Origin of the sequence: Kitasatospora herbaricolor (assembly GCF_030813695.1) — a bacterium.
In the GTDB taxonomy this organism is placed as follows: domain Bacteria; phylum Actinomycetota; class Actinomycetes; order Streptomycetales; family Streptomycetaceae; genus Kitasatospora; species Kitasatospora herbaricolor.
Genome location: NZ_JAUSVA010000002.1, coordinates 2391076 through 2852448, shown reverse-complemented (window position 1 = coordinate 2852448; position 461373 = coordinate 2391076). Strand labels below are relative to the sequence as shown.

The 461373-nt window shown below is 73.8% G+C and carries 389 protein-coding genes, 3 tRNA genes, 1 other RNA gene, 4 pseudogenes and 3 riboswitches (2 of these 400 cut by a window edge); of the genes and pseudogenes, 206 read left to right on the top strand and 191 right to left on the bottom strand.

Going from position 1 to position 461373, the window contains the following annotated elements:
• The 4 genes from J2S46_RS12785 to J2S46_RS12770 all read right to left on the bottom strand — a co-directional run.
• Nucleotides 1-530, bottom strand: the start of a protein-coding gene (locus tag J2S46_RS12785) for a hypothetical protein (protein ID WP_191289081.1). The gene continues 772 nt to the left of window position 1, outside the view; 530 of the gene's 1302 nt are visible here — the first part of the coding sequence; the start codon lies at nucleotides 528-530; the stop codon falls past the left edge of the window.
• A gap of 234 nt (nucleotides 531-764) precedes the next feature.
• Entirely contained in the window at nucleotides 765-1427 is a 663-nt protein-coding gene (locus tag J2S46_RS12780) for a class I SAM-dependent methyltransferase (RefSeq protein ID WP_191289080.1), read from the bottom strand.
• A gap of 236 nt (nucleotides 1428-1663) precedes the next feature.
• Nucleotides 1664-1849 carry a hypothetical protein gene (locus J2S46_RS12775; protein ID WP_191289079.1) on the bottom strand — a complete coding sequence of 62 codons (186 nt, stop codon included), beginning with the start codon at nucleotides 1847-1849 and terminating at the stop codon, nucleotides 1664-1666.
• Nucleotides 1850-2127: 278 nt separating this feature from the next.
• On the bottom strand, nucleotides 2128-4503 hold the full coding sequence (locus tag J2S46_RS12770) for a S9 family peptidase (protein ID WP_191289078.1): 2376 nt from the start codon (nucleotides 4501-4503) through the stop codon (nucleotides 2128-2130).
• Nucleotides 4504-5184: 681 nt separating this feature from the next.
• Here J2S46_RS12770 and J2S46_RS12765 point away from each other — a divergent pair.
• The 3 genes from J2S46_RS12765 to J2S46_RS12755 are packed head-to-tail and all read left to right on the top strand — an operon-like array spanning nucleotide 5185 to nucleotide 7941.
• A complete protein-coding gene (locus tag J2S46_RS12765) occupies nucleotides 5185-6021 on the top strand; it encodes a Nif3-like dinuclear metal center hexameric protein (protein ID WP_191289077.1) in 837 nt (278 codons plus the stop codon).
• A 23-nt stretch (nucleotides 6022-6044) separates the two neighbouring features.
• Nucleotides 6045-6788, top strand: coding sequence for a zinc ribbon domain-containing protein (locus tag J2S46_RS12760; protein ID WP_191289076.1), 744 nt, complete (start codon nucleotides 6045-6047; stop codon nucleotides 6786-6788).
• Between the two features lie 4 nt (nucleotides 6789-6792).
• Nucleotides 6793-7941 (top strand): bifunctional RNase H/acid phosphatase, encoded by a 1149-nt coding sequence (locus J2S46_RS12755; RefSeq protein ID WP_191289075.1) that lies wholly within the window; start codon nucleotides 6793-6795, stop codon nucleotides 7939-7941.
• Between the two features lie 102 nt (nucleotides 7942-8043).
• Here J2S46_RS12755 and yaaA read toward each other — a convergent pair whose 3' ends face one another.
• On the bottom strand, nucleotides 8044-8841 hold the full coding sequence (gene yaaA / locus J2S46_RS12750) for a peroxide stress protein YaaA (protein ID WP_191289074.1): 798 nt from the start codon (nucleotides 8839-8841) through the stop codon (nucleotides 8044-8046).
• Nucleotides 8842-9008: 167 nt separating this feature from the next.
• Entirely contained in the window at nucleotides 9009-9449 is a 441-nt protein-coding gene (locus J2S46_RS12745) for a DUF3995 domain-containing protein (protein ID WP_191289073.1), read from the bottom strand.
• 188 nt (nucleotides 9450-9637) lie between these two features.
• On the opposite strand from J2S46_RS12745, the gene J2S46_RS12740 reads away from it, so the two are divergent.
• From J2S46_RS12740 to rnpB, 3 genes are all read left to right on the top strand, one after another.
• Nucleotides 9638-11089, top strand: a complete 1452-nt coding sequence (locus tag J2S46_RS12740) for an RNB domain-containing ribonuclease (protein WP_191289072.1) — start codon at nucleotides 9638-9640, stop codon at nucleotides 11087-11089.
• Between the two features lie 27 nt (nucleotides 11090-11116).
• Nucleotides 11117-12610: an MFS transporter gene (locus J2S46_RS12735; protein ID WP_191289071.1), complete on the top strand. Its 1494-nt coding sequence runs from the start codon at nucleotides 11117-11119 to the stop codon at nucleotides 12608-12610.
• Between the two features lie 13 nt (nucleotides 12611-12623).
• An RNA gene (rnpB, locus tag J2S46_RS12730) (RNase P RNA component class A) lies at nucleotides 12624-13025 on the top strand.
• A 114-nt stretch (nucleotides 13026-13139) separates the two neighbouring features.
• Here the strand turns inward: rnpB and J2S46_RS12725 are convergent.
• A complete protein-coding gene (locus J2S46_RS12725) occupies nucleotides 13140-15152 on the bottom strand; it encodes a hypothetical protein (RefSeq protein WP_191289070.1) in 2013 nt (670 codons plus the stop codon).
• 1629 nt (nucleotides 15153-16781) lie between these two features.
• Here J2S46_RS12725 and J2S46_RS12720 point away from each other — a divergent pair.
• From J2S46_RS12720 to J2S46_RS12645, 16 genes and pseudogenes are all read left to right on the top strand, one after another.
• Nucleotides 16782-17603: a sensor histidine kinase gene (locus J2S46_RS12720; RefSeq protein ID WP_191289069.1), complete on the top strand. Its 822-nt coding sequence runs from the start codon at nucleotides 16782-16784 to the stop codon at nucleotides 17601-17603.
• Nucleotides 17600-18271, top strand: a complete 672-nt coding sequence (locus J2S46_RS12715; RefSeq protein WP_191289068.1) for a response regulator — start codon at nucleotides 17600-17602, stop codon at nucleotides 18269-18271. Before J2S46_RS12720 ends, J2S46_RS12715 begins: the two co-directional genes overlap by 4 nt.
• Before the next feature lie 270 nt (nucleotides 18272-18541).
• Complete coding sequence (locus J2S46_RS12710) at nucleotides 18542-19732, top strand: MFS transporter (protein WP_229912446.1); 1191 nt, start codon at nucleotides 18542-18544, stop codon at nucleotides 19730-19732.
• A gap of 110 nt (nucleotides 19733-19842) precedes the next feature.
• Nucleotides 19843-22443: pseudogene (locus J2S46_RS12705) on the top strand (YCF48-related protein); the annotation flags it as partial.
• 84 nt (nucleotides 22444-22527) lie between these two features.
• The gene (locus tag J2S46_RS12700) at nucleotides 22528-23142 is read left to right on the top strand and encodes an RraA family protein (protein WP_229912573.1); all 615 of its coding nucleotides are present in this window, start codon (nucleotides 22528-22530) and stop codon (nucleotides 23140-23142) included.
• Nucleotides 23143-23410: 268 nt separating this feature from the next.
• Nucleotides 23411-24985, top strand: a complete 1575-nt coding sequence (locus tag J2S46_RS12695) for an amino acid adenylation domain-containing protein (RefSeq protein ID WP_191289065.1) — start codon at nucleotides 23411-23413, stop codon at nucleotides 24983-24985.
• Nucleotides 24986-25017: 32 nt separating this feature from the next.
• On the top strand, nucleotides 25018-26433 hold the full coding sequence (locus tag J2S46_RS12690; protein ID WP_229912444.1) for a citrate/2-methylcitrate synthase: 1416 nt from the start codon (nucleotides 25018-25020) through the stop codon (nucleotides 26431-26433).
• Nucleotides 26430-28991, top strand: coding sequence for an aconitate hydratase AcnA (acnA, locus tag J2S46_RS12685; RefSeq protein WP_191289064.1), 2562 nt, complete (start codon nucleotides 26430-26432; stop codon nucleotides 28989-28991). The genes J2S46_RS12690 and acnA overlap by 4 nt, the downstream gene beginning before the upstream one ends.
• Nucleotides 28988-30367, top strand: coding sequence for a DUF6025 family protein (locus tag J2S46_RS12680; protein WP_191289063.1), 1380 nt, complete (start codon nucleotides 28988-28990; stop codon nucleotides 30365-30367). The genes acnA and J2S46_RS12680 overlap by 4 nt, the downstream gene beginning before the upstream one ends.
• On the top strand, nucleotides 30364-31365 hold the full coding sequence (locus J2S46_RS12675; protein WP_191289062.1) for a mandelate racemase/muconate lactonizing enzyme family protein: 1002 nt from the start codon (nucleotides 30364-30366) through the stop codon (nucleotides 31363-31365). Before J2S46_RS12680 ends, J2S46_RS12675 begins: the two co-directional genes overlap by 4 nt.
• 1 nt (nucleotide 31366) lies before the next feature.
• Nucleotides 31367-32326 carry a D-2-hydroxyacid dehydrogenase family protein gene (locus J2S46_RS12670; protein WP_191289061.1) on the top strand — a complete coding sequence of 320 codons (960 nt, stop codon included), beginning with the start codon at nucleotides 31367-31369 and terminating at the stop codon, nucleotides 32324-32326.
• 98 nt (nucleotides 32327-32424) lie between these two features.
• The gene (locus tag J2S46_RS12665; RefSeq protein WP_229912442.1) at nucleotides 32425-33777 is read left to right on the top strand and encodes an LLM class flavin-dependent oxidoreductase; all 1353 of its coding nucleotides are present in this window, start codon (nucleotides 32425-32427) and stop codon (nucleotides 33775-33777) included.
• Entirely contained in the window at nucleotides 33774-34271 is a 498-nt protein-coding gene (locus tag J2S46_RS12660) for a flavin reductase family protein (protein WP_191289060.1), read from the top strand. Before J2S46_RS12665 ends, J2S46_RS12660 begins: the two co-directional genes overlap by 4 nt.
• 3 nt (nucleotides 34272-34274) lie before the next feature.
• Nucleotides 34275-35507 (top strand): ATP-grasp domain-containing protein, encoded by a 1233-nt coding sequence (locus J2S46_RS12655; RefSeq protein WP_191289059.1) that lies wholly within the window; start codon nucleotides 34275-34277, stop codon nucleotides 35505-35507.
• A 32-nt stretch (nucleotides 35508-35539) separates the two neighbouring features.
• Nucleotides 35540-36805 carry an ATP-grasp domain-containing protein gene (locus J2S46_RS12650; protein WP_191289058.1) on the top strand — a complete coding sequence of 422 codons (1266 nt, stop codon included), beginning with the start codon at nucleotides 35540-35542 and terminating at the stop codon, nucleotides 36803-36805.
• A 299-nt stretch (nucleotides 36806-37104) separates the two neighbouring features.
• The gene (locus tag J2S46_RS12645) at nucleotides 37105-37326 is read left to right on the top strand and encodes a hypothetical protein (protein ID WP_191289057.1); all 222 of its coding nucleotides are present in this window, start codon (nucleotides 37105-37107) and stop codon (nucleotides 37324-37326) included.
• A 138-nt stretch (nucleotides 37327-37464) separates the two neighbouring features.
• On the opposite strand, the gene J2S46_RS12640 is transcribed toward J2S46_RS12645, so the two are convergent.
• The 5 genes from J2S46_RS12640 to J2S46_RS12620 form a co-directional block, all read right to left on the bottom strand.
• Nucleotides 37465-37538, bottom strand: a tRNA-Met gene (locus J2S46_RS12640).
• A 126-nt stretch (nucleotides 37539-37664) separates the two neighbouring features.
• On the bottom strand, nucleotides 37665-40409 hold the full coding sequence (locus J2S46_RS12635) for an NPCBM/NEW2 domain-containing protein (RefSeq protein ID WP_370882185.1): 2745 nt from the start codon (nucleotides 40407-40409) through the stop codon (nucleotides 37665-37667).
• Nucleotides 40410-40695: 286 nt separating this feature from the next.
• Nucleotides 40696-41541, bottom strand: coding sequence for a carbohydrate ABC transporter permease (locus J2S46_RS12630; protein ID WP_307349836.1), 846 nt, complete (start codon nucleotides 41539-41541; stop codon nucleotides 40696-40698).
• On the bottom strand, nucleotides 41538-42467 hold the full coding sequence (locus J2S46_RS12625) for a carbohydrate ABC transporter permease (protein ID WP_307349834.1): 930 nt from the start codon (nucleotides 42465-42467) through the stop codon (nucleotides 41538-41540). Before J2S46_RS12625 ends, J2S46_RS12630 begins: the two co-directional genes overlap by 4 nt.
• 105 nt (nucleotides 42468-42572) lie before the next feature.
• Nucleotides 42573-43847, bottom strand: a complete 1275-nt coding sequence (locus J2S46_RS12620; RefSeq protein WP_307349456.1) for an extracellular solute-binding protein — start codon at nucleotides 43845-43847, stop codon at nucleotides 42573-42575.
• 528 nt (nucleotides 43848-44375) lie between these two features.
• Here J2S46_RS12620 and J2S46_RS12615 point away from each other — a divergent pair.
• Entirely contained in the window at nucleotides 44376-44888 is a 513-nt protein-coding gene (locus tag J2S46_RS12615; RefSeq protein WP_229913244.1) for a DUF3761 domain-containing protein, read from the top strand.
• Between the two features lie 104 nt (nucleotides 44889-44992).
• Here J2S46_RS12615 and J2S46_RS12610 read toward each other — a convergent pair whose 3' ends face one another.
• The 4 genes from J2S46_RS12610 to J2S46_RS12595 all read right to left on the bottom strand — a co-directional run bounded on the left by J2S46_RS12610 (nucleotide 44993) and on the right by J2S46_RS12595 (nucleotide 48074).
• Nucleotides 44993-45250, bottom strand: a complete 258-nt coding sequence (locus J2S46_RS12610; protein ID WP_073923170.1) for a metallothionein — start codon at nucleotides 45248-45250, stop codon at nucleotides 44993-44995.
• 170 nt (nucleotides 45251-45420) lie between these two features.
• Nucleotides 45421-45819: an ACT domain-containing protein gene (locus tag J2S46_RS12605; RefSeq protein WP_073923171.1), complete on the bottom strand. Its 399-nt coding sequence runs from the start codon at nucleotides 45817-45819 to the stop codon at nucleotides 45421-45423.
• A 114-nt stretch (nucleotides 45820-45933) separates the two neighbouring features.
• Nucleotides 45934-47238 (bottom strand): hypothetical protein, encoded by a 1305-nt coding sequence (locus tag J2S46_RS12600; RefSeq protein ID WP_191293436.1) that lies wholly within the window; start codon nucleotides 47236-47238, stop codon nucleotides 45934-45936.
• Nucleotides 47239-47483: 245 nt separating this feature from the next.
• Complete coding sequence (locus J2S46_RS12595; protein WP_191293434.1) at nucleotides 47484-48074, bottom strand: dihydrofolate reductase family protein; 591 nt, start codon at nucleotides 48072-48074, stop codon at nucleotides 47484-47486.
• Nucleotides 48075-48378: 304 nt separating this feature from the next.
• On the opposite strand from J2S46_RS12595, the gene J2S46_RS12590 reads away from it, so the two are divergent.
• Nucleotides 48379-49074 carry a PadR family transcriptional regulator gene (locus tag J2S46_RS12590; protein ID WP_191293432.1) on the top strand — a complete coding sequence of 232 codons (696 nt, stop codon included), beginning with the start codon at nucleotides 48379-48381 and terminating at the stop codon, nucleotides 49072-49074.
• An 85-nt stretch (nucleotides 49075-49159) separates the two neighbouring features.
• Here J2S46_RS12590 and J2S46_RS12585 read toward each other — a convergent pair whose 3' ends face one another.
• Nucleotides 49160-49363 (bottom strand): hypothetical protein, encoded by a 204-nt coding sequence (locus J2S46_RS12585; protein WP_191293444.1) that lies wholly within the window; start codon nucleotides 49361-49363, stop codon nucleotides 49160-49162.
• Nucleotides 49364-49427: 64 nt separating this feature from the next.
• A complete protein-coding gene (locus J2S46_RS12580; protein ID WP_073923175.1) occupies nucleotides 49428-49700 on the bottom strand; it encodes a DUF8847 domain-containing protein in 273 nt (90 codons plus the stop codon).
• A gap of 439 nt (nucleotides 49701-50139) precedes the next feature.
• Between J2S46_RS12580 and J2S46_RS12575 the strand changes: the two genes are divergently transcribed.
• Complete coding sequence (locus J2S46_RS12575; protein WP_191293430.1) at nucleotides 50140-50841, top strand: bifunctional DNA primase/polymerase; 702 nt, start codon at nucleotides 50140-50142, stop codon at nucleotides 50839-50841.
• A 128-nt stretch (nucleotides 50842-50969) separates the two neighbouring features.
• Here the strand turns inward: J2S46_RS12575 and map are convergent, their stop codons facing one another.
• Nucleotides 50970-51815 (bottom strand): type I methionyl aminopeptidase, encoded by an 846-nt coding sequence (gene map / locus J2S46_RS12570; protein ID WP_191293428.1) that lies wholly within the window; start codon nucleotides 51813-51815, stop codon nucleotides 50970-50972.
• A gap of 116 nt (nucleotides 51816-51931) precedes the next feature.
• On the opposite strand from map, the gene J2S46_RS12565 reads away from it, so the two are divergent.
• Entirely contained in the window at nucleotides 51932-52165 is a 234-nt protein-coding gene (locus J2S46_RS12565; RefSeq protein ID WP_073923178.1) for a hypothetical protein, read from the top strand.
• Between the two features lie 100 nt (nucleotides 52166-52265).
• Here J2S46_RS12565 and J2S46_RS12560 read toward each other — a convergent pair whose 3' ends face one another.
• Complete coding sequence (locus J2S46_RS12560) at nucleotides 52266-52763, bottom strand: anthrone oxygenase family protein (RefSeq protein ID WP_191293426.1); 498 nt, start codon at nucleotides 52761-52763, stop codon at nucleotides 52266-52268.
• Between the two features lie 152 nt (nucleotides 52764-52915).
• On the opposite strand from J2S46_RS12560, the gene J2S46_RS12555 reads away from it, so the two are divergent.
• Complete coding sequence (locus tag J2S46_RS12555; RefSeq protein WP_191293425.1) at nucleotides 52916-53878, top strand: AraC family transcriptional regulator; 963 nt, start codon at nucleotides 52916-52918, stop codon at nucleotides 53876-53878.
• A gap of 33 nt (nucleotides 53879-53911) precedes the next feature.
• On the opposite strand, the gene J2S46_RS12550 is transcribed toward J2S46_RS12555, so the two are convergent.
• A complete protein-coding gene (locus J2S46_RS12550; RefSeq protein WP_191293423.1) occupies nucleotides 53912-55228 on the bottom strand; it encodes an MFS transporter in 1317 nt (438 codons plus the stop codon).
• A gap of 120 nt (nucleotides 55229-55348) precedes the next feature.
• Nucleotides 55349-55933, bottom strand: coding sequence for a hypothetical protein (locus J2S46_RS12545; RefSeq protein ID WP_191293421.1), 585 nt, complete (start codon nucleotides 55931-55933; stop codon nucleotides 55349-55351).
• 47 nt (nucleotides 55934-55980) lie between these two features.
• On the opposite strand from J2S46_RS12545, the gene npdG reads away from it, so the two are divergent.
• Together npdG and J2S46_RS12535 are read left to right on the top strand one after the other, a co-directional pair.
• Nucleotides 55981-56673: an NADPH-dependent F420 reductase gene (npdG, locus tag J2S46_RS12540; RefSeq protein WP_191293420.1), complete on the top strand. Its 693-nt coding sequence runs from the start codon at nucleotides 55981-55983 to the stop codon at nucleotides 56671-56673.
• 187 nt (nucleotides 56674-56860) lie between these two features.
• Nucleotides 56861-57055: a hypothetical protein gene (locus tag J2S46_RS12535; RefSeq protein WP_191293419.1), complete on the top strand. Its 195-nt coding sequence runs from the start codon at nucleotides 56861-56863 to the stop codon at nucleotides 57053-57055.
• A 66-nt stretch (nucleotides 57056-57121) separates the two neighbouring features.
• On the opposite strand, the gene J2S46_RS12530 is transcribed toward J2S46_RS12535, so the two are convergent.
• Nucleotides 57122-57937: a site-2 protease family protein gene (locus tag J2S46_RS12530; protein ID WP_191293417.1), complete on the bottom strand. Its 816-nt coding sequence runs from the start codon at nucleotides 57935-57937 to the stop codon at nucleotides 57122-57124.
• Nucleotides 57938-58224: 287 nt separating this feature from the next.
• On the opposite strand from J2S46_RS12530, the gene J2S46_RS12525 reads away from it, so the two are divergent.
• The gene (locus J2S46_RS12525) at nucleotides 58225-61734 is read left to right on the top strand and encodes an AfsR/SARP family transcriptional regulator (RefSeq protein WP_191293416.1); all 3510 of its coding nucleotides are present in this window, start codon (nucleotides 58225-58227) and stop codon (nucleotides 61732-61734) included.
• 48 nt (nucleotides 61735-61782) lie between these two features.
• On the opposite strand, the gene J2S46_RS12520 is transcribed toward J2S46_RS12525, so the two are convergent.
• The 3 genes from J2S46_RS12520 to panB all read right to left on the bottom strand — a co-directional run bounded on the left by J2S46_RS12520 (nucleotide 61783) and on the right by panB (nucleotide 64699).
• On the bottom strand, nucleotides 61783-62610 hold the full coding sequence (locus J2S46_RS12520) for an ABC transporter permease (RefSeq protein WP_191293414.1): 828 nt from the start codon (nucleotides 62608-62610) through the stop codon (nucleotides 61783-61785).
• Nucleotides 62607-63629 (bottom strand): ATP-binding cassette domain-containing protein, encoded by a 1023-nt coding sequence (locus tag J2S46_RS12515; RefSeq protein ID WP_191293412.1) that lies wholly within the window; start codon nucleotides 63627-63629, stop codon nucleotides 62607-62609. The genes J2S46_RS12520 and J2S46_RS12515 overlap by 4 nt, the downstream gene beginning before the upstream one ends.
• Nucleotides 63630-63829: 200 nt before the next feature.
• Nucleotides 63830-64699 carry a 3-methyl-2-oxobutanoate hydroxymethyltransferase gene (gene panB, locus J2S46_RS12510; RefSeq protein ID WP_073923187.1) on the bottom strand — a complete coding sequence of 290 codons (870 nt, stop codon included), beginning with the start codon at nucleotides 64697-64699 and terminating at the stop codon, nucleotides 63830-63832.
• A 367-nt stretch (nucleotides 64700-65066) separates the two neighbouring features.
• On the opposite strand from panB, the gene J2S46_RS12505 reads away from it, so the two are divergent.
• The 3 genes from J2S46_RS12505 to J2S46_RS12495 all read left to right on the top strand — a co-directional run bounded on the left by J2S46_RS12505 (nucleotide 65067) and on the right by J2S46_RS12495 (nucleotide 68735).
• The gene (locus tag J2S46_RS12505; protein WP_191293410.1) at nucleotides 65067-66665 is read left to right on the top strand and encodes an MFS transporter; all 1599 of its coding nucleotides are present in this window, start codon (nucleotides 65067-65069) and stop codon (nucleotides 66663-66665) included.
• A gap of 173 nt (nucleotides 66666-66838) precedes the next feature.
• Nucleotides 66839-67507, top strand: a complete 669-nt coding sequence (locus J2S46_RS12500; protein ID WP_191293409.1) for a TetR/AcrR family transcriptional regulator — start codon at nucleotides 66839-66841, stop codon at nucleotides 67505-67507.
• A gap of 169 nt (nucleotides 67508-67676) precedes the next feature.
• Nucleotides 67677-68735: an endonuclease/exonuclease/phosphatase family protein gene (locus J2S46_RS12495; protein ID WP_191293408.1), complete on the top strand. Its 1059-nt coding sequence runs from the start codon at nucleotides 67677-67679 to the stop codon at nucleotides 68733-68735.
• An 81-nt stretch (nucleotides 68736-68816) separates the two neighbouring features.
• Here the strand turns inward: J2S46_RS12495 and J2S46_RS12490 are convergent, their stop codons facing one another.
• The gene (locus J2S46_RS12490; protein WP_191293406.1) at nucleotides 68817-70568 is read right to left on the bottom strand and encodes an NAD+ synthase; all 1752 of its coding nucleotides are present in this window, start codon (nucleotides 70566-70568) and stop codon (nucleotides 68817-68819) included.
• A gap of 199 nt (nucleotides 70569-70767) precedes the next feature.
• On the opposite strand from J2S46_RS12490, the gene glnA2 reads away from it, so the two are divergent.
• The gene (gene glnA2 / locus J2S46_RS12485) at nucleotides 70768-72129 is read left to right on the top strand and encodes a gamma-glutamylpolyamine synthetase GlnA2 (RefSeq protein ID WP_073923191.1); all 1362 of its coding nucleotides are present in this window, start codon (nucleotides 70768-70770) and stop codon (nucleotides 72127-72129) included.
• A gap of 89 nt (nucleotides 72130-72218) precedes the next feature.
• Here the strand turns inward: glnA2 and J2S46_RS12480 are convergent, their stop codons facing one another.
• From J2S46_RS12480 to J2S46_RS12390, 19 genes are all read right to left on the bottom strand, one after another.
• Nucleotides 72219-73493 (bottom strand): tyrosine-type recombinase/integrase, encoded by a 1275-nt coding sequence (locus J2S46_RS12480; RefSeq protein WP_191293404.1) that lies wholly within the window; start codon nucleotides 73491-73493, stop codon nucleotides 72219-72221.
• Between the two features lie 3 nt (nucleotides 73494-73496).
• Nucleotides 73497-73745, bottom strand: a complete 249-nt coding sequence (locus tag J2S46_RS12475) for a helix-turn-helix domain-containing protein (protein WP_191293403.1) — start codon at nucleotides 73743-73745, stop codon at nucleotides 73497-73499.
• 119 nt (nucleotides 73746-73864) lie between these two features.
• Nucleotides 73865-74986 carry an AAA family ATPase gene (locus tag J2S46_RS12470; protein ID WP_191293401.1) on the bottom strand — a complete coding sequence of 374 codons (1122 nt, stop codon included), beginning with the start codon at nucleotides 74984-74986 and terminating at the stop codon, nucleotides 73865-73867.
• Entirely contained in the window at nucleotides 74983-75900 is a 918-nt protein-coding gene (locus J2S46_RS12465) for a bifunctional DNA primase/polymerase (RefSeq protein WP_191293400.1), read from the bottom strand. Before J2S46_RS12465 ends, J2S46_RS12470 begins: the two co-directional genes overlap by 4 nt.
• 91 nt (nucleotides 75901-75991) lie before the next feature.
• Nucleotides 75992-76699, bottom strand: a complete 708-nt coding sequence (locus J2S46_RS12460; protein WP_191293399.1) for a hypothetical protein — start codon at nucleotides 76697-76699, stop codon at nucleotides 75992-75994.
• A gap of 20 nt (nucleotides 76700-76719) precedes the next feature.
• Nucleotides 76720-77052 (bottom strand): hypothetical protein, encoded by a 333-nt coding sequence (locus tag J2S46_RS12455; protein ID WP_229913245.1) that lies wholly within the window; start codon nucleotides 77050-77052, stop codon nucleotides 76720-76722.
• Nucleotides 77049-78608, bottom strand: a complete 1560-nt coding sequence (locus J2S46_RS12450; protein WP_191293397.1) for a DNA cytosine methyltransferase — start codon at nucleotides 78606-78608, stop codon at nucleotides 77049-77051. The genes J2S46_RS12455 and J2S46_RS12450 overlap by 4 nt, the downstream gene beginning before the upstream one ends.
• Complete coding sequence (locus tag J2S46_RS12445) at nucleotides 78605-79195, bottom strand: hypothetical protein (RefSeq protein WP_191293395.1); 591 nt, start codon at nucleotides 79193-79195, stop codon at nucleotides 78605-78607. The genes J2S46_RS12450 and J2S46_RS12445 overlap by 4 nt, the downstream gene beginning before the upstream one ends.
• A gap of 113 nt (nucleotides 79196-79308) precedes the next feature.
• Complete coding sequence (locus J2S46_RS12440) at nucleotides 79309-79785, bottom strand: single-stranded DNA-binding protein (protein WP_191293393.1); 477 nt, start codon at nucleotides 79783-79785, stop codon at nucleotides 79309-79311.
• A 130-nt stretch (nucleotides 79786-79915) separates the two neighbouring features.
• Entirely contained in the window at nucleotides 79916-80431 is a 516-nt protein-coding gene (locus J2S46_RS12435; RefSeq protein WP_191293391.1) for a hypothetical protein, read from the bottom strand.
• A gap of 17 nt (nucleotides 80432-80448) precedes the next feature.
• On the bottom strand, nucleotides 80449-80997 hold the full coding sequence (locus J2S46_RS12430; RefSeq protein ID WP_191293389.1) for a DUF6197 family protein: 549 nt from the start codon (nucleotides 80995-80997) through the stop codon (nucleotides 80449-80451).
• A 17-nt stretch (nucleotides 80998-81014) separates the two neighbouring features.
• The gene (locus tag J2S46_RS12425) at nucleotides 81015-81206 is read right to left on the bottom strand and encodes a hypothetical protein (protein WP_191293388.1); all 192 of its coding nucleotides are present in this window, start codon (nucleotides 81204-81206) and stop codon (nucleotides 81015-81017) included.
• A 257-nt stretch (nucleotides 81207-81463) separates the two neighbouring features.
• The gene (locus tag J2S46_RS12420; RefSeq protein ID WP_191293386.1) at nucleotides 81464-83791 is read right to left on the bottom strand and encodes an FtsK/SpoIIIE domain-containing protein; all 2328 of its coding nucleotides are present in this window, start codon (nucleotides 83789-83791) and stop codon (nucleotides 81464-81466) included.
• Between the two features lie 90 nt (nucleotides 83792-83881).
• Nucleotides 83882-84070 (bottom strand): hypothetical protein, encoded by a 189-nt coding sequence (locus J2S46_RS12415; RefSeq protein ID WP_191293385.1) that lies wholly within the window; start codon nucleotides 84068-84070, stop codon nucleotides 83882-83884.
• Nucleotides 84071-84137: 67 nt separating this feature from the next.
• Entirely contained in the window at nucleotides 84138-84596 is a 459-nt protein-coding gene (locus tag J2S46_RS12410) for a hypothetical protein (RefSeq protein WP_191293384.1), read from the bottom strand.
• Between the two features lie 57 nt (nucleotides 84597-84653).
• Nucleotides 84654-85820, bottom strand: a complete 1167-nt coding sequence (locus J2S46_RS12405; protein WP_191293383.1) for a hypothetical protein — start codon at nucleotides 85818-85820, stop codon at nucleotides 84654-84656.
• A complete protein-coding gene (locus J2S46_RS12400) occupies nucleotides 85817-86101 on the bottom strand; it encodes a hypothetical protein (RefSeq protein ID WP_191293382.1) in 285 nt (94 codons plus the stop codon). Before J2S46_RS12400 ends, J2S46_RS12405 begins: the two co-directional genes overlap by 4 nt.
• On the bottom strand, nucleotides 86098-86403 hold the full coding sequence (locus J2S46_RS12395) for a WhiB family transcriptional regulator (RefSeq protein ID WP_191293381.1): 306 nt from the start codon (nucleotides 86401-86403) through the stop codon (nucleotides 86098-86100). Before J2S46_RS12395 ends, J2S46_RS12400 begins: the two co-directional genes overlap by 4 nt.
• Nucleotides 86403-86642, bottom strand: a complete 240-nt coding sequence (locus J2S46_RS12390) for a hypothetical protein (protein WP_191293380.1) — start codon at nucleotides 86640-86642, stop codon at nucleotides 86403-86405. The genes J2S46_RS12395 and J2S46_RS12390 overlap by 1 nt, the downstream gene beginning before the upstream one ends.
• A 208-nt stretch (nucleotides 86643-86850) precedes the next feature.
• Between J2S46_RS12390 and J2S46_RS12385 the strand changes: the two genes are divergently transcribed.
• Together J2S46_RS12385 and J2S46_RS12380 are read left to right on the top strand one after the other, a co-directional pair.
• The gene (locus tag J2S46_RS12385) at nucleotides 86851-87231 is read left to right on the top strand and encodes a GntR family transcriptional regulator (RefSeq protein ID WP_191293378.1); all 381 of its coding nucleotides are present in this window, start codon (nucleotides 86851-86853) and stop codon (nucleotides 87229-87231) included.
• A 148-nt stretch (nucleotides 87232-87379) separates the two neighbouring features.
• Nucleotides 87380-88615: an NsdA family TPR-like regulatory protein gene (locus tag J2S46_RS12380; protein WP_191293377.1), complete on the top strand. Its 1236-nt coding sequence runs from the start codon at nucleotides 87380-87382 to the stop codon at nucleotides 88613-88615.
• Between the two features lie 141 nt (nucleotides 88616-88756).
• Here J2S46_RS12380 and J2S46_RS12375 read toward each other — a convergent pair whose 3' ends face one another.
• Nucleotides 88757-90835: an ATP-binding protein gene (locus tag J2S46_RS12375; RefSeq protein ID WP_229913243.1), complete on the bottom strand. Its 2079-nt coding sequence runs from the start codon at nucleotides 90833-90835 to the stop codon at nucleotides 88757-88759.
• A gap of 149 nt (nucleotides 90836-90984) precedes the next feature.
• On the opposite strand from J2S46_RS12375, the gene J2S46_RS12370 reads away from it, so the two are divergent.
• Nucleotides 90985-92028 (top strand): DNA cytosine methyltransferase, encoded by a 1044-nt coding sequence (locus J2S46_RS12370; protein WP_191293374.1) that lies wholly within the window; start codon nucleotides 90985-90987, stop codon nucleotides 92026-92028.
• Nucleotides 92029-93179: 1151 nt separating this feature from the next.
• On the opposite strand, the gene J2S46_RS12365 is transcribed toward J2S46_RS12370, so the two are convergent.
• Nucleotides 93180-93473, bottom strand: a complete 294-nt coding sequence (locus J2S46_RS12365) for a hypothetical protein (RefSeq protein WP_191293372.1) — start codon at nucleotides 93471-93473, stop codon at nucleotides 93180-93182.
• A 542-nt stretch (nucleotides 93474-94015) separates the two neighbouring features.
• Here J2S46_RS12365 and J2S46_RS12360 point away from each other — a divergent pair.
• Nucleotides 94016-94102 (top strand): annotated as a pseudogene (locus tag J2S46_RS12360) (glutamine synthetase); the annotation flags it as partial.
• A gap of 128 nt (nucleotides 94103-94230) precedes the next feature.
• Here the strand turns inward: J2S46_RS12360 and J2S46_RS12355 are convergent.
• Both J2S46_RS12355 and J2S46_RS12350 read right to left on the bottom strand, forming a co-directional pair.
• Nucleotides 94231-94545: a hypothetical protein gene (locus J2S46_RS12355; protein WP_191293370.1), complete on the bottom strand. Its 315-nt coding sequence runs from the start codon at nucleotides 94543-94545 to the stop codon at nucleotides 94231-94233.
• Between the two features lie 374 nt (nucleotides 94546-94919).
• Nucleotides 94920-95708, bottom strand: coding sequence for a LamG domain-containing protein (locus J2S46_RS12350; RefSeq protein WP_073923193.1), 789 nt, complete (start codon nucleotides 95706-95708; stop codon nucleotides 94920-94922).
• Between the two features lie 400 nt (nucleotides 95709-96108).
• Here J2S46_RS12350 and wecB point away from each other — a divergent pair, with 400 nt between their 5' ends.
• The 4 genes from wecB to J2S46_RS12330 all read left to right on the top strand — a co-directional run bounded on the left by wecB (nucleotide 96109) and on the right by J2S46_RS12330 (nucleotide 102184).
• Entirely contained in the window at nucleotides 96109-97323 is a 1215-nt protein-coding gene (wecB, locus tag J2S46_RS12345; RefSeq protein ID WP_191293369.1) for a non-hydrolyzing UDP-N-acetylglucosamine 2-epimerase, read from the top strand.
• A 13-nt stretch (nucleotides 97324-97336) separates the two neighbouring features.
• The gene (locus J2S46_RS12340) at nucleotides 97337-97492 is read left to right on the top strand and encodes a hypothetical protein (RefSeq protein ID WP_191293368.1); all 156 of its coding nucleotides are present in this window, start codon (nucleotides 97337-97339) and stop codon (nucleotides 97490-97492) included.
• Between the two features lie 92 nt (nucleotides 97493-97584).
• A complete protein-coding gene (locus J2S46_RS12335; protein ID WP_229913242.1) occupies nucleotides 97585-98949 on the top strand; it encodes an XrtP-associated glycosyltransferase in 1365 nt (454 codons plus the stop codon).
• 193 nt (nucleotides 98950-99142) lie between these two features.
• Entirely contained in the window at nucleotides 99143-102184 is a 3042-nt protein-coding gene (locus J2S46_RS12330; RefSeq protein WP_191293367.1) for a bifunctional [glutamine synthetase] adenylyltransferase/[glutamine synthetase]-adenylyl-L-tyrosine phosphorylase, read from the top strand.
• Between the two features lie 51 nt (nucleotides 102185-102235).
• On the opposite strand, the gene J2S46_RS12325 is transcribed toward J2S46_RS12330, so the two are convergent.
• Nucleotides 102236-103201, bottom strand: a complete 966-nt coding sequence (locus tag J2S46_RS12325; RefSeq protein ID WP_191293366.1) for a phosphatase PAP2 family protein — start codon at nucleotides 103199-103201, stop codon at nucleotides 102236-102238.
• A 595-nt stretch (nucleotides 103202-103796) separates the two neighbouring features.
• Here J2S46_RS12325 and pulA point away from each other — a divergent pair.
• The 4 genes from pulA (at nucleotide 103797) to J2S46_RS12305 (ending at nucleotide 114358) form a co-directional block, all read left to right on the top strand.
• Entirely contained in the window at nucleotides 103797-109376 is a 5580-nt protein-coding gene (pulA, locus tag J2S46_RS12320; RefSeq protein WP_191293365.1) for a pullulanase-type alpha-1,6-glucosidase, read from the top strand.
• A 673-nt stretch (nucleotides 109377-110049) separates the two neighbouring features.
• Nucleotides 110050-112374 (top strand): M4 family metallopeptidase, encoded by a 2325-nt coding sequence (locus J2S46_RS12315; RefSeq protein ID WP_307349803.1) that lies wholly within the window; start codon nucleotides 110050-110052, stop codon nucleotides 112372-112374.
• 329 nt (nucleotides 112375-112703) lie between these two features.
• A complete protein-coding gene (locus J2S46_RS12310; RefSeq protein WP_191293704.1) occupies nucleotides 112704-114023 on the top strand; it encodes an ammonium transporter in 1320 nt (439 codons plus the stop codon).
• Nucleotides 114020-114358, top strand: a complete 339-nt coding sequence (locus J2S46_RS12305; protein WP_073923198.1) for a P-II family nitrogen regulator — start codon at nucleotides 114020-114022, stop codon at nucleotides 114356-114358. Before J2S46_RS12310 ends, J2S46_RS12305 begins: the two co-directional genes overlap by 4 nt.
• Nucleotides 114359-114400: 42 nt before the next feature.
• Here J2S46_RS12305 and J2S46_RS12300 read toward each other — a convergent pair whose 3' ends face one another.
• Nucleotides 114401-115231 carry a hypothetical protein gene (locus tag J2S46_RS12300; RefSeq protein WP_191293703.1) on the bottom strand — a complete coding sequence of 277 codons (831 nt, stop codon included), beginning with the start codon at nucleotides 115229-115231 and terminating at the stop codon, nucleotides 114401-114403.
• Between the two features lie 143 nt (nucleotides 115232-115374).
• Nucleotides 115375-115896 (bottom strand): SigE family RNA polymerase sigma factor, encoded by a 522-nt coding sequence (locus J2S46_RS12295; RefSeq protein WP_191293702.1) that lies wholly within the window; start codon nucleotides 115894-115896, stop codon nucleotides 115375-115377.
• Nucleotides 115897-116177: 281 nt separating this feature from the next.
• Here J2S46_RS12295 and J2S46_RS12290 point away from each other — a divergent pair, with 281 nt between their 5' ends.
• Nucleotides 116178-118325: a carbohydrate-binding module family 20 domain-containing protein gene (locus J2S46_RS12290; RefSeq protein WP_191293701.1), complete on the top strand. Its 2148-nt coding sequence runs from the start codon at nucleotides 116178-116180 to the stop codon at nucleotides 118323-118325.
• Nucleotides 118326-118681: 356 nt separating this feature from the next.
• The gene (locus J2S46_RS12285) at nucleotides 118682-118933 is read left to right on the top strand and encodes a hypothetical protein (protein WP_191293700.1); all 252 of its coding nucleotides are present in this window, start codon (nucleotides 118682-118684) and stop codon (nucleotides 118931-118933) included.
• A 79-nt stretch (nucleotides 118934-119012) separates the two neighbouring features.
• Here J2S46_RS12285 and J2S46_RS12280 read toward each other — a convergent pair whose 3' ends face one another.
• Nucleotides 119013-119756 (bottom strand): SDR family oxidoreductase, encoded by a 744-nt coding sequence (locus tag J2S46_RS12280; RefSeq protein ID WP_191293699.1) that lies wholly within the window; start codon nucleotides 119754-119756, stop codon nucleotides 119013-119015.
• Nucleotides 119757-120292: 536 nt separating this feature from the next.
• Between J2S46_RS12280 and J2S46_RS12275 the strand changes: the two genes are divergently transcribed.
• Both J2S46_RS12275 and J2S46_RS12270 read left to right on the top strand, forming a co-directional pair.
• Nucleotides 120293-121336 (top strand): alpha/beta hydrolase, encoded by a 1044-nt coding sequence (locus J2S46_RS12275; RefSeq protein ID WP_191293698.1) that lies wholly within the window; start codon nucleotides 120293-120295, stop codon nucleotides 121334-121336.
• A gap of 193 nt (nucleotides 121337-121529) precedes the next feature.
• Entirely contained in the window at nucleotides 121530-122267 is a 738-nt protein-coding gene (locus tag J2S46_RS12270; RefSeq protein WP_191293697.1) for a hemerythrin domain-containing protein, read from the top strand.
• 90 nt (nucleotides 122268-122357) lie between these two features.
• Here J2S46_RS12270 and J2S46_RS12265 read toward each other — a convergent pair whose 3' ends face one another.
• A complete protein-coding gene (locus J2S46_RS12265) occupies nucleotides 122358-123872 on the bottom strand; it encodes an FAD-dependent monooxygenase (RefSeq protein ID WP_229913278.1) in 1515 nt (504 codons plus the stop codon).
• Between the two features lie 100 nt (nucleotides 123873-123972).
• Here J2S46_RS12265 and J2S46_RS12260 point away from each other — a divergent pair, with 100 nt between their 5' ends.
• Complete coding sequence (locus J2S46_RS12260) at nucleotides 123973-124623, top strand: TetR/AcrR family transcriptional regulator C-terminal domain-containing protein (protein ID WP_191293696.1); 651 nt, start codon at nucleotides 123973-123975, stop codon at nucleotides 124621-124623.
• 70 nt (nucleotides 124624-124693) lie between these two features.
• On the opposite strand, the gene J2S46_RS12255 is transcribed toward J2S46_RS12260, so the two are convergent.
• Nucleotides 124694-125182 carry a GNAT family N-acetyltransferase gene (locus J2S46_RS12255; protein WP_191293695.1) on the bottom strand — a complete coding sequence of 163 codons (489 nt, stop codon included), beginning with the start codon at nucleotides 125180-125182 and terminating at the stop codon, nucleotides 124694-124696.
• A 56-nt stretch (nucleotides 125183-125238) separates the two neighbouring features.
• Entirely contained in the window at nucleotides 125239-125811 is a 573-nt protein-coding gene (locus J2S46_RS12250; RefSeq protein WP_191293694.1) for a DUF6891 domain-containing protein, read from the bottom strand.
• Nucleotides 125812-125882: 71 nt separating this feature from the next.
• Here J2S46_RS12250 and J2S46_RS12245 point away from each other — a divergent pair, with 71 nt between their 5' ends.
• Nucleotides 125883-126845 (top strand): DUF1152 domain-containing protein, encoded by a 963-nt coding sequence (locus tag J2S46_RS12245; protein WP_229913277.1) that lies wholly within the window; start codon nucleotides 125883-125885, stop codon nucleotides 126843-126845.
• A 38-nt stretch (nucleotides 126846-126883) separates the two neighbouring features.
• Here the strand turns inward: J2S46_RS12245 and J2S46_RS12240 are convergent, their stop codons facing one another.
• Both J2S46_RS12240 and J2S46_RS12235 read right to left on the bottom strand, forming a co-directional pair.
• The gene (locus J2S46_RS12240) at nucleotides 126884-127429 is read right to left on the bottom strand and encodes an FHA domain-containing protein (protein WP_191293693.1); all 546 of its coding nucleotides are present in this window, start codon (nucleotides 127427-127429) and stop codon (nucleotides 126884-126886) included.
• Between the two features lie 142 nt (nucleotides 127430-127571).
• Complete coding sequence (locus J2S46_RS12235; protein WP_191293692.1) at nucleotides 127572-128123, bottom strand: DUF1697 domain-containing protein; 552 nt, start codon at nucleotides 128121-128123, stop codon at nucleotides 127572-127574.
• A 158-nt stretch (nucleotides 128124-128281) separates the two neighbouring features.
• Here J2S46_RS12235 and J2S46_RS12230 point away from each other — a divergent pair, with 158 nt between their 5' ends.
• Entirely contained in the window at nucleotides 128282-128752 is a 471-nt protein-coding gene (locus tag J2S46_RS12230; RefSeq protein ID WP_191293691.1) for a pyridoxamine 5'-phosphate oxidase family protein, read from the top strand.
• A 54-nt stretch (nucleotides 128753-128806) separates the two neighbouring features.
• Here J2S46_RS12230 and J2S46_RS12225 read toward each other — a convergent pair whose 3' ends face one another.
• Nucleotides 128807-129172 (bottom strand): ArsC/Spx/MgsR family protein, encoded by a 366-nt coding sequence (locus tag J2S46_RS12225; protein ID WP_190214917.1) that lies wholly within the window; start codon nucleotides 129170-129172, stop codon nucleotides 128807-128809.
• Between the two features lie 115 nt (nucleotides 129173-129287).
• Between J2S46_RS12225 and J2S46_RS12220 the strand changes: the two genes are divergently transcribed.
• Complete coding sequence (locus tag J2S46_RS12220; protein ID WP_191293690.1) at nucleotides 129288-130505, top strand: cytochrome P450; 1218 nt, start codon at nucleotides 129288-129290, stop codon at nucleotides 130503-130505.
• Nucleotides 130506-130705: 200 nt separating this feature from the next.
• Nucleotides 130706-131809: a PP2C family protein-serine/threonine phosphatase gene (locus J2S46_RS12215; RefSeq protein ID WP_191293689.1), complete on the top strand. Its 1104-nt coding sequence runs from the start codon at nucleotides 130706-130708 to the stop codon at nucleotides 131807-131809.
• Here J2S46_RS12215 and J2S46_RS12210 read toward each other — a convergent pair.
• Both J2S46_RS12210 and glnA read right to left on the bottom strand, forming a co-directional pair.
• Nucleotides 131790-133478, bottom strand: a complete 1689-nt coding sequence (locus J2S46_RS12210; protein WP_191293688.1) for a hypothetical protein — start codon at nucleotides 133476-133478, stop codon at nucleotides 131790-131792. The genes J2S46_RS12215 and J2S46_RS12210 overlap by 20 nt on opposite strands.
• Before the next feature lie 186 nt (nucleotides 133479-133664).
• The gene (gene glnA, locus J2S46_RS12205; RefSeq protein WP_073923238.1) at nucleotides 133665-135077 is read right to left on the bottom strand and encodes a type I glutamate--ammonia ligase; all 1413 of its coding nucleotides are present in this window, start codon (nucleotides 135075-135077) and stop codon (nucleotides 133665-133667) included.
• A gap of 402 nt (nucleotides 135078-135479) precedes the next feature.
• Between glnA and J2S46_RS12200 the strand changes: the two genes are divergently transcribed.
• A complete protein-coding gene (locus J2S46_RS12200; RefSeq protein WP_191293687.1) occupies nucleotides 135480-135947 on the top strand; it encodes an RDD family protein in 468 nt (155 codons plus the stop codon).
• A gap of 448 nt (nucleotides 135948-136395) precedes the next feature.
• Here J2S46_RS12200 and J2S46_RS12195 read toward each other — a convergent pair whose 3' ends face one another.
• The 7 genes from J2S46_RS12195 to J2S46_RS12165 form a co-directional block, all read right to left on the bottom strand.
• A complete protein-coding gene (locus J2S46_RS12195) occupies nucleotides 136396-137085 on the bottom strand; it encodes a DUF4191 domain-containing protein (protein WP_073923240.1) in 690 nt (229 codons plus the stop codon).
• A 104-nt stretch (nucleotides 137086-137189) separates the two neighbouring features.
• The gene (locus J2S46_RS12190; protein ID WP_191293686.1) at nucleotides 137190-137378 is read right to left on the bottom strand and encodes a hypothetical protein; all 189 of its coding nucleotides are present in this window, start codon (nucleotides 137376-137378) and stop codon (nucleotides 137190-137192) included.
• Nucleotides 137379-137712: 334 nt separating this feature from the next.
• The gene (locus tag J2S46_RS12185) at nucleotides 137713-138666 is read right to left on the bottom strand and encodes a lipoyl synthase (RefSeq protein WP_191293685.1); all 954 of its coding nucleotides are present in this window, start codon (nucleotides 138664-138666) and stop codon (nucleotides 137713-137715) included.
• Between the two features lie 145 nt (nucleotides 138667-138811).
• Entirely contained in the window at nucleotides 138812-139582 is a 771-nt protein-coding gene (gene lipB, locus J2S46_RS12180) for a lipoyl(octanoyl) transferase LipB (protein ID WP_191293709.1), read from the bottom strand.
• Between the two features lie 216 nt (nucleotides 139583-139798).
• Entirely contained in the window at nucleotides 139799-141697 is a 1899-nt protein-coding gene (locus J2S46_RS12175; protein WP_191293684.1) for a helix-turn-helix domain-containing protein, read from the bottom strand.
• Between the two features lie 161 nt (nucleotides 141698-141858).
• Nucleotides 141859-143238 (bottom strand): MFS transporter, encoded by a 1380-nt coding sequence (locus J2S46_RS12170; protein WP_191293683.1) that lies wholly within the window; start codon nucleotides 143236-143238, stop codon nucleotides 141859-141861.
• Nucleotides 143239-143380: 142 nt separating this feature from the next.
• On the bottom strand, nucleotides 143381-144154 hold the full coding sequence (locus J2S46_RS12165) for a 3-hydroxybutyrate dehydrogenase (RefSeq protein ID WP_191293682.1): 774 nt from the start codon (nucleotides 144152-144154) through the stop codon (nucleotides 143381-143383).
• A gap of 332 nt (nucleotides 144155-144486) precedes the next feature.
• Between J2S46_RS12165 and J2S46_RS12160 the strand changes: the two genes are divergently transcribed.
• Nucleotides 144487-146346 carry an NsdA family TPR-like regulatory protein gene (locus J2S46_RS12160; protein WP_229913276.1) on the top strand — a complete coding sequence of 620 codons (1860 nt, stop codon included), beginning with the start codon at nucleotides 144487-144489 and terminating at the stop codon, nucleotides 146344-146346.
• Nucleotides 146347-146480: 134 nt separating this feature from the next.
• Here the strand turns inward: J2S46_RS12160 and J2S46_RS12155 are convergent, their stop codons facing one another.
• Both J2S46_RS12155 and J2S46_RS12150 read right to left on the bottom strand, forming a co-directional pair.
• Entirely contained in the window at nucleotides 146481-147812 is a 1332-nt protein-coding gene (locus J2S46_RS12155) for an FAD-dependent oxidoreductase (RefSeq protein WP_191293681.1), read from the bottom strand.
• 440 nt (nucleotides 147813-148252) lie between these two features.
• A complete protein-coding gene (locus tag J2S46_RS12150) occupies nucleotides 148253-149158 on the bottom strand; it encodes a TIGR01777 family oxidoreductase (protein WP_191293680.1) in 906 nt (301 codons plus the stop codon).
• Nucleotides 149159-149211: 53 nt separating this feature from the next.
• Here J2S46_RS12150 and J2S46_RS12145 point away from each other — a divergent pair, with 53 nt between their 5' ends.
• Nucleotides 149212-149724 (top strand): GNAT family N-acetyltransferase, encoded by a 513-nt coding sequence (locus tag J2S46_RS12145; protein ID WP_191293679.1) that lies wholly within the window; start codon nucleotides 149212-149214, stop codon nucleotides 149722-149724.
• 180 nt (nucleotides 149725-149904) lie between these two features.
• Nucleotides 149905-151011 carry a DUF2510 domain-containing protein gene (locus J2S46_RS12140; RefSeq protein WP_191293678.1) on the top strand — a complete coding sequence of 369 codons (1107 nt, stop codon included), beginning with the start codon at nucleotides 149905-149907 and terminating at the stop codon, nucleotides 151009-151011.
• A gap of 51 nt (nucleotides 151012-151062) precedes the next feature.
• Here J2S46_RS12140 and J2S46_RS12135 read toward each other — a convergent pair whose 3' ends face one another.
• From J2S46_RS12135 to cobU, 7 genes and pseudogenes are all read right to left on the bottom strand, one after another.
• Complete coding sequence (locus tag J2S46_RS12135; RefSeq protein WP_191293707.1) at nucleotides 151063-151578, bottom strand: DUF4240 domain-containing protein; 516 nt, start codon at nucleotides 151576-151578, stop codon at nucleotides 151063-151065.
• 124 nt (nucleotides 151579-151702) lie between these two features.
• Nucleotides 151703-153481: a 2-oxoglutarate dehydrogenase, E2 component, dihydrolipoamide succinyltransferase gene (gene sucB, locus J2S46_RS12130; protein WP_191293677.1), complete on the bottom strand. Its 1779-nt coding sequence runs from the start codon at nucleotides 153479-153481 to the stop codon at nucleotides 151703-151705.
• Nucleotides 153482-153542: 61 nt separating this feature from the next.
• Entirely contained in the window at nucleotides 153543-154931 is a 1389-nt protein-coding gene (gene lpdA / locus J2S46_RS12125; protein ID WP_191293676.1) for a dihydrolipoyl dehydrogenase, read from the bottom strand.
• A gap of 438 nt (nucleotides 154932-155369) precedes the next feature.
• Nucleotides 155370-156872 carry a leucyl aminopeptidase gene (locus J2S46_RS12120; RefSeq protein WP_191293675.1) on the bottom strand — a complete coding sequence of 501 codons (1503 nt, stop codon included), beginning with the start codon at nucleotides 156870-156872 and terminating at the stop codon, nucleotides 155370-155372.
• A 739-nt stretch (nucleotides 156873-157611) separates the two neighbouring features.
• Nucleotides 157612-158379: an adenosylcobinamide-GDP ribazoletransferase gene (locus J2S46_RS12115; RefSeq protein ID WP_191293674.1), complete on the bottom strand. Its 768-nt coding sequence runs from the start codon at nucleotides 158377-158379 to the stop codon at nucleotides 157612-157614.
• Nucleotides 158380-158515: 136 nt separating this feature from the next.
• Entirely contained in the window at nucleotides 158516-159643 is a 1128-nt protein-coding gene (locus J2S46_RS12110; protein ID WP_191293673.1) for a nicotinate-nucleotide--dimethylbenzimidazole phosphoribosyltransferase, read from the bottom strand.
• A 47-nt stretch (nucleotides 159644-159690) separates the two neighbouring features.
• Nucleotides 159691-160245 (bottom strand): annotated as a pseudogene (gene cobU, locus J2S46_RS12105) (bifunctional adenosylcobinamide kinase/adenosylcobinamide-phosphate guanylyltransferase); the annotation flags it as partial.
• A gap of 141 nt (nucleotides 160246-160386) precedes the next feature.
• On the opposite strand from cobU, the gene J2S46_RS12100 reads away from it, so the two are divergent.
• Nucleotides 160387-160587 carry a hypothetical protein gene (locus J2S46_RS12100; RefSeq protein WP_073923258.1) on the top strand — a complete coding sequence of 67 codons (201 nt, stop codon included), beginning with the start codon at nucleotides 160387-160389 and terminating at the stop codon, nucleotides 160585-160587.
• A 132-nt stretch (nucleotides 160588-160719) separates the two neighbouring features.
• Here J2S46_RS12100 and J2S46_RS12095 read toward each other — a convergent pair whose 3' ends face one another.
• Together J2S46_RS12095 and J2S46_RS12090 are read right to left on the bottom strand one after the other, a co-directional pair.
• Nucleotides 160720-161418 (bottom strand): class I SAM-dependent methyltransferase, encoded by a 699-nt coding sequence (locus J2S46_RS12095; RefSeq protein WP_191293706.1) that lies wholly within the window; start codon nucleotides 161416-161418, stop codon nucleotides 160720-160722.
• 179 nt (nucleotides 161419-161597) lie between these two features.
• Nucleotides 161598-162197, bottom strand: coding sequence for a DUF3043 domain-containing protein (locus tag J2S46_RS12090; protein WP_191293671.1), 600 nt, complete (start codon nucleotides 162195-162197; stop codon nucleotides 161598-161600).
• A gap of 314 nt (nucleotides 162198-162511) precedes the next feature.
• Here J2S46_RS12090 and J2S46_RS12085 point away from each other — a divergent pair, with 314 nt between their 5' ends.
• Together J2S46_RS12085 and pspAA are read left to right on the top strand one after the other, a co-directional pair.
• A complete protein-coding gene (locus J2S46_RS12085) occupies nucleotides 162512-163312 on the top strand; it encodes a PspA/IM30 family protein (RefSeq protein WP_190214897.1) in 801 nt (266 codons plus the stop codon).
• A gap of 46 nt (nucleotides 163313-163358) precedes the next feature.
• Entirely contained in the window at nucleotides 163359-163658 is a 300-nt protein-coding gene (gene pspAA / locus J2S46_RS12080; protein WP_073923261.1) for a PspA-associated protein PspAA, read from the top strand.
• Between the two features lie 113 nt (nucleotides 163659-163771).
• On the opposite strand, the gene nadA is transcribed toward pspAA, so the two are convergent.
• On the bottom strand, nucleotides 163772-164953 hold the full coding sequence (gene nadA / locus J2S46_RS12075) for a quinolinate synthase NadA (RefSeq protein WP_073923262.1): 1182 nt from the start codon (nucleotides 164951-164953) through the stop codon (nucleotides 163772-163774).
• A 196-nt stretch (nucleotides 164954-165149) separates the two neighbouring features.
• Between nadA and J2S46_RS12070 the strand changes: the two genes are divergently transcribed.
• The 3 genes from J2S46_RS12070 to J2S46_RS12060 all read left to right on the top strand — a co-directional run bounded on the left by J2S46_RS12070 (nucleotide 165150) and on the right by J2S46_RS12060 (nucleotide 168272).
• Nucleotides 165150-166076 (top strand): NADP-dependent oxidoreductase, encoded by a 927-nt coding sequence (locus J2S46_RS12070; protein ID WP_191293670.1) that lies wholly within the window; start codon nucleotides 165150-165152, stop codon nucleotides 166074-166076.
• An 83-nt stretch (nucleotides 166077-166159) separates the two neighbouring features.
• A complete protein-coding gene (locus J2S46_RS12065) occupies nucleotides 166160-166624 on the top strand; it encodes an Lrp/AsnC family transcriptional regulator (RefSeq protein WP_073923264.1) in 465 nt (154 codons plus the stop codon).
• Nucleotides 166625-166904: 280 nt separating this feature from the next.
• Nucleotides 166905-168272, top strand: a complete 1368-nt coding sequence (locus J2S46_RS12060) for a pyridoxal phosphate-dependent decarboxylase family protein (protein WP_229913274.1) — start codon at nucleotides 166905-166907, stop codon at nucleotides 168270-168272.
• A gap of 79 nt (nucleotides 168273-168351) precedes the next feature.
• Here the strand turns inward: J2S46_RS12060 and J2S46_RS12055 are convergent, their stop codons facing one another.
• Entirely contained in the window at nucleotides 168352-169239 is an 888-nt protein-coding gene (locus J2S46_RS12055; protein WP_191293669.1) for a GNAT family N-acetyltransferase, read from the bottom strand.
• Between the two features lie 211 nt (nucleotides 169240-169450).
• Here J2S46_RS12055 and erpA point away from each other — a divergent pair, with 211 nt between their 5' ends.
• A complete protein-coding gene (gene erpA, locus J2S46_RS12050) occupies nucleotides 169451-169804 on the top strand; it encodes an iron-sulfur cluster insertion protein ErpA (RefSeq protein WP_073923267.1) in 354 nt (117 codons plus the stop codon).
• Nucleotides 169805-169887: 83 nt separating this feature from the next.
• On the opposite strand, the gene J2S46_RS12045 is transcribed toward erpA, so the two are convergent.
• Entirely contained in the window at nucleotides 169888-170589 is a 702-nt protein-coding gene (locus J2S46_RS12045; RefSeq protein ID WP_191293668.1) for a hypothetical protein, read from the bottom strand.
• Nucleotides 170590-170716: 127 nt separating this feature from the next.
• A complete protein-coding gene (locus tag J2S46_RS12040; RefSeq protein WP_191293667.1) occupies nucleotides 170717-170935 on the bottom strand; it encodes a hypothetical protein in 219 nt (72 codons plus the stop codon).
• A gap of 236 nt (nucleotides 170936-171171) precedes the next feature.
• Between J2S46_RS12040 and J2S46_RS12035 the strand changes: the two genes are divergently transcribed.
• The gene (locus J2S46_RS12035; protein ID WP_190215834.1) at nucleotides 171172-172149 is read left to right on the top strand and encodes a carbohydrate kinase family protein; all 978 of its coding nucleotides are present in this window, start codon (nucleotides 171172-171174) and stop codon (nucleotides 172147-172149) included.
• A gap of 71 nt (nucleotides 172150-172220) precedes the next feature.
• On the opposite strand, the gene J2S46_RS12030 is transcribed toward J2S46_RS12035, so the two are convergent.
• Nucleotides 172221-173741, bottom strand: a complete 1521-nt coding sequence (locus J2S46_RS12030; protein WP_191293666.1) for a cysteine desulfurase/sulfurtransferase TusA family protein — start codon at nucleotides 173739-173741, stop codon at nucleotides 172221-172223.
• Nucleotides 173742-174099: 358 nt separating this feature from the next.
• Between J2S46_RS12030 and ctaC the strand changes: the two genes are divergently transcribed.
• From ctaC to J2S46_RS12010, 4 genes are all read left to right on the top strand, one after another.
• Nucleotides 174100-174951, top strand: coding sequence for an aa3-type cytochrome oxidase subunit II (gene ctaC, locus J2S46_RS12025; protein WP_191293665.1), 852 nt, complete (start codon nucleotides 174100-174102; stop codon nucleotides 174949-174951).
• Complete coding sequence (gene ctaD / locus J2S46_RS12020) at nucleotides 174951-176729, top strand: aa3-type cytochrome oxidase subunit I (protein WP_370882184.1); 1779 nt, start codon at nucleotides 174951-174953, stop codon at nucleotides 176727-176729. The genes ctaC and ctaD overlap by 1 nt, the downstream gene beginning before the upstream one ends.
• A complete protein-coding gene (locus J2S46_RS12015) occupies nucleotides 176729-177145 on the top strand; it encodes a cytochrome c oxidase subunit 4 (RefSeq protein ID WP_191291640.1) in 417 nt (138 codons plus the stop codon). Before ctaD ends, J2S46_RS12015 begins: the two co-directional genes overlap by 1 nt.
• 170 nt (nucleotides 177146-177315) lie before the next feature.
• Nucleotides 177316-178581, top strand: a complete 1266-nt coding sequence (locus J2S46_RS12010; RefSeq protein ID WP_191291641.1) for a L,D-transpeptidase — start codon at nucleotides 177316-177318, stop codon at nucleotides 178579-178581.
• An 82-nt stretch (nucleotides 178582-178663) separates the two neighbouring features.
• Here J2S46_RS12010 and J2S46_RS12005 read toward each other — a convergent pair whose 3' ends face one another.
• The 5 genes from J2S46_RS12005 to ctaE all read right to left on the bottom strand — a co-directional run bounded on the left by J2S46_RS12005 (nucleotide 178664) and on the right by ctaE (nucleotide 183473).
• Nucleotides 178664-179035, bottom strand: a complete 372-nt coding sequence (locus tag J2S46_RS12005; protein WP_191291642.1) for a GntR family transcriptional regulator — start codon at nucleotides 179033-179035, stop codon at nucleotides 178664-178666.
• 105 nt (nucleotides 179036-179140) lie between these two features.
• Nucleotides 179141-180799 carry a cytochrome bc1 complex cytochrome b subunit gene (qcrB, locus tag J2S46_RS12000; RefSeq protein ID WP_191291643.1) on the bottom strand — a complete coding sequence of 553 codons (1659 nt, stop codon included), beginning with the start codon at nucleotides 180797-180799 and terminating at the stop codon, nucleotides 179141-179143.
• Nucleotides 180796-181863, bottom strand: coding sequence for a cytochrome bc1 complex Rieske iron-sulfur subunit (gene qcrA / locus J2S46_RS11995; RefSeq protein WP_191291644.1), 1068 nt, complete (start codon nucleotides 181861-181863; stop codon nucleotides 180796-180798). Before qcrA ends, qcrB begins: the two co-directional genes overlap by 4 nt.
• Nucleotides 181860-182666, bottom strand: coding sequence for a cytochrome bc1 complex diheme cytochrome c subunit (gene qcrC, locus J2S46_RS11990; RefSeq protein WP_191291645.1), 807 nt, complete (start codon nucleotides 182664-182666; stop codon nucleotides 181860-181862). Before qcrC ends, qcrA begins: the two co-directional genes overlap by 4 nt.
• A gap of 186 nt (nucleotides 182667-182852) precedes the next feature.
• Nucleotides 182853-183473 (bottom strand): aa3-type cytochrome oxidase subunit III, encoded by a 621-nt coding sequence (gene ctaE, locus J2S46_RS11985; protein ID WP_073923280.1) that lies wholly within the window; start codon nucleotides 183471-183473, stop codon nucleotides 182853-182855.
• A 438-nt stretch (nucleotides 183474-183911) separates the two neighbouring features.
• Between ctaE and J2S46_RS11980 the strand changes: the two genes are divergently transcribed.
• From J2S46_RS11980 to J2S46_RS11970, 3 genes are all read left to right on the top strand, one after another.
• Nucleotides 183912-184337, top strand: coding sequence for a response regulator (locus J2S46_RS11980; protein ID WP_073923281.1), 426 nt, complete (start codon nucleotides 183912-183914; stop codon nucleotides 184335-184337).
• Between the two features lie 298 nt (nucleotides 184338-184635).
• A complete protein-coding gene (trpD, locus tag J2S46_RS11975) occupies nucleotides 184636-185712 on the top strand; it encodes an anthranilate phosphoribosyltransferase (protein WP_191291646.1) in 1077 nt (358 codons plus the stop codon).
• A gap of 136 nt (nucleotides 185713-185848) precedes the next feature.
• Nucleotides 185849-185966: riboswitch (SAM riboswitch) on the top strand.
• Nucleotides 185967-186016: 50 nt separating this feature from the next.
• Entirely contained in the window at nucleotides 186017-187396 is a 1380-nt protein-coding gene (locus J2S46_RS11970) for an aminotransferase class V-fold PLP-dependent enzyme (protein WP_191291647.1), read from the top strand.
• A 65-nt stretch (nucleotides 187397-187461) separates the two neighbouring features.
• Here the strand turns inward: J2S46_RS11970 and J2S46_RS11965 are convergent, their stop codons facing one another.
• On the bottom strand, nucleotides 187462-187743 hold the full coding sequence (locus tag J2S46_RS11965) for an Lrp/AsnC family transcriptional regulator (protein ID WP_073923284.1): 282 nt from the start codon (nucleotides 187741-187743) through the stop codon (nucleotides 187462-187464).
• 106 nt (nucleotides 187744-187849) lie between these two features.
• The gene (locus J2S46_RS11960) at nucleotides 187850-188665 is read right to left on the bottom strand and encodes a rhomboid family intramembrane serine protease (RefSeq protein WP_191291648.1); all 816 of its coding nucleotides are present in this window, start codon (nucleotides 188663-188665) and stop codon (nucleotides 187850-187852) included.
• A 203-nt stretch (nucleotides 188666-188868) separates the two neighbouring features.
• Between J2S46_RS11960 and J2S46_RS11955 the strand changes: the two genes are divergently transcribed.
• From J2S46_RS11955 to J2S46_RS11930, 6 genes are all read left to right on the top strand, one after another.
• A complete protein-coding gene (locus J2S46_RS11955; protein ID WP_191291649.1) occupies nucleotides 188869-189126 on the top strand; it encodes a hypothetical protein in 258 nt (85 codons plus the stop codon).
• 191 nt (nucleotides 189127-189317) lie between these two features.
• Nucleotides 189318-190856 carry an NYN domain-containing protein gene (locus tag J2S46_RS11950; RefSeq protein ID WP_229912959.1) on the top strand — a complete coding sequence of 513 codons (1539 nt, stop codon included), beginning with the start codon at nucleotides 189318-189320 and terminating at the stop codon, nucleotides 190854-190856.
• Between the two features lie 366 nt (nucleotides 190857-191222).
• A complete protein-coding gene (locus J2S46_RS11945) occupies nucleotides 191223-192257 on the top strand; it encodes a C40 family peptidase (RefSeq protein WP_190213379.1) in 1035 nt (344 codons plus the stop codon).
• A gap of 527 nt (nucleotides 192258-192784) precedes the next feature.
• Nucleotides 192785-192949: riboswitch (cyclic di-AMP (ydaO/yuaA leader) on the top strand.
• Nucleotides 192950-193010: 61 nt separating this feature from the next.
• Nucleotides 193011-194078 (top strand): C40 family peptidase, encoded by a 1068-nt coding sequence (locus tag J2S46_RS11940; protein WP_307349762.1) that lies wholly within the window; start codon nucleotides 193011-193013, stop codon nucleotides 194076-194078.
• Nucleotides 194079-194322: 244 nt separating this feature from the next.
• Nucleotides 194323-195387: a C40 family peptidase gene (locus tag J2S46_RS11935; protein ID WP_191291651.1), complete on the top strand. Its 1065-nt coding sequence runs from the start codon at nucleotides 194323-194325 to the stop codon at nucleotides 195385-195387.
• 71 nt (nucleotides 195388-195458) lie between these two features.
• Nucleotides 195459-196685, top strand: coding sequence for a hypothetical protein (locus tag J2S46_RS11930; RefSeq protein WP_191291652.1), 1227 nt, complete (start codon nucleotides 195459-195461; stop codon nucleotides 196683-196685).
• A gap of 69 nt (nucleotides 196686-196754) precedes the next feature.
• Here the strand turns inward: J2S46_RS11930 and J2S46_RS11925 are convergent, their stop codons facing one another.
• Nucleotides 196755-198185: a glycosyltransferase 87 family protein gene (locus tag J2S46_RS11925; RefSeq protein WP_229912961.1), complete on the bottom strand. Its 1431-nt coding sequence runs from the start codon at nucleotides 198183-198185 to the stop codon at nucleotides 196755-196757.
• Nucleotides 198186-198426: 241 nt separating this feature from the next.
• Here J2S46_RS11925 and J2S46_RS11920 point away from each other — a divergent pair, with 241 nt between their 5' ends.
• The 3 genes from J2S46_RS11920 (at nucleotide 198427) to J2S46_RS11910 (ending at nucleotide 201460) form a co-directional block, all read left to right on the top strand.
• A complete protein-coding gene (locus J2S46_RS11920) occupies nucleotides 198427-199563 on the top strand; it encodes a glycosyltransferase family 4 protein (protein ID WP_191291653.1) in 1137 nt (378 codons plus the stop codon).
• A 528-nt stretch (nucleotides 199564-200091) separates the two neighbouring features.
• Nucleotides 200092-200451 (top strand): hypothetical protein, encoded by a 360-nt coding sequence (locus J2S46_RS11915; RefSeq protein ID WP_191291654.1) that lies wholly within the window; start codon nucleotides 200092-200094, stop codon nucleotides 200449-200451.
• 55 nt (nucleotides 200452-200506) lie between these two features.
• A complete protein-coding gene (locus J2S46_RS11910) occupies nucleotides 200507-201460 on the top strand; it encodes a hypothetical protein (RefSeq protein WP_191291655.1) in 954 nt (317 codons plus the stop codon).
• 68 nt (nucleotides 201461-201528) lie between these two features.
• Here J2S46_RS11910 and J2S46_RS11905 read toward each other — a convergent pair whose 3' ends face one another.
• Nucleotides 201529-203322 (bottom strand): AMP-dependent synthetase/ligase, encoded by a 1794-nt coding sequence (locus J2S46_RS11905; protein WP_191291656.1) that lies wholly within the window; start codon nucleotides 203320-203322, stop codon nucleotides 201529-201531.
• A 286-nt stretch (nucleotides 203323-203608) separates the two neighbouring features.
• On the opposite strand from J2S46_RS11905, the gene J2S46_RS11900 reads away from it, so the two are divergent.
• The 5 genes from J2S46_RS11900 to J2S46_RS11880 all read left to right on the top strand — a co-directional run bounded on the left by J2S46_RS11900 (nucleotide 203609) and on the right by J2S46_RS11880 (nucleotide 208056).
• The gene (locus J2S46_RS11900; RefSeq protein WP_191291657.1) at nucleotides 203609-204043 is read left to right on the top strand and encodes an SRPBCC family protein; all 435 of its coding nucleotides are present in this window, start codon (nucleotides 203609-203611) and stop codon (nucleotides 204041-204043) included.
• 16 nt (nucleotides 204044-204059) lie between these two features.
• Nucleotides 204060-205271, top strand: a complete 1212-nt coding sequence (locus J2S46_RS11895; protein WP_191291658.1) for an ArsA family ATPase — start codon at nucleotides 204060-204062, stop codon at nucleotides 205269-205271.
• A gap of 67 nt (nucleotides 205272-205338) precedes the next feature.
• Nucleotides 205339-205833 carry a DUF5304 family protein gene (locus tag J2S46_RS11890; protein WP_191291659.1) on the top strand — a complete coding sequence of 165 codons (495 nt, stop codon included), beginning with the start codon at nucleotides 205339-205341 and terminating at the stop codon, nucleotides 205831-205833.
• A gap of 193 nt (nucleotides 205834-206026) precedes the next feature.
• Nucleotides 206027-206971, top strand: coding sequence for an ROK family glucokinase (locus tag J2S46_RS11885; protein WP_191291660.1), 945 nt, complete (start codon nucleotides 206027-206029; stop codon nucleotides 206969-206971).
• 320 nt (nucleotides 206972-207291) lie between these two features.
• The gene (locus J2S46_RS11880; protein WP_191291754.1) at nucleotides 207292-208056 is read left to right on the top strand and encodes an endonuclease/exonuclease/phosphatase family protein; all 765 of its coding nucleotides are present in this window, start codon (nucleotides 207292-207294) and stop codon (nucleotides 208054-208056) included.
• 45 nt (nucleotides 208057-208101) lie between these two features.
• On the opposite strand, the gene J2S46_RS11875 is transcribed toward J2S46_RS11880, so the two are convergent.
• The 3 genes from J2S46_RS11875 to J2S46_RS11865 form a co-directional block, all read right to left on the bottom strand.
• Complete coding sequence (locus J2S46_RS11875; RefSeq protein WP_229912962.1) at nucleotides 208102-209064, bottom strand: DUF4352 domain-containing protein; 963 nt, start codon at nucleotides 209062-209064, stop codon at nucleotides 208102-208104.
• A 149-nt stretch (nucleotides 209065-209213) separates the two neighbouring features.
• Complete coding sequence (locus J2S46_RS11870) at nucleotides 209214-210005, bottom strand: hypothetical protein (RefSeq protein ID WP_229912963.1); 792 nt, start codon at nucleotides 210003-210005, stop codon at nucleotides 209214-209216.
• 10 nt (nucleotides 210006-210015) lie between these two features.
• Nucleotides 210016-210810 (bottom strand): alpha/beta hydrolase, encoded by a 795-nt coding sequence (locus tag J2S46_RS11865; RefSeq protein WP_191291661.1) that lies wholly within the window; start codon nucleotides 210808-210810, stop codon nucleotides 210016-210018.
• 221 nt (nucleotides 210811-211031) lie between these two features.
• Here J2S46_RS11865 and J2S46_RS11860 point away from each other — a divergent pair, with 221 nt between their 5' ends.
• The 3 genes from J2S46_RS11860 (at nucleotide 211032) to J2S46_RS11850 (ending at nucleotide 213857) form a co-directional block, all read left to right on the top strand.
• Nucleotides 211032-211886, top strand: a complete 855-nt coding sequence (locus tag J2S46_RS11860) for a lysophospholipid acyltransferase family protein (protein ID WP_191291756.1) — start codon at nucleotides 211032-211034, stop codon at nucleotides 211884-211886.
• A 175-nt stretch (nucleotides 211887-212061) separates the two neighbouring features.
• Nucleotides 212062-213189, top strand: coding sequence for a MacS family sensor histidine kinase (macS, locus tag J2S46_RS11855; protein WP_191291757.1), 1128 nt, complete (start codon nucleotides 212062-212064; stop codon nucleotides 213187-213189).
• Nucleotides 213186-213857 (top strand): response regulator, encoded by a 672-nt coding sequence (locus J2S46_RS11850; protein ID WP_191291662.1) that lies wholly within the window; start codon nucleotides 213186-213188, stop codon nucleotides 213855-213857. Before macS ends, J2S46_RS11850 begins: the two co-directional genes overlap by 4 nt.
• A 114-nt stretch (nucleotides 213858-213971) precedes the next feature.
• On the opposite strand, the gene J2S46_RS11845 is transcribed toward J2S46_RS11850, so the two are convergent.
• Complete coding sequence (locus J2S46_RS11845; protein ID WP_191291663.1) at nucleotides 213972-215936, bottom strand: anthranilate synthase family protein; 1965 nt, start codon at nucleotides 215934-215936, stop codon at nucleotides 213972-213974.
• A gap of 303 nt (nucleotides 215937-216239) precedes the next feature.
• Between J2S46_RS11845 and J2S46_RS11840 the strand changes: the two genes are divergently transcribed.
• Nucleotides 216240-217577, top strand: coding sequence for a class II 3-deoxy-7-phosphoheptulonate synthase (locus tag J2S46_RS11840; RefSeq protein ID WP_190213393.1), 1338 nt, complete (start codon nucleotides 216240-216242; stop codon nucleotides 217575-217577).
• Between the two features lie 237 nt (nucleotides 217578-217814).
• Nucleotides 217815-218129, top strand: a complete 315-nt coding sequence (locus J2S46_RS11835; RefSeq protein WP_191291664.1) for a (2Fe-2S)-binding protein — start codon at nucleotides 217815-217817, stop codon at nucleotides 218127-218129.
• A gap of 117 nt (nucleotides 218130-218246) precedes the next feature.
• On the opposite strand, the gene bfr is transcribed toward J2S46_RS11835, so the two are convergent.
• Nucleotides 218247-218726, bottom strand: coding sequence for a bacterioferritin (gene bfr, locus J2S46_RS11830; protein WP_073923306.1), 480 nt, complete (start codon nucleotides 218724-218726; stop codon nucleotides 218247-218249).
• A gap of 204 nt (nucleotides 218727-218930) precedes the next feature.
• Between bfr and J2S46_RS11825 the strand changes: the two genes are divergently transcribed.
• Complete coding sequence (locus J2S46_RS11825; protein ID WP_191291665.1) at nucleotides 218931-219560, top strand: sulfite oxidase-like oxidoreductase; 630 nt, start codon at nucleotides 218931-218933, stop codon at nucleotides 219558-219560.
• Nucleotides 219561-219606: 46 nt separating this feature from the next.
• On the opposite strand, the gene J2S46_RS11820 is transcribed toward J2S46_RS11825, so the two are convergent.
• The 5 genes from J2S46_RS11820 to thiO all read right to left on the bottom strand — a co-directional run bounded on the left by J2S46_RS11820 (nucleotide 219607) and on the right by thiO (nucleotide 225387).
• The gene (locus J2S46_RS11820) at nucleotides 219607-220986 is read right to left on the bottom strand and encodes an FAD-binding oxidoreductase (RefSeq protein ID WP_191291666.1); all 1380 of its coding nucleotides are present in this window, start codon (nucleotides 220984-220986) and stop codon (nucleotides 219607-219609) included.
• 245 nt (nucleotides 220987-221231) lie between these two features.
• The gene (pknB, locus tag J2S46_RS11815; RefSeq protein WP_229912976.1) at nucleotides 221232-222983 is read right to left on the bottom strand and encodes a Stk1 family PASTA domain-containing Ser/Thr kinase; all 1752 of its coding nucleotides are present in this window, start codon (nucleotides 222981-222983) and stop codon (nucleotides 221232-221234) included.
• Nucleotides 222984-223130: 147 nt separating this feature from the next.
• Complete coding sequence (locus tag J2S46_RS11810) at nucleotides 223131-223949, bottom strand: thiazole synthase (protein WP_073923310.1); 819 nt, start codon at nucleotides 223947-223949, stop codon at nucleotides 223131-223133.
• Nucleotides 223950-223954: 5 nt separating this feature from the next.
• Entirely contained in the window at nucleotides 223955-224164 is a 210-nt protein-coding gene (gene thiS / locus J2S46_RS11805; RefSeq protein WP_073923311.1) for a sulfur carrier protein ThiS, read from the bottom strand.
• Complete coding sequence (gene thiO / locus J2S46_RS11800) at nucleotides 224161-225387, bottom strand: glycine oxidase ThiO (RefSeq protein WP_191291668.1); 1227 nt, start codon at nucleotides 225385-225387, stop codon at nucleotides 224161-224163. The genes thiS and thiO overlap by 4 nt, the downstream gene beginning before the upstream one ends.
• Nucleotides 225381-225494: riboswitch (TPP riboswitch) on the bottom strand. Its footprint overlaps the gene before it by 7 nt.
• Nucleotides 225495-225602: 108 nt before the next feature.
• Here thiO and J2S46_RS11795 point away from each other — a divergent pair.
• The 3 genes from J2S46_RS11795 (at nucleotide 225603) to thiE (ending at nucleotide 227920) form a co-directional block, all read left to right on the top strand.
• Nucleotides 225603-226799 carry an NAD(P)/FAD-dependent oxidoreductase gene (locus J2S46_RS11795; RefSeq protein WP_191291669.1) on the top strand — a complete coding sequence of 399 codons (1197 nt, stop codon included), beginning with the start codon at nucleotides 225603-225605 and terminating at the stop codon, nucleotides 226797-226799.
• 90 nt (nucleotides 226800-226889) lie between these two features.
• Nucleotides 226890-227255 carry an Rv2175c family DNA-binding protein gene (locus J2S46_RS11790; protein ID WP_073923314.1) on the top strand — a complete coding sequence of 122 codons (366 nt, stop codon included), beginning with the start codon at nucleotides 226890-226892 and terminating at the stop codon, nucleotides 227253-227255.
• Nucleotides 227255-227920 (top strand): thiamine phosphate synthase, encoded by a 666-nt coding sequence (gene thiE, locus J2S46_RS11785; protein ID WP_191291670.1) that lies wholly within the window; start codon nucleotides 227255-227257, stop codon nucleotides 227918-227920. The genes J2S46_RS11790 and thiE overlap by 1 nt, the downstream gene beginning before the upstream one ends.
• Before the next feature lie 68 nt (nucleotides 227921-227988).
• Here the strand turns inward: thiE and J2S46_RS11780 are convergent, their stop codons facing one another.
• On the bottom strand, nucleotides 227989-229095 hold the full coding sequence (locus J2S46_RS11780) for a polyprenyl synthetase family protein (RefSeq protein WP_229912964.1): 1107 nt from the start codon (nucleotides 229093-229095) through the stop codon (nucleotides 227989-227991).
• Nucleotides 229096-229256: 161 nt separating this feature from the next.
• Between J2S46_RS11780 and metF the strand changes: the two genes are divergently transcribed.
• Both metF and J2S46_RS11770 read left to right on the top strand, forming a co-directional pair.
• On the top strand, nucleotides 229257-230171 hold the full coding sequence (gene metF / locus J2S46_RS11775; protein WP_073923317.1) for a methylenetetrahydrofolate reductase [NAD(P)H]: 915 nt from the start codon (nucleotides 229257-229259) through the stop codon (nucleotides 230169-230171).
• Nucleotides 230172-230277: 106 nt separating this feature from the next.
• Nucleotides 230278-231249 (top strand): hypothetical protein, encoded by a 972-nt coding sequence (locus J2S46_RS11770; protein ID WP_191291671.1) that lies wholly within the window; start codon nucleotides 230278-230280, stop codon nucleotides 231247-231249.
• 25 nt (nucleotides 231250-231274) lie between these two features.
• Here the strand turns inward: J2S46_RS11770 and J2S46_RS11765 are convergent, their stop codons facing one another.
• The 3 genes from J2S46_RS11765 to J2S46_RS11755 form a co-directional block, all read right to left on the bottom strand.
• Nucleotides 231275-232633: a glycosyltransferase 87 family protein gene (locus J2S46_RS11765; protein WP_191291672.1), complete on the bottom strand. Its 1359-nt coding sequence runs from the start codon at nucleotides 232631-232633 to the stop codon at nucleotides 231275-231277.
• A 207-nt stretch (nucleotides 232634-232840) separates the two neighbouring features.
• Nucleotides 232841-234373 (bottom strand): phytoene desaturase family protein, encoded by a 1533-nt coding sequence (locus tag J2S46_RS11760; RefSeq protein ID WP_191291673.1) that lies wholly within the window; start codon nucleotides 234371-234373, stop codon nucleotides 232841-232843.
• A 31-nt stretch (nucleotides 234374-234404) separates the two neighbouring features.
• On the bottom strand, nucleotides 234405-235055 hold the full coding sequence (locus J2S46_RS11755) for a DUF4126 domain-containing protein (protein WP_191291674.1): 651 nt from the start codon (nucleotides 235053-235055) through the stop codon (nucleotides 234405-234407).
• A gap of 868 nt (nucleotides 235056-235923) precedes the next feature.
• Here J2S46_RS11755 and J2S46_RS11750 point away from each other — a divergent pair.
• The 3 genes from J2S46_RS11750 to J2S46_RS11740 all read left to right on the top strand — a co-directional run bounded on the left by J2S46_RS11750 (nucleotide 235924) and on the right by J2S46_RS11740 (nucleotide 238206).
• Nucleotides 235924-236436 carry an SAV_6107 family HEPN domain-containing protein gene (locus tag J2S46_RS11750; protein ID WP_191291759.1) on the top strand — a complete coding sequence of 171 codons (513 nt, stop codon included), beginning with the start codon at nucleotides 235924-235926 and terminating at the stop codon, nucleotides 236434-236436.
• A 214-nt stretch (nucleotides 236437-236650) separates the two neighbouring features.
• Nucleotides 236651-237403 (top strand): methyltransferase domain-containing protein, encoded by a 753-nt coding sequence (locus tag J2S46_RS11745; RefSeq protein WP_229912965.1) that lies wholly within the window; start codon nucleotides 236651-236653, stop codon nucleotides 237401-237403.
• Nucleotides 237404-237822: 419 nt separating this feature from the next.
• Nucleotides 237823-238206, top strand: coding sequence for an SCO2097 family morphological protein (locus J2S46_RS11740; RefSeq protein WP_073923322.1), 384 nt, complete (start codon nucleotides 237823-237825; stop codon nucleotides 238204-238206).
• 173 nt (nucleotides 238207-238379) lie between these two features.
• Here the strand turns inward: J2S46_RS11740 and J2S46_RS11735 are convergent, their stop codons facing one another.
• The 4 genes from J2S46_RS11735 to J2S46_RS11720 form a co-directional block, all read right to left on the bottom strand.
• Entirely contained in the window at nucleotides 238380-240833 is a 2454-nt protein-coding gene (locus tag J2S46_RS11735) for a transglutaminase TgpA family protein (protein ID WP_191291675.1), read from the bottom strand.
• Nucleotides 240830-242152, bottom strand: coding sequence for a DUF58 domain-containing protein (locus tag J2S46_RS11730; protein WP_229912966.1), 1323 nt, complete (start codon nucleotides 242150-242152; stop codon nucleotides 240830-240832). The genes J2S46_RS11735 and J2S46_RS11730 overlap by 4 nt, the downstream gene beginning before the upstream one ends.
• A 1-nt stretch (nucleotide 242153) precedes the next feature.
• Nucleotides 242154-243116 (bottom strand): AAA family ATPase, encoded by a 963-nt coding sequence (locus tag J2S46_RS11725; protein WP_229912978.1) that lies wholly within the window; start codon nucleotides 243114-243116, stop codon nucleotides 242154-242156.
• Between the two features lie 481 nt (nucleotides 243117-243597).
• Nucleotides 243598-244185 carry a beta-class carbonic anhydrase gene (locus J2S46_RS11720; protein WP_191291677.1) on the bottom strand — a complete coding sequence of 196 codons (588 nt, stop codon included), beginning with the start codon at nucleotides 244183-244185 and terminating at the stop codon, nucleotides 243598-243600.
• A 657-nt stretch (nucleotides 244186-244842) separates the two neighbouring features.
• Between J2S46_RS11720 and rsmH the strand changes: the two genes are divergently transcribed.
• The 16 genes from rsmH to J2S46_RS11640 all read left to right on the top strand — a co-directional run bounded on the left by rsmH (nucleotide 244843) and on the right by J2S46_RS11640 (nucleotide 263593).
• A complete protein-coding gene (rsmH, locus tag J2S46_RS11715; RefSeq protein ID WP_073923326.1) occupies nucleotides 244843-245817 on the top strand; it encodes a 16S rRNA (cytosine(1402)-N(4))-methyltransferase RsmH in 975 nt (324 codons plus the stop codon).
• A gap of 116 nt (nucleotides 245818-245933) precedes the next feature.
• Nucleotides 245934-246530, top strand: coding sequence for a cell division protein FtsL (gene ftsL / locus J2S46_RS11710; RefSeq protein ID WP_191291678.1), 597 nt, complete (start codon nucleotides 245934-245936; stop codon nucleotides 246528-246530).
• Nucleotides 246527-248782 carry a peptidoglycan D,D-transpeptidase FtsI family protein gene (locus J2S46_RS11705; protein WP_191291679.1) on the top strand — a complete coding sequence of 752 codons (2256 nt, stop codon included), beginning with the start codon at nucleotides 246527-246529 and terminating at the stop codon, nucleotides 248780-248782. The genes ftsL and J2S46_RS11705 overlap by 4 nt, the downstream gene beginning before the upstream one ends.
• A 6-nt stretch (nucleotides 248783-248788) precedes the next feature.
• Nucleotides 248789-250507, top strand: a complete 1719-nt coding sequence (locus J2S46_RS11700; protein ID WP_229912967.1) for a UDP-N-acetylmuramoyl-L-alanyl-D-glutamate--2,6-diaminopimelate ligase — start codon at nucleotides 248789-248791, stop codon at nucleotides 250505-250507.
• The gene (locus J2S46_RS11695) at nucleotides 250504-251928 is read left to right on the top strand and encodes a UDP-N-acetylmuramoyl-tripeptide--D-alanyl-D-alanine ligase (protein WP_191291681.1); all 1425 of its coding nucleotides are present in this window, start codon (nucleotides 250504-250506) and stop codon (nucleotides 251926-251928) included. Before J2S46_RS11700 ends, J2S46_RS11695 begins: the two co-directional genes overlap by 4 nt.
• Nucleotides 251928-252989: a phospho-N-acetylmuramoyl-pentapeptide-transferase gene (gene mraY / locus J2S46_RS11690; RefSeq protein WP_073923331.1), complete on the top strand. Its 1062-nt coding sequence runs from the start codon at nucleotides 251928-251930 to the stop codon at nucleotides 252987-252989. Before J2S46_RS11695 ends, mraY begins: the two co-directional genes overlap by 1 nt.
• Nucleotides 252986-254422 (top strand): UDP-N-acetylmuramoyl-L-alanine--D-glutamate ligase, encoded by a 1437-nt coding sequence (gene murD / locus J2S46_RS11685; RefSeq protein ID WP_191291682.1) that lies wholly within the window; start codon nucleotides 252986-252988, stop codon nucleotides 254420-254422. The genes mraY and murD overlap by 4 nt, the downstream gene beginning before the upstream one ends.
• 190 nt (nucleotides 254423-254612) lie before the next feature.
• Nucleotides 254613-255986, top strand: a complete 1374-nt coding sequence (ftsW, locus tag J2S46_RS11680; RefSeq protein WP_191291683.1) for a putative lipid II flippase FtsW — start codon at nucleotides 254613-254615, stop codon at nucleotides 255984-255986.
• Between the two features lie 6 nt (nucleotides 255987-255992).
• Nucleotides 255993-257099: an undecaprenyldiphospho-muramoylpentapeptide beta-N-acetylglucosaminyltransferase gene (murG, locus tag J2S46_RS11675; protein ID WP_191291684.1), complete on the top strand. Its 1107-nt coding sequence runs from the start codon at nucleotides 255993-255995 to the stop codon at nucleotides 257097-257099.
• Nucleotides 257092-257871 (top strand): cell division protein FtsQ/DivIB, encoded by a 780-nt coding sequence (locus J2S46_RS11670; protein WP_191291685.1) that lies wholly within the window; start codon nucleotides 257092-257094, stop codon nucleotides 257869-257871. Before murG ends, J2S46_RS11670 begins: the two co-directional genes overlap by 8 nt.
• 334 nt (nucleotides 257872-258205) lie before the next feature.
• Nucleotides 258206-259414: a cell division protein FtsZ gene (gene ftsZ / locus J2S46_RS11665; protein WP_191291686.1), complete on the top strand. Its 1209-nt coding sequence runs from the start codon at nucleotides 258206-258208 to the stop codon at nucleotides 259412-259414.
• Between the two features lie 11 nt (nucleotides 259415-259425).
• The gene (gene pgeF, locus J2S46_RS11660; protein WP_191291687.1) at nucleotides 259426-260160 is read left to right on the top strand and encodes a peptidoglycan editing factor PgeF; all 735 of its coding nucleotides are present in this window, start codon (nucleotides 259426-259428) and stop codon (nucleotides 260158-260160) included.
• Nucleotides 260157-260960 carry a YggS family pyridoxal phosphate-dependent enzyme gene (locus J2S46_RS11655; RefSeq protein WP_191291688.1) on the top strand — a complete coding sequence of 268 codons (804 nt, stop codon included), beginning with the start codon at nucleotides 260157-260159 and terminating at the stop codon, nucleotides 260958-260960. The genes pgeF and J2S46_RS11655 overlap by 4 nt, the downstream gene beginning before the upstream one ends.
• Nucleotides 260961-261171: 211 nt before the next feature.
• Nucleotides 261172-261774, top strand: coding sequence for a cell division protein SepF (locus J2S46_RS11650; RefSeq protein WP_073923336.1), 603 nt, complete (start codon nucleotides 261172-261174; stop codon nucleotides 261772-261774).
• Between the two features lie 116 nt (nucleotides 261775-261890).
• Nucleotides 261891-262178 (top strand): YggT family protein, encoded by a 288-nt coding sequence (locus tag J2S46_RS11645; RefSeq protein ID WP_073923337.1) that lies wholly within the window; start codon nucleotides 261891-261893, stop codon nucleotides 262176-262178.
• A 53-nt stretch (nucleotides 262179-262231) separates the two neighbouring features.
• Complete coding sequence (locus J2S46_RS11640; RefSeq protein ID WP_191291689.1) at nucleotides 262232-263593, top strand: DivIVA domain-containing protein; 1362 nt, start codon at nucleotides 262232-262234, stop codon at nucleotides 263591-263593.
• A gap of 566 nt (nucleotides 263594-264159) precedes the next feature.
• Here the strand turns inward: J2S46_RS11640 and ileS are convergent.
• On the bottom strand, nucleotides 264160-267288 hold the full coding sequence (gene ileS, locus J2S46_RS11635; RefSeq protein ID WP_191291690.1) for an isoleucine--tRNA ligase: 3129 nt from the start codon (nucleotides 267286-267288) through the stop codon (nucleotides 264160-264162).
• 694 nt (nucleotides 267289-267982) lie between these two features.
• Here ileS and J2S46_RS11630 point away from each other — a divergent pair.
• The 8 genes and pseudogenes from J2S46_RS11630 to J2S46_RS11595 all read left to right on the top strand — a co-directional run bounded on the left by J2S46_RS11630 (nucleotide 267983) and on the right by J2S46_RS11595 (nucleotide 278359).
• Nucleotides 267983-268498 carry a TraR/DksA family transcriptional regulator gene (locus J2S46_RS11630; RefSeq protein WP_229912968.1) on the top strand — a complete coding sequence of 172 codons (516 nt, stop codon included), beginning with the start codon at nucleotides 267983-267985 and terminating at the stop codon, nucleotides 268496-268498.
• 84 nt (nucleotides 268499-268582) lie between these two features.
• A pseudogene (gene lspA / locus J2S46_RS11625) lies at nucleotides 268583-269275 on the top strand (signal peptidase II); the annotation flags it as partial.
• Nucleotides 269276-269523: 248 nt separating this feature from the next.
• Complete coding sequence (locus J2S46_RS11620) at nucleotides 269524-270462, top strand: RluA family pseudouridine synthase (protein ID WP_191291692.1); 939 nt, start codon at nucleotides 269524-269526, stop codon at nucleotides 270460-270462.
• Nucleotide 270463: 1 nt separating this feature from the next.
• Nucleotides 270464-270943: a GNAT family N-acetyltransferase gene (locus J2S46_RS11615; protein WP_191291693.1), complete on the top strand. Its 480-nt coding sequence runs from the start codon at nucleotides 270464-270466 to the stop codon at nucleotides 270941-270943.
• Between the two features lie 240 nt (nucleotides 270944-271183).
• Entirely contained in the window at nucleotides 271184-273985 is a 2802-nt protein-coding gene (locus J2S46_RS11610) for an alpha/beta fold hydrolase (RefSeq protein ID WP_191291694.1), read from the top strand.
• Complete coding sequence (locus tag J2S46_RS11605) at nucleotides 273982-274851, top strand: ABC transporter permease (protein ID WP_229912969.1); 870 nt, start codon at nucleotides 273982-273984, stop codon at nucleotides 274849-274851. Before J2S46_RS11610 ends, J2S46_RS11605 begins: the two co-directional genes overlap by 4 nt.
• Nucleotides 274852-274969: 118 nt before the next feature.
• A complete protein-coding gene (locus tag J2S46_RS11600; protein WP_191291695.1) occupies nucleotides 274970-275398 on the top strand; it encodes a nuclear transport factor 2 family protein in 429 nt (142 codons plus the stop codon).
• Nucleotides 275399-275692: 294 nt separating this feature from the next.
• Entirely contained in the window at nucleotides 275693-278359 is a 2667-nt protein-coding gene (locus tag J2S46_RS11595; RefSeq protein WP_229912970.1) for an MXAN_6230/SCO0854 family RING domain-containing protein, read from the top strand.
• 135 nt (nucleotides 278360-278494) lie between these two features.
• On the opposite strand, the gene J2S46_RS11590 is transcribed toward J2S46_RS11595, so the two are convergent.
• Nucleotides 278495-279493: a GlxA family transcriptional regulator gene (locus J2S46_RS11590; protein ID WP_191291696.1), complete on the bottom strand. Its 999-nt coding sequence runs from the start codon at nucleotides 279491-279493 to the stop codon at nucleotides 278495-278497.
• A gap of 47 nt (nucleotides 279494-279540) precedes the next feature.
• On the opposite strand from J2S46_RS11590, the gene J2S46_RS11585 reads away from it, so the two are divergent.
• Nucleotides 279541-280866, top strand: coding sequence for an MFS transporter (locus J2S46_RS11585; protein WP_191291697.1), 1326 nt, complete (start codon nucleotides 279541-279543; stop codon nucleotides 280864-280866).
• Nucleotides 280867-280969: 103 nt separating this feature from the next.
• Nucleotides 280970-282046 carry a Scr1 family TA system antitoxin-like transcriptional regulator gene (locus tag J2S46_RS11580; protein ID WP_229912971.1) on the top strand — a complete coding sequence of 359 codons (1077 nt, stop codon included), beginning with the start codon at nucleotides 280970-280972 and terminating at the stop codon, nucleotides 282044-282046.
• A 32-nt stretch (nucleotides 282047-282078) separates the two neighbouring features.
• On the opposite strand, the gene J2S46_RS11575 is transcribed toward J2S46_RS11580, so the two are convergent.
• From J2S46_RS11575 to J2S46_RS11550, 6 genes are all read right to left on the bottom strand, one after another.
• On the bottom strand, nucleotides 282079-283290 hold the full coding sequence (locus J2S46_RS11575; protein ID WP_191291698.1) for an MFS transporter: 1212 nt from the start codon (nucleotides 283288-283290) through the stop codon (nucleotides 282079-282081).
• Nucleotides 283291-283371: 81 nt separating this feature from the next.
• Nucleotides 283372-283869, bottom strand: coding sequence for a GNAT family N-acetyltransferase (locus J2S46_RS11570; RefSeq protein ID WP_191291699.1), 498 nt, complete (start codon nucleotides 283867-283869; stop codon nucleotides 283372-283374).
• A gap of 78 nt (nucleotides 283870-283947) precedes the next feature.
• Entirely contained in the window at nucleotides 283948-285279 is a 1332-nt protein-coding gene (locus tag J2S46_RS11565) for a DUF6271 family protein (protein WP_191291700.1), read from the bottom strand.
• The gene (locus J2S46_RS11560) at nucleotides 285276-286307 is read right to left on the bottom strand and encodes a phytanoyl-CoA dioxygenase family protein (RefSeq protein ID WP_191291701.1); all 1032 of its coding nucleotides are present in this window, start codon (nucleotides 286305-286307) and stop codon (nucleotides 285276-285278) included. Before J2S46_RS11560 ends, J2S46_RS11565 begins: the two co-directional genes overlap by 4 nt.
• Nucleotides 286308-286842: 535 nt before the next feature.
• Entirely contained in the window at nucleotides 286843-288045 is a 1203-nt protein-coding gene (locus J2S46_RS11555; RefSeq protein WP_229912972.1) for a type III PLP-dependent enzyme, read from the bottom strand.
• An 892-nt stretch (nucleotides 288046-288937) separates the two neighbouring features.
• Entirely contained in the window at nucleotides 288938-289315 is a 378-nt protein-coding gene (locus J2S46_RS11550) for a Het-E N-terminal domain-containing protein (RefSeq protein ID WP_191291702.1), read from the bottom strand.
• Nucleotides 289316-289466: 151 nt separating this feature from the next.
• Between J2S46_RS11550 and J2S46_RS11545 the strand changes: the two genes are divergently transcribed.
• The gene (locus J2S46_RS11545) at nucleotides 289467-289877 is read left to right on the top strand and encodes a chromosome partitioning protein (RefSeq protein ID WP_191291703.1); all 411 of its coding nucleotides are present in this window, start codon (nucleotides 289467-289469) and stop codon (nucleotides 289875-289877) included.
• Nucleotides 289874-290623 (top strand): hypothetical protein, encoded by a 750-nt coding sequence (locus J2S46_RS11540; RefSeq protein WP_191291704.1) that lies wholly within the window; start codon nucleotides 289874-289876, stop codon nucleotides 290621-290623. Before J2S46_RS11545 ends, J2S46_RS11540 begins: the two co-directional genes overlap by 4 nt.
• A 149-nt stretch (nucleotides 290624-290772) precedes the next feature.
• On the opposite strand, the gene J2S46_RS11535 is transcribed toward J2S46_RS11540, so the two are convergent.
• The gene (locus J2S46_RS11535) at nucleotides 290773-292452 is read right to left on the bottom strand and encodes an alkaline phosphatase D family protein (protein ID WP_229912973.1); all 1680 of its coding nucleotides are present in this window, start codon (nucleotides 292450-292452) and stop codon (nucleotides 290773-290775) included.
• Nucleotides 292453-292846: 394 nt separating this feature from the next.
• Between J2S46_RS11535 and J2S46_RS11530 the strand changes: the two genes are divergently transcribed.
• Nucleotides 292847-293449: a dienelactone hydrolase family protein gene (locus J2S46_RS11530; RefSeq protein WP_191291705.1), complete on the top strand. Its 603-nt coding sequence runs from the start codon at nucleotides 292847-292849 to the stop codon at nucleotides 293447-293449.
• Nucleotides 293450-293516: 67 nt separating this feature from the next.
• Here J2S46_RS11530 and J2S46_RS11525 read toward each other — a convergent pair whose 3' ends face one another.
• Nucleotides 293517-294452, bottom strand: coding sequence for a sigma-70 family RNA polymerase sigma factor (locus J2S46_RS11525; RefSeq protein WP_191291706.1), 936 nt, complete (start codon nucleotides 294450-294452; stop codon nucleotides 293517-293519).
• Nucleotides 294453-294626: 174 nt separating this feature from the next.
• On the opposite strand from J2S46_RS11525, the gene J2S46_RS11520 reads away from it, so the two are divergent.
• Both J2S46_RS11520 and J2S46_RS11515 read left to right on the top strand, forming a co-directional pair.
• Nucleotides 294627-295019 carry a helix-turn-helix domain-containing protein gene (locus J2S46_RS11520; protein WP_191291707.1) on the top strand — a complete coding sequence of 131 codons (393 nt, stop codon included), beginning with the start codon at nucleotides 294627-294629 and terminating at the stop codon, nucleotides 295017-295019.
• Nucleotides 295020-295120: 101 nt separating this feature from the next.
• Nucleotides 295121-295531 (top strand): VOC family protein, encoded by a 411-nt coding sequence (locus J2S46_RS11515; protein WP_190209142.1) that lies wholly within the window; start codon nucleotides 295121-295123, stop codon nucleotides 295529-295531.
• Nucleotides 295532-295583: 52 nt separating this feature from the next.
• Here the strand turns inward: J2S46_RS11515 and J2S46_RS11510 are convergent, their stop codons facing one another.
• Nucleotides 295584-296336 (bottom strand): hypothetical protein, encoded by a 753-nt coding sequence (locus J2S46_RS11510; protein ID WP_191291708.1) that lies wholly within the window; start codon nucleotides 296334-296336, stop codon nucleotides 295584-295586.
• A gap of 169 nt (nucleotides 296337-296505) precedes the next feature.
• Here J2S46_RS11510 and J2S46_RS11505 point away from each other — a divergent pair, with 169 nt between their 5' ends.
• On the top strand, nucleotides 296506-297150 hold the full coding sequence (locus J2S46_RS11505; protein WP_191291709.1) for a GNAT family N-acetyltransferase: 645 nt from the start codon (nucleotides 296506-296508) through the stop codon (nucleotides 297148-297150).
• Between the two features lie 3 nt (nucleotides 297151-297153).
• Nucleotides 297154-298410, top strand: a complete 1257-nt coding sequence (locus J2S46_RS11500) for a hypothetical protein (protein ID WP_191291710.1) — start codon at nucleotides 297154-297156, stop codon at nucleotides 298408-298410.
• A 17-nt stretch (nucleotides 298411-298427) separates the two neighbouring features.
• Here J2S46_RS11500 and J2S46_RS11495 read toward each other — a convergent pair whose 3' ends face one another.
• On the bottom strand, nucleotides 298428-299765 hold the full coding sequence (locus J2S46_RS11495) for a DUF2252 domain-containing protein (protein ID WP_191291711.1): 1338 nt from the start codon (nucleotides 299763-299765) through the stop codon (nucleotides 298428-298430).
• A gap of 378 nt (nucleotides 299766-300143) precedes the next feature.
• Here J2S46_RS11495 and J2S46_RS11490 point away from each other — a divergent pair, with 378 nt between their 5' ends.
• Nucleotides 300144-301295, top strand: a complete 1152-nt coding sequence (locus tag J2S46_RS11490; RefSeq protein WP_370882308.1) for an alpha-lytic protease prodomain-containing protein — start codon at nucleotides 300144-300146, stop codon at nucleotides 301293-301295.
• Nucleotides 301296-301446: 151 nt separating this feature from the next.
• Here the strand turns inward: J2S46_RS11490 and dnaE are convergent, their stop codons facing one another.
• The 4 genes from dnaE to J2S46_RS11470 form a co-directional block, all read right to left on the bottom strand.
• The gene (gene dnaE / locus J2S46_RS11485; RefSeq protein WP_191291712.1) at nucleotides 301447-305001 is read right to left on the bottom strand and encodes a DNA polymerase III subunit alpha; all 3555 of its coding nucleotides are present in this window, start codon (nucleotides 304999-305001) and stop codon (nucleotides 301447-301449) included.
• A gap of 277 nt (nucleotides 305002-305278) precedes the next feature.
• Entirely contained in the window at nucleotides 305279-306076 is a 798-nt protein-coding gene (locus tag J2S46_RS11480) for an RDD family protein (protein WP_191291713.1), read from the bottom strand.
• Nucleotides 306077-306211: 135 nt separating this feature from the next.
• On the bottom strand, nucleotides 306212-306664 hold the full coding sequence (locus tag J2S46_RS11475; protein WP_191291714.1) for a type II toxin-antitoxin system PemK/MazF family toxin: 453 nt from the start codon (nucleotides 306662-306664) through the stop codon (nucleotides 306212-306214).
• Nucleotides 306665-306769: 105 nt separating this feature from the next.
• Nucleotides 306770-307693 carry a LysR family transcriptional regulator gene (locus J2S46_RS11470; protein WP_191291715.1) on the bottom strand — a complete coding sequence of 308 codons (924 nt, stop codon included), beginning with the start codon at nucleotides 307691-307693 and terminating at the stop codon, nucleotides 306770-306772.
• A 72-nt stretch (nucleotides 307694-307765) separates the two neighbouring features.
• Here J2S46_RS11470 and J2S46_RS11465 point away from each other — a divergent pair, with 72 nt between their 5' ends.
• The 10 genes from J2S46_RS11465 to J2S46_RS11420 all read left to right on the top strand — a co-directional run bounded on the left by J2S46_RS11465 (nucleotide 307766) and on the right by J2S46_RS11420 (nucleotide 318613).
• Nucleotides 307766-308668 carry a dihydrodipicolinate synthase family protein gene (locus J2S46_RS11465; RefSeq protein WP_191291716.1) on the top strand — a complete coding sequence of 301 codons (903 nt, stop codon included), beginning with the start codon at nucleotides 307766-307768 and terminating at the stop codon, nucleotides 308666-308668.
• 116 nt (nucleotides 308669-308784) lie between these two features.
• Nucleotides 308785-309810, top strand: a complete 1026-nt coding sequence (locus tag J2S46_RS11460; protein WP_191291717.1) for an aspartate-semialdehyde dehydrogenase — start codon at nucleotides 308785-308787, stop codon at nucleotides 309808-309810.
• Nucleotides 309811-310012: 202 nt separating this feature from the next.
• Complete coding sequence (locus J2S46_RS11455; RefSeq protein ID WP_191291718.1) at nucleotides 310013-310414, top strand: hypothetical protein; 402 nt, start codon at nucleotides 310013-310015, stop codon at nucleotides 310412-310414.
• Nucleotides 310415-310723: 309 nt separating this feature from the next.
• A complete protein-coding gene (locus tag J2S46_RS11450) occupies nucleotides 310724-312016 on the top strand; it encodes an NYN domain-containing protein (protein ID WP_191291719.1) in 1293 nt (430 codons plus the stop codon).
• A gap of 258 nt (nucleotides 312017-312274) precedes the next feature.
• Nucleotides 312275-313216 carry an ABC transporter ATP-binding protein gene (locus J2S46_RS11445; protein ID WP_073921896.1) on the top strand — a complete coding sequence of 314 codons (942 nt, stop codon included), beginning with the start codon at nucleotides 312275-312277 and terminating at the stop codon, nucleotides 313214-313216.
• Nucleotides 313213-314028 carry an ABC transporter permease gene (locus J2S46_RS11440; protein ID WP_073921897.1) on the top strand — a complete coding sequence of 272 codons (816 nt, stop codon included), beginning with the start codon at nucleotides 313213-313215 and terminating at the stop codon, nucleotides 314026-314028. Before J2S46_RS11445 ends, J2S46_RS11440 begins: the two co-directional genes overlap by 4 nt.
• Nucleotides 314029-314177: 149 nt before the next feature.
• Nucleotides 314178-315020 (top strand): alpha/beta hydrolase, encoded by an 843-nt coding sequence (locus J2S46_RS11435; RefSeq protein WP_191291721.1) that lies wholly within the window; start codon nucleotides 314178-314180, stop codon nucleotides 315018-315020.
• Nucleotides 315021-315096: 76 nt separating this feature from the next.
• On the top strand, nucleotides 315097-316092 hold the full coding sequence (locus J2S46_RS11430) for a LacI family DNA-binding transcriptional regulator (RefSeq protein ID WP_191291722.1): 996 nt from the start codon (nucleotides 315097-315099) through the stop codon (nucleotides 316090-316092).
• A 434-nt stretch (nucleotides 316093-316526) separates the two neighbouring features.
• Nucleotides 316527-317591 (top strand): Gfo/Idh/MocA family protein, encoded by a 1065-nt coding sequence (locus tag J2S46_RS11425; protein WP_191291723.1) that lies wholly within the window; start codon nucleotides 316527-316529, stop codon nucleotides 317589-317591.
• A 101-nt stretch (nucleotides 317592-317692) separates the two neighbouring features.
• Nucleotides 317693-318613, top strand: a complete 921-nt coding sequence (locus tag J2S46_RS11420) for a hypothetical protein (protein WP_191291724.1) — start codon at nucleotides 317693-317695, stop codon at nucleotides 318611-318613.
• Nucleotides 318614-318745: 132 nt separating this feature from the next.
• On the opposite strand, the gene ybaK is transcribed toward J2S46_RS11420, so the two are convergent.
• From ybaK to J2S46_RS11405, 3 genes are all read right to left on the bottom strand, one after another.
• Entirely contained in the window at nucleotides 318746-319240 is a 495-nt protein-coding gene (gene ybaK / locus J2S46_RS11415; RefSeq protein WP_191291725.1) for a Cys-tRNA(Pro) deacylase, read from the bottom strand.
• A 176-nt stretch (nucleotides 319241-319416) separates the two neighbouring features.
• Nucleotides 319417-320145 carry an LON peptidase substrate-binding domain-containing protein gene (locus J2S46_RS11410; RefSeq protein WP_073921903.1) on the bottom strand — a complete coding sequence of 243 codons (729 nt, stop codon included), beginning with the start codon at nucleotides 320143-320145 and terminating at the stop codon, nucleotides 319417-319419.
• Nucleotides 320146-320217: 72 nt separating this feature from the next.
• Nucleotides 320218-321840, bottom strand: coding sequence for an oxidoreductase (locus J2S46_RS11405; RefSeq protein ID WP_191291726.1), 1623 nt, complete (start codon nucleotides 321838-321840; stop codon nucleotides 320218-320220).
• 95 nt (nucleotides 321841-321935) lie between these two features.
• On the opposite strand from J2S46_RS11405, the gene hisD reads away from it, so the two are divergent.
• Genes hisD through hisF form a run of 8 tightly spaced genes read left to right on the top strand, consistent with a single transcriptional unit; the run spans nucleotide 321936 to nucleotide 327712 of the window.
• A complete protein-coding gene (gene hisD / locus J2S46_RS11400; RefSeq protein ID WP_191291727.1) occupies nucleotides 321936-323246 on the top strand; it encodes a histidinol dehydrogenase in 1311 nt (436 codons plus the stop codon).
• Entirely contained in the window at nucleotides 323243-324340 is a 1098-nt protein-coding gene (locus J2S46_RS11395) for a histidinol-phosphate transaminase (protein ID WP_229912975.1), read from the top strand. The genes hisD and J2S46_RS11395 overlap by 4 nt, the downstream gene beginning before the upstream one ends.
• Before the next feature lie 5 nt (nucleotides 324341-324345).
• Nucleotides 324346-324957 (top strand): imidazoleglycerol-phosphate dehydratase HisB, encoded by a 612-nt coding sequence (gene hisB, locus J2S46_RS11390; protein ID WP_073921906.1) that lies wholly within the window; start codon nucleotides 324346-324348, stop codon nucleotides 324955-324957.
• Nucleotides 324954-325106 carry a CG2302 family histidine operon protein gene (locus J2S46_RS11385; RefSeq protein WP_190209161.1) on the top strand — a complete coding sequence of 51 codons (153 nt, stop codon included), beginning with the start codon at nucleotides 324954-324956 and terminating at the stop codon, nucleotides 325104-325106. The genes hisB and J2S46_RS11385 overlap by 4 nt, the downstream gene beginning before the upstream one ends.
• 19 nt (nucleotides 325107-325125) lie before the next feature.
• The gene (gene hisH, locus J2S46_RS11380) at nucleotides 325126-325761 is read left to right on the top strand and encodes an imidazole glycerol phosphate synthase subunit HisH (RefSeq protein WP_191291728.1); all 636 of its coding nucleotides are present in this window, start codon (nucleotides 325126-325128) and stop codon (nucleotides 325759-325761) included.
• A 21-nt stretch (nucleotides 325762-325782) separates the two neighbouring features.
• The gene (gene priA, locus J2S46_RS11375; protein ID WP_191291729.1) at nucleotides 325783-326508 is read left to right on the top strand and encodes a bifunctional 1-(5-phosphoribosyl)-5-((5-phosphoribosylamino)methylideneamino)imidazole-4-carboxamide isomerase/phosphoribosylanthranilate isomerase PriA; all 726 of its coding nucleotides are present in this window, start codon (nucleotides 325783-325785) and stop codon (nucleotides 326506-326508) included.
• Nucleotides 326505-326936: a RidA family protein gene (locus tag J2S46_RS11370; protein ID WP_191291730.1), complete on the top strand. Its 432-nt coding sequence runs from the start codon at nucleotides 326505-326507 to the stop codon at nucleotides 326934-326936. Before priA ends, J2S46_RS11370 begins: the two co-directional genes overlap by 4 nt.
• Nucleotides 326933-327712, top strand: a complete 780-nt coding sequence (hisF, locus tag J2S46_RS11365) for an imidazole glycerol phosphate synthase subunit HisF (protein WP_191291731.1) — start codon at nucleotides 326933-326935, stop codon at nucleotides 327710-327712. Before J2S46_RS11370 ends, hisF begins: the two co-directional genes overlap by 4 nt.
• Before the next feature lie 383 nt (nucleotides 327713-328095).
• Here hisF and J2S46_RS11360 read toward each other — a convergent pair whose 3' ends face one another.
• Nucleotides 328096-328755: a TIGR03085 family metal-binding protein gene (locus J2S46_RS11360; RefSeq protein WP_191291732.1), complete on the bottom strand. Its 660-nt coding sequence runs from the start codon at nucleotides 328753-328755 to the stop codon at nucleotides 328096-328098.
• 96 nt (nucleotides 328756-328851) lie between these two features.
• Nucleotides 328852-329415 (bottom strand): hypothetical protein, encoded by a 564-nt coding sequence (locus tag J2S46_RS11355; RefSeq protein WP_191291733.1) that lies wholly within the window; start codon nucleotides 329413-329415, stop codon nucleotides 328852-328854.
• Nucleotides 329416-329570: 155 nt separating this feature from the next.
• On the opposite strand from J2S46_RS11355, the gene J2S46_RS11350 reads away from it, so the two are divergent.
• The 20 genes from J2S46_RS11350 (at nucleotide 329571) to J2S46_RS11260 (ending at nucleotide 352107) form a co-directional block, all read left to right on the top strand.
• Nucleotides 329571-330041 (top strand): hypothetical protein, encoded by a 471-nt coding sequence (locus J2S46_RS11350; RefSeq protein ID WP_191291734.1) that lies wholly within the window; start codon nucleotides 329571-329573, stop codon nucleotides 330039-330041.
• 59 nt (nucleotides 330042-330100) lie between these two features.
• On the top strand, nucleotides 330101-330475 hold the full coding sequence (gene hisI / locus J2S46_RS11345) for a phosphoribosyl-AMP cyclohydrolase (RefSeq protein WP_190209170.1): 375 nt from the start codon (nucleotides 330101-330103) through the stop codon (nucleotides 330473-330475).
• Nucleotides 330476-330674: 199 nt separating this feature from the next.
• Entirely contained in the window at nucleotides 330675-332186 is a 1512-nt protein-coding gene (locus J2S46_RS11340) for an anthranilate synthase component I (protein WP_191291769.1), read from the top strand.
• 108 nt (nucleotides 332187-332294) lie between these two features.
• Nucleotides 332295-332810: a Uma2 family endonuclease gene (locus J2S46_RS11335; RefSeq protein ID WP_268255706.1), complete on the top strand. Its 516-nt coding sequence runs from the start codon at nucleotides 332295-332297 to the stop codon at nucleotides 332808-332810.
• 182 nt (nucleotides 332811-332992) lie between these two features.
• Nucleotides 332993-333541 carry a TIGR02234 family membrane protein gene (locus J2S46_RS11330; RefSeq protein WP_191291736.1) on the top strand — a complete coding sequence of 183 codons (549 nt, stop codon included), beginning with the start codon at nucleotides 332993-332995 and terminating at the stop codon, nucleotides 333539-333541.
• Between the two features lie 225 nt (nucleotides 333542-333766).
• On the top strand, nucleotides 333767-334024 hold the full coding sequence (locus J2S46_RS11325; RefSeq protein WP_073921918.1) for an HGxxPAAW family protein: 258 nt from the start codon (nucleotides 333767-333769) through the stop codon (nucleotides 334022-334024).
• Between the two features lie 93 nt (nucleotides 334025-334117).
• A complete protein-coding gene (locus J2S46_RS11320) occupies nucleotides 334118-334561 on the top strand; it encodes a DUF2752 domain-containing protein (RefSeq protein WP_191291737.1) in 444 nt (147 codons plus the stop codon).
• A 256-nt stretch (nucleotides 334562-334817) separates the two neighbouring features.
• Nucleotides 334818-335630 (top strand): indole-3-glycerol phosphate synthase TrpC, encoded by an 813-nt coding sequence (gene trpC / locus J2S46_RS11315; RefSeq protein WP_073921920.1) that lies wholly within the window; start codon nucleotides 334818-334820, stop codon nucleotides 335628-335630.
• A 9-nt stretch (nucleotides 335631-335639) separates the two neighbouring features.
• Entirely contained in the window at nucleotides 335640-335897 is a 258-nt protein-coding gene (gene trpM, locus J2S46_RS40825) for a tryptophan biosynthesis modulator TrpM (protein ID WP_191291771.1), read from the top strand.
• A gap of 48 nt (nucleotides 335898-335945) precedes the next feature.
• Complete coding sequence (gene trpB, locus J2S46_RS11310; RefSeq protein ID WP_191291738.1) at nucleotides 335946-337178, top strand: tryptophan synthase subunit beta; 1233 nt, start codon at nucleotides 335946-335948, stop codon at nucleotides 337176-337178.
• Complete coding sequence (trpA, locus tag J2S46_RS11305) at nucleotides 337175-337987, top strand: tryptophan synthase subunit alpha (RefSeq protein ID WP_191291739.1); 813 nt, start codon at nucleotides 337175-337177, stop codon at nucleotides 337985-337987. Before trpB ends, trpA begins: the two co-directional genes overlap by 4 nt.
• 293 nt (nucleotides 337988-338280) lie before the next feature.
• Complete coding sequence (locus tag J2S46_RS11300; RefSeq protein WP_191291740.1) at nucleotides 338281-338538, top strand: hypothetical protein; 258 nt, start codon at nucleotides 338281-338283, stop codon at nucleotides 338536-338538.
• 171 nt (nucleotides 338539-338709) lie between these two features.
• On the top strand, nucleotides 338710-339246 hold the full coding sequence (locus J2S46_RS11295; protein WP_191291741.1) for a MauE/DoxX family redox-associated membrane protein: 537 nt from the start codon (nucleotides 338710-338712) through the stop codon (nucleotides 339244-339246).
• A 95-nt stretch (nucleotides 339247-339341) separates the two neighbouring features.
• A complete protein-coding gene (locus J2S46_RS11290; RefSeq protein WP_191291742.1) occupies nucleotides 339342-340208 on the top strand; it encodes a DsbA family protein in 867 nt (288 codons plus the stop codon).
• Between the two features lie 199 nt (nucleotides 340209-340407).
• The gene (lgt, locus tag J2S46_RS11285; RefSeq protein WP_191291743.1) at nucleotides 340408-341466 is read left to right on the top strand and encodes a prolipoprotein diacylglyceryl transferase; all 1059 of its coding nucleotides are present in this window, start codon (nucleotides 340408-340410) and stop codon (nucleotides 341464-341466) included.
• Between the two features lie 205 nt (nucleotides 341467-341671).
• Complete coding sequence (locus J2S46_RS11280) at nucleotides 341672-342418, top strand: VIT1/CCC1 transporter family protein (RefSeq protein WP_191291744.1); 747 nt, start codon at nucleotides 341672-341674, stop codon at nucleotides 342416-342418.
• Between the two features lie 657 nt (nucleotides 342419-343075).
• Nucleotides 343076-347689, top strand: a complete 4614-nt coding sequence (gene gltB / locus J2S46_RS11275) for a glutamate synthase large subunit (protein ID WP_229912982.1) — start codon at nucleotides 343076-343078, stop codon at nucleotides 347687-347689.
• Nucleotides 347682-349142: a glutamate synthase subunit beta gene (locus J2S46_RS11270; RefSeq protein WP_191291745.1), complete on the top strand. Its 1461-nt coding sequence runs from the start codon at nucleotides 347682-347684 to the stop codon at nucleotides 349140-349142. Before gltB ends, J2S46_RS11270 begins: the two co-directional genes overlap by 8 nt.
• Before the next feature lie 573 nt (nucleotides 349143-349715).
• Nucleotides 349716-350582, top strand: coding sequence for a Sco1979 family transcriptional regulator (locus J2S46_RS11265; protein WP_191291746.1), 867 nt, complete (start codon nucleotides 349716-349718; stop codon nucleotides 350580-350582).
• Nucleotides 350583-350649: 67 nt separating this feature from the next.
• The gene (locus J2S46_RS11260; protein ID WP_191291747.1) at nucleotides 350650-352107 is read left to right on the top strand and encodes an aldehyde dehydrogenase family protein; all 1458 of its coding nucleotides are present in this window, start codon (nucleotides 350650-350652) and stop codon (nucleotides 352105-352107) included.
• An 81-nt stretch (nucleotides 352108-352188) separates the two neighbouring features.
• On the opposite strand, the gene J2S46_RS11255 is transcribed toward J2S46_RS11260, so the two are convergent.
• Complete coding sequence (locus J2S46_RS11255; protein ID WP_191291748.1) at nucleotides 352189-353169, bottom strand: ArsR/SmtB family transcription factor; 981 nt, start codon at nucleotides 353167-353169, stop codon at nucleotides 352189-352191.
• A gap of 72 nt (nucleotides 353170-353241) precedes the next feature.
• Between J2S46_RS11255 and J2S46_RS11250 the strand changes: the two genes are divergently transcribed.
• Both J2S46_RS11250 and J2S46_RS11245 read left to right on the top strand, forming a co-directional pair.
• The gene (locus J2S46_RS11250) at nucleotides 353242-354606 is read left to right on the top strand and encodes an MFS transporter (protein WP_191291749.1); all 1365 of its coding nucleotides are present in this window, start codon (nucleotides 353242-353244) and stop codon (nucleotides 354604-354606) included.
• Entirely contained in the window at nucleotides 354603-355430 is an 828-nt protein-coding gene (locus tag J2S46_RS11245; protein WP_191291750.1) for a hypothetical protein, read from the top strand. The genes J2S46_RS11250 and J2S46_RS11245 overlap by 4 nt, the downstream gene beginning before the upstream one ends.
• Before the next feature lie 33 nt (nucleotides 355431-355463).
• Here J2S46_RS11245 and J2S46_RS11240 read toward each other — a convergent pair whose 3' ends face one another.
• The 4 genes from J2S46_RS11240 to J2S46_RS11225 all read right to left on the bottom strand — a co-directional run bounded on the left by J2S46_RS11240 (nucleotide 355464) and on the right by J2S46_RS11225 (nucleotide 360885).
• Nucleotides 355464-356459, bottom strand: a complete 996-nt coding sequence (locus tag J2S46_RS11240; protein WP_191291751.1) for a phosphotransferase — start codon at nucleotides 356457-356459, stop codon at nucleotides 355464-355466.
• 152 nt (nucleotides 356460-356611) lie between these two features.
• The gene (locus J2S46_RS11235; RefSeq protein WP_442358318.1) at nucleotides 356612-358021 is read right to left on the bottom strand and encodes an IS30 family transposase; all 1410 of its coding nucleotides are present in this window, start codon (nucleotides 358019-358021) and stop codon (nucleotides 356612-356614) included.
• 85 nt (nucleotides 358022-358106) lie between these two features.
• Complete coding sequence (locus J2S46_RS11230) at nucleotides 358107-359930, bottom strand: bifunctional metallophosphatase/5'-nucleotidase (protein ID WP_191290356.1); 1824 nt, start codon at nucleotides 359928-359930, stop codon at nucleotides 358107-358109.
• Nucleotides 359931-360201: 271 nt separating this feature from the next.
• Nucleotides 360202-360885 carry a helix-turn-helix transcriptional regulator gene (locus J2S46_RS11225; RefSeq protein ID WP_191290357.1) on the bottom strand — a complete coding sequence of 228 codons (684 nt, stop codon included), beginning with the start codon at nucleotides 360883-360885 and terminating at the stop codon, nucleotides 360202-360204.
• 332 nt (nucleotides 360886-361217) lie between these two features.
• Here J2S46_RS11225 and J2S46_RS11220 point away from each other — a divergent pair, with 332 nt between their 5' ends.
• On the top strand, nucleotides 361218-364481 hold the full coding sequence (locus tag J2S46_RS11220) for a helix-turn-helix transcriptional regulator (RefSeq protein ID WP_191290358.1): 3264 nt from the start codon (nucleotides 361218-361220) through the stop codon (nucleotides 364479-364481).
• A 191-nt stretch (nucleotides 364482-364672) separates the two neighbouring features.
• On the top strand, nucleotides 364673-366331 hold the full coding sequence (locus J2S46_RS11215) for a COG1470 family protein (RefSeq protein ID WP_191290359.1): 1659 nt from the start codon (nucleotides 364673-364675) through the stop codon (nucleotides 366329-366331).
• Between the two features lie 164 nt (nucleotides 366332-366495).
• Here the strand turns inward: J2S46_RS11215 and J2S46_RS11210 are convergent, their stop codons facing one another.
• From J2S46_RS11210 to J2S46_RS11125, 18 genes are all read right to left on the bottom strand, one after another.
• Nucleotides 366496-367083, bottom strand: coding sequence for a phage tail protein (locus tag J2S46_RS11210; RefSeq protein ID WP_229912776.1), 588 nt, complete (start codon nucleotides 367081-367083; stop codon nucleotides 366496-366498).
• Nucleotides 367080-369029 carry a putative baseplate assembly protein gene (locus J2S46_RS11205; protein WP_191290360.1) on the bottom strand — a complete coding sequence of 650 codons (1950 nt, stop codon included), beginning with the start codon at nucleotides 369027-369029 and terminating at the stop codon, nucleotides 367080-367082. The genes J2S46_RS11210 and J2S46_RS11205 overlap by 4 nt, the downstream gene beginning before the upstream one ends.
• On the bottom strand, nucleotides 369029-369472 hold the full coding sequence (locus tag J2S46_RS11200) for a GPW/gp25 family protein (protein ID WP_191290361.1): 444 nt from the start codon (nucleotides 369470-369472) through the stop codon (nucleotides 369029-369031). Before J2S46_RS11200 ends, J2S46_RS11205 begins: the two co-directional genes overlap by 1 nt.
• Before the next feature lies 1 nt (nucleotide 369473).
• Nucleotides 369474-369893, bottom strand: a complete 420-nt coding sequence (locus J2S46_RS11195; RefSeq protein WP_229912777.1) for a PAAR domain-containing protein — start codon at nucleotides 369891-369893, stop codon at nucleotides 369474-369476.
• Between the two features lie 12 nt (nucleotides 369894-369905).
• Nucleotides 369906-371681, bottom strand: a complete 1776-nt coding sequence (locus J2S46_RS11190; RefSeq protein ID WP_191290362.1) for a VgrG-related protein — start codon at nucleotides 371679-371681, stop codon at nucleotides 369906-369908.
• Nucleotides 371682-371687: 6 nt separating this feature from the next.
• Nucleotides 371688-372392: a CIS tube protein gene (locus J2S46_RS11185; protein ID WP_073921943.1), complete on the bottom strand. Its 705-nt coding sequence runs from the start codon at nucleotides 372390-372392 to the stop codon at nucleotides 371688-371690.
• Nucleotides 372393-372464: 72 nt separating this feature from the next.
• Nucleotides 372465-372893, bottom strand: coding sequence for a phage tail protein (locus tag J2S46_RS11180; protein ID WP_190209202.1), 429 nt, complete (start codon nucleotides 372891-372893; stop codon nucleotides 372465-372467).
• A 153-nt stretch (nucleotides 372894-373046) separates the two neighbouring features.
• Nucleotides 373047-373340, bottom strand: coding sequence for a hypothetical protein (locus tag J2S46_RS11175; protein ID WP_191290363.1), 294 nt, complete (start codon nucleotides 373338-373340; stop codon nucleotides 373047-373049).
• A 3213-nt stretch (nucleotides 373341-376553) separates the two neighbouring features.
• On the bottom strand, nucleotides 376554-376709 hold the full coding sequence (locus J2S46_RS11170; protein WP_190209204.1) for a DUF6760 family protein: 156 nt from the start codon (nucleotides 376707-376709) through the stop codon (nucleotides 376554-376556).
• Nucleotides 376706-377200, bottom strand: a complete 495-nt coding sequence (locus tag J2S46_RS11165; RefSeq protein WP_229912778.1) for a hypothetical protein — start codon at nucleotides 377198-377200, stop codon at nucleotides 376706-376708. Before J2S46_RS11165 ends, J2S46_RS11170 begins: the two co-directional genes overlap by 4 nt.
• Entirely contained in the window at nucleotides 377197-377643 is a 447-nt protein-coding gene (locus tag J2S46_RS11160; RefSeq protein WP_191290364.1) for a phage tail protein, read from the bottom strand. The genes J2S46_RS11165 and J2S46_RS11160 overlap by 4 nt, the downstream gene beginning before the upstream one ends.
• Before the next feature lie 93 nt (nucleotides 377644-377736).
• Complete coding sequence (locus J2S46_RS11155) at nucleotides 377737-379314, bottom strand: phage tail sheath family protein (RefSeq protein ID WP_191290365.1); 1578 nt, start codon at nucleotides 379312-379314, stop codon at nucleotides 377737-377739.
• A gap of 638 nt (nucleotides 379315-379952) precedes the next feature.
• On the bottom strand, nucleotides 379953-382142 hold the full coding sequence (locus tag J2S46_RS11150; RefSeq protein WP_191290527.1) for an ATP-binding protein: 2190 nt from the start codon (nucleotides 382140-382142) through the stop codon (nucleotides 379953-379955).
• 23 nt (nucleotides 382143-382165) lie between these two features.
• Nucleotides 382166-382885, bottom strand: coding sequence for a Pvc16 family protein (locus J2S46_RS11145; RefSeq protein WP_191290366.1), 720 nt, complete (start codon nucleotides 382883-382885; stop codon nucleotides 382166-382168).
• Entirely contained in the window at nucleotides 382882-383892 is a 1011-nt protein-coding gene (locus tag J2S46_RS11140) for a zinc ribbon domain-containing protein (RefSeq protein ID WP_229912779.1), read from the bottom strand. The genes J2S46_RS11145 and J2S46_RS11140 overlap by 4 nt, the downstream gene beginning before the upstream one ends.
• 503 nt (nucleotides 383893-384395) lie before the next feature.
• The gene (locus J2S46_RS11135; RefSeq protein WP_191290368.1) at nucleotides 384396-385106 is read right to left on the bottom strand and encodes a hypothetical protein; all 711 of its coding nucleotides are present in this window, start codon (nucleotides 385104-385106) and stop codon (nucleotides 384396-384398) included.
• Nucleotides 385093-386718, bottom strand: a complete 1626-nt coding sequence (locus J2S46_RS11130; RefSeq protein ID WP_191290528.1) for a VWA domain-containing protein — start codon at nucleotides 386716-386718, stop codon at nucleotides 385093-385095. The genes J2S46_RS11135 and J2S46_RS11130 overlap by 14 nt, the downstream gene beginning before the upstream one ends.
• A 17-nt stretch (nucleotides 386719-386735) precedes the next feature.
• Complete coding sequence (locus J2S46_RS11125) at nucleotides 386736-387818, bottom strand: hypothetical protein (protein ID WP_191290369.1); 1083 nt, start codon at nucleotides 387816-387818, stop codon at nucleotides 386736-386738.
• A gap of 275 nt (nucleotides 387819-388093) precedes the next feature.
• Here J2S46_RS11125 and pyk point away from each other — a divergent pair, with 275 nt between their 5' ends.
• The 3 genes from pyk (at nucleotide 388094) to J2S46_RS11110 (ending at nucleotide 390285) form a co-directional block, all read left to right on the top strand.
• Nucleotides 388094-389521: a pyruvate kinase gene (pyk, locus tag J2S46_RS11120; protein ID WP_191290370.1), complete on the top strand. Its 1428-nt coding sequence runs from the start codon at nucleotides 388094-388096 to the stop codon at nucleotides 389519-389521.
• 111 nt (nucleotides 389522-389632) lie between these two features.
• Nucleotides 389633-389989 (top strand): type II toxin-antitoxin system RelE/ParE family toxin, encoded by a 357-nt coding sequence (locus J2S46_RS11115; RefSeq protein WP_191290371.1) that lies wholly within the window; start codon nucleotides 389633-389635, stop codon nucleotides 389987-389989.
• Nucleotides 389986-390285: a helix-turn-helix domain-containing protein gene (locus J2S46_RS11110; protein ID WP_191290372.1), complete on the top strand. Its 300-nt coding sequence runs from the start codon at nucleotides 389986-389988 to the stop codon at nucleotides 390283-390285. Before J2S46_RS11115 ends, J2S46_RS11110 begins: the two co-directional genes overlap by 4 nt.
• Nucleotides 390286-390409: 124 nt before the next feature.
• Here J2S46_RS11110 and J2S46_RS11105 read toward each other — a convergent pair.
• Nucleotides 390410-390482 (bottom strand) — tRNA-Leu (locus tag J2S46_RS11105).
• A 68-nt stretch (nucleotides 390483-390550) separates the two neighbouring features.
• Between J2S46_RS11105 and J2S46_RS11100 the strand changes: the two genes are divergently transcribed.
• Nucleotides 390551-391240, top strand: coding sequence for an ANTAR domain-containing response regulator (locus tag J2S46_RS11100; protein ID WP_370882183.1), 690 nt, complete (start codon nucleotides 390551-390553; stop codon nucleotides 391238-391240).
• A 68-nt stretch (nucleotides 391241-391308) separates the two neighbouring features.
• Here the strand turns inward: J2S46_RS11100 and J2S46_RS11095 are convergent, their stop codons facing one another.
• The 7 genes from J2S46_RS11095 to J2S46_RS11065 form a co-directional block, all read right to left on the bottom strand.
• Complete coding sequence (locus tag J2S46_RS11095) at nucleotides 391309-392025, bottom strand: ABC transporter ATP-binding protein (protein ID WP_191290373.1); 717 nt, start codon at nucleotides 392023-392025, stop codon at nucleotides 391309-391311.
• Nucleotides 392022-392852, bottom strand: a complete 831-nt coding sequence (locus J2S46_RS11090; protein WP_191290529.1) for an ABC transporter ATP-binding protein — start codon at nucleotides 392850-392852, stop codon at nucleotides 392022-392024. The genes J2S46_RS11095 and J2S46_RS11090 overlap by 4 nt, the downstream gene beginning before the upstream one ends.
• 8 nt (nucleotides 392853-392860) lie before the next feature.
• Entirely contained in the window at nucleotides 392861-394681 is a 1821-nt protein-coding gene (locus J2S46_RS11085) for a branched-chain amino acid ABC transporter permease (RefSeq protein ID WP_191290374.1), read from the bottom strand.
• Nucleotides 394682-394686: 5 nt separating this feature from the next.
• Nucleotides 394687-395616 carry a branched-chain amino acid ABC transporter permease gene (locus tag J2S46_RS11080; protein ID WP_073921961.1) on the bottom strand — a complete coding sequence of 310 codons (930 nt, stop codon included), beginning with the start codon at nucleotides 395614-395616 and terminating at the stop codon, nucleotides 394687-394689.
• 112 nt (nucleotides 395617-395728) lie between these two features.
• Nucleotides 395729-396958 carry a branched-chain amino acid ABC transporter substrate-binding protein gene (locus J2S46_RS11075; RefSeq protein ID WP_073921962.1) on the bottom strand — a complete coding sequence of 410 codons (1230 nt, stop codon included), beginning with the start codon at nucleotides 396956-396958 and terminating at the stop codon, nucleotides 395729-395731.
• Between the two features lie 287 nt (nucleotides 396959-397245).
• Entirely contained in the window at nucleotides 397246-397458 is a 213-nt protein-coding gene (locus tag J2S46_RS11070; RefSeq protein WP_191290375.1) for a hypothetical protein, read from the bottom strand.
• 345 nt (nucleotides 397459-397803) lie between these two features.
• A complete protein-coding gene (locus J2S46_RS11065; RefSeq protein ID WP_073921967.1) occupies nucleotides 397804-398271 on the bottom strand; it encodes a PaaI family thioesterase in 468 nt (155 codons plus the stop codon).
• Nucleotides 398272-398527: 256 nt separating this feature from the next.
• On the opposite strand from J2S46_RS11065, the gene polA reads away from it, so the two are divergent.
• The 3 genes from polA (at nucleotide 398528) to J2S46_RS11050 (ending at nucleotide 402864) form a co-directional block, all read left to right on the top strand.
• Nucleotides 398528-401215, top strand: a complete 2688-nt coding sequence (polA, locus tag J2S46_RS11060; protein ID WP_191290530.1) for a DNA polymerase I — start codon at nucleotides 398528-398530, stop codon at nucleotides 401213-401215.
• A gap of 281 nt (nucleotides 401216-401496) precedes the next feature.
• The gene (locus J2S46_RS11055; protein ID WP_191290376.1) at nucleotides 401497-402108 is read left to right on the top strand and encodes a DinB family protein; all 612 of its coding nucleotides are present in this window, start codon (nucleotides 401497-401499) and stop codon (nucleotides 402106-402108) included.
• Between the two features lie 171 nt (nucleotides 402109-402279).
• On the top strand, nucleotides 402280-402864 hold the full coding sequence (locus J2S46_RS11050; protein WP_191290377.1) for a hypothetical protein: 585 nt from the start codon (nucleotides 402280-402282) through the stop codon (nucleotides 402862-402864).
• A 53-nt stretch (nucleotides 402865-402917) separates the two neighbouring features.
• On the opposite strand, the gene hrpB is transcribed toward J2S46_RS11050, so the two are convergent.
• Nucleotides 402918-405464 carry an ATP-dependent helicase HrpB gene (hrpB, locus tag J2S46_RS11045; RefSeq protein WP_191290531.1) on the bottom strand — a complete coding sequence of 849 codons (2547 nt, stop codon included), beginning with the start codon at nucleotides 405462-405464 and terminating at the stop codon, nucleotides 402918-402920.
• 76 nt (nucleotides 405465-405540) lie between these two features.
• The gene (locus tag J2S46_RS11040) at nucleotides 405541-406404 is read right to left on the bottom strand and encodes a class I SAM-dependent methyltransferase (RefSeq protein WP_191290378.1); all 864 of its coding nucleotides are present in this window, start codon (nucleotides 406402-406404) and stop codon (nucleotides 405541-405543) included.
• Between the two features lie 456 nt (nucleotides 406405-406860).
• Here J2S46_RS11040 and rpsA point away from each other — a divergent pair, with 456 nt between their 5' ends.
• A complete protein-coding gene (gene rpsA / locus J2S46_RS11035) occupies nucleotides 406861-408351 on the top strand; it encodes a 30S ribosomal protein S1 (protein ID WP_073921975.1) in 1491 nt (496 codons plus the stop codon).
• Between the two features lie 330 nt (nucleotides 408352-408681).
• Nucleotides 408682-410997 carry an MMPL family transporter gene (locus tag J2S46_RS11030; RefSeq protein WP_191290379.1) on the top strand — a complete coding sequence of 772 codons (2316 nt, stop codon included), beginning with the start codon at nucleotides 408682-408684 and terminating at the stop codon, nucleotides 410995-410997.
• Nucleotides 410998-411048: 51 nt separating this feature from the next.
• On the opposite strand, the gene J2S46_RS11025 is transcribed toward J2S46_RS11030, so the two are convergent.
• Nucleotides 411049-411498 (bottom strand): MarR family winged helix-turn-helix transcriptional regulator, encoded by a 450-nt coding sequence (locus J2S46_RS11025; RefSeq protein WP_191290380.1) that lies wholly within the window; start codon nucleotides 411496-411498, stop codon nucleotides 411049-411051.
• 62 nt (nucleotides 411499-411560) lie between these two features.
• On the opposite strand from J2S46_RS11025, the gene J2S46_RS11020 reads away from it, so the two are divergent.
• The gene (locus tag J2S46_RS11020; protein ID WP_191290381.1) at nucleotides 411561-412202 is read left to right on the top strand and encodes an MBL fold metallo-hydrolase; all 642 of its coding nucleotides are present in this window, start codon (nucleotides 411561-411563) and stop codon (nucleotides 412200-412202) included.
• A gap of 153 nt (nucleotides 412203-412355) precedes the next feature.
• The gene (gene coaE / locus J2S46_RS11015) at nucleotides 412356-412946 is read left to right on the top strand and encodes a dephospho-CoA kinase (protein WP_073921985.1); all 591 of its coding nucleotides are present in this window, start codon (nucleotides 412356-412358) and stop codon (nucleotides 412944-412946) included.
• A 236-nt stretch (nucleotides 412947-413182) separates the two neighbouring features.
• On the opposite strand, the gene J2S46_RS11010 is transcribed toward coaE, so the two are convergent.
• Entirely contained in the window at nucleotides 413183-414007 is an 825-nt protein-coding gene (locus J2S46_RS11010) for a CTP synthase C-terminal region-related (seleno)protein (protein ID WP_191290382.1), read from the bottom strand.
• A gap of 76 nt (nucleotides 414008-414083) precedes the next feature.
• Between J2S46_RS11010 and J2S46_RS11005 the strand changes: the two genes are divergently transcribed.
• Nucleotides 414084-414974 carry a LysR family transcriptional regulator gene (locus J2S46_RS11005; RefSeq protein WP_191290383.1) on the top strand — a complete coding sequence of 297 codons (891 nt, stop codon included), beginning with the start codon at nucleotides 414084-414086 and terminating at the stop codon, nucleotides 414972-414974.
• A gap of 49 nt (nucleotides 414975-415023) precedes the next feature.
• Here J2S46_RS11005 and J2S46_RS11000 read toward each other — a convergent pair whose 3' ends face one another.
• From J2S46_RS11000 to soxR, 3 genes are all read right to left on the bottom strand, one after another.
• A complete protein-coding gene (locus J2S46_RS11000) occupies nucleotides 415024-415410 on the bottom strand; it encodes a VOC family protein (RefSeq protein WP_191290384.1) in 387 nt (128 codons plus the stop codon).
• A gap of 91 nt (nucleotides 415411-415501) precedes the next feature.
• Complete coding sequence (locus J2S46_RS10995; RefSeq protein ID WP_191290385.1) at nucleotides 415502-416353, bottom strand: SAM-dependent methyltransferase; 852 nt, start codon at nucleotides 416351-416353, stop codon at nucleotides 415502-415504.
• Between the two features lie 146 nt (nucleotides 416354-416499).
• Nucleotides 416500-416988: a redox-sensitive transcriptional activator SoxR gene (soxR, locus tag J2S46_RS10990; protein ID WP_191290386.1), complete on the bottom strand. Its 489-nt coding sequence runs from the start codon at nucleotides 416986-416988 to the stop codon at nucleotides 416500-416502.
• Nucleotides 416989-417042: 54 nt separating this feature from the next.
• Between soxR and J2S46_RS10985 the strand changes: the two genes are divergently transcribed.
• Both J2S46_RS10985 and J2S46_RS10980 read left to right on the top strand, forming a co-directional pair.
• Complete coding sequence (locus J2S46_RS10985) at nucleotides 417043-417774, top strand: thiamine pyrophosphate-binding protein (protein ID WP_191290387.1); 732 nt, start codon at nucleotides 417043-417045, stop codon at nucleotides 417772-417774.
• A gap of 92 nt (nucleotides 417775-417866) precedes the next feature.
• On the top strand, nucleotides 417867-418775 hold the full coding sequence (locus J2S46_RS10980; protein WP_191290388.1) for a transketolase family protein: 909 nt from the start codon (nucleotides 417867-417869) through the stop codon (nucleotides 418773-418775).
• A gap of 113 nt (nucleotides 418776-418888) precedes the next feature.
• Here the strand turns inward: J2S46_RS10980 and treZ are convergent, their stop codons facing one another.
• The 3 genes from treZ to glgX form a co-directional block, all read right to left on the bottom strand.
• Nucleotides 418889-420622 (bottom strand): malto-oligosyltrehalose trehalohydrolase, encoded by a 1734-nt coding sequence (treZ, locus tag J2S46_RS10975; RefSeq protein WP_191290389.1) that lies wholly within the window; start codon nucleotides 420620-420622, stop codon nucleotides 418889-418891.
• Nucleotides 420619-423144, bottom strand: coding sequence for a malto-oligosyltrehalose synthase (gene treY, locus J2S46_RS10970; RefSeq protein WP_191290390.1), 2526 nt, complete (start codon nucleotides 423142-423144; stop codon nucleotides 420619-420621). The genes treZ and treY overlap by 4 nt, the downstream gene beginning before the upstream one ends.
• A gap of 136 nt (nucleotides 423145-423280) precedes the next feature.
• Nucleotides 423281-425467: a glycogen debranching protein GlgX gene (gene glgX, locus J2S46_RS10965; protein ID WP_191290391.1), complete on the bottom strand. Its 2187-nt coding sequence runs from the start codon at nucleotides 425465-425467 to the stop codon at nucleotides 423281-423283.
• Nucleotides 425468-426071: 604 nt separating this feature from the next.
• On the opposite strand from glgX, the gene J2S46_RS10960 reads away from it, so the two are divergent.
• The 3 genes from J2S46_RS10960 (at nucleotide 426072) to J2S46_RS10950 (ending at nucleotide 429938) form a co-directional block, all read left to right on the top strand.
• Nucleotides 426072-427262 carry a DUF5919 domain-containing protein gene (locus J2S46_RS10960; RefSeq protein ID WP_079197414.1) on the top strand — a complete coding sequence of 397 codons (1191 nt, stop codon included), beginning with the start codon at nucleotides 426072-426074 and terminating at the stop codon, nucleotides 427260-427262.
• Between the two features lie 484 nt (nucleotides 427263-427746).
• On the top strand, nucleotides 427747-429045 hold the full coding sequence (gene efeB / locus J2S46_RS10955; protein WP_191290393.1) for an iron uptake transporter deferrochelatase/peroxidase subunit: 1299 nt from the start codon (nucleotides 427747-427749) through the stop codon (nucleotides 429043-429045).
• Nucleotides 429046-429236: 191 nt separating this feature from the next.
• Nucleotides 429237-429938: an exonuclease domain-containing protein gene (locus J2S46_RS10950; protein WP_191290394.1), complete on the top strand. Its 702-nt coding sequence runs from the start codon at nucleotides 429237-429239 to the stop codon at nucleotides 429936-429938.
• 100 nt (nucleotides 429939-430038) lie between these two features.
• On the opposite strand, the gene J2S46_RS10945 is transcribed toward J2S46_RS10950, so the two are convergent.
• From J2S46_RS10945 to J2S46_RS10930, 4 genes are all read right to left on the bottom strand, one after another.
• Nucleotides 430039-432396 carry a hypothetical protein gene (locus J2S46_RS10945; protein WP_191290395.1) on the bottom strand — a complete coding sequence of 786 codons (2358 nt, stop codon included), beginning with the start codon at nucleotides 432394-432396 and terminating at the stop codon, nucleotides 430039-430041.
• Between the two features lies 1 nt (nucleotide 432397).
• Nucleotides 432398-432468 (bottom strand) — tRNA-OTHER (locus J2S46_RS10940).
• Between the two features lie 113 nt (nucleotides 432469-432581).
• Nucleotides 432582-433634, bottom strand: a complete 1053-nt coding sequence (locus J2S46_RS10935; protein ID WP_229912780.1) for a polysaccharide deacetylase family protein — start codon at nucleotides 433632-433634, stop codon at nucleotides 432582-432584.
• A gap of 119 nt (nucleotides 433635-433753) precedes the next feature.
• Nucleotides 433754-434647 (bottom strand): aminoglycoside phosphotransferase family protein, encoded by an 894-nt coding sequence (locus J2S46_RS10930; RefSeq protein ID WP_191290396.1) that lies wholly within the window; start codon nucleotides 434645-434647, stop codon nucleotides 433754-433756.
• A 109-nt stretch (nucleotides 434648-434756) separates the two neighbouring features.
• Between J2S46_RS10930 and J2S46_RS10925 the strand changes: the two genes are divergently transcribed.
• The 5 genes from J2S46_RS10925 (at nucleotide 434757) to J2S46_RS10905 (ending at nucleotide 439239) form a co-directional block, all read left to right on the top strand.
• Nucleotides 434757-435431 (top strand): hypothetical protein, encoded by a 675-nt coding sequence (locus J2S46_RS10925; protein ID WP_191290397.1) that lies wholly within the window; start codon nucleotides 434757-434759, stop codon nucleotides 435429-435431.
• A gap of 199 nt (nucleotides 435432-435630) precedes the next feature.
• Nucleotides 435631-436077: a WXG100 family type VII secretion target gene (locus tag J2S46_RS10920; protein ID WP_190209241.1), complete on the top strand. Its 447-nt coding sequence runs from the start codon at nucleotides 435631-435633 to the stop codon at nucleotides 436075-436077.
• Nucleotides 436078-436079: 2 nt separating this feature from the next.
• Nucleotides 436080-437660 carry an alpha/beta hydrolase gene (locus J2S46_RS10915; RefSeq protein WP_191290398.1) on the top strand — a complete coding sequence of 527 codons (1581 nt, stop codon included), beginning with the start codon at nucleotides 436080-436082 and terminating at the stop codon, nucleotides 437658-437660.
• 100 nt (nucleotides 437661-437760) lie between these two features.
• On the top strand, nucleotides 437761-438267 hold the full coding sequence (locus tag J2S46_RS10910) for a hypothetical protein (protein WP_191290399.1): 507 nt from the start codon (nucleotides 437761-437763) through the stop codon (nucleotides 438265-438267).
• Between the two features lie 99 nt (nucleotides 438268-438366).
• The gene (locus tag J2S46_RS10905) at nucleotides 438367-439239 is read left to right on the top strand and encodes an MBL fold metallo-hydrolase (RefSeq protein WP_229912781.1); all 873 of its coding nucleotides are present in this window, start codon (nucleotides 438367-438369) and stop codon (nucleotides 439237-439239) included.
• Between the two features lie 63 nt (nucleotides 439240-439302).
• Here J2S46_RS10905 and J2S46_RS10900 read toward each other — a convergent pair whose 3' ends face one another.
• A complete protein-coding gene (locus J2S46_RS10900) occupies nucleotides 439303-441540 on the bottom strand; it encodes an MMPL family transporter (RefSeq protein WP_191290534.1) in 2238 nt (745 codons plus the stop codon).
• 572 nt (nucleotides 441541-442112) lie between these two features.
• Here J2S46_RS10900 and J2S46_RS10895 point away from each other — a divergent pair.
• The 3 genes from J2S46_RS10895 to J2S46_RS10885 all read left to right on the top strand — a co-directional run bounded on the left by J2S46_RS10895 (nucleotide 442113) and on the right by J2S46_RS10885 (nucleotide 446784).
• A complete protein-coding gene (locus J2S46_RS10895) occupies nucleotides 442113-444287 on the top strand; it encodes an MMPL family transporter (RefSeq protein ID WP_191290400.1) in 2175 nt (724 codons plus the stop codon).
• Nucleotides 444288-444615: 328 nt separating this feature from the next.
• Nucleotides 444616-444819: a cold-shock protein gene (locus J2S46_RS10890; protein WP_073922031.1), complete on the top strand. Its 204-nt coding sequence runs from the start codon at nucleotides 444616-444618 to the stop codon at nucleotides 444817-444819.
• A 234-nt stretch (nucleotides 444820-445053) separates the two neighbouring features.
• Nucleotides 445054-446784: a DEAD/DEAH box helicase gene (locus J2S46_RS10885; protein WP_307349639.1), complete on the top strand. Its 1731-nt coding sequence runs from the start codon at nucleotides 445054-445056 to the stop codon at nucleotides 446782-446784.
• A 111-nt stretch (nucleotides 446785-446895) separates the two neighbouring features.
• Here J2S46_RS10885 and J2S46_RS10880 read toward each other — a convergent pair whose 3' ends face one another.
• The gene (locus J2S46_RS10880; RefSeq protein ID WP_191290402.1) at nucleotides 446896-447819 is read right to left on the bottom strand and encodes a helix-turn-helix transcriptional regulator; all 924 of its coding nucleotides are present in this window, start codon (nucleotides 447817-447819) and stop codon (nucleotides 446896-446898) included.
• Between the two features lie 128 nt (nucleotides 447820-447947).
• Between J2S46_RS10880 and J2S46_RS10875 the strand changes: the two genes are divergently transcribed.
• The gene (locus J2S46_RS10875; protein WP_191290403.1) at nucleotides 447948-448994 is read left to right on the top strand and encodes a gluconolaconase; all 1047 of its coding nucleotides are present in this window, start codon (nucleotides 447948-447950) and stop codon (nucleotides 448992-448994) included.
• A 139-nt stretch (nucleotides 448995-449133) separates the two neighbouring features.
• A complete protein-coding gene (locus J2S46_RS10870; protein ID WP_191290404.1) occupies nucleotides 449134-450000 on the top strand; it encodes a DMT family transporter in 867 nt (288 codons plus the stop codon).
• A gap of 60 nt (nucleotides 450001-450060) precedes the next feature.
• On the opposite strand, the gene J2S46_RS10865 is transcribed toward J2S46_RS10870, so the two are convergent.
• The 11 genes from J2S46_RS10865 to J2S46_RS40820 all read right to left on the bottom strand — a co-directional run bounded on the left by J2S46_RS10865 (nucleotide 450061) and on the right by J2S46_RS40820 (nucleotide 459981).
• A complete protein-coding gene (locus tag J2S46_RS10865) occupies nucleotides 450061-450852 on the bottom strand; it encodes a sirohydrochlorin chelatase (protein WP_191290405.1) in 792 nt (263 codons plus the stop codon).
• Between the two features lie 10 nt (nucleotides 450853-450862).
• Nucleotides 450863-451765 carry an ABC transporter permease gene (locus J2S46_RS10860; RefSeq protein WP_191290406.1) on the bottom strand — a complete coding sequence of 301 codons (903 nt, stop codon included), beginning with the start codon at nucleotides 451763-451765 and terminating at the stop codon, nucleotides 450863-450865.
• Nucleotides 451752-452555 carry an ABC transporter ATP-binding protein gene (locus J2S46_RS10855; protein WP_073922040.1) on the bottom strand — a complete coding sequence of 268 codons (804 nt, stop codon included), beginning with the start codon at nucleotides 452553-452555 and terminating at the stop codon, nucleotides 451752-451754. Before J2S46_RS10855 ends, J2S46_RS10860 begins: the two co-directional genes overlap by 14 nt.
• Nucleotides 452556-452731: 176 nt before the next feature.
• The gene (locus tag J2S46_RS10850) at nucleotides 452732-453886 is read right to left on the bottom strand and encodes an aliphatic sulfonate ABC transporter substrate-binding protein (RefSeq protein ID WP_191290407.1); all 1155 of its coding nucleotides are present in this window, start codon (nucleotides 453884-453886) and stop codon (nucleotides 452732-452734) included.
• 267 nt (nucleotides 453887-454153) lie between these two features.
• Complete coding sequence (locus J2S46_RS10845) at nucleotides 454154-455509, bottom strand: sulfate adenylyltransferase subunit 1 (RefSeq protein WP_191290408.1); 1356 nt, start codon at nucleotides 455507-455509, stop codon at nucleotides 454154-454156.
• A 2-nt stretch (nucleotides 455510-455511) separates the two neighbouring features.
• Nucleotides 455512-456450 (bottom strand): sulfate adenylyltransferase subunit CysD, encoded by a 939-nt coding sequence (cysD, locus tag J2S46_RS10840; protein ID WP_191290409.1) that lies wholly within the window; start codon nucleotides 456448-456450, stop codon nucleotides 455512-455514.
• Complete coding sequence (cysC, locus tag J2S46_RS10835) at nucleotides 456447-457043, bottom strand: adenylyl-sulfate kinase (protein WP_073922046.1); 597 nt, start codon at nucleotides 457041-457043, stop codon at nucleotides 456447-456449. The genes cysD and cysC overlap by 4 nt, the downstream gene beginning before the upstream one ends.
• Before the next feature lie 38 nt (nucleotides 457044-457081).
• Complete coding sequence (locus J2S46_RS10830; RefSeq protein ID WP_191290410.1) at nucleotides 457082-457780, bottom strand: phosphoadenylyl-sulfate reductase; 699 nt, start codon at nucleotides 457778-457780, stop codon at nucleotides 457082-457084.
• The gene (locus J2S46_RS10825; protein ID WP_191290411.1) at nucleotides 457764-457970 is read right to left on the bottom strand and encodes a hypothetical protein; all 207 of its coding nucleotides are present in this window, start codon (nucleotides 457968-457970) and stop codon (nucleotides 457764-457766) included. The genes J2S46_RS10830 and J2S46_RS10825 overlap by 17 nt, the downstream gene beginning before the upstream one ends.
• Nucleotides 457967-459691: a nitrite/sulfite reductase gene (locus J2S46_RS10820; protein ID WP_191290412.1), complete on the bottom strand. Its 1725-nt coding sequence runs from the start codon at nucleotides 459689-459691 to the stop codon at nucleotides 457967-457969. The genes J2S46_RS10825 and J2S46_RS10820 overlap by 4 nt, the downstream gene beginning before the upstream one ends.
• A gap of 206 nt (nucleotides 459692-459897) precedes the next feature.
• Nucleotides 459898-459981 carry a putative leader peptide gene (locus tag J2S46_RS40820; RefSeq protein WP_310593185.1) on the bottom strand — a complete coding sequence of 28 codons (84 nt, stop codon included), beginning with the start codon at nucleotides 459979-459981 and terminating at the stop codon, nucleotides 459898-459900.
• A 309-nt stretch (nucleotides 459982-460290) separates the two neighbouring features.
• On the opposite strand from J2S46_RS40820, the gene J2S46_RS10815 reads away from it, so the two are divergent.
• Nucleotides 460291-461373: the 5' portion of a YihY/virulence factor BrkB family protein gene (locus J2S46_RS10815; RefSeq protein ID WP_229912782.1), read on the top strand. 255 nt of this gene lie beyond the right edge of the window; the window shows 1083 of its 1338 coding nt (coding positions 1-1083); the start codon lies at nucleotides 460291-460293; its stop codon lies beyond the right edge, outside the window.

The following is a 461373-nucleotide window of genomic DNA, read 5'->3' as shown; positions in this document are numbered from 1 at the left end:
GGGGGGTACGGGCCCTGCTGGTACTGGTCCGGGTAGGCGTCCGGGCGGAACATGCCCGGCGGGTACTGGTCCTGCTGGAACGGGCCGGGGGGCGGGCCGCCCGGCCCGCCCCCGGCATGGGAGGGGAAGCCCTGGCCGGGGCCGGACTGCGGGTACGGCGGGGCCTGCTGGGGCGGTTGCGGCGGGAAGGGCTGCTGCCGGCCCGGGGCCGGCGGCGGGAACCCGTAGCCGCCGGGCGCCGCCGACGGTACGGCGGGGGCGAGCTGGGTCGGGGCGTCGTGCCCCGGCGCCGGCGGCTGGTGGGGCCGGCCGCCCGGCGGGCCGACGGGCTGCGCCGGCGCACCGGGCTGCCCCGGCGCGGCCTGCGGCGCCTGCGGACCGCCCGCGGCGGGCCCCGGCGCGCCGCCCTGGTCGCCGCCCGGGCCGCCGCTCCGTCCGCCGTTCTGGCTGCCGCCTCGTACCCAGCCGCCTGCGCCCCCCCGGGCCGTGGGGTCCCAGACCGCCGGAGCGGTGTTGTTCTGGTCCGTCATGCGTTCGCCCCCGCCGTCCTGCCTCGCCGTGCGTTGCCGTGTCGTCGCTGCGGTGCCGGAGTTCCGCGCGGCCACCGTACCCGGAGTGTCCCGGCCGGGGCGCCCCGGCACCCGGACACCCATGCGACCCGGCACGACGTTAGAGCATCCGTGTGCGGTGCGGGGGCGGTTGGCCGTTCCGCGGGACGGGAGCGGCGGGCGCGTCCCCGGAAGCCGCCCGGTCAGGGGGCGGGGTCAGCCGGCGGCCGGGGCCGGGCGGCGCAGCACCCGCAGCGACCCGGTCACCGAGACCTCCTCGAACCCCTCGGCCAGCGCCCGCAGGTACACCCGGTACGGCGCCTGGCCGCCGTCCGCGGGGTCGGGGAAGACGTCGTGCACCACCAGGACGCCCTCCGGGGCCAGGTGCGGGGCCCAGCCCTCGTAGTCGCCGGTGGCGTGCTCGTCGGTGTGCCCGCCGTCGATGAAGACCAGGCCCAGCCGCCCGCCCCAGAGCGCCGCGATCTGCGGCGAGCGCCCGACCAGCGCCACCACGTGCTCCTCCAGGCCGGCCGCGTGCAGCGTCCGGCGGAACCGCGGCAGGGTGTCCATCCGGCCGACCTCCGGGTCCACCAGCGTCGGGTCGTGGTACTCCCAGCCCGGCTGCTGCTCCTCGGAGCCCCGGTGGTGGTCCACGGTCAGGGCGACGGTGCCGGCCTCACGGGCGGCGGCGGCCAGCAGGATCGCCGAGCGGCCGCAGTACGTGCCGATCTCCAGCAGCGGCCGGCCGGTGCGCCGGGCCGCGTCGAGCGCGACCGCGTACAGCGCGAGGCCCTCGTCCACCGGCATGAACCCGGTCGCGGCCTCGAACGCGGCCAGCACCTCGGGTGCGGGGCGGGTGCTCTCCCGGAGGTCGGACATCGCGGTGCTCCTTGCAGACGGCGCGGGTGGTGGGCCGGACCGGTGCCCGGCGGTTGGACCCTACTCGACGGTAGGGCGCGTCCCGGCAGGGCCTCGGGGCGGCCGCTCCCGGGCGGGCCCGGCGACCGGTGGCCGGCGGGCCGGCGTCGTCGTGGAGCGCCGCGAGGGCCCGGCGGTGCGCCGGGCCCTCGCGGGGTGGTTCGGTGCTGCTCGCGGCCGGCCGTGGGGCCGTCGGTTCAGCGCCGCTCGGCGGCCAGCCGGTGCCGGCCGTGGGCGTCCGCCTGGGGGTTGTCGTCCGGGGCGGTCGTACCGCGGTGCCGGCCGTGCGCCGAGTCCGCGGCCGTGCTCGCGCCGGTGTCGTGGCGGGCGCCGCCGTGGCCGGTGCTGTCGGGGCTGGTGGTGTCGGAGAGGGTGTCGGACATCAAATCGTCTTCCGTGCGAGGGTACGGGTGTCAGGTGCCGCCGCACGGCACCGGTGAGGGCGGGGCGCCCGGGCGAGGAGCCCCGGGCAGGACGCCCGAAGGAGCGTCGGAGGCGGATGATCACGGCCTCTGCCCCGGCCACCCTAACGGCCGGAACGAGCCGGATCCTATCGATCGGCTCCGGGCCCGCGGACGGCCGGTGCCGACCGCCCGGTAACTTTCGGCAACCGCCCCGGCGGGGCCTGGACGCTCCCGGGGGCCCGCGCCGGCCGGCCAGGTCAGCCCGCCCGGCCGGTGCGCAGGAAGCCCGCCAGCAACTCGTGCAGCACCGCCGAGCCCTCCTCGGCGAGCAACTCATGCCCGGCGCCGGCCGCCTCCACGTAGCGGAAGTCGGCCCCCTCGACCCGGCCGAGCCGGATCAACTCGTGCCGCAGCGAACGCGACTGGCCCACCGGGACGACCTCGTCGCGGTCGCCGTGCAGGATCAGCAGCGGCGCGCCGATCCGGTGCGCCAGCTGGAGCACGTCGCGCGGCCCCCGCTCGTCGGTCACCGGCTCGTGGCCGCCCAGCCGGGTCGTCAGCGCCCGCACCGGCGCCGAGGCCTCGGCCAGCAGTCGCGCGCCGGAGAGGAAGGGCGCCACCACCGCGCAGCGGGCCACCTGTTCGGGCGGGGCGTGGGCGGCGGCCAGCAGGGCCAGGAAGGCGCCGTAACTGACGCCGAACAGGGCGGGCGGTTCCAGGCCGAGGGCCGAGCGCTGGCCGGCGACGCCCTCCAGCAGCCCGAGCACGTCCTCCAGGTCGGGCCCGCCCCAGGCGCCGCGCACCGCCATCGCGTGGCCGGTGCCGTAGCCGGTGCTGCCGCGCTGGTTGGGGGCGACCACCGCCAGGCCCTCAGCGGCCATCCGCTGCAACGCCGGGTCGAACTCCAGCAGCCAGGCGTCCGCCGGGCCGCCGTGCAGCGCCAGGACCAGCTGCGGGCTGCTCAGCCAGGCGTCCCCGCCGTACACCACGGCCTCCAACGGACCTGTCGGGCCGGCCAGTTCGAGGCTCTGCGCGGAGTGCCAGCGGCTGCCGTCGGGCGGCCGCACGCTGCCGTCCAGCCGCCAGCCGGGCGGCGAGGTGCGGGAGACTCTCGGCTCGCCGCCCCACGGCGGGGGCCCTGCGGCCTCCCGCCAGGGCTGCGGCAGGCTGCCGCTCAGCGGCGCCAGCTGCAGCGGCAGCGGTACGGCGCCGGCCGAGGCCGCCGGGCCCGCGCCGAGCAGGGCGTCCACGTCCAGGGTGGCCAGCGCGGCCGGCTGGTCGGGCGAGGAGTACGGCATCCGCAGCGCGCCCGCCGACCAGTGGGCGACGGCGCCCAGCCGGCCGGGCGGCACCGGCAGCGGCTCCAGCCGGTGGCCGGCGGGCTGCCAGAGCGCCAGCGCGGAACTCGCGCCGTGGTCGATCTGGACGGCGACCCGGACGTCCTCGGGCAGCCCGCCGCCGCTGCTGCCGCCGCCGGCGTGGGGCCGGTCGTCGTCCTGCGGCCCTGCTTCCGTCCGTCCGGGATCCAGCGCCCCGGCCGCCCCGGCCGCCCCGGGCGGTGCGGGCGGTGCGGGCGGTGCGGGCGGTGCGGGCCGCAGGGCCACCGGCCGCAGGAAGACGCCGGGTACGTGCAGGCAGTCCGGGAAGCGCAGCGGCACCGCGCCGCCGAGCACGCCCCAGCCGAGCCGGTCGGCGCCCGGGGCGTCGCTGCGCACCATGATGAAGCGGGAGTCCGGGTCGAACAGGACCAGCCGGTCGTTGCTCCGCTCGCCGATCTCCAGCAGCGGGGTGACCTCGCCGAGCCCGAGGTCCAGCACCACGCTGCGGACCACCCCCTCGTGCACACGGTCCAGGGCGAGCAGCCGCCCGGTGCGGTCCAGCCAGACGCCGCCGCCGTGCAGGCCGGGCAGTTCGGCGACCTGCTCGGGGGCGCTCCCGTCGGTGCGGACCAGCCAGACCGTGGTGACCGGCCGGGCGTCGGTGCCCAGGGCGAGCGCCACCGGGGCGCCGGCAGGGCGGGCGGGGGTGGGTGCGACGGGGGCGGCGGACGGGGAAGGGAGGAGAAGGGAGGCGCGGGTGAGGACGGACGCGGGTGCGGCGGGGAACGGCAGCAGCCGCAGGCCGGGCATCCGCAGTGCGGCGAGGCGCCACTCCCGCGCCGGTGGGGCGGCCGTCGTACCGGGGGATGCCGGGTCGAAGGCGGTACCGGTGAAGGCGGTACCGGTGAAGGAGGCGTCCGCGGGGGACGTCCCGCCGAGGGACGATCCGGGCTCCGGGCCGAACGGCCGTGCTCCGAGGGCTGGTGCTCCGAGGGCCGGTGCTCCGAGGACCTGCGGCCCGTCGTCGTCGCCGGCCGACAGCAGGACCACTTCGTGCCGGTCGCCGTCGTGCCGGCAGACCAGTACCGTCCCGTCGGCCAGCGACACCAACTGCGAGTGCAGGCTCTCCGACCGCTGGCCGGGCAGCGGCAGCGCCGTCGGCAGGGCGGGCCCGTCCGCGGGGAGCCGCCAGCTCTCCGCGTACCAGCCGCCGTCGGCGCCGGAGGCCAGGCAGGCGGCGTGCGAGCCGTCGGAGGCGAAGGTGAAGCCCAGCCGGCGCAGGGCCAGGGTCGAGCGGCGGGTGGCCACGTTCACTTGCTGCTCACCGGTACCTCTCCCAGCTCGGCCCCCTCCCGAGGGGCGGGGGCGGTGGTCGTCGGCGGCGAGGCCCCGGGGCAGGGGGCGCGTTCCGCCGGCGGGGCCGCTCCGCGGTGAACGCCGGAGCGGCGGGAACGGGAGCGCCCCGGCCGCCTCCGCCGGCCGCTCGGCCCGGGCCCGGGGGCGGCGGCCCCAGGAGCCCGACCACGCGGGCCGAGAGTGCGGCGGAGGACCCTTCCCGACCCCTGGCCGGGGCAACTCCCGTTCGCTGAAGTGAAGTTACTGACGAGGACGAACGGGTTCAACGAGAAGCGGGTCACTTCACTCATAAGGGTGATCCGGTTCCGCTTTCGCCTCTGCGCGGGGGCCTCGGTGTGCCCGGCCCGGGCGCCCGGACGGTGCCGCGCGCGCCGGTGCGCGGCGGTCCCGCCCGGCCACCGCCCGGTTGACCGTCGGCGGCGTCCGCCCGGCCCGCCCCGGCCGGCGGACGGGCGCCGCGCCTGCCCCACCCCCCTCGGACGGCCTTCCGCACGCCGTCCCCCCGTCCTTCGCGCGTCGTCGACGGCGGCCGGCCGTCCCCGGCCGGCCGGTGGAGGGGGCCGCGGACGGGCCGGGTACCGGCCCCGGGCCGGGCGGCCGTGCGCCCGGACGGCCCCGTGCGCACGGTAGTCTCGACAGGTGCCGAATCTGTCCGAGGTCATCAGCGCGTTGGAAGAGCTCTACCCGCCGCAGTGGGCCGAGTCCTGGGACGCCGTCGGCCTGGTCTGCGGCGACCCCGAGGCCCGGGTCGGCCGCGTCCTGTTCGCCGTCGACCCCGTCCAGGACGTCGTCGACGAGGCCGTCGAGTGGGGGGCCGACCTCGTGGTCACCCACCACCCCCTCTACCTGCGGGGCACCACCAGCGTCGCCGCGACCGGCTTCAAGGGCCGCGTGGTGCACCGCCTGATCTCCGCCGGGATCGCCCTGCACGTCGCGCACACCAACGCCGACCACGCCGCTCCGGGAGTCTCCGACGCCCTGGCCGAGGCCGTCGGCCTGCGTGTCACCGGCCCGCTCGTCCCGGACCCGACCGACCCGGCCGGCCGGCGCGGCAGCGGCCGGATCGGCCTGCTGGAGCCGCCGCTCACGCTCTCCGCCTTCGCCGCCCGGGTCGCCCGGGGCCTGCCCGCGACCGCCACCGGCGTCCGGGTGGCCGGCGACCCGGACCGACTGATCGGCCGGGTCGCGGTCTGCGGCGGGGCCGGCGACAGCTTCCTCGCCGACGCCCGGGCCGCCGGCGTCGACGCGTACGTCACCGCCGACCTGCGCCACCACCCGGCGTCCGAGGCCGCCCAGTCCGCGCCCCTCGCGTTGGTCGACGCCGCGCACTGGGCCACCGAGTGGCCCTGGCTGAACCTCGCCGCGCGGTCGCTGGCCGCCGCCTCGGACAAGCACGACTGGCAGCTGGAGACCAAGGTCTCCCACCGGGTCACCGACCCGTGGACCGCGCACGCCCCCATGCCCTACACCGCCTGACCCGATTCACAGGAGCCCTCCGCTTGAACGCCGCGCCCGCCGACCAGATCCGCCTGCTCGACCTGCAGGCCATCGACTCCCGCCTCGACCAGCTGGCCCACCGGCGCCGCAGCCTGCCCGAGCACGCCGAGATCGACAAGGCCACCGCCGACCACGGCGCGCTGAAGTCGCTGGTCGTGGCCGCCGAGGCCCAGCTCGGCGACACCACCCGCGAGCTGACCAAGGCCGAGCAGGACGTCGAGCAGGTCCGCAGCCGCTCGGCCCGCAACCAGCAGCGCCTGGACTCCGGCGCGATCACCTCGCCGAAGGACCTGGAGAACCTCCAGCACGAGGTCGGCTCGCTGGCCAAGCGCCAGTCCGACCTGGAGGACGTGGTCCTGGAGATCATGGAGCGGATGGAGTCCGCCCAGACCCGGGTCACCGAGCTGGGTGCCCGCCTGGAGCACTCCACCGTCACCCTGACCGAGGCCGAGGCCCGGCGCGACGCCGCCTTCGCGGAGATCGACGCCGACGCCGAGAAGGTGCGGCGCGACCGCGAGGCCGTCGCCGTGGTGATCCCGGCCGACCTGCTCAAGCTCTACACCCGGCTGCGCGAGCAGCAGGGCGGCGTCGGCGCGGCCCGCCTGTACCAGCGCCGCTGCGAGGGCTGCCGGGTCGAGTTCGCGGTCTCCGACCTGAACGCCATCAAGGCCGAGCCGAAGGACGCCGTCGTCCGCTGCGACAACTGCGGCCGGATCCTGGTCCGTACCGCCGAGTCGGGCGTCTGAGCCCATGGCGGGTCGCAGGTTCATCGTCGAGGCCGACGGCGGCTCCCGGGGCAACCCGGGGCCGGCCGGCTACGGCGCGGTGGTGCGGGACGGTGACACCGGCCTGATCATCGCCGAGGCAGCCGAGTTCATCGGGCACGCGACCAACAACGTGGCCGAGTACAAGGGCCTGATCGCCGGACTGCGGGCCGCCCGCGAGATCGACCCGGGCGCCGAGGTCGACGTCCGGATGGACTCCAAGCTGGTCGTCGAGCAGATGTCGGGGCGCTGGAAGATCAAGCACCCCGACATGCAGCCGCTGGCCGCCGAGGCGAAGACCGTGCTGCCGCGCGGGCAGGTCAGGTACACCTGGATCCCGCGCGAGCGGAACAAGGACGCCGACCGGCTGGCCAACGAGGCGATGGACGCGGGCAAGGCCGGCAAGCAGTGGGAGCCCAAGGCGCCCAAGGCCGCCGTCCCCGCGGCGGAGCCCGCGGCCCCGCTGGAGACCGCCGCCCCGAAGGCCGGCTGGGCCGCCCCCGCCGACCTCGGCACCCCCACCACCTTCGTCCTGCTGCGGCACGGCGAGACCCCGCTCACCCCGGAGAAGCGCTTCTCCGGCAGCGGCGGCGGCGACCCGGAGCTGTCCGAGAAGGGCCGCTGGCAGGCCGAGCGGGCCGCCGAGGCGATGGCCGCGCGCGGCACGATCCAGGCCGTGGTCAGCTCCCCGATGCGGCGCACCCGGCAGACGGCCGAGACCGTGGCCGCCCGGCTGGGCCTGGACGTCCGGATCGAGGAGGGCCTGCGCGAGCTGGACTTCGGCGACTGGGAGGGCCTCACCTTCGCCGAGGTGCAGGAGCGCCACCCGGCGGACCTGGACGCCTGGCTGGCCTCCGCGAAGGCCAAGCCGACCGGCGGCAGCGAGAGCTTCACCACGCTGGCCCACCGGGTCGGCGTCGCCCGGGACAAGATCCTGGCCCGGTACGCGGGCCGGACCGTCCTGGTGGTCTCGCACGTCAGCCCGATCAAGACGCTGGTCCGGCTGGCCCTGGGCGCACCGCCGGACGCGTTGTACCGGATGGAGCTCTCGGCGGCGGCGCTGTCCGCGGTCCAGTACTACACCGACGGCAACGCCTCGGTGCGGCTGCTGAACGACACCGGCCACCTGCGCTGACGGTCCGTCGCCGGGCCGGCCGGGGGCACGGCCCGCGGCGCGCGAGGAGGGGCGGCACGGTACTCGCGTACCGGCCGCCCCTCCTCGCGCACCGCGCCCGGGTCAGTGGATCTCGGTGACCACGACGTCCAGCTGCCAGGCCTTGCGGGCGGTGCCGCGCGCCGCCACCTCGACCCGGTAGCCGAGCGCCAGCAGCGCGTCCACCAGCTCGTCGGGCGTCTTGGGCTCGGCGCCCGCCACCAGCAGGTCGCGCACCAGCCGCCCCTTGGTGGCCTTGTTGAAGTGGCTCACCACCGAGCGCTTCAGCACCCCGTCGACCTCGCGCTCCTGGAGCACCCGCACGGTCGCGGTCCGCCCGAGCAGCTCGCCGGCCGGCTTCCAGGCCGCCGTGTAGGCGGAGCTGCGCAGGTCCAGCACCAGTCCGTCGGCGACCTCCGGCAGTACGCTCGCCGTCGCACTCCGCCAGTACGTCCCGAGCGCCCCCAGCGGCGGGAGTTTCACGCCCATCGAGCAGCGGTAGGACGGGATCCGGTCACTGATCCGGACCGCGCCCCAGAGCCCCGAGAACACCAGCAGCGCGCGCTCCGCCCGCCCGTACGCGGCCTCGTCCAGCGTCGCCAGACCCAGCGCGTCGAACAGCACGCCGGTGTACACCTCGCCGGCCGGGCGGGCGCCCGCCGTCAGCAGTCCGGCGTTGCGGGCCACCTCGCCGCGCAGGCCCGGGCTCAGGCCCAGCACCTCGGCGGCCCGGTCGGTGTCCCCCGAGCACAGCTCCACCAGTGCGGTCAGCACCTTCTCCCGTGCGTCGGTCAGCCCCGGCAGCGACAGCCCGCCGAGCGCCAGCGGCACCCCGGGCCCGGACGCGGCCTTGCCCTCCGAGGGCGGCAACAGGACCAGCACGGCGGCACTCCTCAACAATTTGTGGCAGGTGACCCCGACACCCTACGCAACCAGGGCCCGGCGTGCGGAACCGCGTCCGGTTCCCGGGGACGCAGTCACGCCCCCTCCGCCGTCCCGTCCGCCGTCCCGTCCGCCGCCCAGAGCCCGGCCCGCGCCCCCGCGAGGCTTCAGTCGCCGGCGGCCGCGACCAGGCCCGCGCCCGCGCCGAGCGCCAGGCAGAGCGGCGAGTAGTAGCGGCGGTCCAGCCGCAGGAAACGCTCCGTCCGTTCGATCCGCCCGCTGCCGAAGAGCAGCAGCCCGCCCGCGCCCCGCGCCAGCAGCACGGCCGCGACCGTCCCCGAGCCCGCCCCGCGCACCCACCGCGGCCCGGCCGCCGGCAGCGCGCCGGCCCGGGCGCCCACCAGGTAGGCCGCCGCGCCCAGCGCCCCCGCCACCGCCAGGCAGGCCGCCGGCGAGGGCAGGCCCTCCACACCGACGCCGACCACCGCGTCCGCGAAGTCCTCCCGCGTCCGCAGCGGCCAAGGCGTCGCCGCCCAGGCCGCGTGCAGCGCCCCGGTCGCCGCCAGCGCCCCGGCCACCGCCGCACCCGTGTTCCGTACCGCGTCCATCGTCCGCCCCTTTCGACACCGCCACCTTACGACCCGTCAGATCGGCCGCCCCGGGCCGCCCCCGTCCCCGCGGCGGCGCAGCCACGGTCAGTCGGTTCTACCGGCGCCGCGGCCGGCCGGACGCGGCGCCGCCGGGTCCGACCGCCCAGGTCCACCGCGAACCGCCCGGAACGCCCTATTCTGCGCGCATGCCCCGTCGAAAACTGAGCGTCGTAGCCGCGGACTCCGCCCGGATCAACGCGGAGCTGGCCGAGCTGCGCACCCGCCTGGAGATCCGCGCCGAATGGCCCGGCGAGGTGCTGGCCGAGGCCGAGGAGGCGGCCGGCTCCCCCCGGGTGCCCGGCGAGGACGCCACCGACCTGCCGCTGTTCACCGTCGACCCTCCGGGCTCCCGCGACCTCGACCAGGCCATGCACCTGGCCCACCGCCCCGGCGGCTACCGGGTGCACTACGCGATCGCCGACGTGGCCGCCTTCGTCCGCCCCGGCGGGGCCGTCGACGCCGAGGCCCGGCGCCGCGTCCAGACCCTGTACTTCCCCGACCGCCGCGTCCCGCTGCACCCCGCCCGGCTCTCCGAGGACGCCGCCAGCCTGCTCCCCGGCGAGGTCCGGCCGGCCCTGCTCTGGCAGATCGACCTGGACGCCGACGGCGCCGTGGTGCTGGCGGACCTGCGCCGTGCCCAGGTCCGCTCCCGCCGCCGCCTCGACTACGCGGGCGTCCAGCAGGCCCTCGACGCGGGCGCCGCCGACGAGCAGCTGACCCTGCTCGCGACCGTCGGCCGGCTGCGCGAGCAGCAGGAACAGGCCCGCGGCGGGATCAGCCTGCCCGTCCCCGAGCAGGAGGTGGAGGAGAGCCCGCACGGCTACCGGCTCGCCTACCGGGCCCAGTTGCCGGTGGAGGGCTGGAACGCCCAGATCTCCCTGCTCACCGGCATGGCCGCGGCGGACCTGATGCTCGACGCGGGCATCGGCCTGCTCCGCACCCTGCCCGCCGCGCCCGAGTCCGCCTACGCCCGGCTGCGCCGGACCGCCGAGGCCCTGCGAGTGCACTGGCCCGACACCGTGCCGTACCCCGAACTGATCCGCTCGCTGGACCCGCGGGTGCCGCTGAACGCCGCCTTCCTCAACGAGTGCACCGGCCTGCTGCGCGGCGCCGGCTACCAGGCCTTCGACGCGTCCCAGGGCCTCCCGGCCCCCGCCGACCCCGGCCACGCCGCGCTCGCCGCGCCGTACGCGCACTGCACCGCCCCGCTGCGCCGGCTGGCCGACCGCTTCGCGCTGGAGACCTGCGTGGCCGTCGCCGGGGGAGCGGACGTGCCGTCCTGGGTGCGCGAGGCGCTGCCCGCGCTGCCCGCCCTGATGGCCGGCGGGGACCGCCGGGCCGCCGAGGTGGAGCGGGCCTGCGTGGACCTGGTGGAGGCCGAACTGCTGCACGGCCGCGAGGGCGAGGACTTCGACGCGGTGGTCATCGACGTGGACGGGCGCAAGCCGGCCCACGGCACCGTCCAGCTGCGCGAGCCGGCCGTCCGGGCGAAGTGCGACGGGGACGGCCGGGAGCCGCTGCCGCTGGGCGGGCTGATCCGGGTCCGGCTGACCCTCGCGGACCCCGCCACCCGTACGGTCCGCTTCGCCCCCGCGTAGCGCCGCGGCGGGTGCGATGATCGGCGGGTGGTCGAACTCACCGCCCCACCGGGCCGCCGCCGCAGGCAGTTGATCCTCGGGATCTGCTGCCTCAGCCTGTTCATCGTCGGTCTGGACAACACGGTGGTGAACATCGCGCTCCCGGTGATCCAGAAGGACCTGGACGCCCCCGCCTCCGGGCTGCAATGGATCATCGACGCGTACACCCTCGTCCTCGCCGCCCTGCTGATGCTGTTCGGCTCGGTCGCCGACCGGTTCGGCCGCCGGCGGGTCTTCCAGACCGGCCTGGTGCTCTTCGTGCTCGGCTCGCTGTTCTGCAGCCTCGCACCGAGCCTGGAGTGGCTGATCGCGGCCCGGGCGCTGCAGGCCGTCGGCGGGGCGATGCTCAACCCGGTGGCGATGTCGATCATCACCAACACCTTCACCGATCCGCGCGAACGGGCCCGGGCCATCGGCATCTGGGGCGGTGTGGTCGGCATCAGCATGGCGCTCGGCCCGCTGCTCGGCGGCTTCCTGGTGGACAGCGCCGGCTGGCCCTCGATCTTCCTGATCAACGTCCCGATCGGGTTGGTCGCCTGCCTGCTGACCGCCCTGTACGTGCCCGAGTCGCGCGCGCCGAAGCCGCGCCGGCTCGACCCGGTCGGACAGCTGCTGATGATCGTCCTGCTCGGCTCCGGCACCGCCGCCATCATCGAGGGCCCCGAGCACGGCTGGACCTCACCGCTGATCCTGACCCTGGCGGCCGTGGCGCTGGCCGCCCTGGTCGCCTTCCCGCTCTGGGAGCGGCAGGTCCCGGAGCCGCTGGTCGACCTGCGGTTCTTCCGCAGCGTCCCGTTCACCGGCGCCACCGTCACCGCCGTCTGCGCCTTCGCCGCGCTCGGCGGGTTCCTCTTCCTCAACACCCTCTACCTCCAGGACGTCCGGCACTACAGCCCGGTCCAGGCCGGGCTCTGGACGCTGCCGATGGCCGGGATGATGCTGGTCTGCGCCCCGCTCTCCGGGCGGATCGTCGGCAACCGCGGGCCGCGCGGGCCGCTGGTCGCCGCCGGGCTCGGCCTCGCCGCCAGCGGCCTGCTGCTGACCCGGCTCACCGCCGACGCGCCGGCCGCGCTGCTGCTCGCCGCGTACGCGCTGTTCGGCTTCGGCTTCGGCATGGTCAACGCGCCGATCACCAACGCCGCCGTCTCCGGCATGCCGCGCGCCCAGGCCGGCGTCGCCGCCGCCGTCGCCTCCACCAGCCGTCAGGTCGGCCAGTCCCTCGGGGTCGCCGTCATCGGCACCGTCGTCACCTCGGCGGTCGTCGGCCCGGTGGCCACCGGCTTCGCCGCCGCCAGCCACGCCGGCTGGTGGATCGTCATCGGTCTCGGCCTCGCCATCCTGCTGCTCGGCCTGGTCACCACCACCGCCTGGGCGAGCCGTACCGCGGCCGAGGTCGCCGCCGGATTCGGCCCCGAACGCCTCCCCGGACGGACCGCCGACCCGGCCGGAGTAGGGGAGGCGCCGCCCGAGCGGCTACGATGACCACTACGGCGGACGAGCCGGCCGGGCGGTCGCGTCGGGTCCCTTCTGGGGCCCGCCGAGGAACGTCCGGGCTCCACAGAGCAGGGTGGTGGGTAACGCCCACCCGGGGTGACCCGCGGGACAGTGCCACAGAAAACAGACCGCCGGAGGCCTCGGCCACCGGTAAGGGTGAAACGGTGGTGTAAGAGACCACCAGCGACCGAGGTGACTCGGCCGGCTAGGTAAACCCCACTCGGAGCAAGGTCAAGATCGGTGCCTCCGGGCGCCGTGCGCGAGTGTTCGAGGGCTGCTCGCCCGAGCTCGCGGGTAGACCGCACGAGGCTGTCGGCAACGGCAGCCCTAGATGGATGACCGCCTCCCCGGGCCGCGCAAGCACCCCGGGAGACAAAACCCGGCGTACAGGCCGACTCGTCCGTCGCTCAGCGGAAAAGGCCCCCTGGCCTGCATTCATGCAGGCCAGGGGGCCTTTCCGCGTCCACCCCGGCTGGAGGGACGCTCACTCTCCGGGCCTTGGTGGTCGCCTGCCCGATCAGCGGGCGAGCAGGGCCGCCTCCGCGACGTCCGGGTCCGGGTGGGCCTGCCAGCGGGCCAGTTCCCCCCGCCAGTGCGGTGGCCAGGACTCCCGTCCGCCGATGGTGCGGACGATCCCCACGGCGAGCGCGGCGGCGGCGGTCGTGCCGCGGGCCCGGAGGTGGTGGAGCACCGCCAGGGCGGCCTCGGGCGGCGGGCGGTCGTCCCAGGCGAGGCCGGAGTCCTCGGCGACCTGGGCCAGGCGGAGCGGACGGCCCTCCGCCAGGTCGAGGCAGCGGTCCCAGTGGTGCGGCGCCGGATCGCCGGCCGCCAGGGCGCGGGCCGCGACGATCTGCGCGGCGCGGGCCGCGCGACCTGCCAGTCCGGCCCGGATGAGCGGCTCGACCATGCCGTCCAGCAGTTCCGGTGCCAGGGAGCCGAACGAGCCGCCGGCCAGTCCGGCCAGCCGCAGCCGGGCCTCCTCCTGCCGGCCGTCGCTCCCGGTGGCCAGTTCGACCAGCCGGGCCACCACCTCCGGCCATCGGGCGCGCACGACCGGCTCCTCCGGGCGGACGGAGAAGACCGCGAGTGCCTTCCGCCAGACCCGTTCCGCCTGGCCGAAGGTCAGCAGCTGGGCCGCCACCGCCCCGGCCGCCGCCTCGCCGGTGCGGCCTCGCCGGATCACCGCGTCGAAGGCGTCCTCCACGACATCCGGGTCCGGATGAGCCGCCGCCGCCGCGAGGAAGTCGTCCCACGCCGCCTGCGCCGATCCGGGCAGCGGTCTCGTGCGGGCCGTCAGCACCTTCTCGCGGACGGCGGGTTCACCGAGCCATGCGCCGAGCCGGTCGCCCACACCCGGCCGGTCGAGCAGGCGCACCATCAGCTCGGCCAGCGCCGCCCGCACGTCGCGGTGCAGACCGGGGCTGTCCCAGGCGGCGACGGCCGTCCGGGCGGCCGTCGCCGGCGCCAGGTCGCCGAGGGCCCGGGCGAGTTCCTTGCCTACGCCGACCGGGAGTTCCGGTGAGAGCAGCGTCCCGCGCAGCAGCGCCGCGGCCTCGCCGTCCGGCGTGCGGGCAAGCACCCGGCGCAGCCCGCGGGCGGCGGCGTGCCCGCGTACCCCGCCGCCGAGCCGGGCGAGAAGCACGGGCAGGGTCCGCGCGGGGTCGCCGACCTCCGCCAGCCGCAGCAGGGCCGCGGCGGCCACCGGCTGCGGTGCCCGGCCGACGACCTCCAGCAGGTCGGACGGGTCGGTGAGCACGGCGGCGGCGGCCGCGCGCAGTGCGATCGTGCGGTCCTCGTCGTGGGCCAGGGGGGCCACCAGCGCGGTGTGCAGGGCCCGGTCGGCACGGGAGGCGTCCCCGGGAAGGGCCGGTACCCAGGGCACCGCGCTGCGGAGGTGGGCGGTCAGGGCGGGGGCGATCAGGTCGGTCCGTCGGCGGGACAGTACGCTCCACACCTCGTCCGTCCGGGCGAGGGCCGGGTGGGCCAGGACCACCTCCTCGCAGCGCCGCTCACGGGTCCGCCGCTCCCGCAGCAGCAGGCGGACCGCACGGGTACGAATCGCCGGGTCGTCCCCGCCGTCGAGGATCTGCCGGGACCAGTGGTCGACCACCTGCAGCCGGGGTAGCACCTCCGCCGCCCCCAGCAGCCGCTCCGGCCTGCGAAGTCGGGGGTCCGACCGCAGGCGTGCCCAGACCGCCCGGGCGAAGGGCAGGTCCCCGACCAGCGGCCCGATCGGCTCGGTGCAGCGCGGATGTTCCCGTACCTGGGCGAGAACGGCCAGCAGTTCGGCGACCCGGCCGAGGTCGCGGGCCCCGGCCGCCTGACCGATCGTCCGGGCGAGCCAGCGCGCGGCGGCGTCGAGGCACCGTGCGGTCGAGTCGCGCGCCTGAAGGACCGTCATGGCCGCGTCGCGCAGGACGTCCTCCGGGACGGCGGCGAGGAACTCCTCCGGCGTCTCGGCCGCTCGGGCCAGCGCCAGCTCCCGGACCTCGGGGTGGTCGTGCCAGGCCCGTTCGCTGCGCCGCAGCACCCGGGCGTGTCGGCGGGATCGCCGTCGAGCGCGGCGCACTGGAGCAGCGCCGACCAGCCGTAGCAGCGCATGTGCCGGTTGTGGTCCCCGGCCAGCCTGGCCAGCCGCTCCTCGGCCTCGGCGAGGGGCAGGAACCTGACGGTGGCGGCCAGGCGGGTCTCCCGGCCCTTGCGGCCGGCGAGGTGGTCGCGCACCACGCGGGCCCGCTCGGGCGGATCGAGGGCGAGCAGCAGCGCACCGTGCGGGCGGTCGTGCGGATGGGCGGCGAGCAGTTCGCGGGCGACGCGGTGCCGTTCGGACGGTTCGAGCAGCTGGAGCACGGGTTCGGGCCTCGGCTGTCCGAACGGGCCCCGGGCCGCCTTCGGCCGGCAGGCCCTGGCGAGGAGGGCCAGCTCCTCGGCGGGCAGGGCGCGCAGGGCCCGGCAGATCCGCTCCGGCAGCTTCCCGGCCGGGACGGGCAGGTCGACCGCGCTCCGCCGGAGGGCGGCGACCACTGCCGCCGGTTCGGCGAGCAGGTGGACGACGGCCTCGGCGGGGAGCAGGGCGGGGCGCTCGTGGAGGACGTCGAGTCCGGCGCCGCGGTCGCGGCGGGTGGCCCCGGTGATCAGCTGGTCGCGCTGCCGGACGGGGAGTCGGGCGTCGGCGGGCTGTCCGGCCTGGCGCAGCAGGTACGCCGTCAGCGGGCGGGGGGCGGTCCGGGCGAGCGAGCGCAGGACTCCCTCGGGGACGGGCAGGCGGGCAAGCCAGGCGTCGACCAGGAGGGGGGTGCAGGCGGGCAGGAGCCGGGCTGCCTCCTGGCCGCCGTGGAGCCGGTCCACCTCGGGGAGCAGGCGGTCGGCGAGGGCGTGGCGCCTGCTCCGGCGGAGCAGGCGGTAGAGGGCGTGGCGGTGGGCGCGCGGCGCTGTGCGGGCGACGTCGGCCAGGGCCTCGTCCGGCACGGGCAGCCGGCCGACGGCGGCCAGGGCGCGGGGACGGAGCAGCGGATCGTGGAGAGCCGTGCAGACTCCGGCCAGGTCATGCCGGACCACGGCGAGGAAGAGTGCGGTGTGCCGGTCCTGGGAGTCGCCGGCGTCGAGGGCCGCGTGCAGTGCCTGGTAGGCCTCGGGGGCAAGGCCCCTGGCATGGCGCGCGAGAGCGGCCTGGCGGGCGGGCCGGGGGAGCCGGTCGAACGGGGCGAGGTGCTGGGGAAGGTCGTAGGTCATCGCGATCACCGGGAGGTCGCGAGGTCGGCCTTTCGAGTCGTCATGGGTGTGATCGTGGTGGCCGGCCCGGCGGGGTGCAACCGGTTTTCCTGTCCCGGGAGTTGCCCCGGCGACGTGTGCCGGGCCGATCGGTGGGCAGCCGCAACGGCGTGGCGGGAGTCCGGCACGGGCCCGTCCGCGCTTGCGGAAGGGCGGTCGTGCGGCGTTCCGGAATGGGCGGTTCTGCCGGGGGGAGCGAACTCACCGAGGGTAATCATCGGGCCGAAGTACGCGGTCGAATCGGGCATTTCGGGATTTTGCCGGGGTTGGATTCCCGGGGTTCCTGCCGGGTGAATCTCTTTACTCTCCCGATCTTGCTGATCGGGGCGTGATCTGGATGTAATGGAACTCGCTTCAGCAGGTGCATGCCACAGGAAAGCTGTTCCACGTGACTCATCACACACCGCCGGACGTCATGCAGCCACCAGCCGCACGCCGGACCCGAACCTTCGGCACGGCGCGCCCCCGTACCCGGCGGGGCGAGGCCGAGGCCGCCCTGCTGTCCGTCGAGCACGCCCTGCTGGACACGCCCGGTGGCCGGTACCTGACCGACGAGGGCGTCCGCCGGCACGAGCGGCGCAACACGCTCCACACCCTGTACGGGCTGATGGAGCTCGCCCGACACGCGGAGAGACGGCCCGAGCTGATCGCCGCCACTCCCGGCGTTCCGCTCGCCGAGGTCTCCGAAGTCATGAGCCGGGTCGAAGACCCGCTGCTCCGGGCCCAGTTGGTGGGGAAGCTGCTCGCCGCCGGGGAGCGCGGAGTGCGGCTGCGGCTCAGCCCGGACTCCTCGCTGCCCAGCTGTCTCACCCGGGCCGGAGAGGTCGTCACCGCACTCGGCAACCTGATCGACAACGCCACGGACGCGGTGCTGGAGTCCGGTCGGGCCGACCCCTGGGTCGAGGTCGGGCTGCGGCTGGCCGCGGGCGCGGTCGAACTGCGGGTGAGCGACAACGGGCCGGGCGTCGCCCCGCACCTGCGACAGTCGATCTTCAGCCTGGGCTTCTCCACCAAGCAGCGCGCGCACGCCCCGACCCGCGGGCTCGGCCTGGTGCTCGTCCAGGCCATCGCCGAGGAGCGCGGCGGTTCGGTCACCGCCGCCGACCGGGAGGGCGGCGGCGCCGTCTTCACCGTGCGGGTGCCGGCCGCCCCGCCCGGATCCGCGCGAACGCCCCTGGCCCCCAGGGGCGGAGAGCGGGGCGCGGCGTGATCGACGTCCTGGTCGTCGACGACGACTTCTACGTGGCGAGGATCAACGCCCACTACGTCTCCGAGGTACCGGGCTTCCGGGTGGCGGGCATCGCGCACAGCGCCGCCCCGGCCCTCGCCGCCGTCGAGCGCGGCGGCATCGACCTGATCCTGCTCGACCAGCACCTGCCGAACGAGAGCGGACTCTCCCTCACCCGCCGGCTGCGGCAGCTCGGTCACGACATCGACGTCATCATGGTGACCGCCGACCGCCGGCCGGCCTCCGTCCGCGAGGCCATGCGCGCCGGCGTCCTGCACTACCTGGTCAAGCCGTTCACCAGTCAGGGGCTGCGCAGCAAGCTGGAGTCCTACGCGCAGGTGCGCGGCACCATCGACGACGGCGGGGAGATGGACCAGGCCCGGATCGACCGGATGCTGGGCAGCCTGCGCGCGCCCGAGGCCGAGCACTGCATGCCCAAGGGCTACTCGGAGCGCACCGCCGAGCTGATCTCCTGCATCGTCGTCGGGGCGAAGTGCCAGGTGTCCGCCCAGGAGGTCTCCGAACAGGCCCGGATCAGCCGCTCCACGGCCCAGCGCTACCTCAAGTACCTCGCGGAGACCGGCACCCTGGAGATGACGCTGCGCTACGGCGACAGCGGGCGGCCCGAGCACATGTACTCCGGCAGCTGAGGGCCGGGCCCGCCGGTGCCCGGCCGCGCAGCGCCGCGTCCGCTGCCCGCCGGCCGGCCGTTGGACAAATGAGCAGAACCCACTTTCCGCAGTCAAGTCGGTTTGCGCTCACAACGATTGCCGGGCCGCGGTGATGACCTAGCCTCCCAGGAAGAATCCAGAGCCAGGACCGAGGGCACAGGAATTTCCCAGGAAATTCGGCGCCAGGATGATGCGACAGGAAACCGATCCGTGCTGACCCGTATTCTTCCCCCGCCCGGACCCGCCAGGATGCTCACGTTCATCACCATGGTGATGGCGCTCGGGCAGGGGCTCTGGATGGCCATCAACGCGATCTACGCGGTGACGATGGTCCACCTCACGCCCGGCGAACTCGGCGTCAGCCTGGGTATCACGGCCGGCCTGGTCCTGCTGTCCAGCATCCCGCTGGGCCACCTCGCCGACCGGGCCGGCCCGCGGACCGTCCAGATGTGGTCCTTCCTGGCGCTCGCCCCGCTGACGGCCGCGCTGCTGCTGGTGAACGGATTCTGGTCGTACCTGCTCGTCACGTCCGTCCAGGGGCTCGCCTACCGCTCCGGCAACAACGCCCGGAAGGCGATGATCGCGGCCAACGTGCCGCAGGGCGACCGGGTCCGGGTGATGGCGTACATCCGGGCGGCCCTCAACGTGACCATCGCGATCGGCGCCTGCCTGTCCGGCCTGGTCCTCGCCTGGGGCGCCCGGGTCGGCTACCAGGGGGCCGTCGTGCTCACCGCCGTCTGCTTCCTCGTCACGGGGCTGCTCACCGCCAAGGAGGCCCCGGTGCCCCCGGTGCCGGCCTCGGCGGGCGCGGCCTTCGCGGTGCTGCGCGACGCGCCGTTCCTGATGTTCACCGCCCTGGACGGACTGCTCGTCACCCACGCCCTGCTGCTCGACCTGGTGCTGCCGCTCTGGGTGATCCACCACACCGGCGCCCCGCGCTGGATGAGCGCGGTGATCCTGCTGATCAACACCGCCTTCGTGGTGGCCTTCCAGACCAGGGTCGCCCGCGGCACCGACAACCCGAGGTCGGCGTCCTGGGCGAGCCTGCAGGGCGCGGCCTGCGTGGCGGTCGCCTGCGTCGTGTTCGCGATGACCAGCGGCGCCGGGCTGCCGCTCGCCTGCGCGCTGCTGGTGCTGGGTGCGCTGCTGCACGCACTCGGCGAGATCCGGCAGGCGGCGGGGAGCTGGACCATCGCCTTCGATCTCGCGCCCGACCACGCCCAGGGCCAGTACCAGGGCACCTACAAGATGGGCGGCGACATCGGCAAGATGTTCGCCCCCGCCGTCTTCGCCTGGCTGGTCATCGACCACGGCGCGGTCGGCTGGATCGTGCTGGGCGTGTCGTACGCCGTGCTGGGCGCCGCGATGCCGGCCGTGGTGGCGCGGGGCACCCGCAGCCGCGCCCGCGCCGCGGCGCAGCCGGTCGCCGCCGGCGCCTGAGCATCGGGCCCGCCCGGCGCCGTCCCGCCCGGCCGCCCGCCGGAGTGCTCCCGCCGCCCGCCTGCGCGCCGAGAACCCCCACCACCCTCACCCACAGCGAAGGTTCACCCATGACCCGCACCATCGCTCCACGGAGCGTGAATCTCCAAGGCGTCTGCCTGGTCGACGAGGCGCACGGCTGGGCCGTCGGCGACGGCGGCATGATCCTGGCGACCGGCGACGGCGGCCGCCGCTGGCACGCGCAGGGCAGCACCGAGAAGGACCTGCGCGCGGTCTGCTTCGCCGACACCGCGCGCGGCTGGATCGCCGGCCGTGACGGCACGCTCCTGCACACCACCGACGGCGGCCGGCACTGGGAGCAGCGGGAGACCGGCACCGACCGCAACCTCTACGGCGTCTCCTTCGCGCCCGGCGGCCGCACCGGCTGGGCGGTCGGCGACAGCGGCACCGTCCTCGTCTCCGTCGACGGCGGCGCCGGGTGGCAGCCGCAGCGCTGCGACGACACCCACTTCACCCGCTGCTTCGCGCTGGACGAGCGGACCGCCTGGATCGTCGGCAAGCGCGGTGCGATCCGGGCCACCACCGACGGCGGCGCGACCTGGGTCGTCCAGGACAGCGGCACGACGGTCGACCTGCGTGGCATCCACGCCGTCTCGCCCGGACTGTGCTGGGCCGTCGGCCGGACCGGCACCGTGCTGCGCTCCGAGGACGGCGGCGCCACCTGGGCCGCCGCGGACGCCGGTACCGGGCTCGACCTGTACGGGCTGTGGGCGGCGCCCGACGGCCGCGAGGTCCGGACCTCCGGCGACGACGGTGTCGTCCTCGCCTCCCACGACGGCGGCCGGAGCTGGTCCCCGCAGCCCGGCGGCACCGCCAAGGACGTGGTGGCGCTCGCCTTCACCCCCGACGCCCGGCAGGGCTGGGCGGTCGGCGACTCCGGTCTGATCCTGGCCACCGAGGACGGCGGCGACAGCTGGACGGCGCAGCTCAGCGGCATCCACAAGGACCTGGTCGGGGTGCACGGCGCGGGCACCGCCCGCTGGGCGGTCGGCCAGGACGGCCTGCTCGCGATCACCACCGACGACGGCGCCACCTGGCAGGTGGGCGAGACCGGTACGGGTGAACTGCTGTGGGACGTGGCCTTCCTGGCCGACGGCCGGTACGGCTGGCTGGTCGGCGACGGCGGCCTGGTGCTGGCCACCGAGGACGGCGGCGCGACCTGGAGAAGGCAGCCTACCCCGGTCGAAGTCCCCCTGCTGAGCGTCCACTTCGAGGGTCGGCGCGGCTGGGCGGCCGGCGCCGCCGGGACGCTCCTGCGTACCGAGGACGGCGGCGCCACCTGGCACCTGACCGACACCCGCACCGAACTTCCGCTGCTCAGCGTCCACTTCGCCCCGGACGGCAAGCAGGGCTGGGCGGTCGGCCCGGAGGGCACCATCCTGACCAGCGACGACGGCGGGGCCGGCTGGCAGCGCCAGGACGCCGCCGTCCGGACCACCCTGACGCACGTCCACGCCGGCCCCGACGGCACCGCCTGCATCGTCGGCCGGGCGGGCACCGTGCTGACCACCGAGGACGCCGGCCGGACCTGGACGCGGCGCGCCTCCGGGACCGAAGTCAGCCTCTGGGGCGCCGCGTTCACCGCCTCCGGCGAGCTGGGCTGGGCGGTCGGCGACGCCGGCACGGTACTCGCCACCACCGACGCAGGCCGGACCTGGACCGCCCGGCGCAGCGGCGTCGCCGACAACCTCAAGGCCGTCTGGGCGCGCCCAGACGGCGCCCGGGTCTGCGCGGTCGGCGACGGCAGCTCCGTCGTCGCCAGTCACGACCAGGGCCGCACCTGGGCCTCGCCCGTGGCGAGCACCGGCCGCAACCTCTACGGCGTGCACCTCTTCCCCGGCGGGCAGGACGGCTGGGCGGTCGGCGACGGCGGCACCGTCCTGACCACCCGGGACGGCGGGCGCTGGACCCGGCAGCAGGCCGGCACCGCCGCGAACCTCTACTCCGTCTCGCCGTCCGACCGCTCCACCGCCTGGGCGGTGGGCCGGGCCGGCACCGTCCTCGTCACCCGGGACGCCGGGGCGCACTGGCAGCAGCAGACCAGCGGCAGCACCAAGGACCTGCTGGAGGTCCACGTCCGCCCCGACGGCCGCACCGCCTGGGCGGTCGGCGACGGCGGCACCATCCTCGGCACCCGGGACGGCGGCGTCACCTGGGAGCACCAGCCGAGCCCGTACGCCGGCTGCGGCCTGTGGGCGGTGGACTTCGCCGACGACCGGACCGGCTGGGCGGTCGGCACCGGCGGCACCGTCTTCGCCACCCGGGACGGCGGCGCCACCTGGGAGACCCAGGACAGCGGCGGCGAGGACGACCTGATCGACGTCCACGCGGTGGACGCCCTGACCGCCTGGGCCGTTGGGCACCGCGGCACCGTCCTGCACACCCGGGACGGCGGCCGCGGCTGGGAGCGCCGGGACTGCCCGACCCGGCAGAACTTCACCGCCGTGCACTTCTCGGCGGACGGCCGGACCGGCGGCGTGGTCGGCCGCAGCGACACCGTGATGACCACCGAGGACGGCGGCGTGACCTGGCGGGTCGTCACCACGGGCACCGGGATGTCCCTGTGGAACGTCCGGGTGCTCTCCCCGCGGGAGTCGTGGATCGTCGGCGACGAGGGCACCGTACTGTCGACCTCGGACGGCGGTACCAGCTGGGACCAGCACTTCTACAGTCCGGAGAAGGACACGGCCCCGCGCCGTCCCGGCCCGGACCGCAACCTGGAGGAGAAGGAAGACATGGCGCACCCGTTCGAGGACGTTCCCCCCACCACCCTCGCCGACCTGCTGGGCCGCGAGCAGGTCATGGACACCGGCATCCGGCCGCTCTGGGCGTCGCCGCGCGTCGCCGGACCGGCGTACACCGTGCAGTGCCCGCCCGGCGACAACCTGATGCTGCACGCCGCCATCTACCGCGCCGAGCCCGGCTCGGTCGTCGTGGTCGAGTCCGGGGACGTGGACTACGCGCTGGCCGGCGGCAACGTGTGCGCCGTCGCCCAGCGCCGGGGCATCGCCGCGTTCGTGGTCGACGGGGTCATCCGCGACCTCGGCGAGGTCCGCGAGGCGGGCTTCCCGGTGTTCTCCCGCGGCGTCATCCCGATCCCGGGCACCAAGAAGGAGCTCGGCGCGCTCGGCGTCCCGGTGCGGGTCGGCGGCGTACTGGTGCACCCCGGCGACATCGTGGTGGCGGACGAGGAGGGGATCGTGGTCACCCCGGCCGCCCGCCAGGAGGAGATCCTGGGCGCCGCCCGGGCCAAGCTCGCCAAGGAGGCCGAGGAGTCCCTGGACGACTGGGAGGCGCAGCACCGGGCCCGGATCGAGAAGGCGCTGGCCGAGCAGGGCTTCACCGGCTGACCGGACCCACCTGACCGCCCGGCCCGCCCGGCCCGCCCGGCCGGTCGCCGGCGGCGCCACCGCAGCGGCGCACCACGGGACCCGACTCCCGCGGTGCGCCGCTGTTGTGCGTGCCCCCGAAGTCAACTTGCGCGTGCCGTGCGACAAATGAGCAGAACACAGTTTTCTGGGTTAAGAGTGTCTAGAGGGTTAGCGCGCGCAACGGAGCCGCCGGGAAGCACCGTGACTAGCGTCGTCCGGGTCCAGTCACCGATGGGTTCGGATCGAGATGACCACAGCACTGAGTTTGCGCCTGGGCGCCGGCCTGCTCCACCACGCGCGCGTCCGGCCCGACAGCGTCGCGCTGACCGTCGGCCGCCGCGAGCACACCTACGGCGAGGCCGTCGGCACCGCCCGCCGGTGGGCCGCCCTGCTGGTCGAGGCCGCCGGCGGCCGCCCCCGCCGGGTCGGTGTGTTCGCCCACCGCAGCGAGGCCTCCTACCTCGGGGTGGCCGCCGCGCTGCTGGCCGGCGCCGCCTTCGTGCCGCTGAACCGGAAGTTCCCGGCCGAGCGCACCCGCTCCATGCTGGAGCGGGCCGACGTCGACGCCCTGATCGTCGACGCGGCCTCCCTGCCCGGGCTCGCCGCACTGCTGCGCGGCCTGCCGCGCAAGCCGGTCGTGCTGCTGCCCGACGTCGTCCGCAGCCAGGCCGGCGATCTCGGCGACGTACGGCTGCTGGACGCGATGGACCTGGCCGCCGCCGCGCCCCTGGAGGAGCTGCCCGAGGTGTCGCCGGACGACCTCGCGTACCTGCTGTTCACCTCGGGCAGCACCGGCGTCCCGAAGGGCGTCCCGGTCACCCACGGCAACGTCCGGGCCTTCCTGGACGCCAACCAGGCGCGCTACCGGCTGACCCCCGACGACCGGCTCACCCAGACCTTCGACCAGACCTTCGACCTGTCGGTCTTCGACCTCTTCATGGCCTGGGAGAACGGCGCCCGGCTCTGCTCGACCGACCCGATCGAACTCCTGGCGCCCTTCAAGTACCTGGAGCGCAACGGGATCACCGTCTGGTTCTCGGTGCCCTCGGTCGGCGCGATGCTGCGCAGACGCGGCGTGCTGACCCCCGGCAGCATGCCGACCCTGCGCTGGAGCCTGTTCTGCGGCGAGGCGCTGCCCCGCGCCACCGCCGAGGCCTGGCAGGCCGCGGCCCCGCGGTCCGTGGTGGAGAACCTGTACGGACCCACCGAGTTGACCATCGCCTGCACGGTGCACCGCTGGGACCCGGCCACCAGCCCGGCCGCCTGCGCCCACGACAACGTGCCGATCGGCCGCCCCTACCCGGGCCTGCTGCCGCTGGTGGTGGACGAGCGACTGGACCCGGTGCCGGACGGCGCCACCGGCGAACTCTGCATGGCCGGACCGCAGACCACCCCCGGCTACTGGCGGGCGCCCGCGATCACCGCCGAGCGCTGGTTCACCCACCAGGGCCGCAGCTACTACCGCACCGGCGACCTGGTCCGCCTCCAGGACGGCGAGTACGTCTGCCTCGGCCGCAACGACCAGCAGGTCAAGGTCGGCGGCCACCGCGTCGAACTGGGCGAGATCGAGGCGGTGCTGCGCCGCGCCGGCGCCGTCGAGGCGGTCGCCCTGCTCTGGCCCGACCCGGGCACCGTCACCGCCGTGGTCACCGGCGCGGACGACGCGGCCGCGCTGATCGCGGCCTGCGACGCCGCGCTGCCCGCCTACATGGCCCCGCGCGCCGTCCACCTCGTCGAGGAGATGCCGGTCAACGCCAACGGCAAGGTCGACCGCGCGGCGCTGCGCCGCCGGCTCGACGAGACCTCCACCGCCCGCAGTTGACCAGCACCGACGACCCCCGCAGGAAGGGACCCGTGAGCACCGTGAGCAACGTGAGCAAGGTCGACCAGCTCCTCGCCCGCACCCTGGGCATCGCCGAGGACCACGTCACCGACGACCTGGAGTACCAGTCGATCAGGGAGTGGGACTCGCTCGGCCACGTCTCGCTGATGGTCGCCGTCGAGCAGGAGTACGGCGTCGAGGTCGACAACGACCTGACGCTGGCGCTCCGTTCGGTCGCCGACCTGCGCGAGTTCGCCGCCGGCCGGGAGCGCGGGGAGGCCCCCGCCGCCGCGTCCGCCGTCGAGCCGGCCGCCCGGCGCACCGTGCACCGCGGCCTGGAGGGCGTCACCTTCGACCAGACCGCGATCACCCGCATCGACGGCGCCGAAGGCACCTTGGAGTACCGCGGCTACAGTATCCACGACCTGGCCGAGCACGCCTCCTTCGAGGAGGTGGCGCACCTCCTGGTGCACGGCGAACTCCCGGACGCCGCCGCCCTGGAGCTGTTCCGCAAGCAGCTCGGCGCGGCCCGCGCGCTGCCCGCCCCCGTCCTCGACCTGGCCCGCTCGCTGGCGCACGCCCACCCCATGGAGGCGCTGCGCACCTGCGTCTCCGCGCTCGGCGCCTACGGGCCGCGGCGGGAGCCGGGCACCGACGAGAGCTACGCCGAGGCCCGCGAGACCGGCATCGCGCTGATCGCCCGGATACCGATGATCGTCGCCGCCCACCACGCCTTCCGCAGCGGACGCGAGCCGTTGCAGCCGGCCGAGGACGCCTCGCACGCCGAGGCCTTCCTCACCGTCCTGCTCGGCGAGCGGCCCTCCCCGGCCGCGGTGCGCTTCATCAACAAGGGCTTCATCGTCCACGCCGACCACAGTTCCAACGCCTCGGCGTTCACCGCCCGGGTCGCCATCGGCTGCCGGGCCGGCATGACCGCCGCGCTGACCGCCGCCGTCGCGGCCTTCGCCGGCTCGGTGCACGGCGGCGCCGCCGAGCGGGTGGTCGGCCTGATCGACCAGGTGGGCTCCCCGGAGAACGCCGAGGCCCATGTGGCCGCCCTGCAGGGCCGCGGCGAGCCGGTGATGGGCTTCGGCCACCGGGTCTACCGCACCGAGGACCCGCGGGTGGTCCATCTGCGCTCCACCGTGGTCGAGTTGAGCGAGGAGCGCGGCGACACCCGCGGCCTCGACATCCTCGACGCGGTGGCCGACGCGATGCGGCCCTACGGCCGGCACGGCGTCGCCGCCAACGTGGACCTCTACGCCGGGCTCGCCTACCGGCTGCTCGGCCTGCCGGACGACCTGGCGGTGCCGCTCTTCGTCGTCGGCCGCACCCCGGGCTGGGTGGCCCAGGCCCTGGAGCAGCAGTCCAACAACGTGCTGATCCGGCCGCTGCTGGCCTACACGGGCCCGCGCGGCCGCACCTACCGGAAGGCGGACGAGCGATGAGCCGTACGACCCCCGCGCCCGTCCTGCCGGCGCCGCTCGCGCCCTCCCCGCCCGCGCCCGCCCTGCCCGGGTTCGCCGCCGACCAGGGCTTCGACCTCGGCGCCGTCCCGTACACCGGCCGGGTGCTGATCGAGTCGCTGCTGCGCGCGGGCGACCCGGAGCAGGCCGCCGTCCTCGGCAAGCGGCTGGCCCGCGGCGAGGACCCGGACCTGGAGATGCCCTTCCGCCCCGCGCGGATCCTGGTCCAGGACTACACCGGCATCCCGCTGCTGGTCGACCTCGCGGTGCTGCGCGACCGCGTGGCCGAGCCCGGCCGGGTCAACCCCGCGCTGCCCATCGACGTCGTCGTCGACCACTCGGTGCAGACCGACTGGGCGGGCCGCCCGGACGCCCTCGGCCTCAACGAGGCCCTGGAGATGTCCCGCAACCAGGAGCGCTACGCCTTCCTCAAGTGGGCCGAGGGCGCCTTCGACGGCCTGCGGGTGATCCCGCCGGGCCGCGGCATCGTCCACCAGGTCAACCTGGAGCGGCTCGCCACCGTCGTCGCCCAGGGCCCGGACGGCGAGCTGTTCCCGGACACCGTGATCGGCACCGACAGCCACACCACCATGGTCAACGGCCTCGGCGTGCTCGGCTGGGGCGTCGGCGGCCTGGAGGCGGAGGCGCAGATGCTGGGCCTCGCCCAGCCGCTGCGCGTCCCGCAGATCGTCGGCGTCCGCCTCACCGGCGCGGTCAGCCCCGGCACCTCGCCCACCGACGTGGTGCTCACCCTGACCCGCCGGCTGCGGGAGGAGAACGTCCGCGCCCTGATGCTGGAGTTCACCGGCCCGGGCGTCGCCGAACTCACCGCCCCCGACCGGTGCACCATCGCCAACATGGCCCCCGAGTACGGCGCCATGTCCGCGTTCTTCCCGGTCGACGAGGAGACCCTGGACTACCTGCGCCGCACCGGCCGCGCCGAGGCGGACGTCGCCCGGGTCCGGGACTACTGCTCGCGCCAGCAGCTGCTGCGCGAGGAGGCCGGGCCGGTCTTCGGCCGGACGATCGACTTCGACCTCGGCGAGGTCGGGCCGAGCCTCGCCGGCCCGAGCCGGCCCGACCAGCGGATCTCGCTCGGCGAGCTGCCCGGCTCCTTCGACGCGCTGCGGCCCGGCCCGCCCCGCACCGAGGCCGGCGTCACCGACGGCGACCTGGTCATCGCCGCCATCACCTCCTGCACCAGCACCTCCAACCCCAAGGCGATGCTGGCGGCCGGCCTGATCGCCCGGCGGGCCGTCGAGCGCGGCCTGACCGTGCCCGGGCACGTCAAGACCAGCCTCTCGCCCGGCTCCCGCGCGGTCACCCGCTACCTCCGGGACTCCGGCCTGCTCGCCGACCTGGAGCAACTGGGCTTCCACGTCGCCGGCTACGGCTGCATGACCTGCAACGGCGGCAGCGGCCCGCTCAACCCCGGCGTCGGTGAGGCCGTCGACGGGGCGGGCCTCACCGTGGCCGCCGTGCTCAGCGGCAACCGCAACTTCGAGGCCCGGGTGCACAGTCAGGTGCGGGCCGGCTACCTGGCCTCGCCGGCGCTGGTGGTCGCGCTGGCCCTGGCCGGCACCGTCCGCGCGGACCTGGAGAACGAGCCGCTCGGCACCGGCCGCGACGGCGAGCCCGTCCACCTGCGGGACCTCTGGCCGCACAGCGGCGAACTGCGGGAGCTGGAGGACCGGTTCGTCACCCCCGGGATGTTCGCGCAGGACGAGGCGCCCGGGCCTGCCTGGCAGGCGATCGCCGCACCCGGCGGCGAGGTCTTCGCCTGGGACGCGGACTCCACCTACATCCGTCCCCCCGCCTACGTCGACCCGGGCCCGGGCCTCGGCCCGCTCACCGGCGCCCGCGCCCTGCTGGTGCTCGGCGACGACATCAGCACCGACCACATCTCGCCGGTCGGCGCCATCCCCGCCGGCTCGCCCGCCGGCCGCCACCTGCTCGACCGGGGCGTGCGCGACTTCAACTCCTACGGCTCGCGCCGCGGCAACCACGAGGTGATGGCCCGCGGCACCTTCAGCAACCCGCGGCTGCGCAACGCGCTGATCGGCGACGGCGACAGCGGCGGCACCACCCTGCACCTGCCGAGTGGCGATCGGCTGCCCGTCTTCGAGGCGGCGGAGCGCTACGCCGCGGCCGGCACCCCGCTGATCGTGCTGGCCGGCCGCAGCTACGGCATGGGCTCCTCGCGGGACTGGGCCGCCAAGGGCCCCTGGCTGCTGGGCGTCCGGGCGGTGCTGGCGGAGAGCTTCGAGCGCATCCACCGGGCCAACCTGTGCGCGATGGGCATCCTGCCGCTGCTGCTGCCCGAGGGGGGCCGAGCGGGCCTCGGGCTGACCGGCCACGAGGAGTTCGCCCTAGACCCGGACGGCGTCCGGACGAGCGGCGAGGTGCGGATCGGCGCCGACGGGCGGGAGTTCACCGTCCGTGCCGACGTGCGGTCGGCGGGGGAGTGGGACGTCCTGCTGGCCGGTGGCACGCTGCCGTACCTGCTGGCGCGGCTGCACGCCGAGGAGGGCGCCCGGTGAGCACCCACATCCTGGACCGCCTCGGCCTGCGCGCCGCGGCCGGCGCCGACGCGCTCACCGCCGGGACCAAGACCTTCGTCCCGGTGCACCTCGGCAACCACGACGTGCCCGTCGGCGCCGTCCTCGACGCGCTGGACGCCGACCCCGCCCTGCTGCCGCCGCGCACCGGCCACCTGGGCAACTGGGAGGACATCGCCGCCGGACGCTCCGGGCCGATGGACTTCAACACCGCCATCTGCGGCGGAGGTTACGGCTACCCGCTGATCTACGGCTTCACCCGGACCGAGGCGGACACCGAGGGCGGCGACGAGGCGTACCAACCGGGTTCGCTGATCGACCAGGGCAAGCGGCACACCCTGCCGCTGTACACCTGGGACGGCCGGGGCTTCGCCCCGCGGGACCGCTCCAAGCCGCTGTTCTGCCCGCTGGTGCAGGCCGAGGTGGACGGGCAGCTCGTCCCGCTGGTCGAACTGCACTGGCAGCGGATGCTCGCGCTGCCGGGCTACCGCTTCAAGCAGTGGGCCGCCGCCCTCACCGACAACGCCCCGCTGGTCACCGACATGCTCACCCTGCTGATCGAGCAGGCGGCGGTGCAGGGCCGCAACCAGGCCTTCGCCGAGCTGATCAGCCAGGCCGTCCGGCTCGACGGCGAGGTGGGCCGCTGCGACCTGCGGCCGGACGGCGCCGGCTACCTGCTGGAGGGCCACCGCTACCCCTCGGCCCGGGCCCTCGCCGAGGCCGTCATGCTGACCGTGGGCGCCCTGGTGGCGCCGCAGGAGTTCTTCGCCCGGCTGCCCGAACTGCCGCCCGTCCTGCCGGTGATGTCGCTGCAGCTGACCAACGTGCTGTTCGCGCTGCTCGACATGCACCACCCGCAGGCCCCGGGCGCGGCGCCGGAGAGCCCTTTCATCACGCATCTGCACTGGGGTGCCCGGGCGATGGCCGGCTGCCCGCCACGGCGCGGCGGCTACCTGTCCCGCCGCTCCACCGTCCGCTCGCTGCGGGCCGTCACCGACCCGCTGGTCCGGCACTTCGAGCGGGCCGCCCCGGTGGCCTTCGTGCTGCTGCCGGCGCAGGCCTTCATGCTCTGCCCGCCCAGCACCTCGCCGCGGGACGCGGAGGTGCTCGCCGAACTGCTGCGGGCCGTCCGCGGCGCCGGGCCCGAGGCCGCCTACGGGGCGACGCTGGCCTGGCTGGACGGTAACCGGGACCGGCTGTCCGCCTACCTGCGCGGCCGCTTCCGCAGCGGCAGCGGGGTGCCGGCGGACGGGGCGCTGCGCGAGCCGGCCGTCATGGTGGAGCCCGAGGGGTTCCGCGAACTGACGTTCCGCCAGGCCTGCGCGGCGGTGGCGGCCTTCGAGGAGGTGCTGGGATGATCCGGCTCACCCACCGCGAGGTGGTGATCGCCCTCGGCGAGCCCTTCGTCAGCAACACCGGGGTCACCACCGAGGTCCGGCAGAGCGTCGTGGAGCTGGCCTGGGAGGGGCTGCGCGGTCACGGGACCGCCCGGGGCGCGGACCCCGCGGAGCTCGACGCCTGCGCACCCCTGCTGGCCGGCGCGTCCCCGTTCGGCCTGCGGGCGGCCCTGGCCCGGCTGGACCACCTCGCCCCGGCCGCCCGGTCCGCCGTCGACATGGCGCTGCACGACCTGCTCGGCAAGGCCTGCGGGCAGCCCCTGCACCGGCTGCTCGGGCTCGACGGCCTGCCCGCCGAGCCCACCGCGCTCTCCATCGGCGCCTGCCCGGACGAGGAACTCGTCGAGCGGGCGAAGGCCCTGCGCGACTGGCCGGTCCTCAAGCTGAAGCTGACCCCCGAGGACGACGGCAGTCGCGCCGGAGTGCTCCGCTCGGTCTACGGCGGCCGGATCAGGGTCGACGGGAACGGCTCCTGGAGCCCGGAGCAGGCCCTCCGGGTCGCCGCCGAACTCCACCGGCACGATGTCGAGTTGCTGGAGCAACCGGTCGCCCCCGGCCACCTCGACGAGCTCCGGTACGTGCACGGGCGCTCGCCCGTCCCGGTCTTCGCCGACGAGGACTGCGCCGGCCCCGCCGACGTCCTGCGGCTGCGCGGCCGGGTCGCCGGGATCAACATCAAGTTGCTCAAGTGCGGCGGCCTGGACCGCGCCCAGGAGATGATCACGCTCGCCCGCGCCTGCGGACTGCGCATCATGCTCGGCTGCAAGGTGGAGAGCACCCTCGGCACCACCGCGATGGCCCAGCTCGCCGGCCTCGCCGACCACCTCGACCTGGACGGGCCGGTCGGCCTGCTCGACGACCCCTTCACCGGCATGCGCGTGGACCGCGGCGCCCTCACCCTGCCCCCGGCGCCCGGCATCGGCGCCACCCCCGCGCCCGGCTCCCACGGAGAGGACTGACATGCGGTTGCGCTGCGCCGTGCTCGACGACTTCCAGAGCGTCGCCACCACCCTGGCCGACTGGAGTCCCGTGCAGGACCGGGTGGAGGTCACCGCCTTCACCGAGCACTTCGCCACCGACGGCGAACTGGCCGCCGCGGTGGCGGACTTCGACATCATCGTGACCCTGCGCGAACGCGTCCCGTTCCGCGCCGCCCTGCTCGACCGGCTGCCCCGGCTGAAGCTGCTGATCGCCTCCGGCATGCGCAACTCCGTCATCGACCTCGCGGCCGCCGACCGCAACGGCGTCACCGTCTGCGGCACCGGCAGCTCCGCCACCCCGCCGGTCGAGCTGACCTGGGCCCTGCTGCTCGGGCTGGCGCGCGGCATCGTCACCGAGAACACCGCCCTGCGGACGGAGGGCCCCTGGCAGTCCACCGTCGGCGCCGACCTGCACGGCCGCCGGCTGGGGCTGCTCGGACTCGGGAAGATCGGCAGCCGGGTGGCCCGGGTGGGGCTGGCCTTCGGCATGGAGGTGACGGCCTGGAGCCAGCACCTCAGCAAGGAGCGCGCGGACCAGGTCGGCGTCGAACTTGCACCGTCCAAGGAGGAGTTGTTGCGGACCAGCGACTTCGTCTCGCTGCACCTGGTGCTCGGCGACCGCACCCGCGGCCTGCTCGGCGCATCCGAACTGGCGCTGCTGCGGCCCACCGCCTACCTGATCAACACCTCCCGCTCGGGCCTCGTCGACCAGGACGCCCTGCTCGACGCGCTGCACACGGGCCGGATCGCCGGCGCCGGCGTCGACGTGTTCGACATCGAACCGCTGCCGGCCGGCCACCCGATGCGCACCGCCCCCCGGCTGCTGGCCACCCCGCACCTGGGCTACGTGGCGGAGAGCAACTACCGCACGTACTACGGCCACGCCGTCGAGGACATCGAGGCCTACCTGGCCGGCGCGCCGGTCCGCCGGCTCGGCTGACCCGGCGCCCGCCCGGGCCCGGGACCCGTACGGGACCGGGCACCGTGCGCCCGGCGCCCACACCCCCCTTTCCGTTCCGCCGATTTGGAGAACCACCGGTGAGCACCCCGCACCGCCGCATGATGAAGCTCGGCGCCTTCCTGCCCGCGCCCGGCCACCACGTCGCCGCCTGGCGCCACCCCGAGGCCCGCCCCGACGGCGGCCTGGACTTCGACTACTACCGCTCGCTGGTGCGGACCGCCGAGCGCGGCCGGTTCGACATGGTGTTCCTGTCCGACGGCGCCGGCGTGCGCACCAAGTACAAGGACGCCGACGAGCTCAGCCGGCAGGGCCGGATGGTCCACTTCGAGCCCATGACGCTGCTCTCGGCGCTCGCCGTGCACACCACCCGGATCGGCCTGACCGCCACCTGCTCCACCACGTACAACGAACCCTTCACCGTCGCCCGGCAGTTCGCCTCGCTGGACCACCTCAGCGCGGGCCGTTCCGGCTGGAACGTGGTGACCTCCGCCACCGACGCCGAGGCCCGCAACTACAACCTGGACAAGCAGCCCGAGCACGCCGCCCGCTACCACCGGGCACGGGAGTTCATGGAGGTCGTCACCGGCCTCTGGGACAGCTGGGAGGACGACGCCTTCCTCTACGACAAGGTGTCGGGCCGTTTCTTCGACCCGGAGAAGCTGCACATCCTCGGCCACCGGGGTGAGCACTTCTCGGTCAAGGGCCCGCTCAACGTGGCGCGGCCGCCGCAGGGCTACCCGGTGATCGTGCAGGCCGGATCGTCCCCGGACGGCCAGGACTTCGCGGCCCGCTGGGCCGAGGTGGTCTTCACCGTGCAGCAGACCCTGGACCAGGCGCAGGTCTACTACCGCGGCCTGAAGAAGCAGGTCGCCGACCACGGCCGCGACCCGGAGGACGTGAAGATCCTGCCCGGCGCCTTCATCGTGGTGGGCCGTACCCAGGCCGAGGCCGAGGACAAGTACGAGACCCTGCAGGCGCTGGTCGACCCGGTCGTCGGGCTCGGCATGCTCTCGTACCAGCTCGGCATGGTCGACATCTCCGGCTACCCGCTGGACGGTCCGCTGCCCGAACTGCCGGCGACCGAGGGCAGCACCGGCAAGCAGCAGACGATCTACGAGCAGGCCAGGCGCCAGGGCCTCACCATCCGCGAGCTGTACCTCGCGGTCGCCGCCGGGCGCGGCCACCGGTTCCTGCTGGGCACCCCGGAGACGGTCGCCGACCAGCTGCAGGAGTGGTTCGAGAACGAGGCCGCCGACGGCTTCAACATCATGCCGGACTACCACCCGGGCGGCCTGGACGCGATCGTCGACCTGCTGGTGCCCGAGCTGCAGCGCCGCGGCCTGGTCCGGACCGAGTACGAGGGCACCACGCTCCGGGAGCACCTGGGCCTGCCCCGCCCGGCCTTCGGCGCAGCCAGGGCCGCCCGGTGACCGTCGAAGGGGCCGAACTGCGGTCGGCGCTGCGGGCCCACGCCGCCGGCGTCGCGGTGCTGACCGCGGCCGGGGCCGACGGGCCGGTGGGGGTGACGGTGACCTCCTTCACCTCCGTCAGCGCCGCCCCGGCACTGGTCTCCGTGACGCTCGCCGACACCTCCACCACCTGGGCCCGGCTCCAGGACTGCGAGCGCTTCGGCATCCAGCTGCTCGGCGCGCACCAGGCGGACCTCGCCCTGCGGTTCGCCCGGCCGGGCACCGACCGCTTCGCGCCGCCCACCGCCTGGCGGCCCGGCCCGTACGGGGTGCCGCTGCTCGACGACTGCCTGACCTGGCTGGTCTGCTCCCGGTACCGGCAGCTCCGGCTGGGCGACCACCATCTGCTGGTGGGCGCCGTCGAGCAGGTCCGGCAGGGGGCGCCCGGCGACAGCCTGGTGCACCTGCACGGGGACCTGCGGCCCGTCTCCGCCCCCACTCCAGCGAGGACCTGAACCATGCCCAAAGTTCTGCTGCTCTCCCGCCAGCCGCTGGCCACCCGGCCGCTCCAGGAGTGGCTGGACCGCACCGCCGACGAGATCGTCCTGCTGACCACGCCCAAGGCGGTGGCCGGCGCCCCGGACGCGCTGGCCGAGCACTTCCCCCAGCACGGGCTCGTCGACGACTACCACTCCTGGGCGGCCGAACGGTTCGCCGAGGAGACCGCCCGCCGGTACGGCGCCGACCTCGTCGCCAGCACCAGCGAGAGCGACGTGCTGCGGGCGGCCCGCCTGCGGGCCCGGCTCGGGCTCCCCGGCCAGGACGTCGCCTCGGCGACGGCCTACCGGGACAAGGTCGTCATGAAGCGGCTGGCGCGGGCGGCCGGCATCGCGGTGCCCGCCTTCGCCCCTGTCGACAGCCCCGCGGACCTGCTGGACTTCATCGAGGCCGAGGGCCTCCCGGCGGTGGTCAAGCCGCGCCTCGGCGCGGGCGCCGAGGGCGTGGCGATCCTGCGCGGGCCGCACGACGTGGCGGCCTTCCTGGCCGACGAGGGCACCTCGCAGGTGCCGTACCTGCCGGGCCAGTGGATGGTCGAGTCCTTCGTGACCGGGGAGTTCTTCCACGTCGACGGCATCATGCGCGACGGCCGGGTGGTGCACGCCTGGCCGGGCCAGTACAGCGGCGGCCTCGCCGAGCGGATCCACGACGAACTGCACATCGGCAGCGTGCTGCTGGCCCCCGAGGACGGACGCACCGCCGTGCTGGCCCGGATGGCGGCGGACGTGGTGGCCGCGCTGCCGGCCGCCCCGCACCCGCTGGCCTTCCACCTGGAGGCCTGGATCGGGCCGGACGGCGTCCCGGTGCTGTGCGAGATAGCCAGCCGGGCGGGCGGCGCACTGATCGCGGAGGCCTACGAGCGCGCCTTCGGCGTCCAGCTGGCCCGCGAGGGGCTGCGCGCGCAGTGCGGATCGCCGCTGGCCCTGGCCGGGCAGCCAGCCGCGCCCTCGGTCGCCGTCGGCTGGGTCCTGCTGCCGCCGGGCCACGGCGAGTTCGTCCCCCCGGCCGGGCCCTGCCCGGTGCCGGGCGCGGAGGTGACGCTGCTGCTGGAGGCCGGGATGCCGCGCAACGGCGTGGAGCACGTCTCGGACGCGGCGGCCTCGGTGTTCGTCGAGGCGGACACCGCCGGGGAGGTCCGTGAGCGCCTCGCGGCGGCGGTCGACTGGTGGCACCTGAACACGGCGTGGAAGTAGCTCACCCCCATCCTTCGAGAGGAGCACGGCACATGACTTCGTCCGAGCACGTCCTGGTAGTGGGCCCGGGCCGGGACTTCCCCGCCCGCATCCGCGCCGCCCGGCCCGGCGCCCGCACCACGGTGATCTGCCAGCTGGACTACATCGGCAAGGTCCGCGAGCCCGGGGCGAACGCCCGGGTGATCGGCGTCCGCGGTGACGCCCCCGACCAGGAGTGGATCGACCTGGCGGCCGCGGCGCACGCCCGGGACCCGTTCACCCGGATCGGCACCTTCGGCGAGCGCGACCAGGACCACTACGCGGTGATCGCCGACGCGCTGGGCCTCTCGGCGCACACCCCGGAGACGGTGACGCTGGTCCACGACAAGGAGGCGATGCGGGCCCGGCTGAGGGCGGCCGGTGTGGACACCACGGCCTGCGCCCGGGTCGCCGACCTGGACGAGCTCCGCGCCTTCGTCGCCGCCGCCGGCACGCCGTGCGTGGTGAAGCCGGTCTCCAGCTCGGGCAGCGCGGGCGTCACCAAGGTGACGGAGGACGGTGAACTGCCGCGGGCCTTCGAGCGGGCCGCCGGCAGCTACCTGGGCCTGTCCAACACGGGTGTGCTGGTGGAGGAGTTCCTGGCGGGCCCGCAGTTCAGCGTGGAGGCGTTCTCCGAGGCGGGCGAGCACGTGCTGGTGGCGATCACCCGCAAGTACTCCGACCCGGAGAGCTTCGTGGAGCTGGGCCACGTCGCACCGGCGGAGCTGCCGGCGGACACCGCGGCGGCGATCGAGGCGCACGTGTACGCCGTGCTGGACGCCCTCGGGGTGGGTTTCGGCCCGACGCACACGGAGATCGTCCTGACGCCGGCCGGTCCGCGTGTGATCGAGACCCACGTCCGGATGGGCGGCGACATGATCCCGACCCTGGCCCTGGAGGCGACCGGGGTGGACATCGACGACTGCACGGCCCGCCAGACGCTGGGCGAGAAGGTCCTGCCGGGGATCCGCGCCCGGCTGGCGGAGTCCCGGTCCGGGGCGCGCAGCTCGGCGATCTGGTTCGCCTCGGTGGCCGCCCCCGGGACCCTCGACGAGATCCTCGGCCTGGAGCAGGCCCGCGCGCTGCCCGGCGTGACGGAGGTGGCGGCTGCCGCCCGCCCCGGCGCGAAGGTCGGCGCACTGGAGAACTCGGAGTCGCGGGTGGCCTACGCCCGCGCCCTGGCCGCTACGGCGGAGGAGGCCGTGCGGCAGGCGCGGGCGGCGGTGGCGGGCCTGGAGTTCCGCCTCCGGGTGCGGTCCGTGGACGCCGACACGGTCTGACGGCGGGCCCGGTGGAGGCGGCGGCGGGCGGGACACCGCCCGCCGTTCAAGGCTTCGGGGCCGGGCGGTGAGGGCGGCGTCCCGGTCGAACCCGGAGTAGCGGGGTGGTCGCCCGCGGCTGTCATGTGTAGCCATGAGGTGAGATCGGGGCAGGTTTCTGTTCAGAAGTCGAAGGATTGCTGTCCGTTGGCTTCCAAAATCTCGGGGTCTTCGCTTACCTTCGGGGGAGTCGATGTGCGACAGGACGACTCGACCGTGCGTTTGTTGAAGGAATGCATCGGCAGGCCTAAGGAGAGCCCATGGTCACCAGCATTGGCGCTGACGTGTCCGGCAGCAGCATGACGGTGGAGACGCCCGACCGGGAGACCGGCCGGATGTGGATCCGGACGTACCGGGTGGACGCCAACGGGCAGCCGAAGGGGGACCAGGACTCGCCGGCCGAGTTCTCGCCGGTGAACCCGGCCCCGCTGGCGAGCGGCTACTGGCCGCCGTGCGCCTGTCCGCAGCACCGCGCGGCCTAGAGCCGCCCGCGTCCGCGCCCGCCGTGCCGCCCCCCGGCGAGGATCGGACCCGGTGGCGTCCGTACGTGAACGGCCCCGGCAGGACACCGAGAAGGGCCCGGTGCGGATGCACCGGGCCCTTCTCGTACTACTTCGCAGTAGCGGGGACAGGATTTGAACCTGCGACCTCTGGGTTATGAGCCCAGCGAGCTACCGAGCTGCTCCACCCCGCGTCGGTAAGGACAACAGTACGGCATGAAACCGTCCGGGCCGACCAGTTCGCCGCCGGGCGCCCCGGCGGGGCCGCTCCGGGGCGCCGTGGCGGCCCCGCAGCGGCCCCGCCGGAGCGGGCCGCCCCGTCAGGCGCAGTGGAAGCGGGCGGCCCCCCAGTCCGCGTGGTCGCCGGTCTTGCTGCCGGCCACCGTCGCCTTCAGCCGGACGCTCCGGGCGCCGCGGAGCGGGACGTCCACCGGGAGCGGCGGGCTCTGCCAGCCGACCGTGGGCGAGGTCCACAGCGTGACGCCGTCCGCGACCACGGAGAAGACCACGTCGCCGTAGCCGTTGATCTCGTCGTCGATGCCGACGGTGGCCGTGAAGGAGGAGCAGTGGCCGCCGGTCTGCACCGTGATGTCGGAGTCGGCGTGCGCGCCGATGCCCTTGGCGTAGGTGGTGCCGTTCAGGGTGAGCGGGTGCCCGTCGGCGGCGCCCTGCTCGCCGTTGCTGCGGTCGCGCTCGGCCGGGCCCCAGCCGTTCACGGCGGAGGTCCAGGGCAGGTCGCTGGCCCAGCTGTCGGCGGTCGGGCCGGGGTCGGTGGTGGTACCGCCGCCGACGGCGGTGGCGCCGTCCAGGACGAGCTGGAAGGCGGTGGCGGTGCTGAGCGCCGCGGTCTTCACCTGGATCACCCCGGACCGGTCGGAACTGTCGTACCACCAGCCCTCGGTGGCCGCGTCGAACGCCGACTTGCCGGCCTGGCGGGGCAGTTGGCGGCCACCCAGGGCGACCGAGGTCGGCGCGGTGGTGCTGTGCACGCTGAACAGGTACGGACGGGCGGTCTGCTTGCCGGTGAAGTCGCCGACGCTGGCCGAGACGTCGATCCGGACCTGGCCGGCCCCGGTGGCCGGCGCGTCGACCACGGCGGTCTGCCGGGCGGACCTTCCGTCGCGGTGCTCGCGGGTCACTCCGTCGTCCTCGTAGAGCGAGAAGGAGCTGTGGCCCTGCGGGTAGACGTCCCAGGCGAGCTGTGACCCGGCGGTGCGGTCCTGGTAGGAGCTGATCCCGGGCCACATCGGCACCGCCGCACCGGCCTTCACGAACAGCGGCAGGGTGTCCAGCGGCGCGCTGTAGCCGTTGACCGTGGTCGGTCCCTGGTAGCTGCGCCCGGTCCAGTAGTCCACCCAGGTGCCCTTGGGCAGGTAGATCCCGTCGCGCACCGAGGTGTCCGCGTAGACCGGCGCCACCAGGAAGTCCTCGCCGCTGAGGAACTCGTACTTCGCCGCGTCGGTGGCGGTCACCGGGTCGTCGGGGTACTCCAGCGCGAGCGGGCGGACCGGGCCGACGCCGGTGCTGGTCGCCTCGGCCGCGTAGCTGTACATGTACGGCAGCAGCGACTCCTTGAGCTTGAGGTACTTGCGGTTGATCGAGGTGTACGGCTCGCCGTACTTGTACGGCTGCTTGTCGCTGGGCGCCCAGCCGTCCATCGACATCACGGCCGGCAGGAAGGACTTCCACTGCAGGTCGCGGGTGTAGGTCTTGGCGCTGCCGCCGAAGATGCCGTCCACGTCACCGGTGTTGTACGCCATGCCCGACATGGTGGCGCCGGCGTAGGTCGGGATCTGCCAGCGGATGTAGTCCCAGCTGCCGGACTGGTCGCCGCTCCACTGCACGCCGCAGCGCTGGGCCCCCGACCAGCTCTCCGGCGCCCAGGTGAAGCCGCGGGCGTTGCTGTTGGCCTCGATGCCCTGGTAGGCGGCCTTGCAGCCGTCCAGGGCGAACTTGTAGCCGCTGCCGACCCAGGCGACGTCCAGCTTGGCCACCCGCTGGCCGGCCTTGACCTGGTCGGCCAGCTGGGCGAGCCCGTTCTCGGTCCACAGGCCGAGCTGCATCTTGCGCTGCTGCAGGCCCTGGGCGGTCTGGGCGAGGTTCTCGTAGCCGCAGCCGTAGCCGTCGTTGACCAGCATCCAGCCGTTCGGCATGTCGTTGGCCACGTAGTCGTCGGCCACCTTCACGGCGTCCAGGGTGTGCCGCTCGCCCCGGTTGGCGTTGTGCAGGTAGCAGTCCGAGTCGCCCATCTCCAGGCCGTAGACGGGCGGGAGGAAGGGCTTGCCGGTCAGCGCGGTGTACTGGCCGATGACGTCCTTGGGGCCGGGGCCGGCGAAGTAGTACGCGTCGAAGCGCATCTCCTGCTCGGTGGCCTTCACCGGGCTGGTGAAGTCGTACGTGCCGGGCGCGTAGGTGTTGCGGTAGACGCCGTAGCCGGCGGTGGAGAGGTAGAAGGGCACGGAGTTGGGGTGGCCGCCCTCGTTCCAGTTGCCGTCGACGCCGACCTGGACGGTCCTGTCCCGGTAGGTGAAGGAGCCGTTCTGCTCGCCGGTGCCGAAGAACTGCTCGGCGGCGCCGCGGGCCAGGGTCTGGGTGGTGGCCTTGCCGTCCCAGGAGAGCGGGGCGCTCTCCTCCCAGACCTTGCTGCCGTCGGCCCGGTGGAGGGCGAAGCGCAGGGCGGACTTGTAGGCCCGCAGGGTGAGCGCACCGGTCGAGAGTTCGTAGCGGTCGCCGGCGTCGCGCCAGCTGCTGGCGGGGGCCGGGCCCTGGGGCAGCACGATGTCGCTGCCGGTGGGGTCGGTGAAGGTGCCGGTCGGGGCGAGCTCGATCCGGAAGACCTGGTCGGTGACGAAGCTGACCCGGGCCTTGGCGGCGCCGGCGGTGAGGGTGTAGACGGCGCCGTCGGCGCGGAACGCCGTGACCGCTCCCACCGAAGTGGTGGCGGCGGCCGCCGGCGGGCTGAGCGCCGGGGTGGCCGTGACACCGCCCAGGGCGAGGGCGGCGGCGACCGCGAGGACGGTGCCCCGGCGTCGGCTTCGATGAGTGTGGTGCAAAGTTTTGCGCACTAGAACCTCTTTGTCGGCAGAACTAAGCAGTGATTCTGCAGATATAGCGCAGTCGACCGGCCCTGACAATGCCCCTGACAATGCCGCCGATCGTTGGGGCCGATGGCGGTCGGCGGTCGAAGCGTGCGTGTTAGTGCTTGAACAGGCCATCTGGCATGCAAGAAGAAGCACTCTGCTCCGGATTGCCCGCCGGGGACAGCCACCCGGCGGCGTGAGCGCGACGGCGAGGGCCGCGGCCGGCCGGGGGAGACCCGGCCGGCCGCGGCCCTCGCGGTGGTGCGGCCCGCTACTTGACGGATCCGGCGGTGAGGCCGGAGACGACCTGGCGTTCGATGAAGGCGAACAGGACGATGACGGGGAGGATGGCGACGACGGATCCGGCGAAGAGGTAGTTCCACTGGACGGTGTAGTTGCCGATGAAGTTGTTGATGCCGACGGTGAGGGGCTGGCTCTCGGGGACGGTGGTGAGGCGCAGGCCCATCACGAACTCGTTCCAGGCGGAGATGAAGGTGAAGATGAGGGCGGTGACGATGCCGGGCATGGCGAGGGGGATGGTGACGCGGCGCAGGGCGCCGAGTCGGCCGAGGCCGTCGATCTGGGCCGCTTCCTCGAGTTCGACGGGGATGGAGGAGATGTAGGCGGTGAGGATCCAGATGGCGAACGCGAGGTTGAAGGCGGCGTTGCAGATGATCAGGGTCCAGACCGAGTTGAGCATCCCGAACTGGTAGAACTCGCGGTAGAGGCCGACCAGCAGGGAGGTGGGCTGGAACATCTGGGTGACCAGGACGAGCAGCAGGAAGAGTTTGCGGCCGCGGTACTTGATGCGGGCGGTGTAGTAGGCGGCGGGCAGGGCGACGAGCAGGACGAGCAGGGTGGATCCGGCGGCGACGAGCAGGGTGACGCGCAGGTTGCCGCCGAGGGTGGAGTCGGTCCAGACCTTGACCAGGTTGGACCACTCGAAGTGCGAGGGCAGGTAGGTGGCGTCGCGCAGTTCGTCGGCGGGCCGCAGGGCGGTGACGATCATCTCCAGGTAGGGGACGAGGAACAGCGCGGCCAGCAGCCACGCGACCGCCGCGACGACCACCGTCCGCGGCCGGATCGTCCGCCTGCGCGGCACGGCAGGGGTGCTCATCGGTTCTCCTCCTGGTTCCAGCGGCTGACCTTGAGGAAGAGCAGCACCATGACCACGACCAGGCCGAAGTTGAGCACCGACATGGCCGCGGACTCGCCGATGTCGGTGTTCATCAGCTGGAAGGCGAACACGGTGCTGGTCGCCGTCGCGCTGTTGGGGCCGCCCTGGGTCATGCCCCAGATGACGGGGAAGGAGTTGAAGACGTTGATCAGGTTGATCACCAGGCCGACCAGCAGCGCCGGGCGCAGCAGCGGGAGGGTGATCAGGCGGTAGGTCTGCCAGGGGCCGGTGCCGTCGACCTCGGCGGCCTCGTAGACCTCGGCGGGGACGGTCTGCAGGCCGGCGAGGATGGTGTAGGTGGTGAACGGCAGCGACACGAACACCGCGACCAGGACCATCCAGGGTTTGGCGGAGCCGGGGTCGCCGAGCCAGTCCTGCGGGCCGTCGATGATCCCGAGGTCGGTGAGGGCGGTGTTGAGGACGCCGGCGGTGCGGTCGAGCATCCACTTGAAGCCGATGGCGGTCATCAGCACGGAGGCGGCCCAGGGGGCGATCAGCGCCCAGCGGGTGAGCCGGCGGCCGGGGAACTGCTGGTTGAACAACTGGGCCAGGGCCAGCGACAGCACCATGGTCAGCACGACCACGACGACCGTCCAGAGCACGCTCCAGAGCAGGACGCCCGGCAGGTCGGGCTCGTCGAAGAGCTTGCGGTACTTGTCGAAGCCGGCCGGTCCCCGGACGAATCCGGTGGTGCTGATCCGCAGGAACGAGGTGCGGGCCATCTGGTAGACGGGCCAGAGCACCACGACGGCGATCAGCAGGACGGCGGGTGCTATCCAGGGCAGCGGGCCGAGCCGGGCCAGCGGCCCGCGCCGGCGGGCGGGCGGGGCGGCGGAGGCGCCGGGGCGGGCAGGGGTGTGCGACACGGGGGCCTTCCGTGGGAGCGGGGGAGCGGCCGGGAGCCGGCGCCGGCGTAAGGGTCCGCCGGCGCCGGCTCCCGGCCGCTGGAGTCGAGTACTGCCTGCCGAGGGCTACTTGTCGGCGGCCGCGGCTTCGGCCTTCTTCTGCAGGTCGCCGAGGACGGCGCCGGGGTCGCCGGCGACGGCGGTGCCACCGCTCTTCTTGATCTCCGCGGAGACCGCGTCCCAGCTGGTGTCACCCAGCGGGTAGAACGCCGCCGACGGCAGCAGCGCGAAGAACGGCTCCAGGTCCGCGTGCTTCCCGCTCGCCGTCATCTCCTTCAGCGTGTCCTGGGTGACCGGCATCAGGTTGTACAGCTCGTCGAACTTCAGCGTGTTCTCCTTGTTGTACGCGAAGTCCAGGAACGCCTTCACCTGCGCCTGGTGACCGTTCTTCTTGAACGCCATCACCCAGTCCGCCACACCCAGCGTCGACTTCAGCGGACCGGCCTTGCCCGGGATCGGCGCCACCGCGTAGTCCACCTTCCCGTCCTTCGACTTCTGGATCAGCGACGGGTGCCCGTTCAGCATCGCCGCCTTGCCCGCACCGAAGTCCGCGAACGCCGTCTTACGGTCCGTCGTCGCCGGGTTCGGGTACGTCAGACCCGTGTCCACCAGGTTCGCCTTCAGCCACGAGAACGTCTCCACGTTCGCCGCCGAGTTCAGCGCGTACTTGCCCGACGCGTCCGTCACCCCACCGCCGTTGCCCAGCTCCCACATCATGCTCTCGCCCTGCGCCTCCTCCGGGCCCAGCGGCAGCGCGTACGGGGTCACACCCGGCACCTTCGCCTTGATCAGCTCCGCGTCCTTCTTCACCTCGTCCCACGTCTTCGGCGCCTCGGTGATCCCCGCCTGCGCGAAAATCGCCTTGTTGTAGAAGAACGCACGAGCCGAGGACACGAACGGGATCCCGTACTGCGTCCCCTTCACCTGACCCGCCTTGGAGAACGTCTCGATGAAGTTCGACTGCGTCGCCGGCGACAGCACGTCCGTCGCCTTGTACAGCAGGTCGTCCGCGACCTTGTCCGCGTACCCACCCGTCTGCAGCACGTCCGGGTAGTTCCCCGACTGGATCATCGTCTTCACCTGCTTGTCGATGTCGTTCCAGTTGACCACCTGGACATCGACCTTGATCTTCGGGTTCGCCGCCTCGAAACCCTTCACCACGCCGTCCCAGTACGCCTTCGACCCGTTCGCCGCCGAGTCACCGTAGTCCGCCGCCACCAGCTTGATCGTCGTCGTACCACCCGACGAAGCATCCGAACCACCACCACTGCTGCCACAACCCGTCAGCACCAGCGCACCGGTCACACACGCGGCGGAGAGAAGAAGTACGGATCGGTTCAAGGGAGTTACCACCTTACGAGTTGACCTGAAGTCACCCGTGGCGGGGCGCCTGCGCGTTGCGGACGGTGCGCTCCGGTGCCGAGGTACGGGTGTCGGATCGGGGGTTGTGGAAGGCCTGCGGCTTCCTGGGTGTGGCCAGTCTTACTCCGCTCCCACGGGCCGGAGCTAGGGCACAAGGGTGCAGGTTATCGAATCGTTGCTGCGCGCTCATGCTCGGAACGGTGCATAAGACTGCAAGAACGTACAGAATGTCCACGAAGTGCAGAGGCATTCTGCGTTCTTCTGCGTGATACTGATGTCAAGCACGCACAATCAAGCAGCCCCAGGGCCCGGGTTCGGGTCGGCGGGCAAGGCGGGCGTGCCGGCCGGTGCGGCACCGGGCGGCGACACCCGGAGCCTGCCCCGCGACGCCCGGAGTCCCCACCGCGATGCCCGGAGTGCCGGTCCGGTCGCCCGCGGTAACGATTGTGCGGTCAGCTGACGCATCGCCGGTGCCGCCGGCCCGTGCCGGGAGTAGCTTCACCGTTCGTGATCAGAACTCTCTCCCGCCTGCTGCCCGTGGCCGTCGCCGTCCTGGCCCTCGCCGCATGCGACCCGAGCACCCCCACGCCCGCCGCCACCAAGGCGGCCGCGGTCGCCAGTCTCCCGGCGGCTGCCCCGACGCCCGCCGCGCCGTCGACCCCGCCGCCCCCGGTCGCCCCCGCCGCGCCCGCGCCCGAGCCGGTCGTGACCACGCAGGCGCCGCCGCCCGCGCCCGCCGCCCCGGCGCCGGCCCCCGCGCCCGCCCGTACCGTCGCGCCGACCAAGGCGCCGACCCCGACCAAGGCCCCCGCCCCCGCCCCGGCCCCGGCCCCCACCAAGGAGCCCGAGCCGGCTGGCAGTTGTGCCCACCACACCGTGGGCGTCTGCGGCTGGGACGTCGGCGTCACCCCCGCGCACGCCGGTGAGACGGCCCAGTGCAAGGACGGGACGGCATCGGACTCCGCGAACTTCAGCGGCACCTGCTCCGGCCACCAGGGGGTCCGGTACTGGTTCAAGTGAGCCGGCCGGCCCTCGGGGCGCACGGCACCCGGCACCTCGCAGGCCGAAGGCGGCCCCCGTCCTCGTTCTGGACGGGGGCCGCCTTCCGGGTCACGCGCGGCGGTTCAGGAGGGGTGGGCGCCCACGGCGTCGCGGATCTGTTCACCCAGGCCGCCGTTGACCCGGGCGCAGTTGGCGCAACAGAAGAAGCGCCCGGAGACCTCCACGCCGTGGCCGACGATCCGCACCTGGCACTGCTCGCAGCGCGGCGCGAGCTTCTCCATCGCGCACTCGAAGCTGTCGAAGGTGTAGGTGTCGCCGGTGATCGTCTTCACCTCGAAGGCCAGCCAGTAGTCGTTCCTGCAGACGTCGCAGACCGCCATGGGGTCCGTCTCCCTTCCTGTCGGCGCTGACCGGCCGGGACGGCGCTCAGCGAGTCCCAGTGTCGGGGCGCCTCCCGGGCCCGGCCATCGGCGTTCGGCCGTCCGGGGGACGGGGCCGGGCGACGGGGGCGAGGGGCCGGGGATCGGACGAGGGGTGGGGCCCGGGGCGCTCAGGCCTGGCTCGCCGCCAGCTCCTCCAGGGCCCGTACGGCGGCCTCGGCGTCGTCGGCGGCGACGAACAGGTGGTCGTGGTGGAAGCCCGCGACCACGTTGCAGCTGATCCCGGCCTCGGCGAGCCGTCCGGCCACGGCGGCGGTCAGCCCCACGGCGGCCAGCGCCGAGTGGATCTGCAGCGTGATCCAGGCGGCCACGTACTCGTAGCGGAGCCCCAGGTCGTCCGCCTCCTGCTGGCTGACCACCACGGTCACGCCCTCGGGCTCCGCCACCGTGACCACCGGTCGCATGCCGGGCGGCACCTTGGCGGGCAGGGTGCAGTACACGTAGCGCCCCGGGTTGAGCTGGGGACGCATTCCGCCGAGCAGCTTCGCGAGATCCATTTCACCGGCCATGGCGGCCACCGTAGCGGCTGGGCGCCCGGCTGTCCCGCCCCTCGCCTGGTGTGGCGTACGGCCGGCCGGCGCGGGCGGGCCGGGGTCGGCGCGGGACCGGCCCCGGCCGTCCGCTCACTGCTTGACCAGGGCCACGAAGGCGCCGGTCGCGGTGTGCGGGAAGAACCGCGTCGTCTGCAGGTCCCGGTCGGGCTTGGTGTCACGCACCGCGGCCTTGTACATCTGGCCGTCGAGGTAGAGCAGGCTCCCGTGCTCGATGCCCCTGGCCCGCTGCAGCGCCTCGGGCAGGCCGGTGAGCTGGGTCCACGAGCCGCGTTCGCGGTTGCTGAGCCAGAACACCGGCAGGCCGGCCGGTGGCCAGGAGCCGGCGACCGCCACCGCCGGCGGTGAGGCGGTGCCCGCGGCGTCCACGGCGTCCAGGGCGACCAGGTCCGGCACTCCGTGGTACTTCAGGAAGACCACCTGCTGCACCACGTCGTCCAGTCCGTGGCCGGGCGCCTGCGCGAGCAGCGCGGGAACCAGCTGCCGGCAGTACAGGTCCAGCACCGTCCCGACCGGCAGGCCGAACACCGCCCGCGCCTCGTCGACGGCGTCCAGCATGCCGACGCGCTCGGTCAGCCGCCGGGCGAGCAGCCCCGCCGGGTCGAGGCCGGAGACCGCGGCGGCGCGGGCGCGGGCCTTCCGGGGGCCGGGCCTCGGCCGGTCGGCCACCGCGTCGGGGCCGGCCCGGCCGACGCCGGCGATCAGCGCGATGAGCCACTGGACCCGGGCGGGTGAGGCCTCGTCCTTGTCCGGGCTCTTGGCCTCGTAGGCCGCGAACTGCTCGGTGGCGTCCTGGCCGACCCGGTTCAGGAGCGCGGCGGCCCAGCCGGCCGTGGCGCTGTCCTGGGCGGCCGCGCGGATGCGCGCCGCCGACCGGACGTACTGCTCCTGGCGGTCCAGGTCGGTGTGCTCGTCCGTCCGGCGCAGCCGGTCGAGCACCAGCCCGAGCCGGGCGTCGTCGCCCTCCGCCGTCAGGGCCAGGCGCTGGAGCAGCAGGACGGCCGGTGCCGCGTGCAGCTCCAGCTCGTGCAGCAGCGTGGTCGCCGCCTCCGCCGGGGACGAACCCGGTCCGGCCTCGACGGTGACCTTGACGAACGCTTCGTGCCGTCCGAGGAGCAGGGCCGGCCCGCTCAGGAAGGCCTCCTCGACCAGGGTCCCGGTCGGGGCCTCGGGGAGGCTGACGTAGGTGCCGGTGTTTCCGTGGGCGCCGGTCCCGGAGTCGAGCACCTGGACGAAGAGGTGCACCGACTCGTGGGTCCGGACGAACGAGAGGAGGTCCCTGAGCTGCGGGCTCAGGAGGCCGGCGTTGTCCACCAGTGACTGCAGCGAGGTCTGGACGTTGTTCGGCACCGCGGGCTGCCCGCTGAACTTCAACATCTCTGTGACGCTAGCCCGGCCCCGACGCGAGTGACAGGCCTTCGCGCATTCTGCCGATGATCCGTCAGGGGGCTTGGTGGTGAACGCCGGCATGCCTCCCGCGCCCGCGCGCGACCGGAGCGCGGGCCCCGCCCGGGGCCTCGGGGGCGCGTGCCCGGATCGCGCCCGCCGGGGCCCGGCCGGGCCCCGGCGGGCGCCGTCCCCTTCCCATGGGGATTCCCATGGGGACTTCTTCGCCCACCCGCTCAGACGGGCCGGCGGCGCACCCGATGGCGCAGGTGAAGTACCCGGTCGCCCTGGATCGCCACGTCGGGATCCTCCAGCAGGTGCTGCGCGTGGACCGACCCGAAGTAGCGCTTGCCGGAGCCGAACACGACGGGTACGACGTCCATGCGCACCTCGTCGAGCAGGCCCGCGGCCGGCACCTGGCCGCCGACGTCGCCGGCGGCGACCTCGACCGTGCGGTCACCCGCAAGTTCCTGCGCCCCGGCCATGGCCGCCGCGACGCCGTCGACGAAGTGGAACGGCGCCTCCGGGTTCCACCCCTCGGGCCCGGGCCGGTGCGTCACGACGACGACGTGATCGATCCCGCCCGGCGGCTTCCCGTCCCAGCCGTCCGTCGGGTCGAAGACGTGGCGGCCGACGACCGTGACTGCGATCCCGTCCCGGTAGGGCCGGGTGCAGTCGTAGGACGTCTGCGACGCCTTCAGCTCACCGCTCGCGTCCAGCGGGACGTCACCGCTGGTCAGCCAGTCGAACAGCGGGCCGGGCCGGTCGTTCTCGTCCGCGACGAAGCCGTCCACCGACACCGAGCCGTACATGACCACCTTGCCCACGGGGCTCTCCTCCGCTCGCGGTGTCCCGGATCGGCGCGTCCTGAACCGGCGCTCTTCCCGCCGGCCCTCGGGGTCCACCTCGGCCCGACCCCTGGCGGGCCACCGTCCCGGGCCCGACCTGCGGCGGGCCGACGCCGCCGTGACGAACGCCCCGGTCCAACTGTGCTGGCAACCGGTCCGGGTCACCTGTCGCAGGACAGTGGCCGACAGTCGGAATCCGTTGACGAGCGACAGTCACCGATATATCGTCGAGTTATCGAGACAGTTACTTCGAGACTGTCCGCAACGAGAGGTGGTGGGCGTCATGCGCCCAGGGAACCGGTACGGGGAGCAAGAGGGAGGCGGGCGCGGCGGACGTCGTCGCGGCCGTGGCCCGGAGTTCGGGGAGATCCCCGGCGAGGGATTCGAGGGGCGGCGGGCCTTCGGGCCGTTCGGGCCGCCGTTCGGTGGCGGGCCGGGTGGGCCGGGGTTCCCCGGCCGGCCGCCCGGCGGGCCGTTCGGGCACGGGTTCGGCGGTCATGGCCGCGGGCACGGCGGGCCGCGTGGCCGCCGTGGCGGGCGGGCCAGGCGCGGTGATGTCCGCGCCTCGCTGCTGGCGCTGCTCAAGGAGCGGCCGATGCACGGCTACGAGATGATCGCCGAGATCGGCGAGCGCACCGGCGGGGCCTGGCGGCCGAGCCCGGGATCGATCTACCCGACCCTCCAGCTGCTGGAGGAGGAGGGGCTGATCACGGCCCAGGAGATCTCCGGGAAGCGGCTGGTCCAGCTCACCGAGGCGGGCCGGGCCGAGGCCGAGGCCGGCGCCGACGAGCCGTGGGCGGAGGCCGGCCGCGAGGTCGACTGGGAGGCCGTCCAGGAGGTCGGCCAGGCGCTCGGCGCGGTGGACGCGGCGATCCGGCAGGTGATGGCCACGGGCAACGAGGCGCAGCGCGCCAAGGGGCTCGCCGTTCTCACCGAGGCACGGAAGAAGCTCTACCTGATCCTCGCCGAGGATGACTGACCGACGAGGGGGGAGAGCGGTCGGGCGGTGCCGCCGACCTGGCGCGCGGCCCCGGGCCGCGTCGGACGCGGCCCGGACGGGCGCCCTAGTCGCGAACGGCGAACAGGGCCGCGCAGACCGTCAGCAGCACCGCCCAGCCGAACCACAGCCAGCCGTTGGAGCCGATCGTCACGCTGTAGAGGCTGATCAGCACCAGCAGCCCGGCCGCCAGGAAGACCGCCTGCCGGCCCCGCCGGACGCCGCCGTGAGCACTGCCGCCGGCTCTCCGGTGCCGTTTGACGTGCGCCATGTCCGTCCTCCTGCCGCCGCGGCGGCCGCCAGGGCCGTCCGCACCTCCGGACGCGGCGCCGCCGTCACTCGGGCGTGTGCCCGGACTGCTCGGGTGTGACCGCGGACGGGTCGGGCGCGTGGCCCGACGCCGGTCCGTCGAACTCGTAGCGCCAGTGCCAGCGGGCGCCCCGGTGCTGCTTCGCGCGGACGTAGACCAGCGTCTCGGCCGGTACGTCCCCGTGGGCGGGCACCGGCACCCGGTAGGTCTTGGGCACGCCGTTGAACGGCCCCAGCAGGATCGGCAGGATCCGGCCGTCCAGTGGTCCGCCGATGAATTCGGTGTCCGCGCTTCTCACCCCACCAGCCTCTCACCTCGGCGCCTCCGGCGCGGTGGGGGGTAGGTCGGCGGCCCTCGGCCGTGACCGGTTGTGACCGGGCGGGTGGATGCGGTCGGTGACCGGTCGTGGTGTGACCGGGGATGCACCGCCCCCGGTCATCCACAGGTCCCTCACACCCTTATCCTGCTCTGTACGCCCTCGGGTCATCACCCGGGTCAGCGGGCCCGTACGGGCCGGGTGAGGCGCGCGCCCGCGCGCCCGTCCGCCGAGCCGCAACTCTCGTACTCCGTACCGTGACCCCGAGCGTCGGCCGTCCGGTGACCCCGGCTCCGGCCGGGCGGCGGAGACGGCAGACCGTGCCCCCCGGGAAGCAGCGGGGCCCGTCCGGTGTTGCCTCGCATGAGTTGCGTCCGATGCTGTGCCGCACCAGGCACGGCAGGTGTACGGAAGGGGCCCGATGGAAGCCAGCAGCAGGTGGACTACCTGGTGGCAGAAGCGCGATCGTCAGCGGGTCCGCCCGGTGGCGCAGGACAGCCCCGCCGCCCGACTGGATCAGCTGCTCGGCGCCGTCCGCGCCGGCTTCCCGCTCGCACCGGCCGCGCATCCGGCGGGCTACCGATGTTCCTGCGACCGGGTCGGCTGCCCGGCCCCGGCCCAGCACCCGGTGTCCTTCGCCTGGCAGACGCAGGCGACCACCGATCCCGAGCAGCTCGCCCGCTGGCTCTCGCGCGACCCGCAGGCGAACTTCATCACCGCCACCGGCCGCGCCCACGACGTCCTGGACGTGCCCGCCGAGGCCGGCGTGCTGGCCCTGGCCAGACTCACCGAGCTGGGCATCGACGGCCCGGTCGCCGCCGTCGGATCGGACCGCTACCTGTTCTTCACCGCCACCCGCGGCACCCCGGTCGACGAGGACGAGTGGTGGCCCAGCGCGCTGGACTCCACCCCCGACACCATGTCCGAGCACCCCGGGCTGCGCTGGCACTGCCGCGGCTCGTACACGCTGCTCCCGCCGGCCGCGCTGCCGGACGGCTCCGAGGTGCGCTGGCTGCGCGGCCCCGAGCAGCCGCTGCCGGACCCGCTGCGGGTCCTCGACGTGCTGACCGACGCCTGCACCGAGGTCGGTGCGGTGGCCGAGGAGCAGTGGCTGATCGGTTGACCGCCTAACCGCCTGACCGCCTGACCGGCTGTGCTGCTGTGCGGCTGATCGGCGGTCCGGGCCCGGCCGGGAAGGTCACGGCGGCGGGCCCGGGCGCGCGTCAGGACGGGTGCGTCACGACCGGCGCGTCACGGCAGGGTGAGCACCTCGGCGCCGTCCGCCGTCACCACCAGCGTGTGCTCGAACTGGGCGGTCCGCCTGCGGTCCTTGGTGACGACCGTCCAGCCGTCCTCCCAGATCTCGTAGTCGTAGGTGCCCAGGGTGAGCATCGGCTCGATGGTGAAGGTCATCCCCGGCTTGATCACCTCGGTGGCCCGCTCGCTGTCGTAGTGCGGGATGATCAGCCCGGAGTGGAACGACGTGTTGATCCCGTGCCCGGTGAAGTCCCGCACCACGCCGTAGCCGAAGCGCTTGGCGTAGGACTCGATCACCCGCCCGATCACGTTGACCTGCCGGCCCGGCTTCACGGCCTTGATCGCCCGGTTCAGCGACTCCCGGGTGCGCTCGACCAGCAGCCGCGACTCCTCGTCCACGTCACCGCAGAGGTACGTCGCGTTGAGGTCGCCGTGCACCCCGTGGATGTACGCGGTGGCGTCGATGTTGACGATGTCGCCGTCCTGGAGGACGGTCGAGTCCGGGATCCCGTGGCAGATCACCTCGTTGACCGAGGTGCAGATCGACTTGGGGAAGCCGCGGTAGCCGAGGTCGGACGGATACGCGTCGTGGTCGCACATGTACTCGTGCGCGACGGCGTCCAGCTCGTCGGTGGTGACCCCCGGCGCGATCAGCTTCGCGGCCTCCTCCATCGCCCGGGCGGCGATCCGGCTCGCGATCCGCATCTTCTCGATCGTCTCGGCGCTCTGCACCTCGGGCCCGGTGTACGGGGTGGGCGCGGGCCGGCCCACGTACTCGGGGCGGGCGATGTGCGCCGGAACCTTGCGGGTGGGGGACTGGATGCCGGGTACGAGAGCCATGACGGCGAGTCTATCCGCCGGGTCCCGGCCGCCCCGGCGGGTTGTGCCGGGGCGCCGCCGGGCATGATCGACATGAGGCCGAGCAACAGACGTCCGACCGACAGGAGAGGCCCGAGATGGCTCTGGGATTCAACCGCAAGCCGACCGGGAAGCCCGGCGAGTGGTTCTACTGCATCAAGCACGCCAAGGTCGAGGAGGGCCCGGAGTGCCCCGCCAAGGACCGGCTCGGCCCGTACGCCTCCCGGGAGGAGGCCGGCCAGGCGCTGGCGATCGCGGACGAGCGCAACCGGGAGTGGCGCAACGACCCCCGCTGGCACGACGAACCCGCCGCCGGCGCCAAGGAGGACTGACCCGGGGCCCCGGGCCCGCCGGCCCCCGTCCGTGGCCGGCGGGCCGGTCCGTCCGCCGCCCTCGCCCGGTCACCGTGCGTCGCCGGCCGGGCGCCGCGGTTCAGCGGATCCGCCCCTCCAGGACCAGCGCCCAGGCCAGGCAGCCGAGGGCGCCGGTCGAGGTCACCGCGCGGACGACGTTCCAGCGCACCCAGGTGTCCTCGAAGTGCGCGCGCAGCCCGGCAAGGTCGGCGATCCGGTCCGGGGCGCCGGCGGCGGCGAGCTGGTTGTTGAGCGGCACGTTGACGGCCGAGGTGATCACGAACATCACCCCGTACAGCACGATCGCGGCCACGATCCAGGGCAGCACCGACCGCGCGGAGCCGCGCCGGTGCAGCGCCGCGGTGATCCCGGTGAGCAGGATCGCGCCGCCGAAGCCGATCCCGAACCAGCCGTTGAGTATCGAGGTGTTGATCCGCTGCATCACGTCGACGAAGGCGCGGTCGTCGACCCCGCGCAGCGCGATCATCACGGAGCAGGCGTAGGCGTAGAAGAGGCCGGCGGTGAGCCCCATCGTGACGGTCGCCGCGAGCAGTGAGGCGGTTCTGAGCACGGGCATCGGGATCTCCTGGAGGCTGGGGCGGCGGCCGGGGCCGGGTGCGGACGGTTTCTGTCGCTCTGTCAGTCAACCGTGGCGCCGCCGGCGGGGGCCATGGCCGAGAGGCTCACGGGCATACGCGGGCGTCCAGGCGCTGTCCTAGACTCGGCGGTATGGACGCACTCGCGGGTCTGCTGGACGGGCCGAGGGCCCGGGGCGCCTTCCTGCTCAGATCCGTGCTCGACCCGCCGTGGTCGCTGCGGATCCAGGACCGCGCGCCGCTCACCCTGGTCCAGGTGGAGCGCAGCGAGGCGTGGATCGTCCCGGACGCGGGCGAGCCGCGGCGGCTGCGGCCGGGCGACATCGCGGTGCTCCGCGGCCCCGACCCGTACACGATCGCCGACGACCCGGCCACCGAGCCGCAGATCGTGATCCACCCCGGTGAGCTGTCCACCACCCCGGACGGCCGGGAGCTCTGCGACGACATGGACCTCGGGGTGCGCACCTGGGGTGACGACCCGGACGGCTCGGCCGTGTTGATCAGCGGTACCTACCAGCTGGACGGCGAGGTGAGCCGGCGGCTGCTGGCCGCCCTGCCGCAGGTGCTGGTGCTGCCCGCCGAGGCATGGAGCAGCCCGCTGCCGGCGCTGCTGGCGGAGGAGATCGGCCGGGACGATCCGGGCCAGGAGGTGATGCTCGACCGGCTGCTCGACCTGTTGCTGATCGCCGTCCTGCGGGCCTGGTTCTCCCGCCCGGAGGCCGGTGCCCCCGCCTGGTACCGGGCCCAGGGCGACCCGGTGGTCGGCCGGGCGCTGAAGCTGCTGGACGCGGACCCGGCCCGGCCCTGGACGGTCGCCCTGCTCGCGGCCGAGACCGGTGTCTCGCGGGCCGCGCTGGCGCGCCGCTTCACCGAACTCGTCGGCGAGCCGCCGATGGCCTACCTGACCGGCCGGCGGCTCTCGCTCGCCGCCGACCTGCTGTGCGAGCCGGAGGCCACGGTCGGCGCGGTGGCCCGCCGGGTCGGCTACGGCAGCGCCTTCGCGTTGAGCACCGCCTTCAAGCGCGAACGCGGGGTCAGCCCGCAGGCGCACCGCGATGGCCGGCGGGCCGACCCCGCGCCGGCCGGCCGCGGTTGAGCGGCCCGCCGGCGCGGGGGAGATGACGACGGGTCAGCCCACCGGGAGCGGGTGCTTCTCCCGTTCGGCCTTCACCGCGGCGACGTGCGGGTCCGTCCGGGCGTCGTAGGCGAGCAGCTTGGGCAGCGCCGCCGCCAGCGCGACCACGCCGACCACACAGGCGAGTCCGCCGGCCCAGATCGAGCCGCGGACGCCGATCACCCCCGCCATCGCGCCGACCCGGACCTGGCCCAGCTGCGGGCCGACCGAGTAGCTCAGCAGCTCCACGCCGGCCAGCCGGCCGCGCAGTTCGTCCGGGATGGACTGGTTCCACATGGTGGCCCGGCCCAGGCCGCTGACGTTGTCCGCGCCGCCCGCCACCGCCAGCAGGAGCAGCACCAGCCAGATGTCGCCCGCCAGGCCGGCCCCCGCCATCGCGGCGCCCCAGCCGATCGCGGCGACCACCACCATCCGCCCGTGCCGGTGCACCCTGGACGCCCAGCCGCTGGTCGCCGAGACCAGCAGCGACCCGACCGCCGAGGCGCCGTACATCAGGCCGAGCGCCCAGTGCGCGTCCAACTCGTCCGCCAGGAAGGGGAAGACCGCGTTGGGGAAGGCGAACAGCATCGCGCAGATGTCCACCACGTAGGTGCCCAGCAGCTCCGGCCGGCCGCGGGCGTACCGCAGGCCGGCCGCGATGCCGGCCAGCGAGGGCTTCGCCGCGCCGGTGGGCGGCGGCACCGCCCGCATCCGGGCGAGCAGCAGCAGGGAGACGGCGAAGGTCAGCACGTCCAGCGCGTAGGCGGTCTGCACCCCGGCGAAGGCCACGATCAGACCGGCCAGCGCCGGGCCGAGGATCGAACCGGCGCTGCGGTACAGCGAGGTGAGGGCGTACGCGGCGGTCATCTGGTCGTGCGCGACGATCCGCGGGGTGAGGGTGTCCAGCGCCGGGCGCTGCAGGCCGTCCAGGGCCGCGACCAGGCCGACCACCAGGTAGACCGGCCACAGCAGCGGGGTCGGCAGCAGCGCGTTGAGCAGCAGCAGCCCGGACAGCAGGCCCAGCCCGGCCTCCGCGGCCAGCACCAGTTTGCGCCGGTCGAGCGCGTCGGCGAGCGCGCCGCCCCACAGGCCGAAGACGATCAGCGGGATCAGTTCGACCGCGCCCACCAGGCCCACCGCCAGGTAGGAGCCGGTCATTTCCTTGATCTGGAGCGGGACGGCGATGTACGTGAGGAAGCTGCCGAAGGTGGTGACGCAGCCGGCGCTCCAGAGCAGCCGGAAGTCCCGCGACGAGCGCCAGGGCGCCAGGTCCGGGAGGAGGCCGCGCAGCAGGGCGCGCGGCCGGTTTGTATGCGGTGGTTCGTCGTTCACGAGGGGGAATTTTCCGCCGGGCCGGCCGCCGCGCGCAACGGGATTTCCGCCCGGCCCGCCGCCCGCCCGGCCCGCTGTCGCCCGCCCCGCTCGCGCTGCCCGGCCGCACCGGGCCCCGGTTCACCAGCGGGCCACCGGGGGAGCGGTCAGCCGCCGCACCAGCGCGGCGAACCGGGAGCCGCCGCGCGGGGCACGCTCCCCGGCCGCCGCGCTGACCAGGTGCTGGACCAGCTCGAAGGGCTCCCCGGCGGCTCCCTCGACGGTCAGCGACTCGTGCGCCAGCGCGGCCAGTTCGCGGTCGCCGGTCTCCACCGTCAGCACCGTCGCCCCGGCCCGGCGGGCGTCCAGCACCCGCTCCAGCAGCGGCGGGCCGGCCTCGCCCGGGGCCGTCACCAGCACGGTGGCGCCACGCCCGGCCGCCGCCAGCCCGGTCAGGCCGTGCGCGAGGTGGGCGGGCGCGCCCGGCGGTACGGCGTGCCGCAGCAGGGTGGGGGCCAGTCGCGGGACGCCCGACCGCTCGGCCTCGTCCGCCAGATGGGCGGCCAGGTGCCAGGGCTCGTAGCCCGCGTCGCCGACCAGCAGCAGGCCGCCGGCCGAGCGCCGGGTGACCGAGTGCCGCAGCGCGCCGGCGAAGGCGCGCGTCGACTCGATCCAGCCGGTTCCGGCGAGGCTCTCCCGGAGTGCCGAAACTCTCACCGCGTCCATGCCGTCAAGCATGTCGTGGGGCCCGGGGCTTTGGCAGGATCATCGGCATGACATCCCTCGATTCAGTGACCAACCCGGCCCACGACCTGCCCGACGTCTCGCGGCTCGTGGTAGGCGTCCTGGGCGGCACCGGCGACCAGGGCCGGGGCCTGGCGTACCGGCTGGCCAAGGCCGGCCAGCAGGTGATCATCGGCTCCCGCACGGCGGAGCGGGCGGAGGCCTCGGCCGCCGAGCTGGGTCTCGGGGTGCGGGGCGCCGACAACGCCACCACCGCGCGCGAGAGCGACATCGTGATCGTCGCGGTGCCCTGGGACGGCCACGCCGCCACCCTGTCGGCGCTGCGCGAGGAGCTCGCGGGCAAGATCGTGGTGGACTGCGTCAACCCGCTGGGCTTCGACAAGCAGGGCGCTTACGCCCTGAAGCCGGAGGAGGGCAGCGCCGCCCAGCAGGCCGCCGCCCTGCTGCCCGACTCGCGGGTCACCGCGGCCTTCCACCACCTCTCGGCGGTGCTGCTGCAGGACGAGTCGATCGAGGAGATCGACACCGACGTGATGGTGCTCGGCGAGGAGCGGGCGGCGACCGACGTCGTGCAGGCGCTGGCGGGGCGGATCCCCGGCATGCGCGGCATCTTCGCCGGCCGGCTGCGCAACGCCCACCAGGTGGAGTCGCTGGTGGCGAACCTGATCTCGGTCAACCGCCGGTACAAGGCGCACGCGGGGCTGCGGATCACCGACGTCTGACCCGACCGGCGTCCGGCCGAGGGCCCGTGGCCCGGCCGTCCCGGGCCGTCCCAGGCCCCGCCGGGCACCTGGGCCGCCGGCCGTCCCGCGCCCCGGCCGCGCCGTGCCGAAGGCCCCCTCGACCGCGTCGAGGGGGCCTTCGGTGACAATGGGAGCCGACCGTACCCGGCTTTAGGAGCCCCCCGCCATGCCCCGCACCGCCCTCTACGCCTCGATCGTCCTCATCCTCGCGGTGGCCGCCGCGGTGGTGTCCTTCGTGCAGGGCAACTGGCTGGGCGTGGTCTGGGTGCTGCTGGCGGGCGTGTCGAGCAACATCGCCTGGTTCCACGTCCGCAAGGAGCGGCTGGCGAAGGCCGCCGAAGCGGCCGACCCGGCGATCTGAGCCGCCCCGGTCCTCCGGCCCGGTGGGCCGGATCAGTGGTCCGGTGCCTCCAGGACCGGACCGGGCTCAGTGGTTCCAGAACCGGAACAGGTAGTCGCCGATCCAGATCACCCCGCGGTCCACGCCGAAGAGCTCGGTGATCCCGTAGACCACGTCGAAGAAGAAGCGGTTCACCTGCGGCTGCCACAGCAGCGCGAACACGGCCAGCATCCCGTACATCGCGAACGGCTCGACCGCGCGCCGCACCTTCGGCGACAGCCACGGCTCGACGATCCCGTAGCCGTCCAGGCCCGGGACGGGCAGCAGGTTCAGCAGCGCGGCGCTGACCTGGAACATCGCCAGGTACGCCAGCGCGGCCGGCAGCGGCGAGAGGTCCAGGGTGCGGCCGCCGATCTCGATCAGCCGGTCGGGGTCGTCGAACCAACCCGCGCCCACCGCGGTCAGCAGGACGCCCGCGAACAGCACGTTCACCAGCGGCCCGGCAGCCGAGATCAGGCTGTGCTTCAGCCGCCCCTTGATCCGGTGCCGCTCGATGTAGACCGCGCCGCCGGGCAGGCCGATGCCGCCCAGGATCACGAACACCACCGGCAGTACGAAGCTGAACAGCACATTGGTGTACTTCAGCGGGTTGAGCGTCAGGTAACCCTTGGCACCGATGCTGATGTCCCCGCCGTGCAGCGCCGTCCGCGCGTGCCCGTACTCGTGCAGGCAGAGCGAGACCATCCAGCCCGCCACCACGAACAGGAACACCCCGAAACCGGAGTTCCCGTAGCCGGACCAGACGGCCCAGCCGGAGGTGCCCAGTACCGCCAGCAGCACCCAGAACACCGGGCTGATCCGGCGGTCCTCGCTGCGCGAGCGCCGTGCTTCGGCAAAGGTCATGATGCTCAGGCTCCGGAGGGTCGAGGGTAGGGACGACACGGGGGGCGGACGCCCGCAGGGGGCGGTGCCCACGGCGGGCAGGGAACCGATCATGCCCGGCGGCCCCGGCCCGGACAAGCCGCCCCGGGTGAACGTACGGGACGGCGTCGCGGGTTCCGGTCCGCGGGCGGGGCCCCGCCCGCTCGGCCGGCGGGCCCGGGAGCGCGGCGCCGCCCGAGGGCGGACCGGAACCGTCCCCGCCGGACAAATGTGCGTGCGGGGCTCCGGGAGTCGACCAGAATGGGCGGGTGCACTACGGCATCCTCGGCACCACCACGGCCCACCACGACGACGGCACGGCGATCCCGCTCGGCGGGGCCCGGCTGCGCGCGCTCCTCGCCGCGCTGGCCCTGCGGCAGGGCCGGCCGGTCCCCGCCGACCTGCTGGCCGAGGAGGTCTGGGGCGCCGAACCGCCGCAGGACGCCGCCGCGGCGCTGCAGACCCTGGTCGGGCGGCTGCGGCGGACCGTCGGCCGCGGCGAGATCGGCTCCGGCCCCGCCGGGTACTGGCTGACCGGCCCGGACACCGACCTCGCCGAGTTCCAGCGGCTGTCGGCCGAGGGCCGCCGGGCCCTGGAGACGGCCGACCACGCCGTCGCCGCCGAGCGGCTGCGCGCGGCGCTCGCCCTGTGGCGCGGCGCGGCCCTGGCCGACCTGCCGGACCTGGGCGGCCCGGCCATCCGGCTGGAGGCCCAGCGGGAGGAGACCCGCCGGCACCGGATCAGCGCCGACCTGGCTCTGGGCCGGGCCGCGGAGCTGACCGCCGAACTGGCCGGGCTGGCCGAGCAGCACCCGCTGGACGAGCAGGTCCAGTACCTGCTGATCCGGGCGCTGCACGACAGCGGCCGCAGCTCCGAGGCGCTGCGCCAGTACGAACGGGTGCGGCGCCTGCTGGCCGACGAGCTGGGCACCGATCCTGGCCGCCAACTGCGCGAGCTGCACAGCGAGTTGCTGCACCCGGCGGACGTTTCGCCGGAGCCGGACGGGGGCCACGGGCGGCCCGCCGGGGGCCACGACCGCTCGCACCCGCCGCTGGGCACCGACGCGTGGATCCCCGCCGCGGCCCCGGCCGCCTCCGCACCCGCACCCGCGGCCCCGACCGCGCCGCCGGCCGCCGGGGCACCGCCGGTCCCCCGGCCGCCGGCCCCGGCCGCCCGCACCGCCGGCAACCTGCGGGCCAGGCTCACCAGCTTCGTCGGCCGGGAGAGCGATCTGGCCGCCGTCAGGGCCGCCCTGACGGCGGGCCGGCTCACCACCCTCACCGGCCCCGGCGGCTCCGGCAAGACCCGGCTCTCGGTCGAGGCCGGCCGCGCCGAACAGGGGGCCGGGCACTGGCCGGACGGTGTCTGGCTGGCCGAACTCGCCCCGCTGGAGAGCCCGGAGGCCGTCCCCGGCGCCGTGCTCTCGGCGCTCGGCCTGCGCGAGACGGTGCTGCACACCGGCAACAAGGTGGTCGAGGTGATCGAGAACCGCACCGACGACCCGGTCCGCCGGATCGTCGAACACTGCGGCCGGCGCCGGATGCTGATCGTCCTGGACAACTGCGAGCACCTGATCCAGGCCGCCGCCGACCTCGCGGACCGGCTGCTGGCGGAATGCCCGGGCCTGACCGTGCTGGCCACCAGCCGCGAGCCGCTCGGCGTCCCCGGCGAGAAGGTGCTGCCGGTCGAGCCGCTGCCCGACCCGGTCGCGCTGCGGCTGCTCGCCGAGCGCGCCGCCGCGGCCAGGCCCGGCTTCGACCCGGGCACCGACCCCGAGGCCTGCGCGGAGATCTGCCGCCGGCTCGACGGCCTGCCGCTCGCCATCGAACTCGCGGCCGCCCGGCTGCGGGTGATGACTCCGCGTCAGATCGCCGACCGGCTCGACGGCCGCTTCGCCCTGCTCACCGCCGGCAGCCGCACCCTGCTGCCCCGCCAGCAGACCCTGCGCGCCGTCGTCGACTGGAGCTGGGACCTGCTCGGCAAACGCGAACGGGCGGTGCTGCGCCGGCTGTCGGCCTTCGCCGGCGGCTGGACGCTGGAGGACGCCGAGGCGGTCTGCTCCGACGAGGCCGAGGTGCCCCGCGAGGAGGTCGCCGACCTGCTGCTCTCGCTGGTCGACAAATCGCTGGTGGTCGCCGGCCTGGACGCCGAGGGCCCGCCCCGCTACTGGATGCTGGAGACCATCCACGAGTACGCGGCCGAACGCCTGGCCCGGACCCCCGAGGACGACGTCCAGCTGCGCCACCTGCGGCACTACCGGGACGTGCTGCGCAGCACCGAGCCGGACCGGTACGGGCCGCGCCAGCTGGGCCTGATCGGCCTGCTGGAGCGGGAGAAGGACAACGTCCGGGTGGCGCTGCGCCGGGCCGTCGACCGCGGCGAGGAGCAGGACGCGCTGGTCATCGCGCTGGGCATGAGCTGGTTCTGGACCCTGCGCGGGTACAACGCCGAGGCGCACTCCTGGTACGACGCGGTGGCGCAGCTCGGCCCCGACCCGTTCGCCGACGACGCGCCCCCGGCGGAACCGCTCGCCGCGGACATCCTGCACTGCCCGCTGCCGATGACGCCGGACGTCCTGGCCGAGGCCCGCCGGCAGCTCCGGCTGTCCCGCCTGGTGAGCCGGTTCGAAGGCGACATGGAGGTGCTGGGCAACGCCGAGGCCGCCGACCTGGCCCGCCGGATCATCCGGACGTACACCCCCGATCTGCCGCAGTCGTACAGGTTCCCGGCCCTGATGCGGGTCTTCGCGGCCTTCCTCGCGGGCAAGCTGGACCAGATGCGGGAGATGCTGGACGACGCGGTGGCGGGCTGCCGGGTGCACGGCAGCGACAGCGACCTGGCCTTCATCCTGCAGATCCGGGCGAAGATGATGAACGACTGGCCGGGCGGCCTGGAGGCCGGCATCCGGGACGGCGACGAGTCGCTGGCCCTGTTCACCCGGGCCGGCGACCGCTGGGGGATGTCGCAGGCGCTGGCGGCCCGGGCCGAGTCGCTGACCACGGCGGGGGAGACGGAACAGGCCGTCGTCGCCTACCGGCAGGCCATCGGGCTGACCGAGGAGGTCGGGGCCCCGCAGGAGGTGCCGATGCTGATGGTGCAGCTCGGCAACGCCTTGATGGGCAGCGATCCGGCGGAGGGGGAGCGGATCGTCCGGGAGGCCTTGGAGCAGGTCGGGGACGGGACTCACGGCAGCAACGGCGCGGTGCTCTTCGGGCGGCTGGTCCTCACCGGACTGCACACCCTGCGCGAGGAGTTCGCCGAGGCCCTGCAGGAGCTGGACGCACTGGAGCAGGCCCAGGGCGAGTACGGCCCGCTGGTGCCCGCCCTGGTGCCCTCGCTGCTGTCCTGCATCCGGGGCTGGGTGACCGCCCGCGCCGGGGAGCCCGAGCGCGGCCTGCACCTGCTGATCGGCGGCTGGTCGCTGCTGCGCGGGATGAAGAGCGAGGCGGGGGCCTTCGCCGAGCAGATGACGGTGCTGCTGGTGCCCGCCGCCGCGGGTGTGCTGCGGGTCTTCGCCGAGCGCGACCAGGACCTCGACTGCGCCCGGCTGGCCGCCCGGCTGATCGGCTCGCACGCCGGGCTGAACGGCCCCAAGGGGGGCTTCCTGGACCAGGTGGAGGTGCGGACGGCGGACCGGAGCCTGCGCCGGCTGCTGGGCGACGACGGGTACGAGGCCGCGATCGCCCAGGGCGGTGGCCTCTCCTTGGGAGGGACCACCGCCGTTCTGGACTCGCTCGGCGACTGGGCGCGGGAGCGGGGGCTGGAGCCGAATCCGTGAGGCCCCGCGGACCCCGGGGCCGGCACAGGGTGCCGGATCGGGACCGGGTCAGGTCCGCTTGCGGAACCGGGCCACGGCCAGCGGCGCGAAGATCGCGGTGACGCCGACCGACCAGCCGACGACGATCAGTACGGAGTGCGTCAGCGGGCCGCCGTTGAGCAGGTTGCGGCAGGCGTCGGCGAGCGCGGACAGCGGGTTGTAGTCGGTGAAGGACTGCAGCCAGCCGGGCATCGAGTCGGTCGGCGCGAAGATCGAGCTGCCGAACTGCAGCGGCATGATCACCAGCATCGCGACCCCCTGGACGGCCTGCGCGCTGCGCAGCGCCATCCCCAGCAGCATCGAGATCCACACCATCGACATGCCGAACAGCAACGACAGGCCGACGGCCGCCAGCAGCTCCAGCGGGCCGGTCTTCACCTCGAAGCCGAGGATCAGCGCGAAGACGATCAGGATGGTGAAGGAGAGCAGCGCCCGGCAGGTCTCCGCCACGATCTTGGAGACCAGCACGGCCGAGCGGCCGATCGGCAGGGTCCGGAAGCGGTCCATCACCCCGGTCTGGAAGTCGCTGTTGAGGCCGGTGCCGACGGCCATCGCCAGGGTGATGCCGGTCTGGCCGAGCAGCCCGGGGATCATGTACTGCTTGTAGGCGTCCTGGTTGCCGGAGATCGCGCCGCCGAAGACGTAGACGAACAGCACGGTGAAGATGATCGGCATCAGCACGGCGTCGAACATCGACTCCGGGTCGGCCTTGATCCGCATCAGGTTGCGGCGGGTCAGGGCGCCGATGTGGCGGACGGTCGAGCGCAGGCCGATCCGCTGTTCGGCGCCGGCGGGGGCCGGGCGGGCCGGGGCCGGGGCGAGGGTCGCGGTGCTCATGCGACGGGCTCCTTCACGAGGGTGGGGACGGCGTCGGCCGGGGCGGGCTTGCCGGTGATGGTCAGGAAGACCTCGTCCAGGCTCGGCACCTTGGTGTCGATCCCGGCGATGCCGAAGCCCCGCGTGCCCAGCACGCCGACCACGGCGGTCAGTTCGTCCTCGCCGGCGATCGGCACCGAGAGCAGCCCGGTGTCGGTGGAGAAGGTGGCGGTGGCGATGCCGCTCTCGCGCAGGCAGCGGGCCATCTCGGGCAGCTCGTCCGGCCGGACCGGGCGGACCTGCAGGGTCCGGCCGCCGACCTGGGCCTTGAGCTCGGCGACGCCGCCGGAGGCGATCACCTTGCCGCGGTCGATGACCGTCAGCTCGCCGGCGAGCTGCTCGGCCTCCTCCATGTACTGGGTGGTGAGCAGGACGGTCGCGCCTTCGGAGACCATCCGCTGCACCTCGTCCCAGACCTCGTTGCGGGTGCGCGGGTCGAGACCGGTGGTGGGCTCGTCCAGGTAGAGGACCTTGGGCCGGCCCATCATGCTGGCGGCGAGGTCGAGCCGGCGGCGCATGCCCCCGGAGTAGGTCTTGGCGGTCCGCCTGGCGGCCTCGGTCAGCGAGAAGCGCTCCAGCAGCTCGGTGGCGCGGGCCCGGGCGTCCCTGCGGGAGAGGTCGAGCAGCCGGCCGATCAGGTAGAGGTTCTCGTAGCCGGAGAGCATCTCGTCCACCGAGGCGTACTGGCCGGTGAGGCCGATGGTGCGGCGCAGCTGCTTGGGCTGGCGCACCACGTCGTAGCCGCCGACGAAGGCGGTGCCGGCGTCCGGCTTGATCAGCGTGGACAGGACGCGGACCAGGGTGGTCTTGCCGGCGCCGTTGGGGCCGAGGACGCCCAGCACGGTGCCCTGGCGGACGGTGAGGTCGACGCCGTCCAGGGCCTTGGTCGAGCCGTAGTGCTTGACGATGCCGCGGACCTCGACGGCGTTGCCCGTGTCGGCGGGGGCCCGGTCGTTCCGGGGGGTGGCGATTCGTGTCATGCCTTGAGACTGCCCGGTCCCGCTGTCAGGCCGCTGACAGCGGGCCGTCGCCACCGACAGCTCGCTGTCATCCGCCGTGCCCGGCCGCCGGCCGCGCTGTCGTCCCGCCGGCAGCGCACTGCCGGGAACGCACGGAGGGAGGTGGCAGGTCCGGTCAGGACCTGCCACCTCCCTCCGGGAGCGCCGTCAGCCCGCCGTCGTCACTTGAAGGTGTGCTCCGGCGCGGGGAAGCTGCCGGCCGAGACCTCGGCGGCGAACTCGCGGGCGGCGTCGCCGAGCACGGCCCGCAGGTTGGCGTACTGCTTGACGAACTTGGGCACGCGGCCCGCCGTCATGCCGGCCATGTCCGTCCAGACCAGGACCTGGGCGTCGGTGTCCACGCCCGCGCCGATGCCGACGGTGGCGATCGCCAGCTCCTCGGTGACCTGCTTGGCGAGTTCGGCCGGTACGGCCTCCAGCACCACCGAGAACGCGCCGGCCTGCTGCACGGCCTTGGCGTCGCGCAGCAGTTGGTGCGCCGCCTCGTCGCCGCGCCCCTGCACGGGGTAGCCGCCGAAGGCGTGCACCGACTGCGGGGTCAGGCCGATGTGCGCCATCACCGGGATGCCGGCCTCGACCAGCAGCTCGATCGAGCGGGCGCTGCGCTCGCCGCCCTCCAGCTTGACGGCGCCGACGCCGGCCTCCTTCATCAGCCGGGCGGCGTTGTGCATGGCCTGCGCGGGGGACTCCTGGTACGAGCCGAACGGCATGTCGGCGACGACCATGGCGCGCTTGGTGCCCCGGACGACGGCGGCGGAGAGCATCACCATCTGATCCATGGTCACCGGCACGGTGGTCTCGTAGCCGAGGTGGCAGTTGCCGGCGGAGTCGCCGACCAGCAGCACCGGGATGCCGGCCTCGTCGAAGACGCCGCCGGTCAGCGCGTCGTAGGCGGTGAGCATGGACCACTTCTCGCCGCGCTGCTTGGCGGCGGCGAGGTCGCGGACGGTGACGCGGCGGTTGGTGACGCCCCCGTACAGGGTGGCGGTGGACGCCTGGGTCGGGGCAGGCGTGGGCGAAGAAGCGTTCATCGAACAGGCTCCTGGAAGGGTTGTCGTCTCGTGGCGCCGTACGGCGTCCCCGGATCCCCTCCATGCTTGCACGGCTCGACGCGAGCGCAAAGAGGCGTGCGTCCCGTGGTGTGCGATCTCCGGCACACCGGGCCCGGTCCGGTGCGCGGATACCGCCCCCGGGTTCGCGGCGGCCCGGCCGGGCGGGGTGTCCGGGGCCGGGCGGGGGCTGGGGCCCGGGCGGGTCGTGCCGCCCGGATGTTTGCCATGACTTTACGATACGGACTCGTCTCGTATCGAAACGGGCGCTACGCTGTCCGAGGGGTTGCGAGACGTCTTCGTCTCGTAAAGTCCCGCCGCTGTCGTACACGTAGGGACGGGAAGACCAATGACCACCGCAACCGCGCCACCCCGAGTGCCGGAAGCCATCCACCGCCGCCGCTGGGCGATCCTGGGCACCCTCGTGCTCGCCCTGCTCGTCGTGGTGCTCGACAACTCGATCCTCAACGTGGCGATGAAGACCATCGCCACCCCCGCTCCGACCGGCCTCGGCGCCAGCCAGAGCGACCTGGAGTGGTCGATCAACTCCTACACCCTGGTCTTCGCGGGCCTGCTGTTCACCGCCGGACTGCTCGGCGACCGCTTCGGCCGCAAGAAGTCGCTGCTCGCCGGCATGGTGGTGTTCGGCATCGGCTCCCTGCTGTCGGCACTGGCCTCCTCGCCCGGTGAACTGATCGCCTACCGCGCCGTGATGGGCTTCGGCGGCGCCTTCGTGATGCCGGCCACGCTGGCCATCATCATGAACGTCTTCGAGCGCTCCGAGCAGCCCAAGGCGATCGGCATCTGGGCCGGCGCGGTCGGCCTGGCCATCGCGATCGGCCCGATCACCGGAGGCCTGCTGATCGAGCACTTCTGGTGGGGCTCGGTCTTCCTGATCAACGTCCCGATCGTGCTGGTCGCCCTGGTGGCGATGACGCTGCTCGTCCCCGACTCCAAGGACCCGAGGCCCGGCCGGCTCGACCCGGTGGGCGTGCTGCTGTCGATCGTCGGCCTGGTCGCGCTGATCTACGGCATCATCAAGGGCGGCGAGCTGGCGGACTTCACCGCCCCCGACGCCTGGGTGCCGCTGCTGGTCGGCCTGCTCGCCCTGGCCGCCTTCGTCCTGCACGAGAAGCGCACCGACCACCCCGCGCTGGACGTCGCGTGGTTCCGCAACAAGGTGTTCAGCGCCTCCGTCACGGTCGTCGGCCTGGTCTTCTTCGCGCTGATGGGCGTCTCCTTCTTCGGCGTCTTCTACATCCAGAGCGTGCGCGGCTACAGCGCCCTGATGGCCGGCGTGCTGATGCTGCCGCTGGCCGTCGCCCAGCTGCTGTTCGCCCCCAGGGCCCGCCTGGTGGTGGACCGGTTCGGGATCCGGGCCACCTGCGCGGCCGGCATGGCGCTGATCACCGCCGCCTTCCTCGGCTACCTGGCGCTCGACGCCGGCACGCCGATCTGGGTGCTGGTGGTCATCGGCTTCGTGATGGGCACCGGCATGGCGCACGTGATGCCGCCGGTCACCGTGGCGATCATGTCCTCGCTGCCCCGGGAGAAGGCCGGCGCCGGTTCGGCGCTGAACAACACCTTCCGCCAGGTCGGCGGCTCGCTCGGGGTCGCGGTGCTCGGCGCGGTGCTCTCCACCGTCTACCGCACCGGCATCTCGGACCGGCTGGACCAGCTGCCGGCCGGCCTGCGGGACCGGGCCGGCGAGTCGCTGGAGGCCACCTTCGCGGTGGCCGGCAAGCTCGGCCCCGACGGCGCCGGACTGATCGAGCCCGCCAAGGACTCCTTCATCCACGCCATGCACGTGGTCGCCGGACTGTCGGCCGGCGTCACCGCGGCCGGTGTCCTGCTGGCCTGGTTCCTGCTGCCGGCCAAGGTTCCCGGCGGCCCGGCCGCCGCGCCGCAGCCGGTCCGCCCGCTCGCCCCCGAGTCGGCCGACGCCTGATCGTCCTGAGCGGCCGCCCCGGCCGTGGCCTGCCGGGGCTTTAGCCAGGAGGTGGAGAATGGGCCCTGTCCCCCCGGCGGGGGGACAGGGCCCGCACCCGTGCGGGCCGCGGCCACCGGAGGGGCCCGGCGCACCGGGGGCCGCCGCGTACCGAGGAAGAAGGAAGAGCGGGGATGGAGACGGACACCAGGGCGGCCACGGCGGAGCACGCATGCGCCTACTCCCCGGGGGAGTCCTGCGACGCCCCGCGCCGGGGCCGCCCGCGCAGCGAGGCCGCCGAGCAGGCCATCTTCGCCGCGGTCGAGAAGCTGATGGAGGGCGGGGCGAGCCTGTCCCAGCTGTCCGTCGAGGGCATCGCCGCGGCCGCCGGGGTCGGCAAGGCCACCATCTACCGGCGCTGGCCCAACAAGGAGGCGCTGCTGGTCGACGTGGTCGCCCGGCTGGAGGCGCCCGAGCCGCAGCTGACCGGCGGCAGCGTCCGCGCCGACCTGGTCGAGATGATCGACTACATGCGCCGGCGCGGGCTGGCCAAGCGCTCGCGCTGGGTGCTCAAGGCGGCGCTGGGCCAGATGAGCAGCTGGCCGGAGCTGCACGCCGCCTACAAGAAGCGGGTGCTGCAGCCCCGCCGCGAGCTGCTGCGCTCGATCATCCGCCGGGGGGTGGCGCAGGGTGAACTGCGCGCCGACCTGGACGAGGACCTGCTCGCCGAGATCCTGCTCGGCCCGATCCTGGTGCGCACCGTGCTCTGGGACGACTCCGACCTCAGCGACCCGCGGCTGGCCGAGACCATGGTCGACGTGCTGCTCGCCGGGGTCGCGGCCCCCGGGCCCGCCGCGGCGTAGCCTGCGGCAGTGGCCAGTCTCACGAAACCGTGCCGCGCCGGAACCCCGGCGCGGCGCCCTCGCGTCTGACCCGTCATAGGCTGAGCCGAGAATCCGACAAAAACGGCATCGGCCCGCACGGCGACCGGCAGCACGGCCGGTACGGCGACGAACGAACGAGGGGCCAGGCATGGCGCAGGCGGACAGGGCAGCGGCACCGGCGGACGGCGCCGTGGGGGGCGCCGACGCCCCGGGCGGGGGCGCGGGCGCGGGCGTCCGGCGCGGCCGCGGCTGGAGCCTCGGCCGGGACGACCGGGGCCGCTCCGGCTGGCGGCGCGGCTGGATCCTCGCCGTGCTCGCCGTGCTCACCGCGGCCCTGCTGGCCTTCCACTCCCAGGTGCCCAACAGCGTCGGCAACCTCGGCAGCCTGCTGGAGACCTTCCTGCCGTGGATCGGCCTGGCCGTCCCGGTGCTGCTGCTGCTCGCGCTGTGGCGGCGTTCGGCGTCGGCGCTGGTCGCCCTGCTGCTGCCGACCCTGGTCTGGCTGAACCTCTTCGGCGGCCTGCTCACCGACAAGAGCGGCGGCAAGGGCGACTTCACCGTCCTCACTCACAACGTGGCGGCCGCCAACAGCGACGTCCAGGGCACGGTGAAGCTGCTGAACGACTCCGGCGCGCAGATCGTCGCGCTGCAGGAGCTGGCCGGCAAGCCGCTGCGCGGCTACGAGAGCGGGCTGGCCGAGACGTACCCGTTCCACGTGGTGCAGAACACCGTCGGCCTCTGGTCGAAGTTCCCGATCAGCGGGGTCTCCGTGGTGGACATCAGGATGGGGTGGACCAGGGCCTTCCGCGCCCAGGTGACCACCCCGCAGGGCCCGGTCGCGGTGTACGTGGCGCACCTGCCCTCCGTACGGGTGAAGTCCGAGGGCGGATTCACGGCCGAGCGCCGGGACGTCAGCGCCCAGGCGCTCGGTGACGCGGTGCAGGCCGAGCCGCTGAAGAAGGTGCTGCTGCTGGGCGACCTCAACGGCACCATGAACGACCGGAGCCTGGCCCCCGTCACCTCCCAGATGCGCTCCGCGCAGGGCGCGGCCGGCGACGGGTTCGGCTTCAGCTGGCCGGCCTCGCTGCCGATGGCCCGGATCGACCAGATCCTGAGCAAGGGCGGCCTGAAGCCGACCGACTCCTGGGTGCTGGGTGCGGACGGCAGCGACCACCGCGCGGTCGCGGCCGCGTACCGCTACCAGTAGGCCGCCCACCGCCACCGGCAGCCCCCGTCGCCGCCACCGGTGGGCCCGGCGCCGGTGCTCCCGCGGCGCCGGGCCCACCGTTCAGCCCCGGCGCCAGCCGTTGGTGATCGGCAGCCGGCGGTCCCGGCCGAAGCCCTTGCGGGAGATCTTCGGGCCCGGCGGGTACTGCCGGCGCTTGTACTCGGCGGTGTCGACCAGCCGCACCACCCGGTCCACCACGGCGGGGTCGAAGCCGGCCGCCACGATCGCGTCCCGGCCCTGGTCGCCCTCGACGTAGGCGTCCAGCACGGTGTCCAGCAGGTCGTAGTCCGGCAGCGAGTCGGTGTCGGCCTGGTCGGGCCGCAGCTCGGCGGAGGGCGGCTTGTCGAGGGTGTTCGCCGGGATCGGCGGCAGCTCGCCGCGCTCCTCGGCCACCTCGTTGCGCCACCGGGCGAGGCGGAAGACCAGCGACTTGTAGACGTCCTTGATGGGACCGTACGCGCCCACCGAGTCGCCGTAGAGGGTGGAGTAGCCGACCGCCAGCTCGCTCTTGTTGCCCGGCGCGAGCACGATGTGCCCCTCCTGGTTGGAGATCGCCATCAGCAGCGTGCCGCGCAGCCGGGACTGCAGGTTCTCCTCGGCCAGGCCGGTCAGCCCGAGCGCGCCCATGTAGGCGTCGAACATCGGGGCGATCGGCACGGTACGGAAGTGCAGCCCGGTCCGGCGGGCCAGTTCGGCCGCGTCGTCGCGGGAGTGCTGCGAGGAGTACCGGCTGGGCATCGAGACGCAGTGGACGTTCCCGGCGCCGATCGCGTCCACCGCGATCGCGGCGACCAGGGCGGAGTCGATGCCGCCGGAGAGGCCGATCAGCACCGATTCGAAGCCGTTCTTGCGCACGTAGGCGCGGGTCCCCTCGACCAGAGCGGCCCAGACCTCGGCCTCGTCCGTCAGCGGTTCGGCGATCTGCGGCGCGAGCGGCTCGGCGGGGCGGCCGGTGGCCCCGCCGCCCAGTTCGGTGCGGACCAGCTGCAGGCCGCCGCCCAGCACCAGGCCGTCCGTGCGGTCGGAGGCCTCCGGCAGCTCCAGGTCGACCAGCAGCAGCGCCTCCTCGAACTGCGGCGCCCTGGCCAGCACCTCGCCCTCGGCCGAGACCACGATCGACTGCCCGTCGAAGACCAGTTCGTCCTGCCCGCCCACCAGGTTGACGTAGGCCAGCGGGCAGCCCGCCTCGGCGGCCCGGCGCCGCACCAGCTCCAGCCGGACCTCGCCGCGGCCGCGCTCGTACGGTGAGCCGTTGATCACCAGGAGCAGCCCCGCGCCCGCCTCGCCGGCGGCGGCGACCCGTCCGCCGTCCTGCCAGATGTCCTGGCAGATCGCCAGCGCCACGTCCACGCCGTGCAGGTTGACCACCGGCAGCTGGTTGCCGGGGGAGAACCAGCGGTACTCGTCGAAGACGCCGTAGTTGGGCAGGTAGTGCTTGGCGAAGCGGCTGACCACCCGGCCGCGGTGCAGCACCGCGGCGCAGTTCTGCGGCGATCCGGCCGGCCGGTCGGTCGCGTGGTACGCGGTCTCGGAGCGCCCGAGGTAGCCGACCACCACGGGGACCTCACCGAGCCCCTCCCGCTCCAGCCGCGCGGCCAGCCCGACCAGCGCGGCCCGGGAGGCCTCCACGAAGGACCCGCGCAGCGCGAGGTCCTCGACCGGGTATCCGGTGAGGGCCATTTCGGGGAGCGCGACCAGCTGGGCGCCGGCCGCGGCGGCCCGCCCGGTCCAGCGCACCACCGCCTCGGCGTTGCTCACGAGGTCACCGACGGAGGGGTCGGTCTGGCACAGGGCGAGACGTAGACGGGGCATGGCCCGAGTGTAATCGTCTACCTGACGATATGTCGTGGGCGGGGTGCGGCCCGCAACGGCGCCGCACGACGCGCCCCGGTGATGGCAGCACCCGACCAGGTGTCGGATTTCCGGTGGTGATCCGCCATGATGGGGGCAGCCGCTTTCGAGCCGCTTCCGGCGTAACACGAACGTAAAGAGCAGAGGTGAGACTGTCCCCATGGGCAAGCAGCAGGAGTTCGTGCTTCGTACGCTCGAAGAGCGTGACATCCGTTTTGTCCGGCTGTGGTTCACCGATGTGCTCGGGTTCCTGAAGTCGGTCGCCGTGGCTCCTGCGGAGCTGGAACAGGCCTTCGAGGAGGGCATCGGCTTCGACGGCTCGGCGATCGAGGGCTTCGCCCGGGTCTACGAGTCCGACATGATCGCCAAGCCGGACCCGACCACCTTCCAGATCCTGCCCTGGCGCTCCGAGACCCCGGGCACCGCGCGGATGTTCTGCGACATCATGATGCCGGACGGCTCGCCCTCCTACGCGGACCCGCGGTTCGTGCTGAAGCGCACCCTGGAGAAGGCCTCCAGCCTCGGCTTCACCTTCTACACCCACCCCGAGATCGAGTTCTTCCTGCTGAAGAACCTCCCGGGCGACGGCACCGCGCCGATCCCGGCCGACCAGTCCGGCTACTTCGACCACACGCCGCGCGGCGTCGGCCACGACTTCCGCCGCCAGGCCATCACCATGCTGGAGTCGATGGGCATCTCGGTGGAGTTCTCCCACCACGAGGGCGCCCCCGGCCAGCAGGAGATCGACCTGCGCTACGCGGACGCACTCTCCACCGCCGACAACATCATGACCTTCCGTCTGGTCATGAAGGAGGTCGCACTGGAGCAGGGCGTGCACGCCAGCTTCATGCCCAAGCCGTTCTCCGAGTACCCCGGCTCGGGCATGCACACCCACCTCTCGCTCTTCGAGGGCGACCGGAACGCCTTCCACGAGTCCGGCGCCGAGTACCAGCTCTCCAAGACCGGCCGCTCGTTCATCGCCGGCCTGCTGCGGCACGCCGCCGAGACGGCCGCCGTCACCAACCAGTGGGTGAACTCCTACAAGCGGATCTGGGGCGGCTCGCAGCGCACGGCCGGCGCCGGCGGCGAGGCCCCCTCGTACATCTGCTGGGGCCACAACAACCGCTCCGCGCTGATCCGCGTCCCGATGTACAAGCCCGGCAAGCAGGGCTCCACCCGGGTCGAGGTCCGCTCGCTGGACACCGGCTGCAACCCCTACCTCGCCTACGCCGTCACGCTGGCCGCGGGCCTGAAGGGCATCGAGGAGGGCTACGAACTCCCGGCCGGCGCCGACGACGACGTGTGGGCGCTCTCGGACTCCGAGCGCCGCGCGATGGGCATCCAGCCGATGCCGCAGAACCTCGGCGAGGCCATCGACCTGATGCAGCGCAGCGAGCTGGTGGCCGAGACCCTCGGCGAGCACGTCTTCGACTTCTTCCTGCGCAACAAGCGCCAGGAGTGGGAGGAGTACCGCTCCGAGGTCACGCCGTTCGAGCTGCGCAAGAACCTCCAGGTGCTGTAACCGCAGGTCGGAGCAGGTCTGAAAAGCACGAAGCCCCACGGGCCGACGGACGGGTTCCGTCGGCCCGTGGGGCGTTTTCGGTGCTTTTGTCACTCCTGGGCCGTCTCTGGGCCGTGGGACCGTGAAGCGGCGGCCCAACCGAGGGAGTCGTAGAGCGCGTCCACGGCCCGTCGTGTCCGTCCGTCGCTGCTCGGCATCAGGTGCGTGTAGACCCGGAGCGTGAACCCCGGATCGGTGTGCCCGAGGTACCCGCTGAGCGCCTTGACGCTCTCGCCGGCGTCGAGCAGTACCGAGGCGTAGAAGTGCCGCAGGGCATGCATCCCGTCCTCTCGGGAGGCCTGGAAACGCGCCCACTTCTCCGGGGGAGGGATCACACCCGCACTCACGAGCGCGGGCTTCCACGCATAGGTGTTGAAGTCGCTCCGCCGAACCGGGCCGCCCTGCTCGCGCGAGAACAGCAGCTGCTTGGTGACCAGGGGCCCGTCGGGTGTCAGCCAGGGCAGGGTCACTTCTTCTGGCGGGAACACCTCCAGGTGCGCCGCGAAGATGTCGGCGACCCGCTCCGGCAGCGGTACATCGCGGACCTTCCCGCGCTTCGGGGGCGCGAACACCACCCGCCCGCCGATGTCCTTGACCTGGTAACCCACGTGCAGCCAGCCAGTGTCGGAGCGGATCTCGTCAATCGGCAGACCGAACACCTCGCCCTGCCTGAGACCGCAGGCGCCGGCGGCGTCCACCATCGCTCTGTAGCGGGCTGGCAGCCCGGCCCGTACGGCCGAGACCCGATCCGCCGTCCAAGGGCGGACACGACCCGGGGCCCGCCCGGGCGGCGTCACGGCCCGAGAGCGGCACGGATTCGTGGTCCGGAGCCGATCCTCCATCGCAGCCATGAAGATGCTGGAGACGTTCCCGAAGATGACCCGGCGATACGAGGACGCGGGGATCACCTTCTCCAGCTCGCTCAGCCACTCCCGGATGTGCGACGGCTGGAACGAGTCCATCGGGCGGATACCGAGGTACGGGATCGCGTGCCGCCGGACCTGTGCCTCGACCGACGATCGCGTATTCAGATCGGTGGTCTGTGACTCCAGCCACCGCTCCGCGAACTGCCGGAACGTCACCCGAGCCGCCTGCGGGTCGATGTACTGTCCGCGCGACATGTCGGCCTCGATGTTGGCCAGCCACTGCTCGGCCTGCCGCTTCTGCCGGTCGGGGAAGGCCATGCTCTTCTCGGCGCCGTCCGGGCCGATGTACCGGGCCCGATACCGCGAACCGGCTCCGTGCCGCTCTGTCTTGACCCTCCGGGGCTTGCCGTCTGGGCCCGGTTCGGTCTTGTACCAGCGGTCTTGGATGTGTCCGGCCATGTATCAGGCCACCTCTCGACTCTGATCGGCGACCCACTGGGCGACTTCAGCGGGGTCGTACCGCAGGTGCCTGCCAACTCGGAATCCGGGAGGGCCGGTGCGCTTTCGACGCCACTGGTAGACGGTCTCCAGGGGCACACCGAAGAGTTCTGCGACCTCCTCGGGCTCCAGGTAGCGGGCGGGCAGCGTTCTTGCGGGCCGAGCGTCGATCGATGCGATCGACTCCGTACGGCGGGTCTGGCGGTTGGCCATGGCGATCCTCTCCTTGCTGGGCTGGGGCAGGACAGTCGGCGAAGCGCTGTCCGGGGTGCTGTCCGGCCTGTTTGTGCTGATCAGGCGGGCTGGCAGGACAGCAGGACAGGCCGGACAGTTCAGGTGAGGGGGAGGGTGTCCGGGGAGTCGGGGGCGGTGTAGGCGCCGCTGGCGTCGCGGTGGAGCTGGCCGGCTTCGGCCATGCGGGAGCAGGTGCGGCGGGCCAGGTCGATGTCGAGGCCGGTGGCGGTGGCGATGTCCTTGGGGCGGGCACCGGGGTGGGTGCGGACGTGGCTGAGGATGGTGGCGCGGGTGTCGCCGATGGTGTGGTCGCTGACGGGTCCGTCGAGGAGGAGCCAGCTGCCGGTGTCGGGCTGGAAGGCGAGGGCGTGTTCGGCTTCGTCGACGTCGCGGCCGGTGATGTGCAGGACGCCGTCGGCTTTGCCGCGTGCGCGTTTGAGGACGAGGGTGGCGTCGGCGGCGCCCGCGAGGCCGTTGGTGCCTGAGACTTCGGCGAGGAAGTCGTCGGAGGCCATCTTGCGGACGTGGTGGACGAGGATGACGGCGACGGCGAAGTGGTCGGCGATGGCCTTGATGTGGCCGATGGCGGCGTAGTCGGCGTCGTAGGCGGATGCGCCGGGGGCGGAGGTGCCGCGGACCTTGGCGAAGACGTCGATGACGACCAGGCGCGCGGTGGGGTTGGCGGTGAGCCAGTTGGCGAGCATCTGGGCGCCGCCCTGCGGCATCGGCGGGCACTCGGTCTCCAAGGTGAGGCCGTGCGGTGCGGGGCGGCCGTCGAGGAGCTTGGTCATGCGGTTCTGGAGTCGGCGTCCGGTGTCCTCCAGGGCGAGGTAGAGGACGGGGCCGGCGGTGACGGGGACGGTGCCGAAGGCGGGGCGTCCGGCGGCGACGTCGAGGCCGAGCCCGAGGGAGAGCCAGGACTTGCCGACCTTGGGCGGTCCGGCGAGCAGGCTGACGCCTTCGGCGAAGAACCCTGGGACGGCCCATTTGGGTTCGGGGAAGGTGGTGGCCATCAGCTCGGCGGCGGTCCAGGTGGTGCGGGGCCGCGCAGGTGCCTGGGGCGGCGTTGCCGGGGACGTGTGGGGCGCCGGGGTGGGCGGGGCCCAGGGGTCGGACCAGGGGTCCGGTTCGTCCGGCCAGGGGGCGTGCGGGTCGTCGTCGCCGACGATCCGCAGGTGCGGTGCGGGCCGGGCTTCCTGGGTGTCGACGGGGCGGGTCATGCGGCGTGGCCGGCGGCGGCGAAGCCGTTGGTGACGGCGCGGGCGGCGGAGTCGGCGGGAACGCCGACGGACATGGCGGCGTCCATGAGGGTCCGGGCGACGGTGTTCAGGTCGCAGGGGCCGGGGCAGTGGGCGTGCTGGGCGGCCAGGAAGCGGGCGACGCCAAACGTCTGGGAGCTGGCGCCGGACGTCTCGTGTGCCCGGATTTTGGCGACGCCGCGGTGCAGGCCGGTGGCCAGGTACGTGACCGTGTGGCGGCACCGGCCGCTGGCGCTGCGGGACCACCGTGGCGCGGTGGGAGAAGAGGCCACCCCTCCCCCCGAGGGGGCGGGGGTGGTCTCTTCCTTGCCCGCCAGGTTCTGCACGTCGGTCGGCAGCGGGGCCATGGTTCCGGCGCCGGGGCCGAGCCATCGGACGTAGCTGCCATGGGACTTGATGTCGACGCCCGGGCGCACGGAGTTGGCCGAGCGCATGACGCCCCGGTAGATCCAGTGCTCTCCCCGGTCGGTGGCCACGGTCCGCGTGGGCGGGAGGGTGGCGCGGGCCCATACGACGGCCTCGGGGGTGTCGAGGTCGAGGACGCTCACTCCGGCGCCGGCCGGGTGGTAGGCCACGGCGGTGGCCTCCCTCCACGCCGTGGCCCAGTGCGGGCCGGTGAGGACGGTGGGGTTGGTGGTCGCGGCGGCCCAACCGTGGCACGGCGCCGGGCACGCGCACGGTCCGGCTGCCTTCATGTGCGGCCGGTCGCCGCAGCGGCTCTTGGCGCATGCGGGGCAGTTCCCGACCGGGAGCTTCCCGGCGCGCAGCGGCAGCACGGGCAGGCGGGCTTGCGCGAGCCCGATGGCGAGCAGCAGGAGGTGCCGACCGCGCCGGGCGACTGCCTGGGCGGCGCCGAGCTGCGGGTGTGTGGTCATGGGGCGGTGCCTTTCGTGGGGCCGGTGAGGCGCTGTGGTGGCCGGGGTGGGCCGGTGGCCGCTGTGGGCGGCCACCGGCCGGGAGAGCGGCCTAGGCGGCCTTGAGGTGGCGCTCGGAGACGGCGGCGGGGGCGTTGAGGGCGTCGGTCCAGGTGGTGCGCAGGGCGGTGCGGTCGCGGCGGTCGGTGGCGGTGGTACCGGGGCGGCCATCGGCCTTGACGGGCATCTGGAGGCCGAGGAAGCCGTGTCCGGCGGCGATGAGCAACGGCTTGTCGGGTCCGGCGGACCAGACGGTGAGCGGCTCGTAGCGCTCGGCGGGGGCCTTGGCCCAGCGGGCGAGGTAGGCGGCGTTGAGGTGCGCTTCGGCGGTGAGCTGCGGCTCGGCGGCGAGGGCTGCGGCGAACAGCGGGCGCCACTTGGGGAAGAGGCCGGCGAGCGGGGCGTTCGCGGACAGTCGCAGGTCGCGGTGGCCGTCGCCGATGGTGAGGTGCCCGTCCGGGGCGTGGTCGCCGGCCGGGGGCTCGAAGGTGAGGGTGAGGTCGGCGGGTCGGCGCCGGGTGGGGAACAGGGCGCGCAGGGCGATGAGGTCGGCGCGGGTGAGCACCGCCTTCCACGGGGCGGTGTCGGTGGCTTCGCGGCGGGTGAGGGCGAAGGTGTAGCGGTCGGTGGCGCAGGCGAACAGGTGGGTGCCGGTGGCCTCCAGGTAGATGCCGTGCAGGACGGGCAGGGTGGTGTCGGGGCTGATGTGCGGGGTGAGCTGGCTGACGAGGGTCGGCAGGTCGGTCAGGGTCAGGGACACGGTTCCTCCAGCGGGTGCGGTCAGAACAGGGAGTCGGGCTCGGCGGCCGGCGCTGCGGTGCGCCGGGTCTTGCGGGCGGCGCTGAGGGTGGCGTCGTGGCAGGGCGGGCACCAGGCGGCGAGGGCGGTCTTCGGCAGGGCGGCGGCCTGGTGCGGGGCGAGCAGGAGGTCGGCGGGTTCGGCGGGGGCGGCGATGAGGTGGTGGGCCAGGTGGGAGTGTTCGCGGGGGCAGCGTCCGCCGTCCTTGGCGTGGGACTTGCCGCAGGTGCCCCGGCACTGGCAGCGGCCGGCGGCTGCGGCCATGACGGCCTGCCAGAGGTCGGCGCCGGCGAGCGGCGGGATGCGGGTGCTCACGAGCCGCTGCCGGTGGGCAGGTCGTGGCCGGTGATGGCTTCGACGAGGGCGGAGACGATGACCTCGGCGACGGGCGGGGTGACGGCGTTGCCGAACAGGCGGACCTTCTCCCGCTTGTTGCCGAGGACGGTGTAGGCGGTGGGGAAGGCCATGGCGGCGCCGATCTCGCCGGGCTCCAGCATCCGGAACAGCACTTCCTCCACCGGGACCTGGTCGCCCTTGACGAGGGCGTAGCGGTCGCGGGTGGTGAGGGCGCCGATGGGCTCGGAGACGGGGCGGGCGGTGCTGTGGCCGTAGTAGGGCAGCAGCAGGGACGCCCAGTCGGGCCCGGGGTTGCCGGGGGCGGTGGCGAGGCCGTGGTGGTTGCCGGAGGCGGTGACGGTGGCGAGGGCTTCCAGCACGGGCCGGGCGTCCGAACTACCGCCCCGCAGTTCGGCGATGAACGGCATCCACGCGAGGCCGGTCTCGTTGCGGGCGGTCTGGGTGCGCAGGGGCTCGGTGGTGGGGGCGGCGACCTTGCCGTCGCGGCCCTCGGCGGGGATGAGGAGCGGGGGGACGGCGAGGCCGTCGTTCTCGCGGGTGGTGCGGGTGGGGGCCGGGGCGGTGACGGGGGTTGCCTCGTCGCGCCAGGTGCCGCCGGCCGGGGCGAGCATCGGCACCGCGTACTTGGCCAGGCCCGCCCGGATGCGGTCCTGGGTGGCGGGGGCGTAGGGGGTGAACGTCTTGCGGTTGGGCTTGCCGTCGCCGATGCGGCGCCCGGGCAGCGACCAGTCGATGATGGCGGCGGCCGGGAGGACGGGCGGCTCGATGACGGTGTTGCGGCAGGTGACGTGCGGGCAGCGGTAGAGGTACTGCTGGCGGTAGCGGCCCATGTCGGCGCCGCGCTTCTTGAACACCTGCACCGCCCGGACGACTTTCTCGCAGCCGGGGCACCACGCCTGAGGGCGCAGCCACTTGTCCCAGTCCGGGGTGCGGCCCAGGTCGCGGCGCCAGTAGGCGAGGTAGAGGCGGTCGCGGGACTGAGGGGCGGCGGCCGTGATCCGGGGGCGGGCGTGCATGGAGTTGAGGGCGATCAGGCGGGTGGCGTAGCCGAGGTCGCGGATGTCCTGCACCCATGCCTGCCAGAGGTCCCACGCGCGGACGTCGATGACGTTCTCGACGACGCCGGCGAGGACCGGGCGGCCGCGGGCGGCCATGGCTTCCAGGTAGCGCGGGACGTCCCACATCAGGGCGCGGGAGCGGTCGGTGGCCTCGTCGGGGAGGGTGTCGCCGAACAGGTCGGGCTGCTTGTCGAAGTCCCGCTTCTTGCCGCGGGCGTTCGACCACTTCGGGCATTCGGGGGAGGCCCAGAAGATGTCCCCGGCGGGGAACTTGGCGACGTCCGCGTCGTGGAGGTCGCCGAGGAAGTGGTCGGCGTCGGGGAAGTTCGCGGTGTGGGAGGCGATGGCCTTGTCCCAGTGGTTGGCGGCGAGCACCGGCTTCACGCCGGGGACGGCCTTCGCGCCGGTGCTGCTGCCGCCGGCGCCGCAGAAGAAGTCGATGTAGGTCAGCGTCACCGTCCGCCCCCGACCAGGCCGGAGACCAGGCGGGCGTGGGCGTTGGCGTGCTCCACCAGGTTGCGGACCGTCTGCTTGGCCTCGCGGGTCATCGCCGGACCCGGCCGGGCGACGGACGGCGCGGTGAGGACGTGCTCGGGGACGGGCACGAAGAGGGTGGCGGTCAGGAGCAGGGCCGGGCGGTCGAGGCCCGGCTCCACGTGGCGCAACCACCGGTCGGTGCTGATGTGCCAGGGGTCGTGCTGCCAGTCCTCGGAGCGGGCGGCGGGCCGGTGGGTGAGGACGTCGTGGTGCAGGGGGACGTCGATGCGCAGCGCGATCCGGTCGTAGTCCTCGCCGGTGGTGACCAGGGCGAGGGCGGCCAGGTCGGGGCGGATGCGGACGTATCCGGGGGACATCACGGGACTGGTGGCGATCCGCCAGACGGCCTGGGCGAAGTCGACCGGCCCGAGCGGGGCACCGGCGTCGTGGAGCCGACCGGCGTTGACGGCCAGGTAGGAGCCGAAGCGGGACGACCCGTCGGAGGCGTTGGCCTTGTCGTAGGCGTCGTCGATGAGGGCGAGCGTGTGGGCGGTGAACTGGGGCATGCTTGGTGCTCCGGTCTCGTCTTGTGCGTGATCGGGTTGGCCCCGCAGCAGCCGGCCTGAGCCCGGCAAGGTCGTCCGGCTGCTGCGGGGTTTCGTGCTGTCCGGGCCAGGGCCTAGAACGGCGGTTCCTGGCCGAAGCCGCCGCCCGCCGGGGCGCTGGCGGGCGCGGGGGCGGCGGTGGACCAGGGGTCGGCGGCGGGGGTCTGGGTGGGCTGGCCGGGGCGCTGGGTGCGGGTGACCTTGGCGGTGGCGAAGCGCAGGGACGGGCCGATGTCGTCGAGGTCGAGGCCGAGCATGGAGCGGTTCTCGCCCTCGGGGGTCTGCCAGTTGTGCTGGACCAGGCGGCCGGTGGCGACGACCCGCATTCCCTTGGTGAGGGACTCGGTGACGTGCTCGGCCATCTCGCGCCAGGCGGTGACCCGCAGGAACAGGGCGGTGCCGTCGCGCCACTGGCCGGTGTTCTTGTCGTAGGTGCGCGGGGTGGAGGCGATGGTGAACTTGGCCATCGCCACGCCGGCGGGGGTGAAGCGCAGTTCGGGGTCGTCGGTCAGGTTGCCGACGACGGTGACGGGGGTTTCTCCGACGGACACGGGGCTGCCTCCAATGGCGTCGCGTGGTGGTCCGGGAGCGGTCTGTCCGGTCCCCCGCACCACCCGGGCCGCACCGCTGGCTGCGGAGCGGTCCGGATGGCACGGCCGGTCGGGCAGACAGGCGCGCGGGTCAGCCCGCGAGGAGATGCTCGATGCGGTAGGCCTCTTCCTCGTCGCGGCCGATGGACGCGCTGTGGTCGGTGAGCCAGCGGCGGGATTGGCGCTCGATGCCGAGGTGGTGGCGGTTGCGGGCGAGGGCGTCGGCGGCGGTGCGGGGGCGGCTCATCTGCACGGCGTGGACCAGCTCGTGCACGAGGGTGGGGAAGATCTGGCCGTCCTGGCGCATCGCGGCGATGTGCAGCAGGACCAGCACGCGGCCGTCCGCGGTGGGGACGGTCATGCCGGTGGCGATGTGCGCGGTTCGGCGCTGGCTCTCGTTCTCCATCACGGTGCGCCACCAGCTCGGGCTTCCGCCGGTGACGCGGGCGACGGCGGGACCGAAGTCGCCGGGGCGGGCGAGGCGCACCAGGGTGTCGGGCATCGGCTCGCGCATGTGGTCCCTGACCAGCCGGGCGGCCTCGGGCAGCAGGCTGTTCACGGTGCGGCGCAGCAGCCAGGGGCCGGTCGGTTCGAGGGTGACGCTCATGGCGGTGTCCTTCCGGGTCAGTGGCGGGCGGCGCGGGCGGCGGCGATGTCCAGGGCGCGGTGGACCTGGGCGGCGGTGCGGCCGGGGTGGTCGTTCCACTGGTCGACGGTGCGGACGGTGGGGTCCTGGGCGGTGAACTGCTCCATCAGGTGGCGGCGGGCGTCCATGGCGGTGGCCTGGGTGCCGTATCCGGCGGCGAGGACGGCGAGTTGGGCGCCGAGCAGGCAGCGGCGGCCGGACTCGTCCCAGAGGAGCCCCTGGCACCAGCCGTGGACGGTGAGGTAGCGGGAGAGCAGGCGCAGGTGGGTGGCGGTGTCGATCGGGGTCGGGGCCGGCGGGCGGCGGCGCAGGCGGTCCATGGCGGTGGGCTGCGGGCGGGTCATGCCCAGGTCCCACGTGACCGGGGCCTGGCCGTGCGGGCAGACCGTGGGGACGGCGTACCGGGTCGGCTGGGGCTTGGGCTGGGTGGCGAGGTAGCGCTCGATCTCGCGGACCAGTTCGCCGCCGTCGGCCACGAACGCGAGGTCCGGCAGTGCGAGCAGCGCGGCGGTGCGGGTGCGGGTCATCGGTTCGGTCCTCTCGTTCAGTGCAGGCCGGGAAGGGAGCGGAAGACGTCCGCGAGTGCCTGGTTGACGGCGGGCGCGACGCCGGTGGAGGCGAGATAGAAGCCGAAGAGGGCGGCCACCACGGCACCGCCGGCGCTGACGGCGCGAAGGCGGAGCATGACGACCAGCAGGACACCGAAGAAGGTGGCCGCGGAGACGGTGAGCAGCACGGACGGGCTCCCTTCCGGGAGAGCGGTTTGGGGTGGTTTGAGTTGGTCGTCGACCGCCGCCGGACCTCGGCCGGACGTGGATCGTCGCAGGTCAGCGCCCTGCCGACCGCCGCCAGGCCCGTGCCGGGGCATGCCTGACGAGGGCGTTCGCGGCGAAGGTCGGCGGCGGTCGCGACATGGTCCGCAGGGCTGTGACCTGCGGTTTTCCACGAGTGGCGGCGGCTTGGCGGCGGTCAAAACCAGGACAGAACGGGCGTTCAGGCGGCTGTGCCCACGCCAGCGGCGGCGGTGCGCAGGTCGGCCAGGGCGTAGCCCATCGGCCGGGAGCCGTCGGCCTGGGTGATGCGGATCTGCTCCACCTCGGCCCCGAGGCCGGCCAGTTCGCTCTTCAGGGCCTTGGAGGCGCGGGACTGCCAGGCGTTCGCGCTCTCACGCTCGGTGCGGGCGTAGCGGTCCGGGTCGATGTCGGAGAGTCGGGCGAGCAGGTCCATGACGGTGACCAGGCCACCGTCGGCCTGCTCGGCAGCGGTGATCATGTGGTCGAGGACGGTGCGGCGGATCACCGAGCCGAGGCCGTCGGTGCCGCCGGCGGAGGCGCTGACGCCGGTCTGGCGGAGCATGGCGGCCTCGATCGGGTCGTCGTCGTGGCCGGGCAGGCATCCGGCGGCCTTGCGCAGCTGCACCCCGGTCTCGATCAGCGGCAGGATCTCGCCGGCGGCCTCGTCGATGAACAGGGAGCGGACCTCGATGACGCCGGTGTCGGGGGTGGTCAGCCAGGCGCGGCCCCGGCTGGTCTTCTCGATCGGGATCTTGGAGGCGTCGTAGCCTTGGCCGACCATGCCGTCCCCGAGGACGACGTTGGACGCGCCCGGCGACTCGACTCGCATCGCCATGCGGGCGGCGAGGTTGCCGCGCAGGCGGGGGGTGACGATCTCGGCCTCGGGGTACTGGGTGGCCAGCGCCAGGACGATGCCGACCGCGGCGCCGACGGCGGCGATCTGCGCGAGAAGTTCGGTGATCTCCTCGGCGTACTTGCCGGAGGGGCCGTTCTTGGCGGTGTAGGTGGCGAGTTCGTCGATGATGACCAGCTCGATCCCGCCGAGCTTGTCGATCAGCTTCTCGTTCGCCTTCGAGAGCCCGGCCTCGACCAGGATCTCGGTGCGACGGTTCATCTCCTCGACCATCAGGCGCAGGAACTTGACGAGCCGTCCGGGGTTGCGGCGCACGAACGTGGCCAGCGCGCGGGCGTGGGGGACGTACTCGCCGGCGCCCTTGCCGTCGAAGAGCCGGATCCGCACCCGGGGGTCGAGCATGGCGGCGGCGAGCAGGTTGGCCAGGCCCATGCCCTTGCCGGAGCGGGTGGCGCCGGCGAACAGGAACGAGTAGTCGGACAGGGTCGGGCGCAGGACGTTGCCGCGCTTGTCGAAGGCGAGGGGGAAGCCGTCGCGCCAGGTGTTGACCTGCTTGGTGCGGCCGGCCGCGAGGGGGTTGCGGCGGGTGGCGAGGAACGGGTCCTGGCCGCAGGCCCAGATCGCCATCCGGCGGCCGTTGGAGCCGACCTGGCGGATGTCGAGGTTGGTGCGGTCGATGCCCATCGCGGCGGCGATCTCGTCCGCCTTGTCGCGGGCCTTCTTGACGGTGATGTCGGGCAGGTCGATCACGGCGTGCCAGGCGTTCGGTACGGCAGGGTCGATGGCGCAGGGGGTGACCATGGTCAGGCGCTGGGACTCGCCGATGACCTTGGCGGCCTTGAACGCCCGGTCGAGCATCGACTCGGTCAGCGGGTCCCCGTCGGACAGCGCCCGCACGTCCGCGTCCCACACCGTCTCCCGGTCGGGGCGGCGGCCGAGGAACGCCTCGAAGCCGAGGACGGCGGTCGCCCCGAGCAGCAGCCCGGCGGTGCCCAGGGCACCGTAGGCGGCGAGGACGGCGGCGGCGGGGATGCCGTAGGCGACCAAGGCGCGGGCGAAGCGGATCCGGCGCCGGTTGGACTTGGCCTTCTTGTGTGCGGCGACCGCGGCCACGGCGACGGCGAGGGCGGCCTCGGACTGCTTCTGGGCCAGTGCCCGGTCGCCGGGCAGCAGGGTGAAGCGGGCGCGGCGGGCCAGGTCGCGGGCCTCGCGGGCGGCGATGTGGGCCTGGTGGCCGGCGGCCTGCACGTGGGCGCCCTCGAACCCGGCCGTCCACTGGTGGGATCGCCGTATGCCGCGCCAGGCCTGGGCGGCGTGCCCGCGGGTGGTGCTCTGGCGGGCCAGCCACCGTCGCGCGGAGCGCCGCAGCTGCTTGGCGCGGGCGCGGGTCATCGTGCGCCGCCCCTCACGGGTGCGGATCCACGCCGGGACCAGCGGCCGGTCCCCGGCCGGGTCCTCCCGTCCGCTTGCCGCCACCACCGGCGGCAGGTACACCGAGTCGCCCTCGGGGCCCGCGGCCGCCACGGGGGCGGGAACGGGGGCCGGGGTGGACCCGTTGGCGGGGGTGGTTTTGGCGAAGCGGTCGGGGAACGGCAGCACGTCGCCGCCGTCGGCGTTCGGGGTGTTCGTGGCGGGGTCGGGCAGGGGGTTCGGGTCGTGGTCCTCGTGGTTCACTGAGGGTCCTTCCTCACTGCTCAGTGGTGCGGGAAAGGGGGCCCGGGGCGGTCGCCTGGCCGGCAAGCTGTCGGCCGCCCCGGGGCGAAATCAGACCTGGCGGACGTGGAGGGTCACCCCGGCCTGGTCGGCGGCTCCCTGGCGGGTGGCGAGGTCCTGCTCGCCGTGGACGGCGGCGGAAGCCGGGACGCTGAGAGCGCTGCTGAGCCGGTCCTGGTAGGGGCTGCCGTCCGCGTTGGTGGCGGTGACGACGTAGGTGGGCTGGGTGTTCTCGGCCATGGCCGTTCTCCTCGGACAGAGCGGTGCGGGTCGGTGGGATGCGCCGTTCCTTGGTTGCGGGGATGGTTCAGGCGGAGGCGATGAGGGCGGCGGCGGTCTCGAAGGCGTGGTGCCAGGCCCGGTCGAGGCAGTAGGCGCCGTTCATGCCGAAGTCGGAGAGCCGGACGAAGTTGCTCTTGCCGGTGGCGTCGGCGAGGCGGCGCAGGGGCTCGCGCCGGTCAGCGACGTAGTGCGTGACGGCCGACAGGGCGAGGGCGGCGGCCACCGGGCCGGGCCGCAGGCGCACCCCCAGCACGCGGGAGCCGAGCAGCAGGGCGCCGGCCTGGGTGGCGGTGTAGGTGGCGACGTGGGCGGCGCAGGCGCGGCGGCCGGCCGCGCTGGACTGCCCGTCGGTGTGGTCGTGCTGGCCCTTGGCGCGGGCCTGGTGGTCGGTCTGGACCCAGTGGTCCGCCACGTCCGCCGCCGCGCGGAGCAGGGCGTAGGCGGCGGCGAAGCGGGCGGCGCGGCTGGAGTGGGCGTCGGACACGGTCGACCTCCTGGTTCGGGATGTCTCGAAGGGGGTCGTGCGCGGGGGCGGACGGGGTCAGCTAGCGGTGCGGGCGGGCTGCTGCTTCTTGGCGGCCAGCGACATCGCGCGGCGGGCGATCGGCGAGTACTTCGGGTAGCTGCCGGCCTTCTGCCGCGGCGGGGTCCCGCCGTTGTTGCGGCGCCCGTCCGGACGCTTGTTCGCGGAGGTGCCGCGCGGGGCGGTCACTTGGGATTCGACCTGCGGCTTTTCCACCTTTTCGACCGGGTTCGTCTGGTCCTTGGCGGCTTCCTTGGTCGCGGCCTTCGCGGCGACGCGGGCGGCGATGGACTCGGCCGTGTCGCCCAGCGGCGCGCCGGCGGTGTCGTCCCACGCGCGCTTCCACGTGGTCTCGCTGGGGTGCAGCTCGCCGACCGCGGCGGCGAGTGCCACGGCGCGCTCCCACGCCTGCGGCCACTGAACGGAGCGGGAGATCTCGACGGCCTCGCGGTCGTCGGCCGCCTTCTGCTCGGCGGCCAGCTGCTCGGCCGCCTCGGCGGCGACCTGGCGGGCCTCGGCGCGGCGCCGGCGGCGGCTCACCTTGCCGTCGCGTTTGCGGATGCGGCCGTGCTCGTGCAGGTCCCAGACCAGCGGTCCGGCCAGCGAGCAGAACGCCCCGCCCAGACCGGTGCCGAGGCCGAACGCCGAGCTGCCGTGCAGGAAGTTCACCGTGGCGGCGAACAGGGCCACGGCTCCGGCCAGCGCCCGGTAGTGCCAGGACGGCCGGTGGTCGTCGATCGCGGCCTCGGCGCCCTTGAGCAGAGCCCAGGCCAGGCCCTCCAGCACCAGCGGTGCGGCGAGCAGGAACCAGGCCTTCGGGGACCAGAACGCCATCATCTGCAGCGGCAGGGAGACGACCACGCAGATGACCGCGATGGTCTTGGCGTAGGTGCGCCACTGGGCGGCGGACCGCTCCGCCTTCTGCCGGGCGGCGGCGGCCTCGGTGCGCTGCCGCTCGGCCTCGCGCCGCTTGTCGGCGGCGGCCTCGCGGACCTCCTGGGCCTGGGCCTCGCCGGCGGCGATCTCGGCGGCGGCCTTGGCCGCCTTCAGCTGGTTGGCGATGTCCGCCGCGGCCTTGGCGGTCGCGGTCTTCGCCCGCAGGGCCTCGGCCTCGGCGGCTTCCTTCCCGGCCGGCTTGGACGCCGCCCGGGTGCGGCCGGTGGGCCGCAGCTCGGTGATGCTCATCGGTCCCCCACGAAAGTCAGTCGAGACGAGGTCAGGCCGCCGAAGCCGGCCGCGCGGTGCAGCTGCCACCGGCGGCGGATTCGAATGATGCGGTGGCGCAGGGCGGGCAGCGTGCTCGCGAGCAGCAGCCCGGCGGCGACGGTGCACGCCACGGTCGGGTGGGCCAGCAGGACCGCCGCCACCGCGGTGAGCGCGGAAAGGACCGTCCCGGCGGCGGAGGGGAAGGCGACGGCGAGCAGGGCCGCCGCCCACCCGAAGCGCTTGAGGTTGCCGGTTATCACGCCGCCCCCGCCCTCTCGCCACCGGCGGTCGAGCGCCGCAGTCGGCGGCGCTCGACCGGGTCGAGGCCGCCGAAGACGCCGTGCGGCTCGGAGCGCTCCAGCGCCAGCGCCAGGCACGCGGAGCGCACCGGGCACTTCACGCAGATGCGCTTGGCACGGGCCACGCCCAGCTCGTCGCCGTCCTCCGGGAAGAACACGTCCGGGTCGGGCACGTCGCGGCACAGGGCGCCCGACAGGTCGGGCTCGGCCTCGGGGGCCGGGAGGAGCGTGACGCGGGCGGCGCGCCGGTGGGGGAGGGCCATCAGGCGGCCCTCCAGGTGAGCAGGCGGCGGCGGGCCGCCGTGCGCATCAGGGCCTTCGCGTACCTGGCCTCCTCCGGGCCCAGGTCCCACAGCACCTCGTTCGCGACCGCCAGCCGGGCCCGCCGCGAAAGCGCGGACTCCCCGAACGTCCCGGCGAACAGCTCCACGTCGATGCCGAACGCCAGCTCGGCGAACTCGGAAGCCGTGGCGGCCTCCTGGCCAGCAACAATCAATCTCATGGGCCTACCTCTCTGTCCGGGGCCCCTGGTGTTCGTTTCCTCTGCGTCCGAGCAGCCCAAAGAAGGCCCAGGGATATGGAGGGGGAAGCAGGCCACTTGGAGTTCTGCGCGGCCTTTCTCCTGGCATCTAGAGTGCTCTAGATGCATCTAGGTCGTCAAGCCTATTGCCCTAGGCGTGTTAGAGCACCCCAGGGCTTAGGCTTGGGGCATGACTCTTGTGCAGGGTGAGCGGGCGCCATACATGCAGGTGGCGGACATTCTCCGGGCGGAGATCGCTTCAGGGGTGCACCAGCCAGGGGCGAAGCTGCCCTCCGTGAAGAAGCTTGCGGAGCGGTTTGGGATCGCCGAGATGACCGTGCACAACGGCCTTCGGGTGCTCCGTGAGGAAGGGCTCATCGCGGCCAGTCCCGGACGGGGCACCTTTGTCCGAAGTGACTTGGACCCGGCGGCACTTGAAACAGGCACGCCCTCGCTTGCGGGCGGCGATGTGCGTAGCCAGGTGGAGAATCTCGCCTCCCAGGTGGAGCAGTTGGTGGCACGGGTCGCTGAACTTGAACGGCGTGTAGTCGGATCGTCCGTTCCTGACTAACCATCGGATAGTCGCGAGTGATCCACTAGTGACAGGGGCAGGTGTCACTGGGTGACACAGGGGGTGTCACTGGTCTGTCACCCCCTGCTGTCCAGGCGTTTTGCAGTGCCAAACTCAGAGCAAGCACCACCCCCACAGGGAGGGCACCATGAGCTTGGACAGGCCCGCATGGGCACGGCGTATGACCGCAGAGCGGGACGCTCGCGGCTGGTCGCAGGCTGACACCATCGCGGCGTTGAGGGCGCACTCGCCGAAGAGACTGCCGGAGGACCCGACGATGCTCCGGCAGTGGAAGCGCTGGGAGTCTGGTGAAGTAGTGCCGAGCGAGTTCTACCAACCGCTCATTGCCGCGACCTTCGGGACCGTCACGCACGCGCTCTTCCCGGTTGCCGGCCGCCGGGACGGTAATGCCGAAATCGCCGCGGCGAGCGGGATGGAGACGCTCGACATCATCAGCCGCCTGCAAGCCTCCGACGTGGACAACGCGACGATGGACGCACTCCGCATCACGACCGACCGGCTCTGCTCGGAATATGCCCAGCTCCCGAGCGCGCAGCTCGCCGTCGAAGGGCGGCAGTGGCTGAAGCGGGTGGTCGGGCTCCAAGCTCAGCGGCTAACGCTGGCGCAGCACCGGGAAGTACTGGCCATGTCTGGCTGGCTGGCCCTGCTCGTGGGCTGTGTTGAGTACGACATGGGTGACAAGCGGGCGGCCGAGTCCACCCGGCGGGCAGCGCTCTCGCTCGGGGCCGAGGCCGAGCATGCGGGCATCCAGGGTTGGGCGAACGAGATGCGGGCTTGGTTCGCGCTGACTACTGGCGACTACCGGGGCGTAATCGCCGCGTCCAGGGCGGGCGCCGAGGTGGCGGCGCACCAGGGCGTTGCGGTGCAGCTCGCCGCTCAGGAGGCCAAGGCGTGGGCTCGCCTCGGGGATCGCCGGCAGGCCGAGGTGGCGCTCGACCGCGGGCGCCGCCTGCTCGAAGGCATGCCCTACCCCGAGAATCTGGACAACCACTTCGTGGTGGACCCGGCGAAGTACGACTTCTACGCCATGGACTGCTACCGGATGCTCGGCGAGAACAAGCTCGCCACGACTCTCGCAGAAGAAGTCATCCGGGCTAGCACCGACTATGACGGCACGGAACGCTCACCCATGCGCATCGCGGAAGCGCGGCTGACGCTGGGCGTAGTCGCTGCCCGGGACGGGGACTTGGAACGTGCCCTGAACTACGGTGAATGGGCTCTGAGGGGTGAACGGCAGTCGCTCCCATCGCTGCTGGCCGTAAGCCGCGAACTGGCGGGCCTGGTCAGTATGCAGTACGGCAATGAGCCCGGTACGAGGGTGTACCTCGACCACTTGAACGCCCTGAGCGGAGTCGGCCAGTAGCCCGGACAGCCAACGGCAAGGGGGTTACTGTCCGGGCTGTCCGGCTGTCCGGGCATGGGCCCTGAACTGGGGTAACAGGCCGGACAACGCCCCGGACAGCGTTCACCAGGACTGTCCGGGGTGACGGGGTCTTCCTGAATCCTACAGGCCTGCAGACTGATGGCGGATCTTCTTGACCTTTGCGAGGAAATCTCGATGGGCTCGATCGGTCTGCTCAAGAAGGTCGTGCCAGTTGCGCCGTTCAATCTGTTCATTGTTCTCAAGAAGCTTGCGATTGGCGCGACTCAGTCGATCAATGTGATCGACAATAAAGGTGAGGCGCCTGATAGGAAATTCCCTTCCTAGCTCAGGGGTGTCATCCAGGAAGTCTTCTAGTGCCCCTAGGTAATCCACTGCCCGGCTGAACTCTTCATCCGTCAGTCGGTAGTTGACTCGCTTGATCTCTACGACCCAGAGTGTCCCTCTGGCACCGTTGAGAAGTACGAAATCTGGCCGACGCTCGGAATTGGGGATGCTTGGGGTCGCAACAAAACTCCCCCGGTTTGTGAAGCACCAGGTCTCGAAGCTGTCCCGGACACGATCCAGGGTTTCGTTCATTCCCAGAGGAGTCCACTCGGGGGCCAGCAACCAGGGAGCTTTCTCGATTAGCTCCTGAAGAGGTCGCTCAAGGGTATTTCCGTCCGCGATAAGATCGCGGAGCCTATTGACGACATCCACGCGTTCCTGTGCCACCTGGCCAAGTGCGTAGAATTCTGCGATTCTGGCCTTCTGGAACAGGGCAAGGACTACGTCGAGGGGATTGTCCACCTCTTCTGATACCTTGCGTAGAGTGTCCAGGAGATCCCGATGCGGCGCGATGGTTTTGGCTAGCTCGACGTAACGCTCGACTCTTTCAGGATCCGAAGCTGACTCGCGGTCGCTGTCGGATACGAGGGCGCGGAAAGCTTCTTTTACTGAATCCCGATATCGCGAGTCGCCTGGTGCGTCGGCGAGGAGACGTGAGTTCAAGTCGGCGGCTTGCTCGAAAACCTCTCTGGTGCGCTTTCGGACTGACGACCGTCCTCGTTTGGCAAGAGCCTTGATCTGTCCTACGCCCCAAGTCTGCAGCACCTGACCAAGCTCAGAAGACCAGATGATGTCTTGGCGGTCAGAGCGAACCAGGTCTTCCTCCTCGTCGAGCCACTCGGCATGGATTTCCCCCGCCAGGTACGAGCGGACGCCCCATTCTCCTGTGTAGCCACTGGTGGCTCCGAAGTCTCGGGTAGTGGCGACGATCTTTCCCCGGACATAGATCCGGACCCCGGCCATAACTTCGTCTTTATAGGCATCTTTGGCGTAGGCAAGCCAGCCTGAGACGGGGAGAGGGTCAGCGCCTGTGTGTGGAATCAGGGTCCGATCGAACGTGACCTTCGTGTCCTCCTGAAGGTCGATCTTTAGCTCTCCGAGACGAAACGAATCTTCCGTGAACCCGGGCAGTGCTCCGCTCAGCCCTGTGTTAACTACATTGACGTCCCAGTCGTCACGGCGGATTCCAAATCGAGCGCACAGCTGCCTGTGCAGTTCCTCTCCCTTGGGTACCAGCTTTCGATTGAAGTCCGAAAGGTGAATCGTTGTGCCTGCCTTCGGGCTGAAGGTGCCGTCCCGATGTCCGACCTCAGGGATGTAATCCTTCTCGCTGTCAAACAACATGTCTTCGAGGTGAAGCTTGATATGGGATACGCGATAACCGTGTTCCGTTGGCTCGCCGCCGGCAGTGATGACTTCCACTGTTCGGCAGATGCCGAATGGCGCTAGCTTCCCGATACCCTTCCGTCCCATTACGCGCCGTTCTCTGCGTCGAGACGTGTCCTTTCCGAAACGCCTACGCCGATCAGAGCCGACGAGCAGGTAATGGCTATTCACCTCATCGGACGTCATCCCGTGCCCGTTGTCCACGACCGTGATCTCATGCGGCTCGGTAATGGGCTTTCCAGCCATTGGAGCCAGCCATGTATCGAACGGCAGGCGCACTGTTACCTCTGTTGCATCCGCGTCGTATGCATTGGCGATGATCTCTGCGAGGACAGCGGAGACGCGGTCGTACAGCTTGATGCCCAGCTTGTCGACCGTGAGCCTGCTGATCCGCATGCGGTAGGGCGCGGAGGCTTCATCCCCAAGGGGCGTGCCAGCTTCAGACTCCCCACGGCTCTTGGAGCTCTGCCTTGGCAGTGCCGGGATCAAGCTGTTGGTCTCCGGCTCGTCCGCACTCGCATGCCTCATATGCCCACCCACCCCGGTGTCGTCACGTAGAGCACGAGCTAAGCACATCTGAGTAACCGTCACCAGGGTTCACCTGTCGCGCAGGTGGCCTGACCGACTAAGATCGCGCCATGCCCACGTACAGCGCTGTCGACCTGTTCGCCGGGGCGGGGGGAGCGACACGAGGCCTGAGAGACGCCGGCTTTCGGATGCTCGCCGCCGTGGAGAACGACCCGGAAGCTGCGGAAACGTACCGCAGGAATCACCCGAGAGTGTGTCTCTTCGCGAAGGACATCCGGGCTGTGGAGCCAGCGGACATCCTGGCTGCTGCCGGGCTCGTCCCGGGCGAACTTGACCTGCTCAAGGCCTGCCCGCCGTGCCAGGGATTTTCCAGCTTGGCGAACGGTGCAGTTGATGAGCGACGCAACGACCTTGTCCTGGATACCTTCCGATTCGTTGAGGCGCTGCGGCCGAAAGTCGTGCTGTTGGAGAACGTACCCGGACTCGCCCGTGACAGCCGGCGCCCCGAACTTGATCGTCTGTTGACTGGTGCCGGATACAAGTTGAAAGCAACTGTCCTGGACGCGGCCATGTTCGGTGTGCCGCAGCGGCGGAAGCGGTTCATCTGCTTCGCGCTCCGTGCTGACGTGCCGTTTCTCTTCGAGAGAGACGTGATCGACCTGCTGCCAGACAGCTTCCGGGCAACCCCCCGGACCGCTCGACACGCGCTGGATCACCTTGCGCGCCACCGACGTACAGACGACTCGCTAGATGTCCACCGAACTAGCTCGGCTGCTGTCGAGGCGAGGATCGCGGCCATCCCAGTGGGCGGGAACCGCTTCGACCTTCCGGTAGAGCACCAGTTGGATTGCCATAGGCGCCTCGCCAACCCGCGCAACGCTGCCTCCTCGTACGGGAGGATCAAGCTCGATGAACCGGCTCCCACGATGACTACCCGTTGCACGACGCCGGCCTGCGGTACGTTCATCCACCCAACGAAGAACCGCGGACTGACACTGCGTGAGGCCGCGACCTTCCAGACGTTCCCCGTGACGTACAGGTTCTACGGAAACTACGGTTCCATCGAGCGGCAGATCGGCAACGCCGTCCCGGTCCGCATGGCGAAGGGCCTTGGTCTCATTGCTACTGCGATCTTGAACGCACCGCTGGGGTAGACGGATTGTGGGTCCTTCATGACGGTGAATTGAGGTCGCTGCCCGCGCGGACGCGGCCAGGTGGCCAGGTTGGGCGGCCGCAGGTGAGAGCCAGGGGCGCACGCCAATCCTTGTAGAGCGGGTTCCAGTTCTGGGTCGTCTGTGGGCTGTGCAAGGCGGACCATCGCCGGCAGGTGCCGACGGTTCCGCAGCAGGTCAGAGCCGGTCGACTGGGCCGAGTACCAGGTGAGAACGAAGCATCGTCAGTTCCTGAGTCAAGAAGTGACTGGCATCCCAGTCCTCGCCTTGCGAGCTTGCCGGTTCGAGCGTCGCAGAATGGATCGCGAAGCATCCGGCGTGCGCCGCCACCTACGGCTTAAGGACCCCAGGGTCTAGTTGTTGGGATCGATTGCGCGAGCGTGCCCGGCCTTGGGTCAGGTGCCGGAAGGGCTGGCGCCCGCGTTGCGCGAAGCCTCACTGCGAGCGGAGAGGAACCGGACCAGCCGCCACAGCCCATATAGGGCAGCACCCGCGAACGCAACGAAGGTGAGTGTTGAGCCGACACGGTCGGCCCACCCGTGCGTATTGTCAGCCAGGATCCTTGGCGCTACGCCGCCCACGATGATGATCACAAGGTAGAAGGCGGCACGGACAAATGACGCCCCCCAAGATCTCAGTGGGATCAGGAGGGCAGCCACCCGGATGCGGGACCAGAGCCCCGGCCGTGCGGCTCTGGGACGCGGTACTGACAGCGCGGTCTGCAAGGTCCGGAACACGTCGTCGAGGGAGTCAGCAGCCCGCCGGCGAGGTTCATCGATCTGCGTATCAGGCTGAACGGCCTGGTAGGCCGCAAGCCACAGGGAGAGGAAGGTGACGTGCGCCTGCGCGTCGTCGAAGGCATGTCGGCGACGGACATCGTCGCGCCTCCGTTGACGCCGGTCCTGTAACGAGGATCCAACGGCTCCGACGAGTGCGGTGATGCCCGCAGCTAAGAGCGGGACCGCGAGGTTGGAGAGGAGCCCTCCTGAATCCTGAGCCATCGGCGACGCCTCCACTCTGCCCAACCGCTGTGCCTCCGATTGCCACGCTTACAGGATCTGATTTGCCGTGCGCGCTGTGATCGGCCATCAGGATGGTGCGCCGGAACCGACCCGCCCGATGAGCAGGTCTGCTCACGTCTTGTCGAGGTGGCGGCGGATTCCGGGCATGACGGAGTCGGTCACCGCGGCGACTACGCTGCTGGCCGTCTGGTTGATGCGGTCTTGGAGCCAGTCGGCTCGGTAGGCCTCCGCCCGGTGATCGATCACCGAGACGTCGACCGTGAAGGCCGGGGAGTCCGCAGAGTTGAAGCGGGGCCTCTGGAGGCCCAACTGCACCCAGGCCGCCGCGTCCGACTGCTCGAAGCGTTGCCCGGACCCCTTCCGGCGGAGGGCACGCAACCGCGAGGCGATGCTGTCGTACAGCATTGCCCGGTTCAGCTCCTGAGCTGTTACCGCCTCCTAGTCAGTCATCCGTTTTGGTCTTGGCCACACCGAGTCCTTCCGCAATGGTCAACGGTTGCGCACGTGGCGTGTTGGCGCGATCGGCAGGACACTCGGACGGGGTGGTCTACTGTCCGGCCTGTCCGGGTGTCCTGCTACCTGACCTGAGCTGCAAGAACGGCCCGGACAGTGCCCGGACAGCTGATGGCGGTCTGTCCAGGCCTGAGAGTGGGCTGTAACGCCACGGGGGTGTTGCAGTCCCGTCTCGCGCTTCCAGCTTCTCCAGTGCGGGCCGCCTGTGCGTGGTGCGGTGGGGCTGAGGGGGGAGTTGTGCTCATCTGTTTCGCCCGGCAGCGGACCGGGGCGACTGGCAGGCCGGGCGCCCATTTCTTGTCTTGCTGCTGGGCCGTCTCTGGGCCGTGCGCGGCGGACCAAGGGCAACCAGCACTGCCAGATGCCGACGGCTCCGTTGCAGGTCAAGGAAGGTTCTCCGTGCAACCTCGCAGGTGAGTAGTACGGGGTGTCAGTTCCTGCGCAACAAGCGCCAGGAGTGGGAGGAGTACCGCTCCGAGGTCACGCCGTTCGAGCTGCGCAAGAACCTCCAGGTGCTGTGATCGCAGGTCAGGACCCTCTCCAGGGCGGGTGAACTCCCCGGGCCGGCGGATCCCCACCGCCGGCCCGGGGTCTGTTCACCCGCCCTGGGCCGTCTGCGGGACGCCCCGAGCCGGACCGCCCGCCGGGCTCAGCGCGGTGGTCGCGCCGCGCCGGCCGGGCTGACCCAGACGGCGTGCAGCCGGTCGTTCATCCGGAAGGACAGGCTCAGCCGCCCCTCGCGCCGGATGGACTCGGTGACCAGCTCGACCGCGTCGGGGCGGGTGAGGAAGTGCCGGAAGGCTTCGGCCTGCACCGCGCCCAGCGGCAGCGGCCGGAGGGACTCCCGGAGCGCGGTCAGCGCCTCGGACAGCTCGACGAAGGTCGCCGGGCCGCTCACGTCCTCGATCTCGACCACCACGGGTCCGCCGCCGGTGCCGCCCGTCGCCGTGCTCCTGCCGATCATCGGACCGTCACTCCCGTCCCGTGACCGTCGCGGGCCGCCCTCGCGGCCCCGCCCGGTCTGCTCTCGTGCCACCGGTGGACGGCCGTCGGGCCGCCCGCTGCCGGGATCGCCCGTGCCGTCGGACGGCTGACGAACCCTCGGCGGTCGGGCACGCGACCCGGCCACCGTGACCATTCGTAGCCGGGCCGCCACCGGATTGCCGTCGGTGCGGACTTTCCCGCAGCGGACGGCGCGAGGCTCCGGCCTCCGGGACCAGGTCCCGCAGACCGGAGCGGCTCAGCGCCGGCGGCCGGTCGTTCGCCGCCGGGTCGTCCGCCGCCGCTCGCCCGCCCCCGGGTGATTCGTCGCCGGGGCGGGCACGCGTGGCGGTCGGGTCACCTCGGCCTGATGATCGACAGCGAGTCGATGCCGAGGGTGACCGGTTCGTCGGTGGCGGGCGCGGCATGGAAGTTGCCGTTGTTGATGGAGAGGCTGAGGACGGGGTACGAGACGAAGTCGGGGCCGACGCCCACGTGGTCCTCGTACGCGGCGGTGAGGTTGTCGGGGTCGGTGCCGACCAGCCAGGTGACGTTGTCGGCGCCGAGTTCCGCGCCGACGTAGACCCACTGGCCGGGGCCTATCTCGGGTGCTGTGTAGAGGACGTTGCTGTGGCCGGTGTGGTTGGCGAACTCCAGGCTGTCGGTGCGGTCGCTGTGCCATTCGAAGATGTCCAGCTCGTTGCCGCCCTCGCGCCAGGTCCACAGGGCGGGCCAGGCGCCGGAGCCGGTGTCGGGCAGCCGGACGTGGGCGAGGATGGTGTCGCCGGTGCGGACCTCGGCGAGGTTGCCGCCGGAGTCGCAGGAGTCGCCGGTGGTGATCAGGCCGGTGTTCCAGAACCCGTCCGGCCGGCGGGTGGCGGTGATGGTGAGGTAGCCGTTGTCGGTGCTGAGCGCCGAGGTGGTGAGGTGGTCGAGTTTGGCGTCGTTGGAGTTGCTGACGCACTGCGCGTAGGCGGCGGTCTGCCAGCCCCAGTCGTGGCCGCGGCCGACGGACAGGTCCTCGAAGGTGTCGCTGAAGACGATGTCGCTGCGGCCACGCTGGTCGGCGTGCGCGAGGGTGCCTGCCTGGGTGGCCGCGGTCGCGCCGATCAGGGCGAGGGCCAGTAGCTGGCGGGTGGGCTTCATGATCGTCGTCCTCCTGGGGAGGCTCGGCATGGTCGGTCCGGCTCGGTGGCGGCCGGTGTCCGTCCACTCACGATCCATGACGGCGCGGCGGTGCGCCCGCGCGCTGCTCCGACAGGACGAACCGGACCCGGAAAGCCGCCGCCGGGCCCGTTCCTCCGGCTGTTTCCGGGCGTCACGCTATCAGTAAGCAATGGGGTGGCGCGGTTCCCGGAATTCGGACGGGTGTTCCTTTGTGCGGCCGGCGACCGTGATTATTGTATTCACGGTCGGGCTGCTCGGCCGGCGGAGTGATAATGCGAACCGTTGGAGTGGAAATCCGCGCCGGAAATGGATAGTCGATCCGGGATTTGCGACTCTTCTTTTGCGGGATCGGCCCGTCAACCAGGAGGTCGAGTCTCCAATGAATCGCGGTGGTTCGGTGGCCGTCGTGCTCGGCACGCGGCCCGAGATCGTCAAACTGGCCCGCGTGGTAAGGGGCCTCGGGGAACACGGGCGACTGGTCTACACCGGGCAGCACTACGACGACACACTCTCCGGGAGCATCTTCCGGGGTATGCACCTGCCCGCTCCGCACCTACGCCTCGACGGAATCGGCGGAATGCCGCGCGGCCGGCAGATCGGCGCGATGATTTCCGCGCTCTGCGACGCGTTCACCCTCGATCCTCCGCGGGCCGTCGTCGTCCAGGGCGACACGAACTCCACCTCGGCCGGCGCGCAGGCCGCGCAATACTGCGACATCCCGGTGATCCACGTCGAGGCCGGACTGCGTTCACGCGACCGGGCGATGCCCGAGGAGATCAACCGGCAGGTGGTCGGCGTGCTGGCCGAACTGCACTGCGCGCCCACCGAGGCCGCCGCCGCCAACCTCCGGGCCGAGGGCGTGCCCCCGTCCCGGATCCGCGTCACCGGCAACACCATCGTCGAGGCGGTCACCGACTCGCTGCCCGGCCCCGAGGAGTCCCGGGCGATGCTGCGCCGGTACGGCGTCCCCGACGACGGCTTCGTCCTGGTCACCCTGCACCGGCCGGAGAACACCGACGACCCGCACCGGCTGCGGCTGATCCTGGACGAGCTGGAGCGGCTCGGCCTGCCGGTGCTCTTCCCCGTCCACCCGCGCACCCTGCACCGCGCCGAGGGCTTCGGCCTGCGCCGCGCGCTGGCCGGCCTCGGCGCGGTCGACCCGGTGGACCACCGGGCCTTCCTCGGCCTCGCCCGGCACGCCCGGCTGCTGGTCTCCGACTCCGGGGGCGTGCAGGAGGAGTGCACGGTGCTGAAGAAGCCACTGATCGTCCTGCGCAACAGCACCGAACGGCCGGAGGCGGTCGAGGCGGGGTTCGCGACCCTGCTCCGCCCCGGGCCGGACATCGGCCGGGTGGCGCGCGAGTACATCGCCGACGTCACCCTGGCGGCGCGGCTGGCGTCGCGTCCCTCGCCCTACGGGGACGGGCGCGCCAGCGAGCGCATCGTGGAACTGGCGCTGGCCCTGGCCGGACGGCCGGCCCGTACACCCACCCCGCACACGTCGCCGGCCCACCACGGCCCTTCCGCCGCCCCTCCAGTAGCCGCGGCGGCGGACGCCGTCCCCCCGGTGGCTTCCCCCGTCCCATCCCTGTAAACGGAGGCATTCCATGTACCGACCCCACCACCACCACGCCGGCGGGGCCCTCGCCGCCACCGGCGCCGCGACCGGCAACCAGACCTTCCAGATCCTGCTGGTGGCGCTGCTGCTGTTCGTCGGTGGTGTCCTGCTGCTGCGCGTGTCGCACCTGCGCAGGAACGACTGACCCCGGCTCCACGGCCCCGCCCCGTGCCGCAGCACCGGACCGCTGGACGCGGGCCGGTGCTGCGGCATCTCTGCTGACATCAAGGACTGACCGTGACTGACGGCAAGTACGCGCTGATCGACCTGGCGATGGCGCTGTCGCTCCTCTTCTCCCTCATGTTCGTCTGCTACGTCGTGTTCCTGGTGGTGCCGTTCGTCCGGCACAAGCCCCGCCCGTCCGGCGACGCGGACGACTTCCAGTGGCACTTCTTCATCCCCTGCCGGGACGAGGAGGCCGTCATCGGCGACACCCTGGCGTACCTGCGCGGGCACTTCCCGTCGACCCACCTCTGGGTCGTCGACGACGACTCGGACGACGCCACCGGCGCGATCACCGCCGCCCGGCAGGCCGCCGACCCTTACGTGCACCTGGTGCAGCGGCGCCGGCCGGAGGCCAGGACGGGCAAGAGCGAGGCACTGAACGCGGCCTACCGGGCCCTGGTCGGCTGGCTGCCCGCCGACGCCGTCCTCGATCAGATCGTGGTCGGCGTCTTCGACGCGGACGGCCACCCCGAACCCGGCGGGCTCGACGTGATGGCGGCGGGCCACCTGTTCGGCGACCCGGCGGTCGGGGCCGTGCAGTGCGAGGTCCGGATGCGCAACCGGGACGAGCGCCGGCCCGTCCCGGACGGCGGCCGGCTGCGCAACCTGGCCGCCCGCACCCTGGTCCGTCTCCAGGACCTGGAGTTCCGCACCACCACGGCCGCCGTCCAGATGGCCCGCCGGCACACCCGGACGGTCGGCATGGGCGGCAACGGCCAGTTCACCCGGCTCTCCGCGATGCGCGCGATCACCGAGGGCGGCACCGGGCCCTGGCGCGGCGCCCTGCTGGAGGACTTCGAGCTCGGCCTCGACCTGATGCTCGACGGCTGGCGCACCGCGTACACCACCGACACCTCGGTCGACCAGGAAGGGCTCTGGAGCCTGCGGCGGCTGATCACCCAGCGGACCCGCTGGGGCCAGGGCAACATGCAGTGCACCCGCTACCTGGCCCGGGTCTGGCGCTCGCCCAAGCTGAGCCACTCAGGGGTCATGGAGATCTCCTACTACCTGCTGCTCCCGTGGTTCCAGGTGTTCGCCTCGCTGGTCTTCCCGGTGCTGCTGTTCTGGTTCGCCCGGGGCATGGTCCGCGGCGACGGCGGCTTCCTCGCGGACGGCGGCTGGGGGCTGTGCATCGGGGCCGCCCTCGGGATCACCCAGTTCGCCATGTGGGGGCCGATCTACCGCTGGCGGTGCGAGCGGGAGGCCGGGTTCTGGAGCAGCCTCGGCTGGGGGCTGGCCTACGCCTTCTACATCTACATCTTCTACGTCACCGCCTGGCGGGCGCTGGCCCGGATCGTGACCGGGCGCGGCCAGTGGGCCAAGACCCGCCGCAACGCGGAGCTGCGGGTCGAGGGCCCGACCGCCATCGAGTTCTGAGCCCGGCCCGGCAGGCGCACCGGCCCGGACGCGCACCGCCCGGGCCGCGCGCGTCCGGCCGCGCAACGCGCACGACCGCCCGCCCGGCCCCACCGGGGCCGGGCGGGCCCGTGCTGAGCAGCAGACCCCGCACCGGCGCCGTAGGCTGACAGGTCGTACGAATGTTCACGGGTACCCGCGTACCGGAGGGGCGATGGCAGTGGAGGAACGCACCGGCAGCCGGGTCAGCCGGCCGGAGATAAGGCTGGTCCGGCGGGGGTTCACCGACCCCGGCGCGGCCCTGCGACTGCTGGCGGGGCCCGGCCTCGGCTCGCTCGCCGACGACCCGGTGCTGCTGGACGCGCTCGGCGCCACCGCCGACCCCGACCTCGCCCTGCTCGGCCTCGCCCGGCTGCTGGAAGCCCTGGACGCCGCCGAGCAGCAGACCCTGCGCGACACCCTGACCACCTCCAAACCGCTGCGCGACCGCCTGCTCGGCGTGCTCGGCGCCTCCGCCGCGCTCGCCGACCACCTGGCCCGCCACCCCCGGGACTGGCACGCGCTGGTCACCTTCGAGCAGCAGGACATGCACCCCGGCAGCGAGGACTTCCTGCGGGCGCTGTACGACGGCGTCTGGGGCGGCGGCCGGGAGGGCGTGCCGGCCCCGCGCGGGGACCGCGGCGACCTGCTGCGGGTCGCCTACCGGCGCTGCCTGCTCGCCATCGCCGCCCGCGACCTCACCGGCACCACCGACCTCGCGCAGACCGCCGCCGAACTCGCCGACCTGGCCGGCTCCACCCTGCAGACCGCCCTGGACATCGCCGCCGGGGAGGACCCGCAGGCCGCCCGCGCCTGCCGGCTCGCCGTGATCGGCATGGGCAAGTGCGGCGGCCGCGAGCTCAACTACGTCTCCGACGTGGACGTGATCTTCGTGGCCGAGCCGCGCGAGGGCGTCGAGGAGCACACCGCCGTCCAGGCCGCCACCCGGCTCGCCGCCCGCGCGATGCGGCTCTGCTCCGACACCACCGGCGAGGGCACCATCTGGCCGGTCGACGCCAACCTGCGGCCCGAGGGCCGCAACGGCCCGCTGGTGCGCACCCTGGCCAGCCACCTGGCGTACTACCAGCGCTGGGCCAAGACCTGGGAGTTCCAGGCGCTGCTCAAGGCCCGCCCGGTCGCCGGGGACGCCGAACTCGGCGCCGCCTACACCGCGGCGCTGGCCCCCATGGTCTGGCAGGCCGCCGCCCGGGAGAACTTCGTCGCCGACGTGCAGCAGATGCGCCGCCGGGTGATCGACTCCATCCCCGCCACCGAGATCGACCGCCAGCTCAAGCTCGGCCCCGGCGGTCTGCGGGACGTCGAGTTCTCCGTCCAGCTGCTCCAGCTGGTGCACGGCCGCACCGACCGCACCCTGCGCAGCGGCAACACCCTGGAGGCGCTCGGCGCGCTCTCGGCCGGCGGCTACGTCGGCCGCGCCGACGCCGCCTCGCTGGACACCGCCTACCGCTTCCTGCGCACCCTGGAGCACCGGATCCAGCTGCACCGGCTGCGCCGCACCCACCTGATGCCCAAGGACGAGGCGGACCAGCGCCGGCTGGCCCGCTCGCTCGCCCCGCTGATCAACGACGACACCCGGGCCGACCCGGTCGCCGCCCTCCAGCGGGAGTGGAAGCGGCACGCCGTCGAGGTCCGCCGGCTGCACGAGAAGCTGTTCTACCGGCCGCTGCTGGACGCGGTGGCCGAACTGCCGGCCGGCGCCGCCGGGCTCAGCCCGCAGGCCGCCAGGGAGCGCCTGGAGGCGCTCGGCTACGCCGACCCGGCCGCCGCGCTGCGCCACCTGTCCGCGCTCGCCTCCGGGGTCAGCCGCAAGGCCGCCATCCAGCGCACCCTGCTGCCGGTGATGCTGGGCTGGTTCGCCGAGTCCGCCGACCCGGACGCCGGGCTGCTCAACTTCCGCCAGGTGTCCGACGCGCTCGGCCGCACCCCCTGGTACCTGCGCCTGCTGCGGGACGAGAGCGCCGCCGCCGAGCAGCTCGCCCGGGTCCTGTCGGCCGGCCGGCTCGCTCCCGACCTGCTGCTGCGCGCCCCCGAGGCGGTTGCCATGCTGGGCGACCCGCAAGGCCTGGTGCCGCGCGGGCGGGCCGCCCTGGAGCAGGAGATCCTGGCCGCCGTCGGCCGGGCCGCGACCTCCGCCGCGGCCGTCGCCTCGGCCCGCTCGGTGCGCCGGCGCGAGCTGTTCCGGACGGCGGCCGCCGACGTGCTGGGCCGGCTCGCGGACGACCCGGCCGAGGCGCTGGACGTGGCCGGGGAGGCGCTCACCGCCCTCAACGCGGCCACCCTGCAGGGCGCGCTGCGGGCCTGCGTGGCCGGCTGGGAGGCGCGGAACGGCGCCCTGCCGACCCGGATCGCGGTGATCGCGATGGGCCGCTTCGGCGGTCGCGAGCTGGGCTACGGCTCCGACGCCGACGTGCTCTTCGTCCACGAGCCGGTGCTCGGCTCGCTGGAGGAGGACGCCGCCCGGGCCGCCCACGCGGTCTGCAACGAACTGCGTACGCTGCTCGGCGCGCCGTCCACCGAACCGCCGCTGCTGGTGGACGCCGACCTGCGCCCCGAGGGCCGGCAGGGCCCGCTGGTGCGCACCCTCGCCTCGTACGCCGCCTACTACAAGCGCTGGTCGCACGTCTGGGAGAGCCAGGCGCTGCTGCGGGCCGAGCCGGTGGCGGGGGACGCCGGCCTCGGCGAGCGGTTCCGGCAGCTGATCGACCCGATGCGCTACCCCGGGACGGGCGTCCCCGAGCGGGACCTGCTGGAGATCCGCCGGATCAAGGCCCGGATCGAGTCCGAGCGGCTGCCGCGCGGGGCCGACCCGACCACCCACACCAAGATCGGGCGGGGCGGGCTGGCGGACGTCGAGTGGACCGTCCAGCTGCTCCAGCTCCAGCACGGGCACCGGCTGCCCGAGCTGCGCACCACCCGGACCAGGGCCGCGCTGGCGGCGGCCACCCGGGCGGGCCTGGTGGAGGAGGGCGACGCGGCCGTGCTGGACGCGGCCTGGGTGCTGGCCTCCCGGGTGCGGGCGGCCGTGATGCTGGTCCGCGGCCGGCCGGGCGACAGCTTCCCCGGGGACGCCCGGGAGCTGGCGGGGGTGGCCCGCTACCTCGGCTACGGGGCCGGCCACAGCGGCGAACTGGTGGACGACTACCGGCGGATCACCCGGCGGGCCCGGGCGGTGGTGGAGCAGCTCTTCTACGGCTGACGAGCGGGGCCGGGGGAGCCCGGAGGGGCGGAGCGGGCGGGGGAGCGCCGCTCAGCGGCGCCCGGCGACGGCGGTGGGGGCGGTCCACTGCTCGGGCACCGTGACCGGACGCTCTTCGCCCTCGCGGGCGGGTGTCCGGGGCAGCTGGTAGGCCCACACGTGGTAGACCAGGCGGGCCACCAGGAAGCCGACCGACAGGCAGACGACGCCACCGACGGCGTCCATCCAGAAGTGGTTGGCGGTGGAGACGATGACCACCAGGGTGGCCACGGGGTAGAGCACCCCGAGGGCCCGCACCCAGGTCCGGCGGGCCAGGAAGAAGATCGCCAGTCCGCACCAGAGCGACCAGCCGATGTGCATCGACGGCATCGCGGCGTACTGGTTGGACACGTGCGCCGCGGGGCCGGAGGCCATCGAGCCCCAGGTGTCGTGGACCTTGACGGTGTCGACGAACCCGCCGCCCGTCATCAGCCGGGGCGGCGCCAGCGGGAAGAAGTAGAAGCCGACCAGGGCGATGCCCGTGGTCACGAACAGCACCGTCCGTGCCGCCGCGTAGCGGCCCGGATGCCGTCGGTAGACCCAGACGAGCACACCTATGGTGACGATGAAGTGCAGCGTCGCGTAGTAGTAGTTCATCCCGACGATCAACCACGTGACGGAGTTGACCCCGTGGTTCACCGCGCGTTCGACGCCGGCCCCGAGGGCCCGCTCGAAGTGCCAGATCCACGAGGAGTGCAGCTGCGCGGTGGTCGCGTGCTCGGGCACGGCGTTGCGCACCAGCGAGTACAGCCAGTAGCTGACGCCGATCAGTGCGAGCTCGAACCACAGCCGGGGTCTCGCGGGCGAGCGGCGCTGCTCGCGGACCCTGCTGCGGATCGCCGCCGAGCGGCTCTGGGCGGCGCGGGTGGCTCCGTCCGGCACCCGGCCCGTTCGGGCCTGGCCTGCGACGGAACCGCTCTGCTGTGCCGCGCCGGGGCGCCCGGCGCCTGCTGCGTGGTTCTCGGTCGGTTCCCCCATGGACGAGAAGTCTGCCAGACGTGCCGTAGCCGTCTGCTCATCCTGCGGTCGTGGATTCTTCACCGGATGTCCCCCCAAGGGGTGAGGGGGTGGGTCCCACCGGGGTAGGGGGTGGTGCTGGTGGTGTCTGCGAAGACCGGAGGGACGGACATACGTCCCATTGTTACGCGATCGCGATCTAGGAGTCTAAGCGGGGGGTGGCCGGTGAACGGGAGCGGCCCGGGGGAGGGGGTGCGGCCTCCGGGGGAGCGCGATGCCGACGGGTGCCGGGCCGGGCGCTCGCCCCGGCGGTGGCCGGGGCCGGCGGTCCGGCGGCCCGCCGGAGACCCGTTGGGCCCCGGCGGGCGGCGAATCCCGCCCACGGACGTCCCGACCCTCACCGGGACCCCGCGCGGTGCGGCCCCGCTTCCACCGGCGGCCGTCCGTCCTCGTGCGACGGGTCGGGGCACTCCGGGAGGACCGGCGGTGGCGGTGTGTACGGCAGGGCGCGCGGTAATGACTCTGGGGGGTTCCGGCGGGCGGGTCAAGAGGTCGGTGGAAACAATTTCAGCATCTTGCTGAAACATCTTTCAACCACTAGCGTCCACGCCACTCGATGGCGCTCGGACGGCCTGCCGGCCGTGAGGTGCCCCATCCCGCCTGCCCGCCCCAAGGGAGCCCCTTCGTGGCCGACGTCCAGCCCCGCCCGCAACGGAGCACGACCACCTACCGCAGACCCGGCCGCGCGGCCGTCCTGCTCGCCGCCTCGCTGATCGCGGCCACCCTCGGCAGCGCCGCGCCGCTCGCCGCCGCCGCCACCCCGCCGGCCCCGCCGTCGGACGCCTCGCTCGCCGCGTCGGCCGCCCGGCACGACCTCACCCGCGAGCAGTTCTACTTCGTCCTGCCCGACCGGTTCGCGAACGGGAACACCGGCAACGACACCGGCGGCATCACCGGCACCCGGCTGGACAACGGCCTCGACCCCGCCGACAAGGGCTTCTACCACGGTGGCGACCTCGAAGGCCTGATCAAGCAGCTCGACTACATCCAGGACCTCGGCACCACCGCGATCTGGATGGCGCCGATCTTCAAGAACAAGCCCGTCCAGGGCACCGGCGACAACGCCTCGGCCGGCTACCACGGCTACTGGATCACCGACTTCACCCAGGTCGACCCGCACTTCGGCACCAACGAGCAGCTCAAGGAGCTGATCGCGAAGGCGCACGCCAAGGGCATCAAGGTCTTCTTCGACGTCATCACCAACCACACCGCCGACGTCATCGACTACGCGCAGAAGCAGTACACCTACCGGTCGGAGGGCGCCTACCCGACGCTCGACAAGGACGGCGCCCCGGTCGACGAGACGGCCGCCGCCGACGCCGGCACGGCCTTCCCCAAGCTCACCGGGAACTCGTTCCCGTACTCGCCGACCTTCGGCAGCGCGGCCGACGCGAACGCCAAGACGCCCTCCTGGCTGAACGACCCCTCGCTCTACCACAACCGGGGCGACTCCACCTTCGTCGGCGAATCGGCCACCGAGGGCGACTTCTCCGGCCTGGACGACCTCGACACCCAGAATCCGCAGGTGGTCAAGGGATTCGAGAAGGTCTACCAGACCTGGGTCAAGGACACCGGCGTCGACGGATTCCGGATCGACACCGTCAAGCACGTCAACATGGCCTTCTGGCAGCAGTGGGCGCCCTCGCTGAAGGAATTCGCCGCGAAGCAGGGCAACAAGAAGTTCTTCATGTTCGGCGAGGTCTACTCCGGCGACCCGGCCATCACCTCCCCGTACGTCACCAAGGGCAAGCTGCAGGCCACCCTGGACTTCCCGTTCCAGAACGCCGCGCGCGCCTACGTCTCGCAGGGCGGCTCCGCCAAGGCGCTTTCCGACGTCTACGGCCAGGACTACCGCTACACCACCGCGGACACCGACGCCTACGAACTGCCGACCTTCCTCGGCAACCACGACATGGGCCGGTTCGGCAGTTTCCTGCGCAGCGACAACCCGGGTGCGGACGACGCCACGCTGCTCCGGCGCGACCGGCTCGCGAGCGAACTCCAGTTCCTCACCCGCGGCCAGCCGGTCGTCTACTACGGCGACGAGCAGGGCTTCACCGGCGCGGGCGGCGACAAGGACGCCCGGCAGGACATGTTCGCCTCGAAGACCCCGTCCTACAACAGCGACCCGGTGATCGGCGGCGCCACCGGCTCCGCCGACCGCTACGGCAAGGACGGCTCCCTCTACACCGGCATCGCCGACCTCGCGGCGCTCCGCAAGGCGCACCCGGCACTCGCCGACGGCGCGCAGATCGAGCGGTACGCGGCCGACGGCGCCGGCGTCTACGCCTTCTCCCGGATCGACGCCGGCCAGCAGGTCGAGTACGTGGTCGCGGTGAACAACTCCACCGAGCCGAAGAGCGTCACGCTGGACACCTTCTCGGCCGGCCAGACCTTCGACCGGCTCTACCCGGCGGCCGGCGGCCAGACCGTCAGCGGCGCCGACAAGAAGATCACCGTCGTCGTCCCGGCGCTCTCCTCGGTGGTCTGGAAGGCCGCCGGCAAGCTCGCCCCGGTCGCCGCCGCGCCGCAGATCACCCTGCGCGCCCCGGCCGACGGCTCCACCGGCACCGTCACGGTCGGCGCCGACCTCGACGGCGGCGGCTTCAACCGGGTCTCCTTCGCCGCCCAGGTCGGCAACGGCCCCTGGCAGGTGCTCGGCACCTCCGACAACGGCAGCAACAAGGTCACCCAGGACCTCGGCTCCGTCGCGCCCGGCACCGTGGTGCGCTACAAGGCCGTCGTCCAGGACTCCAGCGGCCACCTGCGCTCGGCCACCGGCGGCTTCACCACCGGCACCCCGGCGCCCACCCCCGCTCCGAGCGCCACCGCCCGGCCGTACGCGATCGTGCACTACCAGCGGGGCGACAAGAACTACGACGGCTGGAACCTCTACGCCTGGGGCGACATAGCCGACGGGGAGTCCACCACCTGGCCCGCCGGGCACGCCTTCACCGGCCGCGACGCCTACGGCGCCTTCGCCTACGTGAAGCTGAACAGCGGTGCCTCGGACGTCGGGTTCGTGGTCGAGAACAACGGCACCAAGGACGTCGACGGCGACCGGCACATCGACGTCGGCGCCACCGGCGAGGTCTGGATCAAGGAGGGCGACCCGACCGTCCGGACCACCAACCCGGGCCCCGCGGACACCCAGCCCGCCGACACCGCGGTGATCCACTACCACCGCGCGGACGGCAACTACGACGGCTGGGGCCTGCACGACTGGACCGGCGCGGCCACCCCCACCGACTGGGGCAACCCGCTGATGCCCGTCCGCAAGGACGCCTACGGCGCGGTCTTCGAGGTGCCGCTCGCCGCCGGGGCCACCAGCCTCAGCTACATCATCCACAACGGCGGCGACAAGGACCTGCCCTCCGACCAGTCGCTGGACTTCTCGGTCAGCGGCCACGAGGTCTGGCTGATCGGCGGCCAGGAGGGCCACCTGCTGCCGCAGAGCGCCACCACCAGCGCCCAGCTCGACCTCGGCTCCGCCAAGGCGCAGTGGATCGACGCCACCACCGTCGTCGTCCCGGCCAACTTCGGCGCCGCCGACGGCGCCCTGGCCGGCGGCACCAGCGCCCAGCTGGTCTACGACCCCGAGGGGGGCCTCAAGGTCGACAAGGGCGTGCTCAACAAGGACGGCCGCTGGCTGCGCCTGGAGCAGGCCAAGGGCGGCCTGACCGCCGCCCAGAAGGCCAAGTTCCCGCACCTGGCGGGCTACCGCGCCTTCACCGTCGACCCCCGCGACGCCGGCCGGGTCACCGCCGCGCTCCGCAGCCAGCTGGTCTTCACCGAGCACCTGCCGACGGGCGCCACCCTGGCCGCCACCGGCGTGCAGATCCCCGGCGTGCTGGACGACCTGTACGCCGCCAAGGCCGCCAAGGCCGACTTCGGCCCGCAGTACTACAACGGCAAGGTCGCGCTCTCGCTCTGGGCGCCGACCGCCATCGAGGTGTCCGTCCAGATCTTCGACGGGCCCACCGGCGGCACCCCGAAGACCGTCCCGCTGAAGCTCGACGACGAGACCGGCGTCTGGGAGCTGGTCCGCGACGCGGCGGAGCTGAACGGCAAGTACTACGTGTACCAGGTGAAGGTCTGGGCGCCGAGCGTCCAGCAGAACGTCACCAACCTGGTCACCGACCCGTACTCGGTGGCGCTCTCCACCGACTCCAGGCGCAGCCTGGTCGCCGACCTGAACGCCAAGGAGCTCAAGCCCAAGGGCTGGGACAACCACGCCGTGCCGAAGGCGATCCCGGCCGGCCAGCAGCAGATCCAGGAGCTGCACGTCCGGGACTTCTCGACCGCCGACACCACCGTGCCGGCCGCCGAGCGCGGCACCTACCTGGCCTTCACCGAGTCGCAGTCGGCCGGCATGCAGCACCTGCGGGACCTCGCCAAGGCGGGCGTCACCACCATCCACCTGCTGCCGACCTTCGACATCGCGACCATCCGGGAGAACCGGGCCGACCAGAAGCTGCCGGCCTGCGACCTGGCCTCGCTGGCGGCCGACAGCGAGCAGCAGCAGGAGTGCGTGGCGGCCGTCCAGGCCGAGGACGCGTACAACTGGGGCTACGACCCGCTGCACTACAACGTGCCGGAGGGCTCGTACGCGACGGACCCGAACGGGACGGCCCGCACGGTGCAGTTCCGCCAGATGGTGCAGGCGATGCACGAGGCCGGCCTGCGGGTCGTCCTGGACGTCGTCTACAACCACACCGCCGCCGCCGGCCAGGCCGAGCACTCGGTGCTCGACAAGATCGTGCCCGGCTACTACCAGCGCCTCGACGCCGCCGGCAAGGTCACCACGGACAGCTGCTGCGCGGACACCGCGCCGGAGCACGCCATGATGAACCGGCTGGTCGTCGACTCGGTCACCACCTGGGCCCGCGAGTACAAGGTGGACGGGTTCCGCTTCGACCTGATGGGCCTGGACCCGAAGTCCACCATGCTGGACGTGCAGGCCGCCCTGCGGAGGATGACGCCGGCCTCGGACGGCGTCGACGGGAAGAACATCTTCCTCTACGGCGAGGGCTGGAACTTCGGCGTGGTCGCCGACAACGCCCGCTTCGTCCAGGCCAGCCAGCTGAACATGGGCGGCACCGGCATCGCCACCTTCGACGACCGGGTCAGGGACGCGGCGCGCGGCGGCAACTACCAGCTCTCCTCCGCCCCCCAGCAGGGCTTCGCCTCGGGCCTGTTCACCGACCCGAACGGCTCGGCCGACAACGGCACGCCCGAGCAGCAGAAGGCCCGGCTGCTGCACCAGATGGACCAGATCAAGGTGGCGCTGACCGGCAACCTGGCCGGCTACTCCTTCACCGACAGCTCGGGCAAGGCCGTCACCGGCGCGGGGGTCGACTACAACGGCTCCCCGACCGGGTACGCGGCCAAGCCCGGCGAGTCCGTCGAGTACGTGGACGCGCACGACAACGCCGACCTGTTCGACGCCCTCGCGTTCAAGCTGCCGGTCACCACCTCGCCGGCCGACCGGGCCCGGATGCAGGCGCTGGCGCTGTCCCTGACCACCCTGAACCAGGGGGTGGGCTTCGCCCAGGCGGGCAGCGACCTGCTGCGCTCCAAGTCGCTGGACGCCAACTCCTTCGACTCCGGCGACTGGTTCAACTCGATCCAGTGGAACCCGGCGCAGGGCAACGGTTGGGGCCGCGGCGTGCCGATGGCCGCGGACAACAAGTCGATGTGGCCGGTCTCCAAGTCGCTGCTGGCCAACCCGAACCTCAAGGTGGGCGCCGCCGACATCGCCTCGGCGACCGCGATCTACCAGCAGTTGCTGAAGATCAAGCAGTCCTCCCCGCTGTTCGCGCTGCCGACGGCGGCCGAGGTGCAGCAGCGCCTGTCGTACCCGCTCTCCGGCACGGCCGGCGAGACGCCGGGCGTGATCACCCTGCACCTGGACGGCACCGGCCTGAAGGGTGCGGAGAAGGGCATCACCGTGGTGTTCAACGCCACGCCCACCGTCCAGAAGCAGAGCGTGGCGGCGCTGAAGGGCACTCAGCAGGCCCTGCACACCGTCCAGGCGGGCGGGTCGGACCAGGTGGTCAAGGCCTCCGGATTCGACGCCGGTACGGGCACGTTCACCGTCCCCGCGCGCACTGTCGCGGTGTTCGTGCAGCGCTGACGGACCGGTTGTCGGAGCGGCCCCGCGTCACACCCCCACGTGTGACGCGGGGCCGCTCGTCGTGCTCCGCCGACGGGGCGGGAGCGGCGGGGGAGGCGCCGGTGGCCCGTGCGCCGGCCCGTTCCCTGGGCGTTCCGGTGCCCCGCGGTGTCCGGCGAGGTGTCCGGGGCGGCGTCGCCGGGTGTCCGGATGGCGCTTCGGGTGGCTGGAAATCGTCGGTGGCACGCGGGTCGCTGTGACGTGCCGGGGGCGGTCGGCGCTGGGGGAGAGGGCCCGGCCGGGGCGTACGGGCCTGGCGCTGGTCAGTGCTTTCCGCGCGTGGCCCGGCCGTCCGGCAGTAATGAAACTCATCTCCAGAAGTGCCCCTGCCTGTAACACGGTTGGCATCCACCGATGACCACGGGGGGTGGCACGAATCGGCCAATCACTGGCATGCATCTGTCATTCACGGCTCGTTTACTGCCACGATTCCTCCGGCTGCAGACGCGGGGGTCCCCCACCCTCCGATGCGGTCGCATCAGGTCAGGTAAGGCGCATCGCACTTCCTGCACCACTCCGGATCACCGCACCCGCGCCGCGCACCGGCGGCCGGGCGCCCCCACTGTGCCGCAACCCCGCGGCCAGGTTCTCTCCACCGTCCGCCAACCCGCGGCCGGTCGGAAAAGGAGTCCGTATGCCCCGCTACACCCATGCCCGGAAGGCCGCGGTTGTCATGGCCGCATCCACCGCGCTGCTCGTGACCGGCATCCCGGTCATCGCGCAGGCGGCCAGCCCCACGCCTTCCGCAGCCGCCCAGACGGTGGCCGGCCGGGACGCGCTGATCGCCTCCGCCAACCAGCAGACTGCCTCGCTCGCCCAGCAGCTCGGTCTGGGCACCCAGGAGAAGCTGGTCACCAAGGACGTCGTGCAGGACGCCGACGGCTCCCGGCACCTGCGCTACGAGCGGACCTACGGCGGACTCCCCGTCCTCGGCGGCGACCTGATCGTGCACCAGAACGCGGCCGGCGCCACCCAGGGCGTCACCAAGGCCAGCGAGGCCGTGCTCACCGGCGTCAGCACCACGCCCGCGCTGGCCGCCCCGAAGGCCCAGGCCGCCGCGCTCGCCGCCGAGTCCGGCTCCGCCCTCGACACCGCCCCGCGGCTGGTCGTCTGGGCCGCCGACGGCGCCCCGAAGCTCGCCTGGGAGACCATCGTCTCCGGCAAGGAGAGCGACGGCACCCCGAGCCGCCTGCACGTCATCACCGACGCCACCACCGGCGCGGTGCTCGGCAAGGCCGAGAGCATCAAGACCGGCACCGGCACCGGCGTCTTCGTCGGCAACGTGCCGCTGACCACCACGCTGAGCGGCTCCACGTACCAGCTCAAGGACGCCTCGCGCGGTGGGATGTACACCACCAACATGAACCACGGCACGTCCGGCAACGGCACCCTCTACACCAAGTCGACCGACACCTGGGGCAACGGGCAGGCCAGCAACTCCGAGTCCGCCGCCGTCGACGCCCAGTACGGCGTGGGCGCGACCTGGGACTACTACAAGAACACCTTCGGCCGCAACGGCATCCGCAACGACGGTGTCGGCGCCTTCAGCCGCGTGCACTACGACAACAACTACACCAACGCGTTCTGGGACGACGGCTGCTTCTGCATGACCTACGGCGACGGGTCGGGCAACACCCACCCGCTCACCGAGATCGACGTGGCCGGCCACGAGATGAGCCACGGCGTCACCGCCGCCACCGCCAACCTCAACTACTCGGGCGAGTCCGGCGGCCTCAACGAGGCCACCTCCGACATCTTCGGCACGATGGTGGAGTTCTACGCCAACCTGCCCACCGACGTCCCGGACTACCTCATCGGCGAGGTCATCGACCTCAACGGCAACGGCACCCCGCTGCGCTACATGGACAAGCCCTCCAAGGACGGCAGCTCGGCCGACTCCTGGTACTCGGGCGTCGGCAACCTGGACGTGCACTACTCGTCCGGCGTCGCCAACCACTTCTTCTACCTGCTGTCCGAGGGCAGCGGCGCGAAGGTCATCAACGGCGTCAGCTACAACAGCCCGACGGTGAACAGCATCGCGGTCACCGGCATCGGCCGGGACAAGGCCGCCGCGATCTGGTACAAGGCGCTCACCGCGTACATGACCTCCACCACCAACTACGCGGCCGCCCGCACCGCCACCCTCAACGCCGCCACCGCGCTGTACGGCGCGAGCAGCGCCGAGTACAACGCGGTCGCCACCGCCTGGGCCGGCGTCAACGTCGGTTCGCTGCCGTCCGGCAGCGTGACCGTCACCAACCCGGGCAACCAGAGCACCGCGGTGAACGGCACCGCCAACCTGCAGATCGCGGCCTCCGGCGGCACCGCGCCGCTGACCTTCACCGCGACCGGGCTGCCGACCGGGCTGTCGATCAGCTCCACCGGCAAGATCACCGGTACCGCCACCACGGCCGGCACCTACAACGTCACGGTGACCGCCAAGGACGCGGCCAACAAGACCGGTTCGACCTCCTTCACCTGGACGGTGAGCACGGGCGGCGGCAGCTGCACCCCGGCCCAGCTGCTCGGCAACGCCGGCTTCGAGACCGGCACCGCCGCCCCCTGGACCACCACCAGCGGCGTCGTCGACAACAGCTCCGGCCAGGCCGCCCACGGCGGCAGCTGGAAGGCGTGGCTGAACGGCTACGGCTCCACCCACACCGACAGCGCCGCGCAGACCGTCACCATCCCGGCCGGCTGCAAGGCGACGCTGAGCTTCTACCTGCACATCGACACCGCCGAGACCGGCAGCACCGCCTACGACAAGCTCGCGGTGACCGTCAACGGCACGGCCCTCACCACCTACTCGAACGTGAACGCCGCGGCCGGCTACCAGCTGCGCACCTTCGACCTCTCGGCCTACGCGGGCCAGAGCGTCACCCTGAAGTTCAACGGCACCGAGGACTCCTCGCTGCAGACGAGCTTCGTGATCGACGACACCTCCATCGCCACCAGCTGAAACCCGGGCCGGTGACGGCCAGGAGACAGGTGAGCACCGCATGACGGCAGGGCCCGGCAGCAACCGCTGCCGGGCCCTGCCTGTCGGCTTTCCGCCGTCGCCCGACCCCGTCGGCCGAGCGCCGGCGGTGAGCGGACCGAAATGCGGCGGCAACACGAAACACGGCGGAAACACCGGTGTCTGCAACAAGAAATTTGGCCGGGCAACACTCTCCCATCCGACTCGCGCGCAAACCCCGCCCACCGGTCGCCCCTCCCCACCCCTCCGGCGGCAACCGGGTACGGCACCTCCGTCTGCGCGGGCCGCCGCTTGGGAAGGCACCGATCCGCATGCTCCTGGCTGAAACGACCACCGGACTCGACACCGGTGACACCGCCTGGCTGCTCGCCAGCACCGCCCTCGTCCTGCTGATGACTCCCGGCCTGGCGCTGTTCTACGGCGGCATGGTGCGCACCAAGAGCGTGCTCAACATGATCATGATGAGCTTCGTCTCGATCGCGGTGGTCACCGTGGTCTGGCTGCTGGCCGGCTACTCGCTCGCCTTCGGCGCCGACGCGGGCGGCTGGGGCCTGATCGGCGGCCTCGAACACCTCGGAATGGCCGGAATCACCCCCTCCTCGCTCACCGGCCACGTCCCGACCGTGCTCTTCGCGACCTTCCAGCTGACCTTCGCGATCATCACCGCCGCCCTGATCAGCGGCGCCATCGCGGACCGGGCCAAGTTCGGCTCCTGGGTGGCCTTCACCGCCGTCTGGACGCTGCTGGTCTACGTCCCGGTCGCGCACTGGGTCTTCGCGCCGGGCGGCTGGATCCTGTCGAAGCTCGGCGCCCTGGACTTCGCCGGCGGCACCGTCGTGGAGGTCAACTGCGGCGCCAGCGGCCTCGCGCTGGCCCTGCTGCTCGGGCCGCGCCTCGGCTTCCGCAAGGAGGCGATGCGCCCGCACAACCTGCCGCTGGTCCTGCTCGGGGCCGGCCTGCTCTGGTTCGGCTGGTTCGGCTTCAACGGCGGCTCCGCGCTCGGTGCCAACGGCCTGGCCGCCTCCGCCCTGCTCAACACCCAGGCGGCCGGCTGCACCGGGCTGCTCGGCTGGCTGCTGGTGGAGAAGCGCCGGGACGGCCACGCCACCACGCTGGGGGCGGCCTCCGGCGCGGTGGCCGGCCTGGTCGCGATCACCCCGTCCTGCGGCAGCGTCGACCTGCTCGGGGCGCTGGCGATCGGGCTGGCCGCGGGCGTGGTCTGCTCGTACGCGGTGAGCTGGAAGTTCCGCTTCGGCTTCGACGACTCGCTCGACGTGGTCGGCGTGCACTTCGTGGCCGGCGTCATCGGCACCGTGCTGATCGGCCTGTTCGCCACCGCCACGATGACCGGCGGCCCGGCCGGCCTGCTGCACGGCGGCGGCCTGGCGCAGAGCGGCAAGCAGCTGGTCGCGGTGGTCGTGGTCGGCGCGTACGCCTTCGCGACGACGTACGGGATCGGGCGGGCGATCGACCGGGTGATGGGCTTCCGCGCCCCCGAGGAGCACGAACTCACCGGTCTGGACCTCGCCGTGCACGCCGAGACCGCGTACGATCACGGCGTCCTGGGCCATGGAACGACGGCCCACGCCGTCGTGCTCACGCACTCGTCCGACAAGGCCTCCACCAAATGAAGCTGATCACCGCGATCATCAAGCCGTTCAAGCTGGACGAGGTCAAGAACGCGCTGCAGGCCATCGGGGTGCACGGACTCACCGTCACCGAGGCCAGCGGCTACGGGCGCCAGCACGGCCACACCGAGGTGTACCGGGGCGCCGAGTACCGCATCGACCTCGTCCCCAAGGCACGGATCGAGGTCGTGGTCGAGGACGAGGACGCCGACCGGGTGATGGAGACCGTGGTGGCCGCCGCCCGGACCGGCAAGATCGGCGACGGCAAGGTCTGGGTCGTTCCGGTGGACGGCATCGTGCGGGTCCGCACCGGCGAGCGCGGCCCCGACGCGGTCTGAGACCGCCGGCACCGGGCCCGGCCCGGTGCACCCGCCCGGCCGTCAGGGGCCGTCCCGTCCGGCGGCCGGGCGGCGGTCCATCGCGCCCTCGGCCAGGCTCTGCCAGCGGTAGTTCTGCGCGATCCACTGCCAGGTGGCGAGGTCCAGCGGCGGGCTCGCCCGGGTGAGGCGGCCGGACAGGGTCGGGTCGGTGGGCTCGTGCAGGGTGCCGTTGTGCACCGAGACGGCCACCCGGGTGCCGTCCGGGCCGGCGTACCAGATCCGGTAGGTGGTCCAGCCGGTGGCGGGCGGGCTGAGGACCTCGGTCACCAGGGCCCCGGGACCGGCCGCCTCGGTCCGGCAGGTGTAGCCGCTCTCCGGTCCGGCGCTCGCCCTGGCCCCGCAGGAGGGACCGGTCGCGGTGGAGGCCGGGCCGTGCAGTTCGACGGCCACCGTCACCGCGCCGTCGCCGTCGTCGTAGCGGACCCACAGGGCCGCGTCCAGCCGGGGATCGGGCCGGATCTCGTCCCCGAGGGGGTCGGACGTGACGGCCGCCCGGGGGCCCAGCAGCTCCACGAGCGCCTTCTGCATCGCGCTCACCAGCGCGGTCGCGTCCGTCGCACCGGTGGTCGCGGAAGGCGCCGGGGTCGCCGGCGCCGTGGTCCGGGTGGCGGCGGTGGTCGGGCCGGCCGGGCGCTGCGGCAGGCCGAGGACGGCCCCGGTGAGGGCGAGGGCGGCCACCGCGGCCACCGAGCCGGCGATCTTCAGCCGACGGCGCAGCAGCAGCCGGCGGCCGCGCCGGTTGGCCTCGGCCACCATCACGGCGACCGGGGGGCGCAGGTCTTCGACGCTCTCGGCCAGCAGCCTGGCGAGCTCGTGCTCAAGGTCGTCCAAGGCCGGTCCTCGGGTCGGTTCGGTAGGGGGCGGTGGCCGGCCGCGGGGCCGGTGCCCGGTGGTCGGTGCCGTGGCGGAGCGGTGGCGGGCCCGGCGCACGGCGGTACTGGCGGGGCGCGCGGCCGGCCGGTACGGGCGGGTGGTCAGGGCTGCAGCAGCAGCTCGCGGTCCTCGGCGAGGATCTCGCGCAGCCGGGAGAGCGAGCGGGTGCTGAGGCCCTTGACGGCGCTCTGGCTGGTGCCGAGCATCTCCGCGACGGCCTCGATGCTGTGGTCCTCCAGGTAGCGCAGGACGACCACGGCCCGGTTGCGCGGTGGCAGCTGGCGCAGCGCGGAGACCAGGGTGAGCCGCAGTTCGGTGCCGGGCCCGGTGAGGTCGTCCAGGGTGGTGGGACAGTCGGGGACGTCGGCGACCGCGATCTCGTCGGAGCGCCGCAGCCGCCGGTGCGAGAGGTAGCAGCGGAGCAGCACCTTGCGGGCGTAGGCGTCCGGCGAGGGGTTCTCCTCGTCGCGGTGGAGCCGGCCCCAGACGGCGTACATCTTGGCCAGGGTGGTCTGCACGAGGTCCTGCGCCTGGTGCCAGTCGCCGCACATCAGGTAGGCGACCTGGAAGAGCCGGCCGGCCCTGGCGGCGGCGAACTCCTCGAAGCCGGTCGTGTCGTCCATGCCGCCCGCCCCCCGTGGCCCGCTCGTCCCCGTGCCGTGCTTTCCGTCCCTACAGGTACCCCACGCGTCGGCGCGGCGAAAGGTCTCACGGGCGCGGGACGGAAGTCCGAATCGTTGCGTACAGGAGTCTTGACGCACCGTCGCAGTGGTCATAGGTTCGGCGCTGCAAGTTTGCTGAAACTTTCAAGAAACTTGCGCAAGAGGAATTCCTGCCCCCACCCGTCCGTGCTCCCCGCAAGCAGGGACGGCCCAGGCTGCCACCTCAGCCCCCAGGAGACACCGTGGTCACCGCTACCCCCGTCCGCCGGCGTGCCCGCGTCGCCGGAGCACTCACCGCCTCCGCGGCGCTCGCGCTCTCGGTCACCGCCGCGCTCGGCGCCGCCCCCTCGGCCCAGGCCACCCCGCCGGGCAGCAAGGACGTCACCGCCACCCTCTTCGAGTGGCGCTTCGACTCCGTCGCCAAGGCCTGCACCGACACCCTCGGCCCCAAGGGCTACGGCTTCGTCGAGGTCTCCCCGCCGCAGGAGCACATCCAGGGCTCCCAGTGGTGGACCTCCTACCAGCCGGTCAGCTACAGGATCGCCGGGCGCCTCGGCGACCGGACGTCCTTCCAGAACATGATCAACACCTGCCACGCGGCGGGCGTCAAGGTGGTCGCCGACTCGGTGATCAACCACATGTCGGCCGGCTCGGGCACCGGCACCGGCGGCACCAACTACACCAAGTACAACTACCCCGGGTACTTCCAGGACCAGGACTTCCACTCCTGCCGCAGCGCGATCAGCAACTACGGCGACCGGTCGAACGTCCAGAACTGCGAACTGGTCAACCTCTCGGACCTCGACACCGGCAGCGCGTACGTCCAGCAGACCATCGCCAACTACCTGAGCGACATGGCCGGGATGGGCGTCGACGGGTTCCGGATCGACGCCGCCAAGCACATCGCGGCAGGCGAACTCGCGGCCATCAAGGCCAAGATGGCCAACCCGAGCGCCTACTGGGTGCAGGAGGTCATCTACGGCGCCGGCGAGCCGATCCAGCCCTCCGAGTACACCGGCACCGGCGACGTCGACGAGTTCCGCTCCGCGACCTGGCTGAAGAGCGCCTTCAACGGCGGCAAGATCTCCGACCTGTCCGGCTGGGGCAGCGGTCTGCTCGGCAGCGCGCAGGCCCGGACCTTCGTCGACAACTGGGACACCGAGCGCAACGGGTCCACCCTCAACTACAAGTACGGCAGCGCCTACACGCTGGCCAACGTCTTCCTGCTGGCCAACCCCTACGGCGCGCCGAACGTGTACTCCGGGTACGCCTTCGCGGGCAACGACGACGGCCCGCCGAACGGCGGCACCGTGAACGCCTGCTACAGCGACGGCTGGAACTGCACCCACGCCTGGCGCCAGGTCGCCAACATGGTCGGCTTCCGCAACGCGGTCGCCGGCACCGGCATCACCAACTGGTGGTCCAACGGCAACAACGCCATCGGCTTCGGACGCGGCAGCAAGGGCTACGTGGCGATCAACCGCGAGTCCGGCGCCGTCACCCAGACCTTCCAGACCTCGCTGCCGGCCGGCACCTACTGCGACGTGCAGCACGGCGACCCGACCGCCGGCGGCGGCTGCAGCGGCCCCACCTACACCGTGGGCGGCGACGGGAAGTTCACCGCCACGGTGGCGGCCGGGGAGGCGGTCGCGCTGTACGTCGGCGCGAGCGGCGCCTCGCCCAGTGCCACTCCGTCGGCCAGCACCTCGCCGACCTCCGGCGCCAACAGCGCGACGGTCTTCTACAGCACCGACAAGAACTGGTCCGCCTACGACATCCACTACGCCCCCACCGGCGGCACCTGGACCACCGCGCCCGGCGTCGCGATGGACGCGGCCTGCACCGGCTGGGTGAAGAAGACCGTCAGCCTGGGGAGCGCCACCGGCCTGGCCGCCACCTTCAACAACGGCTCCGGCACCTGGGACAACAACAACAGCGCCAACTACGCCCTGGGCACCGGCAACGTGACGGTCAAGGACGGCGTGGTCGGCAGCGGGGACCCGTGCGGCACCGCCACCGCGACGCCGACCGCCACCGCCACCGCCACCGCGACGCCGACCGCCACCGCCAGCCCGAGCGCGACGGCCACCGCGGTCGCCGCCGGCGCCTCCTTCGCGGTGAACGCCACCACCGTGGTCGGCCAGAACATCTACGTGGTCGGCAGCATCGGCTCGCTCGGCGCCTGGGCCCCGGCCCAGGCGCTGCCGCTCTCCTCGGCCGCCTACCCGGTCTGGAAGCTGGACGTCGCCCTGCCGGCCGGTACCGCGTTCGAGTACAAGTACATCCGCAAGGACGCGGCGGGGAACGTCACCTGGGAGTCCGGGGCCAACCGCACCGCGACCGTGCCGGCCTCCGGCAAGGTGACGCTGAGCGACACCTGGCGCGCCTGACCCGTCGTTCCCGCCACCGCCGCGAGCGCGGTGGCCCCGACCGCCGGCGCCGGCCACCCCCGGCGCCGGTACCGGGCCGGATCCGACCCCGGCCCGACCTTCGGCCCGCCCGGCTCCGACACCGGGCGCGACCCCGAACGGCCGCCCCGCCCCCCGGTCACCGGTGAGGCGGGGCGGCCGCCGGTTTCGGGGGCAGCCGGCCTCGGGGCGCCGTCGGCCTCGCGGTGCGGTGGGCGCCTGCCCGCAGCCCGGGCCCGCCGGGGGTTCGTCAGCTTCGCGCCTCGGCGATTGCCCCGGACGAGTGGCTTCGCACCGTCAAACCACCCGTACAGGTCGAAGGCTGGCAGATTGGGTGAATGGCCCCCACCACCCCCAACAGCCCCGCCACTCCCAGCCGTCCTGCCATCCTCGACGTCGAACTCTGCGGCGGACGCTGGGACGGCCACCGCAAGCGGGTGAACGCCCTCGCCCCGCCGCCCTCCCTGCGGATGGTGCTGCGCGCCGAACTGCCCGCGACCGAGAGGGGCGAGTACTGGCCCACGACCAGCGTCTACCGCCTCGACCAGGACGGCCGCAACCGGCGGTACCGCCACTCACACGACGAGTGAGCCCCCCCGGGGCACGGCGGCCGCCGCCCCCGCGCCGGGTGCGGGCCGGTGCGGCCGGCGGCAGTGGCCGGGCCTCCGGTCAGCCCCGGCCGATGTAGGGCATCGCCGTCGCCATCACCGTCGCGAACTGGACGTTCGCCTCCAGCGGCAGCTGCGCCATGTGCCGCACGGTGCGGGCGACGTCGGCGACGTCCATGGTCGGCTCCGGGGCGATCCGCCCGTCGGCCTGGCGGACACCGCTGCTCATCGCCGCCGTCATGTCCGTCGCCGCGTTGCCGATGTCGATCTGCCCGCAGGCGATCCGGTACGGGCGGCCCTCCAGCGAGAGCGACTTGGTCAGACCGGTGACGGCGTGCTTGGTCGCGGTGTACGCGACCGAGTGCGGGCGCGGGACGTGCGCGGAGATCGAGCCGTTGTTGATGATGCGCCCGCCCTGCGGGTCCTGCCCCTTCATCAGGCGGAACGCGGCCTGGGCGCACAGGAACGCGCCGGTGAGGTTGAGGTCGACCACCGCGCGCCACTCGGCGTGCCCCAGGTCCTCGACGGGGGTGGGGGCGCCGAAGGTCCCGGCGTTGTTGAAGAGCAGGTCGAGCCGGCCGAAGCGCTCGGCGGTCTCCGAGAACAGGGCGTCGACCGCGCCGGGGTCGGTCACGTCGGTGGGGACGGCCACGGCGTCGCCGCCGCAGAGCCGGGCCGCCTCGCGCAGCGGCTCGGCGCGCCGCCCGGCCAGGAACAGCTGCCACCCGTTCGCCGCGAGCTCCAGGGCGACGGCGCGCCCGACGCCGGTCCCGGCTCCCGTGACGACGGCGATCTGCTGGGGCATGGCGGGCTCCTCGTCGGCGGTGCTGGTCCGGTCCTGGCGGACTCCCGGTGCCGGTCACCGGGGCGGTACTCCTGATCATCGGCGATCGGCCGCCCCGCGTCACTGGTGGGAGGTGCCGAAGATGGGCGCGCCGGGCCGGGGCCGGACTGGCGGGACGTCCCGAAGCCGGCCCGCCCGCCCGCCGGCCCGCCCGCCGGGCCCGAGCCAGGCCGATCAGGGAGCCCCGTCCGGGGCTCCGCGCCGGGCACCCCGCCGTCCGGCGGGGGTCGACCGCGCACACCCCCGCCGAACGGCAGGGGAGCGGCCCGCCGGCCCGCCGGATCCCGCGAAATCCCCGGGACGCCACGTCGGCGGGCGCAACCGGCCCGCCGGGGGGCACGTCATAGGATCGCGGGGAGGCGCGCCGCCCCCTTCCGGGACGGCGCGCAGTACCGGGGTCCGCGCCACCCGCCGCCCCGGCCCCGCCACGGCCCCACCCGGGGGCCACCGCCGGCTCCCGACGGAGCGGGCGTGACACCGGTCGGAGAGTTCTCACCGTGCAGCCGCAGTCCATCCGTTCCCGTGCCCTTCTGACCGGCGCCGCCGCGGTCGCCCTGGCCGTCTCGCTGGCGGCCTGCGGGAGTACCAGCAGCACCGGGGCGGACGGCAAGGCCAAGGGCGCCCCGCCGGCCACCGGGTCCGCGGCCGCGGCCGGCACCCCCAGCGCTCCGCCCACCACCACGGCTCCGCCCAAGCCCAGCAAGGTGCTGATGCCGACCGGGCCGGCCGCCGCCTTCGGCAAGGCCCGGGACACCGCCGCCGGGCAGATCCTGATGACCACGCTGGCCGGTCCCAAGTCGGGCGTGTCGGGCAAGGTCTGGGTCTGGCTGCCGCCGGAGTACAACGACCCGAAGTTCGCCAGGACCGGGTTCCCGGTGCTGACCCTCTACGCGGGGGGCCAGAGCGCCGGCTACAACACCTGGACGGACAACCAGCTGCCGATCCAGGAGGCCGACGCCGAGCTGTCCAAGCAGGGCAAGGCGCACCCCTTCATCATGATCATGCCGGTGCAGAACCTGGACTCCAACGAGGCCAAGGCCCTGGAGTGCAGCGACATCCCCGGCCAGCCCAGGATCGGCACCTGGATGGCCGAGGACATCCCCGACTTCGTGCGCGCCAACTTCCGCACCCTCAAGGGCCGGGACGGCTGGGGCCTGATGGGCGCCTCCACCGGCGCGTTCTGCAGCGCCAAGCTCGCGCTCCAGCACCCCGACAAGTTCAAGGCGGCCGTCCCGATCGACGGCTACTTCAACCCGGACTCCCCGCTCTGGAAGGGTCACGACGCGGACCGGCTGGCCAACAGCCCCGACGTGCTGGTCGCCCAGGGCAAGGCGGACGTCCGGATGCTCGCCACCGCGGGCGGCGCCAACGGGTACGAGATGAAGCTGGTGAAGGAGTGGGTGGCGAAGGCCGCCGCCCCGCTGACGGTGGAGTACTTCGAGCAGGCCGGGGGCAAGCATCTGACCACGGACTTCAAGAAGATGATCCCGGACACCCTGCAGTGGCTCAGCAAGAACCTGGCGGGGCCGGCGGCGGACTGACCGGGGTGCCGGCGGCCCCACGGGTGGGGCCGGCGCTCCGCGGCCGCCCCGCCGGGCGGCCGCGACCGGGCGCCCGGCAGGCCGGAGATCCGGGTCCCAGGCCGCTGACCTGCGCGTCAATCGGACATTCATTCGCTCCTGATCGACTGTCATCACCCTGGTGATCCCAGACCCGGCCTGCGAAGAGAGCGTCATGCCCAGCCACCTGTTGCCCGTCAAGCCCCCGCACGTCCCCGCTCAGACGGACCCCCGGCACGAGCAGGACACCGACGACACGGACACCCGCCTGCGCTTCGCCGGCCTGACCCTGGTGCACGCAGCGCTGCGCCGCGACCTGCGCCGGCTGCCCGACGCGCTGCGCCTGCTGCAGCCCGGCGACGAGACCCAGGGCCAGGCCCTGCAGCGGCACTGGGACTTCCTCACCGCGATGCTCACCTGCCACCACGAGCAGCAGGACACCCGGCTCTGGCCGCTGCTGCGCCGCTTCGCCCCCGAGCTGCGCCTGCTGCTCAACTGGCTGGAGGACGACCACCACAACCTGGACCACTCGTTCACCCGGGTCACCACCCTGGTGCGGATCGCCACCCGGGACGCCGGCAGCACCTGGCCGGTCGCGTACGCGATCGAGGACCTGGCCGCCCGGCTGGAGACCCATCTGCGGATCGAGGAGCGGCAGTTGCTGCCCCGGATGGCGAAGGTCTTCGCCGAGACCTCCCGGGTCGGCACCCTGCCCGAGCTGCTGGACCTGCTGCGCGCCGCGAACGGCCCGGGCACCGCCGACGCGATGACCTGGCTGCTGGACGGCGTGGACGAGTGGACCGTCCAGCGCCTGCTGGCGGACTGCGACGACACCACCGCCCGGCACTGGCCGCACTGGCGCGCCACCTACGAGCGCTGCACCAACCCGCTCTGGGGCCCCGCCACCGACTGACCGCCCCGGCCTCACCCGCCCGTCGCCGGCAAGGCCCTCGCCGGCAGGCCCCTCACCGCAGGCCGCCGCCCTCGCGCGGTCGGCGGGCGGTCAGCGGGCGCCGAGCGCCGCCAGGTAGCCGGGCAGGGCCGCCGCGTCGTGGGTGGCCAGCCCGACGTACCCGTCCGGGCGGATCACGAACAGCCCCGGCCCGTACGCCTCCGCGGCGTGCCCGCCGTCGAGCCGCAGGCCCCGGACGCCGGCCGGCAGGGCGGGCAGCTCACGGTCCACGGCGAGTACCGTCAGATGCGTCCCCCGGTACAGCTCGAACAGCCGCCGCGCCGTGCCGTCGGCCGCCCGGTACGGAGAGTCGGGCGCCCGGTCGCCCGCGTGCAGGGCCTCCTCGTCCAGTCCCGGCCGCTGCTCCGCGGTGAGCGGCCCGCCCCGGTAGCCGACGTCCAGCTGGTCGGTGTCCTTGCCCCGGCGCGCCCGCCGGTCGTCGGTGCCGTCGCGCTCCGCCCGGTGCAGTCCGGTGCTGAGGTCGATCACCGAGGCGGCGACGGGGTACCGCTCCTCCTGGTAGCTGTCGAGCAGCGACTCGGGGGCGCCCGCGCGCAGCACCCGGCCGAGCTTCCAGCCCAGGTTGTACGCGTCCTGCACGCTGGTGTTCAGGCCCTGCCCGCCGGCGGGGGAGTGGATGTGCGCGGCGTCGCCCGCCAGGAAGACCCGGCCTTCGCGGAACCGCTCGGCGACGGCCGCCCGGGGGCGGAAGTCCGAGGCCCGGCGCACCTCGGTGACGGCGCTCGCCGGCAGGTGGGTGCCGGCCGCGACGAGCGCGCGCACCCCTTCGGCCGAGGTGTCCGGCGGCCCCTCCTCCAGCTGGGCGAACAGCTGGAAATCCGCCGTCCCCGGCATCGGGCAGAGCAGCAGGGCGCCGCCGGGGGCCTTCGGCCAGACGTGCCAGTGGTCGCGGTCCAGGCCCTCGACCCGGAGGTCGGCGACCAGCGCCGGCCGGGGGTCGACCTCCTCACCGCGCATGGCGATGCCGAGCGCCCTGCGGACGGCGCCGCGCCCGCCGTCGGCGCCGACCAGGTAGCCGGCGCCGACCGTGCGGGTGCTGCCGTCGGCCGCGGTCAGCTCGGCCTCGACCCGGTCGGCGTGCTGCTCCAGGCCGGTCAGCGCGGTGCCGAAGGCGACCCGGCCGCCCAGCTCCAGCAGCCGCGCGTGGAGGATCTCCTGGGTGCGCCACTGCGGGATCATCCACACGTCGGCGTACGGGGCGGCCGGGCCGGGGGTGCCGCGCTCGATGAGGTCCCAGGTGCCCAGTCGCTCGCCGTTCTCCCAGGCCATCATCAGCGGGTAGGCGCTGCCGCCCGCGTGGATCCGGTCGAGGACGCCGAGGTCCTCGAAGACCTCCTGGGTACGGGGCTGGAGCCCCTTGCCGCGCGAGCCGGGGAAGAGGGTGCCGGCCCGCTCGACCAGCAGGGCCCGAACGCCGTGCCGGGCCAGGTCGCAGGCGAGGGTGAGGCCGGTCGGCCCGGCGCCGACGATCAGGACCTCGGTGTCGTCCGGGACGCCGTTCAGGGGGCCGTTCAGGGCGGTGCCGTCCGGGGGAGGGGTGTCCACGAGATCTCCTTAACGCTGTTAAGTTGCTGGCGTTCCCGAGGATGGACTTAACGGTGTTAAATTGTCAAGGGGGGTTCACGGGACCAGACGAAGGACGGGCGTGGCACAGAAACTGGACCGGGCGCAGGTGGTCGACACCGCCCTGCGGCTGCTCGGCGAGACCGGCCTCGACGGCCTCACCCTGCGCCGGATCGCCACCGAACTCGACGTCAAGGCACCGGCGTTGTACTGGCACTTCGCCAGCAAGCAGGCCCTGCTCGACGAGATGGCCACCGAGATGCTGCGCCGGATGGGCGCCGGCGGCGGGAGCGTTCCGGAGGGCTGGCGGGCGGCGCTCACCGCGACCTGCCGCACCCTGCGCGCGAGCCTGCTCGGCTACCGGGACGGCGCCAAGGTCTTCAGCGGCACCCGGCTCACCGACCTCGGCCACAGCGAGGGCCAGAACGCCCTGCTGGCGGCCTTCACCGAGGAGGGATTCGCCCTCCCCGACGCCGTCCAGGCCTTCTTCACCGCGTACGCCTACACGATCGGATTCGTGATCGAGGAGCAGGCCGTCGCCCCGCTGCCCGGCGAGCAGCCGGCGCCCGAGTACGACCCGGTGCGGCGGGCCGGGCGGATCGGCGCCGACCGGCCGCTCGCGGCGGCCGCGAGCGAGGTCCTGTTCACCGACTACGAGCAGCGCTTCGAGCGCGGGCTGGCCATCCTGCTCGCCGGGATCGAGGTCGTCCTGCGGCCCGCCCCACCGGCCTGACCGGGGCCCGCCGGGCAGGTGGGCCGGGGAGCGGGTGGGCGGAGCCGGGCGGGTGGAGCGGCGGGGCGCGTCAGCCGGCGGCGGACAGCTCGCGCCGGAACCGCAGGCCGGGCCGTCCGCCGAGGTCGACGTCGCCCACCACGACGAACCCGTTGCGTTCCAGCACCGTCCGGGACGCCGGATTGTCCGGTGTGGTGGCCGCCGTGAGGGCGCGCAGCCCGTACCCGGCGGCGGCCAGCCGGCAGACCTCCGCGACCACGGCCGTGGCCAGGCCCCGCCCGGCGGCGCGCTCGCCGATCCGGTACCCGAGGTCGGCCGTCCCGTCCTCGACGTCCACCAGGTTGACCCGGCCGACCAATGCCCCCGGCTCGTCCAGCACGACGTGGAAGTGGCACACGCCGGCCTCCTGCTCGGCGAGCAGGGCCCGGTGCCGGGCGTCGAAGTCGGTGAAGTACGCGTCGGTGCGGTCCGGCACGGTGCGCGCGAAGTACTCCCGGTTCTCCCGCTCGAAGGCCAGCAGGGCCCCCGCGTGATCGGCCCTCAGCCGTGCCAGCTCCACCTGCTCCGCCCTTCCCCCGTCGTCCGTACGTCCCCCCGATCGCGCTCTCCGCGGTCCTACTCCGGCAGCCGGTGCAGCCAGTTCAGCGGGGTGACGGTGATGGTCTCGTCCGGCGAGCCGGTCCAGCGCGCGTTCAGTCCGGCCTCGGCCAGCGCGGCGACCACGTCGCGCCCGACCTCCGCGGTCTCCTCCTCGGAGTGCCGGAATCCGCCGTAGCGCAGCGTCAGGCCACCGCCGGCGACCGCCCGTTCGGTGTCCTGCTCGTGGAAGAAGACGAAGCCCCGGGAGTCCTCGTCCGCCTCCCCGCCGATCTCCGCGTAACCGCAGCTGCTGCAGCAGGTGAAGTCCATCGCGGCGACGATGCCGTCCGCCTCCAGCGAGTCGAAGGCCTCCACCAGCCGGTCGACGTCCGTCACCGCGGGCCAGCCGGCCTGCTCGGCCAGCCGCTCCTCCCACAGCGGGACGACGATCTGCTCGGCCTGCTCCTCCGTCAACCCCTGGTCCTCCAGGAAGTCCACCAGGGACTCGACTATCTCGTCCGGCTCCTGGAACCCCCCGCGGATCAGCTCCCGGGCGCGCTCCTGGGCATCGTGCAGTACGTCGGGGGCGAGGGCGGATTCCTGGGTCATGCGCGAATCCTCGCACCCGCCCAGGACAAACCCACCGCCCGGGTGGCAGCTGCGTTGCTATCGTCCGGCCGGTGACCTCCCTCTTCGAGCCCCAGTTGCTCACCCACCTCCTGGCCGCCGACCGGATCCTGATCGCCGGCGCCGGCGGCGGGTTCGACGTCTACGCGGGCCTGCCCCTGGCGCTCGCGCTCCGCCAGGCCGGAAAGGAGGTGCACCTCGCCAACCTGTCCTTCAGCCACCTGTACGGCCTGGACGCGGACGTCTGGCTCGAACCCGACGTCGCCCGGATCGGGCCCGAAACCCGCTCCGCCGAGGGGTACTTCCCCGAGCGGACGCTGGCCCGCTGGCTGCGCCTGCATCGCATGCCCGACACCGTGTGGGCCTTCGCCTCGGTGGGCGTCCGGCCGCTGCGGGCGGCCTACCGCGCCCTGGTCGCGGAGCTGGGTATCGACGCGATCCTGCTGGTCGACGGCGGTACCGACATCCTGATGCGCGGCGACGAAGCCGGCCTCGGCACCCCCGAGGAGGACATGGCCAGCCTCGGGGCGGTGGCCGGCCTCTCCGAGGTCCCCGAGCGCCTGGTCGCGTGCCTGGGCTTCGGGATCGACGCCTACCACGGCGTCAACCACTCGCTGGTGCTGGAGAACCTGGCCGCCCTGGACCGTGCGGGCGGCTACCTCGGCGCGTTCTCGCTGCCCCGGGGGAGCCGGGCCGGGGCCCTCTACCTGGACGCCGTCGAGCATGCCAGGGCGGCCTTCCCCGAGCACCCGAGCATCGTCCACGGTTCGGTCGCCGCAGCCCTGCGCGGAGAGTTCGGCGACGTCCGCTTCACCGAGCGGACCCGGCACGGCGCGCTCTTCGTCAACCCGCTGATGACCCTCTACTTCGCTGTCACCGTCGAGGCCCTGGCGGCCGGGAACCTCTACCTGGACCGGCTGGAGGACACCGTTCTGACCCGTCAGATCAGCTCGGTGATCGAGGATTTCAGGGACGGCCTGCCGGGGCGGCGCCCGCCGCGCCAGTTCCCGCACTGACCCCCGGCGGGGCCGCCGGGTGCGCAGGCCGCCGCGGCTCAGCCGGCGGCCAGCCGGAACTCCAGGTCACCGAAGCGCACCTGGTCACCGGGGCGGACCCGGACCGCGCCGGCCACCCGCCGCCCGTTCACATGCGTCCCGTTCGTCGAACCCAGGTCGTACAGGACCCAGCCCGCGCCCTCGCGCCGCAGTTCGGCATGGGCGCGCGAGACCGAGGAGTCGCTCAGCCGCAGGCCCGAGCCGGGGAGCCGGCCGATCGTCAGCAGTCCGCTGCCCGCCTCCGGCAGTTGCAGGCCCGGCAGCCGCTCCAGCCGCCAGGCGTCCCGCAGGCCGACCCCGAAGGCCGAGAACCGGCCCACCGTCCGCAGCAGCAGGCGGGACACCGGCCGGCCGCCCGGCAGGTCGGCCAGCACGGCGTCCAGCTCGGCCCGGCTGCGGGCCTGGAGGACGATCTCCATCCGGGTCATGAAGGTGTGGTGCGACAGCCGGCCGCTCCCGGCGCCCTCACGCAGCACTTCGAGCGCCAGCTCCCGCTCGGCCTCGGACGGGCGTTCCACCCGGGTCCGGAAATCAGGAGTGCTCATGCGCTGATTGTCGGGCCGCCCGGACCGCACTGTCCAGAAGCCGGTGGTCCGCCGGCGGCCGTCCGTCCGCCGGCCGTTCCTTCCGTCCCGTCGCGCCCCATCGGTCCCGTCGCCGCCCGACCGTCCCGGCGAGGTCCGGCCGTCAGGCCTTCCGGGCCGCGGCCAGGATCTTGTGCAGGGTGTGCAGGAACCGCCCCGTGCCCTGACCCGGGTACGACTTGCCGAAGACGGCCCCCGGATTGGTGCTCATCCGGCCGCTCTGCAGGTGCATCACCACGTACGCCGCGCCCGGGTCGGCGCCGACGATCTCGTAGTCGCCCTTGGCGGACCGCTGCGGCAGCTCGTAGCCGTCGGGCAGGGGTTCGGAGAGGAACACCACCACCAGCCGGGTGTCCGGCCCGGCCTCGTGGCCGGCGAACGGCTCGGCGTCGAGCAAGGCCGCGACCTCGTCCACCGTGCGCAGCATGGTCGGCACGGGGTAGTCGAGGGAGGCCTCCAGGTGCTGCTCGATCCGCCGGGTCAGCGCCGCCCGGTCGCTCTCCCCGGTGCGGAAGAAGACGTTCCCGCTCTGGATGTAGCTGCGGACCTCGCCCAGCCCCAGCTCGGTGAACAGCTCGCGCAGCCGCTCCATCTTCACGGTGCGTCCGCCCACGTTGACGGCCCGCAGGAACGCGATGTAGGTCGTGTCGCTCATCCGCCCAGTGTGGCACCGGCCCCGCGGGGCGGGCCCGTCGTCACCGTGCCCCGCCCGCGGCCTGTCGTCACCGCGCCTCGCCGGCGGCCCTCTTCACGGCTCGCCGCCGGGGCCCGTTGCCACGGCTCCCTGTCGGAGCCCGGTGCGAGACTGGCGGCATGGCTACCTGGCAGGATTTCGAGCAGCAGGCACCGGACCTGGCCCCCGCCGTGCGGGCCCGCTTCGAGGCCGCACGGCACCATGTGCTGGCGACGCTCCGGCTCGACGGCGCGCCCAGGGTGAGCGGTACGGAGGTGCGCTTCATCGGCGCGGACCTGACGCTCGGTTCGATGTACGGGGCCGTGAAGGCCCACGACCTCCGGCGGGACGGGCGCTTCGCCCTGCACAGCAACCCGGGGGACGGCACGATGGCGGACGGCGACGCCAAGCTCGCCGGCCGGGCGGTGGAGATCACCGACGAGGTCGAGCTGACGGCGTACGAGTCGGAGCTGCCCACCGCGCCGCCGGGCCCGTTCCACGCCTTCCGGCTGGAACTCGACCAGGCGGTGCTGACCACGGTCGAGGAGGGTGTCCTGGTGATCCGCTCCTGGCGGCCCGGCGAGCCGGTCGGCACCGTCCGGCGGGACTGACCCGTGCGGCCGGCGGCCGCACGGGACGGCGGGAGCGGGGCCGTGGCCCGGGGCTCAGCCCTTGGCGGGCAGGACGGACTTCACGGCCTCCGGCGTCCGCGCGACGATCGCGTGGCCGTCGTCCGCCGTGATGATCGGGCGCTGGATCAGGATCGGGTGCTCGGCCAGGGCCGCGATCCAGCGGGCCCGGTCGCCCGGCTCGCGCGTCCACTGCTTCATCCCGGCGTCCTTGGCGGCCTGCTCGTCCAGGCGGGTGATGTCCCACGGTTCGAGCGAGAGCCGCTCCAGCACCTGCTCCAGTTCGGCGGCCGAGGGCGGATCCTCCAGATAGCGCCGCACGGTGTACTCGGCCCCGACGGCCTCCAGCTCGGTGAGCGCGGACCGGCATTTGCCGCAGCGTGGGTTGATCCAGATCTCCATGCCGTCAGGGTACCCACCGTGCGTGCCCCGCCGACGCAGCGCCGGTGCGCGGGAACTCCGCGCCGGGCGGCCACGGTTCTACCGGGTGGACCGGAGCCGGCGGAGGGGGAAGCGGATGGACGGCGAAGCGATCATCGGGCAGCTGATGGGCCGGGAGGGCCGGGCCGACCCCTACCCGCTCTACCGGCGGGCGCACGCCCTCGGACCGGTCGCGCCCTGCGGCCCCGGCATGGCCATGGCGGTCGGCCACCGGGCGGCCAACCAGGTCCTGCGCAACCCCGCCTTCGGCGTCGCCGACCACGGGATGCGGGCCGACTTCGACCCGGAGTTCCTGAACCACTCCTCCGCGGTGCTGCTCAGCCGCTCCGTCCTGGAGAGCAACGCCCCGCACCACGCCAGGGTCCGGTCGCTGATCGCCTCGGTCTTCACCGCCCGCCGGGTGGCGGCGCTGGAGCCGGCCGTGGTCGCCGCCGTCGACGCCCTGCTGGACGGGATGGCCGCCCAGGGGGCGGACGGCGGCCCCGTCGACTTCATGGACGGCTTCGCCTTCCGGCTGCCGGTCGGCGTGATCTGCGAACTGCTCGGCGTCCCGGAGGCCGACCGCTACCGGTTCCGCGGCCTCGCCGCCGACCTGACCACCGCCCTGGAGTTCATCGCCGACCCCTCCGAGCTGACGGCCGCCGACGAGGCGGCCGACGAACTGGCCGGGTACTTCACCGAACTCGCCGCGGAACGCCGAGCCCGCCCCAAGGACGACCTGGTCAGCGCGCTGGTCGAGGTGGCGGCGGCCGACGACACCCGGTTGTCGGAGCAGGAGCTGCTGGCCAACCTGGTGCTGCTGCTGGTGGCGGGCTTCGAGACCACCACCAACCTGCTCGGCAACGGCCTCGCCCTGCTCTTCGAGCACCCGGAGGCCGCCGCGGGCCTGCTGGACGGCGCCGTCACCCCGGCCGGCCTCACCGACGAGGTCCTGCGCTACGACTCCCCGGTCCAGCTCACCTCCCGGATCGCCCTCGCGCCCGGCCTCGCCGTCGAGGGGGTGGAGACCCCGCCCGGCAGCGCGGTGTTCGTGCTGATCGGGGCCGCCAACCGGGACCCCGACCGCTACGAGCGCCCCGAGGTCTTCGACCCCACCCGCGGGGACAGCCAGCCGCTGAGCTTCGGCGGCGGCGCGCACTACTGCCTCGGCGCGCAGCTGGCGAAACTGGAGTCGGCCGTGGCCGTGCCCGCGCTGCTCCGCCGCTTCCCCCGGCTGGCCCCCGCCGGTGCGCCGACCCGGCGCGACCGTCTCGTCCTGCGCGGCTTCGAGACCCTCCCGGTCACGCTGCGCTGACACCGCTGCCCGCCCGGGCGGGAGCCACGGGCCACCGGAGCCGCAGGCGTCCGGCGGCCCGTGACCGGTCCGGCGGGCGGGGTGACGGGAACCCGGCGAACGGTGACATACGCGACGATGGGAGCGGTGGCCGGCACCCCGGCCGCCGGTCGGCAGCCGCCGGGCCGCCGACCGCTCCCGCACCGCAGGAGGCCCGAGCCGTGCCCGTTGCGAACCGCCCGGCCCCGCGGCCGGCCGCCCCGCCGGGTGTGCAGGCCCCACGCTGGGTGGCGTGGCTGCCGATTCTGCTGCTCCTCGTCGACATCGTCGCCGAGGCCGCGTTCCCCGGCGCCGTCGCGGCCGGCTTCCTGCTCACCCCGATCCCGGTCGTGGTCGCCTTCAGCTACGGACCCAGGGTGGCGTTGCTGTCCACGGCCGGTGTGATCGGCCTCCAGATCGCCCTCGCCGCGCGCGCCGGCCATCTGGACGAGCAGCACCACATCTGGATCTACGTCGCCACGCTGCTCTCCGGAGGGATGGGCACCGCGCTGGCCTGGCAGCGGACCCGGCAGGAGCGGAGCCTGGTCCGGGCCCGGACCGTCGCCGAGACCCTGCAGCGCGCGGTGCTGCGCCCGGTGCCCGAGCGGGCCGGCGACCTTCGGGTGGCCGCCCTGTACCGCGCGGCGCACGCGGACGCGGGGGTCGGCGGGGACCTGTACGCGCTCTGCGACACCCGGTTCGGTGTCCGGCTCCTGCTCGGGGACGTCCGGGGCAAGGGACTGGAGGCCGTCCGGACGGTGGCGGAGGTGCTCGGGGCCTTCCGCGCGGCCGCCCACGACACCGCCTGCCTGGCCGAGCTGGCCGAACAACTGGACCGCACGGTGATGCGCGAGGCCATCGACCGGGGCGACGAGGAGCTGTTCGTGACGGCGGTGCTGCTGGAGTACGTCACCGGGTCCGGCCGGGTGGACGTGATCAACCGGGGGCACCTCGCCCCGCTGGTGCTCTCCGGCACGGCCGTGGCCGTCGTCTCCTGCCCCGACGAACTCCCGCTCGGCCTCGGCCACCTGGCCGCCCCCGCCGAGCCGGCCGTGACCACCGGGGTGCCGCTGCCGCCGGGCCACACCCTGCTGGTGCACACCGACGGGGTCAGCGAGGCCCGGGACGCCGCCGGCACCTTCTACCCGCTGGCCGGCCGCCTCGGCTCGCTGGGGACGTCCGCACCCGACCTGGTGGTCGCCTTCCTCGACCGGGACGTCGCCGCGTACGCCGGCCGGCTGCACGACGACCTCGCGGTGCTGGCCCTCAGCCCGTCACCCGTGTGACTCCGCGCGGGCAGGAGGCCGCGGGCCCCGCCGGACCGCTTGAGCGGCCTGACTGCTTGAGCAGGTTGGCCGCCCGCTCGGCGGCCAGCTTGCGGTGGAAGTCGAGCAGCCAGCCGGGCGGCCGGTGGAAGACCGCGGCCAGCTCGCCGACCGTGCGTACCCGCAGGCGCTGCTTGACGATGGTGGCGTGGGCGGTCTGCAGCGCCTTTGCGACCGCGCCCGGCTGCAGCGCCGTGCCGTGCGGCCGGGCCAGCACCTGCTCGGCGCGGCCGGAGACCAGCATCTCCGGGTGCGGCGGACCGGGCACGACGGCCTCCCCGCCCGCCTGCTCGGCCCCGGCCGGGGGACCGTCCCCGCCCGCCCGCTGCTCCGGTACGACGGCGCCGCACTGCCGGGCGCGGTTCGCCGCCCGCTGGGCCGTCAGCCGCCGGTGGAACTCCAGCAGCCACGGCGGCGGGTCGAGGAAGACGTCCCGTAGTTCGCCCGCGCTGCCCACCCTGAGACCGTGCGCGGCCAGGGTGTCCGGCGCGAGCTGCAGGGCCGTGCCGACCTGCTTGGCGGTCAGCGCCTGCGCGGGTGCCAGCGCGAGCAGGGCCGCGGCCTTGACGGAGACCAGCAGCCCCGGATGCCGGTGGACCACGGCGGCCGGCGCGGTCGCGGGCGGCGGCATCGCCGCTCCCGGTCGCCCCAGGGGCCCCGGTTGCCCGCGCCGCCGGGGCGCCGGTCTCGCGGGGTGCCGCTCGGCCAGCAGGACGAGCGTGCTGACGGCCGTCTCGGGGATGTGCGCCCACCGGGGCTGCGGCCGGCGGTTGGGCCGGGTCCGCGGCTCCTCGTAGCGCAACGGGAGCTTCCAGCCCTCGTGCCGGGCCAGCCAGGCGGTGGCCAGGGCGGTCGCCTCGGGGACACCGCCCTTGGTGCGCAGCATGTCCAGCAGCCGCTGCTCGGGAGTGTCCGGGCACCTGGCGCAGGCCTGGCAGATCCGCCAGACCCGGGTCCTGACCTCGATCTCCGCGGAGCCGGCCGGCGCCGGCCCGCCGCAGTACGCGCAGGCCCAGTCGGCGTCCGCGTCGACGGTCCGCCGGACGGTCCGGGGCAGCGCCGGCACCGGCGGGAGGCCGGCGAGCAGCCCGTCCAGCACGTCCAGCCCGAGCGCCGCCTGCGGCGCGGCCGCGTCACCGGGGCGGCCCGCCCCGGCCCGGCGGTCCCCGCCCCGGCCGGCTCCGGGCCCGGGCGGCGGCAGGCCGAGCGCCGCCCGCTTGGCCCGCAGCCGCGCCTCGTCCGCGACCGGATGGCCCTCGACTGTGCCGTAGACCTGCGGGCGCCCCTCCGCGACGCAGAGGGCGTCGACGGCCTCCGCCAGGTGCAGGGACGGGATCCGGTACTGCTGGGCGGCCGCGGTCACCAGCGGCAGGATCCGGCGGATCTCCGGCCCGTCGGCGGCGAGCAGGATCCGGTGCGCCCCGCGGACGGCCTCCGGACCGACCTGGGCCGTCACCGGCCACCCCTTCAGCGCCCCGCACGCCGTCACCAGGTACTTGAACGCCTCACGCCGGCACTGGGCCGCGTACCGCACCCGGTCGGGGCTCTGCCCGGTCCGGACCCGCCGCCGCGCGTCCTCCAGGCGCCGCGCCCAGTGCACCAGGCCGACGCCGATCTCCTTCGTCACCACGCGCCCCATCATCGGCCCGCCCACCACGGCCTGACGCCCGCTCGGCCGAATGTCCCCCGGACGGGTCACTTCCCCCCGGGCCGGCCCCCGGCCTCCCGGGCCCGGCGCCGGACGGACCGATGGCCCCGCCGCTCTCCGTGGGGAGGCGGCGGGGCCATCGGTCCGCCCGCGTGCGGGGTCGCCCGCTCAGAGGTCGTAGTAGAGCTCGAACTCGTGCGGGTGCGGGCGCAGTGCGATCGGGGCGATCTCGTTGGTGCGCTTGAAGTCGATCCAGGTCTCGATCAGGTCGGGCGTGAAGACGCCGCCGGCCAGCAGGTACTCGTGGTCGGCCTCCAGGGCCTCCAGCACGGCCGGCAGCGAGGCCGGGACCTGGGGGACGGACGCGTGCTCGTCGGGGGCGAGCTCGTACAGGTCCTTGTCGACCGGCTCCAGCGGCTCGATCTTGTTCTTGATGCCGTCCAGGCCCGCCATCAGCATCGCCGCGAAGGCGAGGTACGGGTTGGAGGACGGGTCGGGCGCGCGGAACTCGATGCGCTTGGCCTTGGCGTTCGAGCCGGTGATCGGGATGCGGATCGCGGCCGAGCGGTTGCGCTGCGAGTACACCAGGTTGACCGGGGCCTCGAAGCCGGGGACCAGGCGGTGGTACGAGTTCACCGACGGGTTGGTGAAGGCGAGCAGCGACGGCGCGTGCTTGAGCAGGCCGCCGATGTAGTAGCGCGCGGTGTCGGAGAGCCCGGCGTAGCCCTGCTCGTCGTAGAACAGCGGGGAGCCCTCGGTCCACAGCGACTGGTGGACGTGCATGCCCGAGCCGTTGTCGCCGAAGATCGGCTTCGGCATGAAGGTGGCGGTCTTGCCGTTGCGCCAGGCGACGTTCTTGATGATGTACTTGAACAGCATCAGGTCGTCGGCGGCGTGCAGCAGGGTGTTGAACTTGTAGTTGATCTCGGCCTGGCCGGCGGTGCCGACCTCGTGGTGCTGGCGCTCGACCTCCAGGCCGGCGGCCGCGAGCTCCAGCGACATCTCGGCGCGCAGGTCGGCGAAGTGGTCGACCGGCGGGATGGGGAAGTACCCGCCCTTGTACTTCACCTTGTAGCCGCGCGCGTCGCCCTCGGCGGAGCCGCTGTTCCAGGCGCCGGCCTCGGAGTCGATGTGGTAGTACGAGGCGTTCGCGCTGGTCTCGAAGCGCACCGAGTCGAAGACGTAGAACTCGGCCTCGGGCCCGAAGAAGGCGGTGTCGGCGATGCCGGAGGAGGCCAGGTAGGCCTCGGCCTTCTTGGCGACGTTGCGCGGGTCGCGGCTGTAGGCCTCGCCCGTGATCGGGTCCTGGATGAAGAAGTTGATGTTGAGGTGCTTCTCCTTGCGGAACGGGTCCAGGCGGGCCGTGGCAAGGTCGGGGACGAGTGCCATGTCCGACTCGTGAATGGCCTGGAACCCGCGGATCGACGAGCCGTCGAACATCAGGGTCTCGGCCGGGTCGAACGTCGCCGCAGGCACCGAGAAGTGCTGCATGACGCCTGGCAGGTCGCAGAACCGGACGTCGATGAACTTCACATCGTTGTCCGCGATGTACTGCTTGACCTCGGCGGCGTTGTTGAACATTCCATCTGGCCTTTCCGAAAGGGGACCACCGGCTTCAGCTGGTGGGGAGTTTCGTCCTTGGATCGTAAGGGCGCAGGACCGGAGATCGCTGCGCCGCGTCGATGGCGCGCCGGGCTGTGGGGGGAGCCACTCACCGGGGCGATCTTCGAGTGCCTCCTCCGTGCGGAATGCGCCTCACCCTAGGAACGGCCCGTTTCCTGTTGGTGACTTCTGTGTTTCCTAAATGTTAACCACCCCGGTCGGGCGGGCGGCAAAGTCGTACGGTTCCGGGCAAATCGCCGCGCCCTCGACCGGGGTCCGATCCGAGTGGTCTGGACCACTTGAGGGGCCCTGTGAAGGCCCTCCCGACCCGCCGGGGGAGGCGGTGGCAGGGCGCCGCGGCGGCCCGGTTAGTGTGGATTCGTGGACACCAGAGAAGCGTTGGGATCGTGGATCGACGGCCCGAAGGCGGCCGCCGAGAAGATGGGTGCCGACTTCGGGCACCGCGGCGAGCGCCTCGGCCTGCCCAAGGAGGGTCCCGGTTCGATCGCCGGTCCCGGCCGCCGGATCGGCGCGCTCTTCGTCGACGGCTGGCTGGTGGCGCTGATCGCTTACGGCCTCGTCTCGCGCGGCGACCAGGCACAGGCCAACCTCTGGACCACCCCGATCTTCTTCGTGGTGACCGTGCTGCTGCTCGCCACCACCGGAACCACGATGGGCAAGCGACTGTTCGGCCTGCGGGTGGTGCGTGTGGACGGCGGGCGGGCCGGCATCCCGCAGGTGATGCTGCGCACCCTGCTGCTCTGCCTGGCGGTGCCGGCGCTGGTCTGGGACCGGGACACCCGTGGCCTGCACGACAAGGCCGTCGGCACGGTCGAGGTCCGGATCTGACCGGCGGCCGGCCCGCCGCTCGGCCTGACGGCTCCGCCTGGGCCGCCCGGGGGCGGCTCGGCCCGAGCGCTGCCGAGCGCTGCCTGAGTTCTGGCCGACTTCGGCCTGAGCTCGCCCGGAGGGCTCGGCCTGAGCTCGCGCCGGACGGCTCTCCGGCGCGGTCCCGGTCGGGCGCTCCCCACGGGTCGCCGCGCGCCGACGAAGCAGCGGCGCCCGGACGCCGGTCGGAAGCGGTCGCGCGGCGGACAGCCTCGGACCGGAACGGTCCGGCTCCGAGGCCGTCCGCCCGGGCGAGGTCGATCAGGACCGGTCCGGCCGCGCACCGGAGCGAACATCGAACGCGCCGTTCTGAAGCAATGGTCGAACGGCACCGTCCCGAAGCGGACGTCAAACGGCCCCGACGCGAAGTGTCCGCGGCGGGGCCGTGTCGTGTTCGAGCGAGGAGCGGTCAGCGAGCCTGGCCGCCCTTGGGCATCCGGGCGCCCTTGGGCATCGGGCCCTTGGGGATCGGCGCCTTGGAGAGCAGGTCTCCCAGGGCGCGCAGCCGGTCGTTGGTCTCGGTGACCTGGCCGGGGGTGATCGCGCGGGGCAGGCGCATCAGGTGGATCTGCAGCTTCTTCAGCGGGATCTCACCCTCCCCGGTGCCCACCACGATGTCGTGGACCGGGATGTCGCCGACGACGCGGGCCATCTTCTTCTTCTCGGAGGCCAGCAGCTGGCGGACCCGGTTCGGGTTGCCCTCGCCGATCAGCGCGATGCCCGGCCGGCCGACCGCCCGGTAGACCGCGTCCTGGTTGCGGGTGACCGCGACCGGGGTCGGGTTGGCGCTCCAGCCGCGCTTGATGTTGTTCAGCACGGCCGCCACGGCGCCCGGCTGTCCCTCCATCTGCCCGAAGGCCGCACGCTCGGCCCGGCGCCCGAAGACGATCGCCATGGCCAGGAAGGCCACGATGAAGCCCAGGATGCCCAGGTAGATCGGGTGATCGATCGCAAAGCCGATGGCGAGAAACACGCCGAAGGTCAGCAGGCCGACGCCGGCGATGATCAGGCCGATCTTGGTGTCGACCTTCTTGGTCATTTGGTATGCCAGACGGATCTGCTTGAGTCGCCCGGGGTTCTCGGATGTTTCCCTCGCCATAACGCTCATGGTACGTGCCGGGAGCGCGGGATATCCAAGCACGGTGCCGGATCGCACCGAACCGTGATCCGGCCGGCCCACGGCGGCGGTCCGGCGGTCGGGTCTCAGCGCCGGACGGCCTCCGCCACCGGGCCGGTCACGGCCGTGCCCAGCGCCCGGTCCTCGGCGTGTCGGCGGTTCTCGCAGACCGCCGCCCAGGCGTTCTGCCGCGCCTGCCGCTGACCGCTCGCCAGCAGCACGCTCTCGGCCAGCCGCAGCGCGGTGCCGCCGACCGATCGGATCCTTACCTGCATTCCGAACAGCTCCCCTCGGTGTCGAGAAGGTCCTGACCATCACATGGTCACCACTTGGTGTTACCAGTCGGTGACCAGGCCGTCAAAGCCTGATGAAAGCCGGACGCCCCTTTGGCGGAACCGAACGCCCCCGAACGGAGCCGGGCGGGCGAACGGCGCCGCGGCGACAACCGGCAGGCCGGAACGACGACGGGAGGGGCGGGGCCGAAGCCCCGCCCCTCCCGGTGACACCGATCGCCGTCGGCCGTCGTGCCCGGCCGGTGAGGCGAACCTCACGCCCGTCCCCGCGCCGCGCGGATCGCACCGCGCCCCGCGAGGCCGTCGTGGGCAGGTCTCAGACCGTCGCCTTCTCGCGGTGCTCCAGCGCCTGGCGGTACAGCCGGCCGGCCCGGTACGAGGAACGCACCAGCGGCCCGGACATCACGCCCGCGAAGCCGAGCTCCTCGGCCTCCTGCTGCAGCTCCACGAACTCGTGCGGCTTCACCCAGCGCTCGACGGGGTGGTGGCGCACCGACGGGCGCAGGTACTGGGTGATGGTGATCAGCTCGCAGCCGGCGCCCACCAGGTCGGCCAGCGCCTGGCTGACCTCCTCGCGGGTCTCGCCCATGCCCAGGATGAGGTTGGACTTGGTCACCAGCCCGGCGGCCCGCGCCTGGGTGATGACGTCCAGCGAGCGCTCGTAGCGGAACGCCGGGCGGATCCGCTTGAAGATCCGGGGCACCGTCTCGACGTTGTGCGCCAGTACCTCGGGACGCGAGGAGAAGACCTCGGCCAGCTGCTCGGGCACCGCGTTGAAGTCGGGGATCAGCAGCTCGACGCCGGTCCGCCCGCCCTCGCGGCCGGCCGTCTGCGCGTGCACCTGGCGCACCGTCTCGGCGTACAGCCAGGCGCCGCCGTCGGGCAGGTCGTCGCGGGCGACACCGGTGATGGTCGCGTAGTTCAGGTCCATCGTGACGATCGACTCGGCGACCCGGCGCGGCTCGTCGCGGTCGAAGTCGGCGGGCTTGCCGGTGTCGATCTGGCAGAAGTCGCAGCGGCGGGTGCACTGGTCACCGCCGATGAGGAAGGTCGCCTCGCGGTCCTCCCAGCACTCGAAGATGTTGGGACAGCCGGCCTCCTGGCAGACCGTGTGCAGTCCCTCCTTCTTCACGAGCGACTGGAGCGCGGTGTACTCCGGGCCCATCTTCGCCCGGGTCTTGATCCACTCAGGCTTCCGCTCGATGGGGGTCTCGCTGTTGCGGACCTCCAGGCGCAGCAGCTTCCTGCCGTCGGGTGCGACAGCGGACACGTGCGACTCCTAAGAACTAGACGGGGTACCCCCAGGGTACGCCTGTGCTTGTACGGCTCTCCACGGGCCCGGCCCCGGGAATCGCAGGATTCCCGGGCTCGCGGGCTGCCCGTCCGGGCAACATCCGCCGCCCGGCCGGGATTCCCTACCGGGCCAGCGCGGGCTCGGCGAGTTCGGCGAACACCTCGGCGAGGTGCTTCTCGACCACCGGCAGGGCCTCGCCGACCGGGAAGGTCCGGCCGAGCTCGGTGCTGACCGAGCCGACCCCGGCGTCCCGGATGCCGCAGGGCACGATCCGGTCGAACCAGGTCATGTCCGGATCGCAGTTCAGTGCGAAGCCGTGCATGGTGACGCCCCGCGCGACCCGCACGCCGATCGCCGCCAGCTTGCGGTCGTCGCCGCGCTGGCCGGCGTTGGACGCCGCGTACTCGGGCCCGGCCAGCCGGGGGTCGATGCCCAGCGGCAGGCCCATCCGCAGGGTCAGGCTGCCGATGTCGACCACCTGGGCCGGGTCCACCACCGCGTCCGGGAGGCTCTCGCCGAGCACCCAGACCCCGCTGCGGCCCTCGACCCGGGTGGTCTCCACCCCGAACTCGCCGCAGGCGCGGATCAGCGCCTCCTCCAGCCGGCGGACGTACGCGACGACGTCCATCGGCTCGGGCAGCTTCACGATCGGGTAGCCGATCAGCTGGCCGGGGCCGTGCCAGGTGATCTCGCCGCCGCGGTTGACCTCGACCACGGGGGTGCCGTCCAGCGGCCGGTCCTCGGGGTTGGTGCGGCGTCCGGCCGTGTAGACCGGCGGGTGCTCCAGGAGCAGCACGGTGTCGGGGATCTCGTCGGCGACCCGGAGGGCGTGCAGTCGCTGCTGCTCCTCCCAGGCCTCCTGGTACGGCACCGACCGATCGCCGATGCCCATGCGTACGAACCGTACGTTCTCGCTCACCGCTGCTCCTTGCCAGGCGTTCGAGACCAACCTCGCCACTGTACGCCCGACCGGGTGAAGGCCGTCCCGGCCGTCCGTCCGGCAGTCCCCGGTTCGTCCGCCCGGCCGCTTCCGCGCAGGTCGCGGGCCTGCGGCGGGGCCGGGGCGGGGGCGGGCGGGGATGGCCGGGGGCCGGGGTCGGCGGCGGGGTCAGCCGTCGGCCAGCAGCTGCAGCCGCAGGGCCAGCTGGAGCTCCAGCGAGCGCTCGGGCTGGTTCCAGTCCCGGCCGAGCAGCGCCTCGATCCGGTCCAGCCGCTGGACGACGGTGTTCACGTGGACGTGCAGTTCGTCCTTGGCCCGGGTCAGGCTGCTGCCGCTGTCGAAGTACGCCCGCAGGGTCCGGACCAGCTCGGTGCCGCGCCGGGTGTCGTAGTCCAGCAGCGGGCCGAGGGTCGCGCCGACGAACCCGTGCACGTCGTGGCCGTCCCCGAGCAGCACGCCGAGGAAGCCCAGCGCCTGCGCGGAGGCCCCGTCGCCGTCGCGGCCGAGCACCCGCAGCGCCCGGACGCAGCGCACCCCCTCGGCGTGGGCGGCGGCCAGGGCGAGCGGCCCGGCGGCGGAGCGCCCGGCACCCACCGTCACCGGCACCCCGGTCAGCCGGGCCAGCCGCTCGGCGGCCTGCTCGGCGGCCTCGCCGGGGCTCGCGGACCCGTCGTCGGGCAGCAGCAGCACCACGTTCTCGCCGTGCTCGGCGCTGACGCCCCGGGAGCCGAACAGGTAGCGCCCGGCCGCGCCCGCGAGGCGGCCCCGGGCGGCCGGCCCGGCGGCCGCGGCGACCAGCACCAGGTGCGGGCGGCCGAGGTCCACGCCGAGCCGGCGGCCGCGGGCGACCAGCCCGACCGGATCCCGGTCGGGGGCGGTGAGCAGGTCGGCCAGCAGCTCGCCGCGGACCCGGTTCTCGGTCTCGGCGACCGAGCGGCGCAGCAGCAGGAGCAGCGCCGTCACCACCCCGGCACGCTCGAACAGCCGGCGGTCGGCATCGTCCAGCCCCGGCCGGCCGGACAGCACCAGGCTGCCCAGCGGCTCCTGGCCGGCCAGCACCACGCAGACCCAGGCGTCCCCGCGGCGCACCGCCCGCCCCTCGGCCCGGGAGACGGCGACGGCCTCCGCCAGCCCCTCGACGCCCCCGGCCGGGCCGGCCAGGGCGTTGCCGTCGGCGTCGTGCACCGCTATGCCGCCGTCCAGCAGCGCGGCCACCTCGGCGGCCACGTCGGCGACCTCGGCGCCGCGCAGCACCAGGTCGGTGAGCCGGTCGTGGGCCTGCTCGGCGCGCTGGACGGCGGCCGAGTGGGCCCGGATCACCGCGTTGGCGCTGTTCAGGCTCTCCAGCGCGGCCCGGGTGTCGGCCAGCGACTTGGCGGTGTCCAGGGCGATCGCGGCGTGCGCTGCCAGCGAGCAGAGCAGTGCCACCTCGTCGGGGGAGAAGGCGCGCGGCGAGCGGTCGGCCGCGAACAGCACCCCGATCACCCGCCCGCCGAGCAGCAGCGGCACCCCGATGATCGCGACCAGGCCCTCGTCCAGCACCCCGGCGTCGATCTGTCCGGTGTGGTGGAAGCGCCCGTCGGTGCGGTAGTCGGGGGTGGCGTAGGGGCGGGCGCTCTGCGCGACCAGGCCGCCGAGGCCGTCGCCGAGGCTGAGCCGCAGGTTCTGGAAGAGCGCGGAGACCGAGCCGTCGGTGACCCGCATGTACGTGTCGCCGGCCGCCTCGTCCGGCAGGGTCAGGTAGGCGGTGTCGGTGCCGAGCAGCATCCGGGCCCGGCGCACGATGGCCTGCAGCACGTCGTCCAGGTCGCGGGAGGCCGCGAGGTCGCCGGCGGTGTCGAAGAGCGCCGTCAGCTCGGCCTCCCGGCGCCGGTGCTGGCGCAGCGTCCGGTGCACCCGCAGGGCCAGCCAGGTCGCGTCGTCGATCTCCGCGAGGACGTCGACGGGCTCGCCCCGCAGCCGGGCGTCGGCGAGCACCCCGGCGAAGTCCTCGGTGGCCGCGCCGGAGGCGAGCAGGTCGAGCAGCCGGCGCAGGGCGGGCGCCGCCCCCGGGGTCGGGTCGGTCATGGTGCAGCCGCCAATCGGCAGAGTCAGGCCTCGGGAACGTCGGCCGGTCACGGGGACGGAAGCGCGATGGTACGCCTGGCGGGGCCGGGACGACCGGCGGCCGGCGCCCGGGGTGGACCGGGCGCCGGCCGCCGGGGCGGACGGTCTGGGCAGGGGCCCGCTCAGACGGTGAGCGTCTTCGCCGGGACGGCGGCGGGCGCGGCCGCCCCCTGGGCGGCGTCGACCTCGGCCAGGTCGCGGCCGCGGGTCTCCTTGGCGCAGAGCACCGCGAGCACGGTGATCACCGCCGCGATCGCCACGTACACCGAGATCGGCGTCGAGCTGCCGTAGTCCTTGAGCAGCGCGGTGGCGATCAGCGGCGCCGGGGCGCCGGCCGCGACCGAGGCGAACTGGGCGCCGATGGAGGCGCCGGAGTAGCGCATCCGGGTCGCGAACAGCTCGGAGAAGAACGCCGCCTGCGGGGCGTACATCATGCTGTGGAAGACCAGACCGATCGTCACCGCCAGCAGCAGCGAGCCGAAGGACTTCGCGTCGACCAGGGTGAAGAAGACGAACGCCCAGACGCCGACCCCGACCGCGCCCACCAGGTACACCGGCTTGCGCCCGACCCGGTCGGAGAGCGCGCCGAACAGCGGGATCAGGGCGAACTGGATCGCCGAGGCCACCAGGACGGCGTTCAGCGCGGTCTGCTTGGGCAGGTGGACGTGGGTGACGGCGTAGGCCAGCACGAAGGTGGTCATCACGTAGTACGAGATGTTCTCCGCCATCCGGGCGCCCATCGCCACCAGCACCTCGCGCCAGTGGTGGCGCAGCACGGCCACCAGCGGCGGCTGCTCGGTCTGCTGCGCGGCCTTGCGGGCCTCGGCGTTCGCCAGCGCCTGCCGGAACAGCGGCGACTCGTCCACCGACAGCCGGATCCACATGCCCACCAGCACCAGCAGGGCCGAGAGCAGGAACGGCACCCGCCAGCCCCAGGAGAGGAAGGTGGACTCCGACTGAACGGCCGTCAGCAGCGACAGCACACCGGCGGCCAGCAGGTTCCCGGCCGGCGCCCCGCCCTGCGGCCAGGAGGCCCAGAAGCCGCGCCGCCGGGCGTCCCCGTGCTCGGAGACCAGCAGTACCGCGCCGCCCCACTCGCCGCCGAGCGCGAAGCCCTGGACCAGGCGCAGCGCCGTCAGCATGATCGGGGCCGCCACCCCGACCTGGTGGTACGTCGGCAGGCAGCCGATCAGGGTGGTCGAGCCGCCCATCAGCAGCAGGCTCACCACCAGCAGCTTCTTGCGGCCGATCCGGTCGCCGAAGTGGCCGAAGACCAGGGCGCCGAGCGGACGGGCGGCGAAGCCGATGGCGTAGGTGAGGAAGGACAGCAGGGTGCCGGTCAGCGGGTCGCTGTTGGGGAAGAACACCTTGCCGAAGACCAGCGCGGCGGCGGTGCCGTAGAGGAAGTAGTCGTACCACTCGATGGTGGTGCCGATCAGGCTCGCGCCGACGACCTTCCAGAGGGGGGAGCTGGTTCTCGCTACGTCGGGAGAACTGGCCATGGGGTCCACCTGTCTTCTCTGCGGGTGAGGCGGGGCGGGGGCCGGGCGGGGGCCCGGGGCGGGACGGGAGGGAGCGGGGGACGGGGAGCGGGGAGCGGGGGACGGGGAGTGGTGCGGGGAGGAGACGGCGGGCGCGGGTCGGTCAGTGCGCCGTCCAGCCGCCGTCCAGGGGCAGGCTGGCGCCGGTCAGGTAGGAGGCGTGCGGGGAGCAGAGCCAGAGGGCCAGCTGCGCCACCTCGCCGGGCTCGATGAGGCGCTTCACGGCGGTGCGGTCCAGCATGATCCGCTCCACCACCTCCTCCTCGGGGATGCCGTGGGCGAGCGACTGCGCGGCGATCTGCCGCTCCACCAGCGGGGTGCGGACGTAGCCGGGATTGACGCAGTTGCTGGTGACCCCGTGCGGGGCGCCCTCCAGCGCCACCGTCTTGCTGAGGCCCTCCAGGCCGTGCTTGGCGGTGACGTACGCGGACTTGAAGGCGCTGGCCCGCAGCCCGTGCACGGAGGAGATGTTGACGACCCGTCCCCAGCCCTGGGCGTACATGTGCGGCAGGGTGCGGCGCAGGATCCGGAACGGGGCCTCCACCATCACCCGCTGGATCAGGGCGAAGCGCTCCGGCGGGAACTCGTGCACGGGGGCGACGTGCTGCAGACCGGCGTTGTTGACCACGATGTCCGCGTCGGTCGGCAGGGAGTCCACCGCGGCCGGGTCGGAGAGGTCGACGACGTGCGCCACGCCGTTGATCCGCTCGGCGAGCTCGCCGGCCGGGCCGGCCGCCAGGTCGACGACGTAGACCTTGGCGCCCGCCTCGGCGAGGGCCTCGGCACAGGCCAGGCCGATTCCTGAGGCCGCGCCCGTGACCAGGGCGGTCCGGCCGCTGAGGCCGCCTGCGGGGGGCCGGTCCGAAGTGGTGTCCATGGGCCAGAACGGTAGGAATTCGCGGGCCGCTCTCCTATGGTCCCCGTCGCCACAGTGTCCGTGACCGCTATGGCGACGCCCGCCATGGGGCCCGTCGCACCCCGTGCGTCCCGGGCGGCAGGCCGGCGGCCCTGGGCAACGCAAACCACAGCCGCCCCCGCTTCAACACAATGGACGCCCTTGCTTCACCCGTTCGGAGGATTGCCCGGCCAGAACCGCACATAGCGCCCGAATGCTCGCTACATTCACGCCGATTCCCGACAGGGGGCGCCGCCCGGGCACCGGGGGACTGGATTGTGCCTGAGCGACGCTTCGAGAGGTGTTGACTGACTATGCCCCAACGGCCCGCAACAGACGACAGCCCGGCGTACGGACCGCTCGACCCGCTCGACCCCCGCGTTGGGCCGGACGGGCCGGCCCTCACGGACGCCTCCGACTCCCTGCACGACGCCCCCGGGCCGCCCCAGGACGCGGGGCGGCCCGACGCCGCCGGGCCGCCCGACGGCGCCCCGCACCCCGGCGAGCCGGGGCACCACGACAGCGCCGGACTGCGGGCGCCGGCCGCGGGGCCGGGCGACCCGCCGGCCGCCGGCGCCCCGCAGAACGGCCGGCTGGCCGTGCTGATCGACGAGGCCGGCTTCTCGCACGCCGGCCTGGCCCGCCGGGTCGACCAGCTCGGCCTGGAACACGGCCTGGACCTGCGCTACGACAAGACCTCCGTGACCCGCTGGCTCCGTGGCCAGCAGCCCCGCGGCGCCACCCCGGCCCTGATCGCGGAGGTCTTCACCCGCCGGCTCGGCCGCCGGCTCACCGCCCAGGACCTCGGCCTGGACGCCTGCGCGCCGGTCTACGCCGGGCTGGAGTTCGCCGAGACGCCGCAGGAGGCGGTGGAGATCGTCGCCAGCATGTGGCGCAAGGACAGCGGCCCGCAGTCCGAGCTGCGCCGGATCGCCTTCACCCCGGCCGGCCTGGTCGTCCCGAGCCGGGACTGGCTGATCGGCCGGACGGACGAGCGGGTGGCCAGGGACGGCTCGGTGCCGGGCCTGCTCGACCCCTCGCCCGGTCCGGGCGGTGCCGCGGCGGGCCCGCCCGGTCAAGGAGGTCCGGCCGGCCCCGCGGCCCCGGTCCGACCCGGTGAGCGGGGGCCCGAGCGGGCACCCGAGCGGCGACCGGGCGTGGCACCCGGCCAGCCCGCCCTCGGCCGGGTCCCGTTGCAGAACCGGCGCCCGCCCGTCGCGGTCGAGCCGCCGTCGGGCGACCCGTCGGGCGAACCGCGCCCGGCCCTGCGGGTCGGGCGCGGGGACATCGCCGCCGTCCGCGCGGTCGGCGACCTCTTCCGCGCCCTGGACCAGGCCTACGGCGGCGGCCACGCCCGGCAGGCCCTGGTGCGGTACCTGGAGAGCGAGGCCGAGCCGATGCTGCGCGGCCGGTACGGCGAGCAGATCGGCCGGGCGCTGTTCGGCGCCGTCGCCGACCTCACCCGGCTGGCCGGCTGGACGTCCTTCGACATCGCCGCCCACGGCCTGGCACAGCGCTACTTCGTCCAGGCGCTGCGGCTCTCCCAGGCGGCCGGCGACCGCGCGCTCGGCGGCTACGTGCTGGTCACCATGAGCCAGCAGGCGGTGCACCTCGGCCACGGCCGGGAGGCGGTCCAGCTGGCCCGGGTCGCCCAGCAGGGCGTCGGCACCTCGGTGCCCCCCGCCGTTCAGTCGCTGCTGCACGCCGCCGAGGCGCGCGGCCACGGGCTGCTCGGCGACGTCCGGGCCTGCACCACGGCGCTGGTCCGCTCGGAGCGCTCGCTGGCCGCCGCCCGCCCGGGCGACGACCTGCCCCCGTGGGCCCGGTTCTTCGACGAGGCCCAGTTGGCCGACGAGTTCGCGCACTGCTACCGCGACCTCCAGCAGTGGCGGCCGGCCGCCCAGCACGCCGAGAAGTCGCTGCGCCTGCGCTCGCCCGCGTACGCCCGGAGCCGCATCTTCTGCCGGCTGGTGCTGGCCACCGCCCGGCTCGGCATGGGCGACCTGGACGAGGCCTGCACGATGGCGACCGACGCGCTGCGGGCAGCCGGGGAGATGCGCTCCGCCCGCACGCTGGAGTACGTCCGCGAGTTCCACCGCCGGCTCACGCCGTACCGCGGCAGCCCGGTGGCCCGGGCCTTCGAGGAGGCCGCCCGCCAGGCCGGGGTGGTCTGAGGGCCCGTCGGGCCGCCGCCCCGCCGAGGGGTCGGGGCGGCGGACGGCGCGCGGGGCCGCGGCGGGGCGCCGGTCCTCCCGGTCCGCGCGGCCGGGGGTCCCGGTTCCCCCGGCCGTGCGGACCGGCTCCGGGGCTACGCGGCCACCTCCGCCTCGCGGCCGGCCGCAGGCAGCCCCAGGTCCCGCAGGACGGCGTCGGCCGCCCGGCGGCCGGAGACCAGGGCCCCCTGCACGCTGCTGGTGTCCCGGTGGTCGCCGCAGACGTACAGCCCGGCCAGCACCCGGACCGGCCGCCGGAAGTTGTGCGGCGGCGGCATCGCGGGCACGGCGTCCGGCACATGGCGCACGCTCAGGAACTCCCACCCGGTGGTGGAGGTCCCGTACAGCTCCGCCAGCCGCGCGCGGACGGCCGGTTCGAGCCCGGCCGCCCCGCCGCTGTCGAAGCCGCGCCGCCCCAGCACCGTGGTGGCGATCAGGGCCTGCCCCGCCGGCGCGTACGAGGGGTGCAGCTCGCTCAGCACCAGCGAGTGGGAGACCAGCGGCGGTCCGCTGCCGGTCCGGTCGCCCTCCAGCAACAGCACCGGCTCGTTCACCGGCGTCCGGTCGGCGGCGTGGTAGTACGTGGTCACCGGGTGGAAGGCGGGCAGCCGCAGACCGGGCATCAGCTCGGCGGCGGAGGGCGCGTCGGTGGCGATCACCACGGCCTGGGCGCCGATCCGGCCGTGGTTCGCCGTCTCGACCCCGTCGGCGGCGATCGAGGTGACCCGCACCCCGAGCCGGACGGTGCCGGCGGGCAGGGCGGCGGCCAACTGGGCGGGCACGGCGGCGATCCCGGCGGCGGGCAGGCAGAGCCGTCCGCGCGCGTACGAGCGCAGCACCAGGTCGGCGACCCGGCTGCTGGTCCCGAGGCCGGGGTCGCTGAGCAGCGCCCCCAGCAGGGGTCGCAGCACGCCGTCGACGGTACGGGCGGGCAGCCCGCGCTCGGTCAGCGCGCGGGCGGCGGTGGTCTCGGGGCGGGCCAGCAGCCGCGAGGCCGGGGTGGCGGCCAGCCGGCTCAGCCAGCTGCCGAGCCTGGCCTTGTCCAGCGGGCTGCCGAAGGGCGTGCGGGTGGCCGCCTGGCGGGCGGTGGTCAGCTGTGGGTCGCCGGCCCGGTAGCGCCGGCCGCCGCTGTGCACCAGGACGCCGGGGGCGAGCGGGCGCAGGTCCAGCCGGTCCAGGTCCAGCCGGCGCCGCAGCTCGGGGAAGGCGGTGTTGAGCAGGTGGCTGCCGTGGTCGAGCCGGAACCCGTCCACCTCGCGGGTGGCCATCCGGCCGCCGATCCGGCCGGTGGTCTCCAGCACCTGGACGGTCAGTCCGTGGCCGGTCAGCGCGCGGGCGGCGGCGAGGCCTGCCGCCCCGGCGCCCACCACCACGACGTCGGGGTCGGACTGGCGGCGGGTACGGCGGGTGAAGTCGTATGCGGGCACTGGCGTGCTCCCTCCCTGGTCCCGGAGCTTCGGCCGACACAGGCAGCGGGGTGCCGGGACACGGTCCGCCCAAGTGATGCCCCGTCAATGCCGGAATCAGACAGCGGGGCCGGGCCGGATCCGTGGGCGCGGCGGGATTCGGTGGCACGGGCCGGGGCACGGTCACGCAGTGTGCGCCGGGCCGCCCGGTTGGCGGGCCCTCGGCCGCGCACGGTGACCTGGTACCTGCGGCGCGCCTCTCGTGTGCTCCCGTGCGCCCCCTGCTCCCGTTTCCGCCCTCCTCGCCCCCGAGGGCGCCGGGCCGTCCGGCAGGTCGCCACGGGCCCCGCGCCGGGGCCGCTGCGGGCCGCCCTGACGGCCGCCCAGGGCCGGGCCGCCACTCCGGCCCCCGCCCGGGCCCGCAGGGGCGCCAGGGGCCCCGGGGCCGGCCCGGGCCGTGGCTAGAGGGCCGCCCGCACCGCCGACTCGACATCCGGGTGCCGGAACCGGAAGCCGGCCTCGGTCAGCCGGGCGGGGAGCACCCGGTGGCTCCCGGCCACCTCGACCGCGAGCTCGCCGAGGACGGTCCTCAGCACGGCCTCCGGCACCGGGAACGGCGTCGGGCGCCCGAGCACCCGCCCGACCGCCGCCGTCAGCTCACGGTTGGTCACCGGCTGGGGCGCGGTCAGGTTGACCGGCCCCTCGATGTCCTTCCGGTCGATCAGGAAGCGCAGCGCGGCGACCTCGTCGGCCAGCGAGATGAAGCTCCAGTACTGGTCGCCCGACCCCAGCCGGCCACCGAGCCCCAGCTTGAACAGCGGGAACAGCCTGGCGCCCGCGCCACCGCCGGTCGCCAGCACCAGTCCGGTCCGCGGGTGCACGACCCGGATGCCGGCGTCGGCGGCGGGCCGGGCCGCGGCCTCCCACTCCACGCAGACCTCGGCGAGGAAGTCGTCCCCGGCCGGTGAGTCCTCGTCGATCACCCGGTCCCCGGTCTGGCCGTAGTAGCCCACCGCCGAGGCGCTGACCAGCACCCGGGGCGGGGTGTCGGCGGCGGCCAGCGCGGCGGCCAGGGTCTCGGTGCCGAGCACCCGGCTCTCCCTGATCTCCCGCTTGTAGGAGTCGGTCCAGCGGTGGTCGCCGACGCCGGCGCCGGCCAGGTGCACCACGGCCTCGACCCCGGCCAGCCCGGCCCGGTCGATCTCCATCCGCAGCGGGTTCCAGCCGATGGCGGTGGTGCCGTCGGCCTGCGGCCCGGTCCGGCTGCGGTGCCGGACCAGCCGGACCACCTGGTGGCCGTCGGCCAGCAGCGAGCGGACGAGTGCGGACCCGAGGAACCCGGTCGAACCGGTGACAGCGATGCGCATGGGCCCATCCTCGCAGCTCCGTCGGCCCCGGCCGGGGAACGCCGCTGGCTAGCATGGCGCCCATGCGAGACGACGAACTGATCATCCGATCGGCCCGCCCTGAGGACGAACGGGAACTGGCAGACCTCAACCGCGCCGCCTGGTCGTGGCTGAGCGACGTCGCCCCCCGGCCCGCCGAGGACAGCGGGGTCTTCGACGAGCGGCACCCGCCGGAGCAGTACCTGCTGGCCCTGATCGGCGGCCGGGTGGTGGGCTACGTGCGCCAGGTGCCGCCCACCCCGCTGGCCAGCAACCGGCACGTCCGGCAGATCCAGGGCCTCGCCGTCGACGGGTCGGTCCGCGGCCGCGGCGTCGGGCGCGCGCTGGTCGAGGCCGCCTGCGCGGCGGCCCGGGCGGACGGCGCCCGCCGGATCAGCCTGCGGGTGCTCGGCCACAACGAGCCCGCCCGCCGGCTCTACGAACGCTGCGGCTTCCGCGTCGAGGGCTCGCTGAGCGAGGAGTTCCTGCTGGACGGCCGGTACGTGGACGACATCTGGATGGCCCGCCGGCTCGACGCCGAGGACTGACGGGGGGCGACCCCACGCGAGCGGGGCCGACCGCCCGCCGAGTACCCGGTACCACGCCCGCCGGGCCCGGCCCCGCCCGCGCCGGGCACCCGGGCGCAGTGGCCGAACCGTGACAACCCGGACCGTACTGTCACCGGCAGGCCCTGTCTGGGAGCGGTCCACGACGGGTACGGTACGGCGGTGAGCAACTCGACGCCTCCCGGTTGGTATCCCGTACCGGGCACAGGGCCGGACGGCGCGGCCACCCACGAGCGCTGGTGGGACGGCAACGCCTGGAGCAACGACGTCCGTCCGGCCGCCGGCGGCCCGCCCACGGGCGGGCAGATCGCCGATGCTCCGACCCAGGCCTGGCAGAGCACGGCACCGCCGCAGGCCGCCCCGGGGTACGGGCCGCCGGCCGCGCCCCCCGGCTACGGGCCCGCCGCCCAGCCCGGCCAGGGCTACGGCTACCCGCCGCAGCCCGGCGCGGGGTACCCGTCCGGCTATCCGGCCGGCGGCGCCCAGCCGGGTGGACCGGGCCTGCCCGGCTACCCGCCCGGCGCCGGCTACCCCGGCCCGGCCGCCCCGCGCAGGAGCAGCAACGGCCTGGTCATCGGCGTGGTGGTGGCCGTCCTGGTGGCCGGCGGCATCGCGGCGGGGGTGGCCCTGAACAGCGGCGACGATCCCAAGCCCAGGCCCACGCCGACCCTCGCGCTGCCGACCCTCCCGGACGGCCCCTCGGAGAGCCCCGCCGGCTCGCCCAGCCGGCGTCCCAGCCCCTCCGCCTCGCCGCGCAGCACCGCCCCGGTGGCGGTGACCGGGACGGTGCCCGACGCCCAGCACGCCATCACCGTCCCCGTACTGGCGGGGTGGGTGGCCGGTACGCCCGGCAGCACCGCGACCGTCGCGCTGACCAGCGGCCCCTACACCTGCCCGGGCGGCGGGGACTGCGTCCGGGGCCAGTTCTCGATCAAGACGGATCCCGTCCAGGGCTCCACCGCGCGGGCGGCGGCCGAGGCGGCGATCCCCGCCTACGCGCAGGCGATCTTCTCCGGCCTGTCCTCGCACACCGACGCCGGCTCCTCGGCGACCACGGTGGCGGGCGTCGCCGGCTACGCGGTGCGCTGGCACGTCCGCACCAGTGACGGCACCACCGGCTACGTGCTGCTGGCGGCCGTGCCGGCCGAGGGCGGCGGCTTCGTCGTCCTCAACGGCGGGGTGGACGAGGACCCGAAGGCGCCGGACCCGTCCGCCCTCGACCAGATCCTCAAGGGCATCAAGCAGGACGGCACCGGCAGCGGGGTCTGACGGGCCGGGGCCGACCGAGGGGCCGGGAACGGGGTACGCCCCGGGCCCGGCCTACTCGCCGAAGCGCTCCCAGAGCTGGGGGAAGCGTTTCGCCATCGCCTCGGTGTCGGAGAAGTCCAGCGGTGCGCCCTGCGGCCCGGCCGGCTGGTCCAGCCCGAGGTCGGGCAGCGGCAGCCCGGTCAGCTGCTCGTACGCCTCGTCGGCGGCGTAGCCGATGTCCTCGGCGTCGCCGTCCTCCTCCTCGTCGAAGTCGGGTACCAGCTCCGCAAGGTCGTCGGGCTCCTGCAGTGCGCCCTCGAAGACCTCCCGGCCCTGGCCGATCAGCCAGCAGCGGAAGTAGTCGAAGGCGTCCTCCGACGCGCCCTCCAGCAGCAGGTGGGCGGCGCCCCACAGGTCGGTCCGGTACGCGCGCTGGAAGCGCGCCTCGAACAGCCGGGCGAAGTCGATGACGTCGTCCGGCGTCAGCTGCGCGAGCCGCTCCACCAGCCGGTCGGCCTGCTCGTCCGGGTCGCCGTCGGCGGCGTCCCGGGTCTCGTCGATGATCTGCCAGAAGTCCGTCTCGTACATCACCGCTCCAGCATCCCTGTTCACTCGGGCAAACGCATGCGAAGTCGCCGTGAAACGCGGAAACCCCCGCTCCGTCCGGGGACGGAGCGGGGGTCGCGGCAGCGGGCGCGGCCCGCTGACGGCCTTACAGGCCGAGGTCGCCCTCGAAGGCGCCCTCTTCCAGACGGGCCTTGACGGTGCCGAGGTAGCGGGCGGCGTCGGCGCCGTCCACGATCCGGTGGTCGTACGACAGGGCCAGGTAGACCATGTCGCGGACGGCGATCGTCTCGCCCAGGTCCGGGTGGTTGATCACGACCGGGCGGCGCACGGTGGCGCCGATGCCCAGCATGCCGACCTGCGGCTGGTTGAGGATCGGGGTGTCGAACAGCGCGCCGCGCGAACCGGTGTTGGTCACCGTGAAGGTGCCGCCCGCCAGCTCGTCCGGCTTCAGGCCGCCGTCGCGGGTGCGGGTCGCCAGGTCGGCGACCTTCTTCGCGATGCCGGCGATGTTGAAGTCACCCGCGCCGTGGATCACCGGGACGAACAGGCCCTTGTCGGTGTCCACCGCGACGCCGATGTTCTCGACGTCGTGGTAGGTGATGGTGTCGTCGGCGTTGACCTTGGCGTTCAGGACCGGGTGGACCTTGAGCGCCTCGGTGGCGGCCTTGATGAAGAACGGCAGCGGGGAGAGCTTGACGCCCTCGCGCTGCAGGAAGCCGTTCTTCGCCTTGTTGCGCAGCTGCATGATGCGGGTGACGTCCACCTCGACCACGGTGGTCAGCTGGGCCGACACCTTGAGCGAGTCGACCATGTGCTTGGCGATGGCCTTGCGGACCCGGGTCATCGGCACGGTCTGGCCGCGCAGCGGGGACGGCGCGGCGGCGGCCTTCGGCGCGGCGGCAGCGGCGGGCGCCGGAGCGGCCACCACCTTGGCGGCCTCGGCGGCGGCGATGACGTCCTGCTTGCGGATCCGGCCGCCGACACCGGTGCCGGTGACGGAGCCCAGGGCGACACCCTGCTCGGCGGCGAGCTTGCGCACCAGCGGGGTGACGTAGGCGTCGGAGCTGTCGGCGGCGGGAGCGGCCGGGGCGGCGACGGGGGCCGGGGCGGCGACCGGGGCCGGAGCGGCCGGAGCCACCGGGGCGGGAGCGGCGACCGGGGCGGGAGCGGCAGCCGGGGCCGGAGCCTCGGCGACCGGCGCGGGGGCCGGGGCGGCGACCGGGGCCGGAGCGGCCGGAGCGGCGACGGGAGCGGGGGCCGCGGCCGGGGCCGGAGCGGCGGCCGGGGCCGGGGCGGCGGCGACCGCGCCCGCGACACCGATCAGCGCGAGCTGGGCGCCGACCTCGGCACTCTCGTCCTCGCCCACGAGGATCTTCACCAGCACGCCGGCGACCGGCGAGGGGATCTCGGTGTCGACCTTGTCGGTGGAGACCTCGAGCAGCGGCTCGTCGATCTCGACGGTGTCGCCCTCGGCCTTCAGCCAGCGGGTGACGGTGCCCTCGGAGACGCTCTCGCCCAGCGCGGGGAGCAGCACCGGGGTGGCGTCGCCGGCCGGGGCGGCAGCGGCCGGCGCGGCAGCCGGGGCCTCGGCCACCGGGGCGGGAGCGGCCGGAGCCTCGGCGACGGGGGCCGGCGCGGCCGGGGCCGCCTCGGCGACCGGCGCGGCAGCGGCGACCGGGGCGCCCGAGCCGTCGTCGATGACGGCCAGCTCGGTGCCGACCTCGACCGTCTCGTCCTCGGCGACCTTGATGGCGGCGAGGATGCCGGAGACCGGCGACGGGATCTCGGTGTCGACCTTGTCGGTCGAGACCTCGAGCAGCGGCTCGTCGACCTCGACGCGCTCACCCTCGGCCTTCAGCCAGCGGGTGACAGTGCCCTCGGAAACGCTCTCGCCCAGCGCGGGCAGTGTTACTGAGACCGCCATGGTTTCAGCGACTCCTATCAAGTCTTGCGTACGGGATGGGGGAAGTAAGCGGGGCGCGCGATCAGTCGTGCGCGTGCAGCGGCTTGCCGGCCAGCGCCAGGTGCGCCTCGCCGAGGGCCTCGGACTGCGACGGGTGCGCGTGGATGAGCTGCGCGACCTCGGCCGGCAGCGCCTCCCAGTTGTAGATGAGCTGGGCTTCGCCGACCTGCTCACCCATGCGGGCACCGACCATGTGGACGCCGACCACGGCGCCGTCCTTGACCTGGACGAGCTTGATCTCGCCGGCGGTCTTGAGGATCTTGCTCTTGCCGTTGCCGGCCAGGTTGTACTTGAGCGTGACGACCTTGTCCTTGCCGTACAGCTCCACGGCCTTGGCCTCGGTGATGCCCACCGACGCGACCTCGGGGTTGCAGTACGTCACGCGCGGCACGCCGTCGTAGTCGATCGGCACGGCCTTGAGGCCGGCCAGGCGCTCGGCGACGAGGATGCCCTCGGCGAAGCCGACGTGGGCCAGCTGCAGGGTCGGGACCAGGTCGCCGACGGCGGAGATGGTGGGCACGTTGGTGCGCATGTACTCGTCGACCAGGACGTAGCCGCGGTCGGTGGCGACGCCGTTCTCCTCGTAGCCGAGGCCGGCCGAGACCGGGCCGCGGCCGATGGCGACGAGCAGCAGGTCGGCGTCGATCTGCTTGCCGTTCTCGGTGGAGACGCGCACGCCGTCGGCGGTGTACTCGACGCCCGAGAAGCGGGCCTTCAGCTCGAACTTGATGCCGCGCTTGCGGAAGGCGCGCTCCAGCAGCTTGGAGGAGTTCTCGTCCTCCAGCGGGGCCAGGTGCGGCAGGGCCTCGACGATGGTGACGTCGACGCCGAAGGACTTCCAGACGGACGCGAACTCGACGCCGATGACGCCGCCGCCCAGGATCACGGCCGACTTCGGGATGCGGTCGAGCTTGAGGGCGTGGTCCGAGGAGATCACCCGGTCGCCGTCGATGGTCAGGCCCGGCAGCGACTTCGGCACGGAGCCGGTGGCGAGGACGATGTGGCGGCCCTCGACGCGCTGGCCGTTCACGTCCACCGAGGTCTGCGAGGAGAGCTTGCCCTCGCCGGTGATGTAGTGGACCTTGCGGGAGGCGACCAGGCCCTGCAGACCCTTGTACAGGCCGGAGACGACGTCGTCCTTGTACTTGTGGACGCCCTTGATGTCGATGCCCTGGAAGGTGGCGAGGACACCGAAGTCCGCCGCCTCGCGGGTCTCGTCCGCGACCTCGGCCGCGTGCAGGAGAGCCTTGGTCGGGATGCAACCACGGTGCAGGCAGGTGCCGCCCAGCTCGCCCTTCTCGATCAGGGCCACACTCAGGCCCAGCTGAGCGGCGCGGAGCGCCGCGGCGTAACCGCCGCTTCCGCCTCCGAGAATGACAACGTCGAAAACGGTGCTGGCGTCGTTCGCCACGTCACGTCCTCCATGCAAAGGGGTGCGGATCGCCGGGCCGGTCGCGGTCCGGTGGGTCGGGAAGCCTTTGTAAGGCGCCCAGTCGTGCCGGAAATACATCTTCGCACTTGTTCGTGGCAGCTGATGTCCCGGCCTGCCCCGAGGGTATCGGGGCACCCCGTAGCGGGGGGTCGAACGTCCCGTACGTCAGGGTATCGCCGCAGCTCACAGGGGTCGTTCCCGGGCGGTGAGCCGGGCCGTCCGGGGCCGGTGGCCCGGGGAGTTCCACCTTGTGGAACAAAGTTTCGCCCGCAGCGAACAGGGGTGCGGAGGCCTCCAGGACTTATTACCGCCAGGTAACCGGAAAATGGAATGAAATAGGCCCGGCGCCCGTTGAAGGGCGCCGGGCCGGGCCGTCCCCGGTGGCCGGGGGCGGGAGGAACCGTTCGGGACGGAGCGTCAGGCCTTGTCGCCCGCGGCCGTCCGCTCGGCGAAGCGCAGCAGCGTGCGCACCGCGCTCGCCGTGCCGCCCTTGGGGGTGTAGCCGTACGGCGCGCCCTCGTGGAAGGCCGGGCCCGCGATGTCCAGGTGCGCCCAGTCGATGCCCTCGGCGACGAACTCCTTCAGGAAGAGGCCGGCCACCAGGCCGCCGCCCATCCGCTCGCCCATGTTCGCCAGGTCGGCGATGGTCGACTCGGTCATGCCCTTGCGCAGCTCGACCGGCAGCGGCATCGGCCAGGACTGCTCGCCGGCCTCCTGCGCCGTGGCGTGCAGGGTCTCGCGCAGCTCGTCGCTGTTGGACATCACGCCGAAGATGCGGGTGCCCAGGGCCAGCACCATCGCGCCGGTCAGCGTCGCCACGTCGACGATCACGTCCGGGTTCTCCTCGCCGGCCCGCACGATCGCGTCCGCCAGCACCAGCCGGCCCTCGGCGTCGGTGTTCAGCACCTCGACGGTCTTGCCGCCGTACATCCGCAGCACGTCGCCGGGGCGGGTGGCCGAGCCGGACGGCATGTTCTCCGCCAGCGCCAGCCAGCCGGTGATGTTGACGGCCAGGCCCAGGCGCTTGGCCGCGACCACGGCCGCGAAGACCGCCGCCGCGCCCGACATGTCGCACTTCATGGTCTCGTTGTGACCGGCCGGCTTCAGCGAGATGCCGCCCGAGTCGTAGGTGATGCCCTTGCCGACGAAGGCGAGCGTCGCCTTGGCCTTCGGGTGGGTGTAGGCCACCTTCACCAGCCGCGGCGGGTTCGTCGAGCCGACGCCCACGCCCAGGATGCCGCCGAAGCCGCCCTTGGCGAGCGCCTTCTCGTCCAGCACCTCGACCTTGAGGCCGTGCTCCTTGCCGGCGGCCTGGGCGATGGTCGCGAAGGCCTTCGGGTTGAGGTCGTTCGGCGCCATGTTGATCAGGTCGCGGGCGCGGTTCATCTCCTCGCCGACCGCGGTGGCGCGCTCGACCGCGGCCTTGGCGTCCTTGCTGCCCTTGCGGGTGGTCAGCACGACCAGCTCGCCGACCGGCTCCTTGCCGGCGCCGTTGCTCTTGTAGGTGCCGTACGAGTACGAGCCGAGCAGCGCGCCCAGCGCGATCGCGCCGGCCTCCTCGGCCGACTCGGCCGGCAGCGCCAGCGCGACCTTCTTGGTGCCGGCGAGGGTCCGGGCCGCGACACCGGCCGCGCGCCGCAGGGCCTCCTCGGAGAAGCCCTGCTCGGCGTCGCCGAGACCGACCGCGAGCACGAGGGGGGCCTTCAGGCCGGCGGGGGAGGGGACCTTCACGGCCTCGCCCTCGCCACCGGTGGCGCCCAGGGTGGTGAGGACCTCGGCCAGCTTGCCGTCGAACGCCTCGATCACGGCCTCGGCACCGGGTGCCACCACGATGCCCTTCGCGCCCTTCGCCACACCGACCACCAGGGCGTCCGCGCGCAGCGATGCGGCGGAGGAGGTGCTCACAGACAATGCAGTCACGTATTTGCGTCCTGTTCTTTCGCGTCCACGGCCGGGTGCGGCGGTGATGCCGCACCGGCGTACCCCCGGGTCGCGGGGACCCGCCCGGCCGGCTCCGGCTCCGGGACCCCTGGCGCGTGCGCCGCCTCCGGCGACCGCACACACCAGAGGTCCCGGCTCCTCGGCGAAGAGCGGCCGGGCAGTTCCCGCGACGGTGCAGGGCTACGGTGCTCCCCGCATGGTAGTCCGCATGCTGGGATCACGCCGCCCCCGGTCCCGGCCCTGACCGGTCGTCCCACGGCAGGCCCGCCACCGGCCCTCGGCCCCGGCCCCGCCTCGACGACGCCTCGGTGCGACGCTGCACGGTGGCGGCGGGAGGTGAGCCGGGCACGACCGGCCACGAGCCACGACGGCCCTTCCCAGGTCGCCGCCCGGGCGGGCGGGTTCGCGCGCGAGGCGGGCCGAAGGGGGAGGGAGGAGCGGCGCGGGCCCGACGCACCCTCCGGTGACGCTCCACGCACCCGGGCGGCGATCCCGCTCCAGCGCCGGTCCGGGGCACAGAAGTTGATCGAGCATCAGCTTCCAGCCGCGACCGTGGGCCTCGGCCGGCGATCCGGCCCCGGGTGGCCGGGGTCCGGTGACCCCTCCGTCGGACGGCTCCAGGGCCGGACCGAGCTCTCGGTGCCCAGGTCCGGCTGCGGGCATCGCGCTGACGGCCGGTCAGGAAGGCGCCCGGTCCCGCGGCCTGTTCCCTGGTCGGTCAGCCCGTCAGGGCCAGCGTGAGCAGGCAGCAGGTGGCGGCGGTCTCCGCCGTCGCGCCCAGGACGTCGCCGGTGATGCCGTCGAAGCGGCGCACGCAGCGGCGCAGCAGGAGCCGGGCGCCGAGCAGTCCGGCGACGAGGGCGAGCGGGAGCCGCAGGGCGGACCAGCCGTCGGTGAGGCCGGCCAGGGCGAGCAGCACGGCGGCGGCGGCGGAGACGGCGAGCGCCGCGGCGGGCGCCACGGTGCTCGCGACCATCGCGCCGAGGCCGCCCGGCCGGGCGGCCGGCACCGAGCGCAGGCAGCCCCAGGCGAGTGCGCAGCGCGCGGTGACCGCGCAGGCGAGCACGGAGAGCGCGCCGCGTACCGCGGAGTGCTCGAACTGGCCTGCCAGCGCGGCGATCTGGGCGAGCAGGGTGAGCAGCAGGGTGAGCACGCCGAAGGGGCCGATGTCGGACTGCTTCATGATCCGTAGGGCGTCCTCGGCGGGCTTGCCGCTGCCGAGGCCGTCGGCGACGTCGGCGAGGCCGTCCAGGTGCAGGCCCCGGGTGAGGGCGGCGAGCGCCGCGACCGCCGTGACCGCGCCGAGCGGTCCGCCCGCCCGCCAGGCCACCAGGGTGCTGGGGGCGGCGGCGAGCGCCCCGAGCACGATCCCGACCACCGGCGCGCAGAGCATCGCGCGCCCCGCGGTCGGCCGGTCCCAGCGTTCGACCCGCACCCGGAGGACGGACAACGTGCCGAAGGCGAACCTCAGCCCTTCGAACCGCAACCGGCTCGCACGCGGATCCCGGGCCCCGGGCGTACCGGTGCCGGAAACACCGGTACCGGTGACACCGGAGTCGGCCGCGTCCGCTCCGGGCCCGCCCGCCCTCGGCCCGTCCGCCTCCGGCCCGTCCGGCACCGCCTCAGACCCGGCCGAGCAGATCCGCCGCCGAGGGCAGCTTGGGCTGCACCCGCGGCAGCGCCGGCGCCTCGGGCAGGCCGGGGAGCACGGCCGTCTCCTCGGCCAGCGTGTCCGCCGCCGCCTGCAGCAGCGGCAGCGACATCAGCGCGCCGACGCCCTCGCCCATGGTGATCTTCTGCTCCTGCAGCGGGATCAGCGTCAGCCGGTCGTAGGCCTTCGCCTGGGCGGGCTCGCCGGTCGACTGACCGGCCCGCCACCACTCGGGGGCCCGGAACGCGATCCGCTGCGCGACCAGCGCGCAGGAGGCGGAGACCACGCCGTCCAGCACCACCGGCAGTCGGCGCACCGCGGCCTGCAGCAGGAAGCCGGTGATGGCGGCGAAGTCCGCGCCACCGGTGGCCGCCAGCAGGGCCAGCTGGTCGCCGAGCACCGGCCGGGCCCGCCGCAGCGAGTCGCGGACGGTGGCGCACTTGACCATCCAGACCCGGTCGTCGATGCCGGAGCCGCGCCCGGTGACCGCCGCCGCGTCCGTCCCGCAGAGGGCGCCGACCAGGACGGCGGCGACGGTGGTCGAGCCGACCCCGAGGTCGCCGAGCACCACCAGGTCCGTCCCGGCGTCGGCCTCCTCGTCGGCGACCGCCATGCCGGCGCGGAAGGCCCGGGCGGCCTCCTCCGCGCTGAGCGCGTCCTCGACGTCGATCCGGCCGGAGCCGCGGCGCACCCGGTAGCGGGTCACCTCTTCGGGGAAGTCGTCCTGATCGGCGTCCACCGCCACGTCGACCACGCGTACCCGGGCGCCGAAGCGCCGCGCGAGCACCGCGACCGGCGCCGTGCCGTCGAGGACGGCGCGCACCCGCCCGGCCGTCCCGCCGTCGGCGGACAGCTCGGAGACGCCCAGCGAGGCGACCCCGTGGTCGCCGGCGAACAGCAGCACCTTGGGCGCCGACAGCGGCCGCACGGGGGAGTGCCCCTGCACGGAGGCGAGCCAGCTGCCCAGCTCCTCCAACTGGCCGAGGCCGCCGCGCGGCCGGTCGAGCGCCCGCCAGCGCTCGTCGGCGGCCCGGCGGGCGCTCTCGTCGGGGCGCTCGACGAGCGAGGAGAACGTATCCAGATCCACGGTCGTGTCCATCGCTGGGAAGGCTACACGGCGTCGGGCGCGATCAGGTGGCTGGCCTGTCAGGAGGCGGGCTTCACCGTCACCACCTGTCCCGCCACCACCAGCAGCACCCGCTCCGAGGCGTCGGCCACCGCCATGTTCAGCCGGCCGAGGGTGTCGCGGAAGCGCCGTCCGGCGGCCGTCGCGGGGACGACGCCCATCCCGACCTCGTTGCTCACCGCGATCACCCGGCGGTCGGTCGACCCCCAGGCCTCGGCCAGCGCCGCGCAGCGCAGCCCGACCGCCCGTTCGCCGCCGGCGGCCCAGGCAGCGTCGTCCCAGGCGTCGCACTCGTCCATCACGGTGGTCAGCCAGAGCGCCAGGCAGTCGATCAGTACCGGCGCCGGGTCGGCGGTGTCCCGCAGCACGCCCTCCAGGTCGCAGGTCTCCGCAGTGCGCCAGCTCGCCGGGCGCCGCTCGCGGTGCAGGTCGACCCGCCGGGCCCACTCCGGGTCGCCGTCCCGGGTGCCGCCGGTCGCCACGTAGAGAACGTCGTCGTACCCGCCGAGCAGCTGCTCGGCCCGGGTGGACTTGCCGGAGCGGGCGCCGCCGAGGATCAGGGTGCGGGGGATTGGCATGGCGTCCATCCTGCCGGACGAGGCGTAGGGATGATCGCGGCGGGCAGGCTAATGTGCGCAGCACGACACAGCAGCGGCACGAGAGTGCGGCGGGACAGAGCGGTACGACCAACCAGTCGTCAGCGGGAGGAGCCGGGCATGGTCTGGACGTGGCGGTACGAGAAGGCGGACGGAACGCTGGTCACCCCCGCGGGCGGCCAGGAGGAGTTCCCGGGGCAGGGCGACGCGGAGTCCTGGATCGGCGAGAGCTGGAAGCAGCTGGTCGAGGACGGCGTCGACAACGCCGTGCTGCTCGACGACGACCGGGTCATCTACTCGATGAGCCTGCACGAGGGCTGAGACCACCCCGTCCGGGAGTCACCCGGTACCCGGCCGGATCCGTCCGGCCGGGGAGATCCGGCCGGCACCCGGCTCGGCACCCGGCCGACGAGCGGGCCCGGCGGGCGGCGCGCGGGCCTGGTGCGCGGCTCGCTACTTCGCGCCCACCACGTGCAGCAGCCCGGCTATCTGCCGGTACGGGTCGGTCTTGCCGGCCCGCTCCTCGGCGTCCAGCAGCTGGGCGAGGCGCCGGCCGTCCACCGGGGGCGCGGAGTCGTCGGCGGTGTTGTCGGTGAAGACCCGCACGCCGTACCAGTGCTTCAGCGGCACCGAGACCTCGGCGAGGGTGACGGCCAGGTCGGCGAGCCGGTCGGCGCGGGCGGTGAGCCCGAGCCGGTTGTAGTAGCGGTCGCTCTCGAAGGCGTGCAGCGCCGCGCGCCAGTCGCCGGCAGCGCCGGGGCGCATGGCCAGCGCGTCGCGGTTGCGGGCCAGCAGCGAGAGCACCCCGCCGGGGGCGAGCAGCCGGGCCAGCGAGGCGATCATCGGGTCCGGGTCGGGCAGGTACATCAGGACGCCGTGGCAGAGCACCACGTCGAAGCTGCGGGCGCCGAACCAGCGGCCGCACTGGTGGCCGTCCCCGCTGAGCAGCTGGACCCGGCCGCGGACCTCGTCGGGCTCCTCGGCCAGCGCGGCCTGGGCGAGCCCGAGGGCGTACTGGTCCGAGTCGATGCCGGTGACGAAGTGGCCGGCCCTGGCGAGCCGCAGCGCCTGGACGCCCTGGCCGCAGCCGACGTCCAGGACGCGCTGGCCGGTACGTCCGGCGAGCTGTTCGGCCAGCTGCCTGGCCACCATCTCCTGACGGACCAGGTTGCGCAGTCCGCCCTGGCGCTCCGGCGACGGGCCGGCGCCGGCGAACGAGCCGCTGCGCGAGGGGAGCCGGTCGTGGCCCCCGCCGCCCTGGCCCGGCAACGCGTACAGGCCGGGCCCCTCCCAGGTGGGAGGGGCCCAGCCCGAGTTCACCGGCTCGGCGGTCAGGGCCTGGCCCCGCGCTTGACCTGCGGCTTGGGCAGCCGCAGTCGGCGCATCTGCAGGATGCGCATCAGGCCGTACGCGACGGCGCCCCGGGTGTTCTGCCCGGCGAAGCGCTCGCCGAGCTGCTTGCGCAGGCCGAGGCCCAGGCGGGCGAAGTCCAGGATCACCAGGACGAAGAAGGCGAGGAAGAGCAGGGTGGAGAGGAGCTGCAGGGCCGGCACCCGCACCACGCTGAGGATCAGGATGACCACGGCGGCGGGCAGGAAGAACTCGGCGAGCGACCAGCGGGCGTCCACGTAGTCGCGGACGAACTTGCGCACCGGGCCCTTGTCACGGGCGGGCAGGTAGCGCTCGTCACCCTCCAGCAGCGCGGTGCGCTGCTTCTCCCGCTCGGAGCGCATCCGCTCGCGGGACTGCCGGGCGGCCTCCTTGCGGTCCTTGGGGACGGTCACCCGGGTGCGCCGGTTGGCCTCGGCGTCACTGCGCCTGGGCGTGGGCCGGCCCTTCTTCGCCTGCGGGTCGCGGGCCTGGCTCGTATCGCTCTGCTTCTCCAGCACGGCGGCGGAGGCAGTGGCATCGTCTGAACGGCGTCGGAACACACCCCCAGCGTACGTGGTGCGCGGACGCTTCTTCCCGTGCCGTCGGACCCAAACAGATATCGATCAAGATTCCGAGGAGGATCTTCCGAGGTTCCGGCCCTGAGGACCGGCGCGTCCAGTACGGGGTTCCCTCCCCCTGCCGGATCATGAAATCGGGGTCGGTTTCCACCCCCGGGATGAGGCATCGGCACCCGTGGCTGTAGCAGTCTTGTTGCAGGCAGGTGCACTGCGGCGATGGCCTCGCTGCACATACACTCGTCGTGTCTGGTAACGAGACTGAGACCGCAGGCCGGAGAAGGGGGCACCCGAGGCCCATGAGCGACGGAATCATGAAGCGTATGGGGCTGATCTTCAAGTCCAAGGCCAACAAGGCCCTGGACCGTGCAGAAGATCCGCGTGAAACGCTCGACTACTCGTACCAGAAGCAGCTCGAACTGCTGCAGAAGGTGCGCAGGGGCGTGGCCGACGTGGCCACCTCGCGCAAGCGCCTGGAGCTTCAGCTGACCCAGCTGCAGCAGCAGTCCGCGAAGTACGAGGACCAGGGGCGCAAGGCGCTCTCGCTCGGCCGGGAGGACCTCGCGCGCGAGGCCCTGACCCGCAAGGCCAACATGCAGTCGCAGATCACCGACCTGGAGACGCAGTACCAGCAGCTCCAGGCCGAGGAGGAGAAGCTCACGCTCGCCTCCCAGCGGCTGCAGGCCAAGGTGGACGCCTTCCGGACGAAGAAGGAGACCATCAAGGCCACCTACACCGCCGCCCAGGCGCAGACCCGGATCGCGGAGTCCTTCTCCGGGATCTCGGAGGAGATGGGCGACGTGGGCCTGGCGATCCAGCGGGCCGAGGACAAGACGGCCCAGATGCAGGCCCGGGCCGGTGCGATCGACGAGCTGCTGGCCTCCGGCGCGCTCGACGACGCCAGCGGTCTCGGCCGCAAGGACGACATCGAGGCCGAGCTGGAGCGGGTGGCCGGCGGCTCCGACGTCGAGCTGGAGCTGGCCCGGATGAAGGCCGAGCTCACCGGCGGCCCCGCGGCCGCGCAGCCGGCCATCGAGCAGGGCAAGCCCGGTACGCAGGACAAGCAGGACACACCGGGGACGATCAACTACAACAAGTGATCCCACTCCTACGGCATCGGCCACGACAGCAGGGAGACGCAGCGGCATGATCATGAGGGTCATGGGGGAAGGGCAGTTCCAGGTGGCCGACGACCACCTGAACCGGCTCAACGAGCTGGACGACGATCTGCTGCGTGCGCTGGAGTCGGGGGACGAGGAGCACTTCAGGTCCGCGCTGGACAGCCTGCTGGCGGCGGTGAAGGAGTTCGGCAGTCCGCTGCCGGACGACTCGCTGGAGCCGTCCGACCTGATCCTCCCCGACGCCGAGGCGACCATCGAGGAGGTCCGGCAGCTGCTGCGGGCCGAGGGCGACGGGCTGATCCCGGGAATCCCCGAGTACGGCTAGGTCCGGGGCGGTCTTGCGGCCGGCCGCCGGACGCGGACGGGCATGTGTGAGGGCGGGCACCCCCCGGGGTGCCCGCCCTCACACATGCCCGCGACCGCGGGGCCCGCCGCCGGCTACGGCAGGGCGAGCATCCGGTCGAGCGCGGCCTTGGCGTACTTCTCGGTCTCGGGGTCGACCGTGATCACGTTCGGCACCCGGCCCTCGACCAGCGACTCCAGCGCCCAGACCAGGTGCGGCAGGTCGATCCGGTTCATGGTCGAGCAGAAGCAGACCGCCCGGTCCAGGAAGACGACCTCCTTGTCCGGGTGCGCCTTGGCGAGCCGGCGGACGAGGTTCAGCTCGGTGCCGATGGCCCACTTGGAGCCGGGCTCGGCGGCGTCCAGCGCCTTGATGATGTACTCGGTCGAGCCCACCATGTCGGCCGCGGAGACCACCTCGTGCTTGCACTCGGGGTGCACCAGCACCGTCACGCCGGGGATGCGGGCGCGGACGTCGTTCACCGAGTCCAGCGAGAACCGGCCGTGCACCGAGCAGTGCCCGCGCCACAGGATCATCTTGGCGTCGCGCAGTTGCTGCTCGGTCAGCCCGCCGTTCGGCTTGTGCGGGTTGTAGAGCACGCAGTCGTCCAGCGACAGGCCCATCTCGCGGACGGCGGTGTTGCGGCCCAGGTGCTGGTCCGGCAGGAAGAGCACCTTCTGGCCCTGCTCGAAGGCCCACTCCAGCGCGCGCTCGGCGTTGGAGGAGGTGCAGATGGTGCCGCCGTGCTTGCCGGTGAAGGCCTTGATGTCGGCCGAGGAGTTCATGTACGAGACCGGCACGGTGACATCGGCTATGCCGGCGTCGGTGAGCACGTCCCAGCACTCGGCGACCTGCTCGGCGGTGGCCATGTCGGCCATCGAACAGCCGGCCGCGAGGTCGGGGAGGATGACCTGCTGCGCCGGGCCGGTCAGGATGTCCGCGGACTCCGCCATGAAGTGCACGCCGCAGAACACGATGTACTCGGCCTCCGGCCGGGCGGCGGCGTCCCGGGCGAGCTTGAACGAGTCGCCCGTGACGTCGGCGAACTCGATGACCTCGTCGCGCTGGTAGTGGTGGCCGAGGATGAAGACGCGGTCTCCGAGGGCGGCCTTGGCCGCGCGGGCCCGCTCGACGAGATCGGGGTCGGAGGCGGCGGGCAGGTCCCCGGGGCACTCGACGCCGCGCTCGCTGTTGGGGTCGGCCTCGCGGCCGAGCAGCAGCAGCGCGAGCGGCGTCGGGGTGGGGTCGACGCCGTAGGTCTCAGTGGTGGTGGTCACGGGCGGGTGCCCTCCTGTGCCGGCCGGGTTTTGTCGAAGCGGCCTTCTCGTCTATCTGACGTTATCTATCATAACCCGGTTAGCGTCAGATTGACGATGGCCGTCCTGTCGATGTGATCAGAACCGCTCGACCAAGCGGAGTCTTCCCGGCGTGTACCGGGAGGTGTTCATGGGGCTCCTGAGGTTGGCTGGCCGGATGAAGGCAATCGCGATCAGGCAGTACGGCGGCCCGGAGGTCGTCGAGTGGACCGACCTCCCCGACCCCAAGGTCGGCCCGGACTCGGTGCTCGTCGAGGTGCGGGCCGCCGGGGTCAACCCGGTCGACTGGAAGGTCCGCGAAGGACGCCTCGACGGCACCTTCGACGTGCGCTTCCCGCTGATCCCGGGCTGGGACGTGGCGGGCGTGGTCCGGGCCGTCGGCGGGGCGGTCACCGAGTTCGCGCCCGGCGACGAGGTGATCGGCTACGTCCGCAAGGACGCAGTCGAGCACGGTACCTACGCCGAACTGGTCGCCGCGCCCGTGCGCACCCTGGCCCGCAAGCCCGCCGCGCTCGACTGGGCACAGGCCGGAGGCCTCCCGCTGGCCGGGCTCACCGCCCACCGGAGCCTGGTCAAGGCCCTGCGGATCAAGGCCGGCGAGACCGTGCTGGTGCACGCGGCCGCAGGCGGCGTCGGCCACCTCGCCGTCCAGATCGCCAGGGCGCTCGGCGCCCGGGTGATCGGCACCGCCGGCCCGCGCAACCACGCCTACCTGCGGGAGCTCGGCGCCGAGCCGGTCGCGTACGGCGACGGACTGGCCGAGCGGGTCCGGGAGCTGGCCCCCCGGGGGGTCGACGCCGCCCTGGACCTGGTCGGCGGCGACGCCGTCGCGGTCTCCGCCGGACTGGTCGCCGACCCCGCCCGGATCGCCTCCGTCGCCGACTACGGCGTGGTCGCCCGCGGCGGCCACTACGTCTGGGGCCGCCCGGACACCGCGGACCTCACCGCGCTCGCCGAACTCGCCGACGAGGGCCGGCTCACCGTCACCGTCGCCTGCACCCTGCCGCTCGCCCAGGCCGCCTCCGCCCAGGCGCTGAGCGCGGAGGGCCGGACCAGGGGCAAGATCGTGCTCCTGGTGGACTGACCGGCCCGATCCCCCAGAATGGGCGGTGAACCGTTTCCGCGGATCACCGCCCAGCACACCGCACGACCGGGAGCCCCGCACCGATGAGCACGAGCCGACCGCCGGAGCCGGGCGGAGCCTCCCTGGACGAGACCGACCGGCTCGTGCTCGCCCAGCTGGGCCGCGACGGCCGCGCCTCGTACGCCGAGATCGGCCTGCTGGTGAACCTCTCCGCGACCGCCGTGCGCCGCCGGATCGACCGGTTGCGGGCCCGCGGAGTCGTCCGCGGCTTCACCGTCGTGCTGGACCCGGCGCTGCTCGGCTGGCAGACCGAGGCGTTCGTCGAGGTGTACTGCCGGGAGCGGACCGCCCCCGAGGAGATCCTCGCCAGCCTGCGCCAGTTCCCCGAGGTGGTCGCCGCCTGGACGGTCACCGGCGACCCCGACGCGCTGGTCCACCTGCGGGCCTCCGACACCGGGCACCTGGAGGCCGTGATCGAGCGGATCCGCAAGGAGCCGGGCGTCCAGCGCAGCCGCAGCTCGGTGGTCCTCTCCCGCCTGATCGGCTGAGCGCCGGGGCCCGGCCCGGTCCTGGGCTCGGCCCCCCCGGGCCCCACCGGCCCCCTCGGGCCGCCCGCCGGGCCCGCCACCCACCGCACCGCCCGCCCCACCGGCCCCACGCAGGAATCCTGCGCGGAGGCCCCCGAACACGCCCGAAAGCTGCCCCACCGGCCGGGTTCCGACGCGCGTGCGGACCGCCCCGCTGCCTAGGCTGATCATGCCGGTCCGCCCCGCGCTCCCCAGCCGCGCGGCCCGCCTCCCCGACCCCCGACAGCCGAGAGGGACACCCGTGTCCGCAGCCCCCCACCGCATGCACCGGCCCGACAGCGAGCTGGTCGACCTGGTATTCGACTACATGCGCGAGCGGCTGCAGTACGACCCGGTGCCGCTCGACCACCCCGGCGACGGCGACCACCTGCGGGCCCGGCTGGCCGGCGTCCTGAACGCCACCGGCAACAACCCCGCCGACGTGCTCAAGCTGTACGACCACGAGCTCTCCCGCGCGGTGATCTCCGCCGACAGCCCCCGCTACCTCTCGTTCATCCCCTGCGCCCCCACCAAGGCCGCGCTGCTCTTCGACATGGTGGTCTCCTGCGCCTCCCTCCAGGGCATCTCCTGGCTGGAGGCGGCCGGCGCGATCGCCGCCGAGAACCAGGTGCTGCGCCTGATCGCGGACCGGGCCGGCCTGCCGGAGACGGCCGGCGGCACCTTCGTCTCCGGCGGCTCGGCCGGCAACCTCTCCGCGCTGGTCGTCGCCCGCGACACCGCCCGCCGCAAGCTCGGCGTGGGCCGCGAGGCCACCCTGCGGATCGCCGTCGCGGACCAGGTGCACTCCTCCGTCAAGAACACCTTCAACATCATCGGCGTCGAGGCGTTCGTCGTCCCGACCGTGGACCGCCGCTTCACCGGCGAGGCGCTGCGCGCCGCCCTCGCCGCGGACCCGCACCCGGAGACCGTGATCGCCGTCGTCGGCACCGCCGGCACCACCAACGAGGGCATCGTCGACGACCTCCAGGGCCTCTCCGAGGTCACCCGCGAGCGCGGACTCTGGTTCCACGTCGACGGCGCGTACGGCGGGGCCGGGCTGTTCGCCCCCTCCGTCCGCGAGCGCTACAACGGCATCGAGCACGCCGACTCCTTCGTGGTGGACCCGCACAAGTGGCTGTTCGCCCCGTTCGACTGCGCCGCGCTGATCTACCGCAACCCGCAGCTGGCCCGCGCCGTGCACACCCAGGACGCCTCCTACCTGGACGTCCTGCACACCGAGGGCGACGAGTGGAACCCCACCGACTACGCCTACCACCTCACCCGGCGCGCCCGCGGCCTGCCGCTCTGGTTCTCGCTCGCCGTGCACGGCACCGACGCCTACACCGACGCGATCGAGGAGGGCCTGCGCCTGGCCCGGGAGAGCGCCCGGGTGATCCGCGGCACCGAGCACCTGGAGCTGCTGCACGACCCGCAGCTGTCCGCCGTCTGCTTCCGGCGCAAGGGCTGGACCCACGACGACTACTACCGCTGGTCGCAGCAGCTGCTCGCGGACCAGATCGGCTTCGTCACCCCCACCGGCTGGGACGGCGAGACGGTGGCCCGGTTCGCCTTCCTGCACCCGGGCACCACGATGGAGATGGTCCAGGAGATCCTCGACACCATGGCGTGAACCGATGAGCCGGCGGGCTGCCGAGCCCGTGAGCCCGTGAGCCCGTGAAGCCGCGGGCTCACGGGCCGTCCGGCCGGGGTCAGAGAAAGCCGCCGCTGGGGATGTACGGCGCCGGCGGACGCATGCCCCGGACCGCCAGGTACCCCCGCGTCCCCAGTGCGAGGCCGACCTCCAGCCCCACGTCCACGGCCCACTCCTGCTCGGCGGTGAGGAACTCCACATCGGCCTGCGTGCCGTCCGGCACCCGGGCCAGCGCCTCGCGCAGCAGACGGGTGGCGATCCGCTTGGACGTCGCGGCCAGCAGCTTGACCGAACCGCCGTCCCGGTAGCAGTAGCCGCTGCCCGCGAGGGTGTCCGCGACCAGCAGCTCGTCGTAGTGGGCGAGCATGAAGTCGTGGTCCGGCCCGTGGGCGGCCCCACGGGCGCTGCGGTCCACCGAGTCCAGCAGGTGCCGGTGCACCGGACCGCCCGGGTGCACCGGGATGTCGCCCGGGTCCAGCAGGCCGGCCCGGTCCACCCGGCCGGCCAGGGTCATCGCCGGGTGCAGGGTGAACCCGGCCCGCCGGTAGCGCCGGGCCGCGGCGGGGGAGGGCGAGGCGCAGAGCAGCCCGCGCAGGCAGCCGCGGCCGTGGGCCGCCGCCTGCTCCAGCAGCAGCCGCCCCACGCCCTGCCCCTGGGCGGCGGGCAGCACCACGAACAGGGCCAGGATCCACACCCCTTCGCGGCGCATCGACAGGGCCGCGCCCACCGCCTCGCCGTCGTGCTCGGCGATCCAGCACCCCTGCGGGTCGGTCCGGGCCAGATGCCTGGTCCGGGCGAGCTGCTGGACGGTACGCGCCTCCTCCTCGGGTGCCTGCGACCGCTCGGCGTCGCCCGTCCGGGCGGCCAGGTCCTGGAAGGCCGAGCGGGCGATCCGCCGCACGGCCTCGGCGTCGGCGGCACTGTCCCGTACCTGGCGCAGGATCATGGCACCCATCCTGGCAACCGGGGGCGCCCCGGGTGGGTGGTTCCCGCGGATCGGGCGATGACCATACCCGCGTGGTGTGCGAGCATGGGGAATGTGCGGGAACGGGCCGCGAATCCCGTCCCCCGAAAGAACCACCGCCCGGGGAAATGAATCCGGGTGGCCGCTGGTTGGTACTGGCGGCAGATCGTCGTCAACGACCGGGAGTAAGCAGATGACCGTCCAGGACGAGACCACCGTCGAGAGTGGTCTGCTCCTTACCGATGCCGCCGCGGCCAAGGTCAAGGGCCTGCTGGAGCAGGAAGGCCGCGAGGACCTGGCGCTTCGCGTCGCCGTCCAGCCCGGTGGCTGCTCCGGCCTTCGTTACCAGCTCTTCTTCGACGAGCGCTCGCTCGACGGCGACGTTCTCAAGGACTTCAACGGCGTCAAGGTCGTCACCGACCGCATGAGCGCCCCGTACCTCGGCGGCGCCACGGTGGACTTCGTGGACACGATCGAGAAGCAGGGCTTCACGATCGACAACCCGAACGCCACCGGCTCCTGCGCCTGCGGCGACTCGTTCAGCTAGCAGCACCACGAAGGCGGCCCCGGGATCCTGTCCCGGGGCCGCCTTCGTCGTGCCCGCCGCCGTCGCGGCAGCGGCGGGCGCCCCTACTTGTCGGCCGGCACCGGCGGCCCGCCCGCGACCTCGGCCTCCAGCGGCACCTCGGCACCGGTGGAGCCGTCCACCACGGCGCGGCCCATCAGCGGGCCCTTGAGGTCCGCCGTCACCGCCTGCCGCTTGGCCACCGCGGCGCAGGCCGTGCCCGCGGGCATCGGGGCGGCCACCACGATCCGGACGGTCACCCGGCCGGGCTGGGACTCGTCCGCCTTCAGCCCGTACGTCTCGCAGATGCCGCCGTAGAAGAGCACGGTCAGCCGGTTCCCGCTCAGCTGGTACCCGATGGTCTGCCGGGCTCCGGGGACGGGCGCGGGCTCCCCGGGAGCGATCCCCGGGCCGGACGGCGCGGGACCGTCCGGGCCGGCACCGGGCGTCGGGCGGGTGCCCGGGGTCGGTGCGGCGGAGGGGCTCGCGGAGGGGCCGGTCGGCCGCGGATCCGGCGCCGACGGGGTGGGCGCGGGCTCCCCGGGCGCGATCCCCGGCCCCGATCCGGCGGCCGAAGGGTCCGAGGGCGCCGTGACGGAGGGCGAGGCCGTCGCCGCGGTGTCTGAGGCGGCCGGGCCGCCACCCCCGCAGCCGGCCACCGCCGCGAACGCCAGGGCCACGCCGACCAGGGCCGCCGCCCGTCGTCCGGCGAGGCGGGCGGAGCCGGGGTTCCGCCCCGGCCGGGCCTTCGTCTGCAGATCGTTCACTGGACTTCCTCCCGAGGGCTGGGCGGCGCCGCCTCCCCGGCGGCACCGCGCCGGTTTGACGTGCCCCGGAGGAGTCCGGTTCCACCGGGTGCCGCGGGGGAGGCGGCGCCGCCCAGCGGGCGGGGGCCTACACCCCGTACTCGGCCATCGCGGCGACCAGCCGCTGCGCCCCGGACGACACCGCGAAGCCCGGTCCGGCCGTCACCACCGCCTCCTCGCCGACGGCGGACGGCGGCCAGAAGCGGCCCAGCCGACGGGACGAACTCACCAGCGCGTCCAGGGTGTCCAGGTCGGTGTCACCCCGCAGGGCGGGGGAGACGCGCAAGGGGTGCTGACTGGAATTCATCGGGTCATCGCTCCGATCACCGTGCCGTGGCGACGGTGCCACGGACGTGGACGGGGGCCGCTGACGGGCCCCTCTGCTGCGACCCTAGGACGCCCGCCGGGCGGGGACCAGTGCTACCCGGAGGTAGTACCCGTTCGTGCCGGGCCGCCGGCGTCTACGGCCCGGGTGCCCCGGGCGGGTACCGTGGGGAGGTTCGTCCGCTGCCCCTGGCCCTGCCGCCACTCTGAGGAGACCCCGTGCGTATCGCCGTCGCCGGCTCGATCGCCACCGACCACCTGATGACCTTCCCCGGCCGGTTCGCCGACCAGCTGGTCGCCGAGCAGCTGCACACGGTGTCGCTGTCCTTCCTGATCGACACCCTCGACATCCGTCGGGGCGGGGTCGCCGCGAACATCTCGTTCGGCATGGGTGTCCTGGGCCTGCGCCCGATCCTGGTCGGCGCCACCGGGGCGGACTTCGCGGAGTACCGCAGCTGGCTGCAGCGCCACAACGTGGACACCGAGTCCGTGCACATCTCCGAGACCCGGCACACCGCCCGCTTCATGTGCACCACGGACGAGGACCACAACCAGATCGCCTCCTTCTACACCGGGGCGATGGCCGAGGCCCGCTACATCGAGCTCAAGCCGATCGCCGACCGGGTCGGTGCCCTGGACCTCGTGCTGATCGGCGCGGACGACCCGCAGGCGATGGTCCGCCACACCCAGGAGTGCCGCACCCGGGGCTACGCCTTCGCCGCCGACCCCTCCCAGCAGCTGGCCCGCCTGGAGGGCGACGACATCCGCGAGATCGTGGACGGCGCCGCGTACCTCTTCACCAACGAGTACGAGGCCGCGCTCATCGAGAGCAAGACCGGCTGGGACGCCGACGAGATCCTCACCCGGGTCGGCACCCGGGTCACCACCCTCGGCAGCAAGGGCGTGCGGATCGACCGCAAGGGCGAGGCGCCCATCACGGTCGGCTGCGCCCCCGAGGAGCGCAAGACCGACCCGACCGGTGTCGGCGACGCGTTCCGGGCCGGCTTCCTGGCGGGCCTGTCCTGGCAGCTCGATCTGGAGCGCTCGGCCCAGCTCGGCTGCATGCTCGCCACCCTGGTGATCGAGACCGTCGGCACCCAGGAGTACGAGCTGCGCCCTTCCGCGTTCCTGCAGCGCTTCGAGAACGCGTACGGCGCCGAGGCGGCGGCCGACATCCGGGCGCACCTGGTCAAGTAGTCCCGCCCGCACCGCCTGTGCCCCGCCGCCCCGGTCGTGGGCCCGGCCCTGACCGGTCCGGCTCGGCCGGGTCAGGCGGTGCGGCGGACCAGGTAGGCCACACCCCGGTCGCCGCCGTAGCCGGCGGCCGGGGCCTCGCCCAGGTACTCCTGCCCGCGCATCCCGCACCAGGCCGGGATGTCCAGCCGGGCCGCCTCGTCGTCGGCCAGCACCGCGACCGTCCCGCCGGCCGGCACCTCGCCGATCCGCCTGGCCAGCTCGATCACCGGCAGCGGGCACCGCTTGCCCAGCGCGTCGAGCACCAGCGCGACCAGCACCGGGGCGTCGAGCACCGGCGCCCCGCCGTCCGCCACCTCGCCGTCCGCTCCTTCGCCCCCCGCCGCTCCGCCGTCCGGCTCCCCGGCGTCCGGCGCCGGGCCGCGGAGCGGCACGGGGGCGCTCCCCGCCGGGGCGGGCAGGTCCAGTCCGAGCGGGGCCCGGACCCCGGCGACGATCCCCGGCAGCACCGCGAGGAACCGCTCGACCTCCGCCCCGGCGGCGTCGAAGGGCAGCGAGACCCGGACGTTGCCCTCGGTCAGCACCCCCATCGCGGCCAGCACGTGGCTCGGGGTCAGGGTGGAGGAGGTGCAGGAGGAGCCGGAGGAGACCGCGAAGCCGGCCCGGTCCAGCTCGGCCAGCAGCACCTCGCCGTCCACGTACAGGCAGGAGAAGGTGACCAGGTGCGGCAGCCGCCCGACCGGGTCGCCGACCACCTCCACCTCGGGCACCAGCTGCGGGACCCGCGTCCTGATCCGTTCGACCAGCCCGTGCAGCCGGGCGTTCTCCCGCTCGGCCTCGGCCCGGACGGCGCGCAGCGAGGCGGCCGCCGCCACGATCGCCGGCACGTTCACGTAGCCGGGCACCCGGCCGCCCTCGCGCTCGTCGGCGGGCAGCGGCGAGGCGTACCTGACGCCCTTGCGGACGACGAGCACCCCGACGCCGGCCGGCCCGCCCCACTTGTGGGCGCTGGCGGTCAGCAGGGACCAGCCGGGCGGGACGGCCGTCCGCCCGGCGCTCTGCGCGGCGTCCACCAGCAGCGGTACGTCGCCGCAGACCCCGGCCACCTCGGCGACCGGCTGGACGGTCCCCACCTCGTGGTTGGCGGACTGCAGGACGGCCAGCGCGGTGTCCGGCCGCAGGGCGGCGGCGAAGTCCGCCGGGGCGGCGCGCCCGAGCCGGTCCACCGGGACGACGGTGACCCGGCCCGTCCCGCTCCCGGCCGGCGTGCGCTCCCACCGCTCGGCGGTGTGCAGCACCGCGGAGTGCTCCACGGCGGAGTGCACCAGGTGGGCGCCGCGGCGACGGTTTCCGGCCAGCGCCCCGAGCATCCCCAGGTGCAGGGCCTGGGTGCCGCTGGCGGTGAACGACACCTCGTCGGCCCGCACCCCCAGGACCTCGGCGACCGTCCCGCGCGCGGCGTCGAGCAGCATCCGGGCCTGCCGGCCCGAGCGGTAGAGCCGGGCGGGGTCGGCCCAGCCCTCGTCCAGCGCGGCGGTCAACGCCTGCCGGGCGACCGGGTGAAGCGGGGCGGTGGAGGCCACGTCGAAGTACACGGGATCATTCAACTACAGACCCGGTCCCGACCCGGCGTCTCACCGCCCGTCAGTCGATCACCCGGTTTGTCCGATTCGTCCGCACCCGACGGGTCGTCACCCACCTCCCGGGGGCGTGTCCCCCGATCGGGCGTACGACCCTCGAAAGTCTGCTGTGACCTGGGAATCCGCCCCGGCCGGGCCTGATCGGGCGACCGGGCGGCGCGTTACCGGGACCTGCCCGTCAGCAGCGCATAAGGCTGGAGTAGGGTTTGGCCCGCATAAGCATTCAAACCGTGCCCGTGGTCGGGTCGCCGGGGAGGGTCACCACCCTCTTCGGAGCGACGCGAAGGCGGGCGAGACTTCGGGAAGGCGCTACGTGAGTCCCAACGGCTCCGACCGCTCGCCGCGGCGCACGATGCGGCGGAAGCTGCCTCAGGCGCTGGCACTGGGCCTCGTCATCGCGACCGCTACCGGCTGCTCGGCCAATGACCTCCCCAGGCTTGGCCTCCCGAAGCCCGTCACGGTGGAAGGGCCCCTGGTCCTCCACATGTGGCAGGGCTCGTGGATCGCGGCGCTGGCAGTGGGCGCACTGATGTGGGGTCTGATCATCTGGAGCGTGATCTTCCACCGGCGCAGCCGCACCGGTATCCAGATCCCTCCGCAGACCCGGTACAACGTGCCCATCGAGGCGCTCTACACCGCGGTCCCCATCGTCATCGTGTCGGTGCTCTTCTACTTCGTCGCCCGCGACGAGACGCGGCTGACCTCCACCTCCGAGAAGCCCGCGCACACGGTCAACGTGGTGGGCTTCCAGTGGAGCTGGGCGTTCAACTACGAGAACACCGAGAAGCCCGACCCGACCAGCACCACGGCGGCGTACGAGGTGGGCACGCCCGCCGAGCCGCCGACGCTGTACCTGCCGGTCAACGAGTCGGTCAAGTTCGTCCTCACCTCGCGGGACGTCATCCACGACTTCTGGCCCGTCAACTTCCTGATGAAGATGGACGTCGTGCCGGGCGTGGTGAACAAGTTCGAGGTCACGCCGACCCAGATCGGCGAGTACAAGGGCAAGTGCGCCGAGCTCTGCGGCGTCGACCACTCGCGGATGCTCTTCAACGTGAAGGTCGTGTCCCGCGCGGACTACGACGCGCACCTGGCGGACCTGCGGGCCAAGGGCCAGACCGGCGCGGTGCCCTCCGGCATCACGACCATGGGAAGTGAAGAATAGTGACCATCCTCAACGAGCCCGCCGCGGCCGGCGGGGGCGCCGGGGCCGTCACGGTCGGCGGGGGCCAGCGCACCCGCAAGCCGGGTTCCACCATCATCAAGTGGCTGACCACCACCGACCACAAGACGATCGGCACCCTCTACCTGGGGACGTCCTTCGCCTTCTTCCTGATCGGTGGCATCCTCGCGCTGGTCATGCGCGCCGAGCTGGCTCGTCCCGGGACCCAGATCCTGTCGAACGAGCAGTTCAACCAGGCGTTCACGATGCACGGCACGATCATGCTGCTGATGTTCGCGACCCCGCTCTTCGCGGGCTTCGCGAACTGGATCATGCCGCTGCAGATCGGCGCGCCCGACGTGGCGTTCCCGCGACTGAACATGTTCGCCTACTGGCTCTACCTGTTCGGCTCGACGATCGCGGTGGCCGGCTTCGTCACCCCGCAGGGCGCGGCCGACTTCGGCTGGTTCGCGTACTCGCCGCTGTCCGACGCCGTCCGCTCGCCGGGCATCGGCGCCGACATGTGGATCATGGGTCTGGCCTTCTCCGGCTTCGGCACCATCCTCGGCGCCGTCAACTTCATCACCACGATCATCTGCATGCGCGCGCCCGGCATGACGATGTTCCGGATGTCGATCTTCGTCTGGAACGTCCTGCTGACCGCGGTGCTCGTCCTGCTGGCCTTCCCGGTCCTCGCCGCCGCGCTCTTCGCGCTGGAGGCGGATCGAAAGTTCGGGGCTCACGTCTTCGACCCGGCCAACGGCGGGGCGCTGCTCTGGCAGCACCTGTTCTGGTTCTTCGGCCACCCCGAGGTCTACATCATCGCGCTGCCGTTCTTCGGCATCGTGTCGGAGATCATCCCGGTCTTCAGCCGCAAGCCGATGTTCGGCTACTCCGGCCTGATCGCGGCCACCATCGCGATCGCCGGTCTGTCCGTGACGGTGTGGGCGCACCACATGTACGTCACCGGGCAGGTGCTGCTGCCGTTCTTCTCCTTCATGACCTTCCTGATCGCGGTCCCGACCGGGGTGAAGTTCTTCAACTGGGTCGGCACCATGTGGAAGGGCTCGCTGAGCTTCGAGACCCCGATGCTCTGGACGATCGGCTTCCTGGTCACCTTCCTCTTCGGCGGCCTCACCGGTGTCCTGCTGGCCTCCCCGCCGATCGACTTCCACGTCTCGGACTCGTACTTCGTCGTCGCCCACTTCCACTACGTGGTCTTCGGCACCGTCGTCTTCGCGATGTTCGCCGGCTTCCACTTCTGGTGGCCGAAGATGACCGGCAAGATGCTCGACGAGCGCCTCGGGAAGATCACCTTCTGGACGCTGTTCATCGGCTTCCACGCGACCTTCCTGGTCCAGCACTGGCTCGGCGCCGAGGGCATGCCCCGCCGCTACGCCGACTACCTGGTCTCGGACGGCTTCACCACCCTGAACACCGTCTCCACCATCGGCTCCTTCCTGCTCGGCCTGTCGATCCTGCCGTTCCTCTACAACGTCTGGAAGACCGCCAAGTACGGCGAGAAGATCGAGGTCGACGACCCGTGGGGCTACGGCCGCTCGCTGGAGTGGGCGACCTCCTGCCCGCCGCCGCGGCACAACTTCCTCACCCTCCCGCGCATCCGCTCGGAATCCCCGGCGTTCGACCTGCACCACCCGGAGATCGCCGCGCTGGACTACCTGGAGGCGCACGGTGAGCCGGCCAAGCACTTCGCCGGCGTGACCCCGGCCAAGTACGACAACCCGCAGCTGGGCAAGGGCAAGAAGGACGGCGACGCCTGATGAAGGAACAGGGCAAGATCTTCGGGGGCTTCGCGGTCTTCATCCTCGCGATGGCCATCACGTACGGCATCTGGACCTCGAAGAGCGACCTCGGCTTCGAGGCGGCCGGTACCACCGCGCTGGTCCTGGCCTTCGGCCTCTGCGCCATGATCGGGTACTACCTCGCCTTCACCGCCCGCCGGGTGGACAGCGGCGCGGGTGACAACCCCGAGGCGGAGGTCGCGGACGACGCCGGCGAGCTGGGCTTCTTCGCCCCGCACAGCTGGCAGCCGCTCGCGCTCGCGATCGGCGGCGCGCTCGCCTTCTGCGGCGTGATCTTCGGTTGGTGGCTGCTGTACTGGTCGATCCCGATCATCCTGATCGGCCTGTACGGCTGGGTCTTCGAGTTCTACCGGGGCGAGGACCAGAACCAGTAGGTTCCTCCCGCTCATCCACAGGGCCGGGCTCCCCGCAAGGGGCGCCCGGCCCTGCTGCGTCCCCCGGGTGGCGGCCTCACTCCTCCGGCTCAGCGCGAGGTCCTCCGGATGTCGCTATCCGCGTGGTGTTCCTACGATCTGAACAATCGTGCGACCCCTCGGAGGCGGGCATGACCGGCAGGCGCGGAACCTCAGGCATACGCAGCAGCATCTCCCTCGCACTCATCTGCATAACCCCGCTGGCCGCCTGCTCCTCGGGCGGCCCGGAGCAGGCCACCGAGCCCTCCCGGACGGTGGACGCGGCGCCGCTGGTGCACACCTCGGCCGCCGGTGGCCTCGACCCCTCCCAGCCCCTCACCGTGACCGCCGAGCCCGGCACCCGGCTCACCGACGTCACGCTCAGCGGGCCGGACGGGCACCTGGTCGCCGGGAAGCTCTCCGAGGACCAGCGCAGCTGGCAGAGCACCGGCCATCTGAAGGCCGCCACCAGCTACACCGTCAGGATCGCCGCCGACGACGGCAAGGGCGGCCGGGGCGAGACCAGCTCCACCTTCAGCACCGTCGCGGCGCAGCGGCTGCTCACCGCCGAACTCGGCCCGGACTCCTCGGGCAGCGGCGTCTACGGGGTGGGCCAGCCGCTCACCGTGAAGCTCTCCGAGGCGGTCAAGGACCCGGCCGCCCGCCAGGAGGTCGAGAGCGCGCTGCGGGTGGTCTCCCAGCCCGCCGTCATCGGTGCCTGGTACTGGGTCGACGACCAGAACCTGCACTTCCGGCCGAAGGACTACTGGCCGGCCAACGCCACGGTGGCGCTGAGCTTCGACGGCGAGGGCGTCCGGATCTCCGACGGCCTGTACGGCGGGCCGCCGGCCACGCTGGCCCTGAAGACCGGCGACCGGGTCGAGAGCGTGGTGGACGCCGCCACCCACGAGCTGACCCTCACCCGCAACGGCCAGCCGGTGCGCACCATCCCGGTCACCACCGGCAAGCCCGGCTTCTCCACCCGCAACGGCATCAAGGTGGTGCTCGGCCAGGAGCGCTCGGTGCGGATGAGCGGGGAGTCGATCGGGATCGCGGCCGGCAGCTCGGAGTCCTACGACCTCCAGGTCGAGTGGGCCACCCGGGTCACCTGGAGCGGCGAGTACGTGCACGCCGCGCCCTGGTCGGTGGCCTCCCAGGGCGTCGACAACGTCAGCCACGGCTGTACCGGGATGAGCACCGAGAACGCCAAGTGGTTCTACGAGCAGACCCGGGTCGGCGACCTCGTCCAGGTGGTCAACAGCCAGGGCGCCGGCATGGAGCCCTTCGGCAACGGGTTCGGCGACTGGAACCTCACCTGGGACGACTGGGTCAAGCACAGCGCCACGGGGAAGCCGGTCAGCACCGACGGCCCGGTGGGCCAGGGCCAGGCGGCCGCGGTGATCCTCCCGCAGCTGTGACAGGCGGGGTGGGCGGCCTCCCCGGTGCCCCGTCCGGCCCCGGGCGGGGAGCGCGCGGGGGAGGCGGCCGCCCGCCGGGCGGTCAGGAGGCCTCGTAGGCCATCCGCAGGGCCGTAGCGACCGCGGCCTCGGCGTCCGCCCGGGGGACGCCGAGGCGCCGGGCCCGCTCCGCGTACTCGGTGGCGGCGGCGGCCGTGAGGCGGTGGGCGGTGTCGCCGGTGGCGGCGATCAGCGTGCCGCGCCGGCCGTGCGTCTCGACCACGCCCTCGGCCTCCAGCTCCCGGTAGGCGCGGGCCACGGTGTTGGCGGCCAGCCCGAGCTGCTCGGCCAGCGCCCGTACGGTGGGCAGCTTGAGGCCGGTGGGCAGCTCGCCGCTGCGGGCCTGCCCGGCGATCTGGGACCGGATCTGCTCGTACGGGGGAGTGGCGGCTTCGGGGTCGACGGACAGCTGCACGAGGGCTCCTGACGGACGGCGGGGACGGTGCGGAAAAGCCCGAGGGCCGCCGACCAGGGAAGTCTGGTCAGCGGCCCTCGGGGGTGACGCGGGGTGCGTACGGGATCAGTGGTGGCCGTGGCCGCTGGTGATCTCGTGGTGCTCCTCGGCGGTCGGCTTGGCGATCTGGCTGCCCTCGCCGTAGAAGCCGTGGGAGAGCTTGGCACGGGTCTTGGTGAGGATGCCGGTCTTGGCGGCGACACCGTTCTCGTCCACCTCGGCCGGCAGCTCCATCGGCAGCGGCTGGTCGTGCGCGGTGAGCTTGTGCAGCTTGTCCTGCGGCAGCTGCGCGTGCACCTCGACGAACTCGCCGTGCGGCAGGCGCTTGATGACACCGGTCTCGCGGCCGTGCAGCACCTTGTCCCGGTCACGGCGCTGGAGGCCGAGGCACCAGCGCTTGGTGATCACGAAGGTGATCACCGGGATGACGAAGAAGCCGACCCGGACGAAGTACGTGATGTCGTTGATCGACAGGTGCAGGTGGGTCGCGATGAGGTCGTTGCCACCACCGATCAGCAGCACCAGGTACAGGCTGATCCAGGCCGCGCCGAGGCCGGTGCGGACCGGGGCGTTGCGCGGGCGGTCCAGGATGTGGTGCTCGCGCTTGTCACCGCTGACCCAGGACTCGATGAACGGGTAGACCGCGATGACGGCCAGCACCAGCGGGAAGATCATCAGCGGCACGAACACACCCATGTTCAGGGTGTGGCCCCAGGCGCGGATCTCCCAGCCCGGCATGATGCGGATCAGGCCCTCGGAGAAGCCCATGTACCAGTCCGGCTGGGCGTCGGTCGACACCTGGTCGGGGCGGTACGGGCCGTACGCCCAGATCGGGTTGACGGTCGCGATCGCGGCCATCGCCGAGATGATGCCGAAGACCAGGAAGAAGAAGCCACCGGCCTTGGCCATGTAGACCGGCATCAGCGGCATGCCGACGACGTTCTTCTCGGTCTTGCCCGGCCCGGCCCACTGGGTGTGCTTGTGGTAGAAGACCAGGATCAGGTGCGCCACCAGCAGGCCCACCATCACACCCGGGATGAGCAGGATGTGGATGGTGAAGAAGCGCGGAATGATGTCCGTGCCCGGGAACTCCCCGCCGAACAGGAAGAACTGGAGGTAGGTGCCCACCAGCGGGACGGCGAGGATCGCGCCCTCCATGAAGCGGATACCCGTACCGGAGAGCAGGTCGTCCGGCAGGGAGTAGCCCATGAAGCCGTCGAACATGCCCAGGAAGAGCAGCAGGAACCCGAAGATCCAGTTGACCTCACGGGGCTTGCGGAACGCGCCGGTGAAGAACACGCGCATCATGTGCACGAGCATCGCGGCGACGAACACGATCGCGGCCCAGTGGTGGATCTGGCGGATCAGCAGACCGCCGCGGACATCGAAGCTGATGTCCATCGTGGAGGCGTAGGCCTCCGACATCCTGATGCCGTTCAGCGGGGCGTAGGAGCCGTGGTAGACGACCTCGCCCATGCTGGGGTTGAAGAAGAGCGTCAGGTAGACGCCCGTCAGGATGATGATGATGAAGGTGTAGAGGCAGATCTCACCGAGCATGAAGGACCAGTGGTCCGGGAAGATCTTGCGCAGGTTGGCCTTGGCGAGGGAGTAGATCCCCAGCCGGCCGTCCGCCCAGTCCGCTACGGCCTCGGCCTTGTTGGCGGGCTTTTCGCGGGTGCTGGCCGGCTTGGACGCGCCACTGGTGGCGCTGTTCGCGGCACTCATGAGCGCTCCCAGAAACTCGGGCCGACGGGCTCCGCGAAGTCGCCGGTGGCGACCAGGAAGCCCTCTTCGTTGGTGGTGATCTTCAGCTGCGGCAGCGGGTGACCGGCCGGGCCGAAGATCACGCGGGCGCCGTCCGCCAGGTCGAAGGTCGACTGGTGGCAGGGGCACAGCGCGTGGTGCGTCTGCTGCTCGTAGAGGCTGATCGGGCAGCCGACGTGCGTGCAGATCTTGGAGTAGGCCAGGATGCCCTCGAAGCCGAGCTCCGCGGAGTCCTTGTCCTTGATGTTCTCCGGGGCGATCCGGACGAGCATCAGCGCGTCCTTGGCGATCTGCTGCTGGAAGGTCTCGTCGTCCTCCTCCAGGCCCTCGGGCTTGGCGAAGGTCAGCGAGCCGACGACGATGTCCTCGGCCTTCATCGGCTTGTTGGTGTTCATGTTGACCAGCGGGAGCGGGTGCTCCGGCGTGGCCAGGTCCCAGCCGGTGTGCTGCAGCTTCTTCTCGGGCAGCGGGCCCAGGTCGCGCAGCAGCACCACGCCCGACAGCGGGACGAGCGCCATCGAGCCGATCAGGGTGTTGCGGATCATCTTGCGGCGGCCGAAGCCGGACTCGGCGGCGCCGGTCTTGAACTGCTCGATGACGTCCGCGCGGACCTCGTCGTCAGCCTCGATCGGGTGCCGCTCCGCCGGGAGCTCGTGGTCCGACATCAGCGTGCGGGCCCAGTGGACCGCGCCCGCGCCGATGCAGAACAGCGCCACCCCGAGGGTCAGGCCGAGCGCGAAGTTCAGCGCGCTGACGTGGCCCAGCGGGAAGATGTAGACGATCTTGTCCGCGTCGATCGCCACGTAGGAGGCGATGAAGCCCACCGTGGCGAGCATCGACACGACGAACATCAGCGAGACCTGGCGCTCGGCGCGCTTGGCCGCCCGCTCGTCGATGTCGGTGCGACGCGGTTCGTGGGCCGGGAGGCCCGGGTCGGCGAACGGGTCACCGTGCGAGGCGACCTCGTGCTGCCCTGCGGAGCCGTGCGACTCCGGGAGCTTGTCTTCTGACATGTCGTGGCTCATGACTTCCGGGCCTTGGTGGTGTGGGCGGCGACCCAGATCGCGACCGCGATGAGAACGCCGAGACCGAAGATCCAACCGAAGAGACCCTCGGTCACCGGACCGAGGCTGCCCAGGGTCAGACCGCCGGGGTTGGGCTCCTCGTTGAGGTTGCGGACGAACGCCACGATCTGGCGCTTCTGCTCCTCGGGCATGGTCGTGTCCGGGAACGAGGGCATGTTCTGCGGGCCGGTCTGCATGGCCTCGTAGATGTGCTTGGCCTCCACGCCCTCCAGCGAGGGGGCGTACTTGCCCTGGGTGAGGGCACCACCCTGGCCGGCGAAGTTGTGGCACTGGGCGCAGTTGGTGCGGAACAGCTCGCCGCCCGCGGCCACGTCGTCCGGGTTGGTCGAGGTGTACTGCTTCTCGGTCGGCGCCACCGGGCCCGGGCCGAGCGACGCGACGAACGCCGCGAGCTGGTCGATCTCGTGCTGGGTGTAGATGTTCTTCTTCTTCGGCACCTGGGCGCCGGGCTGCTGGGCCGGCATGCGGCCCGTGGCGACCTGGAAGTCGACCGCGGCGGAGCCGACGCCGACCAGGCTCGGACCGTCACTGCTGCCCTCGCCGTTGAGGCCGTGGCAGGAGGAGCAGCCGACCGCGAAGAGCTTCTTGCCCTCGTCGATCGCGAGCGACTGCGCGGCGGTGTCGGCCTGCGCCTTCTCGGCGGGCGCGAACGCGGCGTACAGCCCCCCGGTGGCCGCCAGGGCGAGAAGTAGGACGACCAGCGCCGCCAGTGGGTGGCGCCGTCGTGCGGAGAGCTTTTTCACGGAATAACCCCGGTGTCAGGATCTGGTCGACTGGTGGGTGCGCCCGGCGGCCGGTCTGGCCGGAACGGCAGGCTGCCTGTCTAGGGCTGCGCGCGCGGTCGGTCGGTGGGTGCGTCGTTCACCGGCAGCAGGGTCGTCTTCGGTGAGGGCGCCCCGCGGCCGGCGGCCAGCGACCTGATCAGCTGGTTACTTGATCAGGTAGATGGTCGCGAACAGGCCGATCCACACGACGTCGACGAAGTGCCAGTAGTACGACACCACGATGGCGGCCGTGGCCTGCTCGTGCGTGAAGCGCTTGGCAGCGTACGTGCGCCCCAGGACCAGCAGGAAGGCGATCAGACCGCCCGTCACGTGCATACCGTGGAAGCCGGTGGTCAGGTAGAACACCGTGCCGTACGGGTCGGAGGACAGCGACAGGCCGTCCTTCTTGACCAGCTCGGTGTACTCGAAGATCTGGCCGCCGATGAAGATCGCGCCCATCACGAAGGTGATGACGAACCACGAGCGGAGCTTCTTCACGTCACCGCGCTCGGCGGCGAAGACGCCGAGCTGGCAGGTCAGCGAGGAGAGCACCAGGATCGTGGTGTTGACGGAGGAGAAGGGCACGTTGAGCGCGTGCGCCTTCTCGCTCCAGAACTCCGCCCCCTTCACGGAGCGGAGAGTGAAGTACATCGCGAAGAGGGCCGCGAAGAACATCAACTCGGAACTCAGCCAGACGATCGTTCCGACGCTGACCATGTTCGGCCGGTTGACCGATCCGTGCGCGTGCCCGGTTTCTACTGCTGTTGCTGTCGCCACGACGGACATTATGTCGGTCCCTTATTCCGTCTTCACGCCGGGGGGTCTCCCTCGGAGTGTCCGGTGCGTGCGATATGCCCCGTTGAGGTCCGAGAGCGGGTCCGGCGGGGCGGTCGGCGCGGCTATGTCCGTTTTCTGACGGTTGTTCGGGCCCCCCGGCGCCCTCCGGAGGGCCCCGAGCACTCCTTTGCCCTGCGTGTCGGGGGCCCCGCGGCCCACCGGGTCGGCTAGCGGGTCCGCCGTACGGGTGGTCTTCGTGCGTCAGGGTGACGCGGTGCCCCCGGGCGGGTGACGGTTCAGCGCGGCGCCTTGGAACCGGCGCCGTCCGGTCCGCCCGCCGATCACTGCGGGCCGGATCGCGCGGGAGGGGCTCCACGGCGGGTGATCGGGAGTAGCATCCGGAGCAGGTGGACGTGGTCCGGATCACATCTGAGGGAGCAGGGCCCCATGGCGCACACGACCGACGAGACGCTCACCGTCCTCGTCTACAGCGATGACCGCAACACCCGCGAGCAGGTGCGGACGGCCCTCGGCCGGCGCCCGGCCGCGGACCTTCCCGAACTCGACTACCTGGAATGCGCGACCACGCCCGCCGTGCTCCGCGCCCTGGAGAAGGGCGGCGTGGACCTCTGCGTCCTGGACGGCGAGGCCGTCCCGGCCGGCGGGCTGGGCCTGGGCCGCCAGCTCAAGGACGAGATCTACGGCTGCCCGCCGGTGCTGGTGCTGATCGGCCGGCCGCAGGACTCCTGGCTGGCCGCCTGGAGCCGGGCGGACGCCGCCATCTCCCACCCGGTGGACCCGGTGGCGCTGGCCGAGGCCGCCGCCACCCTGCTCCGCAACCGGATCGCGGGCCGGACCCCGGCCACCCACTGACGGACCGGGCCCGGTGCGCCCCGCGCCCGGCGCCCCCGTACGGTCGGCGCCCGCCGCCGTACGGGGGCGCCGGGCGCCCTGGCGTCCGCCCCCGCCGGCCCGGCCCGGCGCTCCCGCCGCGGGCGACGGCCCGGCGCCGCTCCTGCGGCACGTCCGTGGGTACTGCCGCTGCGGCACCGCTGTCTCAGTACTAGAGAAGAGGGGCGCGGGCGTGGGCTGCCCTGCCGCGCCGCTGGATAGGCTGGCCTCCTGGTTCCCGGAGCCCTTCCGGCGACACTGACGAGAGCTGGAGTCAGCCATGGTGAACGCGCACCCTGCGAACGGCGGCAACGACCCCGTGCAGGTGGTCCGCGTCTGGCCGGATCTCCTGTCCGCACTGCTGAGGGGCGAGGACCTCACCCAGGACGACACCGCCTGGGCGATGGACCAGATCATGAGCGGCGAGGCCAGCCCCGCGCAGGTGGCCGGCTTCATGGTGGCGCTGCGGGCCAAGGGCGAGACGGTCGACGAGATCACCGGCCTGGTCGACGCGATGTACGCGCACGCCGAGCCGCTGCACATCCCCGGCCCGGCCGTCGACATCGTGGGCACCGGCGGCGACCGCGCCAAGACCGTCAACATCTCCACCATGTCGGCGATCGTCGCGGCCGCCGCAGGTGCCAAGGTGGTCAAGCACGGCAACCGCGCCGCCTCCTCGGCGAGCGGCTCCTCGGACGTGCTGGAGAAGCTCGGCATCAGCCTCGACCTGAGGGCCGCGCGGGTGGCCGACATCGCCGAGGAGGTCGGCCTGACCTTCTGTTTCGCGGCGAAGTTCCACCCGGCGATGCGGCACGCCGCGACCGCCCGGGCCGAGCTCGGCGTACCGACGGCCTTCAACATCCTCGGCCCGCTCACCAACCCGGCCCGGGTGACCGCCCACGCGGTCGGCTGCTTCGACACCCGGCTGGCCGGGCTGATCGCCGGCGTACTGGCCCGCCGCGGCTCGACCGCGCTGGTGTTCCGCGGCGACGACGGCCTGGACGAGCTGACCATCTCCACCACCTCCCGGGTCTGGATCGTGCAGGGCGGTGTGGTCACCGAGACCTCCTTCGACCCGCGCGAGGTCGGCATCGAGCCGGTCGGCATCGAGGCGCTGCGCGGGGCGGACGCCGCCTACAACGCGGACGTCGCGCGCCGGCTGCTGGCGGGGGAGCGCGGGCCCGTCCGGGACGCCGTGCTGCTGAACACCGCGGCCGCCCTGGTGGCGCTCGACCTGACCGGGGCACCGCTGGCCGAGCAGCTGGCGGCCGGGATGGCGCGGGCCGCCGAGGCCGTCGACTCGGGCGCGGCGCAGGCCCTGCTGAAGCACTGGGCCGAGGCCAGCAGCCGGCGCTGACCGCCGGCGCCGAGGCGTCCGAGGCCCGCGGAGCGACGCTCCGCGGGCCTTCGCCGTGCCGGCCGGAGGCCGCCGCCCGTCCACATGCCGGACTCCTGTTTGACCATCAGGCGGGCGCCACCTAATGTTTTCGCCAGGTCATGAGTGACAGCGACAAGCCCCAGCTTGCTGTCCGGCAACCCTCCGTCCGTGGCGGGGTGCCCTGGGTGAGGACCGGGTCACGCGGCAGTCCGTCCGCGTGGCAAGCGCGGACCACCGGCGTACTCGCACTCCCGGGGTCCTGACCTCAGAGGAGTGCACTCCCATGTCTGTGACCACCGATCTCTGCGCCCCGCTCGCCGTCCTCGGCCACGACGTCCAGGTCCCGCTGGTCAACGGCGAGAAGGTCGCCTACGCCGCCCTGGACTACGCCGCCAGCTCCCCAGCGCTCCAGCGGGTCTGGGACGACGTCGCCGCCTACGCCCCCTACTACGGCAGCGTGCACCGCGGCGCCGGCTACCTCTCGCAGCTGTCCACCGACCTGTTCGAGCAGAGCCGCCGCACCGTCGGGGAGTTCCTCGACCTGCGCGAGGGCGACCAGGTGGTCTTCACCCGCGCCACCACCGACTCGCTGAACCTGCTGGCGGGCGCCCTGCCCGCCGGCACCCGGGTCTTCGTCTTCGAGACCGAGCACCACGCCTCGCTGCTGCCCTGGCGCCGCGAGGGGGTCGCCGTCTCCTACCTGCGGGCCCCGCGCTCGCACGCCGAGGCGGTCGCCGCGCTGGACGAGGCGCTGGCCGGCGCGGGCGAGGGCCCGAAGCTGTTCTGCGTCACCGGCGCCTCCAACGTCACCGGCGAGCTGTGGCCGGTCGCCGAACTCACCCGCACCGCCCACCGCCACGGCGCCCGGGTCGTCCTGGACGCCGCCCAGCTCGCCCCGCACCACCGGGTCTCGGTCCGCGAGCTGGACGTGGACTGGGTCGCCTTCTCCGGCCACAAGCTGTACGCGCCGTTCGGCTCGGGCGTGCTGGCCGGCCGTCGTGACTGGCTGGACGCCGCCGAGCCGTACCTGGCCGGTGGCGGCGCCACCCGCACCGTGGCCCGCGAGGTGGACGGCTCGGTCGCCGTCGAGTGGAACTCCGGCCCGGCCCGCCACGAGGCCGGCTCCCCGAACGTGATCGGCGCCTACGCCATCGCCGCCGCCTGCCGGGCGCTGAGCGAGGCCGGCTTCGACGCGCTGGAGGCCCGCGAGCAGCAGCTGATCGCCCGCCTCAAGGCCGGCCTGGCCGAGATCCCCGAGGTCAAGGTGCTCAGCCTGTTCGGGGACACCCCGCTGCTCACCGACGTCGCCCGGGTGGGCGTGGTCTCCTTCGTCGTCCAGGGCTGGAACAGCTCGCACTTCTCGGCGGCGCTCTCCGCCGAGTACGGCATCGGTGTGCGCGACGGCCTGTTCTGCGCCCACCCGCTGGTCCGCACCCTGCTCGGCGGCGAGGAGGCCCCGCCGTCCGAGTGCGGCGCGCCGGAGGCCTCGCTGCCCGGCGAGCGCAGCCTGAACGCGATCCGGGTCAGCTTCGGCGCCGGCACCCCGGACGAGCACCTGGACCGGTTCCTGACCGCCGTCCGCGAGCTGGTCACCGACGGCGCCGCCTGGAGCTACCGCAGCGAGGGCGGCCGTTGCGTCGCCGACACCCGCCGGGCGGGCTGAGCCCGGGACCGCTGCCGGGAGCGGCCGGGGAGCCCGGCCGCTCCCGGCAGCGCCGCGTCTCCCCGCTACTCGCCCAGGCCGAGGGCGAAGGCGGCTTCGAGGTCGTGCTGGGAGTAGGTGCGGAAGGCGATCTGGGTCTCGGTGTGCTCCACGCCCGGCACCTTGTTGAGCTGACCCGGGATCACGTCGGCCAGGTCGTCGTGCCGGCGGACCCGGACCATCGCCACCAGGTCGTAGCCGCCGGTCACCGAGTAGACCTCGCTGACACCCTCGATGGCCGTGATCGCCTCGGCGATCTCCGGGATGCGGTCGACGCTGGTCTTGATCAGGACGATGGCGGTGATCACTCTGCTGCTCCTTTGTGGGGTGCGGCCAGCGTAGCCGCCGCCCCGCCCGGCGTCAGTCCGCCCGCGCGGGCCGGCGGGCACCGCCCCGGGCCCGGCGGCCGTCGGCTCAGCCGGCCCGGTGCGGGCCGGGGCGCCGGGGCGCGTGCGCACGGGCGGCCCAGGTGAGGAGGAAGCCGGCGCTGAAGCCGATCACGTGCACCAGGTACGCCACGCTGCCCGGGCCCGGCGGCTGCCCGCCGCCGTCCAGGCCGGTGGACCGCACCGACCACCACTGCAGCGCGAACCAGAGGCCCAGCACCAGCCAGGCGGGGAAGCGCAGCGGCAGGAAGAGCAGGAGCGGCACCAGCGTGGTCACCCGGGCCTTCGGGTACAGCCGCAGGTAGCCGCCGAGCACCGCCGCGATCGCCCCCGAGGCACCGATCAGGACCCGGTCCGAGCCCGCCGAGTGCGCCTGAGCCAGCGCGTAGCCGTAGGTGGCGAGGGTGCCCACCGCCAGGTAGAAGACCAGGAAGCGGACCCGCCCGAGGCGCTCCTCCACGCCGGCACCGAAGACGTAGAGGAAGAGCATGTTGCCGAGCAGGTGCAGCCAGCCGGCGTGCAGGAACAGCGAGCTGAGCACCGACAGCGCCGGTGACTTGCCCGGGGTTGGCCCCACCTCGCAGCCCGGCGGCTGGACGATCCGCCCGGCCGCCAGCGGGCGGTGCTCCAGCAGCTCGGCCGGCACCGCCCCCCAGCGCTGTTCGAAGCGCTGCTCGGCGCAGACCCGGGCCTGCCCGGTGCCGTAGACCGGGTTGAGGCCCGCCGCCGGGCCGAGCAGGAACACCAGGGTGTTGAGGGCGATCAGGGCGTAGGTGACCACCGGCGCGGGGACGGCCGCACGCCCGTCCCGCGCGCCGGTGTGGTCGAGGACCGGGATCGCCATGCCGGGGAGCATTCCTCGCGGGCGCGGCGGTGACACCGCGCTGTACTGCGAGTGGGTGACCGGGGCCGCTCCGGACCGGTGGCGGGCGAAGACGGCCCAGGCAATAGGCTTGGGGCGGGCATTCCCCGCCTCCCGCCGCCGACGCCGGGCCCCGGGGGGAGCGCCTCCCGCCCAGACCAGGGAACCGCCGAGAGGACCCCCCGATGACCGTCCCCGCCCTGACCGCTGAGACCCGCTGGCGCTGCACGCTGTGCGGCAACCTGACCCGCTTCGACGTGACCCGCACCGCGAAGGTGGTCGAGTACCTGCACTTCGACCTGGCGGGCGACTCCAAGGTCGAGGAGACCGAGGTGCTGGCCGAGACCGTCGAGTCGGTGCGCTGCCGCTGGTGCAACGCGGTGGACCAGGTCGAGCTGGTGGACCGTCCGGGCGCCGAGGCCGAGGCAGCCGACCAGGCCTGACCGGGAGGCCGGGGCCGGTCACCCGGCCCCGGGCCCGCCGCCGCCCCGCCCACCGCCGGCCCCGGGCCCCGCACCCGGGCCCCGGCGGGCCGTGCACCCCTCAGCCGCGGGAGTGTGGCGTGGCGCGGGGTGGGGCACCGTACAGGGACAATTGCAGAGAGCGGTGAGTTTCAGGGCAGCGGCAGCCGGCCGTGAGCACTCCGCAGAACAGGATCGGAGCCGAGGACGTGGTGGACGCAGCGAGGGAGCCCGCCGGACCGCAGGGGCAGCAGCCCGCTGTGGACGCCCGGCCCCCGGACGCGGTCGAGGCCGTCCCGGCCGGTGCTGAGACCACGGACGGGGACAGCGCCCCGGACGCCGGTGCCGGGCGGGCCGAGGACGGAACGCCCGCCGGCGAGGGCGACGCCGACGAGCGGACGGGCGAGCAGCTCGACCGCCCGCTGCCCGAGGGCGTCCGCCGCCGGGTGGTCGGGATCGCGGCCGACGCCCTGGGCGGCCTGCCGGTCGCCGAACTGCCGCTCTCGCTGCGCCAGTACGCCAAGTTCACGCCGGCCCGGCGGGCCAAGTACGCGGCCACCGCGCTGGCCGCCGCGCTGGAGTCGGAGCCCGCGTTCCGGGTGCGGATAGCGGACCGGTTGCGGCTGGGCCAGCCCGACCTGGTGAAGGCGCTGGAGGCCGGCACCGTGCCCGGCGCCGCCGACCCGATGGACGTCGCCACCGCCGCCTACCTGCTGCGCCCGCACGGCTGGGCCCGGCTGGTCGAGCAGGCCGGGGAGCTCGCCGAGCGGGCCGGCGCCGAGGGCGCGGCCGCCGAGTCGGCCCGGCTGGCCGAGAAGCTGCAGGCGGAGCTGGCCGAGCTGCGGGCCGCCGCCCGCAACGACCTGGAGCGCCAGCGCGCCGAGTCGGAGAGCGTGCGCAAGGAGGCGGAGTCGCTGCGCAAGAAGGTGCGCTCGCTGGAGAGCGACACCCGGCGGGCGCAGGCCGAGACCCGCAAGCTGGCCGCCGAGCTGGAGGCGCTGCGCGCCGCGTCGACCGCCGAGCGCAGCGCCGCCGACGGCGAGGCCCGGCGGCTGAAGCACCGGATCTCCGAGCTGGAGACGGCGGTCGAGCACGGCCGGCGCTCGGCCCGCGAGGGGCGCAGTGTGGAGGACATGCGGCTGCGGCTGCTGCTCGACACCGTCCTGCAGTCGGCGCAGGGGTTGCAGCGGGAGCTGGCGCTGCCGGTCGCCCGGATCCATCCGGCCGACCTGGTGGAGGCGGTGGAGCCGGCCTCCGCCTCGCCGCACGACGTGGCCCGCCGGGCGCTCGCCGAGGACGATCCGGCGCTGCTGGACCAGCTGCTGGCGATCCCGCAGGTCCATCTGGTGGTGGACGGCTACAACGTCACCAAGACCGGCTATCCCTCGTTGCCGCTGGAGCAGCAGCGGATCCGGCTGCTCGGGGGGCTGGCGATGCTCGCCCAGCGCACCCAGGCGGAGGTCACCTGCGTCTTCGACGGCCAGGACCTCGACGTCCCGGTGATCATGGCGCCGCCGCGCGGGGTCCGGGTGCGCTTCAGCCGGACGGGGGAGACGGCGGACGAGCTGATCCGCCGGCTGGTGCGGGCCGAGCCGCAGGGGCGGCCGGTGGTGGTGGTCTCCACCGACAAGGAGGTCGCGGACGGCGTGCGCAACGCCGGCGCGCGCCCCGTGGCGTCGGTCCTGCTGCTCAACCGGCTGGGCCGGGCCTGAGCCGGCCGGCCTGCTGCCCTGCTGCCCTGCTGCCCTGCCGCTTGCCGCTTGCCGCCTGCCGCCTGCCGCCTGCCGCCCTCCCGCGCTGTCCGCGATCAGTGCGGCAGGCGCGACCGGGGCAGCGCGGAGGGCTCCGGGCGGCGCGCGGGCCGGCCCGCGCGCCGGGTGTGGGTCGGCCTGCCTTGACAGCTGGTCAGGGCCTGGACGGCGGGAGTGTGTGGATCAGGTGAATTTCCGGCCGAGGCTCCACGTTGGTGGCCCGGCGGGAGTGGCGGAATGCGCTGATCTTCACTAGGGTCTGGCGTCAAACCTATTTTCCGGATACTCACTCGTTCGGGTGAGCCCGCAGGAAGAAGGAGCCGGTCCTTGGCCTCCCACCGCCGTCCGAAGCAGCCGAGCCGCGCGCGGGTGACCGTGCTCACCGCTGCCGCCGCGACCGCGGTCGCCCTGTCCGCCCAGATGAGCGCGCACGCCGCGCCCACCACGCCCTCCAAGAAGGAGGACGTGAAGGCGCAGATCGACAAGCTCAACGAGGAGCAGGAACAGGCCGCCGAGCGCTACAACGGCGCCAAGGAGCGGGCCGACCAGCTCCGCAAGCAGGCCGACCAGCTCCAGGACCAGGTGGCCCGGGGCCAGGACCAGATGACCCACCTTCAGGCGGGCCTGGCCGAGGTGGCGGGCGAGCAGTACCGCACCGGCGGCATCGACCCGTCCGTCCAGCTGATGCTCGCCTCGGACCCGTCCGGCTACCTCCAGCAGGCGACCAGCGTCCAGCAGGCGACCTCCAGCCAGGCCGAGGCGCTCAAGGGCCTGCAGGACCAGCAGCGCCGCCTCGACCAGCAGAAGATTGAGGCCGCGGCCATCCTGTCCTCGCTGGACGAGACCACCAAGGACCTGAACCAGGCCAAGGCGGACGTCAACCAGAAGCTGAAGGAGGCGCAGGCGCTGCTGAACACGCTCAGCGCCGCCGACCGCGCCTCGGTGGTCCAGGGCGACGGCCGCGCCTCGCGCGACTCCGTCCGCGTCGACCTCGGCACTCTGCCGCAGGCCGCCGGCTACGCCGGTGTCGCCGTGGCCAAGGCGATGAGCAAGCAGGGCGCCCCCTACGTCTGGGGCGCCACCGGGCCGAGCACCTTCGACTGCTCGGGCCTGATGGTGTGGGCGTACGGCCAGGCCGGTGTCTCGCTGCCGCGCACCTCGCAGTCCCAGGGCAACGTCGGCGTGCGGGTGCCCTCGCTGGCCGAGGCCCAGCCGGGCGACCTGGTCGTCTACGGCTCGGACCGCCACCACGTCGGGATGTACATCGGCAACGGGCTGGTGGTGCACGCGCCGCACACCGGCGACGTGGTCAAGGTGATGAAGGCCGACGCCATGCCGATCAACACGATCCGCCGGGTCTGACGCACCGCGAGGCGCGGGCCGGGCGCGGTTCGCGCCCGGCCCCCTCGCCGTCCGGGCCGGCCGGCCCGGACCCCGGGAGCGGGGTGCGCCTGACGCGTCCGGGCGCGGCGAGCGTCGGACCGCCGGGGCGGGCGGTGCCGGAGGGAACCCGGGGGCGGGTGAGAACCTGCCGGGGTAGCGACAACGGGCCCATTTCGGACATTTGTTGATTGTTCGCCATCTCCGACATGCCCGGGCGCCCCGAAATCCTCCTGTGATCTGGGACACGCCCCCCGAGGGCCTCTGGCGACCACATGATGAAAAACCATCAGCCCAGGGTGGACGGACGATCACATCTGGTCACAATCACAATCGAACTTGGGTGGAGTTCCAACTTTTTTCCTACAACGATTTGAACGGATCACGGTTTCGTTACTAGGGTCGTGCCTCGAACCACCGCACAGTCGATCACCCAGCCTGGGTGGCGGCGGGGGTTACCGCCGAGTCCGAGAAGCAGCACGGGCAGTCAACTGCCCGACGGGGAAGTCCCTACGGGGACGCTGTGGAACGGAGCCGGGGAACCACGTTCCTCGGGGTGAATCGGCGCCAGGTCGGCCGGTCGTCGTGAGACGCCGGGCCGGTGAGGCGTCGTAGGGCATCTCTTCCAGCCCGAACCCGTCAGCTCACCCGGTAGGCGGACGTAGGAAGAAGGAGCCCGCCTTCGTGGCGTCCCATCGTCGTCCCAAGCCCGCCGGTCGTGCCCGCGTATCGATCATGACCGCTGCTGCCGCCGCCGCCGTGGCCCTGTCCGCCCAGGCCGGCGCCCACGCCGACCCGGTGCAGACCAAGGACCAGGTCAAGGAGCAGGTCGACCAGCTCAACGAGCAGGCCGAGGTCGCCACCGAGGCCTACAACGGTGCGCAGGCCAAGCAGCAGGAACTGCAGAAGCAGGTCGGCGAGATCCAGGACCGGGTGGCGCGCCAGCAGGCCCAGGTGACCGACCTTCAGGGCGGCCTCGCCGAGATCGCGGCGGAGCAGTACCGCAACGGCGGCATCTCGCCGACCGTCCAGCTGATGCTCTCCACCAGCCCGGACAACTTCCTCAGCCAGGCCGGTTCCGTCAACCAGGCCGGCGATTCGCAGAGCAACGCCCTCAAGGAGCTCCAGGCCCAGCAGCGCAAGCTGGACCAGGACAAGTCCGAGGCGCAGAGCAAGCTCGCCGAGCTGGACACCACCACCCAGCAGCTCAAGGCCAGCAAGGACGAGGTCCAGGGCAAGCTCGCCAAGGCGCAGCAGCTGCTCAACACGCTGACCGAGCAGGAGCGTGAGGCGCTGAAGGCCGCCGAGGCCAAGGCCGCCGCGGACGCCAAGGCGAAGGCGGACGCCGCCAAGGCGCAGACCGATCGCGCCTCCCGCGACACCGCCCGCAGCCCGCTCAGCAGCGGCTCCACCGCGGCCGCCACCCCGGCGCCCTCGAACGTCCCGGCCAGCGGCCGGGCCGCCGCCGCCATCGCCGCGGCGGAGAGCAAGCTCGGTGCCCCGTACGTCTACGGCGCCACCGGCCCGAACTCCTTCGACTGCTCGGGCTTCACCGGCTGGGCCTACGCCCAGGCCAACGTGTCGCTGCCGCGCACCTCGCAGGCGCAGGCCTCGGCCGGCAAGCGGATCGGCACCAACATCGCCGACGCGCAGCCCGGCGACCTCATCATCTACTACGGCGGCATGTCCCACGTGGGCCTCTACGTGGGCGGCGGCCAGATCATCCACGCCCCGCACACGGGTGCGAACGTCCGCTACGAGTCCGCGACCGTGATGCCGATCTCGGCCATCGTCCGGATCTGACGCGGCCCGCGCCGCAGCTTCGCCGGCTCCTTCCGCAGGCCCGGCCCCCGGTTCGTCCGGGGGCCGGGCCTGCGGCGTTCCGGCCGCCCGAGCTGATGTCCGATTGGGGGTCAAATATTCGGGTTGGGAGGGGTTTGGACTCGGCCGCGAGGACTCGCTAACGTCTGCCCCCGGACCTCCGCTCGGACGGTCGCCCACTCCGGGCGGCGGCGGTGGCCCGGCCGCAGGAATGGAGCCGCGCCGCATGGCGATGCACCGCCGTCACCCACTGCCAGGTGTGCACACGCTCGTCCGCGCGCTGGTGCTCACCGCCGCCGCCGGCACCGCGCTGGGTGTGGCGGCCGGCGGCAGCGCCTTCGCCGCTCCCGGCGCGCCTGACGGCCCGCCGGACCGCACGGACGTCAAGGCCCAGGTCGACCAGATCTACGACGAGGCCGAGCAGGCCTCCGAGAAGTACAACGCGGCCCTGGAGCACCAGCGCCGGCTGCAGGGCGAGACCGGCGCCCTCCAGCAGCAGGTGGCGGTCGGCCAGGACGAGCTCAACCGGCTGCACGGCGAGCTCGCCACCGTCGCCGGGGCCCAGTACCGGGCCGGCGGGATCGCCCCGACCGCCCAGCTGATGCTCGCCTCCGACCCCGAGGGCTACCTGTCCCGGGCCCGCAGCCTGGACCAGGTCGCCGAGCGGCAGAGCGAGACCCTGCGCGAGGTGGCCGAGCGCCAGCGACGGCTGGACCAGCGCCGTAGCGAGGCCACCGCCAAGCTCGCCGAACTGGAGGAGGCCCGGCACGCCCTGGCGGACAGCAAGGAGCAGATCCAGCAGCGCCTGACCAAGGCCCAGCGGCTGCTGAACAGCCTCGGCGTGACCGGCCGGGCCCGGCTGGCCGCCCAGGACGCCCGGGACGCCGAGCAGCGTGCCACCCGCGGTACCGACCGGCTCGACCTCGGCACCGCCCCGCCCGCCTCCGACCGGGCCGCCGCCGCGCTGGCCGCCGCCGTCACCCGGATCGGCTCGCCGTACGTGTTCGGGGCGAGCGGGCCCGGCGCGTTCGACTGTTCGGGTCTGATGTACTGGAGCTGGCGGCAGGCCGGCGTGAGCCTGCCGCGGACCTCGCAGGGCCAGGCACGCGCGGGACAGCGGGTCGCCCTGGCCGACGCACGACCGGGAGACCTGGTGATCTTCTACGGGGACAGGCACCACGTCGGGATGTACGCCGGCGGTGGCGTCGTCGTGCACGCCCCCTACCCCGGCGCCCGGGTCCGCTACGAGAGCGTCAACGCGATGCCGGTGACCGAGGTGGTCCGGCTCTGAGCCCTCCCCGGCCGCTGCAGGCGGACCTCGCCCGCGACCTGCCCCGGGCCGACGCCGGGGTGGGTCGCACCGTGCTGTCCCGGCGCGGCGCCCTGCTGCTGGCCGCCGGCGGCTTGGCCCAGCTCTCGCTGCCGCCCGCGACCGCCGCCCGCCCCGCCGCGGGGCGGGGCCCCGGGGCCGCCGGGCTGTCGGCGCTGCTCGCCGCCCGCGCCTACGCGGTGCGCACCCACGACGCGGCGGCCGCCGCCGCGGGCAGCACCGTCGCCGGCCGCCCGGCCCTCGCGGAACTGCTGGCCAGGACCGCCGCCGTACCGCTGGCCGGGCTGGCCTACCGGGTGACCTCGGCCGGCGCGCCCGACGCCGCCGGCCGGGTGGACGTACGGGCCGAGCTGGCGGTCCGGATCGCCGGCTACGACGACTACCCCGCGCTGTTCCCCCGGCGGCTGGAGCTGGCCCGGGAGGGCGGCGGCTGGCGGGTCGGTCGGGAGGAGCCGGACGGCGGCGCCGCGCCGCTCTGGGACCTGGGCGGGGTGGAGGCCGCCGCCGGCGCGCACTGCCTGGTGCTGGCCACGGCCGGGGGCGGCGTCCGGCCGGCCGCGCTGGTGGAGGTCGCCGACCGGGCCGTGCCGGCGGTCAGCGCGGTCTGGGGCGGGGACTGGGCCGGCCGGCTGCTGCTGGAGCTGCCGGCCGGGCAGGAGCAGTTCGCCCGGCTGCTGGACGTCCCGCCGGCCGACTGGGCGGACATGGCGGCCGTCACCACCGCCGCCGCGGGCGCCCCCTCGCACACCCCGGCCGACCGCGTCCTGGTGAACCCCGAGGCGTACGCCAGGCTGAGCGACCTGGGCCGGCAGGTCGTCACCACCCACGAGGCCACCCATGTCGCCACCCGGGCCGACACCAGGCCCTGGACCCCGCTCTGGCTCTCCGAGGGCGCCGCCGACTGGACCGGCTACCTGGGCACCGGCCGCACCACCCGGCAGATCGCCCCCGAACTCGCCCGCGACGTGGCCGCCGGGCGGGTGCCGGCCGCGTTGCCCGCCGACGCGGACTTCACGGCCGGCGCCGCGGGCATCGCCCAGGCGTACGAGCTGTCCTGGCTGGCCTGCGACCTGATCGCCACCCGGTACGGGCCGCAGCGCCTGGTCGCCCTCTACCGGGCGGTGGCCGAGGCGGGGCCCGGTGCCGGCCGGGAGGCGCAGCTCGACCGGGTGCTGCGGGCGGAGCTGGGCACCGGCCTGGCCGACTTCACGGCGCGCTGGAGCGAGGAGATACGCACCCGGCTCTCCGGCACCGGCTGAGGCCGCGCGGCCACCGGCGCGGCGAAGCGCCACGGGCGGGCACCGGGCCCGCGCCCGGGGGCCGGCGACTCAGCGCTCGGCGCCGGCGTGCGGACGGTCGATGCCGTCCAGCAGGTCCTGCTCGTAGGCGATGCCCGGGCGGACGGGGTAGGCCGGGTTGGCGGCCGGCTCCGGCGGGGCGGGGAGCACCACCGTGGCGGCCAGGGCGGCCGGGGCCCGGCTGGAGCGCCACAGGCGCACGCAGGACAGCACGGCGGCGGCCAGCAGCAGCAGGTTGCGCAGCCCCAGGACGACGACGCCCCAGGTGTGGCTGGCGGTGACCTGGCCGAACAGCAGCGGGAACTCCAGCATGGTCAGCGGGGTGGCGAGCAGGACCAGCACCGCCACCGGGCGCTGGCTGGTCGCGCGGACGCTCAGGCAGACCGCGGCCACGCCCACCAGCCAGACCATGTACTGCGGGCTGATCACCCGGCTGGTCACGGTGAACACCAGCAGCGCGGCGAGCGCCGCGTCGTACGTGGTGGCGGCGGTGCGGCGCTTCGCGGTGAGCCGCCAGAACAGCAGCCAGGCGAAGCCGGCCAGGGTGCCCGCCACCATCACCTTGGAGATGACGTCCACCCACGGTCCGAGCATCTCGGTCGAGCCGTAGTTCATCTTCACCTGGCCGTCCCAGGTGCCGGCCATCCGCGCGATGTGCAGCGGCATCGCGCCCAGCGACTCCACCTCGATGCCGCGGTCCTTCTGGAACTTCAGGAACTCGAAGGCGCCGTTCATGCCGGCCGCCAGCAGGAAGCCGAGGCTGCCGGCGGTGGCCGCCGCCGAGGTCCAGGAGCGCCGGGTGCGCCGGCCGGACGGCGTGCCGATCAGGGCCAGCAGCGGCCAGACCTTGATGATGCCGCCGAGCCCCAGCAGCAGCCCGCCGATCGCCGGGCGCCGCAGCAGGGCCAGCAGCCCGGCCACGGCCAGCGCGGTGACCAGCAGGTCGTAACGGTTGTAGATCATCGGGCCGAGCAGCGGCACCCCGGCCACCCAGACCCAGGCGCCGCTGTAGCTGCGGCCGGCGCGTACGCCCGCGCGCATCAGCAAGCCCATCGACAGGGCGTCCACCACGCCGCAGATCACCCAGAAGGAGACCAGGTAGGACCAGGGCAGCAGACCGGGGAGCATGATCACCAGGGCGGCCCCGGGCGGGTACTGCCAGGTCACGTCGTCCAGCGGGAAGGTCCCGGTCTGCAGCACGCCGTACCAGCCGTGGTAGATCACCGAGACGTCCGCGGTGATGTCCCCGCCGAGCCTGAGCACGCCGGTGACCATCATCAGCAGCAGCGTCCGGGAGGCCAGCCAGCCCGCGCCGAGGGCCCACAGGGCGCCGCCGGCCGGTCGCGGCCGGCCGGGGGGAGGGAGGACGGCCGGCGCGGGGAGGACGGCGGGCGCATCCTCGGCGCCGGTGCCGTCGGCGCTGCCGGATCTGCCGGGCGTACCGGCCGGGGCCAACTCCACTGCGCTCCCTCGTTCGTCTCGCGTTCGTCTCCAAGTCCCGCCGCGGGCGTCGTGCGACGCCGGGGGCACCTGCGGCCGGCGCTGGAACCAGCCGGCCGGGGCTCACCTGTACCTAGGACGGACCCGGGGGGGAAACGGTTGCCGTACGTCGTTCCGTTCCCGGCGGGTCGTGGTGGTGACCTATCGTACGGATCACCGAGCGGTACACCGAGCACCCCCCGACCGAGCGAGCCGTGGCCCGATGCACAAGACCTTGATCGTCACCAACGACTTCCCGCCGAGGCCCGGCGGTATCCAGGCTTTCGTCCACAACATGGCGGTACGTCAGCCCGCCGGAAGCGTGGTGGTGTACGCCTCCACCTGGCGGGACGGCGAGGAGTGCGCCAGGTTCGACGCCGAGCAGCCCTTCCAGGTGATCCGCGACCGGACGAAGGTGATGGTTCCCACACCCCGGGTCACCCGCCGGGCCGCCGAGATCCTCAAGGCGGAGAACTGCGACTCGGTCTGGTTCGGCGCGGCCGCCCCGCTCGGCCTGATGGCGCCCGCGCTGCGCCGGGCCGGCGCCGGACGCCTGCTCGGGATGACCCACGGGCACGAGGCGGCCTGGGCCCAGCTGCCCGGCTCCCGGCAGCTGCTGCGCCGGATCGGCGCCGGCACCGACACCCTGACCTACCTGGGCGAGTACACCCGCTCGCGGATCGCCTCCGCGGTCGGCCCGGAGGCCGCCGCCCGGATGGTCCAGCTGCCGCCGGGCGTGGACGAGCAGACCTTCCACCCGGACTCCGGCGGCGCCGAGCTGCGCCGCGCCCTGGGCCTGGCGGACCGTCCGGTGGTGGTCTGCGTCTCGCGGCTGGTACCGCGCAAGGGGCAGGACACCCTGATCGAGGCGATGCCGCAGATCCTCGCCGACGTGCCGGACGCCGTCCTGCTGATCGTCGGCGACGGCCCCTACCGCGGCGACCTGGAGCGGCTGGCCGACGCCCGGGGCGTCCGCGCCTCGGTGCGGTTCACCGGCGCGGTGCCCTGGTCCGAGCTGCCCGCGCACTACGGCGCCGGGGACGTCTTCGCGATGCCCTGCCGCACCCGGCGCGGCGGGCTGGACGTCGAGGGGCTCGGCATCGTCTACCTGGAGGCCTCGGCGACCGGCCTCCCGGTGGTGGCCGGCGACTCCGGCGGCGCGCCGGACGCGGTGCTGGAGGGCGAGACCGGGTACGTGGTGCCCGGCCGCTCGGCGTCCGACGTGGCGGAGCGGATCGTCCGGCTGCTCCACGACGAGGAACTGCGCCGCCGCCTGGGCGAGGCCGGCCGCCGCTGGGTCGACCGCTCCTGGCGCTGGGACCTGCTGGCCGGCCGGCTGACCTCGCTGCTGGCCTCCTGAGTCCGCGGCGGGCCTGCCGAGAGGTCCGGCCGGCCGTCCGGACCGACGGTGCGGGGAGATCCGGTCCGTTCCGCCGGCCCGCCCCGAACATCCGTCGTTCCCGCCGGAGTATGGACAACGATGCTGGCCGGCGCGACCATTGAGGAAAGGACCGGGACAGTGTCGGGCCGCCGTGGCGGCCGAGGAACCGGACGGTCCTGACTATTCCGTTCCGCTGACGCGTATTCCGCCGAGCCGGAATCCGCCGGCGTTGTTCTGCCCGCGTGAGCCGGCCCGAACGTTGCTGTCGTCGTGACGCCTCCTCACCACGGCGCGAGGAACGTGACGAAAATGCCGGACATGGCGAGCTGTCGGAATTGTGGCGGAACGCTGGCGCCTGAGGACGCCTTCTGCTCCTCCTGCGGGGCCCGGGCCGCCCCCCGGCCCGAACCCCGGCCCGACCTTGGGGCCGACCCCGGGCGCGGTGGCGTCCCGGCGGACACGGCCGGACGGCCGGCGGGCGGGACGGGCCTGGCCCAGGCCGTCCGGGTGGCCCCGGACGAGGAGATCCGGCCGTGGGACGTGCCCCCGGTGCCGGTCGAGGCGCTGGGCTCGGCCGCCGTCTACGCGGAGTACGACTCGCGGAAGCTGACCGTGCTGACCGGTTACCTGGCCGGGGTGATCGGTTTCACCATCGGCCTGCACCGCCTGTACCTGGGAAAGCCGCTGTGGTGGGTGTATTTCTGCCTTTCCGTGCTCGGCGCCGTGGGATCCCTGGTGCTGGTGGGTTTCGTGTTCTTCGGGATCCTGTTCATCTTTCTCGCTTTCGACCTCGCCAGAATGCGCGGCTGGGTCGACGAGAGCAACGCGCGCCTGCGGGCGGAGGTTTTCGGCGAACGGGCGTCGTAGGATTTCCGGCCCGCCGACGTCCGAACAATCGAAATCCGGCCAGGGACAGGTCGTCATGAACGGGAACGGCGAAACGCGCTGCCGGAACGGGCACCCGATCCCGGGCGACCCCACCGGGCCCACCTTCTGCACCGTCTGCGGGGCGGCCGTGCTGACCACCTGCCCCGCCGGGCACGTGGTCAGGGCGGCCGGGTTCTGCGGTGTCTGCGGGCTGGCACTGGGCCCGGCGGAGCCGCCTGCCACCGTCGTCGGTCGCGGGCCGGTCCGGGCGCGGGCGGCGCTCCCCTGGAGCCCCGGTCCGGCGGTCCGGGGTGGCGGCCCGGGTGGCCGCGGGCCCGGCGGGGCCGGGAGCCCGGGTACGGCGGGGACCGGCCGGGACAGGTCCGCCCGGGTGCTGCTCGCCGTGGTGTCCGCGGTCGGGATCGTGGCGCTGCTGGCGGGGCTGGGGTTCTACTTCAAGATCTTCCCGACCGGGTCCGACCCGGTGGCGCCCCCGGCCTCCGTCGCCACGGCCGGGCCCGGCACGCCGGCCTCGGAGCCCGCGTCCCCGGACGCCGGCCCGGCCGAGGCCGCGGCGCTGGACGCGCTGCTCGACGAGAGCGCCGGCGACCGCACGGCGGCCGGGGCGGCGGTCCGGCGGATCGCCGGCTGCGACGATCTGACCGGCGCTCAGCAGGACCTGCTGCGGGTGGAGGACGACCGGCGGTCCCTGGCGAGCCGGCTGGACGGTCTCGACCTCTCGGACCTGCCGGACGGGGCCCGGATCGGCAGCGACCTGCGGGAGGCCTGGCTCGCCTCGGCGCAGGCCGACCACGACTACGCCCTGTGGGCGGACGAGGCGAGCGCCGCCGGCTGCCCGGCGGGCGGCCCGGCCCCGTTGACCGCCTCCTACCGGGACGGCCAGGCCGTCGACCGCTCGGCCACCCTGGACAAGACGGCCTTCGTCGGCCTGTGGAACCCGGTCGCCACCGACCACGGGCTCACGCAGCGCAGCGCGGAGGGGATCTGACCGCGCGGACGCGGACGGCCCGCCGGGTCACCGGGACCTGGCGGGCCGTCCGCGTGCGGCGGCGGTGATCAGCGCTGGTAGAGCGCCTCCACGTCGGCCGCGAAGTCCTTCAGCACCAGGTTGCGCTTGAGCTTGAGCGAGGGGGTGAGGTGCCCGCCGGCCTCCGAGAAGACGGTGTCCAGCACCCGGAACTTCTTCACCGCCTCGGCGTGCGAGACGGCGGCGTTGCCGTCGTCCACGGCGGACTGCAGGGCGGCCAGCAGGTCGGGGTCCTCGCGCAGTTCGGCGACGGTCGCGGTGGCCGGCTTGCCGTTGATCTCCTTCCAGCGGGGGAAGAAGTCCTCGTCCACGGTGACCAGGCAGGCGATGAACGGACGGCGGTCGCCCACCACCATGACCTCGCCGATCAGGGCGTGGGCGCGGATCCGGTCCTCGATGACCGCGGGGGCGACGTTCTTGCCGCCGGCGGTGACGATGATCTCCTTCTTGCGCCCGGTGATCGACAGGTAGCCCTCGTCGTCCAGGGTGCCCAGGTCGCCGGTGGCGAACCAGCCGTCCTGCAGCGCCTCGGCGGTGGCCTGCGGGTTGTTCCAGTACCCGGTGAAGACCTGCGGGCCCTTGAGCAGCACCTCGCCGTCCTCGGCGATCCGGACGGCGGAGCCCGGCAGCGGCTGCCCGACGGTGCCGATCTTCGGCTTGTCGTGCGGGTTGAAGGCGGTGGCCGCGCAGGTCTCGGTCAGGCCGTAGCCCTCCAGCACGGTGAAGCCGATGCCCCGGTAGAAGTGGCCCAGGCGCTCGCCGAGCGGGGCCCCGCCGGAGATCGCGTGGGTGGCCCGGCCGCCCAGGGCCGCGCGCAGCTTGCTGTAGACCAGCTTGTCGAAGAGCGCGTGCTTCAGTCTCAGGCCCAGGCCCGCGCCGCCCTGGTCCAGTGCCCGGCTGTAGGCGATGGCGGTGTCGGCGGCCCGGTCGAAGATCTTGCCCTTGCCGTCCGCCTGGGCCTTGGCCCGGGCGGTGTTGTAGACCTTCTCGAAGACCCGGGGGACGCCCAGGATCAGCGTCGGCCGGAACGAGGCCAGCTCGGCGGTGACGTCCTTGATGTCCGAGACGTGGCCCAGCTTGATCGGGGCGATCGCGGCGGCGATCTCGGCGATCCGGCCCAGCACGTGGGCGAGCGGCAGGAACAGCAGCACCGAGCTCTCGCCGGTGCGGAACAGCGGCTCCAGACGGGCCGTCACGTTGCCCAGTTCGGCGAGGAAGTTGCCGTGGGTGAGCTGACAGCCCTTCGGGCGCCCGGTGGTGCCCGAGGTGTAGACGATGGTGGCGATCGAGTCGGCGGTCGGCACCGACCGGCGCTCGGTCACGGTCGCCTCGGTGACGTCGGCCCCGGCCACGGCCAGCGCGGCCAGCGCGCCCCGCTCGATCTGCCAGGTCTGCCGCAGCTCCGGCAGCCGCTCCCGGACCTGCTCGACCACGGCGGCGTGCGCGTCCGTCTCGGTCACCACCGCGACGGCCCCGGAGTCGCCGAGGATCCACTCGACCTGTTCGGCGGAGGAGGTCTCGTACACCGGGACGGTGATCGCGCCGGCCGACCAGATCGCGAAGTCCAGCAGCGTCCACTCGTAGCGGGTCCGCGACATCACGCCCACCCGGTCGCCGGGGGCGATGCCGGCCGCGATCAGGCCCTTGGCGGCGGAGTGCACCTCGGCCAGGAACTGCGCGGCGGTCAGGTCGCTCCACTGCCCGTCGGCCTTTCGGCTGAGCACCGCGACACCCGGGTGCCGCTCGGCGTTCTGGTGCACCAGGTCGGAGAGGTTACCGCCGCTCGGTACCTGGTAGAGGGCCGGAAGGCTGAAGTCGAGCAAGACTGCTCCTCGTTCGCGACGCTGCGGGACGCCAGGACGTTACTGCCCAGTAGGCGGGTTCGGCCAGAGGGGTCGGCTCCGGTGTTCGAAGCGTCACACCTGGGCCGCGCCCGGCCCGGCCGGGACGGGATCGTTCGAATGGCACCCTACGGCAGGGCCGGGGTGACCTGCCGGTAGGCCCCGGACCACCTGACGGGGCGTGGGCCGAGCGCCACGCCGATCGCGATAGCCTGCCCTCGGCGCACAGCCGACCGGCACGCACGGGATCACGCGGAGGGCCATTCCAATGGCGGAGCACACCAGGGCGAGCATCACCATCGAGGCAACCCCGGCCGAGGTCATGGCCGTGATCGCCGACTTCGCCGCCTACCCGGCCTGGACCGGTGAGGTCAAGGAGATCGAGGTGCTGGAGACCGACGGCACCGGCCGGGGCGCCCAGGTCCGCCTGCTGCTGGACGCCGGCGCCATCCGCGACGAGCACGTGCTCGCCTACACCTGGGACGGCGACCGCGAGGTCGGCTGGACCCTGGTCAAGAGCCAGATGCTCCGCACCCTGGACGGCTCCTACACGCTCGCCCCCTTGAAGAGCGGCGGCACCGAGGTCACCTACCAGCTCGCCGTCGACGTCAAGATCCCGATGCTCGGCATGATCAAGCGCAAGGCCGAGAAGGTCATCATCGACCGCGCGCTCGCCGGTCTGAAGAAGCGCGTCGAGGGCTGACGGCGGACCACCGGCCATGACGGTGAGCAGCTCCGACGCGCCCCCCGCCGGCCGCCCGGCCCCGGCGCGCATCATCCTGGTCAGCGGCGACGGCGGGACGGCCACCGTCGCCGCGGCCACCGCCCTGCACGCGGCCCGGCGGGGGCACCGAACCCTGCTGCTGGCCGCCGACGACCCGCACCGCACCCTCGACCCCCTGCTCGGCACCCGCCTGAGCGCGCGACCCGTGGAGCACGCCCCCGGGCTGCGGGTCGCGCGGATCGACGAGCAGGCCGCCTTCCGGCAGGCCCTCGGCGCGGTCGAGGGCAGGCTGAAGCCCGTCCTGGACCTGCTCGGCGCCGACCCGCTGGACCCCGAGGAGCTCACCGCCCTCCCCGGCACCTCCCGGCTGGCCATGCTCCGCGCCCTGCACACCGCCGACGCCGACGTGCTGGTCGTGCTGGCCCCGCGGCCCGCCGAGCTGATCGCCGCCCTCGCCCTGCCCGAGCAGCTGGAGCGCTACCTCGCCCGGCTGCTCCCGGAGCAGCGCCAGGCCGCCCGCGCGCTGCGCCCGCTGCTGGCCGCCGTGGCCGGCGTCCCGATGCCCGCCGAATGGCTCTACGAGGCCCGGACGAAGGCCACCGCCGTGCTGGCCGAGACCCGGGCCGCGATCACCGCGCCGGGCACCTCGGTCCGGCTGGTGGTCGAGGCCGAGGCCTACCCGGTGGACGAGCTGCGCCGGATCCGGGCCGGCCTCGCGCTGCACGGCCTGCGGCCCGACGCCGTGGTCGCGCACCGCGCCCTGCCGCCCGCCGCGGCCGCCTCGCCCGACCCGTGGCTCGCCGCGCTGGCCGGCCGCCAGCGCGGCCTGCTGGACGCCCTGGCGGCCGAGCTGGACGTGCCGCTGCTGGTCAGCACCCTCCCCGAGGTCGCCCTGGAGGAGGTGGCCGACCAGCTGTACGGCGACGGCGACGGCCCGGCCCCCGCCGCCCCCGCGCTCCCGGCGGTCGAGGACCGGCTGGCCGAGGAGGGCCTGCTGGTCTGGCGGATCGGTCTGCCCGGCGCCGACCGGGCCGATCTGGACCTGGTGCGGCGCGGCGACGAGCTGGTGGTCGGCATCGGTGCGTACCGTCGGATCCTGGCGCTGCCGTCCGCGCTGCGCCGCTGCACCGTCACCGGTGCGGCCCTGGCCGACGGCGTCCTCGCCGTGCGCTTCACCCCTGACCCGGCGCTCTGGCCCCGGGGCTGAGCGGCGGATTCCGGTAGCGTCGAGGGAGGCGGCCGCGGGTGCGGCCGCAGCTGAGGAGGCGCCCGCGATGACCACTGCCGACGACCGGACCGGCCGGCCCGCCGACGAGAGTGCCGAATCCACGCGCCCCGGCGACGGACGCCCCGGCGACGGTACGGAGGCCGGGCCCGGCCGGGGCGAGCGGCAGGACGCCGGGACGGAGCATCCGTTCGGGCCGGAGCTCGGCCTGCTGGTGGAGGAGGTCCGGCGTCTCGCCAAGGCCGTCGGGGAGAAGGCGGAGGAGGCCGGCGTGCCGCAGTTCGCGGCGGCGGCCCTCGGCTCGCTGGGATCGCTCGCCCCGGGCGGGGCCGCGGGCTCGCTGGGAACGCTCTCCGAGCTGCCGGGCGTCCTTCGCGCGAAGCACCCCGAAGTGTATGGGCATCTCGCCGCGGCCGGGGGCGAACTGCTCGCCGCCTACCGGGCCGCTGTCTCCGGGCATGAACGCCGGTGGTCCTCAGGGGGCGGTGCCCACAGTGAGCACATTGACCTCGACACGCCTGACGGGCCGTCCGACAAGGAGTGAATCGCCAGGTCAGGCATGGTTACTCACGGCGGACAGGAGCTGACGCAGCGATTCGAAACGTACGACTTTTGAAAGCGGACAGCCATGTTCCCGCGGGATTGCTTTCGGATAATGTAGGCGCCGGTGTGTACGGGAGCAGGTTTGGACGGTACCTTTCCGTCCAGCGGGAACGAGATGAATAGCTGAGGGACACATGGCTCTGACCATCGGCGTCGATGTCGGCGGTACCAAGATTGCGGCCGGCGTGGTCGACGAGGCAGGCGAGATCCTGGCCCGGACCCGGGTACCCACCCCGGCCGACCCCCAGTGGGCGGTCGATGCCATCGCACAGGCAGTACGCGAGCTCAAGGAACTGCACCCGGACGTGGCGGGCGTGGGCGTAGGCGCCCCCGGCTTCGTCGACCGGGACCGCTCCACGGTGATCTTCGCGCCCAACATCGACTGGGAGAACGAACCGCTCAAGGCCCGGATCGAGGAACTCACCGGCCTGGAGACGGTCGTCGAGAACGACGCCAACTGCGCGGCCTGGGCCGAGTTCCGGTTCGGCGCGGCGGCGGCCCACACCGACATGGTGCTGATCACCGTCGGTACCGGCATCGGCGGCGGCATCGTCCTGGACGGCCGCCTGCACCGCGGCCGGTTCGGCGTGGCGGGCGAGATCGGCCACCTCAACATGGTCCCCGACGGCCTGCTCTGCGGCTGCGGCGGCAAGGGCTGCTGGGAGCAGTACGGCTCCGGCCGTGCGCTGCGCCGCTACGGCCGCGAGAAGTCCGCCGCCGACCCGGTGCGCGGGAAGCGGATGCTGGAGCTCAACGACGGCGTCGCCGAGACCATCCGGGGCATCCACATCACCGAGGCGGCCGAGGACGGCGACCCGCTGGCCCTGGAGTGCTACGACGAGCTGGCCGACTGGCTCGGCCGCGGCATGGCCGACCTCGCCGCCCTCTTCGACCCGGGCGTCTTCGTGCTCGGCGGCGGCGTCTCCGACTCCGGCCGGCTGCTGCTCGACCCGGTCGCCAAGTCCTTCCAGCGCTACCTGACCGGTGGCGTCCACCGCCCGCGTGCCGAGGTCGTGCTGGCCTCGATGGGGTCGGCCGCCGGCATCGTCGGTGCGGGCGACCTGGCCCGCACCGTCTGACCCGCACCACCCGACCGGTCGGCCCGTACGACCGGTCCGCTGCTCCGCCGACGGCGGGGCGGGGAGGCCCTCACCCCCCGCCCCGCCGTCGTGGCGTTCCCCGGCCGGCCCGGCAGCCCCGGCGCCCGCCCGTCGTTCCGCCCGACGGCCGCCGTCGCGTGCCGGGCGCCCGCCCCGCCGTCGTGGCGTTCCTGACCCGCGCGGGCCTATCGTGGCCGGTGGACCGCCCGAGGTGCAGGAGGGACGACACCGTGACCGACCAGCCCCGGAGTTTTGGGTCGCCGCACCGGACGCCCTCGGACCACCCGGCCCCGCGGGCCCTGCCGCCCTCGGGGCCGGGGCCGGACGGCGGCCACCGGGTGCGCCTGCTCAGCTACAACATCCGCTCCCTGCGCGACGACCGGCGCGCCCTGGCCCGGGTCGTCCGGGCCTGCGAGCCGGACGTGGTTTGTGTCCAGGAGTCGCCGCGCTACTGGCGCCCCGGCGGCCAGGCCGCCTGGCTGGCCCGGCGCACGGGCAGCGAGATCCTCGCCGGCGGCGGGCGCGTCGCGGCCGGCCCGCTGCTGCTCGGCCGCCCCGGCCTCGACGTCCTCGCCGTCCGGGACCGGCTGCTACCGAAGACCCGCGGCCTGCACGCCCGCGGGTTCGCCACCGCGCTGCTCCGGGCCGGCGGCAGCGCCCCCTTCTCGGTCACCAGTTGCCACCTCAGCCTGGACCCCGCGGAGCGCTACACCCAGTTCGAGCTGCTGCCGGAGCAGATCGGGCCGGCCGAGCACGGTGTGATCGCCGGCGACTTCAACGAGCACCCCGACGGCCCCGGCTGGCAGCTGTTGGCCGGGCTGCTCCAGGACGGCCATCCGACCGCCCCCTGGGGCGGGACGTTCACCTCCGTCCCCGAGAACCCCTACCAGCGCATCGACGCGGTCTTCGCGACACCCGGCGTCCGGGTCCTGGCCTGCGGGGTCCCGCACGGCCTGCCCGGGGTCGCCGAGGCGGACCTGCGGGCCGCCACCGACCACCTGCCGGTGCTGGCCGTCCTGGAGATCCCGGCGGCGGGGGAGGACGGGCCGGCCCCGGCCGGGTGACCGGGCACGGGCGGCCGGGGCCGGGCGAGGGGACGGCCGGGCGGCTCAGTGGATGTCCGCGCCGACGATCACGCCGCCGCGCACCGTGTAGGTACCGCTGAACACCCGGTGGCTGCCGTCGACCTGCACGGCGTCCAGGACGACGCCCACCACCGGGCCGTTCACCGCCGTGACGGTGACGTCGTCCCGGGCGGTCGCGGCGAAGCCCGCCTTGAAGTCCTGGTACGAGGAGTTGAGGTTCTTGCCGCCCAGGGCCCAGGCGGCCGGGTAGTCCCTGGCGTTGACGGCGGCGTAGTACGCCTCGACGGTCGCCCGGGCGTCCGCGGCGGTCGTGCCACCGGGCGGGGAGGCGGCCGGGGAGGCGGGCAGCGAGGCGCCGGACGGGGCACCGGTGGCCTGCGGGGCCGTGGTCGCCTGTGAGCTCTTCGCCGCCGGGTCCACCCGCCACTGCCCGGTGGCGTCGGCGAAGCCGGAGTCCAGCGTGAACTGGACCTTCGCCAGGGTGGAGCCGGCCGGCAGCTGGAAGGAGACGAACCCCAGGGCGGTGTCCCCGGGAGCGATGTCGACGCCGGTGGGGAAGGCCGGCCCCGCCTGGGTGGTGACGGAGATGTCGGCGTTGAACCCCTGGCCCTGGCCGTCGATCACCTGGGCACCGTTGGACGGGGTGTCCGCATAGACCGCCGTCCCGACGTTGTGCAGGCTGAACCGGACGGACACCAGCCGGTTGCCGGCCCGCGGGGTGGACAGCTCGCTGTCCGGCGCGGCCGGGTCGACCACCTGCGTCACGGTCACCGCCATCCGCGACCCGGACGCTCGGCCGGGCAGCTCCAGGGTGTCCCCGACCGTGGCCCGCGCGGCCGTCCCGCCGGACGGTGACGCGGAGCCCGAAGCGGTGGAGGCCTTCGACGCGGGCACGGTCTCGATCGAGTGCGAGGAGCAGCCGGCCAGCGTGGCCAGCGCCAGGCCGGCCAGCAGCGAAACCGCACGGACGGCAGGGGTGGCACGCATGGGCCGTCGCCTCCCGGAGGAGCCGGAACCGGGCGGACACCCGGCCCTACCACCGTAGGCGGCGGCCTGCCCGCCCGCGCGCCCGGACGGGTGGCCCGGCACCGGCCGCCCGGCGGTCCACCCGACCGCCCGGGCGACCGCGCCCGGTGTCAGACGACCGCGCCGCCGGTCGGGTCCTCGGGTTCGTCCTCGTCCCGGTCCTTCATCCGGACGACCAGGGTGACGAAGCCGCCGAGGAAGGCCGTGACGCCGACCCAGGCCGGCCAGCCGGCGACCTCCTGCCAGAACACGGCGTCGAAGAGCAGCAGCGCCGGGCCGCCGAGCACGGCGAGCCAGGCGAACTTGGAGGTGACGTCGGCCTCGGGGAGCGGCGGGGGCTCCGGCGGCACGAAATGGCCCTCGTCCGGGTCCTCGGCGGCCTCGTAGTCGCGCGGGCCGGCGGCCGGGACGACCGGCTGGAAGGGGCGGGGGCGCGGCTGCGGCGCCAGGTCGGAGAGGTCGGTGGGGGGCTTCGCCGGGCCGCTCCGGAACTCGCCCCGGCCGCGCAGGTTCTCGCTCTCCGGCCAGTCCGGGCTGTTCAGCCCGGCAGGCTCGTCGAACTGAGCGACCAGGGCGGCGAAGATCTCGTCCTGCTCGGCCTGGCTGCGCTCGGGCATTTGACGGGCGGCCGGCGCCGCACCCGCCTCGGCGCCGCCCGCGCCCGAAGCGCCGCCCGCGCCCGAAGCGCCGGCCGTGCTCGGGGTACCGCCACCGCTCGGGGTGCCGCCGCCGGTGGCCACCGTCCCGCCGCCGGAGGTCGTGCCGCCGGCAGGCTCGGCGGCAGGACCCCCGGTGCCGTCACCGGCCTCCGGGCGCTCGTCCGCCGGCTCCTGGGCCGCCTTCTTCAGACCGTCCTCGCGGGGCGGTTCGTCCTCGCTGCCCGCCGTGCTGCTCTCGTGCACTTCCGGCCCTTCAGCCTTGGTGATCGTCGGATTCGACCCGGGTGGCACCCGTCGCGAGCGACGGGGCCAGCCGTCGGATGAAGTCCAGACTCGCCCCGAATATTTCCGCCGCGTCGTGGTCCAGCGTCGCGACGTGGAAACTGCGCTCGCACAGTCGCTCCGTCACGTCGGTCGAGGATATCCGGGCGAGGACCAGTTCCGAGTTGGCCGGCGAGACCACGTGGTCCTGCGGGCTGTGGAACAGCAGCACCGGCCGGCGCACCTGCGGGAGCCTGGCCTGGACGTCCTTCCACAGCAGGGACAGCGACCAGGCCGCGTGCAGCGGGGTGCGGTCGTAGCCGACCTCGCGGGAGCCCTCCAGCGCGATGTCGTTCGCCACCCCGGGCAGGCTCGGGACCACGTGCCGGAGCACCGGGAGCAGCACGCTCGCGGGGTTGTCCGAGCGCACCGACGGGTTGACCAGCACCAGGCCGGCCACCGCCTCGCCGTGCACGGCCGTCAGCCGCAGGGCGAGCGAGCCGCCCATCGACAGCGCGAGGACGAAGACCTGCTCGCAGCTCTCGCGCAGCGCCAGGAACTCCCGCTCGACCTCGGCGTACCAGTCCTCCCAGCGGGTGACCTGCATGTCCTGCCAGCGGGTCCCGTGCCCGGGCAGCAGCGGCAGCGAGACCGTCAGGCCGGCCTCGGCCAGGTGGTCGGCCCACGGGCGCAGCGACTGCGGGGAGCCGGTGAAGCCGTGGCAGAGCAGGACGCCCACCGGGCCGCCCCGGTGGTGGAAGGGCTCGGCACCGGGCAGCAGCGGCATGAGTGGGGGCTCCTTCGCGTTCGCGGGGGTGGGCGACCGCGCGCGGGTGGCCCGGGCGGGAGCGCTGGAGCCGCATCGTCCCACGCCCCGGGCGGCTCGTACACCCCGCCGGGACGCGCTCGGCACCCGGCCGGGGCGGGGCGGCGGCACCGGGGAGGGCCGCTGGGCATTAGGATCGACCGGTCCGCTAAACAGGAGGCCCGGCGTTGTTCTACCGACTGATGAAGATGATCGTCGCGCCATTGCTACGGATCTTCTTCCGGCCGTGGATGGAGGGGGCGGAGAACATCCCCGAAGAGGGTGCCGCGATCATCGCGAGCAACCACCTCTCCTTCTCGGACTCCTTCTTCCTGCCCGCACTCATGAAGCGCCGGGTGACGTTCATCGCCAAGGCGGAGTACTTCAACACCCCCGGCCTGAAGGGCAAGCTCACCGCGGCCTTCTTCAAGGGCGTCGGCCAGCTCCCGGTGGACCGCTCGGGCGTGCGCGGCGCCGGCGAGGCGGCGATCCGCAGCGCCGTCGCGGTGATCGAGCGGGGCGAACTGTTCGGCGTCTACCCCGAGGGCACCCGCTCGCCCGACGGCAAGCTCTACCGGGGCAAGGTCGGCGGTCTGGCCCGCGTCGCGCTGGCGACCGGTGCGCCGGTGATCCCGGTGGCCATGATCGACACCGAGAAGGTGCAGCCGCCCGGCCAGGTGGTCCCCAACTTCGGCATCCGCCCGGGCATCCGGATCGGCCGCCCGCTCGACTTCTCCCGTTACCAGGGCATGGAGAACGACCGGTTCATCCTGCGCTCGGTGACGGACGAGGTGATGTACGAGATCATGCGCCTCTCCGGCCAGGAGTACGTGGACATCTACGCGACCGCCGCCAAGCGGCAGATCGCCGACGACAAGAAGCGCACCGACGCCGACCGCAAGGCCGCCCAGAAGGCCGAGCAGGCCGCGCTGAAGGCGGAGAAGGCCGAGGCCGAGAAGGCGGCGGCCGAGCAGGCGGCGGCCGACAAGGCCGAGCTGGAGGCCCGGGCCGCCCAGCAGCAGAAGGCCGACGAGGAGAAGGACGGCGGTCAGGCCTAGGGCTTGACCGACCGCCACCGCCAGGGGAGGGCTCATGACGGACGGCAGCGGCACGCCCGGCGCCGCCGGCGCCAGCGGTACGGGTGCCGGCACCGTGCCGGCGCGGCCCGCCGCCGGCCCGGTCGCCCGTTTCGGCGGCCTCACCGGGGTCGGCGGCACGCTGGCGGCCGGCGGGATGTCCGTCGAGCTGCCGCTCTGGCGGGCCATCTCGTACTTCCGGGTGCTGGCGCTGGGCTACGCGCTGATGCGCTACCTCAACTCCTACGGCGACTTCCTGCACCCCGTCGCCGGCTGGATCTACCTGGGCGCGCTGACCCTGTGGACGCTCGCGACGATCCGCTCCTTCGCCGGCCCGCAGCGGTGCACCTGGTACGTGCTGGGCACCGACCTGACGCTCACCCTGACCGGCGTGGTGATGAGCGGCATCGTCGACGACCCGGCCCGGGTCCAGGCCGGCGCGCCGACCCTGCCCACCATCTGGGCGGCCGGCACCGTGCTCGGGTTCGCCGCCAAGGGCGGCTGGCGGCCGGCGGCCTTCGCGGGCACCCTGATCGGCGTCGCGAACATCTTCGGCCACGGCGGCTTCACCGGCGACAACGTGCACAACATCGTGCTGCTGATGGTGGCCGGCTGCGCCATCGGGTACGTGATCGAGCTGGCCCGCGCCAGCGAGGCCGCGCTCACCCGGGCGCTGCAGGTGGAGTCGGCCACCCGGGAGCGCGAGCGGCTCTCCCGGGACATCCACGACGGGGTGCTGCAGGTGCTGGCGCTCGTCCAGCGCCGGGGCAGCGAGCAGGTGGCCGGGAACGGGCCCGGGCTGGCCGAACTCGGCCGGCTGGCCGGCGAGCAGGAACGCGCGCTGCGGGCCCTGATGACCGGCGGCCCGCTGCCGCACCAGGGCCCGGCCGAACGGGCCGACCTGCGCACGCTGGTCGCCCCGTACGCCGGGGAGCGGGTCACCGTCTCCGCCCCGGGCACACCCGTCCTGCTGCCCGGCCCGGTGGCCGGCGAGCTGGCCGCCGCCGTCGGCGCGGCCGTGGACAACGTGCACCGGCACGCCGGCCCCGGCGCCCGGGCCTGGATCCTGGTCGAGGACGAGCCGGAGGCGGTCACGGTCAGCATCCGCGACGACGGGCCCGGCTTCGCGGCGGGCCGCCTCGGCGAGGCCGAGCGCAGCGGCCGCCTCGGCGTCTCGCAGTCGATCCGGGGCCGGTTGCTGGACCTCGGCGGCACCGCCGAGCTGTACTCGGTGCCGGGCGAGGGCGTCGAGGTCGAACTGCGGGTCCCCAGGGAGGGAGCATGACGGTGGAACAGGTCGCCCTGCGGGTGATGGTGGTGGACGACCACCCGATGTGGCGGGAGGCGGTCTCCCGGGATCTCGCCGAGGCCGGTCTGGACGTCGTCGCCACCGCCGGGGACGGTGAGGAGGCGGTGCGCCGGGCCCGGGCCTGCAGCCCGCAGGTGGTGGTGCTGGACCTCAACCTGCCGGGCCTGCCCGGGGTCGAGGTGTGCCGCCAGGTGGTGGGCCAGGACCCGTCGGTGCGGGTGCTGGTGCTGTCCGCCAGCGGCGAGCACGCGGACGTGCTGGAGGCCGTGAAGTCGGGTGCCACCGGGTACCTGGTGAAGTCGGCGGGGCGGGACGAACTGCTGGACGCGGTGCGCCGGACGGCCGTCGGCGACGCCGTCTTCACACCCGGCCTGGCCGGGCTGGTGCTGGGCGAGTTCCGCCGGCTCGCGGCCGAGCCGACGCAGGCCTCGGCGCCCGCCGCTCCGCAGCTCACCGCGCGGGAGACCGAGGTGCTGCGGCTGGTGGCCAAGGGGCTGTCGTACCGCCAGATCGCCGACCGCCTGGTGCTCTCGCACCGCACCGTGCAGAACCACGTGCAGAACACCCTGGGCAAGCTCCAGTTGCACAACCGGGTCGAGCTGGTCCGCTACGCGATCGAGCAGGGCCTCGACGACGAGGCCTGACGGCCCGTCCCGCCCCCGCCGGTCCCGCCCCCGTCGCCCGCCCCGCGCCGCGCACGACGGCCGGTACGGGGCGGCGGGTCCGGCGCGGTGCGGCGCGGACGGGCCGGCGGGCCCTCAGCCCCGGCCGAGCAGCGCGGCGCCGGCCGCGCCCCGCACCCCCGGGCGGGCCAGCAGCCCGGCGACGATGTCGACGCCGTCCCGGGTGAGCACCGACTCGGGGTGGAACTGCAGGCCGGCGAAGCCGGGACCGCGCAGCGCGTGCACGTCGCCGGTGGCCGGGTCGCGGGCCACCTCGACGCCCTCGGCGGCCAGCCGGGCGGCCTCGGCGTCCGAGCAGCGGGCCGTGAAGGTGTTGTAGAAGCCGACCGTCCGGCGCTCGCCGAACAGGTCCACCGCCTCCTGGGCGCCCTGGTACGGGACGGCCTTGCGGGCCAGCGGCAGCCCGAGGGCGTCCGAGAGCAACTGGTGGCTGAGGCAGACCGCGAGCAGCGGCGCGCTGCGGGCGCCGCTCCGGGCGGCGGCCAGGGCGTCGGCCACGATCGGCCGCAGCACCGCCATCTTGGGGTCGGCCGCGTCCGCCGGGTCGCCCGGGCCGGGGCCGAGCACCAGGGTGCCGGGGTGGGCCGCGACGCGTTCGCGCAGGCCGGGGGTGTCGTAGCGGAGCACGGAGACCTGGTGGCCGAGCGAGGCCAGCAGGTGGGCGAGCATCGAGGTGAAGGTGTCCTCGCCGTCGACGACCAGGGTGGGCAGCGCCTGGGTCACGGTGGCCGGCTCCTGCATCCGCAGCCAGAACGGCGCCAGGTTCGCCCGCCGGGCGTCCAGCGCGGTCTGCACCCGGTGGTCGTCGGAGAGCCGGGGCCCACCTGGCCGGGGCAGCCGGTGCGCGGGGGCGGGACGGGCGCCGATCGCGGTGAGCACGCCGGCGGCCTTGGCGTGCGTCTCGGCGACCTCGGACGCCGGGTCGGAGTGCCGGACCAGCGTCGCGCCGACCCGCACCACCAGCCGGCCGGTGGCCGGGTCGATGTCGGCGGCGCGGATGCAGATGGGGGAGTCCAGCAGCTGCCCGCCGCTGGCGGAGCGGCCGATCAGGGCCAGCGCGCCGGAGTAGTAGCCGCGGCCGGTCGCCTCGTACCGCTTGATCACGCGGGTGGCGTTCTGCACCGGGCTGCCGGTGACGGTGGCCGCGAACATGGTCTCCTTGAGCACCTCGCGGACGTCCAGCGAGGTGCGGCCGCGCAGCTCGTACTCGGTGTGCGCGAGGTGGGCCATCTCCTTGAGCCGCGGGCCGAGCACCTGGCCGCCGAGGTCGCCGACGGTGCACATCATCTTGAGTTCCTCGTCGACCACCATGGTGAGCTCCTCCAGCTCCTTGGGGTCCTGGAGGAACTCCAGCAGCGAGTCGATGCCGGGGCCGGCCGCCGGGTAGCGGTAGGTGCCGGAGATCGGGTTCATCACGACCGTGCCGCCGGACTGCCGCACGTGCACCTCGGGGGAGGCGCCGACCAGGACCCTCTCCCCGGTGTGCACCAGGAAGGTCCAGTACGCGCCGCGCTCCTGCTCCAGCAGCCGGCGGAAGAGCGACAGTGCCAGGGCCGGCCCGAAGCCGTCCAGGGTGGCGGTGAAGTCCCGCCGGATGACGAAGTTGGCGCCCTCGCCGCGCCCGATCTCGTCCCTGATCACCCCGCGGACGATGTCGGCGTACCGCTCGTCGTCGATGTCGAAGCCGCCGCCGGACAGCGAGACCGGCAGCTGCGGCAGCGCCGGCAGCAGCTCGGCCAGCGGGAAGGCGTGCTCCTCGTCCACCGAGATCGCCTGCAGCGGGGTGCCGTCGTCGTGCGCGTCGAAGCCGCGCTCGCGGATCTGGCGGTACGGGACGAGGGCGAGCACGTCGTGCCGCGGGCCGTCCGCCGGGACGCCGGACCGCACCGGCAGGTCGGCGAGCTGCTCGTAGGAGCCGGCCGTGCCGAGCAGCACCTCCACCGTGTCCGGCGCGAGCCGGGGGGCCCGGCGGTGCAGCAGGGCGAAGGCGGGGGCGCCGGGGGCGGTCAGGCGGGCGAGCAGCTCTGTGGGACTGGTCACGGTGCGGCTTCCTTCCGGGAAGGCTCGGGGTGCGGTGGTGGATCCGCTTTTCCGGGAGGGCCGAACTGCTCGCGATACGCAGAAGGCCGCCCCGAGGGGCGGCCGTCGTGTCGTCAGGGACGCGCTATCGGTGGGCCACCTCGGGGATGGTCCACCACCAGGAGAAGGTGTGCGGCGCGTTCATGGTGCAGAGCGTAGCGGATGCGCCGCGGAAGTGAGGCCCGTCACGGATATGTCCACGACGCGTCTCATCCATCGGGCAGCGGGCACAAATCTGTTGTCACACCCCGTAGCCTTGGCAACGTGACCGTGACAAATCTCCACACCTGGCAGTCCCTGCCCGCGGCGCAGCAGCCTGAATGGCCGGATCCTGAGGCGCTGCGCAAGTCTCTTGCGGACCTCGCCTCGTATCCGCCGCTCGTCTTCGCAGGCGAGTGCGACCAGCTGCGCGCCCGGCTCGGTGCCGTCGCGCGTGGTGAGGCGTTCCTGCTGCAGGGCGGCGACTGCGCCGAGGCCTTCGACGGCGTGTCCGCCGAGCAGATCCGCAACAAGCTCAAGACCCTGCTGCAGATGGCCGCCGTGCTGACGTACGCCGCCTCCGTGCCGGTGGTCAAGGTCGGCCGGATCGCGGGCCAGTACTCCAAGCCGCGCTCCAAGTCGACCGAGACCCGCGACGGCGTGACCCTGCCCGTCTACCGGGGTGACTCGGTGAACGGCTTCGAGTTCACCCCCGAATCCCGCATCCCCGACCCCGAGCGCCTGAAGCGGATGTACAACGCGTCCGCCGCCACGCTCAACCTGGTCCGCGCCTTCACCACCGGTGGCTACGCGGACCTCCGCCAGGTGCACGCCTGGAACCAGGACTTCGTGCGCAACTCCCCGTCCGGCCAGCGGTACGAGAAGCTGGCCAAGGAGATCGACAACGCGCTGGCCTTCATGCAGGCCTGCGGGGTCGCTCCCGAGGAGTTCAAGACCGTCGAGTTCTACTCCTCGCACGAGGCGCTGGTGCTCGACTACGAGACCGCGCTGACCCGCGTGGACTCGCGCACCGGTGACCTGTACGACGTGTCGGGCCACATGGTCTGGATCGGTGAGCGCACCCGCCAGCTGGACGGGGCGCACATCGAGTTCGCGTCGAAGATCCGCAACCCGATCGGCGTCAAGCTCGGCCCGACCACCACGGTCGAGGAGGCGCTCACCCTGATCGAGCGGCTCGACCCTGAGCGCGAGCCCGGCCGGCTCACCTTCATCACCCGGATGGGCGCGGGCAAGATCCGCGATCACCTGCCCACCCTGGTGGAGAAGGTCACCGCCTCGGGTGCCCAGCCGGTGTGGATCTGCGACCCGATGCACGGCAACACCTTCGAGGCCTCCAGCGGCCACAAGACCCGCCGCTTCGACGACGTGCTCGACGAGGTCAAGGGCTTCTTCGAGGTGCACCGCGCGCTCGGCACCCACCCGGGCGGCATCCACGTGGAGCTGACCGGCGACGACGTCACCGAGTGCGTCGGCGGCGGCGACGAGGTGCTGGTCGACGACCTGCACCAGCGCTACGAGACGGCCTGCGACCCGCGGCTCAACCGCAGCCAGTCGCTGGACCTCGCGTTCCTGGTGGCCGAGATGTACCGGGGCGGTCACTGACCGCGACGGCCGCCGCCCCGGCGTCCACCGCCACGGCCGGGCCCTGCCCGCCGGAACACCCGTGATGTGACGAAGGCCCCTCCGGTTTCGGGATTCCCGAGCCCGGAGGGGCTTTTTCGTACCCGGATCGGCGGGTAAGGTAAGGCTTAGTGAGCTAAGGCAAGCCTTCCTAGATCATTCCGGATCCCACCGGGACCCGCCCCGAGATCACCCCCGAACCACCTGGGAGAGACCGCGATGTACGTGTGCATGTGCCATGCGGTCACCGAGGACCAGGTGAAGAAGGCCATCGACGCCGGCGCCAACAGCCCCCGCCAGATCGCCAAGGGTTGCAAGGCCGGCACCGACTGCGGCTCCTGCGTCCGCCGGATCCAGGCCCTGCTGGGGGAGCACGGCGCGCGGCCGTGCCCGACCGCCCGGCTGGCCGCCAAGCTCGGCCTCGCGGACCCGGAGAGCGACGCCGGGCAGCCGGCGGCCGCCCCGGCTCCCGCCGGGCAGGCCCCGCTGCCGGCCGTCCGGTCCCTGGAGCCGGCCCCGCTGCGCGCCGCCTAGTCCGGGGCCGCCCGTGGGTGCGTCACGCCGTAGGTGCGTCACGGCGCCGCCGCGGCTGCGCCGGTACCGACGAGGTTCCCGCCGTGCCGACGAGTCCCTCCCGTGGCTCTCCCGGGGTCAGGACTCCGGCTGCTCGATCAGCTGGGCCAGGTAGAGCGGCTCGCCGAGGCGCTCCAGCAGTTCGAGCTGCGTGTCCAGGTAGTCGATGTGGTGCTCCTCGTCCGCGAGGATCGACTCGAAGATGTTGGCCGAGGTGACGTCGTTCTTGGCGCGCATCACCACGATCCCGCGCCGCAGGCGGTCGATCGCCTCGACCTCGACCTGGCGGTCCGCGTCGAACATCTCCTTGACGTTCTGGCCGACCCGGACGTGGAACAGCCGCTGGTAGTTCGGGAGCCCGTCCAGGAAGAGGATCCGGTCGGTGAGGATCTCGGCGTGCTTCATCTCGTCGAAGGACTCGTGCCGGGTGTACTTCGCGAGCTTCGTCCAGCCGAAGTTCTCCTGCATCTTGGCGTGCAGGAAGTACTGATTGATGGCGGTCAGCTCGGCGGTGAGCTGCTCGTTGAGGAACTCGATGACCTCGGGGTCACCCTTCATGGCGTCTGCCTTCCTGCTGTGCTTCCGGGATCCACGGCTGCCCGCATCCTGGCACCGTGATGGGTGGTATTTCCAGTAAGTTCACACTCACACGGACATGTGCCGGATTATCTGATTTGCCAACCATTGCGCTGCCCGGGCGGGCGTGCGGCGCGGACAAGGGGCGCGCACGTAGCACCACGCGCCGTCTGTCACCATGGAGACATGGGTCAGTCCGAACAAGAACCACTTCCCCCGTCTGACCCGAGGCTCCCACCGGGCCAGCGCCTGCAACGCGGCTGGCCCGTTCTGCACTACGGGCCCGTTCCCCGCTTCAAGCCGCTGACCTGGGACTTCCAGGTGTTCGGGGCGACCGCCTCGGCCGAGAAGCACAGCTGGGACTTCCCCGGCTTCAACGCCCTGCCCCGGGTCACCGTGCAGGCCGACTTCCACTGCGTGACCCGGTTCTCGATGCTCGGCAACGACTGGACGGGCGTGCCCGCCTCGGCCGTCCTCGAACAGGTGCCCCCGGCCCCCGGCGTCACGCATGTGATGGTCTGGGCCGAGTACGGGTACAGCGCCAACCTCCGGCTGGAGGACTTCGCCGACCCCCGCACCGTCTTCGCCACCCACCACAACGGCGAGCCGCTCACCGTCGAGCACGGCTTCCCGGTCCGGCTGGTGGTGCCGCACCTCTACGCCTGGAAGGGGCCCAAGTGGGTGCGCGCGGTGGAGTACATGCGCGCCGACCGACGGGGCTTCTGGGAGGAGCGCGGCTACCACAACCGGGCCGACCCGTGGGCCGAGAAGCGCTTCTCGTACCAGGAGGAGCCCGGCGACGGGCCGCTCCGCTAGGGCCTGTCCGGCGCCTGCGGAGCCGCCCGGACCCGGGCCGGCGGTCTCAGGCCGCGGCCGGCTTGATGTTCTGGTTGAGGTGGAACAGGTTGTCCGGGTCGTACTGCCGCTTCACCGCGGCCAGCCGGGCGAAGTTCCCCCGGTAGTTGTCCTCGACCCGGTCCTGGTCGTCCTCGCCCATGAAGTTGATGTACCCGCCGGGCTCGGAGTGCGGCGCCACCGCCGCGTAGTAGTCCCGGACCCACGAGGTCTGCGCCTCGTCGCCGGACGGGTCGTCCCAGACCGCCAGGATGACGGTGGAGAACGTCGCCTCCCGGTACGAGTACGCGGTGGCCTCGGGCGCGACCCGCTGCGGCGCGCCGTTCACGGGGTAGATGTGCATGGTCGAGCTGAGCGTCGGCACCCGGGGGCCGTGCTCCAGGTGGGCCGCGATCGCCGCGTCGGTCAGCTCGGTCGCGAAGCTGCCCTTCCAGTACTCCCGCAGGCCCGGCGGCAGCAGCGGGTCGAAGGCGCTGTTGATCGCCGGGTAGGGCATCGGCCCGACCGCCTCGGCGACCCGGGGGGCCAGGTCGCGCAGCGGCCGGAGCACCCGGTCGGCGTCCTCGAGCGGTCCGGACCAGCAGACCACCACGATGCCCAGGACGTCGCCGTGCCGGTCCTCGGGGATGAACGGCAGCGGCGGCGCGGTCTGGAACCCGGGGAAGAGGAAGAGCTGCTCGGGAGCGTCCTGGACGAACTCCCGGTAGAACTTCAGGATGTTCTCCATGTGCTCCAGCTCGAACAGCATCGGGCCGGCGACGACCTGGCTGACCGGGCTCAGCCGGTACTCGAACGAGGTCACCACGCCGAAGTTGCCGCCGCCCCCGCGGAGTGCCCAGAACAGGTCGGCGTTCCGGTCGGCGTCGGCGGTCAGGAACTGGCCGTCGGCCGTCACCACGTCGGCGGACAGCAGGTTGTCGCAGGTCAGCCCCATGGTCCGGCAGAGGTAGCCGAAGCCGCCGCCGAGCGTCAGCCCGGCGATCCCGGTGGTGGAGACGATCCCGCCGGTGGTGGCGAGGCCGAAGGCGTGGGTGGCGGCGTTCAGGTCGCCCCAGGTCGCGCCCGGCTCGGCGCGGGCCGTCCGGGTCGCCGGGTCGACGCGCACCCCGCGCAGACCGGACAGGTCGGCCACCACGCCGTCGTCGCAGGTCCCGTAGCCGGGGGCGCTGTGGCCGCCGCCGCGGACGGCGAGGTCCAGGCCCATCTCGCGGGCGTAGTTGACGGTGGCCATCACGTCACCGGCGTTGGCGCACCGGACGACGGCCGCGGGCCGGCGGTCGGCGGTGGCGTTGTAGACCTTGCGGGCCTCGTCGTAGCCCCGGTCCTGCGGGGTCACCACGGCACCCCGGGTACGTTCTCTTAAGTCGTCGACGGTGTGCCCGGCCATGGGGACCACTCCTCGGGAACCGGCTTTCGGGAAGCCCCGGCAGGGGCCTTCCTCTCACGCTACGCCGATCGGGTGAGGCCTCAAGCCGGGGCCGGGCCGACCTGGCCGCCCGGCCCGGCCCGGCGTCCGCCCGGCCCGGCCCGGCGTCCGCCCGGCCCGGCCCGGCGTCCGCCCGGCCCGGCCCGGCGTCCGCCCGGCCCGGTCGCGCGCCCGGTCACCGGTCCCGCTCGCCGGGCCCGCCGGGGTCAGATCAGCGGGAAGCTGATGACCACCGTGGTGCCCTGCGGGCGCCGCTGGCCGGGGGCCGGGTTCTGCCCGGAGACCTTGCCGGTGCCGAACAGGTTCAGGCCGTTGCTCTGCACCTTGAACCCGGCGTCGGTGAGCGCCTTGGTGGCGTCGTCCTTGGTCATCCCGCCCACGTCGGGGACGGCCACCATGCCCTTGCTGACCAGCAGCGACACCGGCGCGTTCACCGGCAGCAGCTCCCCGGCGGCCGGGGAGCTGCTGATCACCGAGCCCTGCGGCACGACGTCGTCGTACTGCTCGTTGCTGGTCCCCGGCGCCAGCTGGGCGGCGGCCAGCGCCTGCCGGGCCTGGTCGAGGGTCCTGCCGGTGAGGTCGGGCACCGCGATCCGCTGCGGCCCGCGGGAGACGGTCACCGCCACCGGGTCGCTCTTGCGGACCCGGCGGCCGACGTCCGGGTCGGTGCCGATCACCGCGCCGGCCGGGACGGTCTCGCTCCAGGCCTCGGTGAAGCTGCCCTGCAGCCCCGCCCCGGCCAGCACCGAGACGGCCTCCGCCCGGCTCTTGCCGAGCACGCCCGGCACCTTCGTGTAGACCGCGCCGGACAGCGCGTACGTCGCCCCGCCCACCAGCAGCAGCACGGCGGCCAGCACCGCGCCCCAGACCAGCGGCGCGCGCGAGCGGCGCGGCCGCCGCGGCCGTCCGGTCCGACTCCGCCGGCCGGCCGGCGGGTCGTCGTACGGGCGGGGCCCGGTGAGCAGCGCGTCCATCAGCTCCGGCGGCACGTCCAGCACACTGGTGTGCTCCACCGGGGGCTGGATGACCGAGGTCGGCTCGGTGGTCGGGAACGCCGGGCTGGGCCGGGTGGAGGCCGGCGGCTCGGCGTCCAGCTGGGCCGGTGTCAGGGTCCGCCGCACCCGCTGCAGGGCCGCGAGCAGCTCGACCGCGTCGTACGGGCGGGCCCCGGGGTCGCGCGCGGTGGCGGTGGCGACTATGGCGTCCAGGCCGGGCGTGATGCCGGGGACGGCCCGGGACGGCGCGGGCACGTCCTCGTGCAGGTGGCGGTAGATCACCTGGACGGCGTTCTCGCCGGTGTGCGGCCGCTCGCCGGTGAGCATCTCGTACAGCACGATGCCCGCCGCGTAGACGTCCACCCGCTGGTCGGTGGCGCCCTCCGGCCGGATCTGCTCGGGGGCCAGGTAGGAGACGGTGCCGAGCACCGCGCCCGCCGTGCTGGTGGTGACCGCGCCGTCGGCGCCGTTCAGCAGCCGGACCAGGCCGAAGTCGGCGACCTTGACCAGCCCGCCGTCGGTGATCAGGACGTTCTCCGGCTTGACGTCCCGGTGGACCAGCCCGGCGCGGTGCGCGGAGCCGAGCGCCGCCAGCACCGGCTCCAGGATGTCCAGGGCGGCCCGGACGGACAGCGCGCCGCGGTCCCGCAGCACGTCCCGCAGGGTCCGGCCCGGGACGTACTCCATGGCCAGGAAGACCGTTCCGCCGTCGGCCCCCTGGTCGAAGACGTTCACCACGTTGGGGTGCGAGAGCCGGGCCACGGCCTTGGCCTCGCGGATGAGGCGGTCGGTGAAGTCCGCGTCGCCGGCCAGCGAGGGATGCATCACCTTGAGCGCCAGCACCCGGTCCAGCCGGGTGTCGGTGCCCCGGTAGACGGTGGCCGTGCCACCGGTCGCGATCCGTTGCTCGACCCGGTACCGGCCGTCCAGCAGGGTACCGATCAACGGGTCGTGCAGTGCCATGTCCACCAGGGAAGTGTAGGGGCGCCGACGCCGGCGGTCCCGGGCGGACACCGCGCCCGGGGCCGCTTGTGCCCGGCTTGTGACACGTCCACGCCGAGGGCCCCCGCGACGCCGCCCCCGGGGGCCCGCCCCGGGGAACGCCGCTGCTCAGAACGCCGGCCGCTCCCGGTGGTCGAGGTCGGCCCGGCCGGCCATCGCCGAGGAGGCCTCCGCGTGGAAGCGGCGCGGGATGCGCCCGGCCCGGTGGGCGAGCCGGCCGGCCTCGGCGGCGTGCCGCATCGCCTCGGCCATCAGGACCGGGTCCTGGGCGCGGGTGACGGCCGAGGCCAGCATCACGGCGGCGCAGCCGAGCTCCATGGCCAGCGCCACGTCGGAGGCGGTGCCCGCGCCGGCGTCCAGGATCACCGGCACCGTGGCGCTCTCCACGATCAGCTGGAAGTTGTGCGGGTTGCGGATGCCGAGGCCGGAGCCGATCGGCGAGCCCAGCGGCATGATCGCCGCGCAGCCGACGTCCTCCAGCTTGCGGGCCAGCACCGGGTCGTCGTTGGTGTACGGCAGCACCGTGAAGCCGTCGTCGACCAGGGTCTCGGCGGCGTCCAGCAGCTCGATCGGGTCGGGCAGCAGGGTCCGCTCGTCCGCGATGACCTCCAGCTTGACCCAGTCGGTGCCGAGCGCCTCGCGGGCCAGCCGGGCCGTCAGCACGGCCTCTCCGGCGGTGAAGCAGCCCGCCGTGTTCGGCAGCACCCGGATGCCGTTGCGGGTCAGCACGTCCAGCACCGAACCCTGGGTGGAGGTGCTCACCCGGCGCATCGCGACCGTGGTCAGCTCGGTGCCGGAGACCCGCAGCGCCTGCTCCAGGACGTCCAGGCTCGGCGCCCCGCCGGTGCCCATGATCAGACGGGAGCCGAAGGTGGTCCCCGCGATCGTCAGGAGGTCCTTCTCGTCGTCGGTCGAGGTCCCCGCCACGGTGCTCAGCCCCCCTGCACGGCGGTGAGGATCTCGATCCGGTCGCCCGCGGCGAGTCCGGTCCCGGCCCAGGCGCTGCGCGGCACCACGGTCTCGTTGACCGCCGCGGCGACGCCGGACGGCGCGGCGCTGACGCCGGCCACCAGCTCGGCGAGGGTGCTCCGGGCCGGCACCTGCCGGGGCTCGCCGTTGACGGAGAGTGAGATATCGGTCATGCCAGTGCCTTTGCGGAAGTGGAGCGGTCGGAGGGGTCGGCGCCGGCGGGGACGGCCCCGGCGGCCGGGGGGCCGGCGGCGAACCGGCCGGGGGAGAACGGCGCGGCCAGCGCGGGTGTCACGCCGGTGGCCAGGTACTCGGCGAGCAGGTCGCCGGTCACCGGGGTGAGCAGCACGCCGTTGCGGTAGTGGCCGGTCGCCGCCACCAGGCCGGGCAGTGCGGTCGGGCCGAGCAGCGGGGCGTTGTCGGGGGAGCCGGGGCGCAGCCCGGCGGAGGTCTCCACCAGCGGCAGCTCGGTGATCCCCGGGACCAGGTCGTGGGCGTCACGGAGCAGCTCGTACACCCCGCCGGCCGTGACGGTGGTGTCGTACCCCTGCTCCTCGCTGGTCGCGCCGATCACCAGCTCGCCGTCCTCGCGCGGCACCAGGTACAGGTGCTGCCCGCGCACCACCGCGCGGACGTTGCGCGACAGGAACGGCCGGTACGCCTCGGGCACCCGCAGCCGCAGGATCTGTCCCTTCACCGGGCGGACGGCCGGCAGCACGCCCTCGGGCAGGCCGGGCAGCAGGTGGCTGCGCGGGCCGGCCGCGAGCACCACCCGGCCGGCGCCCAGCAGCTCGCCCGTGCTCAGCCGGGCGCCGGTGGCCCGGCCGCCGGCGACCAGCAGTTCGGTGACCTCGGCGCGGTGCAGCAGCACACCGGCGCGCTCGCAGGCGGCCACCAGCGCGGCGGCCAGCCGCCGGCCGTCCACCTGGTGGTCGTCGGTGACGTGCAGCCCGCCGCGGACGCCCGGGGCCAGCATCGGTTCGAGCCTGCGGCACTCGCGTCCGGTCAGCCAGGCCGAGTCCAGGCCGAGCCGCCGGTGGAAGGCGTGCAGCTCGCGCAGCTCCTCGCGGTCGTCGGAGTCCAGCGCGACGGCCAGGGTGCCGCAGGCGCGGTAGCCGGTGGGCAGGCCGGAGGCCTCCTCCAGCTCGGCGGCGAACGCCGCGTACCGCTCGTTGGAGGCCATCCCGAGCCTCAGCAGCGGCTCCTCGCCGTACTGCAGCTCGGTGACCGGGGCCAGCATCCCGGCCGCCACCTGGGCCGCCCCGCCGCCGTGCGCGGGGTCGACCACCACCACGCCGAGGCCGCGTTGCCGGGCCCGCCAGGCCACCGCCAGGCCGATGATGCCGCCGCCGACGACCAGGACGTCCGTCGTCGCGCCGCTCGTGAAGCGTGTCAAGGTCCCTGCTCTCCCTTCGCCGGAATGACCCGGATCAGGTTCGGACGGTCGCAGGCCGTGCCAGCCCGCCTCTCAGCCCGGTCCGCCGGGCTCCCGTGGTACGGACCGCCCGGCACCTGGGGCGCGGACCGGTCGAGGTGCACCCACCATAACTCCGGGTGCCGTCCGGGCCGAAGGCGCGTACAAGGGGCGGACGGCCCGGCTAGGGTGGCGCCGTGGGAGAGCAGCGGAACACGGATCAGGTGGTCGTTGTCGGGGCGGGACTGGCCGGGGCCCAGTGCGTGCGCGCGCTGCGCGGCGGCGGGCTGCAGGGCCGGATCGTCCTGCTCGGGGACGAACCGCACGCCCCCTACGACCGGCCGCCGCTCTCCAAGGACGTGCTGCTCGGCAAGGCCGACGCCACCACCCTGGACATCGACTACGAGCAGCTCGGCGTCGAGCTCGTCACCGGCCGCCGGGCCACCGGCCTGGAGCCCGGGGTGCTGCACACCGACGCCGGTGAGGTGCCCTACGGGAGCCTGGTGATCGCCACCGGCTCCGCCCCCGTCGCGCTGCCCGGCGCGGACCGCGCGCACCTGCTGCGGACCGTCGACGACGCCCTCGCACTGCGGGCGCTGCTGCAGCCGGGAGCCCGGATCGTGCTGGTCGGGGCCGGCTGGATCGGGGCCGAGACCGCGACCGTCGCCCGTGCGCTGGGCTGCGAGGTCACCGTGGTGGAGGCCGGCCCGACGCCGGTGCCCGGCGCGCTGCCCGCCGAGGTCGGCGGCGCGATGACCGCCTGGTACCGGGAGGCCGGCGTCGACCTGCGCCTCGGCGCGCGGGTGGCCTCGGTCGCCCCGCACGAGGTGCTGCTCGCCGACGGCACCCGGCTGGCCGCCGACGAGGTGGTGGTCGGCATCGGTGTCCGCCCGGCGACCGGCTGGCTGGCCGGTTCGGGGGTCGACCTGGACGCGGCCGGCGCCGTTCTGGTGGACGAACGGCTGCGCACCTCGCTGCCGGGCGTCCTCGCGGCCGGCGACTGCGTCTCCTACCCCTCCGCGCGCGGAGGCGGCCGGCTGTCCGTCCAGCACTGGGACCACGCGCTGCAGTCCGGGGCGGCGGCCGCCGCCTCGCTGCTCGGCCTGGGCACCCCGTACGACCCGGTGCCGTACTTCTGGTCCGAGCAGTTCGGGCGGATGGTGCAGTACGCGGGCCGGCACGGCGACGGCGACGACCTGCTGTGGCGCGGGGCGCCCGGTGACCCGAGCTGGACGGTGCTCTGGACGCGCGGCGGGCAGCTGCGCGCCCTGCTGACCGTCGACCGGCCGCGGGACCTCGCCCAGGGCCGCCGGCTGCTGGAGCGTGGCGCCGTCCTCGACCCGGCGCCGGCCGCCGACCCGGCCGTGCAGCTGAAGGCGGCGCTCGCCGGATAGGCCGTCCCGGCCGGTCACGATCGGTCACCGGACGGGCCGCGGGGGGCGCGGTTGGTGCGCGGCGGCCCGGCGAGGTGGCAGTCTGGTGACGTGAGCGAGATCGAAGCGAAGATTGAAGACCTTGTCCCCGAGTGGATGTACCTGCCCGACATCTCGGAGCAGTGGGGCGTCCGCGTCACCGAGGTGCGCGACCTGGTCAAGAACGGCGGCCTGATCGCCGTCCGCCGCGGCCCGAACAAGTCGCTGCAGGTGCCGGCCGCCTTCATCGACGGCCCCGGCCTGGTGAAGCACCTGTCCGGCACGCTGACCGTGCTCCGCGACTGCGGGTACAACGACGCGGAGATCCTGGAGTGGCTCTTCACCGAGGACCCGTCGCTGCCCGGCAGCCCGATCCAGGCCCTGCAGGAGAACCGGGGCACCGAGGTGAAGCGCCGCGCCCAGGCGATGCTGATCTGATGGCGGCGGACCTGACGGCGGGGGGCCGGCTGCGCGCGCAGCTGGCCGACGCGCGGCTGTACCTGTGCACCGACGCCCGCCGCGAGCAGGGCGACCTGGAGCAGTTCCTGGACGCCGCGCTCGGCGGCGGCGTAGACATCGTCCAGCTCCGCGACAAGGGCCTGGAGGCCAAGCAGGAGCTGGAGTACCTGGAGGTCTTCGCCGACGCCTGCCGGCGGCACGGCAAGCTGCTCTCGGTGAACGACCGGGCGGACGTCGCGCACGCGGCCGGCCCGGACGTGCTGCACCTCGGCCAGGACGACCTGCCGGTCCGGGCCGCCCGCGCGATCCTCGGCGAGGACGTGGTGATCGGCCGCTCCTGTCACGCCGAGGCCGAGGTCGACGCGGCCGTGGCCGAGCCGGGCGTGGACTACTTCTGCACCGGTCCGGTCTGGCCGACCCCGACCAAGCCCGGCCGGCACGCGCCGGGCCTCGGCCTGGTCTCCTACGCGGCGAAGCAGGTGACGGACCGCCCCTGGTTCGCCATCGGCGGCATCGACCTGGGCAACCTGGACGAGGTGCTGGCCGCCGGCGCCCGCCGGGTCGTGGTGGTCCGCGCGATCACCGCCGCCGACGACCCGGCCGCCGCGGCGGCCGAGCTGGCCCACCGGGTCCGCGCGGTCTGAGGCCGCCGTCCCGGGCCGCGGGGCGCCCCCTCGCGGCCCGGGGACGGCCGTCCGGTCCCGTCCGCCGCTCAGTAGCGGCGGACGGTCGCCGCCTCGGCCAGCGCCAGCAGGACCTCCCGGGCCCGGGGGTCCACCAGCGGGGCCGCCTCCAGCGCCGCCAGCGACTGCCGCATCAGTTCCTCGATCCGGCTCTCCACCCGTTCGGGCGCACCGCTGCGCCCGATCAGCTCGCGCAGCACCACGACCTCCTCGGGCGCCAGGTCCGGCGCGCCGAGCCGCTCGTCCAGGTGCCGGGCGTCGGCCGCCGGCAGTCCGCGCATGGCGTGCGCCACCAGCAGGGTGCGCTTGCCCTCCCGCAGGTCGTCGCCGGCCGGTTTGCCGGTGACCGCCGGGTCGCCGAAGACCCCCAGCAGGTCGTCCCGCAGCTGGAAGGCCTCGCCCAGCGGCAGGCCGAAGGACGAGTACGCCGCCACCAGCTCCGGGGAGGCCCCGGCGAGCAGCGCCCCCACCTGGAGCGGCCGCTCGATGGTGTACTTCGCGGACTTGTAGTGCAGGACGGTCTGCGCCCGGTCCAGCGCCCCGTCGTCGGTGGAGTCCCCGGCGACCGGCTCCAGCACGTCGAGGTACTGGCCGACCATCACCTCGGTGCGCATCAGGTCGAAGGCCGGCTTGGCCCGCAGCACCGCCTCGGCGGGCAGCCCCGAGCGCAGGAACAGCTCGTCGCACCAGATCAGCAGCAGGTCGCCGAGCAGCACGGCGGCCGAGGCCCCGAACTGCTCGCGGTCGCCGCGCCAGCCGCTGGCCCGGTGCAGCGCCTCGAAGCGGCGGTGCACGGAGGGCACACCGCGCCGGGTGTCGCTGCGGTCCATCAGGTCGTCGTGCACCAGCGCGCTCGCCTGCAGCAGCTCCAGGGCGGCCGCCGCGTGCTCGATGCCCGGGTCGGCGTCCCCGCCGCCCGCACCGCGCCAGCCCCAGTAGCAGAACGCCGGGCGCAGCCGCTTGCCGCCGTCCAGCAGGAAGTCCCGCAGGGCGTCGACGGCGGGCCCCAGCTGGGGCGAGATCTTGCCGAGCAGGACCGCCTGGCCGTCCATGAACTCGCCGAGGGCGCCGTTGACGCGTATCCGCACGGCCTCCACGTCGATCGGGTTGGCCGGCCGGCTGCTGGACGAGGTCACGATGAGGCTCCGGGAGTCGCTGGGGGTACCGGCCAGCCTAGCCCGGCGTTCCCGGGCGGGCGTACGAGCACCCGTACGGCCCAGCGGCGGGTGTCCGAAGGGTGTCTCACTCGGTGGACGTGAGTTGTCCCGCCTCTCCGGACGGCGGCTAACCTGCCAGCATGGCACTCGGCATCGCTTCCACCAGAACCGACCGCGCACTGACCGTTCGCGAACTGCTGGCGGCGGGCAAGCGGTCCTACTCCTTCGAATTCATGCCGCCGCGCTCGGAGGCCGCCGAGAAGCGGCTCTGGGACGCGATCCGCCGGGTCGAGGCCCTCGACCCGAACTTCGTCTGCATGACGTACGGCGCGGGCGGCTCCTCGCGAGGCCGGACGGTGAACCTGGTCGGCCGGATCGCCACCGAGACCACGCTGACCCCGGTGGCCCACCTGACCGCCGTCGACCACTCGATCGCCGAGTTGCGCAACATCATCGGCCAGTACGCGGACCAGGGCGTGCGCAACGTCCTCGCGGTGCGCGGCGACCCGCCCGGCGACCCGATGGGCGAGTGGGTGCGCCACCCCGAGGGCGTCAGCTACGCGGCCGAGCTGGTCGAGCTGATCAAGGGGATCGGGGACTTCTGCGTCGGCGTCGCGGCCTTCCCGCAGATGCACCCGCGCTCGGAGAACTGGGACGACGACATCCGCCACTTCGTCGCCAAGTGCCGGGCCGGCGCGGACTACGCGATCACCCAGATGTTCTTCGAGGTCGACGACTACCTGCGGCTGCGCGACCGGGTCGCGGCGGCCGGCTGCGAGGTGCCGATCATCCCGGAGATCATGCCGGTCACCAACATCAAGCAGCTGGAGCGGTTCCCGCAGCTCAGCGGCTCGGACTTCCCGGCCGACCTGGTCGCCCGGTTCCGGGCGGTCGAGGACGACCCGCAGGCCGTCCGGGCGGTGGGCATCGACCACGCCACCGCGATGTCCGAGCGGCTGCTCGCCGAGGGCGCCCCCGGCCTGCACTTCATCACCCTCAACCACTCCACCTCCACGCTGGAGATCTACCAGAACCTCGGCCTGCACCAGCGCTGACCGCGGGCCCGCGCCGCGACGCACGATGTGGGTCGCGGCGCGATGACCCGGTACAGTCTCGGCACACGCGCGGGGCGCGCGGCACGCGACTGGAGGTAGCGGGCGGATGGGCATCGGGTACCTGCTGCTGTACGCCGCGTTGGCGGTGGTGGCGCTCTGGCTGGTCGCCGAGCTGCTGCTGCAGAACCGCGCACCGCTGCACTGGCGGGCCGTCGCACTCGGCGGCTTCCTCGGCGTGGTCGCCGGGATGGCCGTGCGCTCGGTGCTGGTGATCGCCGCCGGCGCGGTGCTCTTCGCGGTCGGCCAGGTCTTCGTGACGCTGTCCGTCAAGCGCGGGTTCCGCGGGGGCTGGTCGCTGCGCAGGTCCGACGGCGAGCTGCCGGGACCGCTGGCCAAGGTGCCGCTGCTGAGCGCCGCCACCGGCGGCGAGGACGTCGCCGAGCCCGTCGTCGTCCAGCAGGTGGGGGAGATCGGCGCGGTCGAGGCCGACATCGCGGACTTCGAGACGGCCGCGTACCAGGCGGTTCCGTTCGATCCCGACGACGACTCCTACGACAGCGTCCGCTTCGGCGGTCCGGAGCGGCCGGCCGGCCGCCCGGCGGCCGCCTCCGAGCCGCAGGAGCCGGCCGCCGACGGCGTGTACGCCGACGCCTCCGCCTTCTACGGACAGCAGCAGCACGGCCAGCAGCAGGGCTACCAGCAGGGCGCCGGGTACGAGCAGCAGCCCGTGGGCTACGAGCAGCAGGGCTACCAGCAGCAGCCGCAGCCGGGCTGGGACGGTCAGCAGCAGTGGCAGCAGCAGCCCGCCTACGGCTACGACCAGGGCTACGGCTACCAGCAGCAGGACCCGTACGCCGGGCAGACCGGCCAGCAGCAGCAGTGGCAGCAGCAGCCCGTGGGCTACGAGCAGCAGGGCTACCAGCAGCAGGCGCAGCCGGGCTGGGACGGTCAGCAGCAGTGGCAGCAGCAGCAGCCGGCGGACGGGGTCCCCCCGCAGCCCCAGCAGCAGCCGCAGCAGCCCGGCTACGGCCAGCAGGGGGCCTGGCAGCAGCCGGGGACCTGGCAGCAGCAGGGCTGAGCGGCCCGCCGCCGGCCCGGGCCGGTCAGCTCCGCTCGACGGCCAGCGACCGGCCCTCGGGGGCGCCGCGCCCCGGCCCCGCCGTCGTGCCGTCCGCAGCCGTGGTGCCGTAGGCGGCCGCAGCGCCCTCGGGGGCCCCTGCGCCGCCCGGGCCTCCCGCGCCGCTCCGGTCGGGCGTCCGCCGGAACTCCTGGGCGGTGGCCCGCACCACGGCCACCATGGCCAGGGCCATCAGGGCGCCGAACAGCTCCACCTTGGTGTACCTGGCCGCGTCGTGCGCCAGGTACTGCAGGTAGGTGCCGGCCGAGGCCAGCTGGACCAGCACCGGCAGGTACCAGAGCCGGCCCGGCAGCTGGAAGGCCGCCACCACGCTCAGCACGTCAGCGAGGAAGAAGTACCGCTCGTGCATCGAGGGCAGCAGGAACGGCACCAGGATCACCGAGGTGGTGGCCAGCAGCACGATCTGGGTGTCGGTCAGGTCCCGCGTCCACCCGCCGGGCCGCAGCGGCCCGCGGCCGGCCGGGCGCAGCACCACCCAGGCCACCAGGGCGAGCACCACCGCGCCGGTGAGCAGGATGCCGGCCCGGCGCACCGCGTCGGCGTGGTCCCCCGGCTGGAACAGCAGGTAGACGCTCGGGGCGTTCATCGAGAGGCTCTGGTAGGTGCCGGTCTGCCGGGAGTAGACCGTCAGCAGCTGCCCGAGGTCGGCGCCGACCAGCAGCGCGGGCACGTCCAGCAGGAGGTACACCGCCGGGACGGCCAGCAGCGCCCGCCAGGGCACCCGGCGGGTGAGCAGCAGGACGAGCAGGAACGGGAACACGAAGACGGTCTGCAGCTTGAAGGCCAGTGCGATCCCGAAGAAGGTGCAGGCCCACCAGGGCCGGTGCCGCAGCACGAACCAGAGCGCGCCGACCACGAACGAGGAGTAGACCGAGTCGGCCTGCCCCCACCAGCCGCTGTTGGCCGTCACGGTGGGCAGGAACAGCACCACCGCGCCCGCGAGCAGCGGGCGCCAGGAGCCCTCCCGGTGGCGCAGCGCCACGATCCGGTAGGCGAAGTACGCCGTCAGCAGGTCGAAGAGGGTCGAGACGGCCTTGATGCCGGCCAGGTCCTGCACCGGCAGGTGGCTGAGCGCCGCCAGCACGTAGAGGTAGGGGACGTTGTAGTCGGAGAAGCCGATGTCGCTGAGCGCCTGGAACCCGCCGTGGTCGGCGATGTGGCTGAACCAGGGGTGCAGGAAGTAGCGGTAGTCGTCCGACTCCCAGGGGAACATCAGCCCGCGCACCGCCATCGAGGCCGCCACGATCGCCACCGCGGCGACGATCTGACCGCTCGCCCGGTCGCGGAGGCCCGGCCGCCGCTCGGCAGCGGGATTGCTCGACATGACGGACCTCCGGTAACGGCGTGCACGGCCGGGCGACGCCTGGATGCTAGCCCGTGCGGGAACTGACTGTCATTCATCGCGCGCCACCCGGTGACCACGTCCACCGGGGTGGCGGCAGTGGGCGGGCGGGCCGGGCGGCCCGGGTCCCGCGGGCGGTGCGTTCTCTGCGGGCGGTGCGGCTTCTGCGGGCGGTGCGGGCCGGCGCGCTCAGGCGGGGCCGATCAGGCCGGCCGTGATGCAGGCGGACATGCCCACCCGGGCCAGGCCGCCGCCGGGGTGCGCGGCGCCGCCGATCACGAACAGGCCGGGGCCGGGCCGCTGGTTGGGGGCCTGGAGCAGGCTGCCGCCGGCCCCGGCCAGGGCGGGCCGCGGGACCGAACCGAACAGGGCGCCGGTCTCGGCCGCGGTGTCGAGCGGGGTGCGGAGCACCCGCCAGAGCAGCCGTCCGCGCAGGCCCAGCCCGGCCGCGTCGACCCGGTCGAGCACCTGGTCGGCGTACCGCTCGGCCGCTTCCGGGCGGCTCCAGTCCAGTGCGCCCGCCGAGGGCACGGTCACGGTCAGCGAGACGCTCTCGTGGCCCTCCGGGTGGAGCGTGGGGTCGTCGGGGCGGAGCACCTGCACGGTGGGGTGCGCGTACAGCTCCGGCGTGCGGCCGAACAGCGCCTCCCGCTCGGCGGCTCCGTCGGCGGCGTGCACCACGGTGCGGTGCGCGGCGGCGGCCGGGCGCGAGCCGCGCAGGGCGAGCAGCACGGTGAACCGGCCGGGGACCCGGGCGGCCGCCTCGTCCCGCTGCCGGTCGGCCCGCTGCCCGTCGCCGGGGCGCGGGCCGTCCTGGCCGGGGCGGCCCACGGCGTCCGGGTGGAAGGTCCGGGCGTCCGTCGAGGAGATCACGGTGTCCGCCTCCAGCCGGTCGCCGCCGGCCAGCCGCACCCCCGTCACCCGGCCGTCCGCCGGGTCGGACAGGACCTGCTCCACCGGGCAGTCGAAGCGGAACCCGACCTTGCGGTCCAGGCAGCGCCGGTACACCGCGTCGGCCAGCGCCCGGATGCCGCCCCGGACGTACCAGACGCCGAAGGACTGCTCCATGTACGCCAGCACGGTGGCGCCGGCGGGCGCCGTCGACGGGTCGAAGCCGAAGCGCAGGGCGTACTCGTGCAGCAGCGCGGTCAGGCCGGGACGGCCGTCGAGCTCCCGCCCGGCCACCTCGGCCAGGGTCCACGGCGTGCGCCGCAGCCGGCCGAGGCCCCGGCGCGGCGGCGCCGGGTACGGGTCGGTGCGCAGCCGCTCGGGGTCCGCGGGGAGCGGCTCCTCCAGCAGCGGGCGGCGGGTGGCCTCCCAGACGGTCCGGCCGTGGTTCATCACCTCGCTCCAGCGCTCGCCGGAGCCCGCGCCGAAGGCGGCGTCCAGGGCCCGGGCCACGCCGCCCCGGGAGGCGTTGGGCAGCAGCAGGGTGGTGCCGTCGGGCAGCAGGTGCCGGCTCTCCGGGTCCACCGGGGCGAGCCCCACCAGCTCCTCCAGCGGCTCCCGGCCGGTCTTCAGCGCGAGGTCGCGGTAGACGGCCGGCAGGGTGAGCAGGCCGGGGCCGGTGTCGAAGGCGAAGCCGTCCCGCTCGTACCGGCCGACCATCCCGCCGTAGGTGCCGGAGGCCTCGCAGACCGTCACCCGGTGCCCGAGGGTGGCCAGCCGGGAGGCTGCCGCGAGCCCGCTCATTCCTGCGCCGATGATGACGATCCGTGCCATGGCACCGATCCTAAAGTGCGCCCGGCGGCCCTCAGTACCCGCTCCCGCCCCGGCCGGGCGGTGCGGGGACGGGGGACGGCAGCGGTCCGCGGCGGGCGGCACGGGCGGCCTTGCGGTCGCGGCGCCTGGCCAGGAAGCGCCGGATCCGGGTGAAGGCGAACCAGACCAGCACGGCGCCGGCCACCAGCAGCACCGAGGCGATCGACGCGGCGATCCACGGGTGGAAGATCGCCAGCGTCACCAGCCCGGCCACCGAGATGTCCTCGGCCAGGCTGACGCCGATGTTGCTGGCGGGTTCGGGCGAGGTGTTGACGGCCATCCGCAGGGAGGCCTTGACGGTGTGGCTGAGCAGCGCGGTGGTGCCGCCCATCGCCCCGGCCGCGACGGTGCCCAGCCCGCCCGGGTCGTGGCTGGCCAGCAGCGCGGCGACGGTGGCGCCGGCGACCGGGCGGATCACCGTGTGCACGGCGTCCCAGGCCGAGTCCAGGTACGGGACCTTGTCGGCCACCGCCTCCACCAGGAAGAGCGCGCCGGCGGCGATCAGCACGTCCGGGCGCTCCAGCACGGCCGGCACGCTGTCGGCCCAGCCGAAGCGGCCGAACAGCCCGAGCAGCAGCACCACCGCGTAGGCGTTGATCCCGCTGGCCCAGCTGCTGGTGAAGATCAACGGAATGATCGACATCCTGCTCCCTCTCTCGTCCGCCCGCGGTCGGTCCGGCGCCGGGGCGGCGCGGACGCCTCGGTGGCCGCCGCGCCACACCGTACCGGCCCGGCCGGTCCACTCCCGGCGCTCTCAGGACGCCCGCCGGCGCCCGGTGGTTCCGCCCCGGCCGGGCCCGGCCGAAACTGAGTACGGGTACTCAGATCACCGGTTGAGTAGCGCAACGGATAGTGCTCCGACCTGCAAGGACGAGAGAGTTGGGGCACCGGGAGAACGGGCCGCGAGGCACGGGGGCCCCGGGAGCGGACCAGATCTGGTCCGCCGGTCACGGGGGTGCCGGCGGACGGGGTCGTGCCGTGCACACGAGCCGGTCCGGGACCGCGCACCGCCGACACGGGGCGGCGGAGCGCGGTCACGGGGGACACCGGTGGTGGGGGATCCGGGGCGCATCGGCGCCCCGGGGGACGTGCGGGGCGACACCGCGCGGCCGGCCCGGACGGGGGACTCGTCGGGCCGGCCGCCGGGGTGTCGCCCGCACGCGTTCCCCGGGGCCGGGCGGCGGCGGTGCGCTCCGCGCACGCCCGATTGTCAGTGGTGCCCTGCACGATGGGAGCGCACGGGTCGACCGGCCCGGGCCAGTCGCCTCGGACCGGGGGAGACCATGACCATCAGCCACCCTGAGCCCGTCACCGCCAGCCACCGCCACCCCGACGACGACCAGGCGCGACCCGGCGGGCCCCGCCCCGGCCGGCTCCAGCCGCTCCCGCAGCAGCCCGTCCCGCAGCAGCCGCTGCCGCACCAGCACCGCCCACCGGCGCCGCAGTCCCGGCCGCCGCAGCCCGTCCCGGACCGGTCGGTCCCCGACCCGCCCCTGCCGCACCAGCCCGCGATCCCCTTCCCTCCGGCCGGTCCGCCCGCCCCGGCCCCACCGGCGGCACCCGGCCGCTCGGGGGACGTGCACCCGGTGCTGCGCCGGGCCGCCGCCCCGCCGGCCGCGCTCGACCTGCTCCGGCAGGCCCAGCGCACCCTCGTCCAGGCCGGCCGGACGGAGGACCCGCTCCAGCGCTACGCCACCGCCCACCTCGCCGCCCTGCGCACGGTGGCCGCGGTGCTCGCGGTCCGCGGCCGGCCGGAGAAGAACCCGAGGCGGCGCAAGGCCATCCGCAGCGCCTGGGAGGTGCTGCCCGAGGTCGCCCCGGAGCTCGCCGAGTGGGCGGTCTACTTCGCGGCCGGCGCCCGCCGGCGGGCTGCCGCCGAGGCCGGGATCAGGGGCGCGGCCAGCGCGCGGGACGCGGACGACCTGATCCGCAACACCGCGCTGTTCCTGCGGATCGTCCAGCGCCTGCTGGGCCTGCACCCCACGCCTCCCGCGCCGCGGCTGCCGCTGGACGGTGCGGCCTGAGGGCGCGGTAGGGGGCGGCCCGGGGGCGCCCGCACGGCCATGCCGGTCGGGCGGGCGCCGGCCGGGCCCGGCCGTGGGAGTGCCGCCGGGAGCGCCGCGGGGAGGGCGGCCCGGAACGCCTCACGGTGCCTTGCGCGGGCGGGCCGTCGGACGGCCTAAGGTGGAGCCGTCCGACGTACCGACCCGTACCTCTCCGTGCCAAGGAGTCCTCACCTTGTACCCGACGCGTCCCCGCAGTGCCCTGCGTACCGCCGTGGTGTGGGAGGTGGTGCGGGCGGCCCTTGAGAAGCGGGCCGCCGAGCTGGACCAGCCGGTCCTCGACGTCGTCGACACCGGCGGCGGGACGGGCAACTTCGCCGTGCCCGTGGCCCGGCTGGGCCACCGGGTGACCGTGGTCGACCCGAGCCCCGACGCGCTGTTCGCGCTGGAGCGGCGGGCCGCCGAGGCCGGCGTCACCGACCTGGTCCGGGCCGTCCAGGGCGACACCCAGACCCTGCCCGAGCTGATCGCCCCCGAGAGCGTGGACGCGGTGCTCTGCCACGGCGTGCTGGAGGTCGTGGACGACCCGGCCGAGGCGCTCGGCAGCCTGGCGGGCACGCTGCGGGCCGGCGGACTGGTCAGCCTGCTGGCCGCCAACCGCAACGGCGCCGTGCTCGCCCGGGCCCTGGCGGGCCACTTCAACGAGGCCCGCACGGTGCTCGGCGCCCCCGAGGGCCGCTGGGGCGCCGGCGACCCGATGCCCCGCCGGTTCACCGGCGAGGAGCTGGGCCTGCTGGCGAGCGCGGCCGGCCTGCGGGTGGAGGCGGTGCACGGGGTGCGGGTCTTCGCCGACCTGGTGCCCGGCGTCCTGGTGGACACCGAGCCGGGGGCGATGGAGGCCCTGCTGAAGCTGGAGCAGGCGGCCGCCGAACAGCCGGCCTTCCACGCCGTCGCCACCCAGCTTCACCTCCTGGCCACACGCTCCTGACCTGTCCTTCGTACCCGGTACGTCTTCCGTTCGGCCACGCATTCGCCCACGTCCGGGGTGATTCCGCCGACTCGGGCACTTGTGCGCGCCCCCCGGCGTTGGGAACCGTGCGGATCCAGCGTGCCGACCTGGGCCGACCCACGTGCGGTCGACCACCCCGGAATGCACCGGTGGACCGTATGATCTGGGTAAAGCCGGAAAGCATGACAGCCGGACGCATGGGGCATATGGACGACACAAGGCCGGGACGGTGGACCCTCCGGGGTGCACAGCACGACCGTCCCGACCGGACGGTCGCGGTTCGCGCCGGGGTGGGTTCCACACAAGCGTCTGACTGGTGTCTTGAAAGCTGAATGGACTTGCCATCCCGCCTGGGGTGGCGGACCGGTCGCCCCGCGACCGACGAGTAGGAGGACTCCGTGCCGCTCTCGGAGCACGAGCAGCGTCTGCTCGAGCAGATGGAGCGAGCGCTGTACGCCGAAGATCCCAAATTCGCGTCAGCGCTTGAGGGAACCGGGCTGCGCGCCTACACCCGTCGGCGGGTCTACCAGGCCGCCGCGGGGTTCGTGGTGGGCATCGCCCTGCTGATGGGGGGCATGGTCGCCCAACTGATCTGGGTGAGCGTCGTCGGGTTCCTGGTCATGCTGGGTTGCGCGGTCCTCGCCGTCACAGGCTGGAGGCGCGGCCCCGGCGGGCACGGCGCGGGGCCGAAGCCGGCCCCCGCATCGCGCCGCAAGGCAGGGGTGATGGACCGGATGGAGCAGCGTTGGCAGCGACGCAGGGACGAGCAGAGCGGCCTCTGAGCGCAGAGGAGGGCCCAGGGGAACCGGGCCCGGCAACGAGCGACGGGTGAGGGCGGGCAGTCTGCGGACTGCCCGCCCTCACCCGTCGTGGCGCGCTGGATCCGGAACGTACCGGGCCCCGAGCCCGGGCCGGGCCCGGGCCGGCGCTGCCGCGCGGGCCGGGCCCACCCCGGCTACTCCGGTCGGTCCGTCGAGCCGTGCCGGCCGCCCCGCAGCCGGGCCCGGGCCCGGCGGAACGGACCGGTGAGCGCGGCCCCGGCCCGGGAGAGGCGCCCGCGCACGGCGTCCCGGGCGTCGTCCACCCGATCGGTCGCCCGCCACCAGAGCCTCGCCGAGGACGGCGGCAGCAGCAGCGCCCGGGCCCGCCCGGTGCGCCGGGCGGAGGCCAGCAGGCCCTCCCGGGCGGTCCGGACGTCCGGGGCCAGCGCGGGCGCGCCCCGGCCGGCCGGGGCGTACAGCACCCGTTCGGTGGCCAGCGCGACCCGGCCGGCGGCGGCCGTGGCGTCCGCGTCCAGTTCGCCCGCCTCGGCGATCCGCCGCGCCGCCGACCGCGGGGTGCGCGAGTCGTCCGGCGGGATGCCGAGGTCCCAGGCCGAGTCGACCAGCTCCTCCCAGGCGGCCAGCACCTGCTGGTCGGTGAGGTCCGTCCGGGGGTCCGCCCCCGGACGGCGGCGTCCGGCCGTACCGAGCCGCCGGCGCCGCACCCAGGCCCGCCAGACCATCGGCGCAATCAGCAGGGCGATCAGGGCCAGGCCGCCCGCGAGCGTCGCCAGGGCCTGCCAGGACAGCCACCAGGACCGCTGGCCCTGGGCCTTGAGCGCGGCCTTCTCCTGGTCGGCGCAGTCGCCGAGCTGCCGCTGCCGGCTGTCGCAGCTGCTGCTGGCGCTCGCCGAGGGCACCGCACCGGCGCTCGGCGCGGCACTGGTCGGCTGCTGGGTCGGGGCGGTGCTGGGCGCGGCCACCGGGTCCGAGTAGTCCGGGGCGCTGCCGCGGGTCGGGGTGGGCTCGAAGCGCAGCCAGCCGGTGCCCTGGAAGTACAGCTCGGGCCAGGCGTGGTACTCCCGGTCCGTCACCTTGAAGCTCTTGCCCCCGAGGCCCTGGCCCGGGGTGAAGCCGAGCGCCACCCGGGCGGGGATGCCGAGTGCCCGGGCCATCGCCGCCATGGTGGAGGCGTAGTGGACGCAGAAGCCCTTCTTGTTCTCCAGGAAGGTCAGGATGGCGTCGTTGCCGGTGCCGTTGCCCACGTCGGTGCTGTACGTGAAGCCGCCGGTGCGGGTGAACCAGGTCTGCAGGGCCACCGCCTTGTCGTACCCGGTCGTCCTGCCCCGGGTGACGTCCGTGGCGATGGTCGTCACGGCCTGCGGGAAGTCGCCGGGCAGCGTCAGGTAGCGCTTGGCGATCGCCTCCGGCACCTGGCCGGCGGTGCGCAGCTGGGCTGCGGTGGGCCGCACGTCCAGGCTGGTCACCTCGTACCTCAGGCCCCGGGTGGTCTGCTTGCCGTCGCCGATGAGGGTCCGGGTCGAGCCCTCGTACCGCCAGGTGCCGGGCGGGTCGGCCTCGGTGGCCGGGTAGGGCATCGGCAGCCAGGCCGAGTCCATCCGGTCCGTGACGGTGAAGGCGGTCGCGACCGGGTCCGCCGTGACGGTGGGGGCCAGCCCCTCGGGGGTGGGCAGGGCCCGGGGGTTGCCGGTGACGTCCTTCGGGCTGAGCTTCCACTCGGTGCCGTTGAACTCGTCGAGCGCGCCGGTCCGCAGGTAGGTGCTGCCGGCGTTGTCGCCCGACATCGTGTAGGTCAGCATCTCCTCGCCGCTCGGGCGGCTCAGCTTCGCGGCCAGCGTGACCAGCGGGTCCAGGGTGGTGACCCCGGAGCCGCTGCCGCCGGTGCCGGTGCCGTTGCCGGTCCGGTTGCCGAACAGGTCCAGCTCCCACTGACCGAGGAACAGCGGCAGCACCAGGGCGGTGGCCAGCGCCAGCGAGCCGATCCGGTGGCCGTTGTGCGCGAGCCGGCCCCCGCTCTCGCCGCGGGCGCCGCCGTGGAAGACCCGGCCCCAGCGGGAGAGCCGGTCCTGGCCCTCGGCGAGGAGCAGCAGCAGGTAGCCGAAGGCCGCGAACAGGAACCACAGCCAGGCCCGGGAGTCCTTGTCCGCCAGGCCGGTGCCGACGGAGTAGAGCGCGAGCAGCGGCAGGCCGGCCAGCGCCGACTTGCGGAAGGTCACCGCGACGGCGTCCACCACGACGGCGACCAGCGCCACCGAGCCGACCAGGATCAGCCGCAGCCCCGGCGTGGCGGGGGCCGGGATGGCGTACTCCTGGATGTCCTGCAGGCCCCGGTCGAGCAGGGTGCCGACGGCGTCCAGCGCCCGGGGGCCGGGCAGGACGCCGGCGGTCATCGCGGAGCCCGCGAAGCCGAGCATCAGCGCGTACACCAGCACCAGCAGCTGCCCGGCCGGCACCAGCCAGCGGGGCAGCGGGAGCCGGCGCAGGCCCGCGCCGGCGGCGGCGGCCAGCGCGATCAGCAGACAGGCGTGCAGGTACCAGCCGCCGGAGGTGACCAGCGGGAGCAGGCAGAGCGTGGCCAGCGCGGTGGCCAGCGCGGAGTAGACCGTGAGTTTGGCGCGGGTGGTCACGCGTCGGCCCCTTCCCGGTGGGCGTCGGAGGCCGAGCCGGCGCGGTCGGCGGCCCGCCAGAGGTCGGGCACGGAGTCGCCGGCCCGGGCGGGCAGCACCGTCCAGCCCGCCTCGCGCAGCTGCCGGATCCGGGCGCGGTACTCGCCGCCGCCGGTCTCGGGGGCGAGCATCCGCAGGCCGGCCCAGGTCTCGGTGTCGATCAGGAAGGCCACGGCGGTGCCGGTGCGGCGGCGCAGCCGGGCCAGTCGGGCGGTCTGCCCCTCGTCCAGCGTGCCGAGGACGGCGACCAGCAGGCCCTCGCCGGCGATCCGCAGCGCCTCGTCCGCGCGGGACAGCGAGCCGCCCTCGGAGAGGTCGACCAGGGCGAGCGCGTCCAGCAGCATCCCGGAGGCCTCGGCGACGCTGTTGACGCCGCCGTCCGGGCCCGGCACGGATCGTCCGGTGTCGGTCAGCAGCCGGACCTCGTAGCCGCGCTCCATCAGGTGCACGCCGACCGAGGCGGCGCAGCTGACCGCCCATTCGAAGGAGGAGGCCGGGCCGGTGCCCCGGTGGCCGATCTCGCGGGTGTCCAGCAGGACGGTCGCGCGGGCCTTCTGCGGCTGCTCCTCGCGGCGGACCATCAGCTCGCCGTAGCGGGCGGTGGACTTCCAGTGCACCCGCCGCAGGTCGTCGCCGTGCCGGTACTCGCGCAGGATGACGTCGTCGTCCCCGGCCAGGGCCAGGGTCCGGGTGTGGCTCTCGCCCTGCCCGGACCACTCGCCGCGCAGCCGGACCTCGGGCAGGGCCTGCACCCGGGGGACGACGGTGAGGACGTCGGAGGCGGCGAAGGCCCGGGTGAGCTCGCACATCCCGAAGGGGTCGGAGAGCCGCAGTTGCAGCGGGCCGAGCGGGTACTGCCCGCGCAGGTCCGAGCGGACCCGGTAGGAGACCTCGCGGTGGCCGTGCGGCTCGATCCGGTCCAGCACGAAGCGCGGGCGCGGCCCGAGCACGTAGGGGACCTTGTCCTCCAGCTGGAGGAGCCCGGTGGGGACCCGCGAGACGTTGTCGACCCGCAGGTGCACCCGGGCCTCCTGGCCGGCCGTCGCCCGGTGCGGGCTGAGCCGGCGGCCGCTGGCCACCCGGTAGCGGGTGCGCAGCAGCAGCAGGGCGGCGGCCAGCGGCAGCGCCATCAGCAGCACGCCGACCCGGAGCAGGGCGTCCTGGCCGAGCAGCAGCGCGCAGAGGACGGCGGTGACGCCGGCCGCGAGGAAGGACCGGCCCCGGGTGGTGAGGCCGGCCAGGCCGGTGCGCAGACCCGACGGGGAGCCGGACGAGGCCACCTCAGCCCCTCCGGACGGCCGGGCCCTGCGGGCGGGGGAGCGGCAGCCGGGCGACCAGGTCGAGCACGATCTGCTCGGAGGTGCGCCGGCTCAGCTGGGTCTCGGCGGTCGGCATCAGGCGGTGGGCCAGCACCGGGACGGCCAGCGACTGGATGTCGTCGGGGGTGACGTACTCGCGCCCGTCCAGCGCGGCGGCGGCTCGGGCGGCCCGCACCAGGTGCAGGGTGGCGCGCGGCGAGGCGCCCAGACGCAGCTCGGGGCTGGTGCGGGTGGCCCCGACCAGGTCGACGGCGTAGCGGCGGACCGGGTCGGCGATGTGCACGGTGCGCACCAGCTCGACCAGCTTGAGGATGTCGGCGGCGTGCGCGACGGGGGCCAGGTCGTCCAGCGGGTTGGCGCCGCCGTGCACGTCCAGCATCGCGAACTCGGCCTCGGGGCTGGGGTAGCCGATGGAGATCCGGGCCATGAAGCGGTCGCGCTGGGCCTCGGGGAGGGGGTAGGTGCCCTCCATCTCGACCGGGTTCTGGGTGGCGATCACCATGAACGGCGAGGGCAGCTCGTAGCTGGTGCCGTCGATGGTGACCTGGCGCTCCTCCATCGACTCCAGCAGCGCGGACTGGGTCTTCGGCGAGGCGCGGTTGATCTCGTCGCCGACCACGATCTGCGCGAAGATCGCGCCGGGCCGGAACTCGAAGTCGCGCTGGTGCTGGTCGAAGATGTTGGTGCCGGTGACGTCCGAGGGCAGCAGGTCGGGGGTGAACTGGATCCGGCGCACGGTGCAGTCCACCGACTTGGCGAGCGCCTTGGCCAGCATGGTCTTGCCGACCCCTGGCACGTCCTCCAGCAGCAGGTGGCCCTCGGCCAGCATCACGGTCAGCGCGATCCGGACCGCCTCCGGCTTGCCCTCGATGACGCTCTCGACGGAGGCACGGACCCGGTCCACGACGGCGCCCAGCTCGTGCAGCCCACCGCGGTGGAAGCCCTCGGGCTGCCGGTCGCCCCCACGACCGCCCTGACCGTCCTGATCGTATGTGCTGGTCACCCGTACGCTCCCTGGCATTGCGCCGCCTCACCCCGAGGACGGCCCCACCCCGTGATTGACGCGGCATGCCCGGGTGCGGTCCGGTCGGAGCGGCACCGGGCGCGGCCGCGGCCAGGCCGCCCCAGGTGGTGCGGGAAAAGGCCTGCCGTCGCATTCTTCCCTGTCGGATGGCCAGAAGTCACCCTCTCCCTCCGGGCGGTGCCGTACGGGAGTGGCAGGGCGGGCGACAAGAGCGCAGTGTCCCGGTTCGTCCCCGCAACATCTCCGGTCCGTCCCCGTGACCTCGCCCGATCGGCCGGGCGGCGCCGGGCGGCCGGGAGGCCCTGGGCGGCGCCGGCGGCCGGCGCGCGGGCACGGGAAAGGGCCCGGACGGCGCTGGCCGGGCCCTGGCGGACGTGCGGTGCTAGTGGATCTCGCGGAGCAGCCCGGTGTGGACGTCGAAGACGAAGCCGCGGACGTCGTCGGTGTGCAGCAGGAACGGCGAGGTGCGCACCCGCTGCATGGACTGGCGGACGTCGCCGTCCAGGTCGACGAAGGACTCCACGGCCCACTGCGGGCGCTGGCCGACCTCCAGCTCCAGCTCGTGGCGGAAGTCCTCGGTGAGGCCGAGCAGGCCGCAACCGGTGTGGTGGATCAGCGCGACCGAGCTGGTGCCCAGGGCGCGCTGGCTGATGGTGAGCGAGCGGATGGTGTCGTCGGTGACGACGCCGCCGGCGTTGCGGATCACGTGGGCGTCGCCGAGCTCCAGGCCGAGGGCGGCGAAGAGGTCCAGCCGGGCGTCCATGCAGGCCACCACCGTGACCTTCTGGACCGGGCGGGCGTCCATCCCGCCGTCGCGGAAGTCGACGGCGTAGGCGCGGTTGGCGCTGACGAAACGGTCGATGATGCCGGGGGCGTCCTGGGCCGGGCGGGCGTCCTCGGCGGGCGCGGAGGCCGTGGCGGAGGCGGAGGCAGCGGCGGTCGGCGTGTGCCGGTCGGGGGTCACTGTCATAGGCCCGACGTTAGTGCGATTCCGCCGCCGATGGTGAGGGGACCGGCCCCCCGATCGGCCGGCTGTGATCGAGGGCATACCGCCGGGGCGGGGAACCGGTGGGGAGATGCGGTGCTCTGGGTGGAATGTCCGGATCGCCGGCGGGCGCGCCGACCGGCGCGGAGCGCCGCCGCCGGGCGCTGCGGGCCCCTCGCGCTCCGCCCGCGGCGAGCGCCCGCGCCCGGCCCGGCCGGGCCCCGGGGCCTGCGCGGTCGCGTTCCGCCGCCCGGGTGGCGCGCCGTCGCGGGCCATTGACGGCCAAGGTGTCCGCGATAGAGTTGCGGCGCAGCGCAGCACAACCGCCGAGCACCGTCAACCGGGCCTTCCCGGACGGCGCCGGCGCGGCGTACGCAGCCCGCGGCCTCCTCCCGCTCCGTGCCACCTGGCGCACCTTCCCCGGTGCCGGGCGGTCACAGTCTTCCCCAGTGAGCGGGCGGGGACCACGGGCGGCGTACGGGCCCCGTGCGGTGGGCCGGGCGCGGAGTGGGCCAAAATGGTCCCAGTCCCCCGCGCCCCGGGCTCCATCCTTCCCCGGTGGGTCCCTCCTGTCCGGTCACCGGACAGGGGAGGGCGGGCAAGGAGGGGGGCTTCGCACCGAGGAAGGGCGCCACAGCGCACATGAGCACCAACGATCCGGCACCCAAGCACGTCCCGGTCATGCTCCAGCGGTGCATGGACGCGCTGGCCCCGGCGATCTCGGCCCCCGGCGCGGTGGTGGTGGACGCCACCCTCGGCCTCGGCGGGCACAGCGAGGCGCTGCTCACCCAGTTCCCGGAGGTCCGGCTGGTCGCCGTCGACCGCGACCCGGCCGCGCTCAAGCTCTCCGCCGAGCGCCTCGCCCCGTTCGGGGACCGCGCCACCCTGGTGCACGCCGTCTACGACGAGATCCCCGAGGTGCTGGAGCGTCTGGACATCCCGCGGGTCCAGGGCGTCCTGTTCGACCTCGGGGTCTCCTCGATGCAGCTGGACGAGGCGGAGCGCGGCTTCGCCTATGCCCAGGACGCCCCGCTCGACATGCGGATGGACCAGACCCGGGGCCTGAGCGCCGCCGAGGTGCTGAACACCTACTCGCACGGGCAGCTCGCCCGGATCCTCAAGGTCTACGGCGAGGAGCGGTTCGCCGGCAAGATCGCCTCGGTGATCCTGCGCGAACGCGAGAAGGAACCGTTCACCAACAGCGCGCGTCTGGTGGAACTGGTGAGGAACGCCATCCCGGCCGCCACCCGGCGGACCGGGGGCAACCCCGCCAAGCGGACCTTCCAGGCCCTGCGGATCGAGGTCAACGGCGAGCTGGAGGTCCTGGACCGGGCCGTGCCGGGGGCGCTCGACGCGCTCGCGGTGGGCGGGCGGATCGTGGTGATGTCGTACCAGTCGCTGGAGGACCGTCTGGTCAAGCAGTACTTCGCGGCCGGTGCCACCAACACCGCCCCGCCCGGGCTGCCGGTGATCCCCGAGGAGCACCAGCCCTGGCTGAAGCTGATCACCCGCGGGGCCGAGCAGGCCACCGAGGAGGAGATCGAGGAGAACCGGCGTGCCGCGCCCGTGCGACTGCGGGTGGCGGAGAGGATCAGGGACCGGGGCAACCGGCGCTGACCAGCGCGGGACGAGCAGACCAGACCGACGGACGCGGGGGCGAGGAGAGCGTGGTGCCAGTGGCCGGCGGCGGGACCCGCCCACCGACGGGGCGGGTCCGGGGGAGCGGGGCCGGGGTGCTCCCCGGACAGGGGGCCGGAGCCCGGATCACCGTACGGCCGGGCCGGCGGCCGGCCCGCGGCCGCACGCCCTTCGCCGTCCTGGTGGTGGTGCTGCTCACCGGTGGCCTGCTGGGCCTGCTGGCGCTCAACACGGCCCTCAACGAGGGCTCCTTCGAGCTGTCCCGGTTGCAGAAGCAGACGACCGCGCTGACCGACCAGGAGCAGACCCTGCAGCACCAGATCGACCAGGGGTCCGCCCCGGACGCGCTGGAGCGGCGGGCCCGCGAGCTGGGCATGGTGCCGGCCGGCGGCCTGGCCTTCCTGCAGGACGACGGCAAGGTGCTCGGCAAGCCCGGGCCGGCCCAGGACAGCCCGCCGGTGAAGCGCTCGGGGGCGGAGCCCTGGCAGCTCCGGCCCGGCGCCCCGGCCCCGGCCTCTGCCCCCGCTCCGGCGCCCGCGCTGTCGCCGGCCCCGCCGCTGCCCGCCGCGCCGCCCGCCGCCCCGGCGCCGGCCCCGTCGGGTACCCCGAGCGGCGACACGACCGTCCAGATCAACCCGGCAGGCCCGGCCACCCAGCCGGCGCCGAGCCCGAGCGGAGGGCCGGCCCGATGAGCACGCCCCGTCAGCCACCCCGTGGATCGGGTGACGGCAAGCCCGTCCCCGGCTCGGACGGCCGCCCGCCGGCCCGGTCCCCGCGTCCGGCCCGGACCTCGCAGCCGCCCCGGCCGCGGCGGGCCGACGGGCAGCCCAGGCCAGCCCGGCCGAAGGCCGCCCAACCGAAGCCGGCCCAGCCGAAGTCCGCCCAGCCGAAGTCCGCCCAGCCCCGGCCGGCCGGGTCGAAGCCGTCCGCCGCCAAGCCCGCCGCCGCCAAGCCCGCCCCGGCCAGGTCGGCGCAGCCCAGGGTGCAGTCCAGGCTGCGCTCGGGCCCGGCCGGTCCGGGCCCCCGGCCGCGCCCCCGCCCGGCCGCCCGGTCGCAGCCCAGGACGATCAAGCTGGCCGATCCGCGCAAGCGGCTGCGGTTCGTCACCGTCGTGCTGTCCCTGGTCTTCTCGGTCTTCGCCGGCCGGCTCGTCCAGCTCCAGCTGATCGACTCCGACGCCCTGGCCGCCGACGCGAACACCAACCGGTACCAGGTGATCCCGCTCACCGCGGAGCGCGGCTCGATAACGTCCTCCGACGGCGTCGCCCTGGCCACCACCGTGGACGCGTACGACATCACCGCCGACCCGCAGATGTTCACCCCCCGGTCGACCGGCGTCCCGGACGCCCCCGAGCAGGCGGCCGCGCTGCTGGCGCCGATCCTCGGCGTGTCCAAGGAACAGCTGACCGCCGACCTGCACACCCCCAAGACCCGCTACAAGCGCCTCGCCACCCAGCAGACTCCGGACGCCAAGAACCAGATCAGCGACCTCAAGTCGGCCCTCGACAAGAAGGCCGGCAGCAAGGCCTGCACGGCCCAGAAGGCGCAGCTGAAGCTCCCCGCGGACAAGGGCGGCCGCACCCGCGTCGACAACGAGTGCGCCAACCCGCTGGCCGGCGTCTTCAACCGGGAGACCCAGCGCCGGGTCTACCCCTCGGACGGGCTGGCCGCCAACCTGGTCGGCTTCGTCAACGCCGAGGGCGTCGGCGCGGGCGGCCTGGAGCAGCAGTACCAGGCGCAGCTGGCCGGCAAGGACGGCCGCAGCAGCTACGCCCAGGCGGGCGGGCGGCTGGTGCCCACCGCCGGCGGGTCGATGGACGCCGCCGTGCCCGGTACCGACCTGCGGCTGACCGTCAACCGGGACATCCAGTGGGCCGCCCAGCGGGCCATCACCGACCAGGTGTCCAACGCCGGGGCGGAGAAGGGCTACGTGGTCGTCCAGGACGTGAAGACCGGGCAGGTGCTGGCGATGGCCACCTCGCCGGGGTTCAACCCCAACGACCTGGCCTCCGCGAAGTCCGGCCAGCTCGGCAACGCGGCCGTGCAGGACGCCTACGAGCCGGGCAGCACCGCCAAGCTGATGACGATGGCCGCGGTGCTCGACACCGGCAAGGCCACCTGGGACACCCATGTGACCGTCCCCAACACCCTGCAGCGCGCGGACCGGGTCTTCCACGACGACGTGGACCACGAGACCTGGTACCTGACCCTGGCCGGGGTCCTCGCCAAGTCCTCCAACATCGGCACCATCGAGGCCGCCGAGCAGCTCGGCCCGACCCAGGCCGAGGCCAACCAGGTGCTCGGCGGCTACCTGCAGAAGTTCGGCATCGGCCGGCCCAGCGGCCTGGACTTCCCCGGCGAGACCAGGGGCATCCTGGCCAAGCCGGAGGACTGGAAGGGCTCGCAGCAGTACACCATCCCGTTCGGCCAGGGACTGTCCGTGAACGCCCTGCAGGCCACCTCGGTGTTCTCCACCATCGCCAACGGCGGTGTACGGGTCGCGCCCAGCGTCGTCCAGGGCACCACCTCGCCCGACGGGCGGTACACCCCGGCCCCGCCCGGCGAGGAGAGCCGGGTGGTCAGCGAGCAGACCGCGAAGACGCTGACCGAGATGCTGGAGTCCGTGGTCACCGACGAGCAGGGCACCGGCGGGAAGGCCGCCGTGCCCGGCTACCGGGTGGCCGGCAAGACCGGCACGGCCAACCGGGTGGACCCGAAGACCGGCCGCTACTCCGGCTACACCGCCTCGTTCATCGGCTTCGCCCCCGCCGACCAGCCCCGGGTCACCGTGTCCTGCGTCATCCAGGACCCGGTGAACGGGCACTTCGGCGGGCAGCTCTGCGGGCCGGTGTTCAAGCAGGTGATGGAGTTCAGCCTGAAGACCCTCCAGGTGCCGCCGAGCGGCAGCGAGGCGCCCAACCTGCCAGTCGACTGGAAGCCGTGATCAACGATGACCACCGAGCCCGCCCACGCCGGGACCCCGTCGGACCAGCCCGCCCACGCCGGGACCCCGTCGGACCCGCCCGTCCCCGCCACGGCCGCGGCGGCGTCCGGGAGCGGGCGGTTTGGCCCTGGACGCCCTTCGGCCGATAGCCTGCCCGCCGTGCCGAAACCCGATCAAATCACCGTGAGCCCTCCCCGTCCCGAGCGGGTGGCGGCGCTGCCGCTGCCCGAGGTGGCCCGCCTGCTGGGCCTGGACCCCCTCGAAGGCGGGGCGGTCACCGGCGTCACCCACGACTCCCGCGCGGTCCGCGCCGGTGACGTCTACGTGGCCTTCCCCGGTGCGAACCACCACGGTGCGGCCTTCGCCGCCCAGGCCGCCGCGGCCGGCGCGGTGGCCGTGCTGACCGACCCGGCCGGGGCCGAGCTGGCGGCCGCCGCCGGCATCCCGCTGCTGGTGGTCGACCGGCCCCGGGCCCGGATGGGCGAGCTGGCCGCCGCCGTCTACGGCCACCCGGCCGAGCAGCTGCTGACCATCGGCCTGACCGGCACCAACGGCAAGACCACCACCTCGTACCTGGTGGAGGGCGGCCTGCTGGGCGCCGGCCGGGCCCCCGGGGTGATCGGCACGGTGGAGATGCGGGTCGGCGCCGAGCGGATCAAGAGCGAGCGCACCACCCCCGAGGCCACCGACCTGCACGCGATCCTCGCGGTGATGCGCGAGCGCGGCGCCGACGCGGTGACGATGGAGGTCTCCAGCCACGCGCTGGTCTTCGGCCGCGTGGACGGGGTGACGTACGACGTCGCGCTGTTCAACAACCTGACGCCGGAGCACCTGGACTTCCACCCCGACATGGAGGACTACTACCAGGCCAAGGCCAGGCTCTTCGCGCCCGGCAAGTCGCGGGCCGGCGTGGTCAACCTGGACGACGCGTACGGCCGCCGGCTGGCCGCCGAGGCGCAGATCCCGGTGACCGGCTTCTCCGCCACTGGCGCGGCCGGGGCCGACTGGCGCGCGGTGGACGTCCAGCTGGGCCCGGTCGGCTCGACCTTCCGGGTGCTGGGGCCGGACGGCGCCGCCGCCGACGCCTCGGTGCCGCTGCCGGGCCCGTTCAACGTGGCCAACGCGCTCGCCGCGATCACCGTGCTGGTGACCGCCGGGCTGCCGCTGGAGCGGGCGGTGGCCGGCGTGGCCGCCGTCGCCGGGGTGCCCGGCCGCCTGGAGCGGGTCGACGCCGGGCAGCCGTTCGTCGCGGTGGTCGACTACGCCCACAAGCCGGACGCCCTGCAGGCAGTCCTGGAGTCGCTGCGCGAGGTCACCAAGGGCCGGCTCCACGTGGTGGTCGGCTGCGGCGGCGACCGCGATCCGCACAAGCGCGCCCCGATGGGCGCCATCGCCGCCAGGCTGGCCGACACCACCGTGCTGACCAGCGACAACCCGCGCAGCGAGGATCCGCTGGCGATCCTCGCCACCATGCTCGGCGGCGCCGCCGGCGTCCCGGAGGAGGACCGGGGCGCCGTCCTGGTCGTCCCCGACCGGGAGGAGGCGATCGCCGGTGCGGTCGCCCGCGCGCACGCCGGTGACACCGTGCTGGTGGCCGGCAAGGGCCACGAGCTGGGCCAGTACGTCCGAGACGAGATCCGCCCCTTCGACGACCGGGAAGTCCTGCGGGACGTCATCTCCCGCTCCTCGGCCGCCCGGGGCACCCGAGGAGTGGAACAGCCGTGATCGCACTGACCCTCGCCGAGGTCGCCGCCGCCGTCGGAGGAACCCTGGCGGACGGCGCCGATCCGGCCGCCCTGGTGACCGGGACGGTCGAGTACGACTCCCGGCTGGTCCGTCCCGGCGGCCTGTTCGTGGCCTTCGCCGGTGAGCGGGTGGACGGCCACGACTACGCCGAGCGCGCGGTCGACGCCGGGGCCGTCGCGGTGCTGGCCGCCCGCCCGGTGGGCGTGCCCGCCGTGCTGGTGCCGGACGTCCTGGACGCCCTCGGCAAGCTGGCCAGGACCGTCGTCGGCCGCGCCACCGGCACCTCGGTGGTCGCGCTGACCGGCTCGGCCGGCAAGACCAGCACCAAGGACCTGATCGCCCAGCTGCTGCGGCACCGGGGCGAGACCGTCTTCACCCCGGGCTCGCTGAACAACGAGATCGGGCACCCGATGACGGCGCTCAAGGTCGAGCCGAGCACCCGTCACCTGGTGCTGGAGATGGGCGCCCGGCACAAGGGCGACATCGAGTACCTGACGGCCATCACCCCGCCGGTGATCGGCCTGGTGCTGAACGTCGGCACCGCGCACGTCGGCGAGTTCGGCTCCAAGGAGGCGATCGCCGAGGCCAAGGGCGAGCTGGTCGAGTCGCTGCCGGCCGACGGCGTCGCGATCCTCAACGCCGACGACCCGCTGGTGCGGGCGATGTCCGCCCGGACCAAGGCCCGGGTGGTGCTGTTCGGCGAGGCCGGGGACGCCGTGGTGCGCGCACAGGATGTTCGCCTGGACTCCACCGGACGGCCATCGTTCACGCTGACCACCCCGGCCGGTTCCGCGCCCGTACAGCTGCGCCTGTACGGTGAGCACCACGTCTCGAACGCCCTCGCCGCCGCCGCGGTGGCGATGGAGCTCGGACTGTCCGTCGACGACACCGCCGCCGCCCTGGGCGAGGCGGGTGCGCTGTCCCGCTGGCGCATGGAGGTCGTCGACCGGGCCGACGGTGTCACGGTCGTGAACGACGCCTACAACGCGAACCCGGACTCGATGCGGGCCGCGCTGCGGGCACTCGTGTCGATGGGGGGCCGGGGTCCGGGGCGCCGCCGTACCTGGGCGGTGCTCGGCGAGATGCGGGAGCTGGGCGAGGAGAGCTTCGCCGAGCACGACGCCATCGGGCGGCTCGTGGTCCGGCTGGACATCACCAAGTTGGTGGCGGTCGGCGGACGCGACGCGGCCTGCATGGAACTGGGCGCGAGGAACGAAGGTTCGTGGGGTGAGGAGTCGGTGCTGGTGTCCGACGCGGACGCGGCGGTGGAACTGCTGCGCAGTCAGCTGCAGCCAGGGGACGTGGTCCTGGTGAAGGCCTCCCGTTCGGTGGGTCTTGAGAAGGTCGCCGAGGCACTGCTCTCGGACGGCACACAGCTGACGGACGGTGCTGCGCTGTGATGAAGCAGATTCTCATCGCCGGCATGATCGGCCTGGTGCTGTCGTTGCTCGGCACCCCGGCGCTGATCAAGCTGCTGGCGAAGCGCGGCTACGGCCAGTACATCCGCGACGACGGCCCCAAGGCGCACCACAGCAAGCGCGGTACGCCCACGATGGGCGGCATCGCCTTCATCCTGGCCACGCTGATCGCCTACGCCGCGACCAAGGTGATAGCCGGGGAGAGCCCCACGGCCTCCGGGCTGCTGGTGCTGTTCCTGACGGCCGGTCTGGGCCTGGTCGGCTTCCTGGACGACTACATCAAGGTCGTCAAGCGCCGCTCGCTGGGCCTGCGGGCCAAGGCGAAGCTGCTCGGGCAGTCCTTCGTCGGCCTGGCCTTCGCCGTCCTGTCGCTGCAGTTCAGCGACAGCCGGGGGCTCACTCCGGCGTCCCAGCACCTGTCCTTCGTACGCGACTTCAGCTGGTCCGTCGGCCCCGTGCTGTTCGTCATCTGGGCCTATTTCATGATCGCCGCGATGTCGAACGGCGTGAACCTGACGGACGGTCTGGACGGCCTGGCCACCGGCGCCTCGGTGATGGTCTTCGGCGCCTACGTCTTCATCGGCGTCTGGGAGTACGGCCAGAGCTGCGCCTACGCGCTCTCCGCGACCGCCAACTGCTACGACGTGCGCGACCCGCTCGACCTCGCGGTGGTCGCCTCCGCCCTGATGGGCTCCTGCTTCGGCTTCCTGTGGTGGAACACCTCGCCCGCCAAGATCTTCATGGGCGACACCGGCTCGCTCGCCCTCGGCGGCGCCCTGGCCGGCCTGGCGATCTGCTCGCGCACCGAGATCCTGCTGGCCCTGCTCGGCGGCCTCTTCGTGATCATCACCCTGTCGGTGATCATCCAGGTCGGCTCGTTCCGGATGACCGGCAAGCGCGTCTTCAAGATGGCCCCGCTGCAGCACCACTTCGAACTCAAGGGCTGGAGCGAGGTGCTGATCGTCGTCCGGTTCTGGATCATCCAGGGCCTCTGCGTCGCCGTCGGCCTCGGGCTCTTCTACGCGGGATGGGTAACCGGATGACCAGCAACCCCGACTGGACCGGACTGCCGGTCGTGGTGGCCGGACTCGGCCTCTCCGGCATCAGCGCCGCCCGCGTGCTGCGCGGACTCGGCGCCGAGGTCACCGTGGTCGACGGGGGCGACAGCGAGGGCCTGCGGGCCCGCGCCGCCGAACTCGCGGCCCTGGGCATCCCGGTGCGCCTCGGCGACGGCGACACCCTCCCCGAGGGCACCCGCCTGATCGTCACCTCGCCCGGCTGGCCGCCGAGCAGCCCGCTGTTCGCCGCCGCCGGCCCCGCCGGCGTGCCGGTCTGGGGCGACGTCGAACTCGCCTGGCGCCTGCGCCGCCCGCTGGCCGCCACCGGCGAGCCCGCCCCCTGGCTCGCCATCACCGGCACCAACGGCAAGACCACCACCGTCCAGATGCTGGCCTCGATCCTCACCGCGGCCGGCCTGCGCACCGCCGCCGTCGGCAACGTCGGCGTCTCCGTGCTGGACGCCGTGCTCGCCGACGAGCCGTACGACGTGCTCGCCGTCGAACTCTCCAGCTACCAGCTGCACTGGGCGCCCTCGCTGCGCCCGCACTCGGCGGCCGTGCTCAACCTGGCGCCCGACCACCTGGACTGGCACGGCTCGATGGAGGCCTACGCGGCCGACAAGGGCCGGATCTACGAGGGCAACCTCGTCGCCTGCGTCTACAACACGGCCGACCCGGCCACCGAGGCGCTGGTCCGCGAGGCCGACGTCGAGGAGGGTTGCCGGGCGATCGGCTTCACCCTCGGCGCTCCCGGCCTCTCCGAGTTCGGCGTGGTCGACGGCCTGCTGGTGGACCGCGCCTTCGTCCCCGACCGGCAGTCCAGCGCCGCCGAACTCGGCTCGGTCGAGGACGTCAACCCGCCGGCCCCGCACAACATCGCCAACGCCCTCGCGGCCGCGGCGCTGGCCCGGGCCTACGGCGTCGACCCGAAGGCCGTCCGGGAGGGCCTGCGGGCCTTCCACCCGGACGCCCACCGGATCGCCGAGGTCGCCGTCGTCGACGAGGTCACCTGGATCGACGACTCCAAGGCCACCAACACCCACGCGGCGGCGGCCTCGCTGGCGGCCTTCCGGCCGGTCGTCTGGATCGCCGGCGGCCTCGCCAAGGGTGCCACCTTCGACGACCTGGTCCAGGGCGCCGAAGGCCGGCTGCGGGCCGCCGTTCTGATCGGCCAGGACCGTGCGCTGATCCGCGAGGCGCTGGCGCGACACGCGCCGGATGTGCCGGTGATCGAGGCCGCCGAGGGCCAGACTGGCGCGGTGGCGATGGCCGAGGTGGTCGCCGCGGCCGCCGGGCTCGCCCAACCGGGTGACACCGTCCTGCTGGCCCCGGCCTGCGCCTCGATGGACATGTTCACCAACTACAACGAACGCGGCGACCTGTTCGCGGCGGCCGTCCGGGCCCGAGCGGACCGCTGACGGCCCCTTGCCGGCCGCCCGTGGGCGGGCCGGCGGGGGCCGTGGGGCGGGCGACCGGGGCGGGCGACCGGCCCGGGTGACGTCCGGCGAGCCGGTTCCCGCCCGGCGGGACCACCGGGCGCGCGGCACGCAGGGAGCGGCGCGCCCCGGGGCGAGGCAGTCACAGACAGGGCAGAGGGGTGCGTGCGAGGTGGCGGGTCAGGGCAGGGCAGGGGCCACCGCCCCGCCGGGCGAGCGGGGGGACTCCCCGCTGAAGCTGATCTCGGCCACCACCACGACCTTCAAGTCGGCGGGGCCGGTCGCCCGGCTGCGGGCCTTCCGGGCCCGGTTGCGGTACACCCTGGACCGCCCCCTGACGCCGTACTACCTGATCCTCGGCGCGGCGCTGCTGCTGGTGGTGCTGGGGCTGGTCATGGTGTTCTCCTCGTCCCAGATCCTCGCCCTGGGCCAGCACCGGTCCCCGCTGTTCTACTTCCTCAAGCAGTTGGTGGCCGTCCTGCTCGGGACGGCGCTGCTGGTGACCCTCGCCTGGGTGCCGCTCGCGGTGCTGCGGGTGATCGTCTACCCGCTGATGTTCGGGGTGATCGGCGCACTGGCGCTGGTCGCCGTCCCGGGCATCGGGGTCGAGGTCGGCGGCAACCGGAACTGGCTGGACTTCGGCTTCTTCCAGGTCCAGCCCTCCGAGTTCGCGAAGCTGGCGCTCGTCCTGTGGGGCGCGGACCTGCTGGCCCGCAAGCAGAAGACCGGCATGCTCGACCAGTGGAAGCACCTGCTGATCCCGCTGGTGCCGGGCGCGCTGCTGCTGCTGATGCTGATCATGCTCGGCGGTGACATGGGCACCGCGATGATCCTGGTGGCGATGCTGTTCGGCCTGCTCTGGATGGTCGGCGCCCCGATGCGGCTCTTCGTGGCCACCCTGGGCGTGGCGGTGGTGGCCTGCACGGCGCTGGTCGTCACGGTGCCGCACCGGGCCGAGCGGCTGTCCTGCATCGGGGTCACCAAACTGGACCCGAACGGGGCCTGTTTCCAGGCCCTGCACGGCGTGTACTCCTTCGCCCTGGGCGGTCCGTTCGGCTCCGGACTGGGGGCCGGGGTCGAAAAATGGGGCCAGTTGCCGGAGGCCCACACCGACTTCATCTTCGCCGCGACGGGCGAGGAACTCGGACTGGTGGGGACGCTGTCGGTCATCGGACTCTTCGCGGCACTAGGCTACGCGGGTATCCGTGTGGCCATCGGTGCGAAGGACCCCTTCGTCAGGTACGCCGCGGGAGCAGCCACCACCTGGATCATGGCGCAGGCCATGGTCAACCTGGGGTCGGCACTGGGACTGCTGCCCATCGCGGGCGTCCCGCTCCCGCTGTTCTCCTACGGCGGTTCCGCCATGCTGTCGGCCATGTGCGCCGTCGGCGTGTTGCTCTGCTTCGCACGCAGCACGCCGGGGGCTCAGGCGGCCCTGGCCGCGCGGACCACCAACTCCCGGTTCAGGACACGACTGGCCCGGGTGCTGCCACGACGACGAACCACAGCACGCCCGGCCTCCCGGCCGGCGCGCAGGGAGCGGTGAATTTCGGTGCATGTCGTACTCGCCGGCGGGGGGACCGCCGGTCACATCGAGCCGGCCCTCGCCCTCGCGGACGCCCTCCGCAGGCACGACCCGTCCATCGGGATCACCGCTCTGGGCACCGAACGCGGACTGGAGACCCGTCTGGTGCCCGAGCGCGGCTACCACCTGGAGCTGATCCCGGCCGTCCCGCTGCCCCGCAAGCCGACCCCCGAGCTGATCACCGTGCCGGGCCGGCTGCGCGGCACCGTACGGGCCGCCCAGGAGATCATCGAGCGGGTCAAGGCGGACGCCGTGGTCGGCTTCGGCGGCTACGTCGCGATGCCCGCCTACCTGGCCGCCAAGCGCGCCGGGGTGCCGATCGTGGTGCACGAGGCGAACGCCCGTCCGGGCCTGGCCAACAAGATCGGCGCGCGGTACAGCGACTTCGTCGCCGTCTCCACCCCGGACAGCAAGCTGCGGGACTCCCGGTACATCGGGATCCCGCTCCGCCGCACCATCGCGACCCTGGACCGCAACGCGGCCCGGCCCGAGGCCCGGCAGTACTTCGGCCTCGACCAGCGGCTGCCCACCCTGCTGGTGTCCGGCGGCTCGCAGGGCGCCCGGCGCCTGAACGAGACCGTCCAGACCATCGCGCCGCGCCTGCAGCAGTACGGCGTGCAGATCCTGCACGCCGTGGGCCCGAAGAACGAGCTGCCGGTGGTCGACGACATCCCCGGGATGCCGCCGTACCGGGTGCTGCCGTACGTGGACCGGATGGACCTCGCGTACGCCGCCGCCGACCTGATGCTCTGCCGGGCCGGCGCGATGACCGTCGCCGAGCTGGCGGCGGTCGGCCTGCCGGCCGCGTTCGTCCCGCTGCCGATCGGCAACGGCGAGCAGCGCCTGAACGCCCAGCCGATGGTGAAGGCGGGCGGCGGCCTGCTGGTGGACGACGCCGAGCTGTCCCCGGACTGGGTGCTGAACAACGTGCTGCCGGTGCTCACCGACCCGCAGCGGCTCTGGGACATGAGCCGGGCGGCCGCCGAGTTCGGCCGCCGCGACGCCGACGACCTGCTGGTCGGCATGGTGTACGAAGCGATCGAGGCAGCGCGAGGTGGCCGCCGCCGTGGCTGACGGCCCGCCCGGCGCCGGCGCGTACCAGGACGAGGAGGAGGCCGAGGAGTTCGCTCCCCGGCTCCGCCTCTCCCGGCGCGGCTTCACGGTGCTGGGCGTGCTGACGGCCGCGGTGCTGGGCACGCTGTCCTGGCTGGTCTTCTTCTCCTCGGTGCTCGATGTACGAAGCATCTCGGTGCAGGGCATGCGGGACGACCGGCTGACGGCCGACCAGGTCCGCCGGGCGGTGGGCGGGCTCGGCGACGGGCCGCTCGCCCGGGTGGACCTGGCGGACGTCGAGCGCCGGGTGAAGGCCATCCCGCGGGTGGCCGACGCCGAGGTCTGGCGCGGCTGGCCGCACACCCTGCGGGTGAAGGTGGAGCAGCGCAAGCCGGTCGCCGCCGTCAAGGGCGAGGACGGGCAGTTCACCCAGGTGGACGCCGGCGGGGTGAGCTTCGCCACCGAGCCCACCGCCCCCGCGGGGGTGCCGGTGGTGGAGCTGCAGCTCAGTCAGCAGGCGAACGATGCGCTCGAGGTGATCACGCGCCAGCAGCTCGTTCAGGGCGCCGTGGCGGTCGCCGCGGGCCTGCCCGAGGACGTCGCCAAGCGGGCCGGGGCGGTGCTGGTGCACAGCTACGACGACATTCAACTGCAGCTCAGCGGTGGTGGGACGGTGCGTTGGGGGAGCCCGGACCGGACCGAGCGCAAAGCCAGGGTGCTGACCGCGTTGATGCGCCAGAAAGCGGCGAATTACGACGTGAGTGTGCCGGAGGCGCCGGCGTTGTCCGGATGATCCGGTAGGTTTCTGCCTGGATGAGTTTGGCGGTCACCCCGGTTTCCCAGGCCGGTTGATGATCACATAGGCTCAAAAGAAAAAAGGGAAGCTCGGCGTGTTCGTTGAACACGGGCTCGCCGCGACCTAGTGTCCTGTGTCACCAGGCTGTGTCCCACGGTGATGTGACAGAGGCGCAGCAACAACCCTAAAGGTCAAGTTTAGGGTTCGGGTCGGCGGTCGGCATTTCGGACATTCAGTCAGGAACCAGGCTCCCCACCCATCGACATCCGTCGGTACGGCGCGCACCCGGGCGCCGGGCCGACCCGGAAATTCGAGGCGAGAGGCCTTCGACGTGGCAGCACCGCAGAACTACCTCGCAGTCATCAAGGTCGTCGGCATCGGCGGCGGCGGTGTCAACGCCATCAACCGGATGATCGAGGTCGGTCTCAAGGGCGTCGAGTTCATCGCGATCAACACCGATGCGCAGGCCCTCCTGATGAGCGACGCCGACGTCAAGCTCGATGTGGGCCGTGAACTCACCCGGGGCCTCGGCGCCGGCGCGAACCCCGAGGTCGGCCGCAAGGCGGCAGAGGACCACCGCGAGGAGATCGAGGAGGTCCTCAAGGGGGCCGACATGGTCTTCGTGACGGCCGGCGAGGGCGGCGGCACCGGCACCGGCGGCGCGCCCGTCGTGGCCAACATCGCCCGCTCGCTCGGCGCCCTCACCATCGGCGTCGTCACCCGCCCCTTCACCTTCGAGGGCCGCCGTCGCGCGAACCAGGCCGAGGACGGCATCGCCGGCCTGCGCGAAGAGGTCGACACCCTCATCGTGATCCCCAACGACCGGCTGCTGTCCATCTCGGACCGCCAGGTCAGCGTGCTGGACGCGTTCCGCTCCGCCGACCAGGTGCTGCTCTCCGGCGTCCAGGGCATCACCGACCTGATCACCACCCCCGGCCTGATCAACCTGGACTTCGCCGACGTCAAGTCGGTCATGTCCGAGGCCGGCTCGGCGCTGATGGGCATCGGCTCCGCCCGCGGCGAGGACCGCGCCAAGGCGGCCGCCGTGATGGCGATCTCCTCGCCGCTGCTGGAGGCCTCCATCGACGGCGCCCGCGGCGTGCTGCTCTCCATCTCCGGCGGCTCCGACCTCGGCCTGTTCGAGATCAACGAGTCCGCCCAGCTGGTCAGCGAGGCCGCCCACCCCGAGGCCAACATCATCTTCGGTGCGGTCATCGACGACGCGCTCGGCGACGAGGTGCGGGTCACCGTCATCGCGGCCGGCTTCGACGGCGGCCAGCCGCCGGCGATCGTCCGCGACCCGGTGGTCAAGGCCTCCCCGGCCCCCGCGCCGGCCGCCCCCGAGCGCCCGGCCACCCGCCCGTCGTACGGGAGCATCGGCTCGGTGACGGCCCGCTCGGAGGGCGAGTCCGGCTCCCGGTACGCCGACTCCCCGGCCACCACGACCGCCTCGCCGGTGCCCCCGCAGGTGCAGCCGGTCCGGCAGCCCTACGTGGAGAGCCCCGCCGAGGAGCTCGATGTGCCCGACTTCCTGAAGTAGGCACAGCCCGAGTGAAGCGGTTCGATACGCGAAACGGTGCTCACTTCGCCTTCACCGACCGGTGGGGCGGGGTGAGCACTTCGCCGTACGGGGAACTGAACCTCGGCGGCGCGGTGGGGGACGACCCGGTCGCCGTGCTGGAGAACCGGCGGCTGGCGGCCCGCTCGCTGGGCCTGGACCCGGCGGACGTGGTCTGGATGAACCAGGTGCACGGCGCGGACGTCGCCGTCGTGACGGAGCGGCAGCCCCAGGGCTCGGCCCCGACGGTGGACGCGGTGGTCACCGACCGCCCGCTCGCCCTCGCGGTGCTGACCGCGGACTGCACGCCCGTCCTGCTGGCGGACCCGGTGGCGGGTGTGGCCGGAGCGGCGCACGCCGGCCGGCCGGGCCTGGCGGCCGGGGTGGTGCCGGCGGTGGTCCGCGCGATGGTGGAACTCGGCGCCCGGCCGGAGCGGATCGTCGCCGCGACCGGCCCCGCGGTCTGCGGGCGCTGCTACGAAGTTCCCGAGGAGCTGCGGGCGGAGGTGAGCGCCCTGGTGCCGGCCGCGTACGCGCGGACCTCCTGGGGCACCCCGGCGCTGGACGTCCCGGCGGGAGTCGCGGCCCAGCTGGCCGATGCGGGAGTCACCGAGTTGGTGCGATCATCTGACTGCACCCTCGAATCCGCCGATCACTTCTCCTATCGCCGCGAGCAGCGCACCGGCCGGCTCGCGAGCTACGTCTGGTTGGGCTCTGAACTTTCATGACGAATGACATCTACGGTCCGTTCCCGGGCGGGCCGCGCGCTTTCGGCCAGACTCTGCTGGACGCCCTGACGGACGGCCAGCGGGCCCGGTACGAAGAACTCGGGGCCAACCTCGACGTGGTCGAGCGCCGGATCGCCGCCGCCTGCGCGGCCGCCGGCCGCTCGCGCGACGAGGTGACCCTGATCGTCGTCACCAAGACCTACCCCGCCGAGGACAGCGCACTCCTGGCCGGACTCGGTGTCACGGACGTGGCGGAGAACCGGGACCAGGACGCGGCCCCCAAGGCCGAGCTGTGTGCGAACCTTCCGCTGGAGTGGCACTTCGTCGGCCAGCTGCAGACCAACAAGGTCCGCTCGGTCGTCCGGTACGCGAACCGGGTGCACTCGGTGGACCGGCTGCGGCTGGTCGGCTCGCTCTCGGCGGCGGTGCTCAAGTCGGAGCGCCCCGAGCTGGGTTGCCTGGTCCAGGTCGCCCTGGACAAGGAGGCCGGCGGGGGGGAGGGCCGGGCCGGCGTGGCCCCGGCGGAGGTCGCCGCACTGGCCGACGCGATCGCCGCCGCCCCCGGGCTGCGGCTCGACGGCGTGATGACGGTGGCTCCGCTGGCCGGGCCCCTGGCCGGCGACCCGGCGGGGGCCTTCGAGCGGCTGGCGGAAATCTCAACCGCCGTACGGGCGAGCCATCCTGCTGCCACCATGGTTTCCGCGGGAATGAGCGGGGACCTGGAGCAGGCCGTGGCGGCCGGAGCGACACATGTGCGCGTCGGAACGGCGGTACTCGGAGTGCGGTCACCCCTCGGGTAACGTCACCGGGTAGTAGATCAGACTGCAGGACAAAACAGGACAGAACCTAGCAGCTTTGCAGAGCGCTAGCGAACCGTGGATCGCAACTTCACGACTCTCACGAGCCCGCCCGGACCTGTCGTCCGGCGAGCCCGCCCCGGGGTCGCGGAATCCGCAGGCGAAGGCCGCCGGTGACGGAGCCGATCCACCACAGAGCGGAGGAGACAGGAGAATGGCCGGCGCAATGCGCAAGATGGCGGTCTACCTCGGCCTCGTGGAGGACGAGACGTACGACGGCCAGGGGTACGACCCCGACGACGACTACGACGCGGACCCCGAGCCGATCCGCACCGGGCGGACGGAGGACATCCCCCGCCCCGCGGCCGCACAGCCCGCCCCCGTCGCCCAGATCGCACCGCAGCCCGTCCCCGCCGCGGTCCCGATCCGTCAGGAGACCCCGAGGATGGCCCCAGTGTCGTCCATCACACCCGAACGCCGCCACAACCTGGAGAAGAGCGCCCCGGTGATCATGCCCAAGGTCGTGAACGAACGAGAGCCCTACCGCATCACGACGTTGCACCCCAGGACCTACAACGAGGCCCGTACCATCGGGGAACAGTTCCGCGGCGGGACTCCTGTGATCATGAATTTGACCGAGATGGACGACACCGACGCGAAGCGCCTCGTAGACTTCGCCGCTGGACTCGTCTTCGGTCTGCACGGCAGTATCGAGCGCGTGACACAGAAGGTGTTCCTGCTGTCGCCTGCTAACGTCGATGTCACGGCGGAGGACAAGGCCCGTATCGCCGAGGGTGGGTTCTTCAACCAGAGCTGACCCGGCCACGACTCCATGTGTGGTTCTGATCGACAGTGAGTTAGCACAGTTCAGCGAGCGACAAGCCGGACCGCAGAGCAAGCAACAAGCCGAATGGCCAGGGAGAGGGATTCTCGATGGGGATCGTGGGGGCAGTGCTCGGTTATGCACTGACCGTCTTCCTGGTGTTCCTGCTCTTCCGGCTGGTCATGGACTGGGTCTTCCAGTTCGCACGTTCGTGGCAGCCCGGCAAGGCCATGGTCCTGGTCCTGGAGGCCACGTACACTGTCACGGATCCGCCGCTCAAGCTCCTTCGGCGGTTCATCCCGCCGTTGCGTCTCGGGGGCGTGGCGCTCGACCTGTCCTTCTTCGTACTGATGATCATTGTGTATGTCCTGATCTCGCTCGTGCAGCGCCTGTCGTAGGTGAGCGATGCGACAGGATGCCGGTGTGCCGACGATCACGTTGAGGTGAAGAGATGCCATTGACCCCCGAGGACGTTCGGAACAAGCAGTTCACGACCGTTCGCCTGCGCGAAGGCTATGACGAGGACGAGGTCGATGCCTTCCTCGACGAGGTCGAAGCCGAACTGACCAAACTGCTCCGCGAGAACGAGGACCTGCGCGCCAAGCTGGCCGCAGCGACTCGTGCCGCGGCGCAGAACCAGGCCAACATGCGCAAGGAGCCGCAGCAGGACTCGCGGCCCGGCGCCCCCGTCCCGGCGGCCATATCCGGCCCGCCGGTGCCCGGGCAGCAGGGCCCCGGCCAGTCCATGGGCGGCCCGATGGGCCAGCAGCAGATGGGTGGCCCGCAGCAGCAGCAGATGGGCCAGCAGCAGCAGATGGGCAACCAGCCGCTGGGCCTGCCCTCCGGTGCCCCGCAGCTGCCCGCCGGCCAGGGCGGCCCGATGCAGCAGCAGATGGGCCAGCAGCAGCAGATGGGCCAGACCATGGGCGGCCAGCAGCAGCTGGTCCAGCCGATGGGCGGTCAGATGCTGCAGCCGATGGGCCAGCAGGTCCCCGGCCAGCAGATGGGCCAGCAGCAGCACGGCCAGCAGCAGATGGGCCAGCTCCAGCCGATGGGCGGCCCGATGGGCGGCCCCATGGGCCAGCCGCAGCAGATGGGCGGCCCGATGGGCGGCCCCATGCAGCAGCAGCAGGCTCCCGGCGGCGACAGTGCTGCCCGCGTGCTCGCGCTCGCCCAGCAGACCGCCGACCAGGCGATCTCCGAGGCCCGTTCCGAGGCCAACAAGATCGTCGGCGAGGCCCGCAGCCGCGCCGAGGGCCTGGAGCGCGACGCCCGCGCCAAGGCCGACGCCCTGGAGCGGGACGCGCAGGAGAAGCACCGCGTCGCGATGGGCTCCCTGGAGTCCGCGCGGGCCACGCTGGAGCGCAAGGTCGAGGACCTTCGTGCCTTCGAGCGCGAGTACCGCACGCGCCTGAAGTCCTACCTGGAGACCCAGCTGCGCCAGCTGGAGTCGCAGGCGGACGACTCGCTGGCCCCGCCGCGCATCCCGGCCACCGCTTCGCTGCCGCCGGCCGCGTCGTCGATGGCCTCGGCCGGCGCCTCGGCGATGAGCAGCGGCCAGCCCTCCTTCGGGGGCGGGCAGCAGTCCTTCGGCGGCCAGTCCTTCGGCGGGCAGAGCTCCTTCGGCGGCGGCAGCGGCCAGCCCTCCTTCGGCGGCGCCGGCCAGGCGTCCGGTGGATCGGGTGCACCGCAGATGGCTCCGGCCGGGATGACCCAGCCGATGGCGGCGGTCCGCCCGCAGCCTCCGCAGCCGATGCAGCAGGCTCCGGCGCCGATGCGGGGCTTCCTGATCGACGAGGACGGGGACAACTAGGTTGTCCTGCTAGGCGGTAGTACTGGGCGCTCCCTCTGTGGCTTCGGCTGCGGGGGGAGCGCTTTTTTGTTGTGCGGGTGGGGGGCGCTGCGCTGCGCGTGGGGCTTGGTGGGTGGTTGCTCTCGGGTGGGTGGTTGCGGGGTCGGCTCCCGGGGTGGGTACTACGGGGGGCTGCACGATTATCGGACTGGCGACCCTCGTGTGCCGGGTTCTCGCCGTTGGCAGTCCGATAATCGCGCACCACGCCCCCCTCCGTACCCACCCCGTCCGCCGCCCCCTCGCGCAGCGCACCCTCGGTGGGGGGAAGGGGGTGAGGTGGGGTGAGGGGGTGGGGTGGGGTGGGGGTGAGGGGGTGGGGTGGGGGTGAGGGGGTGGGGTGGGGGTGAGGGGATGGGGTGGGGGTGAGGGGATGGGGTGGGGCGTGGGGCGGCAGGGGTGGAGACCGGGAGGAGTGATCGGGGGCGGGGGTGGGGCGGGGCAGGGGTGGGGCAGTGACGGGGAAGGTGGGCCGGGTACGGCGAAGCGGCCGCCTCCTCGGGGGAGGGGGCGGCCGCTTCGGGGGCGGGTCAGGCCTTGCGGAGCTGGAAGGTCAGGCCGAGTGACTCGTCGGTGAAGGGCTCGGACTCCCAGTCGGCGGTGCCGGCGGTGAAGTCGGGGGAGAGGACCTCCTCGGCGACCAGGGCGCCGTGTTCGGTGATCGCCGCGGTGGTCTCCTCGTTGGTGGCGGACCAACGCAGGACGATGCGGTCGGCGACGTCGAGGCCGGAGTTCTTGCGGGCCTCCTGGATCTGCCGGATGGCGTCGCGGGCGATGCCGAGGCGCTTGAGCTCCGGGGTGATGTGGAGGTCGAGGGCGACGGTGGCACCGGACTCGTTGGCGACCGCCCAGCCCTCGCGCGGGGTCTCGGTGATGACGACCTCGTCGGGGGAGAGGGCGACCGGCTCGCCGTTCAGGTCGACGGTGGCGGTGCCGGTGGTGCGCAGGTCGGCGGCCAGGGCGGCCGCGTCGGCGGCGGCGACGGCCTTGGCGACGTCCTGGACGCCCTTGCCGAAGCGCTTGCCGAGGGCGCGGAAGTTGGCCTTGGCGGTGGTGTCGACCAGGGAGCCGCCGACGGCCGCGAGCGACTCCAGGGCGGTGACGTTTAGCTCCTCGGCGATCTGCGCGCGCAGGTCGGCGGGCAGCTCGTCCCAGCCCTGGGCCGCGATCAGGGCGCGGGAGAGCGGCTGGCGGGTCTTGACGCCGGACTCCGCGCGGGTGGCGCGGCCGAGCTCGACCAGGCGGCGGACCAGGGCCATGTGGCGGGAGAGGTCGGTGTCGATCAGGGACTCGTCGGCGACCGGCCAGCCGGCCAGGTGGACGGAGGCGGGGGCGCCGGGGACGACCGGGACGACGAGGTCCTGCCAGACCTGCTCGGTGATGAAGGGGGTGAGCGGGGCCATCAGGCGGGTGACGGTCTCCAGGGCCTCGTGCAGGGTGGCGAGGGCCGCCTTGTCGCCCTGCCAGAAGCGGCGGCGGCCGCGGCGGACGTACCAGTTGGAGAGGTCGTCGACGAAGCCGGAGAGCAGCTTGCCGGCCCGCTGGGTGTCGTAGGCCTCCAGGGAGGCGTCGACCTCGCGGACGAGGGTGTGCAGCTCGGAGAGCACCCAGCGGTCGAGCTGCGGGCGCAGCTCCGGGGCCGGGTCGGCGGCGGACGGGGCCCAGCCGGTGGTGCGGGCGTACAGGGCCTGGAAGGCGACGGTGTTCCAGTAGGTGAGGAGGGTCTTGCGGACCACCTCCTGGATGGTGCCGTGGCCGACCCTACGGGCCGACCAGGGGGAGCCGCCGGCCGCCATGAACCAGCGGACGGCGTCGGCGCCGTGCTGGTCCATCAGCGGGATGGGCTGCAGGATGTTGCCCAGGTGCTTGGACATCTTGCGGCCGTCCTCGGCCAGGATGTGGCCCAGGCAGACGACGTTCTCGTAGCTGTTCCGGTCGAACACCAGGGTGCCGACGGCCATCAGCGTGTAGAACCAGCCGCGGGTCTGGTCGATCGCCTCGGAGATGAACTGCGCCGGGTAGCGCTTCTCGAACAGCTCCTTGTTCTGGTACGGGTAGCCGTACTGGGCGAAGGGCATCGAGCCCGAGTCGTACCAGGCGTCGATCACCTCGGGCACCCGGGTGGAGGTGCCGCCGCACTCGCGGCAGTCGAAGGTGACGTCGTCGATGTACGGGCGGTGCGGGTCGAGGTCGCTCTGGTCGGTACCGGTCAGCTCGGAGAGCTCGGCGAGCGAGCCGACGCAGGTGAGGTGGTTCTCCTCGCAGCGCCAGATCGGCAGCGGGGTGCCCCAGTAGCGGTTGCGGGAGAGCGCCCAGTCGATGTTGTTGTTCAGCCAGTCGCCGAAGCGGCCGTGCTTGACGTTCTCGGGGAACCAGTTGGTCGCCTCGTTCTCGCGGATCAGCGCGTCCTTGACGGCGGTGGTCCGGATGTACCAGGACGGCTGCGCGTAGTACAGCAGCGCGGTGTGGCAGCGCCAGCAGTGCGGGTAGCTGTGCTCGTACGGGAGGTGGCGGAAGAGCAGCCCGCGCTCCTGGAGGTCCTTGACCAGCTCCTCGTCGGCCTTCTTGAAGAAGATGCCGCCGACCAGCGGGACCTCGGGCGAGAAGGTGCCGTCCGCGAGGACCGGGTTGACCACGGGCAGGCCGTACTTGCGGCAGGTCGCGAGGTCGTCCGCGCCGAAGGCCGGGGACTGGTGGACGATGCCGGTGCCGTCCTCGGTGGTGACGTACTCGGCGTTGAGGACGTAGTGCGCGTTCTCGATCTCGACCAGGTCGAAGGGCCGGCGGTACGTCCAGCGCTCCATCTCGGCGCCGGTGAAGCGTTCGCCGGTGGCCTCCCAGCCCTCGCCGAGGGCCTTGGCGAGCAGCGGCTCGGCGACGACCAGTTGCTCGGTGCCGTCGGTCGCGACCACGTAGGTGACGTCCGGGTGGACGGCGGCGGCGGTGTTGGAGACCAGCGTCCAGGGCGTGGTCGTCCAGACCAGCAGGGCGGCCCGGCCGGCCAGCGGGCCCGAGGTCAGCGGGAAGCGGACGAAGACGGACGGGTCGACGACGGTCTCGTAGCCCTGGGCCAGCTCGTGGTCGGACAGGCCGGTGCCGCAGCGCGGGCACCAGGGGGCCACGCGGTGGTCCTGGACCAGCAGCCCCTTGTCGAAGATCTGCTTCAGCGACCACCAGACGGACTGCACGTAGGACGGGTCCATCGTCCGGTACGCCTCGTCCAGGTCGACCCAGTAGCCCATCCGGGTGGTGAGCTCGGCGAAGGCGTCGGTGTGGCGGGTGACGGACTCGCGGCACTTCGCGTTGAACTCGGCGATGCCGTAGGTCTCGATGTCCTGCTTGCCGGAGAAGCCCAGCTCCTTCTCGACGGCCAGCTCGACCGGGAGGCCGTGGCAGTCCCAGCCGGCCTTGCGGGCGACATGGTAGCCCTTCATCGTCCGGTACCGGGGGAAGACGTCCTTGAAGACGCGGGCCTCGATGTGGTGGGCGCCGGGCATGCCGTTGGCGGTCGGCGGGCCCTCGTAGAACACCCACTCCGGGCGTCCCTCGGACTGCTCCAGACTCTGCTGGAAGACCTTGTTGTCCTGCCAGAAGCTCAGGATCCGGTGTTCGAGGGCGGGGAGGTCCACCTGGGCGGGGACGGGGTTGTAGGTGCTCATCGCGGTTTCTGCCTCCGGCGGATACGTGGGCCTGATCCGACGGAGGGACGAGACGGCATGCCGTCCCGCGGTACCACCCTCCTTGGCCGCGATGGTGACTGCGACCCTCTTGTTTGGGCTTGCTGCCGGGTCTACTGGGCCGGTCGGGCCGTTCTTCCGGCGGCTCCGGGGTGATCTTCCCGCCGTGCACACCCCCGGGCTCGCACCGTCCCCGGGTCGCTGGTGGCTGCGTACGTCGGTACTCGTCCCATCTGCGCCTTGCAGGCCCAGTGTATCGGCCCCGGCAAGTCGGTTCGGCACCGCGAACCGCCCGGCCCCGGCGCCCCCCGCCCGGAGGCCGCCGGGCGGCGCCGGGCCGGCGACCGCCGCCCCAAGGTCACCGGCGCCCGTCTGCGGCGCAGGTCGGAGGCGCCGGTGGTGATTAGCGGATGACGATCTGGGCACAAGTTGGTCAGCGCGCGGGCAGGTGCGGTCGGGCGCGGCTGGCCGGGTGGGATCGACAGGGCGTATCGGTATGTCACGTTGTGGCCGGATTTGATGGGGATTATCGTTCCGGCACTGGAGGCCGCCGGGAACCGGCGGCTCGATTCATTCGTAGATGGGGTCGAAAGCCATGGCTGAGAAGACAACCGTCGCGAGCACCGCAACCAAGCGGGCCCGCAAGGCTGTGGCAGGCGAACCAGGGGAGGGGACCGTGACCACTGCACGGCACAAGACCAGCACCGGCGCCGGGCGCGTGGCAGCGCCCAGCCGTACCCGCACGCCCGTGGCGACGGGGGCCAGGGCGGGCGGCGGCGGAGCGGAGTCGGTGGACCCGGCCGAGCTGCCCGTACGCGCCGGCGAGGACCCCTGGACCTCCGAGGAGGTCGCCGAACTGCACGCCGAGCTGATCACCGAGCTGGAGCGCCTGCAGACCGAGATCGACGCCTCCGAGGCCGCGATCACCGGTCTGATGCGGGACTCCAACGACGGCGCCGGCGACGACCAGGTGGACGCCGGCACCAAGAACATCTCGCGGGAGAGCGAGCTGGCCCTCGCCAACAACGCCAGGGACAGCCTCGCCCAGACCGAGCGGGCCCTGGCCCGGCTGGAGAACGTCGGCTTCGGCGTCTGCGAGTCCTGCGGCCAGGCCATCGGCAAGGCCCGGATGCAGGCGTTCCCGCGGGCCACGCTCTGCGTGCAGTGCAAGGCGAAGCAGGAACGGCGGTAGCCAGGGCGTCGGACGGGGCCGGGCTTGCCGTACGCTCGACCCCGTAACGTCGGCCCTCCCCCAGCCTCCGGCCGGGGGGACCTCATTGCGGCAGCGGAGCGGATCATCAGTACGCCAGGTTCCCCCAAGACACGGGACGAGTCCGTCCCGACCACTGCCGCTCCGGCGCAGACCCCCTCCGACGCGGAGCAGGACACCGCACGGGGGGTGGAGAGCGCCCCGGTCGCGGAGAGCGAGCGTCCGGCCCCGGCGGCCGGGTCCGGACAGGCCCCGGCCGCCGGCGCCACCGGCATCGCCCGGCGCCGGCGGATCGGCGTGCTGCTGGCCGTGGCCCTCCTCGCCTACCTGGTCGACCTGGGCAGCAAGCTGCTGGTGGTGGCCCGGCTGGAGGGCCACTCGCCGATCGCCGTGGTCGGTGACGTCGTCACCCTCCAGGTGATCCGCAACGGCGGGGCCGCCTTCGGGATGGGCCAGGCGATGACCATCGTCTTCACCATGATCGCGACCGCCGTGATCGTGGTGATCTGGCGGATCGCCCGCCGCCTGTACAGCCTGCCGTGGGCGATCGCCCTCGGGATGCTGCTCGGCGGCGCGCTCGGCAACCTCACCGACCGGCTGTTCCGCTCGCCCGAGGTGTTCCGCGGCCACGTCGTCGACTTCATCTCGGTCCAGCACTTCGCGGTCTTCAACCTCGCCGACTCCGCCATCGTCTGCGGCGGCATCCTGGTGGTCCTGCTCTCCTTCCGCGGCAGCAACCCGGACGGGAGCACCCACCAGGCCGCCGCCAAGGCCGACCCGGTGGCCGGCGACGACGCCGGCGCCGAGGTGACGGCGGGCCCGGCCACCGACGCGAAGCACGCGGCCGCCGGGGACGCGGCGGAGCAGGCGCGGCAGGACGGCGAGTAGCGGCCGCTCGCGCGGGGCGTCCCGCCGGGCACCGTCCGGGCCTTGCGGCAGGACCGGTCGCCGGGGCCGCGGCGGCCGGTGAGTAAGGAGCGGCCCCGCCGTCCGGCATACTCGTACGGGTGAGTACCGCAGCGCAGACCCGCAGCCTCCCCGTTCCCGACGGCCTGGAGGGCGAGCGACTCGACGCCGCCCTCGCCCGGATGTTCGGTTTCTCCCGGACGAAGGCCGCCGAGCTGGCCGCCGAGGGCAAGGTGACCATCGACGGGGCCACGGCCGGCAAGTCCGACCGGGTGATGGCCGGCTCCTGGCTGGAGGTCGAGCTCCCCGCCCCCGCCGCGCCCGTGCGGATCGTCGCCGAGCACGTCGAAGGCATGCGGATCGTCCACGACGACGACGACATCGTGCTCGTCGACAAGCCGGTCGGCGTCGCCGCCCACCCCAGCCCCGGCTGGACCGGCACCACGGTCATCGGCGGCCTCGCCGCCGCCGGCTACCGCATCTCCACCTCCGGCGCCGCCGAGCGCCAGGGCGTCGTGCACCGCCTCGACGTGGGCACCTCCGGGCTGATGGTGGTCGCCAAGTCCGAGCGCGCGTACACCGACCTCAAGCGGCAGTTCCACGACCGCGTGGTGGAGAAGAAGTACAACGCGCTGGTCCAGGGCCACCCCGACCCGATGAGCGGCACCGTCGACGCCCCGATCGGCCGCCACCCCAGCTCGGACTGGAAGTGGGCCGTCACCCAGGCCGGCAAGCCGTCCGTCACGCACTACGACCTCATCGAGGCCTACCGCGCCGCCTCGCTGCTCGACATCAAGCTGGAGACCGGCCGCACCCACCAGATCCGGGTGCACATGTCCGCGCTGCGCCACCCCTGCGTCGGCGACCTCACCTACGGCGCCGACCCGACGCTCGCCAAGCGGCTCGGTCTGACCCGGCAGTGGCTGCACGCCGTCTCGCTCGGCTTCGAGCACCCGTCGGACGGCGAGTGGGTGCAGTTCAGCAGCGAGTACCCGGCCGACCTGCAGAAGGCCCTCGACGTGATCTCCTCGGAGAGCTGAGATGAACCCTGTGACGCCTGGGACCCCGGTGATCCGGGTGGCCGAGGGCGAGGAGGAGCTGGCGCTGGTGCACGGGGTGCGCCGCGAGGTCTTCATCGTCGAGCAGCAGATCCCCGAGGACGAGGAGTGGGACGAGCTCGACGCCACCTCCGAGCACCTGCTCGCGATCGGCGCCGACGGCACGGCGCTCGGCACCGCCCGGCTGATCCACGGCGAGCAGGCCCTGAAGATCACCGGCGGCCTGCCCGGACGCGTCCTGCTCGGCCGGCTCGCCGTGCTGAAGGCCGCCCGCGGCACCGGCCTCGGCGCCGTCCTGGTCCGGGCCGTCGAGGCGGCCGGCCGGGCACGCGGGGCGACCGAGCTGGAGCTGCACGCGCAGGTCCAGGCCCTCGGCTTCTACGAGCGCCTCGGCTACACCGCCGAGGGCCCCGAGTACCTGGACGCGGGCATCCCGCACCGGACGATGACCCGGGTGCTCTAGCGGAGGACCCGGGCGCCGTGGTGGACGGCCCGGGTGGTGCGAGGCGGTGCGCCCCGGTGCGGGGTGCGCCGCCGTTCGCTTCCCCGTGGCCCGGACGCGGCCCCGTGCGGGCCCGCTGCCTGTCAGCCCTCGCCGGTGCGCAGCCGGGGCAGCGCGGCAGGTGAGGGGGTGTGCCCGGGGGCGGGTGTCCCGGCCGCCTTTACGGCTTCCCTACCCGAGGCGCCCATAGGATCGCTGTTCATGGAGTTCGGTGGGGCAGGGCGCCGTTGGCGCGGGCGCGGGACGTTCACGACCCGAAGGCTGGTGGCCGCCTCGCTGGCGGTGGCCGCGGTGGCCGGTGTGGGTACCTGGACGGCGGTCGCGGCCGACGGCGGGGCCGCCGTCCACCGGGAGGACCACGTCCTGCAGATGCCCGAGACCCCGGGCAGCGCGCAGACCGTCGGCCTGGACACCTCGTACTTCACCACCGGGACGAGCCCGCGCCCGGCCGTCCTGCTGGCGCACGGCTTCGGCGGCAGCAAGGAGGGCGAACGGGTCCGCGCCGAGCAGCTCGCCCGCTCCGGCTACGCCGTCCTCACCTGGTCGGCCCGAGGCTTCGGCCACTCCGGCGGCCGGATCGGCCTGAACGCCCCCGACCGGGAGGTCGAGGACGTCAAGCACCTGGTCGACTGGCTCGGTACCCGGCCGGAGGTCCGGCTGGACGGACCGGGCGACCCCCGGGTCGGCATCACCGGCGCCTCGTACGGGGGGGCCGTCGCCCTGCTCGGGTCGGCGGCCGATCCGCGGATCGACGCCGTCGGCAGCCAGATCACCTGGTGGAACCTGGCCGACGCGCTCTTCCCGCAGGGCGTCCGGCAGGGCCCGCAGGCCGTGGCCGGCGGGGCGGCCGTGGACGGCGTCTTCAAGAAGCTCTGGGCCGGGATCTTCTTCACCACCGGCTCGGCCGGCGACCTCGCCGACGCGCAGGGCACGAAGGCGGGCCCGGCGCCGGCACCGGCCGGGCCGGTCGGCTGCGGCCGCTTCCTGGACGAACTCTGCGCGATGTACGACCGGGTGGCCACCACCGGGCACGCCGACCCGGAGGCCGTCGCGCTGCTCGACCGCTCCAGCCCGTCCTCGGTGGCGGGCCGGCTCAAGGCGCCGACGCTGGTCGTCCAGGGCCAGCAGGACTCGCTCTTCCCGCTCGACCAGGGCGACGCCATCGCCAAGGCGGTCGCCGCGAACGGCGCCCCGGTGGCGGTGGACTGGTTCGCCGGCGGCCACGACGGCGGCACCGAGAGCAGCGAACGGGTCGACGCCCGGGTGACCGGCTGGTTCGACCACTGGCTGAAGGGCGCCGGGAACGACGTCGGGCCCGCCTTCCGGGTCACCCGGACCGGCGGCGTCGACTCCACCGGGTTCCAGGCCGTGCTGCGCGGCGCCACCGCCGACGCCTACCCGGGCCTGGCCGGCACCGGCTCCCGCAGCGTCGAACTCACCGGCGCCGAGCAGGCCTTCGCCAACCCGCCGGGCGGCGCGCCGCCGAACATCTCCACCCTGCCCGGGATCGGGGCGCTGGCGCAGGCCGCCTCGCTCGGCGGCGGACTCTCGCTGGACTTCCCCGGGCAGAACGCCACCTTCGACTCCGCGCCGCTGAGCACCGCCCTGCACCTCACCGGGCAGCCGACCGTGCCCGTCCGGGTGAGCGCGGACCGGCCCGAGGCCGTCCTGTTCGCCAAGCTCTACGACCTCGGCCCGGACGGCAAACAGAGCCTGCCGCAGCAACTGGTCGCCCCGCTGCGGGTCACCGGCGCGGACGCGCCGGGCGGCCGGACCGTGCAGGTGGCGCTGCCCGCCGTCGACCACGACTTCCCCGCCGGCCACCGGCTGCGGCTGGTGCTGGCCAGCACCGACCTGGCGTACGCCTCGCCGGCCGAACCCGCCACCTACCGGGCCGCGGTCGCCGGCCCGGTCGTCCTGCCGACCGTCGACGCGTTGAAGACCGAGGCGGCGCCGCTGCCGGCCCGCACCTGGGCCCTGCCGCTGGTCGCGGCCGGGGTCGCCGCCCTGCTGCTGCTCGGCCGGCGCGGCCTGCGGCGGCGCGGGCAGCGGCAGACCCCCGACCCGGCGCTGGCCGGGGTTCCGCTGCAGATCAGCGGCCTGAGCAAGCGCTACAAGGGCGCCGCCGACCGGTACGCCGTCCGCGACCTGGGCTTCCGGGTCGAGCAGGGCCAGGTGCTGGGCCTGCTCGGCCCCAACGGCGCCGGCAAGACCACCACCCTGCGGATGCTGATGGGCCTGATCCGCCCGGACGAGGGCGAGATCCGGCTCTTCGGCCACCCCGTGCGGCCGGGCGCCCCCGTGCTCTCCCGGGTCGGCTCCTTCGTCGAGGGCGCGGGCTTCCTGCCGCACCTCACCGGCCGCGCCAACCTCCAGCTGTACTGGCAGGCCACCGGCCGCCCGGCCGAGGACGCCCACCTGGAGGAGGCGCTGGTCATCGCCGACCTCGGCGAGGCCCTGGACCGCGCGGTCCGCACCTACTCCCAGGGCATGCGCCAGCGGCTGGCGATCGCCCAGGCCATGCTGGGCCTGCCCGACCTGCTGATCCTGGACGAGCCCACCAACGGGCTCGACCCGCCGCAGATCCGCGAGATGCGCGAGGTGATGATCCGCTACGCGACGGCCGGCCGGACCGTCATCGTCTCCAGCCACCTGCTCTCCGAGGTCGAGCAGTCCTGCACCCACCTGGTGGTGATGGACCGCGGCCGGCTGGTCAGCGCGGGCGCCGTCGCCGACATCGTCGGCGCGGGCGAGATGCTGCTGATCGGCACCTCCGGCGGGTACGGGCCGGACGAGCTGGCCGTCGCCGCAGACAAGGCGGCCGCGCTGGCGGGCGTCGGCTCGGCGGAGGTGGTCGAGGGCGGCCTGCTGGTGCGCCTGGACGGCATGACGGCCGACCGGCTGATCGCCGAACTCGTCCGCCTCGGCGTCCCGGTGGACCGCGCCGGACCGCACCGCCGCCTGGAGGACGCCTTCCTCTCCCTGATCGGAGGCTCAGCGTGAGCACGCCCACCGCCGTCGAGGCGGCGCCCGACCACGCCGCCGGCTACCGGGCCGGGCGCACCCTGCCGCTGCGGGTCGAGGCCATGCGCCAGCTGCGCCGGCGCCGCACCATGGTGGTCGGCGGGGTGCTGGCGGCGATGCCGTTCATCATCCTGCTGGCCTTCCAGATCGGCGGCACCCCCGGCCGGGCCGACCGCACCACCTTCATCGAACTGGCCACCTCCTCCGGCCTCAACTTCGCCACCACCATGCTGTTCATGGGCACCGGCTTCCTGCTGGTGATCCCGGTCGCGCTGTTCTGCGGCGACACCGTCGCCTCCGAGGCCAGCTGGTCCTCGCTGCGCTACCTGCTGGCCGCGCCCGTCCCCCGGGCCCGGCTGCTGGCCCGCAAGTTCGCGGTCGGCCTGGCCTTCTCGGCGGCCGCCATCGTGCTGCTGCCGCTGATCGGCCTGGCCGTCGGCACCGCCGCCTACGGCTGGGGCGACCTCCGGCTGCCGGCCGGCATCAGCCTGCCCGCCTCGGTCGCGCTACCCCGGCTGGCGATCGCCGTCGCCTTCGTCTTCCTCGCCGAACTGGTCATCGCGGCGCTGGCGTTCTGGCTCTCCACGGCCACCGACGCGCCGCTCGGCGCGGTCGGCGGCGCCGTCTTCGCGTCCATCATCACCGGAGTGCTGGACGCCGTCACCGCCCTCGGCGGCCTGCGGGAGTGGCTGCCCGCGCACTGGCAGTACGCCTGGGCGGACGCCCTGCAGCCGCAACTGGAGTGGGGCGGGATGCTCCAGGGCGTCTCGCTCTCGGTCTCGTACGCGATCGTGCTGCTGGCACTGGCGTTCCGGGGCTTCGCCCGCAAGGACGTGGTGTCGTAGGGCCGGTGCGGAGCCGCCGGCGCGGCCCGGGACGGGCCCCGGGGCGGCGGCCGGGCGTTGTCGGTGGTGCTTGTTACGGTCGTGGCGTCACGAAGACCATGGACTCAGGGGGGTTCCTGTGGGCGACCACGACATGCGCGCGTTCGGTACCGGACTGTTCGACCGGTGGACGGCCCTGTGGAACGGCGACCTCGGTCTGGCCGGCGAGATCATGGCACCCGGCTTCACGCTGCGGTACGCCCAGGCGGGCACCGAGGCCTTCGACGAGATCCGCACGCCGCCGCAGCTCGCCGCGATCGTCGCCGCCTGGCACGCCTCCCGGACCGGGCTCGTCTTCGCCGCGGAGGGGACGGCCGTCGTCGACCTCGCTCCGGCCGGCGGCGCACCGGCCGGGCTGGTCGCCCGGCCCTACCTGGCGAGCTTCGTGACGGCCGAGGGGGAGAAGGTGGCCAGGAGCGGCGTCGACATCCTCAGGGTCGCCGACGGGCTGATCGTCGAGGTCTGGTCCGTCTCCTCCGGCGCCGCCGGCCGGACCTTCTACCGCTGAGGGGCCCCGCGCCCCTGCCGCCGGGGCGCCCGCCGCCCCGCGGCCGAGGGCCGTGCACCGGGGCGCGGGAGCGGCACGACCACGCGGCCGGGACGGCGGCCGGAGCGCGGCCGGCACGCCGGCGCGGACGGCCGGCGAATAAATCGGTGGGCAACTCCGCGCACCCTCGCTACTGTTCACCACGCGGGCGGCTCCGCGGCGTGCTTCCTTCTCACTCACCCTGACAACGAACCAGCGTGCCCCCTCTCCGCCCCCCTTCTTCTTCCTCTGCCTTCCTCTCCTCGGGGGACTTCTTTGACCCGAGTCGCCTCGGCCGTCGTCGACGCCGACCTTGACTCATTCCTGCTCCGCCGGCGCGGCGTCGTCTGCGTCCCCACCGGCGACCTGCTGCCCGAACCGGACTCCTGGAACGCCCGGGGGCTGCTGGCCCTGGACGCCGACCTGGCCCAGCGCGGCTACCTGCTCACCGGCCAACTCCGCTCCGTACTTGGCCGGTTGACGCCAGAACAGCTGGCCGCGACCGGTGGCGGGCTGCTCGCCCGGATCGACCGGCTGCTGGGCGCCGACCGACGCCACCGGACGCTGTTCCACCGGTTCCCCGACGCGGTGCCCGACCACGCGCACCTGCTCTACTCCCGCAGCATCCGGGCCTTCCTGCTCAACCAGCCCCGTCAGCCGTGCGCCCACTGCGGCCGGACCGGCGAGGAGGCCGGCATCGGCGCCCTCGCACCCTGCGCCCACCTGCTGTGCACCGGCTGCCACCAGGGCCTGCTCGCCCGGGGCCGGGCCAGGGCTTGCCCGCTCTGCGGAGCCGAGCTGGCCGAGGCCACCTACCTGGGCGAGGACAACCGCGCGGGCCGGATGGCCGCCGAGGAGTTCGGCGGCGAGCTGATGCTCCGGCCGCTGCGTCTCGCCGAGGGCGACACCCTCACCGTCGCGCTGGCGTCGCTGGACCGGCTGCTGGCCCGCCGGACCCCGCTCGACCCGCAGGACCGCGAGGACCTCGGCGTCCTGCTCGCGCTCGCCCCGGCGGACCTGCCCGACCGCCTCCCCGAGCAGATCCCGGTCCGCGAGACCAAGGCCGTCGTCCTCGCCGCGCTGCTGCGCCGCGACCCGGCCACGGCGCTTCCGGTCCTCGCCGAGCGGATCGACACCGCGACCGACGTGCTCCGGCTGCTCTGGGCCTGGTCCGGCGCCGAACCGGACCTGCTCCCCGCCACCGCCCGCAGGCTGCGGCTGCGCAACCTGCCGCGGCCGCTGCGCCGCGACCTGCTGGCGATCCTGGACGGCCTGCCGTTGGCCGGCCTCGCCGAGGACCTCCGCCGGCACCGCTCCGCCTGGCTGCGGGCCGGCGAACTGCTCCACCCGTACGAGTACCGGGGGCGCTACCCGGCGACGGCTGCCGCGTTCGCGCTGCTGCGCGGGACGGACCTGCGGGAGCACCCGGTGGGCCGGGAGTTCGCCGAACCGCCCGCCCCGCTCCGGGCGGTGGAGAGCGGCGGCCGGGCCAGGCTGGCCCACACCGGTTTCGCCGGCCGGGTGGAGAGCCTGCTCGCCGCCGGGGACGTGCCGGGCGCCCTGCGGGAACTGGCCCGGCGGCCGGGCGAACTGGCCCGCCGGCTGCACCACCTGCTCCGGGTCCGCGCCACCACCGCGCCCGGCGAACCACTGCCCGAGGAGGCCCTGCGGCTGATCGCCGACGCCCTGCGCGGCGCCGCGCCCGGCCCGCTGCTCGGCGCGTACGGGCGGCTGCGCGGCGAGCGCGGACAGGGCGAGCGGCGGCTGTACTTCCCGCGCGGGACGGTCTCGCTGGCCCACGCCAGGGAGGACCACGGCACGGTGGTCCCGGCGGGGCTGAGCGGCGCCGTCTGCGAGGTGATCGAGTCCGAGCTGCTGCGCCGGGGCACCGGCGAGCGGTACGACCTGGCACTGCTGGACGAGGGGCTGGCCGATCTGGTGGCCCCGTTCGCGGAGCGGGCCGCGGCCCGGACCCTGGTCGCGGTGCCGCGCGGCAGCCGGCAGCGCCTACCGGCGGGGGAGCGGCTGCGGCTCTTCCTGCACTGGATGCAACCGGAGGACCTCCGGGTCGACCTCGACCTGTCGGTCGCGCTGTACGACGCCGACTGGCGCTTCACCGGGCTCTGCGACTACACCGCCCTGGTGCACGGCGACCGGGCGGCCGTCCACTCCGGGGACTACGTCTCGGCGCCGCCGCCGCACGGCGCCACCGAGTTCGTCGACCTGGACCTCGGGCGCCTGGCGGCGGGCGGCTCCCGTTACGCCGTGATGATCGTGTTCAGCTACAACGACGTCGCCTTCGAGGACCTCACGGACGCCTTCGCCGGCTTCCTGCAGCTGGACGCGGCGGACCGCGGGGCCGGCCCGTTCGACCCGAAGGCCGTCCGGCAGCGGCTCGACCTGCTCGGGGACGCCAAGGTCTGCGTCCCGATGATCATCGATCTGGCGGACCGCCGGTACACCTGGACCGACCTCAACACCGGTGCCGACGGCGGCTTCCACAGTGTCCGCCGTTACCAGGCCGAGGTCGGGCAGCTCTCCCGCGACGTGCTCGCGCACTTCTCCCCGGGCAACCGGGCCACCCTCTGGGACCTCGCCTGCGCGACCGCCGCCGCCACCACCGACGAGGTGCTGGTCCGCGGCCGCGACGGCGGCGCCCCACGGAGCTGGCTGCGGGGCGAAGGCGAGCCGGTGGCGGCCTTCGCCGCCCGGCTGCGGGCCCTGCGGGACGGCCGGGACACCGACCCCGACGGGCCGGGGGTCACCGAACGGCTGGCCGGCCGGCGGGCATTCGTCGCGCTGGTGGACGGGGACGTCCCCGCGCCGGAGAAGCTGTCCGGCGCGGTGTACCGGCTCTACCCCGGCCCGCTGGACGCCGCTCCGGAGGAGCTGGAACGGCTCACGGCGGGGGACCTGGTGGCGCGGTTCGGCCCCCAGGGGTGAGGCCCGGGAGGTGAGGTCTGGCGGTGGCGGGGTGCGTGGTCCGGCGGTTACAGGGGTGCCGCCGGCCCGCGCACCCCGCCACCGCCGGGGGATCTCAGGGCCGGCCGGGCCGCTCTGCGGCGGGGCCCGCCCGGCCTACCCCGCCTGCCCGGCCCCGCCCGCGCGGAAGGCGCGGCGGTAGGCGGCGGGCGTGGTGCGCAGGGCCTCGTGGAAGCGCCGGCGCAGGTTGACGGCCGAGGAGAGGCCGACCCGGTGCGCGATGGTCTCCACCGGCAGGTCGGTCTCCTCCAGCAGGGCCCGGGTGGCGGCGATCCGCCGGTCCAGCAGCCAGCGCCCGGGGCTGATGCCCAGCTGCTCGGTGAATCGCCGGGTCAGCGTACGGGCCGAGACCTGGGAGCGGAGCGCCATCTCGGCCACGCTGACGGGCTGGTCCAGCCGCCCTGCCAGCCACTCCAGCAGCGGGGCCAGCGAGTCCGCGACCGGTCCGGAGGTGGGCAGTTCGGCGTACTGCAACTGGCAGCCCTCGCGGTGCGGGGGCATCACCATCTGCCGGGCGATCCGCATCGCGTACGCGGCGCCCTGGTCGGCGCTCACCAGGTGCAGGCAGAGGTCGGCGCCGGCCGCCGATCCGGCGCTGGTGGCGACGTCGCCGAGGTCCACGTAGAGCACCGCGGGGTCGACCCGGACCGCCGGGAACCGGGCGGCCAACTCCTGGGCCCGGGCCCAGTGGGTGGCGGCCCGCCGGCCGTCCAGCAGTCCGGCGGCGGCGAGCACGAAGGCCCCCGAGCAGATGCCGACGATCCGCGCTCCGCGCCGGTGCGCCCGGCGGACCGCCTCGACCATTGCCCGCGGCACCTCGGCGCCGGCCGGCTGCTGCCAGCCGGGGACCAGCACGGTGTCCGCGCGCTCCAGCGCGTCCAGGCCTGCCGTCACCAGCAGGTCGTAGCCGCCCTGGGTGCGCACCGGGCCGGGGTGCTCGGTGCAGACCTCCAAGGTGTAGCGGGCGGCGACCGCCGGGTCGTGGTCGCCGAACACCTCGGTCGCGCAGGCCAGCAGGAAGGTCGACTGCGGGGGCTGGAGCAGGGCCACCACCCGGTGCGGAGCCGGGGGCTCCGGCGGCGGACTGAACGTCATGGCGCGAAAGTACCCGAAGATGTCGGTCCGGACACTGGGGTGACCGAATGGTCCAGACCACCATGGACACCGTGACCACCGCGCAGAGTCGGAACCAGACCGCCCGGGCCCGGACCGGGCCCGCCCGGGCCCGCCCGCCGTCCGCCCGCCCCCCGTTGTGGGACCGGCGCTTCACGCTCTACTTCGTCGCCCGCGCCGTCTCGCTGCTCGGCGACGCGATGATGCCGGTGGCCGCCGCCCTCGCGGTCGGCGCGCTGTACGGGATCACCGGGGTCGGCGCCGTCCTCGGCGTCTGGACCGGGACGGTCGTCGCCCTGGTCCTGTTCGGCGGCGTGCTCGCCGACCGGATCGGCGCCCGCCGGATGATGGTCGGCGCGGACCTCGCCCGGGTGCTCACCCAAGGCGTGCTCGCCGCCGCCTTCTTCGCGGGCACGCCGCCGTTCTGGCTGCTGGTGACCATGGCGGCGCTCGCCGGCGCCGCCACCGCGATGTTCCAGCCGGGCGTGAACGGGATGGTCCCGCTGGTCGCCCGCGAGCCCCAGCGGGCCAATGCCACGCTCAAGGTGGCCGACGCGCTCGCCCAACTGCTCGGCCCGGCCCTGGCGGGCCTGCTGATCACGATGACCGGTGCCGGCGCGGTGTACGCGATCGACGGCGGCACCTTCCTGCTCAGCGCCCTCTGCCTGGGGCTGATCCGGTTCGCTCCGGCCGACACCGGCGTCGTCTCCTCCGCCGCCCACGGCGGCAGTTCACTCCGCCGCGACCTGCGCCAAGGCTGGCAGGAGTTCCGCGCCCGGACCTGGATGTGGGCGGTGATCCTGATCTGGATGGGCTACGGCGTGCTGCTCTTCGGCCCGCTGGTGCCGCTCAGCTCGGCCTTGGTCGGCGCCCGGCTCGGCCCGAACGCCTACGGCCTCGCGGTCTCCTTCCTCGGCGTCGGCACGGTGCTCGGCGGCCTGCTGGCCCTACGGGTGCGCCCGGCCCGGCCGCTGGCCGCCGGCGCGGCGGCGATGGCGCTGTACACCGTGCTGCCGCTCTGCGTGGCGCTCGGCGCGAGCCTGCCGGTGCTGCTCGCCTGCCACGTCCTCGGCGGCGGTGCCTGGGCCTTCTGGTCGGTGATGTGGGCGACCAGCGTGCAGACCCACACCCCGCCGACGGTGCTCAACCGGGTCACCGCCTACGAGCTGGCCGGTTCGGTGTCCGGCATCGCCCTCGGCCAGATCCTCGCGGGGCCGGCCACCGCCCTGGCCTCCCCGGAGCGCCTGCTTCTGGTCTCGGCGGGCGCCTGCCTGGCGGGCTCCGCCGCACTGTTCGCGACCCCGGCCATCCGTGGACTGCGGCGGGCCGTCCCGGCGGCGGATCACCGAAGGTGATGAAGTTGTCACATTCCGCTGCCGGGGGCGCCCGGCCGACAGTACGCTGACGATCTGTCAGCCGATCACCGCACGGCGTGTGCCGACACCACCGGAGTGAGCCATGACCGGTCGCAAGCCCGCCTTCCCGCCCGCGCCCCCGTCGCCGCCGCTGCGGGCCAGCGCCGGATCGGTGTTCGGCGGCCTCGTCCGCCGCACCCGGGAGGCGAGGGGGATGTCGCAGGGCGACGTGGCGAAGCTGATCCCGTGCAGCCGCCCCCACCTCACCCGGGTCGAGTCCGGCACCCGGGTGCCCCAGCGCAACTTCGTGACCGCCTGCGACCGGATCTTCGGCACGGGCAGCGAACTGCTGGAGATCTGGGAGGAGATCGACTGGTACGTGCCGGTGGAGCATCCGGACTGGTTCCAGCGGTATGCCCGCATCGAGGCGCAGGCGACAATGATCCAGGAGTTCAATGTGGCCCGTATCTCGGGGCTGCTGCAGACCGAGCGCTATGCGCGGGCCCTCTTCTCGCATGGTGATGCGGCTGGCGACCCGCAGTTGGTCGAGGAGAGGGTTGCTGCCCGGTTGAGCCGTCAGCAGCGCGTCACCGACGCGGACGGGCCGCTCTTCATCGCCGTACTCGCTGAAGCCGCCGTGAGGCAAGTAGTCGGCGGAGCCGAGGTCATGTACGAGCAGCTTCAGCATCTGCTGGATGTCGGGCGGCTCCCGAACGTGGTGATCCAGGTGGCGCCGTTCAGCCTGGGGGAGCGAGTGCCCTTCGGCACGTTCACATCGGTGCTCGTCTCTCCGGACGGCAGGCGACGGGTGTACTCGGAGAGTCTTGACCGTGGTCACTTCGTCGAGGATCCGAAGGAAGTCCGACGTTACCAACGAGCCTATGATCTGCTGCGGGCCGATGCGTTGTCGGTTCGAGAGTCGGCGCAACTGATCCGCAGTGTGATGAGAGGGCTCCTCAACATGGCTACTCCCGTACCTGATCTGTCCGCTGCACCGTGGCGGAAGTCCACCTACAGCGACAACAACGGCGGCGCCTGCGTCGAGGTCGCCGACACTGTCCCCGGCCTGGTCCCCGTCCGGGACTCCAAGGACCCGGACGGTCCCGCGCTGGTGTTCCGCGCGGAGGCCTGGTCGTCGTTCGTCGACGCCGTCAAGTCGGGTGGCCTCCCGGCTGCTTGAGCCCGGGAAGCCACCCGTACGCTGCGGTGCGGTCAGGCGGCCTTGACCAGGGTGGTCCAGCGGATCCGGGTGGCGCAGAGGGAGACCAGCGCGGCCGAGACGGCGACGGCCCCCATGCCCCAGACCAGGCTGCTGCCGCTGGCGATGAAGCCGATCAGGGCGGGGCCGGCCAGCAGGCCGACCGTCCCCATCGCGGCGACCAGGGAGAGCGCCTCCGGGCCCTGCCGGGCGGCGGCCACGTAGACGCACGGCGTGACGGCCGCGACGCCGAGGCCCACGCAGGCGAAGCCGATCAGTGCGGGGGCCACCCCGCCGGCCAGCAGTGCGGCGGCCAGGCCGGCCCCGGCCAGGGCGGCGCCGGCGACCACGATCCGGCCGTCGCCCCAGCGGGCGCGCCAGCCGTCGGCGAAGATCCTGGCGAGCACCATCATCCCGGAGACCATGGCGATGCCCAGCGGTGCCACCCCGGGCGAGGCCTCGGCGACGTCCTTCATGTAGAGGGTGGACCAGTCGTTCATGGCGCCCTCGGTCACGGTGCCGAACACCATCGCGAGGCCCATCCAGAGGACGGCCCGGGACGGCAGGGTGAGCCGGCGCCCGCCCTTCGCGGCCTGCTCGTCGGCCGGCGGGGCCGCCGCCGGCTCCTCGTCCTGCGCGGGTGCCTCCCCGGCCTGCTGGTCCTGCCGGAGCAGGCCGCCCTGGGTCAGCCCGACCACGAGCACCAGCAGCACGGCGGCCGCCCCGAAGTGCACGGCCAGCGAGGAGCTGAACGCGTTGACGCCCGAGGCGAGCAGCGCGGCGGTCAGCGAGCCGGCGCTGAAGGTGGCGTGGAACCTCGCCATCACGGTGCGCTCGTACGCGACCTCCAGGGCGGCGCCCTGGGCGTTCATCGCCACGTTGAGGAAGCCCACCGCCACGCCGTCCAGGCAGATGAGCAGCAGGGTCACCGGGTAGTTCGGGGCAACCGCGAGCAGCAGCAGGACCACGACCAGCGCCACTGCCGAGACCAGCGACAGCAGTCGGGAGCCCAGGCGCTTCATCACGGTCGGCACCAGCGGGAAGGACGCCACCGCGCCCGCGCCGCCCGCCATCAGCAGCAGGCCGACCTGGGCCTCGTCGAGGTCCAGGTGGGCCTTCAGCGCGGGCAGCCGCGACACCCAGGTGGCGTACTGGAAGCCCAGGAAGAGGAACAGCGCCGCGATGGCCACCTGGGCTCTGCGGAAGGGAACGTGGATGCTGGACATGTGTGATTCAGTCCTACTCGGTCTTTCGGTGGTGACCCGTGCAGCGGATCGCTGGTACTGCGGTGCCCCGTCCGGGGCGGTCTACAGGGCCTTGGACATGTAGACCGCGTCCGTGCCGTAGCTCTCGGGGAGGGTGACCTCGGCGTGGGTGTCGAACCCGAGCCGGCGCCAGAGGATGTGGCTGCGCTGGACGGCCACCATGGAGATCCGGTCGAATCCCTGGGACCGCGCCTCCTGCTCGATCTGCCGGACGAAGTGCGGTGACAGCCCGCGCGCCCGCAGCTCCTCGGTGATCACGAAGTCGTGCGCGTGCAGGTTCTCCGACTCGAAGCGGGAGGCCTCCGTCAGGGTCAGCTCCGGGCATTCGCCGCGCGGGTAGGGCAGGGCCAGCAGGTAGCCGCCGAACTCTCCCTCGTGCTCCAGCACGAAGCAGGTGGACGGCGACACGCTGCCCCGGGACCGCAGGACCTCCCGTCCCTCGGAGAGGCCGCTCGCGGCGTAGGCGCGCTCCTCCAGCGCCACCACCTCGTCCCAGTCGTCCTCCGCCAGCGGGCGCAGGCGGATGCTGTCATCGGCCATGGCCGGTACCCCTTCCGTCGATGTGCCGCCACCGCTCCTTCTGGTGGGCGGGTCGGCCGGCTCCCGGCCCCGGTGCCGCTAGCACGGCGGCTGCGCCAGGCCGACGGCCCGGCTCGCGGTCACCAGCGGTGCCCACGCCTCGATCAGCAGCGCGAAGGACTCGATGTCCGCCTGCGCCTCGTCCAGCAGCCGCTCCCGCAGCGGCCGCAGGTGGTCGGCGAACTCGGCGTACTTGCCGCCCAGTTGCCGGTACCGCTGGTCCACGACGTCCAGCCGGCGGACGTTCTCCGCGCGGTCGGCCCCGGCGACCCGCCGGGCGAACCCGGCGATCTCGCCGGCCCGGACGCGGTGCCGTTCGTCCAGCAGGGCCGGCCCGGCCGCCTCCAGGTCGAAGTAGACGGGGTGGAAGTAGAGCATCGACAGCAGGAACTTCACGAACCTCAGCTGGTACGCGATGAATCCGGCGCCGGTCCGGCGCTCCGCGGTGTAGTAGTTGACGATGTGCCGGTTGTGCACGACCGCGGGCAGCGGGGCGTGCCGGACCACGTGCAGCAGGAAGTAGTCGCTGCCGATGGTGTCTGTCGCCGGCGGCAGCGGGACGCGCTCGTACAGCTCGCGGTCGAAGCCGATGTTGCACATGTCCAGCCGCCAGATGTCGGGGACGTCCAGCACCGAGCGGTCCGTCGTGAACGGCTCGGTGCCGGCCCCGACGAACGACTCCTGGACCAGCTCCCCGATCTCCTCCGCGGACCACTCGGGCGGGGCCCACAGGCTGACCACGTCGTGGTAGACGGCGGGGTCCAGCTCCTTGATCTCACTGACGTCCACCGACAGTTCACCCACGAAGGAGCCGCCGACCATGGACACCGGCTTGCCGCCGTGCACCTGGTCCAGCGTGTTCTCGGTGACGCCGGCGGCCGCCTCGGCGCCGGTCCGCCCGAGCGAGAGCAGCTCGTGGTGGATCGGGAAGACCGGGGCGCCGTCCAGCGTCTGGTAGCCGCTGTCGGAGTCCCGGCGGTGGATCGAGTCGCAGCCGAGGGCGGCGGCGAGCAGGAACGCCCGGTTGGTGCAGGCGCCGTAGGAGACGGCGTCGGGGAGCATCAGGTCGAGCAGCCGCCCGGGGTCGGGGAGTGCGGCGCGCCCGATCGCCGCCCGGAGGAACCCGCGCTGCGCGGCCTCGTCCAGGTGGTGCACGATCACGTCCGGCACGGCGGGCAGTTCGCGGACGGCCTTGGTGTGCTCGGCGAAGCTCGACGGGTCGGAGGAGTCGAGGATCAGCAGTCTGACCTCGACGCCGAACTCCCGTGCCGCGTAGGCGGCCTCCTCGCCGATGTCGGCGATGGTGGAGGTGCAGGCCCGGTTGGTGGGCAGCGTCAGGCAGATCCTGCGCGGGGCGTGGTCGCGGCTCATCGGGCGGACTCCTCCCCGTGCCAGGGGTCGAGGCCGAGCAGCTTGCGGCCGAGGGGGTTGAGCTCGGCGGTGCCGTACCGGAGGGACTCGTGCTTGACGGCGTCGCCGACCAGGGTGCGGTTCCAGTCCGGGGTGCTGAGGGTGTACCAGGAGTTGATCCGCGAGCGGCGCATCTCCTCGTGCTCCTCCAGCGCGGGCATCATCGAGAGGTACTGGACCGCCCGGACCCCGCCGTCGGAGACGTTGCGGGCGACGCCGTGGGCCAGTGCGCCGTTCCAGATCAGCAGGTCGCCGGCGGACAACTCCGGTCGCACCACCGGGTATTCGTCCCGGTCGACGGCCGGGCGGATCGGGTCGCGGTCGGCCGGCTGGCCGAGCTTCCACTCGTCGAAGCGGCGGAACAGCTCGGGGTTGCACTGGAACCCGCCCCGGTCGGGCGCGGTGTCGTTGAGCGCGATGATGCCCTGGACGCGCTGCGGGACCACGCCGAGGGTGCTGTCGATGTCCCAGTGCAGTTCGATGTCGAACCCGGTGTCGGTGGGTTCGATCAGCGCGCGGTCGCGGTTCTTGATGTTCGGCGGGTTGAGGTTCAGCCGGTCGAGGGTGACCCAGAGCTCCTCGCTGTCCCAGACGTCGACGAAGGCGTCGTAGACACGGCGGGTCTGCCGGCTGTCCCAGAGCAGCTGGTGGTGGTAGGCCTCGACGAAGCCGTAGACGTGCAGGTGGCGGTCCAGCCCGTCGCGGTAGGGCCGCTCCTCGTACCAGGTGTCCGGGCGGTCCGGGTCGATGCCCTGGAACTCCCAGGCGAAGTCCAGCAGCCGCTGCGCGGCGTCGGCGGGGATCGCCTCCTTGACCACGACGTAGCCGTAGGTCTGCCAGAAGGCGAGGTCCTCCTCGGACAGCACCCGCAGGGGCTGGCTCTTGCGGATCTCCCTCAGCGGGGTCTGCGCCAGGTACGACTCGCCGTCCGTACTGAAGTACGGCCGGCCGGTCGCGGCGCGGTGAAGATACGGGTCGGTGCTCGGCATGCGGGTAGCTCCAGGGCCCAGGTGGGTGTCGGTGGGGTTCTTGGTGGGGTCGCCGCGGGGACGGCAGGGCCGTGCCGCCCGGCGGTGGTGCGAAGGCGGTGGTGCAAGGGCGGTGGTGCGAAGGCGGTGGTGCAAGGGCGGTGGTGCGAAGGCGGTGGTGCAAGGGCGGTGGTGCAACGGCCTCGGCGGAGCGGTGTACGGCGGAGCGGGGTGGTGCTCGCGCCCGGGTGCGCGGCGGCCGGTGCCGGGGTGCGGCCAGGCCCTCAGGACGGCCGTGAATTCCGGCCGGAGGAATAGGCGGCGGGCCCGTGGCGGCGGGTCGGGAACTCTCCCGTCCGGCCGGGCCGGTCGTCCCGAGAGGGTTCTGCCGGGGTTATCGAGGCGGGTGCTCCCGGTGTTCCGGCGGGTGCTCCCGGTGTTCTCCGGAGGCCGCCGGAGAAGCCGCCGGGGAATTGTTCCGGGTCAGTACGAAAACCCCCGCGGCCGTTTCGCCGGGCGCTTTCGTGGACGCGCCGTAACGGGCCGTGTCTTTCGGTCACCGGGCCCCCGCCGTTTCGCCGCGGACCCAGCCGTACGGCAGCGGATCGAATCCGTTGAAGCCCTGGGTCATGTAACTCCCGGCGTAGGCGCCGGCGGAGAGGATCCAGACCGGGTCCCCCGAGGCGACCGCGCTGGGCACCAGGACCCGGCAGTGCTCGTGAGCGTACGCGTCGTCGCTGTCGCAGCTGGGGCCGGCCACCACGGCCGGGACGTACTCCGCGTCCGGGTGCGAGGGGAAGACCAGCCGGTACTGCAACTCGTCCATCTCGTAGAGCCCGTTGAACTTCCCGCAGCTCAGGTAGAGCCAGTTCCGGCGCTCCCCGTCGAGCTGCTCGCGGGAGGACAGCCGGGCCACGTGGGCCTTGATCGCGCCCTGGTCGGCCACCAGGAACCGGCCCGGCTCCATCACCAGGCCCAGCCCGGGGCCGGCGATCTCGCGCAGCCGCTCGATACCCTCGCGGATGACGACGAACATCTTGTCCAGCGGCGGGTCGAGCGGATCACCCCGCCGGTCCAGGTAGCCGAGGGCGGGCAGGCCGCCGCCGAGGTTCACGTGGTCGAGCAGGATCCCGCGCCGCCGGAGGGCCACCAGCACCTCGCCGATCCGCTCGAAGGCCTCCTGCCAGGCCTCCGTCGTCATCTGCTGCGAGCCGACGTGCACGGAGAGCCCGGCCGGGGTCAGCCCCGCCGCCCGGGCGGCCTCCAGGACGAGCACCGCGTCGGCGCCTGAGCAGCCGAACTTCTGGCTGAGGCCCCAGAGCGCGCCCTCCCCGCTGGTGGCCAGCCGGCAGAACACCCGGGCGCCGGGGGCGTGGGCGGCGATCGCCCCGACGTCCTCCAGGCTGTCGGTCGCGAAGTCCCGGATGCCTAAGCGGTACGCCTCGGCGATGCTGCGGTCGGACTTCACCGTGTTGCCGTAGTGGATCCGGTCGGTGGCGACGCCGGTCCGGACGGCCTGGGCGATCTCGTTGGGGCTGGCCGCGTCGAAGCCGGCGCCCATCGCGGCCAGGTGGGCGAGCACCTCGTCCACCGGGCAGGCCTTCATGGCGAACCGCACGGCGACACCGGGCAGTTCCTCGACCAGGGTGGTGTAGCGCTCGCCGATCCCGGCGAGGTCGTAGATGATCCGGTCCTCGGACTCGGCGGCCAGGGCGGCGTGCAGGCCCCGGCTGATGGCGGCTGCGCCCGGGCCGCTCACCGGCGGGCCCTTCCGGGGCGTCCGGGTGCGTCGTTCCGGTCGGCGCAGCGGGCGTGGCCGCGCGGCGGTGCCTTGCGGGCCGGCCGCTCACAGGCGGGCGACTCCGCCGGCGCCGGCGGTCCCAGGAGGTCCTGGGCGGGGTCGTTCCCGGGGGTGGTGCGGACGTGCGGGTGATTCGGGGTGAACCTGCGGTGATGTCGGTCGGGTCGGGTCATGCGGTCACTCCAGGCTTCTGGTCTTCGGTGACAGGGCGGAACAGGAGCACGGCGGGGCCGGGTTCGGCTGACAGTGGGCAGCTCGTCGCGGATGCGTCGGGAATTCCCGTCGCGGAGACGATGGCTGTCGGAGGGTGAGGCGCCTGGATTCCGCCCCCGGGGAATAGTCGCCCTCACGAGTCCTGACCCTACATTGGACTAGACCAACTTTCGGCGTCAAGCCTTTCGGGTCGGTAACTCGCCTCCAGGTGTGGCAAAACAGTGAATTGACGCTCCGAAGGCCATTCGGAGAGCGCCGGGAAGGGCAATCAATGGGCATGCGCAGCGCCGCGCATTATGTGTAATACGAAAACAAAGAACGGCGTCCGGCGGAAGGTGGAGTGCAATTGCGCACGCCCGGGCGGCCGGGAGGCCGGCGGAGCGGCCGACCCCGGAGGCGCCACGAACACGTGATGCTGACGCCACGTCACTGTGCGCCGCGGCTTCGCAAGTCAGGGCTCACCCCGTGCGGAACGCGGGCCTCGCGTGCTGGGGGAGGGCGGAGGGGGCGAGCCGGGTCGGCGCCCGGTCGTGCCTGGGCGGTGGAACGGCCCCGGCCCGTGGCCACCGCATGGAACGAACGCGGGGCCACGGGCCGGGGCTGCTCGCAGGCTCCGGGGCCGGCCCCCGGATGCCCGTCAGTTGAAGGTGTTGGTCTGCTGGGCGTTCGGCCCGACGGCCACACCCTTGGCCTGCGGCATGTCCAGGTTGTACACGTCCCCCCGGCCCCCGGTCCGGGCGTTCCCGGGCGCCCTCAGCAATGCCAGCAGCCGCTCGGCGGCCTGCAGGAGCTCCTGGTCCTCCTGGGCGCCGGCCGCCGTGAGTTCCTCCGCCAGCACGGCCTCCCACATCTCCGGCTCGGCCTCCTCCACCCGTTCGTCGCGCCGTCCCAGCCGCCGCCGTGTCGCCGCGCGCAGCGCCTCGTAAGCGTCGCGGACACCGCTGTTGGCGGCGTCCGCCAGTCCGGCCGACGTTCCGGCCGCGACCGCGGCCACCACCAGATCCACACCCGTCACAGCAACACCCTTCGCCGACAGCCTCGCGGGGCCCGGACGCCGCCATCGCGTCGCGCCCCCGCCACGGAGGGAGGGAATCAGCTCTCCCGCCTCCCGTCAACGCGGATCGGTAGTACGGTCTGACGCAACGTCATACAGCTTGGGAGGCAAGGTGACCGATGAGGAGATCGCGGTCGGGTGGCTGTTCGCCTGGGTGGCAGGCGGAGGCCGTCCGGGTGGTGATCACGGCGCAGGTGCCGCGATGGCCCGCGTGCACGAGGTCGTGAGCGGCAGGCTCGGGAGCGAGACCGCGCTGCTCCGCCTGCGGGAGGAGGCCGAGGCCGGGCAACCGGCCGTGTCGGACGCCACGCGCACCTGGCTGGCGCTGGTACTGCGGGACGCGGTCGGCCGGGACCCGGTGTTCGCCGCGGCCCTGCGGAGGGCGCTGGCGGACGTCCGGGAGGAGGGCCGGCAGACGCCGCCCGCCGGGTACTCCGTGGCCGGCAACGTCATCCACGGACCCGCCGCGGTGCAGGTGGGGCCGAACGGCTTCCAGGTCAACAACTTCGGACGCCCGCGATGACGGATCCCCGATCCGGGCCGCCGCATCCGGGTTACCCGCCCCCGAACACGATCAAGGGCTCGGCGGGCCTGCAGTACGGCCCCCACGGCGTCCAGGTGAACGTCCCGGCGCCGGCGGGCCTCGGGCGCGGGGTGATCGCCCTGCTGGTGCTCGCCTCGGCGGTCATGCTCGCCGGCGGGCTCTTCTCCGTGGTCAAGCTCCTCGGGATCTCGGGCGAGCCGGTGCTGAGCGGCCCGCAGACCCTCGCCCCGAACCCCGGCGGCGGCCCCACCGGGGCCGCACCCGTCCCGGACGGTTCCTCCGGTCCGGCGGCGGCGCCCCCGTCCGCCGCGGCACCCTCCGCGGGACCTTCCGCGGCCGCCCAGGGAGTGCGCTGGCAGGGGAGGGTGCGGATGTCCATCCTCGGCCTGCGTCTCGACGCGGCCCCACCGACCGGCGGCAGCGGCGACTCGTCCGACGCGCAGCTGAACCCGCTGGACGGCTCGATCACGGGGAACTACGACCCGGCCGGCCTCGGCAACCTCGCGCTGTGGACCGGGCGGGGCACGCCCACCGGCCGGCAGTGCGCCGACAGCATCTCCCAGGGCGGTGTCTCCGTCCTCCAGGTGGCGGAGGGCAGCGTGGTGTGCGTCGGGACCAGGGCCGGGCGGACGGCCCTGCTGACCATCACGTCGGTGGGCACGGACTTCGTCAACGGGGGCACGGCCGACGTGATCGTCTGGTCGGAGATCTACGGCCGGAGCTGACGGCCGGTCCGCGCCGGCCGAGGGCGGGAGGGCGGCCGGGCGTCCACCCGGCCGCCGCGACGAACGAGCCGCCGCGGCGACGAACGAACGGGCCGCCGCGACGACCGGGCCGCCCGCACCCCGACCGGGTGCGGGCGGCCCGGCGGGTGTCACTTCACCGGAGCCCAGACGCGCTCCAGGGCCTGGCTGCCGGAGCGGCTGCGGTAGGAGCGGGTCCAGGTGCTGCTCGCGTCGCGCCTGGTGCGGTCGGACAGGATGTAGTAGTCCATCTGGACCTGGTCCGGGGTGACGTCCAGGACGCCGTAGCCGTGCGAGTCCAGGTCGATCCACTTCAGGTGCCGGTTGGCGGCCTTGAGGGCACCGGCGGCGACCAGCGAGACGGTCTGCGGGGCGACCTTCAGGAAGTCGTCGATGTTGTCCGAGGTCACCGAGGTGACCACGAACTCGGTGGCGACGCTGCCCGAGGCCGGGTAGGTGGCGGCCTCGTTCGGGACGTCGGCCGCCCACGCCGAGTGGATGTCGCCGGTCAGGAAGACCGTGTTGCGGATGCCCTGCGCCTTGAGGTGGCCGAGCAGTTCGCGGCGGTCGTGGGTGTAGCCGTCCCACTGGTCCGGGTTGATCGCCAGGCCCTCGCCCGGCAGGCCGAGCAGCTTGGCGAGCGGTCGCAGCAGGTAGTCCGGCAGGGACAGGAAGGCGACCGGCGAGATCATCACCGAGTTGCCGACCAGCCGCCAGGTGGTGTCGGAGGCGGAGAGCCCGGCCTTCAGCCAGTCGAGCTGGGCCCGGCCGGTGATCGTCCGGTCGGCCGAGTCGACGTCGCCGTCGCCGACCTTCACCTGCGCGGAGCGGAACGAGCGCAGGTCGAGCAGCGAGAGGTCGGCCAGCTTCCCGTAGCGCAGCCGGCGGTAGGTGGTGCCGGCGACGGACGGGCGGACCGGCATCCACTCGAAGTACGCCTGCTTGGCCGCGGCGACCCGGGCCGCCCAGTCGCCCTCGGTGCCCGGGGTGTGGTTCTCGGCGCCCACCGAGGAGGCGTCGTTGGCGAACTCGTGGTCGTCCCAGATCGCGATGGTCGGGATGGCCGCGTGCAGGGCCTGCAGGTCGGTGTCGGTCTTGTACGCGCCGTGCCTGGTCCGGTAGTCGGCCAGGTTCAGGATCTCGTGCGCCGGCTGGTGCGGCCGCACGACCTTGCCGGCGGCGCAGAACTCGCCCGTCCTGTACTCGTAGATGTAGTCGCCGAGGAAGAGGAAGACGTCGAGGTCGCCGCGCGCGGCCAGGTGCCGGTACGCGGAGAAGTATCCCGCCTCCCAGTTCGCGCAGGACGCGACGCCCAGCCGCAGCCGCTGGACGGCGGCGTCGTTCGCGGGGGCGGTCCGGGTGCGGCCGACCGGCGAGGTGACCCCGCCGGCGGTGAAGCGGTACCAGTACGTGGTGTCGGGCCGCAGGCCGCGGGCGTCGACCTTCACGGTGTGGTCGGTGCCGGCCGAGGCGGTCACCGAACCGCTCACCGCGAGGGCGGCGAAGGTGCGGTCGGTGGCCAGCTCCCAGCGGACCTCGGTGTCCGGTCCGACGCCCGAGCCGGGTACGGCGGCCGGGGTCGGGGTCACCCGGGTCCACACCACGACGCCGTCGGGGAGCGGGTCGCCGGAGGCGACGCCGTGGAGGAAGGCCGGGCCCTGGGCCGGCAGGGTGTCGGCGACGGCGCGCTCGCCGAGGGCCAGTGGCAGGGTCGCCGCCCCGGCGGCGATCGCGGTGGCCTTGAGCACCTGGCGGCGGCGCGGACGGGTGGTGGCGTCGGCCAGGGGCTTGTCATGTATGGGATCAATCACGGGCTCAGGCTACCGCCCGGTAATGCGGCGGCCCATAGGTGGGACTGACTGTTCGTCGACTCTTCACCGGCGCGTGGACACCGGCACCCGCCGGCGCCCGTCACGCCACCCGGCGGCCACGCGGGTGCGCGCCCGGCCGCTCACGCGGGGCGTGCGCGGCCGGCCTGGGGCGCGCCGGGCCGGGGGCCTTCGGCCAGGGGCGGGCGAAGGTGCGAGGGGCGCGCCGGGTGCTCGGGGACACGGCACGGCACGGCACGGCAGGGCATGGCGGGGCACGGCAGGGCACGGCACCGCAGGGCACGGCGCGGTACGGCGCGGCGCGGGCCGCAGGATCGCGCCGGATCATGCGGGATCATGGGAGACGACCCGACCGAGATCGCGAAGGAACGCACCCGTGGCCCAGATCGTCCTCCTCCACTCCGTCTACGGCCTGCGCCCGGCCGTCCACGCGGCGGCCGACCGGCTGCGCGCCGCCGGCCACCAGGTGCACACCCCCGACCTCTACGACGGCCGGACCTTCGACAGCGTCGAGGAGGGCATGGCGCACAAGGAGGAGATCACCAGCGACGAGCTGCTGCGCCGGGCGATCACCGCCGTCGTCCCGCTGCTCACCCCGGTGAACGGGACCACCCCGCCGCCGGAGGGCCTGGTCTACGCCGGCTTCTCCCTCGGCGGCGCCCTCGCCCAGAACCTCGCGCTCGCGGACGAGCAGGCCAAGGGCCTGCTGCTGCTGCACGGCACCTCGGACATCCGCGACGACGCCGCCACCTCCATCCCCGTCCAGCTGCACGTCGCGGAGCCCGACCCGTTCGAGTCCGAGGACTGGCTCAACGCCTGGTACCTGCGGATGCGCAAGGCCGGTGCCGACGTCGAGGTCCACCGCTACCGGGGCGCCGGCCACGTCTTCACCGACCCGGACCTGCCCGACTACGACGCCGAGGCCGCCGAGCAGACCTGGGCGGCCGCGCTGGACTTCCTGGCGGAACTGGACGCCTGAGGGACGGCGTGGGCGGCGGGCACCGTACGGCCGGTCCCGCCGCCCGCCGCGTACTGCCCGCTGCCGCTCAGCCGTCGAGCACCGTGGACAGGTCGAGCCGGCGCAGGCGCTCGGGGTCGGCGAGGACGTCGATCCCGACGATCAGGCCGTTCCGGACGGTGAAGCCCATCACCGAGAACGGCTCGCCCTGCGGGGCGGTGAGCAGGCCCGGCGCCCCGTTGACCAGCACCGGCCGGGCGAACCGGGCCGCCTGCGAGAAGGTCACCGCCCCGCGGGCCACCGCCGCCGCGCCCCGGACCAGCCTGAACCCGCCGGCCGTGCCCGTCCCTGTCCCCGTGCCCGTCCCTGCTCCCGCCTGCGCCGGGGCCGTCCCGCCGTGGTCCGCCCGCAGCACCACGTCCGGGTCGAGCACCGCGACCAAGGCTTCGAAGTCGCCGTTCCGGGCGGCGGCGAGGAAGGCGTCGACCACCTCGCGTTGACGGGACAGGTCGGCCTCCGGCCGCGGCGCGGCCCCGCGCACCCGCCGCCGGGCCCGGCTGGCGAGCTGCCGGGCCGCGGCCGGCGAGCGGTCCAGGACCGGGGCGATCTCGTCGAACGGCACCGCGAACAGGTCGTGCAGCACGAACGCCAGCCGCTCGGCGGGCGGCAGCGTCTCCAGCACCACCAGCAGCGCGAGTCCCACCGAGTCCGCGAGCAGTGCCTGCTGCTCGGGGTCGGTCCCCTCCGGGCCGCCGACGATCGGGTCGGGCAGGCGGACGTCCAGCGGATCCTCCCGCCGCGACCGGCGCGAGCGCAGCATGTCCAGGCAGACCCGCCCGACCACCGTGGTGAGCCAGCCGCCCAGGTTGTCGACCCCGCCGGCACCGGCCCGGCCGAGCCGCAGCCAGGCCTCCTGGACGGCGTCGTCCGCCTCGCTGAGCGAACCGAGCATCCGGTGGGCCACCGCCCGCAGGTGGGTGCGGTGCTCCTCGAAGCGCAGTGCCAGGAATTCGTCGTCGTCCATCGCCGCGGGTCTCCCGTCGTCCGTGTGCCGTCACCGCACTGACGCCGGGGCCCGGACGGATGTGACAGGGCGCGGATCCCGGGCGAGTACGAGAGCGGGGACGGGGCCGGGACGTGCCGGACCTGCGCCGGACGGACATGGCCCGGACGACGCGGACCGTGGTCTGATGGCGGGGTGAGCCGCGCCGCCGAAGAGACCAACCGCCTGATGCTGCGGGCCCGGGACGCGATGGACCGCGCCTACGCCCAGCCGCTGGACGTCCCCGCCCTGGCGCGGATCGCCCATGTCTCCGAGGCGCACTTCTCGCGGACCTTCCGGGCCACCTTCGGCGAGACGCCCCACCGCTACCTGCAGCGCCGCCGGGTCGAGCGGGCGATGTTCCTGCTGCGGGAGAGCGGGCGCAGCGTGACGGAGATCTGCTTCGAGGTGGGCTTCGGCAGCCCGGGGACCTTCAGCCGGACCTTCCACGACATCGTCGGCCGGTCGCCGAGGACCTACCGGAAGGAGGCGGCGGCCACCGTCGTGCCGACCTGCTTCACCATGGCCTGGACCCGCCCGAGCACCTGACCGGCCGCCGCGGGCGACAGGCCGCAACCGCCCGACGAGCGGTCGCCGGCCGAGCGGTTTCGGATAAGTTTTCGCCGGGCCCGGCCAGTAGCGTTGAGCACATGTTCAACGCCATCACGCACTCGCAGATTTTCGTTCTCGACCAGGACGAGGCCCTCGACTTCTACGTCGGCAAGCTCGGCCTGGAGGTCGCCGCCGACGTCGACATGGGCTTCATGCGCTGGCTCGCGGTCAGCGTCCCGGGCCACCCGGAGCGCCAGATCCTGCTGGAGCGGCCGGGCGCCCCGGCGATGTCCGAGGAGACCGCCGAGCAGGTCCGGGAGCTGGTCACCAAGGGTGCGACCGGCGGCTGGCTGATCTTCACCACGGAGGACTGCCGCAAGACGTACGAGACCCTGCTGGGCCTGGGCGTCGAGTTCACCGAGGAGCCCACCGAGCGCCCGTACGGGATCGACTGCGGCCTGCGCGACCCGTTCGGCAACCGCATCCGCTTCACCCAGCTCAAGGACTGAGGGCGGCCCGGACGGGTCACGCCGGGCTGCCCCGCCGTGACCCTTCGCCCGGTCAGCCCTGGGGGCGGTCCTCCGGCGGGCCGGCGGGCGGCGCGGCGGGCGGGGCAGGCGTGTACGGCTGCGCGGCGGGGAAGGGCGGGGCCGGCGTGTACGGCGGGGGAGCCGTGAACGACTGGGCCGGGGCGTAGGCCGGGGCGGAGCCGAACTGCTCCCCGGGGCCACCGGATCGGGCCGGGAACGGCGCCGCCTGCGGGTACCCGAGGTACGGGTTCTGCTGCGGCCCGGCCGCGCCGGGGGCCGCACCGCGGGAGCGGGTGGCGAGCACCACGACGGCGACGGCGAGCGCCAGCACCACGGCCAGCACCCGGGTCAGGTTCAGCAGCAGGGAGGACGTCGGCTGGGCGAACCGCCCGGCGGTGAACTCGTTGGTCAGCTCGTAGATCAGGAAGGCCCCGGCCGAGTACCCGTCCACGGCGAACAGCACCACGGCCGCCGGGCGCACCCACCGCCGGCCGCTGAACGCCGCGACGGCCAGCACGATCAGCGCGACCGACAGCGCGGAGTCGTAGCCGAAGAAGCCGACCGGTGCCTCCTGCACGTAGTGGTCGAAGCTGAGGCCCAGCGCGGTCGGCAGGTAGCCCAAGCCCTGCTGGCCGATGTCGTAGGCGAGGATCCCCAGTTCGCTCAGCAGTGCCAGCACCGACAGCAGGCCGATGGTGATCAGGGACCCGTCGGGGCCGCGGCGGACGGGTGGCACCCCCGGGCGCCCGTCGGCCGGCGGTGTTCGGTAAGGGTCGAACGTCACGAAGTCCCCCTTGCGGTGCCCATGTTCAGCGTGTCGGTCGAGGCTAGCGTGCCCGGATCCCCGGGGGAATACGACTGGGCCGCCGGGCCCCGGCGCAGGCCCCCGGCGACGCGCCGGCGGGCGGAAATCCCCGCGCCCCGCGGGCCGGTCGGGGCATAGCCTCACGCGCATGACCTCTGAACCCCCGCCGCCCGCGCGCCCCGGAAGCACCCCCGTCGCGACCGCCGTCACCCCTGCGGCGACTCCCGGACACCCATTCGGCGGTCGGGTGGAGATCCGGCCGGAGAGCGCTGCCGACCACCCCGGGGTGCACGCCCTGCACACCCGCGCCTTCGGCGACGACGGCCGGGTGTCCCGGCTGGTGGCGGAGCTCCGCGGGGCGAGGGCCGGGTCGGCGCCGCTGTCCTTCGTCGCCGCACTGGACGGCGCGGTGGTCGGCCACGTCCTGCTCAGCGGCTGCCGGCTGGACGCCCCGCGCCGGATCGTGGACGTGCTCAGCCTCTCGCCGCTCGGCGTGCTCCCGGAGCACCAGGGCCGGGGCATCGGGACCCGGCTGGTCCGGCACGCCCTCGCGGCGGCCGAGGAGGCGGGCGCGCCCCTGGTCTTCCTGGAGGGCGACCCCCGCTGGTACCGCACCCGCGGATTCGAGCCGGCCACCCCGGCGGGCTTCCGCTCCCCGTCCCTGCGGATCCCCGGACCGGCCTTCCAGGTGGCCCGGTTGTCCGCCCACGAGCCCTGGATGACGGGCACCTTCGTGTACTCGGAGCCCTTCTGGGCGCTCGACTGCGTCGGCCTGCGCGACCCGGAGGCCTGACCGGTGAGTGGCGGCGGCGGTGGTGGCGAGGACGATGAGGACTGGACCTACGAGCCGGTCACCACCCTGGAGGGGCTGCTGCAACGCGGCCGGGGCCTCGGCGCTCTCCTGGCAGTCGGTGATCCGCAGGCGCCCCGGCTGGTCCTCGCGTGCATCCGGCGGGACTGCCGCTGGGACACCAATGTCGACGAGCGCCATCGCTGTCTGGCCCGCCTGGTAGGGGACTTGGGGCTGCCGCTGGCACCGGTCATCGCCCTGCTGGAGGGCGGCGAGGTCGGGCACGGGAGCGCATCCGAGGTCCTCGGGCTGCTCGCCCTGGCGGGTTCGGCCGAGGCGCGGGAGGCGCTCCGGGCGTACATCCGGGACGGCGAGCGCTGGATGTCTGTCCTGGAGTCCGTCGCCGGGAGTTGGCCGGTGGCGGACTGGGACGACCTGCTGGAGCCGGTTCGGGCCCGACTCGTGGGCAGGGAGCCGGAGTTCTTGTGGCACGAGCCCTGGCTGCGGTGGCGGGACCGGCTCGGCCTGGTCGCACCGCCTGCCGTCGGACGCAGGCCTGACGCCCTCGCCGGGCTGGACACCGGGCGGCTGCTCGCGCTGATCGCGGCCCCGGGTACGCCCGAGGGCGACCGGAGCGACGCCCTGTGGAGCCTCTCCCGCCGTTCGCCGCGGCCGTCCCCCGGCTCCCTCGCACCGCTGCTGGCGCTGGTCCCCTCGCTCGGGGCCAGGAACGGTCGGGAGATCTCCGGGCTGCGCGGCGCGGTACGACTGCTCGGTGCCACGGCGCTCCCGGCCGCGCGGGAGTGGGCCGGCTCGGCGGAGCCGTGGCTCGCCCTGCTGGCGCTGGACGTGCTGACCGCCCACGGCGAGCTCCAGGACCTGCCTGTGCTGCTCGCCGAGTTCCAGGCCCTGCGGGCCCGCCGCGGGTGGTGCGGCTACAAGGACCTCGCACTCGCCCTGGCCAGGTTCGGCCCGGCGGCGGTCGAGGCCGTGCCGCTCCTGCGCCTGCTCTGGCTGCGCAGTCCGCACAGCTACGAGCGGGCCTCGTACCTGACGGCGCTGGCGGCGATCGACCCGTCCGGGCTCGACCAGGTCTACGTGCAGTCGCTGTGGGACTGCGAGGCCGACGTCCGCCTGCTGGCGGTCGCCTCGGCACCTGACGGCCCGCTGGTCCGCGAGCGGCTGGCCCGCCTGCGGGACGACCCGATCGAGGACCCGACGGTCAGGGCCGCCGCCGCGGAGCGGGTGGCGGCCCTGAACTGACGTACCGGCGAAGGGTGTTACAGGCCGGGGATGCGGCCGTTGCGGAACAGGTCGACGAAGATCTGGTGGTCCTGCCGGGCCCGGGCGCCGTAGGCGTGGGCGAAGTCGACCAGCATGGTGGTGAAGCCCTCCTCGTCCTTGCCGATGGCGGCGTCGATGGCGTGCTCGGTGGAGAACGGCACCAGGGTGTGGCCGCTGGAGGACTCGTCGGCGGCGGCGTGCATGGTGGCGGTGGCCCGGCCGAGGTAGTCGGTCACCGAGTGGAGGTCGGCCTGCTCGTTGAGGTCGGTCCAGTCGAGGTCGGTGGCGTACGGGGAGACCTCGGCGACCAGTTGGCCCTGGCCGCGCAGCGAGGCGTAGCCGAGCCACGGGTCGCTGTGCGCCTGCAGGGCGCGCTGGGAGATGACCGTGCGGTGGCCCTCGTGCTCGAAGTAGTCGCGGATCCCCTGGTCGGTGACGTGCCGGGAGACGGCCGGGGTCTGGCCCTGCTTCATGTAGATGATGACGTCGTTCTCCAGGGCGTCGGTGTGGCCCTCCAGCAGCAGGTTGTACGAGGGCAGTCCGGCGCTGCCGATGCCGATGCCGCGGCGGCCGACGACGTCCTTGACCCGCAGCGCGTCCGGGCGGGTGCGGGTGGCCGGCGGCAGGGTGGTGAGGTAGGCCTCGAAGGCGGTGAGTACCTCGGCCTTGGTGGCCTCGTCCAGTTCGAACGCGCCGCCGCCCTTGCGGAACCGGCGGTCGTAGTCGTCGATGACGGTCTCGGAGTCCAGCAGTGCGACCCGGGTCTGCAGGCGGGCCCGGCGCAGCGTCTCCAGGATCGGGCCGGTGGCGGTGTCCAGGGTGACGGAGGTGCTCCCGCCGCCCCGGACCAGGGCGGCGATCCGGCCGCGGTAGGCGGCGGCGAAGGTGCGGACGAGTTCGGTGATGGTGTCGTCGGAGAGCGCCTTGGCGTACCCGATCAGCGCGAGGCTGGCGGCCAGTCGCTGGACGTCCCAGGTGAAGGCGCCGACGTACGCCTCGTCGAAGTCGTTGACGTTGAAGACCAGCCGGCCCTCGGAGTTGAGGTAGCTGCCGAAGTTCTCGGCGTGCAGGTCGCCGTGGATCCAGACCCGGCTGGTGCGCTCGTCGAGGAAGGCGGCGCCGTAGCCGTCGTAGGGGGCGGTGGTGAGGTCGGCGTAGTAGAGGCCGGCGGTGCCGCGGTAGAAGGCGAAGGCGGAGGCGGCCATCTTGCGGAACTTGACCCGGAAGGCGGCCGGGTCCTGGGCGAGCAGCTCGCCGAAGGCGGCTTCGAAGACCCGCAGGATGGTCTCGGCGCGCTCGGGTTCGCGGTGGGCGGCGGTGAGCTGGTCGGGCATGGAGGTGTCCTTCTGTGACGCGTGGCAGTCCCCGCGCGGGGACGAGGCGGGCGGCCGTGGCCAATCCGGAGACTACCGGTCCGGCCCCGCGGGGGACGCATCGGACGGGGGCCGCCCGCGGGCCGTCGCACGGCCGGCTTGGGAGCGCTTTCCGGATACTGCGGCAGCCACCGGCCTGACCCTTCTTTGGCAGATGGAGTGTCAGATTTCGTGCGGACCAGTTCGGTTGGCGTGGTTGACGCGGACATTCAACGATGTAAAGCTGACCGGCGCGGTCTAGACCCGTAGTGCAGAGAGCGCTCTCTCCCCGTAAGGCAGGCCCCACCCGCCACGGATCAGAGGAGATCAGCGGTGCGAAACACCCTTGCCAGGGTGGCCATGGCCACCCTCATGACCCTGTCCACGCTCGGCCTCGGCGCCTCGGCCGCCGCGGCCGCCGACCGTACGGGCGAAACCTCCGCCACCGGCACGGCCCGGCCGCTGTCGCCGGGGCTCACCGACGCGCTCCGGCGCGACCTCGGCCTCACCGAGGGTCAGGCCGCCCGCCGGCTGGCCCGGGAGGACCTCGCGGCCCGGCTGGCACCCCGGGCCGAGCAGCTCGCCGGCCAGGCCTTCGGCGGCTCCTGGTACGACGCCGACCGGGAGACCCTGGTGGTCGCCGTCACCGACGCCGCGCGGAGCACCGCGCTCCGGGCGGCGGGGGCCGAGACGGTGGTCGTCCGGCACTCGCAGCAGGAGCTCGACAGCGCGAAGGCCGCCATCGACACCCGCTCCCGGGCCGCCGCAGCCCCGGCGGGGGTGAGCAGTTGGCGGGTCGACCCGCGGCGCAACAGCGTGGTGGTCGAACTCGCCCCCGGCGCCCGGCAGGACGCCCGGGTGGCGGCCTTCGTCGCCGCCGCGGAACAGGCCGGCCCGGTGACGGTCGAGGAGCAGAGCGTCGACCGGACGCCGCGCACCCTGTCGGCCGGCGTGGTCGGCGGGGACCCGTACTACATCAACGGCAACACCCGGTGCTCGATCGGGTTCGCGGTACAGGGCGGCTTCGTCAGCGCCGGGCACTGCGGCGGCGCGGGGAGCAGCGTGGTCGGCTGGGACGGGTCGGCGATGGGCTCGTTCGCCGGCTCGTCCTTCCCGGGCAACGACTACTCGTTCATCCGGATCGGCAACGGCTGGTGGACCGTCCCGGTGGTCCTCGGCTGGGGCACCGTCAGCGACGTGCTGGTCCGCGGGTCCTGGCAGGCGCCGGTCGGCTCCTCGGTCTGCCGCTCCGGCTCCACCACCCACTGGCACTGCGGCACGGTGCAGGGCCTCAACGAGACCGTCAACTACAGCCAGGGCGCGGTCTACCAGGTGACCCGGACCAGCGTCTGCGCCGAGCCGGGCGACTCCGGCGGCTCCTTCATCACCGGGGACCAGGCGCAGGGCGTGACCTCCGGCGGCTGGGGCAACTGCAGCAGCGGCGGGCAGACCTGGTTCCAGCCGGTGAACGAGATCCTCTCGGTCTACGGCCTGTCCCTCGTCACCGCCTGACCGCCTGACGCTCGGCCGCCTGACCGCCCGACCTGCTGAGCACCTGCGCCCCGGGGCCGTCCGGCCCGGCCCCGGGGCGTACGGTCCGGCAGTACCGGAACGCCGGGTGGCCCGCCGGCGTTCCGGCGGGCCACCCGGCGGACGGCCGCTGTCAGATGCTCCAGGCGGAGGGCCCGAGCAGCGTCTTGACCTCGCTGGCGAAGGCGTTGTCGGTGTTGACCAGGAAGCCCAGCTCGTACAGGACGTTCTTCTGCCGGCTGGTGGTCAGCAGCCGGACCGGCACGTCGCCGGGGTGCGCCCGCAGCGAGCGCTTGAGCTCGCGGACCATGTGCGGGTTGACCTTGGCCTCGGGCACGGTGATCTGGATCGGCGGCTTGCCACCGTGCTCGGCGGAGGAGATGTCGAGCTGGGTGATCTCCTGCCCGAAGATGCTCAGCGACCCGTCGCGCTCGTTGAGCCGCCCGCGGGCCGAGATGACGTTGTCCTCGACCATCTGGTCGGCCATCAGGTTGTAGGTGGCGGGGAAGAACAGCACCTCGACCGAGCCGTCGCGGTCGGCCAGGGTGATGATCGCCCAGGCGTTGCCCGCCTTGTTGATCCGCCGGTCGACCGAGGTGATCAGGCCGGCGAGCTTGACCTCGCCCTCGGTGCGGCCGGAGCCGAGCAGTTCGGCGATGGAGATGTCGCGGTTGCGGGAGAGGATGTGCTCGGCGCCGTCCAGCGGGTGGCTGGAGACGTACAGGCCGAGCATCTCCCGCTCCAGGCTGAGCAGTTGCTTGCGCGGCCATTCGCGGTCGGTGAGTTCGAAGTCGAGCCCGATGGTGGGGATGTCCTCGCCGGTGTCCATCGCGCCGAAGAGGTCGTCCTGGCCGATGGCCTGCTGCTTCTTGACGCCGGTGACGGCGTCGATGGCGTTCTCGTGGACGGTGGTCAGCGAGAGCCGGGTGTGCCCGAGCGAGTCGAAGGCGCCGGACTTGATCAGGGAGTCGATGGTGCGCTTGTTGCACACCACCAGCTCGACCTTGTCCAGGAAGTCGGCGAAGGAGGTGTACTTCCCCTTCTCGCCACGGGTCTTGACCAGTGACTCGATCACCGGCACACCGACGTTGCGGACGGCCTTGAGGCCGAAGCGGACGTCGTTGCCGACGGCGGTGAAGTCGACCACGGACTCGTTGACGTCCGGGGAGAGGATCTTGATGCCCATCTGGCGGCACTCCGCCAGGTAGACGGCCATCTTGTCCTTGTCGTCGGCCACCGAGGTCAGCAGGGCGGCCATGTACTCGGCCGGGTAGTTGGCCTTGAGGTACGCGGTCTGGTACGAGACCAGGCCGTAGGCGGCGGAGTGCGATTTGTTGAACGCGTAGCCGGCGAACGGGACCAGCACGTCCCAGACCGCCTGGATCGCCTCGTCCGAGTAGCCGCGCTCCTTGCAGCCCGCGTGGAAGGGGACGAACTCCTTCTCCAGGACCTCCTTCTTCTTCTTGCCCATCGCGCGGCGGAGCAGGTCGGCCTGTCCGAGGCTGTAGCCGGCCAGCACCTGGGCGGCTCGCTGCACCTGCTCCTGGTAGACGATCAGGCCGTACGTGGGGCCGAGGACCTCCTTGAGGGGCTCCTCCAGCTCCGGGTGGATCGGGATGATCTCCTGCTGGGCGTTCTTGCGCAGCGCGTAGTTGGTGTGCGAGTTCATGCCCATCGGGCCGGGGCGGTACAGCGCCGAGACGGCGGAGATGTCGGCGAACTCGGTGGGCTTCATCAGCTTGAGCAGGGCGCGCATGGGGCCGCCGTCGAGCTGGAACACGCCCAGGGTGTCGCCGCGGGCGAGCAGTTCGTACGTGGTGGGGTCGTCCAGCGCGATCTTCTCGATGTCGACCTCGACACCGCGGTTGGCCTTCACGATCTTGATGCAGTGGTCGATGATGCCCAGGTTCCGCAGACCCAGGAAGTCCATCTTGATCAGGCCCATGGCTTCGCACGACGGATAGTCGAAGCCGGTGATGATCACGCCGTCCTTGTCCCGCATGTGCAGCGGGACGAGTTCCAGCAGCGGGGTCGAGGAGAGGATCACCGCGGCCGCGTGCACGCCGGTGCCGCGGATCAGGCCCTCGATGCCCAGGCCGGTGTCGATGATCTTCTTGACGTCGGGCTCGTTCTGGTACAGCGCCCGGATCTCGGTGCCCTCGTTGTACCGGGGGTGCTTCTCGTTGAAGAGGTCCGCGAGCGGGACGCCCTTGCCCATCACGTCCGGCGGCATCGCCTTGGTGATCCGGTCGCCCATCGCGAAGGGGTAGCCGAGGATGCGGTTGGCGTCCTTGACGGCGGCCTTCGCCTTGATGGTGCCGAAGGTGTTCACCTGGGCCGTGTACTCGGCGCCGTACTTGTCGGTGACGTAGCGCACCATCTGGTCGCGCTGGCGGTCGTCGAAGTCGATGTCGACGTCCGGGGGGTTGATGCGCTCGGGGTTCAGGAACCGCTCGAAGAGGAGGTCGTGCTCCAGCGGGTCCAGCTCGGTGATGCGGGTCAGGTACGAGACCATCGAGCCGGCCGCGGAGCCTCGGCCCGGGCCGACCGGGATGCCGTTGTCGCGGGCGTACTGGCAGATGTCGGCGACCACGAGGAAGTAGGCGTCGAAGCCCATCGGGGAGATGACGCCCATCTCCAGCTCGACCCGGTCCAGCACCTCCTGGCTCGGATTGTCGCCGTAGCGGACCTTCAGGCCGGCCTTGATCTTCTGGCGCAGGTAGGACGCCTGGGTCTCCCCCTCGGGGACGTCGAACTGCGGCATCCGGTCGACGTAGTTGAAGACCTCGTCGTACGGCTCGATCCGCTCGGCGATCGCCAGCGTGTTGGCGCAGGCCTCCGGGAGCTCGCTGAAGAGCGCCTGCATCTCGTCGGCGGTCTTGACGTAGTAGCCGTCGCCGTTGAACTTGAAGCGGTTCGGGTCGTCCTTGTTCTTGCCCACGCCGACGCAGAGCAGGCTGTCGTGGGCGTCCGCCTGGTCGGCGGTGACGTAGTGCGAGTCGTTGGTGGCCAGCAGCGGGATGTTCAGTTCCTTGGCCAGCCGCAGCAGGTCCTGGCGGACGTCCCGCTCGATGGACAGGCCGTGGTCCATCAGCTCCAGGAAGTAGTTCTCCTTGCCGAAGATGTCCTGGTAGGCGCCGGCGGCCTTGACCGCCTCCTCGTACTGGCCGAGCCGCAGGCGGGTCTGCACCTCGCCGGAGGGGCAGCCGGTGGTGGCGATGATCCCGGTGGCGTTCGCGGCGATCAGCTCGCGGTCCATCCGGGGCTTCATGTAGTAGCCCTCCATCGACGCGAGCGAGGAGAGCTTGAAGAGGTTCCGCAGGCCGGTGACGTTCTGCGCCCACATCGTCATGTGGGTGTAGCGGCCGCCGCCGGAGACGTCCTTGCCGCCCTCGCCGTCGGCGCTCACCTGCCGCTGCCCGCCGGGCGCCCAGAAGGTCGGCTTCTTGTGGAAGCGCGAGCCGGGCGCCACGTACGCCTCGATGCCGATGATCGGCTTCACGGCTCCGTCGAGCTTCTTCGCGCTCTGGAAGAACTCGTACGCGCCGAACATGTTGCCGTGGTCGCTCATCGCGATGGCGGGCATGCCCTGCCGCTGGGCCTCCGCGAACAGCTTCCCGTTCTTCGCGGCCCCGTCCAGCATCGAGTACTCGGTGTGGACATGCAGGTGAACGAAGCTGTCGGCCACGGTGGAAATGACTCCTCGGACATAGATCTCCGGCGGGGAAACCCCCACCCTAGCGCGGTCCGAAGATCGATTCCCTGAGCCTGACGAGGTGTCCGGGACGGGTGCGACAGTGACCGTCACTGCCCGTCGCCGGGTGGCGACCAGGGCGCATCGCGCCCGCCCGGTGACCGGTTCCGGCGCGTGGGGCCGGGCGGGCGCCGGGGCTGTGAGACGCGTCACGCCGGACGCCCGGGAGCGGGGCGCTCCGGTCGTCCGGCGTGACGGGGGCCGGCCGGGCTCAGTGCTCCTTGACCACCACGGTGCCCGCGGGCTTGTCGTGCAGGCACTGCTGGAACGGCTTGTCCCAGAGCTGCCACAGCACGTTCACCAGGGTGAACAGGCTGCCCAGGCAGTAGACGGCCGACGGCAGCCCGTAGAGCGCCGCGCGGGTCCACAGGGCGTTGTCGGCCGGCCGCCCGCCGTGCTGCAGGGCCACCACCCGGATCCGCATCGCCTTCTTGCCCACGGTCTGGCCGTGCTGGGTGAGCAGCATGACGATCTCGTAGCCGAAGCCCGCCAGCCCCAGCACCAGGTAGAGCAGGATCGAGCCGGTGCTCTCCAGCAGCAGGGCCAGCACCAGGTACGGGACCAGCAGGACGGCGGAGTCGATCAGCCGGGCCAGGAAGCGGTCGCCGGCCGAGGCCAGCGTGCGGCTGCCCGGCGTGGGCGGGCCGCCGTACTGGGCGGGCGGGGCGAGCCAGTGCGGCCAGGCCTGCTGCGGGCCGGGCGGCTGACCGTACCCGGGCTGCCCGTAGGGCTGCTGCCCGTGGCCGGGGCCGCCGTAGGGCTGCTGGCCGTACGCCGGCTGCTCCGCGCCGTAGGGCGGCTGCGGTGCGCCGTACCCGGGCCCGCCGGCGGCGGGCGGCGGGGGCTGCTGCGGGTAGCCGTAGGGCTGCCCGGTCCCGCCGTACGGGTCCTGGACCGGCGGCGGCCCGTAGGGACCCTGGGCCGGCGGTTGCGGGCCGTACGGGGTCTGGCCGTACGGGTTGTTCGGGTCGGACGGGTAGCCGTATCCCGGCGGGTTCTGAGTGCTCATGCTCCCGGCTCAGCTCGTCGTTGACTGTCCGGCCCGATCCTGTCCTGCCGGGCCCTCCTCCGGGAGGAGATCACGTCGATCGTCGCGTGAACAGTCCGTTTCCGCGGGGCCCGCCCGGCCGGGCCCCGCGGGGGCTCAGCTCCAGCGGTAGCGGAGCTTCAGGCGGTCGGTGACGAGGTTGAACCGGGCCCGGTCGAGGGCGCAGGCCTCACGGCGCATGCCCTCGTCGTGCACCCGCAGCACCCGCTCCAGCGACACCCAGGAGTCGCGTCCGGTGCGGTCCCAGGGCCCCGCCCCGATCGGCACCCAGTCGCTGTCCGCGCTGTGGGCCTTGCTGGAGAGCATCACGGTGAGCAGCGTCCCGCCGGGCTCGCGGGCGACCACCAGCACCGGGCGGTCCTTGCCCCGGCCGTCGTTCTCCTCGTACGGGACCCAGGTCCAGACGATCTCGCCCGGGTCCGGGTCGCCGTCGTGGTCGGGCGCGTACTCGGTGCGGACCGGGCCGATCCGCGAAGGGTCGACCTCGCTGGTCGCGAAGGGGCCGTGGGAGCCCGGGGCCTGCTCGGAGGAATGCGTCAGTTCGGCCATGCGCGCAGGCTAGTGACCGGCGACGGGGTGATCAAGAGCGGTGGCGGGCCGATCCGGGCGGCCCGGGGGCGTCGAAAGGGCTTCGGGACAGGGCCCGCGGCGCGCTCAGGGCGCGATCGTCCGGGCCGGCGGGCCCTCGTCCAGGTCCGGCGGCAGCGCGGTGCGCAGGGCGGCGGTGAAGGCGGCCACCGCGGGATGGGCCCCGGCGCCGCTGCGGAACGCCGTACGGGTGCGGCGGCACATCCCCAGCCTGGTCAGGGTGACGCCGGGGAGCTGCTCCGGGGCGCCCAGCCGGGGCACCAGGGCCACCCCCTGGCCGGCCGCCACCAGGGCCAGCACGGTGGCGAACTCGTCGACCTGGTGGCGCACCCGGGGGGTGAAGCCGGCCGCCTCGCAGGCCCGGGCGGCCATCGTCCGGCAGAGCGTGCCGGGGGTTCCCATGATCCACGGGGAGTCCCGCCAGCGGCCCACCGGATCCTCCCCGGCCGGCCGGGCACCCGCCGGGGACGCCAGGTACATCGCCTCGCTGAACAGCGGCTCGGTGGCCAGGCCCGGCTCCTGGGGCGCCGGCACGAAGTCGTAGTCGTGCACCAGGGCCACGTCCAGCTCACCGGCCCGCAGCGCGTCGCCGACCCGGGCCGGGTCCATCTCGGCGACCATCGGCTCCAGCCCGGGGTGCTCGCGGGCCAGCGCGGTGAGGGCGCCGGGGACGATCGCCCGGGCCGCCGAAGGGAAGGTGCCGATCCGCAGCGATCCGGCCAACCCCTTTCTGGCGTCGGCCAGTTCGGAACCGGCAAGTTCCAGCCGTTCCAGCACCGCCTCGGCATGGCGGACCAGGTTGCGCCCGGCCGGGGTCAGCGCGACCCGCCGTCCGCTGCGCTCCAGCAGCGGGACCCCCGCCTCCCGCTCCAGCACGGACAGCTGCTGGGAGACGGCGGACGGGCTGAAGGCGAGCGCCTCCGCCACCGCGGCGATGGTGCCCCGGTGGGCGAGTTCCCTGAGCAGGCGCAGACGCCGGACGTCGAGCATCGGCTCAGCTTACGGTTGTCGGCGGCAATATGAACTGGACCCGGCGGTCGGGCGCGGGCGACGCTGATCACCATGAACCAGCACATCCCGCTGACGGGGATCTTCGTTCCCCTCGTCACGCCCTTCGCCGCCGACGGCTCGATCGCCCGGCCGGCCCTGGAGTCCCTGGCCCACTCCCTGCTGGACGAGGGCGTCGCCGGTCTGGCCGCCCTCGGCACCACCGCCGAGGCGGCCGCCCTGGACGAGGCGGAGCGCCGAACCGTGGTCGAGGTGGTCGCCGCCGTCTGCCGCGAGCGCGGCGCCACCCTGCTCGTCGGCACCGGCGGAGCCGGCACCCGGGGCGCCGTCGAGGCGCTGCTCGCCCTCGGCAAGTCCACCCCCGAGGCGGCCGCCGCGATGGTGACCGTCCCGGCCTTCTCCCGCCCCGGGGAGGCCGGCGTGGTCGCGCACTTCCGCCGGCTGGCCGAGGCCAGCCCCGTCCCGCTGGTCGTCTACCACATCCCGTACCGCACCGGGCAGCCGCTGAGCGCCGCCGCGCTGCTCGAACTGGCCGCCGTACCCGGCATCGCCGGGGTGAAGTACGCGGTCGGCGGCATCGACCAGGACACCGTCGAACTGCTCGGCTCCGCGCCGGCCGGCTTCGCCGTCCTGGCCGGGGACGACGCCTTCCTCTCCCCGCTGCTCGCGCTCGGCGCCGCCGGCGGCATCCTCGCCTCGGCCCACCTCGCCACCGCCCGCTTCGTCGAACTGGCCGCCGCCTGGCAGGCCGGCGAGGCGGCCCGGGCCCGTGACCTCGGCCACCAGCTCGCGGCCCTCGCCAAGGCGGCCTTCGCCGGCCCCAACCCGACGGTGGTCAAGGCCGTGCTGCACGCCCAGGGCCGGATCCCCACCCCGGACGTCCGGCTCCCGCTGCTGCCCGCAGGCCCGGTGGAGACCGCCGTCGCACTGGCCGGAACGGACCGCCTGACCCGGTGAGGACACCGCCCGCCGTTCACACCTTGGAATACCTGGCGGCCCCGGCCGGGGTTCAAGGCATGATGGGCGGAGTGCGGCTGTGATCAGCAGGAACATCCAGATGGAGGAGTAGTCGGATGAGGATCGGCATTGTTGGGGCCACCGGCCAGGTAGGCGCCGTGGTGCGCGGCATCCTGGCAGAGCGCTCGTTCCCGGTGGAGCAGCTGCGGCTGTTCGCATCGGCCCGTTCGGCCGGGCGCACGCTGCCCTGGCAGGACACCGAGATCACCGTCGAGGACGCGGCCACGGCCGACTACACCGGCCTGGACATCGTGATCTTCTCGGCCGGCGGCTCCACCTCCAAGGAGCTGGCCCCCAAGGTGGCGGCGGCCGGCGCGGTCGTCATCGACAACTCCTCGGCCTGGCGCCGCGACCCCGAGGTCCCGCTGGTGGTCTCCGAGGTCAACCCGGAGGCGATCGCCGACCGCCCCAAGGGCATCATCGCCAACCCCAACTGCACCACCATGGCCGCGATGCCCGTGCTGCGCCCGCTGCACGAGGAGGCGGGGCTGACCGCCCTGGTCGCCACCACCTACCAGGCCGTCTCCGGCTCCGGCCTGGCCGGCGTCGCCGAGCTGCACACCCAGGCGAGCAAGGTCGTCGGCGAGGCCGACCGCCTCACCCACGACGGCGAGGCCGTCGAGTTCCCCGAGCCGAACGTGTACAAGCGTCCGATCGCCTTCAACGTGGTGCCGCTGGCCGGCAACCTGGTGGACGACGGCTCCTTCGAGACCGACGAGGAGCAGAAGCTCCGCAACGAGTCCCGCAAGATCCTCGGCATCCCCGAGCTCAAGGTCTCCGGCACCTGCGTGCGCGTCCCGGTCTTCTCCGGCCACTCGCTGCAGATCAACGCCCGCTTCGCCGGCCCGATCAGCGTCGAGCGCGCCTACGAGCTGCTGAAGGACGCCCCCGGCGTGGAGCTCTCCGAGATCCCCACCCCCCTGCAGGCGGCCGGCAAGGACGCCTCCTACGTGGGCCGGATCCGGGTGGACGAGACGGTCGACAACGGCCTCGCCCTCTTCCTCTCCAACGACAACCTGCGCAAGGGCGCGGCCCTCAACGCCGTGCAGATCGCCGAACTGGTCGCCGCCGAGCTGAGCTGAGCCCCGCCGCGAACCACCGCGCCCGTCCCGGTCGTCCCGGGGCGGGCGCGGTCGTTCCCGCGGCTGTGCCGGTCGTCCCGGTCGGGCGTCCGGTGGCCGGCGGGCGCCGCCCGTGCCTCACTGGGGTGGCGCCACCGGCCCGGGCGGCCGGGTCCGGCAGCCGGGAGGGGACACGAGTGGACGGCGGAGGACGGGAGAGCCCATGAGACCCCCCGAGCACGGCGCCTGGCTGCGCCGGGGCATCAGCCGCGACGGCGGGCCGCTGGTCGAGCGGGAGCACGTCGTCTGGCTGCAGGCGGGGGAGTACTACGCCGACAGCCGGGGGTTCGCCGGGGTCACCTCGTACGACGGCGGGCTGGTCACCTTCCACCACCAGGTGGGGGAGCCCGGACACGACCAAGGGGTGCTGCGGCGGGACGGCGCCGACCTGGTGGAGACCGGGACCAACCCGGACGGCAGCACCTTCCGCGAGGTCTGGACCCCGCTGCCGGACAGCGCCGGGCCGGCGGGCTCCTGGCGGGCGGGGGACTGCCAGGTCGTACGCGTCGGGGTGCACATCGTGCACGTGGACGGCGCCGGGGGCGGCTACCTGCGGGGACGCTGAGACGCTCCGGCGTGCGCCGGAGCCGTGCGCCGTGCCGGGCCGCGGAGCGCGGGCGGGCGGGGCGGCCCGTGGACGGCGGAGGTTCACCGTCCGAAGCCTGGGTAAAGGAGTCCCCAACGATCGGGCGGGCAGGGAGGCGGCCGGTCGGGCGATCGGCGTGGTTCGGGGTATCCGGGCCGGGCCGGTCGGGCAGACTGCTCCCTACGCCGCGCGCCGGGCCCGCCGCCCGAGCGCTGGGCGGACCGCGCCCGCCAGGTGCTGCCGGCCCGGCGGCGCCGTACCCGGGGCCGACCGGAAAGAGGTGCGGACGTGGACCGCTGTGTCGTCCTGGTGGATGCCGGATACCTGCTGGGCGCCGCCGCCAGCCTGCTCGCCGGGGACCCGTCCCGCTCGCGGGTGACGGTGGACCACACCGCCCTGATCGCCGCGCTGCGCGAACGCGCCGAGGAGGAGACCGGGCTGCCGCTGCTGCGCATCTACTGGTTCGACGCCGCCCCCGACCGCCGCCCGATGCCCGAGCACCGCCGGCTTCGGGTGCTGCCCAGGGTCACCGTCCGGCTGGGGGCGCTGACCCGGGCCGAGGGCCGCTGGGTGCAGAAGGGCGTGGACGCCGCGATGCACGCCGAACTCTCCGAACTTGCCCGCAACCGGGCCTGCGCCGACGTCGTGCTGATCACCGGCGACGGCGACCTGCTGCCGGGCATGATGTCCGCCAAGGAGCACGGCGTGGTGGTGCACCTCTGGGCGCTGCAGGCCGCCGACGGGGACTTCAACCAGTCCGAGGACCTGGTCGGCGAGGCCGACGAGCGGCGGGTGCTGGACCGCGAATGGATCGAACGCTGGGTCAGCCCCCGGGAGACGGTGCCCGCCTTCCCCGCCCCCGGGCCCCGGCCGGAGATCGCCAAGATCCTCGCCGCGCCGCCCGCTGCCGTCCGGCCGCCGGCCGCCGCGCCGCCCGAGCCGGCCCGCCCGCGGCCGGCCGCCGCGATGGCGGGCCCGGGCCTGGCCGGCTCCGGGCCGGCGGGCCGGCGGCCGGCGGGCCCCGGCATCCCCGGGCCGGCCGTCGCCGGGCAGGCGATGGCAGTGAACGGCCTCAGGGTCGTCCCCACCCCCAAGGACCTGGCGGGCCGGGCGCCCGCCGCCGCCTCGCCCGCCACCACGCCCGCCCAGCCGCACGGCGGCCCGGTGCTGCGCTGGTCCTCCGACCGGGGCTGGGTCGACCGCCCCGGCGGGGACAGCGCCACCCCCGGCGACGCCCTGCCCACCCTCGCCCAGCTGACCACCGCCGAGCAGCGCTGGGCCGACCGCGAGGAGGACATCACCACCATCGGCGGCGATGCCCACGAGGTCGGCCAGGTCTTCGCCCGCCGCTGGACGGAACGCCTCGGCGACGCCGAACGGCTCACCGTCCTGTGGCCCGACTACCCGCGCATCCCGCACCGGGTGGACGGCGAGCTGCTCCGCTACGCCGCCCGCTTCGGCCTGCTGGCCCACAAGGACGACCAGATCGACGAGCACGACCGGTACGCGATCCGGGCCGGCTTCTGGAAGGAGCTCGCCACCCGGGTCCCCGGCGGGGACCTGATCGTCGTCGACGACTGATCCCGCCGGGCCCGCCGGCACCCGGCCGGCCTGCGCAGCCCTCGCCCCGCAGTTGCCCTGGCGCTGCCTCGCAGCTGGCCCGCAGCTGCCCCGGCGCGCCCGCCCGGCCTCCGCCGGATCGGGCCCCCTTGTCCGGTTCTGGCCCCCCAGCGCGTAGAGTCTTCGCTCGTGAGCGAGACCGACCGGCGGGCACCACGCGCCGCGCCCCAGGGCGAGGCCGCCGGTACGCCGGGAAGGCGTGCCGGGCAGTGCTGTGCCGTGCGCGACCTGGTGAAGACGTACCCCGCCGGCCGGGGCGCCGGAGCGATCCGCGCCAACGACGGCATCAGCCTGGACGTCCGCCAGGGCGAGGTCTTCGGACTGCTCGGGCCGAACGGCGCCGGCAAGTCCACCCTGGTCCGCCAGCTCACCGGGCTGCTGCGCCCGGACAGCGGCAGCGTCGAGATCCTCGGCCACGACGTGGTGCGCCACCCCGAACGGGCCGCCCGGCTGCTCGCCTACCTCGGCCAGGAGTCCAGCGCGCTCGACGAGCTGACCGTCTCGCTGGCCGCCGAGACCACCGGCCGGCTGCGCGGTCTCAGCCGCTCGCAGGCACGCTCCCAGGCGGCCGACGTGCTCACCGAACTGGGCCTGGAGGGCATCGCAGGCCGGCCGCTCGCCAAGCTCTCGGGCGGCCAGCGCCGGCTGGCCTGCTTCGCCGCGGCCCTGGTCGGGGAGCGTCCGCTGCTCGTGCTGGACGAGCCGACCACCGGCATGGACCCGGTGGCCCGGCGCGCCGTCTGGTCCGCGGTGGACCGCCGGCGGGCCGAGCACGGCGTCACCGTCCTGCTGGTCACCCACAACGTGATCGAGGCGGAGACCGTGCTCGACCGCGTCGCGGTGGTGGACGAGGGCCGGGTGATCGCCTGCGACACGCCCGGCGGTCTCAAGGCCCTGGTCGACGGCGACGTCCGGCTGGACCTGGTCTGGCGCACCGAGGCGCCGCTGGAGGTGCCGGCCGTCGCCCGGCTGGCCGAACGGGCCGAGCGCACCGGCCGGCGCTGGACCGTGCGCACCAGCCCCGAGCAGGCCCGCGAACTGGTCGCCGCCGTCACCACCGGCCCGGCCTTCGCCGCCCTGGACGACTTCACCCTGGCCACCCCGAGCCTTGAGGACGCGTACCTCAAGCTGGGCGGCCGTCACGGAGGCCTGGCCAAGTGACCCTGCTGTCCGCCCCGCCGCAGACCACCGCCGGCCCGCCGCCCGCCGCGCCGGCCCCGCTGGCGCCCGCCGCCCGGCTGCTGCCCGCGCTGGCCGCCGTCTACCGGGCCCAGCTGGCCCGGGCCAAGGTGGCGCGGATCCCGCTGCTCTTCGTCGCGACCTTCCAGTCGCTCGGCATCCTGGTGATGATGCGCGGCGTCGTCGACCCCGGGGACAACGCCGCCGCGCACACCGTGGTGGCCGGCTCCAGCGTGCTGGTGGTCGCCTTCGTCGCACTCAACCTGCTCTCCCAGTACTTCGGACGGCTGCGGGCCACCGGCGGGCTGGACCACTACGCGACGCTGCCGGTGCCGGCCGCCTCGGTGGTGCTCGGCGCCGCCGCCGCGTACGCCTCGTTCACGCTGCCGGGTGCGCTGGTCACCGCCGGCGTGGGGGCCTGGATGTTCGCCCTGCCGGCGGGCCACCTCTGGGTGCTGCTGCTGGTGGTGCCGCTGGCCGGGGCGGCGCTGTCCGGCCTCGGCGCGGTCTGCGGGCTGCTCGCGCCGCGCCAGGAGATCGCCACCCTGCTCGGCCAGCTCGGCATGTCGGCCGCGCTGCTGCTCGGCGTGCTGCCGGTGGAGCGCCTGCCGCAGCCGGTGCTCTGGCTGCGTGACCTGCTGCCCTCGACGTACGGGGTGGAGGCCTTCGCCCGGACCTTCAGCGCGAGCCCGGACTGGGCGGCGGTGGCCGGGGACCTCGCGGTCTGCGCGGGCGTCGGCCTGGTCTCGCTGGCCGCCGCGACCCTGGCCTACCGCCGGGCGACCACCCGCTAGTCGCGGCGCGGCGCCCGAAGGCCCCCGGGCCGCTGGACGGCCCCCCGCCCGGCGGGCCGCACACCGGCGGGTAGCGTGCTGCACCGGGGGCGTGGGGTGCGCCCCGGGCGCGCAGCGCGCCGGTGACGAGGACGAACGGGGGCGGTGCCGTGACCACGGACATCGATGTGAGGACCGGGCTGCGCTACGGCGGGAGCGGCCAGCAACTGGACGTGTACCGCCCGGCCGTCGCGCCGGGGCCCGCGCCGGTGGTGCTGCTCTGGCACGGCCGGGGGTCCGACGAGCGGGACGTCCTCGCGCCGCTCGCCCGGGCGGCCGCGGGGCTGGGCCTGGTCGTGCTGGTCCCGGACTGGCGCTCGGACGCTCCCGACGGCGGCCGGGCGCACCTGCGGGAGTCGGAGGACTTCGCCCGCCGCAACGCCGCGGACTTCGGCGGGGACATCCGGACCTTCGTGCTGGCCGGCTGGTCGATGGGTGCCAAGGCCGCGGTGGCCGCCGCCCTCGACCCCGCCGCCCTCGACGGCCGGCGGCCCACGGCCGTGGTGGGCATCGCCGGCGCGTACGGCACCGCCGCGCCGATCACCGGTACCGCGCCGATCGAGGACCTCGGCAGCGGCCGGGCCGACTGGCCGGCCCCGGTACCGGTCCGGCTGCTGCACGGCACCGCCGACCAGGTGGTGGACGCCGGGCGCTCGCGCGAGCTGCACGCCGCCCTGGTCGCCCGGGGCTGGCCGGTCACCCTGGACGAGGTGGACAGCGACCACGCGGGCGTCGTGATGACGGCCTACGCCCCGAAGCTCGGCCGCTGCGTGCCCAGCGCCGCGGACCACGCCGTGCGGGCCGGGCGGCGGGCCGCCGCCCTGCTGGCCGAGGCGGCCGGGATCGCCCCGGCGCCGGGGATCGGGTCCTGGGGGATGCGGCACGAGGGGGGTCGGGCCGGGACGTCGGCCGTGGAGGATGTGCAATCGATTGCACCAGCTCGTAGCCTGTGACGCCCGCCGATGCCTTCGGCAGGGCAGGCAGGGCAGGCAGGGCCGGCGGTGCCCGGTCGCGGGAGGAGGACCCCGAATGGATCAGCAGTCGGTGACGATGAGCGATGTCGCTCGCGCCGCGGGGGTGTCGGTCACCACCGTCTCCTACGTGCTGAGCGGCAAGCGGGCGGTGGCCCCCGAGAAGCGGGCGGCGGTGCGGCAGGCCGTCGCCGAGCTGGGGTTCCGGCTGAACACCGTGGCCCAGAGCCTGCGCACCAGGCGTTCCAGCACCGTGGCGCTGATCGTCCCGGACATCGCCAACCCGTTCTACGCGCAGCTGGCCCGCGGGCTGCAGGACGCGATGCGCCCGGGGCGGTACCAGGTCGTCGTCTGCAACACGAACGCGGACCGGGCCGAGGAACTGCTCTGCCTGGACGACGTGGTGCAGCGCCGGCTCGACGGCGTGGTGATCACGCCGCAGTGGCTGGTCCCGGAGGACTTCGACGCCGTCCGGGCGGCGGGCGTCCCGGTCGTGGTCAGCTCCGACGCCGGGCCGGGCGACCTGGACCTGGTGCGCGCCGACTCCCAGGAGGCCGTCGACCAGGCGGTCGCCCACCTCGCCCGGCAGGGGCACGAGCGGCTCGGCATGCTGGCGGGGCCGGCGGGCGCACCCGCCGGCGACCCCCGTCTTGAGCTGTACCGCGCCGCCGCCGGACGGTACGGGCTGGACCTGCCGGCCGGGCTGATCGTCCGGGGGAAGCACACCCGCGAAGCCGGCGCCGAAGGACTGCGCAGGCTGATGAGCCGCAGGAAACCGCCCACGGCGATCGCCTGCGTCAACGACCGCACGGCCGTCGGCGCGCTGGAGGCCGCGGAGCAGCTGGGCCTCGCGGTCCCGTCCGACCTGGCGCTGATCGGGCACGACGACATCGAGATCGCCTCCCTGGTGCGCCCGAGGCTCTCCACGATCCGCTATCCGGCCTACGAGGTGGGAGCGACCTGCGGGCGCCTGCTGCTGGAGCGGATCGGAGGCCGGAGCAGCACCTCGCAGGTCGCCCTGCGCACGCAGCTCGTCCTGCGCGAAACCAGCTGACCTGCGGGGACGGTCCGACCCGGTCCGACCCACGGGCACGGTCCGCGCCGCCGCAGGTCACCGGTGGCCGCCGGTCGGCGGCCGTGGCGCCCGCCGGGCGGGCCGGGTGGAGGACGGGCGACGGGGCGGGCTCCTCGGCCCGGTCCGACGGGGTGGTGCGGCGAGCCGCGACGACGAGACCGGCTTGACAGGCTGTGGCACTCTCGTCGTACCGTTGCGCAATCGATTGCGCGACGGGAACGACGGTGACCGGCAGTCTCCTCGGGCGGTCGTCCGCCGTCGGGGAGGGCCCGGCTCCGGCCCGCTCCCGCGGGGCCTTCCACGGACCGGGCACGAGGTGTTCCCCCAACGGACCGGGGCCGCCCACGGCGGGCCCGGAGCTCCGCCGCCGTTCCCGCGCGCATCGCCTTGGCAGGTCGACCGAGAGGAATCCCATGACGCAGGACTGGCCGGTCATCGCAGACGAGGCCGCGGGCACGGTGCTGCCCGCGCCGCGAACTCCCTCCCCGCGTGAGGCGCCCGCGCTGAACTGGGGGGTGGTGGCACCGGGCTGGATCGCGGCCCAGTTCGTGGAGGCCCTGCAGAAGCACACCGCGCAGAGGGTCGTGGCGGTCGGCTCGCGCGACGCCGGCCGGGCCCGCGCCTTCGCCGACCGGTTCGCCGTCCCGAAGGCCTACGGGAGCTACGCCGAACTCGTCGAGGACGACGACGTGGACATCGTCTACGTCGCGTCGCCGCACTCGGGCCACTTCGAGCAGGCCATGCAGGCGGTCGAGGCGGGCCGGCACGTCCTGGTGGAGAAGGCCTTCACCCGCAACGCCCGCGAGGCCGAGCAGTTGATCGAAGCCGCCCGCAAGCGCGGGGTGTTCCTGATGGAGGCGATGTGGACGCGGTTCCTGCCGCACATCGACGTGGTCCGCCAGGTGCTCGACTCCGGTCTGCTCGGCGAGGTGCACACCGTGACGGCCGACCACGGCCAGCAGATGGACCCCGACCCGGCGAACCGCCTCTTCGCACCCGAGCTGGCGGGCGGGGCCCTCCTGGACCTCGGTGTCTACCCGGTCTCCTTCGCCTCGATGGTGCTGGGGCCGTTCGCCTCGGTCACGGCGGTGGGCACGAAGGCCTTCACCGGCGTCGACGGCCAGGCGTCGATCGTGGTCACCACCGGGGCCGGGGCCCACGGCGTGCTGAACACGACCCTCTTCGCCCGCACCCCGACCACGGCGTCGATCTCGGGGACGCACGCCCGCCTGGAGATCGAGGGCCCCTTCTACGGACCGGCCGAGGTCCGTCTCGTAGGTCGGGACAACGAGCCGATCGACGTGTTCGTCCCCCCGCAGCGCGTCGGGGGCCTGTGCTACCAGGCCGCCGAAGCGGCTCGCTGCATCAGCGCCGGGCGCCTGGAGTCCGACCTGATGCCGCTCGCCGAGACCCTGCGCATCATGCAGGTCCTGGACGGCGTTCGTCATGACCTGGGCGTCGCCTTCCCGGGGGAGTGACCCGGCCGGGGGGCGTGCGGGTGACCCTGGTGCGCGCCGGCGGCCCGCCCGGGGCGTAGGCCGCACCCCCTCCGCGCGGCCGATCGTGAAACGATGGCCGGGTGACCGTACCGAACACACCTCCGGATCCCGGCAAGGTCCCCGCCGGGGAGCTCGCGAGCCCCGCCGCGGACGCCGCCGGGAGCGCCGCGACGCCCGCGCTCCAGGGCACCGCCGGCCAGACCCCCGCCCCGGCCGCGTACCCCTACGGGGCGCTGCCGGTCCTGGAGAAGGCCGAGCGGGCGCCCAGGCGACCGCTGCCGCCGGAGCTGCGGATCGGGGCGCTGACGGTACTCGTCTGCCTCCTGCTCGGCTTCGTGATGGCCGGGCTCTGGGTCTGGCTGGCCCCGCAGGTGCCGCTGCTCGTCAAGGGCAACCGGATCCTGTACGCCGACCCCGAGGGCGAGCAGCGCGCCGGGGCCGACGCCGTCTTCGCCCTGATCGGCCTGGGCGCGGGCGTGGTCACCGCGCTGGGCGCCTTCCTGCTGACCCGGCGCCGGGGCGGCGGGATCGCGGTCGCGGTGGGCCTGACCGTCGGCGGCCTGGCCGGTTCGCTGATCGCCTGGCGGCTGGGCATCCGGCTCGGCCCGACCGCCGACGTGATCGCGCACGCCCGGCAGGTGGGTGACGGTCACCGGTTCACCGACGCCCTCCGGCTGGGGGCCAAGGGTGCGCTGCTGGTCTGGCCGATGACGGCGATGGTGCTGCTGCTGGCCCTCTCGGCGGCGTTCGGCAAGCGCGAGCAGGACCCGCCGCCGTACTGGGAGGGGGGCCACCGGCCCGGGTCCGAGCCCCACTACGCGCCCCCGGCGGACGGCGTCACACCGGCCCCCGGGCACGCGCCCTTCGACGCGCCCGCGGGTCCGGACACTCCGCCGCCGGCGGACGCGCCGGCTCCCCCGTCGTTCGAGAAGCCCGCGGGCAGGCCGGTCGCCGACCAGGCGCCGGCCGAGCGGCACGAGCGGCCGGCCCCGCCGGCCTGACCCGCCGGCACCGGCCCGGGGCACCCGAGGCCCGCACCGCACGACGGCCCCTGACCGCCCGCCCCTGGCGGCCGGGGGCCGTCCGCGCGTCCAGGGGCGCGCGGGGCGTGGGGGGTGGGGGCCCGCCGCGGCCTACCGGCCGATCGGTGCCGTCAGTGCCTTCGTCAGCGCCACCAGGTCGGCCGGGGCGAGTTCGACCTCCAGCCCGCGCCGGCCCGCCGAGACGTAGACCGTCGGGTGGGCCAGGACGGTGTCGTCCAGCACGGTGCGCAGCGGGCGCCGCTGGCCCAGCGGGGAGATGCCGCCCAGCACGTAGCCGCTGCTGCGCTCGGCGGCGGCCGGGTCGGCCATCGCGGCGCGCTTGCCGCCGACGGCTGCGGCCAGCGCCTTCAGGTCGAGCTTCCCGGAGACGGGCACGACCCCCACGGTGAGGGTGCCGTCGACATCGGCGACCAGCGTCTTGAAGACCCGCTCCGCCGGGACGCCCAGCAGCTCGGCCGCCTCGCCGCCGTAGGTGGCGGCGGCCGGGTCGTGCTCGTAGGCGTGCACGGTGAACGGCACTCCGGCGCTCTCCAGGGCCACCGTCGCGGGCGTCCCCTGCCCGCCCTTCTTCGCCTTCTTGGCCATCGCGGCCCTCCCCTTCGCGGTCGTTCCGGGCCTTGTGGTGGTTCCGGGTCGTTCTCGGGCACCTGGGCACCTGGGCGCCCGGTCAGCCCGGTCAGCCCGGTCAGCCCGGTCGCGGCGCCGGCCCTGCACCGGCCCGGCACCGGCCCACCCGTCCGGGTACCGCCCCGGCGGCCCGGTCAGTTCGGGCTGAAGGACTGCCGGGTCAGGTCCACCGCCGGCAGCGAGGGCAGCCAGGCGAGCACCGCGGCCTCGCGGCGCAGCAGCTCAAGCTCGGCGGTCAGCCGCTGGGCGGTGTCCGGGCAGGCCAGCAGGCGCTGCTTGACCGGGGTGTCGAAGACGGAGGCCGCCGCCACCAGGTACGAGAGCACCTGCGGGTCGGCCGGCAGCTCCTGCTCGCCGGCGATGCTCGCCTCCCGGGCGCCCGCCAGCCGCTTCTGGTACGTGCGGAAGGCCCGCTCCACGCCCGCGGCGAGGGCCCCGGCGCCCTCGCCCTGGTCCTCCTCGATCGTCTCGATCTCGCCGGTCAGGTACGGCCCGCCGGTGTCGACGCTGCGCAGCCAGAACCGGGTGGTGCCGGTGACCAGCAGCTCGTACCGGCCGTCCGGCTGCGGCTGGACGGAGGCCACGTCCGCGACGCAGCCGATGTGGTGCAGGGCCTCCAGCGGGTCGCCGGTGACGGTGCCCAGGCCGTCCAGCGGCCCGGCCGGGCCGTCGCTCTCGCGGACCGGGGAGACCTCCCGGCCGTCCTTGATCGCGAGCACCCCGAACCGGCGGGGCTGGTCCTCGGGCAGCGCCAGCAGGTCGGCGACGAGACGGCGGTAGCGCTCCTCGAAGACGTTGAGGGGCAGCACCAGGCCCGGGTAGAGGACCGAGTTGAGCGGGAAGAGCGGCAGCCGTTCTGTCACGGCGCTCAGCGTAGTTGCCCGAGGGTGCCACGCGCGCCCGGGTTACCGGGCGCGCGCCCCCGTGACCGCCGTTCAGCCGCGTTGCAGCAGCCTGGTCGCGCCCGCCACCACCGTGGTCGCCAGTACCCAGCCCACCAGTACCAGCCCGGCGGCGACCCACTGGCCGGCCCCCGCCGGGTTCCAGCCGTTCTGCCCGAGGTCGACCACCGGCAGCAGGTGTCCGAGGGTGTAGAGCGCGGCGTTCCAGTGCGGCCGTTCGTCGGCCTTGAGCGGTTCCGGCGGGTGCTGCTGGAAGAACAGGGTGCCGAGCAGCCAGGCCAGCAGCAGCCAGAGCGCCGCCCGACCGGGCCGGTAGCCGTACCCGACGGTGGCCTCCTGGAGGTGCCCCCAGATCCGGCTGGGCAGCGGCAGGGTGGCGTACCGCCGGCGCTGCCTGGCGTAGAGCACCTCGCGCGCGTCGTCGTCCGCGCCGTCCCGGCGCAGCGCGGCGGCGAGCTGTTCGTAGGACTCCGGCTGGAAGTCGACGGAGGCGCTCTCCAGCCAGGCGATCCGCTCCTGGACGCCGAACGGCGCCAGCGGGCGCAGCACCTCGTAGGTGAAGCCGGTCAGGCCCAGGTGCTTGCCCGCCGGCCAGCTGGCCGGGGCGTCCACCAGGTTGCCGACCCGGGCGCGGGAGAGCGAGACGGTGCCGGTGGGCCGCATCCGGCAGGCGAAACGCAGCTCGGGGGTCTGGATCCGGCGCAGCGACAGCTCGTCCTCCGCCCCGAGGTGGAACTCGCCGGATATCAGGCAGGCGCTCTCGAACCGGGCGTCGGAGAGCCGGACCTTGCCGTACGCGCGGAACGGCGTGCTCGGCGCGCCGGGCGGCGGGCTCTCGCCGTAGCCGGAGCCGTAGTAGGTGCGGGAGCCGTACCAGCCGCCGTCCGCCGAGCTGGTCAGGTAGAGGGTGTGGCCGACGGTCAGGCGCACCGCGTTCAGGCAGGTGGAGCTCTGCGGCGTGCTGCGCAGCTGGGCGCCGCGCAGCGAGAGCCGTCCGCCGACCCGGGCGGTGCGCAGGCTCAGCTCGCCGGTGGACTCCAGCCGGTCGGCCTCGAAGTCCTGGTGGACGCTCATGCCGTCGGCGGAGAGCGAACGGCCGAAGCGGTCGGCGCCGACCACGGCCTGGTTCAGCAGCAGGTCGGTGCCGATCCGGGCGTCGGTCAGCCGGATGCCGTCCGGGACCCGGCAGCGGGCGAGGTGCAGGTCGCCCTCGGTGGCCAGCCGGGAGGCCTCGATCCGCGGGACGAGGCAGGTGACGAAGCGCAGCGTGCCGGCCCGGGCCTCGGACATCAGCAGCTTGTTCGCGAACCGGCAGTCGTGCATCTCGACGTAGTGCGTGATGGTGCCGCCGGCCAGCACCAGCGGCCCGGTGACCTGGGCGCCGGTCAGTTTCAGGGCGGCCACCCGGCCGGGTATCGGGGCCGGGCCGTCCAGCAGCAGCCGGGCGATCACCTCGGCGCGGACCGTCCGCTCCGGGCCCCAGGGGGTGTCGCCGAAGACGTCGTCCCGCTCGTCGGTGCGGTCCAGCTCCTGGTTGGTCCCCGGCGCGCCGAGGCGCTCCCCGGTCCGGGCCGCGAGGTCGTAGACCACGCCCTGCCGGAACGCCTCCCACAGCCCCCGTTCCACCGGTGTCCAGTCCTCCGGCGCCTGTTCCACGATGCGTCCCCCCAAGATCCCCGGCCGTCTCGGCTTTCGTATCACGGACTGAAATGCGCGGCCGCCTGTTCCGGCCACTCCTTACACTGGGTGGCGTGATCTCTCGAATCGACCTCCGCGGCTCCCTTGAGGACCCGCGTGACCTGCTGCCCCGTGCCGAGTTCGACGTGGAGGCCGCCCTGGAGAAGGTGCGGCCGATCTGCGAGGACGTACGCCATCGCGGGGTCGCGGCGCTGATCGAGATCACCGAGCGCTTCGACGGCGTGACGCTGGCCTCCACCCGGGTGCCCGAGGCGGACATCACCGCCGCGCTGGAGACCCTGGACCCGAAGGTCCGCGCCGCGCTGGAGGAGTCGATCCGCCGCGCCCGGCTGGTGCACCGCGAGCAGCGCCGTACCGACCACACCGTCCAGGTGGTCCCCGGCGGGACGGTGACCGAGCGCTGGGTGCCGGTCGACCGGGTCGGCCTGTACGTGCCGGGAGGCCTCGCCGTCTACCCGTCCTCCGTGGTGATGAACGTCGTCCCGGCGCAGGAGGCCGGGGTGCGGGGCATCGCCGTCACCTCGCCGCCGCAGAAGGACTTCGGTGGTGCGGTCCACCCGACCATCCTGGCGGCCTGCGCGCTGCTCGGCGTCACCGAGGTGTACTCCGTCGGCGGCGCCCAGGCGGTCGCGATGTTCGCCTACGGCACCGAGGAGTGCCGCCCGGTCAACCTGGTGACCGGCCCCGGCAACATCTACGTGGCCGCCGCCAAGCGCCTGCTCAAGGGCCGGATCGGCATCGACGCCGAGGCCGGACCGACCGAGATCGCCGTCCTCGCCGACGACAGCGCCTCCCCGCGCGACGTCGCCGCCGACCTGATCAGCCAGGCCGAGCACGACCCGATGGCCGCGTCGGTGCTGGTCACCGACTCCCTCGCGCTCGCCGACGCCGTCGAGACCGAGCTGAAGGCCCAGGTCGCGAACACCAAGCACCGCGAGCGGGTCACCGAGGCGCTGGCCGGCCGGCAGTCCGGCATCGTGCTGGTCGACGACGTCGAGCAGGGCCTCGCCGTGGTCAACGCCTACGCCGCCGAGCACCTGGAGATCCAGACCAGGGACGCCCGCGCGGTCGCCGCCCGGGTCCGCAACGCCGGCGCGGTCTTCATCGGCCCGTACGCGCCGGTCTCGCTCGGCGACTACGCGGCCGGCTCCAACCACGTGCTGCCCACGGGCGGCTGCGCCTGCCACTCCTCGGGCCTGTCCGTGCAGTCCTTCCTGCGCGGCATCCACGTCGTGGACTACTCCCGCGAGGCGCTGGCGGACGTCGCCGCCCACGTGGTGAACCTCGCGAACGCCGAGGACCTGCCCGGTCACGGCGACGCCATCCGTGCCCGCTTCGACTGGACGGTACCGAACGCCTCGTGAAGATCGACGACCTGCCCGTACGGGACGAACTGCGCGGCCAGTCCCCGTACGGCGCGCCGCAGCTCGACGTCCCCGTCCAGCTGAACACCAACGAGAACCCGTACCAGCTGCCCGAGCCGCTGGTGGCCCGGATCGCCGAGCGGGTCGCCGAGGCGGCCCGCAACCTCAACCGCTACCCGGACCGCGACGCCGTCGAGCTGCGCACCGAGCTGGCCCGCTACCTGACCCGCACCACCGGCTTCGAGCGCACCCCGGAGCAGGTCTGGGCGGCCAACGGCTCCAACGAGATCATCCAGCAGCTGCTGCAGACCTTCGGCGGGCCCGGCCGCAGCGCACTCGGCTTCGAGCCCTCCTACCAGATGCACGAGCTGATCTCGCGCGGCACCGGCACCCGCTGGATCGCCGGGCCGCGCCGCGCCGACTTCACCATCGACGTGGACGCGGCCGTCGCCGCGCTCGCCGAGCACCGCCCGGACGTGCTGTTCATCTGCTCGCCGAACAACCCGACCGGCACCGCCGTCGACGCCGCCACCGTGCTCGCGCTCCACGACGCCGCCCAGGCCGTCAAGCCGACCATGGTGATCGTCGACGAGGCGTACGTCGAGTTCTCGCACCGGGAGTCGCTGCTGCCGCTGCTGGCCGGCCGCCCGCTGCTGGTGGTCACCCGGACCATGTCCAAGGCCTTCGGCGCGGCCGGCCTGCGGCTCGGCTACCTGGCCGCCGACCCGGCGGTGGTGGACGCCGTGCAGCTGGTCCGGCTGCCCTACCACCTGTCGGCCGTCACCCAGGCCACCGCGCTGGCCTGCCTGGAGCACACCGACACCCTGCTCGGGTACGTCGAGCGGCTCAAGGCCGAGCGGGACCGGGTGGTCGACGCGCTGCGCGCGCTCGGCCTGGACGTCACCGACTCCGACTCCAACTTCATCCAGTTCGGCACCTTCGAGGACCAGCACGCCGTCTGGCGGGCGATCCTCGACCTCGGCGTCCTGATCCGCGACAACGGCGTCCCCGGGCAGCTGCGCGTCACCGCCGGCACCCCCGCCGAGAACGACGCCTTCCTGGACGCCGTCCGCACCGTCACCAAGGAGCTTTGAACCCTATGTCCGCGAAGAACGACGGTGCCCGCACCGGCCGGGTCGAGCGCACCACCAAGGAGACCTCGGTCCTGGTCGAGATCAACCTCGACGGCACCGGGAAGACCGACATCTCCACGGGCGTCGGGTTCTACGACCACATGCTCGACCAGCTCGGCCGCCACGGCCTCTTCGACCTGACCGTGAAGACCACCGGCGACCTGCACATCGACACCCACCACACCATCGAGGACACCGCCCTCGCGCTCGGCGCCGCCTTCAAGCAGGCGCTCGGCGACAAGGTCGGCATCTACCGCTTCGGCAACTGCACCGTCCCGCTGGACGAGTCGCTGGCCCAGGTCACCGTCGACCTCTCCGGCCGTCCGTACCTGGTGCACACCGAGCCGGAGTCGATGGCGCCGATGATCGGCAGCTACGACACCACGATGACCCGGCACATCTTCGAGTCCTTCGTGGCCCAGGCGCAGGTGGCCCTGCACATCCACGTCCCGTACGGTCGCAACGCGCACCACATCGTCGAGTGCCAGTTCAAGGCCCTCGCGCGTGCCCTGCGCTACGCCTCCGAGCGCGACCCGCGCGCGGCCGGCATCCTCCCCTCGACCAAGGGCGCACTGTGAGCAAGGCCGCAACACTTCTGATCATCGCCGGGCTCTTCCTGTCCGGCGGCGTGTACTCGTTCTGGAAGCAGAAGCAGTCCAAGAGCCTGGTCGCGGTCCTCGCGATCGGTGCGGCGCTGTGCCTCGTTTCCGGCGTCATGCGCCTCTAGAGACTGGAAGACATCCCTCATGGCCAAGAACGTGGTGGTCCTCGACTACGGGTCGGGCAACCTCCGCTCCGCGCAGCGGGCCGTCGAGCGCACCGGTGCGAACGTCACCGTGACCTCGGACTTTCAGACCGCCCTGGACGCGGACGGCCTGCTCGTCCCCGGCGTCGGCGCCTTCGAGGCCTGCATGCGCGGGCTGAAGGCGGTGCGCGGTGACGTGATCATCGGCCGCCGGCTGGCCGGCGGCCGCCCGGTGCTCGGCATCTGCGTCGGCATGCAGATCCTGTTCGAGCACGGCGTCGAGCACGGCGTGGAGAGCGCCGGCTGCGACGAGTGGCCCGGCACCGTCGAGCCGCTGGACGCGCCGATCGTCCCGCACATGGGCTGGAACACCGTGGACGTCCCCGAGGGCAGCCGGCTGTTCGCCGGCCTGGACCCGGACAGCCGCTTCTACTTCGTGCACTCCTACGGCGTGCGCCACTGGGAGCTCCAGGTCACCAACGACAACATCGCCGCCCCGCTGGTCACCTGGGCCACCCACGGGCAGCCGTTCGTCGCGGCGGTCGAGAACGGCCCGCTCTGGGCCACCCAGTTCCACCCCGAGAAGTCCGGCGACGCCGGCGCCGCCCTGCTGACCAACTGGGTCAACACCCTCTGACATCCGGAGAGTTGCAACTCCATGAGCAACCGCCTCGAACTCCTCCCCGCCGTCGACGTCCGCGACGGCCAGGCCGTCCGCCTGGTCAAGGGCGCCTCCGGCAGCGAGACCTCCTTCGGCGAGCCGCTCGCCGCCGCGCTGGCCTGGCAGAGCGCCGGCGCCGAGTGGCTGCACCTGGTCGACCTGGACGCCGCCTTCGGCACCGGTGACAACCGCGCCCTGGTCCGCGAGGTCACCGAGCGCCTCGACATCAAGGTCGAGCTCTCCGGCGGCATCCGCGACGACGCCACCCTGGCCGCCGCACTGGCCACCGGCTGCCGCCGGGTCAACCTGGGCACCGCCGCGCTGGAGACCCCGGAGTGGGTCGCCAAGGTCATCGCCGAGCACGGCGACAGGATCGCGGTCGGCCTGGACGTGGTCGGCACCACCCTGAAGGGCCGCGGCTGGACGAAGGACGGCGGCGACCTCTACGAGGTGCTCGCCCGCCTGGACGCCGAGGGCTGCGCCCGCTACGTGGTCACCGACGTCAACCGCGACGGCACCCTCACCGGCCCCAACCTCCAGCTGCTGCGCGACGTCTGCGCCGCCACCGACCGCCCGGTGGTCGCCTCCGGCGGGGTGTCCTCGCTGGCGGACCTGCTGGCCATCGCCACGCTCGTCCCCGAAGGTGTCGAGGGCGCCATCGTGGGCAAGGCACTCTACGAGCAGAAGTTCACCCTCGAAGAGGCCCTGGAGGCCGTGTCATGACAGATCGTCAGATCGTACGCGGCAAGCTGGCCGGAGCCTCCCCCTGGGAGGACGACTTCGGCTACTCGCGGGCGGTGGCGGCGGGCGACACGGTCCTGGTGGCCGGCACCACCGCCTGGGTGAACGGGAAGATCGAGCACGAGGGCGACCCGTACCACCAGACGCTCGCCGCCTTCGGCGTGGGCCTCGCCGCCCTCGCCGCGTACGGTCTGACGGCGGACGACGTCGTCCGCACCCGGATGTACATCACGCACGTGCGCGACGCCGACGAGGTGGGCCGGGCCCACAAGAAGCTCTTCGACGCCGCCCGCCCGGTCGCCACCATGGTCGTGGTCGAGGGCCTGATCGACTCCCGGATGATGGTCGAGATCGAGCTGGAGGCCTACCGCGCCGGGCTCGCAAGCACTTTGGAAGGCAAACAGCCGTGACCCTCGCTGTACGTGTGATCCCCTGCCTGGACGTCGACGCGGGCCGGGTGGTCAAGGGCGTCAACTTCCAGAACCTGCGCGACGCCGGTGACCCGGTCGAGATGGCCAAGCTCTACGACGCCGAGGGCGCCGACGAACTCACCTTCCTCGACATCACCGCCTCCTCCGGCTCCCGGGAGACCACCTACGACGTGGTGCGCCGCACCGCCGAGCAGGTGTTCATCCCGCTGACCGTCGGTGGCGGCATCCGCGCCGTCGAGGACGTCGACAAGCTGCTGCGGGCCGGCGCCGACAAGATCGGCGTCAACACCGCCGCGATCGCCCGCCCCGAGCTGATCCGCGAGATCGCGCAGCGCTTCGGCCGCCAGGTGCTGGTGCTATCGGTGGACGCCCGCCGCTGCCCGGAGGGCACCGAGACCGCCTCCGGCTTCGAGGTCACCACCCACGGCGGGCGCCGGGGCACCGGCCTGGACGCCGTCGAGTGGGCCGGCCGGGCGGCCGAGCTGGGTGCCGGCGAGATCCTGCTCAACTCGATGGACGCCGACGGCACCAAGGACGGCTACGACCTGGAGATGATCGCGGCCGTCCGCAAGACCGTCGCCGTCCCGGTGATCGCCTCCGGCGGCGCCGGCAAGCTCGCCGACTTCGCCCCCGCCGTCGAGGCCGGGGCCGACGCGGTGCTGGCCGCCAGCGTCTTCCACTTCGGCGACCTGCGGATCGGCCAGGTCAAGGACGCGTTGCGGGAGGCCGGGCACCCCGTCCGCCAGGCGCACTGAGCGCGGGCGCCGCGGACGGCCGTAGGGCCCGGCCACGGCGAGGGCCCCGGTCCGCCCCGGCGGCTGCGGTGCGGCACCTCGGCGCCGCACCGCCCCGCCGGGGCCGACCGCTCAGCCGAACTGCGTCCAGGTACCCGTCGAAGGCCTCCGGCTCGATGCCGTCCTCACCGTCGTGGTCGTAGGAGGCGTCGAGTAACTCCTCGGCCCGGTCCGGGGCCTCGGTGGCCCGCGCCAGCTGCTGCGGCGTCAAAGGTGTGAACGACATGACCGTGCCCATGGAAGCCCCCGTGATCGAGAGCGGCGCACCGGGAGGCGCACCGGCGCACGAGTGTGCCACGGGGCTGTGACAGTGCGTCACGGCCGGGCCGGCGGCCTTCCGGTGGTCAGCGGCAGCCGCCGACCGCACCGGGCGGCAGCGGAAGGGCCTTCGTGAGGGCCTCCACCGCCTCCTCCGAGCCCTCCACCTCGACTTCGGCGCGGGCCCCGCGGCCGCCCGCGAACAGCACCAGCTCGCCCGGCTCGCCGATCACTTCGACGTAGTCGCCACCGGTCGGGCCGACCTCGATCCGGCCCTGGCCGACCGAGCGCAGCCCCAGCCGCACCGGCGAGCGCGGGGCCGTCTCCAGCCGGGCCACCATCGGCAGCCGCCGCCAGAGCGCCGCGGACAGGGCGGCGGAGACCTCGCGCGGCTCCCAGGGGCCCGCCCGGCGGACGTCCTCCGCGTGCACGAAGTACTCGACCGTGTTGGCCGCCTCGTCGGCCCCCGGCAGCGCGAACGGCGACAGCCGCGGCGGCCCGGCCCGGAACATCCGCACCAGCTCCTCGTACGGCCGCCGGGCCAGGCCTTCCTGGACCCGGGCCGTCCAGCCGGCCAGCGCCCGCAGCCGGATGCCCGCCGCCGCGTCCATCCGCCGCTCGCGCAGCACCAGGTGGGCGGCGAGGTCCCGGGTGGTCCAGCCGGCGCACAGCGTCGGCGCGTCCGGGCCGGCCGCCGTCAGCAGCTCCGCCAGGCGCAGGCGTTCGGTACGGGCGTGGTTCGACATGGCGCTCACCCTACGCCGGGGCGGCCGCCGCCGGAGCGTCCCCGCCGGGTCCGCCGCCGGTTCGCCGGCCGGGGCCTTCGCCGGGCCGGCGTCCGGTCAACGCAGCTGCCCCGTCAGCTTGGTGCCGCCCTGCTTGTTGCTGACCGCCAGGGTGCAGGTGGCGTCCCGCATGCCCTGCTGGTAGTAGGCCAGGTACGGCCCCAGCGGGAACCCGTAGTACGGACCGCCGCCGCCCTGCCGCTTCTCCGCCGCGTCCACCGCCGTCGCGCAGGCCTCGCGCAGCGCCCGGCCGATCTGGCTGTCGCTGGTCAGGCCCTCCGGCAGCAGGACGGTGGCGATCGACTCGGCGTCGTGCGACCCCTCGCAGGGCCGCGCCTCGGACTTGGTGATCGCCTTGCTCAGCTGCGGGTGGTCCAGGCAGGTGCCGACCGGGAAGAACGGGTACGGCAGCACCTTGCTGGGCGTCGGGGTGGGGGTCGGGGTGGGGGCGGGCGTGCTGACCGTGGGGGAGGGGGCCGGCGGCGGCAGGGCCACCGGCCGGTGCTCGGGCCACAGCAGCACGGTGGCGGTCACCCCGAGCAGCAGCACCAGGACGGCGGCGACGGCGAGGACCAGGCCCCGGGGCGGTCGGGAGGCGGCGGGCGGCGGCTCGGTGCTCATGCCCCGAGAATGGCCCACCGGAGCTCCTCCCGGCAGGCGGTTCGCACAAATCGTCCGGACCGGCGGCCCGCCGCGGGAGCATGTTCCGCCCGTACCGGCGGCCCGCCGCGGTGGCATAGGCTGGCCGCGGCACGGCACGTTCCCAGGAGTTGTGGATGCGCGTCGGAATCACCGGGTACCAAGGGCTTTCGGGCATCACCGAAATGCTCGTACGCGGCGACCTCTGGAAGCTGGTCACCACCTTCGGCCCGTACGAACTGGTCGGTGTCAGCTGTGCGGGAGAAGGGCCGGAGAGCTGGTTCGCGCAGTGCGTCCTGGACCACGGCGGCAAGCTGGAAGTGATCGTCCCCGGCGGGAGTTCGGTCTTCGCGACGGTCGGCGACAGCCACCGCAGCACCCGGCTGCGGCTGATGAACGAGGCCAACGCCGTCCACCGGCTGGCCCCGGTCGCGCACGGCGGGCTGGGGGACGACACCGCCACCGCCCTGGTCGGCATGGTCGACGAGGTGATCGCGGTCTGGGACGGAGCGCCCGGCACCGAACCCGCCCGGGTGGCCGCCCTGGCCCGCCGGGCCGGCCTGTACGTCCACGAGATCTGGCCCGCGGGCTGCGAGGCGCCCGCCTGACCCGTCGTCCGGGCGGTGCTGCCCGGGGCCCCGGCAGGCGGGCTGACAGAATGGGGACCATGTCCACCACACCCGCCGCCCCCGGCAGCACCGCCCTGGCCACCGACATCGCCGCCCGCCTCAAGCGCACCGCCGACGGCCTGCTGCCGGCCATCGCGCAGCAGTACGACACCGGCGAGGTGCTGATGCTCGGGTGGATGGACGACGAGGCGCTGCACCGCACCCTCACCACCGGCCGCTGCACCTACTGGAGCCGCAGCCGCAGCGAGTACTGGGTCAAGGGCGACACCTCCGGGCACTTCCAGCACGTCCGGTCGGTGGCCCTGGACTGCGACGGCGACACCCTGCTGGTCAAGGTCGACCAGGTCGGCGCGGCCTGCCACACCGGCGAGCGGACCTGCTTCGACGCCGACGTGCTGCCGGTCACTCGCTAACCTTTCCCCAGCCCGTGGCCCGCGGGGCCCGGTGCTGCCCGCCGTACCCGGCGGCCCCCGGCGCGCCCGGCCGTGGCGCGCCCCCCGTCCCACAGTCCCGACCCAGCCCGACCCAGCCCGACCCACAGCCCCACCCCGCCCCGCCTCGCCTCTCCGTCCGCGCCCGCAGGGCGCCACACAGGAACCGGTGCCGCCGCCCATGGACCTCGACGCCTTCCGCAAGCTCGCCGTAGACACGCGGGTCATCCCGGTCACCCGCCGGCTCCTGGCGGACGGCCTCACCCCGATCGGGCTCTACCGCAGCCTGGCGGGCGAGCGCCCCGGCACCTTCCTGCTGGAGTCCGCGGAACAGGGCAGCTGGTCCCGCTGGTCCTTCGTGGGCGTGCGCAGCGCCGCCACCCTCACCGCCGGCCCGGACGGCGAGGCCCGCTGGCACGGCGAGGTTCCGGTCGGCATCCCGACCACCGGCGACCCGCTCCAGGTGCTGCGCGCGAGCGTCGAGGCCCTGCACACCCCCCGGCACGCCGAGGGCCTGCCGCCGCTCACCGGCGGACTGGTCGGCTACCTCGGCTACGACGTGGTCCGCCGGCTGGAGAAGCTGCCGGAGCTCACCCCGGACGACCTGAAGCTGCCCGAGCTCACCATGCTGCTCGCCACCGACCTCGCGGTGCTCGACCACTCCGACGGCACGGTGCTGCTGATCGCCAACGCGGTCAACCACAACGACCTGGCCAGCGGCGCCGACGAGGCCTACGCGGACGCGGTGGCCCGGCTGGACGCGATGGAGGCCGAGCTGCTCAAGCCGGTCGACCCGGGCCTGGCGACCTTCACCCCGACCGCCGCCGAGGCCGTCTCGCCGTTCGGCGGGGCGCCCTACCGGGCCGCCGTCGAGGAGATCAAGGAGCGGATCCGGGCCGGCGAGGCCTTCCAGGTGGTGCCCTCCCAGCGCTTCGAGGCGCCCTGCCCGGCCTCCGCCCTGGACGTCTACCGGGTGCTGCGGACCACCAACCCCAGCCCGTACATGTACCTCTTCCGGTTCCCCGGCCCGGACGGCGGCGCCGAGGGCGGCTTCGACGTGGTCGGCTCCAGCCCGGAGGCGCTGGTGAAGGTCACCGAGGGCCGGGCGATGGTGCACCCGATCGCCGGTACCCGGCACCGCGGCGCCACCCCGCAGGAGGACGCCGACCTGGCGGCCGAGCTGCTCGCCGACCCCAAGGAGCGGGCCGAGCACCTGATGCTGGTGGACCTCGGCCGCAACGACCTCGGCCGGGTCTGCGCGCCGGGCAGCGTCGAGGTGGTGGACTTCATGTCGGTCGAGCGGTACAGCCACGTGATGCACATCGTGTCCACCGTGACCGGTGAGGTCGCCCCCGGCCGGACCGCCTTCGACGTGCTCACCGCCTGCTTCCCGGCCGGCACCCTGTCGGGCGCGCCCAAGCCGCGGGCGATGCGGATCATCGAGGAGCTGGAGCCCACCCGCCGCGGGCTGTACGGCGGCTGCGTCGGCTACCTGGACTTCGCCGGGGACTCCGACACCGCGATCGCGATCCGCACCGCGGTGCTCCGCGACGGCACCGCCTACGTGCAGGCCGGGGCCGGCGTGGTGGCCGACTCCGACCCGCACAGCGAGGACACCGAGTGCCGCAACAAGGCCGCCGCCGTGCTGCGCGCCGTGGCCACCGCCAACACCCTGCGCGCGCCGCTATCGTGAGAGGCGCGGGGACGTCGAGCCGCACCGGGAGAGGTCGGGCCCGGCCGCGCTGACCGCGGGGCGTGCCCGGGAGGCGCCGGCGGGCGCCGGCTCCGCCGCGGCCACCAGGTGCAGACCACGGACGGGAAGATCATCATGGCGCCTCAGGGCATCAGCCGGTGGAAGGTGGTCCTCAGGGCGGCGCCGCAGATCGAGGCGCAGCTGGCCGGCCGGGGGGAGATCCTCTCGGACGTCGCGGTCGACCTGCCGTCCGTCCCCGGCGGCCTGGCCCCCGCGCTGGCGGTGGTGGCCCCGGGGGCCGGGCCCGACCGGCGCGGCCGCTACCGCGGGCGCGACCTGGAGGCCGTCCTCGACGTAGTGCCCAGGGCCGACCAGGGCGACGAGTTCGCCAGGACGCTCCGGGCGCACGCGGAGTGCGGCATCCCGTTGTACGTCGTCGTCGACCCGGTCGAGGCGGTCTGCACGGTGCACAGCGACCCGCAGCGCACCGGGGCCTACCGGGAGGCCGAGCGGGTGCCGTTCGGGAACGACCTGTACCTGCCGCTGGCGGACCGCACGCTGGTGATCGAGACCACCGGGTTCCCGGTCGAGGGCGCCCGGCCCGGGCCGACCCCGGGGGCCTGAGCGGTTCGGGGCCGGGGGACACTGGTCGGGTGAGCGCACTCCCTGAACCCAGGACGGCCGAGCCGAGGACTGCCGAGCCCAGGACTGCCCGGCCCGGGACCTCCGAGCCCGGCACCGAAGGACCCCGCCCCGGCGCCCCCGCCGGGCGGCCCGCGGCGCGCGGCCGGCGCACCCTCGGGCCGATGCTGCTGCTGACCGTGCTCGGCGCCGTCCTGGTGCTGACCGCCGTCAGCCGGGTCTGGGCCACCGGCAAGGTGGCCGGCGTCACCGGGGGCACCCTGGACGTCTCGGTGACCGGCAGCACCGTGTCGGGCCTGCCGACCGGCCTGGCGCTGGCCGCGCTGGCCGCCGCCGTCGCCGTCTTCGCGGTGCGCGGCGCCGGGCGGATCGCGGTGGGCGCGCTGATAGCGCTGGCCGGGCTGGGCGTGGCGGCCGGCGCCGCCGCGAACGCCGGCGACGCCACCGCGCTGCACACCGAGGCGGCCCGCAAGCTGGCGCTGGCCGGCGCGCAGGCCGAGCAGGTCGGCCACAGCGTCTGGCCCTGGATCGCGCTCGCCGGCGGCCTGCTGATCGCGCTGGCCGGGCTGCTGACCGTCCGCTTCGGCCGGGACTGGCCCGGTATGGGCAGCCGCTACGACGCCCCCACCCGCAAGGCGCCCGCCAAGGCCGGCGACACCCCCGCCGACCTGTGGAAGGCGCTGGACCGCGGCGAGGACCCGACGGCGGGCTGAGCCCGGCCCGCCCGGGCGCCGTCGGGGCCGTCCGCCCGGGCGCCGTCGGGGCCGGACCGGCGGCGGCCGGACCGCGGGGACTGTGAGCCGATAGACAACCGCCCCCCTTTGGGGCGGGGCGCGGCCGCCCGGCACAATGGACTACGACAACCCGCCAGGAGCCCCCGGGCCTGCCACGACACCGCAGTCCCGGCCGGACCCCGGAGAACCAAGGAGCAGCATCAGATGTCGGCAGCAGCACACGGCCACACCCCCGCCGCCTGGACCGGCGTGACCATCGCCTTCATCGGCTTCACGGTCAGCGGCGTCGCGATGATCATCCCGAACGTGCTCCTGGTCTGGGCCGGCCTCGTGGTCGTCCTGCTCGGCGGCGTGGTCGGCAAGGCGATGTCGATCGCCGGCATGGGCCGCCAGCCCAGCCCGCACTACGAGGACGCCCCGGCGGCCGTCGCCTCCAAGAAGAAGACCGCCGTCGCCGCCTGAGGCAACACCGCAGACATCGGCGGCCCGGCGGGCGCGCCACGCCCGCCGCCGCTCTGCCCCCGTCGGACGCCCGACGGGGGCAGAATCGTCCGGGTGAACGCCGCTCCCGCCGCCCCCGCGCCGCGGCCCTCCGTGCTGCGCCGTCTCGGCCGCCCGCTGGGCGCGCTGGCCGCGCTGGCCGCCCCCACCCTGTACGTGGCCTCGGTGGACCCGAACGCCCCGGGCCACTACCCGACCTGCCCGCTGCTGCAGGCCACCGGCTGGTGGTGCCCCGGCTGCGGGGGGCTGCGCAGCGTGCACGCGCTCAGCCACGGGGACCTGCTGACCGCCGCGCACGACAACGTCCTGGTGGTCGCGCTGGCCGGAGTGCTGACCGTGCTCTGGCTGCGCTGGGTGTGGGCCGCGCTGACCGGCGGCCGGGCCCCCGCGGTGGTGCTCGACGGCCGGCGCGCGGTCCTGCTGGGGCTGCTGCTGGTGGTCTTCATGGCGCTGCGGAACCTGCCGGTGGGGGCCGGACTGGCACCCCCGGGGGTCTGAGCGGTCGCCGGGAGGCGCCGGGGGTGCCCGCGATGCGGGCGGGGCGGTCCGCTCCGCGAGACGCGCGCCGGGCGGATGCGCCCCGCGCTCCCCGGTGCCGATACCATCGAAGTGCCAACGGGGGCACATGAGCACAGAATCCTCACCGATCTGTGTGAACCGCAGCCGTCGGCTCGACTGGACTGCCAGGCCGGGAGGACCCGCGGGTCACCCGGCTCCTAGCTCGCAGAACTAGCAGAATGATGGGGGCGCCCGCGTGAGTGTGCTCGACGAGATCATCGACGGGGTCCGTGCGGACCTCGCGGAGCGGCAGGCCCAGGTCTCCCTGGACCAGCTCAAGGAGCTCGCCGCCAAGGCTCCCGTCGCCAAGGACGGCGTGGCCGCCCTGCGCGGCGACGGGGTGCGGGTGATCTGCGAGGTCAAGCGCTCCAGCCCCTCCAAGGGCGCTCTGGCCGCGATCGCGGACCCGGCGGCCCTGGCGCTCGACTACGCGGCCGGCGGCGCCGCCGCGATCAGTGTGCTGACCGAGCAGCGCCGCTTCGGCGGTTCGCTCGCCGACCTGGACAGCGTCCGGGCGGCGGTCGACACCCCGCTGCTGCGCAAGGACTTCATCGTCACCGCGTACCAGCTCTGGGAGGCCCGCGCCCACGGCGCCGACCTCGCGCTGCTGATCGTCGCCGCCCTCGACCAGCCGGCCCTGGTGTCGCTGATCGAGCGCGCCGAGTCGATCGGCCTGACCCCGCTGGTCGAGGTGCACGACGAGGAGGAGATCGCCCGCGCGGTCGACGCCGGCGCGAAGATCATCGGCGTCAACGCCCGCAACCTCAAGACCCTCGAGGTCGACCGCAACACCTTCGGCAACGTCGTGGACAGCATCCCGGCGCACATCGTCAAGGTGGCCGAGTCGGGCGTCCGCGGTCCGCACGACCTGATCGCGTACGCCAACCTCGGCGCCGACGCGGTGCTGGTCGGCGAGTCCCTGGTGACCGGCAAGGACCCGAAGGCGGCCGTCGCCGACCTGGTCGCGGCCGGCGCCCACCCCGCGCTGCGCAACACCGGCCGGGGCTGACCCGCAGCCATGCCACCCGCCACCCGCCCTGCCCCGCCCCAGGGGCCGGGCACCGCCCCGATCCCGCCGCGGCCGGGTGCCACGACCTCCTTCCTGGGTCGTGACCCCCACCCCCCGCTGCGGCTCGGCGGCGCGCTCCGGATCGGCTGCCGCCCGCGCGGCTGCCGCGCGCCCGCGCGCCGGGTGCTGGGGCGGCGGGTGCGCTACGTGATCGGCTGCGAGCCCGGGCAGGTGCAGGGGCGCCGATGGCGCAGGACGTACGGCTGAGCACAGCCCCGCAACGTCACTGCAGTCATCACCGAGAAGGACTTCACCATGTCCGAGAAGGACTACCTGCCGGGCGCCCAGGTGCCCGACGCCCGCGGCTACTTCGGCGCGTACGGCGGCCGCTTCATCCCGGAGGCGCTGGTCGCCGCCGTCGAGCAGGTCGCCGAGGAGTACGAGAAGGCCAAGGCCGACCCGGCGTTCACCGCCGAGCTGGACGCGCTGCTGAAGGACTACACCGGCCGTCCCAGCCCGCTCACCGACGTCCACCGCTTCTCCGCCGAGGCGGGCGGCGCGCGCATCCTGCTCAAGCGCGAGGACCTCAACCACACCGGCTCGCACAAGATCAACAACGTGCTGGGCCAGGCCCTGCTGACCCGCCGGATGGGCAAGACCCGGATCATCGCGGAGACCGGCGCCGGCCAGCACGGCGTCGCCACCGCCACCGCCTGCGCGCTGTTCGGCTTCGACTGCACCATCTACATGGGCGAGGTCGACACCGAGCGCCAGGCGCTCAACGTCGCCCGGATGCGGATGCTCGGCGCCGAGGTCGTCGCCGTGAAGTCCGGCAGCCGCACCCTCAAGGACGCCATCAACGAGGCGTTCCGGGACTGGGTCGCCAACGTCGACAGCACCCACTACCTGTTCGGCACGGTGGCCGGCCCGCACCCGTTCCCGATGATGGTCCGCGACTTCCACCGGGTGATCGGCGTCGAGGCCCGCGAGCAGGTGATCGAGCGCACCGGCAAGCTGCCCGACGCGGTCGTCGCCTGCGTCGGCGGCGGCTCCAACGCGATGGGCATCTTCCACGAGTTCATCCCGGACGCCGGCGTGCGGCTGATCGGCTGCGAGGCGGCCGGCGAGGGCGTCGACACCCCGCGCCACGCGGCCACCCTCACCAAGGGCGAGCCCGGCGTGCTGCACGGCGCCCGCAGCTACGTCCTCCAGGACGAGGACGGCCAGACCATCGAGAGCCACTCCATCTCGGCGGGCCTGGACTACCCCGGCATCGGCCCGGAGCACGCCTGGCTCAAGGACACCGGACGCGCCGAGTACCGCCCGGTGACCGACGACCAGGCGATGCAGGCGCTGCGCCTGCTGTCCCGCACCGAGGGCATCATCCCGGCCATCGAGAGCGCCCACGCCCTGGCCGGCGCCCTGGAGCTGGGCCGCGAGCTCGGCCCGGAGGCCACCATCCTGGTCAGCCTCTCCGGGCGCGGCGACAAGGACATGCACACGGCCGCCCAGTACTTCGGCCTCTACGACGACAAGGGCGGTAAGTGACCGTGGCTTCCAAGCTCAGTGAGACCCTGGCCGCCGCCAAGGCCGAGGGCCGGGCGGCCCTGATCGGCTACCTGCCGGCCGGCTTCCCCAGTGTCGAGGGCGGCATCAAGGCCGTCCGCGCGCTGATCGACGGCGGCTGCGACATCGTCGAGGTCGGCCTGCCGCACTCCGACCCGGTGCTGGACGGCCCGACCATCCAGACCGCCGACGACATCGCGCTGCGCGGCGGCGTGAAGATCAAGGACGTGCTGCGCACCGTGCGCGAGGTGGCCGCGGCCACCGACGCCCCGGTGCTGGTCATGACGTACTGGAACCCGGTCGACCGCTACGGCACCGCCCGGTTCGCCGCCGACCTGGCGGCCGCCGGGGGAGCGGGCTGCATCCTGCCCGACCTGCCGGTCGAGGAGTCCGAGGAGTGGCGCAAGGCCGCCGGGGAGCACGGTCTGGACACCGTCTTCGTGGTCGCCCCGAGCAGCAAGGACCCGCGGCTGGCCGAGGTCACCGCGGCCGGCACCGGCTTCGTCTACGCCGCCGCGGTGATGGGCGTGACCGGCTCCCGGGCCGAGGTCGGCACCCTCGCCGAGGACCTGGTCGCCCGCACCCGGGCCACCACCGACCTGCCGGTCTGCGTCGGCCTCGGCGTCTCGACCGCCGACCAGGCCGCCCAGGTGGCGGGCTTCGCCGACGGCGTGATCGTCGGCTCCGCCTTCGTCCAGCGGATCCTGGACGCCGCCGGGGACGAGGAGGCCGCCCTGGCCGCCGTCCGCACCCTGGCCGGCGAGCTCGCGGAGGGTGTCCGCCGCCGGTAGGCGCCCCCGCACCGCAGCATCCGGACGGCCCGTCAGCTCCCCCGCGGGGGAGCTGGCGGGCCGTCCGTCGTGCGCCGCCCGGAGCCGGGGAGTCGAACGGCGGTCCGCCGGCGGCGCCGTGGGGCGGCAGCCGGGCGCCGATCGCCGTCATGCACCCGAACGAGTGAAGAGTGCGGGCGCCGCGCATCAGCCGCGGTTGACCCGCGTTGAGTGGAGGGACGACTCGACGGTGCCGTCCGCCGTCCGTCGTTCGTGCACAGCTCAGCCGTCCGGGTGAAGGAAGGAGCCTGCCGGTGCCGGGTCTCCAACGAGCCGTCCTGCTCCGGGCGGCCGCCGCCGCGCTGGCCCTCGGCCTCGCGGCCGGGGCGGACACCGCCGTCGGACACGCGCTGGCCAGGCGGGGTGCGGAGCGCGCCGAGCGGCAGGCCTGGGAGTGCGCGGAGGTGGCCCGGCCGGGTGCCGTGGCCCGGGCGGCCCGGTCCGGGACGCAGGGCCGCCCGCCCCTGGAGGGGCCCGCCCGCCCGGTCGGCTGCGGGGGCGCGGGACGGTAGCACGGGCCGGACGGAACAGCACAAAACTCACTCTTTCGGCTTAACGGTCGAATATGGAGGAACCACCACCCATCCCCTACGGTTCACCAGGAAAGCGTGGGTGACACCACGGCAGATCCGCGTGAGGCCGCGCCCGCAGAGGGCCGGCAGGCGATTCCCGAGGGGGTTCCGATGGCCGGTCAGCAGGACGCCCCGTCGCACCCGCACACCGCCACCCGGCCGGTCGGCGGCGCACTGCGAAGGGTGGCCGACGGCCCGGCGGGGGAGTGGATCGGCACCGTGGTCCGGCTCGCCCTGGCCGTGGTCTGGGGCTGGGCCGGCCTGGCCAAGATCTCCGACCCGGCGGAGGCCGCGCAGGCCGTCCGGGCGTACGAGATCCTCCCCGAGTCGCTGGTCAAACCGGTCGGCTACGCGCTGCCCTTCCTGGAGGTGGCGCTCGCCGTCCTGCTGCTGATCGGGCTCGGCGTGCGGGTCGTCGCGGTGGTCTCCGCGCTGCTGCTGCTCACCTTCATCGCCGGCATCACCTCGGCCTGGGTGCGCGGCATCTCGATCGACTGCGGCTGCTTCGGCGGCGGCGGCACCGTCGACGCCTCGCAGACCGAGTACCTGCAGGAGATCCTGCGGGACACCGGGTTCCTGCTGCTGGCCGCCTGGCTGGTCTACCGGCCCCGGACCAGGCTCTCCGCCGACGCCTGGCTGGCGGCCTGAGCCACCCCCGCCCCGGCCCGGTCAGCCCCGGGCCGGGCCGGGCCCACCTCCACCGGCCGGCCCCGGCCCGGCCCCGACCCTGGATGTCCAGTCACATGAGCGAGAAGAACCGAGATGGCAAGCGCACCGCCCGCGAGCGGATGCAGGAGGAGCGGGCCGCGCAGGAGGCCAAGGCCAGGCGCAACAAGAAGCTGATCGTCGGCGGATCGGTGCTGGCGGTGATCGCGGTCGCGGCGGTGGTGGGTGTGATGGTGCAGAACAACCGCTCCAAGCCGGAGACCCCGGTGGCCGCCCCGGCCGGCACCATCGGCGACAAGAACCTGGTGATCCCGGTCGGCTCGGCGAACGCCCCCTCCACCCTCACCGTCTACGAGGACCCGCGCTGCCCGGCCTGCGGCGCCTTCGAGCGCGAGTTCGGCCCGACCATCGACCAGCTGGAGGACCAGGGCAAGCTCTTCGTCAACTACCACATCGTCTCGTTCATCGACCGGGCCGTGCCCGGCAAGGGCTCCCGGTACGGTGCCAACGCCCTGGGCTGCGCCCAGGACGCCGGCCACTTCCGCGACTACCACGACGTGCTGTACCGCAACCAGCCGGACGAGACCAACGACGCCTTCGGCAACAAGGCCACCCTGATCGCGCTGGCCAAGCCGATCCCGGGCCTGGACACCCCGGCCTTCCAGGCCTGCGTCAACGACAACGCGTTCAGCGGCTGGGTGTCGGCCGTGCAGCAGGACTTCGACAAGTCCAACTTCAAGTCCACGCCGACCGTGCTGCTCAACGGCGGGCCGGTCTACCCGAAGATGGGCACCGAGGAGATCACCCCGGCGAACCTGGTGAAGTGGGTCGACGCGGCCAACCAGGGCAAGCCGCTCGGCACCCCCGGGACCAACGGCCAGAGCCCGGCCCCGACCAGCACCGCCTCGGAGACCAACAACCCGTCCCCCGGCACCGGCGGCTGAGCCCCGAGCCGTCCGCGCGGCCGGCGCGGCCGCACGGACGGGCCCGGGGCCGGGTGCCGCGCCGGCCCTCGTCCGGCTCCGCCCGCGTCCGGGCCCGGGCCTGGGCCTTCGCCCGGGACCGGCCGCGCGGACCGAGTGCGATCTGTGACCCTCGCCGGTGGCCGATCGGGCCCGTCGACACGGTAGCGTCGACCCTGCCATGAATATCGCTTACATTCCGAGCCCGTCGCGGGGCGTCCTGTACCTGGGACCGGTCCCGCTGCGCGCGTACGCCTTCTGCATCATCATCGGTGTCGTCGTGGCCGTCTGGCTCGGCAGCAAGCGCTGGGTCGCCCGCGGCGGCGCCAAGCACACGGTGGGTGACATCGCCGTCTGGGCCGTCCCGTTCGGGCTGGTCGGCGGCCGCCTCTACCACGTGATCACCGACCACCAGCTGTACTTCGGGGACGGCAGGAACCCCTGGAACGCCTTCAAGATCTGGGAGGGCGGCCTGGGCATCTGGGGCGCGATCGCGCTCGGCGCGGTCGGCGCCTGGATCGGCGCCCGCCGCCGCGGTGTGCCGCTGCCGCCGTGGGCCGACGCCCTGGCGCCGGGCATCGCGCTCGCCCAGGCCTGCGGCCGCTGGGGCAACTGGTTCAACCAGGAGCTCTACGGCAAGGAGACCACCCTCCCCTGGGGTCTGGAGATCGACAAGACCCTGCCGGACGGCGAGATCGTCCAGGGGATCTACCACCCGACCTTCCTCTACGAGTCGCTCTGGTGCGTCGGCGTGGCGCTGCTGGTGATCTGGGCGGACCGCCGCTTCACCCTCGGCCACGGCCGGGCGTTCGCGCTGTACGTGGCCGCCTACACGGTGGGCCGGTTCTGGATCGAGGCGCTGCGGATCGACGAGGCGCACCGGTTCTTCGGCCTGCGCCTGAACGACTGGACGGCGATCGTCGTCTTCCTCGGCGCCGTCGCCTACCTGGTGATCGTGGGGAAGAAGCGGCCCGGCCGCGAGGACCCGGACTCGATCGACCCGGTCTCCCGGGACGAGCGGGCCGCCGCCGCGGCTGCGGCCGCCGCCGGCGAGGGGCCGGCCGACGGGACGGACGGGACGGACGGGACGGACGAGGCGGACCGGGCAGCCGGGACGGACGCCGTCGACGGGGCCGGCGTGATCGACGGGACGGACGGGGCAGGCCGTGCCGAGGAGGCCTCCCGGGCCGACGACGCGGCCGCGGACCCGCACCGGGCGGAGCCGAAGAAGACCCCCTGACCTGCACGTTCCCCAGGCTCCGGCCGCCCCCGCCGACCAGGTGGCGGGCGGTCGGAGTGCTGTTCGGACAGCCTTACTTTGCTGGAAAACACCTGATCATCGGACTACGTTCAGTGCTGTGAGAGCCCCGCGGGCAGCCTTTCTCACGGCTCTTCGCCGTGCCCGCATCCGGGCTGGGGGAGTGCACCGACGGAGGACCGACCACATGACCGCGACCATCATCGAGCGCCTGACCGACGACCAGCACCCCAAGCCGCGGATCCCCGCCGAGGGCCACCACCGCGACGTGAACGGCGGCTGGCTTCGGCCCGCGGTGTTCGGGGCGATGGACGGGCTGGTCTCCAACTTCGCACTGATGACCGGTGTGGTCGGCGGCGCGGTCCCCAGCAGCACGGTCGTCCTCACCGGCCTGGCCGGCCTGGCCGCCGGCGCCTGCTCGATGGCGGCGGGGGAGTACACCTCGGTCGCCTCGCAGCGTGAGCTGGTGCAGGCCGAGATCGAGGCCGAGCGGCTGGAACTGAGCCGCAACCCGCACGGCGAGCTGGCCGAGCTGGCCGAGCTGTACGCCTCGCGCGGGGTCGACCCGGAGCTCGCGCTGGAGGTGGCCCGCCAGCTCTCGGCGGACCCGGACCGGACGCTGGAGATCCACGCCCGGGAGGAGCTCGGCATCGACCCGAACGACCTCCCCTCGCCGGTGGTCGCGGCGGCCTCCTCGTTCGTCTGCTTCGCCCTGGGCGCGCTGCTGCCGCTGCTGCCGTACCTGCTCGGCGCGACCTCGCTGCTGCCGGCCCTGCTGCTCTCGCTGGCCGGGCTGTTCGCCTGCGGCGCGGTGGTCGCCCGGGTGACCGCCCGCAGCTGGTGGTTCAGCGGGACGCGCCAGCTGGTGCTGGGCGGGGCCGCGGCCGGCGTGACCTTCCTGCTGGGCCGCCTGATCGGCGGCGCGGTCGGCTGACGCCGGCGGCGGTGGCCGGGCCGGAGGTGACCCGGGCCGGTGGTGACCCGGGCCGGTGGTGACTCGGCGGCGGCCCCGGCCGGAGGGCTCGCCGGGTCGGGCGGGCGGCCGGGGAGAACGGCCTGTTCGGAGGGTGCGGGCGGGGTGGCGGGGCAGGTCGGCCCGCACCCCGTCCGCGCTGTCGTGCGATGGCACAGTCCGATGCATGGTTATGCCCCGGGTTGCGTGACGTTCCGCACATGGGAGCGGGGTGCTCGGTTGTCCTAGCATCGCCTTCGAGCCCGTCGGCCCGAGGATTCCAAACCCCGGGACGACCCCGGGGTGAGAATCGCAGGCCGCCCCGGAGCGATCTTGGTTCCGGGGCGTTTCGCCGCTGTTTCAGGTTTGCGGCATGCGGGCACACTGGTGGGAGCGTGCGGACGAGTGTTCGCCTCCCCCGGCCGGTGCTACCGGTGGGTAATAGGCCCTGACCTGGGGTTTGCGTCCGCCATGTGGACGCCAATGTCCACTTCCCGGGATGTCGGGCATCATGTAACCTGCACGAAATCGCAGAGGGCCAACGTCGTCCCTGTTGCACAGAGTCCGCTCCAGGCCCCCGGCCGGACGCGGGCCCCCAAAACCAAGACGACGACGGGAGAGCCGATGCTGTCTGCATCCATGCACTCCGACAACGAGCCCAAGGCCGGCGCATCGCGCTCGCCGTACGCGCTCGTTCCGGATGCGCGACCTGCTGCTCAGGGCCTGTACGACCCGCGGAACGAGCACGACGCCTGTGGTGTCGGCTTCGTCGCCACGCTGACCGGCATCGCCGACCACAAGATCGTCGAGCAGGCGCTCACCGTCCTGCGCAACCTGGAGCACCGTGGTGCCACGGGCGCCGAGCCGGACTCCGGTGACGGCGCGGGCATCCTGACCCAGGTCCCCGACGCGTTCCTGCGCTCCAAGGTCGCCTTCGAGCTCCCCGCCGCCGGCTCGTACGCGGTCGGTATCGCCTTCCTCCCCGACGAGGACGCCGCCGACGCCGCCGCGGTCGCGCAGATCGAGGCCATCGCCGCCGACGAGGACCTGGACGTCCTCGGCTGGCGCGACGTGCCGGTCACCCCCGACCTGCTCGGCGCCACCGCCCGCTCGGTCATGCCGCGCTTCCGGCAGGTCTTCCTCGCCGCCGGCGCGGGTAAGGGTGACCTTACCAGCATCGAGCTGGACCGGGTGGCCTTCGTCGTGCGCAAGCGCGCCGAGCGCGAGGCCGGCGTGTACTTCCCGTCGCTCTCCGCCCGCACCATCGTCTACAAGGGCATGCTGACCACCGGTCAGCTGGAGCCCTTCTTCCCCGACCTGTCGGACCGGCTCTACGCCTCCGCGATCGGCCTGATCCACTCGCGCTTCTCCACCAACACGTTCCCCAGCTGGCCGCTGGCCCACCCGTACCGCTTCGTCGCGCACAACGGCGAGATCAACACGGTCAAGGGCAACCGGAACTGGATGACCGCGCGCGAGTCCCAGCTCGCCACCGACCTGATCCCGGCCAACAAGAACGGCCAGGGCCTGGAGCGGATCTTCCCGATCTGTACGCCGGACCACTCCGACTCCGCGTCCTTCGACGAGGTCCTGGAGCTGCTCCACCTCGGCGGCCGCTCGCTCCCGCACTCCGTGCTGATGATGATCCCGGAGGCGTGGGAGAACCACGCCACCATGGAGCCGGCCCGCCGCGCCTTCTACCAGTACCACTCCAACCTGATGGAGCCCTGGGACGGCCCGGCCTGCGTCACCTTCACCGACGGCACCCAGATCGGCGCGGTCCTCGACCGCAACGGCCTGCGCCCCGCCCGCTACTGGATCACCGAGGACGGCCTGGTCGTCCTCTCCTCCGAGGTCGGCGTGCTCGACCTGGAGCAGGAGACGGTGGTCAAGAAGGGCCGCCTGCAGCCCGGCAAGATGTTCCTCATCGACACCGCGGAGCACCGCATCGTGGAGGACGAGGAGATCAAGTCCGCCCTCGCCGCGGAGCACCCGTACGAGGAGTGGATCGCGGCCGGCCAGATCCAGCTCGCCAAGCTCCCCGAGCGCGAGCACATCGCGCACACCCACGCCTCGGTCACCCGCCGCCAGCAGACCTTCGGCTACACCGAGGAAGAGCTCCGCGTCATCCTCGCGCCGATGGCCCGCACCGGCGGCGAGGCGCTCGGCTCGATGGGCACCGACAGCCCGATCGCGGCGCTCTCCGAGAAGCCGCGCCTGCTGTTCGACTACTTCATCCAGCTCTTCGCGCAGGTCACCAACCCGCCGCTGGACGCCATCCGCGAGGAGCTCGTCACCTCGCTGCTGAGCAACCTCGGCCCCGAGGGCAACCTGCTGGCCGCCGAGGCCGCCGCCTGCCGCTCGGTCGGCATCACCTTCCCGGTGATCGACAACGACGAGCTGGCCAAGCTGGTCCACATCAACGCCGACGGCGACCAGGCCGGCCTGAAGGCCGTCACGCTGTCCGGCCTGTACAAGGTCTCCGGCGGTGGCGAGGCGCTCGCCGCCCGCCTGAAGGCCGTCGCGGCCGAGGCCGACGCGGCGATCGCCGACGGTGCCCGCATCATCGTGCTCTCGGACCGCCACTCGGACGCCGAGCACGCGCCGATCCCGTCGCTGCTGCTCACCTCCGCCGTGCACCACCACCTGATCCGCACCAAGCAGCGCACCCAGGTGTCGCTGATCGTGGAGGCCGGTGACGTCCGGGAGGTCCACCACGTGGCCCTGCTGGTCGGCTACGGCGCCGGCGCGGTCAACCCGTACCTGGCGATGGAGTCCGTCGAGGACCTGGTCGCGCAGGGCGTGTTCATCGAGGGCATCGAGCCCGAGAAGGCCATCAAGAACCTGATCAAGGCGCTCGGCAAGGGCGTCCTGAAGGTCATGTCGAAGATGGGCATCTCCACCGTCGCCTCCTACCGCGGCGCCCAGGTCTTCGAGGTCATCGGCCTCGACCAGCAGACCGTGGACACCTACTTCGCGGGCACCACCACCAAGCTCGGCGGCATCGGCCTGGAGCAGGTCGCCAAGGAGGTGGCCGCGCGCCACGCCAAGGCCTACCCCGCCTCCGGCATCACCGCCGCGCACCGCGCGCTGGACATCGGCGGCGAGTACCAGTGGCGCCGCGAGGGCGAGCCGCACCTGTTCGACCCGGACACGGTGTTCCGCCTGCAGCACTCCACCCGCTCGCGCCGCTACGACATCTTCAAGCAGTACACCGAGCGGGTGAACGAGCAGTCCGAGCGGCTGATGACGCTGCGCGGCCTGTTCAAGCTCGACGGCAAGGGCCGCGCCCCGATCTCGATCGACGAGGTCGAGCCGGTCTCCGAGATCGTCAAGCGCTTCTCCACCGGCGCCATGTCCTACGGCTCCATCTCGATGGAGGCGCACGAGACGCTCGCCATCGCGATGAACCAGCTGGGCGGCAAGTCCAACACCGGTGAGGGCGGCGAGGACCCGGAGCGCCTGTACGACCCGGCGCGCCGCTCGTCCATCAAGCAGGTCGCCTCCGGCCGCTTCGGTGTCACCAGCGAGTACCTGGTCAACGCGGACGACATCCAGATCAAGATGGCGCAGGGCGCCAAGCCCGGCGAGGGCGGCCAGCTGCCCGGCCACAAGGTCTACCCGTGGGTCGCCAAGACCCGGCACTCCACCCCGGGCGTCGGCCTGATCTCCCCGCCGCCGCACCACGACATCTACTCCATCGAGGACCTGGCTCAGCTGATCCACGACCTCAAGAACGCCAACCCGGCGGCCCGCATCCACGTGAAGCTGGTCTCCGAGGTCGGCGTGGGCACGGTCGCGGCCGGCGTCTCCAAGGCGCACGCGGACGTCGTGCTGGTCTCCGGCCACGACGGCGGCACCGGCGCCTCCCCGCTCACCTCGCTCAAGCACGCGGGCGGCCCCTGGGAGCTCGGCCTCGCCGAGACCCAGCAGACCCTGCTGCTCAACGGCCTGCGCGACCGCATCGTGGTGCAGACCGACGGCCAGCTCAAGACCGGCCGCGACGTCGTCATCGCCGCGCTGCTCGGCGCCGAGGAGTTCGGTTTCGCGACCGCGCCGCTCGTCGTCTCCGGCTGCATCATGATGCGCGTCTGCCACCTGGACACCTGCCCGGTCGGCGTCGCCACCCAGAACCCGGTGCTGCGCGAGCGCTTCACCGGAAAGCCCGAGTTCGTGGTGAACTTCTTCGAGTTCATCGCGGAGGAGGTCCGCGAGATCCTCGCCGAGCTGGGCTTCCGCACCATCGAGGAGGCCGTCGGCCACGCCGAGCACATCGACGCGGCCGAGGCGATCACGCACTGGAAGGCCGCCGGTCTCGACCTGGCGCCGCTGTTCCACGTGCCCGAGCTGCCCGAGGGCGCGGCCCTGCACAACACCACCACCCAGGACCACTCGCTCGACAAGGCCCTGGACAACCAGCTGATCACGCTGGCCGAGGACGCCCTGGAGCGCGGCGACGCCGTCCGCATCCAGCTGCCGATCCGCAACGTCAACCGCACCGTCGGCACCATGCTCGGCCACGAGGTGACCAAGCGGTACCGCGGCGAGGGCCTGCCCGAGGGCACCATCGACGTCACCTTCACCGGTAGCGCCGGCCAGTCCTTCGGCGCCTTCGTGCCGCGCGGCGTCACGCTGCGCCTGGAGGGCGACGCCAACGACTACGTGGGCAAGGGCCTCTCCGGCGGCGTGCTGATCGTCCGCCCGGCCCGGGACGCGGCGGCCATCGGCGCCGACGCCCAGAACCACGTGATCGCCGGCAACACCATCGGGTACGGTGCCACCAGCGGCCGCATCCACCTGCGCGGCAAGGCCGGCGAGCGCTTCGCCGTCCGCAACTCCGGTGCCACCCTGGTCGTCGAGGGCGTGGGCGACCACGGCCTGGAGTACATGACCGGCGGGCGGGTCGTCGTTCTCGGCGAGACCGGCCGTAACCTGGCAGCGGGCATGTCCGGCGGTATCGCCTACGTCCTGGACCTGCGCCCGGCCAACGTGAACGACGGCATGGTGGGCATCGAGGCCCCGACCGCCGCCGACCGCGAATGGCTGCGCGAGACCGTGCAGCAGCACTACGAGGAGACCGGCTCCACCGTGGCCGCCGAGCTCCTGGCCGACTGGGCGAGCGGGGTCTCCCGCTTCTCCAAGATCATGCCGACCGACTACAAGGCTGTGCTCGCCGCCAAGGATGCCGCTGAGCGCGACGGGCTCTCCGAGTCCGAGACCACTCGCAAGATGATGGAGGCGGCAAATGGCTGACCCCAAGGGCTTCCTGACCACGCCCAAGCAGCTCGCCGAGCGCCGGCCGGTCGACGTCCGGATCCGGGACTGGAACGAGGTCTACGTCGAGCGCAGCCTCCTTCCGATCATCACCAAGCAGGCCGGCCGCTGCATGGACTGCGGCATCCCGTTCTGCCACAACGGCTGTCCGCTCGGGAACCTCATCCCCGAGTGGAACGACCTGGCCTACCGGGACGACTGGTCCGGCGCCATCGAGCGCCTGCACGCGACCAACAACTTCCCGGAGTTCACCGGCCGCCTCTGCCCGGCTCCCTGCGAGTCGGCGTGCGTGCTCGGGATCAACCAGGACGCGGTGACCATCAAGAACGTCGAGGTCACCATCATCGACAAGGCCTGGGACAACGGCGGCGTCACGCCGCAGGTCCCGGAGCGCCTGTCCGGCAAGACCGTGGCCGTCGTCGGCTCCGGCCCGGCCGGCCTCGCCGTCGCCCAGCAGCTCACCCGGGCCGGGCACACGGTGGTGGTGTACGAGCGCGCCGACCGCATCGGCGGCCTGCTGCGCTACGGCATCCCCGAGTTCAAGATGGAGAAGCGCCACATCAACCGCCGCGTCGAGCAGATGCGCGCGGAGGGTACGCGCTTCCGCACCGGCGTCAGCGTCGGCGAGGACATCACCGGCCAGCAGCTGCGCGAGCGCTTCGACGCGGTCGTCGTCGCCGCCGGTGCCACCACCGCCCGCGACCTGCCCGTCCCCGGCCGGGAGCTCAAGGGCATCCACCAGGCGATGGAGTACCTGCCGCTCGCCAACAAGGTGCAGGAGGGCGACTTCGTCGAGACGCCCATCAGCGCCAAGGGCAAGCACGTCGTCGTCATCGGCGGCGGCGACACCGGCGCCGACTGCCTCGGCACCGCGCTGCGCCAGGGGGCGGCCTCGGTCACCCAGCTGGAGATCATGCCGCGCCCCGGCGACGACCGGCCCACCGGCCAGCCGTGGCCGACCATGCCGATGCTCTACAAGGTCACCTCCGCCCACGAGGAGGGCGGTGAGCGCGTGTACAGCGTGAACACCACCCACTTCACCGGCGACGAGGACGGCAACGTCCAGGAGCTCCACCTCGTCGAGGTCGAGTTCAAGGACGGCCGGTTCCAGCCGGTCGAGGGCACCGAGCGGTCCATCCCGGCCCAGCTCGTCACCCTCGCCATGGGCTTCACCGGCACCGACACCGCCAACGGCCTGGTGGAGCAGCTGGGCGTCGACCTCGACGCCCGCGGCAACATCAACCGCGACGGCGCCTTCGCCACCAACGTGGACGGCGTGTACGTCTGCGGCGACGCCGGCCGCGGCCAGTCGCTGATCGTCTGGGCCATCGCCGAGGGGCGCTCCGCCGCCGCCGCGGTGGACAAGTACCTGGGCGGCAAGACCGCGCTGCCCGCCCCGATCCGCCCGACCGACCGCCCCCTGGTGGTCTGACCGGATCGACCCGAACCGCCCGGTGCCGCATCGCCGGGCTGCACCAACCGCGGACCCGCCAGAGCCGCCGGGCCTATGCGGTCATGACAGCACCTGCCCCCTCCCCGACCAAGTTGGGGGCAGGTGCTGTTCTTCTTTGTGCGCCCGCTCGCCTCCGGGGCGCGCCGGCGCCGACGGTCGTCGCTCCCTCTCTCCCTCCTTCGTCGGTCGCTCCCTCGCTCTCTCCCTTTCGGCACCGGCGCGCCCCTTCGGCTCGGGGCGCGGCCGTTGTGGGTCGGGGTCAGGGCGGGCGGGGTGGAGTCGGGGTGGGTTCGAGAGGTGCGCGGGGTGGTCGGTCGCTCCGCCTTCTCCCGCGCCCCTTCCTTCGGGCGCCGGCGGTGTGCTCTCCGGGGTGCGGAATGTGCGTGATGCGGGCCGGGGCGGGGGCGCCGCATTGGTGTCGGTTGGTCTCACGGGCCTTTCTGCGTACCACAGTTGTGTATCGTCCGTTGGTTTGGGCGCCGAATGTCAGTGCTAGGTGGCAGACTGCGGCGGTAGGCCTGGGCGGGCGCGTGAGAGGCGGAGGTTCGCAGGATGGGCACAACGCAGACCGGTGGCGGGACGACGGTGCGGCGCTTGATGCTGGGGTCCCAGCTGCGCCGGCTGCGGGAGGCCAGTGGTGTCTCGCGCGAGCAGGCGGGGTACTCGATCCGGGCGTCCGAGTCGAAGATCAGCCGGATGGAACTGGGGCGGGTGAGTTTCAAGGAGCGGGACGTCGCCGACCTGCTCACCCTGTACGGGATCCGTGCGGACGGGGAGCGGACGGCGGTGCTCGGGCTGGTCGGGGAGGCCAACGCGCCGTCCTGGTGGCACGGGTACGGCGATGTGCTGCCGGTCTGGTTCCAGACCTATCTGGGGCTGGAGGAGGCCGCCTCCGGGATCCGCAGCTACGAGGTGCAGTTCATCCCCGGGCTGCTGCAGACCGCCGGCTACGCGCGGGCCGTCTTCACGCGCGGCAACCCGGCGGCGGAGCCGGCGGAGATCGAGCGCCGGGTGGAGGTGCGGACGCGCCGCCGGCGGTTGCTCACGGCCGAGCGGGGGCCGAGCCTGCTGGCCGTCATCGACGAAGCGGCGCTGCGCCGCTCCTGGGGCGGTCCGGAGGTGATGCGGGACCAGATCGACCGGCTGGCCGAGTTCGCCGAGCTGCCGAGGGTCGACCTGCGGGTGATGCCGCTGGGGGTGGGCGGGGTCCGGGCGGAGGCGGGGGCCTTCTCGCTGCTGGGCTTCCCCGAGCCGGATCTGGCGGACGTGGTGTACCTGGAGCAGTTCACCAGCGCGCTGTACCTGGACAAGCCGGACCAGGTCGCCGAGTACGGCCGGGCGATGGACCGGCTGGTGGCCGACAGCCTGGGCCCCGAGGAGACGTTGAAGCTGCTGGCGGCGGTCCGTCAGGAGCTGTGACCCGTACCCATGATGATGAGGAGTCAGATAATCTGCTGACTCCGGCTTCGTGGGTGAGAGGGATCAGATGTCCTGGTTTTCGGAACTGTCGCGTCAGTACATCGACGGTGAATGGCGTACGGGCTCCGGCTCCTGGGACATCGTCGACATCGACCCGTACAGCGGGGACAAGCTCGCCGCCATCACCGTCGCAACGGCCGCCGAGGTCGACGACGCCTACCGCGCCGCCGAGCGCGCCCAGCGGGCCTGGAGCCGGGTCAACCCGTACACGCGGCGGCTGGTCTTCGAGCGGGCCCTGCGGGTGATCGAGGAGCGAGAGCAGGAGATCACCGAGGCGATCGTCTCCGAACTCGGCGGCACCGCCCTCAAGGCGGCCTTCGAACTCTCGCTCTCCAAGGACGTGCTCCGCGAGGCGATGCAGCTCTCGCTGCGCGCCGAGGGCCGGATCCTGCCCTCGCCGGTGGACGGCAAGGAGAACCGCCTCTACCGCCTGCCGGTCGGCGTGGTCGGGGTGATCAGCCCGTTCAACTTCCCGCTGTTCCTGTCGTTGAAGGCGGTCGCCCCGGCGCTGGCCCTGGGCAACGGCGTCGTCCTCAAGCCGCACCAGAACACCCCGATCGTCGGCGGCACCCTGATCGCCAGGATCTTCGAGGAGGCGGGCCTCCCCGGCGGCCTGCTCAACGTGCTGGTCACCGACATCGCCGAGATCGGCGACGCCTTCATCGAGCACCCCGTGCCCAAGGTGATCTCCTTCACCGGCTCCGACACGGTCGGCCGGCACGTCGCCACCGTGGCCGCGAGCCACTTCAAGCGGACGGTGCTGGAGCTCGGCGGCAACAGCGCGCTGATCGTGCTCGACGACGCCGACCTCGACTACGCGGTGGACGCCGCCGTGTTCAGCCGCTTCGCCCACCAGGGTCAGGTCTGCATGGCGGCCAACCGGGTGCTGGTCGACCGCGGCGTCGCCGACGAGTTCACCCGGCGCTTCGTGGCCAAGGTCGCCTCGCTGAAGGTCGGCGACCCCAAGGACCCGGCCACCCAGATCGGCCCGCTGATCAACGCCAACCAGGCCGAGTCGCTGACCGCCGAGGTCGACCGGGCGGTCGAGGCCGGCGCCACCGAGCTGCTGCGCGGGCAGACCGTCGGGACGCTGATGGATCCGGTCGTGCTGGGCGGGATCCCCGCCGACGCGCCGATCCTGCAGCGCGAACTCTTCGGCCCGGTCGTCCTGGTGGTGCCCTTCGACGGGGAGGACGAGGCCGTCCGGATCGCCAACGACACGCCGTTCGGCCTCAGCGGCGCCGTCCACACGGGCGACGTGGAGCGCGGCGTCCGGCTGGCGCAGCGGATCGAGACCGGCATGATCCACATCAACGACGGCACCATCCACGACGAGCCCGTCGTGCCGTTCGGCGGGGAGAAGAACTCGGGCGTAGGGCGCCTCAACGGCGAGGCCACGGTCGAGGCCTTCACCACCGTGAAGTGGATCTCGATCCAGCACGGGCGCAGCCGCTTCCCGTTCTGACGCCCCGGTGCCCGCCGACCCCGCCCCGGCGGCGGCGGGCACCGCCGGGGCCCGAAGACCGCTCTCCCGCGGTCCGGAGGCTCAGGGCGCGCCGCCCTCCAGCAGGGCCTGGCCGAGCGCCGTCAGCAGGTACAGCACCTCGCGGCCGGTCCGGTGGCGCGCCACCAGGCCGGCCGCGTGCAACGCCGTCAGGTGGTGCGAGACGTTGGGAGCCGACAGTCCGGTCCGCTGCGCCAGAGCGGTGGTGGAGCCCGGTGACTCCAGTTCCGCCAGCAGCCCGGCCCGGGCCCGGCCCAGCACCCCGGCCAGCGCGTCCGGGGTCGCCGCGCCGCCCTCCCAGAGGGTGGCCACCCCGCGCGGCGGGTACACCACCCCGGGCTGCGCCTGCGGGCCCGTCTGCAGGACACAACCCGGCCATACGAAGACCGACGGGACCAGCACCAGCCCGCGCCCGCCGTCCAGCGACTCCTCGATGTCGTAACGGCGCTGGGACACCGTCATCCGCCCGCCCTGCCAGCTGACCTTCGGGTGCAGGCCCTCGAACAGCGCGGCCGGGCCGCCGGCCGCCATCTGCCGTGCCCGGTGCAGGATCTCGCCCTCCGCCAGCCGGGCGATCCGGGGCCAGTACGGCTCGACGGCCACCGTCCAGTAGGCCCGCACCTCCGCGGTCAGCCGGGCCAGCCCCGACACCGGGTCCGCGTGCAGGGCGGCCACCAGCGGGGGCAGCGGCCGGTCGACCGGCGCCAGGTCGGCACGGACGGTCCCGGGCGCGGTGGCGGCCAGCTCCGCCAGTTCCTCGTCCATCCCGGGCGCGGTGGCGGCCGGCACCGGGGTCAGGAAGTCCGGCAGGTGCCAGGCCGGCATCGGCACCAGCTGCGACAGCAGCTCGTACTCCACCCCCGCCCGGGCGAGATCCGCCCGGGCCCGCCGGACCCAGGGCAGGTGCACCGCCCGCGACCCCGGGTCCTTGAGCACCTGAACGCTCGTCACCACCTCCAGCAGGCGCGAGCAGGCGAACCGGGTGGCCGCCACGTCCTGGGCCGAGAACCGCAGCGTGAGCACGTCTTCCCCTTCGAGGATTCGACCAGGACGAAATCTCTGGGCCCACCCGATCATCGCCGCAAGGCTCGGTCCATGACCAGCACCGTCCCCGTATCCGTCCAGGACCGCCTCGGCCTCCCGGACACCACCGGCCGGCGCCGGCTCGTCGGCGCCCACCTCGTCGACAGCCTCGGCACCGGACTCCTGCTCGCCTTCACCGTCCTCTTCTTCACCCGCACGACCGGCCTCGGCGTGGCCGCCGTCGGCGCCGCCATCACCCTCGCCCGGCTGCTCGCCCTGCCCACCGCGATCCTCACCGGCCCGCTGATCGACCGCTACGGCGCCCGGCAGGTCGCGGCCTGCGGCAACGCGCTCTCGGCCGTCGCCTACGGCGGCTTCCTGCTGGCCCACCATGCCTGGCAGATCGTCCTGGTCAGCCTGCTCGCCCAGGCCGGCGCGGTCGCCTACTGGACGTCCAGCACCGGCCTGGTGGTGCTGGCCGCCGCCGGGGGCGAGCGCACCCGCTGGTTCGCACTGGTGCAGACCCTGCGCAACGCCGGGCTCGGGATCGGCGGGGCGCTCGGCTCGCTGGTGGTGGTCGGCAGCGGCACGGGCGGCCTGCGACTGCTGGTGCTGCTGAACGCCCTGAGCTACGCCGGCGCGACCGTCCTGCTGGCCGGCTGGCGCCCGGCCGCGGTGCCCGGCGGCCCTGCCGCGCCCGCCCCGGCCGGTGCCGCGCCGGCGGCCGGCGGCTACCGCCGGGTGCTGCGGGACGGCCGCTACGTCCTGCTGGTCGGGATCAACCTCTGCTCGGTCTTCGGCTCGATGATCATCAGCATGCTGCTGGCCGTCTACCTCACCGAGGGCCTGCACCAGCAGGCCTGGGTGGCCGGCTCGCTGCTGGTGATGAACGGCGTCCAGGTGGTCCTCACCCAGAGCGTGGTGGCCCGCCGGCTGGAGCGGTTCCGGCCCACCCGGGTACTGGCCGCCGCGTCGCTGGTCAACGCGGTGGCCTTCGCCCTGTTCGCCCTGATGGCCTCGGCACCCGGCTGGGCCGTCCTGGCCGGCCTGCACGCCGCGATGTTCCTCTTCAACGCGGCCGAGACGATGGCCACCCCGTTCGCCGAGGACCTCAGCGTCGGCCTGGCCGACCCCGCCCTGCGAGGCCGCTACCTCGCCGTCTACCAGCTGTCCTGGAACACCGGCCAGGCGCTCGCCCCCGGGCTGCTCACCCTGCTGCTCGTCCGGGGGACGCTCTGGCCGTGGGCCTTCCTCGCGGCCCTGGCGGTGGCCGCGGTGCCGGCGTTGCTGCTGCTGGAGCGCCTGGTCGCACCCGCCGGCCGCCTCGTGGCTCCGGCCGGGGCGAGCCGACCTCCCGTCGGCGGAGCCGGCGGGGCTCGCCGCGCTGGGTGTCCGGCGGGATCGAAGGCCGGTTCCGGAACGATGCCGTCCGCATGAGAGGCTCAACGGAGATGATCACCTACTCCGGGGGGAGACCCGCCATGCGCCGCGCCACCGCTCTCACCGTCCTCGTGGCGGCCGCCATGACCGCGCTCGCGGGCTGCCAGGACAACCCGGGCGGTACGGCGGCCCCGGCGCCGTCCCAGGTCTCCGGCAGCGCCACCACGCCGCCGGCCGCGGCTGCGCCCGCCCCGGTCGCCGACGGAGGGTTCGCCCCCGAACAGGCCGTCGCCGTCGCGGAGGAGACGCCCTACGCGACGACCATGACTACCAGCACCGCGTACTCGGGCACGGCCGTGCTGACGACGACCGGGCGGATCAACGTCAACACCCTGTTCACCGGCCGGGTCGAGATGCGCAGCACCGGCGAGGTCCCGGCCGACCAGGCCGTCTGGCTGGAGACCGTCACCACGGCCGACGCCGTCTTCGTCCGCAACCGCGTGAAGGCCGGCAGTGCGTGGACCAAGGCCGCCCGGACCGACGACATGGCCGGCCAGGCGAACTACGCGGGGTACGCCAAGCTCCTGCTCGCCACCGGGCCCTCCGCCCGCAAGGGCATGGAGAACGAGGGCGGGGCGCCCGCCCAGCACCTCGCCGGGCACCTCGGCCTCGACCAGGTGGCCACCGTCGACCCGGGCGTCCTGCGCACGATGAAGGCGAAGGGCGTCACCGACTTCGACTGCGACCTGTGGATCGACGGCCAGGGCCGCACCGTTCGCTTCGAGCAGCGGATGGACGTCCAGGGGGTGCCGGTCGTCAACAAGGTCTTCTTCGGTGAGTTCGGGCCGGTCGAGACCTTCACCGCTCCCGCCGGCGGCTGACCGGGACCACCGGTCGCGTCCGGGGGCGCCCGGTCAGACCCGCCAGCCGCGGCGCTCGGCCAGCCAGCGCAGGGTGACCTCGCCGCTCCAGGTCTGGTGGCGGCGCAGCATCCGGGACCCGGACGGCGGGTCGGGCTGCCCGCCCGACCGCAGGAAGTACCCGGTCAGGGCGGCCAATGCGGAGTCCAGCTGGTCCGGCGCCGCGTCCCGGGCGGCGGGGTGCGCGGCGAACAGCCGGTCGGCGTCGTGGCCGTCGGCGCGGGCGGTGGCCAGCAGCAGCGTCAGGTCGAACCAGCTCGCGCCCAGCCGGGGCCAGTTCCAGTCACAGATCCAGGCCCGCCCGTCGGCGTCCAGGACGATGTTGTCCCGGCGCAGGTCCTCGTGCAGGACGGCGTCGCCGGCGGTCGCCGCGATCCAGTGCTCCTCCAGGGCGGCCAGCGGCTCGATCAGCCCGGCCGGGAACCAGCCGGGCAGCAGCTCGGCGCCGGGAGCGCCGCCGGCCAGCCTGCGCCAGTCGTCGAAGTCGTCCTCCCCGGGCTCGGGCCGCAGCGGTTTCAGGCCGAGGGCCAGCAGGTCCGGCGAGGGGCCTGCCAGCGCCTCGGCCAGGGCGGCGCAGGCGTCCAGCGCCGCGGCCAGCTCCTCGGGGTGCCAGGGGTCGGCGGGCATCCGGGCCCCCGGCACCGGGTCGAAGCCGAGCACCACCCAGCCGGCGCTCTCCTCGACCCAGCGCAGCGCGGGCGCGGGCACACCGGCCGGCAGCGCCCGGTTGATCGCGGCCTCCCGCCGGTAGCAGTCCGCGATGTCCGGGTGCGTCACGGCGTCGACCGCCTTGACGAACTCCGCTCCGGCCGGACCGCGCACCAGGGCCGCGAAGCCCGGGGTGAAGCCGCCGCCGGCGCTGGACCCCGCCGCCACCGGCCCGCCGAGCCGCCGCCCGATCAGCTCCCGCACCCACGGCGGCAGATCCGTCCACTGCGGGCGGACGGCGGTGCTGGTGTACAGCGGGCGGGGCGTGATCGTCTCGGTCATCCGTCCATGCTGCCCGGGTGCCGTCGCGGCCCGCCACCGCCTTTCGGCGCGTGTCCCGCCCCTGCGCCGGGGGTGGCGCGCGTCGCGGTCGGCGTACGAAGGGCCCCGGCCCGGAGCTTGGGTTCTAACGGTCCTCGCAACACCGCCCGGTTTTAGGTGGTGAGTAGATCACGTAGGCGCTCGGCTGGGTTGTCCCAGTCGAGCGTCTTGCGTGGGCGGCCGTTGAGTTCCTGGGCGACGTGTTCGAGGTCTTCGGGGCTGTGGATGCTCAGGTCTGTGCCTTTGGGGAAGTACTGGCGCAGGAGTCCGTTGGTGTTCTCGTTGGAGCCGCGTTGCCAGGGCGAGGCGGGGTCGCAGAAGTAGACGGGCATGCCGGTGGCCATGGTGAACTGCTTGTGGCGTGCCATTTCGCTGCCCTGGTCCCAGGTGAGGGAGCCGCGTAGGTGTGCGGGCAGGGTCTGGACGGTGCGGACGAGGCCGTCGCGGACGGTTTCGGCGTCGTGGGCTGCGCCGGGCAGATGGACGAGCATCGTGTAGCGCGTGGTGCGTTCGACCAGGGTGGCGATCGCGGAGCGGCCGTTCGCGCCGATGATCAGGTCGCCTTCCCAGTGGCCGGGCACCGCCCGGTCCTCGATGCCGGCGGGGCGCTCGCTGATCATCAGCATCGGATCGGTGAAGCGCGGGGTGCGCCGGTCGGGGTCGCGGTGCGGCTTGCGGCGGGTGCGGCCGGAGCGGACCGCGGCCTGGACCTCGCGTTTCAGGCCGCCACGGGCCTGGAAATACAGCGCCTGGTAGATGGTCTCCACGCTCACCCGCATGCTCTCGTCGTTGGGATGCTCCCTGAGCAGAGCGTGGCAGATCTGCTCGGGTGACCAGCGTCTGCGCAGTGCGTCCCCGACGAAGCGGCGCAGTCGGCCCTCGCGCAGCAGTTTGCGTTCCTTGGGTCGGGGCCGGCGTGCGGCGGCCGCCCGGTGGGCCGCGTAGGGGTGGTAGCCCTCGCTGCCGGAGTTCGCGTCGAGCTCCCGCTTGATCGTGCTCGCCGGCCGGCCCAGGGCCCGTCCGATCGCCCGCAACGAGTGGCCCGACGCGCGCAGATCGCGGATCCGCTCGCGCTCGGACAGCGTCAGGAACCTCGGGTGGAGCTGCTTGTCCAGGGCGGCCAGGCCCACCGGTGCTGTGGTCACACCGCACATCGTGACGGTCCCCGCCGCGTAGTCGACACGGCGGCCGTCGGGATAGGTCCGTGCGGTGCCGCTCTTCTTGACGCCCCGGTCCCAGTCCTTGGCCGTGCGCTCGTTCACACCGACCCGCCGGGCCGCCTCGCGACGTGCGACCCCACCGGCTCGGAGCCGCTCGTACTCACGCCGTCCCGGATGCCGCCGCGATACGCGCACCGAACCCCGCCCCGCCTTCCGGGCCCAGCCGAAGGCAGTGTTCCGGTTCACGCCCAGCTCACGCGCCACCACAGTCACGTTCCCCACGGCATCCAACCGCGCAAGGAACCGCTCCCTCAACCCTGCGAGACCACCACGCTCAACGCCCACGGTCCTCGCAACTCCCATTGATCATGGGTGTTGCGAGGACCGTTAGAACCCAAGGAGCGGTCGCTCCGGGCCGGGGCCCCGGGTGTGCGGGCGCGTGCCGGGCCTAGAAGACCGGGACGCCGGCCCGGACCAGGCGCCAGGAGACCGAGGCGAAGTCGGCCGGGTCGATGACGCCCTTCTCCTTCACCCAGCCGATCATCGCGTTGCGGATCTCGTCCGAGTTCGCCCACACCTTGGTGGCGGCGGCCACGTGCGGGAAGTTGCCGCCGCCGTTGGCGCGGTAGTTGTTGACGGCCAGCACGAACTGGGCGGCCGGGTCGATCGGCTTGCCGTCGAAGGACAGGTTGACGATCCGCGAGCCGGCCGGCTGGGCGATGTCGATGTCGTAGGAGACGCCGTAGACGGAGTCGTAGTTGTAGTCCGGGATGTTCTGCGCGTTGGTCAGGGTGGCCTTGTCGACCGCCGCACCCGGGGCGAGCTGGTTGTAGTACTTCGCGGAGAACTCCAGGTAGTCCTTGATCTGGGCGCCGGTCAGGATCCGCGCCTCCAGGGTGTTCTCGTAGATGTACAGCCCGGCGGCGTCGCGCAGCTTGACCTGCCCGGCCGGGATCTTCGCGGTGCGGTTGAACGGCGCGGCCTGGGCCAGCACCGGCAGGGTGGCGTACGCGGTGGAGGCCAGCGCCGCCTTGACCACGTCCACCTGGACCTTGCCGATCAGGTCGATGATCGGGGTGTCCTGGAACGGCGCCTCGGCGATCGACAGTTCGATCTTCGCGGTGCCGATGACCTGGTTGACGTACTCGACGACCTTCTTGTGCTGGGCGGTCATCAGGTTCACGATCTCCGGGTCCTCCGGCACCGTGTTGGAGTTCAGGACGCGGGCGGAGAGCGAGGTGACCTTCCAGGCGCCGTTGTCCAGCTCGACCTCGAAGTCGAAGCAGGTCAGCCGCTGGCCCCAGCAGAGCGGCTCGGAGAGCACGACGGTCTTCCCGGTCTCCTTGTTGACGACCAGCCGCTGCGGGATCTCCTTGTGCGCGTGGCCCACCAGGACGGCGTCGATGCCCGCGACCTGCTCGGCCAGCGCGACCGAGACGTTCTCGCCCCAGGGCAGCTGGTCGCCGTAGGAGGTCGCCTCGTCCATGCCGGAGTGGCAGGCCACCACGACGACGTCCGCGCCGGCCGCCTTCAGCTTCGGCAGCCAGGTCCGCGCGGTCTCCACGATGCCGGGGAAGGTCATCTTGCCGGCCACGTTCGCCTTGTCCCAGATGGCGATGCCGGGGTTGGTCAGGCCGAGGATGCCGACCTTGAGCGCCGGGCCGCCGGGGAGCTTGATCTTGCGGATCACGTACGGCGGGAAGGCCGGCTTGTCGTTCTTCGCGTGCAGCGCGTTGGCGCCCAGCAGCGGGAAGTCCAGCTGCTCCTCGTAGGCCCGCAGGGTGTCGATGCCGTAGTTGAACTCGTGGTTGCCGAGCGCCGCGGCGGTGTACTCCATGGTGTTCATGGCGAGCGCCATCGGGTGCTCGGGCGCGGTGTCGGCATCGGTGGCGATCGGGTCGACCCGGGCGTAGTAGTAGGTCAGCTGGGTGCCCTGGATGGTGTCGCCGGCGTCGATCAGCAGGGTGCGGTCCCAGCCCTTGTCCTCGCGGACCTGCTTGGCCAGCGTGGAGATCTTGGCGAGGCCGACCTCGTTGTGCGCCTTGTCGGCGTAGACGGCGTCGGTGAAGTAGTCCCAGTTGAGCACCCGGCCGTGCAGGTCGGTGGTGCCCATCACGGTGAAGGCCTGCTTCTTGGGACCCTTCTTCTCCTGCGGCTCGGCGCCCTTGGCCGCGGCGGGGGCGGCGGCGGCGACCGAGACGCCGCCGGCCAGGGCCGCGCCGGCGGCGGTCGCGGCGGAGCGGGCGACGAAGTCACGGCGGTTCAGGGGCATCAACGACTCCAGGTGGGGACTGTGGACGGACCGTCAAAGGGTGGTGACGCGCGTAGAGGAACGCGCGTAGAAGTCTGCCCCGCCACGGCCCCGCGCCGATAGCCCCCGGACGTTTCCAACAGGTGAGATCTTGGCGACTCCGGAATGACGGCGGCCGGGTGCGGCCTCCCGCCCTCCGGCTCCCTTCCCCCGTCCGTCCGCCCCCCGTCCGCCGACCGCCCGCCGGTCGACTGCGGCCCCGGTCCGGCCGGGTGCGGCCCGCGCGGGCCCGTCAGATGTAGCCCTCGCGCAGCGCGTACGCGACCGCGTGGGCCCGGTTGCGCAGGTGCAGACGCGTGGTCAGCCCGTGCAGGACGTTCTTCACCGTCCGCTCCGAGTACGACAGCTTCGCGGCGATCTCGGCGGTGTCCCAGCCCTCCGCGACCAGCCGCAGGATGTCCGACTCGCGCTCCGAGATCCCCGGCGGCGTGAACCCGGGCATCCCCTGCACGCTCCGCTGCAGCCGCCCCATCTGCACGATCAGCCGGCCCAGCAGGTCGGCCGGCAGGTCCCCGTCGCCCCGGGCGGCCGCCAGCACCGCCTGGCCCAGCCGCGGCGCGGTGGCCTCCCGGCGCCACAGGATCGCCGCCACCCCGCACTCGACGGCCTCCAGCAGCTCGGCCTCGCGCATCCGCTCGACCACCAGGACGACCCGGACCTCCCCGCCGCGCACCATCCGCCGCAGCGCCGCCGTCACCGTCGCGTCCACCGTCTCCGCCAGCATCACGGCGACCGCGCCGGCCGCCGCGTGCTGCTCCTCGACGAGTTCCAGCGTGGCGCACTGCTTGAGCTGGCTCACCGCGCCGGCCCGTGAGATCGGGTCCGCCGCGTGGACCACCACGGGGATCCGCACCCCGGCCCGTACTCCCGGTCGGACCCCGGACCGGACGGCTCCGTCGGCCTGCAGGACAGTCATGGCTCCCCCTCCTGGATGCCGGGCCCGCCACTGCCCGGCGGTGTGCACGCTGAGAGCATGGTCCGCATGTGCCTGACAGCGGGAAGGGCCCACGATGTGGAAAGGAGGCCGATCGGCATCGCCCCGACCCCCGTACACCCATGCTCCCCGGGGACGGGCCGCACCGGCCATCGTGGTGCACCACGAGATCGGGCGGCCGGCCCGGGAGCCGTGCGACGAAGCTCACAGCCCTCCGGGGCCTCGCTGATGCAGCGTCAGGGCCCCGGGCTGCGTGAACGGAGTAGCAACCCGTTCGGCCCGGCGTGTCCGGGTCCTCGGCCGAGAGGACCACGATGACCAGCAGCGCGACCACGAGTACGGGTACGAAGACCACGACCACGAGAACGGGTGGGAGCACCACGAGGACGAGCGCCGCCCGGACCGGCCTCCCCGGCGCGGACCGGATCCCGGCGCCCCGGTCCGCCGGGCCGCGGCCGGACGCCCTGCGCCCGTGGCTGGCCGAGCGCACCGAGGCCCTCGCCCGCGCCGGGGAGATGGCGGAGCGGGCCCGGCACGGCTCGGGAGGCGTCCTGCTGCTCGCCGGCGCCGCCGGCACCGGCCGCACCGCCCTGCTCGCGGCCGTCGCGGCCGGCCCGGCGGCGGCCGGTCTCGGGGTCCTGCGCGCCCGCTGTTCGGCCGAGGAGTCGCACAGCGCGTACGCGGCCGCCCGGCAGCTGTTCAACCCGGGCGCCCGCTCCCGCGGCCTGGCCACCCGGACCCCGGGCGCGGTCGGCCGGGCCGGGCCGCAGCCGCCGGGCGATCCGGAGGCCGACCTCTGGGACCTGCTGCTCCTGCACGCCTCGCACCGCCCGCTGCTGCTGGCGGTGGACGACATCCAGCTGGCCGACGCCCCCTCGCGGCAGTGGCTGCACCAGCTCTGCCGCCGGATCGACCGGCTGCCCGTCCTGCTGGTCGTCACCGAGCGGCGCCGGCCGGAACTCGGCTCCCCGGCGGCCGGCTTCGGCCGCACCCTGACCTCGCCGCCGGCGCAGACCTGCCTGCTGGCACCGCTCGGCCGTGCCGCGGTCGCCGAACTCGCCGCCCGCCGGCTCGGCGCCGGACGACCGCCCGGCAGCACCCCCGGCGTCGTTGCCGGAACCCTTCCCGGCACCGCCTCCGCACGCACGGCCGGGGCGCCGGACGCGGCCAGGACGCCGGTGGACGCCCCGGTGGACGACGCCCTGGTGGACGACGCCCTGGTGGACGACTGCCTACAGGCGACCGGCGGCAACCCGCTGCTGCTGGACGCCCTGCTCACCGACCTCGCCGCGCTGCCCCGGGACCGGGCCCGGCAGACCGCCGCCGGCCGGGGGCCCGCGCCGGCGGCCTTCGTCGACGCGGTCGACCACTGGCTCAACAGCTCCGGCCCCGAGGCCGCCACCGCCGCCCGGACCCTGGCCCAGCTGGACAGCCGCCCCCTGGAGCCGGCCGGCCCGCAGCCGGGGGCGGGCGACGAGCGGGCGTCGGCCCCGGCACCGTCCGACCGGTCCGGCCGGCCGGACCTCCCGCCTTCCCCGCCCCTCCCGGCGCCGCCGCATCCGGATCCGCTCCTCCCGGCCCCGGTCGAACCCGGCGGCCACGCCGCGGTCGCCGCCGAACTCGCCGAACTCACCGGCGCCGACCCGCTCCGGCTGGCCGGCTGGCTGGCCGGACTGACGGCTCAGGGACTGCTCGGCCCGGCCCCGGACGCCGGTCGGCCCCGCTTCGCGCACCCGCTGCTGCGCGAAGCCGTCCTGGCCGGCTGGGACGCCGCCCGCCGGGCGGAGGTGCACCGGGCCGCCGCCGCACTGCTGCACCGCCGCGGCGACCCCGACGAACAGATCGCCCAGCACCTGCTGCTCGTCCCCGGCCCGGGCGAGCGCTGGGCCTCCGACGTCCTGCACCGGGCGGCCCGCTCGGCCCTGCGGGACGGCCGGCAGTCGCTCGCCGCCGCGCTGCTGCGGCGTGCCCTGGCCGAGCCGCTGTCCGCCCGCCGCCGGGGCGCCACCCTCACCGAACTCGGCTGCCTGGAGGTCTCCCTGGGCGGCACCGGGCACGCGGCCGGCATCCGGCACCTGGCCGAGGCCGTGCACCTGCAGCAGTCCGACGAGGGCGTCTTCACGGCGGCCAACGCCCTCGGCGCGGCGCTCGCCGCCCGCGGCGAGACCGCCGCCGCGCTGGAGGTGCTGGAGGAACTCGCCGACCGCTTCGCCGACCGGGAGGACCTCGCCCGCGCCGTCCAGGCCGCCGCCGCACTGATCTCCTCGCACGACGGCCACAGCTGGCTGCAGGTGGTCGAGGGACTGCGCCGGATCGCGGCCCGGACCCCCGTGCGGATCGCACCGGCCGCCCGGGCGCTGCTCACCGAGTTCGACTCGACCAGCGGCCTGCTGTCCGCCGCCGAGGTGGCCGAGCGGGTGCGCGAGCTGACCGAGGCCCCGCAGGACCCGTTCTCGCAGTCGTACGTCACCGCCTCCGCCGCCACCCTGGCCCAGTGGGCCGACCTGCTGCCGGTGGCCGACCGGCTGGTGGAGCAGAGCATGGCCGCCTACCGCGGCCCGCTGCTGCACCCCGGGTACCAGTGCCTGCTCAGCGTCCGCGCGGAGAGCCGGGTGATGCGGGGGGAGTACCGGCAGCTGCTGGAGGAGTGCCGGGCGCCGGCCCGGGAGGGCGGCCCGGCCGGGCCGGACGGCGACCCGGGCCACCAGGGCCTGCTCTCCCTGGGCAACGCCCACCTGGTGGCCCAGGCCGTGATCGCACTGACCGAGACCGGCCGGCTGGACGAGGCGCACGAGCTGTCCCGGTCGGCCGAGGCGGGCGGGACGCACGGCTCCTGGGAGTGGAACGAGTACCTGTACGCCCGGGGGCTCCTGCAGCTCGCCTCCGGCCGGCCCGCGACCGCGCTGGCGGACCTGCTGGAGTGCGGCCGCCGCCAGCGCGAGCGGCAGGTGGAGAGCCCGATCGTGACCCCGTGGCGGTCGGCCGCCGCCGACTGCCAGGTGCTGCTGGGGCTGCCGGGACAGGCCGTGGAGCTGGCCGCCGAGGAACTGCGGCTGGCCCGGGTCTGGGGCACGCCCCGCACCGTCGGCCGGGCGATGCGGGCGCTGGCCGCGGCCACCGGCGGACGGCAGGGCCTCGCGACCGCGGAGGAGGCGGTCGAGCTGCTGACGGAGGCGGAGGTGGCGACCGAGCTGATCCCGGCCCTGATCACCTTCGGGCAGCTGCTCGGAGCCGCCGGCCGGCGGGCCGCCGCCCGGCGGACCCTGCGGGAGGCGGCGGCCCGGGCCGAACGCCTCGGCGCGGTCCGGCTGCGGACGGTCGCCGTCGGTCTGCTCCAGGAGTCCGGGGCCCGGCTGACCACCCAGCGGCACACCGGCGCACCCGCGCTGACCAGCAGCGAGCAGCGGATCTGCCGGCTCGCCGCGGCCGGCCACTCCAACGCCGAGATCGCCGGCCTGCTGCACCTGGCGGTCCGCACGGTGGAGACCCATCTGACCAACAGCTTCCGGAAGTTGGGCATCCGGCGGCGGGCCGAACTTGCGGCCGGCTTCGAGTCGGCCGAACCGGCCGAGGAGTAGCCGGCGTCCACCCCGGGCCACCCGGCGCCCACCTTGCGCGGACGGGGCGGGCGGCGGACCGGCGCGGTGCGGTGACGGCGGGGCCGGGTCCGGCCGCCCGCGCCGGTTGCCCCCAAGGGCAGCCGCCGCTGCCCCCGGGACGGCCCCGCCGGCCGCTGACAGAGCGTCCGGACGCCGCCTAGAGTCCGGCGGTGAGCATCTGGACTTCCCTAGAACCCGCATCGGCCACCGTGGACGCGGGCGGCACCACCACCGTCACCCTGCGGGTGCGCAACACCGGTGACGTCGTCGAGGAGTACCGCGTCGCGCCGCTGGGCGGCCCGGCGCTGTGGCTGCGGATCGAACCGGCCGCCCTGACGCTCTACCCGGGCACCACCGGCACGGTGGAGCTGGTCTTCTCCCCGCCGCGCTCCCCGGAGGCCGCCGCCGGGCCGCACCCCTACGCCCTGCAGGTCACCCCCGCCGAGCAGCGCTCGGCCACCACGGTGGTCGAGGGCGTCGTATCGGTCGCGCCGTTCACCGAACTGCACGCCGAACTGGTGCCGCCGGTCACCCGGGGCCGGTTCCGGGGCCGTCTGCACCTGGCCGTGGACAACCTGGGCAACACCCCGGTCACCGCCGTGCTGGCCGGGCGGGACACCGGCGACCAGCTCGACTTCGACCCGCACCCCTCCTCGGTGCAGATCGCCCCCGGCCGGGCCGTGTTCAGCAAGGTGTCGGTGAAGCCGCGCCGGATCCGCTGGAGCGGCGGCAGCGAGAGCCTGCCCGTCACCCTGGCCGTCCAGCGGGCCGGCGCCGAGCCGCTGACCCTGGAGGGCAGTTACCTCAACCGGGCGGTGCTGCCCCGCTGGGCGGCCGGCCTGCTCGGTGTGCTGGCGGCGGTGCTGCTCGGCTGCCTGGCGCTCTGGCTGACCGCCAGCCCCTCGGTGGCCAGCCGGGCGAAGCCCGCAGCCCCGCTCGCGGCCCAGCCGGCCGGGGCCGGCGCGCCGATCGCCCCCGAGCCGGTGCCGCTCGCGCCCGAGCCCACCGCGCCGGCCCCGGTGGTGCCCGGCGCGCCCGACCCGCTCCCGGGCCAGCCGGCCGCCGGCAGCGCCGGCGGCTCCTCGGGCGGCTCCTCGGGCGGCTCCTCCGGCGGTGGTGGAGGTGGCGGCGGCGGTACGGCCTCCGGCGGCGGTGGCGCAGCCGCGCCCGCGCCCGCGCCGGCCGTGCCGCCGGCCCCGGCGGGTCCGGCCCGGGCCGCGCTGCCGATCAAGGCGGGTGACAGGACGCCCAACCTCTTCGTCCTCTTCGCCCAGGAACGGCTGAAGCGCCTGGACGCCACCAACGACTGCCGGCTGACCAAGGCCGTCACGGCCGGCCAGATGGACGCGCCGACGGTGGAGAAGATCGCCTGCTTCCAGAAGGCCACCGACGACCACAAGCGGACCCCGCCGGGCACCCTGCTGGCGACCGACAAGTCCGGCAACCTCGGCCGCGCGACGATGTCCGCGCTGTGGATGTGGGACGTCATCGGCGACGGCTCCAAGGTCGGCCCCGGCAGAACCACCTGGGAGGTGTTCGCCACCAGGGCCGCGCTGCGCTGGGCCGACCAGAGCGAGCTGAGCGCCGCCGACCTGGCCGCGGACGAGGACAACGTCCGCAAGCTGCTCGCCAGTTGGAGCAGCAAGGCGGCCCTGCCGACCGCCTCGTACGACGACGCCAAGCTGGCGACGGCGATCCCGAAGTACCAGGGCGACCAGCCGGCGGCGGCGGGCGGCGTCAGCACCGCCCTGCTCGCGCTGATCTCCGGCTGGGTGAAGGACCAGGCGGCGCCCGGCGTGGTGCAGCCCACCAGCTGGCCCAAGCCGTAGCGTCCGGGCCGCCGGCGACGGGCCCCGACCCGTCGCCGGCCGCCCCTCGGGCGCTGCGGGGCGGCGCGTCCAGCATCGGCGACTGCGGCGGACAGCAAGGACGACGGCGGCGGCCGGGGGAGGAGGTGCCCCCGGCCGCCGCCGTCGTCGTCGTCAGGACGCCCCTACCGCTGCGCCGCCTCGACCCGGTACCCCACATGGGCCGGGCGGTGCTCCTCCACCAGCGCCTCGACCCGGCGCAGCAGCGCCGCCGGATCACCCTCCTCCACCGGGACGGCCACCCGCACCAGCAGCGACTGTCGTGGCGAGCCCGGCAGCGGCCCGTTCGGCGTCGCCGACCAGTGCGCCCCGCCGTTGTCCGTGACCTCCGCCTCGACGCCCAGCAGCCGCAGTTGTTCGGTCAGGCCGGGCACGGTGCCGCGCAGCCGGTGCACCCGGACGGCCTCGCCCACCGCCGGCCGCAGCCGCTCGACCGGCTGCCCGGCCGCGGTGTCGGCGGCGACCCAGCCGGCCAGCCAGGCGAGGAAGTCCGGCGGCGCCAACCGCGGGTCCCAGTAGGCGTCCAGGCAGTCCAGCACGGCGAAGACCGGCGCCAGCACGTCGTCGAAGGCCGCCACGAAGCGCCCGCCGAACTCCCCGTCCGCGTACACCTCGGGCAGCCGGGCGGCGAACGGCCGGGGCGAGGCCAGGCCGTCCACGGCGTACCGCGCGCCGTCCCCGCCGGGCCGCTGCGGCCCGGTGCCCCCCCTCACAGCTCCTCCACCCGGACCTGGTGCTGGTACGAGAACACCAGCGCGTTGCGGTCCAGGTCGACCCGGTCGCCCGGAGCGCCCCGCTCACCCGTCAACGGGTTCGCCGGGAACAGCTTCACGTCGTCGACGAGTTCGACCCCGGGCAGGCGCTGGAGCACCGCGTACGCCTCGCCCGCCTGGACCGGGCGGCCGAACGGCCAGCCCGTGCCGTCGGCGCCGCCGGTCAGCGGGTTGAGGTACCGGTGGAGCGCGTCCAGGGCCCGCTCGCGGACCTGGCCGGTCGCGGTGCCGCGCCGGGCCATCAGCCGGGCCACCACCGTGACGCCCTGGTAGAACGGCGGCTCGACCACCAGCCGGGCGCCGATCGGGCGGCGTTCGTCCAGGTACCGGGCGATGCCCGCCAGCATGTCGTCCGGCGGCACCATCTGCTCGAAGCGCAGCCGGTCGCCGCTGTCCGCGACGGCCGCCGGCACCACCAGCACCCGCACCCCGCCCTCCTCCGCGCCGCGGCCCGCCGGCAGCGCCAGGATCCGGGCCGCCGAGGGGGCCGCCCGCCGGGCCAGCAGTTCGTAGTCGGCCGCGGTCACCGCGCGGTCCTGGGTGCGCAGGTGGAGCGGCCCGCGCGCCATCGCGCCCTGCACCGTCTCGCCGTCCACCCCGCCGGACGCCGCCTCCCGGTTCTCCACCCGGGCCACGTACGGCACCGAACTGCGGACCACCGACAGCGCCCCGCGCGCCACGTTGCCCCGCCGGCCGCCGCCGGTGCGGTAGCGCGCCACCCGGATCCGGGCCCCCTTGGGCGGCACCGCGCCGTACTGGCGCAGCGAGCCGTCGGGCTCCCGCACGGCCGGGCCCAACGCCACCTCGCCGCCGGTGCGGTCGACGGTGAAGCAGCGGTCCAGCGGCCCCCGGTCGGCGAAGGTCTCCACCTCGCGCCAGTCGCGCCAGCCGTCCTCCGAGGACACCTCGACGGTCAGCGGGCCGTCGCCGCCCAGCATCGGGGGGTGCGCCACGGCGAAGCGCTGGCCCGGCGTGCCTTCCGAGTCGCCGATGAACTCCCCGTCCACGCTCTGCGCGTTGACCGCCCGCACGGTGCCGCCGACGGTGGCGGCGGTGACCGCCCGCACGGTCGGCGAGGCCGCGTAGAACGGCTGCCCGGGCCTGGCCGGCACCGTCCGGCAGCGCAGCCAGCCGGCCCGCTGGCCGGCCACGGTGGCCAGCGCGTGCCCGCCCGGTACGTGCAGCACCACCTCGCCGGGGCGGTTCAGGCCGCCGGTCCCGTCGCTGTCCACCTCGCACGGCAGCCAGCCGTCCCCGTCGTACGCCTCCCAGACCAGCGGCGGCTGGCGCGGGTCCACACCGACGCCCTCGACCCGGCTGTCCAGGCGCAGCAGCACCGCGCAGTGCGGGACCGCCGCGGTCAGCCCGACCAGCAACTGGTCACCCGCCTGCGGGACGTCGGCGAAGCAGCCGACATCCTGACCGGCCTGCAGCTCCTCCGTCCGGTCGACCGGGCGGCCGTCCGCCGGCCGGGTCAGCAGGAAACCGAACTCGCACGGGTTGACGGCGAGTTCGTCGGTGGTGGCGAAGACGATCCGGTCCTCGTGGCCGCTGCTGAGGGTGGACACCTCGGTGCCGGCCCGCAGTCGCAGCTGGACCGGCTGCGGCGCGGACAGCCAGAAGGTCACCTCGGCGCGGGCCGCCGCCGCCGGGAACAACTCCACCCCGACCAGGTCCAGGAAGGCCAGGTAGCTCTTCTCCGGCACCCGGTTGAGCCGGTACAGCAGCTGATCCGTCATGTGGGCGAAGGCCTCGACCAGCGTCACCCCCGGGTCGGAGACGTTGTGGTCCGACCACTCCGGGCAACGCTGCTGGATGAACCGTTTCGCCTCGTCCACCAGCTGCTGGAACCGGCGGTCGTCGAGATTGGGGGAGGGCAGGACCATCAGCGGGAACTCTCCTGAACGGACTGCGTGCCGCCGGCGGGCGACGGCTCGTGCGCGGGAATCACGTAGAACGGGAAGACCAGGCTGCGCGGGTTGTTGGTGCCCCGCACGGTGTAGCGGATCTCGATGTAGAGGGTGCCGCTGTCCGAGGAGTCCAGCGCCACCTCCACCCGGTCCACCAGGATCCGCGGCTCCCAGCGGTCCAGCGCCCGCCGCACCTCGTACGAGATCCGCCCCGCGGTGTCGGCGTCCGCCGTCGCGAAGACGTACCCGTGGATGCCGCAGCCGAACTCCGGCCGCATCGGCCGCTCTCCCGGCGCCGTCCCCAGCACCAGCCGGATCGACTCGCTGATCTCCCGGTCCCGGTCGACCAGCGCGATCGAGCCGGTGGCGTCGGTCCGCAGCGGGAAGGCCCAGCCCGCCCCGACGAACTGCTCGGGCATCTCACCGCCCCCCGACGAACACGGTCGGCGCGCCGCTGCTTACCGACGCCTGGCAGCTCAGCCGGTCACCCTTGCGGGCCGCCGGGAACCCGCCGATCAGCACCCGGCCGGCGGCCGGCGGCGGCGGGGGCACGGCCGGCAGCGCCAGATTGGTCAGGGTCAGCGTCATCGGCATGTGCAGGGTGCAGGTGTGCACCGTGCCCACCACGGCCGCCGGCTGCCCGCCGATCCGTACCGAGGTGACGCCCAGCAACGGCCCGGGATCCACCGGCAGCGCGGGCAGCGCCTGCCCGCCGGGCGGGCCCACGGTGCCGGTGGGAACCCCGGGCACCACGGGGGTGTACGTGTGGCTGGTGGTGTCTCCCAGCCTCGCCGCCTGCGGCATCCGGTCCTCGGTTCTCTCGCTCTGGCCGGCCGTCACGACGGCCGGCCTTCAGTTCAGATGGATCGTCGCGGCCTTGACCGTGACGTCGGTGGTGCCCCGCACCGAGACGCTGCGCCCGGTGAGCTTCAGCTCCCCGCCGCCGGCGTCCAGGGTGATCCCCTCACCCCGCACGGTGACCTGCTTGCCGGCCGTCACCGTCACCGTCCCGTCGCTGTGCACGGTGATCTCGGTCCGCTGCCGGTCCAGGTGGACGGTCAGCCGGTCGTCGCCGCTGCGCAGCCGCACGCCCTGCTCGGCGTACGCGCCGTCCAGCAGCTCCAGGCGGTCCCCGCTGCGGGAGGCCAGCGAACGCCGGTTGACCCGCCCGAGGCCGTCGGTCAGCGGGGTGGCGTCGGGCGAGGGCAGGTCGGCGCCGTTGTAGAGGCCGCCGATCACGTACGGGCGGTCCAGCAGCCCCTGTTCGAAGGCGACCAGCACCTCGTCGCCGATCTCCGGGCAGATGAGCCCGCCGCCGCGCACCCCGCCCAGCTGAACCGTCCGGGCCCAGTCGCTGACGTACGCCTCGCCGCCGCCCGAACTGTCCGACAGCCAGGGGAACTTCAGCTTCACCCAGGCCTGCTTCTCCTGGCCCCGGTAGCCGGAGAGCGGCGTCTCACCGGGCTTCATGATGTCCACCACCACGCCCGTGGCCACCGAGGGGATCCGGGCCGGGCGGGCCGCCGCCGAGGCGCCCGAGGCGAGCCCGTACCAGCTGCGGTCCTGGCGGCCGCTGACCGTCAGCCGGGTCTCGTAGCCCAGGCCGCGCAGGTCCGCGTGCACCGCCGCCGTGATGGTGTACTTGCCGTCGAAGGGCGCGCCCGCCCGGCTCAGCGTCACGGGGACACCCACCCGCAGGTGCGGGTTGCCGCGCACGGTGATCTCCAGCTCGCCGAGCGCCGCCGCGGTGTCGGCCGCCAGCGCTGCGGACACCGCCGTCGCCTCCGCCGCCGTCCGGTACGGGACGTCCGCCACCAGCAGCCGGGCGGGCGGGAAGGCCGCCACCGCCTGCTGCGGGGTGAGGCCCAGCTGCAGCTCCGTGCTCGGGGTGACGGGCGTGTCCGCGACCACCGCCGCCTTGCGGGCGACGTCCCAGCCGCGCACCTCCACCGTGGACACCTGCCCCACCGAGGACACCGCCGCCCGGACGGCCAGCACGTTCCGGCCGAGCTCCAGCACGAACGGGCTCTGCTCCGGCCGGGTGGCGAGCCCCGGCGCCGAGGTGGCCGGCACCGGGTCGCGGAAGTGCAGCAGGCCGTCCGCGACCACCAGTTCACGGCCGTTCTCCACGGCCAGCGTGCGCAGGAACTCCCAGTCCGAGACGTTCGGCTGGGTCAGGTACTCGTACACCGTCCGGGTCGCGTCCACCGTGCCGAGCGGCACGCCCGCCGCCGAGGCCAGCTGCACGGCCACCTCGGACGCGGTGCTGTTGCGGTAGCCGGCGATCCGCCGGCCCCGCTGCAGCCGGTGCGAGACGTCCAGCGCCCGTACCGTGGTGAAGCTGCCCGCCCCGTCGAACTCGGCCTCCAGGGAGACCACCTCGCCGGTGAACAGCGGCAGCAGCGCGGTCTCGTCGCCGGGCTTCACCTGGACGGTGAACTTCCCGCCGACCGTGATGCCGGTCTGCGCCAGCAGGTCACGGCCCGGATCGAGGAACCGCACCACGGCGACCGCCGGCAGCCCCCCGCTCTCCTGGACCTGCACCTCCATCGGCATCCCCGGCCACGGCGCGGGCAGCGGCCCGGGGCAGCCGATCACGAACGCGTTGGTGTTCGCACCCAGCGACATCGCCCGCTACCCCGCCCTCGACTCGGCCGCCGCCGGCACCAGCAGCTCCGCCCCCGGCCGCAGCCGCATCGGGTCGTCGATGCCGTTGGCCTCCGCGATCCGTCGCCAGGCCGTCGCGTCGCCGTACTCCTGGTACGCCAGCAGCTCCAGGCTGTCGCCCGCCACCAGGCGGTGCACCCGCCGCGCGTTCAGCGCCCCCGAGGTCGGGTTCTGCCCCGGCGTCGGCTCCCCGGACTCCGTCACCTGCACCTGGCAGGTGGCCCGCAGCGGCCGCCCGCTCGGATCGAACAGCGAGTACGTCGCGCTCACCTGGCCCAGGTACCCGAAGAACTTCACGCTCTCGAAGGACCCCCAGGCGAACATCACCCGGGGCGCGCTCGGCGCCTTCGCGGCGATGCTCGCCGGCGTCGGGGCGCACCAACCCAGCAGCGTCTCCACCGACTTGGCCACGCTGTCGTCCCGGGTGGCGGTCGCGTCCAGGAACAGCTCCACGGTCAACTGCCGCGGCTGGGCGCCCATGAACTCCGGCACGCCGGTCTCCTCGCCGCCCCGGATCAGGTTCTGCCGCCACTGCGCGCCCTTGCTCAGCGACAGCGTGTTCGGATTGAACTGGAACCTGATCTCCGGACCGAGCCGGCCCCCCGGCGGGGCCCCGGGCTTGGGCGGCGGCTCGTACGCGGTGAGCGTCGCCTTCGAAGGGGTGGTCTGCATCGGCTGCTTCTCCTGGGTCCGCTGCTGGTGGTCGCTCGTGGGTGCCGTCGGGCGGGGCCGGCCGGGGGCCGGTCAGAGGAAGCCGTGATGGGCCAGCTCGATGCTCTCGGTGGCCACCTCCGACCGGGACGGATCGAAGGACGGCCCCGTCCAGCGGACCACGATCACCTCCCGCAGTGCCCAGGTGGCCAGCACCGGACCGGCCGTCAACTGCGGTGTCAGCGCGGTGATCTGCGCACTTCCCCGGGTCACCTGGGTGGGCAGCGTGGCCAGGAACCGGGAGACCTTCGCGGTGTCGGGGGTGAGCCCCCGGGAGAGCGTCACGTTCGGGTACGTGATCCTGGTCGGCAGCTGCCAGACGAAGGAGTTGTTGCCGCCCTCGGCGCGCTGCTCGACCTCCACCTCGGCACCGAGCCCGCTGCACGTCGAGAAGTCGCCCAGGTCGATCCCGCTGATCTGCAGCTGGAAGTGGACGCTGGTACCGGGGTAGGGGAGGGTCACGGTCGGGATCTTCCTGTCAAGGGTGGGACGACGTACGGGGGTGCCCGGGGCGGGCCCGGCGGCCCGCGCTCGAACGGGCCCCGAGGGAGCCGGACCGGGACGGTCCTGATCCGCGCGGGCCGGGTGGCGGGGGCGCCGGCCCTGGCGTCCTGGTCACCGGCCGCCGTCCAGCCACCGTCCGCCGCGCTCCCGGCCCAGCCGCAGCTCGGACCGGAACATCCGCCCCAGCGGTTCGGCGAGCCGGCGGGCCAGGTCGTCCAGGTGGCGGCGCTCCAGCGATTCCAGCAGCAGGGCCGGGTCCGGCGGTGGGGCCGTGGACGAATCCTGGCTCCCGCCTCGGCCGGCCGTCGGCTGTCCGCCTGGCGGCCCGCCGGACGGCCCCGGGCCGGCGGTGCCTCCGGCGCTGTCTCCGGGGGTGGGGGTGACGGGGGCGCCGAAGAGTCCCACGGTGGTCGAGCCGCCGGCCGGCCTGGCGACGACGGCCGGGGACGGCTTCGACGCCGGTCCGGGGCCGGGTCCGGGGCCGGACCCTGGCTCAGGGCGACGCTGCACGACCACCGGGCCGACGGCGCCCGTCGTGCCTGCTGTGCCTGCTGTGGCGGCCGCCAGGCGCTGAACGGTCGGTGCCGACTCCGGCGGCCGGGGCGGGGCGGGGGGAGCCGGGACGAGCACCGGGGCAGGGGTGTCCGCTGCCGGACCGGCCCAGGGGCTCGCCGCCGCACGGGCGACGGTCGCCGACAGCGGCACCGGCGGCCCGCCGGTCCAGCCGACCCGCCGCTGGGCCGCCGCCGGCAGGACGGACTCTGCGCCGGCGGCGGCCGCTACCGGTACGGCGGGCCGTACCGGTGCGGCGGGTGCGGCGGCGGGGGGCAGAGTGGAGCGCTGGACCGTCGGGCGGAGCGCGGACGGGGACCGCGGTGGCCGCGCGGCGACGGACGGCCGGGCCGGTGGTACGCCGTCGGTGGACGTGGACGTGGACGTGGACGTGGGCGTGGGCGTGGACGTGGGCGTGGCGGTGGGGGTGGACGGCGGGCCCGGGACGGCGGTGGGTGCCGGCCCCCCGGCTGCCGGGCCCGGCGCGTGCGCGCGCTGGACCGGCGGTGCGCCGTGGACCAGCGGGGTACCGGGGGCCGGCGGCGCGGTGCGGGGTTCGCCGGTCGGCCGGGCCCCGCGGTCCGGGCCGCCCTCCGGCCCGCGGCGCAGCCGCTGGACCAGGCGCCGTCCGCCGCCCGGGACGGGAGTCGGGTTCGGACGCCCGGGACCCGCGCCGGGGGCCGGATCGCCTGCCGCAGCCCGGGGCGAAGCGGTGGTCGCGGAACGGCCCGGCGGCGGAGTCCGCTCACCGGCGCCTGGTGTCCCTGGTGTCCCTGGTGCCCCTGGCGCCCCTGGCGCGCCGGCGGTGCCGGGCCTCGTGCCGGTGGTGACGTGGGTGCCGCCGCCCGCCCGGCGCTGGACGAAGCGCGAGATCCCACGGGCACGGTCGGGCCGGCCGCCCTGCGGCGACGCGGCGCCCGGTACGGCGGCGGAGGTGGCAGTGGATGTCGCGGCGGGCACGGCAGGGCCGTCGGCCGGTGCGGTGTGCGGTGCGGACGGGCCGCGACCGTCGGCCACGGAGGGCCCGCCGTGCGGCGGACGGCCGCCGGACCGCGCGCGCTGCACCGCGGTGGTGGCGCCGTCCGGGGCAGGGGCCCCGCCGGTCGGCCCGACGTGCGGGGTGCCGGCCGCTGCCGGGGGCCGGACCCACCGGAGCGGGACCACGGCGGGGCCGGCCGAGGCAGTGCCGACGCCCGGCGCGTTCTCACCCTGGAGCAGCGGGGACAGCGGCCGGTCCGCCAGCAGCTGCACCACCGGGGCAGGGGACGGGGCAGGGGCAGGGGCAGGCGTCGGGACGGCAGCGCCCGGGGCGCCGGGCGGGCCGCCGCCGGAGGAGGAGGTCGGCGTCGCGTCCCGGGCCTTCGGTGCCGGAGCCGCGCCGCTCCCGCCCGCCGCCGGGCCGTCCTCGGCCCTGTGCCGGACCAGCGGCCGGTCCGCCCCACCGGGGGCGCGGTCCGGGACGGCCGCAGGGCGCACCGTCGGTCCGGCTGCCGGCCGAGCGGCGGAGGCCAGGCCCGTCGACGGTGGCGTCGGAACCGGGTTCGAGGCCGGCTTCGAGGCGGGGTTCGAGGCCGGCTTCGAGGCGGAGCGCTGAACGGCCGGCACCCCCTGTCCGGTACCGGCCAGGGCCGGACCGGTGGGCACGGCGGCCGTACCCGCCCGGGCACCCGTCGCCGGCGGCAGGGTGCTGGGGGGCAGGGCGCTCGGGGGCAGGGCGGTGGGCGGCAGGGCCGTCAGCGGCTCGCCGAGCCCGGTACGTCGGCCGGCACTGCGCTGGACGGGCCCGACCGGCCCGACCGGCTCGGCCGGCCGGCCCGACGGGCTCGACGGGCCCGCCGGGCGCGGCCCGGGCGAAGACGCCTCGGAGCCGGGTGCGGCGGCCGGGGCCGGCCGGTGCGAGGGCTCCGGGGCGGGTCCGCCGAGCGTGCTGCGGACGGGGTCCGCGGGCCCCCGGGGGATGGGGCCCGCGGAGTTCTGGGGGGACGGCCCGGCCGCCGGCCTCGGCAGGGCGCTGAGCCGGCGCGGTGGGACCGGCGCCTCGTGCACCACGGACAGCGAGCCACTCGCCCCCGCCCCGCCCGCCACGGCACCGCCGCCGGCGGGCGCACCGGAGCGCGGCGCACCGGCGGCGGAGCGCCCGGTCGCGCGGACGGCCGCCCGCTGCACCGCGAGCCGGGGCAGCGGCATCGCCGGACCGGGCTGAGCCGCCGGCTGCTGAGCGGGCGCGACCCGTGGGCCGTTCGGGACGTGGGGGCTGTTCGGGACGTCAGGACTCTTCGGGCCGCGAGGGCCGGCCGCCCGGCCGCTCCCCGGTGCCGCCGGGGCGGCGGCCCAAGGGCGCCCGGGTGCGTCCGGTGCGGCCGGGCCCGCCGACCCCGACAGCCCGGACGTACCCGGCCGGCTCGACCGCTGGACCAGCGGCGCGGGGGCCGCCGCCGGCGAACCCGCCGACCGCTGCGCACCGCGCCCGCCGCCGCCGCGCCCTCCGCCACCAGGCCCGCCCGGTGCCCCGCGGTGCCCCGAGCGGGCGGGGCCGGACACCGTGCCGTCCGCCGGCCCGTACGCCGGGCCCTCGGCGAAGCCGTCGCCCGGGCCGTCGCCCGGGCCCGGCTCCTCCGGGCGGACCAGTGGCAGGCCGTCGTCCGCGGCACGCCGGAGGGCCTGGCCGGGGACGGGCCGCAGCAGGCCGTGCAGCACGCCGGCGGGTGCCTGCGGACTGACCAGATGACCCATCCGGCCGTGGAACATCGGGTTCCGGCGGGTCGCCAACCGCCCCTCGAAGGCGGTCGGGTCACTGATCAGGGCCGGCGTCGCCGCCGCCCGCTGCACGACGGGCAGCTGCCGCCAGGCGCCGGAGGCCGCCCGCTGCCCGTCGGCGGTCCCGCCTGCGGCGCCCCCGTCCCCAGTGGCCGTACCGCCGGAGCCCGTACCGCCAGGACCCGTACCGGCCGTGCCCGCCAACGCCGTGCCCTCCGGGCCGGGGAGCGCCGGAGCGGGCGTGGCAGCCGCAGGCTCGCCCGTCGGGCGGCGCCGCCCCAGCCGGTCCCGCAGTGCCACGATCCCTCACTACCCTTCGTTGATACGTGCGTTGATCCGGGCGATCTCCTGCACCCAGCGGATCCGGTCCGGGTGGGTCAGGTCGAGCAGCCGGTCCTGCTCCCAGTGGAAGTGGTAGGCGATGTACGCGATCTCCTCGTACAGGCGGTCGGTCGCGTACGTCACGATTCCCCCAGGCGCCCCCCGGCGAGGTCGACCTCGAAGGGGGACTCGCAGGACGGGCAGGTGACCGCCGCTCGGGTGTGCCCCTCCGCGTTGATCCGCCGGTAGAAGTCCTGCAGGAAGGCCAGGTCGGAGGCGAACAGCTCCTCCACCACCTGGCCGCCCGGGTCGGTGAGGCTGCCGATCCGGGTGATCACCGAGCCGAGCAGGACGACCGTCAGGTACGCCGGGTTGTTCTTCACCCGCAGGTCGATCAGCGGCATCAGTTCGTCCCGGGCGGTGGCCAGGCGCATCGCCCCGGTGCGGTGCAGCACGCCGTTGTGGTCCAGGTACCCCCGGGGAAGCTCGAACTCGAACTCCGTCCGGAACCGCTCCGGCGGCGCCGCCGGAGCCGGGCGGGCCGGCACCGGGGCGGCGAACCCCTCCTGCTCGTGCTCCGGGTACTCGTCCTCGTCCGGGCGGACGGGGGCCCCGGCGACGGAGCGGCGCCTCACTTGAGCTCGACGTCTTCGAAGACGACGGTGACCTTCTCCAGGGCGGCCTGGGACTCACCGGCCTTGAGGTTCGGCCCCTCCCACTTCTTCACCCAGGCGTTCTTCAGGTTGATGGTGCGCACCGGGTTGTTCTCGGTGTCCTTGACGATGATCGACAGGGACTGCCGCGCCCCCTTCACGTTGCCCTTGATGAAGGACTCCTCCAGCCACTTGGTGAACTCACCGCTCGCGCCGAGCCCGCGGCTGATGGTCACCTCGCCGCCCTTGCGGGCGCCGGCGAGCTTGCGGACCACCAGCTGGCCGCTCCTGGTCACCTCGAAGTGGTCGATGGCGTCCAGCTCGAAGGAGAGTCCGCTGACCTCCTGGACCGTCTCGACCTCGTACGCGCCCAACTGCACGGTGAAGATGTGGGTCGCGATCGCCATGCCGGCTGTGTCGGCCATGTGCGGTTACCGCCTCTCTGCTCTTTCGGTTCGGACCACCCCGGGGGCCACGGCGCCGTGCTCGGCGGCGCGGCCCCCCGGGGGAGGGGACTGCTACTCGTTGACCAGGCTGGTGCTGTCGGAGAACTGCGCCAGCCGGAAGACCACGAACTCGGCGGGCTTCACCGGGCAGATGCCGATCTCGCAGACGACCTGACCGAGGTCCACCGACTCCGGCGGGTTGGTCTCGGCGTCGCACTTGACGTAGAACGCCTGCGCGGCGGTCGCCCCGAACAGGGCTCCGCGCCGCCACTCCTCCAGCAGGAAGGCCGAGATGTCGCGCCGGATGCCGATCCACAGCAGCTCGTCGTTGGGCTCGAAGACGGTCCACTGGGTGCCCAGCAGGATCGACTCCTCCAGGTAGTTGAAGAGCCGTCGCACGTTGATGTAGCGCCAGGCCGGGTCCGAGGCCAGGGTGCGGGCGCCCCAGACCCGGATGCCGCGGCCGGGGAAGGCCCGGATGCAGTTCACGCCGATCGGGTTGAGCAGGTCCTGCTCGCCCTTGGTGACGTTGGTCTGCAGGTCGATCGCGCCGCGCACCACCTCGTTGGCGGGTGCCTTGTGCACACCGCGCTCGGTGTCGCTGCGGGCCCAGACGCCCAGCATGTGGCCGCTCGGCGGGACGAACCGGTTCTGGCCGCTCGCCGGGTCGAACACCTTGATCCACGGGTAGTACAGCGCCGCGTACTTGGAGTCGTAGCCGGCGCCCTCCTGACGCCACTCGCGCACCTGGCGCGGGGTCAGGTCGGGCAGCGGGTCCAGCACGGCGACCCGGTCGCCCATCAGCTCGCAGTGCGTGATCATCGCCAGCTGGACGGCCTTGACGCCCTCGGCGTCGATCTGGCCCTGCTGGTGCGCGGCCATCAGGTCCGGCACGGCCAGCATGGTGATCTCGTCGATCGCCTCCAGGCCCGCGAAGCCCGTCCGGGCCTCCGCGTCACCCACGTACTCGGCGACCGAGATCCCGGCCGGGACGACCTCGGCCGGTCCGGCCGGCACCGCGAGGGTCAGCGTCTGCTTCTGCGGGCGGGTCAGCGCGCCGCTCGCCGTCGCCGCCTCCTCCACCAGGATCAGCGCCGAACGCTCCCGCACCTGCGTGACCACGTAGTTGCGGGCGCTCTTCTTCGCCGACACGTCGAAGGTCTCTACCGGCCTGCCGGCCTGCGCGACCACCAGCTTGAAGCGGTCCTCGGCCGGCGCCTCGCCGTCCGCGTCGGTCACCTCGACCGTGATCTCGCCCTCGATGCCGGCCCGGGCCGCGACCCGGAACGACCCCAGGGCCACCGGCTCCCCGGTCGCCAGCTCCTTCGGAGCGACCCGCCCGCCCTTGGTCAGCCCCGGACGGCCCGCACCGCCCTCGGCCGCGACCTCGGCCCCGACCCGCACCACGTACGCGATGCCGCCGCCGTTCGCGAAGTACCCGTACACCGAGTGCGCCAGGTACGAACCCTCGACGAAGCCGCCGAACAGCTGGACGTACTGGCTCCAGGTCGTCACCAGGCTCGGCGTGTGGAACGGACCCTTCTCGGCGAACCCGACGAAGGCGGCCACGGACGTCCCGACCCCCTCGATCGGGCGGGGCCCGCTGTGGACCTCCTCCACGTACACCCCGGGCGACAGGTACTGCGGCATGCTCGGCACTCCTTCGACGGTGGCTCTGGTCCACCACGAAGCCTGTCCCCTCCAGGGCGCCGGGTGAACGGCTGTCCGTCACCCGTCGGGGGCAGCGTGAACTGCCCGATCGGGCAGCGGGCCGGCCGTCCCGCCGGCCCGCTCCGGGCCCGTGAGCCCCCCGCTGCTCCCCGCCCCGTACGGCCCGGGGCATGAATTTCCCGTTCCTCGTCGTCCGATCCTCGGAGGCGTACCGGGTCGGCCTGGTGATCTTCTCGTGCTTGGGGACGACCTTCCGGAGCGCTGCGTGCGCGGCCTCGACGGCCTTGGGTCCGGATCGGCGACGGTGGCCTACTTCAGCGCCTCGTACGCCGCCCTGAGTTCGCGGTACTGGTCCGGGTCCACGCAGTACCGGGCCCACTCGTCGAACCCCGCCCCCGGGTCCCGGCCGCGGCGGCGTTGCCCACCGACCGCTGCAGGAGCGCCGACTCGGCCGGTGCCCCGGCCACCGCCTGACCGGGGTCTTCGTCACGGATCTTCACCGGTGTCTCCTCGGTCGATCGGGGCGTTGACGGCCGGGGGCCGGGGGCCGGGGGCCGGGGGCCGGGGGCCGGGGGCCGGGCCCGCCGCACGCGTCCCGCCCCGCGGCCCGTCCGCCGTCACACCCACGTCCCGAACTCGCCCGCCAGCACCAGCCGGCCGAGCTTGCGGTACTCCCGCCGGACGGCCGCCATCAGGTCCGCCATCGACACCGGCCGGCCCGCCTCCGCCGCCAGGTAGGCGGCCGTCACGGCGCAGGCCCGGATCGAACCCCCGGCCAGCTCGAAGCGGGCGCAGAAGGCCAGGTCGAGATCGTCCGCGCGCGGGACGTCCATGCCCAGCGTGCGGTCCCACAGTGCCCGGCGCTGCTCCGCGTCGGGGACGGGGAAGTCGACGATGACGTCCAGCCGGCGGGTGAACGCCTCGTCCAGGTTGGCCCGCAGGTTGGTGGTGAGGATGGCGATGCCGTCGAAGGACTCCATCCGCTGGAGCAGGTAGGCGCTCTCCATGTTGGCGTAGCGGTCGTGGGCGTCCTTCACCTCCGAGCGCTTGCCGAAGATCGCGTCGGCCTCGTCGAAGAGCAGGATCCCGTTGACACCGGCCGCCTCGGTGAAGATCCGCTCCAGGTTCTTCTCGGTCTCGCCGACGAACTTGTCCACCACCGTGGAGAGGTCCACCACGTAGAGGTCCAGGCCGAGATCGGCCGCGACCACCTCCGCCGACATGGTCTTGCCGGTCCCGGAGTCGCCCGCGAACAGGGCCATCACGCCGCGCCCGCGCCCGCCGCCCGGCCGCATCCGCCACCGGCCCAGCACCTGGTCGCGGTGCCGGGCCCGGAGCGACAGCTCGCCCAGTTCCCGGCCGGTGGCCTCCGGCAGCACCAGGTCCGCCCAGCCGACGGCCGGCTCCACCCGGCGGGCGAGGCGCTCCAGGCCCGCCGCGTTCTGGCTCCGGACGCCCGCCCGCAGGTGGCGCAGCGCGACCGGCGCGCCGCCGGGGGAGTCCGGTCCGGGGCCGCTTGCTCCGGTGCCCGTCCCGCTGTCCGTCCCGCCGCCCGCTCCGGCGTCCGTCCCGCCGGCGTCCAGCAGCGCCTGCCGGCGGGCGGCGGCGGCCGCCCGGCGCACCTGGTCCGGGGTGAGCAGATAGGGCGCCAGGGCGTGGGCGAGGTCCAGCTCGGGGTCGACGGGGGCACCGTCGAGCGCCGCCCGGAACAGCTCCGCGCGTTCGGCGGGGCTGAACTGTCCGGCCGTCATCAGCAGCGGGCTGTCGTCGGCCCGGAGCGGATCCCAGGCGTCGGTACCGGTCAGCAGCACGGGTACCGGCAGCCGGGCCAGCTCCCGCAGCAGCCGGGCCGGCTCGGGGCGGCCGGCCGCCTCCAGCGCCTCCACCGGCCCGGCCACCAACCCGCCGCCCAGCAGCCGCACTTCGCGGGCCAGGACGGGCAGTACGGCCTCCGGGTGAGGTTCGGCGGCCAGGGCCGCCAGATCGAGGCAGAGCGCTGGGCGGCCCGCCGCGGCCAGCGCCGCGACCGCCAGCGCCGAGGCCGAACCGCCGGGCCGCTCCCGCAGGTGGGCCAGCCTCACGCCGGCGGCCAGTGCCGAGGCCAGCTGCCCGGCGCCGGCGACCTCCGAGACCTGCACCGGCCTGAGCAGCCCCCGCAGGGCCGGATCGGTGGCGGTGTCCCCCAGCAGGTGCGCCGTCACCCGGTCCGGGACGCGCAACGACCTTCCGAGGAAGGGCCGTTCGCCCTCCTCCACCAGCAGCAGGCCGCCGGCCAGCAGCGGCGACCCGGGGGCCAGCCGGGCCCGGGCGGCGGCGTCCAGCGGCGGCACCCCCAGCAACTCGAAGGCCAGCGCGGCGCCGGCCCGCCGTCGCGACACGTCGTCGTTCAGGTAGCCGTAGAGCGGCTCGAACCGGGCGTCGGCGTCCGGCAGCAGCGCGATCAGGAGCAACTCGACGTCCATGGGGGAGAGTTCGAAGCTCCGTGCCAGGGTTCGCAGCGGCAGCACATCACCCCGGGCCTCCGCCCGGTCAGCCCGGGCCTCGGCCTCGTCCCGTGCGGACACCCACTCCGCCGGCTCCTCCGTGGCGTCGATGCCGCCCGGCCCGTCCACGCCGTCCGGCCCGTCCACGCCGTCCGGCCCGTCCACGTCGCCCGGGCGGCCCGGGGGCCTGCGCGCCAGCAGCCCGTCCGCCGCCTCCGGCGACAGGTACATCCCCCGGAAGGTGTCGTCCGGCTGCGGATCGACCGCCCGCCGGGCCTCCACCGCCCGCCGCACCCGCCGCTCCACCAGGGCCAGCCGGCGCATCAGGTACGCCGTCCCGGGCCCGCTCACCGCGCGATCCCCCCGGGCTTGGCCGCCCGCGCCGCCGCCCCCCGGGCACGCCGGGCCCCCAGCGGCTCCGCCGCCCGCGCCGGCGTCGGAGGCTCGTCCTCGAACCGCGGCCGCCGCAGCTCGCGCGCCGCACCCTCCCCGCCGCCCGCGTCCGTGACGCTCAGCAGCAGGGCATCCGTCACCAGCGCCGTCGGCAGCCTGCGCACACCGGCGATCGGCGCCGTCACCACCAGATCCAGCGAGGGCTTCAACTCCCCGCCCAGGGCCGACCACAGGTCCGCCGGCCCCCGGCCGCCGGCCCACGGCGCCGCCACCGTGCACGGCAGCGGGAGCCCCAACTGAGCCAGCGCACCGGTCAGTCGCTCCGGCTCCAGCGCGGGCCGCCCGATCAGGCCCGCCAGCAGGACGGACAGCAACCGGTGCTCGTCCTGCGGCCGCTTCGTCCAGGCCGTCACCAGGTACGACAGGGCGAACCACCGGGGTGGCTCGTGCTCCGCCAGCAACTCGCCCCTCGAGGAGCCGAGTTCACGCCTGCGGCCCTGCTCCCGTCGGGACGGGTCCTCCTTGATGTCGTACAGGAAGACGTTCACCGTCGGGGCGTTGCGCCGCGCCGCCCACTCCCGGGTCGGCGCGTCGAACAGCACCTCCACACCGGTCGACCCCAGGATGTCCGTCCCCAGCAGGGCGGACAGCGCCTCGTCCACCTCGTGGATCACGACGAACCGGAGGTCTTGCGGCCGAAGAACTCGACCTCGGCCACCGCCACCTGCTTGCCCGCCGCCACCCCGAAGGCGCTGCGCAGCACCAGCCGCACCTTGGTCACCCGTCCCGCCCGGAGCTTCACCCGCTGCGCGCCGTCGCCGGTCAGCTCGACCTGCCGGGTCACGGTCTTCCCGTCCACATCGGTGATCAGCAGCTCCAGCTGGCGCGGCCGCGCCTGGGCCAACTGCTGCGCGACGTCGGCGGACGCGCCAGGGGTGATCACCAGGTCGAGCAGCCGCACCGGCCGGCCGAAGCCGGCCTCCAGCCACTCACCGGCACTGTCGCCCTCGATGCCGGTGCCCCACCAGGAGTTCGAGATCTTGTCGATGGTGAGTTCGGGTCCGTGTCCCTCGTACGACCTCGACGCGGTGACCGCCACAGGATCGATCGGCACCCGCTTCGCGAAATGGTCGTTCACCGCGTCCACGGCGGGGCCGGCCCAGATCAGCCCGGCCACCAGCACCAGCACCACCAGGCCGGCCAGCAGGGCGAGCCGCGCCCTCCGCCCGAACCCCCGGCGCAGCCGGGGTCGTTGGCCCGCCCACGGGGCTTCGCCGCCGTCGCTCCCGAGCAGCCGCCGCCACCAGGGGAGCGGCGCCGCCCCGCCCTCGTCCCGGGTGGCGAACTGGGCGCCGCAACGTCGGCAGAAGTGCCGCTCCGGCGGGTTGGAGGTGGCGCACCACGGGCAGGTGGCACCGTCGAACTCCGGCTCCTCGGCGGCGCCGCGGACCCTCGGCCTGGCCTCCTCCGGGCGGCCGGGCAGCACCGGGGCCACCGCCGGGTCGGCCGGCGGCGCGGCGGGCGGTTCGGCGACCGGGACGAGCAGCGCCCGCGCCCGCTCGGTGGCCGCCGGACCCGGCGCCGGGGCCTGCGCCGAAGCGGCCGCCTCGGCGGGGACCGGCGGGAGTTCGGTGGTCTCGGCCTCCCGCTCCGCCGGGCCGCCCGCCGCCGTGGCAGGCACCGCCGCGGAAGGTACCGCCGTGGGGGAGGCAGGGGAGGCGGTCGGGCCGGCGGCGGCAGCGGGGGTGGTCGTCAGGGCCGCCGCGGCAGGGGCACCGGCCGCGGCCACCACTGCCGCCGGCCGCTCCTCCGCGGGCCCGGGCTGCGCCGTCCAGCTCAGGAAGGCCCCGCAGTCCTCGCAGAACGTGCGCTCGGACGAGGCCTCGGCTCCGCAATCCGCGCAGGTGCCTCGGGCCGGACGGGCTGGGGTCTCGCTTGCACTCACCGGGGTGGATCCTCTCCGGCGCGGCTGGAGCCGCTGCCGGGCCACAGCATCCCCGCCCCGGCCGGCGCCCACCAGGGACGTTCGGCCGCCATCGGGGGCGGCCCGCACTGCCCCTTCGGGCAGCCCCGCGCTCCCGCCCGGCCGGCCCGGTGTCACCCCGTCCACCGCCGCGTCGGAGGAGACGGGGCCGGTGGCGGTGGCGGTGGCGCGGGCGGGCCAGCGGCACCGGCGGCGCGGCCCTACCCCAGCGCCGCCGTCATCCGGGCCACCTCGCGGCCCAGCACCAGCGCCGGGTCGACCCCGCCCGCCGGGCTCCAACGCTCCCAGGCCCGAGCGCGCAGGTAGGCGTCCACCGCCAGCGGCAGCTCCTCGGCCGCCACCCGCTCGGCGGCCCGCAGCGCGGCGGCCTCCCGGCCGGTCCGGGCCCGCCGGCCGAGTTCGGCCAGCAGCTCGCCCACCCCGGCCGACCACGGCAGGTCGGCATCGGCGAGGTACGCCTCCAGCTCCGCCAGCGTGGCCCGCAGCGCGGCGCCGGGCGCGGCGACCGGAGCGGCGGGCGGGGCCGGCACCGGCGGTGCGGCCGGGGCGACACCGGCCGTCCCCGGCCCCGCCAGCACCGGGTCCCCGCCCAGTACGGCCGCCAGCTCCGCCTCCACCTCCGGCGACAGCACCGAGCCCGCTGCCCCGGCCCGGGCGGGCGCGGACCCGGCCTGCGCGCCGCCCACCGCCCCGCGGTTCGCCCCGCCGCCGGCCCCGCCGCCGGCCCCGCCGCGGGGGCCGCGCCCCGGAGCCAGCAGCGCCCCCAGGCCGTACAGCCCCGCGACCGCCCCCGGCCACCACGGCCCCGCCACCCCCGTGAAGTGCAGCACCAGGCCCAGCGCGCCGCCCGCGCACCCGGCCAGGTTGCGCGCCGACTCCAGGTAGGCCAGCAACCGGTTACTGGTAGCCACGGATCTCCTCGAACGCGCCCTCCAGCGACCCCGTCCCGTCGAACAGCTTGCCGCCGGTCACGTCCGCGATCCCCTGCAACTGCCCCTTCGCGGCGTCGCCGAACAGGATCGGGAACACCGGCACCGCCCGCCCCGAGGACGGCAGGCCCTGGTAGAAGGCCTTGAAGTCGTCCGCCGACGCGCCCTCGTTGCTCTCCCCGTCCGTCATCAGCACGATCGACGTGAACCGGTCGTCCTTCGCCGTCGACTGCTGGCGGTCGATCACCCGGTACGCCTCCTCCAGCGAGCTGTAGACCGCCGTCCCGCCGTCAGCCCCGAGCGCCTGCACGTCCCGGTCGATCGACGCCAGCTCCGCCCCGGAGTTCTGAGCCGGCACCGAATGCGTCTTCGTGGACTTCACCCTGGACGCGAAGGAGATCAGCGTGACCTCCTCACGGTCCCGGAACCGCGTCGTCCCCCGGGAGTCGTCCGAGCCCGTCAGCCGCGCCATCGCCGACTTCAGCGAGGCGAGCCGCCCGCCCGACATCGACCCCGAGGTGTCCAGCACGTACACCGTCCGCGACGGCCGCCGCAGCTCGTTCTGGTACGAGGCCAGCAACCCGTCCGCGACCGCCTTGCTGCCCGGGAACGGCAACTCGCGCCGCCGGTCCGCCGGCAGCCCCGCCGCCGGCGTCACACCGGGCGTCACCGGCCGCCGCAGCGTCGTCTCCGAGATCCTCCGCTGCACGTCCTCCTTCAGCAGGTAGGCGGTCAGCCGCTGGAACGACTCCCGCTCCCGCTGCCCGGCCGAGGCCAGCAGCGCCAGCGGGTAGTCCGCCGACACCACCCCGTCCGTCGGGCGCACCACCGTGAGCTGCGCCTCCGCCGGCAGGGTCCGGTTCAGCGACAGCAGCACCGACTCGTAGTTGACCAGCGCCCCGATCCGGCCCGGCTCGGCCCGGCCGTACGCCTGCGCCAGCCAGCCGGACGACCCCGAGGTCAGCTTCTGCCCGGCGAAGAACTGCTTCAGCGCGGGGGTGGCCTTCTGCACGTCCGCGTCGGTCAGCGCCGAGTTGGCGCCCGAGAACGCCGAGGCGACGGCCACCAGCGCCGAGAAACCCGAGTTGGACCGCGTCGGGTCCGCCATCCCGTACGAGAGCCTCCCCGCCGAGGCCGCGTCGGCCACCTGCGCCCAGGTCACCCTGGACCCGTCGCCCCAGCCCAGCTCGCCCAGCACCGAGGTACGCACGCCCACCGCCACCGGCGAGACCATCACCGGGCTCTCGGTGGCCAGCTTGGCCTTCCCGCCGTCGTCCAGCCGCAGGTAGTGGTCGGACGGGAACCAGACCGCGTCGTACTTGCCGTCCGCCCGCCCCGAGGACACCGCGTCCGCGCCGTCCAGCGACCCCGTCCAGGCGAACTGCACGCTCACCCCGGTCGCCTTCCTCGCCTCCTCCAGCACCGGAGCCATGTCCTGGAGCTCACTGCCGGCCAGCACCCGCAGCACCCCCGCCTGCGCGGTCGGCGCCACCGGGTCCCCGGACGTCCGCACCGGCCCCGGACCCGCCGAGGTGCACCCCGCCACCAGCACCGCCAGCCCCGCGAGCAGCACCCGCCCCGCCACGGTTCGCATCGACACCGTCACCCCCCTCACTTGCCCTTCGCCGCGTCGACCAGCTGGTTCAGCACCCTGACCGCCGGCACCGGCGCCTGCTGGATCCCCGCCGCCGACAGGTCCGACGCGAAGACCGGTCCGGCCTTCGCGTTCAACGCCGCCCCGAACGCCCCCGGGTCACCCTGCGGGCGGAACCCGTAACGGACAGCCAGCGCCCGCAGCTTGGCATCGTCACGCAAAAGATCGGCCAGCTTCTTGCCGTTGTCCGTCAACCCGACCATCGTGTGGTCACTGGAAACGGTGGTGTCCGGGTACAGCACCACCAGATCCCCGGTCGGCCGCCCCTGCGCCGTCAACGCCGCCACCTGGGACTCGTACACCAGCACCAGCGGACTCCCCACGTTCGACAGGAAATCCTTGAACGGGCCGTCACTGCTGGTCTTCTGGTCACCCTGCATCGCGGTCACCTTGCGGACCAGGTCCTTCACCCGGCCCACCCCCGCGTCGTCCGACACCACCCGCCGCTCGTTCGCCAGGTACGACACCTCCGCCAGGTGCAACGCCCCCGAGGACGAGGTCGCCGGATCCGTCGTCGTCACGTACACCGCGCCCGCCAACTCCGCATGGCCCGCGACATCCTTCAGGTCCGACCAGTTCCGGTCCCGCCGCACGGCGTCCAGATACTGGTCCATCTTGAACGTCCACACACCCGACTCGGCCCTCGCCGCCAGCCCGTTGCTGCGCAACACCTCCGCCACCGGCGCGTGCGCGATCACCACCAGCGGCGAGTAGAACGGCCGCACCGGCTCCCCCGAGACCTTGTGCCTCGCCCGGATCTCCTCCGCCGGCGACAGACTCGCCGGGAACGCGAAGTCGTTGCCGCTCAGATCGGCGTCCGCCATCTGCCACGAACCCGTGGTGATCGCGTCCACCCGCAGGTGCTGCGCCTTCAGCTCCGCGACCACCTCGGGGTCGGCGAAGAACTCCCGCTTCTCGGAGCCGATCACGCCCTTGACCACGGTGATCCCCCCGTCGCCGGCCGGTGCCCGGTGCAGCACCGCGAACAGCACCCCGCCCAGCAGCACCAGCGCGGCGAGCACCCCGCCCACACGTCTCATGGCGAACGTTTCCCCCTTGACCTCGCCCTACGGGATCCCCGTCGGATCCGAAGCGTCCCGCCGGGCCGGGAGCGCGGGCGGAATGGGGGGTGAACCAGGGGTGAACAAGCCTTCACGGAACGGCATCAGAAGCGTCCGCCGGCGGCGGGCAACTCACCCTCACAGCAGCTGAGGTCACGATGTGTCAGATTGTTCAACGAACCTTTCGGCAACGGTCATGAGGCCGACCGATGGAACGTCGTTGTTACGCGCCGGTAATGCCTACGCTCAGCAGTATGCGCCGAGCAAAAATCGTCTGTACTCTCGGGCCCGCCACCGACTCGTACGACCAGATCAAGGCCCTGGTCGACGCCGGCATGGACATCGCCCGATTCAACCTGAGCCACGGCTCCCAGATCGAGCACGAGGAACGCTACCGCCGGGTCCGCAAGGCCGCGGACGAGACCGGCCGCAGCGTCGGCGTGCTCGCCGACCTTCAAGGCCCGAAGATCCGACTCGACACCTTCGCCGACGGGCCCGTACTTCTCGAACGCGGCGACGAGTTCACCATCACCACCGAGGACGTCACCGGCGGCCGGGACATCTGCGGCACCACCTACAAGGGCCTCGCCGAGGACGTCTCGCGCGGCGAGCGCATCCTGGTCGACGACGGCCGGGTCTGCCTGGAGGTCACCCGGGTCGACGGCCCGCGCGTGCACTGCACCGTGGTCGAAGGCGGCCTGGTCTCCGACCACAAGGGCCTCAACCTGCCCGGCGTCGCCGTCTCGGTGCCCGCGCTCAGCGACAAGGACGTCGCCGACCTGCGCTGGGCCCTGCGGACCGGTGCCGACCTGATCGCCCTCTCCTTCGTCCGCAGCGGCCGCGACATCGAGGAGGTCCACCGGGTGATGGCGGAGGAGGGCCGGTTCCTCCCCGTCATCGCCAAGATCGAGAAACCGCAGGCGGTCGACAACCTGGCGTCCATCGTCGACGCCTTCGACGGCATCATGGTGGCGCGCGGCGACCTGGGCGTGGAGATGCCCCTCGAACAGGTCCCGCTCGTCCAGAAGCGCGCGGTCAAGCTGGCCAAGCGCAACGCCAAGCCGGTCATCGTCGCCACCCAGATGCTCGACTCGATGATCAACGCCTCCCGTCCCACCCGCGCCGAGGCCTCCGACGTCGCCAACGCCGTCCTGGACGGCACCGACGCGGTGATGCTCTCCGGCGAGACCTCGGTCGGCAAGTACCCCACCGAGACCGTACGGACCATGGCCCGCATCATCGAGGCCTCCGAGGAGGAGGTGCTCGCCGCCGGCCTCCCGCCGCTGACCACGAGCAACAAGCCGCGTACCCAGGGCGGCGCCGTCGCCCGCGCGGCCGCCGAGATCGGCGACTTCCTCAACGCCAAGTACCTGGTGGCCTTCACCCAGAGCGGCGACACCGCCCGCCGGCTCTCCCGCTACCGCTCGCCGATCCCGGTGCTCGCGTTCACCTACGAGCAGTCCGTCCGCAGCCAACTGGCCCTCACCTGGGGCATCGAGACCTTCCTCGGCCCCTTCGCCCCCACCACGGACGAGATGGTCGAGCAGGTCGACGCGGCCCTGATCGGCCTCGGCCGCTGCCGGAAGGGCGACATCGTCGTCATCACCGCCGGCTCCCCGCCCGGCCTGGCCGGCTCCACCAACCTCGTCCGGGTCCACCACGTCGGGGAACTCGACAACTGATCCGGACTTCGTACAGGCGTACGCGGGCGGCATCCCCTATCGGGGGAGTGCCGCCCGTTCGCTGCGTCCGAGAGGCGGTTTCTGCCCTGGCGAGTTCATACCATCCGTGTTATGACTTGGGGAGAAGTAGAACTGGAACCCGAGGTCCGGGACTGGATCCTGGGACTTGCGCAGGATGGCCAGGAGACCGTTGCCTTCTACGTGGACCTGCTCGAAACGCGTGGAGTACTGCTTGGCGAACCTCACACGAGGCAGCTCGATGGCAAGCTACGGGAGCTTCGTTTCCATCTGGTCGAGCTGGACATGCGGGTGACGTACTGGATTGCTCCCGGGAGGCGAATCATCTTGTTGACGGTGTTCCGCAAGACGCGGATGCGTGAGGCCGCCGAGGTTGATCGGGCAAGGCGGGCGATGCGGCGGTGCATCGCGGAACAGCACACACTCGACGAAGAGGAGCGGACAGCATGACCGAACGCACGTCATGGCGTGAGATGCGCGAGGGGATCCTGGGTCGGCCGGGCGCGGGTGCGGCCTACGAGGCCGCCAGGATCAGGTTCGAACTCGGCGAAACCGTGCGGTTGCGCCGCGAGGCACTCGGTATGACCCAGGCGCAGCTCGCAGCGGAGGCCGGAATGCAGCAGCCGGCGGTGGCCCGCTTCGAGGCGGGTGGGACGATGCCGACCATCGTGGTGCTGGAGCGGCTGGCGCTTGCCCTGCAGATGAGGCTCACCGTTGAGATGGAGCCGCTGGAACGGGCTTCCTGAACGGGGGCCCTCGGACGGGTGAGTCCACTGCGGTGTGCATGCCGTGCCGCGGCTCGTTCCGAGCTCTCACCCGAAGGTATGAAGATCGACTGCTGCCCCGTAGGCCTTCAAATCGAAGGAAAAGTACCCCGGGTGGGATTCGAACCCACGCTGGATGGTGTTTGAGACCACTGCCTCTACCGCTGGGCTACCGGGGTATCCGCTGAATCGAAGATGGCCCCCGACCCCGCGAAAACAAACATACCGCGTCTGGGTAGGCTCGTGCATGCAGTACCCCGCCGGAACGAGGAGCCCCGTGAGCACCGCCGACGAGCAGCCTGAGCCGCTTGAGACCTATTCGTCCCAGATCACCCGGATTGTCATCGCCGAGGACGAGGCGCTGATCCGCCTCGACCTGAAGGAGATGCTCGAAGAAGAGGGTTATGTCGTCGTCGGCGAGGCCGGCGACGGTGCGACGGCGCTGAAGCTGGTCGAGGAGCTCCGGCCCGACCTGGCGATCCTGGACGTCAAGATGCCCGTCCTGGACGGCCTGTCGGCCGCCGAGCAGATCCACGCCGCGCACCTGGCGCCCGTCCTGATGCTGACCGCGTTCTCGCAGCGCGAGCTGGTCGACCGGGCCAGGGACGCCGGCGCGATGGCGTACATCGTGAAGCCGTTCAGCAAGAGCGACCTGGTGCCCGCGATCGAGATGGCGGTCTCCCGCTACACCGAGATGCGGACGCTGGAGGAGGAGATCGCCGACCTCACCCAGCGCCTGGAGACCCGCAAGCTGGTGGACCGCGCCAAGAGTGTGCTGCAGACGAAGTTCGGGCTGACCGAGCCGGCCGCGTTCCGCTGGATCCAGAAGACCTCGATGGACCGCCGGATGACCATGGCCGCCGTCGCGGAGGCCGTGATCGAGGAAGGCGTCGCGCAGGACAAGAAGAAGGCCGAGGAGGCCGCCCCCGAGGCGTGACCGGGGGCGGCGCAGCGCGAAGGGGCCCGGTCCAGGTGGACCGGGCCCCTTCGCGCGCCGCCGGGGTGCTAGTCCTCGCCGAGGTAGGACTTGCGGACGGATTCGTCGTTCAGCAGGTCGGCGCCGGTGCCGGTGAGCACGATCTGGCCGGTCTGCATGACGTAGCCCTGGTCGGAGAGCGAGAGCGCCGCCTGGGCGTTCTGCTCGACGAGCAGGATGGTGGTGCCGGAGGCCTTGAGTTCGACGATGGTCGCCATGATCTTCTGCATCATGAGCGGGGAGAGGCCCATCGAGGGCTCGTCGAGCATCAGCAGCTTCGGCTGGGACATCAGGGCCCGCCCCATGGCGAGCATCTGCTGCTCGCCGCCGGAGAGGGTGCCGGCGGCCTGCTTGCGGCGCTCGCCCAGGATCGGGAAGAGGCCGTAGGCCCGCTCGACGTCGGCGGTGATGCCCGCCTGGTCCTTGCGGAGGAAGGCGCCGAGGAGGAGGTTCTCCTCGATGGTCATCCGGGGGAAGATGTGCCGGCCCTCGGGGGAGTGGGCCAGGCCCAGCGACACGATCTTGTGCGCGGGGACGGTGTTCAACGGCTGCCCGTCGAAGCTGATCTTCCCCGCGGTCGGCCGGAGCAGACCGGACAGGGTGCGCAGCGTGGTGGTCTTGCCGGCGCCGTTGGTGCCGATGAGGGTGGTGACCTCGCCCCGGTTGACGGTGAAGCTGATGCCCTTGACGGCTTCGATCTTGCCGTAGGAGACGCGGAGGTTCTCGACCTCGAGGAGCGCGGTCACTGGTCGGCCTCCGTGCTGGCTGCTGCGCCGGTGCCTTCGAGCGGGGCACCGAGGTAGGCGGTGATGACGCGTTCGTCGTTCTGGACGGTTTCGCGGTCGCCTTCGACGATCTTCTGGCCCTGGACGAGGACGGCGGTGCGGTCGCAGAGGTTGAAGATGAACCGCATGTCGTGCTCGATGACCAGGATGGCGATGCCGCGGTCGCGGATGGCGAAGACGAGTTCCTCGGCGGCGCGGGTCTCCTGGGGGTTCATGCCGGCGGTGGGCTCGTCCAGGAGGAGCAGGCCGGGGTCGCTGGCGAGGGCGCGGGCGATCTCCAGCTTGCGCTGCTCGCCGTAGGGGAGGTTGCGGGCGAGGTGGTCGGCCTTGGCGGCGAGGCCGGTGAACTCCAGGAGTTCCATGGCCCGGTCGTGGCTCTCGGACTCGGCGCGGCGGTAACCGGGGCCGCGCAGGATGGCCGAGAAGAGGCCTTCCTTGGTGCGGCTGTGGCGGCCGACGAGGACGTTCTCCAGGACGGTCATGTTGGCGAAGAGCCGGATGTTCTGGAAGGTGCGGGCGATGCCGGCCTGGGTGACCCGGTGGGGCTTGGGCGGCAGCAGGGTGCCCTTGTAGCTGACGGTGCCCTCGGTGGGGACGTACAGGCCGGTGAGGCAGTTGAAGAAGGTGGTCTTGCCGGCGCCGTTGGGGCCGATCAGACCGATGATCTCGCCTTCGGAGACGGTGAGGTCGACGTTGTTGACGGCGGTGAGGCCCCCGAAGCGCATGGTGACGCCGCGGACGTCGAGGAGGGTGGTCCCGGCGGGGGCCGGGGCGGTGGTGGTGGTCATCTCGGTGTTCACGCCCCTGCCTTGGTGAGAGGTACGGCGTCGTCCTCGGGTGCGGATTGTGCGGGGATCACCGGCTCGTGGAACTCCAGCTGGTTGCGCCGGTTGGCGATGAGGCCCTCGGGGCGGATGCGCATCAGGATGATGAGGGCGACGCCGAAGGCGAGGAGCTGGTAGTTGGAGAGGAACTCGAGCTTCTTCGGGATCAGGAAGAGCAGGGTGGCGCCGACCAGGGGGCCGCTGATGGTGCCCATGCCGCCGAGGATGACCGCGGCGAGCAGGAAGGCCGAGTTGGGGGGCAGGGCCTCGGCGAAGGTGTACTGGTCGGGGGTGACGGTGTAGCTGACGTGGGCCTGGACGGTGCCGGCGAGGCCGGCGAGGCAGGCGCCGAGGGCGAAGGCGAGGAGCTTGAGCCGGAAGCCGTTGATGCCCATGGCCTCGGCGGCGGTCTCGTCCTCGCGGATGGCGACCCAGGCGCGGCCGATCCGGGAGTTGCCGACGCGGGCGAAGACCAGCACGACGACGGCGGTGATGATCAGCATCAGCAGGTAGTAGTTGGAGAACCGGCCGAGTTCGATGCCGCCGACCAGGTGCTTCTTGCCGAGGTCGAAGCCGAGGATCTGCAGGTCGGGGATGCGCGGGATGCCGTTGGACCCGTTGGTGACGTTGGGTCCGGTGGTTCCGTTGAGGTTGTTCATGGTGATGCGGAAGATCTCGCCGAACCCGAGGGTGACGATGGCGAGGTAGTCGCCGCGCAGCCGCAGGGTGGGGGCGCCGATCAGGACGCCGAAGACCATGGCCGCCGCTGCGCCGGTGAGCGCTGCCGCCCAGAAGGGGAAGGCGACGTGGATGGGCGAGGCGGGGGAGCCGGAGACCAGGGCGGCGGCGTAGGCGCCGACGCCGAGGAAGGCGACGTAGCCGAGGTCGAGCAGGCCGGCGAGGCCGACGACGATGTTCAGGCCCAGGGCGACGGTGGCGAAGATGAGGATGTTCGCCGCGACGGAGGTGTACTGGTCGCTGGTCTGGGTGAACGGGAAGGCGGCCGCGGCGGAGAAGGCGGCGCCGGTGGCGACCGGGCGGTGCTTGACGGTGAGGGCGCGCAGGCGCTGCAGCAGGCCGGTCTTGGCGAGTGCCGCGACGGTGAAGCCGGTCAGGATCAGGTAGCCGGTGAAGAGTTCGCCGTACTCGGTGTCGATGCCGAAGGTGATGGCGAACAGGCCGATCGCGAAGGCGGCGATGATCAGCAGGACCTCGACCCAGGAGGGCAGTTCGCGGGCCGGGGGGAGCTTGCGCTCGATCTTGGCGAGCCGCAGGGTCCGGGTGATCAGGTGGTGCACCGGGTAGCCGATGCCGGCGGCCAGCAGCCACCGGTAGTCGGGCTTGCCGAGGCTGTCGGCGGTCCGGCGGTCGAGCGGCAGGCCGAGCGCGCCGGTGACGGCGAGCAGCGAGGTGAGCCCGGCCAGCCAGCCGCCGGGTTCGAGGTTGGCGAGGCCGCCGAGGTCGACCGCGATGGCGATGATCGCGAACCAGCTGACGGCGGCGGTGCCGAGGGCGGCCAGCAGGATGCCGTTGTTGCCGCCGGCGGGGCTGGTCCAGCGCAGGCCGGGGATGCCGTAGCGGGCGAGGGTGAGGACGGCGGTGATCAGGCCACCGATGAGGGTGAGCCACTGGAGGCCGGCGGGGGAGCCGTAGAAGGTGAGGTCGCCGGGGAAGTCGGCGGTCCAGGTCCAGGCGGTGAGGGCGGTGCCGGCGGTGGCGACGGCCGCGAGGACGGTGAAGACCCGGGCGGCGCGCTCCGGCACGGGGATGACCGGGGTGATCTCTGTGGTCATGGTGGTCACGCCCTGTCCGCGACGCGCTCGCCGAGCAGCCCCTGGGGCCTGACGAGGAGGACGACGATGAGGAGTACGAAGGCCCAGACGTCCTTCCAGGCGCCGCCACCGAAGAGGTGCATGCCCGGGATGTGCTGGACGTAGGCGGTGGCGAGGCCTTCGGCGAGGCCGAGGGCGAGGCCGCCGAGCATGGCGCCGTAGATGTTGCCGATGCCGCCGAGGACGGCCGCGGTGAACGCCTTGAGGCCGAGGATGAAGCCCATCCGGAAGTCGACCTGGCCGGTGCGCAGGCCGTAGGCGACGGCGGCGACGGCGGCGAACGCGGCGCCGATGGCGAAGGCCATCACGATCACGCGGTCGGTGTCGATGCCCATGAGCTTGGCGGTGTCGGGGTCCTGGCTGGTGGCCTGCATGGCGCGCCCGGAGCGGGTGCGGGCGACGAACCAGCCGAGGATGAGCATGCAGATCGGGGCGGCGATGATCAGGAAGATGTCGCTGCGCTGGATCGTGACGGAGGCCAGCTCGAACGGGTCACCGGGGATCTTCGGGAAGACCCGGGCCTTCTTCGCGTCGGGGTAGAAGGAGAAGACGAGCTGCTGGAGGACGATCGAGAGGCCGATCGCGGTGATCAGCGGTGCGAGGCGGGGGGCGCTGCGCAGCGGCCGGTAGGCGAAGCGTTCGGCGCCGACGGCGACCAGGGTGGACACCAGGATGCCGGCGATCAGCATGAGGGGTATGGCAAGCCAGAGGGTGGTGCCGCCGGGCAGGGCGAGGTAGGCGGTGAGGGCGCCGAAGCCACCGACCATGAAGATCTCGCCGTGGGCGAAGTTGATGAGCTGGACGATGCCGTAGACCATCGTGTAGCCGATCGCGACGAGGCCGTAGAGGGCGCCGAGAATCAGGCCGTTGGCCAGCTGTTGCGGTAGATCGTGCACCGCTGGGCCTCCGTTGTGCGTTGTCCGCGTGGGTGGGGGATGTGGGCGCGCGCGGGGGCACTCGTGGCGCCCCCGCGCGGGTGGTTCGGTTGGTACTGCCGGCTGGTGCGGGTCAGCCGGCGAAGGTGCCGGACTTCTCCACGGCCCACTTGCCGTCCTTGACGGCGTAGACGGTGAGCTGCTTGTTGGTGGTGTCACCGAACTCGTCGAAGGAGACCTTGCCGGTCACGCCGTCGAAGGAGATCTTCTGGACGGCCTCGACGACCTTCTCGCGGGGCTTCTCGGGGAGCTTGCCGCCGTTGGCCGCGACGACGGCCTTGACGCCCTGGATGATGGCCCAGGCGCTGTCGTAGGAGTAGCCGCCGTAGGTCTCGTAGGCGTCCTTGTAGCCGGCGGCCTTGTAGTCGGCGATGAACTTCGCGGCGGTCGGGAGCGCCTCGACGGGCAGGCCGACGGCGGTCGCGAGGTCGCCCTGGCTCTTCGGGTTGAGCTTGATGAAGTCGCCGCTCTGGATGCCGTCGCCGCCCATCAGCGGGATGTTGGCGCCGGCGTCCTTCAGCTGGAGCGAGAGCGGGCCGGCCGCGGGGTACTCGCCGCCGTAGTAGACGGCCTCGGCGCCGGAGGCCTTGACCTTGGTGGCGATCGCGCTGAAGTCGCGGTCGTCGGGGTTGACGTGCTCCTCGCCGACGATGGTGCCGCCGAGCTTGGTGTACTCGCCCTTGAAGGTGGCGGCGAGGCCGGCGCCGTAGGTCTTCTGGTCGTCGATGAGGAAGACCTTGGTCTTCTTGGCGTCCTTGAAGAGGTACTGGGCGGCGAACGGGCCCTGCACGGCGTCGGTGGTGGCGGTGCGGAAGTAGGACTTGAAGGGGCGGGCCTTGGTGCCGGTGGCCCACTTCTCGCCCTGGGTGAGGGCGACGCCGGTGTTGGCGGGGGAGATCTCGACCAGGTTGGCGTCGTTGAAGATCTGCTGCATCGACTGGGCGACGCTGGAGTTCAGCGGGCCGACGACGCCGATCACGGAGTTGTCGGCGACGAGCTGGGTGGCGTTCTGCTGGCCGGGGGCCGGCTTGGCGGTGTCGTCCAGGGCCTTGATCTGGAACTTGACGCCGGGGACCTCGTTCTTCTCGTTGGCCTGCTTGATGGCGAGGTCGACGGAGTTCTTGATCCCGAGGCCGAGGGCGGAGAGGTCGCCGGTGAGCGGGGCGTCCACGCCGATGGTGACGGTGGTGGAGGCGCCGCCGGCGGTGTCGCCGGCCTTCTTCTCGTCGCGGGAGCCGCAGGCGGAGAGGCTGAGCGCTCCGATGACGGCGATGCTCACGACAAGCGCTGAACGATGACGCACGAGGGTCCCCTTCTGTCAGGAAGCACGGCGCCTGAAGTGGCGGGTGCCGGGTCGCGCGCTGGGGCCAGGCCCAATCCGGTGGCGCGGTGACTGGCCGTGACTCTAGATGCCCGTGGGCGCCTCGTGGAGGGGTGTGGGCAGGCTGTGATTCTCTTGTTATGCGTATCGCGGGCCGGTGTCTCAGGATGTGGCGCTTCTCGGCCGTCCGAGCCGGTGCTACCGGGGGGTATCTCGTGTGGTGATCTGATGTAAGGCTCAGAAGTGCAGGTGACTGCTGGTGTGTCCGCTTACCGGACGTCACTGTCCGGCGCACTGGCCCCGGGCACATGCGTCCGGATATCGGACACGGGGTGGGCGGCGCGCTGTTTTTCGGCGAGGTGGAAGGCGTGGTGCGGGTCGAGGTGCCGGCGGGCGGCCCGGATTGCCTGCATGTTACGCAGCGTTACATCCAGGAACGGAAGCCCGGTCTCCGCAGGCATCGTGGGGCGGTCGGTGGCCACGGGCCGGGCTCCCGCCTCCACGGGCTGACCGGGGGTCACCCGCGGCGGCGGGGCCCCGGCCGGGCCGACCGCGGGCCCTTGCCGCGGCCCGGGGTCGCGCCCCAGCGTCCGCGGCGGCCGGCAGGCCTGCGGGCAAAGGCGTCTGACGCCGGGTCGGGCGCCGGTGGCGGCGGTGCACCGGGCCCGTCGCGGGGGCCGCCGGGGCACGGCGCGGCCGCCCACCGTGCCCGCGCCCTGTTCCGGACATGCCGACGCCCCCTTGTCTGGACCAAGGGCCTGCCCGGGTGGGGCAGTTGCCAAACGCCATGGTCGAACAAGAGGGCGACAGGAGGGGACGGGGCAGTGCTACAGGTCGCGCAGCATGCAGGTCAGCCGGCAGCTGGTGATCCGCCGGCCGGTGTCGTCGGTGATCGCGATCTCGTAGGTGGCGGCGGTCCGCCCCTTGAAGACCGCCGTCGCCACCCCGGTGACCAGGCCGGTGGTGGCCGAGCGGTGGTGGGTGGCGTTCAGGTCCACGCCGACCGCGTAGCGTCCCGGGCCGGCGTGCAGCATCGCACCGATCGAGCCCAGCGTCTCGGCCAGCGCCGCCGAGGCGCCGCCGTGCAGGAGCCCGTACGGCTGCTGGTTGCCCTCGACCGGCATGGTGCCCACCACGCGGTCCCCGGAGGCCTCGACGACCTTGATGCCGAGCCGGTCGCCGAGGTGGCCGCCGGAGAAGGTGGAGGGGTCGACGCCGAGCTTGGCGAAGTGGTCCAGGACGTCCTGCGGGACGTCCAGGACGGGGGCCGGGTCGGTGGGGGCAGCGTCGGTCATGGGAGCTCCTGCCGGTCGGGGGTCACGTCATCGTGCTGCTGTGATCGTACGACCGCCCTACCCGGCGGTAGCGGCCGCGCCCGGCGGTGTCGCGGCGCCCCGCCCCCGCCCTCGTCCTCGCGTCCGTTTGTCGGTGGCGGGCCATAGGATCGGTGACCGGCAGTGGAATCGGCAGGAACGGGACGTTGACGTGGCTACGCAGAGTACGGGTAAGGGCGCGACGGGTGGCGACGGGGCCGGCCCGCGGCCCCGGCTGATGCTGCTCGACGGGCATTCGATGGCCTACCGGGCCTTCTACGCACTGCCCGTGGAGAACTTCAACACCTCCACCGGCCAGCCCACCAACGCGGTGTACGGCTTCGCCTCGATGCTCGCCAACACCGTGCGGGACGAGCAGCCGACCCACCTCGCGGTCGCCTTCGACCTCTCCCGGCAGACCTTCCGCTCGGCGGAGTTCCCCGACTACAAGGCCAACCGCGCCAAGACGCCGGACGAGTTCAAGAGCCAGGTCGGCCTGATCGGCGAGCTGCTCGACGCGATGAACGTCCCGCGGATGACGGTCGAGAACTTCGAGGCCGACGACATCATCGCCACCCTCGCCACCGCCGCCGCGGCCGAGGGCTTCGACGTCGACATCGTCACCGGCGACCGGGATTCCCTCCAGCTGGTGAGCGAGCGGGTCACCGTGCTCTACCCCACCAAGGGCGTCTCCGAGCTGACCCGCTACACCCCGGAGAAGGTCGCCGAGAAGTACGGCGTCACCCCCACCCAGTACCCCGACCTCGCGGCCCTGCGCGGCGACCCGTCCGACAACCTGCCCGGCATCCCCGGCGTCGGGGAGAAGACCGCTGCGAAGTGGGTCAACCAGTTCGGCTCCTTCGACGAGCTGATCGCCAACGCCGACCAGGTCAAGGGCAAGATCGGCGAGAAGCTCCGCGAGCACCTCGACTCGGTCAAGCGCAACCGCGTCCTCACCGAGCTGGTCCGTGACGTCGAACTCCCGCTCACCGTCGCCGACCTGCAGCGCACCGCCTTCGACCGGGAGGCCGTCGGCCAGCTGATGGAGTCGCTGGAGTTCCGCAACAGCAACTTCCGCGACCGGATCTTCGGCATCGACCCCGGCGCCGCGCAGGAGGCCGCCGAGGCCGAGGTCGCCCCCGGCATCGAGGTCGACGGCGACCTGCTCACCGAACCCGGCGCACTGGCCGGCTGGCTCGCCGAGCACGCCGCCGGCGCCGCCGACCCCGTCGCGCTGGCCGCCGTCTACACCTGGGGCCAGGGCGAGGGCAGCGTCCAGGAGGTCGCGCTGGCCGCCGGCGAGGCCGCCGCCTGGTTCGACCCGGCCAAGCTCGGCGAGCAGGACGACACCGCCTTCACCGCCTGGCTGGCCGACCCGCGGCGCCCCAAGGCCCTGCACATCGCCAAGCAGGTGATGCGGGCCTTCGCCGAGCAGGGCTGGCAGGTCGCGGGCGTGGTCGCCGACACCGCACTCGCCGCCTACCTGGAGAAGCCCGGCCGGCGCACCTTCACCCTGGAGGTGCTCGCCGAGGAGTACCTGTCCCGCTCGCTGGCCCCCGCGGCCGCCGCCGAGAGCGGCCAGCTCAGCTTCGACGCACCGGAGGAGGACAGCACCGCCGGCGCCCGCGCGCTGATGGTCCAGGCCCGGACGGTGCTCGACCTCGCCGCGCTCTTCGAGCCCCGCCTCGCCGCGGCCGGCGCCACCGAGCTGCTCCGCGACATGGAGCTGCCGATCGCCGCCCTGCTGGCCCGGATGGAGCGCACCGGCATCGCCGCCGACCGCACCTGGCTGACCGGCCTGGAGTCGCAGTTCGCCACCGAGATCCAGCGGGTGGTGGAGGAGGCCCACGCCGCCGCCGGCCACGAGTTCAACCTCGGCTCGCCCAAGCAGCTCCAGGAGATCCTCTTCGGCGAGCTGGCACTGCCCAAGACCAAGAAGATCAAGACCGGGTACACCACCGACGCGGACGCCCTCACCTGGCTGGCCACCCAGACCGACAACGAGCTGCCGGTCATCCTGCTGCGCCACCGCGACCAGGCCAAGCTGCGCACCACCGTCGAGGGCCTGCTCAAGACGGTGTCCCCGCAGGGCCGGATCCACACCACCTTCAACCAGATGGTGGCCGCCACCGGCCGGCTCTCCTCGCAGGACCCGAACCTGCAGAACATCCCCGTCCGCACCGAGGAGGGCCGCGCGATCCGCCGGGCGTTCGTCGTCGGCGAGGGCTACGAGTCGCTGCTCACCGCCGACTACTCCCAGATCGAGCTGCGCATCATGGCGCACCTCTCCGAGGACGAGGCCCTGCTGGAGGCCTTCGCCGGCGGCGAGGACCTGCACACCACGGTCGCCTCCCAGGTCTTCTCCGTCGAGCCGGCCGCGGTGGACGCCGAGATGCGCCGCAAAATCAAGGCGATGTCCTACGGCCTGGCGTACGGCCTCTCCGCGTACGGGCTGTCCCAGCAGCTCGGGATCAAGCCGGGCGAGGCGCAGGGCCTGATGGACACCTACTTCGAGCGCTTCGGCGGGGTCCGGGACTACCTGCACCGGGTGGTGGAGGAGGCCCGCGCCACCGGTTACACCGAGACGCTGCTGGGCCGCCGCCGGCACCTGCCCGACCTGAACAGCGACAACCGCCAGCGCCGCGAGATGGCCGAGCGGATGGCGCTGAACGCCCCGATCCAGGGCTCGGCCGCCGACATCGTCAAGATCGCCATGCTGAAGGTGGACGACGCGCTGCGGGAGGCCGGGCTGGCCTCCCGGATGCTGCTCCAGGTGCACGACGAAATCGTCCTGGAGCTGGCTCCCGGCGAGCGGGAGCGGGTGGAGGCGATCGTCCGCGAGCAGATGGCCGGCGCGTACCCGCTGCGGGCCCCGCTGGACGTCTCGGTGGGCGTAGGCCCGAACTGGGAGAGCGCCGCGCACTGACCGCCCCCGCCGGCCGGCCCGGCCGAGCGCCCGACCGACCGCGCCGCCGTGCAGCCCGCCGCCCCGTCCCCGGTTCGCCGGGGGCGGGGCGGCGGGCTGTCCGGAACCGGCCTGCAATGTCTTGCGGAAAGTTTCCGAAATATATTTCACCGAACCGTTGACGCCACGGAGCCCAGGCGGAAGGGTCGTCACGGGCACTTCGAGCCGTCGCCGCACCCCGCGCCGCAGGGGCCGTACGAGACCGGAGACCCCACCCACCACGGACAGAAAGGCGCCACCGCATGCCTGGACACGCCCCGCCGGTCGCCGACGAGCGCGCAGCACTGCTCGCCTTCCTCACCCAGCAGCGCCAGCTGCTCCGCGTCACCGCGCACGGCCTCACCGAGGAGCAGGGCTGGGCCACCCCGTCCGCCAGCGAGCTGAGCATCGCCGGTCTGATCAAGCACGCCGCCCGCTGCGAGCGCGGCTGGATGAAGCTCGTCCTGGGGATCTCCACCGCCCCGCAGCGCGCGGCGGACGAGTCGGACGCCCCCGAGTTCCTGCCCGCGCCCGGCGAGACCCTGGCGGGCCTGCTGGCCGACTACGAGCTGGCCACCGCGGAGACCGACGCGGCCGTCGCCGGCATCGCCGACCTCGGCCAGGGCGTGCCCGTCCCCCGGGGCGTGCCGTGGTTCCCCGCCGACGTGGAGGAGTGGTCGGTGCGGTGGGTGCTGCTGCACCTGATCGAGGAGACCGCACGGCACGGCGGCCACGCCGACATCATCCGCGAGAGCCTGGACGGCGCCACCCTGTACCCGCTGATGGCGGCGGCCGAGCGGTGGCCCGACCCCTGGTTCGAGCCCTGGGAGCCCGCCGCGCCCGCGGCATCCGCACCCGCCGCGCCGGTCGGCTGACTCCGGCGGACCGTCAGAAGCCCTGCCGCCCAAGGCGGGTCAACCGCGGCCGTCCGCACGGGACGGCTCCGCCCCGGGGCGGTGATCATCCGGCGGCGGGCGGGCAGTAGGCTCCGGCCGGTCCCGCCCGCACACCGGTTCGGCGGGCGGTCGTGGTCGGAGGCGGACGGTATGGCCGGGCTGGACGAGGACGGGCTGGACACGGGCGAGTCGGGCAAGGGCGGGCCGGCCGGACGGCGGGCCCGGTGGTGGGCGGCGGGTGCCGTGGCGGCCCTGCTGCTGGCCGGCGGATCGGCCTGGGCCCTGGCGGGCCCGGGATCGGCGACCCCGGCCGCGCCGACGGTCTCCCGGCCGTCCGACGTGACGGCCCCGCTGCCCGCGACGCCGTCCGGTGCAGCGCCGGGGACGCCGTCAGCGGCCCCGGCCGACAGGCCCCTGGCGGCGCCCGCGGTGACACCCCCGGCCGAGCCCTCGTCCTCGCCGAGCCCGGCCGCGGCCCCCGCGCGTCCGGCGGCCGCCCCGAGCGCCACCAGGGGCCCGTCCCCGAAGGGCGGCGCGACCCGCCGGCCGGACCCGACGACGGTCTCCCCGCTGCCCTGCGGGACCACCTGCGGCACCGGCCGCGCGGTCGAGAACCCGAACTGCGTCCGGAGCCCGGAGACCGGCCAGATCCTGACCTGCGACAAGGTGCAGACCGGTACTCCGCTGCCCCGCCCGCCGGCCCCCGCGTTCACCCCCGGCAACGTGCCTGGTTGACGGGACGACACGTCGGGGTGACGGCCCGCCGGACGGGTGCTGCCGACCGCGCGTCAGGTGCGCGGGTTCAGCCGCCGGGTGGGCTCGGCGACCGTCGGGTCCTCCGGCCAGGGGTGGCGCGGGTAGCGGCCGCGCAGCTCGGCGCGGACGGCGCGGTACCCCTCCCGCCAGAAGTTCGCGAGGTCGCCGGTGACGGCGGCGGGCCGGCCGGCCGGTGAGAGCAGGTGGACGGTAAGCGGGGCCCTCCCGTCGGCCAGCGCCGGCGCGGCGGCCCAGCCGAACAACTCCTGCAGTTTGACGGCCAGGACGGGCCGGTCCCCGGTGTAGTCGACCCGGATCCGGGAGCCGGAGGGCACCGTGATCCGCTCCGGGGCCAGTTCGTCGAGCCGCCCGGCCTCGCCGCTCGCCCAGGGCAGCAGGCGCTGCAGGGCGGCGGCGGTGTCGATCCGCTCCAGGGCGGAGCGCCGGCGGGCCCGGGAGAGTTCGGGCTCCAGCCAGTCCTCGGCCGCGGCCAGCAGGGCCCGGTCGCCGACGTCGGGCCAGGGCGCGCCCAGGGTGCGGTGCAGGAACCCGAGCCGCTCGCGCAGCGCCACGGCCGCGGGCGGCCAGCTGAGCAGCTCGCCGACGCCCTCGCGGGCGAGCCCGTCCAGCAGGGCGGCCCGGACCAGTGCCGGGTCGGGGGCGGAGAGCGGTGCGGAGGAGAGTTCCAGCGCGCCGAGCGACTCGACCCGGCGGGCCGTCAGTTCGCCGCGCCGGCCGCCGGGCGGTGTCGCCCAGCGGACTTCGGCCCGGCCGGTCAGCAGCGGCGCGCCGGCCAGCCGGGCGGTCTCCTCGTCGAGCGCGGCTGCGTGCAGGATCCGGGCCGAGGGCGCGCCGGCGGGCCGGTCGGCGACGGCCACCGCGAGCCAGGGCAGGCCGGTCAGCGCGGTGCCGGGGGCGGTCTCGGCGGCGGTGCCCGAGGCCATCAGGTACGGGCTGCGGGTGCCGGGTTCGGGCTTCTCCACCCGGGCCCGGGCGATCCGTTCGGGGAAGGCCAGCGCGACCACCAGCCCGGCCGCGGTGGCGTCCGGGAGTGCTGTGGGGGGTGTCTCGTCCAGGCTCCGGCGCAGCCGCCGGGACTCCTCGCGCCACCGGCCGGCGTAGGGGTCGTGGCCGCCGCGGACGGTGCGCCAGACGGCGCCGAGGTCGTCCCCGAGCGCCCGCGGCGGCTCCTCGGAGAGCAGCGCGACGAGTTCGGCGGCCCGCCGGGAGCCGACCAGCCGCGCGCCGTCGAGCAGCGCCCGGGCGAGGCGCGGGTGCAGGCCGGTGCGGGCGATCCGGGTGCCGCGGGGGGTGGCGCGGCCCTGGTCGTCGACGGCGCCTAGGGCCTGCAGGGTCTGCCGGGCGGCGGCCATCGCCCCGGCGGGGGGCGGGTCGGGCAGGGCGAGGCCGTGCGCGTCCGGGTCGCCCCAGCAGGCGGCCTGGAGGGCGAAGGAGGTGAGGTCGGCGAGGGCGATCTCGGGGGTGGGGAAGGGCACGGCGAGGGCGTCCTCGGCCTGGTGCCAGCAGCGGTGGACGACGCCGGGCGCCTCGCGGCCGGCCCGGCCGGCCCGTTGCCGGGCGGCGGCCAGCGAGGCCCGGACGGTCACCAGCGCGGAGAGGCCGCGGGCGTGGTCGGTGCGCGGTTCGCGGGCGAGCCCGGAGTCGACCACGATCCGCACCCCGGGCACGGTCAGCGAGGACTCGGCTACCGAGGTGGCCAGGACGACCCGGCGCCCGGCGCCGGCGCCGAGCGCGGCGTCCTGGACGGCCTGCGGAGCGCGACCGTGCAGCTGGAGCACCTCGGCGGGAACGCCGGCGAGCAGCCCGGCGACCCGGGCGATCTCGCCGACGCCGGGCAGGAAGCAGAGCAGGTCCCCGTCCCGCTCCCCGAGGGCGCGGCGGACGGTGGCGGCCACGTGTTCGAGCAGCAGTGGGTCCGTGCGGGTGCCCTGCGGGGGGCGCACGGCGCGCGGCGGGGGCGCCTGGAGGATCTCGACGGCGTGCGAGGTCCCGTGCGCCTCGACCACCGGGGCGGCCCCGCCAAGGTCGCCGAGCAGTCGCGCCCAGGCCTCGGTGTCGGAGGTCGCGGAGGCGCAGACCACCCGCAGCTCGGGCCGCAGGGTGGCCCGGACGTCCAGCAGGAAGGCCAGTGCGGTGTCCGCGTCCAGGTGCCGTTCGTGGCACTCGTCCAGTACCACCGTGTCCACCCCGGCCAGCTCGGGATCGCGCTGGAGCCGCTGCAGCAGCACGCCGGTGGTGACCACCTCGACCACGGTGTCCGGCCCGGCGCGCCGTTCGCCGCGGATCGTGTACCCCACCCGGCCGCCTGGCTGCTCGCCGAGCAGCCAGGCCATCCGGCGGGCGGCCGCGCGGACGGCCAGCCGGCGCGGCTCGGCCACCAGCACCCGGTGGGCCGGCCCGGGCAGCCCGGGCACCAGCCCGGCCAGCGCGAGCGGCACCAGGGTGGTCTTGCCGGTGCCGGGCGGGGCGGCGAGCACGGCGGCGCCGCCGGCGGCCAGTGCCCGCTGCAGCGCGGGGACGGCCTCGCGGACCGGCAGGTCGAGCCAGGCGGGGTTCAGCGGCGCCGGGGAGCCGGTGGCCGGGGGTCGCGGGCCGGCGCTGCCGCGGGTCGAGGGGGTGTCCGTCACGGCCGGGTCAGTCCCGCTGCGAGACGAAGATCGCGGTGCCGGGGAAGAGCCGGCCGCGCAGCGGGCTCCAGCCGCCCCACTCCTGCTCGTGCCCCTCGGGCCACTCGGGCTCGACCAGGTCGAGCAGGCGGAACCCGGCGCCGGTCAGCTCCCGCACCCGGTCGCCGAGGGTGCGGTGGTGCTCGACGTAGGTGGCGCGCCCCTGCTGGTCCTGCTCCACGTACGGGGTGCGGTCGAAGTACGAGGCGGTGGCGGTCAGTCCCTCGACGCCGGGCTCGTCGGGGAAGGCCCAGCGGATCGGGTGGGTGACCGAGAAGACCCAGCGGCCGCCGGGGCGCAGCACCCGGTGCACCTCGCGCATCAGTTCCTCGGTGTCGGCGCTGAAGGGCACCGCGCCGTAGGCCGAGCAGGCCAGGTCGAAGGAGCCGTCCGCGAACGGCAGCACGGCCGCGTCGGCCTGGACGACGGGGACGACCGGGCCGCCGCGCCCGAGGTCGATCCGGCGGGAGTGCTGGAGCTGGCGGTAGGAGATGTCCAGGGCGACCGGCCGGGCGCCGCGGGCGGCGAGCCAGCGCGAGCACTGGGCGGCGCCCGCACCGATTTCCAGGATGTCGGCGCCCTTCCAGGCGGCGGGGTCGCCGAGCAGCCGGGCCTCGCCCTCGTCGAGGCCCTCGGGGCACCAGGTGAACCGGTCGTCGCCGAGGAACTCGCCGTGCTCGTCCTGGTATTCGTCCGCGTTGCGGTCCCACCAGTGCCGGCTGGCCCGGCTGCTCTCGCCGGCCTCGGCCGACCGCCGGAGGGCGTCGTCGTCGTCCTCGTCCGGCAGCGTTCCGGATGCCGGTTCGAGCAGAGGATCAGGGGTGGTGGCCAAGGTGGTAGTGCCCGTCGCGTAGGGTGTCGTCTGCGGAAAGCGCCGCTGCTCCAGAACTGTTCCGTACAGGTCAGGTCGGGAGTGGTGGCATCCGGGGAGCGGGCCCCTGCGGCTGCCACCCTGCACACCGGCTCAGGCCGGGGTGTTCGGGGCGCGGTTGCGAGGATATGGCCTGATCCACACCGGCCTCCACCGTCTCGCCTTCGTTGGCGTTGACCGTGCCTGGCTGTCCCCGTATGCTACAAGTTGCGCTGCGGGCCTGCGCGCCTCGGACGGAGCAGGTCGCGCTCGCATCTGTCGAAGACCCCACGGTCGCAAGACGGACACCGGTTCTCGGATTTTCTGGGAAACACCGGTGCGCCGTGCCTTTGGCTGTCCGGCTTTCGGTGGGAGCGATACGGGCCCTCCGCGTGGCATTACCTACGACTTCATGTCCGTACCGGAGCCCTTTTCCTAATGACGAGCCCCACCGACTCCTCCCTCAGCACCACCCCGCAGGTTGCGGTCAACGACATCGGCGACGCAGAGGCCTTCCTCGCGGCGATCGACGAGACCATCAAGTACTTCAACGATGGCGACATCGTCGAGGGCATCATCGTGAAGGTCGACCGTGACGAGGTCCTCCTCGACATCGGTTACAAGACCGAGGGCGTCATCCCGTCCCGCGAGCTCTCGATCAAGCACGACGTTGACCCGCACGAGGTCGTCAAGGTCGGCGACGAGATCGAGGCCCTGGTTCTCCAGAAGGAGGACAAGGAGGGTCGTCTGATCCTGTCCAAGAAGCGCGCGCAGTACGAGCGCGCCTGGGGCACGATCGAGAAGATCAAGGAAGAGGACGGCATCGTCACCGGTACCGTCATCGAGGTCGTCAAGGGTGGTCTCATCCTCGACATCGGCCTCCGTGGCTTCCTGCCGGCCTCGCTCGTCGAGATGCGCCGCGTCCGCGACCTCCAGCCCTACGTGGGCAAGGAGCTCGAGGCCAAGATCATCGAGCTGGACAAGAACCGCAACAACGTGGTCCTGTCCCGCCGTGCCTGGCTGGAGCAGACCCAGAGCGAGGTCCGCCAGACCTTCCTCACCACCCTGCAGAAGGGCCAGGTGCGCTCCGGCGTCGTCTCCTCGATCGTCAACTTCGGTGCCTTCGTGGACCTGGGTGGCGTCGACGGTCTCGTTCACGTCTCCGAGCTGTCCTGGAAGCACATCGACCACCCGTCCGAGGTCGTCGAGGTCGGCCAGGAGGTCACCGTCGAGGTTCTCGACGTCGACATGGACCGCGAGCGCGTCTCCCTGTCGCTGAAGGCGACCCAGGAGGACCCGTGGCAGCAGTTCGCCCGTACGCACCAGATCGGCCAGGTCGTCCCGGGTAAGGTCACCAAGCTGGTTCCGTTCGGTGCGTTCGTCCGCGTGGACGAGGGCATCGAGGGTCTGGTCCACATCTCCGAGCTGGCCGAGCGCCACGTGGAGATCCCGGAGCAGGTCGTCCAGGTCGGCGACGAGATCTTCGTCAAGGTCATCGACATCGACCTCGAGCGTCGCCGCATCAGCCTCTCGCTGAAGCAGGCCAACGAGTCGCTCGGTGCCGACCCGGCCTCGGTCGAGTTCGACCCGACCCTGTACGGCATGGCTGCCTCGTACGACGACCAGGGCAACTACATCTACCCGGAGGGCTTCGACCCCGAGGCGAACGACTGGCTGCCCGGCTTCGAGAAGCAGCGTGAGGAGTGGGAGCGCCAGTACGCCGAGGCGCAGACCCGCTTCGAGCAGCACCAGGCCCAGGTCATCAAGAGCCGTGAGGCCGACGCCGAGGCCGCTGCCGAGGGTGGCGACGCTGTTGCCGCCGCCGCCGGTGGCTCGTACTCCTCCAGCAGCGACGAGGGCTCCGGCGCTCTCGCTTCGGACGAGGCGCTCGCCGCACTGCGTGAGAAGCTGGCGGGCGGCCAGAGCTGAGCTCTCGCCCCCACTGGTCCCGGCTCGGCCCCGTGCTGAGCTGAGCGCCGGCTGACATGAACCCCCGCCCGGGGAACCGGGCGGGGGTTCATGCGTTGGTGCGGGCCGCGGCCTCCGGAGGCCGGCCGGTGCCGTGGGTCAGTGGGTCAGTGGGGCCGTGGGGCCGTTCACTTATGGGTTCATTATGTGAGGGAATTTTGTGATGAGGGGCTCATCGCACCCCTATGGGCCTTTCATCCCTTAGCGCCTACCTTGGGTTGAGTTGCCCGATCGGGCCCTCACCCGGCCCCTGAAGCAAGGCACCCCCCGCATATGCGCCGTAGCTCCGCAGTGACCACCGACGTTCCTGCGTCCGACGTTCCGGCGTCAGGCGATCCCGAGGTGGGCGGCCGGCTCGCCGCCCTGGGGCGGTTCTGCTTCCGGCACCGGCGCTGGGTGCTGGGCCTGTGGGCCGTGGTCCTGGTGGTCGGCGTGCTGATCGGCGGGCGGGTGTTCGAGGGTACCGTCGCCGGCGCCGCGGGCAGCTCCGAGGCCGACCGCGGGTCGGCCGCCGTCACCGCCGCCGACCCGGCCAAGGGCTCGGTCACCGCCGTAGTGGACGGCGTACCCGTGGAGGACCAGGCCGTACGGGCGGCCGTCACCCGGGCCACCGCCGAGATCACCGCCCTGCCCGGCGTCGCCTCCGTCACCGACACCTACGGGCCGGCGGCCGGTTCCGGCCCCGCCCAGCGCTCCGCCGACGGCAACGCGAGCCTGGTCACGGTCCGGATGACCGACGGCAGCAGCAACGCCCAGCTCGGGGCCGTCACCCAGCGGCTCTCCGGCATCGCCGCCGACGGCGCCAAGGTCACCGTCGGCGGCGACCTGGTGCTCCAGCAGGAGGTCAAGAAGCAGACCGAGCGGGACACCCGGTTCGGCGAGATCGTCACCCTGCCGCTGACCCTGGTGGTGATGGTGCTGGTCTTCGGGGGCCTGGCCGCGGCCAGCCTGCCGGTGATCGGCGCGGTCGCCTCGGTCGGCGGCGCCCTGCTGGCCATGTTCGGCTTCAGCAAGATCATGGACATCGACACCAGCGTGCTGCCGATCGCCACCGTGCTCGGCCTCGGGCTCTCCATCGACTACGCGCTGCTGATGGTCAACCGCTTCCGGGAGGAACGCGGCCACGGCGCGGGCATCGCCGCCGCCGTGGAGCGCACCTCCGCGACCGCCGGCCGCACGGTCGCCTTCTCCGGGCTCACCGTGGCCGTCGCCCTCTCCGGCCTCTTCGTCTTCACCAGTCCGGTGCTGGCCGCGGTGGCCGCGGCCGGGGTGAGCGTGGTGGTGATCGCCGTCGCGGCCGCCCTGACCCTGGTGCCGGCCCTGCTCGGCTTCGCCGGGCGGCGCATCAAGACCCCGACGGCGCCCGTCCCCGACGAGGGCTTCTTCAGTCGCACCGTACGCCGGGTGCGCAGGAAGGCCGTGCCCGTCGCGCTGGCCTGCACCGCCCTGCTGGTCGCCGCCGGGGCGCCGTTCGCCGGCGCCGAGATGCGCAACTCCGGGGCCGCGGTGCTGCCGGCCTCCTCGGCCGGCCGGCAGGTCGCCGAGGCCGTCGACCAGCGGTTCCCGCAGGTCGCGCCGGCACCTGTCACCGTGGTGGTCCGCGGCGGCGCGGCGGTGGCGCAGGCCTACGCCGACGACGTGGTGGCCGGGCTGCCCGGCGTCGCCGGCGTCCGGGCGGTCACCCCGGTGGGCGAGCAGCTCAGCACCGTCGACGTCCTGGTGCACGGCGACCCGCAGGGCGCCGCCGCCAAGCAGGTGGTCAAGGAGCTGCGCGCCGAGCGCGGCGGGCTCACCACCTACGTCACGGGCGGCGCCGCCTCGGTGGTCGACTTTCAGCACGAACTGCTGACCCGCGGGCCCTGGGCGCTCGGGCTGGTCGCGATCGGTACGCTGATCCTGCTCTTCCTGATGACCGGCTCGGTGGTGATGCCGGTCAAGGCCCTGCTGATGAACCTGCTGTCGCTGGGCGCCTCGCTCGGCGCGCTGACGCTGATCTTCCAGGACGGCTGGTTCAGCGGATTCCTCGGCTTCAGCCCGGTCGGCGGCCTGGAGACCTTCATACCCGTCCTGGTCTTCGCCTTCGCCTTCGGGCTCTCGATGGACTACGAGGTCTTCCTGCTCGCCCGGATCAAGGAACTCCGGGACCGCGGGTACAGCTGCACCCGCTCGGTCGAGCTGGGGCTGCAACGCAGCGGGAAGATCATCACCTCGGCCGCCCTGCTGATGGTGATCGTCTTCGCGGGCTTCGCCGCCGGCGACATGCTGATGGTCAAGCAGATGGGCATCGCCCTGGCGGTGGCGGTGGCCGTGGACGCCACCCTGGTCCGCTGCCTGCTGGTGCCCGCCGCGATGACCCTGTTCGGCGAGTTCAACTGGTGGGCGCCGGCCCCGCTGCGCCGACTGCACCGCCGCTTCGGCCTCAGTGAGCACACCGAACTGCCGCCGATCGCCGCGGCCGTGCTCCCGGCGCAGCGCGGTCCGGCCCACGAGCCGGCCGAGATCCAGGCGCCGGCCGAGGTCGAGGCGCCGGCCGAGGCCGCCGCGCCGGGCCGGACCGACGGGCCGGTGGCCGCCGAGGGTCTGGTCGGAGCGGTGACCGAACGCTGAGAGGGACCGCCGGGCGGCGGCCCCGGCCTCCCGCCGAGCCCGGAGCCCGGTTCAGCCGAGGCGGCGCAGCAGCCCGACGCTCTGTCGCAGGACGGCCTGCTCCTCGGGGGTGAGCCGCTCGGTGATCGCGGCCGCGATCTCGCCCTCGCGGCGCGCGCGCTGCGCATGCAGGGCGGCGGTGCCGGCCTCGGTGGCGGCGAGCAGCAGCTTGCGGCCGTCGGTGGCGTGGCGCTCCTGGCGCACCAGGCCGGCCTGGGTGAGCAGGGCCACCGTGCGGGCCATCGACTGGTGGCGCACGTGCTGGCGGTCGGCCAGCTCGCTGGTGGTGTGGGGCCCCTCGCGGACCAGCAGGCCGAGGACGCCGGCCTGGTTCTGCGGCAGTTCGTCGCCCACCCGCAGGGCGCGGACCAGGTTACCGAGGGCGCTCCGCAGGTCGGCGGCGAGTTCCAGCGGGTCCACGGCGGGTTCCGGCGGGTCTACGGGGGTGGCGGATGCGCTCATGGGACCAGCCTACCCGCCGGCTGCTCAGCAGAACTGCACAGTCTTGCTGTATAGTTTTCCCCATGAAGCTGACCAAGCTGGGCCACGCCTGCGTCCGCCTGCAGCAGGGCGACACCACGATCGTCATCGACCCGGGCATGTTCACCGAGCCCGACGCGCTCGCGGGCGCCGACGCCGTACTGATCACGCATGAACACTTCGACCACTTCGTGGAGGGGCGGCTGCGCGCCGCCCTGGAGGCCGACCCCGCGCTGCGGGTCTGGACCAACGGCGCGGTGGCCGCGCAGCTGGACGGCGTCCGGCAGCGGGTCACCGTGGTCGGCGAGGGCGACGCCTTCGAGGTGGGCGGTCTGGGGGTCACCGTGCACGGCGAGTGGCACGCGGTGATCCACCCGGACATCCCCCGGATCACCAACATCGGGTTCACCGTCGACGGGCGGCTGTTCCACCCGGGCGACGCGCTGACCGTTCCGCCGCTGCCGGTCGACACCCTGCTGGTGCCGACCGGCACCCCCTGGAGCAAGGCTTCCGAGCTGATCGACTACGTCCGCGAGGTCAAGCCCGCGCACGCGATCGGGATCCACGAGGCGGTGCTCAGCGAGGTGGGGCAGCAGCTCTTCGGCCGGCTGCTCGGGGAGGGCGGGCCGGGGACGGGCGCACCGCTGCGGCGGCTGGCCGCGGGGGAGCAGGTCGACCTCGGCTGAAACACCGCCGGCCCCGTCCGCCCGTCCGGCCGGCTGGCCGGACGTCCTCCGGCCCGCTGCCCGCCCGTCCGCCCGTCCGCCCGTCCTGCTTCGGCCGGGTCGGACCGGCGGGCGGGCCTCCGGCGTCGCGGCCGCTGCCGGTAGCCTGACGCCATGCTGAAGATCGGACTGACGGGCGGGATCGGCGCGGGCAAGAGCGAGGTGTCCCGGCTGTTCGCCTCGTACGGGGCCGTGGTGGTGGACGCCGACCTGATCGCCCGTGAGGTGGTCGCCCCGGGGACGGAGGGGCTGGCCGCCGTCCTGGCCGAGTTCGGCCCGGGCGTGCTGCGCGCGGACGGCGAGCTGGACCGGCCCGCGCTGGGGGCCCTGGTCTTCGCCGACCAGGACAGGCTGCGGGCGCTGAACGCCATCGTCCACCCGCTGGTCCGGGCCCGCTCCGCCGAACTGGAGGAGGCCGCCGCGCCGGACGCCGTCGTCGTGCACGACGTGCCGCTGCTGGCCGAGAACGGGCTCGCCCCGCTCTACGACCTGGTCGTGGTGGTGGACGCCGCCGACGAGGTGCGACTCGACCGGCTGGTCCGGCTGCGCGGCATGGCCGAGGCCGAGGCGACGGCCCGGATGGCGGCCCAGGCCACCCGGGAGGCCCGGCTCGCGGTCGCCGACCTGGTGATCGACAACAGCGGCCCGCTGGAGGCGCTGGCCCCCCGGGTCCGCGAGGTCTGGGACGAGCTGACGGCCCGCTGACCGTCCGTCGGCCGCCCGGCCCAGCACGTCCGGCTCGACCCCGGCGGTGGCGCGGGCGATCACCGGGGCGCCATCGGGGCGGGGATCTCCGGGGTGGTGTGCGGGGCCACGGCTCCCGGACCACCCGGACGTCCTCCGGCGCCGCGCCGTGCCCGCGCGGGAAGGCGGCGGCGGCCTCGGTGCCGTCGATCTCGAACCGGCCGGCCGGGCGGGCGGACGGCCGGGCGGGCGACCGGTCAGGTCCGGGCGCCGGCCGCCGCGCGGGCGCTGTGCGCCACGGCGGCGGCCGCCAGCGCGCCGATCGCCGGGTGTGCGCGGGTGCCGTCCCCGGCGAGTTCCGGCTGGAACAGCGAGACCAGGAAGAACGGGTGGCCCGGCAGCTCGGCTATCCGCACCTCGCCGTTCTCGTCCGCCCCGCTGAACCGCAGCCCGTGCTCCCGCAGGACGTCCAGGTACCGCGCGTTCAGGCCGTACGCGCAGTGGTACCGCTCCAGCGTGCGGGTGCTGCCGAGGACCCGGGCGGCGAGCGTGTCAGGGGTGATCTCGATGACGCCCTCGTGGCCGACCAGGGAGCAGGTCAGCGGGACGACCAGCAGGTCCTCGTCCTCCTCGGCGGTGCCCGGCCGCTCCGGGGACTCGGCGTGGGTGGCCCGGCCGAGCCCGCAGACGTTCCGCGCGTACTCCAGCACGGCGTGCTGGAACCCGCCGCAGGTGCCGAGGAACGGGATGCCTCCCTCGCGGGCGGTCCGGACGGCGGCCAGCGCGCCGGCCTCGCTGCGGTACGGGCTGCCGGGCAGCAGCCAGATCGCGTCGAACCCGGCCAGGGCGCCGTCCTGGCCGGCGTCCTCGGTGGAGATCCAGTACGCGTCCAGCACCAGCTGCTCGCGGCGGGCCAGCGCGTCGAGCAGACCCGGGATCCGGGCATGCGAGCGGATGCTGGGGGAGCGGTCGCCGACCAGCGCGAGCCGGGCGGTGTACGGCGCGCCGAGGCGGCTCGCCGGTGCGGGAGCCGTCGACGGAAGGACGGCCGGGCCGGGGAAGGGGGTGACGGGAGTGGTCATGCGCCCATCGTGGCCCGAAGAACGAAATCGGCGCCAACGATGATTGCTGACCCAACCATCAGCAATACTGATGGGCATGGAATCGCACCTGCTGCGCACCTTCGTCGCGGTGGCCCGGCTCGGCTCCTTCTCGGCCGCCGCCCGCGAACTCGGCTACACCCAGTCGGCGGTCTCCCAGCAGATCGCCGTCCTGGAGGCGGATCTCGGCGCGGAGCTGCTGCACCGCCGGCCGGTCGGGCCGACCGCGGCCGGCGCCCGGCTGCTGGAGCACGCCGGACCGCTGCTGCTCCGGACGGCCGCCGCGCGGGCCGACATCGCCCGGCTGGCCGGCGCCGGCACCGTCGCACTGGTGCTGGCCGCCACCCCGCTCGCGGTGACCACGGGCCTCGCCGCCGCGCTCGCCTTCACCCGGCAGGCCCACCCCGGACTGGAGCTCACCGTCCGGGTGCTCGGCCGGCCGGACGTGCCGGTGGCCGTCGCCACCGGCGAGGCCGACCTCGGGCTGACCGACGGCATGGCCGCGCCCAGCGACCCGCTGCAGTTGCCCGACGTCGGCCCGCTCACCGGCGTGGCCGTCGCCGAGCAGCCGATCGCGGTCGCGCTGCCGGCCGGCCACCCGCTCGCGGGCCGTCCCGGGCTCGACCTCGCCGACCTCGCGGACGCCCGCTGGCTGGACGCGCCCGGTGTCGCGGTGCCGACCGAGCGGCTGCGCGCCGCGACCGGCGTGACGGGGTTCCGGCCGGCCACCCGCTACCCGGGGACCGACCTGTCCGGGCTGCTGACCCTGGTCGCGGCCGGTCACGGCCTGGCCGTGCTGCCGCAGGCGGTGCTCGCCGGGGTGCCGGGGGTGCTCGCCGTCCCCGTGCGGGAACCGCGGCTGGTGCACCGCACCGAGCTGGTGCGCGGCAGCCTCCCGGAGGGTCCGGCGGCGCTGCTGGCCCGGCTGCTCGACCCGGAGCGGGCCTGACCGGCCGGGCCACCGGGGCCGGCGCCGTCACTGGGCGCGGCTGGTTCGCTCAGCGCGGCTGGATGAGGTCCCACCGGTTTCCGTAGAGGTCCTCGAACACCGCCACCGAGCCGTACGCCTCGTGCCGGGGCTCCTCCAGGAAGGTCACCCCGGCGGCGGCCATCCGGCGGTGGTCGGCCTCGAAGTCGTCCGAGTTCAGGAACAGGCCGACCCGGCCGCCGGTCTGGTCACCGATCCGGGCCAGCTGCTCCGGCTTGGCCGGCCGGGCCAGCAGCAGCCCGGTCTCGCGCGAACCGCGCGGGGCGACCACCACCCAGCGGTTGCCGTCCCCGCGCGGGGTGTCCTCGCGCAGTTCGAATCCGACGGCGTCCACGTAGAAGGCGATCGCCTCGTCGTAGTCGCGGACGAGCAGGGTGGTGAGTCCGATGTGAGCCATCAGCCGATCGTGCCACAGCCGCCGGAGCGGGGAACCGACCGGTGACCGGAGCGGGACCGACGGGGGCGACACCGCCGGACCGGCCCCGCCGTCACGCCTTGCGGCCGACCCCGGCCCAGATCGCGACCTCGCCGTCGGTCGGCTGCGGAGCCCGGTCGGGCCGCCACAGCGGGGCGGTGACCAGCCCGGGCTCCACCAGCTCCAGGCCGTCGAAGAAGCCGAGCACCTCCTGGCGGGTGCGCATGGTCAGCTGGGCGCTGGCCGCGCGGTAGATCGCCGGGCCCTTGGCGGCGGCGGTGGGCGAGGTGAAGTCCCCGGTGGCGTGCGAGAGCGCCAGGTGGCTGCCCGGGGGCAGGGCGTCCACCAGCCGGCGGACGATCGCGTGCGGGTCGTCCTTGTCGTCGACGAAGTGCAGGACGGCGAAGAGCAGCAGCCCCACCGGCCGGCCCGGTTCGAGCAGCCGGCGCACCTCGGGGGTGGCGAGGACGGCGTCCGGATCGCGCAGGTCGGCCTGGACGACGGTGGCGCTGCCGTTGCTGGCGGCGGCGAGCAGCGCCCGGCCGTGCACCAGCACGATCGGGTCGTTGTCCAGGTAGGCCACCCGGGCCTGCGGGTGCACCTGCTGGGCGATCTGGTGGGTGTTTCCGGCGGTCGGGATGCCGGTGCCGATGTCCAGGAACTCGGTGACGCCCTGCTCGGCGAGGTGGCGCACCGCCCGGCCCAGGAAGGCCCGGTTGGCCAGGGCACTGATCCGCACCAGGGGGCTGAGCGCCAGCACCTTCTCGGCGGCCTCGCGGTCGGCGGGGAAGTTGTCCTTGCCGCCGAGGTAGTAGTCGTACATCCGGGCCGGGTGCGGTATCTCCGGGCGCAGGTCGGCGGGCACCCGGTGCACCTCGTCCTGGTCCGCGCCCGCCTGCGCCGCGATGTCCTGATGGCCGGTCATGAAGGTTCCCCCGTCGGTGATCCACCCTGTCCCCGGCAGCATAGGCGGGAGCCGGGGCGGGGCGTGGGGCGTTTCACCGAGCCGGTGCCGAACCGGGCCGGCCCGCCGCCCGGCCGCCACGGGAGCGGGCCGGGCGCGGGCGGCCGTCAGCCCTCGGTGGTGCGCGGCTCCGGGCCGGTGCCGGGGTCTCGGGTGAGCAGGTAGCGGGCGCCGGGGCCGGCCGCGCCGGCGCGGTCGCCGGCGTTGTAGAGGGCGCAGCGCGAGATGGAGAGGCAGCCGCAGCCGATGCAGCCGGTGAGCTTGGCCTTGAGGCGCTCCAGGTCGGCGATCTGCTCGTCGATCCGGGTCTGCCAGGAGCGGGCGACGCCGCTCCAGTCGGTGGTGCTGGGCGCGCGGTCAGCGGGGAGGCGGTCGAGCGCGGTGCGGGCCTCCTCCAGGGAGAGTCCGACCCGCTGGGCGGCGCGGACGAAGGCGACCCGGCGGAGGGTGGCGCGGGGGAACCGGCGCTGGCCGCCGGTGGTGCGCTCCGAGTGGATCAGGCCGAGCTTCTCGTAGTAGCGCAGCGCGGAGGTGGCGAGGCCGCTGCGCTCGGCGAGCTGGCCGATGGTCAGGAGGTCGTGGCGGTTCGGGCCCATGCGGGTCACTCTAGCGCTTGACTTGAAGTTGGCTTCAAGTTGGACGATCCTTCCATGACCGCGACGAAGACCATTTCTCCGCAGCACCGGCCGCACCTGCACCAGGGGTACGGCTTCGAGGACCTGCCCGCCCTGATGGCCCTGATGACCGGCGCCGAGAAGCACGGCCCGGCCGCCACCTCCACCCTGGACGTCCTGTGGGTGCTCTACGACCGGGTGCTGGACGTCGGCCCCGCCACCTTCGGGCGCCAGGACCGTGACCGCTTCCTGCTCTCCAAGGGCCACGGCCCGATGGCCTACTACGCGGTGCTGGCCGCCAAGGGCTTCCTCTCCCCGGCCGTGCTGTCCAGCTTCGGCGCGTACGACTCGCCGCTCGGCCACCACCCGGACCGGCTGCTGGTGCCCGGCGCCGAGATCGGCTCGGGCTCACTGGGCCACGGCCTGCCGCTCGCCGTCGGCACCGCCCTCGGACTGCGGGCCCAGGGGCTCACCGATCCGGCGGTCTGGGTGCTGCTCGGCGACGCGGAGTTCGACGAGGGGTCCAACCACGAGGCGGTCGCCTTCGCCGGGGCGTCCGGGCTGGACCGACTGCACGTGGTGGTGATCGACAACTCCTCGGCCACGCACGGCTGGCGGGGCGGGATCGCGGCCCGGTTCGAGGCCGAGGGCTGGTCCACCGCCACCGTCGACGGCCGCGACCACGAGGCGCTGCACGCGGCCTTCACCGCCGCCCACCCGGGCCGCCCGCACGCCGTGGTCGCCCGGGTCGAGCCCAAGGAGTCCTGAGCCCGCCCGCCCTGCCCCGCCGGACCGGCCCACCCGGCCCGGCTCCCCCTCCTTTCCTGCCCCGATCCCCCCCACCATGCAAGGGACTTGCGATGCCCACCACGACCTACACCATGCGCGACCGCTTCCTCGACGTGACCGCCCGTCTGCTCGACGAGGACCCACGGCTGGCCCTGGTGCTCGCCGACATCAGCGCCGCCGGATTCGCCCCGGCCGCCGAACGGCACCCGGACCGGGTGATCAACGTCGGCATCCGGGAGCAACTGCTGATCGGCGCGGCCGGCGGGCTGGCGCTGACCGGGCTGCGCCCGATCGCGCACACCTTCGCCAGCTTCCTGATCGAACGCCCCTTCGAGCAGGTCAAGTTGGACCTGGTGCACCAGGGCGTCGGCGCGGTGCTGGTCAGCGCGGCCGGCTCGTACGACTGGCCGGCCGGCGGGCGCACCCACATGGCGCCGGGTGACGTCGCCCTGCTGGACACCCTGCCGGACTGGACGGTCCATGTGCCGGGCCACCCGGACGAGGCCGAGACCCTGCTGCGGCACGCCGTGGCGGACGGTGACCGCAACGTCTACCTCCGGCTCTCGGCGCACCGCAACGCGCTCGCCCGGCCGGTCGTGCCGGGGCGGTTCCTCACCGTCCGCGAGGGCCGGCGCGGCGTGGTGCTGGCGGTCGGGCCGATGCTGGACGGGGTGCTGCAGGCCACCGAGGGGATGGACGTCACCGTGCTGTACGCCGCCGGTGTCCGGCCGTTCGACGCGGCCGGCCTGCGGGCCGCCACCGGCGCCGCCGCCGCCGAGGTGGTGATCGTCGAGCCGTACCTGGCGGGCACCTCGGACCGCGAGGCGCACGAGGCGCTGGCCGCGGTCCCGCACCGGGTGCTCGGCCTCGGGGTGCCCCGCGCGGAGCACCGGCACTACGGCTCGATCGACGAGCACCTGGCCGCCTACGGGCTGGACGCCCGCTCGCTGCGGGAGCGGATCACGCTCTTCCTGCCGTGACCCCCTCCGGCCCTGCGCGTTCCCGAGCTGAGCCCTTCCGGCCCTGCGCGTTTCCGGAGCTGAGCCCTTCCGGCCTGGCCCTTCCGGCCCGTGCGCCCACCCGCCGGCCCGGTTCAGCCGGTCCGCACCACCGCCGTGCTGTCGTGGGCCAGCACCAGTGAGTCCCCGTCCGCCTCGCACTGCCCGAAGACCGCCAGCGTCCCGCCGTACGGGGCCCCCAGCGGCACCGAACGCGGGCCCTGCGCGCCGAGGTTGACCGCGATCCGGTACGGCCCGCGGTGCACCACGAGCCACCGCAGCTGCTCGTCGTGGTCCACCCGTACGGCGGCCAGGTCCGGGTCGCAGAGCTCCGGGTGGGTGCGCCGCAGCCGCAGCAGCAGCTTGTACCAGTCGAGGAGTTCGGCGTGCGGGTGCTGGGTCGGCTCGCTCCAGTCCAGGGTGGAGGCCAGGACCGTCCCCGGGGCCTGCGGGTCCGGCACCTCGTCCGCCTGCCAGCCGTGCTCGGCGAACTCCCGGCGCCTGCCGCGCCGGACGGCCTCGGCCAGCTCCCGGTCGGTGTGGTCGGTGAAGTACTGCCAGGGGGTGCCGGCGCCCCACTCCTCGCCCATGAAGAGCATCGGGGTGAACGGCGAGGTCAGCACCAGGGCCGCGCCGGCCGCGAGTCGGCCCGGGGTGAGGGTGGCGGAGAGCCGGTCGCCGAGCGCCCGGTTCCCGATCTGGTCGTGGGTCTGCAGGTAGCCGAGCAGCCGGTGCCCGTACGACGGCGGGAAGGGACGCCCGTGGTGGCGGCCGCGGAACGAGGACCAGCTGCCGTCGTGGAACCAGCCCCGGGTGAGCACCTTGGCGAGGGCGCCGAGCGGCTCGGCGGCGAAGTCGGCGTAGTAGCCCTGGGACTCGCCGGTCAGGGTGGTGTGCAGGGCGTGGTGGAAGTCGTCGCTCCATTGCGCGGCCAGGCCCTGCCCGCCGGCCCGGCGGGGGTCGGTGGTGCGCGGGTCGTTGCGGTCGGACTCCGCGACCAGGAACAGCTCGCGGTTGCCGGTCACCGCCAACCGGTCGACTTCGGCGGCGAGTTGCTCCAGGAAGTGCAGGGCCCGGTCGTCCACCAGGGCGTGCACGGCGTCGAGCCGAAGCCCGTCGATCCGGTAGTCGCGCAGCCAGGCCAGCGCACTGCCGATCAGGTAGTCCCGTACCTCGTCGGAGCCGGGGGCGTCCAGGTTGACCGCCGACCCCCAGGGGGTGTGGTGGCGGTCGGTGAAGTAGGGGCCGAAGGCGGGCAGGTGGTTGCCGGACGGGCCGAGGTGGTTGTGCACCACGTCGAGGATCACGCCCAGGCCCTTGCGGTGAGCGGTGTCGACAAAGCGCTTCAGCCCCTCGGGGCCGCCGTAGGGCTCGTGCACCGCCCAGAGCGAGACCCCGTCGTAGCCCCAGCCGTAGCGGCCGGGGAAGGGGCAGACCGGCATCAGCTCGACGAAGTCGACGCCGAGCTCCACCAGGTGGTCCAGCCGCTCGGCGGCCGCGTCGAAGGTCCCGGCCGGGGTGAAGGTGCCGACGTGCAGCTCGTACAGCACCGCGCCGGGCAGCGGGCGGCCGTGCCACGGGGTGTCCGACCAGCGGAAGGCGTCGTGGTCGACGGCCCGGCTCGGCCCGTCGGGGCCCAGCGGCTGGCGGCGCGAGCGCGGGTCGGGCAGCGGCGGGCCGCCGTCCAGCCGGAACGCGTGGTCCCCGGCCGGGGCGAGGCCGCGCCACCAGCCCGCGCGGGCCGGGTCCGGGGCGAGCCGGAACCGGCTGCCCTCCACCTCGACGTCGACCCGTTCGGCCTCGGGGGCCCAGACCTCGTACTCGGTCACGCGTGCTCCTGGGGGCGGGTCAGCAGGGCGGTGGGGTAGTGCTCCAGCAGGGCGGCCAGCGGGACGGGCCCGGGCTCGAAGGCACGGCCGGTCAGCCGGTCCGTCCACGGGCCGGGCCCGGCGGGCAGGTCGAGGGTGCTCTCGCGCCAGCCGCCGGACCGCTCCAGCCCGTACGGGAGCCGGGTGACGGCGGTGATCACGTCGGCGCCCCGCCGGAAGGCCAGCAGGTGGGCGGCGGCCGGGCCGTGCGCGCCGAGCGGCCGGTAGCCGCCGAGCGGGCGCTCGCGGCGCAGGTGCAGCGCGGTGGTGGTCAGATGCAGCTTCTCCCGGGCCAGGTCGCCGGCCGGGCCGGGCGGCTCCGAGAGCCGCCCGGAGGCCGAGTCGGTCAGCCGCACGGCGAGCGCGCCGAGGTCCACCGGCGCCCGGTTGTCCGGGTCGACCAGCGTGTACAGCGGCTCCTCGCTGCCCTGGTACAGGTCCGGCACCCCGGGCACGGTCAGGTGCAGCAGGGCCCCGCCGAGAGTGTTCGCCCGGGCGTACGGGGCGATGGCGCGCACCAGGCCCTCGATCCGGGGGAGCAGCCCGGGGTTGCCGTAGACGGCGTGCGCGTAGTCCGTGACGGCCTGCTCGAAGGCGGCGTCGGGCGCCGTCCAGGAGGTCTGCAGCTTGGCCTCGCGGGCGGCCTTGAGCAGCGCCGCCACCAGCCGCTCCGGGCTGATCGGCCAGGCCGCGACCAGGGTCTGCCAGAGCAACCAGGCGGTGTTGCGGTCGGGGCAGGGCCCGGCGGCGGTCGTCCAGGCCGCGGCCTCGTCGGCCCAGGCCCGGGGCTGCTCGGCGAGCACGGCGAGCCGGGCCCGGGCGTCGGCGCTCCGCTTGGTGTCGTGGGTGGAGAGCACCGTCATGGTGTGCGGCCAGTGCCGCTCGACGTACTCGCACCAGGCGTGGAAGTCGGCGGGGGCGACGCCGGGCCGGGCCGGCTCACCGCCGACCTCGTTCAGCGCGGTGAGCGCGTTGAAGCGGTAGAAGGCGGTGTCCTCGACGCCCTTGGCGGCCACGGCCGAGGCGGTCTGCGCGAACCGGACGCAGAACTCGTCCTTCTCGGAGCTGCTGCCCAGCCGGCCCAGGGTCAGCGCGCCGACCAGCTCCAGCGTGTCGGCGGCCGGACCGCCGGGCGCGTCGCCCCGCTGCGCCAGCGCCGTCCGCAGGTGTTCGGCGGCGGCCTCCGGCGCGGGCTCGCCGGGGCGCACGTACGGGCGGTAGACGGGGTAGGCCGTCAGTATCCGGTGCAGCGCCTCGCGCAGCTCCCAGGGCGCGTGGTCGGCCAGTTCGGGTTCGGCGGCGCAGATCCGCTCGGCGAGGCGGACCAGCCGGTCCACCTCGGCGGCCAGCTCCCCGCGCTCGGCGGTGAGCTGCGCCCGGCCGCGCCGGCCGGCGGCCGCCGCCGGGTGCGGGTCGGCGCAGGGCTGACCGGCGCCGGCGCCCGGGGTGTCCGAGCCGTCCAGGAAGCGCTGGTAGGCGGTGGTCAGCCGGCCGGCCCCGGCGTGGTCGGTCAGCACGCCGTCGATCCGGCGCAGCGCGTCGTAGCCGGTGGTGCCGGCGCACGGCCAGTCGGCGGGCAGCTCCTCCTCGCCGGTGAGGATCTTCTCGACCACGGTGTACGCGCCGCCGGTGGCCCGGGCGAGCCGCCGCAGGTAGCCGCGCGGGTCGGCCAGGCCGTCCGGGTGGTCGATCCGGAACCCGTCCAGCAGTCCTTCGGCGTGCAGCCGCAGCAGCGTGCCGTGGGTGGCCTCGAAGACCTCGGGGACCTCGACCCGGACGGCGATCAGGTCGTTCACGGTGAAGAACCGGCGGTAGTTCAGCTCGGTGCGGGCCAGGCGCCACCAGGCGAGCCGGTACCACTGGCGTTCCAGCAGTTCCGGCAGGGCGAGGCCCTCGGTGCCCGGCCGCAGCGGGAAGGCGTGGTCGTGGTAGCGCAGCACGTCCCCGTCGACGGTGAGTTCGTCGAGCACGCCGCCGAGCCGGCCGCCGAGCAGCGGCAGCAGCAGCCGGCCGCGTCCGGGGGCGTCCACCGGGCCCGGCTGGGCGGCCCAGTCGATGTCGAACCAGCGCGCGTAGGGGGAGTCCGGACCGTCCCGCAGGACGTGCCAGAGCGGCTGGTTGAGCTGCTCGGGGACGGGGACGGCCATGTGGTTGGGCACCACGTCGGCGATCAGCCGCAGGCCGTGCCGGCGGGCCTCGGCGGCCAGTTCGCGCAGCGCCTCCTCGCCGCCGAGCTGCTCGCTGACCCGGCTGTGGTCCACCGTGTCGTACCCGTGGGTGGAGCCGGCGGTGGCCTCCAGCAGCGGGGACAGGTGCAGGTGGGAGACGCCGAGCGCGGCCAGGTAGGGCACGGCGGCGGTGGCGTCGCGCAGGGTGAAGGCGGGCTGCAGCTGGAGCCGGTAGCTGGCGGTGGGGGGCTGGACGGCCCCGGCCGGGCCGTCACCGGCCGGGCGTGGCTGCGCGGGCTCGGCGGGTGAGGTCATGAGTCCATACCTACCCGCCGTGGCCCGTGCCTATGGCCCGTTGTCGGGCGAACGGGTGAACCGTCCGGGCCGCGCCGCCCGGGCGCCCGGAGGGCGCGGCGGCCCGCCGGGCGGCCCGGTGCCGCCGGCGGCCGGCTCAGGCGCGCCGTTGGAGCACCATCAGCGAGCGGTCGGTGAGCCAGAGGGCGTCGCCGGCCTTCACCCGGGCACCGGTGCCGGGGGCGGGCAGGACCGGCTGCGCGGTGTCGACCACCACGTGCCACTCCTTGCCGTGCCCGGCCGGGACGGTGAACTCCAGCGGCTCGAAGTGGGCGTTGAACATCAGCAGGAAGGAGTCGTCGGTGATCTTCCCGCCGCGCCGGTCCGGCTCGGAGATCGCGTCCCCGTTCAGGAACACGCTGAGCGACTTGGCGTAGCTGGCGCCCCAGTCCCGCTTGGTCATCTCCTCGCCGGCCGGGGTGAACCAGGCGATGTCGGTGAGGTCGTCGTGGGTGCCGGAGACCGGGCGGCCGTGGAAGAACCGGCGGCGGCGGAAGACCGGGTGGTCGCGGCGGAGCCAGATCATGCCCTGGGTGAACTCCAGCAGCCGGGCGTCCGAGCCGGTGCCGGGGGCGCTCTCCGGCCCGGCTCCGGCGTCCGGGTCGGTGTCCGGGCCTCCGGGCTCGGGTCTGCCCTCGGCGGGCCAGTGCACCCAGGAGAGCTCGTTGTCCTGGCAGTAGGCGTTGTTGTTGCCGCGCTGGGTGCGGCCCAGCTCGTCCCCGTGCGAGAGCATCGGGACTCCCTGGGAGAGCATCAGGGTGGCGATGAAGTTGCGCTGCTGGCGCGCTCTCAGCTCCTCGACGGCGGGGTCGGTGCTCGGGCCCTCGGCGCCGCAGTTCCACGAGCGGTTGAAGGACTCGCCGTCCCGGTTGTCCTCGCCGTTCGCGTCGTTGCGCTTCTCGTTGTAGGAGACCAGGTCGCGCAGGGTGAAGCCGTCGTGGCAGGTGACGAAGTTGATGGACGCGATGGGCCGGCGCCCGTCGTCCTGGTAGAGGTCCGAGGAGCCGGTCAGCCGGGAGCCGAACTCGGCCAGCGTCGCGTTCTCGCCGCGCCACAGGTCGCGGACGGTGTCGCGGTACATGCCGTTCCACTCCGTCCACAGCGGCGGGAAGTTGCCGACCTGGTAGCCGCCCTCGCCCAGGTCCCACGGCTCGGCGATCAGCTTGGCCTGGGAGACCACCGGGTCCTGCTGGACCAGGTCGAAGAACGAGGAGAGCCGGTCGACCTCGTGGAACTGCCGGGCCAGGGTGGCCGCGAGGTCGAAGCGGAACCCGTCCACGTGCATCTCGGTGACCCAGTAGCGCAGCGAGTCCATGATCATCTGCAGGACGTGCGGGCTGCGCATCAGCAGGCTGTTGCCGGTGCCGGTGGTGTCCTCGTAGAAGCGCTGGTCCTGCGCCAGGCGGTAGTACGACACGTTGTCCAGGCCGCGCAGCGAGAGGGTCGGGCCGAGGTGGTTGCCCTCCGCGGTGTGGTTGTAGACGACGTCCAGGATCACCTCGATGCCGGCCGCGTGCAGCGCCTTCACCATCGACTTGAACTCCTGCACCTGCTGGCCGCGGTCCCCGCCGGAGGAGTAGGAGGAGTGCGGGGCGAAGAACCCGATGGTGTTGTAGCCCCAGTAGTTGGCCAGCCCCAGGTCGCGCAGCCGGTGGTCGCGGACGAACTGGTGCACCGGCATCAGCTCGATCGCCGTCACCCCGAGCTTCGCCAGGTGCTCGATCACCGCGGGGTGGGCCAGGCCGGCGTAGGTGCCCCTGATCTCCTCCGGGATGCCCGGGTGGAGCTGGGTCAGCCCCTTCACGTGGGCCTCGTAGAGCACCGTGCGGTGGTAGTCGGTGCGCGGCGGCCGGTCGGTGCCCCAGTCGAAGTACGGGTTGATGACCACCGAGTGCATGGTGTGCGGCGCCGAGTCCAGGTCGTTGCGGCGCTCGGGCGCGCCGAAGTGGTACCCGTAGACCGCTTCGTCCCAGTCGATGGTGCCGCTCATCGCCTTGGCGTACGGGTCGAGGAGCAGTTTGGCGCTGTTGTGGCGCTGGCCCAGCCCCGGGTTGTACGGGCCGTGCACCCGGAACCCGTAACGCTGGCCCGGCTGGACGCCCGGGATGTAGGCGTGCCGGACGAAGGCGTCCGTCTCGCGCAGCTCGACGGCCGTCTCCGAGCCGTCCTCCCCGAACAGGCAGAGCTCGATCCGGTCGGCGCTCTCGGAGAACACCGCGAAGTTGGTGCCGGCCCCGTCGTAGGTGGCGCCAAGGGGGTACGGCTGACCTGGCCAGACCTGCATAAGTCCTCAACTTCTATGGTAATAGCGGGAACTGACGATCTCTCCGGCCTCGGTCCAGCGCCTCCCGGCTTCTGCCCGGCCGGGGGGCCGGGCATGTGCGGCTGTCGCGTACCGTGACGCACGGCACAGTCGCCATCCTCCCCGACGCCCCGTCCGAGCTATGGTCCATTCGCCACTTGTTCGCCCGAACGGGTGTCCGTGGGGCGGCTGGGACGAGCGGGACGACCGGTCCGTTTCGTCTCACGGTCCGCCATCCGGCTGCGCGGGCCCTCCGGCGGGCAGTACTCTTGATCGTCCGGCGGTGCCCGGGAATCCGCGGCCCCGCGGTACCGGGCAGCGCGGGCCCGGTCACCCGTACGGACGAGGCCCGGTCGGCCCGCGCATCGTCGGTGGACGACCCGTCCACGGGCGCCCGCCGGCCGGTGGGCGAGCAGTCGGCGGACCGGTGGCGGTCGGCGGACGAGCAGTCAGTGAACGTGCAGTCAGTGAACGACCCGTCACTCCCGGCGGCCGAGAGGTGAGGTAGCCCATGGTGTTCCCCGCCGGCGGCAGGGGCGGTGGCACCGACCGCGGCCCCGGGCGCAGCGAGGCGCCGACGGTCGTGATGCGCCCCTCGATGGCCTCCCGCGCCGCCGTACCCGCCCAGGGCGGCCCGGTCGAGGTGCCCGCCCTGGCCTGGTCCGCCGGCGAATGGGACGACGCCTACCAGCGGGTCCGGCTCGCCGGCCGCGCGTACGTCTGGCTCAACCTGGTCGAACAGCGGCTGCGCGCCCTGGTGGACGAGGTGCTGCGACCGGTCTACGCCCCGGCGCACGGCGAGGACTGGGTGACCGCCGCCGCCGGGCCGGCCGGCGAGGAGTGGGCGCACCGGGCCGGCGCCGTCCGGGAGGTCAGCCGCCGCAAGGGCTACCTGCTCGACCCGGCCGACGACGACCCGCTGGTCTTCCTCACCCTGCCCCAGCTGCGCGAGCTCATGGTCCAGCACTGGCCCTGCTTCGAGCCCTTCCTCGCCGACCGCCGCGAGATCGAACTGGCCCTGGACGAGCTGGAGGTCGCCCGGCACGTCGTCTCGCGCAACCGCACCCTCTCGCAGACCGTCCTCGCGCAGACCGAGCGGGCCGCCGCCCGGCTGCTCGCCCTGCTCGACGGAGGCACCGGCGGGGTGCCCGCCGACGTGGTGGAGGCCCTGGTGGCCGGCCGGTACGCGGACGTCGTCGCGGTGCACGCCGACCGGGTCCGCCTGCAGCGGGACCTGCCGGTGGAGGACCTGCTCGACGGCGCCCGGCGGCTCGACGCGCTCGGCATCGGCCTCGGCATGCTCTGCCAGAACTACACCGGCCGGCGGCTGGTGCGGCTCGCCACCGAGGGCTGCCGGGTCCGGCTGCTCTTCCTCAACCCGGCCAGCAGCGCCGTCCGGCGCCGGGAGCGCGAGCTGGGGCTCGGGCGCGGCGAGCTGGCCCGCTCGATCGAGATGAACATCATGCACGTCCGGCGGGTCCGGGCCCGGCTGCGCGACCAGGGCGGCTTCGAGATCCGGGTCTTCGACGAGACGCCGCGCTTCACCGCCTACCTGGTCGAGGGCCCGCGCCCGACCAGCCAGGCGGGCGGGCGCCGGCAGTCCACCGACCTGGGCGTCGTCCAGCCCTACCTGCGCAAGGCGCGCGGGATGGAGTCCCCGGCGCTGGTGCTGCGCGGCGGGGCGGGGCAGCAGCCCGGCTCCACCGAGCCCGGGCTGCTGGAGGTCTACCGCGAGGAGTTCGAGGGCGTCTGGGGGGACTCCCGGCCGGTGTCCTGAGCGGCCGCCGGGGCGGATCCGGCTGCCGTCCGGGCACCTGTCCCGGTTCGCGCCGCCGCCCGCCGTGCGCCTCCGCCGCCCTTCGTGGCCGGTCGCCGTTCGTGGCCGGTCGCCCCTCACCCGGGTCGCCCCTCACCCGCGGGTGCCCCGGGCCGCGGTCGTCGCGCCGGTAGGCCGGACGGATGGCAACTGACCGGTATTCAGCCGATGAGCGGTCAGCCCTCCGCCCGGGGCCGCGCGGTGCGGGCAGCCCCTTGCTAGCGTCGTTCCCGTGATCGAGCAGGCCGGCGGCCCGTCCCGCCCCGGCCTGCCGTCCGCTCACCGGCCCGTCCGTCCACCGGTCGCCCGCCCCGGCCCGTCCCCGGCCGTGGTCGCGTCCGCATGCCCGTCCGCGCGCCGGTCCGCAGGCCGGTCGGCGCGCCCGGCCGCCCGGCGCGCGCCCCCGCCCGCGCGCGTCCGAACCTCCCAGACCTGGAAGGCCACCATGACCAGCCAGCACACCGCCAGCGGCCCCCGCCCCGACCCGTCCGCGCCGGACGGCTGCCCGGCCGTCGGCGGTGCCTCCCGCCGCGGCTTCGTCCGGGCCGCCCTCGGGGCCGGCACCGCGGGGGCCGCGCTCGCACTGGGGGCCGGGCCCGCCCGCGCCCGCGCCCGGGCCGAGCAGCGCTCCGACGCCGGGTTCGTGCCCTTCCACGGCGTGCACCAGGCCGGTGTCACCACCCCCGCGCCGGCCTACGCCTCCTTCGTCTCCTTCGACGTCACCACCCCCGACCGGGCCGGGCTGGAGGCCCTGTTCCGCACCCTGACCACCCGGATCCGCTTCCTCGCCTCCGGCGGCACCCCGCCGGACATGGGCCCGGAGGCCCCGCCGTCCGACAGCGGCATCCTCGGCCCGGTGCTGCCGACCGACGACCTCACCGTCACGGTCGGCGTCGGGGCCTCGCTCTTCGACGACCGGTTCGGGCTGGGCGCCGCCAAGCCGCTGCGGCTGGCCCCGATGCGGGCCTTCCCCGACGACAGCCTGCACCCCGCCGAACTGCACGGGGACCTCTCGGTCCAGATCTGCGCCGAGAGCCGGGACACCGTCCTGCACACCCTGCGGGACCTGGCCCGGCACACCCGGGGCGCGCTGCGGGCCTGCTGGCAGGTCGACGGGTTCCAGAACCGGCCCAGGCCCAGCGGCGCCCAGCGCAACCTGCTCGGCTTCAAGGACGGCATCGTCAACCCCGACACCACCTCCGCCCGCCTGATGGACCGGCTGGTCTGGGTGGTCGACGGCGGCGGTGAACCCGGCTGGGCCACCGGCGGCAGCTACCAGGTGATCCGGGTGATCCGCACCCTGGCGGACGCCTGGGACGGCCTCCGGCTCGCCGACCAGGAGCGGATCATCGGCCGGAACAAGGCCACCGGCGCCCCGCTCGGGTACGGCTCCGAGACCGACGCCCCCGACTACGGCAAGGACCCGGAGGGCACCGGCATCGCGCTCGACGCCCACATCCGGCTGGCCAACCCCCGGGACCAGGCGAGGGCCGACAGCCGCATCCTGCGCCGCGGCTTCAACTACGACCGGGGGCTCGACCCGGCGGGCGACCTCGACGTCGGCCTCGCCTTCTGCTGCTACCAGCAGGACGTGGTCCGCCAGTTCGAGGCGGTCCAGACCCGGCTGGCGGGCGAGCCGCTGGCCCGCTTCCTGCGGCCGACCGGCGGCGGCTACTTCTTCGTCCTGCCGGGTGTCCGGGACGCCTCCGACTGGCTCGCCCGGGGTCTGTTCGCCGCCGTCTGACGCCTGCCGTCCCCGCTCCGGGGCCCCAGCCGGGCCGCCGGCCCCCGCGCCCGCCGTGGACCTCCGGGACGCCCGCGGCGCCGGCCGGGAACGGCCCCGGACCAGCCGGGGAGGGGCCGACGGGCCGGGTTGTCGGTGGTCCGGGCGATGATAGGGGACGTCAGAGCGGCCGGACGGAAGGACAGACCCCTATGAGCTGGTGGCACGAGCCACTGGTCGGCTTCGACCTGGAGACCACCGGCACCGACCCGGCCGAGTCCCGGATCGTCACGGCCGCCCTCGTGGACACGGTCGGCAGCCGCCGGGAGAGCGCCACCAGCTGGCTGCTCGACCCCGGCGTCCCGATCCCCGCGGAAGCCGAGGCCATCCACGGCATCGGCGACGACCTGGCCCGCGGCAAGGGCCGACCGGCGAAGGAGGGCGTCGAGGAGATAGCCGCCGCGCTGTGCGCGCGCATCCTGGCCGGCCGCCCGGTGGTCGCCTTCAACGCCCCGTTCGACCTCTCCCTGCTCGACGCCGAGCTGCGCCGGTACGGTCTGCCCGGCCTGGCCGAGCGGCTCGGCGGGCCGGTCACGCCGGTGCTGGACGCGCTGGTCATCGACCGGGCCGTCGACAAGTACCGCAAGGGCTCACGGACCCTCCAGCGGGTCTGCGAGGTCTACGGGGTCGAGCTGACCGACGCCCACGAGGCCGGCAGCGACGCGCTGGCCGCCGTGCTGGTCGCCGTCGCCCTCGGCGAGCGGTACCCGGCACAGGTCGGCGAGGTCGACCTGACCGAGCTGCACCACCGTCAGGTCGGCTGGTACCGGGACTGGGCCGAGGGCCTGCAGGCCTGGCTGCGCAAGGGCAAGGACCCGCAGGCCGTGATCGACCCGCGCTGGCCGCTGCGCTGAGGCCGGCCCGGGGCCGGGCGGCCCCGCACCGGAGCCGCCCGAGCGCACACCCCGGCCGCCGGCCCGGGGCCGCGGCCCCGCGCCGTCCCCGGTCCGGCTCTCACCCGGTCCCGGCGGGCGCCGGAAGGTCCCGCCGCAGCCAGTGATCCCCGCTGGTCCGGCCGAGCAGTCGCCGGGCCCGGCCGCCCTCGGCGGTGCCGTCCGCCCCGAACTCCCCGCCCGCGGCGACCAGCCGCAGGCCGGCCAGCGCCGGCGCGAGCCGCTCCGCCACCCGACCCGGGTGCCGGGCGGCCTCCGCCTCGGTCCGGGCCACCACCTCGGCACGCTCCGCAGCGCCGCACAGCGAGAGGTGGAAGAGCATCTGCCGCCAGGCGTACGCCGCGTCCTTGACGGTGTTCCACCCCTGCGGGTCCCGGTGCAGCCGGGCCGTCAGGGCGCACACCGCGGCGAAGCAGCGCCGGGCGGCCTCCGCCCAGCCGTACCCGGGCTCGATGCCGGCCAGGGCGACCAGGGCCGCCAGGTTGTGCGTGGTGAGGATCTGGGCCTGCTCGATCACCATCGCGCTTCCCGACCAGCCCCCGGCGCCGCCGGCCCGCGTCCGGCAGAGCTTCCCGAACTCCTCCACCGCGCGTCGGCGCTCCCGGGCGGCGGCCTCGGGGTGCCCGGCGGCGCGTCCTGCCGCCCCGGCGGTCCCGGCCCCGGCCGGGCCCAGCGCCGCGAGGGCGCGGTAGTCGATGCCGTAGTACCGCTCGTAGAGCGTGCCGCCGAGCAGGTTCCCCGCGACCACCGCCGCATCCAGGAACTTGCCGGAGAACCGGCCCATGAAGATGTCGATCGCCAGCTCCTCGACCAGCGGTACCTCCAGGCCGGCGCCGGCGGCGAGCACGGACAGCTCGCGCAGCAGCGGGTTCGGCAGCAGCGTCGCCGGAAAGCCCTGCACGGCCAGCTCGCCCAGCCGTACCAGCGTCGCCCGGGCCGCCCGGGCGGACTCTCCGCCGGTACCGCGGTACGCCGCCACCGCCCGCACCCAGGGCAGCTCCTCGACCCGCACCTGGTGCTGCAGGTCGAGCAGCAGCAGCGAACGGCGGTTCCGGAAGGCCCGGTGGTTGGCGGCGGCCAGGGCGCGCAGCGCCGGGTCGGGGTGGGCCAGCGCCGCGGTCCCGGAGACGAGTTGCGGGACCAGCTCGGCCAGCACCTCGGCGGACGGAACCAGACCGCGCTCCATCAGCGTGCCGATCGGGGCGCTCAGCGCGCCGAGCACCAGCCGCCGCACCGGCTCCGGGACGGCGGTGCCGGCGGGCAGGCCGCACTCCCGCTGCTCCTCGTCGGTGACCGGCCCGGTCAGGGCGTCGGCCGCCGGCGTGCCGGTGCCCTGCGGCAGCACCGACAGCCGCCGGGCCACCAATGCGGCCAGGGCGTGGTGGGTGGGGCGGGCCGCGACGGCCGCCTGCCCTTCGCGCAGCGCGGTGTGCCGCGCCGAGCCGGGCCGGCCGCGCTTGGCGACCATCGAGTCGACGGCGTGCTGCAACCGGCCGAGCGCCCGGGCGTCCGGCGTGCGGCCGGCCACCGCCTCCGCCAGGGCGGCGCGCAGGACGGCCTGGTTCTCCCCGGGCCTGCGGTGCTTCCCGCAGCGGGTGTGGACGGCCGCCAGCTCCCGGTAGCGCGCCAGCAGGGCCGCGCCCCGCCGGTGCCAGCCGTCGTCCGGCAGGCGGGCCAGGACCCGGCCCGAGCGGGCCGTCTCCAGCCAGTGCGCCAGCAGCTCGTCCGCGAACGGGTTCCAGACCGCCAGGGCCTCGTTCATCGCCTCCACCGCCGGGTGCCGGCGTCGCGCGGCGACCGCCTCGCGCACCTCGCCCACGGTGCGGCGGTGGGTCAGCGTAGTGTCCGCCGCGGGCGCGGCGGCCGGGCGGGGAGTGAAGCGCAGTTGCCCCGCGAAGGGCTCCAGGGTGTCGAGCAGGTCCAGCGCCGCCGACCGGTCGCCGGCCCGGACCAGCCAGGCCACCGTGAGCAGCGCCGCCTCCTCCGGGACGAGCACCTCGTAGCAGCCCCGGTCGAGCCGGTCGGTCAGCTCGGCCAGGCCCCGGTCCGTCAGGAAGTGCCCGAACAGCGCGCGGCGGTCGGCCGGGACACCGGCCCGGGCGGCCGTCTCCAGCTCGTACGGCAGCAACGGACCGCCCGCGCAGGCGGCGCCCGTGGCGAACCCGCCGTGCACCACCTGGGGAGTCACCCAGGCCGGGAGCCCGGCCACCGGCGCTCGGGAGCCGGTCGTCACCGCACCGGAGGCCGTCGCACGGAGCATCTCGCGCCAGTGGCCGACCCGGCGTTCGGCGCGGGCCCGGGCGCCGGCGTCCTCGTGGGTCGTCGCGGTCCGCAGGGCCCGGGCCAACCGGCCGGCCGGGTAGCCGGGTCCGATCCGCGGGTCGACCGGGGTCTGCTGCTCGTCAGCGTTCGTGTCCATGCCGGCGTGGCGGGTCCCGCCCCCGCGCCCTCCGGGATGAAGCCCGGTGCTCTCCTGCTGAGCTACACGCCGATGCGGACACGCTACGAGGCCGGCCGGAGCAGGCACAACGCATTTCCGGCCCGCCGCCGCCGTCCGCAGCACGCGTCGGACGGCGGTGGAGTCCGCTGGGAAGGCGGGCGTCTTCAGACGGCCGGGAAGTCGAAGCCGTACCCCTGGGCCGTCAGCCACGGCAGCAGCTGGCGCAGGGCCGCGACGGTCTGGCTGCGGTCGCCGCCGCCGTCGTGCATCAGGACCACGCCGCCCGGGCGCAGGCCGTGCTGGACGCTCGCCACGATCGCCGGCACCCCGGGCCTGGACCAGTCCCGGGTGTCCACCGTCCAGGTCAGCGGGCGCATCCCGGCGGCCGCCGCGACCTGCTGGTTGGCGGCGGTGAAGCCGCCGCCCGGGGCACGGAACCAGGGCACCTCGGTGCCCGCCCCGCCGGCTCGGACGATCATGTCCCTGGCGGGCACGATCTCCTCGACCTGCCGGTCGTGGGAGAGCGCGGCGAACGGCTGCGGGTGGTGCACGCTGTGGTCGCAGAGCCGGTGCCCGGCGGCCAGGATGCGCTTGACCATCGCCGGGTTCGCGGCGGCCTGCGGGCCGATCTGGCAGAACGTCGCCTTGGCGCCGTACTGCGCCAGTACGTCGAGCACCTGTCCGGTGGCGGGGCCCGGGCCGTCGTCGAAGGTCAGCGCGACGGTGCGGCCGCCGTGCGCGGTGGAGGCGACCAGGGCGGCGGACACGCCGGGGGCGGCCGGCGGCGGGGCGGGCTGTGCGGGCGGGGCAGTGGTCGTCGGCGCGCCCGGGGCGGGCTGCGGGGAGCCGGGCCGGGGAGCCGCGTGCGGGCGGCCGGGGGCGGTGGTGGTCGGCGGGGCCGGGGTGCCCGGCGGCGTCGCGGTGACGGCGTCGGAGCCGGCGGGCGGGCGGGTGCCCGGTGCGGCGGGCGTGGACGGCGGCCCGGACGTTCCGGGGCCGCCGGGAGTCGCGGCCGTCGCAGTTGACGGTGCGACCGGGGGCGCACTCGGCGGCGTGCTCGCCTGCAGTGCGCCCTGCGCCGTGCCGCACCCCGAGACCACCGCCGCCACCAGCAGGGCGGCGCAGGCCGAGCGGAGGGCGCCCCGCCGGTTGCGGGCCGCAGGGGTATGACGTGAAGGGGCCGGGAGCGACCGGGCGACGGGGTTGAGCGAGGACATGGCGGTGCCTCCTGACGGTCCCACCGGTCCCCCGACCGGGATGACTGTCCGACAAGACGTTCGCCCGGTCGCCGTGGTTCCACGCCCGAGCCCTCGGGCCCGGCGCTTTTGTCAGCTCATCAGAAGGGGTACCAACGGACCGTCGTGGCCGCGTCCCTCAGCGAGTCGACCCGGCGCCGGAACTCGGCCGCCGCCGCCGCGTTCCCCGGCACCTGCTGCGCCACCCAGGAGGCACTGGCCGTCTCCCGGGCACCGCGCAGCACCGCGAACCCCGGCCAGTCCCGGACGTCCCAGCCGTACCCCTCGGTGAAGGCCAGGTAGTCCTCGGCGGACACCCCGTAGCGGTCGTGGCTGAGCGCCAGCACCACCAGGTCGTGCTCGCGCAGATCCGCCGACACCGTCTCCAGGTCCAGCAGGACCGGACCGTCCGGGCCGACGTGGACGTTGCGCGGCAGCGCGTCCCCGTGCACCACCCCCGGCGCCAGGTGCGGCGTCAGACCGGCGACCGCCGCCGCGAAGGACGCCTCGCGGTCCCGCAGGAAGGCCACGTCCGCCGGGTCGACATGCCCCTCGGCCGAGGCCAGCCAGCGCCCCACCGGGGCCAGCAGGTCCCGCCGCCCCAGCGCGAACGGGGGCGCCTCCAGCCCGTGCAGGGCGCGCAGCAGCGGTGCCAGATCGGCCGGGCGCGCCGGGCGGACCGCCGGCGCCAGGCGGTGCCAGAAGGTGACGGGATGTCCGTCGGCGAGCCACGGCCCGGGCGCCGTCCCGTCGTACGGGCGCACCACCGGGATCCCCCGACCGGCCAGCCAGTGCGCCACCTCGGACTCCCGCCGGGCCCGCTCCGACAGCTCCGGCCCGCGTCCGACCTTCGCCACCACCGCCGGGTCACCCAGGTCGAACACCGCGTTCTCGCTCAGCGCCAGCAGCCGCGCGTCCGCCGGGTCCGGCAGTCCGGCCGCCGCGCAGGCCTTGGCGAGCAGCGCCCGCGCGCGGCCCTCGTCGAAGGGGGTCATGGGGCTGCTCCGATCTGCGGTGAAGGCCCTCATCATGACCCATGGCCAGGGCCGGGCCGTGCGCGTACCCCCTGGCAGGTGTGTCAGTGCCGTCCGCTCGACTGACGGCATGACCGCCTACGACGTGGCCCGCCGGCTGCCCTCCGTACCCGAGCTGCGCGACCACTGCCGTGCGCTCGCCACCCTCGACGCCGTCCTCTCCCCGGACTGGGAGAGCAGGTACCACTCCTTCGACAGCACCTCGGATGAGGCGCAGGAGACGGCCTCGATGCGCGACGGACAGGGCGACGAGTACTCCGTCGTCATCACCGCCGCCGGCGCGTACATCCGGGGCTTCGCCCACGAGTCCGTGATGAGCCCGTACCGGTCGGAGCGGGACGGCGTCCCCTGGCCCGGCGTGCTCGACGAGGTGCCTGCGGTGTTCCGCCCGCAGGTCGAGGAGCCCGCCTTCTCGGACGAGGACGGCATCCCGGCCGTCACCGTCTGCCTGTGGCGGGAGAGCACGGACGACCGGTGGCGGCACGGCACGATCGAGTTCCCGGCCGGCACCCGCGACCCCGACGGCGCGCAGGGCCTGTTCGAGCTGCTGGCCGACCGCTCGCCCGAGGCCTACCGGCGCTGGGCCGAGGACTACTACGAGGTCTCCGTGGACCTCGCGGCGGTCCGGCACGTGTACGCGCTGCGCCCGCTCACCGCCGAGGTCGTCGCCGCCCTGAACGACGAGCTGGACCTGGCCGACCTGGCCGGGGACCTCGCCGGGATCGGGTACCCGCAGGCGGACTGACCAAGGCCGACCAGGGTGCGACGAGGTCGGGGCGGCCCCGTCCCCGCGTGTGCCCTTGGCCACAGTGGGCGCGGTGCACGGGCGGGGCGGGCCCGGCGGGTGGCTAGTCTGACGTGCGGTCGGGGGCTGGAGGCCACCGGGCCGCGAGAGGGCGACGCGCCGCCGGCGCGTGCCCGGGGGACGAGAGGGAGCAGGGGCAGTGGGGGACATCGGGGGATGGTCGGGTTTCAAGGTGGACCCGGCCGAACTGCGCGGGTGCGCGGGGAGCGCCGCACAGCTGGCCGGACAGATACCGGGCGAGACCGGCAGGATCACCGGTCCGAGCGACCAGGCCTCGGGCAAGTTGCCGGGCTGGGCCGCCGCCGGCGCGCTGCACGACTGCACCAACGCCTGGAAGGCGGTGCTGGACCGGCTGTCCACGGACATGGACACCTACAGCACGAAGCTGGTCGCGGTCGCGCAGAACTACGAGGACAACGACGCGGCCACGGCCGCCCGGCTGAACGAGGCCATCCTGGGCCCGGCGGGCGCCGGCCCGGCCGCACCGGTGGTGCCCGGCCCGTACAAGCCGCAGGCCGCCCTCGGACCGGACCCGTTCGGCACCAGGATCGTGAACAGCCCCTACGCGGCGCCGGGGAGGAGCTGACCATGGAGATCGACACCGTCCTGAAGGCCGACTTCACCGGCCTCGCCGCCGCCAGGGCCGGCTACGACGCCCTGGTGACGGCGTTCAACGCACATGTCGAGGCCTGGAAGCGGACGGTCGTGGACCGGCTGCACAACTCCGGATGGACCGGCAGCGCCGCCACCCGGGCCTTCGCCGACCTCGACCTTTTCGCCAGCAAACTGCTGGCCGCCGACGACGAGTTGAAGCTCGTCAGCGGTGTGCTGGCCGACGCCCAGCAGTCGATCGCACTCGTCCAGGCGGAACTGATCCAGGCCCTCGACGACGCCAAGGCCGCCGGCATCACGGTGAAGCCGGACGGCGCGATGTCCTGGGAGAACAAGGACGACACCTTCGAGGTCAAGGCCAAATCGCTCAGCCTCCGCGTCCAGGACGCCCTGCGCGACGCCCAGCACGCCGACGATGCGATCACCCGCCGGCTGCGGCACTTCGCCGAGAACGCCACCACCGGCACCGGCCTGGACGCCACGGCCGCCCTGGCCGACAAGGCGGGCGCCGGCACCCGCGAGACCCCGCCCGACGCCAAGGCCACCCCCGCCCAGGTCAAGGCCTGGTGGGACGGGCTGACCCCGGCCGAGCAGCAGCACCTCATCCACAACCGCCCGGACCAGATCGGCAACCGCGACGGCGTCCCCTGCCTGGCCCGCGACCAGGCCAACCGGATCATCCTCCGCCAGCGCCGGGCCGAACTCCAGGGCGAACTGGACCGGATCGGCAAGCCCGGGCAGCCGATGTCGGGCCCAGGAAGCACGGTGATGGAGGATCCGAAGGCGACCCGGATCAAGCAGATCCAGGACCAGCTCAAGGGCATCGACGACATCCAGCAGAAGCTGGACCATTCCAAGCCGCCCCTGTACCAGCCCACCTTCCTGCTGGGCTTCGACACCAAGGACAACGGGCATGCGCTGGTCGCGGTGAACAACCCCGACACGGCGGACAACGTCCTCACCTTCGTGCCCGGTACCACGGCACGGCTGGGCAACATCAACGGCGACATGGACAAGGCCTACGAGATGGCCAACTCCGCCCGGAGGGCGGCGGACGGCACCGGGAAGACCACCGCGACGATCGCGTGGAGCGGCTACGACGCACCGCAGGCCCTCCCGAACGCCTCGTTCGGCCAGCCGGCGCTGGACGCCCGGGACAGCATCTACAACTTCCAGACCGGCTTGCGGGCCACCCACGAGGGCCCGCCCTCGAACAACACGATCATGGGACACAGCTACGGCAGCGTCGCGGTCGGGATGGCCATGCGTGATCGGGGCCTGCCCGTCGACGGCGCGGTCTTCGTCGGCAGCCCCGGGCTGGGGGTCGACAACATCAAGGAACTGCGGATCGACCCGTCCCGGGTCTTCGTGGCCCGAGGTGATCAGGACGGCATCGCCGACTGGGCGGGCCTGGGCTACGGCGCGGATCCTGCCGACCCGGCGTTCGGTGCCACAGCCGTCCCGACCGCTCCCAACACCGATCATGGCCACTACTGGAACGATCAGACACCGTCGTGGTTCGCCTTCGGGCGCATCGCTGCGGGTGGACGGCCGTGAGGCCGCTCAGGGCCGCCGCGGCGGCGGCCACCGCACCGGTCGTCGGCCCGGGCGACTTTCCGGAGCACAGCTGCGGCAGCGTCGCGGTCGGGGGGAAGCCGTGAAGAACATCCGTCCCGCAGTCCTGCGGCTGGGCGCTGTCGTGGCCGTTTTCGGTGTCCTGGTGGCCGGCTGCGGGGAGGACAGCGACCTCAGCCGGCCCACCGTCACCTTGGAGGTTTCCCGGGGGCAGGCCGACACCCTGTTGGCCGACATCGAGCAGGCGCTGCCGGCGGGGGCCCGCTTCGAGCCTCCGGCCGCGAACGAGAACGACTGCTACAAGCCCCACAGCGAGAGTGCCGACGGGAGGCGGCAGGCCGGTCGCCTGGCAACGGTCAGCGGGTTGCCGGAGGAGCGACAGGCAGAGGTCTACGCGGCTGCCAGGGCGTATTTCGGAGCTCATGATTTCAAGATCACCAAGGATGTCGACAAGGTTCTGACCGGCACGAGATCTTCCGACGGCTTTCTGGCGATGCTCTACGGCGGGCTCGCACCGGGTCAGCTCATGCAGGTGTCGGTCCGGGCCCCGTGCGTCTGGCCCGACGGGACACCTCAGCCGATGCGATGACGGGGGCGGCGGGTGGCCTGAGCCGTCCGGCATTCGGCAACGAAGGCTGTCGGCCGCCGGGCCCCGGCCACCCCCGCCGTCGCCCGGTACCGTGGCCGAGTGACGAACGAAGACGAGGTGGGTGAGCGGCCCGGGGCCGGGAATCTCGATGTCCGCTGGCACGCCGGCTGGCCGTCGGCCAAGCACGATCCGGCGCCGGAGATCCAGGTGCACCGGTACGACGAGGACACGGTGATCCTGCGGCAGAACAAGTCGGTGCACTACGAGGCGCCGTTCATGTTCCTGCTGTTCGGCGCCGAGCGGGCGCTGCTGCTGGACACCGGGGCGACCGAGGAGGAGCGGTTCTTCCCGCTGCGGAGCACGGTGGACGGGCTGGTCGCCGAGTGGCTGGAGCGCCACCCGCAGGCGCCGGCGGGTTACGGGCTGCTGGTCGCCCACACCCACGGGCACGGTGACCACGTCGCGGGGGACGGCCAGTTCGCGGGGCGGCCGGGGACGACGGTGGTCGGCCGGGAGCAGGCGGAGGTCGTCGAGGCCTTCGGGCTCAAGGACTGGCCGGAGGGGCTCGGCGAGCTCGACCTCGGCGGGCGGGTGCTCGACCTGATCCCGGGGCCGGGCCACCAGGCGGCCGGGCTGGTCTTCCACGACCGCAGCACCGGGCTGCTGTTCACCGGGGACTCGTTCTACCCGGGGCTCCTCTACGTCCAGGACGCGGCGGCCTTCTCCGCCACCGTGGACCGGCTGCTGGCCTTCTGCGAGGCCAACCCCGTGACGCACATCCTGGGGTGCCACATCGAGATGACGACCACCCCGGGCGAGGAGTACCCGCGCGGGACGACGTACCAGCCGGACGAGCCGCCGCTGCAACTGACGGTGAGCCAACTGCGTACCCTGCGGGCCGTCCTGGACGCGGCCGAGGGCCGGCCCGGGCTGCACCCCAGCGCCGACTTCACCGTGCTGATCGGCGGCTGAGCGGGTCGACGCGGTGATGCCGGGCCCGCCAGTGGCGGGCCCGGCATCAGCGAAGGACAGGGGTCAGACACCGACCCGGCGGCGCCGGGCGCCGTCCGTCCCGGGCTCCGGCCCGGCCGGGGCCGCGGGTGCGGCCCGGTCGGTGAGCGGGGCGGGCTCGGTGTGCGAGAAGTCGGGGAGCCGGCCGAGCCAGCGCGGCAGGTACCAGTTGCGCTCGCCGAGCAGGCTCATCACGGCGGGCAGCAGCACCCCGCGGATGATCGTCGCGTCGATCAGCACGGCGACCGCGAGGCCGACGCCCATCTGCTTCATGGACTGCATGGAGAGCGTTCCGAAGACCCCGAACACCGCGACCATGATGACCGCCGCGCTGGTGACGACCCCGGCGGTGGAACGGATGCCGTGGGCGATGGCGGCCTGGGTGGACAGGCCCCGGTCGTGGCCCTCCTTGATCCGGGAGACCACGAAGACGTGGTAGTCCATCGAGAGTCCGAAGAGGATCACGAAGAGGAACAGCGGCACCCAGCTGTCGATCGCGCCGACCCCGGCCGTGCCGAGCAGCGAGGCGCCGACGCCGTGCTGGAAGACCAGCGTCAGCACCCCGTACGCCGCGCCGACCGAGAGCAGGTTGAGCACCACGGCGGTGACGGCGACGGCCAGCGAGCGGAAGGAGGTGAGCATCAGCAGGAAGGCGAAGGCCACCACGAACCCGAACACCGGCAGCATGCTGCCGGTCATCTGCTCGTTGAAGTCGTGCGAGCCGGCGGTGGAGCCGGTGACCGGCGCCTCGGTGCCGGGGACCTTCAGCAGGGTGGCCGGGATGATGTCCTCGCGCAGGGTGCGCAGGGCCTCGGTGCTGGCGCTGTCGTTGCCGGAGCCCATCAGCGGGATGTCGATGGTGGCGATGTTCTGCTCGGCGTGCAGGGTCACGTCGACCGGGCCGTGCATTCGGTTGCTCGCCAGGGCCCTGGACTTGAGGTCCTCGATCGCGGCGCTGATCGCCGCGGAGTCGATGTCGGTGGCCTTGACCACGACGGTGGCGGGGGAGGGGCTGCCGGGGAAGGCGGCCTGGATCCGCTCGGAGGTGGCCACCAGGGCGTTGCCCTTGGGCAGTTGCTGCTGGAAGGTGAGGTTGGCGGTGTGCATGGTGAGCAGCGGGGCGGCGATGCCGAGGAGGAGGCCGCCGGCCAGGACGGTGGCGGCCAGCGGGCGGCGCAGCACCGGGGTGAGGACGGCGTTCCAGATCCGGCCGCCGGTCGCGGCGCTCTCCGGCCGGCGCAGCCGGTGCAGCAGCGGGACCTTGCCCTTGTCGACCCGGTCGCCGAGCATGGAGAGCAGGGCGGGCAGGACGGTGAGCGAGCCGAGCACGGCGGTGATCACCACGACGATGGTGGCGTAGGACATGGCCTGGAAGTCGGCGATGCCGGTGAGGAACATGCCGGCCATCGCGACGACCACGGTGACGCCGGAGACCAGGACGGCCCGGCCGCTGGTGGCGGCGGCGATCCGCAGGGCGGTCTCGGCGTCGTGCCCGGCGGCCCGCTCCTCGCGTTCGCGGCGCAGGTAGAAGAGGCAGTAGTCGACGCCGACGGCCAGGCCGACCAGCAGCATCACCGAGCTGGCGTCGTTGCTGGTGTGCAGCAGCCCGCTGCTGAGGGCGACCAGGCCGCCGGCCGCGATGAAGGCGGTGAGGGCGAGCACCACCGGCAGGACGGCGGCGACCAGGGCGCCGAAGGCGATCAGCAGGATGCCGAGGGCGAGCGGGACGGCCGTCCACTCGGCGCGCTGGAAGTCGTCGGCGAACTGGTCCTCGAACCACTTGCCGGAGCTGGCCTCGCCGAGCTCCTCGACGGTGAGGTCGCGGTGCTGCGCCTGGACCTTCGCCACGGCGTCCAGGACGGCGGGGATGTTCTCGACGGCCTTCTCGCGGTCGCCGGTGACGGTGAACTGGACCAGGGCGGAGCGGCGGTCGGCGGAGAAGGCCTGGGTGTCGTACGGGGAGCGCAGGTCCGCGGTCCTCCCGGTGCCGGTGACGGCGGCCCGGACCTGGTCGACGACGGCGCGGAAGGCCGGGTCGTCGGCGGTCAGCGAAGCGCTCTGGACGAGCACGCTCTCGGAGGCCGGTGCCTTGATGCCGGCCTCGTCGAGGATCTTCGCGGCGCGGGCGACCTGGCCGGGCATGGATTCGGACTCGGTGACCTGGGTGCTGCCGTGCACCCCGCCGAGGTAGGCGGCGAGGACGACGAAGAGCAGCCAGCCGAAGACGGCGCTCCTGCGGTGCCGGGCGCTCCAGGCGCCCATGGCGGCGGCGAGCCCCTGGCGCGGCGGGCGGGGGCGGGCGGGACGAGTGGGACTCGGGCGGTCGGGGCCTGATCTGGGTGTCACGGTGGTACGTCCCCCCGGGGATCGCGGCGGTGCGGGCCGCCGGTGTCTGGTGCCGGGTGCGGTCCGGCGTCGTCATCGAATCTAGGAAGCCGGGGGGCGGGCCGGTATCCGGCTGACGGGGGAGTCGCCCCGGGGGTCCGCCTCGGGGGAGGGGTGGGGTTTTCCCTACCCGCGTCCCTGATCTCCTCCTTGGGGACAGCGCCGGACTCCACCCTGAGGGGGAGGCGCCTCCACCCGGAGCACGAGGTCAACGGGGGTGGGGCCGGGGGAGGATGGTGCGGGGCGGCGCAGTCGGCGTCCCTGAGGGGGCGGACCCGCGGGGGGTTGCTTGCCGGGCGGCAAGCAAGTGCTCGTAGGATGGTTCCTCACGACACTTACCTGCCGACCGGCTAACGAGCGGAACCCCCGCTCCTCGGCCGGTCCTCAGCCGTCGCCCGGCGTCCCGTTCCCCTGGGCTGCGGTGACCATGCCCAGGAGGCACAGCGAGCATGTTCCACCGAATCGGACAATTCGTGGTCACCCGAGCGTGGTGGGTGATCGCGGCTTGGGTGGTCGCGGCCATCGCCATCATCGGCACCGCGCCGAAGTTGACCGCGCAGACCGACGAGGCCGCCTTCCTGCCGAAGCACTACGAGTCCATCCAGGCCTCGGAGCTCCAGGAGCGGGCCTTCCCCGCCAGCTTCACCCCGGGCGCGCTGCTGCTCTTCGAGCGCACCGACGGCGGCAAGCTGGACGCGGCCGACCAGGCCACCATGAACAAGGTGGTCCAGGGGCTGGGCGACAAGCACATCGCGCTGGTCGAGCAGATCATCCCGGTGAGCCAGCAGTCCACCTCCAAGGACGGCAAGTACGCGCTGTCGATGGTCGCCATCGACAAGACCAAGATGCAGAGCGAGGAGTACGGCGAAGCCGCCAAGGCGCTCCGTGACGGCGGCGCCGAGCTGACCGCCGGCACCCCGCTGAAGTTCCAGGTCGGCGGCCAGTCCGCGATGAACCTGGACCAGAAGGACTCCTCCGCGCTCGCCAACGCCCTGATCGGCGGCGGCACCGTGGTGATCATCCTGATCACGCTCGGGATCATCTTCCGCAGCCCGATCATCGCGCTGCTGCCGATCCTGTCGATCTTCGTCTACTCGATGGTCGCCAACGGCCTGATCGCGGACGCGAGCAAGATCTTCGGACTCAAGTCCGACGCCTCCATGTCCGCGATCCTGATCGTGGTGCTGTTCGGCGTCGGCACCGACTACTTCCTCTTCCTGATGTTCCGCTACCGCGAACGGCTGCGGGCCGGCGAGGACCGCAAGACCGCCGTGGTCAACGCGGTCGGCCGGGTCGGCGAGGCGATCGCCTCCGCCGCCGGCGCCGTCGTGGTGGCCTTCGCCGTCCTGGTGCTCTCCAGCCTCGGCCTCTTCAAGGCGCTCGGCCCGTCGCTGGCCATCGCGGTCGCCGTCACCGCCCTGGCCTCGGTCACCCTGGTGCCCGCGATCCTCTCCCTCATTCCGGAGAAGGTGCTGTTCTGGCCCTCCAAGGCCTGGCAGCGCGAGCCCAAGGGCGCCCGCTTCGCGGCCATCGGCAAGGCCGTCAGCCGCCGTCCGGGCATCGCCGCGCTGGGCTCCGGCGTCGTCATGCTGGCACTGGCGCTCTCCGTGGTCGGCTACAAGGGCACCTTCGACCTGGCCGGCAGCTCCATGCCGAAGAGCAAGGAGTCGATGGTCGTCCAGGACAAGCTGATGACCGCGTTCTCGGCCGGCGCCGCCGACCCGAGCCACGTGTACCTGACCGTCACCCAGGACGGCGCCAAGCTCGACACCGCCACCCTGGACGCCTACGCGGCCAAGCTCGGCGGCGTGAACGGCGTCGCGTCCGCCGCGCTGCCCCAGGACGGTCTCAGCAAGGACGGCGGCACGGCCAACTTCACCGTGCTGCTCAAGGACAGCCCGGCCAGCAACCAGGCCATCAGCACCATCGCCGGCCTGCGCGACACCGCGCACGAGGAGGCGCCGGCCGGCACCAAGGCGTACGTCGGCGGCATCACGTCCGTCTACAAGGACATCAACACCGCGATGGCGCACGACTACTCGCTGGTGTTCCCGATCGCCGCACTGCTGATCATGGTGATCCTGGGCCTGCTGCTGCGCAGCGTCGTCGCCCCCTGGTACCTGATGGCCTCGGTGGGCCTCGGGTTCGGTGCCACCCTCGGTGCGACCAAGCTGGTGTTCCAGAACTTCGCCGGCGAGCCCGGTCTGATGTTCATGCTGCCGATCTTCATCTACCTCTTCGTGGTCGCGATCGGCACCGACTACAACATCCTGATGATCGCCCGCCTGCGGGAGGAGGCCCGCGAGGGCCGCAGCCCGCGCGAGGCGGCCGGTGAGGCGATCCGGCACGGCGGTCCGACCGTCGCGGCGGCCGGCTTCATCCTGGCGGCGACCTTCGCCACCATGATGCTGGCGGGCAACACCCTCTTCAGCGAGATGGGCTTCTCGATCGCGTTCGGCATCGTGCTGGCGGCGTTCGTGATGTCGCTCTTCTTCACCCCGGCGCTGACCGCGCTGCTGGGCAAGGCGGCCTGGTGGCCCGGTCACGGCGACGTGGCGGGCCACGACGCCCCGGTGGCGCTCGACGAGGCCGCCGGCGCCCCGGAACCGGCCGGCCGGCACTGATCCCCCATCGGGCCGGGAGGATCCTCCCGGCCCGGTGCGTCCCAGGTCACAGGGCACGCGGCGACCGCTCCGGCGGTCGCCGCCTGCCCTGCTGCCGTGGGCCGCAAACGTGACGTGTCCGGCAAAAATCACTCGATCATTCCGGTGTTCGCCGTGCTACAGTCGACGCAGTTGCAGTTTTGGTTCCCATGAACGTATATGTGCGCCTGCTGGTACCAACCAACAGGCGCATTTGTTTTGTCCGGTGTTTCAGTCTCCGGATGGGGATCGCGGCTACTTTGGGGCCCACGAGGTGTGGGTCCTGATGCCCCAGTATGAGGAGACGGTTATGGCTACCGGCACCGTGAAGTGGTTCAACAGCGAAAAGGGCTTCGGCTTCATCGAGCAGGACGGTGGCGGCGCTGACGTGTTCGCCCACTACTCGAACATCCAGGCGAACGGTTTCCGTGAGCTGGTCGAGGGCCAGAAGGTCGAGTTCGACGTCACCCAGGGCCAGAAGGGCCCGCAGGCCGAGAACATCCGCGTCATCTGAGTCCAGCTTCCCAGCTGACTCACGTCGCGAAGCGAGGGCCCGTACCGCACGGTGCGGGCCCTCGTGCATGCCGCCGAACGGCCGGGGCGGCAGTGGTTCATTCCTCTCCTGACGGCCGACCTTCCCCAGCTCCCCGCTGGGGGCCTACCCCCAGCCACCGCCGGGGGTACCCCCAAGGTCCGCCAGCACGGCACAGCCGTGGCCGTCGGCCGTATCAGGACGGAAAATCACCACATGACCGATCAGTCACGCCCGCAGCGCAACCGCAGCACCGGCGGCCGCACCCAGGGCGCCGCGGCGGGCCAGACCGGCCGCGGCCGCCCCCGCACCGGCGGCAACGCCAGCAGCAGCGGCGGCTTCAGCGACGCCCAGCGCCGCAGCGGCACCAGCACCGGCGGCCTGCGCAGCGCCGGCGCCACCGGTGGCCGGGGCCGCGGCCGCGGCGCCGCCCCCCGCGAGCGCGCCGTCGAGGCGCCCGCCGACTTCGCCATCCCCGAGGGCACCCCGGCCCGCCCGCCGGCCGCGACCTTCGCCGAGCTGGAGATGCCCAAGGGCCTGCTCTCGGCACTGACCCGCGAAGGCGTCACCGAGCCCTTCCCGATCCAGTCCGCCACCCTGCCGGACGCGATCGCCGGCCGCGACGTGCTGGGCCGCGGCCGCACCGGCTCCGGCAAGACGCTGGCCTTCGGCCTCTCGATCCTCGCCCGCACCGCCGGCAAGCGCGCCGACGCGCGCCGCCCGCTGGCCCTGGTGCTGGTGCCGACCCGCGAGCTCGCGCAGCAGGTCACCGACGCCCTCACCCCGTACGCGACCGCCGTGAACCTGCGGATCGCCACCGTGGTCGGCGGCATGTCGATCACCCGGCAGGCCAACGCGCTGCGCCGCGGCGCCGAGGTCCTGGTCGCCACCCCCGGCCGGCTCGACGACCTGATCAACCGGCAGGACGTCCGGCTGGACGAGGTCGCCATCACCGTCCTGGACGAGGCCGACCAGATGGCCGACATGGGCTTCCTGCCGCAGGTCACCAAGCTGCTGGAGCAGGTCGCCGAGGGCGGGCAGCGGATGCTGTTCTCCGCCACCCTGGACCGCAACGTGGACCGCCTGGTCCGCCGCTTCCTGACCGACCCGGTGACGCACTCCGTCGACCCGTCGGCCGGCGCGGTGACCACCATGGACCACCACGTCCTGCAGATCGACACCGCCGACAAGGCCTCGGCCACCGCGCACATCGCCTCCCGCGAGGGCCGGGTGATCATGTTCGTGCACACCAAGCACGGCGCCGACCGCCTCGCCAAGCAGCTGCTGGCCACCGGTGTGAAGGCCGCCGCCCTGCACGGCGGCAAGTCCCAGCCCCAGCGCAACCGCACCCTGGACCAGTTCCGCGAGGGCCACGTGTCCGCGCTGATCGCCACCAACGTCGCCGCCCGCGGCATCCACATCGACGGCCTCGACCTGGTCGTCAACGTGGACCCGCCGATCGACCACAAGGACTACCTGCACCGCGGCGGCCGCACCGCCCGGGCCGGCGAGTCCGGCACGGTCGTCACCCTGGTGCTGCCCGAGCAGCGCCGCGAGGTCACCCGGCTGATGACCACCGCCGGCATCCGCCCGACCACCACCAAGGTCCGCCCCGGCGACGCCGAGCTGGCCCGGATCACCGGCGCCCGGACGCCGTCCGGCGTCGCGGTCACGCTGGCCGTGCCGATCAGCCAGGCCCCGGCGGCGAGCACCACCAGCGCCCCGCGCCGCCGCACCTCCGGCCCGCGCTCCTCGCTGCCGACCGACGTCGACATCAACGGCAACGCCCGCCGTCGCCGTCCCAAGCAGCGGATGGGCGCCACCGGCGGCGCCACCCACACCGCGGCCGGCTTCTCCGGCAAGGCGAGCAGTGGCTCCAAGCCCGGCTCCGGCTCCAAGAGCGGCGGCAACTACGGCACCGGCCGCCAGCGCCGCCAGGCCAACTGACGCACCGCCCCCGGCCCGTCCGGCGGGCATCCGAAGCGGGCACCTCCTCCGGGGGTGCCCGCTTCGGCGTTCCGCGACCCCGGCGGGCCGGGGCGTGCCCGGCGGTGACCCTCAGGCCTGCGCCCGCTCCGGCGTCGGCCCGGCGCCCGGCTCCGGGCCCGTCGCCGATCCCCGGTCCGGCCGCCGCCGGCCGCCCGGCGCCAGCCGCCGCAGCCGCTCCGCCGTCTCCTCGTCCCGCGGTGCCAACACCACCAGCTCCAGCTGCGGCTCGCCCTGCGCCCGCAGTACCACCTGGTCGATCCGCAGCAGGCCCAGCACCTCGTGCCGCAGGTCCTTCTCGGTGCCCGAGCGCTCCTGCACCTGGTGCTCGTCCAGCCAGCGGTCCGCCTCCGGGAACCCGGCCCGCAACCGTGCGATCAGCGCCGCCAGCCGCCGCGCCCCGGGCGAGCCGTCGCCGCCCCGCTCGCCGTAGGCGGCCCGCAGCTGCGCCAGGATCCGCCGGGCATGGCGCTCCCAGTCGACCGTCCGCGCCCGGTGCGCGTGGTCGGCGAACACCACCCAGCCGAGATTGCACTCCCCGGCCGGCCACCGGGAGAACTCGAACAGCGCGTCAGCCTGCGGGTTCCAGGCACGGACGTCCCAGTCGGCGTCGATCAGGAAGGCGGGGGACGGCGACTGCGCCTCCAGCAGGCGCAGCAGGGCGCCGGGAACCCGCTCGGGCACCGGGCCCTCGGCCGGCAGCGCGTGACTGCCCGCCAGCCGGAACAGGTACTCCGTCTCGGCCTGGTCGAGGCGCAGGGTGCGGGCCAGGCTCGCCAGCACCTCGGGGGAGGGGTTGATGGCGCGCCCCTGCTCCAGCCAGGTGTACCAGGTCACCCCGACGCCGGCGAGCACCGCCAGCTCCTCCCGCCGCAGCCCCGGGGTACGGCGGCGCAGGCCCGGCGCCATGCCCACGTCCTCGGGCGTCAGCCGGGCCCGCCGGCTGCGCAGGAAGTTCGACAGTGCCGTCCGCCGTGCTGTTCCGGCCGTCTTCATGGTCCGCCCCCGTCTTCCCGTCCCTGGTAGCCGTACTACCAGTATCGCCACGCACTGCCGGGCCGCCGCGGCTGCCACGAGGCTTGCCACGTCAGCACGTTGATGACCCGTACCAGAGGGAGTACCCGATGAGGCGTCAGTTCCGCCGCGTCCTGGTGGCCGTCGCCACCACCGCCCTGCTCACCGCGGCCGCGGCCCCGGCCGCGGACGCGGCGACCGCCGCGAAGGCGTCCGGCGTCCAGCACGGCGCGAGCCGCCACCCGGCCGTCGTCGACGGTCACGCCCCGTCCCTGCACCCCGAGGGCGCGACCTGGGACCAGGCGCACCGCCGGTTCCTGGTCGGTTCCCTGCGCCACGGTACTGTCTCCGCCGTCCGGCCCGACGGGAGCGTCCGGACCCTGGTCGACGACCCGGGGACGATCGTGTCGGTGATCGGCCTGCACGCGGACGCCGCCCGGGGCCGGGTCCTGCTCGCCAACGGCGACAACGGGGTCGGCCTGCGCAGTTCCGCCGCCACCACCGGCCGGCTGGCCGGGATCGGCGCGTACGACCTGGAGACCGGCCGTCGGATCTTCTACGCGGACCTCGCCGCGGTGGCCGGCGACGGCGGTCCGCACTTCGCCAACGACATCGCCTTCGGCCCGGACGGCACCGCGTACGTCACCGACTCCCGCGCGCCGATCGTGTACCGGGTCGGGGTGGACGGCCGGGCCTCCGTCCTGCTGCGGGACGAGCGGCTGCGGGCGGCGCCCGACGGGTACGGGCTGAACGGCATCGTCTACCAGGACGGCGCGCTGCTGCTCGGCAAGTACGACGACGGCACGCTGTGGCGGGTCCCGGTCGGCCGTCCGGCGCAGCTGCGGCAGGTCCGGCTGACCGGGGCGGCGGGGGCGCCCGGGGCACTGGCCGGGCTCGACGGCCTGCTGGCCGGCCGAGGCGGCGCCGTACTGGGCGTCACCAACGGCCTGGGCGCACCGGGCCGGGACGCCCAGCTGGAGCTGCGGTCCGCCGACGGCTGGCGGACCGCCCGGGCGGTCGCCGTCCACCCGTCGGCGGACCCGGCGCCGACCGCCGTGACGGCCGGCCCGGACGGCGGCTTCTACCAGCTCTCCGGCCGGATGGACCTGCTCTTCGCGGGCACCCTGAGCGACAGCTTCACGCTGCGGCGGATCTGACCGCCCGTCGCCCGGGCCGGCCCCCGGTACCGCCGCCCGGGTGACGGTCGGGGGCACCGGCCCGGACGGCGGCCGCGCGGGCCGGCCCGGATGGCAGGCTGACCGGCAGGTGCGGGAGGCCGGCGGAGCGGAGTGGTCTGTGCAGAGCGTGTGGGCCGTGCTGTTCGCCCTGCTCGGCGCCGCCAGCAACGCGACGGCCACCGTGCTGCAGCGCAAGGCGGCCGGCACGGTGCCGCTCTCCGCCGGGTTCCGGCTGCGGCTGATCGTCGAACTGCTGCACCGGCCGGTGTGGCTGGCCGGGTTCGGGGCGATCGTGCTGGCCGCCTGCTTCCAGGCGCTGGCGCTGTCCGAGGGCGCGCTCTCCCTGGTGCAGCCGTTGTTCGTGCTGGAGCTGCCGATGGCGATGCTGATCGCCGGCTTCGTGCTCGGGCGGCGGCTGACCCGGGACAGCTGGCTGGCGGTGTTGGCGGTGGTGGGCGGCCTCGGGGTGGCACTGGCCGCCGCCGACCCGCAGGGCGGCATCACGCATCCGCCGGGCGGGCGCTGGGCGGTGGCCACCGGCTGCTGCGTGGGGGCGGTGGCGCTGCTGGTGGTCGTGGCCCGGCGGCACCCGCCCGGGCGGCTGCGGGCGGCCTCGCTGGCGGCGGGCGCGGCGATCGGGAACGCGCTGACGGCGGCGCTGATGAAGGCCGCCACGCACGCCTGGCAGAGCGAGGGGATCGCCGGGTTCTTCGGGGCCTGGCAGACCTACGGCTTCGCGCTGGCGGGCGCCGGCGCGGTGTTCCTGCTGGAGAACGCGATGCAGTCCGGCCCGCTGGTGGCCTCGCAGCCGGCGTTGACGCTCACCGACGCGCTGGTGAGCCTGGCGCTCGGGGTCACCCTGTACGAGGAGACGGTGCGGACCGGGTGGTGGCTGCTGCCGGAGATCGCCGGTGCGCTGGCGATCCTGGCGGGGGCGCTGGTACTGGCGCGCACGCCGCTCGCCCGGCTGCTGGCCGAGGGGTGAGGGTCGGGGCGTCGATGCACGACGACCGGTCCGCACGTCCCGGCCTGTGCGCCGCGGTGCTCAGGCCCCCCGGCGAAGGCCCTGTCCGACGCCGCCGCGGGCACCGGTCCGGGCCTCGTCGTACCGGTCCAGCAGCAGCCGGGCGATCTCCGGCGCGTCGCCGAGCACATCGGCGACGAGGTCCGCGTCCCCGGCGGCCGCCGCGATGCGGTCCGGAAGCAGCCCTGGGGCGAGCAGGTACGGGGCGACCGCGACCCGCTCGGCGCCGGCTTCGCGCAGCGAGGCGACGGCCCCGGGCACCCGGTGGCCGGTGGCGGCCGTGGCCGCGTACGCGACCTCCACCCCGGCCCAGCCCCGGGTGCGGCGCCATTCGGCGGCCAGGGCCCGGGTGACCCGGCCGGCGGCCGGGTCGGAGGAGCCGGCCGCGGCCAGCACGATGCCGGTGCGGGCCCGGACGGCGTCCGAGGCCACGTCCAGCCCGGCCTCGGCGAGCCGGCGTTCCAGGGCGGCGAGCAGCCGTGGGGACGGGCCGAGGACGTCCGCGAGCGGGAGGTCGGCGCCGGACGCCCGCAGCGCGGCCGGGATGTCCGTCTTGGCGTGGTAGGCCCGGTTGAGCAGCAGCGGTACGGCCACGGCCGGGGCGCCGGCCAGCCGCTCGGTGACCTGGGGGAGGCGCGGTGCGCAGAACTCCAGGTAGGCGGTGGCGACGTCCAGGGCGGGGCGCAGCGCGCGGATCCGCCGGACCAGGGCCTCCACTGTGGCGGCGTGCCTGGCGTCCCGGCTGCCGTGGGCGATCAGCAGGAGGGCAGGGCTGCCCGCTGGCGGAGCAGCGGGCAGCCGGCCGGAGACCATGGATCCGACCTTACCGGGCGGCGGCCAGCAGGCCGCGGTTGCGCAGCACCCGGCGCTCGATCGGGGCGAACACGAGCAGCTCGATGGCGATGCCGACGAACAGGATCAGGATGATGCCGAGCAGCACACCGGCCATCTCGGAGAACTCGCGCTGGTTCTCCAGGTAGCGGCCGAGGCCCTGCCCGAGGTCGGGCGAGCTGGCGACCAGCTCGGCGGCCATCAGCGAGCGCCAGGAGAAGGCCCAGCCCTGCTTGAGGCCGGCCAGGTAGCCGGGGAGCGCGCCGGGGAGCAGCACGTGCCGGGCGTTGCTGAGGCCGCTGGCGCCGAGGGTGCGGCCGGCCCGCAGGAACAGCGGCGGCACCTGGTCGATGCCGGCCACCAGGCCGTTGGCGATGGACGGGACGGCGCCCAGCAGGATGACGGCGTACATCATCTGGTTGTTGATGCCGAGCCAGATCACCGCGGCGGGCACCCATGCGACGGACGGCAGCGACTGCAGGCCGGACAGGATCGGGCCGACGGCCGCCCGGACCGGCTTGACCTGGGCGACCAGCAGGCCGATCGGGGTGCCGATGACGACGGCGATGACGAAGCCGGACAGGCCCCGCCAGACGCTGGTCCAGATGATCTCGAAGAGGGTGCCGGCGCTCCAGAGGTCCTCGGCGGCGGCCCAGACGTCGGCCGGGCTCGGGAGCTTGTAGGAGCTGGTCAGCTCCAGGCTGTACGCGCCCTGCCAGAGGGCGAGCACCAGGAGCACGCCGAGCAGCGGCGGGAGGGCCTTCTGCCGCAGCGTCTGGGCGAAGGACTGGCCGGGGGCGGCGACGGTCTCCAGGGCGTCGAGGCCGGCCTCGACGCTGGCGGAGTCCGGCGCCTGGTCCTTGACGATGCCGGGGGCGGTGTCAGTGCTGGCCATGGCGGCGGATCTCCCCACGCAGTTCTTCGGTGATCTCGATGGACAGGTCCGCGACGCCGGCGGACTCGATGCGGCGCGGCTGCGGCAGGTCGATCCGCCACTCACGGGCGACCCGGCCGGGGCGGGAGGAGAGCAGCACCACGCGCTGGGCCAGCCGGACGGCCTCGCGCACGTTGTGGGTGACGAACAGGACGGTGAGCTTCTGCTCGGCCCAGATCCGGGTGATCTCGTCGTGCAGGACGTCCCGGGTGATCGCGTCCAGGGCGGCGAACGGCTCGTCCATCAGCAGCACCGAGCTGCCCTGGGCGAGCGCGCGGGCCATCGCGACGCGCTGGCGCATGCCGCCGGAGAGCTCGTGCACGCGCTTTCCGTAGGAGCCCTTGAGCCGGACCAGCTCCAGCAGCCGCTCGGCCTCGGGGCGGCGCTCGGGGCGGGCCACGCCGTTGAGCCGCAGCGCGAGTTCGATGTTCTTGCCGGCCGTGAGCCAGGGGAACAGCGCGTGCTCCTGGAACATCAGCGAGGGGCGCCCGCCGGGGACCTCGATGGTGCCCGAGGAGGGCTTGTCGAGGCCGGCGACCAGGTTGAGCAGGGTGGACTTGCCGCAGCCCGAGGCGCCGAGCAGCGTGACGAACTCGCCGGGGGCGACGTCGAGGGTGATGTCGTCCAGCACGTGGGTCGCGGCGCCGGGGCGGCCGAAGGACTTGTGGACGTGCGAGATCCGGACGGCGGGGGAGCCGTCCAGGACCCCGGCGCCGGGGGCGTCTTCCGAGGTGGTCAGTGCCGGGCTCATCCGGGCACCTCCTGCATGAGTGGACTGGCGGACTGGCGAAGTGGGAGCCGGGGTCCGGCCCCGCCCGGCCCTGTGACTGGGCATCGACCGGGTGGGCGGGGTTCCGGACCGCGGAGCTTGTGCGGGTCGCGCTGCGGGGTGCCGCGGCCGGCGCCGGGCCGGCCGCGGCGTACCGGCTACTTGGTGCCGAGCCCGGCGTCCGCCACGGCGCTCTGACCGGCGGCCTTGAGCACCTTGTTGAGCAGGGTCAGGTCGTAGATCCCGTTCAGGTCGGGCTTCTTGAGCAGACCCGCGGTCACCGCGTGGTCGGCCTCCGACTGCAGGGTCCCGGCCAGCGGGTCGTCCAGGAAGTCGATGTCCTGCCAGGCCGGGTCGAGCACGGCGGGCTCCAGCGCGTTGCCCGCGGCCTCCTTGATGGCCGCGTTGGCGGAGGCCTTGGCCTTGTCCGGGTTGGCCTTGATGAAGGCGTTGGTGTTCACCGAGCCGCGCAGCACGGCCTCCACCACGTCCGGGTGCTCCTTGAGGAACTTCTGGGACACGATGATGTTGGTGATCACGAACTTGTTGTCCGGCCAGAGCGACTTCTCGTTCAGCAGGACCTTCGCACCGAGGGTGACCAGCTTGGAGGCGGTCGGCTCGGGCACCCAGGCACCGTCGATCGCACCGGACTTGTAGGCGTCCGGGGTGACCTTGTTGTCGGTGCGGACGACCGAGACGTCGCCGGCGCCGGTGTTGGCGTCGACCTTGAAGCCCTTGGTGGACAGGTAGTTGAGGAGCGCCACGTCCTGGGTGTTGCCCAGCTGCGGGGTGGCGATCTTCTTGCCCTTGAGGTCCTCCAGCGAGGTGACCTTGTCCGGGTTGACGACCAGCTTGACGCCGCCGGAGGCCGAACCGCTGATGATCTTCAGCGACTTGCCGTCCGACTTGGTGAAGCCGTTGATCGCCGGGGAGGGGCCGATCCAGCCGATGTCGATCGAGCCGGCGTTCAGCGCCTCGATCTCCGCCGGGCCGGCGTTGAAGATCTGCGGCTTGATCTGGGTGGTGCCCAGCTCCTTCTGGAAGATGCCTTCCTTCAGGCCGACCAGCGGGGTGCCGTGGGTCAGGTTGGCGAAGTAGCCGATCTTGACCGTGTCGGTGGACAGCTTGACGTCACCCGAGGGGGAGGCCGCCGCCGGCGAGCCGGCCGCCTTGTTGTCGGTGCTCTTCGAGCCGTAGCCGCAAGCGGTCAGCAGGGTGACGGCGGTGAGGCCGGCGACGACCGCCACGGCGGACCGTCTGATCCGGCCGGCGGGGGTGCGGGCAGCATTATGGGGGAACTGGTTCGAAGCCATGCGAAGTCGTCCTGTTCATGGACGGGCCGTCGACTGACGTCCCTGGTACGGAAGCTGGGGTGTCGCTCGCGGCATCGTGATGCCGGGCAAGCCGGGCTGCGGCTGCTGTGCCAACTGTGGGACGGCACAGGGGCGGCGGCCCGGTGACAGGGGATCAGAGCCCCTGTCCGCCCACACATCGCGTCAGTCCGCCCTGGCCGCTGCCGAGGACGCCGCTGCCGATGCGGCCGCCTTCCTTGTCCATGCCCGAGAACGCCTCGTGGGGCATCAGACCCAGTCCTCCTCGTCCGTCGCTTCCAGCGCGACCGTGTCGAAGGCCTCGCCCGCCATGCCGGCGGTGAGGGTGGTGCCGTCGGCCGGGTCGATCAGCAGGAAGGACCCGGTCCGGCGGTTGTCGGTGTAGTCGTCGAGCGACAGCGGCTCGGCGGTGCGCAGCACCACGTGGCCGATGTCGTTGACCGACAGGCCCTCGGCGCCGGAGCGCTGTTCGAGGGAGTCGATGTCGATCCGGTAGCTGATCTCCTTGACCAGCGCGCGCACCGTCCGGGTGGTGTGCTTGAGCAGCACCTTGTCCCCGGCCCGCAGCGGGCGCTCGTGCAGGTGGCAGACGGTCGCCGCGACGTCCTTGGTGGGCGTCGGGACGCGGCCGGCCGCGATCAGGTCGCCGCGCGAGACGTCGATGTCCTCGGCCAGGCGGACGGTGACCGACTGGGGGGCCCAGGCGATGTCCGTCTCCCTGCCGAGCGCGTCGATGCCGGCCACCGTGGTGACGTGGCCCGACGGCAGGACGGTGACGGTGTCGCCGGTGCGCAGCACGCCGGAGGCGAGCTGGCCGGCGTAGCCGCGGTAGTCGGGGAAGTCGGCGCTCTGCGGGCGGATCACGTACTGGACGGGGAACCGGGCCGGCTCCTCGCTCGGGTCGCTGCCGACCGGCACGGTCTCCAGGTGCTCCAGCAGCGTCGGGCCGCCGTACCAGTCCATGTGCGCGGACGGCTCGACCACGTTGTCGCCGGCCAGGGCCGAGATCGGCACCGCCACCACGTCCTCGACGCCCAGCGAGGCGGCGTACGCGGTGAACTCCTTCGCGATGGCCGCGAAGACCGGCTCCGCGTACTCGACCAGGTCCATCTTGTTGACGGCCAGCACCACGTGCGGCACCCGAAGCAGCGCGGCCACGGCGGCGTGCCGGCGGGTCTGCTCGACCACGCCGTTGCGGGCGTCGACCAGCACGACGGCGAGTTCGGCGGTGGAGGCGCCGGTCACCATGTTGCGGGTGTACTGCACGTGGCCCGGGGTGTCGGCGAGGATGAACCGCCGGCGCGGGGTGGCGAAGTAGCGGTACGCGACGTCGATGGTGATGCCCTGCTCGCGCTCGGCGCGCAGGCCGTCGGTGAGCAGCGCCAGGTCCGGAGCCTCCTGGCCGCGGCTGAGCGAGACCCGCTCGACGGCCTCCAGTTGGTCGGCCAGCACGGACTTGGAGTCGTGCAGCAGCCGGCCCACCAGGGTGGACTTGCCGTCGTCGACGGAGCCCGCGGTGGCGAAGCGCAGCAGCGCGGTGGCCGTGGCCTCCTCGCCGAACGGGTTCTCGGAGGGGGCCTGGTCGTTGTGCAGATCGGTCGGCATGGTTAGAAGTACCCCTCGCGCTTACGGTCTTCCATGGCGGCCTCGGACACCTTGTCGTCCGCCCGGGTCGCTCCTCGCTCGGTCAGCCGGCTGGCCGCGATCTCGGCGATCACGTCGCCGATGGTGGCCGCGTCCGAGTCGACCGCGCCGGTGCAGGACATGTCACCGACGGTGCGGTAGCGCACCAGGCGCCGCTCCACGGTCTCGGTCTCCTTGGGGCCGCCCCACTCGCCGGCGGTGAGCCACATGCCGTTGCGGGAGAAGACCTCGCGCTCGTGGGCGTAGTAGATCTCGGGGAGTTCGATCTTCTCCCGCTCGATGTACTGCCAGACGTCCAGCTCGGTCCAGTTGGAGAGCGGGAAGACGCGCACGTGCTCGCCGACCGCGTGCTTGCCGTTGTAGAGGCTCCAGAGCTCGGGGCGCTGGCGGCGCGGGTCCCAGGCGCCGAACTCGTCGCGCAGGGAGAAGACGCGCTCCTTGGCGCGGGCCTTCTCCTCGTCGCGGCGGCCGCCGCCGAAGACGGCGTCGAACTTGCCCTGCTCGATGCCGTCCAGCAGCGGGACGGTCTGCAGCGGGTTGCGCAGGCCGTCCGGGCGCTCGCGCAGCCGGCCGTCGTCGATGAAGTCCTGCACGTGCGCGACGTGCAGCCGCAGGTTGTGCCGGGCCACCGCGCGGTCGCGGTAGTCCAGCACCTCGGGGAAGTTGTGGCCCGTGTCGACGTGCAGCAGGGCGAACGGCACCGGCGCGGGCCAGAAGGCCTTCAGCGCCAGGTGCAGCATGACGATGGAGTCCTTGCCGCCCGAGAAGAGGATCACCGGGCGCTCGAACTCGCCGGCCACCTCGCGGAAGATGTGCACCGACTCCGCCTCCAGCGCGTCCAGGTGCGACAGCGCGTAGGGGTTCTCGGCGGCATCCAGCAGGGTGTGGGTCGCGGTCGTCATGCCAGTCCCCTCGTGGTCAGGAAGGTGTGCAGTTCGGCCGCGGACTCGGCGACGGCGCGGCCGTGCGTCTGCAGTCGCAGCTCCGGGCTCTCCGGGGCCTCGTACGGGTCGTCCACGCCGGTCAGGCCGGAGATCTCGCCGGCCGCCTGCTTGGCGTACAGGCCCTTGACGTCGCGCTCCGAGCAGACCTCGACCGGGGTGGCGACGTGGATCTCCAGGAACTCGGTGCCGTGCTCGCCGTGCCGCTCGCGGACGGCGGCGCGCGAGGCGGCGTAGGGGGCGATGACCGGGGCCAGCACCTTGACGCCGTTCGCGGCGAGCTTCTCGGCGACGAAGCCGATCCGGGTCACGTTGGTGTGCCGGTCCTCCTGGCTGAACCCCAGGCCCTTGGAGAGGAATTCGCGGATCTCGTCACCGTCCAGGACCTCCACCTTGTGGCCCTCGGCGCGCAGGCGCTCGGCGAGGGCGAAGGCGAGGGTGGTCTTGCCCGCGCTGGGCAGCCCGGTCAGCCACACCGTGGCGCCGCGCTCGCAGGGGGCGGCCGTTCGGGCCGCCTCTGCGGCTCCGTCGACTGCCGGTGTGTCTGTGGTCACGGTGAGATCTCCTGGAGGTACGGGTTGGCGGGGCGGGGTCAGAGGTGGATGCCGCACTCGGTCTTGCCGGAGCCGGCCCAGCGGCCGGCGCGGGCCTCCTCGCCCTCGACGGGCTTGCGGGTGCACGACAGCGGCGAGCAGCCGACCGAGGTGTAGCCCTCCCACAGCAGCGGGTTGAGCAGGACGCCGTTGGCGGCGACGTAGGCGTCCACGTCCTCCTGCGTCCAGCGCGCGATCGGGGCGATCTTGACCTTGCGGCGCTTGGGGTCCCAGGACACCACCGGGGTGTTGGCGCGGGTCGGGGACTCGTCGCGGCGCAGCCCGGTGGCCCAGGCGTCGTAGCCGCCGAGGCCGCGGTTCAGCGGCTCGACCTTGCGCAGCGAGCAGCAGAGGTCCGGGTCGCGGTCGTGCAGGTTCGGCCCGTACCGGGCGTCCTGCTCGGCCACGCTCTGCAGCGGCGTCAGCGTGATGACGTTGACCGGCATCACCGCCGCCACCGCGTCCCGGGTGCCGATGGTCTCGGCGAAGTGGTAGCCGGTGTCCAGGAAGACCACGTCCACGCCGGGGAAGACCGAGGAGGCGAGGTGGGCCACGACCGCGTCCTCCATGGAGGAGGTGACGCAGAAGCGTTTGCCGAAGGTCTCGGCGGCCCAGCGCAGGACGTCCTGTGCGGACGCCTCCTCCAGGTCGCGGCCGGCCGCGGTGGCTATCGCCTCGTGATCAACCGTGCTGGTCATCCTGGTTCCCCCCGTTCGCAGGTGTGCTCCGGCCGCCGGTGTTCGACGGCGACAGCAGGCCGAGGAACTTCAGCTGGAACGCCCGGCGGCAGCTCGCGCACTCCCAGGCCCCGTGCCCGCCCTCGGCGGAGGGGCGCAGGTCCTCGTCCCCGCAGTACGGGCAGTGGAAGGGTGCGGCGCGCTCGCTCACGACAGTGCCTCCTCGGACGCCCGGGCGGTCCACTGGGCGAACCGCTCGCCCTCGGTGCGCTCGGCCTGGAAGCGCGTCAGGACCCGCTCCACGTAGTCCGGCAGGCCGTCCTTGGTGACCTTCAGGCCGCGGACCTTGCGGCCGAACCCGGCCTCCAGGCCCAGCGCGCCGCCCAGGTGCACCTGGTAGCCCTCGACCTGCTCGCCGTTCTCGTCGGTGACGAGCTGGCCCTTGAGGCCGATGTCGGCGACCTGGATGCGGGCGCAGGCGTTCGGGCAGCCGTTGATGTTGATGGTCAGCGGCTCGGCGAACTCCGGCAGGCGCTTCTCCAGCTCGTCGATGAGCGTGCGGCCGCGCTCCTTGGTCTCGACGATCGCGAGCTTGCAGTACTCGATGCCGGTGCAGGCCATCGTGCCGCGGCGGAACGGCGAGGGGGTGACCCGCAGGTCCAGTGCCTCCAGGCCGGCCACCAGCGACTCGACCCGGTCCTCGGCGACGTCGAGGACGATCATCTTCTGCTCGGCGGTGGTGCGCAGGCGGTCCGAGCCGTGGGCGGCGGCCAGGTCGGCGATCTGCCCGAGCAGCTTGCCGTCGACGCGGCCGACCCGCGGCGCGAAGCCGACGTAGAACCGGCCGTCCCGCTGGCGGTGCACGCCGACGTGGTCGCGCCAGGTGCCGCTCGGCTCCTTCGGCGCGGGGCCGTCGACCAGCTTGTACTTGAGGTACTCGTCCTCCAGCACCTGGCGGAACTTGTCCTTGCCCCAGTCGGCGACCAGGAACTTCAACCGGGCGCGGTTGCGCAGGCGACGGTAGCCGTAGTCGCGGAAGATGCCGATGACGCCGCCGTAGACGTCCGCGACCTCCTCCAGCGGGACCCAGGCGCCGAGGCGCACGCCGAGCTTGGGGTTGGTGGAGAGGCCGCCGCCGACCCAGAGGTCGAAGCCGGGGCCGTGCTCGGGGTGGACGACGCCGACGAAGGCGATGTCGTTGATCTCGTGGGCGACGTCCAGCAGCGGCGAGCCGGAGACCGCCGACTTGAACTTGCGCGGCAGGTTGGAGAACTCCGGGTTGCCGATGAAACGCCGCTGGATCTCGTCGACGGCCGGGGTGCCGTCGATGATCTCGTCCTCGGCGATGCCGGCCACCGGGGAGCCGAGGATGACGCGCGGGGTGTCACCGCAGGCCTCGGTGGTGGAGAGGCCGACGGCCTCCAGCTTCTGCCAGATCGCCGGCATGTCCTCGATCCGGATCCAGTGGTACTGGACGTTCTGCCGGTCGGTCAGGTCGGCGGTGTTGCGGCCGTACTGCTCGGAGACCTCGGCGATCGCCTTCAGCTGGGCCACCGTGAGGCGGCCGCCGTCGATCCGGACCCGGAGCATGAAGTACTCGGCGTCCAGCTCGTGCGGGTCGAGGATCGCGGTCTTGCCGCCGTCGATGCCCTCCTTGCGCTGGGTGTACAGACCCCACCAGCGCATCCGGCCCCGCAGGTCGGCCGGGTCGATCGAGTCGAAGCCCCGCTTGGCGTAGATCGTCTCAATGCGTGTCCGCACGTTGAGACCGTCGTCGTCCTTCTTGAACTGCTCGTTGGCGTTCAGCGGGGTGAAGTGCCCCATGGCCCACTGACCCTCGCCGCGGTGGCGGGTCACCTTGCGGGCGGCGGCGGGGCGGCGCGCGGGGGCGCTCGCTTCCTGGGGCTCGACCGGGTCGGGAGTGGTGGCCATGGTGAAGTCCTTACGGGCAGGTGGCTCTGACGCTGGGGGGAGGCGCTGGGCGTTGCTCCGGTGCGGCGCTGCTGTGACCTGCGGTCCGGCACGTGGTGACGTACCGGACCAGGAACAGTGACCGAGGCCGGGTGGGCGCCCGCGCATCCGCTTCAGCGAGGATGACGAGGATTGGCGCCGGGTGCGGTGGTGGCGGCGGGGTGGGCTCAGGTCACCGGACAGATGGCGCTGGACACGCGAAGGAGATCGACGTGGAGTCGACCAACCAGGGTGGTTCCGGCGCTAGGCATGGCAAGAGATTCGCACGCATGGCGGTTCTCGGTCCACTAACGTCCAAATAATGGACGTAATGGTTTCGCGATGTGAGACGCCGGGGACTTTCCCACGCTCCGAAGGTTACCGCCGTGCGCACCGCCGCGGCCTCCCCCGCCGCCGGCCCGCCCGCGAAGCCCCCGCAAGCTCCCCCGGACGGCCCCCGCACGGGCTCCGGCGCGGCCCCCGGACGGCCCGCGCCGGGACCGCCGCCGACGGCCGGGGGCCCGTAGATCCACCCCGGGCGCCCGGCCCGATACCGTAGAGCTGTGCAACCAGCAGGCGAGATGACGAGACCGAACCCCGAGCGCCCCTCGCGGCGGCGGGGCAAGGGCTCCCGACGCGCGGTCAAGCGGGCCACCTGGCGCAGTACGGCCTGGGCGCTGATCAAGGACACCACCAACACCTGCGTGGAGTACCGGGTCACCGGCCTCGCCGCCGAGGCGGCCTTCTTCACCCTGCTCTCGATCCCGCCGCTGCTGCTCTGCCTGGCCGGCACGCTCGGCTACCTCGACGAGTTCCTCGGCGCCGGCACCATCGACAAGCTGAAGCAGGACATCGTCTCAGCCGCTGGGACGGTGCTCTCGCAGTCGTCCGTCCACCAGATCGTCGAACCCCTGCTGCACGGGGTCTTCGACGACAAACGGCCCGACCTGATCTCAATCGGCTTCCTGCTGTCCCTGTGGTCCGGCTCCCGGGCCCTCTACATCTTCATCGACACCATCACCGTGATGTACGGCCTCGACGGCAAGCGCGGCATCGTCAAGACCCGCCTGATGTCGCTCGGCCTCTATCTCGGCGCCCTGGTGATCGGCTCCCTGGTGCTGCCGCTGCTGGTGGCCGGCCCCGGGCTGGTGGTGGCCGCGCTGCCGAACGCCGCCGGACTGGTCAGCGCGCTCTACTGGCCGGTGGCCATCCTGCTGCTGGTGGTCTTCCTCACCACGCTCTACCACCTGGCCGTTCCCGTCTCCACGCCATGGCGCGAGGACATCCCCGGCGCGCTGGTCGCGCTGGTCGTCCTGGTGGTCTGCAGCGTGCTGCTCCGGGTCTACCTGGTCAGCTCCGTGGAGGGCCCCTCGGTGTACGGGTCGCTGGCGGCGCCGGTGGCCGTCCTGCTCTGGATCGGCGTGGTCGCGCTCGCGGTGCTGATCGGCGCCGCGATGAACGCCGCCATAGACCGGCGCTGGCCCACCCTGGAGACCGCCGACGCCCGCGCCGAGAACGAGCGCGCCAGCGAGGAGGCGGCCGCCGCCGTCGTCCGCGAGGTCGCCGCCCGGCGGGCCGTGGAGCGCGCCAGGCGGGCCCGCGAGCTGGGCCTGGCGGAGGGCGTCGAGGACGAGTACGAGGGTGAGGAGGGCGACGACGGCGAC

Coding starts and splice junctions, on each gene's coding strand:
- J2S46_RS12780 (WP_191289080.1), bottom strand. CDS start 1,427: ATGTCCGACCTCCGGGAGAGCACCCGCCCCGCACCCGAGGTGCTGGCC.
- J2S46_RS12775 (WP_191289079.1), bottom strand. CDS start 1,849: ATGTCCGACACCCTCTCCGACACCACCAGCCCCGACAGCACCGGCCAC.
- J2S46_RS12755 (WP_191289075.1), top strand. CDS start 6,793: ATGGCGGGTCGCAGGTTCATCGTCGAGGCCGACGGCGGCTCCCGGGGC.
- J2S46_RS12745 (WP_191289073.1), bottom strand. CDS start 9,449: ATGGACGCGGTACGGAACACGGGTGCGGCGGTGGCCGGGGCGCTGGCG.
- J2S46_RS12740 (WP_191289072.1), top strand. CDS start 9,638: ATGCCCCGTCGAAAACTGAGCGTCGTAGCCGCGGACTCCGCCCGGATC.
- J2S46_RS12710 (WP_229912446.1), top strand. CDS start 18,542: ATGCTCACGTTCATCACCATGGTGATGGCGCTCGGGCAGGGGCTCTGG.
- J2S46_RS12700 (WP_229912573.1), top strand. CDS start 22,528: ATGGCGCACCCGTTCGAGGACGTTCCCCCCACCACCCTCGCCGACCTG.
- J2S46_RS12695 (WP_191289065.1), top strand. CDS start 23,411: ATGACCACAGCACTGAGTTTGCGCCTGGGCGCCGGCCTGCTCCACCAC.
- acnA (WP_191289064.1), top strand. CDS start 26,430: ATGAGCCGTACGACCCCCGCGCCCGTCCTGCCGGCGCCGCTCGCGCCC.
- J2S46_RS12675 (WP_191289062.1), top strand. CDS start 30,364: ATGATCCGGCTCACCCACCGCGAGGTGGTGATCGCCCTCGGCGAGCCC.
- J2S46_RS12670 (WP_191289061.1), top strand. CDS start 31,367: ATGCGGTTGCGCTGCGCCGTGCTCGACGACTTCCAGAGCGTCGCCACC.
- J2S46_RS12655 (WP_191289059.1), top strand. CDS start 34,275: ATGCCCAAAGTTCTGCTGCTCTCCCGCCAGCCGCTGGCCACCCGGCCG.
- J2S46_RS12650 (WP_191289058.1), top strand. CDS start 35,540: ATGACTTCGTCCGAGCACGTCCTGGTAGTGGGCCCGGGCCGGGACTTC.
- J2S46_RS12645 (WP_191289057.1), top strand. CDS start 37,105: ATGGTCACCAGCATTGGCGCTGACGTGTCCGGCAGCAGCATGACGGTG.
- J2S46_RS12630 (WP_307349836.1), bottom strand. CDS start 41,541: ATGAGCACCCCTGCCGTGCCGCGCAGGCGGACGATCCGGCCGCGGACG.
- J2S46_RS12610 (WP_073923170.1), bottom strand. CDS start 45,250: ATGGCGGTCTGCGACGTCTGCAGGAACGACTACTGGCTGGCCTTCGAG.
- J2S46_RS12605 (WP_073923171.1), bottom strand. CDS start 45,819: ATGGCCGGTGAAATGGATCTCGCGAAGCTGCTCGGCGGAATGCGTCCC.
- J2S46_RS12600 (WP_191293436.1), bottom strand. CDS start 47,238: ATGTTGAAGTTCAGCGGGCAGCCCGCGGTGCCGAACAACGTCCAGACC.
- J2S46_RS12590 (WP_191293432.1), top strand. CDS start 48,379: ATGCGCCCAGGGAACCGGTACGGGGAGCAAGAGGGAGGCGGGCGCGGC.
- J2S46_RS12585 (WP_191293444.1), bottom strand. CDS start 49,363: ATGGCGCACGTCAAACGGCACCGGAGAGCCGGCGGCAGTGCTCACGGC.
- J2S46_RS12575 (WP_191293430.1), top strand. CDS start 50,140: ATGGAAGCCAGCAGCAGGTGGACTACCTGGTGGCAGAAGCGCGATCGT.
- map (WP_191293428.1), bottom strand. CDS start 51,815: ATGGCTCTCGTACCCGGCATCCAGTCCCCCACCCGCAAGGTTCCGGCG.
- J2S46_RS12565 (WP_073923178.1), top strand. CDS start 51,932: ATGGCTCTGGGATTCAACCGCAAGCCGACCGGGAAGCCCGGCGAGTGG.
- J2S46_RS12560 (WP_191293426.1), bottom strand. CDS start 52,763: ATGCCCGTGCTCAGAACCGCCTCACTGCTCGCGGCGACCGTCACGATG.
- J2S46_RS12555 (WP_191293425.1), top strand. CDS start 52,916: ATGGACGCACTCGCGGGTCTGCTGGACGGGCCGAGGGCCCGGGGCGCC.
- J2S46_RS12545 (WP_191293421.1), bottom strand. CDS start 55,933: ATGGACGCGGTGAGAGTTTCGGCACTCCGGGAGAGCCTCGCCGGAACC.
- npdG (WP_191293420.1), top strand. CDS start 55,981: ATGACATCCCTCGATTCAGTGACCAACCCGGCCCACGACCTGCCCGAC.
- J2S46_RS12535 (WP_191293419.1), top strand. CDS start 56,861: ATGCCCCGCACCGCCCTCTACGCCTCGATCGTCCTCATCCTCGCGGTG.
- J2S46_RS12530 (WP_191293417.1), bottom strand. CDS start 57,937: ATGACCTTTGCCGAAGCACGGCGCTCGCGCAGCGAGGACCGCCGGATC.
- J2S46_RS12520 (WP_191293414.1), bottom strand. CDS start 62,610: ATGAGCACCGCGACCCTCGCCCCGGCCCCGGCCCGCCCGGCCCCCGCC.
- J2S46_RS12515 (WP_191293412.1), bottom strand. CDS start 63,629: ATGACACGAATCGCCACCCCCCGGAACGACCGGGCCCCCGCCGACACG.
- panB (WP_073923187.1), bottom strand. CDS start 64,699: ATGAACGCTTCTTCGCCCACGCCTGCCCCGACCCAGGCGTCCACCGCC.
- J2S46_RS12505 (WP_191293410.1), top strand. CDS start 65,067: ATGACCACCGCAACCGCGCCACCCCGAGTGCCGGAAGCCATCCACCGC.
- J2S46_RS12500 (WP_191293409.1), top strand. CDS start 66,839: ATGGAGACGGACACCAGGGCGGCCACGGCGGAGCACGCATGCGCCTAC.
- J2S46_RS12495 (WP_191293408.1), top strand. CDS start 67,677: ATGGCGCAGGCGGACAGGGCAGCGGCACCGGCGGACGGCGCCGTGGGG.
- J2S46_RS12490 (WP_191293406.1), bottom strand. CDS start 70,568: ATGCCCCGTCTACGTCTCGCCCTGTGCCAGACCGACCCCTCCGTCGGT.
- glnA2 (WP_073923191.1), top strand. CDS start 70,768: ATGGGCAAGCAGCAGGAGTTCGTGCTTCGTACGCTCGAAGAGCGTGAC.
- J2S46_RS12480 (WP_191293404.1), bottom strand. CDS start 73,493: ATGGCCGGACACATCCAAGACCGCTGGTACAAGACCGAACCGGGCCCA.
- J2S46_RS12475 (WP_191293403.1), bottom strand. CDS start 73,745: ATGGCCAACCGCCAGACCCGCCGTACGGAGTCGATCGCATCGATCGAC.
- J2S46_RS12470 (WP_191293401.1), bottom strand. CDS start 74,986: ATGACCCGCCCCGTCGACACCCAGGAAGCCCGGCCCGCACCGCACCTG.
- J2S46_RS12465 (WP_191293400.1), bottom strand. CDS start 75,900: ATGACCACACACCCGCAGCTCGGCGCCGCCCAGGCAGTCGCCCGGCGC.
- J2S46_RS12445 (WP_191293395.1), bottom strand. CDS start 79,195: ATGCCCCAGTTCACCGCCCACACGCTCGCCCTCATCGACGACGCCTAC.
- J2S46_RS12435 (WP_191293391.1), bottom strand. CDS start 80,431: ATGAGCGTCACCCTCGAACCGACCGGCCCCTGGCTGCTGCGCCGCACC.
- J2S46_RS12430 (WP_191293389.1), bottom strand. CDS start 80,997: ATGACCCGCACCCGCACCGCCGCGCTGCTCGCACTGCCGGACCTCGCG.
- J2S46_RS12415 (WP_191293385.1), bottom strand. CDS start 84,070: ATGGCCGAGAACACCCAGCCCACCTACGTCGTCACCGCCACCAACGCG.
- J2S46_RS12405 (WP_191293383.1), bottom strand. CDS start 85,820: ATGAGCATCACCGAGCTGCGGCCCACCGGCCGCACCCGGGCGGCGTCC.
- J2S46_RS12395 (WP_191293381.1), bottom strand. CDS start 86,403: ATGGCCCTCCCCCACCGGCGCGCCGCCCGCGTCACGCTCCTCCCGGCC.
- J2S46_RS12390 (WP_191293380.1), bottom strand. CDS start 86,642: ATGAGATTGATTGTTGCTGGCCAGGAGGCCGCCACGGCTTCCGAGTTC.
- J2S46_RS12385 (WP_191293378.1), top strand. CDS start 86,851: ATGACTCTTGTGCAGGGTGAGCGGGCGCCATACATGCAGGTGGCGGAC.
- J2S46_RS12380 (WP_191293377.1), top strand. CDS start 87,380: ATGAGCTTGGACAGGCCCGCATGGGCACGGCGTATGACCGCAGAGCGG.
- J2S46_RS12370 (WP_191293374.1), top strand. CDS start 90,985: ATGCCCACGTACAGCGCTGTCGACCTGTTCGCCGGGGCGGGGGGAGCG.
- J2S46_RS12365 (WP_191293372.1), bottom strand. CDS start 93,473: ATGCTGTACGACAGCATCGCCTCGCGGTTGCGTGCCCTCCGCCGGAAG.
- J2S46_RS12355 (WP_191293370.1), bottom strand. CDS start 94,545: ATGATCGGCAGGAGCACGGCGACGGGCGGCACCGGCGGCGGACCCGTG.
- J2S46_RS12350 (WP_073923193.1), bottom strand. CDS start 95,708: ATGAAGCCCACCCGCCAGCTACTGGCCCTCGCCCTGATCGGCGCGACC.
- wecB (WP_191293369.1), top strand. CDS start 96,109: ATGAATCGCGGTGGTTCGGTGGCCGTCGTGCTCGGCACGCGGCCCGAG.
- J2S46_RS12340 (WP_191293368.1), top strand. CDS start 97,337: ATGTACCGACCCCACCACCACCACGCCGGCGGGGCCCTCGCCGCCACC.
- J2S46_RS12330 (WP_191293367.1), top strand. CDS start 99,143: ATGGCAGTGGAGGAACGCACCGGCAGCCGGGTCAGCCGGCCGGAGATA.
- J2S46_RS12325 (WP_191293366.1), bottom strand. CDS start 103,201: ATGGGGGAACCGACCGAGAACCACGCAGCAGGCGCCGGGCGCCCCGGC.
- pulA (WP_191293365.1), top strand. CDS start 103,797: ATGGCGCTCGGACGGCCTGCCGGCCGTGAGGTGCCCCATCCCGCCTGC.
- J2S46_RS12315 (WP_307349803.1), top strand. CDS start 110,050: ATGCCCCGCTACACCCATGCCCGGAAGGCCGCGGTTGTCATGGCCGCA.
- J2S46_RS12310 (WP_191293704.1), top strand. CDS start 112,704: ATGCTCCTGGCTGAAACGACCACCGGACTCGACACCGGTGACACCGCC.
- J2S46_RS12305 (WP_073923198.1), top strand. CDS start 114,020: ATGAAGCTGATCACCGCGATCATCAAGCCGTTCAAGCTGGACGAGGTC.
- J2S46_RS12295 (WP_191293702.1), bottom strand. CDS start 115,896: ATGGACGACACGACCGGCTTCGAGGAGTTCGCCGCCGCCAGGGCCGGC.
- J2S46_RS12285 (WP_191293700.1), top strand. CDS start 118,682: ATGGCCCCCACCACCCCCAACAGCCCCGCCACTCCCAGCCGTCCTGCC.
- J2S46_RS12280 (WP_191293699.1), bottom strand. CDS start 119,756: ATGCCCCAGCAGATCGCCGTCGTCACGGGAGCCGGGACCGGCGTCGGG.
- J2S46_RS12270 (WP_191293697.1), top strand. CDS start 121,530: ATGCCCAGCCACCTGTTGCCCGTCAAGCCCCCGCACGTCCCCGCTCAG.
- J2S46_RS12250 (WP_191293694.1), bottom strand. CDS start 125,811: ATGACCCAGGAATCCGCCCTCGCCCCCGACGTACTGCACGATGCCCAG.
- J2S46_RS12240 (WP_191293693.1), bottom strand. CDS start 127,429: ATGAGCACTCCTGATTTCCGGACCCGGGTGGAACGCCCGTCCGAGGCC.
- J2S46_RS12235 (WP_191293692.1), bottom strand. CDS start 128,123: ATGAGCGACACGACCTACATCGCGTTCCTGCGGGCCGTCAACGTGGGC.
- J2S46_RS12230 (WP_191293691.1), top strand. CDS start 128,282: ATGGCTACCTGGCAGGATTTCGAGCAGCAGGCACCGGACCTGGCCCCC.
- J2S46_RS12225 (WP_190214917.1), bottom strand. CDS start 129,172: ATGGAGATCTGGATCAACCCACGCTGCGGCAAATGCCGGTCCGCGCTC.
- J2S46_RS12220 (WP_191293690.1), top strand. CDS start 129,288: ATGGACGGCGAAGCGATCATCGGGCAGCTGATGGGCCGGGAGGGCCGG.
- glnA (WP_073923238.1), bottom strand. CDS start 135,077: ATGTTCAACAACGCCGCCGAGGTCAAGCAGTACATCGCGGACAACGAT.
- J2S46_RS12195 (WP_073923240.1), bottom strand. CDS start 137,085: ATGGCGAGGGAAACATCCGAGAACCCCGGGCGACTCAAGCAGATCCGT.
- J2S46_RS12190 (WP_191293686.1), bottom strand. CDS start 137,378: ATGCAGGTAAGGATCCGATCGGTCGGCGGCACCGCGCTGCGGCTGGCC.
- lipB (WP_191293709.1), bottom strand. CDS start 139,582: ATGGGCATCGGCGATCGGTCGGTGCCGTACCAGGAGGCCTGGGAGGAG.
- J2S46_RS12175 (WP_191293684.1), bottom strand. CDS start 141,697: ATGACCGACCCGACCCCGGGGGCGGCGCCCGCCCTGCGCCGGCTGCTC.
- J2S46_RS12170 (WP_191293683.1), bottom strand. CDS start 143,238: ATGGCCAGTTCTCCCGACGTAGCGAGAACCAGCTCCCCCCTCTGGAAG.
- J2S46_RS12165 (WP_191293682.1), bottom strand. CDS start 144,154: ATGGACACCACTTCGGACCGGCCCCCCGCAGGCGGCCTCAGCGGCCGG.
- J2S46_RS12160 (WP_229913276.1), top strand. CDS start 144,487: ATGCCCCAACGGCCCGCAACAGACGACAGCCCGGCGTACGGACCGCTC.
- J2S46_RS12150 (WP_191293680.1), bottom strand. CDS start 149,158: ATGCGCATCGCTGTCACCGGTTCGACCGGGTTCCTCGGGTCCGCACTC.
- J2S46_RS12145 (WP_191293679.1), top strand. CDS start 149,212: ATGGCGCCCATGCGAGACGACGAACTGATCATCCGATCGGCCCGCCCT.
- J2S46_RS12135 (WP_191293707.1), bottom strand. CDS start 151,578: ATGTACGAGACGGACTTCTGGCAGATCATCGACGAGACCCGGGACGCC.
- sucB (WP_191293677.1), bottom strand. CDS start 153,481: ATGGCGGTCTCAGTAACACTGCCCGCGCTGGGCGAGAGCGTTTCCGAG.
- J2S46_RS12110 (WP_191293673.1), bottom strand. CDS start 159,643: ATGGACACGACCGTGGATCTGGATACGTTCTCCTCGCTCGTCGAGCGC.
- J2S46_RS12100 (WP_073923258.1), top strand. CDS start 160,387: ATGGTCTGGACGTGGCGGTACGAGAAGGCGGACGGAACGCTGGTCACC.
- J2S46_RS12095 (WP_191293706.1), bottom strand. CDS start 161,418: ATGGTGGCCAGGCAGCTGGCCGAACAGCTCGCCGGACGTACCGGCCAG.
- J2S46_RS12085 (WP_190214897.1), top strand. CDS start 162,512: ATGAGCGACGGAATCATGAAGCGTATGGGGCTGATCTTCAAGTCCAAG.
- pspAA (WP_073923261.1), top strand. CDS start 163,359: ATGATCATGAGGGTCATGGGGGAAGGGCAGTTCCAGGTGGCCGACGAC.
- J2S46_RS12070 (WP_191293670.1), top strand. CDS start 165,150: ATGAAGGCAATCGCGATCAGGCAGTACGGCGGCCCGGAGGTCGTCGAG.
- J2S46_RS12065 (WP_073923264.1), top strand. CDS start 166,160: ATGAGCACGAGCCGACCGCCGGAGCCGGGCGGAGCCTCCCTGGACGAG.
- J2S46_RS12055 (WP_191293669.1), bottom strand. CDS start 169,239: ATGATCCTGCGCCAGGTACGGGACAGTGCCGCCGACGCCGAGGCCGTG.
- erpA (WP_073923267.1), top strand. CDS start 169,451: ATGACCGTCCAGGACGAGACCACCGTCGAGAGTGGTCTGCTCCTTACC.
- J2S46_RS12040 (WP_191293667.1), bottom strand. CDS start 170,935: ATGAATTCCAGTCAGCACCCCTTGCGCGTCTCCCCCGCCCTGCGGGGT.
- J2S46_RS12015 (WP_191291640.1), top strand. CDS start 176,729: ATGAAGGAACAGGGCAAGATCTTCGGGGGCTTCGCGGTCTTCATCCTC.
- J2S46_RS12010 (WP_191291641.1), top strand. CDS start 177,316: ATGACCGGCAGGCGCGGAACCTCAGGCATACGCAGCAGCATCTCCCTC.
- qcrB (WP_191291643.1), bottom strand. CDS start 180,799: ATGAGTGCCGCGAACAGCGCCACCAGTGGCGCGTCCAAGCCGGCCAGC.
- qcrA (WP_191291644.1), bottom strand. CDS start 181,863: ATGAGCCACGACATGTCAGAAGACAAGCTCCCGGAGTCGCACGGCTCC.
- ctaE (WP_073923280.1), bottom strand. CDS start 183,473: ATGTCCGTCGTGGCGACAGCAACAGCAGTAGAAACCGGGCACGCGCAC.
- J2S46_RS11980 (WP_073923281.1), top strand. CDS start 183,912: ATGGCGCACACGACCGACGAGACGCTCACCGTCCTCGTCTACAGCGAT.
- trpD (WP_191291646.1), top strand. CDS start 184,636: ATGGTGAACGCGCACCCTGCGAACGGCGGCAACGACCCCGTGCAGGTG.
- J2S46_RS11970 (WP_191291647.1), top strand. CDS start 186,017: ATGTCTGTGACCACCGATCTCTGCGCCCCGCTCGCCGTCCTCGGCCAC.
- J2S46_RS11960 (WP_191291648.1), bottom strand. CDS start 188,665: ATGGCGATCCCGGTCCTCGACCACACCGGCGCGCGGGACGGGCGTGCG.
- J2S46_RS11955 (WP_191291649.1), top strand. CDS start 188,869: ATGACCGTCCCCGCCCTGACCGCTGAGACCCGCTGGCGCTGCACGCTG.
- J2S46_RS11940 (WP_307349762.1), top strand. CDS start 193,011: ATGACCGCTGCTGCCGCCGCCGCCGTGGCCCTGTCCGCCCAGGCCGGC.
- J2S46_RS11935 (WP_191291651.1), top strand. CDS start 194,323: ATGGCGATGCACCGCCGTCACCCACTGCCAGGTGTGCACACGCTCGTC.
- J2S46_RS11920 (WP_191291653.1), top strand. CDS start 198,427: ATGCACAAGACCTTGATCGTCACCAACGACTTCCCGCCGAGGCCCGGC.
- J2S46_RS11910 (WP_191291655.1), top strand. CDS start 200,507: ATGAACGGGAACGGCGAAACGCGCTGCCGGAACGGGCACCCGATCCCG.
- J2S46_RS11900 (WP_191291657.1), top strand. CDS start 203,609: ATGGCGGAGCACACCAGGGCGAGCATCACCATCGAGGCAACCCCGGCC.
- J2S46_RS11895 (WP_191291658.1), top strand. CDS start 204,060: ATGACGGTGAGCAGCTCCGACGCGCCCCCCGCCGGCCGCCCGGCCCCG.
- J2S46_RS11890 (WP_191291659.1), top strand. CDS start 205,339: ATGACCACTGCCGACGACCGGACCGGCCGGCCCGCCGACGAGAGTGCC.
- J2S46_RS11885 (WP_191291660.1), top strand. CDS start 206,027: ATGGCTCTGACCATCGGCGTCGATGTCGGCGGTACCAAGATTGCGGCC.
- J2S46_RS11875 (WP_229912962.1), bottom strand. CDS start 209,064: ATGCGTGCCACCCCTGCCGTCCGTGCGGTTTCGCTGCTGGCCGGCCTG.
- J2S46_RS11865 (WP_191291661.1), bottom strand. CDS start 210,810: ATGCCGCTGCTGCCCGGTGCCGAGCCCTTCCACCACCGGGGCGGCCCG.
- J2S46_RS11860 (WP_191291756.1), top strand. CDS start 211,032: ATGAAGATGATCGTCGCGCCATTGCTACGGATCTTCTTCCGGCCGTGG.
- macS (WP_191291757.1), top strand. CDS start 212,062: ATGTCCGTCGAGCTGCCGCTCTGGCGGGCCATCTCGTACTTCCGGGTG.
- J2S46_RS11850 (WP_191291662.1), top strand. CDS start 213,186: ATGACGGTGGAACAGGTCGCCCTGCGGGTGATGGTGGTGGACGACCAC.
- J2S46_RS11835 (WP_191291664.1), top strand. CDS start 217,815: ATGTACGTGTGCATGTGCCATGCGGTCACCGAGGACCAGGTGAAGAAG.
- bfr (WP_073923306.1), bottom strand. CDS start 218,726: ATGAAGGGTGACCCCGAGGTCATCGAGTTCCTCAACGAGCAGCTCACC.
- J2S46_RS11825 (WP_191291665.1), top strand. CDS start 218,931: ATGGGTCAGTCCGAACAAGAACCACTTCCCCCGTCTGACCCGAGGCTC.
- J2S46_RS11820 (WP_191291666.1), bottom strand. CDS start 220,986: ATGGCCGGGCACACCGTCGACGACTTAAGAGAACGTACCCGGGGTGCC.
- pknB (WP_229912976.1), bottom strand. CDS start 222,983: ATGGCACTGCACGACCCGTTGATCGGTACCCTGCTGGACGGCCGGTAC.
- thiS (WP_073923311.1), bottom strand. CDS start 224,164: ATGACCGATATCTCACTCTCCGTCAACGGCGAGCCCCGGCAGGTGCCG.
- thiE (WP_191291670.1), top strand. CDS start 227,255: ATGGCGGCGGACCTGACGGCGGGGGGCCGGCTGCGCGCGCAGCTGGCC.
- metF (WP_073923317.1), top strand. CDS start 229,257: ATGGCACTCGGCATCGCTTCCACCAGAACCGACCGCGCACTGACCGTT.
- J2S46_RS11770 (WP_191291671.1), top strand. CDS start 230,278: ATGGGCATCGGGTACCTGCTGCTGTACGCCGCGTTGGCGGTGGTGGCG.
- J2S46_RS11765 (WP_191291672.1), bottom strand. CDS start 232,633: ATGTCGAGCAATCCCGCTGCCGAGCGGCGGCCGGGCCTCCGCGACCGG.
- J2S46_RS11760 (WP_191291673.1), bottom strand. CDS start 234,373: ATGGCACGGATCGTCATCATCGGCGCAGGAATGAGCGGGCTCGCGGCA.
- J2S46_RS11755 (WP_191291674.1), bottom strand. CDS start 235,055: ATGTCGATCATTCCGTTGATCTTCACCAGCAGCTGGGCCAGCGGGATC.
- J2S46_RS11720 (WP_191291677.1), bottom strand. CDS start 244,185: ATGACAGTGACCCCCGACCGGCACACGCCGACCGCCGCTGCCTCCGCC.
- rsmH (WP_073923326.1), top strand. CDS start 244,843: ATGAGCACCAACGATCCGGCACCCAAGCACGTCCCGGTCATGCTCCAG.
- J2S46_RS11705 (WP_191291679.1), top strand. CDS start 246,527: ATGAGCACGCCCCGTCAGCCACCCCGTGGATCGGGTGACGGCAAGCCC.
- J2S46_RS11700 (WP_229912967.1), top strand. CDS start 248,789: ATGACCACCGAGCCCGCCCACGCCGGGACCCCGTCGGACCAGCCCGCC.
- mraY (WP_073923331.1), top strand. CDS start 251,928: ATGAAGCAGATTCTCATCGCCGGCATGATCGGCCTGGTGCTGTCGTTG.
- murD (WP_191291682.1), top strand. CDS start 252,986: ATGACCAGCAACCCCGACTGGACCGGACTGCCGGTCGTGGTGGCCGGA.
- J2S46_RS11655 (WP_191291688.1), top strand. CDS start 260,157: ATGACGAATGACATCTACGGTCCGTTCCCGGGCGGGCCGCGCGCTTTC.
- J2S46_RS11650 (WP_073923336.1), top strand. CDS start 261,172: ATGGCCGGCGCAATGCGCAAGATGGCGGTCTACCTCGGCCTCGTGGAG.
- J2S46_RS11645 (WP_073923337.1), top strand. CDS start 261,891: ATGGGGATCGTGGGGGCAGTGCTCGGTTATGCACTGACCGTCTTCCTG.
- J2S46_RS11640 (WP_191291689.1), top strand. CDS start 262,232: ATGCCATTGACCCCCGAGGACGTTCGGAACAAGCAGTTCACGACCGTT.
- ileS (WP_191291690.1), bottom strand. CDS start 267,288: ATGAGCACCTACAACCCCGTCCCCGCCCAGGTGGACCTCCCCGCCCTC.
- J2S46_RS11615 (WP_191291693.1), top strand. CDS start 270,464: ATGAACCCTGTGACGCCTGGGACCCCGGTGATCCGGGTGGCCGAGGGC.
- J2S46_RS11610 (WP_191291694.1), top strand. CDS start 271,184: ATGGAGTTCGGTGGGGCAGGGCGCCGTTGGCGCGGGCGCGGGACGTTC.
- J2S46_RS11590 (WP_191291696.1), bottom strand. CDS start 279,493: ATGACGTTCAGTCCGCCGCCGGAGCCCCCGGCTCCGCACCGGGTGGTG.
- J2S46_RS11585 (WP_191291697.1), top strand. CDS start 279,541: ATGGTCCAGACCACCATGGACACCGTGACCACCGCGCAGAGTCGGAAC.
- J2S46_RS11580 (WP_229912971.1), top strand. CDS start 280,970: ATGACCGGTCGCAAGCCCGCCTTCCCGCCCGCGCCCCCGTCGCCGCCG.
- J2S46_RS11575 (WP_191291698.1), bottom strand. CDS start 283,290: ATGTCCAGCATCCACGTTCCCTTCCGCAGAGCCCAGGTGGCCATCGCG.
- J2S46_RS11570 (WP_191291699.1), bottom strand. CDS start 283,869: ATGGCCGATGACAGCATCCGCCTGCGCCCGCTGGCGGAGGACGACTGG.
- J2S46_RS11565 (WP_191291700.1), bottom strand. CDS start 285,279: ATGAGCCGCGACCACGCCCCGCGCAGGATCTGCCTGACGCTGCCCACC.
- J2S46_RS11560 (WP_191291701.1), bottom strand. CDS start 286,307: ATGCCGAGCACCGACCCGTATCTTCACCGCGCCGCGACCGGCCGGCCG.
- J2S46_RS11540 (WP_191291704.1), top strand. CDS start 289,874: ATGACGGATCCCCGATCCGGGCCGCCGCATCCGGGTTACCCGCCCCCG.
- J2S46_RS11525 (WP_191291706.1), bottom strand. CDS start 294,452: ATGGACGACGACGAATTCCTGGCACTGCGCTTCGAGGAGCACCGCACC.
- J2S46_RS11515 (WP_190209142.1), top strand. CDS start 295,121: ATGTTCAACGCCATCACGCACTCGCAGATTTTCGTTCTCGACCAGGAC.
- J2S46_RS11505 (WP_191291709.1), top strand. CDS start 296,506: ATGACCTCTGAACCCCCGCCGCCCGCGCGCCCCGGAAGCACCCCCGTC.
- J2S46_RS11495 (WP_191291711.1), bottom strand. CDS start 299,765: ATGCCCGACCAGCTCACCGCCGCCCACCGCGAACCCGAGCGCGCCGAG.
- J2S46_RS11490 (WP_370882308.1), top strand. CDS start 300,144: ATGGCCACCCTCATGACCCTGTCCACGCTCGGCCTCGGCGCCTCGGCC.
- J2S46_RS11480 (WP_191291713.1), bottom strand. CDS start 306,076: ATGAGCACTCAGAACCCGCCGGGATACGGCTACCCGTCCGACCCGAAC.
- J2S46_RS11475 (WP_191291714.1), bottom strand. CDS start 306,664: ATGGCCGAACTGACGCATTCCTCCGAGCAGGCCCCGGGCTCCCACGGC.
- J2S46_RS11470 (WP_191291715.1), bottom strand. CDS start 307,693: ATGCTCGACGTCCGGCGTCTGCGCCTGCTCAGGGAACTCGCCCACCGG.
- J2S46_RS11465 (WP_191291716.1), top strand. CDS start 307,766: ATGAACCAGCACATCCCGCTGACGGGGATCTTCGTTCCCCTCGTCACG.
- J2S46_RS11460 (WP_191291717.1), top strand. CDS start 308,785: ATGAGGATCGGCATTGTTGGGGCCACCGGCCAGGTAGGCGCCGTGGTG.
- J2S46_RS11455 (WP_191291718.1), top strand. CDS start 310,013: ATGAGACCCCCCGAGCACGGCGCCTGGCTGCGCCGGGGCATCAGCCGC.
- J2S46_RS11430 (WP_191291722.1), top strand. CDS start 315,097: ATGGATCAGCAGTCGGTGACGATGAGCGATGTCGCTCGCGCCGCGGGG.
- J2S46_RS11425 (WP_191291723.1), top strand. CDS start 316,527: ATGACGCAGGACTGGCCGGTCATCGCAGACGAGGCCGCGGGCACGGTG.
- ybaK (WP_191291725.1), bottom strand. CDS start 319,240: ATGGCCAAGAAGGCGAAGAAGGGCGGGCAGGGGACGCCCGCGACGGTG.
- hisB (WP_073921906.1), top strand. CDS start 324,346: ATGTCCGCGAAGAACGACGGTGCCCGCACCGGCCGGGTCGAGCGCACC.
- hisH (WP_191291728.1), top strand. CDS start 325,126: ATGGCCAAGAACGTGGTGGTCCTCGACTACGGGTCGGGCAACCTCCGC.
- priA (WP_191291729.1), top strand. CDS start 325,783: ATGAGCAACCGCCTCGAACTCCTCCCCGCCGTCGACGTCCGCGACGGC.
- J2S46_RS11370 (WP_191291730.1), top strand. CDS start 326,505: ATGACAGATCGTCAGATCGTACGCGGCAAGCTGGCCGGAGCCTCCCCC.
- J2S46_RS11360 (WP_191291732.1), bottom strand. CDS start 328,755: ATGTCGAACCACGCCCGTACCGAACGCCTGCGCCTGGCGGAGCTGCTG.
- J2S46_RS11355 (WP_191291733.1), bottom strand. CDS start 329,415: ATGAGCACCGAGCCGCCGCCCGCCGCCTCCCGACCGCCCCGGGGCCTG.
- J2S46_RS11350 (WP_191291734.1), top strand. CDS start 329,571: ATGCGCGTCGGAATCACCGGGTACCAAGGGCTTTCGGGCATCACCGAA.
- hisI (WP_190209170.1), top strand. CDS start 330,101: ATGTCCACCACACCCGCCGCCCCCGGCAGCACCGCCCTGGCCACCGAC.
- J2S46_RS11340 (WP_191291769.1), top strand. CDS start 330,675: ATGGACCTCGACGCCTTCCGCAAGCTCGCCGTAGACACGCGGGTCATC.
- J2S46_RS11330 (WP_191291736.1), top strand. CDS start 332,993: ATGCTGCTGCTGACCGTGCTCGGCGCCGTCCTGGTGCTGACCGCCGTC.
- J2S46_RS11325 (WP_073921918.1), top strand. CDS start 333,767: ATGTCGGCAGCAGCACACGGCCACACCCCCGCCGCCTGGACCGGCGTG.
- trpM (WP_191291771.1), top strand. CDS start 335,640: ATGCCACCCGCCACCCGCCCTGCCCCGCCCCAGGGGCCGGGCACCGCC.
- trpB (WP_191291738.1), top strand. CDS start 335,946: ATGTCCGAGAAGGACTACCTGCCGGGCGCCCAGGTGCCCGACGCCCGC.
- J2S46_RS11295 (WP_191291741.1), top strand. CDS start 338,710: ATGGCCGGTCAGCAGGACGCCCCGTCGCACCCGCACACCGCCACCCGG.
- J2S46_RS11290 (WP_191291742.1), top strand. CDS start 339,342: ATGAGCGAGAAGAACCGAGATGGCAAGCGCACCGCCCGCGAGCGGATG.
- lgt (WP_191291743.1), top strand. CDS start 340,408: ATGAATATCGCTTACATTCCGAGCCCGTCGCGGGGCGTCCTGTACCTG.
- J2S46_RS11280 (WP_191291744.1), top strand. CDS start 341,672: ATGACCGCGACCATCATCGAGCGCCTGACCGACGACCAGCACCCCAAG.
- gltB (WP_229912982.1), top strand. CDS start 343,076: ATGCACTCCGACAACGAGCCCAAGGCCGGCGCATCGCGCTCGCCGTAC.
- J2S46_RS11270 (WP_191291745.1), top strand. CDS start 347,682: ATGGCTGACCCCAAGGGCTTCCTGACCACGCCCAAGCAGCTCGCCGAG.
- J2S46_RS11265 (WP_191291746.1), top strand. CDS start 349,716: ATGGGCACAACGCAGACCGGTGGCGGGACGACGGTGCGGCGCTTGATG.
- J2S46_RS11260 (WP_191291747.1), top strand. CDS start 350,650: ATGTCCTGGTTTTCGGAACTGTCGCGTCAGTACATCGACGGTGAATGG.
- J2S46_RS11250 (WP_191291749.1), top strand. CDS start 353,242: ATGACCAGCACCGTCCCCGTATCCGTCCAGGACCGCCTCGGCCTCCCG.
- J2S46_RS11245 (WP_191291750.1), top strand. CDS start 354,603: ATGAGAGGCTCAACGGAGATGATCACCTACTCCGGGGGGAGACCCGCC.
- J2S46_RS11240 (WP_191291751.1), bottom strand. CDS start 356,459: ATGACCGAGACGATCACGCCCCGCCCGCTGTACACCAGCACCGCCGTC.
- J2S46_RS11235 (WP_442358318.1), bottom strand. CDS start 358,021: ATGGGAGTTGCGAGGACCGTGGGCGTTGAGCGTGGTGGTCTCGCAGGG.
- J2S46_RS11230 (WP_191290356.1), bottom strand. CDS start 359,930: ATGCCCCTGAACCGCCGTGACTTCGTCGCCCGCTCCGCCGCGACCGCC.
- J2S46_RS11225 (WP_191290357.1), bottom strand. CDS start 360,885: ATGACTGTCCTGCAGGCCGACGGAGCCGTCCGGTCCGGGGTCCGACCG.
- J2S46_RS11220 (WP_191290358.1), top strand. CDS start 361,218: ATGACCAGCAGCGCGACCACGAGTACGGGTACGAAGACCACGACCACG.
- J2S46_RS11205 (WP_191290360.1), bottom strand. CDS start 369,029: ATGGTCCTGCCCTCCCCCAATCTCGACGACCGCCGGTTCCAGCAGCTG.
- J2S46_RS11200 (WP_191290361.1), bottom strand. CDS start 369,472: ATGCCCGAGCAGTTCGTCGGGGCGGGCTGGGCCTTCCCGCTGCGGACC.
- J2S46_RS11190 (WP_191290362.1), bottom strand. CDS start 371,681: ATGTCGCTGGGTGCGAACACCAACGCGTTCGTGATCGGCTGCCCCGGG.
- J2S46_RS11185 (WP_073921943.1), bottom strand. CDS start 372,392: ATGCAGACCACCCCTTCGAAGGCGACGCTCACCGCGTACGAGCCGCCG.
- J2S46_RS11160 (WP_191290364.1), bottom strand. CDS start 377,643: ATGGCCGACACAGCCGGCATGGCGATCGCGACCCACATCTTCACCGTG.
- J2S46_RS11155 (WP_191290365.1), bottom strand. CDS start 379,314: ATGCCGCAGTACCTGTCGCCCGGGGTGTACGTGGAGGAGGTCCACAGC.
- J2S46_RS11150 (WP_191290527.1), bottom strand. CDS start 382,142: ATGCGCCGGCTGGCCCTGGTGGAGCGGCGGGTGCGGCGGGCGGTGGAG.
- J2S46_RS11130 (WP_191290528.1), bottom strand. CDS start 386,718: ATGCGAACCGTGGCGGGGCGGGTGCTGCTCGCGGGGCTGGCGGTGCTG.
- J2S46_RS11125 (WP_191290369.1), bottom strand. CDS start 387,818: ATGAGACGTGTGGGCGGGGTGCTCGCCGCGCTGGTGCTGCTGGGCGGG.
- pyk (WP_191290370.1), top strand. CDS start 388,094: ATGCGCCGAGCAAAAATCGTCTGTACTCTCGGGCCCGCCACCGACTCG.
- J2S46_RS11115 (WP_191290371.1), top strand. CDS start 389,633: ATGACTTGGGGAGAAGTAGAACTGGAACCCGAGGTCCGGGACTGGATC.
- J2S46_RS11110 (WP_191290372.1), top strand. CDS start 389,986: ATGACCGAACGCACGTCATGGCGTGAGATGCGCGAGGGGATCCTGGGT.
- J2S46_RS11100 (WP_370882183.1), top strand. CDS start 390,551: ATGCAGTACCCCGCCGGAACGAGGAGCCCCGTGAGCACCGCCGACGAG.
- J2S46_RS11090 (WP_191290529.1), bottom strand. CDS start 392,852: ATGACCACCACCACCGCCCCGGCCCCCGCCGGGACCACCCTCCTCGAC.
- J2S46_RS11085 (WP_191290374.1), bottom strand. CDS start 394,681: ATGACCACAGAGATCACCCCGGTCATCCCCGTGCCGGAGCGCGCCGCC.
- J2S46_RS11065 (WP_073921967.1), bottom strand. CDS start 398,271: ATGACCGACGCTGCCCCCACCGACCCGGCCCCCGTCCTGGACGTCCCG.
- polA (WP_191290530.1), top strand. CDS start 398,528: ATGCTGCTCGACGGGCATTCGATGGCCTACCGGGCCTTCTACGCACTG.
- J2S46_RS11055 (WP_191290376.1), top strand. CDS start 401,497: ATGCCTGGACACGCCCCGCCGGTCGCCGACGAGCGCGCAGCACTGCTC.
- J2S46_RS11050 (WP_191290377.1), top strand. CDS start 402,280: ATGGCCGGGCTGGACGAGGACGGGCTGGACACGGGCGAGTCGGGCAAG.
- rpsA (WP_073921975.1), top strand. CDS start 406,861: ATGACGAGCCCCACCGACTCCTCCCTCAGCACCACCCCGCAGGTTGCG.
- J2S46_RS11025 (WP_191290380.1), bottom strand. CDS start 411,498: ATGAGCGCATCCGCCACCCCCGTAGACCCGCCGGAACCCGCCGTGGAC.
- J2S46_RS11020 (WP_191290381.1), top strand. CDS start 411,561: ATGAAGCTGACCAAGCTGGGCCACGCCTGCGTCCGCCTGCAGCAGGGC.
- coaE (WP_073921985.1), top strand. CDS start 412,356: ATGCTGAAGATCGGACTGACGGGCGGGATCGGCGCGGGCAAGAGCGAG.
- J2S46_RS11010 (WP_191290382.1), bottom strand. CDS start 414,007: ATGACCACTCCCGTCACCCCCTTCCCCGGCCCGGCCGTCCTTCCGTCG.
- J2S46_RS11005 (WP_191290383.1), top strand. CDS start 414,084: ATGGAATCGCACCTGCTGCGCACCTTCGTCGCGGTGGCCCGGCTCGGC.
- J2S46_RS11000 (WP_191290384.1), bottom strand. CDS start 415,410: ATGGCTCACATCGGACTCACCACCCTGCTCGTCCGCGACTACGACGAG.
- J2S46_RS10995 (WP_191290385.1), bottom strand. CDS start 416,353: ATGACCGGCCATCAGGACATCGCGGCGCAGGCGGGCGCGGACCAGGAC.
- soxR (WP_191290386.1), bottom strand. CDS start 416,988: ATGGGCCCGAACCGCCACGACCTCCTGACCATCGGCCAGCTCGCCGAG.
- J2S46_RS10985 (WP_191290387.1), top strand. CDS start 417,043: ATGACCGCGACGAAGACCATTTCTCCGCAGCACCGGCCGCACCTGCAC.
- J2S46_RS10980 (WP_191290388.1), top strand. CDS start 417,867: ATGCCCACCACGACCTACACCATGCGCGACCGCTTCCTCGACGTGACC.
- treY (WP_191290390.1), bottom strand. CDS start 423,144: ATGACCTCACCCGCCGAGCCCGCGCAGCCACGCCCGGCCGGTGACGGC.
- glgX (WP_191290391.1), bottom strand. CDS start 425,467: ATGCAGGTCTGGCCAGGTCAGCCGTACCCCCTTGGCGCCACCTACGAC.
- J2S46_RS10960 (WP_079197414.1), top strand. CDS start 426,072: ATGCGCCCCTCGATGGCCTCCCGCGCCGCCGTACCCGCCCAGGGCGGC.
- efeB (WP_191290393.1), top strand. CDS start 427,747: ATGACCAGCCAGCACACCGCCAGCGGCCCCCGCCCCGACCCGTCCGCG.
- J2S46_RS10950 (WP_191290394.1), top strand. CDS start 429,237: ATGAGCTGGTGGCACGAGCCACTGGTCGGCTTCGACCTGGAGACCACC.
- J2S46_RS10945 (WP_191290395.1), bottom strand. CDS start 432,396: ATGGACACGAACGCTGACGAGCAGCAGACCCCGGTCGACCCGCGGATC.
- J2S46_RS10935 (WP_229912780.1), bottom strand. CDS start 433,634: ATGTCCTCGCTCAACCCCGTCGCCCGGTCGCTCCCGGCCCCTTCACGT.
- J2S46_RS10930 (WP_191290396.1), bottom strand. CDS start 434,647: ATGACCCCCTTCGACGAGGGCCGCGCGCGGGCGCTGCTCGCCAAGGCC.
- J2S46_RS10925 (WP_191290397.1), top strand. CDS start 434,757: ATGACCGCCTACGACGTGGCCCGCCGGCTGCCCTCCGTACCCGAGCTG.
- J2S46_RS10915 (WP_191290398.1), top strand. CDS start 436,080: ATGGAGATCGACACCGTCCTGAAGGCCGACTTCACCGGCCTCGCCGCC.
- J2S46_RS10900 (WP_191290534.1), bottom strand. CDS start 441,540: ATGGGCGCCTGGAGCGCCCGGCACCGCAGGAGCGCCGTCTTCGGCTGG.
- J2S46_RS10895 (WP_191290400.1), top strand. CDS start 442,113: ATGTTCCACCGAATCGGACAATTCGTGGTCACCCGAGCGTGGTGGGTG.
- J2S46_RS10890 (WP_073922031.1), top strand. CDS start 444,616: ATGGCTACCGGCACCGTGAAGTGGTTCAACAGCGAAAAGGGCTTCGGC.
- J2S46_RS10885 (WP_307349639.1), top strand. CDS start 445,054: ATGACCGATCAGTCACGCCCGCAGCGCAACCGCAGCACCGGCGGCCGC.
- J2S46_RS10880 (WP_191290402.1), bottom strand. CDS start 447,819: ATGAAGACGGCCGGAACAGCACGGCGGACGGCACTGTCGAACTTCCTG.
- J2S46_RS10875 (WP_191290403.1), top strand. CDS start 447,948: ATGAGGCGTCAGTTCCGCCGCGTCCTGGTGGCCGTCGCCACCACCGCC.
- J2S46_RS10865 (WP_191290405.1), bottom strand. CDS start 450,852: ATGGTCTCCGGCCGGCTGCCCGCTGCTCCGCCAGCGGGCAGCCCTGCC.
- J2S46_RS10860 (WP_191290406.1), bottom strand. CDS start 451,765: ATGGCCAGCACTGACACCGCCCCCGGCATCGTCAAGGACCAGGCGCCG.
- J2S46_RS10855 (WP_073922040.1), bottom strand. CDS start 452,555: ATGAGCCCGGCACTGACCACCTCGGAAGACGCCCCCGGCGCCGGGGTC.
- J2S46_RS10850 (WP_191290407.1), bottom strand. CDS start 453,886: ATGGCTTCGAACCAGTTCCCCCATAATGCTGCCCGCACCCCCGCCGGC.
- J2S46_RS10845 (WP_191290408.1), bottom strand. CDS start 455,509: ATGCCGACCGATCTGCACAACGACCAGGCCCCCTCCGAGAACCCGTTC.
- cysD (WP_191290409.1), bottom strand. CDS start 456,450: ATGACGACCGCGACCCACACCCTGCTGGATGCCGCCGAGAACCCCTAC.
- J2S46_RS10830 (WP_191290410.1), bottom strand. CDS start 457,780: ATGACCAGCACGGTTGATCACGAGGCGATAGCCACCGCGGCCGGCCGC.
- J2S46_RS10820 (WP_191290412.1), bottom strand. CDS start 459,691: ATGGCCACCACTCCCGACCCGGTCGAGCCCCAGGAAGCGAGCGCCCCC.
- J2S46_RS40820 (WP_310593185.1), bottom strand. CDS start 459,981: ATGCCTAGCGCCGGAACCACCCTGGTTGGTCGACTCCACGTCGATCTC.